Genomic DNA, 454796 nt, shown 5'->3' on the forward strand with positions numbered 1-454796 from the left:
TGCTTGGTTTCGAGCGCAGCATCTACGGCCTTGATCATCTCATCCGTCATGTCCTGAACTTCACTTTCCCAAAGCTTCTGGTCATCTTCCGACATGCCGTCCGCCTTGGCCTTCTTGATCTGATCCATGCCATCGCGACGCACGTTCCGGATCGCAATGCGCGCGTTTTCCGCGTAGTGACCGGCGACCTTGCTCAACTCGCGGCGACGTTCTTCGTTCAACTCGGGTATCGGCAGCATTATGATGGTGCCGTTCAATTGCGGATTGATCCCAAGGCCGCTTTCGCGGATGGCCTTTTCCACCTTACCCACCAGTGACTTGTCCCAGACGTTTACAGTGACCATTCGCGGTTCGGGCACGTTCACGGTGCCCACCTGGTTGATCGGTGTCATCGAACCGTAAGCGTCAACCATGACAGGTTCCAGCATCGAGGCCGAAGCACGCCCTGTTCGCAATGATGCAAATTCGGTTTTCAGATTGGCCATTGCGCCATCCATGCGGCGCTGCAGATCATCGGTGTCCAATTCGAAGTCGTCAGACATTCTGCTCACTCCCCGTCTTCAGGTAATCTTTGGATGGGTCTTACGCCATCGCAATTGGGATGTATAGCAATCATGATCGGGAATTGTATCAATGACCAGAGGTGTTGCGACCAATTTGGACAAACATCGTTTTCCGGAACCTGGCCGAGTTTCTCCGGCCAGGTTGAGGTCATGGGTCAGCCTCAGGCGTTCACGTCCACCACGACGCGGCCCTTGACCTGACCTTTCAGAATGTCGGCGCCCAGTTGCGGCAGATCGGACAGACCGGCCGGTTGAACCATCGCCTCAAGCTTGTCCATCGGCAGATCCGTGGCGATCCGTTTCCACGCGCGCACCCTGTTGTCATAGGGCTGCATCACGCTGTCGATGCCCAAAAGGTTCACGCCGCGCAGCAGGAACGGAATCACCGTCGCAGGCAAAGCAGCGCCCCCTGCCAAACCAACCGCAGCAACTGAACAGCCGTATTTCATCTGGCCCAGAACACGCGCCAGCATGGCGCCGCCCACAGCATCAACGCAGCCCGCCCATGTTTCGCTTTCCAGAGGACGTTTTGTAGTCTCGTTCAGGTCGTCGCGCGGCACGATGGTCGTCGCACCAAGTGATTTCAGATAGTCACCGGTTTCGGGCCGTCCGGTGACCGCGGCGACCTCATAGCCCAAATTGCCAAGAATGGCCGTGGCCACCGATCCGACGCCGCCCGCGGCTCCGGTCACCAATACCGGTCCACGATCCGGGGTCAGCCCATGATCCTCCAGCGCCATGACCGCCAGCATCGCAGTAAACCCGGCAGTGCCCACAGCCATTGCCTGACGCGTTGTCAGCCCATCGGGCAGCGGCACCAGCCAATCGGCCCGCGCGTTGGCTTTTTGCGAATAGCCGCCCCAGTGTGCCTCACCAACGCGCCATCCGGTCAGAACAACCTTGTCACCGGGTTTGTAGCGGTCATCCGATGAGGCCTCGACCGTGCCGGCGTAGTCAATGCCCGGGACATGCGGATAGGCCCGCACCAGCCCGCCCCCTTTCGGAGACAGGCACAGGCCATCCTTGTAGTTCACCGTGGAATATTCGACCGCAACCGTGACATCACCATGCGGCAGGTCATCCACCGACAATTGTTTGATCGAGCCGGTGGCAAGTCCGCTCTCTTCATCCTTGTCCATCACAAGTGCATTGAACATCTGTCATTCCTTTCGTGTTCAGCGACCAGCCCATGTCGTCAGCTGGTTCAAAATATCCCGAGGTCGACGCGGCAGCGTCCTTGATTCTGCTAGATCCAGAAATGAGATTGCACGGTCGCGCGGCGCATCCCGGCCGGTGTTTCCACTTCCAGTTCCGTCCCGGCATCCCAATGGCTCAGGCGCACCATACCGATCGCCACATTGGTTTCAAAATCCGGAGACCAAGCCGCCGATGTCACCTGCCCCACGCGCTTGCCGCTTGTAAACAGGTCCCAGGGACGATCGCAGCCCGGAACCGGATCACCAGCGATGGCGATTGGCCGGATTTGCTGCACCGGCCCTTCCTTGGCAACACGCAACAGGGCATCCCGACCGATACAGCCAATCGCAGTATGCGTGTTGCAGAACTTTCCCAGACCGCATTCATGCGGGGTATTGTCGTCGGTCATGTCGTTCCCATAGGACAACAACCCGCCCTCAATGCGTTCGATCAGGTTCGGGCAGCCCGCGCGCACGTGCAGGTCTTCGCCGGCGGCAAACAGGGCGTTCCACAAAGGCATGCCGATATCGCCACCTTCCACGTATATCTCGAAACCACCCTGTTTCGAATAACCGGATCGCGCGACGGCCAGATCGCGCCCCTCGAACTCGAACATGTCGAATTTGAAGAAACGGATGTCGCGCACTCGGTCCCCGAAGACACGGGCCATCAGCTCGTCTGCCTTCGGGCCCTGAACGGCAAGCGGCGACACGTCCGGTTCATCCACCAGCACATCCAGACGGTACCCAACGGCGATACCCTTGACCCACAGCAACAGATCACTGTCGGCAATCGAGATCCACCATCGGTCTTCGGACAACTTCACCGCCACCGGGTCGTTCAGCATGCCGCCGGTTTCATCAACGATCGGCACATAGAAACATTGCCCCGGCAGCATACCGCGCAGATCGCGCGGGGTCAGCATCTGCATGAGACGCGCAGCATCAGGGCCACGCAATTCAACCTGCCGCTCGCACGACACATCCCAGACCTGAACATGGGTCTTCAGATGCCGGTAATCGGCTTCAACACTTTCAAATACCGTCGGCAACAACATGCGGTTGTAAACCGTATAGCCCTTGACCCCGGCAGCTTCGACTCCTTCAGAGAACGGAGTGCGCCGCAAGCGGCGTGAGGCGGAAATCTGCGGCATTCATACCTCCTGCGGCATAAAGACGATATCACTGACAGGCGCTTCCGAGCCCGTCTCGGTTAGCATTTTGTGCACTTGTCCCCTGTGATGGGTCTGATGATTGAAGAAATGGATCACGCACAGCGCGTAAGGCATTGTGACATCGGCCTCTTTTGCGGCGGAATACCACGTGAACGATCCGGTCAGCGGATCATCCCCCAGCCCTTCTGCCCAGTGCAGGATACGCGTGTCGATCTTTTCGCGTAACGCCAACCAGCTTTGCAGGTCCGGGCACAGGTATACGCTTTCATGGATACCCCCGCCCGCCTTGTGAATATTGCCATCTGGCCCGTCGCGCTTTTCGAAACGCGACATCCACATCCAGTCGCCCCACAGCAGATGGTTCACCGTGCCCATGATCGAGCCAAAGAACGCCCCGCGTTCAAGGGTCAGCTCCTTCGGTGTCAGAGATTGCAAAAACTCTGCCAACTGTTTGTTCTGCCAGTGATTGTAACGCGCCATTTCCTGCGCATACCTACCCGTGATCATCATTTGGGCCCGTGCCAGTCGATCGGGCAGATTTCAGCGGACTTGCCGCCAAAGTCCCAGACCCGGCCATAGTCGCGCACCTTCGATTTGGTGCCACGCGCCACGATGATGTCAGGTCCCATCCAATATTTGGAATTTGAGACCATCACCGGATGCTCCGGGTCCTTGCCCGCAAGCATCTCGATCTCTCCCTGGATTTTGCGACCAATCGCGATCCGACGTTTGTTTCCGTCGCGCTCAATCTGGACCGGCGCCCGTTCCGCACCAATGATCTCGCTGACCAGCATGGTAAACAGACCGGTCGTGCCGCCCGCCTGACCGCTGAAGATTTGTAACAAACCGTTGTAAGCCTTGCCGCTTGCGCGCTCGTCGACATAAGCGGCGACTTTCCACTGGCCTTCCCCCATCCGGCCCGGAATATCGACCAGCAACCCGACATTCAGACCCGACAGATCCTCGCCTTCATAGTGGCCTTCATCAACGATGATGCCCATCCAAGCATGGCAGTGACCTTCCGTCGGGGGATGTGCGCCCAGCGACACCACGCAGGGGCAGAACACGTCACATGAACAGTTCAGGATCAACTCGCCCTTGATGGCCCATTCCGTCGGGCTCATCTCTCGCCGCTTGGGATTGGGCATGCGGCTGTCGATGCGCTGGCTGACGGGCAGCCGGTCGGCGTCTGGTTTTCTGTTTTTAGCCATTGGCTTATCCTCCGTAGCTAATTGGATACACGAGCAGGACAAGACCGCCCGCAATCAACACAAACCCCATTGGACGGGTCACGGCGTGCCCGATCTGAGGAAGTTTCTCCAAAACCATGAACAGGGTCGCGAGCCCCATCCACAACAGGCTCATGACACCGCCGACAAAGCCAAGTGCCATAAAGCCCCAGCAACAGCCGACGCAAAACGCGCCAAGACCCAGGCCCATGCGCACGCCACCTGCAAAACCGGTTCTCCAATGTCCCAGGAAATAGGTCATCGGGGCATGGCAGACACCGTGGCACACCTCTTTGGCGCGGGAAAACTGAAAGGCGCCCACGGCAATCATCAAGCCGCCCGCGATCCATCCGGATTTGGCAATTCCCAGCATATCGACAACACCGCCAAACAGCAGAACCAACTGAATTCCTGCGATCACGGCCGCAAACCCGACCCAGACGACGGAATACCCGGCCAGAACCCCCAGCCAGCCGGCGCGGCTGCCATTTGCGCTGCGGATCAGGTCATCGTAACTGCGCAGGGTCGGGATCTGGGTCGGCAGCATCATGGCCGCCATCATGATCGCCCACATTGAAAACAGCGGCCCGAACTCGGCCATGGGCATGTACATATCCATGCGCGGATCCATCGCGGCCATCGCCTGCCCCATCGGCCCCGGACGGCCGATCAGATCAAGGTCCATGTCCCGGCTCATCGAGAACATGACCCACCACGCCCACAAGATCAGAACATAAAAGCCCAGCCACATTCCGCTGCGCAGCCACGTACGACTCACTTCGGCCTCCCGACTCAACTCCCTTGCTTTTCAAATGTCAGACTTTTAAATGTCAGACAAATAAAAATTTGCCCAAGGTCGTCTGAAGATGAAAACCGCGCCCCGGAAAACCGCAGACCTGTCTGCCCAGATCGCCCAGGCCATTCGGGATGCGATCGTATCGGGTGAACTGATCGTGGACGCGCGCCTGCCGTCCGAAGCCGAGCTGTCGGATCAGCTCCAGGTCTCTCGCCCGACCGTGCGTGAGGCATTGAAACGGCTGGCCGCGCAATCCTTGATCCGCACACAACGCGGCGCTTCCGGCGGGGCGTTCGTGAATCGCCTGAGCTTTGAGGATGCCTATTCTCAGCAAGTCACGACTTCGACATTGCTGCTGTCGATGAATGCGGTCAGCTTCGATACCGCATGCGAGGCGCGATATGCCCTGGAAAGGGCCTGTGCGCCTTTGTCCGCGCAGCGGCGCACGGCAGATCACCTGGCAACCATGCGGGCAGAAATATTCCGCCAGTCCCAACCGGGCCTGACGGACGAAGCATTTTGCGCCTCGGACGTCACTTTTCATCGCGCGCTGGTGGATGGGGCTGGCAACCCGGTCCTGTCCTATCAGCTGGCAGGCGCCGTGGAAGCGATGCAACCGCTGATGAACATGATCACGTTCACGGCGCGATCCCGCGAAGAGATCATCGGACTGCACAGCAGAATAGTGGACGCGCTTGAGGCAAAAGACGCAGACACCGTAGACACCGCACTTATTGATCTGGAACATTACACACGACGGCTGGCGCATGACGTAGCCGAAAGCAAACGTAAACCGACCTGAGGGCCGCATTCGAAACAAGATCAGAACAAGGGGCAAACAAGCGGGCAGATTGTCATCCGGCGCCAAGATCGGAACTTTCAATATGAATTGAAGTTCAATGACTTACGGGAGGACGTTATGAACCAAAGACCGGACCCTAGTTTTTATCCATCCGCCAAACTGGCGATGGAGGGCCCCGCTGAGACGCTTGCATTCACGCTGATGCTCAGCCCTGACTTTTCTCAACCCGACGGGCTGGCGGTTGTGAATGTCGATCCAAGCTCGGACGATTTCGGAAAGATCGCGCATCAGGTGATCATGCCCGAAAAGGGTGACGAATTTCACCATTTCGGCTGGAACGCCTGTTCTTCTTCCCTGTCGCCGCTGAGCGGTCATGCGTTTCTGGAGCGGCGCTATCTGATCATCCCGGGCATCCGGTCCAGCCGGATTTATGTCATTGACGTGAAGAACCCGCTTGAGGCTAAGATTCACAAGATCATCGAACCCGAAGAAGTCTTTGCAAAGACAGGGTATTCCCGCCCGCACACGATCCATTGCGGGCCTGAGGGCATCTATGTCAGCACCCTTGGTGGCGGCGGCCCCGACGGCACAGATGGCCCTCCGGGTATATTCATCATGGATTGCGAGACCTTCGATATCATCGGGCGCTATGAGATCGAGCGCGGCGTGCAGGACAAGCATTATGATTTCTGGTGGAACCTGCCGCGTGACTACATGGTCAGTTCCGAATGGGGGCTGCCACCGCAATTCGAAAACGGGCTGGTGGCCGAGGATCTGTTGTCCAACAAGTACGGCCACCGGATCCATTTCTGGAACCTTCGGAACCGGACGAATATTCAAACCATCGATCTGGGCGAAAACCATCAGATGGCCCTGGAAATCCGCCCCGCGCATGATCCCGTAAAACAATACGGGTTCTGCGGCGTTGTCGTCGACACGACCAACCTGCAAGGTGCGATCTTCACCTGGTGGCGCAATGATGACGGCACGTTCGAAGCCAAGAAGACCATAACAATCGATCCGCAACCCGCTGATCCTGATGATCTTCCTGACCTTCTGAAGGGCTTCTCTGCCGTTCCGCCGCTGGTTACTGATATCGACCTGAGCCTGGACGACAAGTACCTCTATGTCGCGTGCTGGGGAACCGGCGAGATGCATCAATACGATGTATCCGACCCGATGAACCCAACCCTGGCAGGCAAGGTCGAAATCGGCGGAATCGTCAAAAAGACAAAGCATCCAAATGGTCAAACCTTTGGCTATGGTCCACAGATGGTCGAAATCAGCCGCGACGGCAAACGCGTCTATTGGACCAATTCGCTCTATTCCACGTGGGACGACCAGTTCTACCCCGAGGAAGGTGGTGCGGCCATGGTCAAGGCTGATGTCGGTGAAAATGGTGGTCTGACACTGGATCCGAAGTTCTGGGTAGAGTTTCCCAAGGGCTATCGCAGCCACCAGATCCGGTTGGAGGGCGGAGACTGTTCAACCGACAGCTTCTGCTATCCGTCGGTCTGAGTTGGAATTTTTGATGTCATCAACGGCTGGCCTGTGGCTGGCCGTTGTTCTGAGCGGCGCCTATCACGGCCTGAACCCCGGCATGGGCTGGCCACTGGCGGTGTCTTCGGCTTTGATGGAACAACGCCAATCCGCGCTTTGGGGTGCACTCGCGGCTTTGGCTGGCGGGCATTTCGTAGCCATGCTCGGCGTACTTCTTCCTTTTGCCCTGATGGCCGTACTGGTCGATTATCAGAATGAAATCCGCATCGGCGCGGCTCTGGTCGTGATTGGCATGGGCCTGTACATCGCGATAACCCGCCGTCATCCCCGCTTTCTTTCGCGGATCCCGCCAAGCAGGCTCGCGCTGTGGTCTTTTCTTGTGGCGCTTGCCCACGGGGCTGCCCTGATGCTGGTTCCAATCTATCTGGGCCTGTGTGCCGTGGATGAACTGGACGCGGGCCATCAAGCGATTTCTCAGATCATGACCACGAACACCCTTTTGGTTCTGGGCGTCGCCGCACTGCATACGGCCGCCATGGTTCTGGGGGGCGGTTTTTTGGCCTTTGCGGTCTATCGTTGGCTCGGACTGCAATTCCTGTCGCGCAGCTGGTTCAACCTGGAGCTCGTCTGGGCCCTGAGCCTCATTCTGGTCGGTGGTCTGGGTCTTTGGTCCGTACTTGGCTGACCTTGTACTTTGTTTTGAAACGCGCTTTGTCTGCATCGAAACAAAACTGGAGCTTCCGAATGCAGGACCAATCCCGCCCAACCGAAGTGCTGCGTCAAGGCAAAATCGACGACTGGACGGCCGCCACAACCCATGCTTTCCCCCGCGAGTTGTCTGACGGCACCCTGCCCGAGAACAAGATGCGCTGGTATCTGCAACAGGATTATCAGTTCGTCGACGGTTTCGTGCGTCTTTTGGCCAGCGCCATCGCGCATGCGCCGACCCTTGCTGACAGCGTACCGGCCGCGCAGTTTCTCGCGGTGATCACTGGCCCCGAGAACACCTATTTCCTGCGCGCGATGGACGCTTTGGGCACTGAACCCAGCACCGAGCCCGCGCCCGCCACACGCGCCTTTCAGGATCTGATGGCCGAAGCCGCAGCCTCTGGCCGTTATCAGAACATGCTGGCGGTACTCGTCGTGGCGGAATGGGTTTACCTGAGCTGGGCCAGCCCGGAAAACCCGCCCAAAGACGGCTTGCCGTTCTGGTTTGCGGAATGGATCACGCTACATGCGGGAGAAGGGTTCGAAAGCGTCGTGGAATATCTGCGCAGTCAGCTGGACAACGTCTGGCCGACGCTGGATGCGGCCGAACAGGCCGAGGTCACGCGACTGTTCCATCGCGCTGTCGAACTGGAACGGGATTTCTTTGACGCCGCCTACGCGGCCTGAACCATAAGGGGGCCGGAATGGTCGCAACTGTGAACGTCATCGCGGCATTGCTGACCATCGGGTTCGGCGCATTCGGGTTTCTGGCCCCGGCCCACACCGCGTCGGCCCTGGATCTGGCCCCGACCAACAGCACGATGGGGTTGTCCGAGATGCGCGCCTCGGTCGGTGGTTTGTTTGTTGTGACGGGGATCGCCGTTATCTGGCTGAACAACCCAATGGCCTATGTCATGCTGGGCATTGTCTATTCCGGTGCAGCGCTGGGTCGGTTTGTGTCGGTCGCGCTGGACAATCCCCCCTTGGCCAAGGCGTTGATCTTTGGGGGAATCGAACTGGTTCTGGCCGTCTGGTTGATTGCTGCAAACTTCAACAAAACCACCTAACAGATTGGAAATGTTAAACACGGTTGCGTTCATTCTGAGTTTGCATCCCCCCATCACCTCACCTATATAAGAGTCGTCCTTCGGGACTATGGACATAAACGCGCTCGTAATAAGCGGATCGGACCCGGGGGCGGTACCCGGCGGCTCCACCAACCATCCTTCGTTTGGGGATTTTGGGGCCGAAACAGGATCGACGAACGTCTAAAGGGGTTAGCTTTGTCTCGGTTGTCTGCCACCGTTACCGGCGAAAACAGTACAATTGCAAACGACAATCGTGCTCCGGTTGCAGTTGCTGCGTAAGCAGTAGCAAGACCGAAACTTAAGCCCTTGCGCCTAGCCGCGTAAGGCGGGGTTCGCAGGTACCTGGCAACAGAAACCTGCATTAACCCCCACATGTCTGGTTTTAATTACCCACCCCTAGGCGGATTCAGAGTTTATTCATTCCTTTTTGCCATCTTGCCAGTACTTGGACAGGAGAACTGGGATGACGAATTCAGAGATACTCAGAAAGTGGTACTCCGAAGTTTGGGAAAACGGAAACACCGAAGCAATTGATCAGTTCTTCGCACCCGAAACGATGGCCGAGGGGCTGATTCCGGAAATGCAGGTCGGTGCTGACGATTTCCGGGATCTGGTCATGGCGTTCCGCCATATTCTGGGGGACATCAAGGTCGAACTGCCCAAGATCATCGAAAACGGCGACTGGGTGTCCGCCATTCTGCATGTGCGTACTTTTCGTGCTGACAATGGCGCGCCGCTGGAAGTCACCGGCCAGGTCATGGCGCGGTTCAAGGACGAAAAGATGGTTGAAGCCTACAACCATTTTGACTTCATCTCGTTTTTTGAAGAACTGGGCCAGTTTCCATCGGACACCCTGCCCGTATGCATGACCGGGCAACGTCTGGACTGGGCGTGAACCCAAAGCAATCTTGACCCCCATGACCCTTGCGCGCTAGCAAGTGCCATGGGGTAAGATTGCGAACGCCCCGTGAGGCGACAGCCCAAGTTTCGCATGTATCCGCGGTCACAAGGAAACATGCCATGGCATCGCCCAACTCTATTTCTCCCAATCAACTCCTGCGTCTGATCGGTACTCCGAACGCGCCCGTACTGTTCGACGTCTGCCTGAATGACGATTTTGAAGAAGATCCCTATCTGATCCCCGCATCAGTCCGGCACCCGGCCACGGATCTTCGGGGGCTTTCGTGCAAGATCTCCGATCGCCCGGCCGTAATTGTCTGTCAGAAAGGCAAAAAGCTGAGCCAGGGCGTTGTCTCCTGGTTGCGCAGCGAAGGGCATCAAGCCGAATTTCTGGAAGGTGGAATGCATGCCTGGCGCGACATGGCCGATGCACCACGTGTGCCCGCAGCACGCATTCCTGATCGAATTGGTGGCCATACGCTGTGGGTCACGCGTCACCGGCCAAAGGTCGACAGAATCGCATGTCCCTGGCTGATACGCAGGTTTGTTGATCCCGACGCCAAGTTCCTGTTTGTGGCACCCGGTGAAGTCGAAAGCGTTGCGACTGTTTTCGGGGCGTCACCCTTTGATATCGAGAACACGTTCTGGAGCCACCGAGGCGACAATTGCACGATTGACACCATGTTGGATGAATTCGGGCTTCACTCCCCTGCGCTGGACCGGTTGGCGACGGTCATCCGGGCGGCGGACACGAACCGACACGCGCTTGCACCCGAAGCGGCGGGATTGTTGGCGGTGTCCGTCGGGCTTTCAAGGCAGTATCGCGATGACCATGAAAACCTGAAAGCCGGGATGAATCTTTACGACGCGATGTATCGCTGGGCGCGCGATGGATTTGACGAAAGCCATGACTGGCCCACCGGGCGAACGTCATGACACCGACACTGGTCGAGATTACCAAGGTCTTTGGCAGGATCGGTTTGCTGTCTTTCGGCGGCCCTGCGGCTCAGATCTCCTTGATGCATCAGGAATTGGTAGAACGTCGACCCTGGCTGGATGAACAAACTTACCTGCGCGCCCTGTCTCTGTGCATGTTGCTGCCGGGCCCCGAGGCGATGCAGCTGGCAACCTATGCGGGGTGGCGTCTGCGCGGCGTTGCTGGCGGGCTGATTGCCGGCAGCTTGTTCGTTTCACCCGGCGCGTTGGTGATTGCGGTTCTGGTCGCGCTCTATTCAGCATTTGGCGATGTTCCCTTGGTGCAGTCGGCCTTCACGGGCATCAAGGCAACCGTCATTGTCATCGTTTTGCAGGCGCTCCGCAATCTTTCGCGCAAGGCATTGAATGATCGCGAGCATCGAACAATCGCAATCCTGTCCTTCCTGGCCATTTTTCTGCTGAACCTTCCTTTTCCGGCGATCATATTCGTTGCCGCAGCCTGGGGGTACGTGACCTTCAAAGGACCCGTAGAATCTCCCCCGCGAGAAGGAACACCACATCTGGCGCGGTCTCTGCGAACGATTGCTGTCTGGTTGCCCCTTTGGTTGGGCCCGCTCGTCGCTCTGAGCGTCACAGGCCATCAACTGCTGAGCGATCTGGGGTGGTTTTTTGCCCGACTCGCCGTTGTGACCTTTGGCGGCGCATATGCCGTATTGGCCTATATGACCCAAACGGTTGTTGACCAGTACCACTGGATCAGCACGGATCAGATGATCGATGGGCTAGGGCTGGCGGAAACGACTCCGGGGCCGCTCATACTTGTCACGCAGTTTGTCGCCATGCTGACCGGGCAACTGACCGGCGGGTTCACGCTGGCGCTTGCAGCCGGTGCGGTTGCATTGTGGGCAACGTTCGTTCCGTGCTTTCTTTGGATTTTTCTTGCGGCCCCATATCTCGACCGTCTGGCCGCGCGTCCCCGCCTGTCCGCGGCCCTGCATGGAATCACTGCGGCCGTCGTCGGAGTGATTCTCAACCTTTCCGTGTGGTTCGCCCTGAATGTTCTTTTCGAATCGGTGTCTGAAAAATCATGGGGTCCTCTGGCAATCCCCATGCCGCAGATTTCCGCGTTGAATTTTACCGCATTCGGTCTGACTATCCTTGCCGGGGCCTTGATTTTTCGACTGAAATTAGGGATGGGAACCGTGCTTGCCCTGATGTCGATTGCCGGCCTGGCTGCACACAATATCTGATCAATCCGGTCTTACCCGCCCTTTCGTTTCCGAACAAAACCCCTATGCTGAGCATAACCACTTTTGAGGATCACACATGTCGCAAGGCATCGATTATGGAAACCTGATGCACACCGCCATGCGCGGCCTGATCAAAACAGTGCTGAAGGATGTTTCTGAAACCGGTCTACCCGGGGCGCACCACTTTTTCATCACTTTCGACACACGTGAAGATGGTGTGGAAATCGCCGACTGGCTGCGTGAACGCTATCCCGAAGAAATGACCATCGTCATGCAGCACTGGTTCGAGAACCTCGAAGTCGGTGACCTCGGCTTTGGCATCACTTTGAACTTTGGCGATGCCCCGGAACCGCTGTACGTCCCCTATTCCGCAATCAAGACTTTCGTCGATCCTTCCGTGGAATTCGGCCTTCGCTTCGAAAGCCCGGAAGACGAAATCGAAGAAGATCAGATCATCGAAGACGACATCGAAGTCGAAGAAGAAGAAATTCATCACGATGCGGATATCGTGTCGCTGGACAGCTTCCGGAAATGAACCTTCAAACCCCGCCCGGCGCGGGGTTTATCGTTTCATTAGGAAAGTCTCGACCGATCGTGATTTTTGACCATCTATGAATCGTGAAAACGCCAGGTTCAGCCCGCCTTCGGCAAGCGTGCGGTCGAATTGCTGCAACTCATATCCTCCGTCCTCGTCAATGAACAAAGAAAACACGGTCAGTGTTTCGTCGACGATGCGGCCCCATACAAATGGCTCGCCCTTCATCGGGTCCAGCGGGACTTCGTGACCAAAAACATTGCGTTTCATCGCCGCCGAAAACACATCCGGGCGGTCTGACGGAACAAAATCAATCGAGAACTTCTGTTCCTTTACGCGTCCATCCAGCTTGTATGTCGTCGTCCGCCAACTGACGTTGAAACCGTTCTTGGTCTCGACGATGGAAACGCTCATGTCGCGGGGCGTTGTCGTGCCATCCGCGTCTACAACTTCGGCTGAACCGATATAATCTCCTATGAAAGGTGTGATGTCTGCCGCGCGGGCCGCTGCGCTCAGAACCGACAGCCACAAAGCGCAAACTGCAATTATCGCGACTGCTTTTTCAAGCGTAAAGCGATGGAAATTTGGCATTTTGTCCTCCATGGCGTCTATTGCTCCATTGTAGCCCAGAGGTGTCCGCAAACAATGCACATTCCCCGCCAATAACGATTAAAGTGACGCACTCCGCGCCTATACCTTTGAAGCCCTTAAGTTTAAGGTGCGCGCAACTGGCCGATTGCGTCACGGCGTGGCTGCGGCTAAACGGCATACAACTGCATACCAGACGGAGTGACCGATGTCTCAAACCCGCACAGAATCCGACAGCTTTGGCCCGCTCGAGGTTCCTGCCGACAAGTATTGGGGCGCCCAAACGCAGCGCTCGATCATGAATTTTCCCATCGGCTGGGAAAAACAGCCGGTCGCCATCGTGCGCGCGCTGGGCGTAATCAAGAAAGCCTGCGCCATGGAAAACAAGGCAACGGGCAAGCTGGACGCAAAGATAGCCGATGCGATCATTCAGGCCGCAGGCGAGGTGATCGAGGGCAAGTTCGACGACAACTTTCCGTTGGTCGTGTGGCAGACGGGTTCCGGCACCCAGTCGAACATGAATGCGAACGAGGTCATCGCCAACCGAGCCATCGAGATTCTGGGCGGCAAGATCGGATCCAAAGACCCGGTACACCCGAATGACCACTGCAACATGGGGCAATCGTCGAACGATACTTTCCCAACCGCCATGCATATCGCAACAGCGATGAGCGTACGCGACGTGCTGCTTCCCGGTCTTGAAAAACTGGCGTCCGGGCTCGAGCAGAAGGCCGAGGAATTCAAGGACATCATCAAGATCGGCCGAACCCATACACAGGACGCGACACCGCTGACACTGGGTCAGGAGTTCAGTGGCTATGCACACCAGATTCGTCAGGGGATCGCACGCGTACATGCGGCGATGCCGGGGATTTATGAACTAGCCCAGGGCGGAACGGCCGTTGGCACCGGCCTGAACACCCAGCACGGCTGGGACAAAGCCGTCGCAGGCCATATGGCCCAGATCACCGACCTGCCCTTCGTGACGGCGCCGAACAAGTTCGAGGCGCTGGCCGCCCATGATGCCATGGTCTTCCTTTCGGGCGCTTTGGCAACGATTGCCGGCAGCTGCTACAAGATCGCAAACGACATTCGTTTCCTGGGCTCCGGGCCTCGTTCCGGCCTGGGAGAGCTGATCCTGCCGGAAAATGAGCCCGGCTCGTCGATCATGCCCGGCAAGGTAAACCCGACGCAGGCCGAAGCGCTGACGCAGGTCGCCGCGCATGTGATGGGCAACAACGCGGCAATGAATTTCGCCGGGTCGCAAGGGCATTTCGAATTGAACGTCTACAATCCGATGATGTCCTACAACCTGCTGCAATCGATCCAGCTGCTGGGGGATGCCACCGACAGCTTTACCGAGCGGATGCTGCTGGGCATCAAAGCGAACGAGCCGCGCATCGACCAGCTGATGAAGGAATCGCTGATGCTGGTCACGGCGCTTGCCCCTACCATCGGTTATGACAATGCAACCACCGTTGCGAAAACCGCCCACAAGAACGGTACCACGCTCAAGGAAGAAGCCATCGCGCTGGGCTTTGTGGACGAAGCGACCTTTGACGCCGTCGTCCGCCCCGAACAGATGATCGGCCCAAAAGACTGATGGGCAAGCCGGTCAATCTGAACCGGTATCGAAAGGAAAAAGCGCGGGCCGAAAGAAAGGCCCGCGCCGACCGGAACGCCGTCGCGTTTGGGCGTACAAAAGCTGAAAAAGAAGTCGTGAAACTTCAACAGAAAAAACAAAAGCGCGACCTCGACGATCATGAGCTGGACGAATGAGCGGCCGTCCTGTCAAACGCTCTCTGACCCTGAAAGGACACCGAACCTCGGTATCACTCGAGGATGAATTCTGGCGTGCTTTTCGCGAGATCGCTCAGGAACAAGGTAAGCCAATCAATGTCTTGGCGGCTGAAATTGATGTGGCCCGCGACCCGGAAACGGGTCTTGCATCGGCCATACGCGTCTTTGTGCTGAACTGGTTCCGCAACCCTGATTGAGACTTGTCACGCCCTCGCCTCGACGTGTAACGTGAGTGGGAACAAAAAGGGTACAACCATGAGCGACACCATTACCGGGCCGGATGGGCAGCAAAGATGCGCATGGTGTCAGGCCGCGCCCGAATTCTTTGAATATCACGACAATGAATGGGGTTACCCTGTGGGCGACGACCAACGATTGTTTGAAAAACTATGCCTCGAAGGCTTTCAGTCAGGTCTTAGCTGGCGAACGATCCTGAACAAGCGCGAAAACTTCAGGAGGGCTTTTTGCGGGTTTGATTTCAACAGGATGGCCGCGTTTTCTGATGCTGATGTGGAACGCCTGCTACAAGATTCCGGGATTATCCGTCATCGTGGCAAGATTGAAGCGGTGATCAACAATGCGCGTTGCGCACAGGATCTTGTGGCGGCCGAAGGATCTCTGGCGGCCTATGTCTGGCGTTACGAGCCTGAGACGCCTCCGCCTCCGCAAACGGCGTCCACATCGCCCGAGTCGGTGGCCATGTCGAAAGATCTCAAGAAACGGGGATGGAAGTTCGTTGGCCCTACAACCGTGTTTGCGTTCATGCAGGCCATGGGGCTGGTCAATGATCATGCCGAGACCTGCATCGGCAGAAAAAAAGCGGCGCAGTTACGCCGCTCTTTCGTCAAACCTGTCTGACGGATCAGACCGAGGCTTTGTAAATCTTGTCGATGTTGGCACCCAGGGCCGCGTTGAATTCGGCATCTGACTGCTGCTTCGACAGGCCTTCGGTCAAGGCCCGCGAGAAGGATGCAATCATCTTGCCATTCCGGCCCAGCAGATCACAGGCTTCTTCCGTCGAATAACCGCCCGACAGGGCCACAACGCGCATGACCCGCGGGTGGTCGGCCAGCGCGTCATACAGGTTTGCCTGTGTCGGGATCGTCAGCTTCAGCATAACGTCCTGCCCCTCGGCCAGTTGATCGAGGTTCTTGAGGATTTCAGCCTTCAGGATGTCTTCCGCCTCGGCCTTGGTTGCCGAATGGATGTTCACTTCAGGTTCCACGATCGGAACCATACCGGCATCGGTGACTTCGCGGGCGACGTCGAACTGTTGGGCAACCACCGCCGCGATGCCATCGGCATTCGCTTCGTGAATGACCGAGCGTTCCTTGGTGCCGAACACACCATCGGCCTTGGCCAGGGTCTCGGCCAGACCGGGGATCGGTTTCATCATCTGAACGCCATTTGCCTGTTCTTCCAAGCCTTTGTCGATCTTCAGGAAAGGAACGATACCTTTGACCGACCACAGGTAGTCGGCAACCTTGCGGCCTTCGATCTCTTCGCCCAAGGTACGTTCGAACAGAATTGCGCCAATCACTTTGTCCTTTGTGAAATCGTCAGCCAGAATGATGCGGGCACGCATCTTCTGGATTTCACCGAACATCTCTTCCTCCGAGCTGTAGTCGGATGCCTCGACACCATACAACGCAAGCGCTTTCGGGGTTGATCCGCCGCTTTGATCCAGTGCCGCGATAAAGCCCGTGCCGTTGATCATCTGCGCGCGCTGTTCTGCTTTGGACATATTGTTTTCCTGTTCAATGATGATTCCGATGTTCTTCCCCGCATACAACAGGGCGTGAACCGATGGTAGGTTGTTAGCGCTCAACCAGGCGTAACCATATGCCATCTTTGGATCGAACCGTCAGGTGAGCGACCGGAACGGGTGTTTTTCCCGGGATTGTTTCGAACCGAAAGCGGCGCAAGAGCATCGACAGGATCAGCGGCCCTTCGACCATTGCAAACCCGGCCCCGGTGCACACTCGGGGGCCTGCTGAGAACGGGATGTAAGCGTCGCGCTGGCACCGCTTGCCGTTTTCCGTGCCCCAACGGTTTGGATCAAAACCGTCCGGATCGTCCCACAAACGCGCCTGACGGTGCAAATGCCACGGGCTGATCACGATCTGCGCGCCAACCGGCACATCCCGGTTACGGAACCTTTCAGGGCACGTGGTCTCGCGGACCATCATGGGCACCGGAGGATAAAGGCGCAGCGCTTCGCGGAACACATCCCGGCTGATCCGGAGTTTTGAAACAGAGGCAAATGAAGGATCATCCAGAACAGCGGCCTCCTCTGCAACCTTCTGCTGCCATTCCGGATAAAGCGCCATCAGGTACAGCGTCCAGGCCAAGGCTGACGCGCTGGTCTCATGCCCGGCAAGAAAAAAGATCGCCACCTGATCAACCATTTCCTCGGGGTCGAAGAACTGCCCGGTTTCGGGATCAGCCGTCGTCATGATCTTGGTCGCAAGATCGTCAGGTGCCGTTCCGTCCTTGATGGCCTTTGCGCGTGTTCTGGTCAGTTCGGCAATCAGCGCCCTGATATCCCGCGCGTTCTGTTTGGTCGCCCCGGAATGAAGCCGGGGCAGCCACTTTGGCAAGGGAACAAAAGCTGCCAGATTCAGCAAAGGTTGCGCGCGTTGATAGGCCCGGAACTTTTCGAACACTTGGCTGGCGATAGCGTTGTCGATAGGAACGGAAAACAGGGTGCGAAATATCACGTCCGCCGCTGCATGGCTTGTCTGTTCTTCGAATTCGAGTTCCCCTCCGACATGAGGCCGCAGCCGTTCCACACACGCCTCGGCAGCGGCCAGCATGGCCGGGAATGTATCCTTCAGACGCCCCCCTTCGAACGCGGGATCGATAATCCGCCGCTGTCGTTTCCAGGTCTCGCCATTGGTCAGAAATACCGAATTGCCAAGCAACGGGCTCAGGCCTTCGCTGATCCTGCCGGATTTGGGAAAATCGTCAGGCCGTTTCTTGAGGACGGTTTGAACCAGATCCGGTTGATTGATCAGGAACGACCGGAAGAACGGAGTTTTGAATTCTGCCATCCACGCGCGATACAGCCGGGCTGGCTGCGCCGACAGCAGGTCTTGTCTGAACAGTTTCACATAGCGCAGCAACGAAACCTTCTCGGGGCGCGGGTCTGGCTTGGGCGGCGTTTTGGTCATGGGTGTACCGAGGTGAACTTGGAGACAGGCATCTCGATACGGCTGCGAGAAGCCTCACGATCCGCAAACCTTTGCCCCAGCGTCAAAGGGCCAGCCGTTATCCGAAAATAATCATAGCTTTCCGGCTTATCGAAGGCGCAAAGATACTGAAAATGAAGCCGAAAAAATCGCCATCGCAAAGCTTTCCAGCGTTCCGGAGACAAGGTTTGCGAAAAAGCCGCCGACAGGACCAGCGGCCAGCGTTTATCAGCATCGGCCACCCCCGTGACCGCAACCGGATCGCAAAGCGCAAAGGCGCAGCCATCGCCGGGGGCCGAGACATCGATCCAGCTGAGCTCGGACCGCGTGGACAGGAAATGCAGATCGGACCGCAAATCGTGTGCCTGGGGCAGAAACGAGACCATGGGAACCACCTGTCCCAGACTGAGAAACGACAGCTCCGCGCGTTGCTCGTACACTTTCGAATTTCGGATCAGTTCGGCCAGAACAGACACCCCCAGATGCGCGCCCGAGCTGTGGCCAACGACCAGCACTTCATCCACATCGGAATTCAGCGCCTCTTGGATCGCTTCACGAAACGACGACAACCTGTCCCGCAGTTCGACCGGCATATGCCCGCTCAGCTGTGCTGAATAGGCGTAATCATGCATCAGGTAATACGCAAACAGCCGGTTATCGACCTTGCGAAACCACAGCAGTAACGCGACGGCGATGGCTGCTCCGGGGAATATCCCCCACCAACCTGCCATGCCTATGCACGTCCATGCCAACGCAAGCGCGATCAGCAGCTGAGACACCAACATCGCCACTGGATACAACGCAGCGATCACCGGGCCCTTGCGCAATCGCATCAGACGCCACAACGTACCGGTTGATATGAAAATCCACGCCGTGCGGGCCAATTGCCAATACGTCGCCGGGATAGAGGCCGACATGCTGTCGCGTACGATGTCGGACCACACCAGAACCTCGAATTCCGTTTCAACAGTCAGGCCATCTTGTTCCGAGGTTACCCGCCAGCCGAAACGTCCCTCCGTTGTCATTGGGGATATGGCGATCTCGTACCCCGAGATCCGGGCCTGCTTCTGCGATTCACTGCGATACAGCTCGCGATATCGCCGGGGCGGCATCGGATCATAGCCGGGTATATAGAACACCCGACGTCTGCGCACCTGCGGCTGATTTGTGTGACTGCTCATGCCCTTACCTTCTGATGCGCAGGTTAACGCAGGCTTGAAGCCAAGGTAAGAGGGTCAGTTGATCACCCGAAATTTGCCAGCGCCGGAAAAGTTTCCAGCAACCACCAGCTAAAACGGGTGAAAAGCCCGGTTATCAGCATGATGCCCACAAACAGCAACAGTCCACCCATGATCTTTTCGATCGTGCCCATATACGGTTTGATCCGGTTCATCACGGTCATGGAGCGATTCAGGAACATGGCTGCCAACAAGAACGGAATACCCAAGCCCGCAGCGTAGACCCCCAGCAAAAACGTGCCACGCGCGACCGACGCTTCGTTGGCCGCCAGTGACAGGATCGCCCCCAGCTGAGGCCCAATGCACGGGGTCCAGCCGAATGCAAAAGCCAGGCCAAGGATGTAAGCGCCAAAGACCGACCCACTGGAATCACCGGTTTCAATCCGTGCTTCGCGATCCAGAAAAGGAATCCGGAAGACATTCAGAAAGTGAAGGCCAAAGACGATGACAACGGCACCGGACAACTTGGCGAACAGCACCTGATTTTGCAGCACAAACGCGCCAAAGGCCGATGCGGTAAAGCCAAGCAGAAGAAAGACGGTCGACAGGCCCATGACAAAGAACAGCGCCGACATGGTCGCCTTGCGCCGCGCGCGGCCCTCGTCCTGCATCTCATGTATGGTAACGCCGCTCATATACGCCAGATAAGGCGGTACGATTGGCAATACGCAAGGCGACAGAAAGCTGATCAGGCCACCCAGCAGCGCGACGAACATGGCGGGCAGCAGTCCCGCGTCTATGATTTCGATTCCGAACATGTTTCTGCACATATGTGATGAAGAGCGATCCGTCACGGGGCCAAACGGTCACATCCTCGTGCTCGGAATCTGGACAATATTACAACTTCACCCTATCCCGAAAATCATGTCAGAGATTACAGATACCCTGGACGCATTGGGCCTGTTGTGCCCCCTGCCCGTCCTGAAAGCCCGCAAAAGACTGAAATCCATGCCGGAGGGTGCCGTTCTGCGGGTGCTGGCCGATGATCCTGCGGCCATCGTGGATGTTCCGCACTTTTGTGCCGAGGCCGGGCATACACTGCTTTCGCAGGACACTGACGGCGCACATCAGATCTATCTGATCCAAAAATCCAGCTGACCTTCGTTGCAGGTCAAAAAAAGGCGGGCCGATCAGCCCGCCTTTTTCATTAACTTCCCAGCGACCACCAACCGCGGCGTTTGGGCTTGGTGGGTATAGGTTCAGGCTCTTCCGCCACGCTTTCAAGCACCGGCTCGGGCGTTGCTTCTGCTGGCCCGTCTTCGGCAGGATCGTCGGTTTCTGCAACGTCAGAGGCTTCTACAGCTTCCGTAGATTGCTTTTCCGCCTCATCCGCTTCTTCAACCGCTTGTGCCGCATCTACACCGTTTGCAGGTTGCTCTTCCGACGGCGGAGCGTCAGCCTGTGCTTCGGCTGGTTCAGCGGCCACCTCAACTTGTTCCGCCACGACCTCTGCGCTTTCGCCCGCGATGCTCTCGCCGGTTTCCTCGGTTGCCGGCTCTTCCGTTGCAGCGTCGGCCGTCGTGGCGGATGGCTCTTCAGGCTGATCCGCAACTTCTTCGGCAACCGCATCTTTCTTGCGACGGCGCGGGGCGCGTTTGCGCTTGGGCTTTGCCGGTTTTTCTTCCTCCGAAGCCTCAGCTTCAGCCGGCTCAGCACTTTCGACGTCAGGCGTATCGCTCTCTGCGTCTTCTTGTGCTGGCGCGTCACCCTCTTCCGCGGCCTGCTCCGGCGCATCGCCATTGCCCGAACCTTTCTTGCGACGACGACGACGGCGCTTGCGCTTGGGCTTTGCCTCTTCTTCGGTCTGAGCGATTTCCTCTTCGGTCTCTTCCGCGTCCGATGAATCGACAAGATCCATCAGCGACGCATCGACAGAAACAACAGGCGCCGTAGCCTCGGGAACAATCCGGCTGGCCGTCTTGAACTTCTCCATCGAGAAGTCCGGGCTGACTAAATGGATATCCCCTTCGATCCTCACTGAAAGCCCATAACGCGCCTCGATCTGCGCAATATGCTCTCGCTTCTGGTTCATCAGGAAGTTGGCGATGCTGACAGGGCAGCGCACCAGGACTTCGCGTGAACGGCGACGGGTACCTTCTTCTTCGATTTGACGCAGGATCGACAAGGCCATGTTGTCGTCCGAGCGGATCAGACCGGTGCCGTGACAGGCCGGGCACGGCTGTGTCGTTGCCTCGATCATGCCGGGGCGCAGACGCTGACGGCTCATCTCCAGCAGACCAAAACCCGAAATACGACCAACCTGGATGCGGGCGCGGTCCGTTTTCAGTTTGTCTTTCAAACGCTTTTCGACAGCCGAGTTGTTCTTGCGCTCGTCCATGTCGATGAAGTCGATGACGATCAGACCGGCGAGATCGCGCAGGCGCAGCTGACGTGCAACCTCTTCAGCGGCCTCGAGGTTGGTCTTGAGTGCGGTTTCCTCGATCGAACCTTCCTTGGTGGCACGGCCCGAGTTCACGTCGATCGCCACCAGTGCTTCCGTCACGCCGATCACGATATAGCCACCGGATTTCAGCTGTACGGTAGGATTGAACATCCCGGCCAGATAGCTTTCCACCTGATAGCGCGCGAACAGAGGCAGCGCATCTTCGTACCGTTTCACGTTCTTGGCGTGCGACGGCATGATCATCTTCATGAAGTCCTTGGCGATGCGGTACCCGCCCTCGCCTTCGACCAAGACCTCGTCGATATCACGGTTGTAAAGGTCTCGGATCGACCGTTTGATCAGATCACCTTCTTCATAAATCTTTGCCGGCGCGATGGATTCCAGTGTCAGCGCCCGGATCTGCTCCCACAAACGCTGGAGGTATTCATAGTCGCGCTTGATCTCGGATTTGGTTCGCTTGGCTCCGGCGGTTCGAATGATCAAACCCGCCCCGGTCGGCACATCGATATCCGTTGCGATTTCTTTCAGCTTTTTCCGGTCCGCCGCGTTGGTAATCTTGCGGCTGATGCCACCACCACGTGCGGTATTGGGCATCAGAACACAATACCGTCCTGCCAGCGAAAGATAGGTGGTCAGCGCAGCACCCTTGTTTCCGCGCTCTTCCTTGACAACCTGCACCAAAAGGACCTGACGTACTTTGATGACTTCCTGTATCTTGTAGCGACGCGGGCGCGGTTTGCGCGGCGGACGAATGTCTTCGCTGTCATCATCATCAGCAACCGATTCAATCGATGCGTCTTTTGATGCAGCGTCTGTGCTTTTGGTTTCGTCAACGTCCTCATCAGGGTCTTGTTCATCATCCGCAGCTTCAACAGGTTCTTCTGCTTGCTCAGGCTCGGATTGGGCTTCATCCCCCTCCGTTTGAACGTCTTCAACGGCTTCCAGTGGCTCTTCGGCCTGATCCTCCGCGTCGTCGCCCGACGCCTCAATGGCCTGTTCAGTGGCTTCCTCGGCAACGTCGTCTAGTGCTGCCTCATCCGATGCGGTTTCGGTTGCTTCTTCAGTGGCCGGCGCGTCATCGTCAACTGGCTCCTCTACCGGAGTTTCAGCGACGACTTCCATCGGCGACGTTCCTTCCGGAACCTCAACATCTGCTTCTTCACCCTCGTCCAGATCGATGGTTTCCATGCCGGTTGGTTCGGTCGAAACCTCCATCGTTTCAACCGGATCATCCGATTTCACGTCAGCAGCCTTTGCGCGAGACCGCGACCGCCGCTTCTTGGATTTGGCCTCCTCAGCCTCATCCCGCGCCTTCATGGCCTCGGCATAGGCGCGCTCTTCCTCCATCAACGCCTCACGGTCGGCGACGGGGATCTGGTAATAATCCGGGTGAATTTCAGAGAATGCCAGGAAGCCATGCCGGTTCCCGCCATAATCCACGAAGGCCGCCTGAAGAGACGGCTCAACCCGCGTTACTTTTGCAAGATAGATGTTGCCGGCAAGCTGGCGTTTGTTTTCGGATTCAAAATCGAACTCCTCGACCTTGTTTCCGTCAACCACCACGACGCGGGTTTCCTCCGCGTGGGTGGCATCGATAAGCATTTTCTTAGCCATTTGTCCTTGGTGCACCGCGCCAAACGCGTTGTCCTGACCTGTCCAGGCGGACAGGCGCTTTTGGGGAGGTGTCTTGTCAGGGCGATATCAGACGGCGCGCGGCAGGGTCTGGCGCTGTGGCCCCCTGCCCGTTCTCTCAATCGTTGCGCGCGCGTCATCGCGGTTCTTCTCCGACAGGCGCGTCTGAACGCAGCCTGCCCATTTATTCCTTTCGCCCAGTGATCCCGGGCTCAGGTACTCCACTGCCCCTTGAGGGGCATAATCGGTCTGCTGAACCGCGAGGTCTTGACCCTCACCAACGGATCAGCAGCGAAACTCAAAGATTCGGGACTTGCAGGCGTCAAAATCGCCCGGCCCGTTCCGACACAATAAAAGCAACCCTGTGGAAAAGACAATGGGCAAACTGCACTCTGCCACCAACCAGCGCAACGGATCCCCTTCATCTGGCTAAAAATATCCCGGGGGAGGCTCCATAGGCGGCGGGGGCAGAGCCCCCAAGTCGCATCGCTTACAGATAGTCCGAACGCTGAAGGCCGTATTTGGCCATCTTCTCGTTCAGCGTCCGGCGAGGAAGGCAAAGCTCGTCCATGACTGACGCAATAGAGCCTTTGTGCCTGCGCATCGTATTATCAATCAGCATTCGTTCGAAAGCTTCGACATATTCCTTCAGCGGCTTGCCCTCGGTGGTCATCACCGGCTGCATCTCTTCGTGATCGGACATCAACAAAGACGCGATGGTGCCCGAACCACGGCGCGATTGCAGCACCGCCCGTTCGGCAATATTGATCAACTGGCGCACATTGCCGGGCCAAGGGGCCTGCAACAGTTGCGCAGCTTCTTGTGCGCTCACTTGGGGTGCGTCGCAACCGTATTCTTCGGCAAACTGCTCGCTGAGACGGGTGAACAGGGTCAGGATATCTTCGCCCCGCTGCCGCAACGGCGGCATGGTGATGCGCAGCGCGGCCAGGCGATAGAACAGGTCCGGGCGCAGCACGTCTTCCGATGTCTTGCCGGCCTCCTGCAAGTTCGAGATGGCAACGATCCGGGTCTCCGCAGGTGTGCCCTGCTCGTTCATCACGCTCAGCAGCTTGGCCTGCAACGTATCGCTCAACGCTTCCACATCTTCCAGGACCAGCGTGCCGCCACGCGCCTCTTCTATGGCGGGCAGTTGCGCATCTTCGGGAATCATGGGGCCAAACAGACGCTTGGCCAGTGCATCCTCTTCAAGCGCGGCGCAGGACACCAGAACAAACTTCTTGCCGGCACGGCTGCCAACGGCATGAAGCGCGTGCGCCACAAGCGTTTTCCCGGTGCCGGTTTCACCGTCGATCAACACATGGCCGTCGGCCTGGCCGAGATCCAGTATATCCTCACGCAGCCGCTCCATGACCGGGCTGGCGCCGATCAGCTTGTTCATGATCTGGGTGCCGCCGGACAACTCGCGCCGCAAAGCACGGTTGTCCAAGGTCAGACGGCGCGCATTGCTGGCGCGTTTGGCCAGCTCAGACATCCGATCGGGGTTGAACGGCTTTTCAAGGAAGTCGAACGCACCAACGCGCATCGCCTCAACCGCCATCGGCACATCACCGTGGCCGGTGATCATGATCACCGGCAGGGTGCTGTCGGCGCCCATCAGCTTTTTCAGAAGCTGAATGCCGTCCATTCCGGGCATCTTGATGTCCGAAATAACAATCCCAGGGTAATCCGGCCCCAGAACCTTGAGCGCGTCCTCGGCGCTGGCAAAGGTTTCCGTGTCATATCCGGACAATGCAAGCCATTGGCTGATCGATTGGCGCATGTCCTGTTCGTCATCCACAATGGCGATTTTCATGGCCTGTGCCATAGTCATTCCTCGTTATTCCGCGGCCTCAAGGCCGTCGCTTCCCAGTGCTGGCAACTGCATTTCAAACACCGCGCCACCGTATTGGCCGTTGCGCGCAGTCAGCCGTCCCCCATGGTCGTTCACGATCCCCGACGAGATGGCAAGCCCCAGGCCCACCCCGTCTCCGGGCTGTTTGGTGGTATAGAACGGCTCGAACAGGTTCTCGATATCCTCGATCCCATGCCCGTTGTCGCGTACCGTCAGGACAGCCGTGTCACCCGCCGCCAGGATGATTTCCACATCCGGCTCTGCCACTGATTTGGTGGCGTCCAGCGCATTGCGCAAGAGGTTGACCATCACTTGCTCGATCCGCATCCGGTCCCCCATCACCACCACCGGTTCTTCCGGCAGGATCTGGGTGATCTTCACATGGCGCTGACGCAACTGCGGCTCCATCATCGACAAGGCCGAGGCCAGCGCTTCGCCAAGATTTACAGGTGAAAACGCATCAGCCCCCTTGCGCGCGTAAGATTTGAGCTGCCGCGTAATCGCGCCCATCCGCTCGATCAGGCCATCGATCCGGCCAAAGCTGGCCAATGCCTCTTCCGGCCGGTTTCGACGCAACAGCAGACGGGCGCCGGCCAGATAGGTTTTCATTGCAGCCAGAGGTTGATTCAGCTCGTGACTGACCGCCGCTGACATCTCACCCAGAGCTGCAAGTTTCGAGCTTTGGGCAAGGGTCTGTTCCGCCAAATCCAACGTCTTTTCAACCCGTTCGCGTTCAGCGATTTCCCGCTGTAGCCTAGCGTTCAATGCGCGAAGCTCTGCCGACTCGCGCTGAAACAGGGTCATGCGCAGCGTCGCGCGTCGGCTCAACGCGTAGAACGCCAGCGCCAGAAGAATCGCAAAGCCCATGATCTCGAGCGCCAGAACGCTGTTCACTTTCTCGCGGATCGAGGCATAGGTCGTGAATGAAGTCATTTGCCAGCCGCGGAACGGGATGCGCGTCTCCAGACGCATCACGGCCTCGCCTTGCAGGTAGGCGTCAGGTGGCAAAGCGGTCCAATCGGTCGTCGCGCGAATGGCCCGCTGGATCGCCCCTTGCGGCGGTTGACGCAGCAGGGCCGCCCCCTCATCCAGACCCCGCCAGCGCGGTTCGGTGGACAGAATGATGGTTCCGGTGCTGTCAGTGACCATAACCGCATCCGAAATACCGGCCCATGCCTGTTCAAACTTTTGCAGATCAACTTCGACAACGATCACGCCCAGTATTTCCGCACTGTTTTCAAGCCGGCGCGAATAGACAAAGCTATATCCGCCGGATTCCTTAGGAATAACGGAAAAGATCGTCGCATTTGACCGGATCGCGTCCACAAAATACGGAATATTCCTGTGCGCCTCGCCCAGTCTGTTCCGATCCGTCGCCGCAACCGTTCGCCCGTCACCATCCAACAGCATCAACGACGCCGCACCGATTTCCTCCACGAACGAAATCAAACGCTGCGTCGACAACGAATAGTCCCTGGATTGCAGCGCCGAAATCAGTGTCGGGTCCCGCGCCAGCAACTGGGGCACGATCGAGTTGCGGCGCAGTTCGCTCAGCAAATTGCCGGAATACAGCGCAAGGCGCAGCTCGGCCCGGTTGCGGGTGGATTCGGTGAACCTGTCAGTCAACAAGCGGTTGGTGATCCAAACCGTTGCGATTGTTGCCACCATCAATACAATAACAGCCAGCCGCAGCCGCCACCCCAACGGGGCGCCGCGAAACGGTTTCAGCAGCTTTGACCAGCCTGATCGCACGTCCGAGTTCATGATCAGACGTTACGCGCGGGCGCGCGTGACCTCAAGTCACGCCGCTTCAAACACACCTGACAATGCGCGGAACAGCGCCGCCCCGTCAGTGCCGCCATGCCCTTGATCGGCCGCGCGCTCGGGATGCGGCATCATACCCAGAACACGACGGTTTTCGGAAAGGATCCCCGCGATATCACCGACCGAGCCGTTTGGGTTCTCGGTATAGGTGAATGCGATCCTGTCCTGATCTCTCAACGCCGCCAGCGTTGCGTCATCCGCGAAATAGTTGCCGTCGTGATGCGCGATCGGAATACCGATCACGTCGCCTGCGTTATAGCCACCGGTAAAGACGCTGTCGCTGGTTTCAACTTTCAGGCCCACAGTCTTGCAGATGTATTTCAGCCCGGCATTGCGCAGCAGCGCCCCCGGCAGGATACCTGTTTCCGTCAGAACCTGAAATCCGTTGCAGATCCCGACCGCATAACCGCCGCGTTCGGTGTGGTTGACCACGGCCTTGCAGATCGGCGACTGCGCAGCGATTGCACCGCACCGCAGATAGTCACCGTAAGAAAACCCGCCCGGAACGCCTACGATATCAATACCGTCCGGCAGCGCCGCATCTTTGTGCCAGACCATGTCGACCTGAAAACCGGCCTGCTCAAAAGCGACCGCGAGGTCTCGGTCACAGTTCGATCCGGGGAAAACGATTACGGCTGCGCGCATGGCGGGCCCTCCTACGAGACAAAATCGGTGACGACCGCAACGCCCGGAGGGGTTGGATGGTCAAAGGCGGCAAGCTCGGCGCTCACCTGGTTGAGAGATATTTTTCGCGTGACCAACGGGCTCAGGTCAATTCCACCGCCCGCGATCAGCGACAACAAAGACGGATAGCGCCAGCTTGGCATTCCGCGTGTGCCAAAGACAGAAAGCTGGCCAGAGTAAAGCACATCCATCGGCAACGCCATCTGGGTGTGATCTCCAGCAGGCATCCCGATCTGCACCATGCGCCCCATTTTGCGCAGGGAACGCATAGCGGAAACGGTCGTAGCTTCGACGCCAAGCGCCTCGATCGCGACATGGGCACCGCCACCGGTGATATCCTTCACCGCCTGGGGCGCATCGCAGGTTGCCGCATTGACCACCGCATCTGCGCCCAGAGCCTTAGCATAGTTCAGTTTGTCATCCGTGATGTCGACAATTACCACACGTGCACCAAGCGCCTTGCCCAGCAGCAAAGTGGATATTCCGACACCGCCACCGCCGAAGACGGCAATCCATTCACCGCCTTGAACCTGTGCCCGACCGACCAATGCCTGCCACGCTGTCGTCACGCGGCAACCCAACGCGGCCGCGATGTCCGGCGCGATACTGTCCGGCAAGGATGTCAGGTTCGCGTCGGCATGGGCCACCGCGACATATTCCGCAAAAGCGCCGCCACAGGTGAACCCCGGCACAACCTGATCCGCGCAGATCGTCTGATGACCTTGCGCACAATCCGGACACCGGCCACAGGCCAGAATGAAAGGAGCAATCACCCGGTCTCCGACACGCCACCGGGTGACGCGCGCGCCGACGGAAACCACCTCGCCGCAATACTCGTGCCCTAGGGTCATGGGCAGGTTGACGTCCGGGTCCGAACCAGACCACGCGTGCCAGTCAGACCGGCACACACCGCAGGCCAGCACCCGCACGACCACGCCGTCTTCCGCCGGTGCGGGATCCGGGATCGTCGTTACCTCAAGCGGCTGACGGTAGGTGATCAGACGCGCGGCCCGCATTCCATCAGACCAGTTCGATCTCGTAGCGTTCGATAACAGTGTTGGCCAAAAGCTTTTCGCACATCTCGGTCACATCTGCTTCGGTCGCGCCGTCGGCCAGTTCAAGATCGATCACCTTGCCCTGACGCACACCTTCGACCTGATCAAAGCCCATTGCGCCCAATGCGTGCCGAACCGCTTCGCCCTGCGGGTCCAGCACCCCGTTCTTGAGCATCACATGAACCCGTGCTTTCATTTTGGCAACTCCACCTGCGGGCCGCAATCCGAGGCCCATTTCGTTGCGCGGGGGATAGCGCGCCAAATGGCTTTCGACAACCCTGTTTGCAAAGCAGTTTGCCGCAGCAATCCAACTATCCGCCTTCTTTGGCCAATCCCGGGTAATGCGCGTCAATTGCATGGAACGTGCCAGTCAGAACCATCTCGACCGCGACGGCGACCAGCAGGATGGCCATGATCCGGGTCAGGACGTTGATCATTGTCTCACCCAACAGGCGCGAGATCTGATCTGCGAACAACAATCCCAGCCCCACGATCACGCAGGCAATCAGGATCGCCGAACCCAGCGTCACGATTTCGGCGCCGTTCGACAGTTGGTGCGAAAAAACGATCGTGATGGCAATCGTGCCCGGCCCTATGGTCAAAGGTATCGCCAGCGGTACGACCGCAAAATTCAGTTTCCGCTCGTGCCCGTCGTCCATCGCGGCCTGATCGCCCGGCGGCCGGTCCTCGGCCTTCAACATCGACATCCCGATTCCGAAAATGATGATCCCTCCGGCAATCCGGAAAGCCGGCACATCAATGCCAAAAACCCCAAGCACCTCTTCCCCGATCACGACAGCGGTCAGCGCAATGACGGTAACCGAGATCATGACAACAACCGCAACGTGCCGCCGCTCTGCCGCAGTGCAGTTCTTGGTCATGCTCAGAAAAATGGGGATGTTGTAAAGCGGATTGAAGATTGCAAGCACGGCGGCCAGAAACTTCAGAAATACTGTCTGATCAAACAGTTCCGCCATTTGACACCCATCCTGAACCTTTTGTGCCTGCCCGAGGCAAACATGCTGGGGAAACGAGAAACTGTCAATTTCAACCGCGAACGAAAAAGCGCCGCAAACACGGTTGCGGCGCTTTGGCAAACTTGTGGTACGGCCGTTCCTAGTTGATCAGCGTCGGCTTGGTGACATTGTTGCTGGGCAGGACACCCAGTCGGCGTGCAACTTCGGAATAGGCGTCGGTCAAACTGCCCAAATCACGGCGGAACACGTCCTTGTCCAGTTTCTGACCGGTTTCGATATCCCACAGGCGGCAGCTGTCGGGGCTGATTTCGTCAGCAACGATCAGGCGCTGATAATCGCCTTCAAACACGCGGCCGATCTCGATCTTGAAGTCGACCAGACGAATGCCCACCGCCAGCATCACACCGCTCATGAAATCGTTCACGCGCAAGGCAAGGCTGAGGATATCGTCCATGTCCTGCTGGCTGGCCCAGCCAAACGCGGCGATGTGTTCTTCGGTGACTAGCGGATCACCCAGCGAATCGTCCTTGTAGCAGTACTCGACGATCGGGCGCGGCAGTTGCGTGCCCTCTGCAATGCCCAAGCGCTTGGACATCGATCCGGCGGCATAGTTGCGCACGATCACTTCCAGCGGAACGATTTCGCAGTTGCGAACCAGCTGTTCACGCATGTTCAGGCGGCGAATGAAGTGGTTCGGAATGCCGATCTGGGTCAGGCCGGTCATGAAGAATTCCGACAGGCGGTTGTTGAGCACACCCTTGCCGTCGATCACGTCCTTCTTTTCCGCGTTGAAGGCGGTGGCGTCATCCTTGAAATACTGGACGATCGTGCCCGGTTCGGGGCCTTCGTACAGAATCTTGGCCTTGCCTTCATAGATTTTCTTGCGACGCGCCATAAGCGACCTTTCCACTCTGCACAGAGGGATTGAGTCCCCTCACGTTCGCGTCCTCATAGTCCAAGCACCCATTTCCCGCAAGTTCATGTACCCGAGAGGCTTTGACGCAGCGCAAATCCCTTGCGCATGGGACGTCGTATAGTCATATCATCAGGAAAGAAGACATAACCCAAGAGGTCCTTGCCCTATGACGACGTTCGACGAACGCGAAAACGCCTTTGAAGCCAAGTTTGCCCATGATGAAGAGATGCAGTTCAAGGCACAAGCCCGCTGCAACAAGCTTTTGGGTCTGTGGGCTGCTGAAAAACTGGGTAAATCCGGTGCCGACGCCGAAGAATATGCAAAGACGGTCGTGATTTCCGACTTCGAGGAAGCCGGGCACGAAGATGTCGTTCGCAAGGTTTCCGGCGATCTGGGCAACCTGTCCTCGGACGAGGAAATCCGCGCGAAAATGGCCGAGCTTCTGCCCGAAGCCAAGGCGCAGGTCCTGAGCGAGACCAACTGAGCCTAGGGCGTCCGACTCATGATCTTCATGAGTTTTATGAATTTGATTTGACGCCTTGGTCATGAGACACGGGGCGTCTCTTTTTTTAACGGCGTTTTGCGCCTTTTCCTGGAACAACCCTATGACAAACGCGCTGAGCAAGCTTCTGGAATCCAATGACGCCATTCTGGCCGATGGTGCCACGGGAACGAATCTGTTCAACATGGGCCTGCAATCTGGTGACGCTCCTGAACTCTGGAACGTGGAAGCCCCGGACAAGATCCGGGCTCTGTATCAGGGGTCGGTTGATGCAGGCAGCGATCTGTTCCTGACCAACACGTTCGGCGGCACAGCGGCACGGCTGAAACTGCATGACGCGCACAACCGCGTGGGCGAACTGAACCGCATCGGCGCCGAGCTGGGGCGTGAAATCGCCGACAAGGCCGGACGACCAGTCGTCGTTGCAGGATCGGTCGGCCCGACTGGAGAAATCATGGAGCCGGTCGGCAGCCTGTCGCACGCGGAAGCCGTGGAAATGTTCCACGAACAGGCGGAAGCGCTGAAAGAAGGTGGGGTGGATGTTCTGTGGGTGGAAACCATCAGCGCCCCCGAAGAGTTTCGCGCCGCCGCCGAAGCCTTTGCACTGACCGACATGCCCTGGTGCGGCACAATGAGCTTTGACACGGCCGGACGCACGATGATGGGTGTCACCTCGGCCGATCTGGCCCAACTGGTCGAAACTCTGCCGAATCCCCCCATCGCTTTCGGTGCCAATTGCGGCACCGGCGCATCCGACATTCTGCGCACCGTACTGGGATTTGCCGCGCAAGGCACTGAACGCCCGCTGATTTCGAAGGGCAATGCAGGAATTCCGAAATACGTGGATGGCCACATCCATTATGACGGCACGCCCGAACTGATGGGGCAGTATGCCGCCATGGCGCGGGATGCCGGCGCGACCATCATTGGCGGGTGCTGCGGAACCATGCCCGACCACCTGCGCAAGATGCGTGAGGCGCTGGATACCACGCCTCGTGGTGAACGCCCGACACTCGATCAGATCACTGATGCGCTGGGTCCGTTCACATCCGCCTCGGACGGGACGGATGACGATGCGGCACCGGAACGCCGCACACGCCGCCGCCGCCGCGCATGACGTCAGCCTGATCAGCGCCCTTCGAATTTCGGAGGGCGTTTTTCCATGAAGGCCACGACACCTTCGGCGAAATCCCTCGAACGGCCACATTCGCCTTGCAGGTGCGCCTCGGTCGCAAGCTGCTGTTGCAGAGTGTTTTCATACGTTCCGCGAATGGCTTGCTTGATCGCGCCATAGGCGGCTGTGGGGCCCTTTGCCAGATACTCTGCCCTCTTGCGCCAATGATCAGCGAAAGCGTCATCCGGAACGGCTTCCCAGATCATGCCCCATTCATCCGCCTGCTTTGCCGTGATCTTTTCGGCAAATAAGGCCGCGCCCATTGCTTTGGCCAACCCCATCTGACGGGGCATGAACCATGTTCCCCCGGCATCCGGCAGCAGACCGATACGGGCAAATGCCTGTAGGAAATAGGCGCTTTCGGTGGCAATCACCACATCGGCACAAAGGGCAAGGTTCGCGCCTGCCCCGGCCGCCGGTCCGTTCACCGCGGCAATCGTGGGCACCGGGCAATTGTGGATCGTCTCCAGCATCGGTTCATATTCATCGCGCAGCGACCGTTCCAGATCGATCTTGCCGGTTGAAGACGCATCGCCCAGATCCTGCCCGGAACAAAACGCAGGGCCCGAACCGGTGATGACGACACAGCGCGCCTTGCTCGCTGCATCTTTCATGGCGTGCGCAATCTCTGCCCGCATCTGGGTGGTCAGCGCGTTCATCTTGTCCGGCTTGTTCAGCGTCAGAACTGCCAGACCGTCTGCAACCTCCAGAGCAACCGTTTCGTAATTCATGAAAACCCTCCCGTCGCGCCATGTGTTTTTGCACACTTACTGGCCCGGACGGGACGGGAAAAGCAGAACCACGCGTCAGTCTTCAAGAATTTGACGCAGACGTTCTTTTTCGTCCTCACTCAACGCGGCAGAGTCCACCGAAGCACGGGCCTTGGCCCGGGTACGGAGAAAGTTCAACCCAACCACGGCAGCGATCAACAGCATGATTGGCCCGGCCAGCCACAAAAACAGGTTCGAGCCGCTGGCAGTCGGTTTCAGAAGTACGTATTCGCCATACCGATCAACGATAAACGCGATCGCCTGTTCGTCCGTATCCCCAGCCACCAACCGTTCCCGCAACAACACGCGCAAATCGCGCGCGAGATCCGCGTTGCTTTCGTCGATGCTCTCATTGCGGCATACAAGGCAACGCAGTCCGGCGCTGAGATCCCGCGCACGCTGTTCCAGTACCGGATCATCCAGAACCTCGTCAGGCTGCACCGCAAAGACGGGTGTTGCGAGCATCATCAGAATCAGAACAAGGCGTTTCATTCCGCAGGTACTCCGCCGACCGGGGTTTTTCTTGCGCCTGCGGCCACACGGAAGCGCCTGTCACACAGGCTCAGGACACCGCCAAGCGCCATCAGGATACAGCCGCCCCAGATCCAGTTTGCAAGCGGCTTGATATAGGTTCGCATCACCCAGCCACCATTTGCCTGTTGATCGCCGATCACGACGTAAAGGTCCCCGAGGAAACGATAATCGATCGCCGCTTCGGTCGTGGGCATCCGCGCCACGGGGTAGTCCCGTTTTTCCGGGTGCAATGTCCCAATCGGGCGGCCATTCTTTTCAACCAGAACATCCGCCGTGGTCGAAAAATAGTTCGGCCCCTCGACCCGACGGACATCTTGCAGCGTCAGCGTGAACTGTCCCACTTCGAAAGGTTGGTTGGGTTGGGCGACGCGAATATCCTCGTCCTCCCATGCAGTCAGGCCTGCAATGGCAAAGATGGTAACACCCAGCCCGGTATGAGCGACGGCTTTACCCCAATCCGCACCTGGCAGGCGGAACAAGCGTTTCAGGCTGCCGTTGCGCCCCGTACGGCTCCACAAATCAACGATGGCGCCAAATGTAATCCACGCCCCAAGGAACAGACCCACCGGCCCCAAAGCGCTGCGGCCGGTCTGCATCGCCCAAACCAGCAGGGCAATCGCCAAGGCCAGACCAAAGGCATAGCGCAGCGACCAGGCCGTTTTTCCAATCCGCCCGCGTTTCCACGGCAACATGGCCCCGATGGGAAGGATCAATCCCAGCAAAACCATGAATGGAGAGAATGCAGCGTTGAAAAACGGCGCGCCGACCGAGAGTTTGCGATCAAACATCATCTCGGCCACCATCGGCCACATGGTACCGACAAAGACCACGAAACAACTGACCGCCAGCAGGACGTTGTTTACGATCAGCGCGCTTTCGCGGCTGACCATGCCGAAAACACCCTTGGCCTCCATCGCCTGCGCCCGCGCGGCAAACAAAGTCAGCGCCCCGCCGATGAAAACCACCAGAATGAACAGGATGAAAACCCCGCGTTCCGGATCATTGGCAAACGCGTGAACCGAAGTCAGCAGCCCCGAACGAACGATGAATGTCCCGATCAGCGAAAACCCGAAGGCAATGATTGCCAGCAGGATGGTCCAGCTTTTCAGCGCCTCGCGCTTTTCAACAACGATTGCCGAATGCAACAGCGCTGCCGCCAGGAGCCACGGCATGAAAGAAGCGTTCTCAACCGGATCCCAGAACCAGAAACCGCCCCAGCCCAGCTCGTAATAGGCCCACCAGGACCCCAGCGCGATGCCGATTGTCAAAAACACCCAGGCCGCCAGCGTCCATGGGCGAACCCAACGGCCCCATGCCGCATCGATACGCCCTTCGATCAGCGCGGCGATGGCAAAACTGAACGCCATGCTAAGCCCCACATAACCGAGATACAGAAACGGCGGATGGAAGGCCAAACCGGGATCCTGCAACAGCGGGTTCAGATCCCGCCCGTCAAACGGCGCAATTGCCAGCCGGTCAAACGGGTTCGAGGTAAACAGTATGAAAGCAAAAAATGCCACGGCAATGGCAGATTGAACCGCAAGCACACGCGCCTTCAGGCTTGGGGGCAACCCGCCCCCAAAGAACGCCGCCATCGCTCCGAACAGCGTGACAATCAGCACCCAAAGCAGCATCGATCCTTCGTGGTTTCCCCACGTCCCGCTGATCTTGTAGATCATCGGCTTGGCCGAATGACTGTTTTCGACCACGATCCGCAGCGAAAAGTCCGACACGATGAAAGCCCAGATCAGCGCACCGAAGGAAAATGCAGTCAGCAGAAACTGGACGATGGCAGCAGGCTCGGCAAAAGCCATCCAGCCGGTCCAGTTTTTTGACGCACCGATCAGAGGCACCACGCTTTGCACGATGGCGACGAAAAAGGCGAGGATGAGGGCGAAGTGGCCAAGCTCTGTAATCATGCCCCGGAATATACTGCGAGGCCGAACCGGGGGCCATTAACTTTCGCATGATCCGGGGGCACATAGTGTCGCGGGTCAAAGCCCCCGAAGCTTGCGCCAATCGGTCAATGCTGGATTCGCATCAGGACGCGAGGCGTTCTGTATCAGGTTGGCATCAGGGCCTGCGTCGGCGACGCCCGGGCTGTCGCTGCGCATGGCCCGCACCGTTTCTATGTTCCCCATGACCGTCGGCAGGCGCTGCATGGCTGCGCCTATATCCCGCTGAAAATCCTGCATTTTGCTCTGATGGCGCGCGCCAAAATAGAAAGAGACGATCACGCCCAGCAACCACCAAAGAGGTTCCGGCACCAGCGCAATGCCCTGCATGCGTTCAGCGAACCACAGCGGATCCACCATCGCGGCAACAAACAATCCCAGCGTTCCAAGCGCCAAAGCCGGGCGCGGCAACCGGTTCACGCCATCCATGACGCGGTCGAACAGGCCTTTTTGAGGAACCACGAACTCTCCGCCGAACTGCGTCATTGCCTGACTTTGCAACTCGGTCGCGCGCTCGGCACGGGACTCGGCGTTTTCCCGGTATATTTCAACCGTCTCACGCACAGCGTTGCGACCGCCGCCGAACAGCAGCGCCAATACCCCCGAGATCAACCCCATGCCGCAACCCTTTCCTTGAATTCACTTTCGGTCAGACGATAGCGTGGCGACAGAAACTCTTCGGCCCGTTTGATCCAGCCTCCTTTGCCACCGGATCGGGTGCGCGCGTATTTTCTGGATGCCGGTCGTTTGTCGGCCAGCCGAAAGTAATAGTTCCGCCGCGCCACGCCGTAGGCATCGCGCAACGCGTTGGGATCTGGTTGGGCCGCGTCTTCGCACGCCTGCGCCGTTTGCGCGCCGATCACGCCATCTGCCACCACGTCAAACCCCATATCACGTAAAAGCCGTTGCAGGATTATAACTGCTTGCGCACCGGCATTGACATACATGTCGAAGACAGGGGCATGCAGAACATCCGGCAACAGCGCGATGCGTGGCTTTTCAAAGTAGTGCTGAACAAAGATATCGACCGCCTCGCGCTGAGTAAGCGCCCGGACATCCGCCACGTCAACCAGCCCATCCCCCGTCAGATCCAGCCCAAGCCTGCGCATCGTGTGGATCGTGACACCGAACTTGGTTGCCCCGCCCGGATCGTCCGGGTCATTCACGTACCCGCCTTCCCGGCGCACAATTTCATTGGCAATCTGCCGAACCGTTTGCATAGCGCCCTCATTTCGTTGAATGGCACTGACGATCCCGAAAAAGAATTAACAAGCCTGAACGACCAAGGGCGCTGCCCGCATCCCGCGCGCAACGCCCTCAACACGAATGTGGGTCAGGTCAGCTTTCTTCAGCCTCTTTGTACACGCCCTGCTCTTTCAACGCGTCCACGACTTCCTTCGGCATATAGGTTTCGTCATGTTTGGCCAGAATTTCAGTGGCTTCAAAGACGCCGTTCACGTAACGTCCGGTGCCGACCATGCCCTGATTCTCCGAAAACAGATCAGGCAGAACCCCGGTGAAAGAAACCTTGACGCTTTCGCCGCCGTCGGTGACGACAAAATGTACGGTTTCGCCCTGCCCACGGATGATTGAACCTTCTTCGACCAGGCCGCCGATCCGAAAGACCTCGGTCGGCTTGGGTGGTTCGGCAATCACCTGGCTTGGCGAGCGGAAAAAGTTGATCCCGTCGCGCATGGCGTAACCAATCAACGCCGTCGACGCCACCAAGGCAACGACAGCTACCAGAATGACTTGTACTCGGCGACGTTTCTTGAGCGTTTTCATACCGTCCTCACGGGAATAACGGTGCCATCATCAGGCCCCGGGTTTCAATCTCACCTAACATCAGATTGGCGTTCTGCAAGGCTTGGCCACTGCTACCTTTTGTCAGGTTATCCAGCGCCGCGATCACGATCGCGCGCCGTTCGATCCGGTCTGCCACAACCCCGATATGACAGAAGTTGGACCCGCGCACGTGGTGGGTCGATGGTGTCTCGCCCATCGGCAGCATCTGAATGAAAGGCTCATCCGCATAAGCCTTTGCAAGCGTTTCATAGATGCTATTCGGGTCCCCTTTCACGTAGGTGGTGGCCAGAATGCCCCGGTTTGCAGGGATCAGGTGCGGAGTGAACTGCACATGAACCGTACGACCGGCCAGTTTGGAAAACTCCTGATCGAACTCGCCCAGATGCCTGTGGGTCCCGCCGACGGCATAGGCGTTGGTGCCCTCACTCAGTTCGGCGTGCAGCAGGTTTTCCTTCAGCGACCGCCCTGCCCCGGATACAGCACATTTCAGATCCAGCACGATATCGTCCAGATCAATCACCCCGGCAGAAACAAGCGGCCGCAGAACGTATTGACCGGTTGCCGCGTTGCACCCCGTACCCGCCACCAGCCGTGCGCCCCGGATTTCGTCGCGATAGAACTCGGTCAGGCCATAAACGGCCTCTTCCTGCTGCTCGAGCGCGGTATGCGGGTTTCCGTACCACTTTTCATATTCATCCGGGTCAGTCAGCCGGAAGTCAGCAGACAGATCGATGATCTTCAGATCCTTGGGCAGCGCACTGATCACTTCCTGGCTTGTCTTGTGCGGAAGGGCACAAAAGCACAGATCGATCCGGGAAAAATCGATCTCGGAAATCTTGCACAGGTCCGGCAGATCCATGTGGCGCAGATGCGGGAAAACCTGCGCCATGGTCATCCCCGCCTTGCGTTCGGCGGCCAGCGCGGCGATTTCCATGTTGGGGTGTTCGGCGATCAGCCGCACCAGTTCCGCACCGGTATAACCCGAAGCGCCCAGAATTGCGATTTTATGGGTCATGTCAGACCTCTTCTCAACGTGTGTCACATGTTACGACCGCCGATGCGACGGTCTTGAATTAATGAAAGCAGAGCGGCCGCGTCCTTGACCGAAGTCAGGCGGCCTCGAATGTGATTTGTCGTCGGAGGAACTGTGTCGCCCGATCGCTCACCACATTGGGTTTCCCCGTCGTCAGGAACCCTCCCGGGCCGTTACCCAGCATGTTGGGGTGGCGATGGAGATAATCCGCAAGGCTTTCCGCAACCAGTTCCCCCTGGCTATAGACCTGCACGTCAGGTCCCAATGCCGCCTGAAACACGTCTGCCATAAGCGGGTAATGCGTACAGCCCAGAATGGCCGCCTGCGGTTCAGGCATCTTGCGCTTGAGGGCTTCCACATGGCTGCGCACCAGCGCCTCGGCCAGGATCATGTCACCGTCTTCAATGGCATCCACGACGCCACCACATGCCTGCGCCTCGACATCCACGCCAATTGCCCGGAACGCCAGCTCGCGCTGAAAGGCCCGGCTGGATACAGTGGCTGGCGTGGCGAACAAGGCGACATGCTTGACCGCCACTTCGCGTGGGGGGGAATTGTCGCCCCATTGCCGTTCGGTCAGGGCCTCGATCAAGGGAACAAAGACACCAAGCACACGTTTGCCTTCGGGCACGCCCTCTTCCTGCATCCGGCGCAGCGCCGCCGCGCTGGCGGTGTTGCAGGCCAGAATCACCAAGTTGCAGCCGCGATCCCAAAGGTCCTGCACGGCCTTTCGGGTCAGCTGATAGATGTCCTCGGCATCGCGCACACCGTAAGGGGCATGCGCGCTGTCCGCGTAATACAGGAAATCAACGTCAGGCAGACGTGTCTGCGCGGCGCTCAGGACGGTAAGACCGCCCAATCCGGAATCAAAGATACCTACTGCCATTAGCCCCTTCAGGCGCGATGCCGTTCCTCAAATTCATAGCCATAGTCATAAGACTTCAGCGGTGTCGGAGACAGCTCATACGTCGCTTTGCGCAGGAAATCCATCATCTTGCGCGTATCCTTGCCCAGCGGATCCAGAATGTCGCGCCCGATAGGCGTGCCAATCACCACTTTGACCGGAGTATCGACACGTTTTTTGAATTCCTTGATCAGCAACCCCATGCGCAGGGTGTTGTGCATATGGCTAGCAATCTGAAACAGACGTGACGTGTGCCCGTCGAAGAACACCGGAACGACGGTGGCATTGGATTTGGCCACCATTCGGGCCGTGAAACCGCGCCAACCCGGATCCATGGGATGCGCGAACGGATTGACGCCGGTGCTGACCGTACCCCCAGGGAAAATCCCGATCGCGCCGCCATCGCCAAGGTAATTCATTGCGGTCTTCCGCGTATCCAGATTCAGTTTCACCGCTTCTTTGGTTTCATCAAACGAAACAGGCAAAACGATACGGTTCAGGTCTTCGGCCTTGCGGAAAACGCGATTTGCGAGAATCCGGAAATCACCACGGGTCTGGGACAATATATGCCCCATCATCAGCCCATCCAGAATTCCATATGGATGGTTTGCAATCAGGATAAGCGGACCTTCCTTGGGGATATTCGCCAGTACGCCACCAACGACATCCAAGGTCAATCCATAGCGATCGACCATGACCGACCAAAAATCCCGACCCTTTGCGACTTCTTGTTCGTATCCGTCGGCCCGTTTGATCAGACGCAACCGTCCCGTGGTGTTCTCCATCAGCCTGATGACCAACCGCCCCCCCTTGGTTTCGGCGGAATGCGCATACGAGATGTCACGAACGACATGACGACGAGAAGACATGAAGGGCTCCGTTTTGCTGCCCGCAAAATAAGTACAAGCAACAGGTTTGACCAGCTATCGTGACACCCTTGTGACGAATTACTCTGCCGCAGCTTGCAATTCAGGCCCACCGCTGCGGATGACGGCAAGTAGCTCCTCTCGCCGTTTCGCAGCCTTGGCCTCATTTTCCCGCAGTACCGGCCCAAATCCGCGGATATCCAGCGGCAAACGGGCCAGGGCGGCAATCGCATCACGGGTGTCCTGCGACAACAGGGGCAGAACCTCGCGCATGTCCTTTTCATACTGTCGGATCAGGGCGCGCTCCATCTTGCGTTCGGATGAATACCCAAAAATGTCCAGTGGTGTGCCGCGCAATGCCTTGAGTTTGGTCAACAGCTTCAATGCAGTCAGGATGGATTCGCTGAAGGCACGCTTTTTCGGCCTGCCATTGCTGCCTGATCCGCCGAATATCGGCGGGGCAAGGTGAAAGGTCATCTTGAAATCACCATCAAACTCGGCCGCCGCTTTTTCCCGACTGGTCAGCAGAAGGCGCGCAACCTCGTATTCGTCCTTGTACGACAACAGCTTGTGATACCCTTTTGCCACCGCTTCGCGCACATCCGCGACCTCGACACTGTCCACCAGCTTGCGGTACCGCCTGGCCAGCCGGGCGCTTTGATATTCCGTCAGGTGCTGCGCGCGAAACGCGATGATCTGATCCAGTGTCTTAGGCATCTCAGCCACGGTCGGCGCAAGGATGGATTGCACGTCTTCCGGGTGCAGAACCGCCCAACGTCCAATATCAAACGCACGTTTGTTGCGTTCGACCGCCGTGCCGTTCAATTCGATTGCCTCAAAGATCGCCTGATGGCTGACCGGCAACAGCCCGCGCTGCCAGGTCGCGCCGAAGATCATCATGTTGGAATAGATTGAATCCCCCATCACCGCGCGCGCCAGTTCAGTCGCATCAAACAGCGAGACATCTTCTTTCAGCCGCGCTTGCAGGGCCAGTTCCAGCTGATCCGCCGGAATGCGAAACTCGGTATCACGCGTGAAGTCGCCCGTCACCGTTTCATGGCTGTTCACGACGGCCCCCGTACGTCCGGTGCGCGTCAGGCCCAACGTCTTTGCGCCGGCCGAGACCACCAGATCGCCGCCGATCAGCGCGTGGGCCTCGCCAGTGGCGACGCGAATCGCGCTGATATCCTCGGGGCGGTTGGCCAATCTACAGTGGATGTGGACTGCGCCGCCTTTCTGCGCCAGCCCCGCCATTTCCATCATGCCCGCGCCTTTTCCGTCAATCTGCGCCGCCTGCGCAAGGATGGCGCCAATGGTGACGACACCCGTACCGCCGACGCCGGTAATCACGACGTTGTGCGTGCCGGTGATCTTCGGCAGATCTGGTGTTGGCAAATCTGGCAGATCAATTTCGGTCGTCGCCTCTTTGCGAATTTTCGCGCCCTCAAGCGTCACGAAAGACGGGCAGAAACCGTTCAAGCACGAGTAATCCTTGTTGCAGCTCGATTGATCAATGGCCCGCTTGCGGCCCAGTTCGGTCTGTTTGGGAACGATCGACACGCAGTTTGACTGTACACCGCAATCACCGCAACCTTCACAGACATCGGTATTGATGAACACACGCTTGTCGGGATCGGGGAATGTCCCGCGTTTGCGGCGGCGGCGCTTTTCGGCAGCGCAGGTTTGTACATAGACGATGACCGATACGCCCTCGATCTCGCGAAACTTCTCCTGCACCTGCATGAGATCGGCACGCTCGTATGTCTGAACGCTGGCGGGCAGAGCCTTGAAGTTGACGTCCTCTTTTTCATCGTAAACCAGGGCCACCTCTCGGACACCCATTGCCTTGACCTCGGCAACGATCCGTTCGGCGGTCAGGTCGCCTTCATTGTCCTGCCCGCCGGTCATGGCAACCGCGTCGTTGAACAATATCTTGAAGGTGATGTTCGTTCCTGCGGACAACGCAGCCCGGATCGCCTGAACGCCCGAGTGGTTGTACGTGCCATCGCCAAGGTTCTGGAACACGTGCTTGGTCGTCGAAAACGGAGCCTCACCGATCCAGTTGGCGCCTTCCCCACCCATCTGAGTGAAACCGGTCGTCTCGCGATCCATCCATTGAACCATGTAGTGACAGCCGATGCCGGCATAGGCGCGGCTGCCTTCCGGTACCCTGGTCGAGCTGTTATGCGGGCAGCCGGAACAGAAATACGGAAGCCGCGTTGCTATTTCCTGTGCGTTGTCGGCCCGGCGCGCTTCTGACAAAGACGCCAGCCCGGCCCGGATACCATCGGTCTCGCGCCCCTCTTCAATCAGGATCTCGCCCAGCTTTTCAGCAATCATGATCGGGTCAAGCGCACCGCGCGTCGGGAACAGTTCTTCGCGGTGCAATGTCCCGGCACCGCCTTTGTACCAGCCATAGACCCGCCGTCCGCGCCGGTCGTCAAAGATGGCCTCTTTGACCTGAACCTCGATCAGCTTGCGCTTTTCCTCGACGATCACGATCAGGTCCAGCCCCTCTGCCCAGTCGTGGAATCCGGCCATATCCAGCGGGAAAGTCTGCCCCACCTTGTACGTGGTAATCCCCAGACGCTCGGCCTCGGCTTCGTCGATATTCAGAAGCGAAAGCGCATGTGTCAGGTCCAGCCAGTTTTTGCCCGCCGCGACAAAACCGATCTTGGCGCCGGGTTTGCCCCACATCCGCCTGTCCAGTTTGTTGGCGTGTGAAAACGTTTCGGCCGCGAACCTTTTGTAATCGATGACACGCGTTTCCTGCAGATGCGGTGTGTCGCCCAATCGGATGTTCAACCCACCTTCCGGCATGTCGAATTCTGGGATGACCATTTGCATCCGGTCCGGACTTCCATCCACGACCGAAGTGACTTCGATCGTGTCTTTCATCGTCTTCAGACCCACCCAGACCCCCGCGAAACGGCTGAGTGCAAATCCATAAATTCCATAATCAAGGATTTCCTGAACGCCAGCCGGGCTGACGATCGGCATGTACATGTCGACCAGCGACCATTCCGACTGATGCAACACCGTCGAGCTTTCGCCGGTATGGTCATCGCCCATCGCCATGAGCACACCGCCATGTTTGGCTGTCCCTGCCATGTTTGCGTGGCGCATGACGTCACCGGACCGGTCAACGCCCGGCCCCTTGCCATACCAAAGCCCGAAGACCCCATCGAATTTGCCGTCGCCGCGCAGACCCGCCTGCTGGCTGCCCCAGAGCGCGGTGGCTGCCAGGTCTTCGTTCAAACCGAACTGAAACGTGATATCGCTTTCGGCCAGTGGCTTTTGGGCCCGCATCATTTGCTGATCCACTGCCCCCAAAGGCGACCCGCGGTACCCGGTGACCAATCCCGCCGTGTTAAGACCCGCTTGCCGGTCTCTGGCCTTTTGCATCAGCATCAAGCGCACAAGCGCCTGCGTTCCATTCAGAAGAACCGGGTTTTTCTCAAGATCGAACCGGTCGTTCAGCGTTATCTGTGGCTGGCTCATCAGACGTCTCCCCTCGTCAGATCAGTGTGCTTTACTTGGGTTCATTTTAGGTCATAATTTCTGACCTGTATAGAATTTATCCACTGATATGTAACGATTTCGTCCTTTGAATGTAGAACTTGTTACCTATTTCATATAGGGCTTCTGAAAGATAACGAAAGTTGCGGTGATGGATTGGGACAAGCTTAGAATATTTCACGCGGTGGCCGATGCGGGCAGCCTTACGCACGCCGGAGACAAGCTGAACCTGTCTCAATCCGCCGTAAGCCGACAGATCCGCGCATTGGAAGAGTCTCTGGATGCCACCCTGTTCCACCGTCACGCGCGGGGGCTGATTCTCACCGAACAGGGCGAGTTGTTGTTCGACGCCACATCCGCCATGTCGAAACGGCTGGATGCCGCAGCAGCGCGTATTCGGGACAGCGAGGAAGAAGTCTTTGGTGTTTTGCGTGTCACGACGACCTTCGGCTTTGGAACACTCTGGCTGGCACCGCGCTTGCCCAAACTGTACGAGCAATACCCTGATCTGAACATCGACCTGATGCTTGAAGAACGCGTTCTGGATCTTCCGATGCGCGAAGCGGACGTCGCCATCCGCATGAAAGAGCCCAGCCAGGCTGACCTGGTGCGCAAGCGCCTGATGACCGTTCAGATGATGTTGTATGCAACCCAGGATTATATCGAAAACCACGGCGGCATGTTGCAGTCTCTGGAAGAGATCAAGGACCACCGTCTGATTTGTCAGACCCCTGCGGCGCCGCAGGTTGGGGCCAGTGCCGCCATGGTGCGCCACCTGATGACCTATAATCCCGGCTCCTTGCTGACTGTGAACAACTATTTTGGTGTGCTTCAGGGCGTTTTGCACAATCTGGGCATCGGTGTTCTGCCCGATTATGTCACTCAGGATTTTCCGCACCTCGTGCCCATCCTTTCAGACATCGAAACCGCAGATGTTCCGGTATATCTGGCCTACCCGGAAGAATTACGGCATTCAAAACGCGTTGGCGCGTTTCGCGATTTCGTGCAGGACGAAATCATCGAACAGCGTAAACAACTGAAACAGATGGGAAAACTGTAGCTATGCGTAAATAGCATAACGGACATGAAGTGTTCACAGGGTTAATTGCCTTGAACGTTCACAAACTGACCCCTAGATGAGCACTCGAAGGCGGTGATGCTGAAACGCTCATCATCTTCATACCTCCCTGTTGGACTACGGCCGAGCTCATAGCTCGGCCTTTTTTTTGGCTGGACCCTGCATTAAGTCAGCGAAAGCTCTGGGAAAAATACACGCATAGGCATATGATCCCTAAAAAAACGATACAATTTCGTGTTTGAGGGAAAATACATGTTCCACCCACTCCGCCTGGTTTTGGCGCTCGTCTCCGCATTGTTCATGGCAGTGCCACTGTATGCACAGGACGCCGGCTCAACTTCTACAGTGGCCATTCCGGAAGACCTGACACCCGAACAGGTCGACGATCTTGTTGCACGCATGTCCGATGATCAGGTTCGCGCAATTCTATTGGAACGCCTTGATGCCGTGGCGGAAAAACAAGCCGCCGAAAAGGCGGACGTAGAAGACCCGTTGACCGAGATAAGCGAGATTTGGGCAGCCATGGTCGCATCCTGGACACATGTTCTGACAACTGCTCCCAACATTATCACCGCGCAGATTACCGCGTTCAGCAATTTTAGCGATACATTCGGAACGACCGGTGTCTTTACACTTATGGGGCTTGTCCTTTCTGTACTTGTTGTCGGTTTCATTGCGGAAAAGCTGTTCATCTTCCTGACACGTCGCTGGCATGAAGCGACCGAAGCGGCGGACGAGGCCGACCTTTGGGGCGCCGTCAGATACCTGTTTCGTCGGTTCTGCCGCGAAATCGCCGGGCTGATCATTTTCTATGTCGTGATCCGCGCAGTTGGCCGCGGTCTTCTAACCACGGAACAGATCACCTATGCTGCACCGTTTGTATTCTATCTTATCTGGGTGCCGCGATTGGGTGCAGCAGCGTCCCGGTTTGTTCTGGCACCGGAAAAGCCGCAATTTCGGTTGGTCAATATCGACGACCACTGGGCAAAGTACCTGCACCGCAACCTGATCGGCCTGTTGATCCTGATCGGGTTCACGCTGTTCGTCGTACGGTTCAACGCGCTCAATGGCGTCACGGGTGACGATACCCGCATTGGCTTCTGGCTGAACGCTGCAATTCACGTCTATATCGCCGTAATCGCGTGGACCGCGCGCGAAGGACTGTCGCAGATGATGCTTGGGACAGACCCGGATCACACGAAATTCGATGAAGAAGTTGCGCATTATTACCCCTATTTTGCCATCGGCGTTTCGGTGGCAATCTGGCTGCTGGTCGAGTTCCTGGTCGCACAGCGTGATCCGGCAACATTGAGATTGCTGACCAGCGGTGCGCATTTCACGACGATGTTCTGGTTGTTGATTGCACCTGCGCTGGATACGCTGATCCGCGGTCTCGTGCGGCATTTGCAACCGCCAATGTCGGGCGAAGGTCCTCTTGCCGAACGCGCCTACCGTTCCGCGAAACGCAGCTATATCCGGATTGGTCGCGTTATCGCCGGCTTGGTCGTTGTTTTCATGATTGCACGCGCATGGCATCTTGACCTGCGCAATGTCGCTTCGGCCGGTGTCGGTGCCGAAGTCGGCGGGGCTGTGATCGAATTCCTGCTGATCATCGCCGTTGGCTATATCCTGAACGAGGTCGTCTCGCTCTGGATCAACCGCCGACTGGCCAGGGAACAGACTGCGGCCGAGGCCCTGGACGAAGAGGCAGGCGGTGAAGGCGGCGGTGCCGGCGGCTCTCGTCTGGCGACGGTTCTGCCTCTGATGCGGATCACCGCCCAGATTACGATTGCCGTGATTTTTGGCCTGCTGGCGCTGGGCGCATTGGGCATCAATATCACGCCGCTTTTGGCCGGTGCCGGTGTCCTGGGTCTAGCGATCGGTTTTGGTGCGCAAAAGCTGGTTGCTGACATCGTGGGCGGGGTTTTCTTCCTGATCGACGATGCTTTCCGCGTCGGAGAATATGTCGATGTCGGCGGCACGATGGGAACTGTCGAGAAGATCTCGGTTCGCTCGATGCAGTTGCGTCACCATCGCGGCCCCGTACACACGATTCCCTACGGTGAGATTCAGAAGCTGACAAATTTCAGCCGCGACTGGGTGATCATGAAGCTGAAATTCACCGTGCCGTTCGACACCGATCCCAACAAGGTCAAGAAGATCTTCAAGAAGATCGGTGCTGAGATGATGGAGGACGAGACCCACAAGGATGGCTTCCTGCAACCGTTCAAATCGCAAGGTGTGTTCGATTTTGACGATGTCGGCATGATCATCCGTGGCAAGTTCATGGCCAAGCCCGGCAAGCAGTTCACATTGCGCAAGGAGATCTTCAACCGGGTCAAGGCGGCCTTCAAGGAAAACGGCATCGACTTTGCCCGCCGCGAGGTGCGCGTTGCAATTCCGGGTCTGGACGACAATGAAAACCTGACCCCGGAACAGAAGACGGCTGTTGGCGCCGCAGCCGCAGCGCAGCTCAACAAGGATCAGGGATCGGCGTAAGCTTCGCGGTCCACGCCAGCTGCATGCACCCATTTTGGGGCGCATTCATCCGGAACCGGCATTGATGCCGGTTCCGTTTTTCTTTGAAAGACGCAACCTGCGCCGTCTTGACCCTTTCCACACGCGCGCGCTTGCCCTACAAGGCGCGCAATCTCGGCCCACTTGGACACAGGACAGAAGATGCAAGAGCCCGCCATCACACCCGATCTGATTGCCGCACACGGGCTCAAGCCCGAGGAATATGACATGATCCTCGAGATCATCGGGCGTGAACCTACTTTCACGGAGCTCGGCATTTTCTCGGCCATGTGGAACGAGCACTGTTCCTACAAATCTTCGAAGAGATGGCTGCGCGCCCTGCCCACCTCTGGGCCCCAGGTGATCTGCGGACCCGGTGAAAACGCAGGCGTGGTGGACATTGGCGACGGTCAGGCCGTGGTCTTCAAGATGGAAAGCCACAACCACCCGTCTTACATCGAACCCTATCAGGGTGCGGCGACCGGCGTGGGGGGCATCCTGCGCGACGTCTTTACCATGGGCGCGCGTCCCATTGCTTCGATGAACGCATTGTCCTTTGGCGAACCCGGCCATCACAAGACCCGTCAACTGGTCAACGGCGTGGTCGAGGGCATCGGTGGCTATGGCAACTGCTTCGGCGTGCCTTGCGTCGGTGGCGAAGTGCGCTTTCACCCCGCATACAATGGCAACTGCCTTGTGAATGCATTTGCAGCCGGTCTGGCCGACAGCGACAAGATCTTCTACTCGGCCGCGTCGGGCGTGGGTATGCCAGTCGTCTATCTGGGCGCAAAAACCGGGCGAGATGGCGTGGGCGGCGCCACCATGGCATCCGCCGAATTCGACGACACGATCGAAGAAAAGCGCCCCACCGTTCAGGTCGGCGACCCCTTCACCGAAAAACGCCTGATGGAGGCGACGCTGGAACTGATGCAGACCGGTGCGGTGATCTCGATCCAGGACATGGGCGCGGCGGGCCTGACCTGCTCGGCCGTTGAAATGGGTGACAAGGGTGGCCTTGGCGTGCGTCTTGATCTGGAAAACGTTCCTCAGCGCGAAGAAAACATGACAGCCTATGAAATGATGCTGTCCGAGTCTCAGGAGCGTATGCTGATGGTCCTCAAGCCCGAGCTTGAGGCCGAGGCCCGCGCCGTGTTCGAAAAATGGGATCTTGATTTCGCAATCGTTGGCGAAACCATTGCCGAAGACCGCTTTCTGATCATGCATAACGGTGAAGTCAAAGCCGATCTGGTTCTGTCCAAACTGTCTTCCACCGCGCCGGAATACGACCGCCCATGGGAGCCTACGCCACAGGCCGAGGAACTGGCCGAAGTGCCCCAGATCGACCCGATTGATGGGCTGCGCGCCCTGCTCGCATCGCCCAATTACGCCGGCAAGCAGTGGGTCTATGAACAATACGACACCATGGTGATGGCGGATTCCGTCCGCACGCCGGGTCTGGGTGCGGGCCTGGTCCGCGTCCACGGGACCGACAAGGTGCTTGCCTTCACATCCGACGTGACCCCGCGCTATGTGCGCGCAAACCCTTTCGAGGGCGGCAAACAAGCCGTGGCCGAAGCCTATCGCAACCTGACCGCCGTCGGAGCCAAGCCGCTGGCCACCACGGACAACCTGAACTTCGGCAACCCCGAAAAGCCCGAGATCATGGGCCAGTTTGTCGGTGCCATACAGGGCATCGGCGCCGCAGTCGGCGCGTTGGATATGCCGATCGTGTCGGGCAACGTCTCTCTGTACAATGAGACCGACGGACAGGCCATTCTGCCGACCCCCACCATTGGCGCAGTCGGCTTGTTGCAGCACTCGGACGAGGTCATCGGCAACGAGGTGCGCGAAGGCCACGTCGTGCTGGTGATCGGTGAAACCAAGGGGCATCTGGGTCAATCCGCCCTTCTGGCCGAGGTGTTCAACCGCGAAGACGGCGACGCCCCGCATGTCGATCTGGATGCCGAAAAGCGCAACGGTGATTTCATCCGCGCCAACCGCGAGATGATCAAGGCCTGCACCGACCTCAGCGATGGCGGCATCGCTCTGGCTGCCTTCGAACTGGCAGAAGCCGCAGGCGTTGGCGTATGTCTTGACGACGCCCCGACTGAATTCCTGTTCGGTGAAGATCAGGCCCGCTATCTTGTAGCGTGCAATTTCGATCAGGCCGAGGCATTGATGATTGCGGCCGGTCAGGCCGGCGTTCCACTGAATGCGGTTGGTCGTTTCACCGGCGATACGGTGAAGATCGGCAGCTCGGAAGCCTCGCTTGATGAACTTGCCGCGATTTACCGCAACAGTTTTGCCGAAGCCGTCGCCTGACAACGCCACACGAATGCCAATCGAAACCCGCGCTGTGAGCCGGTGCGGGATTGGTTGTTTTCGCATGTGCCAATGCTCTTGCACGCCCGGTTCATGCGCTCTACATCTTGGGAAAGACCTTCTGGAGTTACCTACATGCCGATGAGCGCCCACGAAATCGAACACCTGCTGCGCGAAGCCTTTCCCGACGCCGAGATTCAGGTCGGCGGAAATGACGGTGTTCATATGTCTGCCATGGTGGTGGACGAAAGCTTTCGCGGAAAAAACCGGGTCCAACAGCAACGCGCCGTTTATGCGGCTCTGAAAGGCAAGATGGATGGCCCGGATGGAGAGTTGCACGCGCTGGCGCTGACCACCAAAGTGCCGGAGTAAAATGGAACATGCGATTGTAATCTCAATTGCGGTCACTGTCTTTGTCGTGCTTGTCGCGCTATTGGCTTGGAGCCGATCCAAAAACGAACCGAAACCAAAGCGTGGATCGCTTCCTGGGATAGGTTACCGCACAATCCACGCAAACTATGATTTAGGCGGGTCTGGCGGAGGGCATTCCGCGCAATATCGTGTCCCCTAAGACCCTCAAGACTACGCCAAAGCTATGATGCCGAAGAGCAAAGGAAACGCAAAATGACCGATGTGAAAACCCAGATCGACGAAACCGTCAAAGCCAATGACGTGGTGCTGTACATGAAAGGCACCAAGGAGATGCCACAATGTGGTTTCTCGTCCCGCGTGGCCGGCGTACTGAACTATATGGGCGTCGAATACACCGACGTGAACGTTCTGGCCGACGAAGACGTGCGTCAGGGCATCAAGGATTATTCCGACTGGCCGACCGTGCCGCAGCTGTATGTCAAAGGCGAATTCGTAGGCGGTTGCGACATCATCACCGAGATGACCCTTTCGGGTGAGCTGGACACGCTTTTTGATGAAAACGGTGTCGGCTACAACAAGGAAGCAGCCGACAAAATCCGCGAAGCAAACGCGTGATCCTGCCTATCGGCTGGAACAGTCCCGATAAATCGCCTGCTCATTGGCGGCGCCCGCCGCCAAATAGCTGATCGACGCGTTCCAGCCTTTTGAGCGCAGGATATAGGTTCCTTCGGCTCCGAGAGATTCATAGCGGATGCCCGATCCGCTTTCGACCTGGCGCATCGCGACCAGAGTATTGTCCACCATCGTCGCCGCCGCGCCTGAACCGTCGGGCGCGTTGAAATAGGTCACCGGCAACGGCACGCCGTCCTCGCAGGTAAAGGTGACAGACAGAATGTCGATTTCGGCGAGTGCCGCTGTTGCCGGAAAAACAAGCAAAGCACCGCAGAAGAAATTGCGCAGATAGGTCATTGTGCCTTCTTCTCCTCGACGACCGAAGCCAGCGCTTCCGCACGTGCTGCCAGCTCGGCCAGCGTATCCGTGACGGATGGCGGCACCACCGCGACTTCAATACGTTCAGGTTCCGGCGCGGGCGCGTTTCTCAGCGATTGAAGCTCGGCCTCGGCCTCGGCCAGCCTGGCCTCCAGCGACTTGACCTTGTCTTCCGTCGCCGCCGTCTTGTCAGCCAGCAGCAGACCGGCCATCAGCAACATTCGCGCTTCCGGCATCCGCCCAATCTGATCGGACAGAACCTGCGCTTCGTCATCCAGCATTTTGGCGGCCGCGTGCAGAAAGGGTTCTTCCCCGTCCCGGCAGGACACGTCAAAACCCCGCCCGCCAATATGAATGGTTACCTCGGGCATTACTCTACCTCACCTTCTACAAGTTTTGCCTGCGACAGCAGAGGTTCCAACCGTGCCAACACGGCCTGCGCTTCGGCGGCGTCCGAAGCCTGCGCCGCGCGCGTCGCCTCTAGCTCGGCAACGGTGGCGCGGTTCAGCAATTCAGCGTCCGTCAGCCCTTCTGCGGCGGCGGAACGCAACTCTTCGACCGAATTCCGCAACTGCTCGTTCGCCTTGCGCATACGTTGCAGATCGTCATCCAGCCGGGACATCGCAGCACCATGGCTGGCCCGTTCGGCCCGCAGCATCTCAAGCTCGGCGCTCAGATCATTGACCCGTACCGTATCTTCAAGCTCTGCCTTGAGGCGGCTGTTTTCCGCCTCGACTTCTTTTGCCTGAGCAAGCAATTCACGCAATTGCTCAAGTTCGGCTTTCACCGCCGAAGGATCTTCGATGCCGTCAAGTTCGGTGCGCAGCCTTTCGTTCTCGGCCTTCAACGCGTCCAGTTCGGCACTGTTGTCCAAGGCCGCCTTGGCCTCGGCCAGCTCGGCGCGGGCCGCTTCGACAGACGCGATTTTCGCCCGGGCTTCCTCCAGCTCTGCGCGCAGCGCATCCGCGTCTGGGGCATCCGCTGGTTCCGTGCGCAACTCTTCCAGATCAGCACGCAACGCGTCCACTTGTTTTTCGTGCTGCTCTTTCAGGGTCTTCAGTCGTTCCTGAAGCTGCGCATTGGCAACTCTTTCGTCTTCAAGTTCGGCCTGAAGCCTCTCATTTACTTCAGCATTCCGGGACGCACCGCCCAACCCTTCGACGCCCGCACTGATACGGTCCATCGCAGCAATAATGCGTTGCTGTAGTTCCTCTAACTGGCTCATGCCCCTGTCACCTCTTTATCAAGGTTCATTCTGTCGCGAAGTGATCCGAATCAAAACCGAATCCCGCTTGCCGACAGTCTAACGGAATGCGACAGAAAATACCCACTGTTTGGTTTCAATCACTTGGGCCGCGCTCTTCACCTATCGGGCGTTGCCAAAGCCCGGTTCCGCTTGCACTTTGGGTGCTGAATGGTATTGAGCGCGCAATCTGCTTTTTATCCAAAGGAACAACGCCCGTGGACCTGACTGCGCTGCGCAAAGCCAACCCCGAACACTGGGACAAAGCTGCGGCCATCCGCACCCTGACCCTTGACGCCGTCGCCGCCGCAAATTCCGGCCATTCCGGCATGCCCATGGGCATGGCCGATGTTGCGACCGTTCTGTTCGAAAAGCACCTGAAATTCGACGCCTCGGCCCCGAACTGGCCGGACCGCGATCGGTTCATCCTGTCGGCTGGTCACGGTTCGATGCTGGTCTATTCACTTCTCTATCTCACCGGTCATGCCGACGTGACGCTGGAAGAGATCAAGAATTTCCGCCAGTTGGGCGCCAAGACCGCGGGCCACCCTGAAAACTTTCTGATCGACGGTGTTGAAACCACGACCGGCCCGCTTGGTCAGGGTATCTCGAACGCCGTGGGTTTTGCCATGGCCGAGGAAATCCAGCGCGCGCATTACGGCAAGAAGGTCGTGGATCACTATACTTACGTGATCGCGGGCGACGGCTGTCTGATGGAAGGTGTCAGTCAGGAAGCGATCACATTGGCCGGCCGTCATGAGCTGAGCAAACTGATCGTCTTCTGGGACAACAACAACATCACCATCGACGGCACTGTCGATATCGCCGATCGCACCGATCAGGTCCGCCGGTTTGCGGCCTCTGGCTGGCACGTGATTGAGATCGACGGTCATGACCCCAAAGCCATCGATGCGGCCATTGTTCAGGCGAAAAAATCCAAGAAACCAACCATGATCGCCTGTGAAACCCATATCGCTCTGGGTCATGCTGCGCAGGACACCTCGAAAGGTCATGGCGCATTGACGGATCAGGATCAACTGAAAGCCGCGAAAGAGGCCTATGGCTGGCCGCACGACACATTCGAAGTTCCAGCCAACGTCAAATCCGCTTGGGAAGCCATTGGTGCACGTGGCACAGACGAACGTGCTGCTTGGGAAGAACGTTTTGCCCAGCTTTCCGAGAGGAAGCAGGCCGAATTCAAACGCGCCTATGCATTTGAGGCCCCCAAGCGGTTGGCTGGCGCCATTCGTGCGTTCAAAAAACAGATGTCTGAAGAACAGCCGAAACTGGCCACCCGCGCCTCGTCCGAAAAAGTTCTGAACGTCGTGAACCCGATCATGACCGAGACCGTTGGGGGCTCGGCCGACCTGACCGGATCGAACAACACAAAATCGGCTGATATGGGCGTGTTCCTGCCGGAAAACCGCAAGGGCCGCTATATCCACTACGGCATTCGCGAACACGGCATGGCCGCTGCGATGAACGGCATGGCGCTGCACGGCGGTATCCGCCCCTATGGCGGTACCTTCATGGCCTTCACCGATTATGCCCGCCCATCCATGCGGCTGGCGGCACTGATGAAGATCCCGTCGGTTTTCGTAATGACCCATGACTCGATCGGTCTGGGCGAGGACGGCCCGACCCACCAGCCGGTGGAACATCTGGCCATCTCGCGCGCGACGCCAAACACCTATGTGTTCCGCCCCGCCGATACGGTTGAGACGGCAGAAGCCTGGGAACTTGCGCTGACCTTCAAGGACAGCCCCTCGGTCCTGTCGCTGACGCGCCAGGGCGTGCCGACCGTGCGCAAGGATCACAAGACCAAGAACCTGACCGCACAAGGCGCCTATGTTCTGGCCGAGGCCGAGGGCAAGCGTCAGGCGATCCTGATTGCAACTGGTTCAGAGGTTTCGCTGGCCATGGAAGCCAAAGCGATGCTCGAAGCCGAAGGCATCGGCACCCGCGTCGTCTCGATGCCCTGCATGGAGCTGTTCGCGCAGCAGGACGTAGCCTATCGCAAGCGGGTACTGCCCGCCGGTCCGGTCCGCGTCGGCATCGAGGCCGCCGTGCGCGCTGGTGGCTGGGATCGCTGGCTGCTGGGCGAGCGTGGCCGCGAAGCCAAGGCAGGCTTCATCGGCATGTCCAGCTTTGGCGCCTCGGCCCCTGCCGGTGAGCTGTACAAGCATTTCGGCATCACGGCCGAAGCAACCGTGGCCAAGGTCAAGGAACTGTTGGGACTGTAAAACAGTCCCTTCTGATCGAGCAAAGGGCGGCCTTGGCCGCCCTTTTCATTTTGGTTTCAATGCGTTTCGGATTTGCTGAACAGGGGCATGATTATCTTGGTCGCCACCGGGATCAAAACCAATCCCCAGGCCAAACCAAATACGCCATCCATCGTGGCCTTGGATACCCACTCAACCGCACCAACCCATTGATCAGACACGGAATGCCCAATGGCATATGCCCAATCGTGGATATGATGGCCCAGCCAGCCAAAGCCCAGAACTTCCATCCCGTGGATGACGATCGAGCCCCCCACCCACAGCATCGCTGCAGTTCCGACAATGGACAGTGTTTTCATCACTCCGGGCATTGCCTTGACCAACCCTCGGCCCAAACCGCGACCGATAGGTGTCGGCGCGTTCTGCGCCAGATAAAGCCCCACATCATCCATTTTCACGATCAACGCGACGGACCCATAGACGGCCACCGTCACGCCGATCCCGACAACGGCCAGCGTCGCGGCCTGCATCCACAGGTTCGGGGCTTCGATCGCCGCCAATGCAATGGTCATGATCTCGGCAGACAGAATGAAATCAGTCTTGATGGCGCCCTTGACCTTTTGCTCCTCCAGGTGGCCCGGATCGCGGTTTTTCATGTCGTCCTCAATCACATGGCTGCCATGAGGAAACAGCACATGAAAAATCTTCTCGGCCCCTTCAAAACATAAATATGACCCGCCAAGCATCAACAAGGGCGTGATCAGCCACGGCGCAAAATTGGCCAGCAACAAGGCGACGGGCAGCAAGAGTATGATCTTGTTGAAGATCGACCCGCGCGCAATGCGCCAGATGATCGGCAACTCGCGCGCGGGGGCGAAACCTTGCACGTATTTCGGCGTCACTGCTGCGTCATCTATGATCACACCGGCGGTTTTGGCCCCCGCTTTGCCTGCCGCCGCAACCACATCGTCCACTGATGCCGCCGCAACTTTGGCAATGCCCGCCACATCATCCAACAGGGCCAAAAGACCACTCATCGCGTTTCCCTTCAATCTGCTGTCGCCAACCGGACCCTACCTGATCCAACGGCTAGCGCAAGCGTTAGCGCAACCGGCGCAGGTTTGCGCTAACACCTTAAAAATATGCCGTTTTTGCCCTTTTGAGATTCCCTTTTCGCCGTTATATGGCCCTCAAAGCAAGCGCATCTGGAGACGTCATATGACCATCAAGGTCGGTATCAATGGTTTTGGCCGTATTGGCCGCTGCACCCTGTCGCACATCGCCGCGTCCGGGCGCAACGACATCGAAGTGATCAAAGTCAACGCAACTGGCCCGTTGGAAACCTCGGCTCATCTGCTGAAATATGACAGTGTTCACGGGCGTTTTCCGCGCGACGTCACCATTGACGGCAATACCATGGATCTGGGTCGCGGCCCGATGCAGATGTTCTCGACCTACGACATGACCGAGTTGGACTGGGAAGGCTGTGACGTCGTTCTTGAATGCACCGGCAAGTTCAACGATGGCCTGAAGGCCAAAACGCATCTGGAACGTGGTGCTGGCAAGGTACTGCTGTCGGCTCCGGGCAAAAACGTGGACAAGACCATCGTTTTCGGTGTCAATCACAACACGCTGGCCGCCAATGACAACATGGTTTCGAACGGTTCGTGCACGACCAACTGCCTCGCCCCACTGGCCAAGGTGCTGGACGAGGGCGTGGGCATCGAACACGGCATCATGACGACCATCCACGCCTACACAGGCGACCAGCCGACACTGGACCGCCGCCACAGCGACCTCTACCGCGCCCGCGCTGCTGCAATGTCGATGATCCCGACCTCGACCGGCGCCGCCAAGGCGCTGGGTGAAGTTCTGCCAAACCTGAAGGGCCGTTTGGACGGGTCCGCCATTCGCGTCCCCACCCCAAATGTTTCGGCGGTGGACCTGACGTTCCGTGCCTCACGCGACACAAGCACCGCTGAAATCAACGCGATCGTCGAAGAGGCCGCCAAGGGCCCGATGCAGCGCGTTCTGGGATATGAGCCAGCTCCGCTGGTGTCGACCGACTTCAACCACACCGAGGAAAGCTCGATCTTTGCACCGGATCAGACCCGCGTTGTCGATGACCGCATGGTCCGCGTTCTGGCCTGGTACGACAATGAATGGGGCTTCTCGGTCCGTATGGCCGACGTAGCTGTTGCGATGGGCCGCCTTAACTGACCCTTCGGACTTCGCTTGTACCTTGATGCCCGCTCAGGTTATCTGAGCGGGCATTTTACGTTCGGGACAGCCATGACCAACCAAATCGCTATCTGGCTCGGCCTTCTTCTGCTCTGCGGTATCATGCTGGATGTGACGCTTTTTGGCACCGAACATCTGCTTTTCCTCGGAAAGAAACTTTACGACTTTCTGGACTGGCTCGCTTTCTGGCGCTGACAGAGGTTTTCCTTGACATTTCGCTTGATCTGTCATTGTTAGCGCTAACTCATCTTGCTGAGACATTTGGACGGAGCAGACCATGACCTTGAAACTGGCGATCAACGGATTTGGACGGATCGGGCGCGGGGTTCTGCGCGCGGTGATGGAAAGCGGACGTACGGACGTTGAGATCGTCGCGATCAACGATCTTGGCAAACCCGAAATGAACGCGCACCTGTTTGAATTTGACAGCGTTCACGGCCGCTACCCCAACCCGGTTACGCTAAGCGATGCAGGTCTGGACGTGGGTCGTGGACCAATTCGGCTGAGCAGCGAGCGCAACCCCGAGGATCTGCCCTGGTCGGATATTGACGTCGTTCTGGAATGTACCGGTGTGTTCCGTACGCGCGAAGCGGCGGAACGTCACTTCAAAAACGGATCCCGGAAAGTTCTGATCTCTGCTCCGGCCAGAGGTGACGGCGGTGTGAAAACCATCGTCTTTGGCGTCAACGATGGCGAGCTGACCGCCGATGATCTGGTGGTGTCAAACGCGTCTTGCACCACCAACTGCCTGTCTCCTGTTGCTGCCGCTCTGGATGCCGGCCTTGGTATCAAGCACGGCAATATGACCACTGTTCACGCTTACACTGCCAGCCAGCCGGTGCATGATACAGTGGGAAAAGATCCCTACCTGTCCCGAGCGGCGGCGCTGTCGATGATCCCTACGACAACCGGTGCGGCCGCTGCCGTGGGGCTGGTGCTGCCGCAACTCAAAGGGAAACTGACCGGTCAGGCCATCCGCGTTCCAACCCCGAATGTCTCGGTCGTTGATCTTGTGGCCGAGGTTTCACGCCCGACGACCGAAGAAGAGGTCAACCAACTGTTCGTCGATGCGGCTGCCAAAATCCCCGGCGTTCTTGCCGCGGAAAGCCGTCCTCTGGTTTCCATCGACTTCAATCACGACCCGCACAGCTCGACCGTTTCACTGGCTGAAACCAAAGTCACTGATGGCACGCTGGTTCGTGTGCTGGCGTGGTATGACAATGAATGGGGCTTTTCGAACCGGATGCTGGATACGGCGGCTGCAATGGGTGCCCTAGCCTAACCTTTTTTTCAGCGCATCATTGACACGGGGCGTGACGAATTTCGACACGTCCCCGTTCAGCCGGGCGATTTCCTTCACCAGCTTGGACGCGATTGCCTGATGGCGCGCTTCGGCCATCAGGAACACGGTCTCGATCGAATCGTCCAGAGCCCGGTTCATGCCGACCATCTGAAACTCGTATTCGAAATCGGCAACCGCCCGCAGGCCGCGCACGATGATTTGCGCGCCTACATCCCGCGCACAATCAATCAGCAGGTTTTCGAAGGGATGCGCGATGATTTCGGTTCCGGTCTGCTCGGACAACCGGGCGCATTCCGCTTCGATCATGGCCACGCGCTCTTCCAGCGAGAATAGAGGGCCCTTGTCCCGGTTGATGGCCACACCGATAACCAGTTTGTCCACCAAAGCTGCCGCCCGACGGATGATATCGATGTGCCCCATGGTGATGGGATCAAAGGTTCCAGGATACAATCCAACCCGCATCGCGCCCTCCTGCGCAACAAAATTTCTGCGCAAGCAAACATAACTTTGCTGCAGGTGCAAGTGATTGCTTGGGCAACCCTTGTCGTCAGTGCCCCATTATCATGCCTTCAAGGGCATCTTTTTCCATCGCAAGTTCGGAAAGCTGAGCCTTTACCACATCACCCAAAGTGACAATGCCTACGAGTTTTCCATCTTCAACCACCGGCATGTGGCGAAAGCGGCCCTCTGTCATACGGGACATGATGTCTTCCACGGTGGTCTGGCGCGTCGCCGTGACGAGGTCTTGGGTCATATAAGACTTTACTGGTTGGTTCAGGCAACCACTGCCGCTGGCCGCCAGTTCCCGGACGATATCGCGTTCCGAAAGGATGCCAACCGCGGTATTGCCACCATCGTCGGAAACAACGACCGTACCGATGCGCTTGTCCGCAAGAATCTTCGAGGCCTCTGAGACTGTCGCCGTTGACGCCACGGTCACGACACCATCTGTCGCTTTGGACTTCAGGATGGCCTGAACTAGCATGAAGAATACCTCCGGAATAATAACACTTATTCCAAAGCGTTGCGCGATTGCCGCGACCTGTCAAGCGTCGGGGCCTGCTTCCAAACGAAGCACTTCATCGCGAATACCGCGTGTCAGGGCATCCGCAAAGCGGTTCAACCGCTCGTTGCGCTGGTCACCCTGATGCCTGACCAGATAGAAGCTGCGCGTCAAACTCACTTGATCCGTCAGGATTTTCCGAAGCCCCGGGTGGAACGGCAACGTGAAATCATGCGCCACGCAAACCCCTGTTCCCAGGCAGACCTGCCGCAGTTGAACCGATACCGAATTCGATGCAAGAGCGACACGGTCAACGCCAATGTCATTCAGGTAGTCAAGTTCCCGGTCAAAGATCATATCAGGGATATAGCCGATCAACCTGTGGCCCTTCAGGTCAGCTATGCTCTCGATCGGATCATGTCGCTTCAGATACTCTTCGGTCGCGACCATGTGCAGCTTGTAGTCGCTGATTTTCTTCACCAGCAGCTGACCGGCGGTCGGCGCACTGACCGTAACCGCCATATCCGCCTCGCGACGGGACAGGTTGATCACACGCGGAAGCGCAAGGATCTGTATGTCCAGATCAGGGTTTGCGTCGCTGATTTTGGCACACACCTGCGGCAGCAGATAGTTGGCACTGCCGTCCGGCGCGCCAATCCTGATTTGCCCGCTCAGGGTTTTCGTTGGTCCTGTTACCGCCCCGGCCGCCGCGCGCATCGCCTCTTCTGCGTGCAGCCCGTGTTCCAACAGCCGCTGTCCCGCCGGGGTCAGAACATAGCCTTGCTGCGACTTGGTGAACAATGTGGAATCCAGCGTTGCCTCAAGGCGCGCAATGCGTCGACCGACGGTGGCAGGGTCGATCTTCAGGATACGACCAGCGGAAGACAGGCTTTCCTCGCGCGCGACAGCCAGGAAAATCCGCATATCATCCCAATTTGGGGTCATTTTGATCCCTTTTGCATTTTTGCAAAACTCTTTTGAGACATTGCCTCTGTTCGCGGGATTTCTGCAAGCCTATTCTGCGCGCAAATCTATCGGAGGAGCTATTGATGCAAGACCTGACCCATTTCCTGAACGGCGAAATGGTCGCCGGAACGTCCGGTCGTTTCGACGACGTCTACAACCCGGCAACGGGTGAAGTTCAATACAAGTGCCCGATGGCCAGTGCAGCGGAAACCACCGCCGCAATCGAGGCCGCCGCCGCCGCCCAGCCCGCATGGGGCGCAACCAACCCGCAGAAACGCGCGCGCGTCATGATGGCCATGGTCGGCCTGATGAACCGCGACATGGACAAACTGGCCGAAGCGCTGAGCCGCGAGCACGGCAAAACCATCCCCGACGCCAAGGGTGATTTGCAGCGTGGTCTGGAAGTGATCGAATACTGCATTGGCGCACCGCAGATGCTGAAGGGTGAGTTTACCGACAGCGCGGGCCCCGGCATTGACATGTATTCCATGCGCCAGCCTTTGGGTGTTGTCGGCTCGATCATGCCGTTCAACTTTCCGGCCATGATGCCGCTCTGGCACGTTGGCCCTGCTCTGGCCTGCGGTAACGCCGTTGTTCTGAAACCGTCCGAACGCGACCCGTCCGTACCCCTGATGCTGGCTGAACTGTTCGTCGAAGCCGGCTTGCCCAAAGGCGTTTTCCAGGTCGTGAACGGCGACAAGGAAGCTGTCGACACCATCCTCGACAGCGAGATCATCCAGGGCGTCAGCTTTGTGGGTTCAACCCCGATCGCACAGTATATCTACAGCCGCGCAACCGCGAATGGGAAACGAGCACAGTGCTTCGGCGGTGCCAAGAACCACATGATCGTCATGCCCGACGCCGATCTGGATCAGGCGGCGGACGCGCTGGTTGGCGCCGGTTTCGGTGCGGCCGGCGAACGTTGCATGGCCGTTTCGGTGGCTGTTCCCGTGGGCGAAGAGACCGCGGACGCACTGATCGAAAAACTGGTGCCGCGCATCGAAAAGCTGAAGGTTGGCCCCTATACCGCCGGCGATGATGTCGACATGGGCCCGGTTGTGACCGCCGCCGCGAAACAGCGCATTCTGGGCCTGATCAATTCAGGCGTGGAACAGGGTGCGAAACTGGTTGTCGACAACCGCGACTTCAGCCTGCAAGGCTATGAAGACGGCTTCTTTGTCGGCCCCCACCTGTTCGACCACGTGACGCCCGAGATGGACATCTACAAACAGGAAATCTTTGGTCCGGTTCTGTCCACCGTGCGCGCGGGTTCGTACGAAGAGGCCCTTAAGCTGGCCATGGATCACGAATACGGCAACGGCACCGCGATCTTTACCCGCGATGGCGATACCGCACGCGACTTTGCCAGTCGCGTGAACATCGGAATGGTCGGCATCAATGTTCCGATCCCGGTTCCGCTGGCCTATCACACCTTCGGTGGTTGGAAGAAATCCATGTTCGGCGATCTGAACCAGCACGGCCCAGACAGCTTCAAGTTCTACACCCGCACCAAAACCGTGACCGCACGCTGGCCGTCGGGCATCAAGGAAGGTGGCGAGTTCAACTTCAAGGCCATGGACTGATCCCACGTTTTCCTGACGCTTGAAGCCCGGCCTGTTCAACGGCCGGGCTTTTTGCATCTTTCCGCCGAAAACCTGCTTTCATCCAATCGGTCACAGGAAATTCAAGTGGTTCACTCTGGAAAAATTCTACCAACACCCATATTTTGGCGTGAACGATGTACTGAGCAGTGAACTTATCGGAGGCAACCTTGTCCCAATCCCATATGACCCGTCGCTCTGCCTTGCTGGGCGTGGCCTCTTTGGTGGCAACACCTGCCCTTGTTCGGGCACAAAGCACGGATGCTTTCCCGGAAACGGAAGAGGCGATCAGTACGCAATTGCCAGTCCGACGCAATATATCGTCCTTCTCGCAGCAGAACTGGCAGGACCATTTCGATGAATTGGGCGTTGGTTGCCTGTTGGCCGATATCACCAGCCGCGCCGTCCATTACTGGGGGCCTGACGGCACATACAAACTGTACCCAAGTTCCGTGCCCATGAGCGAAGAGCTTACCAAACGCGGATACACGAAAGTAGTGCGCAAAACCGAATTCCCAAGCTGGACACCTACGGCATCGATGCGCGAACGTGATCCTTCGCTGCCTCTTCGGATGGAAGGTGGCGATCCCGGCAACCCACTGGGAACCCGCGCCATGTATCTGGGTTGGCCTGCCTATCTTGTCCATGGCACGCATGATACCCGCAAGATCGGTCGTCAGAGCTCGTCAGGTTGCATTGGCCTGTACAACCAGCATGTAGAAGAGCTGTATCCGCTGGTAAAAGTCGGCACGCAGGTCAGATTGGTCTGATTCACCCTCTCTGAAAAGCAAAAGCCCCAGTCAATCGCCGGGGCTTTCTTGTCTTTGGAAGACGGCGTTTATTCCGGCAGGATCACGGCATCGACGACGTGGATGACGCCATTACTGGCTTCGATGTCGGCCTGTACGACCTTGGCGTCGTTCACTTTCACGCCGTTTTTGGCGTTGACGCTCAGCCGGTCGCCCTGAACAGTCAGGACCTTGGCGCGTTTGCCGGCGATATCACCGGACATAACCTTGGCCGGTACCACGTGATAGGTCAGGATCGCGACCAGTTGATCTTTGTTTTCTGGTTTCAAAAGCGTCTCGACAGTGCCTTCAGGAAGCGCAGCAAAGGCTTCGTCTGTGGGTGCAAATACGGTGAACGGACCTTCTCCTTTCAGGGTGTCAACCAAGCCTGCAGCCTGAACGGCGGCGACCAGAGTGTTGAACGACCCGGCGGCAACGGCGGTGTCGACGATATCAGCGGCCTGAGCCTTGAGCGGCATAGCAAAAGCAAGTGCGGCGGCTGCGCCCATGAATGTACGACGGAACATAGCTGTCTTCTCCTCTCCAGCGTGTTATGGAAAGGGTTACGGACCTTTTGCCGCAATGGATCACTTTGGTTTCAGTTTTCTTTGAGCTGCACCCAGATGCTTTGCGCCCGCCCCTCGGCCAGGAACGGCAAGGCAACAACGGCATCAGGCCGATCCTGTTGCAGGTAATATCCCGGCCAAAGCATTGAATACGCGCCAGATTGCAGCAAGCTGTGCAATACGTACTGCTCTCCCCAGCCCGGGCAATCATAGAAGAAGCGCTTGGGATACTCGTAGGGCAAAAAAACATCGTGAACGTGGATCACCACCCCGGGATTCAGCGACGGTATAATGCGGCAGAACAGATGGGCGACATCGTTGCTCATCCGTACGACATGGCTGGAGTCGATGAACAGAATGTCTCCGGCCTCCAGCTCTGCGAACAGTGCCGGGTCTGTTTCTTCAAGACGTTTTTGTTCGAACCGGTCGACCACATGGGCGATATCGGCGCGTGGGTACGGATCAACCGCGGTAATGGTGGTATCCAGATTGCCATCGATGATTGCCTGACGGGTCACACGGGTGGAATTGCCGCAACCGACCTCGATCACGCGTTTGGGCTGAAAACGGCGGATCATCAGATACAACGCATCCGCATCCGGGCTGTCATAGTAACCATTGCCCGTACGATAACCGGTCTGGTTGCGTGCGGGATCTTTCAGCGCCTCCAGGGCGGCTTTGTGACGCTCGTATTCCGCCACAAGTTGAGAGATGTCGAACCCTTCCATCCCTGGCGACAACGCATAAGCGGGGCGCGTCAACCCTCCCGCCGCTTCGAAGGCTTCCAGCCGCGCCCGTTCATCCTGTTCCGCAACTCTGTCGACCAGTTTCACCCCCAATTCTTCAAGGGCGGCGTTGATCTTCGGGAATTTTCTGGGTTTCAAGGCGCTGGCTCCGCGATCTGTGATGCAATGTTCCTTACCGTTGCGAACCGTTTCTCTGCAAGGGCAAGCCTGTCAAACCCTTGGCAAAACGTAAATTTCCGTATTCACTGATGGGACTGACAACTGCGAGGGGCCCCATGCAGCAGGAATTTACACTCGGGATCGAAGAAGAATACCTGTTGGTGGATCGTGACAGCCTGCAATTGTCCGAAGCCCCCGAAGCGCTGATGGCGGCCTGCCAAAGCGATTTCGAAGGTCAGGTCAGCCCCGAGTTCCTGCAATGTCAAATCGAGGTTGGAACCAGACCGCACGCCACGGTCGCTTCGGCGCGCGAAGACCTGAAGCGGCTGCGGTCATGCGTGTCGAAACGGGCTGCTGAATACAACCTGTCCCCTATCGCCGTCTCGTGCCACCCTTTTGCCAACTGGAAGGATCAACACCACACGCGGAAAGAACGCTATGACGCGCTGCAACATGCATTGGGCGGCGTTGCCCGGCGGATGCTGATCTGCGGGATGCATGTACATGTCGGGGTCGAGGACCCTGCCTTGCGTGCCGATCTGATGCCGCAACTGTCATACTTTCTTCCTCATCTTCTGGCGTTTTCCACATCTTCGCCCTATTGGAACGGCGAGGATACCGGCCTGTCTTCATACCGGCTGACGGTGTTCGACAACCTGCCCCGCACCGGGCTGCCACCCGTGTTCGCCAGCTGGGGCGAGTACGAACGGAACACGGGCATTCTGGTCGAGCTTGGGGTCATCGAAGACACCACCAAGATTTGGTGGGATCTACGCCCCTCACATCGTTTCCCAACTTTGGAAACGCGGATCATGGATGTTCAACCCCGTCTGGAACACACTTTGTCGTTGGCCGCACTGGTTCAGGCATTGACCCGGATGCTGTGCCGTCTGAAAGACCGCAACCTGCGCTGGAGGCAATATGATCGTTTCCTGATCGGTGAAAACCGCTGGCGCGCACAGCGCTACGGAGTGGGCGAAGGGCTGATCGATTTCGGCGACCGTTCGGTCAAGCCCATGTCTGAACTGATCGGCGACCTCATGGGGTTGTTGGCAGAAGACACCGAAGCACTTGGCACGATGACCGAGCTTGCACGGCTCAGGCAGATTGCTGAAAACGGCACTTCCGCCACGCGCCAACGCCGTATTCATGCCGAGGCATCAGCGCGCGGTGATGATCCGGGGCAAGCCGTCGTGCGCCACCTGATCGAGGAATTTCACGCCGATCTCTGAACGTTTCCGGCTTGTGACCAGTTTCAACCGACTCATTGTTGCGCCTGCAAAATTTCTGTAAGAATTCAGAAATAAACAACCGTTCAATTCAATGCCGACGGGAGGGAGCGTCATGGATTTCGCACTCAGCGAGGAGCAAACAGCCATATTCGACATGGCGCACGCGTTCGGGCAGGAAAACATCGCCCCCTTTGCGCGCCAGTGGGAGGTGGACGGAACCATTCCCAAAACCCTGTGGCCCCAGATAGGCGAGCTTGGTTTCGGCGCGCTGTACGTATCCGAGGAAAGCGGAGGGTCAAATCTGACCCGCTTGGATGCCACGCTGGTTTTCGAGGCGCTGTCGATGGCCTGCCCCTCGGTCGCCGCCTTCCTGTCGATCCACAACATGTGCGCCAAGATGTTGGACAATTTCGCAGATGATGACCTAAAGGCGCGCATTATGCCGGATGTTCTGAGCCTGAATACGGTTCTGAGCTATTGCCTGACGGAACCCGGTTCCGGCTCTGACGCGGCGGCCTTGAAAACCCGCGCCGAACGCACCAACGAAGGATATACGTTGAACGGTACCAAGGCGTTCATTTCGGGCGGTGGCTATTCGGATGCCTATGTTTGCATGGTACGCACCGGTCAGGACGGGCCCAAGGGGATCTCGACCGTCTATGTCGAGGACGGCACGCCGGGGCTCAGCTTTGGGGCGCTGGAACAGAAAATGGGCTGGAAAAGCCAACCCACTGCGCAGGTTCAGTTCGACGACTGCAAAATTCCCGCAGGCAACCTCGTGGGCACCGAAGGCGACGGCTTCAAATACGCGATGATGGGCCTCGATGGCGGGCGACTCAATATCGCGGCCTGTTCTCTTGGGGCTGCTCAGGCCGGGCTGGATATGACCCTGCAATACATGTCCGAGCGCAAGGCGTTCGGCCAATCCATCGATCAGTTCCAGGCCCTTCAGTTCCGTCTGGCGGATATGGAGATCGAATTACAGGCGGCACGCACCTTCCTGCGTCAGGCGGCATGGAAACTGGACAACGGCGCGCCCGATGCCACGAAATTCTGTGCCATGGCGAAGAAATTCGTAACCGAAGCCGGGTCGAAAGTGGTGGATCAGTGCCTGCAACTGCATGGCGGGTACGGATATCTTGCGGATTACGGCATCGAAAAGCTTGTGCGCGATCTTCGCGTTCATCAGATTTTGGAAGGCACGAACGAGATTATGCGCGTGATCGTCGCGCGCCAACTGCTCGCCAGTCGCTGAGGCCCCGATGTCAGACATTGAAATCCGCACCACAGGCCGTGCCGGTCGCATCACCCTGACCCGCCCCCATGCGCTGAACGCGTTGAGCTATGACATGTGCATGGCCATCGACACGGCGATGCGCAACTGGCGGGAAGACGATGCCGTTGACCTGATCGTTCTGGACGCTGAAGGAGAAAAAGCCTTTTGTGCAGGGGGTGACATTGCCGAACTTTATGAAACGGGCACCAAGGGCAATTATGCGTATGGTCAGAAGTTCTGGCGTGATGAATATCGTCTGAATGCCCTTATCTTCGAATATCCCAAACCAGTCATCAGTTTTCTTCAGGGGTTTACCATGGGCGGGGGTGTCGGCATCGGCTGCCATGGCAGCCACCGTGTCGTCGGAGAAAGCTCCAGGATTGCCATGCCCGAATGCTCGATTGGCTTGATTCCGGATGTCGGCGGATCACTGATGCTGGCCCTTGCACCGGGGCGACTGGGTGAATTCCTGGGGACCACGGGCTTCAGGATGGGGCCTGCGGACGCGATCTTTGCGGGGTTTGCCGACCATTTCATCCCCCAGTCGCAATGGTCTGACCTGATCGAAATTCTGGAAGCGTCTGGAAATGCCGAACTGGTGGCCGAACATTCCGAAACGCCACCCAATGGTGAATTGGCAGGGGCGCTGACGGACATCGACAATCATTTTTCCGGTGAAACTCTGGGCGACATCCTGATCAGCCTGCGCAATGACGGTCAGGAATTTGCAGACAAAACTCTGGAAAAAATAACGAAAAACGCACCGCTTTCCATGGCCTGCACGATCGAGATGCTGCACCGTCTGCGTGGCCCCTCTCTGACCATGCGGCGCGCGTTGGAAATGGAATACCGTTTTACCCACCGGGCGATGGAGCATGGTGACTTTCTGGAAGGTATCCGCGCGCAGATCATAGACAAAGACCGCAACCCGAACTGGCAGTTTTCCGATACGGACGTCCCGCTGGTGGCCGTCTCGAAAATGTTGCAGCCATTGGGTGCGGACACCCTGACATTCGAGGAGGACTGAGAGATGCAGATCGGGTTCATAGGACTGGGAAACATGGGGGCGCCCATGGCGGCCAATCTGACAAAGGCCGGCCATCAGGTTCTCGGGTTCGACACGTCCGGCGTCGCCGTTGACGGGGTGACTCAAGCCGGTACCGCGACCGAAGCCGTCGCCTCTGCCGATGCCGTCATAACCATGCTGCCGAATGGCGCCATCCTGCGGGCCGTTGCAGATCAGATCATTCCCGCCATGGCGAAGGGTGCCGTGCTGATCGATTGCTCGACAGTTGACGTGGACAGCGCACGCGCAGTCGCGGAACAGGCCAGCGGCGCGGGTCTCCTGTTCGTTGACGCTCCGGTTTCGGGGGGAGTCGGCGGCGCGGCAGGTGGCACCCTGACATTCATGGCCGGCGGGTCAGACGACGCCTTTGCAAAGGCGGCTCCTCTGTTCGACATCATGGGGCAGAAAGCGGTTCATTGCGGCGAAGCCGGAGCCGGCCAGGCCGCCAAGATCTGCAACAACATGATCCTCGGCGTGACCATGATCGCCACGTGCGAGGCCTTTGCCCTGGCCGACAAACTGGGTCTGGACCGCCAAAAGATGTTCGATGTGGTCAGCACCTCATCCGGGTACAGCTGGACGATGAACGCCTATTGCCCTGCCCCGGGCGTTGGCCCGCAAAGCCCTGCCGACAATGACTATACTCCTGGATTTGCAGCCGAGTTGATGCTGAAGGACCTGCGCCTCAGCCAACAGGCCGCATCCAGTGCGGATGCAGATACACCGATGGGACAGGCCGCGACTGCTCTTTACGAGCAATTCGTCGAAAACGAGGACGGTCTGGGCCGCGATTTCAGCGCCATGCTGCCTCGGTTTGAAAAGCGTGGGCGAAGTTGATCCAAGTCATATTCCACCCGCGGAATGTTTGATACCCAAAGGGTGCAACCTTTTGGAAAGGACTCTTACGTGATGACCAAAAACATGGGTGGGCTCGACAAAACGCTTCGGATCGCATTAGGCGCCGCGCTTATTCTGGGGGCTCTGTTGGGATACGGAACCTGGATGTGGATCGGCATCGTGCCGTTGGTCACCGGTCTGCTGAATTCATGCCCGATATACTCGGTGTTGGGCATCAGCACCTGCCCAACCAAGAAAAATTGACTGGGAAGGCGGTGGAGTGAAGGCAGCCTGAAGCCGCCTACTCCGCCGCCACCCGATCCGGGTTGAGCATGGTTTTCAGATACCTACCGGTATGGCTGCGTTCGACTTGAGCGATCTCTTCGGGTGCTCCGACGGCTACGATCTCACCACCGCCGTCGCCGCCTTCAGGCCCGATGTCGATGATATGGTCGGCGGTTTTCACCACGTCCAGATTGTGTTCGATCACCACGACGGTATTGCCCTGATCGACCAATTCATGCAGCACTTCCAACAGCTTGCGTACATCTTCGAAATGCAGACCCGTGGTCGGTTCGTCCAGAATATAGAGCGTCCGCCCGGTTGATCGTTTCGACAGTTCCTTGGACAGTTTGACACGCTGCGCCTCACCACCCGACAGCGTGGTCGCCTGTTGACCCACCTTGATATAGCCAAGACCAACGCGGGCCAGCGCATCCATCTTGTCGCGGATCGATGGCACCGCCTTGAAGAACTCCTGCGCGTCTTCCACCGTCATATCAAGCACATCCGCAATGGATTTGCCCTTGAACTTGATCTCGAGCGTCTCGCGATTGTACCGCGCGCCCTTGCAGGTTTCGCAGGTGACATAGACGTCGGGAAGGAAGTGCATCTCGATCTTGATGACGCCGTCCCCCTGACAGGCCTCACAGCGGCCGCCCTTCACGTTGAAGCTGAAACGGCCCGGCTTGTATCCCCGCGCTTTCGCCTCGGGCAGCCCGGCGAACCAGTCTCGGATCGGAGTGAAGGCCCCGGTATAGGTTGCCGGATTCGACCGCGGAGTCCGCCCGATCGGGCGTTGATCGATATCGATGACCTTGTCCAGATGCTCCAAACCCTTGATTGTCTCACACGGCGCAGGCGTCTGCCGCGCGCCATTCAGGCGCATCGAGGCGGTCTTGAACAACGTCTCAATCGTCAGGGTCGACTTACCGCCGCCAGATACACCCGTGACACAAACAAACTTGCCCAAAGGAAATTCGGCCGTCACGTTTTTGAGGTTGTTGCCCGAAGCCTTTACCACCGTTACCTTTTTCTTGTTCCCCTTGCGCCGCTCGGCGGGCACCGGAATCTCGCGAACGCCCGACAGGTACTGCCCCGTGATCGAGGCCGCATCCGCTGCGATCTGCTCAGGCGTGCCGTGGCTGACCACCTGCCCGCCATGAACGCCGGCGCCGGGGCCAATGTCGAACACATAATCGGCTTCGCGGATGGCTTCCTCGTCATGTTCGACAACAATCACGGTGTTGCCCTGATCCCGCAGATTCTTTAGCGTACCAAGCAACCGGTCATTGTCACGCTGGTGCAAGCCGATCGAGGGCTCGTCCAACACATAAAGAACCCCGGTCAGGCCCGATCCGATCTGGCTTGCCAAACGGATACGCTGACTTTCGCCGCCTGACAGGGTTCCACTTGAACGAGATAGCGTAAGGTATTCCAAACCAACATTATTCAGGAAACCCAACCGCTCGCGGATTTCCTTCAGAATGGCCCGGGCGATCTCATTCTTCTGAGCGCTCAGATGGTTCGGAGCATCCTCGATCCAGGCAAGCGCTTCGCGGATGGACATTTGTACCACCTGACCGACATGCAGCCCCGCGATCTTCACGGCCAAGGCTTCGGCGCGCAGACGATACCCTTCGCAGGTGCCGCACGGGCGGTTGTTTTGGTACCGTTCGAATTCCTCGCGTATCCACGCGCTATCCGTTTCGCGATAACGCCGTTCCATATTCGGAATCACGCCTTCGAAGCTGCGTGTCACCTGGTACACCCGTCCGCCCTCGTCATAGCGGAACTGGATCTCCTCATCGCCCGAGCCCCGCAGGAACACCTGCTGCACTTTGCTGGGCAGGTCTTTCCAAGGCGTGTTCTTGTCAAACTCATAATGACGCGCGATGGCCTCAATGGTCTGAAGGAAATACGGCGACTTGCCTTTCCTCCATGGTGCCAGGGCCCCGTCATACAGTTTCAGCGTCTGATCCGGCACCACGAGACGCTCGTCAAAGAACAGCTCGACCCCCAAGCCGTCACAATCCGGGCAAGCTCCGAATGGCGCATTGAACGAAAACAGGCGCGGTTCAATCTCCGGGATTGTGAAACCGCTGACCGGGCAGGCAAAATTCTCGCTGAAGGTAATCCGTTCCGGCTCTCCTTCTCGTGGGGCGGTTTCCAGAATCGCGATTCCGTCCGCTAGATCCAGAGCGGTGCGCAGGCTATCGGCCAAACGCGTTTCCATGCCTTCACGAACAACCAGGCGGTCGACCACAACGTCAATATCGTGACGGAACTTCTTGTCCAATGTCGGGGGCTGATCCAGCTCATGGAACTCACCATCCACCTTTACGCGCTGGAACCCCTGCTTGCGCAGTTCCAGAAATTCCTTCCGGTACTCACCTTTGCGGTCGCGCACGATCGGAGCCAGCAGATAACCCCGCGTGCCCTCCTCCATCGCCATGATGCGGTCGACCATGTCCTGCACCTGTTGCGCCTCGATCGGCTGGCCGGTGGCCGGGCTGTACGGCGTGCCTGCGCGCGCGAACAACAGACGCAGATAGTCATAGATCTCGGTGACGGTCCCCACAGTCGAGCGCGGGTTCTTCGAGGTCGTTTTCTGTTCAATGGAGATCGCCGGAGACAGTCCACTGATATGGTCAACATCGGGCTTTTCCATCATGTCGAGAAACTGCCGCGCATAGGCGGACAGGCTTTCGACATAACGGCGCTGACCTTCGGCATAAATCGTGTCGAACGCCAGCGACGACTTGCCCGAACCGGACAGCCCGGTGATCACCACCAACTGATCCCGAGGGATGTCGACATCGATGCCTTTGAGGTTATGCTCGCGCGCGCCGCGCACCTCTATATTCTTCAGCTCAGCCATTTCCGGCCCCCAACAAACAAGTGGTTTAGAGATAGGCGAGCTTGCCCGAGTCTCCAACAGAAAAGTTAGAACATTTAGTGAACGTACAGGTTTTCGCCGACCAAATCAAACGATGTGCATGGAATCGAACAGCTCAATGCATGGCTGTCTGGCGGATTCATAATTTTGAGGAGAAAATGGCGCGGTTGACGGGGCTCGAACCCGCGACCCCCGGCGTGACAGGCCGGTACTCTAACCAACTGAGCTACAACCGCGCATCTATTTCATGGCCTTTATCCTGGACCAAGGTTGGCAGCGATGGCGCGGTTGACGGGGCTCGAACCCGCGACCCCCGGCGTGACAGGCCGGTACTCTAACCAACTGAGCTACAACCGCCCGCTGCATGTTCATTGCTGAACGTTTGGGTGTATTATGGCCACGGTCGGGCAGCGTCAAGCGGCGTTTTGCAGTTTTTTGTCAGAATCCAGTTTTTTGTTTGCCCGCTGTTTTTTGCCCGCGCGAATTGTTCAATTTCCCTTGCAGCGCACCCCCGCGGAAGATATGACCGCATGTCATGGGTGATTAGCTCAGTGGTAGAGCGCTTCGTTCACATCGAAGATGTCAGGAGTTCAAATCTCTTATCACCCACCATCCCTTTTTCGGATTTTCGCTTGAAACCAGCGGGCTTGCCATGTCGCGCGTTCGGCGGCTATCTTGCCCTATTTGGCCCGATCAAAGGCCACACACAAAGGCTGAGGTCACCATGACGGGGTTAAAGCGCGACATCGGCCTGCTGGGACTGACCTTCATTTCAGTCGGAGGAATCATCGGTTCGGGCTGGTTATTCGGCCCCCTTCTGGCCGTTCAGCATGCAGGGCCCGCGGCCACGATCTCGTGGATAATCGGCGCGGTTGCCATGTTCATATTGGCCATCACCTTCGCAGAGATTTCCGCCATGCTGCCCATTCCCGGAGGGATCGCGCGCGTGCCTCAGTTTTCGCATGGCAACATCGTATCGATGGCCATGGGATGGACCGCCTGGATCGGCTACAACACCACAGCGCCAATCGAAGTCGAGGCCATGCTGAAGTACCTGGCGCCGTATGCGCCCTGGCTGCATACGGCCGAGACAGGTGATTTGACCGGGGCGGGTATTTTCGTTGCGCTGGTTTTCATGCTGCTGTTCGTCGCGGTGAATGCGCTTGGGGTCAAGTTCTTCACGCGCGTCAATGCTGCGCTGACCTGGGCCAAGATCGCCATACCAGTTGTCCTGTCCATTCTGCTTGTCGCAAGCCGGTTCAACATCGAGAACTTCACCCAACCGGATGGTTTTGCGCCCTACGGCGCGCAGGGTATCATGGCCGCCGTTTCCACCGGGGGCGTTATTTTTTCATTCATCGGCTTTCGCCATGTGGTTGATATGGCTGGCGAAGTTCGAAATCCAAAATTTGCAATTCCGGCCGCATTGGTGTTGTCGATTGTTCTTTGCGCCGTCATCTACCTTGGCTTGCAAGTGGCCTTCATCGGTGCGCTGGACCCATCCATGCTGTCCAAAGGATGGGCACAGTTGAGCTTTGGTGGCGAAGGACCACTGGACGCTATCATCATGTCTGTCGGGCTAGTCTGGTTTCTGAGCCTTCTGAATGTCGGATCCGTGATAGGCCCCTTTGGAAACGGGCTGGTCGCAACCGGGTCGAACGCCCGTATCGCTCTCGCCCTTTCAAAAAACAGTTTCCTGCCCAAACGGTTGCAGGTTTTGTCGTCATTCGGGGTTCCGCTGTGGGCGCTGGGGCTGAACTTTCTGATCGGAACGGTTTTCCTACTGACAGTACCCTTTACCACCGTCATTGCCCTGAACGGTGCGGCCATCGTCTTGTCATTCGCCGTCGGACCCATAGCCGTGGTATGCCTGAGAAACCTTTTGCCAGATCATCCCAGATCGATCCGAATACCGGCCGTACGCCTTGTCGCACTGTCCGCTTTCGCCATCGCCACGATGATCGTCTATTGGAGCGGATGGGACACGGTCTGGCGGCTTGGCATCGCGCTGATTGTCGGGAAAATTCTGTTGCTGATCCGGTTCCGGGGACGTTTAGACGAAATGGACGTTACCGAGGCCCTGTGGCTTGTGCCTTATTTCTCAGGCCTTGGGCTGATCTCATTCCTTGGGCAATTCGGAGCCGGTTCGTTGAAGCAGATCCCGTTTGGGTGGGACCTTGTGCTTTGCGTCCTGTTTTCGTCGATCATTTTCGTTCTTGCCGTCCGCTCGGCTCTGCCACCCGATAAGTTCAATGAATACATAGCCGAAGAAGAAATACTTGATCCAAAGCAACCCGTCATTGGATTGTAAAAAAAGGCAGGGCATTCGCCCCGCCTTTTTCATTCGCTCAATCTGCTTAGTGTGCCGTGGCCGATGGCCCCGTCGCCTCTGACGAGGCTGCTGCGGCTGCGGCGGCCTCCTCGGCGGCTTCGTCCCATTCAACCGGCTCCGGTGTACGAACCAGAGAATGCTCAAGAACCTCCGAGACGTGCTTGACCGGGATGATCTTCAAGCCTTCCTTCACATTGTCCGGGATATCCGCCAGGTCCTTTTCGTTTTCCTCCGGGATCAGAACCGTCTTGATACCACCGCGCAACGCAGCCAGCAGTTTCTCTTTCAAGCCGCCGATCGGCATTGCGTTCCCGCGCAATGAAACCTCGCCCGTCATGGCGATATCCTTGCGTACGGGAATGCCCGTCAGAACCGATACGATCGATGTCACCATCGCCAGACCCGCTGACGGACCATCCTTGGGCGTTGCGCCATCCGGCACGTGCACATGGATGTCGATCTTGTCGAACTGAGGCGGCTTCACTCCGATCTTCGGAGAAATCGACCGCACATATGACGACGCCGCATCGATGGATTCTTTCATCACATCGCCCAGCTTGCCCGTCGTCTTCATCCGGCCTTTGCCGGGCAGCTTCAGCGCCTCGATATGCAGCAGATCACCCCCGACCGAGGTCCAGGCCAAACCGGTCACGACACCAACCTGATCGTCCTGCTCGGCCAGACCGTAACGGAATTTTGGCACGCCCAGGAACTCATCCAGGTTTTCAGGCGTGACCGTAACGGTTTGCGCCTCTTTCTTGATGATCTTGGTCAGCGCCTTCCGTGCCACCTTGGCGATTTCGCGCTCGAGGTTCCGCACACCGGCCTCGCGGGTATAGGTGCGGATTATCTTTTGCAGCGCCTCATCGGTCAGTTCGAATTCCTTGGCTTTCAGGCCATGGTTTTTGACCTGCTTGGCGATCAGGTGCTGCTTGGCGATCTCGCGCTTTTCATCCTCGGTATAGCCGGCCAGTGGGATGATCTCCATCCGGTCCAGCAAAGGCCCGGGCATGTTGTAGCTGTTGGACGTGGTCAGGAACATCACGTTCGACAGGTCATATTCGACCTCAAGATAGTGATCCATGAACGTGTTGTTCTGTTCCGGGTCCAACACCTCGAGCATCGCCGAGGCCGGGTCACCACGGAAATCCTGCCCCATCTTGTCGATTTCATCGAGCAGGATGAGCGGGTTCGTGGTTTTCGCCTTTTTCAGCGCCTGGATGATCTTGCCGGGCATCGAACCGATATAGGTCCGACGGTGGCCGCGGATCTCGGATTCGTCGCGCACCCCACCCAAGCTAATGCGAATGAACTCGCGCCCCGTGGCCTTGGCGACGGATTTACCCAAGCTGGTCTTGCCCACGCCCGGAGGGCCGACAAGGCACAGGATCGGGCCTTTCAGCTTTTTCGAACGCTGCTGAACGGCGAGATATTCGACAATCCGCTCCTTGACCTTTTCAAGGCCATAGTGATCGGCGTCCAGAATATCCTGCGCACGACCCAGATCCTTTTTGACGCGGGATTTGGTGCCCCACGGCAAAGACAGAATCCAGTCCAGATAATTGCGCACCACGGTTGCTTCGGCTGACATGGGCGACATGTTCTTGAGCTTCTTCAGCTCGCCTTCCGCCTTCTCGCGCGCTTCCTTCGACAGCTTGGTCTCGGCGATCTTGGCTTCCAGTTCGGCGATCTCGTTCGCGCCGTCCTCGCCATCGCCAAGCTCTTTCTGAATGGCCTTCATCTGCTCATTCAGATAATACTCGCGCTGGGTCTTCTCCATCTGGGATTTGACGCGGGTCTTGATCTTTTTCTCGACCTGCAAAACCGACATTTCGCCCTGCATCAGGCCATAGACTTTTTCAAGCCGCTCGCTGACGCTGAGTGTTTCCAGCAGGTCCTGCTTTTGTTCGACCTCGATGCCCAGATGGCCCGACACAAGGTCGGCCAGCTTTGCCGGCTCGGTGGTTTCACCAACGGCCGTCAGCGCTTCTTCGGGGATGTTCTTGCGCACCTTGGCATAGCGCTCGAACTCGTCCGCGACGGTGCGCAACAGGGCTTCGGTCGTGGTGACGTCACCCGGGATTTCGGTCAGATATTCCGCCCGCGCCTCGAAAAACTCTTCGTTTTCAAGAAACTCGGTGATCTGCACGCGCGCCTGCCCTTCGACGAGCACTTTGACGGTGCCGTCGGGCAGTTTCAGCAGCTGCAACACATTGGCCAGAACACCGGACTGGTAAATACCGTTCTCATCCGGGTCGTCGACGCTGGGGTCAATCTGGCTGGACAGCAGAATTTGTTTGTCATCCTGCATCACCTCTTCCAGCGCGCGGACCGATTTGTCTCGGCCCACGAAAAGCGGCACGATCATATGTGGGAACACCACGATATCGCGCAGCGGCAGGACGGGGTATGAGGAATTCAGAGGCTCTTGCATGCTCTATCCTTATCGTTGGCAAGATGGCGCTTGTCCCTCATCGAGGCAACATCCGGCCATCTCCTGTCTTGGACGATAAAGGTGGGGCCTCATCGCCCTTTTTCAACCTTATCGCCATGTATCGTTTCGCAGCATGAACCGAGGTTTTCGGGACTGCAAGATGTCCCGGGAACATATCCACCGAAATTAGTGTAGCATGCATATGCAATGCGCAATTTCGGGGTCAGAACACCTGCTGCACTGCCCGGGACAGAAAAAAACCGTGGCCATCCAGGTTGCGACATTCCAGACCTTTCGTGGAGGAGGTGCAGGTAAATCCTCCGAACCGACCGGTTACACCGTATTCCGCACGGTCAAATCCGTCCCGGCTCCGGTTCAGTGGCTGGCACAGCAATTCCACGGGACCGGTGTCGAACATCTGAAAATCATGCCCCCAGTCAGATTGACAGTTCGCGGGGCGCGGCAACGCCGGAGGGCCGTATCTTTCTATGATCGTACACCGAATGTCCGAGGTCTCGGCGCTTTCCCCCACCGAACACTGAATGTTTTCGGATGGGGTCTCAAAGGTCCAGACGTCAGCAACGGCAGGGGATGCGCAAAAAATGACTGCGCCGAGGAAAAAGCGGAACATCAAAAATTCTCCGGGTCACAAACAAAACAACTTTGAACAAAGTGGTTTCAGAATACCGGAAAACCCCGCAATTGTCACCTGAACGGACAGGTTACAGGGGTTCGATGTCGCCCTGTGCGCGTTGCGCGTGGAACGCGGCCTGCCACGCCTCGAAGGAGCCTTCAGCGACCGCGTCCCGCATGCCCTGCATGATTTCCTGAAAGTAATGCAGGTTGTGCCAGGTCAGCAACATGCCCGAGATCATCTCGTTGGCGCGGAACACATGGTGCAGATAGGCACGTGAATAGTTCGAACAGGCCGGGCAAGTACAGTTTTCATCCAGCGGGCGCGGATCATCCGCATGACGCGCGTTCTTGATGTTCACCACGCCATGGCGCGTGAACACCTGACCGGTACGGCCCGAGCGCGAGGGCAGAACGCAATCCATCATATCGATCCCGCGCGCCACTGCTCCAACTATGTCATCCGGCTTGCCAACGCCCATCAGGTAACGCGGCTTGTCCATGGGCAGGAAATCAGGCGCGTAATCGAGACAGTCGAACATGGCCTCCTGCCCCTCGCCCACTGCCAGACCGCCAACGGCGTAGCCTTCGAAACCAATCTTCTTCAACGCCTCGGCGCTTTCTTCCCGCAGATCCCGCTCCAGACCGCCCTGCATGATTCCGAACAGAGCATGCCCCGGACGATCCCCGAATGCGTCACGGGACCTCTCGGCCCAACGCATCGACAAACGCATAGACTCGGCGATCCGGTCGCGATTTGCAGGCAATGCAGGGCATTCGTCAAAGCACATCACGATGTCGGAACCCAGAAGGCGCTGAATTTCCATTGATCTTTCTGGCGTCAGCTCGTGCTTCGATCCATCAATATGGGATTTGAAGGTCACACCCTTTTCGGTCAGCTTGCGCAAACCGGCCAGCGACATGACCTGAAACCCCCCCGAGTCCGTCAGGATCGGCCGGTCCCAGTTCATGAACTTGTGCAACCCGCCCAGGCGATCAATCCGCTCGGCCGTGGGGCGCAGCATCAGGTGATAGGTGTTGCCCAGCAGAATGTCGGCCCCGGTGGCCCGGACGCTTTCCGGCATCATCGCCTTGACTGTCGCCGCGGTACCAACCGGCATGAAGGCAGGTGTCCGCACCTCGCCACGCGGAGTGCTTATGACACCGGTGCGCGCCTTGCCGTCTGTGGCCTTGAGCTTGAAAGAGAATTGCTGGGTCATGTCATCGCCTCGGATCGCCGAACCGGGCAGGATTTGCCCGATCCGATCGGTCTTTGCAACCCGTCAGGGCAAGGATGCAACGCGGTCAGTAAACAGACGCACGACACCCGCCCCATCCACATCACGACAAACATGAACTGCGGGACGATCCAGGTCAGGTTGCGTCGCACCCATCCGGTCGCCTTCCGTCACAACACGCAGCCCGGTTTCGACCATGTCGAACATGGCCCCGTGCGAACAGGCGATCACGGCAGTTGAATCATGCAGGCCGCACCCTTCCAATCCGCCGATTTCTTTATAGAATTTCAAGTAAAACCGAGAGATATCACGCAGAAAAGATCCCATGCCGTCCGATTTTTGAGCTAGCGCGTCGAAATCCGCGGTCTCGTAAAGTGTTTTCAGGGTAACGTCCAAACCAACCAGCACGGTCTCGGGCGGTGCGGAAAAGACCGCATCTGCGGCAACCGCATCGTGATAGATGTTGGCTTCTGCATGGTCGGTAACGTTGCCCTTGCAGTAGACGGCACCGCCCATGATCACCAAACGGCCGAGATTACCGGCAAATTCCGGGTCCAATCGCATGGCGTTGGCAATGTTGGTCAGCGGTCCGACCGCACATACCACCAACTCGTTTTTGTGCATCCGGGCCATCTCGGCCAGAAACTCTGCGGCGGGAAGATCATGGTTCCGTCCGATCTCGGGAATCTCGGTCAGATCGCCAAACCCTTCGGGACCATGGACATGGTCCGATGGGACGTGCATGTCAGCCCCCAGAGGGAAAGGCGCGCCTTCCGCCACCGGAAGGTCCAGGCCCAGCTTGTCCAACAGGAAACGGGCATTGCGGCTGGACTGATGAACATGCGTATTGCCGAACACCGTGGTCAGGCCGATCAGGTCAAACTCAGGCGCAGCGGCGGCATAGGCGATCGCCATGGCATCGTCGATGCCGGGGTCTGTATCGATTATCAGTTTCATCCCCGCCCGATACCGCAAGCAAGCCGGGATGCAAAGCAGTCACAGCAGTTCGGTTCAATGCTGAATTCCCGCAGTGAGGCGTTTGCATCCGCCGGCTTTCCCTCCATACCAGAGTTGAAATCGAGCGACTCGATCCCCATATGTATACCATAGTACACAATAAAAAGAGGACAGAATGACCGAAGATCAGATCATCGGACTGCTTTCGTCAAACATCATTTACCTGCTGGCCGCCGTGCTGGTGGTCATCGTTATTTTCAAGGGCATCAAGATCGTTCCGCAATCCGAAAAATACGTGGTTGAACGGTTTGGAAGACTGCATTCGGTGCTGGGCCCCGGCATCAATTTCATCGTTCCGTTACTGGACGTTGCCCGCCACAAGATCTCGATCCTTGAACGCCAGTTGCCGAACGCGACACAGGACGCGATCACCAAGGACAACGTGCTGGTGCAAATCGACACCTCTGTCTTCTACCGCATTCTCGAACCGGAAAAGACGGTCTATCGTATCCGCGACGTTGATGGAGCGATTGCCACCACGGTTGCCGGTATCGTTCGTGCCGAGATCGGCAAGATGGATCTGGACGAAGTGCAGTCGAACCGTGCACAGTTGATCACACGCATTCAGGAAAGCGTTGAAACCGCAGTGGATGATTGGGGAATCGAAGTGACCCGGGCCGAGATACTGGATGTGAATCTGGATCAGGCCACCCGCGATGCCATGCTGCAACAGCTGAACGCAGAACGCGCCCGCCGTGCGCAGGTGACCGAAGCCGAAGGCCAAAAACGCGCCGTCGAACTGCACGCCGATGCCGAGCTGTACGCAGCGGAGCAAACCGCCAAGGCGCGACGCATTCAGGCCGAGGCTGAGGCATACGCGACAGGCGTCGTCGCCAAGGCCATTCAGGACAATGGCATCGAGGCTGCGCAGTATCAGGTTGCACTGAAACAGGTTGAAGCCCTTAATGCTTTGGGCAACGGTTCCGGCAAGCAGACCATAGTCGTGCCTGCCAATGCGCTCGAAGCCTTTGGTGACGCGTTCAAAATGCTCAAAGGAGGTAGATAATGGCTGATCCCTTTTGGCTGACCTGGTGGATCTGGCTGGCCGCCGCTCTGGCTCTGGGGATCCTGGAAATCGTTCTGCCCGGATTCATCTTTTTGGGCTTTGCGATCGGGGCCGCGATCACCGGCCTTATCCTCGTCATCCCCGGCCTGACACTGTCATTGCATGTGCTCGCGCTGATCTTCGCAGTGTTGTCGTTGATCGCATGGCTTATCCTGCGCAAGCTTTTTGCCTTGCCGCATGGTCAGGTCAAAACCTTCACGCATGACATCAATGACTAAGACACTGTGACGCTCACCCGAGCGTCACGCCCCTACTGGACGCTGTTGCTGGTATTCCCTATATAATCACTCAGGCAACTGACCCGAGGCAAAGATGACCCACCCGAGCGAACAGTTTGAAGGCACCCCGTTGATTGCGCCGTCAACGATTGAACACCCGCTGTACGAGGCAGTCGTCGAAGCGTGCCGCACGGTTTACGACCCGGAAATTCCGGTCAACATCTATGACCTGGGCCTGATTTATACGATCGACATTTCTCCGGACAACGCCGTGAAGGTAATCATGACCCTGACGGCACCCGGATGTCCGGTCGCGGGCGACATGCCCGGCTGGATTGTCGAGGCGATTGAGCCTGTTGCGGGCGTCAAGGAAGTCGATGTCGAACTGACCTGGGAACCGCCCTGGGGCATGGAGATGATGTCTGATGAGGCGCGCCTGGAATTGGGCTTTATGTAGCCATCAGGCACTTGCCCTGCCAACTGTCACGAAAGCTTGGCATTTTCGTCACCTTATCGTGCAGCCCCTGTCACACTCCTGACGGATAACATCTGAAGGTGGCATTCGCGTATGCGGTGCCGTCGGCTGGGTATGCCATGACCGCCCCCCGCTTCCCAGCTCAAGAATATGGGCCGTTCTTGCCCGAGAGCGGTCCTTTTTTGTTTCGACAACGACGATCAATTCAGATTGCAGGTTTCCTTGATCTCTGCCGCTCTGGCATCCAATTGCTTGACGTAGTCACCTGACAGCATTTGCAGCCTTTTTTGCTCGGTTCCCGTGACCAGCCCCAACAGAGCCCCGGCAGGTGTTATGGCAGCAATGCTTTCCAGTTGTTTGTCTTCCGCATGTTTCTTTTCCGATGCAATCGCGCGCAGATCCCCTTCCGCCGTTGCACAATTCACCGGGTGCCGTTCGGATCCCGTGGCCGCCCAAGCTTCGTTGGACATCACACACACGCTTACAGAAAAAAGTGCGGCCGCAAGAAAAGCTACTTTAACTTTCGACTCTAAATTATTCATTTTTCTACCACTTCATGTCTTTCCATCTATTCGGACGGGGTTCCAAAACTTCATTAGACCGATGCTAACCCCGCCTCCCGTATCAAAGCAAGTTTGCGGAGCGGCTGTGCGGACACGCCAGAGCTTTCCAGCGAATTCAAATTCTTTGCGCCACATTGCCTTGAGCAAAACAGCCTGGGACCCTAAATTGGGTGTAACGCGCGACAACGGAGATTTACATGTTCGGCATCCCCGGCAAACAGGCTGTGACCATGACGCCCAAAGCCGCAGAGCAGATTACCCGCCTGATGAATTCGGGCGGCCACGCTGGTTTGCGCATCGGCGTCAAAAAAGGCGGCTGTGCAGGCATGGAATACACCATGGAATATGTCGATCAGGCAGATCCTCATGACGAAGTCGTCGAACAGGACGGCGCGCGCATCATGATTGCGCCAATGGCCCAGATGTTTCTGTTTGGAACCGAAATCGATTACGAAGTGTCGTTGTTGGAATCCGGCTTTAAGTTCAAGAACCCGAACGTCGTCGACGCCTGCGGATGCGGAGAGTCGATCAAATTTGACGAAAGCATCGGCCAACAAGGCTAAGCCCGCCTCATCCCTTTTCATTTGAATGTCGCATGCGGACCGATCTTCGATGTTTCCGTCCGGGATCAGCATGCGAGCAGAATTGTAAGATGATGCCGACAATGCTATCCGCATGCTAAAATCATCGGATGATCAGGGAGATACCAAAATGCGGCAGAAGCTGGCGGCTGGAAACTGGAAAATGAATGGGACCGGCGCTGAATTGACCGAGTTGAAGGCGCTGTCTCAGATCCACCCGGCAGCATCGGTGGATATCTTGATTTGCCCACCGGCAACATTGCTCAGCCGCGCATCAATTGCCGTTCAGGGCACCGCCATCTCTGTCGGTGGTCAGGACTGTCATGCCGCAAAATCAGGCCCGCATACCGGAGATATCAGTGCGGATATGCTGGTGGATGCCGGTGCAACATCGGTCATCCTGGGCCATTCCGAACGCCGCGTGGACCACGGTGAACATGATGAAGATGTGCGGGCCAAGGCGCGCTCAGCGATGGATGCAGGTCTGAAGGCGATCATTTGCGTCGGCGAAAGCCTTGAGCAGCGCGAAGCGGCCAATACGCTCGACATCATCGGCGGCCAGATGTCCGGGTCGATCCCGGATCAGTCGACCGGCGAGAACCTGATCGTCGCGTATGAACCGATCTGGGCAATTGGCACCGGCAAAGTTCCCACCCTGGAAGAAATCGGGGAAGTTCACGACTTCATGCGCGCCCGGCTGGAGCGCCGCTTTGGCGAAGGCGTGGGCCGTTCTGTCCGCCTGCTTTATGGCGGTTCGGTGAAACCCAGCAACGCGGCGGAAATATTTTCGGTTTCCAACGTCGATGGCGCACTTGTGGGCGGGGCCAGCCTGAAAGCGTCTGATTTCTCGGGAATCATTAAAGCGCTGGAAAGCGCCTAATTCCAGACTTCGTCCCGCAGTTTCTTCGGTCCAAGGGTCGGTTTTTCAGTAGATCGCCGCTTCAACGCGTTGCGGTCAGGGTTGTTCACTACAACAGGCCCCTCCCCTTTGATCGTACAAAAATCCTGCCTTGCGCACGAAACTCCGTGAGTTGACGAAGATACGCGGGATTCCGAACTGAGCGATGGGAGGCGAACAAATTACACTGGGTAATGGCGAGGTATGCGGGAACAGATTTTCTGACGCCCCGCCTTGCGCAGGGCATCCAGCTCTTCCAGCACGGTCGGGTTGCCGCCCTGTACAGGCTGATTGCGACCTTGTGAGACAAATCCGCCATCCCGCGCCAGAACCGATCCGATGCGAAATCCGCCGTTAACAAATCCGGCCTTTGCCTTTTTAGAAGCCACACAAAATGCGTTTGTCAGAGCCGGTCAAAATTCCAAGCTCCGCTTCGTGTGTGTGCTGCAAACTGCCGAAGTACTTTGGCTTGGCCAGTCAAGGGCTTCAGGAAAGCTTCATCACCACAAGGCCTGTCACGATCAGAACCGCAGCTGCGATCCGCGCAGGTGTCAGGGCTTCGCCAAGAAACAGAATACCGACACTGAACGCCCCCACCGCACCGATCCCAGTCCAGATTGTGTATGCGGTGCCCAACGGTAAGTCGCGCATTGCAAGCGCCAGCAGACCAAATGAACCCAACATCGAAACGCCCATCACGGCCGTCGGCCACAATCTGGTGAAACCGGCCGACTGCTTCATGGCAACCGCCCAGACAATTTCCAAAAGGCCAGCAAACAGAAGAAAGATCCAGGGCATAAGACAACCTCATATCCGTACGGGTCGTCCCGAATGATGTCCCAGAAAGCAGAGGTCGTCCTCTTTGCCTCAGATAAGAACCCATCGCGCGGTTTCAAGACACGAAAAAGCCGGGCAGTTGACACCACCCGGCTTTGTTCAGTTTTCAGACAGTCTAGTTGGTTATTATTTCCGGCCCCATGAACGTGTTGGGCAGGAAGGTCGATATCCACGGAATATAAGTCACCATGATCAGGAAGACGAACAGCACCGCAAGGAACGGCAGCGCCGCCTTAACAACGCTCATCATCGGCATACCCGCAACACCCGAAGTCACGAACAGGTTCAGACCGACCGGAGGCGTGATCATCCCGATCTCCATGTTGACCACCATGATGATACCCAGATGGATCGGGTCGATGCCCAGCTCGATAGCGATCGGGAACACCAGGGGCGCCACGATGACCAGCAGACCAGACGGTTCCATGAACTGACCGCCGATCAGAAGGATCACGTTCACCACGATCAGGAATGCGACCGGGCCAAGGCCCGCCGACAGCATCGCTTCGGCGATATGCTGCGGCACCTGTTCGTCAGTCAGAACATGCTTGAGGATCAGCGCGTTGGCGATCACGAAAAGCAGAGTGACAGTCAGCTTGCCTGCCTCGAACAGCGTATGCTTGGTGTCCGGGTGAAAGAAAGCCGTGATCAGCGCATAGGGTTTTTTCAGCAGCGGCACGTTCTGTGTGCCTTCTTCCGTGCTTAGCGGGCCCATGTCCTTGTACACAAAGCTGGCAATGAAGAACGCGTAGACTGCGGCAACTGCGGCGGCTTCGGTCGGCGTGAAGATGCCACCATAGATACCACCCAGAATGATGACGATCAGGAAAAGACCCCAACCGGCCTCACGGGCCGAGGTAAAAATCTCTCCCCAGCCTTTCCATTCACCCTTGGGCAGGTTCTTGACCTTGGCCATGACATAGATGGTGATCATCAGCATCAAACCAGCCATCAGACCGGGAATAACCCCCGCAAGGAACATGCGCCCAACCGAGACTTCAACAGCGGCGGCATATACGACCATGACGATGGACGGAGGGATCAGAATACCCAGTGTCCCCGCGTTGCAGATCACACCGGCGGCAAATTCCTTGGAATAGCCCACCTGACGCATCCCCGCGATGACGATCGAGCCGATGGCGACCACGGTCGCCGGGGACGACCCGGACAGGGCTGCGAACAGCATACAGGCAAAGACGCCCGCAATCGCCAGCCCGCCGGGCAAATGCCCGACACAGGCGATCGAGAACCGGATGATCCGTCGTGCGACACCACCTGTAGTCATGAAGGACGACGCCAAAATGAAGAACGGGATCGCCAGCAGGGTAAAATGCCCTTCAAAAGCCTCGAACAGCGTGCCCGCGACAGAAGCGAGTGAACTGTCTGAGTAGATCAGCAGAAACAGGGTCGAGCTGAGGCCAAGCGCAACCGCAATCGGCACACCGATCAGCAGCAGGCCGACGACCATCGAGAAAAGAAGTACGACGTCCATCAGTTGTGCTCTCCTTGCTGAGCGCGGACTTCTTCGATCTCGTCCTCGACTTCGTGGCTGGCGACAAGGCGATCCGTTTCGCCACGCCAGATCTGAACGGCAACCTGGGCGAACCGGATCACCAGCAGCAGCATCGATACCGGCAGCACCAGATAAGGCACCACTTTGGGAAGCTTCTCGTACCCTTCGCCATAGTTGATCAGGTCTTCCAGAAACCGCAGCGGAGCGACCATCGGGATATCGTCCACCTCATAGAAGCTCTGGCTGCGGGCGTCGAAGTTGAACCCGGTCGGGAACCAGCGTCCGGATGTCGGCGGCAGATCCGCGAAAACCGCCCAATAGTCATAGGCGCCCTTCAGCAGCAGCAACGAAAACACCAGACAGCACCCCACGGCGATGAGCGCCAGAATGCGACGCGGCGCTGGGGCCAGCATGTTCAGGATCGCATCAACACCCAGATGAGAGTGTTTCTTGACCGCGTAAGAGGCACCAAGCAGCACCAGCCAGCCAAAAGTGAACACCGTCAGTTCAAGCGCCCACAGGATATTGGAATTGAAAACAAACCGCGCGATCACGTTAGCAAATGTCACGACCGTCATCAGGCCCAACAGACACGCGATCAGGGTTTCTTCGATATGGTCGACCAGCCCGCCTTGGCCGGAATTCGCACCAGACATCTTTCTGTCCCCGCATTTTTTGTGATGAGAGAGTGTTGGGCGGGCTTGTTCAGCCCGCCCGGCCAGCGCGTCGAATACTCCCCAGTCCCCGGACGCGCGGCCTTTGGCCAGATTCAGAAGCCGGCGTTGATGGCCTGAGCCGCGTCGATCTTGTCCTGACCCACGTCACCTGCGAACTGGTCCCAAACAGGCTTCATCGCATCAACCCAGGCCTGACGCTGTTCCGGGGTCAATTCGCGGATGACACCGCCTGCTTCAACGATCGAAGCTTTGGCTGCTTCGTTCACGGCAAAGGCCTCTTTGTTCCGTGTTTCCGTGACTTCAGCCAGAATGGTCTGGAACTGGTCACGTACGTCCGGATCCAGGCTGTCCAGCCAGTCCACAGAGGTTACGACCAGATAGTCGATGATGCCGTGGTTGGTCTCGGTGATGCCGTCCTGCACTTCGAAGAACTTCTTGCCATAGATGTTCGACCAGGTGTTTTCCTGACCATCCACAACCCCCTGTTGCAGCGCGCCGTAAACTTCCGAGAACGCCATTTTCTGCGGGCTGCCACCAATGGCCTCCATCTGTGCCACCAGAACGTCCGAAGACTGCACGCGGAACTTCAGACCGTTTGCATCCGACGGATCGACCAGCGGCTTGTTGGCCGACATCTGCTTCATGCCGTTGTGCCAGAAGGCCAGCCCCTGAAGGCCACGGCGCTGCATGCTGTCCTTCATCGCCTGACCATCGGCCGAAGCCTGGAATGCATCCACAGCATCGATGTTCTTGAACATGAAAGGCAGGTCAAACAGGCGGAACTGCTTGGTGAACTTCTCGAACTTTGACAGTGACGGCGCGGCCAGCTGTACGTCGCCCTGCAACATCGCCTCCAGCACCTTGTCGTCGTTGTACAGGGTCGAGTTCGGATAGACCTCCATGCACATCACGCCGTTCATCTCATCATTGACGCGCTGTTCCAGCAGCGATGCGGCAATGCCCTTGGGGTGTTTGTCAGTGTTGGTCACATGCGCGAACTTGACGACGATTTCACCATCGTCACAGGCTGCCATCCCTGCGGTGGCTGTGACTGTCAGCGCCAGAGCGGTTGCTGCCGTTGTCAGGAATTTCATCTGTCTTTTCCTCCCAGACTTCCTTGAAACTGTCCTTCGACACCAATTCGGTATCAGATGCAGCGAAGTGAAACGAATCGGCACGATCCACTCAACGATTTGTTTTTTGCTCCTCGAGTTTCTATTTAGTGATTTTATTTCCTAAGGTTATGAACCGTTCTGCAATGGATACTTGACGCACTCGAAACCCCGAGTGCGAAATTCCGCACAGCAATCTTCCAGTTTGTGCGGAAATCCGCACACCCTGCGAATCAAAACACCCGAATCAACTGGCGCGAAACCGCAGCCCGCGACAGCGGGCTGCCCGGCCCAACAGCTTTAGACGCATGTTAAAACGGAAAAAGGTGGCGGGAGCCCGACCGTTACCGCCGGTAATCCTCGGCCCGAATCTGGTACCGTGCCAGCTTGTCGTAAAATGTCTTGCGCGGCAGTTTCAATGCCTTCGCCGCATCTGATGCCTTACCGTTGTGACGACCCAGCGCCGCGATGAGCAGCGACCGCTCCACCCGCGCCATCTGTTCGCTGAGCCCCAGATCAGTTGCCTGCGCGACTTCTTCCGGCATTCCCAGCACGAAGCGCATCGCGGCTGACATCAGGGATCGCGCATTCCCCGGCCAGTCGCTGGCCATTAGCGACGCCAGATGCTCGGACGAGATTTCCGGCGCCACGATCCCCGCCTGTTCTGCGGCCTGTGCAACGTAATGGCGGAAGATCACCGGAATGTCGTCGGGGCGTTCTGCCAGCGATGGAATACGCACCCGCATGACATCCAGCCTGTAAAACAGGTCTGCATTGAACCGGCCTTCAGAACTCAGCGCTGAAAGATCAGCGGTCGTTCCCGCAATGATACGCCCGCCTGGTCCATGCTCGATGATCTCCAACGCCGCAAATTGCGTGGTATGGGGCATGGCCGAGACTTCGTCCAGAAACAATGACCCACCTGCCGCATCTTCACAGCTCTCGGCCAAGTCGTCGGGGCTGAGGCTTGAGGCCGTGCGTTTGACAAATGGTCCCTGCCCTGCTGGCGACATCAGATGCACGACCTCGGCGACCTTCGAGATGCCGCTGCCTGGCGGTCCTGTCACAAGAACTTCGGCACCTGTTGGCGCGACGGTCCGAACCCGTTCGCGCAGGGCCTCGGCCTGCGGCGACAGTCCGAACAGCAAACGCGCGGCGGGGTCTCCTCGTTCCAACTCGGATTTCGCTGCTCTTTGCTCCAACACCTGCGAACGGGTTGCAAAGGCGCGTTCAAGCACCTCCAGAAGATCGGACGCGGCGCACGGCTTTTCCAGAAAATCGAACGCACCCTTTCCCATGGCATCGACGGCCATGGGAATATCGCCCTCACCCGTCAGAAGAACCACGGGAAGATCCGGATCGACCTCTCGGGCATAAGACAAAAGGTGGAACCCGTCCCGCCCCGGCATGCGGATATCCGAGATGATGACACCGGGAAACGCGCGGCTGATGTGATCCTTGGCCGCCACAAAGGATCCAGCGGTCGTTGGCTGATAGTCCGCCAATTCCAGAGTTTGAGACAGGGCCTCGCGTACGGCGGCATCATCATCGACCAACAAAACCCTGCGCATCACGCGGCCTCTTCCTTGTCGCAGGGTTCCAGTTCGACGGTAAACATGGCCCCATCCGCCGTGTTCGCGCCGCGTATGTCCCCACCAAAGCTTTGAACCAGCCCGTAGGAAATGGAAAGCCCCAGCCCCAAACCTTCTGACGATCCGACGCTTTTCGTGGAATAGAAGGGCTCGAACATCCGGTCGGGGTCTTCAATGCCCGGGCCAGTATCCTGCAAGGAAACGCTCAATCGTGCGCCTTTTCGCAGCGTTATCGTAATAATCCGTTTTGGTCGCCCCAGCATTGCATCCGCCGCATTGTTGATCAGGTTCACGAACACCTGCACCAAACGTACTTCACCCCCCCAAACATACACAGCGCCATTCGGGGGGGTCCAGTTCAGGGTTACATCGTCGTCGCGCAGGCGGGCCTCGGTCAGTTCAACAGCGGTGTTGAGAACCTGTATCAGGTCAACCCGCCCCATCGGTTCGCTTTCGTTGCGAGCAAAGGCGCGAAGGTTCTTGATGATCCGCGCCATCCGCGCCGCCATTTCCGAGATCCGGCCCAGATTCTCGGCAGCCATTTCAGGTTTTCCCCGCGTCATGAACGCTGAACCGTTATCCGCAAATTGTCGTATGGCCATAAGCGGCTGGTTCAGTTCGTGGCTGATGCCCGCCGACATTTGCCCCAAAGCGCTGAGCTTTCCCGCCTGCACCAGGTCTGCCTGGGCCCGCCGCAGCGCCGCTTCGGCTTCTTCCCGTTCCGCCACTTCCTTGCGCAAACTGGCATTTGCCACTGTCAGGTCATGGGTTCGTTTGGCCACACGGCTTTCCAGAACGGCATTCGCTTCGGCCAATGCCCGCCGCCGCTCCATGGCTAGAAAGAGCATGGCCCCAAAGGCCAGACAGATCGCTGCGACGGCCGCCGCCTGAAGCCTGGCAAGCTGAAGGGCCGGCGCCACGTCCACCAGAACCTCGGCAGTCATGTCGATCACCGGCAAATCAAGGGTCAGATGCAGCGCATCGCGCGGCAGGTAACGCCCCCAGTTCAAATGCCACAACTCGTGCCTGCCGACCTGTTTCGAAGAAAAATCGACGGCCGCACCATCTGGCGGCGTCAATCCCGCCTCACCGTCCGCCCGGCGCCAGAACAGCAGGTCGGATCTGTTGGAAATGAAAACGACACCATCTGAATCGACAAAGAAAACCGCCTCGGTACTGCCGCGCCACGTTTGTTCAACGTCCTGAACATCAGCAACGACCATCAACGCGCCTTCGATCTGGCCAGACGGGCCAAAAGTGGGGGCGGCATAGGAATAGATCCGGTCTTCGCCCGAAGGTACAACCTCATGCGCACTGCCCAAGGCGCCCTGCATCGCACGGCGGAAAGCCGGATGATGGGCCATGTTGCGCTGGGACACAGGCTGCGCCGATACCAGCACGTGTCCGTTCGTATCCAGATACATCATGTTTACGGCGGCCGTTTTGTCAGCGACGTCCAGCAGCGTTGCCCGGGCTTGGCGAATACCGGCCTGCGTATCCAGTTCATGCAAAACGGGATGAGTTGCCATCAGTACGGCAAGTTCCTGATACACTTGCATCTGCGTGCTCAGCCGGTCAGCCGCCAGCTCAAGATCTGCCTCTGCCTTCTCGCCCAGCTGAGACAGGGCCTGTCGATATCCATAAGACCAGACAAACCCCGACATTAGCCCAACGGCGAGCAAGAAACCGGAAATGAACCAAACCCTGTGCATAGACAGGGTCTTGCATTCAATGCGCCGCATGGCAAGTGTGCGGCGCATGAAGTCTTTTTCGCAATCACCGACAGACCCGGGTTTCGTCCAAAACCCCTACCCGTTCTACGACAAGGCGCGAGGCTCGGGCGATCTGTTCTATTGGCAGGACTATGGTGTGGTCGCCGCGGTTTCAAACCGCGCGGTTCGCACCCTATTTCGGGACCGCAGATTTGGCCGCGAGGTACCGCCCGAACTGGCAGAGCAAGGTCCCGCCCATCTGGCGCCCTGGCTGGCCATCGAGGCCCATTCACTGCTTGAGGCAGAACCGCCAAGGCACACACGCCTTCGATCATTGGTGATGCGCGCCTTCACGTCACGGGCGATTTCTGCGCTGCAACCTTCCATCAAAGATCTGTGCCACGGCCTGATCAAGGACTTCCCTCGGAACACGTTCGACCTGTTGGAAGCCTATTGCACTCAGGTTCCGGTGGTCACGATCTGCCGGCTTCTGGGCGTCCCCGAAGCCATGGCGCCCGATCTGTTGCAGTGGTCTCACGATATGGTTGCCATGTACCAGGCCAATCGCACGCAGGACACCGAAGACAGGGCCGCCAAATCATCTCGGGAATTCACCGAATTCCTGAAGGAATACATAGAGCTGCGGCGCAATGATCCACGGGACGACCTGATAACCCGGTTGATAAGCGCCGAGGAAGAAGGCCAGAAACTGTCACTGGACGAGCTGGTTGCCACCTGCATCCTGCTGCTCAACGCAGGCCATGAGGCTACCGTGCATTCACTGGGGAACGGGGTGAAAACCCTGTTGCAGACCCGTACCGCCCCCGACGCCTTGGCACCGGATGGACTCGACGCAACCATCGAAGAAATCCTGCGCTATGACCCGCCTCTGCACATGTTCACACGTTACGCGTATGAGGACGTGGATCTGTTCGGCCATTCATTCAAACGTGGCGATCAAGTGGCACTGTTGCTTGGCGCGGCCAACCGCGACCCCGCTGTCTGGGCTGAACCGAACACGTTTCAGCCGAGCCGTCCGATTGAAGTCAACACAAGCTTTGGGGGCGGAATTCATTTCTGCGTCGGCGCACCTCTGGCGCGTCTTGAAATGCGGATTGCTTTGCCGATCCTGTTCGAAAGCTGTCCAAACCTGAAACTGGCTGCGCCGCCGCTTTACTCGGACAGCTATCACTTTCACGGGCTGAATCAGCTGCTGGTCAGACGTTAGCCATCACATTTCGCATATCTACACGACGCTTCCGGCGATTTTGCTTCCGGCCGGATGAAAACACCCATCAGTTCATCTGGCTCAAAGCCCCATGAAAGACACAGGCAGAAGGGTATGGCCGTGGGTTCTAAGCCCCCTCTGCCAACGCATTCAGCGGCAGCATCGTCGTGGACTTGATCTCTTCCATGGACAACAACGCCGTGACATTGTGCACACGCACCTCCGAGATGAGCGACTGATAGAACTGATCATAGGCACGTGCGTTCTTGACCCGGACTTTCAGGATATAGTCGATATCACCCGCCAACCGGTGCGCCTCTTGCACTTCGGGGTGATCCTTCAATGCTTTCAGGAATTTACGTTGCCAGTCCGCCTCATGTTCCGAGGTGCGGATCAAAACAAAAAAGGTGGCTTCGAACCCAAGTGCCTCGGCATCCAGCAGCACCGTTTGCTGGCCGATGATTCCCGCCCCCTTGAGCTTGCGAATGCGATTCCAGACAGGCGTCTTTGAACTGCCGACCCGAGCCGCAATTTCGTCCAATGATTGGCCTGCGTCCCGTTGCAGCTCGACCAGAATTTTTCGATCCGTGTCATCTATCCGCACCGACATTCCAATTTTCCTTCTGTTTCGACACCCCTGTTCCGGTTTTCCCGAAAATCGGAACATTCGTCCTTATTTCAGCGGCGATATGGCGCTTTGGTGGGAATATTTCCTATATTGAGGGTCAAGTCAAACAATGTCCGAGACGATCCGATGCAGGATTTTCACACAACCAAGCCCAAAGGTCATGTCGACTTTGTCGGCGCCGGGCCCGGTGACCCCGAATTGCTGACGCTCAAGGCGTTGGCCGCATTCGAGCGCGCGGATGTGGTGCTGCATGATCGCCTGATCAGCAAGCCTGTGCTGGACATTGCCGCCCAGAACGCCGCTTTGGTCGATGTCGGCAAGGCCGGGTTCGGCCCCTCGTGGAAGCAAAGCGATATCGACGCGCTTCTGGTTGAACACGCCCTGAATGGCAACCGTGTGGTGCGTCTCAAATCGGGGGATCCCACAATCTTTGGCCGCCTGGACGAAGAAATCGAGGCCGTCGACGCGGCCGGCATATCCTGGCAGATCATTCCCGGCATCACGGCGGCCTCTGCCGCAGTGGCTGGCATCGGTCAAAGCCTGACCCGCCGTGGACGCAACTCATCGGTGCGTTTTTTGACCGGGCACGACATGCAAGGATTCGCGGATCACGATTGGAACGCTCTGGCTCAGGCCGGTTCCGTGGCGGCAATCTACATGGGCAAGAAATCCGCTCGGTTCATTCAGGGCCGTCTGATCATGCACGGCGCCGATCGCACCACCCCCATTACCCTGGTCGAGAATGCCTCGCGTCCCGACCAACGGATTTTGGCCACCACCTTGGACCAGTTGCCCACCGATCTGGCCGCCGCCGAAATGGATGGACCGGCCCTGACCTTCTATGGCCTTGCCCCGCGCGAAGCGGCGCAGGCCGTAACCGAATTCAACAAGGAGCTTGCCTGATGGCCCGCGCTTTTACTCCCAAAGTCGTAACTGCAAATGACTTGCTCGAAGGTGACGTGATTTACCTGACCGAAGATGACCGCTGGTCCCGTGACCTGAGCGAGGCAGAACTGATCACCGACGAGGCGCATGCGCAGGTTCGCCTGCTGGATGCCGCGCGTCAGGCAAACAAAATCGTGGGCGCTTATCTGGCCGATGCCGTCGCTGGCGAAAACGGCCCCGAGCCCACCCATTTCCGGGAAGACTTCCGCCGCACTGGTCCGTCCAACTATGCCCACGGCAAACAGGAAACTTCCCCGCAGCCCCGGGCCTGACCTCTGGCCCTTCTCTCTCCCCTTCAAGGCCCCAGGTTCGGGGCTGCAACCAAGGACAGCTAGACATGTATCGCTACTCCGAGTTTGACAAAGATTTTCTGGCAGAGCGTAACGCGCAGTTCCGCGCTCAGGTCGAGCGCCGCATCGACGGTTCGCTGACCGAAGATGAATTCAAGCCGCTGCGCCTGATGAACGGCCTGTATCTGCAACTGCACGCATACATGCTGCGGGTCGCCATTCCCTACGGCACGCTGAACAGCGCACAAATGCGCCAATTGGCCCTGCTGGCTGAAAAGTGGGACAAGGGTTATGGCCATTTCACCACCCGTCAGAACATCCAGTACAACTGGCCGAAACTGAAAGATGTGCCAGACATGCTGGACGCGCTGGCCGAGGTCGGCATGCACGCCATCCAGACCTCGGGCAACACCATCCGCAACGTGACCGCCGACCATTTCGCCGGTGCCGCCGCGGATGAGGTCGCCGACCCGCGCCCCTATGCCGAACTGTTGCGCCAGTGGTCGACCGACCACCCGGAGTTCCAGTTCATGCCGCGCAAGTTCAAGATCGCCATCACCGGTTCGGAAAACGACCGCGCCGTGATCAAAGCGCATGACATCGGCCTGCAACTGGTCGAACTTGACGGCGTTCTGGGTGCGCGCGTCATCGTCGGTGGCGGCCTGGGCCGTACGCCCATGATCGGCAAGGAACTGTCCGAGTTCGTCGCATTCGATGATCTGCTGGCCTATCTGGAAGCCACCGTGTCGGTCTGGAACCAGATCGGTCGCCGCGACAACAAGTACAAGGCGCGCATCAAGATCACCGTGCATGAACACGGCATCGACGCCATCCGCGCCAAGGTGAATGAACGTTTCTTGCAGGTTCGCCCACAGTTTAAGGGCGCCGACATGGCGCTGCTGGATGAGATCAAGGGCCATTTTGCGCCTCCGGCCTTCCGCGAAGGTTCGGTTGCGTCGTTTGAATGCGCCTATTCCAACGATCCGGTTTTCCGGTCGTGGGTCGATACCAACATCGCGCCGCACAAGAACGCGGACCACGCGATCGTTACGATCTCGATCAAGAAACACGGCCAGACGCCGGGTGATGCGACCGCCGAGCAGATGCGCGTGATGGCCGATCTGGCCGAAGAATTCGCCTATGATGAGCTGCGTATCAGCCACGAGCAGAACGTGATCCTGCCGCACGTCCACAAATCGGACCTGCCCGCGATCCACGCCAAGCTGAAACAGCACGAACTGGCCACCGCCAATATCGGCCTGATCAGCGATATCATCGCCTGCCCCGGCATGGATTACTGCGCGCTGGCGACGGCCCGCTCGATCCCGGTTGCTCAGGAAATTGCGACCCGCTTTGAAGAGTTGAAGCTGGAGCATGATATCGGGCACCTGAAGATCAAGATCTCGGGCTGCATCAACGCCTGCGGCCACCACCATGTGGGCCATATCGGCATCCTGGGCCTGGATCGTGCAGGCGTCGAAAACTACCAGATCACCCTGGGTGGCGACGCCACCGAGACGGCCGCGATCGGCGACCGCACCGGTCCGGGCTTTGCCTATGACGAGATCGTGCCGGCCGTGGAACGCATCGTCGACACCTACCTGGATCTGCGCGAGAGTGCTGAAGAAACCTTTCTGATGACCTATCGCCGCGTCGGCATGGAGCCGTTCAAGGCCGCTCTCTACCCCGAGGCTCGGGCGAATGCCGCTTGATCTGATCCAAACGGAACTGGGCAAAGACCGCAGCGACCTGACCGAGAAGGTCAACGCATTGAATGCCCGGTTCCGTCACCACAGCGCCCATGACGTGATGCATGGCGCCCTTGAAGAGATCGATGCGCTTGCACTGGTCTCAAGCTTTGGTGCGGAATCGGTGGTGCTGCTGCACATGGCTGCGGTGATCGACAAGATGACGCCGGTGTTGTTCGTGGATACCCAATTGCTGTTCACCGAAACGCTGGAGTACCAGCAGGAAGTCAGCGAGCGCCTGGGGCTCAGGAACATCCGGATCATCCGGGCGGATGACGAAGAACTGCAACGCGAAGACCCCTATGGCGCGCTGCGCCTGCGGGATACGGATGCGTGCTGCAACCTGCGCAAGACCTTTCCTTTGCAGCAAGCCCTGACCGGGTATTGCGGTTGGATTACCGGCCGGAAACGGTTCCAGTCCGGCACGCGCGCCGCGCTCGAGTTTTTCGAGGTCGAAGACGGCACGGGCCGGATCAAGGTCAATCCGCTGGCCCATTGGGCGCCGGACGATGTGCGCGCCTATATGGAAGAAAACAACCTGCCCCGGCACCCGCTGGTGGCCAAAGGATACCCTTCGATCGGCTGTGCGCCCTGCACTTCGCCGGTGAAGGAAGGCGAAGACCCCCGCGCCGGCCGCTGGCGCGATCAGAACAAGGAAGAATGCGGCATTCATTTTGTCGATGGCAAGATGGTGCGCATCGGAGAGAAAACATGAACGTAATCGTAACGGATGAGGGCTTTTCGCCCGATGACTGGACCGACGGCTTTGTCACTCTGGATGATGCCGCAAATGACGTGGTTGCGCTGGACGTCAGCTCGGACACGGACCCGGATGAGCTTTTTGACCGCTTGGGCAGTGCCAAGCTGGTTCGGGTGGATTTTCCATCCTTTGCCGACGGTCGCGGCTTTACCATCGCCCGCACCCTGCGCCTTAAGGGCTATACGGGACGCTTGCGCGCCAAGGGTCATGTTCTGGCAGACCAGTATGCCATGGCACGTCGCTGCGGCTTTGACGAAGTTGAGATTGACGGAGACCTGGCAGATCGCCAGCCCGAAGATCAGTGGCTTTCCCGGGCCAACTGGAAAGAGAACAACTATCAGGCGCGTTTGCGCGGTTAAAAGCCGCCCATCGCCAGCTTGAAACGCAAAGGGGGCAATCTGTCCCCTTTTCCTGACTTGGATCAAAGATTAAACGGAGATGTCGGTTTAGCAGACCGGCAGGTAAACGATGACAGAGATGAAGCCCGTGAGCGAAGCAACTGCCGTGAAGGCCCCGGTCCTGCCGGACGCGCAAACTGTAACCGAGGTCAAGCATTGGACCGACAGCCTGTTCTCTTTCAAGGTGACGCGCCCCGCCACGCTGCGTTTCCGCTCGGGCGAGTTCGTGATGATTGGTCTGCTGGGCGACAATGGCAAGCCATTGCTGCGCGCCTATTCAATCGCTTCGCCGTCGTGGGACGATGAGCTGGAGTTCTATTCGATCAAGGTTCAGAACGGCCCGCTGACGTCGAAGCTTCAGCATATCAAGCCCGGCGACCAGATCATCCTGCGCCCCAAGCCGGTTGGCACGTTGGTGCATGACGCCCTGCTGCCGGGCAAACGCATCTGGTTCTTTGCCACCGGCACTGGCTTTGCCCCGTTTGCTTCGTTGTTGCGTGAACCGCAAACATATGAAGATTATGACGAGGTGATCATCACCCATACCTGCCGCGAAGTGGCCGAACTGGAATATGGCCGCCAATTGATCGACAGCATCCGTCAGGATGAAATGCTGGCCGAACTTATTGGCGAAGGCTTTGCCGACAAGATCCGCTATTACCCGACGACCACGCGCGAAGAGAGCCCCAAGATGGGCCGGATCACCGACCTCCTGAAGGATGGCACCGTGTTCAGCGATCTGGGCATCGAAGGCGGGATCAAGCCCGAAACCGATCGCGCCATGGTCTGCGGTTCGCTGGCTTTCAACCTGGACATCAAGGAAATCCTTGAAGGCTTTGGTCTGCGCGAAGGCGCGAATTCCGAACCCAAAGAGTTCGTGATCGAAAAGGCCTTTGTCGGCTAAAGGCACCCTGCGTTCGGAGCTTTGCAGCCCCGAACGCAAAATTCAGCGGACAAAACACTGTTTTTTCGCAACTGCCGGCGTTTATGCCGCTTGAAGTGTGGCCCGGCCCGGTTTAAATTCCGGGCTCGAAATTCTGCAATTATCAAAGGAATGAACCCATAGCTCGCAGACCTCACAACGCGCCGCCACAACGAGACACCGGCCCGCGCGTCAATGATAAGATCCGTGCCCCCGAAATTCGCCTGATTGGCGCCGAAGGTGAAAATGTCGGGGTGGTTCATCCCGCCAAAGCCATGCAGATGGCCGCTGATGCCGGTCTTGATCTGGTCGAAATTTCGCCCAATGCGAACCCACCGGTCTGCAAGATCATGGACTTCGGCAAATTCAAATATGAAACGCAGAAACGCGAAGCCGAAGCCCGCAAGAAGCAAAAGATCATCGAGGTGAAAGAGGTCAAGTTCCGACCCAACACCGACACGCATGATTATGACGTCAAGATGCGCAACGTCTTCAAGTTTCTGGAAAACGGCGACAAGGTCAAAGTTACCCTGCGTTTTCGCGGTCGCGAAATGGCACACCAGAACCTGGGCCGCGAATTGCTGGAGCGCGTTGCCGAGGACGTCAAGGACTTGGGCAAGATCGAAAACATGCCCAAGATGGAAGGCCGTCAGATGATCATGATGATCGGCCCGCTGCCGCAGAAATAATCCGGTCCAAAGATCGAAACGGTCCAAGCCCCTTCTCTCTTGAAGGGGCTTTTTTTGCTCAGGGCGCGTGCCTGTTGCGCAACCAACGGGCCGCGTCCCGGAAATCGAACACCAGCGAGGTGATATCGACGATCAGAAGCACCCGGAGAAAGCCGGCAAAGGCTGGGCTCAGGGGGTCTTCGGAAAACAGCAAAAGCGTCACGATGATGACCAACGGTACCCAGCACAGAATGTGCGGCAAGGCCATCGCACCGCTCATCCCGCGTGCACCCAACATGATAGGCACGTTCAGCGCCATGCCTGAAATTGCAAGCAATGCAATCAGGTGCCCCTGTGGCTGATCCAGAAATGCCAACGGAAGCAGGTTTACCGGTACCAAAATGAAGGCTACCCAGACCTGCACCCACACAGGGAGCGTTCGGAAACTGAGCCAGATATCCAGCACCATGGACGTCGCCTTTTCCAATTCCATTGCCCACGACACATAGCAAACGCGTCGCAGGCAAACAGGGTGCTCACGGCATTGTCAGAGAACGGCTGAAAAAGAGCGTTCCAGTTTGCTGACAAGTTCGCCTATCTGCTCGTCATTTATGATGAATGGCGGCGCAAGAAGTATATGGTCTCCGTTCCGGCCATCCCGAGTGCCCGCCATGGGATAACAGATCAACCCTTCGGCCAGCGCCGCCTTCTTTATCTTTCCGGCAATACCCAACGACGGATCAAAGGGCGTCTTCGTCTCGCGATCCGCCACCAATTCCACACCCCGGAACAGGCCACGGCCACGCAAATCGCCCACGTTCGGGTGCTGTCCAAACGCGGCTTCCAGTGCGGAATGCAGTTTGCTGCCCATGTGTCCGGCGCGCGCCGGCAAATCACCCACTGTCAGTTCACGGACCACCGCCAGAGCCGCAGCCGTAGCGACAGGATGGCCGACATAGGTATGCCCATGTTGGAAAAACCCTGATCCATCGCGAATTGCGCCATAGATTTCATCGGTGCACAGCATCGCCCCGATCGGTTGATATCCTGCGCCCAACCCTTTGGCGATGCAAAGAATATCCGGTGCAACGCCGTCGTGATCACAGGCGAACAGATGACCGGTGCGCCCCATGCCGCACATTACCTCATCCAGAATCAGCAGCACGCCATATTGGTCGCAGATTTCCCGGATGCGTTTGAAATACCCCTCAACCGCCGGAACCGCGCCAAGCGTAGCACCGACAACCGGCTCGGCCATGAAGGCCATAACCGTTTCGGGACCCAGGCGCAGTAGTTCCGCCTCCAGCTCGTTGGCGACGCGCTGACCATAGTCAAAGCTGCTCTCACCCTCGGGCTTTTCGGCATATTCATAACAGGCCGAGATATGGGTCATTTCGATCAGCATCGGCGCGAATTGAGCCCGTCTCCAGGCGTTTCCCCCGGCAGACAAGGCCCCCAGAGTGTTGCCATGATAGCTTTGCTTGCGCGCGATCACGTGGCGGCGCTCGGGCTGCCCGATTTCCAGAAAATACTGGCGCGCCAATTTGATGGCCGCTTCGGTCGCCTCGGACCCGCCCGATACGAAGTACACCCGGTCCAGATCCCCCGGCGCGTGCTGGACCAGCAGATCGGCCAATGCCTCGGCCGGTTCCGAGGTCATGAACCCGGTATGGGCAAATGCGATCTGTTCCACCTGCTGTTGCACGGCCCGGATCACTGCCGGGTTGGAATGCCCCAGACAGGACACGGCCGCATCGCCGCAATCCAGATATCGCTTGCCCTCGGCATCGATCAGATAAGCGCCGTCGCCACCCGCCGCGACGGGAAGTTCAGATTTGGTGTGGCGTGGGAAAACATGACTCATGTTCCGGTCCTTCCAAGTGTTTCAACCAAAGCTGCGACCGAGGCCGCGTTGTCCGTCCAGAGCGTGCCATCCGGTGCCGTCAGGCTGTTTTCGAATCCAACACGCAGGTTACCGCCGCGCCGCGCGGTTTCGACCAGACAGTCATGTTCCTGCGTCCCAAAAGCGCACACCATCCAATTGGCCGGGCTGGACGGAAACGCATCCAGATCCGCTGGCACGGATTGCTGATTCTGACTGTAGCGTCCCAACACAAGCAATCGGTCTGTCTGGTCCGGCTGGACGATACCTTTTGACTGCCAGTCTTCCAGCAGCTTCACATCTTCCGTGTCGTAGAGAATATGCTGAACCCGCGTGCCCTGAGCCGCACATAGCGCATAGACCCGAGGCGCAAGATCAACGGTCCGCGCGATTTCTCGGACTGAAATCGAGGCCCATTCAGGCCGGACCCGTTGCAGACATTCAAACTGCGACGATACGTCGAACACGCCTGCTGCCTCGGTGGTGATCTGAACATCCATGCCCGGCACCACCCTTTTCAGTTCCGCGATTGTTTCGCGATACAATCCGGCATCCAGCGTGTGATGCCCGTCGGCATCCCGTACATGCAGGTGTATGCCATTCGCCCCAGCTTCGTGGCAGCCCCGCGCCGTTGCGACGATCTGATCCGTCGTGACTGGCAAGGCCGGGTGATCCGCGCGGCCCCGCCGGGCCCCGTTCGGAGCAACCAGTATATATGGTTTTCCGATGGTTTTCGCTGTGCTCTCGGTCACTGCGCCCTCGTGTTCCTCTGTCCTCAGCTAATGAGCCCAAGTTTCGTTTTCAATTTACCAAATGGAAAACATATGTTTTGTTTGCCGCATGACCCGCACTCTTACCGCCATCGTTACGCAATTGCGCCGCGAGATCGATGAAATGCCTGCGCAAATGCAGGTCGCTGTAAAGTATATCATCGATCATCCCGCCGAGTTCGCATTGAATTCGATCCGAACCACCACCGATCGCATCGGCATCAGCTCGAACGTTCTGATCCGGCTGGCGCAACGCATGGGGTATGACAGCTTTGACGCTTTTCGGCGCCCATTTCGAAACGCTCTGACAACCGATGGTGAGGACAGGTTTGGGCAGGATTGGCTGGAACACCTAAAGGAACAAGGACAGTTTGGTGCGGCGCAGGCACGATTTGCGCAGAACGAAATAAATGTCGTGGCCAGATCGCTGCGTCTCATGGCCCCCCATTTGACGGAACAGGCCGTCGCGCACATCAGATCGGCGCGTCGCTGTTATGTGACGGCCACACGATCCAGCCACGCGCTGGCCTATTACTTTCACTACGCTGCACGCATGGCCCATCCCGGGCTTCAGCTGGTGCCCCGCCACATGGGTTCGGCCATCGACGATCTGGTCGAAGCCACCGCCGAGGATTGTCTGTTTGCCATCACGGTTCACCCCTATTCCGCCGACACGATTCAGGCGATGCGGTATGCTCGGGACCGGTCGATGCGCATCGTCCTGTTGTCGGATAGCGAGGTCATCGCCCCGGGGGTTGAACCGGATGTCGTCCTGCCTGTCAGCACGCGAACCTTGCACCCGTTTTCCAGTTTTTCGGGGGCAATGGCCGTTCTTGAATGCCTGCTGGGCCATTTGTTTGACGCCGGCGGAGAGACCGCCAGAGAAAGAGTGGATGCCTATCAGAAAGCGCGGGAAGATACCGGTGCGTATTGGCGACCCGGCGTATTGCCAAAGCTCAGAAAACCATAAGCCGGTTCGGTCAAAGCCTCTGGGGTCAACCTCAGAATTCAGCCCCGTTCAGGATCAGCGGCCGATCATTCTTTTCGTTTGGCGCGCGGCTGCGGTCTGGTCGGGATTTCCTTCAACAATCCTCCGACCCCCATTCCGGCAATATCCGATCCGGTCGTTTCGATCCCGCAGGCAACCCGTGACAGAACCCAATCCGCCCCGTTCAACGCCGGAGATCGTGCGCACCCGGGCAACCCGATCACCGGTCGATCCTGCATCGCACCCAGAAACAGCAGGTTTCCCGGATCAACCGGCATCCCGAACCGATCCACCCGCCCACCGGCAAACCGAACAGCAGACGGGGCAACATCGTCCGGGTCCGAGGTCGCGGATCCGGTCAGGATCATGAGCAGATCACCGGTCGTTCTGGTAACCGCCTTGGCCAGCGCATCCACGCGATGCGGCACGATCTGCACATCACACAAATCCAGACCCAGTGCTTCGGTCCGTCCGCGAATGGCGGCGATCCCCTTATCGTTGGGCGGGCCGCCGGGGATATCCGTGACGATCAAACCTGCCGTCTTGTGAACGGGTCTTGCCAGGCGCACGGCCCCTTGCGCCAAATTGGCGGCCCGCCGAACATCAGCCTCTGGCACGGCATATGAGATGACCTTGATGGTGGCGACCATGCCATTCGGGCCCATCTGCTGGTATTGCGGAACCGTCGCAACCGTGATCATCGGGTTGACCTGATTGAACATTTCCAGCGCATCCACATCCAGAACCGCCACGCCCGGCCCGTCCGCCAACAGGTTGACCCGGCCGGTGAACGCGTCTGTCACGCGCAGATTGGCCGACGCCGCATCTGGTGCAAGAGCCGCGGCCAAACGACGTGCGGCCTCGTCTTCGTGACAATCGCCGGGTTCAAGGCGCGCAACGATCACTTCGCGGATGTCCGCCTGCGTCAACTGCGCCATATGCTCTGCTTGCAGTGACAGCCCCTTGCGCAGCTTTTGACCGTCAGCTGTCACCGAATGGGCCAGAATGGCGCCTTTTGCTTCGGAGACGGGTACCGGACCAAACCTCATGCCTTGCCTCGCAGAACGGCCGTCATCTGCGCCAGAATTGCAACGGCAATCTCGGATGGGCCGGCAGCCCCGATATCCAACCCGATTGGCCCATGAATCCTCGAGATTTGCTGTTGGCTGAAACCGGCTGCTTTCATACGCTCGACGCGTTTGGCGTGGGTACGTGTCGATCCCAATGCACCAATGTAAAACACGCCCGCATCCAGTGCAGCTTGCAACGCCGGATCATCCAGCTTTGGATCATGTGTCAGCAGGACAATTGCGGTGCGCGCATCCAACCCGAGTTTTGCAACGGCCTCATCCGGCCAATCCGTAAGGATCGTTTCCCCCGGAAAACGGGCGCTGGATGCAAACGCGTCGCGCGGGTCAATTATGGCGGGATCATACCCGGCAATTCGCGCCATCGGCACCAATGCCTGTGCGATATGCACCGCACCAACAACGATCAATCGCAGCGGCGGGTTGTGAACAGCCACAAAGGTCTGACCATCTTCTTCAAAACCAGACCGATCCATGCGCAGCCGTTCCGCATAGGCGTTACGACGCAAGGCTCTGTGCCCGGTATCGATATTGACTTCGTAAGCGATGGGTTCACGCGCTGCCCGGGCTGCAACCAGTTCCGCAAGCATCGGTTCGGGCAGTACCTTTCCAACGGGTTCGACAAGAACGCGAATGGTCCCGCCACAGGCCAGCCCGACCGCAAAGGCATCTTCGTCGCTCACCCCGAATTCCAGCAAGCGGGCTTCGCCTTCGTCAATGGCCTCAAGCGCCTCGACGATCACCGCGCCTTCGACACAGCCGCCAGACACAGAGCCTTCGATCCGACCATCGCCGCCGATCACCAGCTGGGAACCCACCCGGCGTGGCGCGCTGCCCCAAGTTTCGACAACCGTGGCAAGCGCGGCGCCGCTGCCATTGCGGTGCCACTTCAATGCCGTTTCCGGGCTGTTGTCGAATCGTTCCATCAGGACCTCCAGACGTCATCTGTCTCCAACATAGGCAGGATTGGCGGGATGAAAAGCGCAACGCCCCTGTCAAAACGTCTATGTTGAACCTTGCAAGCCGATGCTAAAGCCTGAGCAATATTCAATAAATCATAGTATTGATTGTTATGTGCCCGGGTTTTAGCTTGTGCGGGCAGCGGGCCGGTTGCCCAAGCTGCATACCAAACACATTTTTTCGGAGACAAGCAGTTGAAACATTATCTTGCACTGGGCGCAGTGGTTGGCCTTTTGACTTCGACCGCAGCGTGGGCTGACACATTCGAACGTTATGGAGAGGTCGAGGGCTGGAAAGTCTTCATCGACAACGAAAAGAAATCCTGCCTGATCGAGGCGGTGGACGATGCGGAAAACGTCGTTCAGATGGGCCTGACCGAAGATCGCGGCGTGGGGTATGTGGGGGTATTCACCAAAGCCGATACCGACATCAAACGTGGCGAAACACAAGAAGTGGCCATCCTGATCGGCGACAACATCTATCTGGGTGAAGCCACAGGTATGAAAGGCAACATCACTAAGGGTTATTCCGGAGGCTATGTTCTGTCAGACAACCCACAATTCGCGGATGATCTGGCCAAGAAAAAGGTCATGATCGTGTTCCCCGAGACATCCTATGCATTTACCGTCGATCTGACCGGCACCTACAAGGCCATGGAAATGGCCCGGAAGTGCAACGAAGAACAGTTGTCGTAACGGTCTAATCGGAAAGCGCGGCCATCAGCCGTGCTTTCTGTCCCTGGTCGTCAGGTTGTGAAATCACGGCGGCCAGGTCCTCGAGCGAGGCAATCGAGTGCCCTGCCCTGAAACTGTCGACATGGGGCAGCATGGCCGCCACCCCCTGGGCCTTGGGGGCAAACCCGTCCCAGCGCAGCAGAGGGTTCAGCCAGATCAGGCGTTTGGAGGACAGGTGCAGCCGCTCGATCTCTTTCTCAAGGCTCTCCGGGTCACCCCGTTCCAAACCGTCGGTGATCAAAAGAACAACCGCACCTTGCCCCATGACACGTCTTGACCAGTCTCTGTTGAACTGATGCAGACAGTCGCCGATGCGTGTGCCCCCTTCCCAGTCCTGCGCCTCGGCCCCGGCAGCGGCAAGCGCTGCGTCAACATCCCGATGATGCAAATGGCGGGTTATGTTGGTCAGGCGCGTGCCGAAGGTGAAGGCATGAACCTTGGCCCAACCTGCCCCTTTGGCGTTCGAGACGGTGTGCAGGAAATGCAGAATGACTCGGCTGTATTGGCTCATCGAACCCGAAATATCGCAAAGCGCCACAAGATTTGGCCATCGCGGTTTGGGTTGCAGTCGGGCGATATCACGCAATTCGCCCCCTTGCCGCATGGCTGCGCGCAATGTGCGGGCGCGGTCGATACGGTGCCCCAGATGGCTGGCCTGTCCGCGGCGCGATTCAATGGGTTTGACCGGCAGGGTCATCCGCGCCAACACGCGTTTGGCTTGCGCGATTTCTGCGGTGCTCATCTGTTCGAAGTCAAGGTTGCGAAGACGCTCTTCGGACGATGCCGTTTGCGTGGCGTCAATCTCGATTTCGGTTTCGCCCTCGTCTTGCGCAGCCGGCTGGGGCGCGTCACGTTCGACACCATCCAGCAGGGCCTCGGCTGCGCGCTTTTCACCGGCATCCGCTTTGCGTTCCTCTTGCACGCCCCGAATGGCAGGAAGCATCATGGCCATCATGTGTTCCATGTATCGCGGGTCGCGCCAGTACATTCGGAAGACCTGCGCAAACACCGTGCGATGTTCGGGGCGGTTCACGAAACAGGCGTGCAGCGTCCAGTAGAAATCCCGTTTCTGGGTGAAACCTGCCGCCTGCACGGCACGAATTGCATCGATCACCCGCCCCGGACCAATCGGCAGCCCCGCCTTCCGCAGCGCGCGGGCAAAATGGGTGATGTTGTGCGCCAGCTTTGGGTTGTCAGGAATATCCAGCGGGACTTGCTCGGCCATAGCGCGTCAGGCCGGTTCAAGCGTCGCTTTGGCCTCATCCAGAATTCGCTTGGCCTCAGACCCTTGCAGCTTCTGGATGTCGTCCTGGTATTTCAGAATCGCCCCCAGCGTGTCACCGATCACCTCGGGGCTAAGGTTCATCACGTCCAGCGCCAGCAGACACTTGGCCCAGTCAATGGTTTCGGCCACGCCGGGTTTCTTGAACAGGTCCTCGGTGCGCAGACGCTGGACGAAAGCCACGACTTCGCGGCTGAGCGCATCGGCGGCCTCCGGCGCGCGCGCGTGCAGAATTTCGATCTCGCGTTCGAAATCGGGATAATCGACCCAGTGATACAGGCAGCGACGCTTGAGGGCATCGTGCACTTCGCGGGTTCGGTTCGACGTGACAATCACAATGGGTGGTTCGGGTGCTGAAACAGTTCCCAATTCAGGGATCGTGACCTGAAAATCACTCAGAGCTTCCAGCAGAAAGGCTTCGAACGGTTCATCGGTCCGGTCCAGTTCGTCGATCAGAAGAACCGGTGCTCCGTTTTCGTCGGGGCGCATTGCTTGCAGCAAGGGGCGTTCGATCAGGTATTCATCCGAAAACAGTTCCGCCTGCAACGCGCCCCGGTCGGCCCCGCCCGAAGCTTCGGCCGTTCGGATCGCAACCATCTGCGCCGGAAAGTTCCATTCGTAAACGGCCGAGGACGCATCCAGACCTTCGTAGCACTGCAAGCGGATCAAACGGCGGTTCAGACCGGATGCCAGCGCCTTGGCGATTTCCGTCTTTCCAACTCCGGCTTCGCCTTCCAGAAACAACGGGCGTCCAAGCTTCAGCGACAGGAACACAACCGTGGCAAGGGCCCGTCCGCAGACATAGCCCTGACGGCCCAGCATCTGCTGCACGGCATCGATGGAATTTGGCTGCGTCATGGAATTCCTCTCTACTTCGCGGACAAACAGGTCACGCAAGCGCCTTTGCGTCAAGGCCCCAGCCCCTGTCAGAGCTACGACGTTCCGGTTGGTTGACAAGTTTTTTCGGCAACTCGTTCCGGGCTGGTTGGTCTTTCGGGGCAGCTATGCTAGCGGAAGGCCATGACTGATACCCTCACGATCCGCCGCCCCGACGATTGGCATCTGCATCTGCGCGATGGCGCCATGTTGCAGGCCGTTCTGCCCGAAACTGCACGTCATTTCGCCCGTGCGATCATTATGCCGAACCTCGTGCCGCCGGTCGTGCGCGGGGATCAGGCCGCCGCTTACCGCGACAGAATCCTGGCCGCCCTGCCCGACGGCATGGTGTTCGAGCCACTGATGACCCTGTACCTGACCGAGGATACAGACGCGCAGGACGTCGCCGCCGCCCATGCCAGCGGGCTGATAAAAGCGGTCAAGCTGTACCCCGCAGGGGCCACGACCAATTCGGCCTCGGGCGTGCGTGACTTTGACAAAGTGCGCCCGGTTCTGGAGAAAATGGCCGAGATCGGCCTGCCCATGTGTGTCCATGGTGAAGTGACCGACGCCGAGATCGACATCTTTGACCGCGAGGCCGTGTTCATCGACCGCGTTCTGGACCCGATCCGAAAATCGACGCCGGGTCTGCGCGTGGTGATGGAACATATCACCACGTCCAATGGCGTGGACTATGTCAAAGCCAACGAAACGGATCTGGGCGCGACGATCACCGCGCACCACCTGATCATCAACCGCAACCATATTCTGGTGGGCGGGATCAAACCGCATTACTATTGCCTTCCGGTCGCCAAGCGCGAGGAACATCGCCTGGCCCTGCTGGCTGCCGCAACGTCGGGCGACCCGAGGTTCTTCCTGGGCACGGACAGCGCTCCGCACACGGATGCAAACAAGGAAATGGCCTGTGGCTGTGCGGGGTGTTTCACCGCGACGAATACCATGTCTCTGGTGGCCGAGATGTTCGACCGCGAAGGTGCGCTGGACAAGCTCGAGGCGTTCGTCTCGCTCAACGGGCCGGGCTTTTACCGCCTGCCGGTGAACGAAGAGACGATGACCCTGACCAAGGGCGAGCCGGTTGCATACCCGTCAAAGATCGACACGGGCGATGGACCTGTCACGGTGTTCGACCCGGGCTTTCCACTGCACTGGAGCGTGGCTTAACCCGCCATACGTTCGGCCAGATCACGGGCGCGACCGCCGGTGCGCAGCATCGACCAGATCGCGTCCGCCTCATCCGTTCCGATCAGCTTCGACGCTTTGGCGCGCACGCGATCCTCGCGGTCAGACAACGACATTGGGGTCATCAGGTCATGCGTCGCCTCGCGGCGGATACCGTCGCGACGCAACAAGGCCAGATGCGCCTGCGTTTCCGACAGGTTTTCATCCGCTTCGACCGTGATGCGATCTTGCAGAGACGCAATGCGCGGGTCCGCGCAGACCTTGTCGGTGTAGCTGCCCGGTAAAGCCGTATCATACCCCAGCGCCTGCATTGCGATGACCGTCCGGTAAGAGAACTTGGCCCCCAGCCCGGTTGTGGGCGAAAGCTGATTGCACACACTCATCCAACGGGGATGGGTTTTGATTTTGATCTCGGCCACTTCGGGTTCCGCGATGTCCAGCGCGCGCGCCGCCTCCAACGCCGCGTGCAGGCCGTGACAACAGGCGTGGAATTTGTGGCTGACTGTTTCGAACAACCATTCATCACCCAAACCATCCAGCGCGCTTTGATCCGCTGCACCATGATGGGTCGCGCCAAATCCATACGTGCCTTCCAGCGCGTCGGCGTTGGGTTGAAATCCACGCTGAATAAGCACAGCCGCCTCGACCCCTGCCGAAGCGGCAAGCCCAGCATTGTAAGGCTTGCCCATTGTTCCGAACTGGGCCTTCAGCCCGGCCGCGCGCGTTGCCGTCAAACCCAATACGGACCGCATTTGAACCTTGTCGAATCCAAGCAACCGCCCCACGGCGGCAGCGGCCCCGAATGCACCGGATGTCGCTGTCTGGTGAAACCCGGCCTGATAATGCCCCCTGCCCAGCCACAGGCCGACACGGATTGACGTTTCCATACCGACCAGCGCGGCTTCGAGCAGATCGACCAGAATGCGGTCATCCCACTCGGCCACGGCAAGGGTCGCAGGCAGGATGGCGACTGACGGATGCCCGATATGTGCGAAATGCGTGTCATCGTAATCCAGCGCGTGGGATATGGTTCCATTCACCAAAGCTGCGCTGCGCAATGGGGCCGCGCCCCCTCCGAACAGATGAGCCTGAGCGTTCCCGCCCTCGGCCAGAACCATATCGCGAACTATGCAGGACACCGGCTCGGACGCCCCTGCACGACCAACCGCCATCCAATCCAGAACGGACAGCGACGTGACAATCCGCGCCTGAGCCGTCGTTGAAACCGGGCCCGCCGCGAAGGTGGCCAATGCTGCTGTGAAATCCGTCATGAGCGCAGTCTAGCGTGCGCCCTTGCCGCGTAAAGTCCTAGCCGTAGAGTTCTTTCGCACGCGCCTCGAAGGCACGGACGATCCGCTGCATGGCTTCGTTGAACACTACGCCGATGATCCCCTGAAGGATGGCGTTCTTGAATTCGAAATCCACATGGAACGAGATGTTGCAGCCCCCATCGGGCGCGTCCTCGAACTGCCAGTCGGATTTCATGTATTTGAAAGGCCCGTCCAGATACTCGGTATCGATCTTCTTCTGATCTGCAAACAGGGTCACCCGACTGCCGAACCGTTCGCGGAACACCTTGAACGAGATGACCAGATCGGCCTCCATCACCTCGGCCTCACCGACCGCATAGGTCTTGCGGATCCGGGCCGCGGCGCACCAGGGCAGAAACTTTGGGTAGCTGCCCACATCCGCAACAAGATCATACATCTGCTGGGCTGTGTATGGCAGGTGGCGGGTTTCCGAATGGATTGGCATGGTGTCCGGTATTTGCAGGTGACAATGGCGCGTCATGTCGTATGTTGCGCGCCAAAGATCAAGGGGGCTGCGATGACTAACCGCGCATATGTGATAGATGAGATGATCTCGGCCAAGGCCATCGCGGCGCGGATCGAAGAGTTATGCCGCGAAATCACGGATGAGTTCGGCGATACCGACAAGCTTGTCGTCGTGGGATTGCTGCGCGGCAGTTTCGTCTTCATCGCCGATCTGGTGCGGGAACTGGACCTGCCGATCGAAGTGGATTTCCTTGAGGCGTCCTCGTATGGCGATTCGATGGAGAGCAGCCGGGAAGTGCGCATTCTCAAGGACTTGCGCGGCGCCATCGAAGGCCGCGACGTGTTGGTGGTCGAAGATATCGTCGACACCGGGCACACGCTGAACCACGTCACCAACCTGCTGCGCAGCCGCAAGCCGAAACGGCTCAAGTCGATTGCCCTGCTCGACAAACCCAGCCGTCGCGAAGTTGATTTCCGGTCAGACTGGATCGGCTTTGAAATTCCGGATGAATTCGTCGTGGGTTACGGGATCGATTACGCTCAGCGCAACCGCAACCTGCCGTTTATCGGTAAAGTCCGGTTTACCGAGGACTAGCCGCACTTTACCAGGGCAATTTGAGTGGCTACCCAGCGCCTCAAATTCAAAAACCCGAATAATAATAGACAAACTTATTTGCGAGCCCTTACTCTTCCTATCAGCTCGGGAGGATTATGGATGAAGCGTGTAGTTGCGACAGCCGGCGTCGTTATAGCGATCGTGGCACTTGCAAGTTCGGGTGCTGCAAAAGACAATAAGGGCAAAGGGCAAGGTGCCAATAAAAACAAGGTAGAGAAATCCATCAAGTCAAACGGCAAAGCCGTACCGCCCGGTCAAATCAAAAGATACACGCGTGGGCAGAAGCTGCCGAGTGATCTGAGTTTTGACTATATCGACGATCTCGACAACTGGAAGCTCAAGCCTTTGGGGCCCGGCCAGCGCTATATCCGGGTGGATGATGAAATACTCTCGATATCTGATGATACAAAGACAGTTATACAAGCCGTTGGAATCGTTGGCGATCTGGTCAAATAAGTGGATCGTGACTAGCAGGTTTTGCCAAGCACGACATCAATCGCGCTCAGGAAAATCCCGGTTCCAATCGGAATAAGCGCATCCGGGAAATCATAATCCGGGTTGTGCAGTTGCGGATGGTCCTGCCCCGCCCCCAACCAGAACATGGCCGCCTGCGCGCCTTTGCCAAATTGGCCGAAGTCTTCGGAAAAACGCTGTGGCTGATGGACCAGCCGGCACGCGACGCCCCGATCGGCACAGGCTTTGGCCAAAACCGAAACGGTTTCAAGGTCATTGACGCAGGCTTCGAACACCTCGTCATAGCTGATTTCGAACGTCAGACCTTCGGCCTCCGCCGTCTTTCTGACCAGAGTTTCGGCCTCGGTCATCAGGCTTTCCATCCGCGCGTCCGAAACCGTACGCAGGGTCACCCACAGTTCGGCCTGTCCCGGTGCGACACCAACTGTGCGCTCGCCCAGTGTGGCGTGGGTGACCGTGGTCAAAGCGTAGGTGTCATCCAAGTCGCCACCCGCCCCCAATCTGGCCAATGCCGGAATCAACGTGGACAATGCACCTGCCGGTGACACGCCGTCCTGAGGGGCGGCTGCGTGTGAGGTTTTGCCTGTCAGAACGATTTGCATCCCGCGCGAAGCACAATTCGCGGGACCTTCACACAGTTCCACCGCCCCCAGTTCCAGCCCCGGCAAATTATGCAGAGACAGCACGATGTCAGGGGAAACCTCAGCGAACTGAGGATCGGCCCGATAAGCAATCGCACCATGTCCGGTTTCCTCGGCGGGTTGGAAGATCAGAACCACGCGGCCAGATTTTGGGCGCTGTTCCTTCAACGCCTCCGCCACCCCGAGAACCATCACCATGTGGCCATCATGGCCGCACAGATGCCCCTTGCCTGCAATCCGAGATGTATATTCCAGATCTGAGAGTTCCTGAATTGGCAGCCCATCCAGTTCGCATCGAATTCCAACTGTGGGGCCGGGAACACCGCTTTCGTAAACGGCCGCAACACCGTGCCCGCCGATGCCGCACAAAACCCTGTCCGCACCCGCTTGGCGCAAAAGATCCGCAACCCGCGCCGCGGTATTCTCCTCCTGCCCCGAAAGCTCTGGCTGTTGATGAAACTCGTGGCGCAGGCGGATGAGCTGCGCGATCCGCTCTGGCGTCACGCTTGCTGTAGCTTTGCTTGCCGGGCCGCGCGAAGCCGGGCGAAATCGTCGCCCGCATGGTATGAAGACCGGGTCAGAGGCGTTGCGGATACCATCAGGAACCCCTTGCCATAGGCCGCCTTTTCATAAGATGCGAATTCTTCCGGGGTTACGAACCGATCCACTCCGTGATGTTTCGGAGTCGGTTGCAGATACTGGCCGATGGTCAGGAAATCGATATCCGCCGCGCGCATGTCATCCATGACCTGGCGCACTTGCTGTTCGTTTTCGCCCAACCCGACCATGATGCCCGATTTGGTGAAGATCGACGGATCAAGCTCTTTCACCCGCTGTAGCAGGCGCAGGGAATGAAAGTACCGCGCACCCGGGCGCACTTCGGGGTAGAGACCCGGCACCGTTTCCAGATTGTGGTTGAACACATCCGGTTTCGCTTCGACCACAATCTCAAGGACAGTGTTGTCGCATTTCAGGAAATCCGGCGTCAGAATCTCGATCGTGGTTTTCGGAGAACGATGACGTACCGCGCGGATTGTCTGCGCAAAGTGCTCGGCCCCTCCGTCTTGCAGGTCGTCACGGTCCACCGAGGTGATCACTACGTGGTTCAGGCCAAGTTTTTCGACCGCATGGGCCACGCGACCGGGTTCAAATGCGTCAAGATCGTCGGGGCGACCGGTTGCAATGTTGCAGAAGGTGCAGCCGCGCGTACAAATCTCGCCCATGATCATCATGGTGGCATGGCCTTGGCTCCAGCATTCTCCTACGTTGGGGCACCCTGCTTCTTCGCAGACCGTCACCAGATTGTTGTCGCGCATGATCCGCCGCGTATCCGCATAGCCCTTGCCACCGGGTGCCTTGACCCTGATCCAGTTCGGCTTTTTGGGCTGTGCATTGTCCGGACGATGGGCTTTTTCCGGGTGGCGCTCTTCGGGGATCTTCAGATCTCGCACGGTCGTTTTCCTGACTTTGGGTCAACTCTTGTTGCTCATAACATAGTCAGAAGCGCGGTGTTAGACCAGCGGCGCATAGCCGCTATGCGTTGCACCCTCGCAAGCGCAGAAATACATCATGCGCGTATTCGTATTTGCAATTTAATTTCAATATATAGCAAGACGTTGGCCTTATTCGCAATCGCAGCGTTTACGCGATTGAATGCGGTTTAGAACTGTTTTAATTCACACCAAAATCATATGTGAATCACAGGAGTTTGACTATGAAAACCGGCGCAAAACTGCCCGACGTGACCTTTCACACCCGTGTCCGTGACGATTCCATCGAAGGACCAAACCCATTCCGTTGGGAAGACAAGACGACAGCTGACTATTTCGCCGGTAAGCGCGTGATCCTGTTCTCATTGCCGGGTGCGTTCACCCCGACCTGTTCGACTTATCAGCTGCCTGGGTTTGAGAACGGCTATGCCGATTTCAAAGCCATGGGAATCGACGAAATTTACTGCATGTCCGTAAACGACAGTTTCGTGATGAACAAATGGGCCCAGGATCAGGAGCTGAAGAATGTAAAAGTCATCCCCGACGGATCGGGGGAGTTCACCCGGAAAATGGGCATGTTGGTCGACAAGGACAATCTGGGTTTCGGAATGCGCTCGTGGCGCTATGCGGCCATCGTCAATGATGGCGTTGTCGAGGCGTGGTTCGAAGAGCCCGGCCTGATGGACAATTGCCCGGAAGATCCCTATGGCGTGTCCTCGCCGGACAACCTGATGAAACACCTGAAGGCGTCAGCAGAACCTGAAATGGCCTAAGCCGCAAATCCAAAGAAAAGGCCCGTATACACCGGGCCTTTTTTTCTGATCAGCCGATCATCCGATCTCGTTCCGCCTGTTCCTGATAATGCCGTTTCAGCCGTTGCAGGGCGATCCGCAGGACGATTTTGCCGGACCGCGCTGACCAACCCATTCGCTTTTCCGCCAGCTCTAACCCTTCCAGATAGCAACAGCATCGCAACGCAACATCACTCAGACCTGGCCCCAGGTCGGATAAGGCACGTGCAACGCGGTCCTTCGCATCAGAAGCCCCCTTTCCCCCATGGCTTTCACTGTCAAAACTGCTTCGACCACCTGTCGTCAGAAAACGATCCCAGTTCTGCGAAACCTGAGGGCCGATCTGTGCCAGCTCAAAATCTTCGCGCAAGCGCTCGCCGGCGCTGACGAGGGAGTCATCCAGAAACGGTTTTCCGTCACGATCCCGTCTGCGCGACAATGCAATTAACGGACTTTCCGCAGCACTGTACCGAATGCGTTTGACCCGCTCGGCGGACCCGCCCGAAGGCTTGCCCTGAAAGCTACTCTGAGCTTCGGCAAAACCAAAGTCAGTCCCGGCACGCGCCTTGTTTTCTACCTTGGCGATCAAATGACTTAGCGCCGTTCGTCCCGCTGCGGAAATCCGATATCGCGAAATGCGTCCGGGATTGTCGCAGGTGATCCAGTCCTTCAAAGCCAGGGCCTGCGCGATCCTGCACTCTACGACTGCGGTTCTTGTAGCCCCGGCATTGCCGGTGTCGCGTACGACGACCGCCTTGTCCATTTCCTCGGCCACGGCAAGGACCGAACCCGTCTCGCTCAGGCGGCGCAACACACGCAGTGCCTCATTTTCAAATTCTTCTTCAGCCGCGTTTTCTGACCCGCTTGCCGGGCCGTCTGCGCACTCCGAAGCTGAAAAATGTGTCTCTGCGAGCGATTGCAAGGCCGCATCCACCAGTGGATCGTCGCGGCGCATTTCGATGCGTCGAATTTGCCTGAGGATAGTTGACGCATGGCACCCGGCTGATCGCGCGATATCGCGGATCGAGCGACCGGTCTCGGTATGAGCAAGGTATCTTTGCGCCCCTTCTGGAACCCATGCCGGAATGGTGAAAGCCATGTTGTTTTCCATAATTATTTGCCCTCGTCGACAAAACAAACTGCCACTTTTCGCCCTCGGAATGTGGGTTAACCAAATCTAACTAGAGGTCCATTCGTTACTCGTTCGTTAACCACACAAGGCAAGAACCAGATTTGATTCAAAAAGATAAACAGTCGTGAAACCATCGTTCGGGGAGACTCTGACCAAGGCAACACCCGCTTAAGTTGTGCAAAAACAGGATCCATCAATTTCCGAAAAAAGGACACATAACATGCAGGACCTGATGACAATGATCGCAACCCTCCGCCGCCCACGCATGTTGGCGCGTGCTGCCAGATTCGGGGCGCGGGATTACAATCGGGACAGGCATCTGCAACGTATTCTGGGATACGGGTCGCTGCCCGGTTCAGGTCAGGCGCTGCTGCGTTTGCTTGAGATGGAGAAAGAGGTAAATGAACTGCGAAAAGAAGATGATGCCGCCTACTCATTGGTGCGGCATCTGGATCTGCTTATTGCGCTGTTGGGTGAGGCGCAGCTGTATCAGGCCAGCCGCGCCTCGGTTCTTAAATAATCAGGCGAAAGCATCCGGCATGGAGGCCTTTTTCTCGGCGATATAGGCTTCCAGCGCCGCCGCGGTATCCGGGTCCATCTGTGGTTGCTGATAATTGGCCAGCAAATGTTCTACTCGCGCCGTGGCCAAAGCCCGCGTGTCACGCGCACCCTCTTCCTGCCAGGTTTCATATGGCTTGTAGTCCAGCACTTCGGATTTCCAGAAGGATTCCTTGAAGTTGGCCTGCGTATGGGCACAGCCGAGATAGTGACCACCCGGCCCTACTTCGCGGATTGCGTCCATGGCCTGCGCGTTTTCATCATAGGCCACGCCCTTGGCCAGTGAATGCAGCACGCCCAACTGATCCGCATCCATGACGAACTTCTCGAAATCGGCGACCAGACCGCCTTCCAGCCAGCCGCAGGAATGCAGCATGAAATTCACGCCCGAAAGCAGACCCATGTTCAGCGAATTCGCAGTTTCGTAGGCCGCCTGCGCGTCCGGCAGTTTCGAGCCGCAGAACGACCCTGCCGAGCGGTATGGCAGGTTCAGACGACGCGCCAGCTGGCCTGCACCATACGTGATATGCGCGGCTTCTGGTGTGCCGAAGGTGGGTGCGCCCGAGTTCATATCGATCGACGTCACGAACGCGCCGAAAATCGCGGGGGCACCCGGGCGGATGATCTGGCTGTAGGCAACACCGGCCATGACCTCGGCCAGAACCTGGGTCAAAGTACCTGCCACCGAGACCGGCGCCATCGCTCCGCCCACGATGAAGGGCGAGATGATGCAGGCCTGATTGTTGCGCGCATAAACCTCCAACGACCCCATCATCACATCGTCGAATGTCATCGGCGAGTTGATGTTGGTCAGCGAGGTCATCACGGTGTTTTCCTGCACGAACTCCTTGCCGAACAGGATTTCGCACATTTCAACCGAATCCTGTGCCCGGCTGGGATCGGTTACCGAGCCCATGAAAGGCTTGTCCGACAGGGTCATATGCGCCTTCAGCATGTCCAGATGGCGCTTGTTCACCGGAATGTCGGTCGGCTCGCACACCGTACCGCCCGAGTGGTGCAACCACTTGGACATGTAGGCAAGTTTCACGAACTTGTTGAAATCGTCCATGGTTGCATAGCGTCGACCACCCTGAGTATCACGCACGAACGGAGGACCGTATACCGGGGCCAGAACCATGTTGCGGCCACCGATCACAACCGATCTTTCGGGGTTGCGGGCGTGCTGGGTAAAATGGCTGGGGGCTGTCTTGATCAGTTCACGCGCCAGACCGCGCGGGATGCGCACACGCTCGCCGTCGATATCTGCGCCCGCGTCACGCCACCGTTCCAAAGCTGCTGGATTGTCGACAAAGTTGACGCCGATTTCTTCCAGCACGGTTTCAGCGTTGTTTTCGATAATCTCAAGCGCCTCTTCGTTGAGGATCTCGAAATTCGGAATGTTGCGTTCGATGTATTTCGCAGTCTCGATACGAACTGCGGTACGCTCGGCACGGCGGGCAGCGCCACCGCCACCTCTCGCCCTGCGCCGGGTGTTTGCCTCTGCCATGAGAAAATCCCGTCTGATTGGTTAGATTGAGCGTTTTGATACAGGTTTGCCGGAACTCAAGCATAGGGATTGCGGCGCTCTGGGGGGAAAAGCGACATTGCCGCCCCACCAAGAAGCAACCGGTCAGTCAGGATCGACCGCCAACGCTTTCTCCATGGTAAGGCCGCTACCCACCTGATCCGTGACTTTCCAGCCCATGTGCCGATACATCGCAATCGTGTCCTTCATCATTTTATGAGTTCGCAACTTCAACTTGGACAGATTCCGCGCCTGTGCTTCTTCTTCGGCAAACTGCATCAATTGCCGCGCGACCCCCTGCCCTTGGGCTTCGGGCGCAACCGCAAGGTTGAACACCATGATTGCGTCGCCAACCTGGTCAAAAACGATGACCCCGACTGTACCGCCGGATATCGCAAGCATGACGCGGTGGGTCTTGATGTCATCCACGATCCCGGCAGTGACGTCCGGCAGATCCTCGATCCGGCTCATCGTATCTGCATAAGCCCTTTCCAGGCACCGCGTTACCTCATCCGCATCCACCACAGCGGCCGTTCTGAACTCGATCTTCGACATGGCACCTGATCTTTCCGCCGGTTTGACTCAGCTTTTGCTCCAAATGACGCCATACCGCTTGCACATGCAAGGCTTGCAACTTATGAGCCGGTTATGACCCAGACATCCCACGACCGCCTTCTGATCATCGACTTCGGCAGCCAGGTTACGCAGCTTATCGCCCGCCGCCTGCGCGAGCTGAATGTCTATTGTGAAATTCACCCTTACCAGAATGTCACGATGGATTTCGTGCGGGAAATGGCGCCGCGCGCCGTGATTTTCTCGGGCGGTCCGGACAGCGTGACGCGCGAGGGCTCGCCCCGTGCCCCGCAAGAGATTTTTGATTATGGCGTTCCGATTCTTGGCATCTGCTATGGTCAACAGGTGATGATGCATCAGCTTGGCGGCAAGGTCGAAAGTGGCCATGGCACAGCCGAGTTTGGTCGGGCATTTGTTACACCCAAAGACAAACTGGATATTCTGGAAGGCTGGTTCGCGGACGGCGATGAACAAGTCTGGATGAGCCACGGCGACCATGTCAGTGAAATCGCACCGGGGTTCGAGGTATTCGGAACCTCGCCCAACGCACCTTATGCGATCACGGCCGATCCATCGCGGCACTTCTATGCCGTGCAGTTTCACCCCGAGGTACACCATACGCCGAAGGGTGCGAAACTGTATGAAAACTTCGTTAAGCTGGCCGGGTTCAAGGGCGACTGGACCATGGGTGCCTATCGCGAAGAGATGATCCGCAAGATCCGCGAACAAGTCGGAGACAAAAAGGTCATTTGCGGATTGTCCGGTGGCGTTGACAGCTCGGTTGCCGCGATCCTTATTCACGAAGCAATCGGGGATCAGCTGACTTGCGTCTTTGTCGATCATGGGCTGCTGCGCAAGAATGAGGCCGAAGAAGTCGTTGGTATGTTCCGGGACAACTACAACATTCAGTTGATCCACGCCGACGAATCCGAGTTGTTCCTTGGCGAACTGGAAGGTCAGAGCGACCCCGAAACCAAACGCAAAATCATCGGAAAGCTGTTCATCGACGTGTTCCAGAAACACGCCGATACCATCGACGGCGCCGAATTCCTGGCGCAGGGCACTCTCTATCCTGATGTGATCGAATCGGTGTCGTTCTCGGGCGGGCCTTCCGTAACGATCAAGTCCCACCACAACGTGGGCGGCCTGCCGGAAAAGATGGGCTTGAAACTGGTCGAACCGCTGCGCGAATTGTTCAAGGACGAAGTCCGTGCCTTGGGTCGCGAACTTGGTCTGCCGCAGAGCTTCATCGGGCGTCATCCCTTCCCCGGACCGGGTCTGGCCATTCGCTGCCCCGGCGAGATCACCCGCGAAAAGCTGGAGATTCTGCGCGAAGCTGACGCGATCTACATCGATCAGATTCGCAAACACGGGCTTTATGATGACATCTGGCAGGCCTTCGTTGCCATCCTTCCCGTCCGCACCGTCGGCGTGATGGGCGACGGGCGCACCTATGACTATGCCTGTGCGTTGCGGGCCGTCACCTCGGTCGACGGGATGACGGCGGATTATTACCCGTTCAGCCATGAGTTCCTTGGCGAAACGGCAACCCGGATCATCAACGAAGTCAAAGGCATCAACCGATGCACATATGACATCACCTCGAAACCCCCCGGAACCATCGAGTGGGAATGATCCGGCAAAACGCAACCGCGTTCGACGCCAAAACGACCCGATCCCGGGAAATCTTGCCAAGCCGTGCCTGAAAAAGTCGGGCACGGCCTTGAACCTGACGCTTCATAAGCGTTTCAATGATTCAACGAATTCAATCTTATTGATCGCGTAGCGAAAGCCCCGGTACCGAGGCCGTGACCGCGCGGCCAGGCCGGGGTGCGGTACGTGAATCAGACACAAAAAAACACATTCAAGGCCGCCTTGTGGATGACCGGAGCCATCGCGTCCTTCTCCTCGATGGCGGTTGCCGGTCGCGAATTGAGCCTCGTGCACGACACGTTCGAGATCATGATGTATCGAAGCCTCGTCGGGTTTCTTGTTGTCGCCCTCGTCCTCACGGCCACAGGCGGTTGGGATCAGGTTTCCACGCAACGCCTGGGGTTGCACGCCCTGCGAAACACCCTGCATTTCACAGGGCAGAATCTTTGGTTCTATGCGGTCGCTGTTGCGCCTCTGGCGCAGGTGTTCGCGCTGGAATTCACGCAGCCGCTTTGGGTGATCCTGCTGTCGCCGCTGCTGCTGAACGAACGTCTGACGCGCCTCAAGATAACGGCAGCGCTTATCGGTTTTGCGGGCGTTTTGATTGTCACGCGCCCAGGCAGTGCGCCTTTGAGCCCCGGCCTTGCTACCGCGGCCGCGTCTGCGATTTTCTTCGCATTTACAACGATTACCACGAAAAACCTCACTCGTTTTGCCAGCATCGGCTGCATCGTTTTCTGGCTTACGTCCATGCAGGCGGTGCTTGGGGCCATCGCAGCCGGTTTTGACGGGCAGATTGCCTTGCCCACGGCGCAAACCCTTCCGTTTTTGGTTCTGGTCGGGCTGGCGGGGCTGCTGGCACATTTCTGCATTACCAACGCGCTGGCGATCGCCCCGGCGACAGTTGTGATCCCATTTGATTTTGCGAGGCTTCCCACCATCGCTGTGGTCGGAATGATCCTATACCACGAACCCATTGACCATTGGGTTCTGATCGGTGCGGCGATCATCTTTTCAGGAATATTCCTGAATATCTGGTCTGAAAGCCGTAACAGTTTAGCAACAGTTGAAAACAGTAGTCGCAATACGTAACGCACCGTCACCAGTTGACCTTAAAGTAACCAAAAAGAGAGTATCGCTCATCATACACGGGATAGGCGTTCGTAACACTCAGCCAAACGCCATTGAAACCCGCCTGAGATTGTTAGGGAGGACAGAATGAAAAAAACACTACTCGCGACCTGCGCTTTGTGCGTTGGAGCGACGGCAGGATATGCAGGCGGCCTTGATCGAAGCGGTCAGGGCATCAACCTGATCTTCGAAGAAGGGTCAGCAGTCCAGTTTCGGTTGGGATACACCAACCCCAGCGTAACGGGCACCATGCCTGCTTTGGCTGGACCAAACATCGGGCAGCCGGTCGATTCCGGAGAAGTTGCGAACGACTTTTTCACACCGCATCTGGGTTATAAAACGTCACTGACCGAAAAGCTCGATTTCGCGATCATGTATGACCAGCCCTTTGGGGCCGACATTGAATACGCAAACACCTACCCTCTTTCGATCAACCCTATTCCGGGTGGTCGTACCGATGTTTTGAGGGCTACAGCAGACACGGACGCCATTACGGCATTGCTGCGTTACAAATTCGATGGCGGGTTCAGCGCAATCGGCGGTATTCGAGCACAGCGAGTGAAGGCTTCTGTCACCGTCCCGCTTGCAGCAGGGTACCAGGTTGACACCGATGCCGACACTGCATTCGGCTACGTTATCGGGGTTGCATGGGAGAAACCGGAAATCGCAGCACGTGTGTCACTGACATACAACTCCAAGATCAGCCACGATCTATCGCAAACAGAATCTCTGAACCCACCACCGTTCCCTCCGATTCCACCCGGGACCGTGGCCACCTTCAACACAAACAGCGAAATTGAGACGCCTCAGTCGATCAACCTGGACTTTCAGACGGGCGTCGCGCCTAAAACGCTGTTGTTTGGTTCTGTTCGTTGGGTCGACTGGCCACAGCTGGTGTACAACCCGCCAAACTACCCGCCGACCAGCAACCTTGTTGACTACGACGATGCGACCTTCACCTATTCGTTGGGCTTGGGGTATCAATTCTCGGAAGAGTTCAGCGGTGCTGTAACACTAGGCTATGAGTCTTCTCAGGGCACTCCTGTATCCAACCTCGGCCCGACTGATGGGTTCTGGAGCATTGGTCTGGGCGGAACATATTCGTTGGAGAATGCCAAAATTTCCGGTGGCGTACGCTACACTGACATCGGTGATGCAACGGCAGATGGCGCCTTTGGGCAAACAGCCACTTTCAGCGGCAACAGCGCCTGGAGTGTTGGGTTTCAGATCACTTACGCTCTGAACTAAATCCAAGGTGTTTTCATCTTAGGCTCCGCTGTTTCAGCGGGGTCTTTTTTATGCGCAGGTTTCGGGTCGTATATCTATCGAATGAATGAAATTGTGCGGCCATGAACACGCAAAAACACCTTTCTCGGCGCGCCTGGGTCGAACTTCTTCTTCTGGCCGTGATCTGGGGCGCATCCTTTGTAGCCATCCGGATCGCTCTGGACTCCATTCCCGTTATGACATCGGTTCTGCACCGCACGTTCTGGGCGATGCTGGTGCTGTGGCTGGTGGCATGGGCCAAGGGGCTTTCGCTGCCCCGCTCTCTGCGCATCTGGGGCGCATTTCTGATCATGGGATTGCTGAACAATGTCATCCCATTCAGCTTGATGGCATGGGGTCAGCTTTACATCGATTCTGGTCTTACGGCCATTCTGAACGCGACCACGGCCATCTTTGGCGTTCTGGTTGCGGCGCTGTTTTTCAAGGATGAGCGTTTGACACAAGCCCGGGTCATCGGAGTCGTTTTGGGTTTTCTCGGTGTCTCGATCACCATCGGAATACAGACCTTCACGTCTTTCAGCCTGCAAAACACGGCGCAGCTTGCGGTGTTGGCCGGAACGCTGTCGTATGCTTTTGCGGCGGCTTGGGCGCGGTATCATCTGTCTGACCTTCACCCCGTCGTCGCGGCCGCTGGCATGCTGACCGGTTCGACTGTGCTGATCCTGCCGCTGGCGCTCATGACGGACGGGGTGCCAACGCTTGCACTGCCCGCGATCACCTGGGCTGCGATTGGCTATTACGCCATTGTGGCAACAGCGGGGGCATATCTTTTGTACTATCGAGTCCTGGCGATGGCGGGCAGCGGCAACCTGATGCTGGTGACGCTTGTCATCCCTCCGGTCGCCATCGTGCTTGGCGCAATTCTGCGGAACGAAGCGCTGCCGCCGAATGCCTATTTCGGCTTTGTCATCCTTGCCATGGGCCTTCTGGTATTGAACCGAGCTGGCCGCCGTGATTGACGCCGTGCGCTGCCCGATTTAGCAAAGGCAAAAAAGGGACAGCACAAGATGATCTACAACTCAGCCGAAGACTGGCGCACGGCAAGCCGCAAGAAGGTGCTGTTCTTTGGCATGTCCGGTCTGGGCAAGACATATGTCTCGAACATTCTTCGGGACTCAGGCAACTGGTTTCACTACTCGATCGACTATCGCATCGGCACCCGGTACATGGGCGAATACATCACCGACAATGCAAAGGCCGAGGCGATGAAAGTCCCGTTCTTGCGTGACCTGCTTCTGTCGGATTCCATTTACATCGGCTCGAATATCTCGTTCGCGAACCTGACTCCGGTCGCAGCCTATCTGGGCAAACCGGGCAACCCTGCCCTTGGCGGATTGGAGATGCCGGAATACCGCCGCAGGCAGGAACAGTTTCGACTGGCCGAAATACACGCTCTGCTGGATACCGAGTATTTCATCGACCGAGCCGAGCGTTTGTACAAATACCCCCATTTCATCTGCGACACCGGTGGATCGATCTGCGAATGGGTAGACCCCGAAGATCCGAACGATCGGGTACTGTCCGAGCTTTCGCAACACACCCTGATGATCTGGCTGAAGGGGGATGAGGAACACACGGCAGAGCTTGTCCGCCGTTTTGACAAAGCTCCAAAGCCGATGTCTTACCAGGCCGAATTCCTGACCAAGGCGTGGACAGATTATCTGGACCTGCAAGGCTGTTCAGAAGCGGATGTTGATCCCGATGATTTCGTCCGTTGGACCTATGCACAGGCCTTGGCGCACCGCCAGCCGCGTTACGAGGCCATGGCGAACAACTGGGGCGTGGCGATCGCTGCCAACGACATCGGAAAAATCCGCGATGCCGCCGATTTCAATGAGTTGATCGAACGCACACTTGAGACCACGCGCAATAACGCCTAACTACCAGTTTTCACTGATCTCTTAGAAGCCTGACACATGCCCATCAAAATCCCATCGGAACTGCCTGCATTTGACGTCCTGACCAAAGAGGGCGTCATGGTCATGGACGAAGATCAGGCAATGCGTCAGGACATCCGCCCGCTGCGCATCGGTTTGCTGAACCTGATGCCCAAGAAAATCCAGACCGAAAACCAGTTCGCGCGCCTGATCGGGGCAACCCCGTTGCAGATCGATCTGTCTTTGATCCGCATGACCGAACACCGGACCAAGAACACCGCCGCCGAGCATATGTCCGAATTCTATCGCCCGTTTCAGGAGATCAAAGATCAGAAATTCGACGGCCTGATCATCACCGGTGCCCCGATCGAACATCTGGAATTTCATGATGTCACCTATTGGGACGAAATCAGCGAGATCTTCGACTGGACCCAAACCAACGTACATTCCACCTTTGGTGTGTGCTGGGGCGGGATGGCGATGATCAACCATTTTCACGGCGTCAAAAAGCACATGCTGGACGCAAAAGCCTTTGGGTGTTTCCGGCATCGCAACCTGGACCCGGCGTCTCCGTTCCTGCGCGGTTTCTCGGATGACTGCGTCATTCCGGTCAGCCGATGGACGGAAATGAAACAGGATGAAATCGATCGCGCACCCGGGCTGAGGACCCTGTTGGGCAGCGACGATGTCGGCCCCTGTCTGGTCGAAGATCCCGGCCATCGCGCGCTGTATATCTTCAATCACTTCGAATACGACAGTGACACGCTGAAACAGGAATATGATCGGGACGTCAGCAACGGCACGCCTATCAACGTGCCGATAAACTATTACCCCGATGATGATCCATCCAAAAAGCCGCAGAACCGATGGCGCAGTCACGCACATCTGCTGTACGGCAACTGGATCAACGAAATCTATCAGACCACGCCGTTCGACATAACGAAAATTGGCCACTAAAGTCCTGATATCCCTTGGCTTGGTCGCTCTGGGCCTTGTCATGCTGACAACCTGGCGCAGCGCCCGGAACGAAGCGCTGGCCGAGGCGGCTTTCCCCCCCGAGGGTCGGATTCTGGATGTGGGCGGCATCGCCGTGCACGCCGTGGTCATGGGGGACGGCCCTGATGTCGTTCTGATCCACGGTTCCAGCGGGAACACGCGCGACATGACCTTCGCGCTGGCCCCTATTCTGGCCAAGTCATACCGCGTGATCGTTTTTGACCGACCGGGTCTGGGCTATTCCGAAAGCTTCAATCCGGATGGCGAAACCATCATTGAACAGGCGGATATCCTGCAACGGGCGGCGGCTCAGCTTGGTGCGGAAAAACCCATCGTGGCCGGGCAGAGCTATGGCGGATCGGTCTCGCTGGCCTGGGCCGTGACCCGACCCGAGAATATCTCGGCTCTGGTTCTGATCGCCCCGGCCGCCATCCCATGGGAAACGCCTTTGGATGGGTTCAACCGGCTTGCGTCAACCACGGCGGGCAAAGTGCTGGCCTTGCCCTTGATCAGCTCTTTCGTGCCCGAATGGTACGTCACACAGGCGTTGGACAAAGTTTTTGCACCGCAAACGGCGCCCGAAGGTTATGCGGAACATTTCGGGCCCGGGCTGACGATCCGGCGTGGCTCGATGCATGCAAACGCCAAGCAGCGCGCCAACCTGCTGGACGAAATTACCCGACTGCAACCCAGATATGGCGAGATCTCCGTTCCGACGGAAATCATCCACGGAACGGCCGACGACACCGTTGGTCTTGAATGGCATTCTGAACGCCTGATCGAACAGATCCCCGGGGCCGAGTTGATCGAGCTACCGGGTGTCGGTCACATGCCACAGGTGGTCGCGGCACCCGAGGTTGCCGCCGCGATTGATCGCGCGGCGCAGCGCGCGGGTTTGCGTTAACCCACGCTCTAATCCATAGTCAGATATGGATTTTATCGCGAGGTGACATATGGCCCGGTCAGGAAAAGGCTCTATCGAGAAGTATTTTCAGAAAGACGCGCCCAAATCTGTACGGGAAGAGATTCAAAACGCGAAAAAGGGCGATATTCTGAACCCGACCTACCCGTATTCCGAAAAAATGAAGACCAAGGATTATGATGAGCAGATGGACCTGCTTCAGATTGAATTGGTCAAAATGCAATCCTGGGTCAAGGAAACCGACCAGCGGGTTGCCATCATTTTCGAAGGCCGCGATGCCGCCGGCAAAGGTGGCACCATCAAACGGTTTCGCGAAAACCTGAACCCGCGCGGCGCGCGCAACGTTGCGCTGGCCAAACCATCAGACGCCGAACGCAGCCAATGGTATTTTCAGCGCTACATCCCGCATCTGCCCGCCGCAGGAGAGATCGTGTTCTTTGATCGCAGCTGGTACAATCGAGGTGTCGTCGAGAATGTCTTTGGCTTCTGCACCCAGGAACAGCGTGAGAGGTTCTTCCGTCAGGTCCTGCCGCTTGAAACGGGCCTGGTGAATGACGGCATCCATTTGTTCAAGTTCTGGCTCAATGTCGGGCGCGCAGAACAACTGAACCGTTTCCTGGCGCGCGAAAACGACCCTTTGAAGCATTGGAAGCTCAGCGCGATCGACGTCGCAGGGCTGAACAAATGGGATGAATACACGCAGTCGATCTCGGAAACCCTGACCCGGTCGCATTCTGATGCCTGCCCGTGGACGATTGTGCGTTCCGACGACAAGAAACGCGCGCGGCTTGCGGCCATCCGAACGGTTCTGCTTGCCTTGGACTATGATGAGAAGGACAAGAAGAGTATCGGCGAGATTGATGCCCGTATCTGCGGTGGCCCGGATATGTGGGAGGCGTAGATTGTCTCTCTGCCCTGCCCCGTCGATACCTTCACGATCATGCATTGGACGAAAATGCGTCGGTGGTCTATGTCCTTGTCTTCCAACACGCAATCAATGCAACTGAGGCCGGGATGACGAAACGCGGTTATCACCACGGAAACCTGAAGCAAGCCCTGATCGAGGCTGCCTTGTCCCTGATCGAAGACAAGGGCCCGACCGGTTTCACGCTGTCCGAGGCGGCCAAAACGGCCGGTGTCACGCCTGCCGCCGTCTACCGTCATTTTCAAGGGCGCGAGGACCTGATTGCCGAAGCCGCACGGCAGGGGTTTGAGATGTTCGCAGACCTGATGCAATACGCCTATGACGAGGGGCAGCCTTCAGCCCTTGCCGCTTTTGAAGCAACGGGGCGTGCATATCTGGCCTTTGCGCGCAAAAATCCCGGGCATTACATCGCCATGTTCGAAAGCGGGATTTCCCTGAACCGGACACCCGAATTGTCCCTGGCAGCCAACCGGGCGAAGGCCGTTCTTGAAAAAGCGGCAGCGGACCTGTCCCAACATATTCCGCCTGACAAGCGCCCGCCCGCGTCGATGTTCAGCGCCCACATCTGGGCGATGAGCCACGGAGTCGTCGAACTGTATGCCCGAAATACCGGCGCGACTTCGCCTTTTCCTCCCGAAGACTTGCTGGAAAGCGGTATCGGCATCTACCTGCGCGGTTTGGGCCTGATCCCTCAGGACGAGTGACACGGTCAGAACGAACGACTGCCCTGAGGCATACTCAAGCCCGATGTCACGTTGATCAGATCCATCTCACCCATCCCCTTGATATCAACGCACCCAAGCTCCGAGACCTGAAACTCGTCAATCAGGGCATATTTCATCTCTTCCGGGGCCACGATGTTCATGGGGTTGGCAAAGACCTGCAACCGGGATGCGATGTTTACGGCAGGGCCAAACACGTCATAGACATATTTCTGAATGCCCACGACCGATCCGACCGCCGCACCCATCCCCAATCCGATCCGCGCCTGCCACTTATGCGGATGGCTTTCGTTGCGGCGTTCGAGATAGCGCAGGAACCTTACCGCACAATGCGCCACGGCGGTCGCATGATCCGGTGTTGGATCTGGCATACCTGACACGGCCAGATAAGCATCTCCGATCGTTTTGATCCGCTCACACCCGAATTGTTCCACGATCCGGTCAAAGGCCGTGAAGATGTCGTTCAGTTCGCTCAAAGTCACCGTCGGGTCGGTCTTGGCCGCAAAATCCGTGAACCCGACGAAATCCAGCATAACCACCGAAACCTGCTGATACAGCTGCGGCGTGACAACACCGAACGTCTTGAACTCTTCATACACGGCTCGGGGCATCAGGTTCAGCAACAGCCGTTCCACTCTTTCCTTTTCGCGCTCAAGCTCTCGGGTGTTGCGCTCGACCATGGTGGAATAGCTGTCGATCATGCTTTCCAATTCTCGAATGCGGGTGATGTTCTGACATTCCACAATCAGCACCTGCTCGGACAAGCCATTGGCCAATGAGACCGTGACAGCAAAGATCAAGGTCCTGCGTTTCGGCTTTATCTGCAATTCGACCGAGTACCGAAGGCCGGACTGCTTTACATCCTCCAGTTCTTTGGGGTCGAGATCCGACAGAACGTCGCTTAGGGTACTCCCCTTTTCAGGAGTGCCGAACCATTCCGTGAAAGGCCCGTTGTGAAAAACGAATTGCAGGTCGGATGCGCGCACGACGGCGACGCCGACTCCGATTGCACGCAGCAATTGCTCGTTTATCGCCAGAATGCTCATGCCGCATTCCGGGCGACGATGATCGAACGTTTTCCTTCGATCGCGTTCAGCGCAGTTTTGATGTCACCGTCCGACATACCATGCTGACTCAGCGCGTCGCCAAACAGCTCGGCCATGACGTCGAACTCATTGTGCGAAATGTTCAGATGCCGATGAACTGCTTCGATCCTGTCATCACTGAAAGATGCGGGCCCGCCAATCAAGGACGAGACGAACTTGGTTTGATGGTCGATCAAACGCGGCATATCAATGTCTTCGAAATGATGGCCGATCTCATCCGAATCCAGCGCCATTTCATAGAAGGTCATCACGACCCGGCTGATCGTTTTGAAACCGCCATATTTCTCATAAAGTGTCTGTGCCACACGAATACCCGCGCGTTACCAATCAATAACCCCACAACTTTATATCAAATCGATATTTTTGTTAACGCTTATGATTTTCTGGCCCGGAAGGATCAAAAACCGTCTTGCCGCACAGGAAATCCTGCCAGAGCACTGCTGAGGTCGAAGCGGACCCTTCATACGTTCGTTGAGAATGGGACACGAAGGAAAGGCAACACCATCAGCGGGATTGTCTTTTGACTGATCCTGAAGCGCTCTGATGGGCTGGGCCGGGTCAGTTTTGAACGCAAGCCCGCCCTTCTGACAGAAAACTTCGCCTGATCCCCCCAAAACCCACCGTTCAAAGAGAATTTCGTTTCAATACGGCGTGTCCTCATGTTCACATGCAGGAAAATGGCACAACAATTGAAAGGACCAAAAGTGCAGGAACATGGATATGCGTCCGGGCGACTGAATCTTCCTTTTGTCGGAATATCGACCTTCGCAAAATCTCCATATGTCGAGAACTGGGACAGAATCGAGGCCGATGTTTGCGTGCTCGGCGCGCCGTTCGACTTTGGAACCCAATGGCGCCCCGGCGCACGTTTTGGTCCGCGGGCCGTGCGAGAGGCATCGACCCTTTTCAGTTTTGGCCACGCCGGCGCCTATGATCATGAGGATGACGCGACCTATCTGGACAGCTCGGTTCGGATCGTCGACCTGGGCGATGCGGATATCGTCCACACCAAGACCGAGACGAGCCACAAGAACATAGCCTTTGGTGTGCAGAAAATTCTCGCAGCCGGGGCACTTCCGCTGGTGATTGGCGGTGATCACTCGGTCAACATCCCCTGCATTTCCGCATTTGAAAGCGACTGCGCCGAAAACGGCCCGATCCATGTTGTTCAAATCGATGCGCATTTGGACTTTGTAGATGAACGTCACGGCGTCACCAACGGGCACGGAAATCCCATGCGCCGCGCGATCGAGAAAGACTATGTTTCAGGGATGACCCAGCTGGGCATTCGAAACGTATCGTCCACCGCCAAGGAAGGGTATGACGACGCGCGTGCGCGCGGATCGGACATCCTGTCCGTGCGGCAGGTTCGCAGATTGGGAACAGAGGCCGTTCTTGACCGTATTCCCGAAGGCAAACGGTACTATGTAACGATCGATATCGATGCGTTCTGCCCCTCGATCGCGCCCGGAACCGGCACTCCGAGCCACGGAGGGTTCTTGTATTACGACATTCTGGAAATCCTTCAGGGGCTGGCAAAAAGGGGTGACGTGGTGGGCATCGATCTGGTCGAAGTGGCCCCCGCTTACGACCCCACTGAAAGCACTCAGATTCTGGCGGCGCAGCTGCTGTTGAATTTTCTGGGTTTCATTTTTCACGAACGTGCCCGACGCGAGTGAAAAGCGGGTGGAGCGGAAGCTCCACCCAAAACCTCAGGCGTCGATAATGTTGTGTCCTGGCCCGTAGGGGAAGCCTGTGATGTTTTCGGCTCCGTCTTCGCCCACCACCAAAATATCGTGTTCCCTGTAACCGCCTGCACCGGGCTGGCCTTCGGGGATCCACAGCATCGGCTCGATCGACACCACCATGCCGGGTTCCAGCACTGTGTCGATGTCTTCGCGGAGTTCCAGACCGGCTTCGCGACCATAGTAGTGGCTCAGAACACCAAACGAGTGCCCATAGCCGAAGGAACGATATTGAAGCAGACCTTCGTCGGCAAAGAACCGGTTGATCTCGGCGGTGATACCGGAACATGTGGCACCGGGTTTGATCAGGCTCAATCCAAGTTCATGCGCGGCCACATTGGCCTTCCACAGGCGCAGGCTGTCGGCATCCGGCTCACCTAGAAACAAGGTCCGCTCCAGGGCGGTGTAATAGCCCGAGATCATCGGAAAGGTGTTCAGCGACAGGATATCACCTTTTTGCAACGCGCGTTTGGTGACCGGGTTATGCGCGCCGTCGGTGTTCAAACCCGACTGAAACCAAACCCATGTGTCGCGGTATTCGGCATCCGGATAGGCCCGCGCGATTTCTACTTCCATCGCGTCTCGACCAGCCATCGCAATTTCGATTTCGGTTGCGCCTTCGCGGATTGCGGCATGGATCGCAGCACCACCCACATCGGCCGTGCGCGCTCCACCCTTGATCAATTCGATCTCTTCAGCGGATTTGATCATCCGCGCAGCCATGGTGTCGGCCGCGATGTCAACCAACTCTGGCTTGTCCAGCGTGTTCAGCGCCGTGTCGCGCGCCGCAAGCGTCATGTGGTCGCCTTCGATGCCGATCCGCTTTGCATTCCCGATCAGGCTCGCAACTGCCCGCCAGTAGTTGTCGCGTTTCCAGTCAGTATAAATCACATTGTCTTCAACCGACCGGCGCCAGGGTTGTCCGGCATCAATATTGGCGGAAACGGTAGTGCAGTTGTCTTGGGTCACAACACAGCCATAGGGGCGCCCGAACGCACAGTACAGAAAGCCTGAATAATAGGCGATGTTCTGCATCGATGTCAGCAGCACTACCGGTATATCCCGCTGGGCCATGATCGCGCGCAGCTTGCCAAGACGGCGGTCATATTCGGCTTTGCTGAACGGCAACGGGGCCTTGTCGCCATTATGGCAGGTGAAGAACTGAGGGCGGTTAGAAATGTCAGTCATCATTGGTCTCTCATCTATGCCGGGCATGCATTTTCCCGGCCACATGTCCCGGCGTTCAGGACAGGCGGTCTCGGGGTCCGAGAGCCGATCACCTCCGTAGTCGCCGCGACGCCATCGCGGCAGAGATGAACAGGTGAATCGTTAGATCAGACGATTTGCTGCGTCAAGCGGGCGAAAGGCCCCGCAGACGCTCCGACCGACGCCGCAACAGTTCAACCGTCGTCAACAGGGCAATGGATAGGACCACAAGGATTGTGGCGACTGCCAGAATGGTTGGACTGATCTGTTCCCGCAGACCGGTGAACATCTGCCACGGCAATGTCTTTTGCGAGGCGGAGCCCACAAACAAGACCACGACCACTTCGTCGAACGATGTGATGAAGGCAAACAGGCCGCCCGAGATTACGCCCGGCAATATTAATGGCATCTGTATCTTGAAGAAGGTCCTAACGGGCCCTGCGCCCATATTGGCAGCCGCCCGTGTCAGAGATCGATCAAAGCCCACCAGGGTCGCCGTCACGGTAATGATCACAAAGGGAATACCCAGCACGGCGTGGGCCAGGATAACTTTCAGATAGCCTACGAAGTTCTTGTTCATGCCAAGTGTACCTTCGAGGAAACGCCCGATATCACTGTAGAAAAAGAACATACCCGTCGCCGAGATGATCAGCGGAACAATCATCGGCGAAATCAGAATTCCCATGATCGCACGGCGTCCTGGAACGTGAGACTGGCTGAGCCCGATCGCGGCCAGCGTTCCTAACGTTACCGAGATAACCGTCGCAATCGGCGCGATGATCAGCGAATTCTTGAAGCTGCGTTGCCATTCGTTGTTGGTGAAGAAATCTCGGTAATGCTTCAGCGAATAGCCTTCCGGATCAAGCCGCAGCATCTCGGGCGTGAAGGTGAAGAAATCTTGCGCGTTGAAAGACAACGGCAACACCACGAGAATCGGCGTGATCAGAAAGACGAAGATCGCACCACAGATCACGCGAAACAGGTAGTGATAGAAAACCTGTTGTGCCGTTAGGTATGGCAGCAACTTGCGCCGATACCGCCCCTCATACAACCAGAAGATAAACCAGGCGAAAAACCAGCCGCCGAGCAGCCCCAATACACCACCCATCAACCCGGCCACTAAAAAACCCACGACGCCGAATCCGATGATATTGATCAAGCGTGCGAGGTTTTCGTTCTTCACGATATTTATGTAGACCCAGGCCAGCCCCGCGATCAGGACGGCTCCGCCCAGTATGCCCAGAAGGACCGAACCATTTCCGGCCCCGACGAAAATGCCGGCAAAGGCCCCGGCAAGTGCCACACTGGGCAAAACCATGGACATGGGTTTGCGGGATATCGGTGTCAGTGCTGCCATCTTGATTATCCCAACTTCACGTTATCGATGCCTACGATCTTGTCGTAGACCCAGTAGAGCAACAGCACGACCGCCAGAAGGATCGTACCCAAGGCCGCAGCCAGCCCCCAGTTCAGTGAGGACGAGATGTGATAGGCAATCCGGTTCGAGATGAAGACGCCCTTGGTGCCGCCCACGATCTCGGGCGTGATGTAGTACCCAATCGCCAGAATGAACACGAGGATCGAACCGGCACCGATTCCGGGCACGGATTGCGGGAAGTAGATGCGCCAGAACGTCGTCCAGTTCGTTGCACCCATGGATTTGGCCGCACGCGTGTAAGACGGCGGAATGGTCTGCATCACCGAATACATTGGCAGGATCATGAACGGCAAAAGGATGTGTGTCATCGCGATGATGGTGCCGATCTGGTTGTTGATTATGATCAGGCGAGCGTCATCAGCGACCAGCCCCAACCAAACGAGGGTATCGTTAATAACTCCCTGTTGCTGCAACATGACCTTCCAGGCGGACGTTCGAACCAGAAGGGACGTCCAGAAGGGCAAAAGGACAAGTATCATCAACAGGTTCGATACCCGCATCGGAAGTGTCGCCAACAAATAACTGACAGGATAAGCAAGCAGGATACAAGCACCTGTTATTACGAGCGACATGAACAGAGTACGTCCAAAAAGCTTTATCAGGATTTGCTTGTCTTCGGGTTGGGCCTGTGCGCCTTCCGGGGTTCTGCGCATATCGACGGCATTCAGGAAGTAACCATTGGTAATCGCTGGTGAGTGGGTCTTGATCACTCGCCAGGTTTGCGGATCTCCCCATCCGTCATGAATCTCGATCAATTTTTCCTTGAACGGCCCATCCGTTTCAGGGTCCAGTTTTTTGATCTGGCGCCCGGACCTGCGGAACATCGAAGACATGCCAGTCTCTTCGTAGTTCAAACGCGAACCGAGCCTTGTGTGCTCTTTGTTGTCAATCGCAACAATCATGTCGCGGACAAAGGCCTCGTATACATCCTCACCCGGCAACTCACCTGACTGCTCGTCCCAGTTATTCAGGGCTTCTACGGTCAAGGGAAGCGTGTCTGACACGATACTGTTTTCAACGGACCTGAACAGCATCGATGCAATGGGAACGATGAATGAAAACAGGACAAAGAGGAGAAGCGGAGCAACCAACAGCAACGCCCGGAGCTTTTGCCTGCGTAGCGACCGCGCCAGCGACTGCTTGAGCGGTGTTCCATCAGCGGCCAGCATAGGGCCCGCGTTTTGGGTGGCGTCGGTCATTGTTGCCCCTTGGCTTTTTTGGGGTCAGGGGCAGTTTCCCGCCCCTGACAGTGTCACCAATTCAAAACTGGATTATTGCGCCAGCCACGCCTGGAATTTGGCGTCGATGTCGTCACGGTAGTCCGCCCAGAACTCATAGTTGTACAGGAACGTGTTCTTGGCGTTTTCCGGATCGGTTGGCATATGGGGTGCCATATCGATACCCAGTTCGGCATGCTTACCCACCAGCGGAGCCGACGATGCACGGGCCGGGCCGTACGAGATGTACTTGGCCTGATCCGCCAGACGCTGGGTATCGGTCGCGAACATGATGTAGTCCAGCGCGCGCTTCTGACGCTCTTCGCTCAGACCAGCGGGAATGATCCAACCATCCAGATCGAACACCTGAGCGTCCCAAAGCATGGCGACCGGCTGCTTCTGCTCTTCGATTACGCTGAACAAACGGCCGTTATAGGTAGAACCCATGACAACCTCTCCATCGGCCAGCAGCTGCGGCGTGTCGGCACCCGCGGACCACCAGACAACGCTGTCTTTGATGGTGTCTAGCTTGGCCAGCGCCTGATCCTGACCTTCCGGAGTGGCCAGAACGTCATAGACATCTTCCTTCGCGACGCCATCGCACAAAAGGGCCCATTCCATATTGTTGATCGGGCGCTTTTCCAACGAGCGCTTGCCGGGGTAAGCTTCCAGATCGAACACAGCGCAGATATCGGTTGGGGGTGTATCGCCGACCAGGTCAGTACGGTAACCGAAGGTGGTTGAGTACACGATCTGCGGAATAAAGCAGTCGCTGACCAACAGGTCCCCGAAATCTTCGGAGGCAGGTGTGCCATCCGGCGCGGGGGCAAGCTGGGTGTCAAAGTCGATTTCCAGCGCAAGCCCTTCGTCACACAGACGAATTGCGTCTGCGGCCACAACATCGACCACGTCCCAGGTGATATTGCCGGCTTCGTTCATCGCGCGCAGTTTTGCAACCGCTTCGGCTGAGCTGTCATCATTCAGGATGGTGACACCTGTCTTTTCAGAATAGGGCTCGTGATACGCCTTCAGCTGCGATTTGGAATAAGCGCCGCCCCAGGAAACGATCGTCATTTCCTCGGCGAACGCACCGCCGGCAACCGCCCCAACTGCAGCTGCTGTCAACAATGTTTTGGTTTTCTTCATGAATTACTCCCAGTTCTTCCCGTTTATGTGTGTGGTCGACTGATGCACGGGTTTTCACCAGCCGGTCCCTCAGTGAGGTCGCGCTTGTTCCGCGCGACTTGGCCTATGCGTCGAGCGCACGACAATCCTGAGCCAGCCAGCCGATCTCGATCTCCTGACCTGGGGTCAGGCGGATTGCGTCTGGCGCGTTCCGTGTTTTGACGATGAATTCATCATTTCCTGCAACGGACATGCGGAAACGGAATACGTCACCCATGTAGATGAATTCTTTGACAGTCGCTTTCAGCGTATGAGCATCGGCGTGCAAGCGATCCTTGTTGAATTCCACCCGCTCAGGCCGGATTGACACCTTTGTCCTTTCACCCGGATTGCGAACATTGATCGGAACCGCGTCAATTTCAGAGCCATCATCAAGTTGGACAAGGCATGTGTCGCCATCAATCGATTTAATGACACCTTCCAAGGTGTTGTTTTCCCCGATGAATTGGGCAACAAAGCTGTTTTCTGGTTCTTCATAAAGCTGATCAGGCGGTGCAAGCTGCTGAATACGGCCATCATCGAACACAGCGACACGATCCGACATAGTCAACGCTTCGGTCTGGTCATGCGTCACATAGACTGTGGTAATTCCAAGCTCATGCGCAAGACGCGTGATTTCAAACTGCATATGCTCGCGCAGCTGTTTGTCCAGTGCGCCCAGGGGTTCATCCATCAACACCAGTTCGGGTTCAAAAACCAAGGCGCGCGCCAAGGCTATTCGTTGTTGTTGACCGCCAGACAACTGAGCCGGGCGTCGCCCACCAAACGCACCCATCTGAACCATGTCCAGGGCCCGTTGAACCTTTTCATCCCGTTCAGACTTGCCCAATTTGCGAACTTCCAAGGGGAATGAAAGATTTTCGGCCACCGTCATATGCGGAAACAGGGCGTAGTTCTGGAAGACCATGCCAATCCCACGCTTGTGTGGAGGGATATTGTTGATGGGCTTCCCGTCAAGAAGGATTTCGCCATGTGTGGCGGTTTCGAATCCGGCAAGCATCATAAGGCAGGTAGTCTTTCCAGACCCGGACGGCCCGAGCATGGTCAGGAATTCGCCTTTAGGCATTGCAAGGTTGAGATCTTTGACAACGAGATTCTCGCCATCATAAGATTTTTGTACGCGTTGGAATTCAACAAACGCGGCATCAGTATTTGTGTCGGTCACAAGACCCCCTGTTGCGTCAAATGATTATCCGAGAGTTGCGGATTTCATTGATCTGTAGTCAGCAGTTAAGACCATGCAGTAGGCACTTGGCAACAATAGATGACGCATTTGCGAGTTTTCATGTCATTTTTGCGGTTTCAATCAGCAATATTGAGGCGACCCATATGCCATGCAAGACTTTGATTGCTTGAAAGAACAGGCTTACCAATCCGTTTGCGAATCTCAGGGATTGCTTCAATGGTCCGAAGGTTGGTGCAGCTAATGAATACCGCTTCTACCGACGGATCATATCCCAATTCTGTCGCAGCTTCGATCACGGACTGCACCGAAATCCGAGCAACCTTTGCCTCTTCGGCCTGCCCGAATGTCCCGAAAACATCCATGGTTATTCCGTTTTCCGAAAACGCGGCACGCAGCGGTGCGTTGACCTCTTCGACATAAGGCGACAGCAGCGCAAACCTGGACACGCCAAGATCCGCGGCGCAGGCCGTGGCCGCGCGCAAAGGGTTCGTAACCTCTTTTGTATTGCACGACTGTTTGACAAGTTCCTCCACACGTTCTGATCCAATGACGGAACTTGCGGACGTGCAGCCATAACCCACCACCCGGAAAGGACGCGCGCTGGGCAGCAATCCCGCCGCCGCCGGCAGGGCCTCTTCCATCTCGGCCAGGGTTTCCGGTGTCACTTCAATGCCGCTGGGTATCCGTGTTACATACAACGGGTTTTTCCGGTCCGAGAAAATCTTGCTGAATTCCGGCTCGATCGTCTCGTCGACCTGAAGAACAATCAATCCAAGCGGCGGGGCTTGCGGGTCGTCCTCGTCAAGCGTGTATGGCACGTAGGTCATAGCTGGATCATCTCCGGCCCGATACGCGGGCTGATAAAGCGCGGAACATCGTCTGTTACGACGATGTTTTCTTCGTGAACCAAGATCTTGCCACCAACGGCAATGCCCGGCTCCAAGGTCAGCACCATGCCTGGCTCAAGAACTGTCTGGTCCGTCGGGATGAGCGACGGCCATTCGGTCAGCGACATTCCCAACCCGTGCCCCAACCGACCGGCATCTGTGCTTTCGGATGCCTTGGTCAGCACGGTGTTCATGGCATGAAACAGCTCTGCTGCGGTGGCGCCGGGGCGGGCGATTTCGAATGCGGCATCCGACGCCTCGATCAGCCTGGCGTAAGCAGATTTCACGTCGGGATTTGCCGGGCCGACCGACCAGTTGCGGTCGAAGTCACTGAAATAACCATCCCAGACCAAGCCGGTATCAAGCATCAGTACATCGCCATCCTTCAAGGGGGACGAAGACGCCGGCGAAATCACGTCAGAGTAACCGCCCTGCTCTGCCCCACCTGCGAGATACGGCACCCAGTCGGCACCCTCTTCCAGACAGAGTATCTGGAAACCGCGAAATACTTCATCCAAAGGCACGCCTGCCCGAGCAATCTCGGGAACTCGGGCGAAGGCCCGACCGGCTATGGCGCATGCGGTTTCGATCTTGGCGATTTCCGCCTCGGATTTGACCATGCGAAGTTGGCGCAAAATACCGTGATCTCCGGTGATGTGGCGCGAACCGAGTCTGTTTCGCAGGCGTTCAATATCCGACATGGGCATACGCGCGTGCGTCTCGTGACCATCGGGCATTCCAATACGACCTTTGACGGGTGTCAATTCCGTCAGGGCATCCGTTAAAAGCGAGACGCCGTCATCCTGAAGGTCGGGTGAGCTCCATGTTCGGATGTCGTCGATCCAGGTTTGCCCCATCAACGAGGCGCCAATCGAAGGGATAACCGCAACCGGTTTACCGGCCGCAGGCAGGATCAGGAACCACGGGCGGGTCGGGCTTTCCCAGAATCTGGTCAGGTATCCGGTAAAGTAACGCACGTCGGTTTCCGTGGTCAGCAGCAGCGCCGACAGGCCAGCGGCATTCATCATCACCTGTGCGCGTTCGGTGCGCGCTGAGAATTCTGCTGGCTCGAACCCTCTCATCCGGCGGCCTCAGAGGTAGAGCGCCGCACGCAGCCTGAACCGTTGAAACGACACCGCTTGAATGGCCCGGTGCTATGGCCCGTTCGGTGTAGATTGATATCGGTTTTCATGCAGCCCCCTGAATTTTCGTTCGTTGACGTGAGCGGATCGGTAGGGTTCTGTCAACCAAAGTCTTTTGTTGAACGGAGGCACAAATGACCCACTCTGATCCAGCCTTCAGCCGGGCGGAATATGATCGCCGCCTTGCCAAGACCCGAAAGGCGATGGCCGCAAAGGGAATTGACTGCCTTTTTGTCGAAGACCCCTCGAACATCGGATGGCTCACCGGGTACGAGGGCTGGTCTTTTTACGTTCACCAGGGTGCCTTGATCTTTCTTGACGCGGACCCGATCTGGTGGGGGCGCCGGCAGGATGCAAACGGTGCGCTGCGCACGGTGTGGATGGGGGACGATCGGGTTTTCGGATACGCGGATCACTTCGTGCAGTCGACCACACGGCATCCAATGCAGGACCTGGCCAAACTTATTGCGGACCGCGGATACGGCCAAAGCCGAATTGGGGTGGAACTGGACAATTATTACTACTCGGCCAAAGCCCATATTACTCTGACAACGGAACTGCCCGGGGCGACCCTGATCGATGCAACGGCCTTGGTCAACTGGCAACGGGTCGTGAAATCCGACGAAGAAATCGCCCTGATGCGCAAGGCGGCCCGGATTTCAGAGTTTGTAACTGACGGCGTGCTTGAGCGCGTTGAACCCGGCCTGCGCAAGAACGAGCTGGTCGCACAGATTTACCATGACGCAATCACGGGCGTCGGTGATGACTGGGGGGATTACGCAGCCATCGTCCCACTTTTGCCGTCCGGGTCAGATGCTGCCGCGCCGCATTTGACCTGGAATGGAGATGTGTTCAAATCGGGCGAATGCACCTTCTTCGAACTCTCTGGCTGCTATCGCCGATATCATGCTCCGTTCTGCCGGTCGGTATTTCTGGGTCAACCGCCTGATTATCTCAAAAGGGCCGAGGCGGCCTTGGTCGAGGGGTTGGAAGCGGGTCTGGAGGCTGCACGCCCCGGCAATCGCGCGAAGGATATCGCCAAAGCGCTGGCGGCGCCTCTCGAAGGTGCGGGGATCGAACGCGGTGCTCGCTGTGGCTATCCTGTCGGCCTCAGCTATCCTCCGGACTGGGGCGAACGCACGATCTCGCTGCGGGACGAAGACAATACGATCCTCGAAGCAGGCATGACGTTTCACTTCATGCCCGGGCTCTGGATGGATGATTGGGGGCTTGCGATCACCGAAACCATCCTGATCAAAGAAAACGGTCCCGCAGAGTGTCTGTGCAAACGACCACGCAAAGTATGCGTCAAGCCCTGAGTGGTGCACGAACGATCCTAGGCCCGCGCCTGATCAAACACGTATCTGTTCAAGCAACCAGTCCCGAAACAATGCGGCCGCCGGATTGCTGGCGTCGGCGGAAAGATAATACCCTTCGTTGCAGTCGACGGTGCTGTCATGTGCGCTTTCGACAAGACCGGTTATCATCGCATGTTTCGCCAGAAACTCGCTGATCAGGGCAACCCCGCTGCCATGAACCGCCAATTGAAGCGCCATGCCGAACGTATCGACGAAAACGGCAGGCTGCCGCTGCACGCACTGCTTGTCGAACCACGTCTTCCATCCGCTTGACGTGCCGACTGCCTCTATCAATGGAAGGTCAAACGGATCCCCTGCAAGCGTCGGCGCCTTGAGAGCGACAAGCCTGTCCGGCCACAAACGTTCGCCCCCCCCGCCCACTTGTTTTTCGGACCCGAACCTGACCTGAACGTCAGCTTGCGACGCGTGAAAATCGTCAGGCCAGATTGCGCTGAGCAGCCGCACGCTGATCTCTGGATTGCGGGTGGTGAAGTCCGCGAGGTTTGGGGCGATGACCCATTGCGCGACACTGACAGATGTGGCCACTGTTAGGACATCTCCTGGTGCGCTAGCGTCGGCCCTTCCGGCGGCGGCGGCAAGCGCCTCAAGCGCACTGCCGACTTCGGGCAGCAGTTTCCGCCCTGCATCCGTCAGGGCCAGACTGCGCGGATGCCTTATGAAAAGCGCTGTTCCCAGACGCATCTCAAGGGATTTCACCTGCTGACTGACGGCCGATTGGGTCAGGCCGATTTCCTCGGCGGCCGCGGTAAAACTCAGGGTCCGGGCCGCCGCCTCGAAGGATCGGAACCAGGTCAGGGGGGGAAGTGATTTTGCCATTGATCAAGTTAGCCATTAATCTTTTTAATGCGAAAGCACATAATTCAATCATTTGTCAAAAACCACACCCGTTTCTACCTTCTCCCAGCGCGACAGGAGAGGTGTGATGAAGCCGGAAATACGCAAGATTGTTACCTACGACGAGGAAGTTCTTGTCGAGGGATTTCGCCCTGCGGAAATCCCATGGCGTATGTTCGCCGTGGCCGCAGTGATCACCAATCCCTGGGCGGGTCGATATGTCGAAGACCTCAAACCAGAAATCCACGCATATGGCCCCTTACTGGGAAAGATGATGACGGACCGCATGATCGCGTTGGCCGGCAGTGGCGACGCAATCGAAGCCTATGGCAAGGCAGCCGTCGTCGGGCTGAATGGCGAGGTCGAGCACGCCTCGGGCATTATTCACACCCTTCGGTTCGGCAACCACTACCGCCAGGCTGTCAGCGCGAAATCCTATCTGGCTTTCACGAACACGCGCGGCCCCGCAAATGCGCCGATCATGGTGCCATTGATGGACAAAAACGATGCCGGGCGGCGGTCTCACTACCTGACCGTTCAATTCTCGATCCCGGACGCACCGCGCGACGACGAAATTGTGGTGGTACTGGGGGCGGCAACATCGGGCAGACCGCATCACCGTATCGGCGACCGGTATCAGGATCTCAAGGATTTGGGTCATGACGTGGACAACCCGGCCGCGGTCTGAAATCGGCGGGCTGGCCGCCATCCAGGCAGGCACAGGTCCGGACATCCTGTTGCTGCACGGGGTTGGCCTGCGGGCCGAAGCCTGGGGCGCGCAGTTGGACGGGTTGGCCTCTGAGGCTCGCCTGACGGCGCCGGACATGCCCGGTCACGGCGAAAGCCCGCTGAGATTTTTCGGTACGGAACTGTCGGAATACAGTGATGCCGCAGGGAACGTGCTGGGCAATCTGAACGGTCCGGCCCTTGTTGTCGGCCACTCGATGGGCGCGATGATCGCGTTGGACCTTGCCACCAAGGCGCCCGACCGGATTTGCGGCGTCGTGGCAATGAATGCCGTTTTTGAACGCAGCGCAAAGGCCGCGCTGGCGGTTCAGAAACGTGCGGCGGGACTGGATGGGGAAACACCGGTTGACCCAACCAGCACGCTGCGCCGGTGGTTTGGTGACATCGGTTCGCCTGAACGTGATGCCTGCTGCGAATGGCTAACGGCCATGGATCCGGCTGCTTACAAGCTGGCCTATACGGTTTTTGCCCAAGGCCAAAATCCGCGGCGCGAAGCGCTGGAGAAACTCGCCTGCCCCGCGCTGTTCATAACCGGCAGTCAGGAGCCGAACTCCACCCCACACATGTCGCGTAGAATGGCCGAAATCACCCCGAACGGACGCGCCCTGATCATCGATGGGGCGGCCCATATGATGCCGATGACACATGCAATTCAGGTCAACGCCGCCATCTCCAGCTTTCAAAGCGAGGTGCAATCATGACCGAAATTGACCCCCGCGACCTCCGGCGGGCATTTGGCAAATTCATGACCGGCGTGACCGTCGTTACCACGCGCAGCGCCTCTGGCATGGCCCTGGGCTTCACGGCGAATTCCTTCACTTCGGTTTCGCTCGACCCGCCGCTGCTGATCGTCTGCCCTGGCAAGAACTTGTCTTCATACGGCGAATTCTCGGCCTGCACCCATTTCACGGTGAGTGTTCTGGCCGAGGGGCAAGAGGATGTGTCCAACACCTTCGCCAGCTTCAAAGGTGATCGGTTCGCCAAAACCGACCATAGCCTTGACGCGCGCGAGATCCCTTTGATCAACGGCGCGGTCGCGACATTTTCCTGCCGGACCCATCGGGTGGTCGAGGCAGGAGACCATTGCGTTTTGATCGGACAGGTCGAAGCCTATTCCCACAACGACCGCCCGGCGCTGGGCTACGCGAACGGGCGGTACTTCAGCCTTGGTCTGGAACGCGGCGCGCTTGAACCGACGGGGCGCCGGATCGTCTGTGGCGCAATCATCGAACACGAAGGCCGCGTGCTGCTTGAAAAAACGGATGCCGGTTTCAGGCCGCCGCAGGTCACATTGTCCGACCGGCGACAGTTGCGGGACAGCCTTTGGCAGGATCTGCATGATCGTGGCATCGACGCATGTCTCGGCGTCGTCTACTCGGTCTACGACGATGCCACAGCGCATCATGTCTACATATTGGGCAATGCGCCGGACCTTCCCAAACACGGCAAGCTTGAGGCCGTCGCGATTGAAGATTTGGCGGCCCTTTCCTACACGACGACACCAATCACCACCATGATTTCCCGTTTTGCGCTGGAAAGCCGAACCCGCGACTTCTCACTGTATCTGGGCAGCGCGCAGCAGGGCGACGTGCACAGCTTTTCTGAAAGGACCTGATGGATGGAGTTTTCCCTTTTTGCACACATGGAGCGGCTGAGCCCCGATCAACCCCATGAGAAGCTGTATGAAGAATTCATCGCGCTGTGTAAAATGGCCGATGAGGCGGGAATGCGTGCCGTCTGGACCGGTGAGCACCACGGGATGGACTTTACGATTGCGCCCAACCCTCTGATGTCTTTGGTAGATATCGCACATCACACCAAGAATGTGCGGCTTGGCACCGGTACAGTGGTTGCACCGTTCTGGCATCCGATCAAACTGGCCGGCGAAACGGCTGCGGCGGACCTGATGACAGGCGGCCGTATCGAGCTGGGCATCGCCCGCGGCGCCTATTCGTATGAATATGAACGGATGATGCCGGGAATGGATGCATGGGATGCTGGCCAGCGCATGCGAGAAATCGCGCCGCTTTTGCCCCGGCTGTGGGAGGGCGACTGTGCCCATGATGGAGAGTTCTTCAAGTTCCCTGCCACCACCTCGGCCCCCAAGCCGGTGCAACCCGGAGGGCCGCCCATCTGGATCGCGGCGCGGGATCCGAACAGTCATGAATTCGGTGTGCAGAACGGCTTTAACATTCAGGTCACACCGCTCTGGCAGGGCATGCACGAGATTGAAACGCTGATGGGCCGCTTTGAGGATGCCTGCTCAAACTATGACGGGCCGCGCCCCAAGATCATGCTTCTGCACCACACCTATGTTGGCAATGACGATGCTGATCTGGATCGGGCCGCTCGGGAATTGTCGCGCTTCTACAACTACTTCGGGGCCTGGTTTCAAAACAAGCGGCCGGTCCGGCAGGGCTTGATCCAGAAGCTGACCGACGAAGAGATGGCGGCCAATACGATGATGGCCCCGGAAAACCTGGCGCGCGATCTGACTATCGGAACCGCAGATGGTGTCACGGAACGTCTGAAACGTTATGAAGATCTGGGCTATGATGAGTATTCGTTCTGGATAGACAGCGGTATGAGTTTCGAACGCAAACGCGCATCGCTGGCCCGTTTCATCGACGACGTCATGCCAAAGTTTCAGTGAGGATCGATGATGCATCAGAAACCACATTTCCAGCTTTATATCGACGGCGCGTGGACCGAAGGGGCACACGGGCAAGTGATGCATTCGCAAAACCCGGCGACGGGCCAAAAATGGTCCAGTTTCGCCTGTGCCGCACCCGAAGACGTGAACCGCGCCGTGTCCGCGGCGCGTCGGTCACTTGATGATCCCGCGTGGCGCGATATGACGCAAACCGCACGCGGCAAACTGTTGTTCAAACTTGCCGAACTGATCGAGGAAAACGCCGGACACCTGGGCCAGCTTGAGACCACAGACAGCGGAAAGCTGCTTGCCGAAACCGCAAGCCAAACAGCCTATGTCGGTGACTATTATCGATATTATGCAGGGCTTGCGGACAAGATCGAAGGGGCGGTTCTGCCGATCGACAAACCGGACATGCACGTCTTCACCAAACGCGAGCCGATTGGCGTGGTGGTCGCTATCGTCCCCTGGAACGCACAGATGTTCCTGACCGCAACCAAGCTTGGCCCCGCGATAGCAGCAGGCTGTTCGGTCGTGCTGAAAGCCTCTGAAATTGCGCCCGCTCCGATGCTGGAGTTCGCACGGCTGATCGATGAAGCCGGCTTTCCGCCCGGTGTCGTCTCTGTCATTACGGGCGATGCCGAAAACTGCGCCATCCCGCTTACCCGGCACCCGGACGTGGACCGGATCGCATTCACCGGCGGCCCGGAAACAGCGCGCCATGTCGTACGCAATTCGGCTGAGAACTTTGCAGTGACCACTTTGGAACTGGGCGGGAAATCCCCGATCATCGTTTTTGATGATGCCAATCTGGATGGCGCCGCCAATGGTTTGATTGCGGGAAACTTCGGCGCCTCGGGTCAAAGCTGCGTGGCCGGCTCGCGCGGGTTGATACATCGCTCGATACTGGAAGCGCTTGTTGACAAGATCGAAGAGAAGATGAAGGGCGTCGCAATCGGCGATCCACTGGAAACGGCCACCCATATTGGCCCGCTCTGCACCACAGCTCAGGTGGAAAGAATTCAGGCGACTTTGGCGAAAGCCACAGAACAAGGCGCACGCATCCGCTTCGGGGGGAAACCTCTGGACCGGCCGGGCAACTTCATGGCCCCTACGCTGGTGGAATGTTCGAACCCAGAGACCGAGACGCTGAAGGTCGAAATGTTCGGCCCTGTAATGTCTTTGCTGCCATTCGATACGGAAGAAGAAGCGATCGCATTGGCCAACGACTCGCAGTTCGGGCTTGGGTCCGGCGTTTTCACTGAAAATGTCGCCCGCGCCCATCGGGTTTCATCCCGCCTGAAATCGGGAATTTGTTGGATCAACACATACCGCGCAGTGTCCCCGATTGCTCCGTTTGGTGGCTACAATCAATCCGGCTATGGCAGGGAAGCCGGGATCGAGGCCATTCGCGATTACACAAGGACCAAAACCGTCTGGCTGAATACGTCGGAACAGCCAATGTCGAACCCGTTCGTCATGCGGTAACAAGATTTTGCTGCATTGTTTTGTCAAAGGCTCCGGACTTTAGCGTTTAGGGTCACCTACAAAACCTTATTGCAACTGTTCCAGCCAAATAGCTGCGTCTTCCAATCTCATGCACGCAATAAAGTCCGAGTTTTTGAGCCAGCATCTTTTCACCAATCTCGTCCTCAGAGTTTTGCGGGCGAACGAGGGAATTTCTGCAAAGAGATAATAATATCTGGTGCCCATCAGATGTGGTGACGAAGGCGGTGGGTCTGGTGTCGAAAACCTGCTCCGGCAATCCCAACTGCGCGACGCGCAGGTCCCAGACGCCCACCTGCCGCTTTGGCTTGCCGGAGGCATGGCCACTGAGGTCGAAGCACTGTGCCTGGCCCAAGCGGGACCGAACACCTCAAAGCCGGCGCAAGAGCAACGGGCATATCGCAGGTCTAAACTCCGCTGTCGGTCAACGCCGCGATAGCATCCTTGACCCGCGCCGCGTGATCGCGGTCGGCCGCCGCCGAGTGTGGATCAGCAAAATGCCCGCTGTCATTGTCGAAAAACAGCCCCGAGGCATCGGCAAATTCGTCCGACAGCGCGGCCCGTCGCAGGATATCAGCGCCGATCGCCAAGTCATTGCCGGCCATTCCAAAACCCTCTCGGACCATCTTTGAGGCCAGAAGCGAGCCAGGGTTGACCGCGACGAAGACTGGGCCCGTTGGGTACGCGCGCGCCATTTCCCGTGACCAGATCGTGAGCGCCAGCTTGCTTTGCGCATAGGCCTCCATGTCACTTAATTGCTGCTTACCGCGCATCGCTTCTACATCCACCGGCGCCTGCGCGGCCGATGAAAGGTTCACCACGCGCCCTTCAGCGGGGATGATCGGCAACAGCCGTCGGGTCAGCACATGGGGCGTCAGCGCGTTTACCACGAACCGAACATCCATCCCGTCGGCCCGGCGTGGGTGCGGAGTCTTGTAGACACCGGCATTGTTGATCAGAACGTCCAGCCGGTCGTGCCGGGCGCGCACGGTGTCAGCAAGCGCGGCGGCTTCGTCCAGATCGGAAAGATCGGCGCGGAAGGTCTCGGGGTTGCCGCCAACCGTCTGCGCGGCGGCCTTCAGCTTGTCAGAGCTGCGTCCGTGAAGCAGCACGCGGTGGCCTTCGGCCGCCAGTGTCTTGGCGGTCAACAGGCCGATGCCGTCGGTCGCGCCGGTGATCAGGATAGTCTTGGGCATTGAGGCCTCCTTGGGGATGAAATCAGTCGTGAAACTCGGGCAGAACCTCGTCGGCCAGCCGGTGCAGGGTGGGTTCGATCCCGGCCACGTTAAAGCGCAGGTTCAGTGCCACATGGTTGATGCCCAAATCGCGGATCTCGTGCAGGTAGCGACGCAGGTAATCGGTGCCGGCACTGAACCCAAGATGGATCGGGCGCGGCGGAGCGTCGGCTTGGTCCACCAGATCAACATAGAGCGACTGCATCACCGGTTTGTCGGACAAGCCGGCCTGTGCCACACGCGCTCGATAGTCGGCCACAACGCGGGACTGCGCCGCCGCACCACGCGGATAGGTCATCCAGCCGTCACCGTGGCGCGCCACCCACTCTGGCGTCTGCTGGCTGCCACCGGTGATGAGCAGCGGCAAGCGCCCGGCAGCAGGCTTAGGCAACATGTCGATACCGCCCGAGAGGTCGCCCTGCGGGTTATCCAGTCGCGGGTAATCCTGCGCCATGGCGCGGATATAGGCGAGGCTGTCACGGAAGCGCGCCCCGCGATCAGAGAAATCCTTGTTCAGCGCCGGGTATTCCTCGGGACGATCCCCCGAGGCCACACCCAGAAGCAGCCGCCCGCCCGACAGCTGGTCGGCCGAGGCTGCCGCCTTGGCCACATGGGCCGGGTGCCGTAGTGGCAGCACGATCGAAGCCACGCCAAGCGCGATGTCGCGCGTCGCAACACCCAGCGCGCCGAGATAGACGAAAGGATCGAACACCTGCCCCGCATCGCCGAACGAGGGCACGTTGAAGGGCACGTCTCGCAGCCAAAGCGCGGCAAAGCCCAGTTCGTCGGCCCGCGCGGCGCGCTCCAGATGGCGCGTCATAGTAGGTACCGGATCGTTGCGATTTGCCTCGAGCGGGACCACCAGCCCAATGCTCAGCCTGCCTGGGCGGAACACCGCGTTGAACGCGCGGTTCAGCGGCGCGAAGTTTGGCGTGTTGGATTTGTCCAGCATTTTCCGCCTTTCTCAGAACCGCACCAGCGCCCGGCTTTCCAGGCTTTTGCGGATGATGTGCCGATCAGAATCTTCGACAAGATCAATCGCGCTGTGGCCCACCGTTGGACGGCCACGATTGTCGTAGATGTTGAACCAAATGATCTCGTCCGGCGTCATGCGCGACAGATACACCCAATCATGAAGCGGATTGGCCGCCAGGCCGAGGATACGACCGCGCCGGTCGGGATAGATCAGGTCGATGTCGATCCAGTCCGCGTCGTCCACGGTTGCAGGGCGCACGAAACCCAGCGGGGCGGTGTTGATCGGGTTTTCCACCGGCCGCCACAGGTTAACGAAGGCGTAATGCCCCGCCGCCCAATCGCGCGCCCGCTCGGGCCCGAGGATGTCCACCAGCCGCTGGTGCGCACCTTGCGGGCTCAGGTCGCTGTGCACGTTGCGCGCGGGGCGGCGGTTGGCTGCTGGGTCGTCAATGCGCAATGTGTGGTCGAAGAACAGCACCTCGCGCGCGCCGATCCGGTCGCACAGCAGCTCGGCCAGTTCGCGGTCGTAAACCTTTTGCCAGCCGGGGGATTCGAAACTGGTCACCCGCGTCGGTGCCACACCAAATTCGAACCCGTCAGAGACAAAGCTGGCCCCTGCCCGCCCGGCACGCAGATCGGTCAGTGCCACCTCGGTCGCGGCCAATTCGGGCGAGACCAGATTGCCAGCGATGCTGTCCGCGTCCAGCACGAATGCCTGCGGCGCGGGCTTGTGAACATGATAATTGACGGTTCCGGTCCGGGTCATGAAAGCCTCCTTGGGGGTGCCGGCCCGGCATACCGGGCCAGTGCCGCATTCATGCGAGGTCGTCCTGCCCCGCGATCAGGTAGTGATGGCTGACCGAGCCCTTGGCGCGGGCGGCCAGGTGCGGTGCATCGGCCGGGTCCGCCATGAAGGCGCGGGCCGCCTCTTCCGAAGGCCGCTCGATGATGATCCTCAGCCCGGCGGGCTGATCCTCGCCTTCCATCTGCGCGTGGGTCGCGGTACGCGCAAGATACTTGCCGCCATGTGCCGCCACGCGTTCGTTGGCGGTGGGCAGGTAGCCGGGGATCCAGTCCTCGGCGGTGGGGGTGACGTCCAGAACGGAATAATAGGTCATCGTGTATCTCCTTCGGGGTCAGAACCAAGCGACGGTGTCTTGCATCGTGCGGCGGGTCTTGGGGAATTCGGGATCCTTCGCGCGATGACCAAAGGCGAACATCACCGCCGGTTTCCATTTCGCAGTGTCGATGCCGAAATCTTCGGCCAGAACCTGCGTCGTCCGCGCCATGTCGAAACCCTCGATCGGGCAACTGTCGATCCCCATCAGCGCACCGGCGGTCATCATGTTGGCCAGCACGATATAGGCCTGCTTGCCCGACCAGTCGGTGATCTCGCGGTCAGAGGTGATCTTGTGATCCTCGGCCTGGAACTTGCCGTATGCGCCGTTGAAGATCTCGATCACTTCCTCGGGCAGCTGCTTCACTTGCCGGTAGTGGTCTTGCAGATAATCCGATCCGGCGCGCATCAGTTCACCCGTCGCCGCAAGGATGATGCCGAAATGGCTGGCGGTGCCAAGCTGGCCGGTCGACCCGTTCATCATCCCGTTGGCACCCCATGAAAACTCGCGGAACAGCTCGCGCTTGTCGGGCGACTGGATCATCAGGATGCGGAAGGGCTCGTGACCGAACGAAGTGGGCGAAAGGCGTGCAGCCTCGAGGATCGTCTCGAAGTCAGCGTCGCTCACCTTGCGTTCAGGGTCGAAGATCTTGGTGGCATGGCGAGAATTGAAGGCCTCAATGATCTGCGCATTGATATCGGTCGTCACCTCGGTGATCGCATTCATTTTATGTCTCCGTTGGGGTGTGTGTCGGTGTGCACCTGACTTATCACTTGCAAGAGCAAGAAAAAGATGGTGAAAAATAAGTTCAGTTTTCGCATTTTGGATATAATCAATATGGATACCGACAGCCTGCGCCTGTTCGTCATGGCGGCCGAACGGCTCAATATCAGCGCCGCCGGGCGCGAGCTTGGCCTTGCACCGGCAGTCTCGAGTGCCAGGCTGGCCAAGCTTGAGAACGAACTTGGCGTCGAGCTTTTGCACCGCACCACGCGCAAGGTGTCGTTGTCATTGGAAGGGTCGGAGTTTCTGCCTTATGCGCGTGAAATTCTCGCCCAGACGGATGCAGCGCGCGCTGCGCTCGGAGGCACGGATACCGGCCCCACAGGCACCTTGCGTTTCGCAGCCCCCAGCAGTTTTGCCCAGTTGCACATCATGCCGCTGTTGCCCGAGTTTCATCAACGCTATCCCGACCTGACGCTGGACCTGCGACTGTCGGACAAGCCCTTCGACGCCATCGAGGGCAGTTTCGACCTAGCCCTGCGCAACGCGCCGCTGGCCGATAGCAGCCTCAAGGGGCGCAAACTTTCAGATGACATCCGCCTGCTCTGCGCTGCGCCGGAATATCTCAAGCAGCACGGAGTGCCTTCGACACCCGAGGATTTGACGGGGCATCGTTTCATCGCGTGGGCCAATCTCGACCGGCGCGAACTGGTTGATCCAGCTAGTCAGAAGGCGGTCCTGAACCCGCGCGCGATGATCAGCCGAACCATCGTCGATGACGGCACCGCGCAACGCGAGGCAACGCTTGCCGGAGCGGGGCTTTCGATCAACTCACTCTGGAGCGTGGCCCATGAACTGCGCTCTGGGCGGCTCAGGCAGGTATTGCCTGACTGGCGGCTGAATGATCATGCAGGGCTGTGGCTGATCTATCCGCGCTCGAACGTGATGACGCCCAAAACACGAATCTTCATGGATTTTCTCGTCGAAAAACTCGGCGGCAGGTCAGGCACCGGCTGGGTCGAAGCGCAGCAGGACAGCTCGTAATCGTGCATCGCGTTCGCGGACAGGTGCAGTTCAAGTTTCGCAATGGTGATGGTGGCGGAGAGACAGGGATTCGAACCCTGGAGACGGTTTCCCGCCTACACACTTTCCAGGCGTGCGCCTTCGACCACTCGGCCACCTCTCCGTGCCGGCGATATTTGGACGAATGCCGTCGGATTTGCAAGGCCCCAATTCGACGAATTCAGGGGAATAGCGCAAATTAATCAATGCACCTACCGACGGGTGATCACAGGTCAACACGTGCTGCGATCTGGCCCCTCAGATCTCATCACCGGCATCCGGGCCCATATCCGCCTCGGTCAAATCCGCCGGAGCTTCTGCAACTTTGCGTGGCTCGTCCTGCACAGATGCGGAAGGCTCCTGCTTGCTCGGGCCAGATGCCAGCAGGGTTTCGGGATTTCGCAGCCAGACATCACGTTGTGCGAACGGGATCTCGATCCCTGCTTCCGAGAATCTACGGTTGATTTCATGGTTCATGTCAGATTTCACCGACAGAACCCAATTCACATCCCGCAGGATCGCCCGTATTTCAAAATCCAAGGAGTCTGCTCCAAACCCCTGGAACACAACGCTTGGCGCCGGGTTTGCCAACACCATCGGATGGCTGTTGGCAATTTCGCCCAGAATGGTTTCGACCAGGCGCGTGTCAGTTCCGTATGCAACACCCACCGGAACGATCACCCGCCCGATCGTATTGCCGCGGGTATAGTTCGTTACGACACCGCTGATCAGGTCAGAGTTCGGAACGATAACATCCGTCCTGTCGAACGTCTCGACCCGGGTCGAACGAACGGAAATGTCCTTAACATATCCCATCATGCCATTCACATCGATCCAATCCCCCTTGGAAATCGGACGCTCGACCAAAAGGATGATGCCAGAAACGAAGTTCGACACGATTGTCTGCAAACCAAAGCCGATGCCAACAGACAGCGCTCCGGCGACGATCGCCAGCGATGACAGATCAAAACCGGCCACCATGATTGCCACCAACGCGGCAAGGAATATGCCAACGTATCCCGAACCAGCGACAATCGCGTTTTGGCCACCCGGATCTATGTTGGTTTTCGGCAAAAGCGAATTGCGCAGCCCGCTTTGCAACAGACGCGTCAGCGTATAACCGATTGCAAACACGGCAACAAAGGTCAGAAAGTTGCTGGGCGAAATTGTGACGCCACCGATATCAAAACCAAGCAGCAGGCGCGACCATGCTTCCAGCAGGTCTGTTTCCCGCGCACCCCAATAGATCGCCAGAATGGGAAGCGCCAAGATGGCCAATGCAAACCCGACCAGCACGGAAAAAAGCGAATCCCCTGCGGCTTCGCCCTGCCCGGTGACCCAACCGTAAATCTGACTGATGAACCGTTGCAGGATGACCAAGGCCCCGATCAGCACCAATGTCTTGACGGCAGGAAACACGATTGCTTCGGCCGCATTGGTGTATCCGAAAATAGCCAGTAAGGGAGACATGATCCCCAAAAGGAACAAAGCCCGGCGCAAGAACTCGACCAGTTGGCTGAAACCCGCGGAACGGGTCGAGGCAGCTTGATCCGGAGGCCCGTCGGTTGTTCGAATCTGACGTACTCGCAACAACAACAAAGCCGTCGCGACAATGACCGGGAAACTGACTACGGCGCGAGTGGCGTCGGAAATGTTTTCGATCCGTTCGAACAAAAACGCCAATTCGTGCAAAACCAGCATCAGGGCGAGCAGATCGATATACACGCGCAGTTCAGTGATGCGCGCAGCGGACAGACGTTTGAACCCTTGCGACGCGCCGATCACGTATACTTGGCGACCAATCCAGTCATAGAAAAACACGATCGCCGCCCAATACGGAGCATTCTGAAGCAAAAGGCTGCCCCGCAGACCCGGAACGCCTGTGAGACTGATCGCCGTGACCACGGCCACCACACCGATCCATGGCAACAGAATTCTCAGAAGTGAGATTACGAACGACCAAACCCCCGTCCCGGCCCCGCCGAGTAACCTCAGGTAGTCGCCTCCAAGTTCAGACCACCGTTTGCCAAAGATCAGCAGCACGGCTGAAATGACCAGAAGTATGAAGATTGCGAGCCCACGAGCACGAATTTGCTCGCGCACGACATCTGAACGCAAATTCGTGATCGTTTCGTTTACCAGGCCTTGAACGGCCTCTTTGACATCCACCCATGCCGGACCCCAATACGCCGGGTTGATCGGCGAAGGGCCCTGTTCAAAGAACTCTTTTTTCTGGCGCGCGCGAAGGATCTGATCAATTTCGCTGATCAGCCCGTTCGCACGGCTATACGCCTCTTCGGATATGATGCGCGGAACACGCAGGCTGTTGAGCTGTTCCTCAAGATGCACGCGAAGATTTGCTATGTCTTCAGGTTCAGTCGTGTCCCCTTCGGGTTTGGGCCCCAACGCTTTTATCTGGCTTTCCAGCGTCGTTATACGGTCGGTATTCGCACCACGAGCTCGATTGAAGTCGTCCCTGTAACCATTTATTTCAGAACGTAAATTCTCCAGCGCAGCGTCAGACGCCCGGTTCGCCTCGATGACGGCTTCGGCCCGGCTCGCGGTTTTGACCCAGCCTTGGTAATACTCACTTTGACGATCCGTCAGCTGTGCAACAGCGCTATTCGAAAACCCGACAAAGCACAGGAATAGCAGGGTCAGAAACAGGCGGACCTGTCCAAGCATCACACGTCCTCGAAAACGCCGGGAATGCTGCGCGGTGCCTCGGTCATCCAATCCGGAACCGGAAGCTCTTTTTCACGCAGGAACTCGGGGTTGAACAGCTTTGATTGATAGCGTGTGCCATAATCGCACAGGATGGTCACAATGGTATGGCCGGGCCCCATTTCCTTGGCCAGGCGCACCGCCCCTGCCATGTTGATCGCGGTCGAGCCGCCCATGACCAGGCCTTCGTCACGCAGAAGATCAAAGATGTAGGGCAGCGCTTCGTTGTCGGTGATCTGATAAGAAAAATCCGGCGTGAACCCCTCAAGGTTTTTGGTGATACGCACCTGCCCGATACCTTCGGCGATTGACCCACCTTCCATCGCGATCTCGCCTGTTGTGTAATACGAATACAGGCCAGCCCCCATAGGATCTGCAAGACCGATCTTGACGCCCTTGGGTTGCAAAACTTCGGCAACGCCTGCCAATGTCCCCCCCGACCCGACCGCGCTGACGAACCCGTCAACTTTGCCGTCTGTCTGGTCCCAGATCTCGGGGCCCGTGGTTTCCACATGTGCCTGACGATTCGCCACATTGTCGAACTGGTTGGCCCAGATTGCGCCATTGGGTTCTGTCTGCGCCAATTCCTCGGCCAGACGGCGGGAATAGTGCACGAAATTGTTGGGGTTGCGATACGGGGCCGCGGGTACCTGAACCAACTGTGCGCCCGCCAGACGCAGCATATCCTTCTTTTCTTCCGATTGGGTCTCGGGGATAACGATAACCGTTTTGAACCCCATCGACGCACCGACCAAAGCCAGACCAATACCGGTGTTGCCGGCGGTGCCTTCCACGATGGTGCCGCCCGGTTTCAGATCCCCGCGTGCGATGGCATCTTTGATGATAAAAAGAGCAGCACGATCCTTTACCGACTGACCCGGGTTCATGAACTCGGCTTTGCCAAGAATCTCGCATCCGGTCTCTTCGCTGATACGGCGCAGCCGGATCAACGGTGTTTTTCCTACTGCGTCAGCAAGATCTCGTGCAATGCGCATGGTCGCCTCTTGTCATTTGGTATCTTCGAAGATTTACAGGCGCACTGCCGGGACCACAAGCGCGATAGTCATGCGCGCAAACGATCCCGATGGCGGGCCAGCCAGTAAGCCAGAGACACCAGCTGCAAATCCTTGAAAAGATGACGGTCTGTCATATCGATGAACTCGTCGAACGGCAGTATCCGACTGCGAATATCTTCGCCTTCTGTGTCCAGGCCACCGGTGATGGTTGTCTGGGTCAAGTTGCCAAGCCCGACATAGAGATACATGAAACCCGTCGACGACCCGCTGGAGGAATACGCCCCGCCCGCATATTCCAGCCTGTCAAATCGAACTCCGGCTTCCTCCATGGCTTCGCGATGTGCCGTCTGTTCCGGCGTTTCTCCGGGGTCGATCATCCCGGCAACCGCTTCCCAAAGCCAGGGCTCTGGATCATCGATCAAAAACACCGGCGGTCTGAACTGCTCGACCAAAAGCACTGTGTCGCGGATCGGGTCATAGGGCAGAACGGACACGGCACTACCCTGCATCAAGCCGCCCCGGTGCAGCACGGGGCCCATGCTGCCGTCATGTTGCCGGTGCTGAAGGTCTATTTCCTCCATCCCGAAATAGTCGACGTAAACGCGTTCATGACGGTGGACGATTACGTCTTCGGCTATGTTCCGTGGATCGCCGGTTCGTCGTTGCCTGGCCATGATCTTTGCCCAGGCACGGGTTTGAATGGCACGGACACTGCGCGCCATGGTTTTGGGATCGACTCTGCCGAAATAGGCCATTTCTTCTTCGGCGGCGAGCGCCGTAACCTCGCCCAATTTGTCTGCCCAGCCCTGCAACGACCACAATTCACCGGGTTGCCACGCGCTCGGGGTCGGGAAAAAGACCTGCGCCTGTGCTTCGCCCCCGTCCTCCAGAATGACATTCAACGATTTCAGGTCATAGTCGAAGGATCCTTCGTAATAAGCCAGTCTGGCCAGATCATCGGAGGACAGGCCCTGAACCAGCAGACCTTCGGCAGCGGCACCCTTGGCGGGCAGGATCATCGGGAAATCTTGCCCCTGGACCGCGTGAACCGCGTGATCGCACAGCTTGGCAGCGTGAAACGTTTTTTCGCTCAGCGGACGGCCCAGGACACGCTGCAACAACGGCAGATACCGCAACGTTCCATAGAAGAACAAATCAGACAAATTTAATCTCTCTTGTGACGAAACGGTTCAGCGCCATTTGCGGCTGGCCTGTTCGGTGGCCAGACCGGCGACAACGGCGCCAATTGCGAGTGCAACCAGAATTTCGGGATAGATAAGCTGCTTACCATAATCGATACCAATCGAAAAAATGGCCATCACAGCTTCGAACGGGCCGCCATATCGATTGCGCATCGCAAGGTCGAACATGCGGTAGCACCCCTGCACAAACAGCGCCCAGAAAACCAGCGAAGCAACGCCGGTCAGGCCGTTATTAATACCCGCTGTCCAACCACGCCCAGCGCGCTTGCCCATGATTTTCCAACCACAGATCGCACCAAGAGCCATATTCACATAGGTGAAGTAACCATAGTCCTTACCCTCTTCGCCGTTTTCGATAACCATGCTTGAAACAAGAAAGGCCAGCACGACGAGACAAACAGCGGCGACGAGACGCGAGGCAGTGGGCATGTGATGGTCCGTGAGTTAACTTGGTTTTGCTATTGTGATCTGTGTCACATCGCAATTGCCCGTGTCAAAGGCCGCACCGCACGCAGTCAAATAATAATTCCACATGCGGCGGAAACGCTCATCAAACCCCATGTCCGAGATCTGATCCCATTTGTCGTTGAACGTTTCATACCAACGGCGCAGAGTCAGATCATAGCTTTTCCCGAATTCCTTCGAATGCACGACTTTCAACCCGGCCTGATCGATCTGCTGACGCAGGATGGTCGGCGACGGTAGCATCCCGCCGGGAAAGATATATTTCTGAATGAAATCAACGCCGTTCTTGTAAAAATCCCAGCGATGATCACCCACTGTGATGATTTGCAAGGTTGCTTGAGCACCGGGCTTCAACCGCTCACGAACGGTTTCGAAATAGACCGGCCAGTATTTCTGACCCACGGCCTCGAACATTTCGATGGATGCGATGCCGTCATAGACCCCGCGTTCATCCCGATAGTCTTGCAGCTTGAATTCAACCCGATCTGATAAACCTGCTTTTTCAATACGTTCCTTGGCGTACTTGAATTGCTCCTCACTGATGGTCAGGCCGGTGACACGCAAACCTCGTTCCTTTGCGGCATATTCCGCGAAGCCGCCCCAGCCACATCCGATCTCCAGCACATGATCACCCGGTTTGGCACCCATCTCATCCACAAGGCTTGCGTATTTGGCGATCTGGGCCTTCTCGAGGCTTTCCTGCCCAGACTCAAAAATCGCGCTGGAATAGGTCATCGTGTCATCCAGCCAAGAACTGTAAAATTCGTTACCCAGATCGTAGTGATACGAGATGTTCTTTTTGGCTTGGGCCCTGTTGTTTCTGTGCAGCCAGAACCGCAGCCGTTCGTATGCCTGAACCAGAAACTGGCCCGTAAACCCGTCATAAACGGTCTCGGTTCCAAGATGCACAAGATCCATGAAAGATCGCAGATCGGGTGTACTCCAATGTCCGTCCAGATACGCATCGGAGAAACCCAGTTCTCCCTCGCGGATCAGGCGCGCAAAGACATCGTCGTCGTGAATATCGACCTGCGCCACCGGCCCGGCCTTTGCGCCTTCTGCGCGAAACGTGCGACCGTCGGGTAGTCTGATATCAAGACGCCCGGTTTCCATCCGGTTCAACATTTTAAAGACTTGGGCGAAATATCTGGGCAGGTCTTTTTGCCCTTCGGTCGTCGTCAGGATCATCCGCTCTCCCCTCTGCGGTACGCGTACAAAGCTAGGCGGCGAAATTGTTTCTGGCAAGTTTTCAGTTCCTTAGTGGGATTTTCGGCTTTCATATGCGCGCAAGGCGCGGGTCCGCCCTTCGGGCAATTCGACTATGGGTTTGGGGTATTCCGCATCCGGACGCAGCCCCCATGAACGCGGGACGGCATCAAAATACGACAGGGCGGTCTTGCTGGGTTCGGAATAACCTTCGGCAATCCAGCGATGCGTATAGTTCCCGTCGGGATCGAATTTCTCAGCTTGCGTCTGGGGATTGAAAATCCTGAAAAACGGGGATGCATCGGGCCCAGATCCAGCAACCCACTGCCAGCCCATGGCATTGCAGGCCGGGTCCCAGTCGATCAGGCAATCCTCAAACCAATTCATCCCTATTTTCCAGTGGGTCATAAGATGCTTGGTCAGATAGCTTGCGACAATCATCCGAGCCCGGTTATGCATTCGACCCGCCACATACATTTGCCGCAGCCCAGCATCGACGACAGGTATTCCAGTTCTGGCCTGCTGCCATGCAGTGACTTCGGGATGGTCCGGATCGGTATTCCAGGGAAAGCTGTCCCATTCCGGCTTCCAGTTGGAAGCCACCAGTTGGGGCGTGTGATACATCAGGTGATAGGCAAACTCGCGCCAGACGAGTTGACGTAGATAGGCATCGGCACCGGGTGTACCGGTCAACGCAGCCCTTTGGACCATATGCCAGACTGTACGCGGCCCGATTTCACCCAAAGACAGGTATTCCGACAGGTTAGACGTTCCGTCCTGATCCAACCTGTCCCGGTTGCTGGAATAGTGGGAAAGTCGCCCAAGAAACGCCTCGAGGTGATCCAAGGCGGCCTGTTCGCCGGGTTTTACATGAGGACGAACGACAGCCGCGCCCCTGTTCATGGCATCCCCCATCTGCCAATCGCTCAATTTGTCAGAAGCGGGCCACGACATCGGGGCCTGCAAATCGGCAACCCGCGCATCGGGAAATTGTACATCCCGCCCCTGAACCGCACGCCACATGGGCGTGTAGACCCGAAACGGATTTCCTGTTTTTGTAGCGACAGTCCAGGGCTCAAAAAGAAGATGCCCCGCAAATGACTTTGCCGTCACTCCTACTTTTGTAAGCACAGACTTGATCGTCTTGTCGCGTTCGATTGAGGCCGGATCGTAAGCGCGAGACCAGAAGACGGAGGTTGCGCCGGTCTCGGCCATGACCTGCTGCACCTGTTCAAGTGCGTCGCCGCGTCGGAAAATCAGTCGGCTGCCCATATTGGCCAGTGACGCTGTGAAAGCTTCCAGCCCCAAGCCCAAACGCCACTTCGGCGCGGCCCCCATCTGTTCGACGAGGTTGTCATGAATAAACAAAGGTATGACCGGACGGCCACTTTCGGCCGCTGCAGTCAACGCGGGGTGGTCCGACAGACGCAAGTCCCGTCGAAACCACAAAATGATCGGAGCTTGCTGTTGCTTCACAATACGCCCTTGAGGTTTTTTGATTTGTACGCGCCCTCAAGAGTAGTGGATCACAAAACGCGCTCAAGAGCCTCTAAAAGCTGATCAATTTCCTGCTTCGTGGTGTAGTGGGTGAAGCTGACCCTCAAAACACCCTGCGCCGGGTCGACGCCCATCGCCTGCAAGGGACGCACCGCATAGAAGTCTCCGCCACCCGCCATGACACCGTATTGCGCCAGTTCCGCCGCAACCGGTTCAGCCGGGCGGTTCAACGAAAGGGCGACGGTGGGCGCGCGCCGGCTGGCATCGGAAGGACCGATCAGGCGCACGGCGTTTCGATCCTTTACCGCATCCAGAACCGGTTGCAGCAATGACTCTTCGTGTGATCGCATCAGATCGTGGACAAATACGCCCTGCTCCACCGCGCCCGTCTCGGGCCCGCCATGGTGGGCGCATAGCAACTCAACATAATCTGCCATACCGGCACTGGCCCCAATCTGCGCGTGATCGGGTCCCGCCGGGGTGAACCGCTTGTACAGGACGTCGCCGTTGAAATAATGGGTCTGGTTGGGCAACAGCTCACCCAATGTGCGGCGGATGACCATGCACCCCTGGTGCGGGCCATAGGTCTTGTACGCAGAAAACAAATAGATATCCGGCCCCAGATCGCCAACATTCGGAAATCCGTGCGGGGCGTAGGATACGCCATCAACGCAGACAAACGCACCCGCTGCATGCGCAATGGCAGTAATCTCGGTGACCGGATTGATCTCGCCAACGACATTTGAGCAATGCGGGAAACAGACCAGACGCACTTTTTCGTCCAGCATGTTTTCCAGATCCTGAGGGTTCAGCGACCCGGTTTCGGGGTCGATTTGCCATTCCCTCACCTCTATCCCGGCCTCGACCAGACGACGCCACGGGCCAGAGTTGGCTTCGTGATCCTGATTGGTCACGACGATTGCCTCGCCGGGCTTCATCCATTGCCGGAACGCCTGCGCCAGAACATAGGTGTTCTGGGTGGTTGAAGGACCAAAACTCAGTTCATCCGTGTCGACGCCCAGAATGGCAGCCATACGCGCACGCGCCTCGTCCATTTCGGCGCCCGCAAGGCGGCTGGCCTCATATGGGGCGTAAGGCTGAACCTTGCGCTGCGTGTAGAACCGCGTCAGCCGGTCGATCACTGGTTTGCAGGTGTAAGACCCACCTGCATTTTCGAAGAACGCCTGCCCTTGCAGGCTGGGTTCTGAAAAGGCCGGGAACTGCGCCCGAACGAAATCGATATCCAGAGAGCTCATGCCTCATTGCTCCTTAGTTGTGCAGTCAGATCAATGAGATGCCCGCGCATGTTTCCGGACATCTCAGAAATCATGGCAGGTCTTCCAGCCCAGCCTGTGCTTGGGCCTTTGGCCGACGAAACACGGGGCAGCCCTTCGCCTAGGAAGGACACCGATACTTAGACAGGGCCGCCCACAACCGTCAAGCGAAAGCAAAACGCAAAAGCCCCGGCTCGACGCCGGGGCTTTGAAAGCTTGCGGAATCGTCGGGCGCCTCCTCTGGCTTCAACCCTGAACCTTGGTATAGGTCCCCTCGCCCGCGAGGATGCCTCGGAAACCGCCGGGCTCATCAAGCCCGAAGACGATCAGGGGCAGATTGTTGTCGCGTGCCAAGGCAATGGCCGAAGCATCCATGACCCGCAACCGTTTGGCCAGTACGTCATCATAGGTCACGGTATCATAGCGTACGGCGTCAGCATGTTCCGCAGGGTCTTTGTCATACACGCCATCCACTCCGTTCTTGCCCATGAAGATCGCCTCGCACGCCATTTCGTTGGCGCGCAGGGTGGCTGCGGTGTCTGTCGTGAAATACGGGTTGCCAGTACCGGCGGCGAAAATACAGACCCGCTTTTTCTCGAGGTGTCGAACAGCCCGGCGGCGGATATAGGGTTCGCACACCTCGTCCATGCGAATGGCCGAGATCACGCGGGTGAACACTCCGATCTCTTCCAGTGCGGATTGCATCCCCAGCGCGTTCATCACCGTGGCCAACATGCCCATGTAATCCGCCGTTGTCCGCTCCATGCCCTGGGCTGAACCGCTCAGGCCGCGAAAAATGTTTCCGCCGCCGATGACCATGCAAATCTCGACGCCCAGATCGTGAACCGATTTCACTTCTTGCGCGATGCGTTGAACGGTTGGCGGGTGCAAGCCGAATCCCTGATCCCCCATCAACGCTTCGCCCGAGATTTTCAACATGACCCGATTGTACTTTGTTTTCGGGGTCTCGGCTGTTTCAGAAGAAGGGGAAAGGCTCATGTTGCGCTCCGGGCTGGCACGGGGTTAATTTCCGGCGCAAAATGAAGCAAAAGCTCCGCAGGTTCAATGCGGTTGGTGAGGATAGAGGCAACCGCGCATGACCCGGCGATCAACAGACCTGCTTTTTCGGCAACTGCCGCCTGTTCCGGACGACAAGCCGGTTCTGATTGCGGGGCCTACGGCATCCGGCAAATCAGCACTGGCGCTGGAGATCGCCGAACGGCATGGCGGGGTTATCGTCAATGCGGATGCAAGCCAGGTTTATGACTGCTGGCGCGTCATCTCGGCCCGTCCGTCCGCCCAGGAAGAAACCCGCGCGCCGCATCTGTTGTACGGGCACGTCGCCTATGATCAGGATTATTCTACCGGCCATTGGCTGCGCGAGGTCCTGCCCCTGCTAACGGGGCATCAACGCCCGATCATCGTCGGTGGGACGGGATTGTATTTCTCGGCCCTGACCGAAGGCATGGCTCAAATCCCTGCGACGCCACCCGAAGTTCGGGCCGAGGCCGATCAGATGCCCATGGCAGACCTTCTGGAGGGGGTCGATGCAGACACGCTTGCAAAGCTGGACATACACAACCGTGCCCGCGTGCAACGCGCATGGGAGGTGCAGCGCGTCACAGGTCGCAGCCTGTTGTCCTGGCAGGCCGAAACGCCCCCACCGGCACTTCCGCTGAACGAGACCCTGCCGATCGTTTTTGACGTTGACAAAGCATGGCTGCTGAACAGGATAGAACGCCGCTTTGACCAGATGCTGGAACAGGGCGCGATCGAGGAAGTGCGTGCCATGCAGGACCGGTTCGACCCCACCCTTCCGGCCTGCAAGGCCATAGGCGTGCCGGAACTCAGGGCATATTTGGACGGCGCGATGACTTTGGATCAGGCGCGAGAGCGCGCAACCATAGCGACGCGTCAATTCGCCAAGCGTCAGCGTACCTGGTTTCGCGCCCGAATGAAGGCCTGGAATCACGTCGATCCCTCTTGTTAGTACCCGTTAGTAATCGGCTCTTTTGACTTAGCAAAAGCAAGGCGCCGCCAAGTCTCAAAGCTTAAGAGAACTTAATGATTTGCTGCGATTTCCCTTAACAAACTAAGAAAACAATGGGGAAACCGGCATCGCTTTGGGCTGCCAGAAGAAATGCTTTTCCACGACTTCAACTGATCGCGAATGTCGTTTTTGTACTACTTATGACGATTTCGAACATTGACCTTATCTGAAATCTGGTGCCGAATAACGACATGGGGATGAACAGAGTCCAAAAAACAAAATCCTTCACTCTGGCGACCGAAAGAAACCGGGTCGCGTAGAGCCATAATCAATCAACAAAATCAGTGTCACAGGGAGACATCCATGACGAATACCGTATCCACCGAAGACAAGGTGCACTGGGCGGCAGCGATGCACGCTCAGGAATACCGCGACGGCAAGCTAAGCCGAAGGGAATTCATGACACGCGCAACCAGTCTTGGGGTTACTGCCGCAGCGGCCTATGGCATGATCGGATTGCCGACACCTGCTTTGGCCGAAACAGCAAAGCAGGAAGGCGGCACGCTGCGTGTGCAGCAAGAAGTCCGCGCCCTCAAAGATCCCAGAACCTATGACTGGTCGCAGATCGCAAACGTGACGCGCGGCACGCTGGAATATCTGGTCGAGTACAACTCGGACGGATCGTTCCGTGGCATGCTGCTGGAAAGCTGGGAAGTCAACGACGACGCGACCGTTTACACTCTGAATGTCCGTCCGGGCGTCAAGTGGAACAATGGCGACGATTTCACGGCTGACGACGTTGCCCGCAACATCGCGCGCTGGTGTGACAAGAGCTCGGAAACCAACTCGATGGCGGGCCGCTTTGCAACCTTGATCGACGCGGATACCGGTCAGGCCGGTGAGGGTGTCATCGAAGTCGTCGACGCAACCACGGTCAAACTGAACCTGCCAAAGCCGGATATCACTCTTATTCCGGGCATGGCCGACTATCCCGGCGCGATTGTTCACAGCTCGTTCAGCGAGACTGACCTGCTGAACAATGTGGGAACCGGCCCCTATCTGATGGACGAACTTGAGGTTGGCGTTAAAGCCGTTTTGGTTCGCAACCCGGATCACAACTGGTGGGGTGAAGAAGTGTATGGCCGCCCTGCCCTGGATCGTATCGAGTACATCGACTACGGAACCGACCCTTCTGCCTGGTTGGCGGCGCTGGAATCCGACGAAGTCGACATGCTGTATGAATCGGTGGGTGAATTCATCGACGTGATGGACGGGCTTGGCTATGTGAAGTCAGAAGTGGTGACCGCCGCGACCATCGTTATTCGTCCCAACCAACTGGCCGAGATCGACGGGCAAAAGCCTTATGCGGACAAACGTGTCCGGCAGGCCCTTCAGATGGCCGTAGACAATTCAGTTTGTCTGGAACTGGGCTATGGCGGTCGCGGAGCGCCGGCGGAAAACCATCACGTGGCGCCGCTGCATCCGGAATATGCCGAGCTTCCGCCGCAAAAGGTTGATCCCGCAGCGGCCAAGGCGTTGATGGACGAAGCCGGTTTCGGTGATTTCGAGCACGAGATCATCTCGATCGACGATGACTGGCGTCGCAACACCACAGATGCCGTTGCCGCGCAACTGCGCGATGCCGGGATCAAGGTCAAGCGGACCGTTCTGCCGGGCAATACCTTCTGGAACGACTGGGCCAAGTACCCGTTCAGCTCGACCAACTGGAACCCGCGTCCGTTGGGTGTTCAGATTTGGGCGCTTGCTTATCGTACGGGCGAAGCCTGGAACGAGTTCGGCTATGCGAGCCCAGAGTTTGACGCCATTCTGGAAGAGGCGCTGGCCATTGCCGACGCGGACAAGCGTCGCGAAGTCATGGCGCGTGGCGAAGCACTGCTTCAGGAAGATGGGGTTACTATTCAGCCCTATTGGCGCTCGCTCTATCGCCACATGAAAGAGGGTCTTGTTGGAACCGACATGCATGTGACCTTCGAACACCATCACTACAAGTGGGGCTGGGCTGCCTAGTCGCTGCTATCCACACCCGAGGGGCGCCTGACACGGGCGCCCCTTTCCAGCCGCAGACTTGCCGACGCGGGGTCGGACGTCCGAGGCCAGAAAATGGTCCAATGATCTGCGGAATACCTGAACAACAGGGGCCAACATGGGACTATTCATCCTACGACGGTTCGGGGTGATGCTGCTTACGGCATTATGTCTGACATTCGTCGTCTTTTTCCTGACCAACCTATACCCGAACCTTGAAAAGCTGGCGAAAACGCAGGGCAACCAGCGTATGTCGGATGAGCAGGTCGAAGCCTGGTTGGAAAACCGCGGCTACTTGCAGCCGACACTCGTTAAATACGGCCAATGGTTGGGCGTGATGCCCGGGTTCCAGAATACCCTGGAAGATGGCCAGTTCGTGGGAACCTGCACAAGACCCGGTTCGACGGCAGAGGACACGGCAAGATATTGTGGTGTTCTTCAGGGCGATTGGGGATACTCAACCGTTTTCAAGGAAGAAGTCGGAACCATCGTTGGCAAGCGCTTGGGCAATACAGGTTACCTGATGTTCTGGGTTTTGGTCCTGATGGTGCCATCTGCACTGATCGTTGGTGTACTGGCCGGGATGCGAGAGGGATCAGCCCTGGATCGATCATTGTCGACCTTCTCAATCATCACGACAGCGACACCGGAATACGTATCGGGCGTTATCTTCATCGCGATCTTCACCTCGTCCACCGTGGGGCTGAAATGGTTCAAGGGAACCGCGACGCAAGCGATGGAGAACCCGACATTCGAGAACTTCTTCCTGCCGGTTCTCACCATTGCGCTGTACGGTATGGGCTATATCGCCCGGATGACCCGCGCTTCGATGACCGAAGTGATGACGGCGCAATACATCCGGACCGCACGGCTGAAGGGTGTCTCGTTCCCGAACATCGTCATGAAACACGCTTTGCGCAACGCGTTGATCGCGCCGTTCACGGTTATCATGCTGCAGTTCCCATGGCTGCTGAACGGCGTGGTGATTGTTGAAACCCTGTTCAACTACAAGGGTTTCGGCTGGGCGCTGGTTCAGGCCGCTGGCAACAACGACATCCAGCTTCTGCTGGCGATCTCGGTCGTGTCGGTCTTCGTGGTTCTGATAACGCAGCTGATCTCGGATATCGGCTACGTTTACCTCAACCCGCGCATTCGCATTTCATAAGGAGGGTGAGATTATGGAACCACTAACCTGGACCGGCTCTATCGCCTTCCTGAACCCGCTTCTGATGATCGCACTGGCAGCACTTTTGCTGTCGATCCTGGTCTGGATCATCGCCAGTATCTTTTTGCCTGAACAGCAGATTGTCGTGAATCCGGATGGATCCGTCAGTTCTGGCGGCGGTGTCCGTGGATTGATCCAGCTTGCGCTGCATTACAGTTTCCTTGCCAGCGTGGGATTGGCCGTGGCTTATCTGGTGCTGGGCATCCTGATGGGCACTGGCGCAGGGATCATCGGCGCCATTTCCCAGCAATTCCTGCCTGTATGGGTCGCGCTGATCATCATGTTCGCCATGTCCATCGCCTTCAAACGACGGTTGGGGTTGTACGGCAAACTGTATGACAGTCCCATCGGAATGATCGGCTTTGGCCTTGTGATGTTCTGGGTCTTTACCGGCATCTTCGGCGCGCTTGATCTGATCGTGACCCATGACCCGCTGACACAGATCTCTGGCATGAAGAACAAAGTGCCGGGAACGCCTCTGCCAAATCTGGAGGACGGCGAGTATGCTTGGTATCTTCTGGGCGGTGACAATCTGGCGCGTGACGTATTCAGCCGGATGGTCAAGGGGGCCTGGGTTGTGGTGCAAATTGCACCGCTGGCAACGATGTTCGCCTTTATGGTCGGCATTACGCTGGGGCTTCCCGCCGGCTACTATGGGGGCCGTTTTGATACGTTCCTGTCCTTCCTCGCCAACCTGATCCTCGCCTTCCCGGTGATCCTGCTGTTCTACCTGCTGGTGACGCCGGAAATCGTGGCAACCGGGGTGCCGAACTACATGGCGGCCGTGTTGTTCGTGTTCCCGATCCTGTTCATCGGCGTATTGCTGAATTCGCGCTATTACACGCGCCCGAATTTCCGCACGCCATTGCTTATCGGTGTTCTGGGTGTTGCGATCTGGCTGTATCTGTCGCTGATTTCGACCGGTGGCTACATCATCAATACCGAGGCCTACCGGATCTGGGGTCTGCCGACCTATCTGGACCTGTTCGATATCCCCGGCGGTATTCTGGTGGTGTTCGTCTCGGTGGTGTTCGTCAACTCGCCCACGGTCTTCCGTATCGTGCGCGGCTTGGCGCTGGACATCAAAACCCGCGATTACGTGGCTGCAGCCCAGACACGCGGCGAAGGGCCGTGGTACATCATGCTTTGGGAAATCCTGCCCAACGCCCGTGGCCCTCTGATCGTCGATTTCTGTCTGCGCATCGGTTACACCACCATTCTTCTGGGGACTTTGGGCTTCTTCGGACTGGGCCTTCCGCCGGAAAGCCCGGACTGGGGATCCACGATCAACGAGGGGCGCAAGCTGCTGTCGATCTACCTGCACCCTGCCCTTCCTCCTGCCTTTGCCCTGCTGTCGCTGGTTCTTGGTCTGAACCTGCTGGCTGACGGACTTCGCGAGGAAAGCCTGAAGGACTGATGTGATCGAGGCCGGGGGGCCAGCCCCCCGGACCCCCCGGGATATTTTTGGCCAGATGAAGGGGATCCCCGCATTTGGTGAGGAGTAAGCAAAATGAGCAAAATGGCGGATTATGACGGCCCGATCCTGGAGATCGACAAGCTGTCCATCTCATTCTTTACCCGCCTGCGGGAAATCCCCGCCGTGATGGATTTCTCGGTCAGCGTAGAGCCCGGCGAAGCCGTGGGGCTGGTTGGTGAATCCGGTTGTGGCAAATCGACCGTGGCACTGGGCGTGATGCAGGATCTTGGCAAGAACGGTCGCATCGTCGGAGGCACGATAAAGTTCAAGGGCCGCGATCTGGCAGAGATGTCGGCCGAAGAGTTGCGCGACATTCGCGGCAATGAAATCGCGATGATCTATCAGGAACCGATGGCATCGCTGAATCCGGCGATGAAGATCGGCAAACAATTGATGGAAGTGCCGATGATCCACGAGGGGGTAAGTCAGGAAGAGGCTTATTCCCGCGCGCTGGAAGTGGTGACGGATGTTCGCCTGCCAGACCCCGAGCGGATGTTGAATTCGTTTCCGCACCAACTGTCGGGTGGTCAGCAGCAGCGAATCGTGATTGCGATGGCGCTGATGTCGAAACCGGCGCTGTTGATCCTGGACGAGCCGACAACGGCTTTGGACGTGACCGTCGAGGCCGCCGTGGTCGAACTGGTCAAGGATCTAGGCAAGAAATACGGCACCTCGATGTTGTTCATCTCGCACAATCTCGGGCTGGTTCTAGAAACCTGCGACCGTCTGTGCGTGATGTATTCGGGTGAAGCGGTCGAGCGCGGCTCGATCAAGGATGTGTTCGACGAGATGCAGCACCCTTATACACAAGCGCTGTTCCGTTCGATTCCGCTGCCGGGGGCTGACAAGAACACGCGTCCGCTGGTGGCTATTCCGGGGAACTTCCCATTGCCCCACGAGCGGCCTCCGGGTTGCAACTTTGGACCGCGGTGCGACTATTTCGAAGAGGGGCGCTGTGACGCGAAGGAAATCCTGATGGAGGCCGTTCCGGGAAATGACCGGCACCACACCCGCTGCCTTAAATTCCAGGAAATCGACTGGAACGCCCCACTTGCGCTGGCCGATCAGAAAGAAAAGGGTGAGATTGGCCGAACGGTTCTGAAAATGGACAACCTCAAGAAATATTACGAGGTTGCGGCAAATGCCTTGTTTGGCGGCGGTGAGAAGAAGGTGGTGAAAGCTAACGAAACGCTCAGCTTCGAGGCGCACGAATCCGAGACACTGGCCATCGTGGGGGAATCCGGCTGCGGCAAGTCCACCTTCGCCAAGGTCCTTATGGGGTTGGAGACGGCCACAGACGGGCAGATCCTGCTGGACAACCGCAACATCGAACAGGTGCCCATCGAAGAACGCGATGCCAAGACGATCGGCGAAGTTCAGATGGTTTTCCAGAACCCGTTCGACACGCTGAATCCGTCGATGACCGTTGGCCGTCAGATCATCCGGGCGCTTGAAATCTTTGGTGTCGGAAACTCTGAAGCCGAGCGAAAGAAGCGGATGCTGGAACTGCTTGATCTGGTGAAGCTGCCGCGCGCCTTTGCAGACAGGATGCCGCGACAGCTGTCCGGCGGGCAGAAACAGCGCGTGGGTATCGCGCGCGCCTTTGCCGGCGATGCGCGTATCGTTGTGGCGGACGAACCCGTCTCGGCGCTGGATGTGTCGGTTCAGGCTGCCGTGACGGATCTGTTGATGGAGATACAGCGACAGCACAAGACCACGCTGCTGTTCATCAGCCACGATCTGTCCATCGTGCGTTACCTCAGTGACCGGGTTATGGTGATGTATCTGGGCCATGTTGTGGAGTTGGGCACCACGGATCAGGTCTTTGCCCCGCCCTATCACCCCTATACCGAGGCGCTGCTGAGCGCGGTTCCGATTGCGGATACCTCGATCGAAAAGCAGCATATCGTTCTGGAAGGCGATATTCCCTCGGCCATGAACCCGCCACCAGGCTGTCCGTTCCAGACGCGTTGCCGATGGAAATCCGAGGTGCCTGACGGTCGGTGCGAATCCCATGTGCCGCCGGTGCAGACGCTGGCGGATGGGCACCAGATCAAATGCCACCTGGCCGAAGATATTCTGGCCCGGATGGAGCCGGTGATCAAAGTCGCGGCGGAGTAAACCCGTTTCTGAACCTTGAGAAAGGGCCGGTCAGGGACCGGCCCTTTCTTTTGGCGCCGTGGTTTCTTGGGGAGACAGGCGGCGCTTGAGAGTGGCGTGAGTGGCGACCCCGGGAATTCGTCAGCCGGTCATGACGTTGTTGCCAAAATGCATGAATTCCTGGTTCATTCCGGCAATGTCACCGGCTTCAAGCTGAAGGCTGGCACTGTCAAGCATCTTGTAGCTCTGCTGCCCCTTCACCCAGTCGTCGGCGGATTGCAGAGTGGTCAGTGTGTAGGATGTGACATCATTCAGGTAGTGTGTGGGGATGATCACCTTGGGCTTGAGCTTAGATACGATGTCGTTGCCCTGATCGAAGCTGAGGATATGTTCCGAGCCATCAACCGGCAACGTCAGAACATCCACCCGTCCGATCGTGTCCCAGAACTCCTGTGGCGGGTTGTGGCGGTTGTCGCCCCAGATCAGCGTTCGAATGCCGCCGGTCTCGACCAGATAGACGACCATATCCATGTGGCCCACGTTGTTCGGCGGGCAGGCTTCCACACCGAACTCGGCCAGCGCATTGGTCCAGTCATACCATCCCGGCGCGACACAGGCGTGCTTGTCGGCAAAACCGGTGATCTTGATGTCAGCAAACTCGAAATTGCCCACCATGCGGTCCAGCACCATGGTCGAACTTGGGCGTTCAATCGCATCGTGATCAAAATGGGCATGGGTCGACAGGGTGATATCCACCGGGATTTGCGGGAATTCGTTGCGGAACCAAAGCCCCCATGCGCCCGACGGATCATCGCGCCAGGGATCAAACAGCACTGTTGCGCCATTGGGCGAGGTGATCTTGATCGCACAATGACCATAATAGTCGATGCCAACCGTCCCGGTGCTGGCCTGACCCGTTGCGCCTTGCAGATCGATCACGTGGTTGTTGTTGCCCGGCTGTAGCCACGCTTGAGACTGCGCCTGAGCCGGTCTTGCGCCCAGTACGGAAGCTGTCGCGCCGACACCGGCAGCCCCCGCCGCCATAAAGAACGACCGGCGAGACAGCCCCGGCGCCAGATGATCCTTGTCGCCGTTCAGGATAGTTGGTTTCAGATCTTTGCGATCCATTTTTGTGTACCTCTCTGTTGGACATGTACAGGTTTTCCGCACGTCCCAACCAAAGGTAACAAGCCAAGGCATCTTGGCTCAGACCGAAAAAATGGGGGCGGAATATGGGGGAAAACCCGATATTCCGTGTTCACGAAATCGAGAGCAAATGACTGCGCAGGTTCTGGCTGCGCCCTTCAAGTCCCAGCTTGCGGCGAATGTTGTTGCGGTGAAAATCGATTGTCGATGTTTCTCGGGACAGGGCCTTGGCGATGTCCTTGGTTGTTTTTCCAAACATGACCATCTGCGCAATCTCGATCTCGGTCGGGGTCATTGCTGCAAACGCATCCGTCAGTTTGTCCGATAATGAAGACGTGATCTCGTTCAGGTTCTTCTCGGCCAGCTCAAGATAGACATACTGCGCTTCGCCCCCGGAAAGCTGCGTTCGAACCTTTTCCAGATAGGGCAGAACTCGGCCGCGCACCTGTTCGACAATTTCGTAATCGCGGTTTTTGCGTTCGTCATCCAGACTGGACAGCAGGACGCGCAGCGCCGTGTTGGTTTCCTGCAATTCACGGGTGCGATCCGCGACACGGGTTTCAAGCTGCGCCAGTGTTTCGTTGAGCTTCTCTTCCAGCGCGCGGCGCAGGTAAACCTCTTGCAACAAAGCCAAATCCGACTCGACCATGCGTGCGAACTGCGCCAACCCTTCGCGGAACAACAAGGCACGCCGGTTCTGCTTGCGATCCAGAACACAAATCGTTCCGAACACCGATCCATCGGGCCATTTCAGCGGCAGGCCGATGTAAAATGTCATCCCATGTTCCAGATCGTCATTGTCGGCCCAAACCGGATCGCAGGTTGCATCCTCAACCACCAGTTCTCCGTCCCGTTGCAGGACGCCCTGACAATAAAGTTTGGGATTCAACTGGAAACTCAAACCAACCGGATACGGGTTTTCGGGATGATCCGAGGTGATCAGCACTGCGTGATCCGGTGCGTCGGTTTTCATGATCAGGCTTGCGGGCACATCCGCCAATTCCGCGACCAGATCAACCAGTTGCTGCCAGTTGGCCAGCGTTTCTTGCGGAATCTCAGGGTGGTCAACAGGCATGAGGCGGCCTCACCAGTTACTGGACGATACCCTTTCAGATTAGTTGGACTGGTTGAGCCTGATCAAGAACCGGACGTTCTGCGCCGCGGCATCGGGTTTATCCGCCCCAGATGACCTTCACGTAGTTCTGGGTTTCCTTGTATGGCGGTATGCCGCCATGCTTTTCCACCGCTTTGGGGCCGGCATTGTAGGCGGCCAATGCCAGTGGCCAGGATTTGAACTTGCGATACTGCCAGGACAGGTATCTGGCGCCACCCTCGAGATTCTGTTTGGGGTCATGCGGGTTGACCCCCAAAAGCTCGGCAGTCTGAGGCATCAATTGCGCCAATCCCAGAGCACCCTTGTGAGACTTCGCATGCGGGTTCCATCCGCTTTCCTGCTGAACAAGGCGCAGGAACAAGTCTTCGGGAATGTTGTGAAGGCGGGCAGCCTGTTTCGCCAGATCCAGATACTGGCCGCGATACTTGCCAGTATATCGTTTGCCGGTATGCGCACGGGATGTCTTGGGTTTCAACCGCGCGGAATCGCGATACTGCGTCGCCGCACGGGAATCCAGAATCTTGGACTGCTTGAGGAAGATATCCTTGCGGCTTTTGGTAGACAGAGTTTGCGCCTGCACAGGCAAAACGGCCAGCACAAGGCAGACAACAGAAAACCCAGCAACCCAAGAACGCATCAATGCCTATCCTGCTCGATAAGAAACCAGTCAGATTATAGGTATTCCCACAAAAAATGAAAGCTTGGTAAAGACCAAAGTAAGACTCTTGCCCAACACTGTTGTATCTACTGTTTTCATCCATGATGCAGGCCGTATAGGGTCTCACGAACAAGTCGCGCCAGATTCGGCGCACATACGCGAAAACAGAACGAGGAATTACATGGCGGGTTCAGTCAACAAGGTCATTCTGGTAGGTAATCTTGGCCGCGACCCCGAGGTCCGGTCGTTCCAGAACGGCGGAAAGGTTTGCAATCTGCGCATTGCCACGTCAGAGAACTGGAAAGACCGCAACACGGGCGAACGCCGCGAACGCACGGAATGGCACTCGGTCGCCATCTTCTCGGAACCGCTGGCCCGTATTGCTGAGCAATATCTGCGCAAAGGCAGCAAGGTTTATATCGAAGGCCAGCTGGAAACCCGAAAATGGCAGGATCAGTCCGGGCAAGACCGTTATACAACCGAGGTTGTTCTGCGCCCCTACCGCGGTGAATTGACGTTGCTCGACAGCCGCGGTGAAGGCGGCGGCAGCGGCGGTGGTTACGGCGGCGGCCAAGCCGGTGGCAGCGGGTACGGAGACCCTTACGGCGGTCCGTCCAGTTCCCCGGCACCAGCATCGGGTGGAATCGACGACGACGAGATTCCGTTCTAGAGAATTCGGAGACACGACATGACATGGTCCTTCTCTCTCGGCCGATTGCTCGGGTCCGAACTGAGAGTCCATGTCACGTTTTTCCTGCTTCTGGCCTGGGTAGGCTTTGCCGCCTATTCCGCCGGTGGCCTGCCGGCCGCCATAGACAACCTGTTGTTTGTTCTGGCCTTGTTTGCCTGTGTGGTCGCGCACGAATTCGGTCATGCCCTCATGGCGCGGCGCTTTGGAATCAAGACCCCAGACATAACACTGTTGCCGATCGGTGGGTTGGCCCGGCTTGAAAGGATGCCGGAAAAACCGATGCAAGAAGTGCTTGTGGCACTTGCAGGTCCAGCGGTGAACATCGTGATTTGGATCATACTGGTCGCCTTCGGAGCAGGAGTGCCGATCGAGACGCTTTCCCAGATCGATTCACCGGGTATCGGGTTTCTGAACAGGCTGGCCTACATCAACCTGCTGCTGGCCGTATTCAACATGATCCCGGCCTTCCCCATGGACGGAGGGCGCGTATTCCGCGCCCTTCTGTGCCTGCGCATGGACCGCGTCAAAGCAACACGGGTGGCTGCGGTCGGAGGTCAGATCGTTGCGGTGGGTCTGGGATTTTTGGGGCTGAGTTCAGGCAACCCGTTTCTGGTTCTCATCGCCGTGTTCGTGTTCATCGCCGCCAACGCCGAAAGCCAGGACGTCGCCCTGCGATCCGCGGCACGCCGGGTTCTGGCCCGGGATGCGATGATCACCGAGTTTCACGCGCTCTCCCCCAACGATACGTTGAGCACGGCGGCGCAAGCCGTGATCCACACTACGCAGCACGAGTTCCCTGTGTTGGATACGGATCAATCTCTGCTTGGTTTTGTGACCCGAGATCGACTGTTTGCCGCGCTCGCAGGCGATCAGCCCAGATCGGCACCTGCCACCACGATCATGAATGCCGATGTCCCCGCGGTTTCGCTTACCACCGGGCTCGAGACCGTTCTGGAGCACTTGCACAACGGCGCTCCGGCCATCGCTGTGGTCACTCGGGGTGGTCGCATGATGGGTTACATCACGCGCGAGAACATCGGTGAACTGATGGTCATTCAGGGGCGCTAGGCCTTCAGGTCAAGCCGTGGCAAGCGCATCTGACAGAACCGAAAGAACCGCATCTTTCGGCACATCCGAGGTCACGAACGCCTCTCCGATCCCACGCGCCAGAATAAACCGAAGCTGGCCATCCACGACTTTCTTGTCCTGTCCCATAAGATCCACCAGCGCCTCGGCGCCTGGCAATTCGCCCGGAATATCGGCCAGATCCGTCTTCATCCCCATGGCACGCAAATGCGCGCGCACCCGGCTTGGGTCCTCTTGCGAACACAAACCCAGGCGCGACGACAATTCAAACGCCAGCGCGCAGCCAATTGCCACACCTTCGCCATGCAGAAGGCGGTCGGAATAGCCCGTCGCGGCCTCCAGGGCGTGGCAGAACGTGTGCCCCAGATTGAGAAGAGCCCTGTCACCTTGTTCGGTTTCATCCCGCGCGACGATGTCGGCCTTCATTTGCACCGAGCGCGTCACCGCGTGTACCCGGGCCGCCATGTCACCCGAGGAAACGCTTGGCCCATGCGCCTCTAGCCAATCAAAGAATTTCGCATCGCCAAGCAATCCGTATTTCACGACCTCGCCATAGCCCGACAAGAAGTCTCTTTGGGTCATGGTCCCCAGAACAGAGGTATCCGCAAGAACCAGCGAGGGTTGATGAAACGCGCCGATCAGGTTTTTGCCCTGTGGTGCGTTGATCCCGGTCTTTCCACCGACCGAGCTGTCCACTTGCGCCAGCAATGACGTTGGAATCTGCACAAAGCGAACACCGCGCCGCAAAACCGCCGCTGCAAAGCCTGCCAGATCTCCGATGACGCCGCCCCCCAAGGCCACGACGACATCCCGGCGTTCGACTTTTTCCGCGAGCAGCCACTCGACGGCGCGCTCGAAATGCGGCCAGCTTTTGGTTGCCTCTCCGGCGGGCAGCGCCAGCGCGGTCATCTCGATCCCCGCGGCATTCAGCCCGGCGCGCAGTGCCTCAAGATGCAGACCGGCCACGTTTTCATCCGTCAGAACCGCGACTTTTGGCCGGGCCAGAAGTGGTGATATCCAGCCCCCCGCCCGCGTCAGAAGATCCGGACCGATTTCAACATCATAGGATCGGTCACCCAGGTCCACATGTACTGTTTGGTGCATTTATTTGAGTTCCAAAACATCAGGGCGCGCCAACAGAGCGTCGACAACGCGGCCTACCATATTTTCGATCGAGGTCTCACCATCCGAATCCACTGTCAGATCCGCCTGAGCATAAACCGGCACGCGGGCCTCGTAGAGGGATTTCAGCGTCGTATAGGGATCGTCGGTGCGCAGCAGAGGACGGGTGTCTTTGTGGCGCACACGGTTCCACAGAACATTCAGATCCGCACGCAGCCAGACGGCAGCGCCCTTTTCGGCGATGATGCGACGGTTTTCCGGCTGGAGAAACGCCCCCCCACCCGTTGAAAGAATGCCTTTTTGTTCATCCAGCAAGCGCCCGATGACCTGCGATTCCTTGGTGCGAAAGAAAGGTTCGCCGTCACGCTCAAAGATTTCAGGAATGGTCATGTTGGCGGCTGATTCGATCTCGGCATCGCTGTCCAGAAACGGAACACCCAGACGTGCGGCCAACGCGCGACCCACCGCAGTCTTGCCAGCCCCCATCATCCCCACCAGAACCACGGTTTTGTGCAGATCAAAACCACCCTGTGTGTCTGTTGAATGTGTGTTATGCTTAATTTCGCTCATTTAAACGTGAATGACGTGATCTTGGGAAAAATGCCAGTTATAACTTGGCCAAAATCAAAAATTGAGGCAGCGTGGGGCCATGGGCCGACTGATCAAATTCCTGATATATGTTCTTTGCCTGGTATTCATTGGGCTGGTCGCCTACGCCTATGTTGGCCCATTCTTTGGCGCGGATTTTTCTGCGCCTCAAAGTGAAATCCGCGAACCGGTCGTATTGGATGTCAACTAAACAGGCGCTGTTGGCGGTCTTTCTGGCGGGATCGGCACATGCGCAGACCCCGTTATCCGCGATCGAGTGGCTTGCGGATCCGCCGGAAAACCTGCCCGGAACCGTATTGCTGGAACCGCCGGTGGCACAGAACGGCGGATTGCCCGAAATTGAGGTCACGCCGCTTGAAGCGTTGTCGCAACCTTTGGGCCTGGTCGCATCATCCGTCACTGGGTTGCCCGTGGATTTGTGGCAAGGCAGCGATGCGAACCGGCTGGCGGAGCTGATCGCGAAGACGCCCGTGCGCGACAACCCGGCCATGCAACGCCTGTTGTTTACATTGCTTCTGTCGGAAACCCGGGCACCGGCGGGCCCTGATGCGCAAGAGATTATGCTGCTGGCGCGGCTGGACCGTCTGATGCAACTGGGCGCGGCTGATCCCGTGCAATCACTGGTTCAACTGGCCGGGCCGACCGATACACAGGATCGATTTCAGCGCTGGTTTGACGCAACACTGCTGACCGGTGATGAGGATCGCAGCTGCACCGCCCTTATCGCCGAACCGCATCTGTCAAAGGATTACGCCGCGCAAGTGTTCTGCAAAGCCCGACGCGGAGATTGGGCATCGGCAGCGTTGACGCTTGAGGCAGCGCATGCCCTGGACATCCTGCCGCCGGAAGAGCTGGCGGTTCTGGATCGTTTTCTAAGCCCTGAACTCTATGAAGGCGCGGCTTATCTGCCCCAACCTGAAAATCCGGATCCATTGAGTTTCCGACTGTTCGAAGCGATCGGAGAACGGCTTCCTTCCGCCTCGTTGCCACGCGCTTTCGCCAACGCGGATCTTCGGGATGTGGCCGGATGGAAAGCGCAGATCGAAGCCGCCGAACGGCTTACACGCATTGGCGCTTTGACGCCCAATCAATTGCTTGGACTTTATACCGAAAGGTCCCCGGCAGCGTCCGGCGCAGTTTGGGACCGGGTCGCGGCCATCCAACGATTTGAAAGCGCGTTGGATACGCGAAACGCTGAAGCCATCGGAAAAACGCTGCCACCGGTCTGGCAGCAGATGCGCAGCGTCGGGCTTGAAGTGCCCTTCGCCGAATTGTTCGCCGAGCGTCTGTCGAAGGTTTCGCTGTCGGTGCCGGCGACTGAAAACCTGCGCTGGCGCATTCTGATGCTGTCTGGCCTGTACGAACAGGCTGCGCAATCAGCACCGGACAACTCGATCGATACCCTGTTTCTTGCGGCGCTGGCGCAGGGTGATCCGGGGCGGGCGGTTTCTCCTTCTCCGTTGGCCGACGCGGTTTCTCAGGGGTTTGCATGGGCGGCACCCGTACCCAACGACATTGACGCCTTACTGGACAACGGTCAGCTTGGTGAAGCCATACTGGAAGCCATGCAGCTGTTTGCGCATGGTGCACGGGGCAATCTTGTGGATCTGACCGCAGCAATCGCAACCTTCCGACGCGTGGGCCTGGAAGACACCGCGCGGCGCGCAGCGCTGAGCCTGTTGATCCTGCAAGAGCGTTGAAGATGGCTATTCCGGCGACAAATGAGCTATGGATTTCGACCTTTCTACAGGCCCAGGCAGCGGAACTTGGCGCGGCGACAAATACCTTGCTGGCCTATGGGCGCGATCTGAAAGACTTTGCATCCTGGTTGCAGCACAGGGGATCCGGATTCGATCAGGCAGATCGTGATCAGATCGAGGCCTATCTGATCGACTGCCAGGCACAGGGCCTGTCGCGTTCCACCCGCGCGCGGCGATTGTCGGCGATAAAACAGCTGTACCGCTTTGCGTTCGAGGAAGGCTGGAGCGAGACGAACCCCGCCATCCAGATCAAAGGTCCGGGGCGGCAGAAACGACTGCCCAAAACGCTGGACGTACCCGAAGTCGACCGTCTTCTGGCAGCCGCCCGACGAACCGGGCGCAGCAAGGCTGATCGCATACGCAATACCTGTTTGATGGAAGTTCTCTACGCCACCGGGATGCGTGTGACCGAGCTTGTTTCCCTGCCCGTTTCCTCGGCCCGTGGCGATCCGCGTATATTGCTGGTGATGGGCAAAGGCGGCAAGGAACGCATGGTGCCCCTGTCCCCACCGGCGCGGGATGCTTTGGCCGCCTGGTTGACCGTACGGGACGAAGCCGAAGACCGGACCGTCGAGAAAGGCGGTCAAAGATCCCGCTTTCTGTTCCCGTCGCGCGGCAAGTCCGGGCACCTGACGCGGCACAGGTTCTTTCTGCTGGTCAAGGAACTGGCCGTTCAGGGTGGCGTTTCGCCCGAGAAAGTCACCCCGCACACCCTGCGCCACGCCTTTGCCACGCATCTGCTGGCCAACGGCGCTGATCTGCGTTCGATCCAGACCTTGTTGGGTCACGCCGACGTTGCAACGACCGAGATTTATACTCATGTTCTGGATGAACGGCTGTCGGAACTGGTGTTGCAACACCACCCGCTGAGCAAAGACCCTGACGAAGACCGGGGCTAAGCCCTTGATCCAGCAGCGCGGCATCCCCATAACGGATGCGTCACCCTAACCCAACAAGGACCAATGGAACCCTCATCTTCTCTGATCGACAGCGCATTCTGGTTTACGTCAGGCGCGATCCTCTTGTTGCTCGTTTTGTCCGGCTTTTTCTCGGGTTCGGAAACGGCGCTTACAGCCTCTTCTCGCGGAAAACTGCGGGCGCAGGCCGACAAAGGATCACGGGGCGCAAAAAAGGCGCTGGAAATCACCGATGACAATGAACGCCTGATCGGCTCGGTTCTTCTGGGCAACAACCTTGTCAACATCCTGGCGGCCTCGCTGGCGACGGCCTTGTTCACCCGTTTGTTCGGCGAAAGCGGCGTGGCGTTGGCGACCCTGGTCATGACTTTGCTGGTGCTGATCTTTGCCGAAGTGCTGCCCAAGACCTACGCCATCACCAATTCCGAAAAGGCCGCGGCGGCTGTCGCGCCGATCATCAGCGTCGTCGTGACGGTGTTTTCACCCATTGTGGCCGCGGTGCGGCTGCTGGTGCGCGGTGTGTTGCGTCTGTTCGGCGTGCAGATCGATCCCGACAGCAACATTCTGGCTGTGCGCGAAGAGATTGCCGGCGCCTTGCAACTTGGTCATTCCGAAGGCGTGGTCGAAAAGGAAGACCGCGACCGCATCTTGGGTGCGCTGGATCTGGGCGACCGGACGGTGGAAGAGATCATGCTGCACCGATCGAATATCGAGATGATCGACGCCAATGCCGCCCCCGAGGAAATCCTGAAACAATGTCTGCAAAGCCCCCACACCCGTCTGCCTGTGTTCCGGGACGAGCCGGAAAACATCGTGGGTGTTGTCCACGCCAAGGACCTCTTTCGCGCCATGTATGCGCAGGCAGGCAGCAGCGACGGCGGGACCGACCGTTTGGCAAGCTTTGACATCGGAAAGGTGGCAAACGACCCTTACTTTGTGCCCGAAACCACGACGCTGGACGACCAGATGCGGGAATTCCTGCGGATGCACAGCCATTTTGCATTGGTTGTGGATGAATATGGGTCACTGCGAGGCCTGATCACGCTTGAAGATATTCTTGAAGAAATCGTGGGCGAGATCGCCGATGAGTTCGACATAGACGAAGAGGTCCCGGTAACACGCACCGAAGATGGCCAGTATCTGGTTGAAGGTTCCATGACGATCCGGGATGCCAACAGGGCGCTGGACTGGTCTCTGCCGGATGACGAGGCGAACACGCTGGCCGGTCTGGTGATTCACGAGGCCCAGATGATCCCTGACGTCGGTCAGGTGTTTTCGTTCCACGGTTTCCGGTTCGAGGTCACGGCGCGTGAAGGCAACCGTATCACCGGACTGAAAGTGCGCCCCCTCTAGCGCCTGCGTTATACTTAGATGTTCCGCGCGCTGCCCGAGTGCCTGTCGTCAACTGAACGACCCAATTACGCTGAACCGGGCGCGGATATTCCGATCATCGCAACGTCCGGCCCAAGCACGGAGCTGGGCACGACGGCCAGTTTGATCACTCCGGCTTGGGTTCAGCCGTGCAGTACAGTGAAAAAGCGGCCTTCCTGGCCGAAAAACCACTGGGCGATGTCGTGCTGAACAAGGCGCAGGCAGCCTGTTTGTTTGCCCTCGGTTACAGGTTTTGACGTACTTTGGCTGCGCAAGAAGACTGTGCAAATCCAAAGCCGGAGCAATAGGTGACATGCGACACTTGTTGTCGCTAACAGACGAGTAAAATCCCCACCGGCTCGACAGTTTTTTCCATAACCATAGGGAGGAACACTGTGAAAACCACCTGTCAGGTTGCCGTCATCGGAGGCGGCGTCGTCGGATGCTCGGTGCTCTATCACCTGACCAAGCTGGGCTGGTCCGACGTGATGCTGCTGGAGCGGTCGGAGCTGACCAGCGGGTCGACCTGGCACGCGGCGGGCGGGTTTCATACGCTCAACGGCGATACCAATATGGCCGCACTGCAAGGCTATACCATCCGGCTGTACAAAGAGCTGGAAGAGATCACCGGCATGTCCTGCGGGCTGCACCATGTGGGCGGCATCACCTTGGCCGACAATCAGGACCGGTTCGACATGCTGCTGGCCGAACGTGCCAAGCACCGCTTCATGGGGCTGGAAACCGAAATCGTCGGCCCCGACGAGATCAAGAAGATCGCCCCCATCACCAACACCGACGGCATCATCGGCGCGCTCTATGATCCGCTGGACGGGCACCTCGACCCTTCGGGCACGACCCACGCCTATGCCAAGGCCGCACGGATGGGTGGGGCCACGATCGAAACCCACTGCATGGTGCGCGAGACCAACCAGCGCCCCGACGGCACTTGGGACGTGGTCACCGACAAGGGCACCATCCACGCCGAGCATATCGTCAACGCCGGCGGCCTGTGGGCGCGCGAGGTGGGCGCGATGGCGGGCATCTACTTCCCGCTGCACCCGATGGAGCATCAATACCTTGTCACCGACAACATCCCTCAGATCGAGGCGATCATCGACGCGGGCGGCGAGCATCCGCACGTCATGGACCCGGCCGGCGAGAGCTATCTGCGGCAGGAAGGGCGCGGCCTGTGCATCGGATTCTACGAACAGCCCTGCAAGCCCTGGGCCGTGGACGGCACGCCATGGGAGTTCGGGCACGAACTGCTGCCCGATGATTTCGACAAGATCACCGACAGTATCGAGTTCGCCTATCGCCGCTTCCCGGTTCTGGCCGAGGCCGGTGTAAAATCGGTGATCCACGGCCCCTTCACCTTTGCCCCCGACGGCAACCCGCTGGTCGGGCCGGTGCCGGGCGTGCGCAACTACTGGTCGGCCTGCGGCGTGATGGCCGGGTTCAGCCAAGGCGGCGGCGTCGGCCTGACGCTGGCGCAATGGATGATCGAGGGCGAACCCGAGCGCGACGTCTTTGCCATGGACGTCGCCCGATTCGGCGACTGGATCACCCCCGGCTACACCCGCCCCAAGGTGATCGAGAACTATCAGAAACGCTTCTCTGTCGCCTACCCCAACGAGGAACTGCCCGCTGCGCGGCCCAACCGCACCACGCCGATGTATGACATCTTCAGCGATCTGGGCGCCGTCTGGGGCCAGCAATACGGGCTCGAGGTCGCCAACTATTTCGCGCAAGCGGGCGAACCGACCTTCGAGACCCCGTCCTTCCGCCGCTCGGACGCGTTTGCGGCAACGGGCCGCGAGGTACGTGCCGTGCGCGGGGGCGTGGGTATCAACGAGGTGCATAATTTCGGCAAATACCTTGTGACAGGTCCGCGCGCCCGCGACTGGCTGGATCGGATCATGGCCGGGCGCATCCCCAAGCCGGGCCGCCTGTCGCTGACCCCGATGCTGTCGCCCAAGGGCAAGCTGATCGGGGATTTCACCGTGTCCTGTCTGGGCGAGGAGGAATTCCAGCTCACCGCCTCTTACGGCGCACAAAGTTTCCACATTCGCTGGTTCCAGCACCATCAGCAAGACGGCGTAACCGTCGAGAATATCAGCGACAAACGCAACGGCTTCCAGATCGCAGGCCCCAAGGCACGCGAGGTTCTGGCCGCCTGCACGCGCGCCGATATCAGCGACATGCGCTTCATGGACGTGCGCCGGATGGTCGTCGGCATGACCGACTGCATCGTGCAGCGGGTCAGCTATACCGGCGATCTGGGGTTCGAGATCTACTGCGATCCGATGGCGCAGCGCCAACTATGGTGGACCCTATGGCAGGCCGGGCAACCGCACGGCATCACCCCCTTCGGCATGCGCGCGATGATGAGCCTGCGGCTCGACAAGTTCTTCGGCTCGTGGATGCGCGAATTCTCACCCGACTACACCCCCGCTGAAACCGGGCTCGACCGCTTCATCGCCTTCAACAAGCCCGCTGATTTCATCGGCCGAGCCGCCGCCGAGACGGAACGTGCCGACGGCCCCGCGCGCAGGCTGGTGGCCTTCGAGGTCGACGCAGACGACGCCGACGTGAACGCCTATGAACCGATCTGGCTGGATGGCACTGTCGTGGGCTTCTGCACCTCGGGCGGTTATTCGCATTATGCCCGCAAGTCCGTCGCCATCGGTTTTCTGCCAACCGAACGCGCAGCAGACGGGTTTGAAGTCAAGATCGAAATACTGGGCCAGATGCGCAAGGCAAAGGTCATCTCGACACCCTTGTTTGACGCAGATGGCGCCCGAATGAGGGGATGACTCGCGCTCGGGCCCACGGCATTGTACCGAAATGACCGAAATACCCATTATCCTTTTGGCAGCGGGTCAATCCAGCCGCATGGGCGGCATCGACAAATTGATGCAGCCGATCAACGGCATTCCGTTACTAGCCCGCTCGGCACGCACAGCCTCCGCCGTGGGTCCTGTGATTGTCGCCCTGCCCCCTGAACCAAATCCCAGATATGGCGCACTTGATGGCATGGATGTCCAGATCGTTCCGGTCCGGGATGCGGCAGAAGGCATGAACGCCAGTTTGCGCGCCGCAATCCAAAAACTGCCGCCGGATGCATCCGCCGCGATGGTTTTGCTGGCCGATCTGCCCGATCTGACCCAGGCTGACCTGACAACAATCCTGAAAGCGCGACTAACCCATCCCGACTACCTGATCTGGCGTGGTACAACCGAGGATGGAAAGCCCGGTCATCCGGTGGTGTTTGACAGATCCCTTTTTGGTCAACTGTCACAGTTGCAGGGGGACGACGGTGCACAAGAGATCGTGCGGGAGCATAAAGACTTTGTTCATCTGCATCCGCTGCCTGGCCGAAACGCACTTTTGGATCTGGATACCCCGGGTGACTGGAGGGCCTGGCGCAAAAAACGTGCCCCCTGAACAAACACGGCCCGGTCTTATCGACCGGGCCGGTGCCCAAAACAGGACTACCACTTTGCTCAATCTCCAAAGTGTGGCCAGTGTGCTTTCAGAAACACTCCGACTCCCAAACAGCCAAACCTAAACAAGACCCCCTCGTTAACACGCCGCTATCACTTTTGGTGATCGAGTTAGCCGCCAGCGCCCCCTAGCGCTTTTGGCTCCCCTCACTTGGGCACCTTCATCCTCACTTATCCGATCGCTCGAAACAACGTAAAATTGGAAGGAATGGTTAATTTGGGTCTTCTGCGAATGGCTTTTACGCAACATCGCGCGAGACTAGGATCAACTTAAAGGAGACTCTTCAAATTCGGAAGGGGTAGCGATTCGTGATTAAGCGCAAACTTATTCACCGATATCCGCACTCAAAAAGATTTTTAGTGTGTCAAGCCATGCCTCACACAGACCCACCCACAACCATTGGAAGAGCAGCTTTTTTCTCCATCATTCGGAAGGATGATTGTCAACAAAACAAAACAAATTCAATATTTTTGAAAGTTTGACGCCATTTTTAGCAACAATCCTCCGATTCGCTCTGGTGCGGATCGGTGAAATTCCGCGAATCCCGATCGACGTCGACCGCAACCCAACACCGGCTTTGTGGCAAAATTAAGATTTATTAATTGATCAGTCAGGAAACGCCAATTCTGAGCATGCAACTGTTGTCTCAACGCGCAGCCGCAACTGCGCGACGATAATCAGGAGACACAAATGAGCATCCGCAAATCCTCGCTTCTACTTCCTCGCACTTCCAACTGGGTGGGTGTCAGCGCGCTCGGCGCGGCCCTACTGGCAACGACGGCTATACCGTCCATGGCGGACGAGGCATTGGCCGATCTGGTTGAGACCGTTTCACCCTCGGTCGTAACCATCATCGCTGAACAAGATACAGCGCCGACCCCAACCCAGGGGCAAAACTTTGACTTCGAAGGACACCCTTTTGGTGAATTCTTCAAACGCTTCGGCGGCCCCGAAGGGTTCAACATGCCGCAACGCGGCCCGTCTCAGGGCCTGGGTTCGGGATTTGTTCTGGACGAAGCCGGATACATTGTCACCAATCACCATGTCGTCGACAATGCCTCGACCGTGACCGTAAGGCTCAGCGATGACCGTACCTTCGAAGCCGAAGTGGTCGGAACGGACCCGTTGACGGATATCGCGGTTCTGAAAATCGACGCAGGAACTGACCTGCAAGCCGTAGAGCTTGGCGACAGCGACGAGATCCGCGTAGGTGAAGATGTGGTAGCCATCGGCAACCCCTTCGGCCTGAGCTCGACCGTGACCACAGGCATCGTTTCGGCAAAAGGCCGCAACATCTCGGAAGGCCCTTATGCCGAGTTCATCCAGACAGATGCAGCGATCAACAAAGGCAACTCGGGCGGTCCCCTGTTCAACATGGATGGCGAAGTGGTCGGTGTGAACTCGGCCATCTATTCACCCAGCGGTGGTTCTGTAGGGCTTGGATTTGCCGTCACGTCGAACATCGTTGAACACATCGCAGCCGATCTGCGGGATGACGGACAGGTGAGCCGCGGTTGGCTGGGCGTGTCGATCCAGAACGTAAGCCCACAACTTGCAGCAGCGTTGGGAATCGAGGCTTCCTCGGGTGCGCTGGTGTCTGACGTGGTTGCCGGCAGCCCAGCAGACGGCGCCCTGAAGCAGGGAGACGTTATCCTGAGCTTCAACGACGATGCCGTGGAGTCCAGCGGTGACCTTCCCATCCTTGTGGGCACGACCAAGGTCGGCACCGACAGCACTCTGACCGTTTTGCGTGACGGCAAGATGGAAACTGTGACCTTGACGGTTGGCCAGCATCAGGCCGCATCGGCCGAGGCCGACAAACCGGTCGAGGCGGAAGTTGCGGGAACAACACTGGGTGTGACCGTGGCCCCCCTGACCGAAGCGGTTCGGGCAGAAAATGGTGTTGCTGAAACCGTCGAGGGCGTTGTCGTCACCGACCTGAAGCCCGACAGCCCTGCGGCAAAGGCCGGCCTGCAACGCGGCGATGTGATCGTCAAGCTCGGCAATCAGGACACTGTCACTTCGGATGCTTTGAAGGCTGCGCTGGACAGTGAAAAAACCGATCCTGCCCTGGTGCTGATCAACCGTGGCGGCAGCCAGATTTTTGTCGCGGTCGAACTGGCCTGACCTTGAACATGCGTGCGCCGCTTGATGGGGATTTTCGGCGCACGCCTCACCCGGCGGATCAGAGTTGTCCACTATCCGCCGGGCTTGCCGGGTGCCGGCCCAGCACCCGGCAAGAACTTCTTCTAACCATATGCTTTAGTTAAAATTTGTGTTTAAATATCAAAAGAAAGGATCCCGACCATGAGCCGCCGTCTGTTGATCGTCGAAGATGATGCTGACACCAGGGACTTCATCGCCAAAGGTTTTGGCGAAGAGGGGTATGTGGTCGAAACCGCTGCTGACGGTCGTGAGGGGTTGTACCATGCCACGGACGGTGGGTTTGACGCCATTGTTCTTGACAGGATGCTGCCCGGTCTGGACGGGCTGTCGCTGATCAAGTCGATGCGGGCCGCCGGTTTGAAAACCCCGGTTTTGATGCTGACGGCGATGAGCGCCGTGGACGAAAGGGTAAAAGGGCTGCGCTCGGGCGCTGACGATTACCTGGTCAAGCCTTTTTCGTTTCAGGAGTTGCACGCCAGGATCGAAGCCCTGTTGCGTCGCCCTCAGGAATCCGAAGAGACGCCGACATTGACTTGCAAAGACCTTCAGATGGATTTGCTGACCCGCAAGGTCACACGCGACGGGCACGAGATCACCCTGACACCGCGTGAGTTTCAGATTCTCGAATTTTTCCTGCGCCGCAAAAACCGCGTGGTGTCGCGCACCATGTTGCTTGAAGGCGTTTGGGATTATCATTTTGACCCAAACACCAACGTCGTGGACGTGCATATTTCGAAGTTGCGGCGCCAATTGGACGAAGGCGGTGACGCGCCATTGATTGAAACCGTCCGCGGAGCGGGTTACATGATGTCCGATGGATAACCTTCGGCTTTCCCTGAACAATTCCCGCACAAGGCTGGTTGCAACCAGCATGTTTCTGAGCACGATTCTGACGGCGTCTGTACTCGCCATCGTCTATGTGACCGCCAATCGAAGCATCGAGGCCGAAACCCGCTCGGTCGTATCAGCCGAGTTGACAGGGCTTGCGGATGAATACGAAAGGCGTGGGCTGATAGGTTTGATCACTGCAATTGAGCGCCGTTTGCCAAGTGCCGCCGAGCGGGACGCGCTGTATCTTTTGACAGACAGGTTGGGGGTCAAACTTGTCGGCAATCTCAAGTCTTGGCCGGTGAACATTGCCGCTGGAAGCGGTTGGGTGGACTTGGAATTGCGCCGGGCCGACAATGATCAGCTTGTGCCGGTTTCAGCTGCATCCATCCGCCTTCCGGGCGGCGAGCGCCTGCTGGTTGGACGGGATGCAGCGTCGCGCCAGCAATTCGACAGGGTTTTGTTTCGCTCGGTTGCGTTGGCGCTTGGGATTGCTTTGGTTCTGAGCGTCATCACCGGCTGGTTGTTCACGCGTTTGGTGTTTTCGCGCCTTTCGGATATCGCCAGTACGGCCGAGAATATCGTTTCAGGCGATCTGTCAAAACGGATGCCGCTGCGCGGAACCGGGGACGAATTCGATCAGGTTTCAGGCACATTGAACAACATGCTTGACCGGATCGAGGAGTTGATAAGCAACCTTCGGACCACATCTAATTCGATTGCACATGATCTCCGCTCACCTTTGTCTCGTCTGCGGCAAAGGGTCGAGGCCCTCTCTGAACCCGACAAAAGCGACTTGGATCGCGAGATCGACATTGCGCGGGCGACGGGTGAAATCGATCACGTCCTGCGGGTTCTGGGGCAGCTCACCGAAATCTCTCGGGCCGAGGCCGGCCTGGGGCGCGAGCAATTCGAAACCATCGATTTGCAGCAACTTGTTGGTGATGTTGTCGAGCTTTATGACCCGGTCGCCGCCGATCAAGGCGTGCAGCTTGAAGTCAAGGGTTCCGCCCCGGCCATTCAGGGGCACCGGCCGCTTCTGTCGCAAGCTCTTTCCAATCTGTTGGAAAACGCAATGCGTTACGCGCCGGAACATACTGCAATCACGATCTCGATCGGTATTCGCGACGGTTTCACCCAACTGAGCGTCAGGGATCGTGGCCCCGGCGTGCCGCCTGAAGAACTGGATCGCCTTCAGCTTCCTTTCTTGACACTTGACCCCGCGCGGACGGAACGGAATGCGGGATTGGGCCTGGCACTGGTGGCCGCAATCTCACATATGCACGGCGGAAAATTCGCCGCCCGGAACTGCGACCCCGGGCTGGAAACCACGATCAATCTGGCACAACTGCGTTAATCCGGAACACCGTATATCGCCATGGTTTTGTTCTTGTAACGCGTGTCAGCGGTGACATCCGCACCGAACCAATCCGGTGGCACGTATCCTTTGGCCTGCTCCTCCGAAGTGAACTCTACCTCGACCAGGCGCAACGGCGCCAGATCGCCTGAAAAGACGTCCAGCTCGAACAGCAAGCCATCCGGCAAATGTCCGGTGTAGCGCTCTTTTTCAACCCTGCGCCCTTCGGTTTCCGGCCAGAAGGTTTCGAACTGATCCGCAGTGATCTCTGCCTCTCGTTCTACCCGGACCAGGCCACCGACCCCTTTCAAGGTCAGGAAATACGCATCGTTCTTTTGCCTCAGCCGAAGCTCGGTGGAATCGTCGGGGGCTGTCAGATAACCCTGTCTTACAACGGCCTTTTTCGCTTCGCTCAGGTCCGGCAGGCTTGAAACCAGAAACTTGCGCTCGATTTCCTTGCTCATTGGTTCGAAATCACTCCGTTTTCCAGCTCTTCAAACAGCGCCCTGTAAGACGCACAGGCCGCACTGCGCCCGGCATAGGTACAGACCGGGGCACGATACTGACCCATCTTTTCAATATCCGCAGCGAAAGGAACCACCGTCTGCAAAAAGCGTTTCGGATACAGCTTGCGCATCTCCTTCATGGTTTCCTGATGCAAAACCTTCCGGTGTTGCACCATCGAAAAAAAGGCGCGCAGCTTTTTCTTGCGCAGCTTGTGTTGTTCAAAAAAGCTTACCAACTGATCGAAACTCCGCTCGGACAGGGTTGTCGGCATGACCGGCACGACGATTTCATCGGCAGCTTTGAAGACATTCTCGGACAAAGTTGAAAAGTTGGGCGGGCAATCCAGAATGATCACGTCATAGTCGCTGCCCGCGGCCATCAAAGCTTTTTTCAGCCGCGAGCGTTTGTTCCGCATCCGCGACAGGAACACGTCGAAGTCGCGAAAGGTCAGGTTCGCCGGCAGCACGTCCAGCCCTTCGAAATCACTGGCCCGGATCGCCTTGATAAACCGCGCCACATCCTCGAAAAACCGCGCATCCTTCAGTTTTTTTGATGGCTTCACCCGAAAGTAGAACCCTGAAGCGCCCTGGGGGTCGAGATCACACAACAGCACCTGTTGCCCCGCCTGCGCATAGGAATAAGCCAGGTTCACCGAAGTAGCGGTTTTGCCAACACCGCCCTTGTTGCTGTAACAGGCAATGATCTTCATTCCTCACTCCTTTTGTCGGTGAAACAAGTTCTGAAACAGGTGCCGGGTATCTGGACCGTCAAACTTCTGAAAGCTGGCAATCACGCGGCTCCGCTCGGCCTTTTGGCGCTGATCCAGAACCGCAATCAATCCCCCAACGGCCAAGCCCATCCGCGCATCCACATGGCCCCGCGTGTCGCTGTGCTGCGCGACAAAGGCCAGCAAGGAGTTTTGCTGAACAGCGCAGTCGTTGAACACGCCCAGATTGTCCTGGAGCTTTTTCAATGGCTTGATGATGTTCTTGAAGCTCTTTTCATCGAACAGAGGCCCAAAAATCTCCATCAGATAGCGCAGTTTCTTGCAATCGATACGAAGGTCATGCACGGTTTCGTCCGGAGTTTCGTCGGTGATACCGCGTGCGATTTTGCAGACCTTGCGATACCGTTTCCAGATCAATGTGCACGCGTATTCATGTGCTGCCCGTTTCGCGTTTGATCCGGGCGTCAGGTGATCCGTTCCGTTGAACATCGCCGTCAGATCGGACATACGGGCGTCGTATTCGTCACTGCGCAACCGGCGGGACAAGCGTGACAGTTCCTTGGCGCGCTCCTTCTCGAAAAGGTCGAACATCTCTTGCAGGCCCGCGTGAAGACTGGGCGGTACCAGACTGAAGTATTTATCTTTTTCCAGAAGGTAGACATCCAGATCACGCATACGCCCGGTGGCGGCCATGAGATCGGAAAAGACACGCTTCAATTGCACTGTCTGCGCGTCGGAAAATACGCCTTTGAACAGGCTGATCACGGATCGGACCTTTCGCAATGACACCCGGTAATCATGCAGAAACTCTGTGTCGATATCGGCTATCACCCCATATTCGTTTTGCCGGCCAACTTGCAGATATGTTTGAATGATATCTGCCGCGACCTGAATAGATGGCTCAGCTTTTCCCAACTTGATCTCTGGCTTGGCGCGATAGGCGGCCATGCCCGGGAAAAGTCCGGCACAAAGCGCTTCGACACCCGGCCCGCCCCCGGACAAGGCGGAAATCGCGGTGTTCACTTTTTGAAATTCTTTCTCATACCCCCGCAGCCGCTGAAGCTGAACGATTGCTGCCTGACCCGTCTGCGAAGACAGGCACCAAACCGTTCCCCTGACCAGTGTTTTCTCCAGCTCATCCAGTACGACGAGGGGTTTCGTCTGAATCTCTCCGGTTCCGATCTGCATCAGCGCACGCAGTTTGGGGAAACCCTTCAAAGCCCTTGTCACCGGACCCCGCGGCAGGTCTTGAACAAACCGCCCCTGCCCCATGCAGCGTTGAGACAGCGGCGCACGGCCATTCTGGAAAAGCCACAGTGTTTCTGCGACCTCAACCAGAACACGACCTGAATTCCGCAACGATTGATCGTGGCAATCCAAAAGCACGAAAGATCTCGATTCCGTTGGTGGGTCGATCCTGATCGTGAACCCGGGAATGAGCTTTTCAACATGCGCTTTGTCAATGGATCGGGACAGAATGCACTGAACACCTGAAGGTTCGGTCATGATCCACCAATCCGGGGCGTTTTCAGGTGTTCAATGACATTTGTCTCAACGATCTTCTGCACGCTGGTTCCTTCTTCGACGGTTCTGATCCTTCATCACGTTCAGCGTATTCGGCTTTTACCTTGGTCAGCAGTTTGTCTGGCCCTGGACCGACCCGCGTTTGGTATCTGTTGGCTTTTGAAACCCGGACCGCCGAGGCAGCATGACTTCATGAGAGCGGAAACACCAGAAGACAGCAAGACATTATGTTTCGCCAACGCGCAAACATGGGTGACAGACCCCAGAGGTGCAATTAAGACAGGCTCATGAGCGATCCAGTTTCTTCGATCCGCAACCTTGGCCCGGCTTTCGAGCAGGCCTGCGCGCGCGCCGGCATCCACTCGGCTGATGAACTGCGACAGCTGGGACCGGATGAAGCCTATGCCCGGCTTTTGCGGGCTGGTACCAAAGCACATTTCATCGGCTACTATGTTTTGGTGATGGGGCTTCAGGGACGCCCCTGGAATGATTGCAAGGGTGAAGAGAAAAAGAAGCTGCGACAACGTTTCGACGCGATCAAGGCCGGCAACAGCGCCGCGCCGGAAAACCGGATGGTTGCCGATCTGGATGCCGTCGGGGTTCGGGTTGAACCCAAAGATCTAAAGCAGGTCTGAACAAAAAAAGGCCGCTCCTGGCAGAGCGGCCCGATCTTTCGGCAAAAAACCGGCTTAGCCGACCAGTTCGATGCCCGAGAAGAAATATGCGATCTCAACAGCCGCGGTTTCCGGCGCGTCCGAACCATGGACCGAGTTTTCGCCAACCGATTCAGCAAACTCCGCGCGGATGGTGCCCGGTGCTGCGTCCGCCGGGTTGGTTGCCCCCATGACTTCACGGTTCTTGGCAATGGCGCCTTCGCCTTCCAGAACCTGAACAACGACCGGAGCCGACGACATGAATTCGCACAGTTCGTCATAGAACGGACGCTCGGCATGCACTTCGTAGAACTTGCCGGCTTGTTCCTTGGTCATGTGGATGCGCTTCTGCGCAACGATACGCAGCCCGGCTTCTTCGAACTTGGCGTTGATCTTGCCAGTCAGGTTGCGACGCGTTGCGTCGGGTTTGATGATCGAGAATGTACGTTCCAGTGCCATGTCGGCCTCTCCTTACAATGTGGCGCGGGTCCGCGCCGAAATCCATCGCGCGCCGCGTACCACGGTCTTTCGCTCATGAAAAGTGTTATGATGGTTTGCCCGCCGCTTTGGCGCTCAGAATGTATCCGGCAAAGGGTCTACCCGGTCCAGACGCCGAACGTAAAGCACTGCAAGCAAACCTGCAAAGCTGCTGGCCCACATCATGCCCAGAACCAGAAACGGCCCGTTTTCAGGGCTGACAAACGCACCCGTCATCGAGGTCAGGATCGCGCCAAGCCCGACCACCATCGCCCCGGACAACCCTGCCGCGCTGCCTGCCAGTTTGGGTCGCACGGACATGACCCCTGCCGAAGCGTTTGCATTGGTCAGTCCATTGCCGAATCCAACGCAGATGGCCGAACCGAAGAATACCCAGACTGACCCCAGCCCGGCGATGAACAGAAGCAATCCGCAGAATGGCCCGGTCGAAGCCACAACGCGGCCGATCAGGATCATTGTGGTCAGACGTGTCCGTACCGCGATCCGACCAGTAACGAAGTTACCGACCATGAACCCGCCTGTTATGATACCAATCCCAAGTCCCAACATGGCAGGGCTCAGATCAAACCATGCGGCGGCCACCATTGGGGCGCCGGTGATGAAGCTGTAGAACCCACCAATCGAAAACGATGCGCATAAGGCATAGCCCCAGAATCGGCGGGCGCGAAACAGATCCGGATACTCGCGCAATTGGGCTGTAAAAGTTGAAGAGCGGTTTGTATTGGTCTCGCCCATGTCGAACCAAAGCAAAACCAGCAGCCCTGCCCCCAGCACAGTGTAAAGAACAAACCCCGAGCGCCAGCCAAAGAGCATGTCGAGCGTCCCACCCAGCATAGGGCCAAGCATTGGGGCCAAAGCCATGGCCATCGCCACATACCCCAGTTTGCTTGCAGCCTCGTTCGGCGGATACCGATCTCTGATCGATGCGCTGGAAAGAACTGACCCAGCCACCACCGCGGCCTGCAAAAGACGAAAGCCCAGGAACGTCCAAATGGCCTCGGCCAGAGAGCATCCGATTGAGGCGATGACGAAGATGGTGATGCACATCAAAAGTATCGGTCTGCGCCCGTAACGATCGGAAAGCGGACCCATGATCAGCTGCAACACGGCTGAGACCGCCAGATACCCGGCAACCGACAGGTTAACCAAGCCATAATCCACACCGAAATCCGTACTCATGTGGGCCAAAGACGGCAGGAACATGTTCAGTGACAAAACCGACAGTGCCGTGGCAAAAATCAGAGTGACCAAGTGCGGAGGTGTCCGGGCCGCGCGCATGTGAAAACCGTTCCGAATAGAAAACGACACAGCGCTATCACATTGCTTAAAGATTGAACATGCCGAGCCGCTGGCGGTGGCAACACAGCTCTGCTAAGAGCGCCCCATGTTACGGATCGAAGACATCACTTATGCCGTTGAAGGTCGCCCGTTGTTTGACGGCGCAACCGCGACGATTCCCGATGGTCACAAGGTTGGCCTTGTCGGTCGGAACGGAACCGGAAAGACCACGCTGTTCCGCCTGATCCGGGGCGAGTTGGCTTTGGAATCGGGAAATATCTCGGTCCCGAAACGCGCTCGGATCGGTGGCGTGGCGCAAGAGGTGCCCTCCTCTGACGTCTCGCTGATCAATACGGTTCTGGCCGCTGATACCGAACGCAGTGCATTGATGGCCGAGGCCGAAAGCGCCGAAGACCCGACACGTATCGCTGAAATTCAGACACGTCTGGCCGATATCGACGCCTGGTCCGCCGAGGCCCGCGCGGCTTCGATCCTCAAGGGGTTGGGCTTTGACGACGAAGACCAGCAGCGCCCCTGTTCGGATTTCTCGGGCGGCTGGCGGATGCGCGTTGCGCTGGCGGCGGTGCTGTTTTCTCAGCCCGATCTGCTGCTGCTGGACGAACCGACCAACTATCTGGACCTCGAAGGCGCGCTATGGCTGGAAAGTTATCTGGCCAAATATCCGCACACTGTGATCATCATCAGCCACGACCGCGGCCTTCTGAACCGCGCCGTGGGGTCGATCCTGCATCTGGAAGACCGCAAGCTGACCTATTACGCGGTGCCCTACGATAAGTTCGCGGAACGCCGTGCGGAACGGCTGGCACAGGCGGAATCGGAAAACGCCAAGGCCAAGGCCCGCATCGCACATCTGCAAAGCTTTGTGGATCGGTTCCGCTACAAGGCCTCGAAGGCCGTTCAGGCCCAGTCGCGCCTGAAGATGATCGAACGCATCCAACTGGTCTCGACCCCGCAAGAGGCCGCCCTGCGCGCCTTCAGCTTTCCGGAACCCGAGGAACTGTCTCCACCGATCATCCAGATCGAAGGCGGCGTCACCGGCTATGGCGAAACCGAAGTGCTGCGCCGCCTGAACCTGCGTATCGATCAGGATGACCGTATCGCGCTGTTGGGCAAGAACGGACAGGGCAAGTCGACCTTGTCCAAGCTGCTGTCGGACCGGCTGCCCCTCATGGCGGGCAAGATGACCCGCAGCAACAAGCTGCGCATCGGGTATTTCGCGCAGCATCAGGTGGATGAGCTTTACGTGGACGAAACGCCGCTGGACCACCTGCGCCGTCTGCGCCCTGACGAAGCGCCGGGCAAGTGGCGATCGCGACTGGCCGGGTTCGGGTTGAATGCGGATCAGGCGGAAACCGAGGTCGGGCGCCTGTCGGGCGGACAGAAAGCGCGGCTTTCACTGCTGCTCGCCACGATCGACGCGCCCCATATGCTGATCCTTGACGAGCCGACCAACCACCTTGACATCGAAAGCCGCGAGGCGCTGGTCGAGGCGCTGACGGCTTATTCCGGCGCGGTGGTTCTGGTCAGTCACGACATGCACCTGCTGAGCCTTGTCGCGGATCGACTCTGGCTGGTTTCGGACGGTACGGTCAAACCTTTCAACGGCGACCTTGAAGCCTATCGGTCCCTGCTGCTGGCGCGCGACAGACCCGTCAGGGAAAAGCCCCGGGCGGTCAAATCGAAACGCCCCCCGCGCGAGACGATACTGGCCTTGCGTGCGGATCTGCGCAAATGCGAGGACCGGATCGAAAAGCTGACGGAAATGCATGACAAGCTTTCGACCAAACTGGCCGATCCGGCGCTGTACGAGGACGAAAGGATCAACGACCTGGAAACCTGGAACCGCAAGTTCACCGAAGTCACCGAGGCCATGCAAAAAGCCGAGGCATTGTGGGTCGCGGCCGCCGAACGGCTTGAACAGGCAGAAACCGCATGAGCACGCCCATCACGGACACCAACGCCATGATCGCGGGTATGCATCCCGACTTGCAGCCCGGTGAATTTGCCTTTGTCGTATGGCCAGAAGACAAACCCTGGCCACAGGGCACGCGGGCCAGCTGCGCCGAGGGCGAAGGGCAGTCTCTTGTCGTCCCGATCGCTGCGGCTCCGCAAGATGCCGTCGCGATGCGGTGCATCACGTTGCAGGTTCATTCCTCGCTGGAAGGTGTTGGTTTGACCGCCGCCGTTTCCAGCGCGCTGGCACGGGCCGGCATTCCCGCGAACATGGTCGCGGGGTATCACCACGATCACGTCTATGTCCCATCGGGTTGTTCGCAGGATGCCCTGCGTATCCTGCAAGACCTGCAACGGAGCAGCAGATAACAATGGACAGTGCATTTCTGATTACCGCGTTCACAACGCTTTTCGTGGTCCTTGATCCGCCCGCGCAAACGCCGATCTTCGTGGCGCTGACGCAGGGTATGGACTGGCACACGCGCCGGTCCATTGCCATTCGGGCCTGCCTGACGGCGGGCTTCATCCTGGCCCTGTTTGCCGCCTTTGGCGAAGCGCTTCTGGGGTTTGTCGGCATCTCGATGGAAGCGTTCCGCGTTGCAGGAGGTGTCCTGCTGTTCCTGACCGCGCTGGATATGCTGTTTGAACGCCGCACCAAGCGACGCGAAAGCAGCGCCGAGGAAGAGGAACACCCGGACCCGTCCGTCTTTCCCTTGGGCATCCCGCTGATTGCAGGCCCCGGATCGATTGCAACGATGATTCTGCTTGCGGGCCAGCAGCCGGGCATTCAGGGCCTTGCCATTGTCATCGGCGTGATGCTGGTTGTGCTGGCAATGGTCTTCGTGATGTATCTGACCTCTGGCGCGGTCGCGCGGGTTTTGGGCAAGACCGGGCTGAACGTGTTGACCCGGCTGCTGGGGATGTTGCTTGCGGCCTTGTCGGTGCAGTTCATTCTCGATGGCCTCAAGGCCTTTGGTTTTGCGTCTTAGACTCCCATATATGTGACGTGCAACTTGAGTGGGGTGAACCCTGTGGACAGCGTCGATATCGGACAACTGGTCTATCTGGTCGTGCTTGGGCTGGCCGTCGCGTTCTGGTTCGTTTCGCAAAACCGCCAGTCCCTGAACAAGACGTTGCAGCAGGTGATGGCCTGGGTGTTCATTTTTGTTGGCGTCATCGCCGTCATCGGCCTGTGGGAAGACATCCGGTCTTCGGTTGGCCCTGCCCCGCAGATGACCGTCACCGGCAACGCGATCGAGGTGCCTCGTGCCTATGATGGTCATTATTACCTTCCGGTTTTGGTGAATGGTGAGCCGATCAACTTTCTTGTCGACACCGGTGCTAGCCAGATCGTTCTCAGTGCCCGGGACGCAGAACGTGTGGGCATCGATCCCGACCAACTGAACTATTTCGGCCGCGCCCTGACCGCCAACGGCGAAGTGCGCACGGCGCCGGTGCGGCTTGACACCCTGACCGCAGGCCCCATTACCGACCAGAACGTATCGGCCTGGGTCAATGAGGGCGAGCTGGATAAATCGCTTTTGGGGATGGAATATCTGCATCGTTTCTCGAGCGTCCAATTTGCAAATGGCAAGTTGATCCTGTCTCGTTGACGGCCCCGACCACTTGAGAACAAAAGTGGAACATGCTAACATTCCGGCATGTCCACTCAGCTTCTTGGCCACAAAACTGCGCGTCAGGCGCCGGGGGTAAAGCTCCATCCGCAGATCACCCTGGAACTGGGCCGCGTGCACGAGGCATGCGGCCCCGCCCGGCGCAGCTTTGCCATGTGGCTAGCCGGTCAGACGCAGGGGCCGGTCTTGTGGATTTCCCCCGCCTGGGAACCCGGCCAGTTGAACCCCGATGGGATGATGGCCTTTGCCGATCCGGCCCGGTTCATTTTTGTTCATCCCACCCGTGCCGAAGATCTGCTGTGGTGCCTGGAGGAGGCGCTGCGCAGCGGGGCCATTCCGCTGATCATCGGCGACCTGCCCGGCGCACCGGGGCTCACGCCGATACGCCGGATGCATCTGGCCGCCGAACAGGGGGGTGCGATGGGGCGGGCTCCGCTTGGTTTGCTGCTGACACCCGGAGATGGCGGCGCGCAAGGGGTTGAAACGCGCTGGCACATGGCGGCCACCCATCGGGATGAGGCTCGGATCTGGGCTCTGACACGCCGCCGCGCCCGTGCCCTGCCCCCGGTCACATGGCAGGCCACCATGACCGCCGCCCGTGCCGGGTTACATCTGGAACGGATCGAAACCGAAGACACACCGGCATAAAGCCACACGGATCACGCAAGATGTGACTGGTCAAAACGCGGGCCGCGCCCTAGCGTCACCACATGAGCCATCCGATCCATGACAGCCGCTATTCCTGGCTTCGCCTTCTGATCACGCTCGCCATTGCAACAGTGGCGAATGTGGGCATGTGGGCCGTGATCGTGGTCATGCCCGCAGTCGAAGCCGAATTCGGGGCCGGTCGTGCCGAAGCCTCGATGCCGTACACTTTGGCGATGATCGGTTTTGCCCTGGGCAACATGTGGCTGGGGCAGGTGGTGGACCGGCTGGGCGTCACCAGCGCCCTGATCGGAGCAGCCGTCTTGAGTGCGCTGAGCTATGTGCTGGCAACGCTGGCACCGAGCATAATGTTGCTATCCGCGGCGCATCTCCTGCTGGGGCTGGGCACATCGATTGGGTTTGGCCCGCTGATCGCAGATATCTCACATTGGTTCATGAAACGGCGCGGCATTGCCGTCGCGTTGGTCGCCAGTGGGAATTACCTGTCCGGCGCCATCTGGCCCACCATGCTGTCCGGAATTCTGGCGCGGGATGGATGGCAACAGGTCTATCTGACGCTCGCCGTGCTGACGCTTGTCGTCGTCATTCCCCTGTCGCTGCTGCTACGCCGCAGGGTTCCGGTCGAGGCACACAGCACTGCCGCAGCATCCGCCCAAATCAATGCACGAAGTGTCGGTGTGTCACCGCGCGCGCTGCAATATATTCTGGGCTTGGCCGGGATCGGTTGTTGTGTCGCCATGTCGATGCCACAGGTTCATATCGTCTCCTATTGCGTCGGGCTGGGATATGGGCCCGCGGTCGGGGCCGAGATGCTGTCACTGATGTTATTGGGTGGTGTTGTCAGCCGGATCATCTCGGGTTTGTTGGCAGATCGGCTTGGCGGGGTCCTGACGCTTTTGATCGGTTCGCTCCTGCAATGTATCGCCCTGTTCCTGTTCCTGCCCTACGATGGAATGGTGTCGCTTTATGCCATCAGCCTGCTCTTTGGTCTGGCACAGGGCGGCATCGTGCCCAGCTATGCGTTGATTGTCCGCGAATACATGCCGCCGCAAGAAGCTGGTGCGCGGGTCGGGTTCGTCATGATGATGACCATTCTTGGCATGGCGCTCGGTGGCTGGATGTCAGGATGGATCTACGACCTCACCGGAAGCTACCAACTGGCGTTCGTGAATGGCATCTTTTGGAATGGTCTGAACATTGCGATCGTTCTGATGCTGCTCAGAAGATCCCGCCCCACACGGGAAAGCGTCATGGCATGATCCTTCTGACCCGTCGCAACCTGCTAGCCGGGCTGGCAACCCTGCCCCTGACCCAGGCGGCACAAGCCGCATTGCGGCCATACATCCTGTCGGATGAAGGCACCCGGGTCGGGTTCACGTTTGATCTTGCGGGGGTGACACAGTCAGGGACGATGCCGATCCGGACCGCCAATGTTCAGATTGACACAGGTCGGCTACAGAACAGCCAGGTCACGGTGACACTGGACGTCAGCAAAGCCAGAACGCGGCTTCCCTTTGCCCGTATGCCCATGCTCAGCCCCAGCGTTTTGGACGCGAAGCAGCACCCAACGATCCGGTTTGTGTCAACGGACATACAACTGGGCGCGGAAGGGCGGATATCAGATGGCGCTCGGATCACGGGTGATCTGACGGTCCGCGGCGTGACCCGCCCGATCACGTTGGAGGCCAATCTGTACCGGCAGGCAGGAAGTGCAGTGAACGATCTGAGCCGCCTGACCATTGGCCTGAAGGGCGCTTTGAACCGGCACGACTTCGGAGCTTCGGGCTATCCTGACCTGGTTGACGACACCGTCGGCCTGGACATCCGCGCCGAGATCATCCGCGCGACCTGATCGCCGAACGGCAAAAAACGACTCGCTAAAGTCGAATTGATGCGCGCATTGTGCGGCGACCCTGCCAATCTGAGACCACCATGCGCACGATCATTTCATTTGCCGCCCTGTTTCTTTCGGTCATTCTGCTTCAGCTTTCGACAGGAGGCGTCGGACCTCTCGATGCCATTTCCGGCATCACGCTGGATTTCACGACCGAACAGATCGGTCTTTTGGGGTCTTCGCACTTTCTGGGGTTTTTCATCGGCTGCTGGTGGGCACCACGTCTGATGGGCAATGTTGGTCATTCGCGCGCATTTGCAGTTTGCACCGCGTTGGGCGCGATGGGCCTCATCGGACATACGCTGACCGAAAACCCATATATCTGGGCCGCCCTTCGTGTGGCCTCGGGCACCTGCGTCGCAGGCGCATACACGGTGATCGAGGCCTGGCTGAACGCGAAGGTCACCAATGAAACCCGAGGGCGTGCAATGGGAACGTACCGGATCGCGGATATGGGTGCGTCCCTGTGCGCCCAGTTGATTATCGCCGTTCTGCCCCCGGCCTCTTACGTTTCGTACAACCTGCTGGCGATCTTGTGCTGTGCGTCACTGCTGCCGCTGACGCTGACCAAAGCAAGCCAACCCAAAACACCTGACGCGCCCCGCCTGAAACCCAAGCTGGCTTGGCGCAGCTCACCCTTGGCCGTGGCAGGCGTGATCGTGGCCGCGCTCAGTTCGGCCTCGTTCCGAATGGTGGGTCCGGTTTACGGGCAAGAGGTCGGACTTGGCGTCGATCAGATCGCATTCTTCCTAGCCTCTTTCGTACTGGGTGGTGCGCTTGCTCAATACCCCGTCGGCTGGCTGGCTGATAAATATGACCGGCGCTGGGTCCTTATCTGGCTGTCGGCTGCCGCGGTACTCAGCTGCGGCGTCACCATGGCAGCCAGCGGCACCGGAACGATCGGGGTTATGTCGGCGGCCGTGTTCTTCGGCCTGACAACCTTTCCGATCTTCTCGGTCTCATCCGCCCACGCAAACGACTTTGCCACGGCCGAGGAACGGGTGGAACTCTCGGCTGCCCTGATGTTCTGGTTTGCCTTGGGGGCAATTGCATCGCCCTACATAACCTCGACCCTGATCCAGCAATTTGGCCCGGGTGCCCTTTTTGCCTTCGTGGCGTTCGGGCATGTCTTCTTGATCGTGTTTGGTCTGGCGCGGATGCGGTCACGCCCCACCCCCGAGGAGCGCACGAATTATGTTTACGCCCCGCGCACCTCATTCACGATTGGTCGCCTTCTGAAACGGTCGCGGGAAGAGTGAAAAACTGGGCACCCCCGCTGTTCTTTGAATGTCTTTTGTGATCACCCTGGCCTTTTCGGTCGGTTCGGTATGGAACAAGGACGGGGCACTGCGACTCGGATTCAAGGCGTTGGAGTCCCTCTGCTTGCCCCAAAGCTTTGGACATGTCCCCGGAACGCGATCCAGATCGTTGCGGCAGCACGATTTTCGTTGCCTTGGGGGTCTAAATCGACAAGCAGGTCAATGCCGGGCTTTTGCTAGGCGATCACATCATGTAGACGGGCGCGCAGACAGTTACGCGGAAACGGATCATGGCTCGGATTCTCATCACCTCGGCGATCCCCTATATCAACGGGATCAAACACCTCGGCAATCTGATCGGCTCGCAATTGCCGGCTGATTTGTACGCGCGTTACCAGCGTGGCCGGGGGAACGAGGTCATGTTCCTGTGCGCCACGGATGAACACGGAACACCCGCCGAGCTGGCCGCCGCCAAGGCCGGCAAGCCGGTGGCGGAGTATTGCGCCGACATGTATGCGATTCAGGCCGATATCGCCAACCGGTTTGGCCTCAGCTTCGATCACTTCGGCCGTTCGTCCAGCGACCAGAACAAGCGCCTGACCCAGCATTTTGCGGGCAAGCTGGATGACGCGGGCCTCATCCGCGAAGTCAGCGAGAAGCAGGTGTATTCCAACGCCGATGGTCGCTTTCTGCCTGACCGCTATATCGAAGGCACCTGCCCCAATTGCGGCTATGATCGCGCGCGCGGCGACCAGTGCGAAAACTGCACCAAACAGTTGGATCCGACGGACCTGATCGAGCCGCGCTCGGCCATTTCCGGATCGACCGATCTGGAAGTGCGCGAGACCAAGCACCTGTATCTGCGTCAATCCGCGATGAAAGACAAGCTGGATGCGTGGATCGACAGCAAGACGGACTGGCCGGTCCTGACCACTTCGATTGCCAAGAAGTGGCTGCATGACGGCGACGGCTTGCAGGACCGTGGCATTACCCGCGATCTTGACTGGGGTGTACCGGTCAAAAAAGGCGATCAGGATTGGCCGGGGATGGAAGGCAAGGTCTTTTACGTCTGGTTCGATGCCCCCATCGAATACATCGCCTGCGCCAAGGAATGGGCCGATGCCAACGGCAGGACCGATGCGGATTGGGAACGCTGGTGGCGCACCGACAAGGGCGCGGACGACGTGCGCTATGTCCAGTTCATGGGCAAGGACAATGTGCCGTTCCATACACTGTCCTTCCCGGCCACCATCCTGGGCACCAACGCGCATAATGAAGAGACCGGATCACCCGAACGCTGGAAGCTGGTGGATTACATCAAGTCGTTCAACTACCTGAATTATGACGGCGGCCAGTTTTCGACCAGCCAGGGCCGTGGCGTGTTCATGGATCAGGCGCTGGACATTCTGCCTGCCGATTATTGGCGCTGGTGGCTGCTGAGCCACGCGCCCGAAAGCAGCGACAGCGAATTCACCTGGGAGAACTTCCAGCAATCGGTGAACAAGGACCTTGCAGACGTTCTGGGCAATTTTGTCAGCCGGATCACCAAATTCTGCCGCTCGAAATTTGGTGAGACCGTGCCCGAAGGTGGACAGTTCGGACCCCGCGAGCAGGCCTTGATCGAAGAGCTCACCAAACGCGTCCGCGCCTATGAAGGCCATATGGAAGCGATGGAGGTTCGCAAATCCGCGCAGGAGCTGCGGGCAATCTGGGTTGCCGGAAATGAATATCTACAGGCCGCGGCTCCGTGGTCCACGTTCAAGGAAGACCCCGAGCAGGCCGCCGCGCAGGTACGTCTTGGTCTGAACCTGATCCGGCTTTACGCCGTTCTCAGCGCGCCGTTCATCCCCGACACCTCGGCCCGCATGCTTAGCGCGATGAATACGCTGGATACCAGCTGGCCCGATGATATTGCCACCGCGCTGAACGCCTTGCCGTCCGGTCACGATTTTACCGTGCCAGACGTTCTGTTCGCCAAGATAACGGATGAACAGCGCGAAGAATGGCAGGACAGGTTCGCGGGAACCCGCGACTGATCGGTCCGGCACAATGGACTCCGGGGGGCCCGTTTCGGGCCCCTTTTGCTTGGGCCCTGCGGCCGCGTCAGGGCCTAAGCCAGCATAAGTGCTTGAACTTTTGACCTCTGCCCTGACCGGCGCGGGACTCATCACGCTTGAGATATCGGCGCAAAAAAGTCATCCTGAGATCAGGTTCCTCCGACTCGCGTCGCCGTGGCGACTGGGTCGGTATCTTTTGTTTCTGCATCGAACGAGGCTTTCGCCATGTCCCCAGCATTCCTTTCACCCAATAAGATCAGCAGGCATTTGGCCGCCGCATTCATGCTGATGTCCTTGGGTTTGGCGCATCCGGCGACCGCGCAGGAAGAAGGGGCACCGCCAAAGGTTTCCATAGCGGCGGCCTATACCGAGGAAATCACCGACGAAGCCACGTTCATCGGACGCGCCGAGGCAATCAACAAGGTCGATATCGTGGCGCGGGTGAACGGGTTTCTCAACAGCCGCGAGGTCGAGGATGGGGCGACCGTCAAAGAAGGCGACCTGTTGTTCACCATCGAACCCGACCTGTACGAGGCGACGCTTGAGGCCCGAAAGGCCGATCTGAACCGGGCCGAAGCAAATCTTGAACTGGCAAAGGTCGATCTGGCGCGCAAAGAAGAACTTTACAAACGCGACGCGACACCAGAGTCAGAACGCGACATTGCCCGCGCCAACGAACTGGTCGCCGAGGCAGAGGTGAAGGCGGCCAATGCTGCGATCCAGCAGGCCGAGCTTGACCTGAGCTACACGCAGATACATGCGCCGTTCGACGGCCGTATCGGCAGGATCACGACCAGCGTCGGAGATGTGGTCGGCCCAAACAACCCTCCTCTGGTCAATATCGTCAGCGAGACGCCCATATATGTGAATTTCTCGTTGAACGAAAAGCTCTTCACCTCAGTCTTGCAGACTTATGGTGAAAACTCGGCATCGCTGGCGGAAAGCCCGCAAAGCCCGAACGTGCACGTCATCCTGCCCAACGGCACCAAGATGGATGAAGTCGGCAGAATTGTATTCGTTGACAACCGTATCGACCCATTGACCGGCGCAATTACCATTCGCGCGCAGTTCGACAATGCGGACCGGCTGATTCTGGATGGCGCCTTTGTGAATGTGCAGATCGAAGCGCTGGAACCGACCTTGCAGGTATTGGTGCCTCAAGCCGCCTTGCAGCGCGATCAGCGGGGTGAGTTTGTCCTGGTCGTCAACGACAAGCAGATGGTTGAACAGCGCTACATAACCACCGGTGACACGGTCGGAACCGCGATTATCGTGCTGGACGGGCTGCGCGAAGGAGAAAGCGTCATTGTCGAGGGCCTGCAACGGGTTCGCCCCGGCGTCGCTGTTGACGCAGTCGTCGCCTCTGAGCAACCGGGAGAGTAACAGATGTTCTCAGCCCTGTTCATCAGCCGGCCCAAGCTGGCGCTCGTCATTTCGCTGGTGCTGACCATCATGGGCGGTATCGGATACCTTGTGCTGCCGGTCGCGCAGTTTCCCGATATCACCCCGCCCGTGGTCAATGTCTCGACCACCTATACCGGCGCAAACGCCGAGACCGTTGAAAACACCGTTGCCGCGCCGATCGAGGCGCAGGTCAACGGTGTGGACGACATGATCTACATGACGTCCAGATCATCGGACAACGGGTCCTATTCGCTGGATGTGACCTTTGAGGTCGGCACCGATCCCGACATCGCATCGGTCAACGTTCAAAACCGGGTGGCGCAGGCCATGTCATCGCTGCCAGCCGAAGTGACTTCGTCTGGCGTGGTGACACAGAAATCTTCGACCAACATGCTGATGCTGGTCACTCTGACTTCACCCAACGGGACCTATGACAGTGTGTTCCTGTCGAACTATGCCTCGATCAATCTGCGCGATGCGCTGGCGCGGGTGCAGGGCGTCGGCAAGGCCGATGTTCTGACCAACCTTGAATACGCCATGCGGATCTGGATGGACCCGGACAAGATGGCGGCGCTGTCCATCACACCGGGGGATGTCATCAATGCAATCCGGGAACAGAATATCGAAGTGTCCGCCGGTTCGATCGGTGCGCCACCCGTTCCCGAAGGGCAGACGTTTCAATACACGATTAAATCCAAAGGCCGCCTGACATCCGCAGAGGAATTCGGTGACATCGTGATCCGAACAGGTGACGCCGGTGCCATCGTCCGCGTCAAAGACATTGCCCGGGTAGAGCTTGGCGCAGAATATTATGCGGCTTCGGGCTATTTTCAGGCGGTTCCAGCAACGGTCATCGGCATCTATCAGGCCCCCGGTGCAAACGCTTTGGCGGTTTCGGAACGTGTGCAGGCGGAATTGGCGCGGCTGTCCCGCGCCTTTCCGACGGATGTCGAATATGATGTGCCCTTCAATACGACCGACTTTGTCGAGGCGTCTTTGAACGACGTGGTCTCGACCCTGATCCTGACCTTCATTCTGGTTATTTCGGTCGTGTTCGTGTTCCTGGGAAGTTGGCGCGCAACGATCATTCCGGCGGTGGCAATCCCGGTATCCCTGATCGGTACTTTTGCCTTCCTGCTGGCGTTCGGGATGTCGCTGAACACCATCTCGCTGTTCGCCTTGGTGCTGGCCATCGGTATCGTCGTCGATGACGCCATCGTCGTCGTCGAGAACGTGGAGCGCATCATTGCGGATGAAGGGTTGCCCCCTGCTGAAGCGACCCGTAAAGCAATGGGCCAGATCACGGGGCCAGTCATCGCGACAACACTGGTTCTTCTGGCGGTGTTCGTGCCGGTCACGTTCATGCCCGGCATCTCGGGGCGGCTGTATTCCCAATTTGCCATTACGATTTCGACCGCTGTCGTGATCTCCTCCATCAACGCACTGACCCTTTCGCCTGCCCTGTGCGGCTTGGTTCTTCGTCCCCGGTCCGGCCCTCCCAAAGGGGTGCTTGCGATGTTCGAAAACTTCATCGGCACCGTACGCAACGGCTATGTCGCCATTGTACGAAAGCTGTTGGTTTTTCCGGCCATTGCGCTGGCCATCGTGGTTGGGCTTGGCATGGGAACCGGAACAATCATGTCCAACACCTCAGCCGGATTCATTCCGCTTGAAGACAACGGGTATCTGTTCGTTGATGTACAGTTGCCTGATGCCGCAACATTGGAACGGACCGAGGCGGTGACCGCACGTCTGGATGAACAGATAAGTGAAATCCCGGGCGTCGCGAGCACGGTTCTGGTCAACGGTTTTTCGATGCTGAACGGCACGATCACCAACGGCGCTGCGATTTTCGTCAACCTCGAAAACTGGAGCGAACGGCAGGAAGACGATCTGAGCGCGGACGCCATTCTGGCCAAAGTGCTAGCGATCGCGAACGGTGAATCAGCGGCTTCGGTCCTTGCTTTCAACCCACCGCCCATCCAGGGCCTTGGTATGTCCGCCGGTGTCGAGATGGAAGTTCAGCAAACCGGCGGTGGCACTCCGCAGGATCTGGCATCGGCCGTGGGTTCGTTCGTGTATTCGGCCAATCAGAGGCCCGAGATCGGGCAGGCCTATACGACCTTCCGCGCCAACGTCCCGCAGCTGTTCGTTGATCTGGACCGCGAAAAAGCCAAAACGCTGAATGTCTCGGTCGCCGAGATTTTTCAGACCATGCAGGCACAGCTGGGATCTTACTATGTCAATGACTTCAACCTGTTCGGCCGTGTCTATCGCGTGATGATTCAGGCCGATGGGACCTATCGGGACAATGTCGAAGATATCGCGAACCTCTATGTCCGTTCTCAAAACGGAGACATGGTGCCGCTGGGGACACTGATCGACGTTGAAAACGTGCTGGGTCCGGTTCTGCTGAAGCGCCACAACCTGTTCCGGTCGGCCACGGTGACGGCGGTCCCTGCACCCGGCTTGTCCAGCGGCGATGCAATCAGCGTGATGACCGAAGAATCCGCAACCGCCCTGCCCCCGGGCTATGCGTTCGAATGGACAGGGACAGCGCAGCAGCAGCTGGCCTCGGGCAGTCTGGTGATCATCATCCTCGGGCTTGCCATCCTGTTCGGTTACTTGTTCCTGGTGGGTCAGTACGAAAGTTGGACCTTGCCTGTTTCAATTCTGCTTTCCGTTGTCGTAGCCCTGTTTGGGGCCGTGGCGGCGGTGGCCATCGTGGGCAGTGACATCAACCTCTATACGCAGATCGGTATGATCATGCTTGTCGGGCTGGCCTCGAAGAACGGTATTCTGATCGTCGAGTTCGCCATGGAGCAACGCGCCAAGGGGCTTTCCATCAAAGAGGCCGCCGCAGAGGCTGCGTATCAGCGTTTTCGCGCTGTGATGATGACTGCACTGTCCTTCCTGCTTGGCGTTGTCCCCCTGCTGGCCGCGAACGGAGCCGGTGCCGCCAGCCAGAAGGCGATTGGTGTCGCGGTATTTGGCGGGATGCTGGCCGCAACGCTGGTTGGTGTGATCGTGGTGCCCGTGCTCTATGCCCTGATGCAAGGCATGCGGGAATGGTTGAAGGGCAGCAAGAGCGACCCCGACCCAACGGAAAAAGCCGCCTGAACACCGAAAGCCCCATCTGAACTGATGGGGCTTTTTTGCAAATACCCTGACAGCCTCGAGGCGTTTTCAGGCTATCCCTTATGCTCGGACCGAGCGGACATCCATTGATCGATCCGCGCGATCTGCTCGGCACTCAGCCGCAAGCCCAGCTTGTTGCGGCGCCAAACCACATCTTCGGCTGAGCGGGCATACTCCTTGTCCATCAGCCACGCGACCTCTTGCGCTGTCAGGGTTGCGCCAAAATCCTCTCCCAGATCGGATACCTGTTTTGCATCACCCAAAACATCCCTTGCTTCGGTCCCGTAAGCTCTGATCAGGCGGGCAGCCCAGCTTTCGGTCAAAAAGGGATAGACCGCCAAAAGATCGCCTTTCAGGGATTCGACGGCATCCACCGGAAAATCCCCCCCCGGCAGTGCGACACCAGCGGTCCAGGGGCCGGGCAGGTTCGGAAAAAACTCACCGACCTTCTCAAGCGCGCTTTCTGCAAGCCTGCGATAGGTCGTGATCTTGCCGCCGAACACATTCAAAACAGGCGCCCCGCCCTGCGCATCGACTTTCAACGTGTAATCCCGCGTTGCAGCAGTGGCACTGCTTGCGCCGTCATCATAAAGAGGCCGCACGCCGGAATAGGTCCATACGACATCGTCACGCGTAATGCTTTTTTTGAAGTACTTTGATGCGAAGGCGCACAGGTAATCCTGCTCGGCCTCGGTGCAGACCGGTTTGGTCGACGGGTCCGGATGATCCTGATCCGTTGTCCCAATCAAGGTAAAATCCTGCTCGTATGGTATAGCGAAAATGATGCGGCCATCTTCGCCCTGGAAAAAATAACACTTGTCGTGATCGTAAAGCCTGGGCGTCACGATATGACTGCCCCGAACAAGCCGCACGCCCTCGCGAGAGTTCACGCGGATCTTGGATTGAATGATGTCGCCCACCCAGGGCCCACCCGCATTGATCAGCATTTTGGCCCGGACCACACGAGTCTCACCACTGTTCCGATCCCGAACGGACACTTCCCAAAGATCACTGACCCGCTCGGCCGAGGTCACTTCGGTTCGGACCATGATCTGCGCGCCGCGCGACTCGGCGTCACGCGCATTCAGGACCACCAATCGCGAGTCTTCGATCCAGCAGTCGGAATATTCATAAGCGGTTTCGAACTTGTCCTGCAACGGGGCCCCCTCGGGCGCTGACCGCAGGTTCAATGACGTCGTGCCCGGCAGGATTTTGCGCCCGCCCAGATTGTCATACATGAACAGGCCCAACCGGATCAGCCAGGCCGGACGCCGCCCGCGCATCCACGGCATGACCGTGCTGAGCAACCGCGAAGTCGGCGTTTCGGAATCAAACCTCATATCCTCGTGGTAGGGCAGCACAAAACGCATGGGCCAGCTGATATGCGGCATCGCGCGCAGCAGGGTTTCACGCTCGATCAGAGCCTCACGCACCAGGCGAATTTCAAAATACTCAAGATACCGCAATCCGCCGTGAAACAACTTGGTCGAGGCAGAGGACGTGGCAGAAGCGAGATCGTTCATCTCGGCCAGCGTCACCGAAAGACCTCGCCCGGCGGCGTCCCGCGCTATTCCACAGCCATTGATCCCGCCGCCGATGATGAAAAGGTCTGTGATCTGGTTGTCCGTTGACTGCATATCCATTGATTCCCTGCCTGACACGGTTGCGGGCATTAGCCAGAATGACTTTCGCTTCGTCAATGTTTATGTTCGTTTTTTTTCTTTTTGCAACACTGGTATGATTTTCAAGCAAGTTGGCTTGCCAAAGTCGACAAAAAGAACAAAAACGAAAATCAATCCTCTACACCGGAACTGCCCATGTCCTTGTCCTTTCGCCAATCCGACATTCTGGAAATCGCCAGCATCGAAGGGCGCGTTACCGTCGAGGGGCTGGCTGAACGCTTTGGCGTCACCGTTCAGACGATCCGGCGCGACCTGACCGAGCTTGCAGACGCGGGCAAGCTGGACCGGGTTCACGGGGGCGCTGTCCTCCGCTCGGGTGTTTCGAATATCGGATACGAGGACCGCCGCGCGCTGAACGCGGACGCCAAGACCCGCATCGCTCAGACCTGCGCGGCTGATATCCCGGATGGCGCATCAATTTTCATGAACATCGGAACCTCGACCGAGGCCGTGGCAAGGCAGTTGCTGAACCACAAGAACCTGCTGGTGGTGACCAACAACATGAACGTTGCAAACATTCTTGTCGAAAACCCGGACTGCGAAATCATCATGGCCGGCGGCGTTTTGCGTCGAACAGACGGGGGGCTGATCGGCAACCTGACCGTATCGGCCATCCGGCAGTTCAAATTTGACATCGCTGTCATAGGATGTTCGGCCCTCGACACGGATGGCGATCTTTTGGACTTCGACTTTCAGGAGGTTCAGGTCAGCCAAGCCATCATCGAGAAGGCGCGCCGCACTTTTCTGGTTGCCGATCATTCGAAGTTTCAACGCTCGGCCCCGGCGCGGATAGGATCAATTGCCGAGCTTGACACGGTCTATAGCGACCTGCACCTGCCCGGCAAGCTGCCAGAGCACTGTCGCGAGTGGCAGACAGATGTCATCATCTGCGACTAGAGGCGGGCAAATAACAACGTCCGCGCGAGTTGCGCGGCTTGCCAGATCGAACTTGGCCTGACACTATCCTTCATACAAGAATTTGTGCACGGGAGGGGAGGACCGGGCCATGATTGCGCTTTTATTTTCGTTGTTTATCGCCACGATGGGGCTGAACTATTTCAAGTTGACCAAAGCTGGCAACGCCTTGTTTTTCGTCACGTTGGCCATGTGTATCTACTGGCTGAAATTCCACGCCACCACACCGCTTACAATTCAACTCTGAGGGGCTTGCCATGACACCTGAACTGTCCCGCACCCTCAACGCGATCGGTATGCTTGCCGTCTGCCTTGTACTGGCCCTGGCGTTTTTCTATCAGCTTGTCCTCTATGAGCTGCCCTGCCCGCTTTGCCTGCTGCAACGTGTTGGGTTTGTTGCCGTCGGCGTAGGGCTTGGTTTGAACCTGCTCTACGGTCCACGGCCGCAACACTATGCCATCGTGCTGATTGCGGCCTTGTATGGCGGCACTGTATCGATCCGCCAAATACTTCTGCATATCGTACCCGGCACCGGGCACTACGGCTCTCCTGTTTTGGGCCTGCACTACTATACCTGGGCCGGGATCGCCTTTTCCCTTGTGTTGCTGGGCACGTCGATCATGCTGTTGTTTGATCGCCAATACGCGGACCCTTCTGGTCAGGAACCAAGGTTCGGCGGAAATGCTCTGGCCAAGATCGCGTTTTTCGTCATGCTGGCTTTGGCGGTGCTGAACGCGGGTTCGACCTTGTTGGAATGCGGGCCGGGTCTCTGCGCCGACCCGCCGACAAGCTACAAGTTGATTGACGAATTGGACGCCGGCAACTGAAGATACCGTAACCTTCCCCAAAAAGGAGGCACGAGCATGGGATTACTGGGACAGCCGCTTGGCTATTATGACTATCTGACTTTCGTGGCATTGATCCTGCTTCTGGCGGCGGTGATGGCACTGTTTCTCTTTCTCATGGGCCTTCCGGGTCGGATCGCCATCAAGCGCAACCATCCCCATGCCGAGGCCGTAAAGATCATGGGCTGGATGGGATTTCTGGCCGTGGTGCCCTGGGTCCATGCCTTCATGTGGGCGTTCCATGATGGCGTTACGGTCGACATTCGCCGTGGCCCTGACGAGGAAAAAGACGCCATTCGTGATGAAATCAAACGTCTGGGTGGTGATGTCCGGCCTGAATATCAAGGTCGTCTGGACACAGACGATCCGCAGCAGAGCTAAGGCCAGAGGAAGTCACAAAACATGTTTGTCGCCCTTGGCATCACGCTATTTTACATCATTTTCGTCTGGCTTATTTTCTTCAAGCTGGAACTGCTGAAATTCAACATCGCCTGGGGCATCGTATCCTTTTGGGTTGGCGCGCACCTGTTGCTGATTTTTCTGGTCGCATTGCGGTTCTTCCAGCCCTTCTCGGCCGACAGCCACGTGGTGCGTTCGACCATACAGATCATTCCCAAACTGACACAGCCGACGATCCTGACCGAAGTTCTTGTGGAACCCAACACACCGGTCACCAAGGGCGATCCGCTCTACCGCTTTGATGACACGGTATTTTCACTGGCGGTAGACAATGCGCAGGCGCAATTGGTCGCCGCTGAACAGAATTCCAAAATTCTGGAACAGGATGTGATCGCGTCGACCGAAGCTGTTGAACGCGCAAACGCGCAGCTGGCCTATGCGCAGACTCAGCAAGCCCGGTACGAAACTCTTGTGCCCGCCGGTGGAGCGCGGCAAGACGAACTGGACCGTTGGAACGAGCAGGTGACCGAAGACCTTGCTGCCGTCAAACAGGCCGAAGCAAATCTGGAAAAGGCGCAACTGGCCGTGGAGTCCCAGATAGACGGCGTGAACACCGGTATTCTTCAGGCAAGGGCGCAGTTGGCCGAAGCTGAGTATTTTCTTGAAAACACAACGATCTACGCGCCTGAAAACGGCATGATCGTATCGCAACAAGCCCGCCCTGGTCTGGTCGTCGGCGATGTTCGACTGGGCGCGATTGCTAGTTTCGTGACCGAGGACAGCCCCTATATCCTTGCGACCTTTCGACAGCAGAACCTGAAATTCGTGGAACCGGGGCAAGAGGTCGAAGTGGCGCTGGATCTTTACCCGGGCGAAATCCTGACGGGCAAGGTCGAGGCGATCTGGTGGGCCACGCGCCAAGGGCAACTGATCCCTTCAGGCCGCCTGCCCGGCTTTGAACTGCCGAAACTGCCCGGTCGAATTGCCGTGCAGATCACCGTCGATATCCCGGAAGGGCACACTTTCCCGGCTGGCGGCCACGCCGCCGTGGCGATCTACACCGGCATGGGCAAAAGCTTTGAGTTCCTGAGACGCATCAACATCCGTCTCTATTCCTTCGCCAACTTCATTCGACCGCTGGATATCTGAGGATGCGCGCCATGACACTCCGCCGGTTGATGGGAACTGCACTTTGCGCCGCCACCTTCGCGGCCTGCACGCCCGTGGGGCCCGATTTCGTGCGCCCGAACTCTCCGGTCGTCAAGCAATGGATCGAGGTAAACAGCCCCAGCGTCGGCCAAAGCGGCCTGACATCGCGCAGCGCACCCGTGGTCAAATGGTGGGAAACATTCAATGACCCAACCCTCAACCGTCTGATTGCCGAAGCTTATGCCCAGAACCTGACGCTTCAGGTCGCGGGAGCGCGGGTGCTTCAAGCGCGGGCACAGTTGGGGATCGCTTTCGGCGAATTGTACCCGCAATCCCAGGCCATAGGCGCGTCTTTGCAGCGGCGGCAAATCAGCGACAATCTTGGGCCTGTTGCCGATATCAACCGGATCATCCCCCTGGATACCGAATTCTCGACGTCTCAGGTTGGGTTCGACGCCCAATGGGAGCTGGATGTCTGGGGCGCACAACGGCGCGGCGTGCAGGCGGCGCGGTCGAATCTGGCTTTGCAGGTCGCAAACTATGATGACGCATTGGTGACACTGACCGGCGACGTGGCCGCGCTCTATGTCAATATCCGCGCGTTGCAGGAATCGTTGGCGGTCGCCCGGGAAAACATCAAATTGCAGCAGGAATCGGCGGACCTGACCCAGCTGCGGTTCAACAACGGGGTCACGACCGAACTGGACGTTCAAGAATCCACTGCCTTGCTCAACAATACCAAGGCCTTGGTGCCCGAGTTGGAAAGCGACCTGCAACAGACCAAGAATGCGCTGGCCGTGCTGCTGGGGGCTACGCCGTCCCGGATGACCAACCTGCTGGGGAATTCCGGCCGTATCCCGTCAGCGCGAACAAATGTGGCCGTTGGGGTGCCGGCAGAATTGCTGCGCCGCCGCCCGGATGTCCGCGCGGCGGAACTGGCCGCTGCGACTCAATCGGCGCAGGTGGGTATCGCGATGGCTGACCTGTATCCTCAGTTCGTGCTGTCGGGCGCGATCGGTTTGCAGGCATCGGGCGGGCGCGATCTGTTCAGCGGCAACAGCACCACCGGTCTGGCCAGTGCCGGCGTGGTCTGGAACGTGCTCAACTATGGCCGCATCAAAAACAATGTCCGCGCGCAAGATGCGGCATACCAAGCGCTGATTGCCAATTATCAGAATACCGTTCTGACCGCGTATTCCGAGGTGGAAAGCGCGATGGTCGCCTATGCGCAAGCGCGAAAACAGGTTGGGTTCTATCAGAAAAGCGTCGAAGCTTCGCGCAAGGCCGCAGATATCGCCGTAAGCCAGTACAGGGATGGAATCGCCAGCTATTCTCGCATTTTGAACACGCAGACCGCGCTTTTGCGGTCGCAGGCAAATCTGATCGAAGCGCGGCAGCAGGTGTCCAGCAATCTGGTTGCCGTTTACAAGGGTCTGGGCGGCGGATGGCAGATCCGGCAAAACCAGGAATTCCTGCCTGAAACCGTGCTGGCGGAAATGGCCTATCGCACCGATTGGGGCGATCTGCTTGAAAAAACCCCGACCCGGGCCAGCCTGAACTAGGCGCTACTTGGTCAACCCGCGCAGCCCACCCGAGATCAAAATATTGACCTCGTAAAGGATGCGGGGCGCAGCCAGCCCGCCGGGGCTAGCCAGATAGTTGGGGCTCCATTCCGGATCGAATTTCTGTTTGAAGGCGCGCAAACCTTCAAAATGATAGAACTGCTCACCATGTTCATAGACAAAGCCGCCGATGCGGTTCCAAAGTGATGCAAGCTGACGGTTTTCGATGCCTGAGAACGGCGCCGCACCCAATGAGAACCAGCGGAACCCCTGCTGCGATCCCCAGTTCATCATCTCGGCAAAAAGCGCATCCATGACAAAGCTCGGGCTGTCAGGCTCATAGCGCATCAGATCCAGCGACAACTCGGATTTGTTGCCGCCCTGAAACAGGTTGGCAAAGGCCATGATCTTGCCTGTCTTACCGTCACGCAGAACCGCATGATCGAAATATGACAGGTACTGATCGTCAAAGCCCCCCAACGCAAAGCCCTTTTCGGCACCCGCCTTTTGCGCCAGCCAATGGTCTGAAATCGCGCGCAGTTCCGGCAAAACCGGGGCCAGGTCTTCTTTCGGGATGATCTCGAATACATAGCCCTCCCTCTCGGCCCGGTTTCTGGCCTGTCTGAACCGCTTGCGCGACTTTCCGTCCAGCGAGAAATCCTTGAGCGGAACCCGCGCGACCTCACCAATCTTCAGGATCGACAGGCCCAGATCCAAAAATGTCGGCAGGTATTTGGTTGAAACACTGTAGAAGGCACACAGTTTTCCTTCTCGGTCCGCCATTTCCCTGAGTTGCCAGATCAATTGCCGCCCCGCCGTTTCATCGCCAACCGGCTCTCCCTTCGAGATCAGAGCGTTGCCCGTGTCTGCATACGCAATGAATGCGGTCTGATCCGGTGAGATGAGGAACTGCTTGTCACCGGTAAGCGAGATTTGGGATTCGGTATCTTCGCACTCCATCACAAGCCGTTCAACGACCTCGGGGATTTCCGTGCGCACAGGCGTCGGAATCTCTCGCCCGAACAGAGAGTTCACGGCCACGACGCCCACGATCACCGCCACGATGAGGCTGGAGCGCAAAAAGCGCGAAGCGTCACCGTTCCAGGCAAACTCCCACCACAGGGCGTTCTGGTACTCGACATGGGAATAGGCGAACAGTCCGATCCAGAATATCACCGCCAGCAGCGCCACGACACTGACCAACCAAGGAATATTCAGCCTGAAGATCGACGCGCCACTGACCCGATAAAACGCCCCGCGGAACATCGCCAGAAGGCCAATCGTGCCCAGCATCGACAGCGCTTCGTGAGTGTCCAGCCCCTTTGCCAGCGAGGCAAAGAACCCAGCCACCATCAACAGCATGGCCACCACCCATGCGCGGTAGAGCTTTCGAAACAAACCGCGGGACACCAACAAAAGCAGCACGCCGACAGCACTGCCGGCAAGGTGTGATGCCTCGACAAACGACAGCGGCAAGACCTCTCTCAGAACGCCAAGGTTCTGCGTGCCCGCTGGCAATGCGCCGGACACCAGCAAAACCACCCCTGCCACGGCCGCAACCCCGGCTGCCACCATCGGAACAATGGGACGGATGACCCGATAGACCCATGTTGCGGCGCCGCCGATCCTGTGCCTTTGCGTCAGTGCGGACGCGATCGCAATGGACACGCTGGCGATGCCGAACGGCAAGAAGGTGTAAACGACACGATACAGCAACAAGGCTGCGATCACATCCGAACGTCCCGATGCCCCAAGCCCCGCGATCAGCGTGGCTTCGAATACCCCAAGCCCGCCCGGTGCGTGGCTGAGAATTCCGACGGCGATGGCGGCGATGTAGATCGTGAAGAAATAGGGATAGCCAACGCCCAGATCGTCCGGCATCAGGACATAGAGCGCCATGGACGCGCCAACCAGATCTCCGATGGCGGCCAGTGTCAGAAGACTGGCCAGTTTGCCACCCGGTAAGTCAAACCCGATACCGGCGACGGCCAACCGCCTGCCGCCGCTGGACAACCATATGAACATCGCGACCAATGCCCCCAAAAGGCACAGCCCGATGACGGTTTCCACCGTTTTGCTGACAGGCATCACTTTCGAGATCCCATCCGGATGCACGGTCAGCAACACACCCAGAACCAGAACAAGCCCCATCCAGAACGCGACCCAGGACGTTGCTATGACCCCGGCCACCCGCCCCAGATCCAATCCCAGCGACGCATATATCCGATACCGGATCGCCGTTCCGGTAATGTAGGAAAAACCCAGACAGTTCGACACGGCATAGCCGCTGGCCCCTGCCATTCCGGCAACAGGCAATGGCACTTTGCCGCCCGCCACGCTTTGCACGGCAAACACATCATAGAACGACAGCGACAGGAAACTGAACGCGGTCCAGCACAATGCGAAAAACATCAGTTTCCACGACGTCGTTGCGATATCGGTCTGGACATCTGACCATTTCACATGCGCCGACAAATCATGCAGAACCGTCAGCGCGATCCCGGTTACGAGAACCGGTATCGCAATCCGCAGCCAGGGTTTTTCCAACATGGCCGTAAGCTTTTCGGCCCAGTGCACGGCCAGAGGTTCACCGTCACTATCCGCATTGGTCATGCTGCACGTCCCCGCCAGTTTCTGATCGCAGATACCACGCGCGGCTCACCCGCCCGTCGACGATTCAGACTTCATTTGCCAACGGACTCTGGCACATTTTGGTTTTATCTCAAAGCGCTAGAGCCGCCCTTTGCGAGTTGACAGCAAAAGGTTCGTTTCCGAACGCGTCACGCCGTCGATCCTTCGAATCTGAAACAGAACCTCATCCAGTTCGGCCAGGGTTTCCGTACTGATCTCGGCGATCAGATCCCAACTGCCATTTGTCGAATGAACTGCCGTCACCTGACGCATGGCTCCGATCCGGGCCATGACGCGTTCCGTCCCGCGCCCCTCGATCTCGAGCATCATCAACCCGCGCACCGGGCTTTGCGCCAGATCGCGACGCGTCAGGACGGTAAAGCCGACGATTTCACCGGACTGTTTCAGCCGCTGCAACCTGCTGCGGACCGTGGTGCGAGTCACGCCCAGTGTTTCCGACAGCTCTGACAGGCTTGCCCGTGCATCCCGTTGCAACGCATTGAGCAGCCGATTGTCCAATTCGTCCATGGCATCTTCTCATAAAGGATTTTCCGAGACCATTTTGAGCATTTTGCCGACTTCACGCAAGACAGTCCGACGGCCTAAATGAACACATGGAAATCAAGGATATCATACTGGTCGGCGTCCCAATGGACGCCGGGAAACGTCGTCAGGGATGCCGGATGGGACCTGATGCGTATCGCGTGGCAGGGTTGGATCAAGCACTGTCTGATCTTGGTCACACCGTTCACGATTGGGGCGACGTGCAGGCCGAAAACGTCGACATTCCCCAACACCCGCACCTGTTCGCCCTGCCCGAATGCGTGGGGTGGACGCGCGCTCTCAGCAAAGCTGCGCAAGACGCGGCGGGTCAGGGCATTCCGATTTTCATGGGGGGTGATCACGCCCTGTCCATGGGTACGGTGGCCGGGATGGCCGCCCATGCCGCTCGGATCGACCGCCCTCTTTTTGTACTGTGGCTTGACGCCCACAGCGACTTTCACACTCCGGACAGTACCGGCAGCGGCAACCTGCATGGAACGCCGGTGGCATATTTCACCGGCAGACCCGGATTCGAGGATTTCCCACCTTTGCCCGCCGTCATACCGACGGATCGCGTCGGCATGATCGGATTGCGTTCTGTTGACCCGGCGGAACGGGCGGCGCTGGAGCAAGACCGCGCCATGCTGGCGGATATGCGCAGCATTGATGAAAACGGTATCAAAGCCCCCCTTTTGGCCTTTCTTGATCGCGTGAAAGCGGAAAACGCTCTGCTACATGTTTCTTTGGATGTCGATTTCCTCGACCCGGCAGTGGCCCCCGCGGTCGGCACGACCGTGCCCGGCGGTGCAACCGAGCGCGAAGCCCACCTGGTGATGGAACTGCTGCATGAAAGCGGGCTTGTCTGCTCGCTGGACCTGGTCGAGTTGAACCCGTTTCTGGATGACCGGGGCCGAACCGCAAAACTGATGGTCGATCTGGCCGCCTCGTTGATGGGTCGCCGTATCTTCGACCGTCCCACCCGGAGTTTCTGATGCTGTCTCTTCAAGCGCCATCTGCCGCCGTCATGATCCGGCCGCACGCTTTTGCGTCGAACCCGGAAACGCGCGATGACAATGCCTTTCAAACGCTGAGCACCGCATCCGCCCAGGCCACGTCGGAAGCGGCCAGGGATGAACATGATCGGGCGGTGCAGCAATTGCGCGACGCCGGTGTCACTGTTCATGTGTTTGACGATTTTGGCGACCTCAACACACCTGACAGCGTTTTTCCAAACAACTGGTTCTCGACGCATCCCGGCGGCCATGTGGCGATCTACCCAATGTTCGTACCATCGCGCAGACGCGAACGCCGGACCGATGTAATCGAACTGCTCAAACAGGAATACCGTGTGCAGGATGTCATCGACTATTCCGGGCTGGAACAAGACAACCTGGCCCTGGAAGGGACCGGCGCGATGGTGTTGGATCACGTGGCCCGTATCGCTTACACGGTGACGTCCAATCGCGCCGATCCGGTCCTGTTGGAACGGTTCTGCACACATTTCAACTATGAACCAATCGCCTTCGAAGCCCGCGATGCCAAGGGCCGGGATGTTTATCACACCAACGTTTTGATGGGTATCGGCACGCATTACGCCCTGATTTGCCTCGACATGATTTCGGACCCGGCCCGCCGCATGACCGTTCGCAATCGGCTGGAAGAATCCGGTCGAACGGTCATTGACCTGACGCATGACCAAATTGCCGAGTTCGCAGGCAACGCCATTGAACTGACCGGACGGGATGGGTTGGTTCTGGCCCTGTCCAGCAGGGCACTTGCCGCCCTCACACCAGACCAAATCGCAACAATCCAGTACAGTGCAACACCGTTGCCGCTGTCCGTTCCAACAATTGAAACCGCCGGTGGGTCCGTGCGCTGCATGATTGCAGGCGTTCACCTTGCCCGCCGATAGGAGAGCACCATGCAACCTTCAGACAAGGCCTTGGTACCATTCGTTTCCGTCGACAACATGATGCGACTGGTACACCACATTGGCGTCGAACAGATGATCACGCAGATTGCCGCTCAGATCGAGGCCGATTTCAAACGATGGGAAAGCTTCGACAAGACACCTCGCATTCCGGCGCATTCTCCTCATGGCGTAATTGAGTTGATGCCGACTTCGGATGGTGAGGCGTACGGGTTCAAATACGTGAACGGCCATCCCAAGAACACCTCCGAGGGGCTGCAAACAGTAACTGCATTCGGTCTGTTGGCAGACGTCTATACAGGATATCCGACGCTGTTGACGGAAATGACAATGCTGACCGCGCTGCGCACGGCTGCGACTTCGGCATTGGTCGGGCGCTATCTGGCCCCGAAAAATGCAAGGACAATGGCCATGATCGGCAATGGCGCACAGTCCGAATTCCAGTGCCTGGCCTTCAAGGCAATGTGCGGGATCGACACCGTTCGGCTTTATGATATCGATCCGAATGCCACGTCGAAATGCGCTGCGAACTTGCAGGGCAAGGGCCTGACCGTCATCCCTTGCAAGACGCCGGAAGACGCCATTGAAGGTGCCCAGATCATCACCACCTGCACGGCAGACAAGAAATACGCAACGATCCTGACCGACAACATGGTCGGGCCCGGCGTGCACATCAACGCCATCGGAGGCGATTGCCCCGGCAAGACCGAGTTGCATCGCGACATCCTGTTGCGTTCGGACATCTTCGTCGAGTACCCTGAACAAACCCGGATCGAAGGCGAAATTCAGGCGCTGGACGCGGATCACCCTGTGACCGAGATGTGGCAGGTCATCACCGGCGCCGCCAAGGGGCGCACCGATGAGCGGCAGATCACTTTGTTCGACAGTGTAGGCTTTGCCATCGAGGATTTCTCGGCCCTGCGCTATGTGAAACAGGCGATTGAAGGCACAACCTTCTTTGAACCTCTGGACATGTTGGCCGACCCGGACGATCCGCGCGATCTGTTCGGAATGTTGATGCGAGCTGGATAGCACGCGATCTTGGGGGCTCTGCCCCCGCCGCGCTGCGCGCGCCTCCCCCGGGATATTTTCAGCCAGATGAAGCAGGGGATCCGAACTTCATCTGGCCAAAAATATCCCTGAGCGCGAGGCAGAGCCTCGCTTCCGAGCTATCCCGCAAGCGATGGCAGGTAGAGGACAATACCCGGGAATGCCACAAGCATTGCGATGGTCAGGGCGTCAGCGATGAAAAAGGGCGTGACGCCTTTGAACACATCTTGAACGCTCAGGTCCGGGCGCACACCGGCAACGACAAAGCAGTTCAGCCCGATGGGTGGTGTAATCAGGCAAAACTCGGCCATCTTGACCACCAGAATGCCAAACCAGATCGCACACATCGGGCCGGACATTCCAAACGCGCTGTCGGCGGCACTGACGGTCTCACCACCATTCAAGGCCATTACCGCCGGATAGACGACGGGCAAAGTCAAAAGCAGCATCCCGATCGCGTCCATGAACATGCCCAACACCGCATATGCCAGCAGAATGCAGATCAGGATCATCATGGGCGACATTTCGAGCCCCGTAATCCAATCCGAGAAGGCACCCGGAAGGTCGGCGAACCCAAGAAAGCGGACATAGATCAGAACGCCCCAGATGATCGAAAAGATCATCGCCGTCAGTTTGGCGGTTTCCAAAAGCGCAGATTTGAACTCGGCCCAGCGCATTCCGTGGAACAAGGCGAAACAGAATACGATGAAGGCGCCAATGGCACCGCCTTCCGTCGGAGTGCCCCATGCTTTTTCACCAAACGGGTTATAGACAAAGCAAATGATAATCAGAATGACGGCGACAATCGGAATGGCACCGGGAAGTGCTGCAAAGCGCTGTTTCCAGGAAAACCCCGTGACCGGCGGGCCAACGGATTTGAAGATCACTGCAATCCCAACGATCAGAAGGCCGTACACGATTGCGGAAAACGCACCCGGAATGAACCCCGCCAACAGCAGTTTCCCGACATCCTGCTCGACGATGATCGCGTAGATCACCAGGATGGCCGAAGGCGGGATCAGGGAGGCCAGCGTCCCGCCCGCGGCAACCACGCCTGCTGCAAAGCGTTTGTTATAGCCCACCTTCAACATTTCCGGAATCGCGATACGGGCGAAGACGGCGGACGTCGCAACCGAAGCTCCGGACACCGCAGCGAAGCCGGCCGTGGCGAAAACGGTCGAAACCGCCAACCCGCCGGGCACCCATGCGACCCAGCGTTTTGCGGCCTCGAACAAAGCGCGGGTAAGCCCCGCGTAATATGCCAGATACCCGATCAGGATGAAGGTCGGAATCAGGCTGAGAGTGTGGGACGCGACCTTGGAATGTGGCACCTGCCCCGCGGTCTTGACCGCCACTGTCAGCGCCTTGCCAAACCGTTCCGGATCGTAACCGAACTTGGCCCAGAAAATCCAAACCAGTCCGACAAGCCCTGCCAAACCGGCTGCAAAGGCAACCCGCATGCCCGCCACGACGAGGACCAGAAGGCCGCCAGTGACCCAGAGGCCAATATCAATCGTGTCCATCTATCAGTCCTGCCCTTCGAACTGTTCGGCCTCGGCCGCCGCCTGCGCCGCTGCATCCTGTATCAACGGAACGGCCGCCGGAGCGTCCAGCCCCAGCCAGAACGCCCGACCATACCCCCAGACTTGCAGCGCAAGGCGGAGGCAGAGAACGGAAAAAGCAACGGGTGCCAGCAGCTTGGCCGGCCACAAGGGTATACCGATGTCGATCGAACTGTCCCGGCTCCACATTGGGGCGCCAAAATCAAAGGACCGGTCGAAATGAGACCAACTGCCCCAAACCAGAGCCAGCATCAGGATCAGGATCAGAACCACCGAGAGCAATTCGAACAGCCACAAAGCCCGACCATGCAAGCGGGAAATAACGATATCCATCCGGATATGCCCCCCATCACGCTGAACATATGAAATGCCCAGAAAAGCGATGAGAGGCATCGCCTGTTCGATCCAGTCCACATAGCCCGGCAAAGGAGCATTCAGCGCATTTCGGCCACTGACCGACACAACGGCCAATACCATCAGTGAAAAAACCGCCAATCCGCTGATCAGTGCCAGAAACCGTTCGAGCACGAGCAAACGCTGATCCAACTGGCTCAGACGGCTGCCGTCTACCAGAACCGTGGCTTGTCCTGCCATTCCGGTGTTTCCTTGTTGTTTGTTGCCGGGCGCCTTGAAAGCACCCGGCCTTATGGATCAGTTGCCGCCGCGCTGTTGCTTCAGCGTCGTCTGGACAAGATCGTAAAGGTCCTGTGCCGGCAGGCCCTGTGCGGTCATGTCCGCAATCCATTTTTCACGGATCGGATCAGCGGCCTTTGTGCGGAACTCTTCAATTACCGCTTCGTCGATCATGACCTTCTGGACACCCTTTTCTTCCAAGACGCTGTCCCATTGTTCGAGCAAGCCGCCGTAATTCGCCAGGTAGTGATCGATCGCCTCGTCAATCGAGCTGTCCAGAGCTTCACGATGTTCGGCTGGCAGGGCCTCGTAGGCATCGATGTTGACGACAACCGGGCAGTTCACCGTTCCTGGATTCAGGTTCGCGGTCCACCAGTCCGCTTCGTTGATCGTTCCGAATGACAGGTGCGCGTGCTGGGCAAAGGCCACGGTATCGACGACACCCGATTCCATCGCATTGAAGGCTTCGGTCGCCGGAACCGATGTCGGCACCCCTCCGACCGCCTCGAAAGCCTGACCAAGGCCACCAGTCGCCCGGACCCGCATTCCTTCAAATTCAGCCAGTTCATCCCGCGGCTCGCCCGTGCCGACAAGGTTATACTGCGGCATTGGCGAGGTCATGATGATGCGGGCGTTCCATTGCGCCATCTCTTCCTTGACCGCTGGATGGTCGTATACCGCATGGCTTACCGCAACTTCTTCCTGCAGGTTGTTCACACCCAGAAACGGCAGTTCCAAAACGGTGATCGCCCGGTTCTTGTCGCGGTGATAGCCGGCACAGAACTGAGCCATCTCAAAGGCGCCGATTTCGATCCCGTCCAGGTTTTCCTTGGGTTTGGACAACCCGCCATAGCTGACATTGATGGTGAATTCGCCACCGGTTTTTTCGCTGACCAGTTCGGCCAGCTTTTCAACATGTTCCGTAAAGGCGCGGCGCTTGCCCCAGACGGATGCGTTCCATTCTGTCGCCGCGGCTTCGGTCACAAAAGCAACGCCAAGGGCGGCGACTGCGGCACCGCTCAACATCTTTTTCATAGTATCGTCTCCCATAGGTGCGCCCCCTACCGAGGCGCTTGCCGATCAAGCTAGCGCCAACAATCAAATGTGCCAACCCTAACCAGGATTTGCGTAATTTTTTGGAAGAAGCCCCAGAAATGACCCGGGACGACAGAAGCGCCGAGCTCACCCGTCATTGCAAACACAATTGACACGCAGCACGGGCAATAGTCGTTACATTCACCTTGTTGTTTTTATTGCTTTTCCTTAAATCTTTGGCATAACTTTTTACAAATGTCGCCGCGCGATTGAAATTTCTTTACAAAGAAATCCAAGGATTACACCAATTTATTTATTTATTTTCAGAACGCGGTAATATTCAAACTTGGGGAGGAACAGGATCGACATTGCCTGAATGACAGGCAAAAAATCCACATGCAATCCAGTCCAGAGGGAGGAGCCTCAAAGATGACCACCGCTGCCCAGGCAGATGCCAAGACATATCCGCCATCCGCAGAAACCGTCGCTCGTGCGCATGTCGATGCCGCAAAATATGCCGACATGTACGCAGCCTCAATCAGCGACCCCGACGCATTCTGGGGCGAGCAAGGCAAGCGCATCGACTGGATCAAGCCCTTCACCCAGGTCAAGGACGTCAGTTACGAGTTTGGCTCGGTCAAGATCAACTGGTATGCCGATGGCACGTTGAATGTGTCGGCCAACTGCCTGGATCGTCATCTGAAAACCCGCGGCGACCAGACCGCGATCATCTGGGAGCCGGATGATCCGAATGACCCGGCCCAGCATATCTCTTACGCAGAATTGCACCGCCGCACCTGCCGGATGGCCAACATTCTGGAATCCCTTGGCGTGCGCAAGGGCGATCGCGTGGTCATCTATCTGCCGATGATCCCCGAAGCCGCTTATGCCATGCTGGCCTGTGCGCGGATCGGCGCAATTCATTCGATCGTTTTCGCGGGCTTCTCGCCCGACGCTCTGGCCGCGCGCATCAACGGGTGCGACGCCAAGGTTGTGATCACTGCGGATGAAGCGCCGCGTGGCGGCCGCAAAACGCCGCTGAAATCCAACGCAGACGCCGCCCTGCTGCACTGCAAGGACACAGTGAAATGCCTTGTGGTCAAGCGCACCGGTGGTCAGACCACCTGGATCGACGGTCGCGACTTTGACTACAACGAAATGGCGCTCGAGGCTGACGACTATTGCGCCCCAGCCGAAATGAACGCCGAAGATCCTTTGTTCATTCTTTACACGTCCGGTTCGACCGGTCAGCCCAAGGGCGTTGTGCACACCACGGGGGGGTATCTTGTTTACGCCTCGATGACGCAAGAGATCACATTCGACTATCACGAAGGTGACGTGTACTGGTGCACCGCTGACGTGGGCTGGGTCACCGGGCACAGCTATATCGTCTATGGCCCGCTGGCCAACGGCGCAACCACGCTGATGTTCGAAGGCGTGCCCACTTATCCCGACGCCTCGCGCTTCTGGCAGGTCTGCGAAAAGCACAAGGTCAACCAATTCTACACCGCCCCCACTGCGATCCGCGCTCTGATGGGTCAGGGCAATGAGTTTGTCGAAAAATGCGACCTCAGCGATCTTCGCATTCTGGGCACCGTGGGTGAACCGATCAACCCCGAAGCCTGGACCTGGTACAACGAGGTTGTCGGCAAAGGTAAATGCCCCATCGTCGATACGTGGTGGCAGACCGAAACCGGCGGCCACCTGATGACGCCGCTGCCCGGTGCACATGCGATGAAACCCGGATCGGCCATGAAACCATTTTTTGGCATCGAACCGGTGGTTCTGGACCCGCAATCCGGTGTTGAAATCGAAGGCAACGGTGTTGAGGGCGTTCTGTGTATCAAAGACAGCTGGCCCGGCCAGATGCGCACCGTCTGGGGCGATCATGAGCGGTTCGAGAAAACCTATTTCTCGGATTACAAAGGCTACTACTTCACGGGTGACGGCTGCCGCCGCGACGAAGATGGTGACTATTGGATCACCGGTCGTGTAGATGACGTGATCAACGTGTCCGGTCACCGCATGGGCACAGCCGAGGTGGAAAGCGCGCTGGTTGCACATGCTGCTGTGGCCGAGGCTGCGGTGGTTGGATACCCTCATGAAATCAAAGGGCAAGGCATCTATTGCTATGTCACGTTGATGAATGATCGCGAGCCTTCGGACGAGTTGATGAAAGAGCTGCGCACATGGGTCCGCACCGAGATCGGTCCAATTGCATCCCCGGATGTGATCCAGTGGGCACCCGGCCTGCCGAAAACGCGCTCGGGCAAGATCATGCGCCGTATCCTGCGCAAGATCGCCGAGAACGATTTCGGATCCTTGGGCGACACTTCGACACTGGCCGATCCGTCGGTGGTCGAAGACCTGATCGAAAACCGTGCGAACAAGTGAGGGTATGATGGACGCTGCCACGATCACCACGCCCGCCGTTCTCATCCTTCTCGGCCCTCCGGGTGCCGGGAAGGGCACTCAGGCCCGGATGCTGGAAGAGAAATTCGGACTTGTACAACTCAGCACCGGTGACCTGCTGCGCGAAGCGGTCGCGGCCGGAACCGAAGCCGGCAAAGCGGCAAAAGCCATTATGGAAGCCGGCGATCTGGTCAGCGATGAAATCGTCATCGCCATCCTGCGCGACCGCATGGCACAGCCGGATTGCGCCAAGGGCGTCATTCTGGACGGTTTCCCGCGCACGACGGTTCAGGCGGAAGCGCTGGACAGCCTGCTGGCATCGAACAACCAGAAGATCAACGCCGCAATCAGCCTCGAGGTGGAAGACGCGGAAATGGTGACCCGTATTTCGGGCCGCTACACCTGCGCCGGCTGTGGTGAAGGCTACCATGACCAGTTCAAGAAGCCTGCCGAAGAAGGCAAATGCGACAAGTGTGGCCATACCGAGTTCAAGCGCCGCGCCGACGACAATGCCGAAACGGTGGCCTCGCGCCTTGCAGCGTACCACGCGCAGACGGCACCACTGATCGCCTACTATGACGGTCAGGGCGTGCTGCAGCGTACAAACGCCATGGGCAGGATCGAAGACATTGCCAATGACCTTGAAGGGATCGTTGACGAAGTCATGAAATAGGGGGTGGATTTAGGGCCGCAAGGCTCTGATCCCAAACAGAATACTTCAAAAGACCGCTTTGGCGGACTGGAGGAGTTTTGCCTGACGTCACATGGCGTCTGGCGCAAGTGAGAAGCGGTCCGACGCACTGGAGGATGTGGGCATCGGGCCGTCCAACGAGGAAGCGAAGGAGGAACCCGCGATGGCGGATCAATCAACAAACTCCGCGCAGACTGCCGAGTCCGATAAGGGCTATTGGCAGGCCAACCTGCGCCTCATCTACATCAGCCTCGCGATCTGGGCGCTGGTGTCGTTTGGATTCGGCATTCTGCTGCGTCCGTTGCTGTCGGGGATTGCCGTAGGCGGAACCGATCTGGGCTTTTGGTTCGCACAACAGGGATCGATCCTGGTGTTTCTGGTGCTGATCTTCAACTACGCCTGGCGCATGAACAAGCTGGACGCCGAATTCGGCGTGGACGAAGAATAAGGGAGAGCAGGGATTATGGATCAGTTTACCATCAACCTGCTGTTTGTTGGCGCATCATTCGCGCTATACATCGGCATCGCGATCTGGGCCCGCGCGGGTTCCACATCGGAGTTCTACGCCGCCGGTCGCGGCGTTCACCCGGTCACCAACGGTATGGCGACAGCGGCAGACTGGATGTCTGCGGCCTCGTTCATCTCGATGGCGGGCCTAATTGCCTTCACCGGCTATGACAACTCGACCTTCCTGATGGGGTGGACCGGTGGCTATGTGCTGCTGGCACTGCTGCTTGCGCCCTACCTGCGTAAGTTCGGCAAATACACCGTCTCGGAATTCATCGGCGACCGTTTCTACAGCCAGACCGCGCGTGTCGTTGCCGTGATCTGCCTGATCGTTGCGTCGGTGACTTACGTGATCGGTCAGATGACCGGTGTGGGTGTGGCCTTTGGCCGATTCCTCGAGGTGTCTAACACGTCCGGTCTGCTGATCGGTGCATGTGTGGTCTTTGCCTACGCGGTGTTTGGCGGGATGAAAGGTGTGACATACACCCAGGTTGCTCAGTACTGCGTGCTGATCACAGCCTACACCATCCCGGCGATCTTCATCTCGTTGCAGCTGACCGGCACGCCGATCCCTGCTCTGGGTCTGTTTGGTGACACCGCTGGTGGTGAGCCTCTTCTGACCAAGCTGGACGCCATCGTGACCGAGCTGGGTTTCAATGAATACACGGCCCACCACTCGAACACGCTGAACATGGTGCTGTTCACACTGTCGCTGATGATCGGTACTGCGGGTCTGCCGCACGTCATCATGCGCTTCTTCACCGTGCCGAAAGTCTCTGACGCACGTTGGTCGGCTGGCTGGACTCTGGTCTTCATCGCTCTGCTGTACCTGACCGCCCCTGCGGTTGGCGCAATGGCACGTCTCAACATCACCGACATGATGTGGCCCAATGGCGGCATCGAAGGTGGCGCTGTCTCAGTCGAGGAAATCGACACCGATCCGCGCTATGACTGGATGAAAACCTGGCAGAAAACCGGTCTTCTGGATTGGGAAGACAAGAACGGCGACGGCAAGATCCAGTACTACAACGACAAGTCCGAAGCGATGGCCACCATTGCGGAAGAAAAAGGCTGGGTCGGTAACGAGCTGACCAAGTTCAACCGTGACATCCTGGTTCTGGCCAACCCCGAAATCGCCAACCTGCCGGGTTGGGTGATCGGTCTGGTCGCTGCCGGTGGTCTTGCGGCTGCTCTGTCAACCGCTGCGGGCTTGTTGCTGGCTATCTCGTCAGCGGTGTCCCACGACCTTGTAAAAGGTGCGATCAACCCGCAAATCTCTGAAAAGGGTGAACTGCTGGCTGCGCGTATCGCAATGGCCGTAGCCATCGTTGTTGCAACCTACCTTGGTCTGAACCCGCCCGGATTTGCGGCGCAAACCGTGGCCCTGGCCTTCGGTCTGGCGGCAGCCTCGATCTTCCCGGCGCTGATGATGGGGATCTTCTCGACCCGCATCAACAACACCGGCGCGGTTGCGGGTATGCTGGCTGGTCTGGTTGTGACCTTGGTCTACATCTTCCTGCACAAGGGCTGGCTGTTCATTCCGGGCACCAACTCGTTCACTGATGCAGACCCGCTGCTGGGTCCGATCAAGTCGACCTCGTTCGGCGCAATCGGTGCAATGATCAACTTTGCGGTTGCCTACGTTGTTGCAGGCATGACCAAAGAGACCCCGCAGGAGATCAAAGATCTGGTCGAAAGTGTGCGCATTCCCCGTGGTGCGGGCGCAGCTCAGAATAAGTGAGCTTGATGCGGTCGTTGGTTCTTGCCTTCGACCGCGTCTTTCGATCCACTGTTCCCGCCCGGCACACCACTGGGCGGGATTTTTTAACCAGAACACCGGAGACAACACATGCCCCTGTCCCATGATGAAATTGCCCGGTTTCTGAAATCCGTTCACCCCTATGACGCGTTGCCTTCCGACGCCTTGGATCAGATCGTCAAACAGATCGAGGTCTGGGAAGTTGAGGAGGACGCTTCTGTCTATGAGCTGGGTCACAAGTTGCCTGGGGTGTTCTTGATCTACGAAGGACAGGTTGAGATTACCGATGAGAACGGGGCCATCGTCTCTCATCTGGGGCTGCGCAACTCCTTCGGCGAGAGAGGCCTGCTGAAAGACGGCAAAGCCGCCACCAAAGCCCGTGCTCATACGCCGTCGGTCCTGATGGTTCTGCCACCGGATTTGGTGCGCAGTTTGATCGACAACCACGACGTCGTTGCGAAATTCTTCAATCGAACCCGTGGAGATCGCAGTGGCCCGCAAAGCCTTGCGACCAGTTCGATTGACGTTCTGATGGCGCGCGATCCCGCCACCTGCCCTGCGGACACGACAATTCAGGAAGCGGCACGGATCATGCGCGACAAACACATCTCGTCGCTTTGCGTGACAGATGGAGAGAAGTTGCAAGGTATCGCCACCCTGCGGGACATTTCGGGCAAATATGTTGCGGACGGGTTGCCCGCAAACACACGGATTTCCGAAATCATGACTGCAAATCCCGTAACCCTGTCGCCCAGCGATATCGGCTCGGACGTTCTGCATATCATGATGGAGCGCGGCATTGGCCACATCCCGGTTTCCGAAGGCGGTCGTCTGGTCGGGATCGTGACGCAGACCGATCTGACCCACTATCAGGCCGTCAACTCGGCCGAGTTGGTTGGTCGGATCGCAAAGGCTGACAGTGCCGAAGAGATGGCGAGGGTGACGGCGGAAATTCCGCAGTTGCTGGTTCAGTTGGTTGCCGGCGGGAACCGGCACGAGATTGTCACGCGGCTGATCACCGATATTGCAGACACGGTTACCCGCCGCCTGCTGAAATTGGCCGAATCTGAACTGGGTCCGCCACCTGTACCCTATTTGTGGCTGGCCTGCGGCTCGCAGGGACGGCAAGAACAAACCGGCGTATCGGATCAGGACAATTGCCTGATGCTGGACGATAGCGTCACCGACGCCGATATGTCCTATTTCACCAAACTGGCCAAATTCGTCTCTGACGGGCTGGACGTCTGCGGGTACTTCTACTGCCCCGGCGACATGATGGCGACCAATCCGCGCTGGTGCCAGCCGGTTCGTGTCTGGCGCGACTATTTCAAAGGCTGGATTGCCAAGCCAAACCCCGAGGCGCAGATGCTGGCCTCAGTCATGTTCGACCTGCGCCCCATCGGCGGCGCATTTGAGTTGTTTGGCGATCTGCAAACCGACACTCTGGCAGTGGCCAGGGCAAACTCGATCTTCGTCGCACACATGATTTCGAACTCGCTGAAGCACACGCCCCCCCTGGGCCTGCTGCGCGGTTTCGCGACGATCCGCTCGGGCGAGCATCGCAATACGCTGGATCTCAAACACAACGGAGTTGTGCCCGTCGTCGATCTGGCGCGCATCTACGCACTGCAAGGCGAGCTGACCGAAGCCAACACCCGCGCCCGCCTGAAAGCAGCCGAGGCCAGTGGCGTGCTCAGCCCTTCTGGTGCGCGTGATTTGCTGGACGCCTATGATCTGATCGCTGAAACCCGGCTGGAGCATCAGGTTCGGCTGGTTAAATCCGGAGCGATGCCCGAAAACTACCTGCCACCGTCTGAATTGTCGGACTTTGAGCGAAGTCATCTGCGTGATGCTTTCGTGGTGGTAAAAACGATGCAATCGGCAGTTGGCCACGGCAAGGGAATGCTGGGCTGACATGCGACTGACCAACGGAGAGACCACATGTTTCTGGAACTGATCGGCACGATTTTCGCAGGGGTCGCATGTGCCGGCATCGTTCTTCTGCTGAACAAGCTGACCGGAGGGCGTTTGCCAAAATGGACAACGCCGGTTGCGGCCGGTCTTGGAATGATCGCGATGACCATCAACAGCGAATATTCCTGGTACGATCGCACCCGCGACCAACTGCCCGCAGAGATGACCATCGTGCAAGAGGTCGAAAGCCGCGCGTTTTATCGTCCTTGGACCTACGCGGTGCCGTTCGTTGACCGGTTTGCCGCAATCGACACCGTATCGGTGCGCACAAACGAAAACGTTCCGGAACAACGGCTTGTCGATCTTTACTTCTTTGGCCGCTGGGCTCCGGTTTCGAAACTGCCGGTGGCCGTGAATTGTGCAGAAGGCCGCCGCGCCAACCTGGCGGATGGTGCCGAATTTGCCGAGGACGGGCGTCTGGTGAACGCTGACTGGATTGCAGCCGGAACCAATGACCCCGTCATCGCAGCCACTTGCGGGGTGTGATCATGCTGACCGGATTGAGTTTGAGGCTCAGGATTTTTCTGTTCTTCTGCCTCCTCGCCCTGGGCGGGGTTGCCATCAGCGCCACCGCTCTCTGGATCACCTATTCCCGCGCGGGAAACCCCGGGCTGCTGAATGATTTCGTCTTTGCCGAAATCCTGATCGGATTTGGATTTCTGGCACTGGTCGCGGGTGTTTGGCTGCTGTTCGACGACAACGTCGCCAAACCGATCGAACGGCTTTCCGCCCAGCTGCGGGCCCGTGCACATGCCGGTGTAAGCACCGACCTGGACATGCAGGCCGCGCGGTATCTGGGTGATCTTGCCCCGGCAGCGGCGGGATTGGCGGAACAACTGGCCTCGAACGCCATGCGCACGGCCGAGGCCGTGGCCGCCGAAACCGCGCATCTGGCCGCCGAAAAACAGCGCCTGACCGCGCTGCTGACGGAAATCCCGGTGGCCATGCTGCTGGCTAGTCCGAAGCATCAGATCGTTCTGTACGATGGGCAGGCCGCCGAGGTTCTTGCCCAGATCGCGCATCCTCGTTTGAACGCCTCTCTTTTCGAATATCTCGAAGCCACCGGCCTGACAGACGCTTATGCCAAGATGTGCAAAACCGGAAAGGACGTCTATTGCACCCTGTCCAGCGTGGATGGGCGGCAGACATACTCCGCCCGGATGAAACCTTTGGGGGATGCACCTGGGTATATGCTTGTCTTCGAAGACAGCGCGGCACATATGTCACCGGACGATGCCCGCCCGCTGGTCTATGATTTCGAACTTCTCAATACACCGGGGGATGATGCGTTTGAGAACCGCCCCCTGTCAGATCTGTGCTTCGTGGTCTTCGACACGGAAACAACAGGATTGCTGCCTCACAAGGATGAGATTGTGCAGATCGGCGCAGTACGCGTTCTGAATGGCAAAATCGTTCAGGGTGAGCATCTGGACATGCTGGTTGATCCCGGCATTCCAATTCCCCCGGCCTCGACCAAAGTACACAAGATCAGCGACCGCATGGTTCAAGGCGCGCCGGATATTGCCGAAGCCGGGCGCGTATTCCATCAGTTCTCGCGTGACGCGGTGATCGTGGCACATAACGCCCCGTTCGACATGGCGTTCCTGCGTCGTCATGCCAAACGGATGAGTGTTGAATGGGACCATCCGATACTCGACACGGTCCTGCTATCTGCGGTGCTGTTCGGGGCCAGCGATACACACACGCTGGACGCCTTGTGTGAACGGTTGGAAATTACGATCCCCGACGCATTGCGCCATACAGCACTGGGCGATGCGGTTGCCACGGCCGAGGCATTGGTCAAGATGCTGCCGATCCTGCAAGCCCGCGGTCTGACAACCTTTGGCGAAGTGATTATGGAAACCCGCAAACACGGTCGTTTGCTGGAAGACCTGAACTGACGGCTTATATTGCACTCGGAAGTCAGCTTTTCATGGACAATCGGGGCCACGCATGGCACCTGATGCGCGGCCAAGGATTAAGCGCGCAATGACCGAAAAGACCTTTAGACCGACCCCGGATCAAAGCCCCGCCTTTCGGGAAGCGCTGGGATGCTTTGGCACCGGTGTCACGGTGATTACCGCGCAATCCGACAATGGCCCGCGTGCCATTACGGTGAATTCATTTGCCTCAGTCTCATTGGACCCGCCACTGGTCCTGTGGTGTCTGGCCAAGGAATCATTCAGATTTGATACGTTCAGTACCTGTGATCTCTATTCGATCCACGTCATGGCGCAGGATCAGCAGGATCAGGCGTTGCGGTTTGCACGCGATGGGGCGGATTTCTCACATGCAGACTGGACCGAGGATGAGGCCGGGCGTCCACATCTGGCCCAGTGTCTGGCCCGGTTCGATTGCCGCCTTCATGCCCGCCATGACGCCGGGGATCATCTGATCATCGTGGGTCAGGTAGAGCAGGTCATGTATCGCACCGGCAAAGGGCTGATTTTCAAACGCGGGCAGTTCGGCGGGTTTGTCGACCTGATCTAATCGTCCAGCGACCCGTGAACCGCCAACGCCTCCAGTTCCGCGTCCTGCGGAGTGATCACGCGAAAGGCTTCGTGCACACCTGTCTCTGTCAGTTCCCTTGCGACGGTCAACAGCGTGTTGGCCGGATGGTCTTCGCACAACTCTGACATGTGGTCGATTTCAGCTTGCGCAACGCCCAATGCGGCCTCGACCGAGGGTGCGCCATAGAACTGCACAAAATGTTCGGCCAGGTTATGCGTAATCTGATCTTTCTCTGAGGCTTCGATCTGCGTCACGGCGACAAAAGTCACCCGACCAAAGGTTTCCAACCCCAGCCAGCCATTCGCAAATGCCTGTCGAGCCTTGCCTTCAAGATCGCCCTGCCCCCAGTTGGAAAACTCAAACCCGCCCGAAACGCACCACTCTCCGGTGCGCGCCGGGGAATGAAACACGTTCATGTCGCTTTCGTCGAAATGGATCGCTCGGGCCAGTTTCATTCTCGGTTCTCCAACAAGTCAGTTAGTGGGCGCAGATGCGTGTCGGCCCCGTCGCGGATCAGCATCCCGAAACGTTCATCCGTTCCAAGGAATACGCCACCGTCGATCAGCGGTTCGCCCACGCCGCGCAGCAGGCCCATCCATTCGGCGTGCAAGGACGCGTTGCCATCCTCCTGCCAACGGTTGAGCCAGGTCAACATGTGTCGTGACCAGCTTTCCACCAGCTGCGTTGCAGAAACCTCGGCACAGCCTTCATCGTACAGCGCGGTGATATCAGGGGTTTCACCCGGCGCATCACTTGTTTGCAACAGCGTCAGCTCCCAACCGACGACCAGCCAGTCCGGCTCTTCCTCGGGCATTGATGTTGACGCAGCCGCGCGGAACCGGCCGCACCGCGCCCCGTTCACGCAAATCAGACCATCCCAACCCAGATGCACCGCAACCTCTGGCGGGGCCAAAGCGCCCAGCGCGTTCTGAAATCCCACAGCACAAAGCGGCAGCATCGCCACCGCATCCTGCAATGGCACCTCAGGGGCAAAAACAATTGCCACGCGCAGGAAATCCGCCTGAATATTGTAGACAACCATCCCCGCATCACAGCCCAGCGCAGCCATGGCCTGCGCGCGCTCGAACGGGTCTTCCCCACCCTGAACCGAGTGGCCCGTCAGCAAGGGTGGGAAAACCGGCTGGCTCATGCGTTGCCTTTGGCGATCATGTCGCGGGCGATCTTGCGGAATGCCTCGGCCTGCGGGCTGTCAGGTTTGCTGACCACGATGGGCGCGCCTCCGTCGGCGGCGACGCGGATGTCCAGATGCAAGGGGATTTCACCCAGCAGCGGCACGCCCAACGCCTCTGCCTCGGACTTGACACCACCATGACCGAAAACATGTTCTTCGTGCCCACAGTTCGAACAGATATGCGTGGACATGTTTTCGATCATCCCGACAATGGGTGTCTTGAGCTGGTTGAACATGTCGATCCCCTTGCGGGCATCAATCAGGGCCACGTCCTGCGGCGTTGAGACGACAATGGCACCATCCACCTGGAACTTCTGGCTCAGCGTCAGTTGCACGTCACCGGTGCCGGGCGGCAGATCGACGATCAGAACATCCAGCGCGCCCCATTGCACCTGGCTCATCATTTGTTGCAGCGCACCCATCAGCATCGGCCCGCGCCAGACAACCGCCTGACCTTCGTTGGTCATCAAACCCATCGACATCATGGTGACCCCGTGGTTGCGCAGCGGCAGGATTGTCTTGCCGTCAGGGCTGGCCGGACGACCCGAGACACCCAACATCCGGGGTTGCGACGGCCCGTAAACATCCGCATCCAGCAGACCTACACGCCGGCCTTCCGCAGCCAATGCGCAGGCAAGGTTGGCCGAAACGGTGGATTTGCCAACCCCACCCTTGCCGGAGGCAACGGCGATGATCCGATCCACACCCGGCACTGCCTGCGGCCCGGTTTGCGATGGCTTGGGTTTCGGTTTCAGATCCGGCGGTGCCTTGTCGGAATGCGCGGTCATCAAGGCCGAAACATTTGCCACGCCTTCCACCATCTGAGCGGCCTTTTCAGCCGTGGCGCGGACGGGTTCCATCTTTTCCGCATATTTCGGGTCGACCTCAAGCACGAAGCGTACCGTGTCGCCTTCCACATTCAAGGCGCGCACGATGCCTGCGCTTACGATGTCCTGCCCGGATACCGGGTCGGTGATCTTTTTCAGGTTCGCCAGAACCGCGTCACGAACACTCATGCTTGTTCCCCTTGATCCGCCCTGCTGACAGGGGCGTGCGTATCGACTCGCCGCTCATTGCACGTGTCTCCGTCTTTGTCTGTACATTTGACGCATCCCGCCCCGCGAAGTTACGTTGAGCCATGCGCTTTGTCCTCTTGTGCCTGAGCCTGACGCTCTCTGCCACCCCCTCTTGGTCACAAGAGGCGATTGGCCTTGCGGCCCCGGCAGAGGTTAAAGACTCCGGCCTGTTGCAACATATCCTTCCTCGCTTCTCTCTCAAGACCGGGATCCGTGTTATTGCAGACGACGCCGGGGTCATGGTGCTGGAAACCGCGCCGCCCGGTGATCCAGTCTTTGCCCGCAACGACGTGATCTATCACCTGCGTATCGAAGACAACGACCGCCAGACCCGTTTTCTTGAATGGCTGAAATCGGATATCGGCAAGCGCACGGTGGAAAGCTTTGCCCCGGCAGACGGAGGGCCCTACTCTGCCAGTTTTGATATTGCCGTGGTTGAGTCCGGTGACATCGTTGAAGGCGACACCCAACTTGGCGAAGAACTTTCGATGACCCATTGCGGGCGCTGTCATGTCATCGGGCCAAGGAACCGCATGAATGGCCTGGGGTCGACGCCCTCTTTCGCCGTTCTGCGCGCAATGCCCGACTGGTCGCAGCGATTCGAAGCGTTTTTCGTCCTGAACCCCCACCCCGCATTCACACAGATCGACGGTCTGACACCGCCTTTCGATCCCGAACGCCCGTCTCCTATTCACCCGGTTGAGATGACATTGGACGATCTTGACGCGATCCTAGCGTTCGTATCGCGCATCGACGCTGCGGATCTGGGCGCACCCCTGAAACTTCAGTGATCCTTTCTGTCTGAATAGTAATCCTCGGTCGTGACGACCCGTGGCTTGGGCTTTGACTGGAAAGGATTGTCTTGCTGTTGGAACTGCACGTTCACCCGGCAATTGTCACACATCTGGATCATCCGCGCCTGATCCGACGTCGCGAACATCGGATGCGTGCCCGACAGCTTCTCCATGATCCGCTCAACCGTGGACTTCACGCCGAACAATGCCCCGCATTCCACGCAGGCAAAAGGTTCTTCTTCGTTCAGAACCTGCTGTGACAGGGCCGCATCGCTGAGATCAAGTTGTGGAACAAGCGTGATCGCATCCTCGGGGCATATGGTCTTGCACATCCCGCATTGCAGACAGGCATCTTGCTGGAAGTTCAATTGCGGCTTGTCCGGGTTGTCGATCAAAGCACCGGACGGGCAAAGGGACACACAGCTGAGGCACAGGGTGCAGCTGTCGGTATTCACTGCAACCGCCCCGTAAGGCGCATTTTCAGGCAGCGGCAAAGGCGATTCAGCCTGCGGGTTCAGCGCCTGTGCTGCCAGCCGCGCGATTTGCCGGCGATTGCCCATAGGCAAGACCGGATCGGACAAAGGCCGGGGCACCGCTTGCCCGTACAGCAGATCGGACATCGCATCGGGGTCTGCTTCGTCAATCAGGCCTATACCCTCGGGGCCTGCAATGGCATGTGCCAATTCAAGCTCCCGGTTCAACGCCTCGCGTTCAGTCGTCGGCGCCAACAGCACATCCACCCGCGCGAACCCATGCGCCAGGGCAGCCAGCATCTCGGCATGGCCAAAGCCAGATATCACATTCAATTCCAATGGGATCACGTCCGAAGGTAATCCACGTCCGAAACGCGCCGCCAACCGGATCATTTCGGCCCCGTGGGCGTCATGGACAAGCAACCGAGGCGCGGTGCCGCCGGCCCGTCGATAGGTACGGGCCAGAATATGCATCCGCGACAACAGCGCCGAAACAGGTGGGTCTTCGTAGGTTATGGCCGTTGAAGGGCACAGCGCGGCGCAAGCACCACAGCCTGCACATACCATCGGGTCAATCGCCACATGCTCGCCCGCCGGGGAAATCGCACCGGTTGGGCAGATATCCAGACAGTTGGTACAGCCCACCTGCTCGGCTCGGGAATGGGCACACAGGGTTTCTTCCACGCGCACATAAAGCGGCTTTTCGAATGTCCCCACCAATTGCGCGGCTTCAAAAGCCAAACGTTCCACGGAAACCGCATCCCTGGGATCAGCCCGCAGATAGCCTTCGCGCTTGTCCGGGGCCTGAACAAAGGGCGTTTCTCCTGCCAGATCGATGACAATGTCACACGATGAAAGCGCACCGTCCTTTGGATCGGTCCAAGCAAACGCGCCGCGCCCACCGGGCACAACCTGCTGAAGCGCGTCCAGACGCAACGAAAACCCACCAAGCGCACCAGAAACCGAACGAAGCTGCCCCCGTACCACGTCATAGGCGCGAGAGAGGGGCTCTGACAAATCAGTCGTCATTACGGTCACTGCCAACGAATCCGCCAGACGCTCTGCCAGATCAAAGGCCACCGCACCGGGCCCGATGATGAAACAGGTGCCTTCACTGAAGACATCCACGCTGGGTGTTACCGGTTGCGCCAGAACGGCCTCGGCCGCCAATGCCGCCATCTTGGGGGTCGCATCCGCACCTTGGTCTGACCACCCGGCCCGATCGCGCAGATCGACAAATCCGGGCACGTCGATATTCAGGTCTTCGGCCAGTGACCTGAAAACGTCATGCTCTTGCGCACAAGCGATGACGGTATCACCTTCTTTCATCAAGTCCGCGGCGGACTGCAACTCATCGGTACAAAGCGCGGTATGCAACCTGGAACAGGCAACGCCGCAGGCGCTTTCGATCTTGTCCGGATCGAATGCCTGTGTTCCGGCGCAATCACATAGCAGTAGTTTCGTGGCCATATCCTCTCCTCGGGCAACCGCCCCGGTTCCATGCACACTAGGCTGTACCCCCGGGAAAGCAACTTCAACCCCTTGCCGCGTTTCCTGCACAGGGTTGAATTTCGGCAATAAATGCCACGAAACACAAGCATTCACAGGACCTGCTCACGCAGTTGCTACCCTGGACTACGACCAAAGTCGTAGAGCTTAGGCTTGGCACACAGCCAGTTTGTGTACCATAGTGGACTTGGAAAGGCAGGGGAGAGCCTTTCGGGGAGGAGCCAGTGGCCAAGGCCGCAAGCCAGACTGAAATGCCGGTTGGCGTCATCGTGCGCAAGACACCCGGGGTCACACGGTGGGCCCGGTGGAACTGGCGCGCTGTGGCCCTTTTACCCGGCGCGGGGCCGGCCGACTGGCAGGAACTGCGCCGCGAAGGCGATGCCGTCGAGTATCACGCGGCCACCTTGCCCCTGACGCTCTGGGCAGATGAAACCGAAGCCTACATGGTTAACTTGTCGGATGGGCAGCCTTCGCTGTACCTTGTGCTGCGGGACGAACTGAAAGGCGAAACTCCCCTGAATGCAGTTCTGATCACCGCCTCTCCGTTCGAGGGGCAGGATTACGCGGATACCGGTGAAGAAATTGTCGAGAAGATCCCGATGACTGAAGGGCTGATTGCCTGGGTCCGCGATTTTACTTTGAAACATCATCAGCACGAAGTTTTCGTCAAGCGCCGCCGCGACAAGAAGCGGACAGATCTGGTTGAAGACGGTAAGGGTGATGCTCGTATCCGGCAGACGTCGGACGTGTATCGCGCCCCGAGAAAGGCGCTGCAATGAACCGGCCCGATGATTTCTGGTCTCGCCGAAAGGCCGCCGTTCACGCCGAAGCCGAGGCCGAGGCACTGGCCCTTGAAGAACAGGCGATCGCAGAACGGCAAGCGGAGCTGGAAGAAAAGGATGACGCCGAGATCCTCGCCGAGTTCAACCTTCCCGACCCAGAGACCCTGCAACCCGGCGACGATGTTTCGGGCTTCATGGCCAAGGCCGTGCCTGATCGCCTGCGCCGTCGGGCTTTGCGTCGGCTGTGGCGGCTGAACCCGGTTCTGGCCAATGTCGACGGGCTGGTTGATTACGGCGAGGACTACACCGATGCGGCCTGCGTGATCGAAAACATGCAAACCGCCTATCAGGTTGGAAAAGGTATGCTGGCACATATCGAAGCACTGGCGGCCGACGCGGAAGAGGCCAAAGACGATGCTGCTGAAAGCGAAGCCGATATACGCGCTGAACCCGAGGCCGCGCCGGTCGGGCCCGAACCGGTTTCCGTCGCTCGCGCGGACGAGCCGGAAGAAATCGACCTTCCCCCGGCGCCACGTCGTATGACATTTGAATTTGAAGGATGACCGAATGACCGCAAGTGACGCGCACACTCTGGACGTTTCAGCCGAGGATCGCCTGCGCGCGGATTTCTACAACTTTCTGGGCTTGCTGCTGGCCGGTCCACCCGACCAGATGCTGCTGGATCAAATGGCGGGCCTCAGCGGGGATGACACAGATCTTGGTCAGGCCATCCAAGCCATGGCGCGGGTTGCAAAGGTCACCAAGCCCGCCGCCGCGGAGCGGGAATTCAATGCATTGTTCATCGGTTTGGGTCGGGGCGAATTGCTGCCATATGCCAGCTTCTACCTCACGGGTTTTCTGAACGAGAAACCTCTTGCGCAGCTCCGCAATGACATGGCGGTTCGTGGGATCACACGCGCCCAGAACGTGTTTGAGCCCGAGGACAACATCGCCTCATTGATGGAGATGATGGCAGGCATGATCGTTGGGCGTTTTGGAAGCCCGGCATCGCTTGAAGACCAGAAAGCGTTCTGGAGCAAACATATCGGCCCATGGGCCGCACATTTCTATTCGGATTTGGAAGCTGCTGAAAACTCGGTTCTCTATGCATCCGTCGGCACCGCCGGTCGGGTATTCATGGAGATCGAGCGCGAAGCGTTCCGGATGACAGCGGGGTAGCCCGCACATCGCCGGTGCCCCGTGGGCACCAAACCGCAATTGGGACAGGAGGAGCCCATGAGCAAGACCAAGGAAGAAGGCACCACACGCCGCGACTTCCTCAAACTGGCCGGAACCGCAGCGCCTGCTGCTGTTGCCGCCGCCAGCCTGACTGGGAAAGCCGAAGCGGCCGAAGCGCCGACAGACGATACCCGCATCCAGGATACCGCGCATACACGCGCCTACATCGAAAGCACCCGGTTCTAGGATCGGACGTTTTCACACCCGACTGACGGTTGCGATTGGCCCCGACGTCGGCTTCAGCAGTACCAAGCCAGCCGTGGCATACACGGCGCGCAAGGGAGGAAACAAATGCTTAGGAAAAAGACCAACGGGGTTGCGAGACGCCCCCAGCGGACAAGTATCCTGTCCCAGGTCGGCGAGAAAACCGTCGATCGCCGCGCATTCCTGCGTGGCTCGGGCCTGACGATCGGCGGCCTTGCCGCGATCAGCGCCACGGGTGGAACCGTGACGCCAGCCAGCGCCCAGACCGCAGCCAACACGGCTGTCGAGAACATCAAATCCGTCTGCACGCATTGTTCGGTCGGTTGCACGGTGGTTGCCGAAGTTCAGAACGGCGTCTGGATCGGGCAGGAGCCCGGCTGGGACAGTCCGTTCAACCTGGGCGCCCATTGCGCCAAGGGTGCCGCCGTTCGCGAGCACGCCCATGGCGAGCGCCGCCTGAAATATCCGATGAAAAAGGAAGGCGGAGAGTGGAAGCGCATCAGCTGGGAAGAGGCGATCAACGAGATCGGCGACGGCATGATGAGCATCCGCGAAGAATCCGGGCCTGACAGCGTGTACTGGCTGGGTTCCGCCAAGCACAACAACGAACAGGCCTATCTGTTCCGCAAGTTCGCCGCCTACTGGGGCACGAACAACGTGGACCATCAGGCCCGGATCTGCCACTCAACCACGGTTGCTGGCGTTGCGAATACATGGGGCTACGGCGCCATGACCAACAGCTACAACGACATGCACAACAGCAAGGCGATCTTCATCATCGGCGGCAACCCGGCCGAGGCGCATCCCGTCTCGCTGCTACATATTCTGCGCGCAAAAGAGCAGAACAACGCCCCGCTGATCGTCTGCGATCCGCGCTTTACGCGTACCGCGGCGCATGCGGATGAATATGTCCGCTTCCGCCCCGGCACGGACGTTGCGCTGATCTGGGGTATCCTGTGGCACATCTTCGACAACGGTTGGGAAGACAAGGAATTCATCCGCACCCGTGTCTGGGGCATGGATCAGATCCGCGAGGAAGTTGCCAAGTGGAACCCGGATGAGGTGGAACGTGTCACCGGCACTCCGGGGTCGCAGTTGAAGCGGGTTGCCCGCACGATGGCCAACAACCGTCCCGGAACGGTTGTCTGGTGCATGGGCGGGACGCAGCATACCAACGGCAACAACAACACCCGCGCGTACTGCGTACTTCAGCTTGCACTGGGCAACATGGGAACCTCGGGTGGTGGCACCAACATCTTCCGCGGTCATGACAATGTTCAGGGCGCAACGGACCTTGGTGTTCTTTCCCATACCCTGCCCGGCTATTATGGCCTGTCCGCAGGCGCATGGGGTCACTGGGCCCGCGTCTGGGGCGAAGAACCTGAATGGCTGGCCGGTCAATTCGCCACGATCAAGGACAAGGACGGCAAGGACAAACCGCTGCAGAACGAGCGCGGCATTCCTGTTTCTCGCTGGATTGACGGTGTTCTGGAAGACCCGGCCAACATGGATCAGGACAACAATGTCCGCGCCATGGTTCTGTGGGGCCACGCGCCCAACTCGCAGACCCGGATGACGGAAATGAAGACGGCGATGGAAAAGCTGGACATGCTGGTCGTGATCGACCCGTATCCCACCGTTTCCGCCGTTTTGCATGACCGTACCGATGGCGTCTACCTGTTGCCCGCCTGTACGCAGTTCGAAACCCGTGGCTCGGTCACGGCTTCGAACCGGTCGTTGCAGTGGCGCGACAAGGTGGTCGATCCGCTGTTCGAAAGCCTGCCGGACGAGGTCATCATGGCCAAATTCGCCAACAAATTCGGCTGGGCGGACCGGTTCTTCCGCAATATCGAGATGGAAGACCCCGAAACCCCGAATGTTGAAAGCATCACGCGTGAGTTCAACTCGGGCCTCTGGACCATCGGCTATACCGGTCAGTCGCCGGAACGTCTGAAAAGCCATATGGCCAACCAGCACACGTTCGACAGAACCACGCTGCAAGCCATTGGTGGACCAAACGACGGCGAATATTACGGTCTACCGTGGCCCTGTTGGGGCACACCGGAAATGGGCCATACGGGGACACCAAACCTCTATGACATGTCCAAACCGGTGGCTGAAGGCGGCCTGACCTTCCGCGCCCGTTTCGGCGTGGAACGCGACGGCGACAACCTGCTGGCCGAAGGGGTCTATAGCGTTGGATCGGAAATTCAGGATGGATACCCTGAGTTTACGATGCAGATGCTGATGGATCTTGGCTGGGACGGTGATCTGACGGCCGAGGAACGCGCGGCCATCGACGCCGTGGCCGGACCAAAGACCAACTGGAAAACCGACCTGTCCGGCGGCATCCAGCGGGTCGCGATCGCACATGGCTGTGCGCCCTTCGGGAACGCCAAGGCCCGCGCGGTTGTCTGGACCTTCCCGGATCCGATCCCACTGCATCGCGAGCCGCTCTATACCAATCGGCGCGATCTGGTGGCGGATTATCCCACCTACGAGGACCGTCAGGCCTATCGCCTGCCCACCCTTTATGCTTCGATCCAGAAGAACGACTTTTCAAAGGATTACCCGATAATCCTTACGTCTGGTCGTCTGGTCGAATATGAAGGCGGCGGTGACGAAACCAGGTCGAATCCGTGGTTGGCCGAGCTTCAGCAGGACATGTTCGTCGAGATCAACCCGCGTGATGCCAACAACCTTGGCATTCGGGACGGATCACAGGTCTGGGTCGAAGGCCCCGAGGGCGGCAAGGTCAAGGTGATGGCGATGCTGACCAACAGGGTCGGTGCCGGCGTGGCCTTCATGCCGTTCCACTTCGGCGGCCATTTCCAGGGCGAGGACCTGAGGGAGAAATACCCCAAAGGTGCAGACCCCTATGTGCTGGGTGAAAGTACCAACACCGCCCAGACCTATGGCTATGATTCAGTGACCCAGATGCAGGAGACCAAGGCGACTCTCTGCAAGATCTGGGCAGCGTAAGGAGGACGATAAATGGCTAGAGCAAAGTTTCTCTGCGACGCTGAACGCTGCATCGAGTGCAACGCCTGCGTAACCGCGTGTAAGAACGAACACGAGGTGCCGTGGGGCATCAACCGCCGCAGGGTGGTGACGATCAATGACGGCAACCCGGGCGAACGCTCGATCTCGGTCGCCTGTATGCATTGTTCGGATGCGCCTTGCATGGCGGTGTGCCCGGTCGACTGCTTCTATCAGAACGAAGAAGGGGTCGTGCTGCACTCCAAGGACCTGTGCATTGGCTGCGGCTATTGCTTCTATGCGTGCCCCTTCGGCGCGCCGCAATATCCGCAGGCGGGCAACTTCGGATCGCGTGGCAAGATGGACAAATGTACCTTCTGCGCCGGCGGCCCCGAGGAAACGCACTCGACCGCAGAGTTCGCCAAATACGGTCGCAACCGGATCGCCGAGGGCAAGCTGCCCATCTGCGCCGAAATGTGTTCCACCAAGGCCCTGCTGGCCGGTGACGGCGATGTGGTTTCCGCAGTTTACCGTGAGCGCGTCGTGGCGCGCGGTTTCGGCTCGGGCGCCTGGGGCTGGGGCACGGCCTACGACCAGAAAGACGGTTGAAATCCGGCTTTTGACAAAACAGCCTCCCGCCATTTGCGGGGGGCTTTTCAGGTGATGTGATCGGGGATCCGTTTTCTGCAACGTCACAGCAAACATATTTGAGAGGCATGTATGACCAATGATGTTTACTGGCTGCTGAAGCTTGACCTCGATCTGGATAAAAAAGATGAGTTCGAAGCGCTTATGGCGGAAATGGTCGCGGCCACGCTGCAAGAAACCGGCGCCAGAAGCTATGAATGGCACATGACCGGTTCGGCTGTTCATATCTATGAACGCTATGCCAGTTCCGAAGATGCCATGATACATATGCAAAATTTTGGTACTAACTTCGCTGAACGGTTTCTGGCCCTTCTGACGCCAGTGGGGTTGGACGTGTATGGTCCGGCCAAAGATGATCTTCGCGAAGCGCTCACGCCAGTCGGCGCCGTTTTTCACCAGCAAATCGGTGGATTTGACCGCTGATATGAAAATGCACAGGAGGATATCCCTATGCGTCTGATTCAGTTTCTGCTCGTTTCGATTTTTCTGACCGGAGCCGTATGGGCGCAAGAGACCTCTGAACCCACGACGGATGAGCGCACCTCGACCGGCGGAGCAACAACGCTGGAAGACATTCTCGCCCGGCAGCGTGGTGAAACCGTCGACAACAGCTATCGTTCCGAGAACACGGGTCAGGGCAATGCCGAGGGGTTGCTGGGTCAGCTTGGCACGCGTGGTGTGGCCTCGGACAGTGACGTGTATCGCGCTTTGCGCTATGGCTCGGCTGATGTGACGGTGTCTTCTCATGGTCCGGCAGACAGCGTGCTGATTCAGGATGGCGGCATGTGGTGGCTGACTTTCCGCACCGGACCGCTGCGCGAATACGGCACCTATATCATCGCCGGGATGCTGGGTATCATCCTGTTATTTTTCCTGATCCGAGGCAAAATTCGCATCGATGGTGAGAAAACCGGCCGCACGGTCACGCGTTTCAACGGGTTCGAGCGGTTCGGCCACTGGCTGTTTGCCGGGTCGTTCCTGATCCTTGGCGTCACGGGCCTGCTGACGCTTTATGGCCGCGACTACCTGATCCCGGTTTTCGGGAAAGAGGGCTTTGCGGCCCTCGCACAGGGCTGCAAGTGGTTGCACAACAATCTGGCCTGGGCCTTCATGCTGGGCCTGATCATCGTCACGGTAAACTGGATTGCCCATAACATCCCCAACCGCGTCGATCTGAAATGGCTGGCCGCAGGTGGCGGGTTGTTCACCAAGAACAGCCACCCACCGGCAAAGAAGTTCAACGCCGGTCAAAAGATCATATTCTGGGCCTGCATCCTGCTGGGCGCCTCCATCAGCCTGTCGGGTCTGTCGTTGTTGTTCCCATTCGAGATGCCCTTGTTTGCCAAAACCTTCCAGATCGCCAATGCGACCGGTATTCCACAAATGATGGGCTTGAACCTGCCGGAGCAGATGTCGCCGCAGGAAGAAATGCAATATGCCCAAGTCTGGCACGTGATGGTTGCTTATGTGTTCATTGCGATCATCGTGGCGCATATCTATCTCGGCTCTATCGGAATGGAGGGCGCCTTTGACGCCATGGGCACCGGCGAGGTCGAAGAACAATGGGCCCGTGAACACCACTCTTTGTGGCTTGAAGAAGTTCAGGAAAAAGAGGCAGGCAAAACCGCCGCCTCGCCTGCTGAATAGATGCGAGGGCTGGTTCTGGCCCTGGCGCTGATCCCTCTGCCCGCCTTGGCCGAATTCTTCACACTCAAGGGACACGGCGGCCCAATCATGGGGATCGCCACAGCCCCGGACGGGCGTATCGCAACAGCCAGTTTCGACAATTCCGTCGGACTGTGGGCTGATCGGACCCCCGAATGGCTGGAAGGTCATGAAGCCGCCGTGAACGCCGTTGCCTTCAATGGCACGGCCATCTACTCGGCCGGAGATGACTTCACCCTGCGCAAGTGGCCCGGTGGCGACGTGGTTGGGCGACATCAGGGCAAGATCGTGGGTCTGGCAGCATCCAAGACCCACGTCGCAACCGCCAGTTGGGACGGAACGATTGGGATTTGGCCCGTGAACGGAGCCGCGCCCACAACTCTTGGACCGACCGGAAGCGGTGTGAATGCCGTGGTGTTTTCTTCTGACGGCACACAGCTTTATTCAGCAAGCATGGATGGGTCGCTGCGCATTTGGGATATCTCGACTGGACAAGAGATCATCCGGCTCATCGAACACGGGTTCGGCATCAACGAATTGGTCCTGAATGAACAGGACAACTGGATCGCTTACGGTGCCGTTGACGGAGTGACCCGAATTCTGGACCTTTCCACCGGTGAAGAACGCGATTTCTCTCTGGATCGTCGTCCGATCCTTGCCATGGCGCTCAGCCCGGATCGTCGGTTTCTGGCCGTTGGTGACGGCGAAGGCTATATCATGGTCATCGATACCTCGGACTGGCGCATCGCGCAGGACTTTCGTGCAACGTTGCGGGGGCCAGTCTGGGCCCTGGCCTTTTCGGTCGATGGTGAAAACATCCATGCTGGCGGGATCGACGAGGCCATGTACAGCTGGCCGGTCAACGCCTTGTCCAACCGGCAACAGATGGCTTCTGCCGAGCCGAGTTTTTTGCAAAACCCCGACGAGATGGACAATGGTGAGCGTCAGTTCGCGCGGAAATGCTCGATCTGTCACAGTCTCACCCCCAACAGCCGGCGCCGCGCAGGTCCCTCCTTGCACGGGGTTTTCGGCAGACGCGCGGGCACGTTACCGGGATATTTGTTCTCGGATACGCTGCAAGGCTCTGATATCATTTGGAATGACGAAACGATAAATGCTCTTTTCGACGAAGGGCCTGACCATTACATTCCGGGGTCCAAGATGCCGATGCAGCGAATTACACAAGCTCAGGATCGTCAGGATCTTATTGCTTTTCTGCGCCACGCAACGGGTGCCCGGAACTGAACTGGAGGAGACCATGAAAGCCTTTCTTGCCGCGGTCGCCGCAATGGTCGTCATTGCAGTGGCAGCCCCTGTCGTGCTGGATCGGATCGGATTCACCGCCGCCGACGCCACGTCCGGCTCTGCCGTTCGCCTCGACTGAATGTCGCAATACCTGACCACCCGCGAACTGGCCGATTTGCTGCGCATCGGCGAGCGCAAAGCCTATGATCTTGCCTCCTCGGGCGAGGTGCCCTGTGTTCGCGCCATGGGCAAGCTGCTGTTCCCGCGGGCCGAGATCATTGCTTGGCTCAACGCGTCGCGATCCGGTCCGCAGGTCGCCGAACCGCCCCTGCCTCCGATTGTAGCAGGCAGCCATGATCCTCTGTTGGACTGGGCGCTGCGTGAAAGCGGATCGGGGCTTGCCACCTATTACGACGGCTCCTTTGACGGGCTGACACGGCTGAGCGAACGCAGCGCACAGGCGGCCGTGTTGCATATCCACGAAGACGGAGGGTTCAACGAAAAATCCCTGCGGGACGCCTTAGGCGAAGGGCCGGTGGTGTTGTACGAAATCGCCCGACGCAAGCGCGGGCTGCTTCTTGCCCCGGGCATATCGGATATCAAATCGTTCAAGGATCTCAAATCGCGCCGCGTGATCATGCGTCAGGACAGTGCGGCCAGCCAACACCTGTTCGATAGCCAACTGGAAGCCCATGGCATGAGCCGAGACGATCTGGACGCAACCCCCGGCTGCGCGCGCACCGAAGAGGAACTGGCCATCGCCCTTCACGGCGAAAAGGCCGAGGCCGGCTTTGGGCTGGGGGCTTTGGCAGGGCTTTACAACCTGGGTTTCGTCCCCACCCATTCCGAGAGGCTGGATCTGGCGATTTGGCGCAGGTCATATTTTGATCCGCCAATGCAGAAACTGATAACGCTGCTGCGCTCGGATCAATTTGCGCAAAGGGCCCGTGAATTCGGTGGCTACGACCTGTCGGGCCTGGGCACGATCCACCACAACGGTGCCAGCGGTTGAGCCCTCATCCGCCTTTTACCTTGTCAGGATGCGCCCGCCGCAGGCCGGCTTAGTCGGCGTTCGGAAAGAACACCTGCTGCCCGTCCAGCCTGAACGACGCAATCGCCTCCTGCCCGTCCGGCCCCGTCAGCCAGTCGATGAAACGCTGGCCGGCCGTCGCCCGCACATGCGCGTGCTTGTCAGGGTTTACAAGAATCACGCCGTATTGATTGAACAGGCGCGGATCCCCTTCGACCAATACCTCAAGATTTCCGCGGTTCCCAAAAGACAGCCACGTGGCCCGATCCGTCAGCGTATAGGCATCCATTCCACTGGCCACGTTCAGCGTCGCCCCCATACCAGATCCGGTCTCGCGATACCACGTACCCGAAGCTTCGGTAGGGTCCAGCCCGGCCGCGGACCAATAGCCCAGTTCAGCCTTGTGTGTTCCGCTGTCGTCACCGCGTGATGCAAACGGCGCTTCGGCCTCGGCGATTTTCGACAGCGCGGCCAACACATCGGCGCCGCCGCGAATTCCGGCAGGGTCAGACTTGGGGCCGACCAGAACGAAATCATTGTACATCAGATCCTTCCGCTCTACGCCCCAACCGTCAGCAACGAATTTCTCCTCGGCTGGTTTGGAGTGAACCAAAAGAACATCCCCGTCCCCGTTGATGGCGTTGCGAATGGCCTGACCGGTTCCAACCGCCACGACACGGACATCGATACCTGAATCGGCTTCGAACCACGGCAGAATGTATTCCAACAGTCCCGAGTTCTGTGTGGACGTGGTCGACTGCACCACAATAAACGGCTCTTCCGCCGAAACCGCGCTGGTCAACAGGCCCAAAGCCACCGCCGCTGCCCGAATTGCTTTTCGGAACATCACTCTCTCCGCTTTCTCAGTTTCAAGTAACCAATCCGCCCGCTAAATAGCGGCGCGACGCATCGCTTTCGGGTGAATCCAAAACCTGTTTTGCGACACCATGTTCCACGATATGCCCGCCCTGCATCATGACCACGTCCGAGGCCAAACGACGTGCTTGACCGATATCATGCGTCACCATCACGATCCGCACAGCCCGAGCCGATGCCCGCAATATCATTCGTTCGATCATCTGGGTCGCGCTGGGATCCAGAGCGCTGGTGGGCTCGTCCAGAAACAAGGTCTCGGGGTCCAGCGCCAGCGCACGGAGAATCGCCAATCGCTGCGCTTCTCCCCCGGACAATGACCGCGCGGGTTGTCTGGCCTTGCCGTCCAGCCCGCCTTCGGCCAGCAATTCGGCGATACGGGCCTTACGGGCCCTTCGCCCCATGCCTTGACGCTTGAGAACGAAGTCAAGGTTTGCCGCAACCGATCGACGCAGCAGAACCGGTTTCTGAAACACCATGGCCTGGCGGGCTTTCTGTGCCGCGCCCAGCGGTTTTCCATCCTGGACGACCTGCCCCCGATCCGGCGTGATCAGCCCGTGAAGACAGCGCAGCAGCAGGCTTTTGCCTGCACCGTTGGGGCCAAGAATCAAGGTTGGCCCCGGCCCATCCAGAACCAATGACGAGACATCCAACAACGCCTTGCCGTTACTGCGGATTTGCAGGTTCTCGACCTTCAGGCAATTCACCGCGTCGCAGAACAGGTCACGCATGACGCACCCCTTCCCGTTCGGCCCGCAGGCTGACCGCGCTGACCATCGCGTTCACGGCCACCGCGATCCCGATCAGAATTGCCCCCAGCGCCAGAGCCAGCGCCAGATTTCCCTTCGACGTCTCCAACGCGATCGTCGTCGTCATCACGCGCGTCACATGATTGATGTTGCCGCCCACGATGATCACCGCGCCGACCTCGGCAATGGCGCGCCCAAACCCCGCAAGCAAGGCGGTAACCAGTGCCAGCCGCGCATCCCAGAGAAGCACGGGAACCGATGCAAGCCGCGACACGCCCAGTGATCGCAGCTGTTCGGAATATTCCTCGGCCAGCATTTCGACCACCTGCCGGGTCAATGCCGCGATAATGGGAGTGACCAACACGACCTGCGCAATGATCATGGCCGTCGGGGTATACAAAAGCTCTAGCACACCCAACGGGCCCGAGCGGGACAGCATCAGATAGACCAGCAGCCCCACGACCACGGGCGGGAACCCCATCAGGGCATTCATCAGAACGATCAGCATCCGCCGCCCCGGAAACCTGGCCACAGCCAGAGCGGCACCGACGGGCATGCCGATCAGGGCAGAAATCAGAACCGCAAACACGGATACTTTCAGGGACAACAGCACAATCGCCCACAGCTCTGAGTCTCCCTCAAAGATCAGCGCGATGGCAGAGTTGAATTCTGATGCAAATCCCTGCATTTTATCCCGTGAAATTCACATTTCGTATGAAATGCGTTCGTTTACAGGCAAATACTACTCTGATTTCAGGTCGAGTACAGACACATATCCGGCATTTAGAATGAAAAACGCGGCCCCGCTTGGGACCGCGCTTCAATTCCCAAAGGAAAGGCTGAGATCAATTCAGTGCAGCATCGGTGATCTGATGTGTCCAGGCCCCTTCGGGCTTTTTGGTAATAACCGGATCAGACCCGCCTGCCAGCAATGTGTTGACGGTGCGGTCGAAATCAGCCGGGTCCAGCGCGCCGTTCGACCCTGCGGTCAACTTGGCGATCTCACCCATCATACGCTTTTGGTGCTCTTCCGTCTGGGCACCGGTTGCATCGTTTTCCAGAACGATTTCCGCCGCTTCGTCCGGGTTCTCCTCGGCATATTTCCATCCCTTCATCGACGCGCGAACAAACCGCTCCATCTTGTCGGCGAAAGCCGCGTCGCTCAGGTTCTCTTCCAGCACATAGAGACCGTCTTCCAGCGTTGCCACGCCCTGGTCTTCGTATTTGAAGGTCACCAGCTCATCCGGGCTGACACCGGCATCGATGACCTGCCAGTATTCATTGTAGGTCATGGTGCTGATGCAATCCGCCTGACGCTGAAGCAACGGGTCGACGTTGAAGCCCTGCTTCAGAACTTCCACTCCGTTTTCGCTTTTGCCATCGGTGCTGATGCCCAACTGGCTCATCCAGCTCATGAAGGGAAACTCGTTGCCAAAGAACCAGACACCCAGCGTGCGGTTTTTGAGGTCTTCGGGCGACGAGATCCCGGCGTCTTTCCAGCAGGTCAGCATCATGCCCGAGCTTTTGAACGGTTGCGCGATGTTCACCAGCGGCAGCCCTTTTTCACGGGCAGCCAGCGCGGCAGGCATCCATTCGACGGTCACATCGGCGCCACCGCCTGCAATCACTTGCGTCGGAGCGATGTCAGGCCCGCCGGGCAGAATGGTGACGTCCAGCCCCTCTTCTTCGTAAAAGCCCTTGTCCTTGGCAACATAATAGCCCGCGAACTGTGCTTGCGTGACCCATTTCAGTTGCAATGTCACCTCATCCGCCGCCAGCGCCGCACTGGCTGCCAGGCTAAAGGCGGCAACCGCCCCGCTTAGTAGCTTGTTCATCTTCACTTCTCCTAGTTGCTTGTTGTGCCCCAATTTCGGGGTCTGTTGATTTCTTTGTTTTATCCGCGCTGTGACGGGTGCCAGAAGGTCACCACTTTTTCGATCCCCGCCACCAGCCCATAAAAGGCCGTGCCGGCCAGTGCCGCAACAACGATTTCGGCCCAAACCATGTCCAAAGACAATTGCCCGACGCTGGTAGAGATCCGGAACCCCATACCAAGTGTCGGTGAACCGAAGAACTCGGCCACGATAGCGCCGATCAGAGCCAAAGTGGTGGAAATCTTCAATCCATTGAAAATGAAAGGCATCGCTGCGGGCAAACGCAGTTTCATGAAGCTCTGCCAATAGGTTGCGGCATAGGTCTCCATCAGATCGCGCTGCATCGAGGTGGCTTCCCGCAGGCCTGCCACGGTGTTGACGAGCATCGGAAAGAACACCATCACAACCACCACCGCCGCCTTGGAGTGCCAGTCGAACCCAAACCACATCACCAGAATGGGGGCGGTTCCGACAATCGGCAGGGCGGCCACGAAATTCCCGACCGGCAACAGGCCCAGGCGCAGGAAATCCCAGCGATCCACCGCAATCGCCATCAGAAAGGCCGCGATGCACCCGATGACATAGCCGCTGAGCGCGCCCTTGATGATGGTCTGCAAAAAGTCAGCCCACAGGATCGGAAGGCTGTCCGCAAACCGCACCGCAATGACCGATGGCGCTGGCAGGATGACCAGAGGAACCTCAAGCCCGCGCACCAGAAGCTCCCAGATCCCGATGACCGTCAGGCCAAAGATCAGCGGGGCCAGAAACCGCACCATTCGGGTGTCAGCATAAGGCCCGCTGGCCAACCGGCTGTTCAACCACCAGCCCAAAAGCCAAAGCAGGACAGCACACAAAACCAGTATCATTGCGCCATCCCCATCCGTTTCAATACGGCCCGTTCAATCAGCCCCAGCAGCCCGACCAGGCACGCCGCCAGAATGGCAGCCGCGAATAAAGCCGACCAGATCTGTACCGTCTGACCGTAATAGCTGCCGGCAAGCAACCGCGCGCCCAGACCGGCAACAGCCCCTGTCGGAAGCTCACCAACAATGGCGCCGACCAGCGACGCGGCGATCCCGATTTTCAGCGAAGTGAACAGATACGGCATGGATGCCGGCAGGCGCAATTTCCAAAAGCCCTGAGACCGGCTGGCGTTATACGTCCGCAACAAGTCCAGCTGCATCGCATCGGGGCTGCGCAGGCCCTTGACCATGCCGACGACAACCGGAAAGAAACTCAGATAGGCCGATATTATCGCCTTGGGAATGATGCCCTGGATACCAACGGAATACAGCACCACAATGATCATCGGCGCCAGCGCGATGATCGGAATGGTTTGACTGACAATGGCCCATGGCATGACCGACAGGTCCATCACGCGGCTATGCACGATACCCACGGCCAGAAGGATCCCCAGGCCGGTGCCAATCGCAAATCCCAGCATCGTCGCGCTGAGCGTGACCCAGCCATGATAGATCAGCGACCGTTTCGAAGTGATCTTTTTCTGGACCGTCGTTTCCCACATTTCCACGGCGACCTGATGCGGGGCCGGCAAACGAGGCCTGTCCTGTTCCCACGTGGCCGGGATGGCGAATGTGTTGTTCAAAACAAGACCAACCTCAGACATGTCCCGCCGGTCCTTGGCGGATGGCGGCTGCACGATGGCCCCCGCGCGTTCCTGTTCGGTCAACACGCCCTTTATGTTCATCGGAATACAGGCCACGTACCAGAACAGAACAATTGCGGCGATGACGGTGAATACGGCGGTGACCTGCTTCATGCACGCCACTCCATCCGATAGACGGGCACGGTATCCGGCGGCACAGGGGGTTCCTCGGCCGTCACTTCAAACCCTTCACGGCGATAAAAACGTTGCGCCGCCGTATTGGGCCGGTGCGTCGTCAGCCAGAGAAAATTTCGGCCCTCTTTTGCTTTGTCTACAAGGCGCTTGCCGATACCCTGCCCCGTCCGGCTGCAATACAGCGCGCCGATTTTATTCTGTACCGGGTCCACTGACATGTAGCAATCGACCGGATCACCTGCGACCCACATTTCGCGGCTGTCGAATGCGTCACTGATCAGCTTTGCCAGCTCGTCGACAGGAAGTTCGTCGGGCATCCAGTCCGTTTGCGTGGCCCAGTCATGAACAACCCTGGCGCAGGCAGGCACATCGTCTGGCGCCGCGCGCCGGATCTTATCCGCATTCAGCTCAACCGTCATTGGAATGCCCACCCCGCAAACCTTCGCGCACCCGATGCGCGACCTCGATGAATTCCGGGGTGTCGCGAATGTCCAGCGGCCGTTCCTTGGGCAGCGGGCTGTCAATCACATCGGCGATCCGCCCGGGCCGTGGGCTCATCACCACGATCTTTGTACTCAGATAAACCGCCTCGGGAATCGAATGCGTCACAAATCCGATCGTCTTTTCCGTACGCGCCCAAAGCTCAAGAAGCTGCTCGTTCAGATGGTCCCGCACGATCTCATCCAGCGCCCCGAACGGCTCGTCCATCAGCAGGATATCCGCGTCGAACGCAAGGGCCCGAGCAATACTGGCCCTCTGCTGCATCCCACCGGACAGCTGCCAGGGAAACTTGCCGCCAAACCCTTCCAAATCAACTAGTTCCAGAACCTTTCTCACCCGCTCATTCTGTTCGGCAGCAGGGTATCCCATGATCTCAAGAGGCAGTTTTATGTTCTTTGCAATGGTGCGCCAAGGATATAGGCCCGCCGCCTGAAAGACATACCCGTACGCCCGGTTTCGACGCGCCTCATCAGGCGTCATGCCATTGACGGTCAGCGTCCCGCCCGTAGGAGTCTCAAGGGCTGCGATACAGCGCAGAAAGGTTGTTTTGCCACAGCCGGACGGCCCGATGAAACTGACGAAATCGCCCTTGTCGATTGTCAGGTTCACGTCTTTAAGCGCGTGTATTGGCCCATCATTGGTCTGGAATGTCAGTTCCAGCTGCCTTGCCTCGATGACGGGCTGGGTCGTGCTTTCAGTGTTCATTTTATTGCCTTGAAAAGAGTGGTGTCAGGGCCGCCAGCAAAGCGGCCCCAACTGATCAAACACCGGTCGCCGGAATTCCTGTCCGCTCGACGGGTCTTGGGGCGGTCAGCTCTTTCCAGGTACTCAGCGCCTTGTTGACGGTGGTGTTCGCCTCACGCGCGACAAAGTCCCCATGACCTTCCTGCGTCCGGATTTCACCGTCATGCACCGCCACCTGACCCCGCGTCAGAGTAAAGCGCGGCAGACCTTTGACCTCCTTGCCCTCGAACACATTGTAGTCGATCGAAGATTGCTGCGACGCGGCGCTGATCGTTTTGCTTTTCTCAGGATCCCAGACAACAAGATCAGCATCCGCCCCGACCAGAACGGCACCCTTTTTAGGATAGCAATTCAATATCTTGGCAATATTTGTTGAAGTAACAGCCACGAATTCATTAGGTGTCAGACGCCCAGTATTGACCCCATGTGTCCACAACATCGGCATCCGGTCTTCCAGCCCGCCGGTGCCGTTCGGGATCTTGGTGAAATCCCCGACGCCAAAGCGTTTCTGTTCGGTTGTAAAGGCGCAATGATCAGTTGCAACCACGCTCAGCGTTCCCGATTGCAGGCCATTCCACAGGCTGTCCTGATGCTGTTTGTTGCGGAACGGAGGGCTCATGACCCGTCGCGCCGCGTGGTCCCAATCCTGATTGAAATATTCGCTTTCGTCCAATGTCAGGTGCTGGATCAGGGGTTCTCCCCACACCCGCTTGCCCTGCATTTTTGCCCGGCGGATGGCTTCATGCGCCTCTTCACACGAGGTGTGTACAACATACAGCGGCACACCCGCCATATCCGCGATCATGATCGCCCGGTTGGTGGCTTCGCCTTCCACCTGCGGCGGGCGCGAATACGCATGTGCTTCGGGGCCGGTATTGCCTTCGGCAAGCAGCTTGGCGCTCAGCTCTGCCACCACATCCCCGTTCTCGGCATGTACCAGCGCGGTACCGCCAAGCTCGGCAAGACGCTTGAACGAGGCAAACAGCTCATCATCATTCACCATCAGCGCGCCCTTGTAGGCCATGAAATGCTTGAAGGTGTTGATACCGCGCGTCTCGATCACGGTTTTGATGTCGTCGAACACCTGTTCCCCCCACCAGGTCACCGCCATATGGAACGAATAGTCACAATTGGCCCGTGTCGACTTGTTGTCCCAACGTTTCAGCGCATCCAGCAGGCTTTCACCCGGATTGGGCAGTGCAAAATCGACAACCATGGTGGTGCCGCCCGCCAGGGCCGCCCGCGTCCCGCTTTCAAAGTCATCACTGGAATAGGTGCCCATGAACGGCATTTCGAGATGGGTATGAGGATCAATCCCGCCCGGCATCACAAAACAGCCGGTTGCGTCCAGTTCCTTGTCCCCCGTCAGGTTCATACCGATTTCGGTGATCACGCCGCCCTCGACCAATACATCCGCCTTGTAAGTCAAATCCGCGGTGACGACGGTTCCGTTTTTGATGACAGTACTCATTTTGAACTCCCTGATGCGGTCTGCGCCGCTTGCTTCATCTGGCCAAAAATATCCCGGGGGAGTCGCCCTTGGGGCGACGGGGGCAGCGCCCCCTATTCCACGATTTCGGCAGTCTCGACCACGGCATGCAGCAGAACATCCGCCCCGGCTGCGGCCCATTCCTTGCTGATTTCTTCGGCTTCATTGTGGCTCAGCCCGTCTACACAGGGGCACATGATCATCGCGGTCGGCGCAACCCGGTTGATCCAGCAGGCATCATGCCCCGCGCCCGAGATGATATCAGTGTGCGAATAGCCCAGCCGTTCGGCCGCGTTTCGCACGGCCGATACGCAAGCATCGTCAAATTTCACCGGATCGAACCCGCCGACTTTCTCGAATTCGATCTGAAGGCCCATCTCGTCAACGATGTCCTCGGCAGCCACCCGCAGGCGGTTTTCCATGTCGGTGATCACCTCCAGCTCGGGCGAGCGGAAATCGACCGTAAACACCACCTTGCCCGGGATCACATTGCGTGAGTTCGGGTAGACATCGATATGCCCCGCCGCGCCCACCGCATGCGGAGCATGTGACCATGCGATCTCGTCCACCTTCTCCAGGATCCGCGCCATGGCCAGCCCGGCATTCTTGCGCATCGGCATCGGTGTCGATCCGGTATGCGCGTCCTTGCCCGTTACCGTGATCTGCGTCCAGCTCAGCCCCTGACCATGGGTGACGACGCCAATATCCTTGCCTTCGGCTTCAAGGATCGGGCCCTGTTCGATATGCAGTTCAAAGAACGCATGCATCTTGCGGGCGCCCACCTCTTCATCACCACGCCAGCCGATCCGGTTCAGCTCATCCCCGAACTTTTTGCCCTCAGCATCTTCGCGGTTGTATGCCCAGTCTTGCGTGTGCATCCCGGCAAATACGCCCGAGGACAGCATCGCCGGCGCGTAACGCGTGCCTTCTTCGTTTGTCCAGTTGGTGGCGACGATCGGATGTTTCGTTTTGATCCCCAGGTCGTTCAGCGTCCGGATCAGTTCCAGCCCTCCCAGGACACCCAGCACGCCATCATATTTGCCGCCGGTCGGCTGCGTATCCAGATGCGAACCCACGTAAACCGGCAGCGCGTCCGGGTCAGTGCCTTCGCGGCGGGCAAACATGTTGCCCATCTGGTCAAGCCCCATGGTGCACCCTGCTTCCTCGCACCATTTCTGGAACAAGGCGCGGCCTTCCGCGTCCTCATCCGTCAAGGTCTGGCGATTGTTGCCACCAGCGACACCCGGGCCGATCTTGGCCATCTCCATCAGGCTGTCCCACAACCTGTCGCCATTGATCCTGAGATTCTGCGCCGGAGCTGCCATGTTCATCTTCCCTGTTTGCTGGCGAGTTGGCTCGCTTTTGATGTCTTGATTTGACCATATGGTCAAACTCACGCTATCACGGGTTCGGTATCAGTCAAGAATTTGCGCGGTTCAGCTGAAATTTTCAGTACGTCCCGCACCTGTTCGACGAAAAAAGAGACACGCTGAAAACATGCCAAAAGACCGCGCACCGACCCGCATTCAGAAAAAGAACCGCGCCGCGATTCTAGATGCCGCCCTGAACGTGTTTTCAGCCCACGGGTTTCGCGGCGCAACCGTAGACCAGATCGCGGCAGAAGCAGGTCTGAGCAAGCCGAACCTGCTGTACTATTTCCCATCAAAAGAAGCGATCCATACTGAATTGCTGTCCGGCCTGCTGGATACCTGGCTGGCTCCGCTGCATGATCTGGATGCCAACGGCGATCCGATGGAGGAAATCCTGGCATACATTCGACGCAAGTTGCAGATGAGTCAGGAGCTACCACGGGAAAGCCGCCTTTTTGCCAACGAGCTTGTGCAGGGCGCTCCGCGTATTCACGATGCATTGTCCAATGACCTCAAGACACTGGTCGACGAAAAGGTCACGATCCTTACCGGTTGGATGGATCAGGGAAAAATCGCGCGGGTGCACCCCTACCACCTGGTGTTCTCGATCTGGGCCTTGACGCAGCACTATGCAGATTTCGATGTTCAGGTTCGTGCAATTCTGGGCAACGAAGATCCGTTCGAGGGTGCAGAAACTTTTGTTGACACGTTGTACCGCAAACTTCTCAGCCCCTGAAAAAAGGGGCCGAAAAAACGGCCCCTTTACGATCTGTCGCAATCCCCTCATTCGGCCGCCTTGGCCATCGGGTTGTTCGGATGCGTCGTCCAGTTCGCATAGGTTGGCTGAACTTCTTTTCCGGTCCGGGGATCAACCTCGCCCGCTGCCATCGGCACCATATCGATGCAGCCTTCGATCGGACAAACATCGACGCAGAGGTTACAGGCGACGCATTCGTCATCCATCACCTCAAAGACGCGGTCCTCGGACATGGAAATCGCCTGGTGGCTGGTGTCTTCGCAGGCCGCATAACACCGGCCACACTTGATGCACTGATCCTGATCGATCTTCGCCTTGGCGACGTAGTTGAGGTTCAGATACTGCCAGTCGGTGACATTGGGCACCGCACGTCCGATCACTTCATCAATGCTGGAATAGCCTTTCTCATCCATCCATTCCGACAGCCCTGCCGTCAGTTCGTCAATGATCTTGAAGCCATAGGTCATCGCAGCGGTGCACACCTGAACGTTGCCGCAACCCAACGAGATGAACTCGGCCGCGTCACGCCAAGTGGTGACGCCGCCGATGCCGGAAATCGGCAGGCCCCGCGTCGCGTCGGCCCGCGCGATCTCGGACACCATCGACAATGCAATGGGCTTGACGGCGGGGCCGCAATACCCACCGTGGCTGCCTTTGCCGTCAATGGACGGTTCAGGGCTGAACGTGTCCAGATTGACGCTGGTGATCGAATTGATGGTGTTGATCAGCGACACCGCATCCGCACCACCGTTTCTGGCTGCCGCAGCCGGTTTGCGGATGTCAGTGATGTTCGGCGTAAGCTTAACGATGACCGGACGGTCGTAATACAGTTTGCACCAGCGCGTGACCATCTCGATATATTCCGGAACCTGCCCCACGGCCGAGCCCATACCACGTTCACTCATCCCATGAGGGCAGCCGAAGTTCAGCTCGATCCCGTCCGCACCGGTTTCTGCCACGCGTGGCAGAATGGCCTTCCATGCTTCTTCCTCACACGGAACCATGATCGACGCGATCAAGGCGCGATCCGGGTAATCGGATTTGACCCGCGCCATTTCCTCGAGGTTCACCTCAAGCGGGCGATCCGTGATCAGTTCGATATTGTTCAGGCCCAGCAAACGGCGGTCGGCCCCGTAGATTGCGCCATAGCGCGGGCCATTCACGTTCACGACCGGAGGTCCTTCTGCGCCAAGCGTTTTCCAGACAACGCCGCCCCACCCGGCTTCGAAGGCGCGGCGCACATTGTATTCCTTGTCCGTCGGCGGCGCAGAGGCCAGCCAGAACGGGTTGGGGCTGGAAATGCCCAGAAAGTTTGTCGTCAGATCGGCCATGGCTTCTCCCTTCCCGGCTCAGCCGGATTTTTTGAATATCATTTCGGTCGGGCGAATACGCCCGGCCTTGAGGTTTTTGACGTAGTTTTGGAACTTTTCGGGCGCCGTTTCCCCCATCATCAGGTGGATTCCCAGCGGCGCTGGTCCGGTCTCGGCTATCTTGGCAAACACGTCTTCGAAGAACTGGATCGCAAACGCAGTGCGGTCTGTTTCGGCAACCAGCTCAAGACCGGCCGCGGACGCGGCGTCTTTGTATACCTCTGGCGCGTGAACAAAGGAGGTTTCCGGCAAAGTGGACCAGGGAAGCGGAAAAGCCAGCGGCTCATCCACCTCTCCGCCCATGACGTCGAACAGGGCAAATGTGCCACCGGTGGCCAGTACGCGTGAAACTTCAGCGAACAGCCCCGCTTTGTCTTCGATATTCATGCCCACATGCATCATGACGGCAAGGTCGAACCCGGCATCCGGCACAGGCATGTCCAGAGCACTGCCAACGTGAAAGCTTGTCTTTTCGGAATGCCCGACCAGATCGCTGAGCGCAGTTGCGGTTTCCACGAACTCGGGCGTCAGGTCGACCCCTGTTACCGTTGAGTCATATTTGTCCACTATGTACCGGGATGTGCCTCCGATGCCGCATCCGATATCCAGAACGCGTGTCGCATGGGTCGGGGAAAGCTGCGCAAACAGGTTGTCGGTCGCAAGAACGCCGCCCGTATGGAATTCATCCCCCGCCTTCAGATCAGCGACCGTGGCCGCATCCGGGTCGATGCCGCTGGCCTCCAGCGCCGCGCGGACGCGTTCGGTCAGTGCACCGGTGGTATAGTGTTGAGCAACGGCTTGTTCGATCTGGGACATGGGAACACCTCAGCAGCGAAAGGAATGGGGTGAATACCCCACCCTATCACGAAACGAGCATCGCGTGGATGTCCATCGCCGCGTCCCGACCTTCGGCAACGGCCGTTACGGTCAGATCTTCGCCGCCCGCAGCGCAGTCACCACCAGCCCAGACACCAGCCAAGGAGGTTCGGCCAGCGCCGCTGATGGCGATCTTGTTGCCATCCAGCGTCAGGCCTTCGGGTGCGCCCTCCAAGGTCTGTCCGATGGCCTTGAGAACCTGATCGGCCGGCAAGCGGATCGTTTCTCCGGTTCCGATCAGCTGACCGTTCTGGCTGGATGTATATTCCAGCTCGATCTCGGTCGCGGTACCATTGCCGTGGATGGCCACCGGCTGAACATTGGTCATGATCCGAACGCCATGCGACGCTGCCAGGTCCTGCTCGTACCGGCTGGCCCCCATGGCATCCCGGCCGCGGCGATAGGCAATAGTGACGTTTTCGGCGCCCAGAAGCTTGGATTTCACGGCGGCATCCACAGCTGTCATGCCCCCGCCGATGACGACCACATTCCGTCCAACGGGCAGATCGGCAAGGTCGCTGGCCTGCCGCACGTCTGATATGAAATCGACCGCGGCCCGCACACCGTCCTTGTGGACACCGCCTGCACGCAAGGCGTTGACACCGGCAAGACCAATGGACAGAAACACCGCGTCGTAGTTTTCGACCAGCCCATCCAATGAGATGCTTTCGCCCAAAACCGAACCGGTCTCGATTGCAATCCCTCCGATTTTCAGCAGCCAGTCCACCTCGGCCTGTGCAAAATCGTTGGTCGATTTGTAGGCTGCGATACCATATTCATTCAGGCCGCCGGGTTTGGGCTTGCTTTCGTGGATCACCACGTCATGGCCCAGCATCGCCAGCCGGTGGGCACAGGCCAGACCCGCAGGCCCGGCCCCCACAACGGCAACTGTCTTGCCGGTCGAAGGCGCACGTTCAAACGGATGCACACCCGAGGCCATGATTTCATCGGTAGCGAAACGTTGCAGGCGCCCGATCTCAACCGGCTTGCCCTCGGCGGCTTCGCGAACGCAGGCCTCTTCGCACAGCGTTTCGGTTGGACAGACCCGAGCGCACATTCCGCCCAGAATATTCTGTTCCAGAATCGTGCGCCCTGCTGATTGCGGTTGACCGGCTTGAATCTGGCGAATGAACAACGGGATATCGATATCCGTTGGACAGGCCGTCACGCATGGCGCGTCATAGCAGAAATAACAGCGATCTGCGGCTACTGCGGCCTCATGCTGCGCAAGCGGCGGATGCAGATCGGTGAAATTCGAGGTCAGCTCATCGCTTGAAAGCCGCCCGGCTACGATACCGGGTGCCATCTGGCCCTGTGCCATCACTCTACTCCCTGTAGATATGTTTGTTATGCTCTCAGCTTGCCACAAATAATTTTTTTATCAATTGGTAAAATTTGCCAAATGGTCAAAAAAATAAAAAGCCATGCAAAAACAACCTTGTTTTTGGGCACTTCGCTTAGGAATTAAGCACGAAAAGCGTTGAATCATTGGGTCCGAAGGCAGGATTTGCCCACGAAAGGGCTGTGCGGGTATTGGCAAACAAGGTTCGGTCAGCATCGCACGCCACCGATTTCACCTTTCGACATGAACCGGGCCAACCTCGGAAAATCCGCAAAAGGACCTTGCTCAACCCTTTCTCGGCGCGATGAGAGGAATGCCATAGATAACAAGAAATCAAACTTTCGGCTTTTGACGCCCCACCCCGCTTGCTGTAACCCGGATCAAAGGGTGCCGGTTCCGGCAGCTTTCAGGAATGGGCATAGATGCAGGCAAGTTCTCGAAAATTCAACATCGCGGTTGTCGGGCAAAACAACCGCCTGCAATATGAGGCCCTGTTGTTCGCGGCCTCGCTTCGCCATTGCTCGCCCGGGTTCAAAGGCCGGCTGTTTGTCGCCACACCCAACCCAGGCCCGCGCTGGACCCACAACCCCGGCATCCAGGACGAAGACGTTCTGAAAGCCCTGAAACAGCTAGATGCCGAAATCCTGCCCTTCGACTCGCATATTTTTGGCGAAAGCTACCAATATGGCAACAAGATCGAGGCTTTGTTGGCCCTGCCACAAGGTGAACCCTTTGTGTTCTTTGATACGGACACGCTGATCACCGGCGACATCACAAGCGTACCGTTCAATTTCGACCGCCCTGGAGCCTCACTGAAGGTCGAGGGCACATGGCCAAAGCCGACGCTGTACGGCCCCGGCTTTGACGGTATCTGGCGGGCGCTTTATGCACGCTTCGGGTTGGATTTCGAAAGCTCGGTGGATCCGGACCAACCCGATGGTTACTGGCGGCGATACCTTTACTTCAACGCAGGTTACTTCTTTTACAAATGCCCCAGGATGTTCGGTGAACGTTACCTGGACTACGCAAGAACGATCCGGGATGAAAACATTCCCGAACTGACGGGCCAGAACCTTGACCCATGGCTGGATCAGGCAGCCCTGCCGCTGGTCATACATTCTTTCGGCGGTGGGCGAGATGCTTTGCCGGACGGGCTTCTGGATGGGTCCGTCAGCTGCCACTATCGCCTGCTCCCTTTGCTTTATGCCCGCGAAAGCGATCACGTGATCGATGTGCTGGAAACCGTCGTGGCCCCCAACAAGGTCAAAAAAGTGCTCAAACAGTATGATCCGTTGAAAAAGCTGGTTCTTCAGGGCAAAGGCGAAAAAATCCGTGCGCTCTTTGATCAGGACAATCTGCCTCGGCGGGAACAGGCACTGCGCAACGCGATCAAAAGCAAAGGACTCTGGCTGCGCTGACAGGATCGTTGTGCGCAGGCGGGCAATGGCCTACAGATTCCGCAAGACAGATACCAACAGGAGATATTCACGATGTCTGACGGCCCGACCTACGGTTTCGACACATTGCAAATTCATGCGGGTGCCCGCCCCGACCCGGCGACCGGAGCACGCCAGACACCGATTTATCAGACGACCGCCTATGTGTTCCGGGATGCGGACCACGCAGCGGCCCTGTTCAACCTGCAAGAGGTGGGCTTTATCTATTCCCGCCTGACCAACCCGACCGTCGCCGTTCTGCAGGAACGCGTGGCGACGCTTGAAGGCGGCGTCGGGGCGGTGTGCTGCTCGTCCGGGCATGCGGCGCAGATCATGGCGCTGTTCCCGCTGATGGGGCCCGGCTGCAACGTGGTCGCCTCGACCCGTTTGTATGGCGGCACGGTCACGCAGTTCAGCCAGACGATCAAACGCTTTGGCTGGTCCGCCAAATTCGTGGATACCGATGATCTGGACGCCGTAAAGGATGCCATCGACGAAAACACCCGCGCCGTGTTCTGCGAATCCATCGCCAATCCGGGCGGTTATGTGTCTGATATCCGTGCGTTGGCGGACGTTGCTGATGCAGCGGGCATCCCGCTGATTGTCGACAACACCTCGGCCACGCCCTACCTGTGCCGTCCGATCGAGCACGGCGCGACGCTGGTTGTGCATTCTACCACCAAGTACCTGACCGGCAACGGCACCGTCACAGGCGGGTGCATCGTGGATTCTGGCAAGTTCGACTGGTCCGCGAATGACAAATTCCCGTCACTGAGCGAACCCGAGCCTGCCTATCACGGCCTGAAGTTCCACGAGACCTTTGGCCCGCTGGCCTTCACCTTCCACGGCATTGCCATCGGTCTGCGTGATCTGGGCATGACCATGAACCCGCAGGCAGCCCATTACACGCTGATGGGGATCGAAACACTGTCGCTGCGGATGGAGCGTCACGTCGAAAACGCCCAGAAAATCGCAGCGTGGCTGGAAGCGGATGACCGCGTGGAATACGTCACCTATGCGGGATTGCCGTCATCACCGTACAAGGACCGAGTCAAATCGCAGTATCCACGTGGCGCGGGTGCATTGTTCACCTTTGCGGTGAAGGGCGGCTATGACGCCTGTATCAAACTGGTCAACGCGCTGGAAATCTTCAGCCACGTGGCCAATTTGGGCGATGCCCGCTCGTTGATCATCCACTCGGCCTCGACCACCCACCGACAACTGGCGCCGGAACAACAGGAAGCCGCGGGTGCGGGCCCCGGTGTCGTGCGGGTGTCTATCGGCATCGAAGACGTGAACGACCTGATCGCGGACCTTGATCAGGCCCTCGCCAAGGCCAGCGCCTGACAATGGCCGGGCACGACACAAACGACCTTGGCCAGCCCATCGGTTTGCCGGTGTCGGGTGACTTTCCGCGCCCGACGCCGCCTTATACACCGATGGAAGGCCGGTACTGTTCTGTCGTGCCACTGGATGTGAATCGCCATGCGCCCGGACTTTTTCGGGCGTTTGCAAATGACAGGGATGGCCGTAACTGGACTTACCTGCCCTATGGCCCGTTTGACAGCGAACCGGAATTTGAAGACTGGGCCCGCGCCAACTGCATGGATGCGGACCCGATGTTTCATACCGTATTGGATGCGGACGAAGTGCCGGTGGGCATGGCCTCTTATCTTCGGATCGAACCCGCAGCGGGTGCCATCGAAGTCGGCCACATCCATTTCTCGCCGCTGCTGCAACGCAAGCCGCAATCGACCGAGGTCATGTACCTCATGATGAAGCGGGTTTTCGACGAGCTTGGCTATCGCCGGTACGAGTGGAAATGCGACGCACTGAATGCACCGTCACGCAATGCCGCTGAACGGCTGGGATTTACTTTCGAAGGGGTGTTTCGGCAGGCGACTCACTACAAAGGCCGCAACAGGGACACGGCATGGTACGCGATCATCGACACTGAATGGCCGCGCATTCGCGATGCATTCGAAGCCTGGCTGTCGCCCGACAATTTTGACAGCGCGGGCCAGCAGCGCAAGCCGCTGATGGCCCGTGCAAAGGATTGACCCTATTCTGAAATCTCGAATTCCATCGAGACGCTGACAGAAACCGAAACCTCGCCGCCCGCGACGGGAACACCACCCGCATCCGCCATGCTCAGCGCGCGCATTTCTGCCATCGGACGGATACCTGCCGATTGTTCCGAGATCGACTGAACCGGGCCGAGCGTCACGCCCGCGGCCTGTGCCAACTGCTGTGCCTTGGCAGTGGCTTCGCCGACGGCCTTGGCGCGCGCCTGCGCCTCGATCGGTTTGGGATCCTGCACGCCAAAGCTCAGGCCCCCGAAATCATTGGCGCCGTCCTGAATGACCGCGTCCATGACCTTCCCCAGTTGGGTCAGGTCGCGCACACGCACAAACACGCGGTTGGACGCTGTAAAGCCGGTGATTTCAGGCTTCTCGCCATTCTGTCCATGACGACCCGACCAGACGGGCGACAATGACAGGTCCCGTGTCTGGACGTCACGATCTTCGATACCCATCTCGGTCAGGCGCGCAAGAACTTTGGAAACGGCATCCGACGTCGCCTGCATCGCAGCCGAGGCTTCGGCGTTTTCGTGGGTCACGCCCAAGGTTATCGTCGCCATATCAGGCGCAATCTGCACTGTTCCGCTTGCATCAACGTTGATGCGACGTTCTTCCGCATGAGCGGCCCCGGCAGCCGTAGCCGCCATCATCGCGGCCAGAAAAGCGAATGTCTTCAAGGTTATCACTCCAATTTGTTTTGTACTAAGATGGGTTGGCAGGGCTTGGCCATACAAGAGGAGATACCGCCTTTTTCTTTCCCTCGGCGGGTTCCTGCTTTAATGTCGGCCTGCAAACGCAAAGTCGTTTGCATTGACGTTGATAATTATGGTTCCTCCGGAATATGAAACCCGCCTTTGCGCTGTCTTTTTCTGCGACCGGAATAACACTGCACCACCGTTCCGATGACGACTGGTTTGTCATCGGTACGATTCCGCTGGATGTTCCGGACTTGTCCGGGCAGATGCAGGCGTTGCGGGAAAAAGCATTTGCGCTGGAAAATGATCTGAGCTGCAAGCTCGTGCTGCCAGAAGATCAGGTTCGGTTTCTACAGGTTTCGACTGATGGGTTGCCGCCGGAAGGCCGGACGGAACGTATCGAAAGTGCTCTGACCGAGGCCACGCCTTATACCTTGTCGGAACTGAGTTATGACAGCCAGACCGAAGGCGACACGACCTGTGTTGCTGCCGTGGCGGTTGAAACGCTGGCCGAAGCGCGGACCTTTGCCTCGGAACATGGTTTTGTGGTGGTGGCGTTCACTGCCGAAGACCGCGAGGGCGCGTTCCCGCGCGAGGCGTTGTTCCGCGAAACCTCGGACGCTTCCGATCTGTCACACCCGGAAAACCAGCCATCTCCGGTGGAAACGGACGCAGGTGAACAGGCTGATGATTCCGGCCTGCCCACCCATCCGATTGCCGGCACCGCCGCACCCGAGGCTTTCCGAGCACCCCGGGAAACAGCGAACAGCCTTGATGCATCTTCAGGGGTAAACCGATCTGCCATTGCTGTCTTTGCCGCTGTGTTTCTCGTTGGTGGACTAGTTGGTATTTGGCTGGCATCGGGGTCCGGCCCTGAACAGGATCAGGCGGAACAGAGCCCGGCGCAGGTTGCGGTTCCCGCCACTGAACCGGCCGCAGAGCCCCTGCCTGAACCAGAGCTGGACACGGCTGCGCTGGAAGCCCCGCAACAAACCGTTCCGGACCTTGCGACCGATGACGCCGAAGAGCCTGCGAACGCAGCCTCAGAAACCGAGACCGGAGCGCAGCCGGATCTGACCGCCACAGATGCAGCAATTCTGGAGGCCCTCAAAGTTGCCCCTACCGCGGTGGAATCCGTCGCTCAGGACCCCGAGACACAAAAAGGTGTCGAGGCCGTTACGGGCATAAGCACGACATCGCCAGCGGCACCGGAAATACCCGAAACTGTTGAACCGCAGGAATTGTATCTGGCATCACTCGACAACGCCGATCTGTTCGAGGATGCGGTTGCCCTACCGCCCGACCCCAGTTTTGACACCGACGCTCCTTTTGAACCCGACGTATCCCCCAACATTGCGGGCACTCGGTTTGATCTGGATGAGAACGGCCTGGTCGTGCCAACACCGGAAGGCACCGTGAATCCGGAAGGGATCGTTGTTTATCTGGGGCGCCCATCCAAGGTTCCGCCTGAAACTCCGGTTCGTTTCGAAGAAGAACCGGTGGTCGACGAGGTCGACGACAGATTGGCGGGCATTCGACCCAAGCCACGCCCTGCTGATCTGGTCGAGAATTTCGAGCGCGGTCAACTGGGTGGCCGGTCATTGGAGGAATTGGCATCCAAGCGGCCGAAAGCGCGCCCGGAAAGCCTTCAGACCAAGCCACAGGTCGATGATGCACCAACGGCCTTGGCTGTCGTAAGAGTACCGCGCCCCAAATCCCGCCCTGCCGGATTGGCCCCTGCCAAATCACCTGTTTCAAACAGTTCGAACCTTGGGTCCACAGCAGCATTAGATCAGAAATCCGATGAAGCAGGATCGTTCCAACCAAAAACCGTCGCGCCCAAAATTCCTTCGACCGCGTCGGTTGCGCGACAAGCCACGATCGACAACGCAATCAACCTACGCAGATTGAACCTGATCGGGGTCTACGGAACGCCAGCCAACAGACGCGCATTGGTGCGGCTTCCCAGCGGGCGTTACAAAAAGCTGAAAATCGGAGACCGCCTTGATGGCGGGAAAGTCATCGCGATCAGCGACAGTGAGCTTCGATATCAGAAAAAGGGCCGCAACGTGACCCTGGCGATGCCGCGCAGCTGAAAACCGGCAATCGATCTTCTGACGCACCAACCGTCACATAAAAGCGCCGAAGGCAGATGAACTGCCCCCGGCGTGTCAGTGCGTTGCAATCAGGCTGCGGAAATCTCGCCGCTTTCGATCTGTTCGCGTTCGATGGATTCGAATAGCGCCTGGAAATTTCCCTCGCCGAAACCGTCGTCGCCCTTGCGCTGAATGAACTCGAAGAAGATCGGTCCGATGACGGTTTTCGAGAAAATCTGTAGCAGAATCCGGGTCTCACCACCGTCGACAACGCCTTCACCATCGATCAGGATGCCGTGTTTCATCATCCGGTCCAACGGCTCCTCGTGGCCGGCCACACGGGTCTTGGACATCTCGTAATATGCCTTGTTCGGGCCCGGCATGAATTTCAGGCCGTTTTCCGCAATTGCATCGGTCGAGGCGTAAATGTCGTCACTGCCGACGGCGATATGCTGAATGCCTTCACCTTTGTATTTCTTCAGGTAAGACACGATCTGACCCGTTTCACCACGATCTTCGTTGATCGGAATACGGATGCGGCCACAAGGAGATGTCAGCGCCCGGCTGAAAAGCCCGGTGAACTTGCCCTGAATGTCAAAGAAGCGGATTTCGCGAAAGTTGAACAGGTCGCCGTAGAACTTGAACCACTTGTCCATGTTGCCCTTGTAGACGTTGTGCGTCAGGTGATCGAGATAGAAGAAACCCACACCCCGTGGTTTGGATTCTTTGATCCACTCGAATTCCTGATTGTAGGGCGATGTGTCGTAATATTGATCGATAAAATAGATCAATGATCCGCCGATGCCCTTGATCGCAGGCACATTCATGGTTTTGTCAGCGCCGTCGTAAGGTTCTGCACCTTTCGACACCGCATGGTCATAGGCCTTTTGCGCGTCAACAACGCGCCACCCCATGGATGGCGCGCAAGGGCCGTGTTCATCCACGAACCTCGCGGCAAAGCCGTCGGGATCCGCGTTCAGGATATAGGTGACATCCCCTTGCTGCCACAGCTCGACGGCGGGTTTTTCCTTGTGGCGGGCCACCAGGTCAAACCCCATCTTCGCGAACAGATCACGCAGCTCCTGCGGTTCAGGATGGGCAAACTCGACGAATTCAAACCCATCGGTACCGGCAGGGTTTTCTTCGCTGATAACAGATTTCGGGGCGTTGTGTGGGAAAGGACCCATGGCGCGTCTCCTTCGAAAACAGGAATTTCTTTGCTGATTCAAAAATATGACTTTTATGACGCTGTTTCTGCGCATTGTTTTCGTGTAAACTGCCGATAGGCGCGCAAAACGCGCATAAAAGTTAATAAAGGCAGGATTTTTCCGCACATGCTGGACGCGACCGACAAGCGATTGCTTTCCGCCCTGCAAAAGGACGCACACCTGACCGCGCACCAACTGGGCGAAATGCTGAACCTGTCGCCCAGTCAGGCAGGACGCCGCCGCCAGCGGCTTGAGGCCGAAGGGTACATCACCGGGTATGCCGCCCGGCTGGACCCGCTGAAACTGGGTCTGCAAGTGCAAGGCTTTGTTCAGGTCCATCTGGGGACTCATGGCCCTGAACAATCTGCAAGCTTCGCCCGCATGGTCGACACCCGCCCCGAAATTACCAGCGCATGGACGATGACCGGAGAGGCAGATTACCTGCTGCACATCTATTGTGACGATCTTTCCGCGCTCAACAGCTTGCTACATTCGGTCATCCTGCCGCATCCTGCCGTTGCAAGGGTCCATAGCCAGATCGTAATGGACCAACTGAAACGCGACGCCCCCCTGCCCACCTGAACGGGCCCGAGAGGACACCTATGGACGTATTCCTATATCAGGCTTCGATCTATCTGGCAGCGGCAGTCATCGCCGTTCCCCTGTCTGCACGGCTGGGGCTGGGGTCGGTTCTGGGGTATCTGGCCGCCGGGATCATCATTGGTCCTGTTCTTGGGCTTGTCGGCGCGGAAACGGAAAACCTTCAGCACGTTGCCGAATTCGGTGTGGTGATGATGCTGTTCCTGATCGGTCTGGAACTGGAACCGCGCGCCCTGTGGGATATGCGTGACAAGTTGCTGGGATTGGGCGGGTTGCAGGTTGCGTTGTCGACGGCTGCGATCGCTGCCGTGGCAATGTACGCCAACCACCCCTGGTCGGTCGCCCTGGCCGTAGGGCTGACCTTGTCGCTGTCATCCACGGCAATCGTTCTTCAGACTCTTTCGGAAAAGGGCCTGATGCGAACAAATGGCGGTCGAGCTACGTTTTCGGTGCTGCTGACGCAGGACATAGCGGTCATTCCGATCTTGGCCTTGCTTCCACTTCTGGCCTTGCCGGCCATGCCACATATCGAATCGGATGGTTCGATTGACCGCGGGGCCGGAGAACTTCACGGCGCGGACCATCACAGCCTTTCTCTGGTCGAAGGTCTGCCGGGTTGGGCCGTCACGCTGGTTACGATCGGGGCAGTGGTGTTTGTCATTCTGGCCGGTGTCTACCTGACCCGCCCGCTGTTTCGCTTCATCCACGCGACCCGCCTGCGCGAGATGTATACCGCCCTGGCGCTTATGATCGTGGTCGGGATTTCCTTCCTGATGACCCTCGTCGGACTGTCCCCTGCCCTGGGCGCCTTCCTGGCGGGCGTGGTTCTGGCCAGTTCCGAGTTCAGACATGAAATGGAAAGCGACCTTGAGCCATTCAAAGGGCTTTTGCTTGGGCTTTTCTTCATCACGGTCGGTGCCGGTATTGATGTTGCCTATTTCTTTGATGATCCCCTTGACCTGATCGGTCTGGCGCTTCTTTTGATCCTTGCAAAAGGGATCATCCTGTATCTTGTAGGCAAGGCCTTCAAGTTGCGTGGGCGCGATCACTGGCTGTTCACCTTGGGGCTGGCGCAAGCGGGTGAGTTTGGTTTTGTTCTGCTGGCATTTTCCACGCAACAGAATGTCATCCCCCCCGACCTGTCCCAAAAAATGCTGATGATCATCGCTTTGACGATGCTGATCACACCGCTTCTGTTTATCATCTACGATCTTCTGTCGCGAAAGATCGGCGACACTTCCAAAGAACCTGTGCCGGACGAAATTGACGAAAAAGGCCCCGTCATCATCGCCGGGATTGGTCGGTTCGGGCAGATTGTAAACCGGCTGGTGCGGGCCAGCGGGTTCAAGACGGTTGTGCTGGACCATGATATCGAAACTATTCAGTTGATGCGCCGTTTCGGCGTCAAAGGGTTTCTGGGCGATCCTACACGCCCTGAATTGCTGCGTGCTGCGGGGTTGGAAAAAGCGTCGGTCCTTGTCGCCGCCATGGATGACCACAAGCAAGTCACGCGGCTTGTCGGGTATGCCAGACGGCAGCGCCCTGACCTGCACATCATCGCCCGCGCCCGCGACCGGACCCATGTGTACGAGCTCTATCAGGCTGGCGCCAATGACATCGTGCGGGAACTTTTCGACAGCTCATTGCGCGCGGGCCGCTATGTTCTGGAGAATGTCGGGCTGAGTGAGTACGAGGCCGCACAGGCGGAACAGACCTTTTATCACCATGACCGGATGTCTGTTCGCGATCTCGCCGAACTATGGGTCCCGGGTCTGCCAACTGCCGAAAACAAGAAATACATCGAGCGTGCACAGCAGCTGGAAAAGGATCTGGAAACCGCGCTGCTGGAACTGGCCGAAAAACACGCCAAGAAATCCGCCTGACCCAAGCCTGTGCCCGGGTCAGGCAATGAATCAACCGTCAGACACTCCTGCCTCGGCAAAGGTTGCCATACCGGAATGGCAGGCCACGGCGCTTTTGAGAATATTGATCGCCAGTGCCCCGCCCGAGCCTTCGCCCAGCCGAAGACCAAGGCTTAGCAGCGGTTCCTTGCCCAGCTTCGCCAATACGGCACCGTGTGCGGCCTCGGCGCTTTGGTGGCCGGCCACGGCGTGATCCAGCGCGGTATCCGACAGCCTCCACAAGCAGGCAGCGGCAGCGGTACAGATGAAACCATCCAGGATCACAGGAATGCGCAATATCCGCGCGGCGGCAATCGCCCCTGCCATCGCCGCAATCTCACGACCTCCGAGGCAGCGCAGGATTTCAAGGCCATCCTCTGACCTGTGCAACGCTACACCTTCGGCCACAACGCGGGTCTTGTTGGTCAGCCCCGCATCATCGACGCCCGTCCCGCGACCTGTCCAATCGGCCGCGTCACCGCCGAACAGCGCGCAGGCAATGGCGGCTGCCGGGGTGGTGTTGCCAATGCCCATTTCGCCCACGACCAGCAGATCAGCCTGCGGGTCCACGGCCTGCCAGCCGGTGCGCAGCGCGTCCAGCAATTCGGCCTCCGTCATGGCCGGTGCCTGGGTGAAATCCGCGGTCGGGTTGTCCAGATCCAGCGCGTGAACATCCATCGTTGCACCCGCCGACCGGGCCAGCTGGTTGATCGCCGCACCTCCATGTTCGAAGTTCATCACCATCTGCACGGTCACTTCCGACGGAAAAGCCGAGACCCCCTGTGCGGTGACGCCGTGGTTTCCGGCAAAGACGATGACCTGTGGCGCCGCGATCTGCGGCCGGGCATCTCCTCGCCATCCTGCGTACCAGATTGCCAAATCTTCAAGTCGCCCCAGCGCGCCCGGGGGTTTCGTCAGTTGTCCGTTTCGCTCTGCGGCGCCCTGCGCCGCGGCGGCATCCGGCCCCGGAGCCGCTGCAAGCGCAGCACGGAACGCGTTCAAATCATTCAGTTCAGGCAACATGAAAGCCTCATTGCATCAGAGTGGTCCTGTGTGTTTAACCGAAGCATCGAATCCAACAAGACCCCGAAAGGCACGGGCGTGCATAAAAACGACACCAATCCCTTTTCCCTGTGGGATATTCCGCTGGCTCTGGTGCTGTTGACCCGCCTGCCCCTGCCCCGATTGCCGGAACCTGTATTCAAACGGCAGGCACAGGCGGCATGGGCCTTCCCCATCGCCGGGCTGGCCGTCGGAGCGATTGCCTGTCTGGTCGGATGGGTGGCAATGGTCTTTCATCTGCCCCCTTTTGTTGCCGCGACCCTGTTGGTTGCAATGTTGATCATGACGACGGGCGCGATGCACGAGGACGGTCTTGCCGATACGTTCGACGGGCTCTGGGGCGGATTCACCCCTGAACGTCGACTTGAAATCATGAAAGACAGCCAGATCGGAACTTATGGTGTTCTCGCTTTGGTTTTTTCTCAGCTTGCTCGGGTTTCGGCAGTTGCCACGATTTTGGCAACCGGGTCGATTTGGGCGATTCTGGCAGCCTGCATGTTCTCACGCGCCGTGATGCCGGTTTTGATGGCATCCCTGCCAAACGCAAGAAAATCGGGGCTGAGCCATTCGGTGGGAACCCCCGGCGCGATTTCGGTCAGCATGTCCTTGGGCCTGGCCGTTCCAATCGCCGTTTTCCTGTGCGGAGGTGCGGCGATCACCGCCATCTTCTCTGCCGCCTTGGTTGCTGCCATCTTGGCGCTGACAGCGCGCAAGAAGATCGGCGGCCAGACCGGGGACATACTTGGGGCATCGCAACAACTGGCCGAGATCGCGTTTCTGCTTGCCATCAGCGCGCAGATCTAGGACACGCCGCCTGTTTCGATCCGCAGTGTTCCACCGCAATGCTTGCAATGCACGGCATCGGGATCATGCCGATACAACCCGCAGCTTGGGCATTTGTGACGTACCTTCTGCGGCATGAATATCGCCTGCGCCAAACGGACAAACAACGCGACACCCACGACCATGATGAACACCGAGAACAGCTTGCCCCAAGGGGTGCTCAGCGTGATGTCGCCGAAGCCGGTTGTGGTCAGGGTGGCCATGGTGAAATACAGCGCGTCTATGTAAGGCGTCTGGGCGTCTTCCGGAATGAAGAACACCAAAACCGCCGTAGAGGTGGCAAAGACAAATACCATCAGATTGATTGCCGCAATCACCGCGTCTTCATGGGTGCGAAAAAAGCTGCTGTCGCGTCGCAAGTCCCTGAGCAGATGGTATGAGTGGATCAGGCGCAAGGCCCGCAGAATCCTCAGGAAAGCCAGGTTGCCCGTCAGGAACGGATCCAGAACCAGCGAGACGATGACGACAATATCCGCCAGCGTATAAATCTGGCGCAGCAGCTTCCAACGATCCTTTGAAATCCAAAGCCGCGCAGAGAAGTCCAAGAAAATCAAAAAACCGATCAACTGGCTTGCAAGGACCAAGCCGGGACCATGAGGGACGTGAGCCGTTGCGACAAAGAAAATGATTGTCGCAACATCGAACAGGATCAGAGCGTACCGAAACCAGACCGAAATCGGGTCATGTCCGATATACAGATATCTAACTGTCTGCTTCATGTCCGCCCTGTAGCTTGCTGCATATACAGTGAAATTAGCGGTACTTGCGGAATTCACCAAGCCACGAAAAAGGCCGCCCCGATGGTGGAGCGGCCTGTTGTCATATCGAACTCGCTGTCAGGCAGCGCGAGAGGTCAGAACTTCGTCCACCTGTTTGGCAGCGGATACTTCGCCGGCGCCGGAAACCGCCGCGACCTCGCGGGTCAGGCGTTCCAGGGCAGCTTCGTACAACTGACGCTCGGAATAGCTCTGCTCGCGCTGATCGTCCGTGCGATGCAGATCGCGGACCACTTCCGCAATCGAGATCAGATCGCCCGAGTTGATTTTCTGCTCGTATTCCTGAGCACGGCGCGACCACATGGCGCGTTTGACCTTTGCCTTTCCTTTGAGCGTCTTCATCGCCTGACTGATCACGTCGGGCGAGCTGAGCGACCGCAGACCGGATTCGGTGACCTTGTTGGTCGGCACGCGCAGAGTCATCTTGTCTTTCTCAAATGAGATGACGAACAGCTCCAGAGAGAATCCCGCGACTTCCTGTTCTTCGATCGAGATGATCTGGCCTACGCCGTGGGCGGGGTAGACAACATAGTCGTTCGGGCGGAACTCGAGCTTTTTCGACTTTGTCATTCAGTTTTTTCCTTGCTTGCGGACGGGACGCAGACAACAAAAGCACCACATGCGGGGACTTTTTCAGCCCCGACAGGCGGCGATATTGTCACAAATTCAAATCTCCAAAGCGAGCATACTTGTGGAGCGCATCCCAATCTCGGTCATCATACAAGAACCAAGTATATCACAAAAATACGACACCCGAAAGTTTACCCCACGGTAAATTTTCATATTCAACCTGTTTTCAACAGGTTGTGCCGCGCTCTTTGCGCTTCAAACAGGGGTTTGAGCGCGAATCGTTCAACCACCCTCGCCCGGTGCTTCCGAGAAATACTTCTCCATCTTGCCTTCTTCACCGTCGCGTTCTTCCGCATCGGGAAGCGGATCTTTCTTGGTGACGATCACGGGCCACATTTCCGAGTACTTGCGATTGAATTCGACCCATTGATCCATGCCCGGTTCAGTATCGGGGCGGATCGCGTCGGCTGGGCATTCCGGTTCGCAAACACCGCAGTCGATGCATTCGTCGGGATGGATGACCAACGTGTTCTCACCTTCATAGAAACAGTCCACCGGACATACTTCGACACAGTCGGTATATTTGCAGGCGATACAGTTTTCGGTGACAACATAGGTCATGATCGGATTCCCGTTTGCGGTTTGAGCGTTTAGCTAATTCAGTCTGGCCTACTCTTCAAGATATGATCAGCGATCTTCGGTGCGAGAAAGATCAAGTGAACGGCGAACTTTCTTTGTCGGGCGACCTTTTCCCTCAAACCCCGGATTTTTGGGTGGAACGTCCTGTTTTTCGGTCATATCCAAATACAGCGTTTGCGCTTCGGGGGCCGGACCACGGCGATCCCCGATTTTTTCGATACGCACGACGCGGACGATACGGCCCTGAGGAAAGGTCAGAACGTCGCCCGGGGCCACGGCCTGCGCCGGTTTTTGCACCCGGTTTCCGTTCAACCTGACATGACCGCCGCTGACCTGTTTGGCGGCCAGGCTGCGGGTCTTGAAGAACCGCGCCTGCCACAACCATTTGTCAATCCGCAGCTTGGCCTCGGCCATTTCGGATCAGTTGCCGTCCTTCAAACCCATCAGCGCGGCTGCAAACGGGTTGTCGGGATCAATCGCCTTTTCCTTTTTCGGCGGCCGCGACGAGAAGGTCTTGGCGCCCTGAGGCTTGCCGCCCTTCTTGCCATGCGGTTTGCCACGGCCATCCTGCGGTTTGCCGCGCGGTTTGCCCTTGCCCTGCCCCTGCTCGCGGCGCGGGCCTCGGTTGGGCTGTCGCTGACGGGCCCAGGTGAAGGTGTAGAACACTTCAATCTCGGGTTCGTCTGACACTGGTTCTGCGGCAAGGCTGCCCGCGCCAGCCTCGGCTGCCGCCTCGGTGCCGTCGGTGGCCTCGGCTGCCGCCTCGGCGGGTGCGGCGACCTCTTCTGCCGCGACTTCACTTGCCGAGGCTTCTTCGGCGGTCGGTTTGTCCGCCTCAGCTGCCGCCGGCTGTTCGACCGGTGCAGGTTTGACTTTCGGCCGCTCGCCGCGTTCCGCCTTGTATCCCAGCCCCTGCATAAGGTCTGCGAACTGATCCAGCGTCATACCGGTGATCGACAGCATATCGGGTTTGGCTTCGAATCCGCCGCGGCTGTCTTCTGCGCGCAGCATGTCCGCCAAACGTTCCAACATGTCGATACGGATCGAACGCTCGCCTGCATCGCGGTAGCCACACATGGTGTCATAGCCCTGCGGTGCATCCTTGGCGACCGGCACGGTCACCAGGCCCGGAGGCGGCGCTTCGGGGAATTCCTGCAACCCGCTGGACAGCGCCCAGAGCACGAGACGCAGACGTGTGGGGGCCGGTTTCAGCAGCAGCGGCATGAAAATGGTGAACTGGCCGAACCGGATACCATGCTTGCGCAAGGCGCCGCGGGCGTCCTGATCAAGATCCTTGACCTCTTGTGCGACCTGGGCGCGGGGCAGGATACCCAACGCTTCGACCATGCGGAAAGCAAATCCTTTGGCAAGGCCGCTGAGTTCCTCATCGCGGGACAGGTTCAGCAGCGGCTCGAACAGAGCGGCCACCTTGCGGTCAATGAAGTGCTGCAAACGGCGCTGCACTTTCTGCTCGACATCCGGCCCCGCAGCTTCGTCAACGAACACTTCGACCATGGGTTTGAGAGGTTCCGCCCCGGCAACCAGCTTGCCAACGGCGTATTCACCCCACATCAGGCCACCCTGATCAGTGAAATCAATTTCAGTATCGGGCGCGTTGTAGAAGCGATCGGCGCGCAGATGGAATTGCGGCGCGAGTGCTTGCAGAGACGCCGATTTCAGAGCTTTCGCCTCGGTTCCCTGCGCGCTTTTGTCCGGGATGAACCGGAACCCTTCCAGACGACCGACGAATTCGCCTTCGACGGTCACTTCACCCTTGTCATTTACTTCGGCCAAAAGGGCCTCCTTCTGTTTGAGCCGGCGCAACAAAACGGATGTGCGCCGATCCACAAATCTTTGCGTGAGACGCTCGTGCAGAGCGTCGGACAGTCTGTCTTCTACAGTGCGGGTTTCGTCACGCCAATGTGATTCGTCACGAACCCACCCTTTCCGCTGCGCAACATATGTCCACGTGCGAATATATGCCAATCTTTTAGATAAAGCGTCGATATCGCCGTGGGTCTGATCGATCCGTCTGATCTGCCGTGCCATGAACTCGTCGGGAATGGATCCCCGTTCATGCAGATGGCCATAGATCACCTCCAGCAAGCTGGCGTGTTCCGCGTGGCTGATACCGCGAAAATCAGGGATTCTGCACACATCCCACAACAACCGGATGGACGGGCCGTCGCTTGCACGGGCGACAACCTCGGTCACTTGCGACAGCGATTTCAACGCGTTCAGGTCATCAGCAGGGCGGGCCTTGATCAGGTGTTCATCATCCGGGCTGACCTCAAGCGAGTCGATCAGCGCATCAATCGAGCCGAACCGAAGGGCGGCATTCCGCCAGTTCAGCTTTTTCATCGGCGTAAACCGGCTTTCCATGATCGCCTGCGCCACGCCCTCGTCCAGCGGCGGGGCCTCTCCGGTTACGCCGAAGGTGCCATCCGACATCCCGCGACCTGCCCGGCCTGCGATCTGCGCCAGCTCATTCGGCGCAAGCGGACGCATCCTGCGCCCATCGAATTTGGACAGGGATGAAAACGCAACGTGGTTCACATCCAGGTTCAACCCCATCCCGATAGCGTCCGTGGCAACCAGGTAATCAACCTCGCCGTTTTGATACAGGTCCACCTGTGCATTCCGGGTCCGCGGGCTGAGCGCCCCCATGACCACCGCGGCACCACCTTTCTGGCGGCGCAGCAATTCGGCGATGGCATAGACGTTTTCAACCGAGAACCCCACGATGGCGCTGCGCGCAGGCATCCGGCTGATCTTTCTGGAGCCCGAGTAAACCAGCTGTGACATCCGCTCTCGCCGCACGAACTGCGCCTCGGGGACCAGCGCCGAAATCGGGCCACGCATTGTGTCCGAGCCCAGGAACAATGTCTCGTTCGTGCCGCGAGACCTGAGCAGACGGTCGGTGAAGACGTGACCCCGTTCCGGATCGGCACAGAGCTGGATCTCATCGATGGCAACAAAATCAGCGCCCATGCCTTCCGGCATCGCCTCAACCGTGCACACCCAATACTGGGCGCGGGGCGGTACGATCCGTTCTTCACCCGTGACCAGCGCCACCACCGACGGCCCACGGATCGCAACGATCTTGTCATAGACCTCGCGCGCCAGCAGGCGCAGCGGCAGACCGATCACGCCGGTCCGATGACCCAGCATGCGTTCAATAGCGTAATGGGTTTTACCAGTGTTGGTCGGGCCAAGTACGGCCACGATTCGGGATGACCCGCTCACATTCGCCCCCTGCCCCGAGCCTTACAGCGCCTTGCCTTCAACCTGAGGCTTCAGCCGATTCACGGCATTGGTTACTTCTTCGTGATGAGGATGTATAGACAACGCCCGAGAATAAGCCTCGTAGGCTTTCCGAGGTTCCCCGATAACTTCAAAGATCAGACCCAGACCGTAAATAGCCTCATAGTGATTTGGATTCAGCGTCAGCACATGTTCCAGATCGGCGGCCGCCATACCAAATCGCTCGACCCCGAAAAAGGCAGATGCGCGCAGATGCCAGCCTTCGGCGAAATCAGGCGCGTGATCCGTCAGCGCGGTCAGGTGATCCAGAGCAGCGTCGACGTCGCCCTCATCCAAGGCCTCGCGTCCCCGCTCCAGCAGCAGATCAGCCGACGCAGACCCCGATTGCGACCACAGCGCCTGCAACTGCCGATCCAGTGCAATTGCCTGTTCCGGGGTCGACTGCGCCAGTTTTTGCAGCAACTCATCCTCGTCCCGTGAATCCGCCTGCTGCGCGAAACAACTGGTGGAAAACGTGACTAGGACAAAAAGTGCCGCAACGGTACCTTTGAGATTGTGAATTGCAATGCTCATAACAATAGGCAGTGTAGCGTTGCGACCGGGGATGTCCATTCACGGCGCACTAACAATATGAGGAAAAGCATGAGCGAGACTCTTGAAAAGGCGGCTGCCGCACTGAATGAAAAACTGGATGGCGGCGCGTTTGATGACACGGCCAAGTTCGCCATCACCGATCTGGGTTCGATCGTTCTGGACGAAAACGGTGCGCGGGTCAGCGATGAAGAGGCCAGTGTCACCATGAGCGCTGATGCAGAGACATTCGAACAGATCCTCAGCGGTGAGCTGAATCCGACCGGCGCGTTCATGTCCGGAAAGCTGAGCATTGACGGCGACATGGGTGTTGCCATGAAGCTTGCCTCGGTGCTGGCCTGATGGAGTTGTCGCCGGCCCCCTTTTTTGAAGACGTGGCCGGCGGACCTGCCGGTGGAAAGGCCCATTGGTTGACGACGTCTGACCAAAAACGCATTCGCGTGGGTCACTGGCTTCCGGATGATGGCGCACATGGCACCGTCATGATGTTCCCCGGACGCACCGAATATATCGAAAAATATGGCAGTACCGCCGGTGAATTCGCGAAGCGCGGCTTTGCGATGCTGGCCGTGGACTGGCGCGGTCAGGGTCTTGCGGATCGGTTGCTGGACAACCCACGCATCGGCCATGTCGATCATTTCACCGATTACCAATATGATGTTCAGTCAACCCTGGACCTTGCGAACGCTCTGGATTTGCCCAAGCCGTGGTATGTCGTCGGGCATTCGATGGGCGGTGCCATCGGGTTGCGTGCCGTCATCGAAAAAGGGTGCTTTGCCGCGTGCGCGTTCACCGGCCCGATGTGGGGAATTTTCTTCACTCCGGTCATGAAACCTCTGAGCCGCGTTACAGCGTATTGGGGCACCGCGCTTGGCCTTGGCGAACGCACCCCCCCGACCACGACGCTTGAAAGCTATGTCCTGTCGCAACCTTTCGACGGGAATATGCTGACCCGCGACCCGGACATGTACCGGATGATGCAAAATCAGCTGAATGCGCATCCCGAACTGGCTCTTGGTGCCCCTTCCAACCGCTGGCTGCGCGAGTCGCTGGACGAATGCGAATGGTTGATGGAACAGCCCGCCCCAAAAACACCCTGTCTGACTTTTCTGGGCAGCCACGAACAAATCGTCGATCGCAAGGCCATACGGGCGCGCATGGCCAATTGGCCGAATGGTACATTGATCGAAATCCCGAACGGTGAACATGAAGTGCTGATGGAAGCACCGGACGTTCGGGGCCCGGTTCTGGACCAGCTTGCCAGGCATTTCCGGGCCAACCAATCAAACGGGGCGTCCAAGCTGGTTTCCACGTAAACCTTTTCACCTTGGGATTGGCCGCTTGTGATCCGCGCGCGCCAACCCTAGATGTTTGCAAAAGCAGTCTACAAAAGGTGATCCATGCGCGACCTTCCCTTTCCCGTCCGTGACGCAAACGCAATGGGCGGTGCCGACAATCTGGGCAATCTTCCCGAATGGGATCTGACGGATCTCTACACATCCGAAGAGGCGCCCGAACTGGCGCGCGACCTGGACTGGCTGGAAGGCGAATGTGCCGCCTTTGCTGCCGACTATGAAGGCAAGCTGGCAGAGCTGGACGCCGCGGCCCTTTTGGCCTGCGTTCAGCGCAATGAAAAGATCAACGCCGTCGCAGGCCGTATCATGTCCTTTGCCGGTCTGCGCTATTACCAACTGACCACCGACGCAGAGCGGGCCAAGTTCCTGTCGGACATGCAGGAAAAGATCACCGTGTTCACGACGCCTCTGGTGTTTTTCACGCTCGAGATCAACCGGATCGAAGATGATGTGCTTGGGGCGCATTTTGCTGCCAACCCAGATCTTGCCCGATACGAGCCCGTGTTCCGGCGCATCCGCGCGATGAAGCCCTATCAGCTGTCTGACGAGCTGGAAAAATTCCTGCACGATCTGGGCGTTGTCGGCGACGCGTGGGAGCGCCTTTTCGACGAAACCATCGCCGGGCTGACCTTTACGGTGGACGGCGACGAACTGAACATCGAAGGCACCCTGAACCTCCTAACCGAACAGGACCGGTCCAAGCGCGAAGCCGCGGCGCGCGAACTGGCCCGCGTGTTTCAGGAGAACATCAAAACATTTGCCCGTGTCCACAACACGCAGGCCAAAGAAAAAGAAATCGTCGATCGCTGGCGCAAGATGCCGACCGCGCAAACAGGGCGTCACTTGTCGAACGATGTCGAACCCGAAGTGGTCGAAGCCCTGCGCGAGGCGGTCGTGGCCGCCTATCCCAAACTCAGCCATCGGTACTATGAGCTCAAGCGCAAGTGGCTGGGGCTGGATGTGATGCAGGTCTGGGACCGCAATGCGCCGCTGCCGATGGAAGACACCCGCACCGTGTCGTGGGAGGACGCCGAGAAAACCGTGATGGAGGCCTATGCCGCCTTCGATCCTCGCATGGCCGACATCGCGGCGCCGTTCTTCTCGAAAGGTTGGATCGACGCGGCGGTTAAACCCGGCAAGGCCCCGGGCGCCTTCGCGCATCCCACTGTGACCGAGGTGCATCCTTACGTGATGCTCAACTATCTGGGCAAGCCGCGCGACGTGATGACCCTGGCGCACGAGCTGGGCCACGGGGTACATCAGGTGCTGGCCGCCGATCAGGGCGAGATGCTATCCTCGACGCCCCTGACACTGGCCGAAACCGCCAGCGTCTTCGGCGAGATGCTGACCTTCCGCAAGATGCTGGACCAGGCCGAAACGCCCGAACAGCGCAAGGTTCTGCTGGCCGGCAAGGTCGAGGACATGATCAACACGGTGGTCCGCCAGATCGCCTTCTACGACTTTGAATGCAAACTGCACGCCGCCCGCCGCGAGGGGGAGCTGACCCCAGATGACATCAATGCCCTGTGGATGAGCGTTCAAGCCGAAAGCCTTGGCCCGGCATTCGAATTCATGGACGGGTACGAGACCTTCTGGGCTTATATCCCGCACTTTGTTCATTCGCCCTTCTACGTTTACGCCTATGCCTTCGGCGACGGGTTGGTGAACGCGCTATACTCGGTCTATGAAAGCGGCGCCGAAGGTTTCGAGGACAAGTATTTCGAAATGCTGCGCGCAGGTGGATCAAAGCACCACAAAGAACTGCTGGCCCCGTTCGGGCTGGATGCCAGCGACCCGAAATTCTGGGACAAGGGCCTGTCGATGATCTCGGGCTTCATTGACGAGTTGGAGGCGATGGAGGGCTGAGACGCCCTTAACAGAGGGTAGCGACATCTTCCTTGTGGCAAAAAACTTGCCATACCCGGCAATGTCGCGCCCAAGGAGACCTTGAATGCCCGCTGCGCGCAACCAAGCGGGCATTACCTGAAATTCGGCATTTCGGAAATAACCGAGAATGGTGGATCACATGAAGGCCAAGAAAAGGCGCGAAGAGTCGTCCTTTCAGCTAGCGATTACAACCAATTCGACCCTTCGGAGGTTCGCCGCTTGACCTTTTTATAAGAAGCATTGCTCGTCCGTTGAGGCGCCTGTCCGACATAGCGGACAAGCTTTGTAACCTTTGGGTGCGCAACACTCTTTGTCGCACGTATACTTGACCAGAATTGTGATGAAGCTGCATCTAGAGCAGGACACCGTCTGTTGCGGCGAGTGCTCACTCGCTGGTTCTGCTTCCGTATTATTCTTTGGCGAAATATTGGCGACCGCCGTTAGTTGAAGGCTCCCAATGTCGCCGCAGTTTGGGCATGATAATTCGCGGAAAAGCTGCTTGTTGCTCATTCGAACCTCCTAAATTAACGAGAAATACTCAATGCTCGCCCAGACCAGCTGTGTGACCATTAGTACGATCACAATTGGCCCATCCAACAGCGTGCGCCTAAGCGAGAACGGAAGAACTTGCGCTTGAGTTCCGAGAGCCACGACGAGCAATAGCCAATATGCAATAGTGAACGCTATGAAAGAGTACGAAGCGATACCATAGCTTGCGGCAACCAAAAACAACAGACTCATGGCTACGAGAGAACGGGCAACCCAAACCGAAAAGGCCACCGGATAAATCAAAAAAATCAATCCGGCGACGAAAGCAAGCCAGCCCGATAGCATCAAGTATTCATCATATTGCGGAAAGGCCTCGCGCAGCATGGGAAACCTTTTGGTCAGCATTTCCTGTATCGAGTTGATTGAGAACGAACCTCCAGTCGCAGTGCCAATGCCAGACAGAACCATTAGTGATGTATGGTCCCGCCGACGCTGAAGCTCAAAAGCGGTGGTTATGCGTTTAGTACCGTGGCCCACAACGTCAAATACTTCCTTTTTTCACTAAGGCATTTATTACTCAAACACTTTAACTGGGAACATTGCTATGAATTCGCCAGCGTTGCAACATACGACCGAGCTGGTCAGACTCTTGGCAGCTGAGTTTCCACTCTGATGGTTTATCATCGGAAAGTACCATCCTAAGACTTTCTAAGATACTGCTCTATAATGATAAGCCGACATTGGTTGCACCACAACGAAACGCCACTCGGGGCTCACAACGGTCATACCAAGATCACTTCAACTGACTGTCTTTCGACCCCCGCCGATTGACACCGCCGCGCGCCTTGAACGCGCCGTCCCGCTCTTGCTGGCAATCCAGGCAGAGCTTTACCCCCGGCAACGCGATGCGACGCTTTTCCGGTATGGGTTCTTCGCATTCGGCACAATGAGTCAGGCTTTCGCCCTGGGGCCGCTTTTGCGCCTGCATCCGCGCCAGTTCATCTGAGATCGACGCTTCGATCTGTTCGCTCACGGCGCCGTCGCGTGCCCAACCTCCGGCCATCGGTCATCTCCTGAAATTGTGAAACTCAGGATAGCTGAGCCGTTGGCCGCAACGCAAGTTACAGTGAAACCGCGCCCTCGAATACACGATCAATCACCTCTTGCGTCCCGCGTGAGAATTCCAAAGGGCAAGGATATTCCGCCCCATCCCTGATTGATCGGCAAAAGGCCTCGACCTGCAACTTGTAATGGTCTGCTCCGGGGAAGCGAATGACCTGAACTTCAAGCCCCGGCCGGTGCAGCTCAACCCGAGCCTCGCCAAACACACGCGCATTGAACGGGGTCGTCAGACGGATCAAACCGCTTTCGCCGTGAAATACCATCTCTTGATGGGGATGCATCCGTATGGACACATAGCTGGAATAGGTAAATCCAGGGAACTGCGCGCGAATTTCAGTGAAGATGTCGATATCATCCTGCCAACGGATCGCGGATTGCACCGATACAGGCTCTTGCCCGGTTGCAAAGCGTGCTCCACCGATCACGTAGACCCCGATGTCACGCAATCCTCCGCCGCCCGTTTCCGCACGGTTTCGAATGTTCCGAGTGTCAGAGCGATTGTCGAAACTGAATGCACCGGTCACATGTACCAAATTGCCGATGGCACCATCAGCGATCAGTTTCCTTGCAAGCTGCCATTGAGGGTGATGGACGGTCATGTATGCCTCGGCGGCCAGCAGGCCGCTTTCGTCCCGCTTTTGGATCAATGCGTCGAATTCATCCGCCTTCATGGTCATGGGCTTTTCGCACAGAACATGCTTACCAGCGCTCAAAGCCTTAAGGCTCCATTCCGCATGCATATGATTGGGCAACGGGATGTAGACTGCGTCGATTCCGGCGTCTGCCAACAACGCATCATAGCTGTCAAATACTTGCAAATCTGGGCAAAAGGACTGAAACGGCTCTGCTTTTGCGGCATCCGAGGTTGCCAGCGCGGCCAAGCGCGCGCCATTTGCGGCATGTATCGCCGGGGCCATGTATTCGCGGGCAAATTTCGCGGCACCCAATACACCAAATTGAACCGGTCTTTGCATTGCGCCCTCCGTACTCGGCTTGTTTCAAATTACGCGCTTCCCGAGGGGTCACCAGCGCTCGTTCTGCTGCGAAATCAAAGACAAAACACGTCTTTTTCTAACACAGCTTTCGACCTTCAGCCATTGATTCAGGGCTTTGGTTCAGTTTCCGCCAACATTCGCAAAAAACGCCCCCTGATCATCAGAGGGCGTTTTCCGTTATTGCTTGAACGCAAAGAATCTTCCTGCGAGGCAAGCAGGGGCGCAACTGTTAGCTGACGCCCAGCATGCCTTTTTCCCGCGCCAGATCCCGCATTTTCTTTTGCAGCTTCTCGAACGCGCGCACTTCGATCTGGCGAATGCGCTCTCGGCTTACGTTGTACTGAGTGCTCAACTCCTCGAGCGTGACAGGCTGATCCATCAGACGGCGCTGGGTCAAGATATCCTTTTCCCGATCATTTAGCACATCCAAAGCCGCCGCCAGCAATTGCCGACGTGCTTCCAGTTCATCGCGTGCTTCGTAATCACCGGCCTGATCGGCATCCTCATCCTCAAGCCAGTCCTGCCATTGCATGGTGCCTTCGCCTTCGGACCCGACCGTGGCGTTCAGGGACGCATCGCCACCGGACATCCGGCGGTTCATGCTGATCACTTCTTCTTCGGTCACACCCAGATCAGTGGCGATCTTCTTGACGTTTTCAGGGCGCAGGTCGCCCTCTTCCAGTGCACCGATGCGGGCCTTGGCCTTGCGCAGATTGAAGAACAGCTTTTTCTGCGCCGAGGTCGTGCCCAGTTTCACCAGGGACCAGGACCGCAGGATGTATTCCTGGATCGAGGCACGTATCCACCACATGGCATAGGTCGCCAGACGGAAGCCTTTTTCAGGGTCAAACCGTTTGACCGCCTGCATCAGGCCCACATTGGCCTCGGAAATCACTTCGGCCTGCGGCAGACCATAGCCGCGATAGCCCATGGCGATCTTGGCCGCCAGACGCAGGTGAGACGTTACCATCTTGTGCGCGGCTTCGGTGTCCTGCTCTTCGACCCAGCGTTTGGCCAGCATGTATTCTTCTTCCGGCTCCAGCAGAGGAAACTTGCGGATTTCCTGCATATAGCGATTCAGGCCGCCCTCGGGCGTCGGTGCGGGAAGATTTGCGTAGTTTGCCATTATTGTGTCCCTCCGACAAATGTTTAGATGTTTAACATAGGATATGGGTAAGGAACCCTTCCCATTCAAGAGGTGCTGCTAACAGTCTGGAATTAATCTTACGTTAAGAAAAGGTAAAAAGCCCTTTTTCACAGGAGTTTGCTTATTATGACAGCGGTGTGCGCAGACGTTCGACAAGGCATTGCATATCTTGCGGCAAATCGGCCTCGAACCGCAGGGATTCACCGGTGACAGGGTGCTCGAATCCCAAAACAGCAGCATGAAGCGCCTGACGGGGAAAAGCGCCTACAAAAGCGGCGTCGGCGGAGAACGCTTTGGCGGACAGCTTGCGCTTGCCGCCATAAACCGGGTCGCCCACCAGCCCGTGCCCTGCGTGGGCCATATGAACGCGGATCTGATGCGTTCGGCCGGTTTCAAGCCAGCACTCGATCAGGGCAAGACCCGCCGGCACACCAAATGTCTCGACAACGCGTGCGCGTGTCACGGCATGCCGCCCGCCATGAAACAGAACCGCCTGTTTTTGACGGTCGGTCTTGTGTCGCGCAAGTTGCGTTGTGACGCGCATGATGTTGCCGGGTTCAAAGCTGATCCCTTTGACACCGCGCAACCGAGGATCGTTGGCATCCGGCACCCCGTAACACACCGCACGGTAATACCGTTCGACGCTATGCGCCGCGAATTGCTCGGCCAGACCGTGATGCGCCGCGTCTGACTTTGCGACCACCAGAAGACCACTGGTTTCCTTATCGATGCGATGCACGATACCGGGGCGCTTCACCCCGCCGACGCCCGACAGATCGTCTCCGCAATGGTGGAGCAAAGCATTCACCAATGTCCCGCTGGGTGATCCCGGCGCAGGGTGCACGACCATGCCTGCGGGTTTGTTGACGACGATTACGTCCGCATCCTCGAAGACGACCTCCAGCGGGATGTCCTCGGGGCCGATATGGCTGTCTTCGGCCTCGGCCACGGCAATCGTGACCCGTGCCCCTTCGGCAACCTTGGCCTTGGGGTCGCGCGCCTCGGCACCGTCGATCTGCACCGCGCCCCCTTCGATCAGACGCGCAAGTCTGGTGCGCGACAGGTTTTCCCCGTCTGGCACATCGCGGGAAAGCGCCTTATCAAGGCGAGGCGGCGGATCGGCCGCGATCTGAAACTCAATCTGGCGGGTGCCCATGACTGTCCCTTCCGAACCTCAAGAACCGCAGGAAACTCCGCAACTGCGATTGCTGCGGCGGATGGTCATGCTGTTGACCGCGGTGATGATTGGCGGGGTTCTAGTGACATTCGCCCTGATTGTCATCCGCCTATCGGACCGCACACCCACCTTGCCGGATCAGATCGAGTTGCCCGACGGCGCCCGGGCGCAGGCCCTGACCATCGGGTCAAACTGGTATGCCGTCGCAACCGATGACAATCGCATTCTGATCTTTGACAAAACAACTGGAAAACTGCGCCAGGAAATCGCGGTCGAATAGGCCCTGCCACCTGTTCCGGCGGCACGAAAGATCCGGGGATCGTCCAGCCTCAGCCGGGAAACAGCCGAGTTCCGGTCCACGCAGCACCCAGACGCTGATCCAGCGCATCCGACCGCATCTTGTGCTTGCCCGACACCGGCGCCAACATGATGTCACCCAAGCAAATCCTGTCACCAACCGTGAAAAGCTCTACGCTTGCGCATTCAACGTCTTGCCCCAGGGTTTCAGCGATCCGGATCATGTCTTCAAAGCGCTCGGGTCGGGGTTCGACGGTGTTGCTGGTTGGTGAATACAACTCGTCTGCAAGGTAATCGTAGTCGCGATCATGGAGCATCTGGATGCGCCCACGCCCCCGGTCACGGTCAACCTGCACCAGCTGCACGCGTCCGGCGATCACCCAGAATTTCCAGGTGCCGGCCTGTCGATCCCCGGCGGACAAGTCTTCTTCGATGTAATAGAGGGGCTTTTGCGTGGCGCGCCACCATTCGCCTGTCCAGAACCCTTCGGGCGTTTTTGTCTTGTGCCACGCGGCCAGTTTCTGGTTGGCATCGTCGCGCTGCGTGCCATCCAGCGGGAACGACAGGGCCAGCTTGTGACCATGGCTCATCGTTCCTTTCAACCAATACTGGCCGGGCCCGAGGTCGAGTGTTTCGGGCAACGCCGGAATGTGCGCCTCCCACATGCGCTGTGGGCAGGCAAGCAGTTCCGAGGCGCGGCCCACGAATTTGGACCGGTCAGAGATCAACCCATCAGGGACTTCGCCAAACAGCTTCATGACCACCAGTTTTTCGGCGAATGTCTTTGGCGCGCGCAGATCGGGTAGAGACCGATGGCTATCCGCATAGTTGTACAAAGACATACCAAGCGCATTCAGCCGCGCAGGATCACTGCCATAGTGTTCCCAACCGCGCGAAAAACCGACGCGTGGCGGGGTGTTGGCGCCATGAAGATTGTCGGCTGCAATTGCGTCGAGATCAGCCTGTGCCGCCTTGAGATAGTCTTCCCTGTCAGAAAGCAGAGCAACGGACACGACGCCGCCGGTGGCGTCGTGGATTTCTTCGGTCGTAGCGCGCAAGGTGGGCAGGTTTGCCGGAAACTCCACCGGTTTGAGGCCCCCACGGCCGTGGCGCGGCAAAGGCGCGTCGCCCGGTCTCACCCCCAGGTTCCTCAGACGTCGGTCCAGAAACGAATGCCGCTTGATCCCGTTTGCAATCCACCATCGCATCCGACGCCCCCACAGATGTACGGCAAGCGTTTCCTCTTTGATATACGCGTCCCTGAACTCTCGGACGTGAATATCATTGGCTTGTCCTGCCCGTCTGAAAGGCAAAGGATAAAAGACCGGTATGGGGCTGGCATGTTTAAGTTCGTCGTGGTGGCGCAGAAACCACGTCATGACACCGGGGCCGTAGACGCTGTGTTCCTGATCTGACGCATGCGGCAACTCCCCAGCCTGTTTCAGGCGTTCCAATTCTTTCCGTTCTTCCCCTTCAACCCAGGGGCGGATCGGATAGGGATCCTGGCAGTATTCGGAATACGCATTCAACGTGGGGCTGTCGGATGGCAGCCGCATGACGGCATTGCAGATGGTATCACGGTTGAAAAACCCAAAGACATGATCTGCCCTTGGTATCGGGGCAAGCGCCAACACATCCGTGTCGCACCACAGAAAGTCCGTTTTCTTCATCAGATGCAATCTGAAGATATCGGATTGGGGCACGGGCGTCTTGAACTGGTTGTTTACGATGAACTGCTTGGGCTCGTGGATTTCGTTTGCCGACACCAGTTCGATACCATCCGGAACGTTGTCGACTTGCCCATAGTGGAACAAAACAACCCTGTGCCCGCATTCGACGAATGACAGCATGCACATCTGCTCCAGAAAGCTCAGGCTGCCTTCCATCCACAGCATCCCAATCGTCGGAAGAGAGTGATCCGCAACCATTCGTCTATTTCTCCAGGGGCTGTTTTGTCAGGAGTCTGTCCGGTTTTCGTCAGTCGAAGACGGCGCGCTGGACGACAGGCGTTCCCTTACGCCACGGTCCTTTGCGACAAAATCCACAGCCGGTTTTTCAAGAAGTTTCTGGTACAGCTCATCATACTCGGGCAGTTTCAGCAGATCGTTGATCAGCGCCTTGTGCCAGCGGAACGCTCTTCTATGCAGCCGTCGAAGCCTATCGTCGGCGCGAAACTCTTCCAGCACCGCATCCACTTCGTCCTTGTACCGCAGGATTGTTTCATCCTTGGCACCGCCACGGTTCCAGCGGTCCCAATATTCGGTTCCAAGTGTCTGCGAGGAATGATTTGCCCGACCTCGGCTGCGCTTGGCCAGATAGGCCTGCGTGGATCTGACGGCATAGTGGTTGATCTGTGCGACTTCAAAACCAAACGGAGGCGAGACATGGTTGCCGAAGGGCGCAGGTTCCGTGGCGTGCCCTCCGGGCACGGACCGGAACACACCGGCCTGAAGTTCGGGACGGGGGTGCGGGTTGTGCAACCCGAAGCGAAGATAGAAATCACCCTGCCTGAACAGGGATTTGACAAACCGGCGCCCTGCCCCGCCTTGTTCGAAATCCAGTTCACAATCGAAGAATTGCCGCGTCACCAGCGTATCGCGCATAACATGCCGACCACTGTTCGAAAAAATCTTCCAGGGGATGGAAATGACGTCTACGCCGGGCGTTGCCTCGATCAGATCATCAACCCTGTGATTTCCAACGTGAATATTCAGGAATTCATCCGCGTCGCCGACATATATCCATTTTGCGTCTTTCACCACCGGCAAGCGCCGTGCCTGTCTCAGCGCAGACCGATGAATCCCTCCGGTTCCAACCCGGTTCCTGTGAAACTCCACATGGCCCAAGTCCTGCAACCGTCTCAGAACCTGGTTGGTACCGTCTGTACAATCATTGGTGTAGACAATGATCCGGTCAAACCCCAACACCTTGTGATGGGCCACCCATTCCAGAATATAGGGACCCTCGTTCTTCATCGCGGTGATGAGGACTTTTTCAGGCTTTTCCATCGCTGCCACTTATCCCCGCCGCCTAGTTGTTCTGACCTTTGCTGTCATCTTGCGGGACAATTTTTTCGATGGCGATCTGCGCGCCGGCAATCGCGCGGATGCGCAACTCTCGGGGGTGCTGACCCAGAAACTCGTTGACCGCACGGATCACGCCGTCGCCCCACCAGCCGCGGCGGTGGTAGTCGTCGAATGCCATGATCCCACCGGGTTTGATCTTGGGAAACAAAGCGGCCAGATCAGCGGTCACGCCTTCATACGAATGGTCTCCGTCGACATAGGCGAACGAGATGCTTTCATCATCAAAAAGCTCCAACGCAGGCACCGAAAAATCGCGGATAATACCGACCTTGCCCTCTTCGATCTCGGCCTCGAAAGTCTTTACGACCTTCTGGAAGATGGCCTCCATCTTTTCGTCTTCGGTCCGACCCACAAACGCGGTTGTGTGCGACTCCTCACCAATATGCTTCCACGGGTCGATCAGAAAAAGCTGACTGGGCTCGATCAGTTTCAAGATGGTCGGAGAGAACTCACCCTGCCAGACACCGATTTCAACAGCCAAGCCCCCCTTTGGCAAACGCGAAAGGAATGTTCGGCGGATTGCTTCTTTGCTGTTTTTGCGTTTGGTCGCCTTGTCAGCCTTCGGTTTCTTCTGGCCGCCGGGCGCAACACCGATAACCTTGGGTTCGTTCGACATCTCGACCTCACTTGCAGACGGGTATCCCATTCACTCAAAACCCGTTTTGTTCATTGCGCCATGGCTACCACGCCACAGCCTCAAGAACCAGAAGCTATGTGTCCTTTTTGCCAAGCGGTGGCAACTTGTCGATGCCAAGCCACGGTGGCTGCAAGCTGGTTATCCGGTATCGTGCAGCATTGCGCCCGAGGAAACTGTTTATCGCCGTATTCATACCCGTATACGACCCGCCTCCGTGACGGCGATAGGATGTGAACGCGATACTGCCCCCGGGGGCAAGAACCCGGTCGATACGGCGCAACAGCTGGGTCATCACCTGCTCTGCCCGCACCCCGCGGATGATGACGACGCCGACGCTTTCGTCTTCAAACAGCTTCAGCATCAAGGGGGGCAGCGCCCGGTAGATATGCAATCGCCCGGCAAGAATGGGGTCGCGGAAATATTCCAGCAATGCATAAAACGTGCGATCCAACGCCTGTAGCTCGGGATCCTGAGTTGCATCCGGACATGTAAAACCGTCCCAAGACAGCCCCCACGGTCCTATGACCGTCAATTTCTCGACAGCGTCCAGATCAAGTATTTCTTCGATGATTTCAGTCTCAACATGTCCGATCAGCACCCAATTCTTCTTGCCACTGATTGATCGAAGAAAACTCTGCCGCTGGTCTTTTGTTCTTTCAACTTCCGGAGGGGCAGAAGGCAGGTAGACAGGATCCTTGGGATCGAACGGCACCGAAACCTGTTTGGCATCCGTAATTTGCGCATGCTGCGCAGCGGCCTCTTCGTAATCAAACGAGGTTTCGAGGGCATCGAGCCGAACGAACCAAGGAAAATTGTATGGCTTGGAGTTCTCGGGCTTGGACATCTTGCCGAGCCGCGTCCATTTCGCGACCTGGGCAAATGTGATGTCCGGGTCCTTGTACATTTCAGCGTTGAAAGACAGATCGCCATCTTCCATCACGCCGAGGTCCAGCGCCTTGACATAGCGCCCGCTGCGAAAACGGCTGAACTTAGCGATAAAATCCTGCGCCACCTCGGTTTTTCTGAGGCTTGCGATACGTTCCTTGTGAAATTCAACTGCCTGATGATGCAATTGCCCCAGAACAGTATCGGATCGCAGCTTTTCATAAACCTCCCGAAGTCGCGCAACTTTGGACAGGATCGAGGTTTCTTCGATGTCGTTATAGCAATGCAGCTTCCAGTAGGCCTGACCTGTTGCCTCCATCTTCGGATGAAAACTCGAGGTGTTCACATCCCCACGCAACCGCTTCATCAGATAGCTTTCCACGGACCTCACCGCATAGTGGTTCATCCGAAAAAGCCTGCGCCCAAACCCGGCGCCCGTTGATGAATACGCCCACCCTCGTTTTCGCATGGCCGGCGGCAACGGATCACCGTCCCCGTCGACCCAGGCAAATCGATCCGCCTTGTTGGGTATCGGGCCGCGCGGTCGATGCGTGCTGATTGTGCGATACGATCCGTTGTTGCGAAACAGCGATTTGAACGCCCGCAAGTTGTGAGGACTGACGGCGCCAAGCTCGCCCGCACGGGTGAATTGCTCGACAACGAACCTGTCTTCGAACTCGACGATTCCGTTGTGCCCGAACAGCTGCCAGATTGCGGCAAATCCGTCCGCATGCGGCAATGCACGAAACAAATCGTCCAGTGTTCCGTCGCCGACGCGAATATCAAGAAATTCATCCACATCGCAGACCAATATCCATTCGGCTTCTTTGCACCAGGGGTGTTCCATGGCGTTTGCATAAGCTGAAGCCTGGGGTCCAAATTCCCACGGGCCGGGATTGTCTATATGCGCCAGAAACCCCAGTTCCTGGCATCGCTGGAGGATCGCGTCGGTGCCATCGGAACAATCGTTCGAATTGACGATAAAACGGGTGAAGCCGATCGAAAGATAGTATGCAATCCATTCCAGGATGAACGGCCCTTCGTCTTTCATCGTGGATATGACAAGTCTCATCGCATCTACCTGCACCCGTGGCCCGCAAATTCAGGATAGCGGGAAAAAACGCATCTTTGCAGATGTATAGCGCGCATCCCTGCCTGCGGCTTTGTTACGGGCCCCGGAAATGCAATGCAAGTGGACGAGCCCTCCAGTTCACTGACTGCCAACTCCAAATTCCGCGGACGATCGCAGCCCCGTGGGCAGCGTTCAATGCGTAGGGCTTTACGCTTGAAAACGACAATTTGATTGCCTTCGGGCGCCAACCATTTATAGCTGACGTTCAATGTCGCCAAAGGTTTTTGGCAGCAAGGATGCGGTATCTCGAGTGGATCATGACAGGTAATCTTAAAGATCAAAGGGCGCATGGCCTTGATGCACTGCGCGGTATCGCTGCGTCCGCGGTCGTGTTTGTCCACGCGGTGCAAATTCATCCACTTGGTGTCAGCTACAATAAGTGGATTGTCGACTATTTTTTGATGGGAGTGCCACTGTTCTTCATAATAAGCGCGATGTCCATGTCGCTGGCTTATCCAAAGGGAGTTTCCTTTGATCGAAGCTGGGCCTATGCCTTGCGTAGATTTTTTCGGATTGCACCGCTCTTTTATCTGATGCTTTTTGCTTGGCTATACATAGGTCTCCAAGCTGAAACGGGCACTATCTTCAGAAATATGGCATTTCTGTTTGGTTTTTTTCCCGGTGAGCAAACCAGTCTTGTTCCGGCGGGTTGGTCAATCGGAGTCGAAGCTATCTTCTATCTTCTATTCCCCTTCCTTTGGGTTTGGCGGAACATATGGGCGGCAGTGTTTCTCCTATTAATCGCCTGCTTGGGATGGGCGGCAGTAAACGCAAATGGCCAGGGCGAAGTGCCAGACTACTACTATTGGACCAGCTTTTTCACGAACGCCCCGTATTTTGCGTTGGGCCTGATCATTTGGTGCATCTACCGTTCAACACCTACGTCGTTGAAGCGGCCAGTTGGCTATTTAGCCCTCGCTGCGGGGCTGGCCGGATTGATTTGCGTATACCTGTTTGGGCCGGTCATTGATCAGACGCAATCGCAATTCAAACCGGTGCCACTCGCACTGGTTTTGGGCTGGGGTTTTGCCTTTGCAAGCCTAGCGCTATCGCAGGCACTTCGACCCGTTTTTTTTCTCTATAACCCTTTTACCCGCTTTCTTGGAAAGATCAGTTACAGCCTATATCTGATGCATCCGTTTCTTATCTATAACACAAACCTGACCCGATGGGCCGCAACACTTACGGACAATCCGAATCTTGTGGTGCCTATTGTCTGTGTTATTACCCTCGCCGTAGCGATACCCATTGCGACTGTTATCTATTATGCTGTCGAAGTTCCATTCATTCGCCTTGCCCGCCGGATAACCAAGCCTGATTTGAGAAACCCGGCTTCACAACAATTGGCGTCGTAACGGCAGAGCACGCCTACCAAAACAATGCGGATCTATAGCATCAGGGGAACAACCTCGCCTCGATTGCGGGCGATCTCGGCAATGTCAAAAGCGCCGCCTTGCAGTTCAGCCTCAGCCCGAACAACCATAACAGAGTGATTTTTGACGATGACTTCACGAACAATGTCCGGGCGACAGGCGCAGGACATGACGCTTGAAGCACTAGGTTCGCCAGCCCCTCTTTCCCTTTGAAGTGGTCGGAATTGTAATGTGGTTCCATCGTAGACCATTGCCAATCTTCAATGACGAAGATGCCCCCTTCCGACATGCGCGGAAAAACGAGGTTGAACGACAACATCGTTTCCAAATACTGGCGCGAAGCGTCATCTATAACGAGATCAATCTTCTCGTTGCCGAACTCTGCGTCCAGCAATTCGCCGAACCGACTGATGTCCGCTTGACTTATCCCCTTGTGCAGCCGCACGTTATCCTGCCGCGAATACCTTTCGATATAGGCGTCAAGGTGAGGCAGCTCGCGCGTCGAATATTCAACTGCAACCAGTTTGTCAGGCCGAAATACACAATCTAGGAGGGCGACGCTCCCTCCCTGCCATACTCCTATATCGACGATATTATGAACATCGATCTTCGAGGTACAATCAAGTTCGGCCTCGATCATTTCGCGGGTTTTCACCAGCAGAAACTCATTTTCGCTCGATGTGATTTCGTGGTATTCAGACTCATCGACTGTAGCGAAAAAATTGACGCCACCAACGGTACATCTGTTCCGTTCTGACTAAGCAATCGGTTGGGCTTTCTTCTTTCTCAAACCGCCTGAAATTGAGTGCAAGGCAGTTGAAATAGCTTCCCTAATTTTGCTCACAATTATGTCCTTACCTGATGGATTTCCGCTTCATCACCTGAAAGTCCCGGGTTTACAAGCTTACTGAACATCAAATGCAGAAAGAAACGCAGGGCAGTTGTTTCACGACCTAACAAATGGGTTGGGTCCGACCTTATTTGCCAAGACTTATGCTGAAGTTGGCGCAAACATTCGCGTAATTCTTAGCGTCAAAAAAGATATGTTTCACTCTGGACGTCAAAATTGAAGGTTAAGGCACGTCTGAGTTGAAAAAAAACACAGTTAACAGGAAATGTGACTCCATTTATCCAACGCCGCAGGCGATTTCCAGCGAATCTTGTTGAAACTTCACAGCAGAGAGGTCAGAACCAGCCAGACATCTATGCAAGGTTATAATCTATGCTCGCGGAACTTCGGGAACAATATCTGACCACGGTTGCCCGTGCCCTAGATGGCACGATCTACGAAGACCCACCAATTCTGTTTGGAGACACCAAACCGGATTATGACTCCAAGAACCGTGAATACGGCTGGGATTGGCCGTCTGTTGCTTTCACTATGGTGGGCAGCAAGAGATTGGCCAATGTTCGCGCCATGGTGGAATCCGTCATCGGCAACCAGGTTCCCGGCGATTTTGTCGAAACCGGAGTATGGCGTGGTGGTGCCAGCATCTTCGCGAAAGCGGTTCTCTTTACATATGGCCAGAATGACAGACGTGTCGTTCTGTGTGACTCTTTCATGGGACTGCCCAAGCCGAATGAAGAACTGTATCCTCACGACAAGGGGTCTGATTTCCATAAGTACGACGCTCTGGCCGTGTCAGCCGATTCTGTAAGGGCGAATTTTGAAAAGTTCGGGCTCCTGGACGATAATGTCGTGTTCATTGAAGGCTTCTTCAAAGACACCATGCCACTGGTACCCAGTGAGCAGATTGCAGTGCTGCGTCTTGACGGCGACATGTATGAATCAACCATAGATCCTTTGCGGCACCTTTTCGGTAAGGTCTCGGAAGGCGGTTGGATCATCGTTGACGACTATCACGTGGTTCCCGCAGCCAAAGCGGCCGTGCATGATTATCTTGACGAGGTGGGCTATAAGCCACCCGCGATCAACGAAATCGATGGCGTGGGCGTCTATTTCCAAAAGGTCTAGAGAGGACCAGGCCTTGGGTTCAGGTCATGGGTCAGGTTGCGCCCGTCACCTGAACACCTGAAACGTCACGCTCAGCAAGGCTGCGGCCTGTAGGTGTTTCAGAATGGCCGACCAGGCTGACACCCTTGAGGTGCTACCGGGCAGAATCCTGAACATTCCGATGAACGCCCGAAACATGGAACTGATTCAGGTTCTGAAAGCAGTTCTTTCACGTGGTACAGCCGTCTTCGGCACCCCTTTTGGACGTCGCACAGTGGGCGCCACACCGGATGCAATCTTTGCGCCCGCCCTCAAATTCTTGTTCTTTCACTGAGAGTTGGTGCGGTCGAGAAGACTCGAACTTCCACGGGAGTTACCCCACAGCGACCTCAACGCTGCGCGTCTACCAATTCCGCCACGACCGCACTGCCAATGACTTGGTAAAGCGGCGTATAGACGTTGGTGCGCGCGATGTGAAGAGGCAAAACGCAGTGGTTTAAATTCCTTCGCCACGGGCTTATCTCTGCCACTGGACAACACGCCATTGACCTGACAGGAGCCACACGATGCCATCGCCCGATAACCGCCCGATCGTTCAGATCGATATCGTCTCGGATGTCGTATGCCCCTGGTGCGTTGTCGGGTTTCGACAGCTTGACATGGCGTTGCAGCAACAGGGTGTCCTTGCCCAGCTTCGCTGGCATCCGTTCGAGTTGAACCCGGACATGCCACCCGAAGGCCAGAACCTGCGTGAACATATCATGGCGAAATACGGCTCGACCGCAGAGCAAAGTCAGCAGGCACGGGACAAGCTTACCTCGATCGGGGCCGAGCTCGGCTTTGTCTTCAACTTCGACGATGACAGCAGAATGGTGAACACATTCGCAGCGCATCAGTTGCTGGATTGGGCGGAATCAGTCGGCCGACAGCATCCTTTGAAACTGGCTCTGTTCGAAGCCTATTTCACAGCGCAGCGGGATGTCTCCGATATGGATGTTCTGCTGGAAGTTGTTCGATCCATCGGACTGGACGCGGATACGGCGCGACAAGCGCTTGAAACCGGAGAACACATAGCCCCGGTGCGTGAAAAGCAGCTGTTCTGGACCAGGCGGGGAATTTCAGGCGTGCCATCCATGGTTTTTGGCGGGAAATACCTGCTGACCGGCGCACAGGGTTCTGAAACCTATGCCCAGGTGCTGCAACGTTGCCTGTCCGAGGCCGCCTGACCCCTTTTCTTGACCGATTCAGACGGATATGAGACCGCCATGGAATGGAAAATCACCGATGGTCTGACCAGCTATGACGACGCCGTTGCCTTTATGGAGGCGCGCGTCGCCGCAATCGCAAATGGCGAAGCCCAAGAGTGTGTCTGGCTGCTGGAACACCCGCCACTTTATACGGCCGGCACGTCGGCCAAGATCGAGGATCTGACCGACCCCGATCGGTTTCCGGTTTACGCAAGCAAACGCGGCGGCGAATACACCTATCACGGGCCCGGTCAACGTGTGGCCTATGTCATGCTGGATTTGAACAAACGTGGTCGCGACGTGCGTCAGTTTGTGAAACAGCTGGAGACCTGGGTGATCTCGGCGCTGGCGGAATTCAACGTGCAAGGCGAGATCCGTGATGGGCGCGTGGGGGTTTGGGTTCGGCGTGATGACAAGCCGTTGACAGCGACCGGCAAACCGGCGGAAGACAAGATCGCCGCCATTGGCCTGCGCCTGCGCAAATGGGTCAGTTTTCACGGGATCTCAGTGAATGTCGAACCGGATCTGGAACATTTTTCCGGCATCGTCCCTTGCGGGATAAGCGAATACGGCGTGACCTCATTGGTCGACCTGGGCTTGCCGGTAACGATGGCAGACCTTGATGCCGCACTGAAAAAGACTTTCGCAGACGTTTTTGGCCCAGTGGCACCCTGAATCCCTCTGTCGATCACTGCGCAGCGAATCGCTGCGCCCCACTGTTGCAAACAACAATCCTTATGACAGGCTGGCTCTGTTTCCCATGCGTAAGGCAATTAACCCTGAATTAGGTGGATTTGTAGAAGTCTTTAAGCATTTTTTAACTCAGGTGGATACAAAGGCTCCGTTAACGAGTAATATGGAGCTGCCAATCAAGAGTGAGTGGTATGTTAACCGGTGATCCTGGGCTCGCCCTCGAAATCCGAGAAGTGTTTGGTTACGAGTCTGCCGTTCCGACCCCAAATCGGAACGGCAATTCTCTTTCAGGCGCCGCTATTCTTGCTGGTGGCCAAATCGGGAAGAACCGATGCAGGCGCGGTCGGCCTGTTCAAGCTCGAGCGTCGCATGGCCCACCCCAAAACGATCTTGCAGGGTTTGCCTGACACTGCCCCGCACCCCTTCGGCATTTGGCCAGGCGTTCGTATCGATGACCAGATGAGCCGTCAGCGCGGGCTGCCGTTCCTGCATGCTCCACAAATGCACGTGATGCACCTCCGCCACCCCTTCTGTTTCTTCGATAGCCGCCGCAACCTGCTCTGGTTCCAGGTCGGGCGGAGCGCCCAGCATCAGAACGCGGATCGTCTCGCCCATCTCACCTTTGACATGCCACATGATATAGACCGAGATCAGGATCGTTACCGCCGGGTCTACCCATGTCCAGCCGAACAGGATCACTGCGGAGCCCGCTACAATCACGGCGACTGATCCCAATGCGTCAGCAACATTGTGAATGAACGCGGCCCGGATATTCATGCTTTCTTTGGCCATAGTATATGTCAGCGCAGCGGTTACGAGATCGACCACCAATGCCAGCGCGGCAATCCAAACCACAATCCAGCCATTGATCGGCTCGGGTTCAAAAAACCGCATCACGCCTTCGTAGAACAGATAGACCGACAACACGATCAACGTGGTGTAATTGACCAACGCGGCGACGACTTCGGCCCGGCCATAGCCAAAGCTCATACGGGGATCGGCTGGACGCCGGGCGATTTTGCGCGCGAAAAACGCGATGATCAGCGCCACGGCGTCCGAAAAATTGTGCAGCGCATCGGCAATCAACGCCAGAGAACCCGAAATGATGCCCCCGATGACCTGAGCCAATGTCAGGAACATGTTCACCGCAATCGCCCAGGCGACGCGCGCATCGCCAGCGTCTGGATCAATGTGGTTGTGCTGGTGACCATGCCCGGTGTGGGAATGCTGGTGTGCCATATCGTTTCATGTCCCTTGTTACGGCTTCCCAGAGCATGTAATTCCTCTAGCCACTAGAGGTTCAAGAGGTCAAAACCGGAAAAATGTATTCGATCGGGGACTTATCGCGCCGAACCGGAGTGAAAATTCCGACAATCCGGTTCTATGAAGACAAAGGCCTGTTACCCAAACCAGAGCGAACCGCGGGCAATCAACGCCGGTATGACGAAGTCGCGTTGAAACGGCTGATCTTCATTCGCCATTGCCGTGATCTGGGATTGCCACTGGCCGACGTCGTGGGCCGGCTGTCCCTTGAAGGCGCGTCTGGCAGCGACCTTAACCGGGCGCACGAAATTGCCCAAAAACAACTGGCCGATCTGCGGGACCGAATTGCCCGCCTGCAAAACCTCGAAGCGGAACTGACCCGAATTTCAGCGGCCTGCGACGGGCAGCACGATCATGTCTGTGCCGTGCTGCACGCGTTTCAGGATCATGGCGAATGCATGGGGCCGCGTGGCGCCGAATGATCAGGCGAGAGCGGCGCTGATCTTTTTCGCGTGTTCACCGATAAGCTCGAAATCCCCCATCTTGCCCGGCGGGCGCATGGAAACCCCTTCGTGGCGCGGCAGGACGTGAAAATGCAGGTGGAAGACTTCCTGCCCGCCTGCCGCCTCGTTGAATTGCTGGATCGTCACCCCGTCCGCGTCGAATGCGGACTTGACCGCCCGGGCCATCTTCTGCACCGTTTTTATAACCGCCGTCAGTTGCTCGGGCGTGGCATCCAGTACGTTGCGGCATGGTGTTTTGGGGATCACCAAAAGATGCCCGTCCGCGCGCGGCATGATATCCATGAAAGCCAGCGTTTCATCATCCTCGTACACACGCATGCACGGGATTTCTTCGCGCAGGATTTTGGCAAAGATATTGTCGGGGTCGTAATCAGCCATCTCAAACCTCTGGATTGCGGGTGTTGACACAGTTCTGAGACGCGCGCGGGCAACGGTCAAGGCGGAACTCTGCCAACGCCCATGCCGCATCGACAGTCCGGGCTTGAATTCTCATCCGCCATGCCCAGATACCCCACATTCAAGGCCGGAAAATCGTGCGGCGCCCGCGTGCCCGCGACAATTAATCTTGATCCAGATCAAACTCGGCCATTGAAGGTGCCCTCTTCACATTCTAAAACCAGCAGGAATCCCGCGCGTTGGAGAGGTCCGACTGCGCGGTGCAGTTGCAACAGGAGGCACCTATAATGGCAGACGCAGCCATTCACGGTCACGACCATGAAGATCAGCGCAGCTTTTTCCAGCGCTGGTTCATGTCGACCAACCACAAGGACATCGGGATTCTGTACCTGGTCGTTTCGGCCCTTGCCGGTCTGATCTCGGTGGCGATGACCGTTTACATGCGGCTCGAGCTGATGCACCCGGGCGTTCAGTACATGTGCCTGGAAGGCTTCATGGCCGACCCGTGTACCCCCAACGGACACTTGTGGAACGTGATGATCACCTATCACGGTGTTCTGATGATGTTCTTCGTTGTCATCCCTGCCCTGTTCGGTGGATTTGGCAACTATTTCATGCCGTTGCAGATCGGTGCGCCGGACATGGCGTTCCCGCGGATGAACAACCTGTCCTTCTGGCTGTATGTCGCCGGCACCTCGCTGGGCGTTGCCTCGCTGCTCAGCCCGGGTGGGAACGATCAGCTCGGCTCGGGTGTGGGCTGGGTTCTGTATCCGCCGCTGTCGACGACCGAAGGCGGCATGTCCATGGACCTGGCGATTTTTGCCGTGCACGTATCGGGCGCCTCCTCGATCCTCGGCGCGATCAACATGATCACCACCTTCTTGAACATGCGTGCCCCTGGCATGACCCTGTTCAAGGTACCGCTGTTCAGCTGGTCGATCTTCGTCACCTCATGGCTGATTCTGCTGTCGCTGCCGGTTCTGGCAGGCGCGATCACCATGCTGCTGATGGACCGCAACTTTGGCTTCACCTTCTTTGATCCGGCCGGCGGCGGTGACCCTATCCTGTATCAGCACATCCTGTGGTTCTTCGGCCACCCCGAAGTGTACATCGTGATCCTGCCCGGTTTCGGCATCATCAGCCACGTGATCGCCACCTTCTCGCGCAAGCCGATCTTCGGCTATCTGCCGATGGTATGGGCGATCATCGCAATCGGCGTGCTGGGCTTTGTCGTGTGGGCGCACCACATGTACACCGTCGGCATGTCGCTGCGTCAGCAGGCCTATTTCATGCTGGCAACGATGGTCATCGCGGTTCCGACGGGGGTCAAGGTATTCTCGTGGATTGCCACCATGTGGGGCGGCTCGATCGAGTTCAAGACGCCGATGCTGTTCGCCTTCGGCTTCCTGTTCCTGTTCACCGTCGGCGGTGTGACCGGTGTGGTTCTGTCGCAGGCCGGTGTCGACCGTGCCTATCATGACACCTACTATGTTGTGGCACATTTCCACTACGTGATGTCGCTGGGTGCTGTCTTCGCGATCTTCGCCGGGGTGTACTTCTACTTCAGCAAGATGACGGGCCGTCAGTACTCTGAGTTCTGGGGCAAGGTTCATTTCTGGCTGTTCTTCATCGGCGCCAACCTGACCTTCTTCCCGCAGCACTTCCTGGGCCGTCAGGGCATGCCGCGCCGCTACATCGACTACCCCGAGGCATTCGCCCAGTGGAACTTCGTTTCGTCGATCGGCGCGTTCATCTCGTTCGCCTCGTTCCTGCTGTTCTTCGGGATCGTGTTCTACGCCCTGTTCCGTGGTGCGAAAGAGACACGTCCGAACCCGTGGAATGAATACGCGGATACGCTGGAATGGACCCTGCCGACGCCGCCGCCCGAACACACGTTCGAGCAGCTGCCCAAGCAGGAAGACTGGGACAAAGGCCACGCGCACTGATCCCGATCTGATCCAAAGAAACCCCGCCCAAGTGGCGGGGTTTTCGTTTTCCACCTCTGTCAGTTCGCCAAGTGTACCAAAATCCGCTATGATACCCCCACAGAACAGTCGGAGGATCGGCAATGCCGGAAATCGACTTTTGGTATTCAATCGGCAGCACTTACAGTTTCCTTACCGTGATGCGTCTGGACGACTGGTGCGCAGAACATGACGCCACCGTGAACTGGCGGCCCTTTAATGTGCGCACGGTCATGTCAGCCCAGCAGAATATCCCGTTCGCCGGAAAACCCGAAAAATCCGCATATATGTGGCGTGATATCGAACGTCGCTGTGCCAAGTATCACATCCACGCCAGCCTGCCCGCACCCTATCCGATTTCCGATCTTGCCCTGGCCAATCAGGTCGCTTTGTTTGGTATGAGGGATGGATGGGGCAAGTCATTTACCCAGAACCTATACCGCATCTGGTTCGAGGATGGCGTCGAGGCAGGCAGCGAAAGCGCCCTGTCCGAAGCATTGCTGCGGTGCCAGCAGGATCCTCGCCTGACGCTGGCTCGCGCGCGCAGCCCGGATATCGTCACCGCGCTGGAAGCTGAAACAGACATCGCCGTGAAACTGGGTGTTTTCGGCGCCCCCAGCTTCGTGGTGAGGCAAGAGGTGTTCTGGGGCGACGACCGTTTGGATGACGCCTTGTCGTGGGCGCGTGTGGGCCACGTGGTCTGATCAAAACCCGTCGACATGAGGCGGCACTGCGATATGTTTCCGGTATGCCGTACAAATGGAATCAGACATCCGAAACCGAACAGGAACTGCGCCTCTGGCCGCATAACTCACTGCCGCGACGTGGGGCGATGATTGCCATCCTGTCCGTATTTCTGTTCGGTTTGATCCCATTGTTGGCCGTGCTTGGGTCGGTCGTGTTGTGGGGCCTGTTACCGTTTCTGCTGTTGACGGTGCTTGGGCTTTGGCTGGCGATTCAGGCGAACTATCGCGCGCGCAGTGCGTTTGAGATTTTCACCTTGTCCGGTTCACAAGCCCGCCTGGTGCATCACACCCCGGGCAAAGATCGACAGGAATGGTCGTGCAATCGCTATTGGGCACGACCTGAAATGTACGAAAAAGGCGGCCCGGTTCCGCACTATGTCACGCTCGTCGGAGACGGGCGTGAAGTAGAAATCGGGGCGTTTCTGTCGGAGGACGAGCGTATCACGCTCTATGACGATTTGGCCAGGAAACTGCGCGACCCTGTCGCGCAGTAGGTGTTTCAGCCTGATGTCTCAGCAGTCGCCGTTTGACGCGGCGCAGAGGTGGTCCTTGACCATAGGCCCGACCTTGCCGAAATCCATCTGTCCGGTATAACGGGTTTTCAACTCGCCCATGACCTTGCCCATGTCGCGAATGGAACCGGCACCGGTTGAAGTGATCGCGGCCTGAATCGCTTTTGACACTTCATCATCATCCAGCTGCTTGGGCAGAAACTCTTCGATGACGGCGACTTCCTGCATCTCGCGCTCGGCTAGGTCCAGGCGACCACCCTCTTCATAGGCACGCGCACTTTCCTTGCGTTGCTTGGTCATTTTTCCAAGAATTTCAAGCACCTCTGCATCACCACAGCCTTTGACTTCTTCATTGTCCGAGGCGCGCGCGGCGATGTCGCGGTCCTTGATGGCCGCGTTGATCAACCGCAGTGTCGACAGACGCTCGGCTGCTTTGTCTTTCATTGCTTGCTTCAGGGCGGCATTCACCCGTGATCGCATGTCCATTTGGCTTGTCCATCCCCATGACAACGGAACCCCGAACATATCTAAACAAAAAGCGTGTTACAACCGGGGGCGAACAAGCTTAACCCATTGAAAAATAACGATAGCCCAAAAATTGAACAGACTTGACCCAAGCGCTTAACCCCCTTAGGTATGCGCCGGTTTACCTTGCAGGAGAGTCGCGCCATGGCCCAGAACGCCCCGTCCAAGCCCACCGCATGTCTGGCTTTGGCCGACGGAACGCTGTTTTACGGCATCGGTTTCGGTGCAACCGGACAGACCGTGGCTGAACTCTGCTTCAACACAGCGATGACCGGATATCAGGAAATCATGACCGATCCATCCTATGCCGGGCAGATCGTCACCTTTACCTTCCCCCATATCGGCAATGTCGGAGTGAACCCCGAAGATGACGAAACCGCTGATCCAGTCGCCGCTGGCATGGTCGTCAAATGGGACCCGACCGAGCCGTCCAACTGGCGCTCGGCCGAAGAACTCAAGGGCTGGCTTGCCCGCCGTGGACGCATCGCCATCGGCGGCGTCGATACCCGCCGTCTGACCCGCGCCATTCGCCAGCAGGGCGCGCCGCATGTGGCGCTGGCTCATGATCCCGAGGGCAATTTCGACATCGAAGCACTGGTTGCTGCGGCCCGCGGCTTTGCCGGGCTGGAAGGTATGGACTTGGCCAAGGATGTCACCTGTGCCCAAAGCTACCGCTGGGATGAAATGCGCTGGGCGTGGCCGGAAGGATACAAGCGGCAAGACGCCCCCGCCCACAAAGTCGTGGCTGTCGACTATGGTGCAAAGCGCAATATTCTGCGCTGTCTCGCCTCGGCTGGATGTGATGTAACCGTGCTGCCAGCAACGGCAACCGCTGCCGAAGTGCTGGCCCATCAGCCGGATGGCGTTTTCCTGTCGAACGGTCCCGGCGACCCGGCCGCAACGGGTGCCTATGCTGTGCCGATGATCAAGGAAATTCTGGACACAACCGATCTGCCCGTCTTTGGTATCTGCCTTGGCCACCAGATGCTGGCGCTGGCGTTAGGCGGTCAGACAGTCAAGATGAACCACGGCCACCACGGCGCGAACCACCCGGTCAAGGATCTGGAAACCGGCAAGGTCGAAATCACGTCGATGAATCACGGTTTTGCTGTGGACGCGCAGTCTTTGCCAGAAGGCGTGGTTGAGACCCACAGATCGCTGTTTGACGGCTCGAACTGCGGGATCCGCATGACCGACAGACCTGTATACTCGGTACAATACCACCCCGAAGCGTCGCCCGGACCCCAGGACAGTTTTTACCTGTTCGAACGTTTCGCCGATGCGATGGAAAAGAAAAAAGAGCAGGCATAAACCCTTAAGTTACCGGAGTTAACGGCACATTAACCTTGTTTGATCAACCCTGAGCGCAGGTAACTGTGCCAGGGTTTTTTAATGGTTGAACTTAACCTTCAGGATTTTACAAACGCGTCCCCGATCCCGGCGCCTGGTTTTCGCAAACCGCTGGGCACTTGCCTGCTGGAAGCCAAGGTCATTACGCGCTCGCAACTGGACCATGCGTTGAGCTTGCAGACCAGGCAGAAAGCGCCGCTTGGCGAGATTCTGGTTGGCGAGGGGTATGCCACCAGGCAGGACGTTCTGAAAGCTCTGTCCACGCAGTTCGGGTGGCAGATCGCGGACCTCGAACAAATTCCACCGATACCCGGATTGTGTGACCTGAAGCCGGTAGATTTCTGGCTTGAGCACAATGTCATTCCCTGGATGCGCATCGGCCCGTTGCTTTTGGTCGCCACTGCCCGGCCCGACCGTTTTGCAACCGTGGCAGCCGAGATGCAGGATTGCGACTATTCCATCCTGCCGGTTCTTGCGGATTCTCATCAGATCGACCGGGTCATTGCACAGCACTTCTCGCGGACACTCGCAAAAGCGGCCGAAACCCGTGTGAACGCGGAACAAAGCTGTCGCAACTGGACCGCCGGGTCCCGGCTCGTATCATCTGCGGCAACGCTGGGTGTGCTGTGTCTTTCTGCCCTGTTCCCCTCGATTGGATTGATGGTTTTGTTGGGCGCGGCCGTAGGCAGTTTGGTTCTTTTTGCAACCTTTCGGATAATGGGCGCCCTGGCCTGCCTCAGCGACCGCATGAAAAAGCCGACCGAGCCAACAGAGGCGGCGATCGCGCTGCGTCACCCCTGCGTGTCCATCATGGTGCCGTTGTACAAGGAGCGAGAAATCGCGAGTGCTCTGGTGCAACGGCTTCAAAGGCTGACCTATCCCAAAGCGCTGCTGGACGTCATTCTCGTGCTTGAGGCGACGGATGACGTGACGCGCGACGCCCTTGCTCGAGTGGCTCTGCCCAGTTGGATGCGTGTTGTTGAAGTCCCCGAACTGAACGGGTTGACCACCAAACCGCGCGCCATGAATTACGCGCTGGACTTTTGCCGCGGTGACATCGTTGGCGTTTGGGATGCCGAAGACGCACCACAGCCGGATCAGATCGAACGTGTGGTTGCGCATTTCACCCAAGCTTCGCCCGAGGTGGTTTGCCTGCAAGGTGTTTTGGATTACTACAACCCCCGCACGAACTGGCGGTCACGCTGTTTTACCATCGAATACAACAGCTGGTTTCGCGTGATCCTGCCGGGCATCGCGCGGATGGGGCTGGTCGTACCGCTTGGGGGAACGACGTTCTTTTTCCGCCGCGAAAAGCTCTTGGAACTGGGCGGCTGGGACGCCCACAATGTCACCGAAGATGCCGATTTGGGCGTGCGGCTTTGCCGAGCGGGTTACCGGACCGAGATGGTGGACACCACCACCTTTGAAGAGGCGAATTTCCGAGCCTGGCCGTGGGTGAAGCAACGCTCACGCTGGCTCAAGGGGTTCATGGTCACCTATCTTGTGCACATGCGGGACCCGCAGAAACTGTATGCTGATTTGGGTGCGGCCAAGTTTATCGGCCTACAGGCGTTCTTTCTGGGCACTCTGGGTCAGTTCCTGCTGGCCCCTGTTCTTTGGATTTTCTGGTTGTACGCCCTGGGCATACCCAATCCGATGGAGCAGATCCTGCCGCAGCAGATAACGACGGCGCTGATTTGGCTGTTTCTGGCAACCGAGGCCCTGAACATGTGCGTCGGGATCATCGCTGTATCCGCGCGCGAACGTCGGCTTTTGCTGCCGTGGGTTCCGACGATGTGTCTGTATTTCCCTCTGGGCGTGGTTGCCGGTTACAAAGCCCTGTGGGAACTGGCGACAAATCCGTTTTTTTGGGACAAAACCCAACACGGGCAGGCCAGCGAAGACGTTCCGCTGACCTGACGTTCACTTGTCGCGACGACTGGCATCCTGTTTCAGACGTGTCATGAAGGCGACCGAAATATGTTCCTTCAACGCCTGCCCCGCGGCCTCCTCGTCTCGGGCTGCGATGGCATCGACGATTCCCTTATGCTCACTTTGCGCAATCTCACCACGCCCCTGAACTGCCAGCGAAGTGGTCGCCATCAGGGCCATCGTCCGGTGAACCAGATCAAGCTGCTGAACCAGATAGCGGTTGTGTGACGCCAGATGAATCTGTTCGTGAAACCGTCGGTTGGCGCGCGACAAGGCCGTTGGGTCATCGATCAGCTTGTCATCTTCGACGACCATGTCCTGAAGAACCTTGATTTCTTCTTCGGTGGCGTGTTTTGCGGCCAGGCGCGCAGCCAGCCCTTCAAGTTCCCGGCGCACGATGTAAAGCTCGGCCATCTGGTTGTGATCCAGGGATGCGACGATCAACGACCGCCCGTCCCGTTCCAGCAAAGACTGGGTTTCCAACCGCTGCAACGCTTCGCGGATCGGGGTGCGTGACACTCCGAAACGCTCTGCCAGTTCGCTTTCAACCAACCGATCACCGGGCTTATAGACGCCCACATCGATGGCTTCCAGGATAAGGCTGTAGGCGTCCTTGGTCGGGGATCGGGTTTGGCTCATGGGATCGTTTGTCTCCTCGTTCGGACATGTCTAGCCGTGACAGGGGGCGGCGATCAAGTACAGCATTGAAAACCGACCGACTGCGCCCTAAACCCAAGCCATGGTCAAACCTTCGTTTAGTCCTATCACACAATGGGTGTTCGATCTGGACAACACCCTATACCCACCGCATATGCGGCTGTTCGATCAGATAGAAGTTCTGATGACGGATTATGTGGTGCAAGCCATCGGTGTTGACCGGGCCGAGGCCGACCGGCTGCGCGCGCATTACTGGCGGGAATACGGGACCACGCTGGCCGGGTTGATGGCGGAACATGATCTGGACCCCGACCCTTACCTGCACGCGGTACATCAGGTTGACATGAGCCACATGGACCCGGATGCGGAACTGGCCGATCACATCCGCGCCCTTCCCGGCCGGCGGATCGTCTACACCAACGGCAGCGCGCCCTATGCGGAACGGGTCCTTGAGGCACGCGGCCTGACAGGGCTGTTCGACGCGATTTACGGTGTTGAACATGCAGGGTACCGACCAAAACCCGAAAAAGCTGCGTTCGAAGCGATTTTTGAAAAGGACGGTCTTCAGACCGAAATAGCGGCCATGTTCGAAGATGAACCACGCAATCTCGCGGCCCCACACGAGATGGGAATGCGCACGGTTCATGTTTCTCCCGACCCGCATGAAGCCGATCACATCCACCATCACACGGACGATCTGACCGCGTTCCTGGCGCGCCTGCGATAGGCTGTCACAGTGCGACGATCTGCACGTTCTGCACACGCATCTGCGTCCTTATATGCGCTGCAGCGACGAACAGATGGAGACCCCGATGAGCGCGATTGACATGCCGCTGCGCCTGCCGATCTGGCAGCGCCTTTTCTTTGCAATTCCCGTCTTTGGATGGCTGGCGCGCGAGGCGGTCAACGCCAAGGCAGAAGACTTGTATTACACCGCCGCTGCGATTTTCAGCATGTGGGGCTGTTCCATCATGTTGTTCGGCCTTCCCGGCCTCTACATCCCTGCCCTTATGATGGTGCCGCTGATGTTTCTGATCCTCATCCTGATTTCACGGGGCTGAAATACGGGACAGGATGTCACTTGGCACTCGGGGCAGATCCGAACTAGGTTCTGCCCAGAATGATGAGAGGCGCCATGTCCGACAGCTGTGACATCCTGATTTCCGGTGGCGGGATCGCCGGTCTGACCGCTGCGGCGGTATTCGGAACGGCAGGTTTTGAAGTGATCTGCGTTGATCCGAGCCCTCCAATCACCGAGCGGGACGTGGACGGGTCAGATCTGCGCACCACGGCTTTTTTGCAGCCTGCGCGCGGCCTGCTGGAACAATGCGGTCTGTGGGCAAGGCTGGATGCACAGGCGGCCCCGTTGCAAGTCATGCGGATCGTTGATGCCGGGGGTGATTTGCCCGAGCCACGCGTCGTTCGCGACTTCAACGCGGCCGACATCTCCGAACAACCTTTCGGCTGGAACCTGCCCAACTGGCTGTTGCGCCGTGAAATGGTGGCGCGACTGGCCGAGTTGCCGAATGTCGATTTCCGCCCCGGCACCGCGACCACCAGCCTGTTCACCCGAACCGCCGAAGCCCGCGTGAGCCTGAGTGATGGCAGCCGCGTCCGGTGCAAGCTTGTGCTTGCTGCCGATGGTCGCAACTCGCCGATGCGCGAAGCAGCCGGCATCAAGGTGCACACAACACGATATGGGCAGAAGGCGCTGGCATTTGCGGTGACGCACCCCATTCCACACGAGAATGTCTCGACCGAGATTCACAGATCCGGGGGGCCGTTCACGCTGGTGCCTCTGCCGGACTGGAACGGGCAGCCCTCGTCCGCCATCGTCTGGATGGAACGCGGACCGAAGGCCGTTGAACTCCTGAACCTGGAACCCGAGGCTTTCGAGGCCGCCATGACCTCTCGGTCCTGCGGGTTGTTCGGCCCGCTGAAATTGGCATCCCGCAGAACGATCTGGCCCATCATCAGCCAATCGGCGGAACGTCTGGCGGGTGAACGCATTGCGCTGATGGCCGAGGCGGCGCATGTAGTGCCTCCCATCGGGGCACAAGGATTGAACATGTCTCTGGGTGACCTGCGTTGCCTGCTGGATTTGGCGCAAGCCCGGCCCGAAGGTCTGGGAGACGAACAGATGCTGGGCGCCTATCACAAGGCCCGTCACACCGAGGTCGAGATGCGCCTCAAGGGCATTGATCTGCTGAACCGCGCCTCGATGATTGAGACGCGGCCGCTGCGAGATGCACGGGCGATGGGGCTGAGCGCGCTCTATTCCCTGCCACCAGTGCGCAAGACTTTGATGCAGATGGGCCTTGGCGTTCGCTAAGGCCCGGTCCGCTTACAGAACCTGATCCAGCACCCGTTTCAAACGCGCGATGGTGCCGTCCACGTCGTACAGCTTGTCGAGCCCGAACAGACCCAACCGGAACGTGCTGAACCCTTCGGGCTCATCACATTGCAACGGAACACCTGCGGCAATCTGCATGCCAAGTGCCGCAAATTTCTTGCCGTTCTGGATTTCGGGATCCGAGGTGTAGCTGACCACAACTCCGGGCGCGCCGAAACCGTCGGCCGCAACCGAAACGACACCCTTGTCCTTGAGCATCGATCGCACACCGTCACCCAGCGCCCACTGCGCCGCACGCAACTTTTCGAACCCGTATTCACGAGTCTCTGCCATGGTGTCGCGGAAGGCCAGCAACGCATCGGTCGGCATCGTGGCGTGGTAGGCGTGGCCCCCGTTTTCATAGGCTTGCATGATCTGCCGCCATTTCTTCAGATCAAGGGCGAAACTGTCGGAACTGGTCTGCTCCAGACGTGCCTCTCCGCGTTCAGACAACATGACCAGACCGGCACATGGCGAGGCGCTCCACCCTTTCTGCGGCGCCGAGATCAGAACATCGACACCGGTGGCTTTCATGTCCACCCAGGCGCAACCCGACGCAATGCAATCCAACACCATCAACGCACCCACCTCATGCGCCGCGCTTGCCAGCGCGGTCACATAGTCATCCGGCAGAAAGACCCCCGCAGACGTTTCGACATGCGGAGCAAAAACAACGCCAGGCTTTTGTTCGCGAATCGCGGCGACGACCTCTTCGATCGGCGCAGGCGCAAAAGGCGATGGGCTGGAATTGCCAGTCTCGCGCGCCTTCATGACCGTGGTCGAGTTTGTCAGAGACCCGCTTTCAATGATCTGGCTCCACCGGTACGAAAACCATCCATTGCGAACCACAAGCACATCTGCGCCGCGCGCGAACTGTCGGGCGACCGCTTCCATGGCATAGGTTCCACCGCCGGGAATAACGGCGACGCCATCTGCATTGTACACGCCCTTCAACATATCCGAAATGTCGCGCATCACCTGCTGAAACTTTTGCGACATATGGTTCAGCGAGCGGTCGGTAAATACGACCGAGAATTCTTCGAGCCCGTTCGGGTCAACGGTTTCCAGCAAGCCTGGCATGGCGCATCCTCTCCAAAGCGTTTTCGAAGTCTTGTCCGCTTTGTCAGTGCGGGTAAAGCCCTTTCGCTGCAAAATTTGACCCCACGTAAAGCTTAACAAACACTTAATTTTTTTCGCTTAAATTCGTGAAAGCACGAAAATGACGCCAACCAGTGTCACTTCCCCTTTACACTTCTACTTGCTTCTGAACAGATGCGCACACTTTATACTTGAAGGGATAGATTCACCCGTGACGATACAAAAGCGGATCAGCTTCCAGTTCGTTCGAGACGAAGTAAAACGACGCATTGAAAGCCGTGTCTGGCCACAAGGATCGCTTTTGCCGACGGAGACCCAGCTGGCAGAGGAGTTCAATTGCGCCCGGGCCACTGTGAACAGAGCCTTGAGAGAACTGGCCGACCAGGGCTTTGTCGAGCGCAAACGCAAGAGCGGCACACGTGTCAAGAAAGAGCCCAGCAAACACGCCAAACTCGAATTGTCACTGGCGCGGCAAGTGGTCGAAAGCCAGAATGCAAACTATCGTTATGCGCTTGTTGAAAGGAATGTCGTCACCAGCCCAGGATGGCTTTCCTCGCAGATCAACGTGGCACCGGATGCGCGTGTTCTACATGTAATCTGTATGCACTATGCAGACAATCGGCCCTTTCAGATGGAAGAACGATGGATCAACATCGAGGCCGTACCCGATGTGGAGGACGCGGACCTGTTCGAACAGGGGCCACATGAATGGCTGTTGACGGCCGCACCTTTCACCGATGCCGAGGTCGCTTTCTGTGCCATTTCCGCAGATGCGCGACTGGCAGAATTCATGGGCACCACGGCAGGAACATCCATGATTCAAATGGAGCGCACCACCTGGAAAGAAGACAGGCCGCTTACCTTTGCGCGCATGACGCATCATCCGGGCTATTGCATCCGCACCAAGTACTGACTCTGGTCAGCCGATGGGACCGGGCAGACGTTCTTCGCTCAGCAGAACGTTGGCCTCGACGTCGCCTGCACCCGGCAGAGTCATGATCCGGCGCCGCAAAACACGTTCGAAATCGGCCAGGTCCCGGGCCACGACACGCAGTCGATAATCATACAGCCCCAGCACGTGCTCGACGGTCTGCACTTCGGGAACGGCACTGACAGCGCGCTCAAAATCTTCAAGACTGACTTGGCCCTTGCGCCCCAGTTTGATGCCCAGAAAGACTGTGACACCGAACCCCAGCGCCTCGGCATTCAGACGCAGCCGACGGCCCTTGATTATTCCTGCCTCTTCCAGCCGGCGAATGCGACGCCAGGTGGCGGGTTGGGATAACCCGAACCTGCGACCCAATGCTCCGGCACTTTGCGTGGCATCCTGTTGCAGCGCGCGAAGAAGACAGCGGTCAATCTCATCCAACTCGGTCATACCGGCAGCACTTCGTCCCGCTTGACCCGCGCGATGTGCATAAGGGCCTCGATATCGGCAATATGCGGCAGGGTCAGAATCCGGTCGCGATAAAGCTGCTGATAGTGCTTCATATCTCTTGCAATGACGGAAAGACGAACATCGACACGACCCAAAAAGGTCTGGATTTCGATCACCTCTGCCACGTCACGCGCCGCCTGCGTGAAATCGTCGAAAGCTCGGGCCTGCGTCTTGTCGAGCGTGATCCGAAGCGAAACCTCGACAGCATATCCCATCGCGGCCCAGTCTATCACGGCCTCCTGCCCTTCGATGATCCCTGCGGTCTGCATCTTTTCGATTCGCCGCCAGCAGACACCCGCGCTGATCCGGCAAAGATCGGCCAGTTCCGCTGTTGTCAGGCTCGGGTCTGCTTGAAAGTGGCGCAGAATGCGCCGATCAATGTCATCAAGCATGATTTTTTCACATTCTCCGATTAGCGCGAATTATTCTTCATCTTTTTCGCAAATACTCAAGCCCAACCCTATCGCCATTGCGCGAACAGGCAGATACAACCGTCGCAATCAAACCAGAAAGGACCGGCGAAATGCGCGTCTATTACGATCGCGATTGCGATATCAACCTGATCAAAGACAAGAAAGTGGCTATCCTGGGCTATGGCTCGCAAGGTCACGCGCACGCGCTGAACCTGCGCGATTCAGGCGCAAAGAACCTGGTGATCGCGCTGCGCGAAGGTTCGCCTTCGGCCAAGAAAGCCGAAGCCGAGGGCCTGGAAGTCATGGGCATCGCCGAGGCGGCCGCCTGGTGTGACGTGATCATGTTCACCATGCCCGACGAGCTTCAGGCCGAGACCTACAAAAAATACGTCCACGACAACATCAAGCCGGGTGCCGCGATTGCCTTCGCCCACGGCCTGAACGTCCATTTCGGCCTGATCGAGCCGAAAGACGGCGTCGACGTCATCATGATGGCCCCCAAGGGCCCCGGCCACACCGTGCGCGGCGAATACACCAAAGGCGGCGGCGTGCCCTGCCTGGTCGCTGTCCACAACGATGCAACCGGCAAAGCGCTGGAAATTGGCCTGTCCTACTGCTCGGCCATCGGTGGCGGGCGCTCGGGCATCATCGAAACCAACTTCCGGGAAGAGTGTGAAACCGACCTGTTCGGCGAACAGGCCGTTCTGTGCGGCGGTCTGGTCGAACTGATCCGCTGCGGCTTTGAAACTCTGGTTGAAGCCGGTTACGCCCCTGAAATGGCCTATTTCGAGTGCCTGCACGAAGTGAAACTGATCGTTGATCTGATCTATGAAGGCGGCATCGCCAACATGGATTATTCGATCTCGAACACCGCCGAATACGGCCAGTATGTCACCGGGCCGCGTATCCTGAAATACGACGAGACCAAAGCGCGCATGAAAGAGGTTCTGAACGACATCCAGCAGGGTAAATTCGTTCGTGACTTCATGCTGGAAAACGCCGTCGGCCAGCCGACCATCAAAGCGGCGCGCCGCGCCAATGACGAGCACATGATCGAAGAAACCGGCGCCAAGCTGCGCGGCATGATGCCGTGGATTTCGGCCGGAAAGATGGTCGACAAAGAAAAGAACTAAGTAGGGCGGAAGCCTGTCACAGGGCGGCCCATGTGGCCGCCCTTTTCGTTTGAACAATGGTCCGGCAAGGCACATAAACAGCCGGTCAGGTTTGATTTTTGGCGCACCCGCGCATTCCAACAGGACAATCAATGGTTCAACAGCCGACAAAACAGGACTGGAGCGGCGTCTTCACGCTGGGCCTGATCTGGGGCGCGACCTTCATGGTCGTTGCCATGGCGCTTGAAGGGTATGGCCCAATCACCGTTGCCACCTCACGAACCACGCTGGGCGCTGTTACCCTGCTGCTGATGATGAGGGCGACCGGCCGCAAGCTGCCGGTTCTGACGCCGGCGCTGAGTGTTTCGATTGTCCTTATTGGCGTGCTGTCCACTGCCGTGCCATTCATGTTGCTGAGCTGGGGGCAGCAATTTGTGCCATCTGCCTTTGCGGGGCTGTCCATGGCTGCCATCCCGCTGATGGTGCTGCCGCTGGCGCATTTCTTCTCGGATGAACCACTGAACCTGCGCCGGTTTCTGGGGGTGTGCCTTGGCTTTTCCGGGGCCCTGGTTTTGATCGGACCCGGCCTTGCACAATTGGGCCAAGGGGCCGAACCCGTCGCGCAACTGGCCTGCATCACGGCGGCGCTGTGTTACGCAAGTTCATCCGTGCTGACTCGACGCTGCCCGCCGGTTGACCCTTTGGTACTGGCTGCCCTTACGCTGGTTGTCGGCGCCGCGCTTCTTCTGCCCATAATGCTGCTCACCGAGGGGCTGCCGACCTGGCAAGGCCCACGCCCGACAATCGCCCTGATCGTTCTGGGTTTGCTGCCAACCGCGTTTGCCACCCTTTTGCGCGTTTCGATCACCCGCAGCGCCGGGTCGGTTTTCCTGACATTGGTGAATTACCAGGTGCCGATCTGGTCGATGGTGTTCGGCGCATGGATCCTGTCCGAGGCCCTGCCCCTGCGCTTTTTCATCGCTCTGGCCCTGATCCTGACCGGCATGGCCATCAGCCAGTGGTTCAGCCTGCGAAAGGTTTTGTTCGGGAATTAGCTTGTGGCGGCTTCGACCTCTGCCACGATGCTGTCGACAACTTGGGTCAGCAACCCATCGTCTTCGCATTCAGCCATCACGCGGATCAGAGGCTCGGTCCCGGATTTGCGGATCAACAACCGGCCCTGCCCGTTCAGCCGCGCCTCGGCATCGGCGATGGCCGCCTGAACACTTTGAACCTCCAACGGTGTTTGATCGCTGGAGTAGCGCACATTCTTCAGCAACTGCGGAACGGTTTCGAACTGCTTGGACAGATCAGATGCCTTGCGCCCCGACAGAACCATTTCCGCCAGAAAATGCAGCCCTGCCATCAACCCATCACCGGTGGTGGCATAATCGCTCATCACGATGTGGCCGGACTGTTCCCCACCAAGGTTGAACCCACCTTCACGCATCCGTTCGACCACGTAGCGATCACCGACGGCCGTTCGCTCCAGACGCAAACCGTGCGCTGTCAGATGGCGTTCCAGGCCCAGGTTGGACATGACGGTCGCGACCAGAGCGTCGCCCTTCAACTGGCCCGATTTCTTCCATGCCGTCGCCAGCAAAGCCATAAGCTGATCGCCGTCAGCCACCTGACCGGTTTCGTCGACCACAACCACCCTGTCCGCGTCGCCGTCCAGACAAATGCCTACGTCGGCGCCATGCGCGACAACGGTTTCTGCGGCCAGTTGAGGCTTGGTCGATCCGCAGTTGAGATTGATGTTCTTGCCGTTGGGCGCGATTCCCACGGGGATCACTTCTGCGCCCAGCTCCCACAGAACCTCCGGCGCGGTGCGGTGGGCTGCGCCGTTCGCACAATCGATCACCACCTTCAAACCATCCAGACTGACGTTCCGCGGCAACGACGACTTCACACGTTCGCCATAGCGAAACCGTGCGTCATCAACCCGGCGCGCCCGGCCGATATTCTGCGCCTGGGCGGGTCTGACGCCTTCGTCGATCAGCCTTTCGATCTCGACCTCGGCCTGATCGGACAGTTTATAGCCGTCCGGCCCAAAGAACTTGATTCCGTTGTCTTCGGCAGGGTTGTGGCTGGCCGAGATCATGACGCCCAGATCAGCCCTCATGGAGCGCGTCATGAGGCCAACGGCGGGCGTCGGAACGGGCCCCAGCAGCAGCACGTTCATTCCAGTGGACGTCAAACCGGCCGTCAGCGCGTTTTCCAGCATATAGCCGGACAAACGCGTATCCTTGCCGATGACAACCCGGTGCACCCCTGTCGCGTCCCGTCGGAAATACCGCCCGACAGCGGCCCCGATGCGCAACGCCATCTCTGCCGTCATCGGATGCGTGTTGGCGGTGCCCCGCACCCCGTCGGTTCCGAACAGCTTGCGCATAGGTGTCACTCCGTGATTTGCCGTGCGACCGGATTACCGGACAGCAGCCCATAGGCGCAAGGCCTGAGAGGTCTCGGCCACGTCATGAACGCGGATGATCTGCACGCCCTGAGACAATCCCGCCAGAGCCACCGCGATTGATCCCGGCGCGCGGGCAGTCTTGCAAGGCTCTTTTCCGATGGTACCAATAAAGCCCTTGCGCGACACGCCCAACAGGATCGGGCAGCCCAAGCCGTGGAACAGGCTGATATTGCGCAAAAGGGTCAGGTTGTGATCCTCGGTCTTCCCAAACCCGATCCCGGGATCCACAACGATCTGATCGCGGCTCAGGCCAAGACGTTCCAGCAACGCGATCTGGCCTTCGAGAAAATCGTAAACATCCAGCAATACATTGTCGTATCGCGGATTGATCTGCATCGTCGCCGGATCACCCTGCATGTGCATGACACAGACAGGCACGCCCTGCGCGGCACAGAACGGTGCCAACGCCGGATCGAAGGTGAAGCCCGAGACGTCGTTGACCAACCCTGCCCCGGCCGCGCAGGCAGCCTTGGCGACATCGACCTTTCGTGTATCGATGGAGATCAAAGCGCCTGTTTCCGACCGGATCGCTTCGATCAACGGGCGGGTTCGCGCGATCTCTTCCCCGGCCGGGACAAAATCCGCCCCAGGACGGGTGGACTCTCCGCCGATATCCAGAATCGTGGCACCATGCGCCACCATATTCACCGCAGCCACGCGAGCAGCATCTACCGAGCTGTGAACACCGCCATCCGAGAAACTGTCCGGCGTGGCATTCAGAATCCCCATGATATGAGGCACCTGCATATCAAGGCCCGCCACGTCAGCCCGCGGTTGGATCAAACGGCTCAGGCAATCTGACGGAACGTCCGAGGCCGCGACGATTTCGGGTTCGGACCCGCGCCGCAGGGCCTCGACATGAGTGAACCAAAGGGGTTGGCCCGCCAGCGGCACAGCGCCTGCGGGACGGGTCGCTCCATGCTGGACCAGTGGTCTGAAATAGGTTCTCACAGCTGGGCCTGATCCACCGCAACAGCGCGCAAGGGCGTTTTGGGTTCCGTCGGCAATGCGCCGCCGATCACCATCATTTCGCTCGCTTCAAAGGTCGCCGCGAACCATGCAGCCAGCGCCACGGCATCCGACGGGGCGGCGGACGGGCCGTCAACGGCATCCAGTACGATCTTGGATGGGGCCCAGACACAAATCTGGCCATTCTTCATCGCCCAATCCAATTCGGTCCGCGTTGAGACCACCACACAGCGATGGTCCCGTGCCGCCAGAACCCAGGCATTCTGTTCGATTGCCAACAGGTCAATTCGGCGTTGCGTCATCGCATGACCCGTTTGCGGAGCGGCCAGGTCGGATGCCCCAACGCACAGGATCAGCGGGCGCTGGCGGTTCTCCAACTGATCGATCCAACCCTTCAGGTTCTCCGACGCGATGGCGTCATTCGACAGGAAGACAAGGCGGGGATGCGGGCGTTCTTCTTCGGCCACCTCATGATGGACCGAGTCTTTTCCGCGCACGATCTCAACCCCCAACGCACCCGGGCCACGATCCAGTTTTTCGATGCGAACAAAGACCCTTACAGCCTGAGGTTCAAGCAGGATGCGTTCCGCAACGCGTTCGGCCAATGTCTCGAGCAGGTTCAGGCGCTCGGCTGCCAGCTCATAGGCGATGGATTCCGTTACCCGGTCATATGACAGGATGCGATCCACATCATCATCAATCGGGTCCGTCAGAGGCCGGACTTCGACCACGATGTTGAAGCAGATCCGCTGGGTTGTTCCCCGCTCGGCCTGGAAGGCGCCAATTTCGACTTCGACGATATGGTCGCGCAACGAGATACGATCCAACGGCCCCCGAGGAGACGTCGCCTCGGACCGTTCGGACGGGTGTGCGAATGCCAGACGGATTTCAGAACTCATGGGTCAGGCCTTTTCGGGCTCGTTGCATCGTTTGCCTACTATAGGCGTCGCGAGGGCCTATAGCATTCTAACAAGCGCCATTCCAACCGCCGAATGCGGCGTCACGAGACCCGAAACCAGTTCATCATCCCCGAAGCAGCATGCCCAAGCATATGACAATGCAGCAACCAGTTCCCGGGATTGTCCGCGATCAATGCGATTTGGCGCGCCTGTCCCCGCCCGACCAGAACGGTATCACGCCAGGGGCCCAGAGAGCCATCGTCCATGATCAGCCGGAAGTGATGCCCGTGAAGATGCATAGCGTGCGGAAATGCGGTTTCATTCACGAACTCGATCCTGTGCAATCTACCGACGGCCGCATCCAGAAACGGATCTTCGGGGCGCTCGGCGTAACCGTTCAGCGCCCAGAATTTGCCCAACTGCGCTAGCTCGCGGCCTGACAGTTCCGTTTCACCCAGCCGGGCGCTTTCCAGCCAGCGCATTGCACCACCTTGCAAAACCATCCGGTGCGTTCTGGCATGTTGAAGATTCCCGATCTCAGGCAAAGGGTTAGGCGGCAATGCTGACACCCCCTGCCTGTGCGCCCCGGCAGCGTTTCCACCGACCTCGAACCGTGCCAGCCCAAAGGAACCATCTCTTTCGACGCTGACCAGGCTTGCCGTTTCGCCTTCGGTGACGACATCCACAATCAGATCCGCACGCTGCGCAGGTGCCAGCGGAAAAGAGCCCGACAGCCGCAGCGGTGTGTCCAAGGGCATTCCATCCAAGGCGACGATCCACCCTGAAAGACCATCAAGATCCAGGTCAAATATCCGGGCATTGGAGGCGTTGACCAATCGCAGTCGCAGTCGCTCGTTTCTGCGTACCGCAAACGCGGGATCGAATGATCCGTTGACGGTCAGGATGTTCCCAAGCCGGCCTGCATGGCTCAGATCATGGCCATTGTCGAAATCATCCGTTATCTGCGCGGTCTCAGGGTTCAACCGCCAATCATCCAACATCAGCACCAGATCCTGATCGACATCCGGTGCCGTTGCCTCTGCAACGATCAGCGGCCCGTAAAGCCCGCGGGCAACCTGCTCCATCGACTGGTTGTGCGCGTGGTACCAATAGGTGCCCGCATCCGGGGCAACGAAGTCATAGTCGAAAGAACTGCCCGGTGCGACGGCATCCTGCGTCAGACCGGGTACACCGTCCATGGCGTTGTCAATGCGGATCCCGTGCCAGTGGACCGATGTTGGTTGCGGAAGGTCATTCACCAGTTTGCGCTGAACGCGTGCGCCCTGTTCGACCCTTAGGACCGTTCCGGGGACAGTGTCACCGTAACTCCAGACCGTTGTGTCAGGAAACCCTTCGGGTGCAACGCGCTTCCGGCTCAGATGCGCCTTGAGCGGCGGATAACCGGCGCGGGCCGCGACCGGCAGAATTGTGGCGGCGGCGGCTGTTTTCAGAATGTGTCGTCGGGTGAAAAGCATTACGCGCCTCCTGGGCCCGCAATATAGACTGCAACCTGCCGCGCGCCACCAAGCTTCCAGCGCGGGTGCGTCAATCAGTTGCTCGCTGTCCGATAGTTGTGGCGGTAGAAAATGTGCACACCGATCCGTGCGGTCTGTTTATAGACCCGCGACCAAGATGGCCGAACCGCCGTCGTGTGGTAGTGGGTCGCCCCTTCGGTCAGCTCTTGGCCAATACCATCAATGGCCGCCCGAGCGACCTTGGATACGCGCTCATAAGCCTTCTTCTCGTGGATGACCTCTTTGCGACCGTCACATGTATAGGTGAACTGGCACTGGTATTTCTTGCCGGTCCCCTGACGGATCACACCACACAGAGAGCTTGGAAAGCGGCTGCTTTTGACCCGGTTCAAGATGACCTCGGCCACCGCAAACTGGCCACGCACGCTTTCGCCACGGGCTTCGAAGTACAATGCCTCGGACAGGCACTTCCAGTTTTCGTCACCGGTTGCCTTGGGTTGCTGGTCAAGCCAGTCCTTGGAGTATGTTACTTCAACTGGTTTGGCCGCCTTACGCGGTTGGAACAGTTTGAAATAGTCGCGAAAGCTTTGCGCCGGCAATTCGCTGCGGGCGACAAGCTCTTTCTTTGCAGTATCAATTGCTTCCCTCTCGGCGAAGGACGCACTCGGCAGCACGGTTGCCGCCATTGTGGCAACAGCCATTATGTAACGTAGCATCAGATAACCTCGCACAGGCACTTCACGCGCCATACCCTCCCCCGGCGGGCGCGACGAGGCATTTAACGCAATCGAGCGCAAAGGTCCAGTCTTTCGGAAAATGCAAGTGGAATCTTGCCCGTAGCGAAGATAAATTTCGCCTACGAGTGTCCAGATAACCCACTAATCCTTGGGTTTTCAGGCCCTGTCAACCCCCAAGTCTGGAGGAAATCGCCAGTTGAGCGGCAGCCAGCCGAGCGACGGGAACCCGGAACGGCGAACACGAAACATAGTCGAACCCCAGATCCCGGCAAATGGCGATTGATTCGGGGTTTCCGCCGTGTTCTCCGCACACGGACAGGGTTACATCCGGTTTCGCGGCTCGTCCCCGCTCGGCTCCCAGCTTCAGCAATTCCCCGACCCCATCCGGATCAAGAACGTGGAACGGATCTTCGCCGAAGACACCCTGGCGTACATAGGCGGACATGAAACGGCCGGCATCGTCGCGGGACAGACCATATGTCATCTGCGTCAGGTCATTGGTACCGAAACTCATGAACGCGGTCTGCGGGGCGATCTCTTCTGCGCGCAGACAGGCGCGCGGGGTTTCAACCATCACACCCAGCCGATATTCAAATTCCTGCCCTCGTTCTGACGCGACCGCGGCCGCCACCGAATCGATGCGGGACTTGACCAGTTCGACCTCTCGTTTCGCCGAGACCAGCGGGATCATCACTTCGGGCACGACGGGGGCGCCGTTCTTTCTGGCATCCAGCGTGGCTTCGAAGATCGCGCGCGCCTGCATGTCATAGATTTCCGGCACCGTTACGCCCAGGCGAACGCCGCGCAAACCCAGCATCGGGTTGTATTCAGTCATCGCATTGACCCTGCGTTCGACATCGGAAACCGGCAAATCCAGCGCCTCGGCCAATTCCCGTTGACCGCTGCGCGTGGTTGGCAGGAATTCGTGCAAGGGCGGGTCGAACAGGCGAATGCAGACGGGCTGCCCTTCCATGATTCTGAACAGCTGAACAAAATCCTCACGCTGCATCGGAAGCAAACGTTCCAGCACAGCCGCCCTGCCCGAAGACGTTTGCGCAAAAATCATCTCGCGCATCACGATCAGGCGACCGGGTTCAAAGAACATATGTTCCGTCCGGCACAGGCCGATCCCCTGCGCCTGAAAGTTGCGCGCGGTCTGCGCATCGGCCGGTGTGTCGGCATTGGCGCGGATGTCAATATCACGCTCGGCATCGGCCCACGCCATCAAGGTCTGAAAACAATCATCCAACGCGGCCTCAAGCATGGCGGGCTGCCCTGCCAGCACCTGACCGGAACTGCCATCGATGGTCAGAATATCGCCGGTCTTGAAAACTCGACCATCGGGTGCGGTCAGCATCTTCTTTTTGGTCTGGAACCGCATGTCTGAGGCACCAACGATACAGGGCAAGCCAAGTCCACGGCCAATCACGGCGGCGTGGCTGGTCATCCCGCCTTTTTCCGTCAGAACCGCAACGGCCGCATGCATCCCGCGCACATCCTCGGGCGAGGTTTCGCGGCGGACCAGAACGCAGGCCTCGCCGCGCGCGGCACTGGCCTGCGCTTCTGCGGATGTAAACACGATCTTTCCCGTTGAAGCGCCCGGGCTGGCACCGATGGCCGTCGTCAGCACGTCACGCCGCGCTTCCGGATGGACCTGCCGGTGCAAAAGCTCATTCAGCGCGTGGGGGTCCACACGCATCACCGCCTCTTGCGGCGGTATGATCCCGTCTTCGGCCAGACGAACGGCGATCCGCATCGCCGCGCGCGACGTTCTCTGAACCCGGACGCCGTCCAGAATATGCACGTTGCCGTTTTGAATGACGAACTCGACCTGCATTTCTTCGCGCAGTTTTTCACGCATCAGCGCAGCTTGTTGCTTCAACTCGGCAAAGGCTTTGGGTGCGACTTCTTCAAGCGACGGTCCACGCGGGTCTTTTTCAAGAAACAGCGCGGCCACATCTTCGCCCAGCGCATCACGGCCCTGGCTCTGGCTCAGGTAGCGCCCCGTGATCTGCGGCATTCCTGTGGTCGAGTCGACCAGTTGAAGCACACCTGATCCGCATTCACCCTGCCCGACCCCCGGGATCATCTCTTGAATGACAAGCCCAAGACCGGCATCTGCCGGGGCGCCCTTGGCCTGCCGCAACAGCCGAGCGGATGTCCCGTCCCATGCGCGGGCCATCGAGCGCAAAACACCGATCAGCTGTTCACCGCGGTCCTGCGGGAAGGCTTCGTCCGTTTCATCTTCGTACGCGCGCAGGGAATGGCGCAAGCCCTCGCTGCCATCCATGTCGATGCCATCAAACACATCCGCGTCCAGCCGCGCCACGTGGATCGCATAGCTTTGAACGAACCTGAGATACAGCGCAGCAGCGGCCTCTGCCCCCATGGTATCGGACAGGTCCACATAGCGTGCATCATTCATGCCAATATTCAGAACCGCACCGGGTCCGCCCCAATCGGGATCTTCAGAACTTGGTCGGACGCACAGCAAAGTCGTGGGATCGAATTGCTCAAGGATCGCGTCAAGGTTCGGAACGTCGCCTTCCGCAATCTGATGGACCGCATCAAACGACAAGGCGACGGTCCGGGGCACCGGCAGGTCCAGTCGGACCAGCCGTTGCAGACACTTGGCCCGCCCGCCATGGGTATGGGCCGAGACCGGAGCATCGGATGTAATGAGCGTGGTATGCGGATTATTCTGCACTGCAGCACCTTTTGATTTGCGTGCAGCATAAGCGCTTGCGCCCTTCGTGCAAGGGCGTTGTGGGCACGCATCGCTGCGTGCCCGAGGTTTTAACCTTCGATCCGCGACAGATCGGCCACGCTGGAACAAACCTGCCTGATCTGACTGAGCAGGTTCAACCGGTTACGACGGATCACGTCATTGTCGGTGTTGACCTGTACGTCCTCAAAGAACGCATCCACCGGCCCGCGCAGCGCGGCCATGGCCGCCATTGCAGTTGGGAAGTCTTCGGATTTCAGGGCAACGTCAATCTGCGTCTGCGCCCCATCCAAAGCCGCGAAAAGCGCCTTCTCGCTGTCGGTCTCGGCGAATTTCACATCCGCACCGTAAGAGTATTCCACGCCGTCCTTTTCCTCGGCCTGGGTCAGGATGTTGTTGGCTCGCTTGAACCCCTGCACGAGGTTTTCCCCATCCTCGGTCGCGATCACGGCATTCAGCGCGCGGGCACGTTTGACCAGCAGGTTGAGGTCGTCATTGCCTTCCATCGCGATGCACGCGTCGATGATGTCGTGGCGGATGCCCTCGTCGCGGAGGAAGACCTTGAGGCGGTCGTGGAAGAAGGACAAAAGGTCATCGGACGTATCGGGCACCTTCCGTTCAAGACGCAGAAAGTCCGTCATTTGTTTCGTCCCGGCCTTGTCGCCCGCAAGCTTCTCCTTCACCGTACGGAACGCCGCTCCGAAAACACCGTGGTCGGCAATCTCATCCAACAGCTCTGCGACATGCCCGTCGTGCAAGGCTTCGTTCGAAGCCGCTTCGGCCCGAACGAGTTGTGCGTCGAAGAAACGGTCGAGCTTCAGCCGCAGATCATTGTTCAGGATCAACCGGATCACCCCCAAGGCCGCGCGACGCAGCGCAAACGGGTCTTTCGAGCCAGTCGGCTTCTCATCAATCGCCCAGAACCCGGTCAGCGTGTCCAGCTTGTCCGCAAGCGCCACGGCGACCGACAGAGGTGCCGCAGGCACATCATCCGACGGCCCCAGCGGCGAGTAATGTTCCTGCGCAACAGCAGCCACCGCGGAATCCTCGCCGGCGGCTTCGATGTAATACCGCCCCATGAGCCCCTGAAGTTCCGGAAATTCATAGACCATCTCTGAACTCAGATCGGCCTTGGCCAGGCGCGCGGCCTTCTCGGCCTGATCCGGGTCGGCGCCGGTTACGGGGGCCAGTTCGCGGGCCAGCGCGGCGATGCGCTCGATCCGCTGGGCCTGGGTGCCCAGCTTGTTGTGGAAGGTCACGTTCTCCAGCGCGCGGGTCCATTGGGTGATGTCCGCTTTGGCAATACGCAGGTCGTTTTCCCAAAAGAACTTGGCATCGGCCAGACGCGCCGACAGCACTTTTTGGTTGCCGGCCAGAATGGTTGCGCCGTTATCGGTGGTTTCGCGATTGGCGACGGTGATGAAACGCTCGATCCGGCCGGTCTTGGGGTTCTTCACCGAAAAGAACTTCTGATGCTCTTTCATCGAGGTTTGCAACACCTCGGGCGGCAATTCGAGGAATTCCTCGTCGATTTTCCCCATCAACACCACAGGCCATTCCACCAGCCCCGCAACCTCGGCCAACAGTCCCTTGTCTTCGACGATTTCCAGACCGGCGGCAAAAGCCATGTTCTGCGCATCATTCCAGATGTGTTCGGCACGTTCATCCTGTGACAGCAAAACGAATGCGCGTTTTAGCTTGGCGGCATAGTCCTCGAAAGACGTAACCGAGAACCGGTTGGGGGCCATGAAACGATGACCGGCCGTGGTGTCACCGGAGCGGATGCCATCGACCTGCATCGGAACAACCTGCGCCCCGGATTCATCCGACAGGATGCACAGAATGGAATGCAACGGGCGCACCCACCGCAGACTGCCACTGCCCCAACGCATGGATTTGGGCCATGGGAAATTACGAATGGTGGCTTCCAGCACTTCGGCAATGATCTCGGCGGCCGGGCGGCCCGGTTTCTTGATGGTGGCGAAGTAAACAGCGCCCTTGGGTGTCTCACGTTCTTCCAGTTGGTCGCGGGTCAGGCCCGCGCCGCGCAGGAACCCTTCGATCGCCTTGTCCGGCGCGCCGACCTTGGGCCCTTTGCGCTCTTCCCGGATTGTCGGGCTTTGCGCCAGCAGGCCTTCCACCGCCAGTGTCAGGCGGCGGGGGGTGGTCAGTGCGGCCGCGTTTGAATAGGTCAAACCGGCCTCGACCAGGCCATCGGTAATCCGCTTTTTCAGATCCTCACCGGCACGGGTTTGCATCCGCGCAGGAATTTCTTCGGAAAACAGTTCGATCAGCAGGTCGGGCATAGTCGGTCCTTAAAAGTTCACAATCGTCTGAATGACGATGGCATTGGCGATATCCACAAAGAAGGCGGATACAAGGGGCAGCACAATAAAGGCAATAGGCGACGGCCCATATCGCTTGGTTACTGCCGTCATATTTGCAATCGCCGTGGGTGTGGCGCCCAGGGCAAAGCCTCCGAAGCCCGCTGCCAGCACCGCTCCGCGATAATTCGAGCCCATCAGGGGAAACAGTACCCAAATCACGAAGACGACCGTAAACACCGTTTGCGCCGTCATGATCACGGCAATTGCCACACCCAGTTCCGCGATGGTCCACAACTGCAAGCTCATCAGTGACATTGCCAGAAAGGCCCCAAGCGCAAATTCAGACAGCAATGCCAGCGACGGTGTCCGTGCAACCGGCGGCGCGGTCGGAGCGATGGCCGCTCGGACATTCGAAATCACGATGCCCATGATCAGACAGGGCACAAACAGCGGCAGTTTCAGCCCAGCGGCCGAAATCGCCTCGCCCAGCGCATAGCCCAGAATAATCGCAAGGTTCAGATGCAGCAGCACGCGCATGATTGTCACATGGTCAATTTCGGTGGCCGCGGTCGTTTCTTCCGGCAGTCCGACCGTATGTTCTTCGTCAGGTCGGTCCGGCGACAGGCCTCGTGTTTCCACCAGAAGACGGGCGATGGGGCCGCCCACCAGCGCAGCAAGCACCAGTCCGAGCGTCGCCACGGCAACGCCAAGTTCGGTTGCACCGTCCAGACCCGTTGCGCTGGCAACTTCGGGTGCCCATGCGATTGCGGTTCCGTGTCCACCAATCAAAGCGGCCGAACCGAACAGAACGCCTGCTTGCGCCGGATAGCCAAACAAGGAAGCCCCTGCCGCGCCGATAACGTTCTGCGCAACAATCGTGACAAGCGTCAAAATCAGAAGGATCAACAAAGGCTTACCACCGGCAATCAAGTCAGAAAGCCGCGCGTTCAGTCCGATCCCGGCAAAGAACAGAACCAGCAGAGCGTCCCGGGTCTGCAACTCGAATGACAGCTCAACATTGGCAAAGAGATACAGAAGCAAAACCACGAGCGAAGCCAAAAGGCCGCCCGTGACCGGTTCAGGAATATTGAACTGCCTCAGAACTGCGACTTTGCCGTTGATCCGGGCACCCAACAAATACACCGCAAACCCCAGAGTTGCAGTAATGAAGTCCGGGATCAAAACGGCGTCAGCCATGGTTTTCCTCAGTTTTCAGGGCGTTTCGGGCACTCCTCACCCACCACCGTACCGTCATAGGCTTTTTCACCGCAGTTGTTCAACGCGTGCCAGACATATCCCTTGCCATCCCTGGTAATCGCCACGATCCGGTCGACGCCGAAATGGATGTTCTTCTCACTCAAAAACGCCTGCGCCTGCCCCGATTTCAGTGCATCGCCCAGCGAAACGGCGTCGTAACAGTCAAACCAACCCGGCGCGGTCAAGGGTTCTGGGTTTTCAACAGCAATAAATCCGGCCATTTGATCCGGCTTCAGATCCGTTTCAAAACAGCCTCGGTAGCGGATCGGAGAACTGTCTGCATCGATCGCCTGAAAGTCCGAATAGGTGATTGGGACAGGCGCATCGCTTTGGTCCGTCATCAGGACCACGTCCTGGCCGGGCTGCGGTTCGACCTCATAGTAGAAACCGTAAATCTGCAAATAATACATTCCGGCCCCGGCCACCAAGGCCGACAACAACAGAACAATTGCCAGCAGTTTTCCCGTCATGTTTCAGGCTGCCTCTTTCAAGTTCTTGTAAAATAGGACAGGTTTCGTCCGGGTACAGGCATCAATGAGGTCAACACCATGGAATCCACGCTTGCTGTCGGTTTTTTCGGCGCATTGTTTGCCATCATGAACCCGGTTTCCAACCTGCCGGTGTTTCTGAGCGTCACTCAGGATCTGCCTGCTGCCGACCAGCGCAAGATTGCGGTGAAGACGGTGATCTATTGCCTGATCCTTGGCGGTGCCTTTGCGCTGGTCGGAAGTCAGGCGCTTGGCCTTTTTGGCATCAGCGTCAATCACCTGCGCGTCGCCGGCGGCCTGGTCGTCATGATGATCGGCCTCAACATGCTGAACGGAAACGAAAGCACCTCTCATCATGGAACAAAAGGAGAGAAGGAAGCTTACCCCGAAACCGATACGGTGGCCTTTTACCCGCTGGCCTTTCCCATTCTTGTGGGCCCCGGCACAATAACCACCCTGATCCTGTACGCACATCAGGTTAAAACCACGGTCGAGGCTTTTGTTTTTATGGGAGTATTTCTTGTCGTGGTCGGTCTGCTTCTGATCACGTTCTGGAACGCCGCATGGCTGGCTGAACGCCTGTCCAGCAACGCGCGCGTGATCATGAGCCGCTTCATGGGCATGATCCTTGCGGCCATTGCCGTCAGCATGATCGCAGACGGACTCAAAGCACTTTTGCCCGGACTGGCCTGATTGCCTCATCAGGCCTGAAACCCGGCGGCCTCGGTCTGCACGAACGCATCCGCACATTGTTTGGCCAGCGCCCGAACACGCCCGATATAGGCCTGCCGTTCCGTCACCGAGATCACGCCGCGCGCGTCCAGCAGGTTGAAGATGTGACTGGCCTTGATACACTGGTCATAGGCCGGGTGCGCCATGATGATGCGCTTGCCCGTCTTCGGATCCACATGCTCCTGGCTCAGAATTGCGGCGCACTCGGCCTCGGCCTCTTCGAAGTGGCGCAACAGAACCTCGGTGTTGGCCACGTCGAAGTTCCAGCGGGCATATTCCTCTTCGGTCTGCTTGAAGATATCGCCGTATGTCAAAGGACTGGGCGACTGGGGATCGTTGAACGGCATGTCCATCACGTGATCGATGCCCAGAACATACATGGCCAGACGCTCAAGCCCATATGTCAGCTCGCCTGATACCGGCGCACAGTCATGCCCGCCGACCTGTTGGAAATAGGTGAACTGGCTGACTTCCATTCCGTCACACCAGACTTCCCAACCCAGACCCCACGCGCCGAGTGTCGGGCTTTCCCAGTCATCCTCGACGAACCGGATGTCGTGCAGGTCCATGTCGATGCCGATGGCTTCAAGGCTTCCCAGATACAGTTCCTGCAAATCCGGTGGGCTGGGTTTGATTAGTACCTGATACTGATAGTAGTGCTGCAACCGGTTCGGGTTTTCGCCATAACGCCCATCCGTCGGGCGGCGCGACGGCTGAACGTAAGCCGCGGCCCATGCCTTGGACCCCAGCGCGCGCAGGGTCGTTGCGGGATGGAACGTTCCGGCCCCGACTTCCATGTCGTAGGGCTGTAGAATCGCACAGCCTTTCGACGCCCAATAAGTCTGAAGCCGCAGGATGATCTCCTGAAATGAACGCGGTGCGCTGGTCGGTTCGGTCATGGCATTCCCTCTGGGCGCCTCTGCGCCCGGTTCCGGTCGGTTTTGCCCTTCCTATGCAAGGGGCCAAGGGGCGTCAACGGGGCTTGGGTCCAAGCCTGTATCTGCAGGGCCACACCGTAAATTCCCCGCATTCGCGGCATGGCGTTTCGCAAATGAATTCGCGTATTCTGCACCAAAGCACAAACACTGCATAAGACGGGCAGACTATGACACGCGTATTTTCAGCAATCCTATTGTTTCTTCTGGTCGGCCTGCGCGCCGCAACCGCACAACAAGATCCCGGCGTCTGGGTCCAGGTCGAGGCCCAGCCATCACTGCGCGAAGCGCAGGAACGGGCACAGGCCTATGCCGGCGCTTTGCCGGACGTGAACGGGTTTCGCCTGAACAGCGGCTGGTACGCGATCGTGATCGGCCCCTATGCTCGTACCGACGCCGAACAGGTGCTGCGCGTCTATCGGGCCGAAGGCCAGATACCGCGCGACAGTTACATCGCGTTTTCCAGCGCGATGGGGCAACAGTTCTGGCCCATCGGGGCAAACGTGCTGAACCGTGGCACCGTCGCGGCACCAATTGAACAAGCGGTACAACCGGAAGAGGCTCCGGCAGCCGCCACACCACAGGATTCGGATGAAACCCGTGCGCAGGCGCTTCAGTCCGAACGTCTGTTGACCGCGCAGGAACGCAAGGATCTGCAAACGGCTCTGCGCGCGGCGGGGTTTTACAACTCGACCATTGATGGTGCGTTCGGGCAAGGCACCCGCCGATCGATGAGCGATTGGCAGCGCTATAACGGGTTTGACGCCACGGGCGTTCTGACGACGTTGCAGCGCAAGGCCCTGATGGATGAATACAACGCGCCGCTGATCTCTGTCGGAATGGAGCGGTATTCCGACGACAAGGCCGGGATCGTGCTCGACATGCCTCTGGGCGCTGTCAGCCTTGATCGCTATGAGGCCCCCTTCGCACATTTCAAAAGCATTTCTGACCTGAACGCCAAGGCGCTCCTGATCAGCCAGGAGGGGGACAAGAACACGCTCCGCGCGCTCTACGAAGTGATGCAATCGCTTGAGATCGTTCCACTGAATGGCCCTCGTGAACTGGGCCGCGACCGGTTTACCCTTGAAGGGCGCGGCAACGGCATAGTGTCCTTTACGCAAGCGCAATTGGCGGATGGAAAAATCAAGGGCTTCACCCTTGTCTGGCCCGAAGGAGACGAGGCACGTCGCCTGCGGGTTCTGTCAGCGATGACCTCCAGCTTCAGCACAACGAATGCGGTTCTGGATGCCGCCGCCGGTGCTTCCGCAGAACAGCGCATCGATCTGGTGTCGGGCCTTCAGGTCCGCAAGCCTCGGCTGACGCGCTCTGGTTTCTTCGCGGATGAGAACGGGACAGTACTGACGGTTTCCGAGGCCGCGGAGAGCTGCACGCGAATCACTCTGGATGGTGATCACGAGGTTCAACTGGCCCTGACGGACCCTGAACTTGGCGTGTCAGTCCTGCGCCCTGCAAAAACGCTCGCCCCCATGAGTGTCGCCGCGTTCAGTGCCACCAAGCCGCGCATCAAGTCGGAAGTGGCCGTATCCGGCTTTTCCTATCAGGGCGCATTGGGTGGCCCCACCCTGACCTACGGGCGGGTCGCGGACATACGTGGGCTGAGCGGTGAGACCGGCGTCAAGCGTCTGGCGCTGAACGCCCAACCCGGTGATGCAGGCGGCCCGGTCTTCGACGACAGCGGCAACGTCGTCGGAATGTTGTTGCCCACACCGTCCGAAGGGCGCACCCTGCCCGCTTCGGTCAGCCTTGCGGCCACCGTTGATCGGTTGACCGAAATTCTTGCAGAGGCCGGAGTGTCCGGTCAGTCGAGCGAAGAAACCATACAGATATCACCCAATGAGTTGAACCGGCGCGCAACCGGAATGACGGTTCTGGTTCACTGCTGGGATTGATCCGACAGCACCTCAGCAAAAAAGCGCCGCATGAAAGTGCGGCGCTTTTTCGTTACAGAATATCAGGTGTCACGTGGATCAAGGTCGGCACAGGCGCATCGAATGCGGCCCTTACTGCGCTTTGCATCTCTGCCACATTCGAAGGCGCCGAGGAGCGCGCACCAAAGGCTTCGGCAAGTTTGCAGAAATCGGGATTATGCGCCATGACCGCGTTGGGCGCGATCTGGCTGCGCACCATACTGTCCTCGATTTCCTTTAGTTTGCCATTGTCCCATAGAATGATGGGCAGCGACAATCCCAACTCAACCGCCACGCCCAGTTCCTGCATTGTGTAATGGAACCCGTAATCCCCGGCTATAACCGCCGTGGGTTTGCCGCGCCGGGCAACCGCCCCGCCAATACCGGCGGGCAACCCATAGCCAAGAGTGCCAAACCCCGTCGGATGATGCCAGTGATGAGGATAGGCCATGTCCCATACCTCTTTGGCGACATAGGCAAACTGCGTCATGTCCGAATAGATCATAGTGTCGGCCGGCATGGCAGCGCGCAAAGCATCCGAGATCGGCACGATTCCGGGCCGCTCTGCATCCACCTCGGCACGCCAGCGGGCGCGCATCTCGGCGACTTCCTCGGGTGACCAGCCTATTGCTGGTTTCATGTCCTGGGTTGCGTACCACAAGGCGCGGGCAAAGCTCTGGCTGTCGACTTGCAGCTTGATGGCGGCGCGATGGCGATCCGAAAGAACCTCGGGGTCGAGGTCGACGCGTATCAAGGTCGCTTTGTGCCCCAAATCCTGCCGCCACAAATCGACCTCGCCCAGCTCGGCCCCCACCGCAACGACCAGATCCGCCGACGCGATTACCTCGGCGCTGCCGGGACGTGGCAACATGGACCCGAAGTCCAGCGGATAATTTGCGCCCGGCAGCCCGCGCCCGGCATAAGTGGTAAAACAGGCCGCCCCCAGCTGTGTCAAAATCTGACGCCAATCATTCGACCTGCATCCGCCACCTAGGATGAACAGCGGCCTGCGGGCAAGGTTCAACATGGACACGACCGATGACACGTCAGGCGGCAAGGCTTTGGTGCGCAGCGCAGGCTGGTTGGGGAACGGCGCGGGGTCGGCCTCTGCCTGCAACTGCGCGATGGGCACCTGAATGTGCTTGGGGCGCGGGCGAGAAAGCTCGAATTCTTCAAACGCCCGTTCTATCAGCCCATAGGCAGCTTCGGCGGAGTTGGCCTGGACAGACCAATCCGCAACCGTGCCGGCGGCAGCACGCTGATCTTTCATCTGGTGCAACTGACCCCGGACAGCCTGCGTTTCATCCAGACAAGAGGACAGAATCAGCATCGGAACCGAGTCGCTGTAGGCCTGTCCGATCGGGGTCATGATGTTGCACAAACCAGGGCCGGTGATCACATAGGCGACGCCGGGGCGGCCGGTTGCGCGCGCGTAACCATCAGCCATGAATCCGGCACCCTGCTCGTGCCGGGCCAGAACATGCGTGATGCCGGCCTCTTCGATACCACGATACATTTCCTGGTTGTGGACGCCCGGTATACCGAAAATCACATCCACGCCACGATCCTTGAGCATATGCGAGATTTGCGCGCCAAGGGGTCTTTTCATCAGCCTCTCCAGAATTGAACGGTGAAGATCGCGTATACCGCTAAAAGCTCGAGCCGCCCGACCAGCATTCCAGTTGTCAGCAGCCATTTGGCCGTATCGTTGAGACCTGCAAAATTACCCGCCGGTCCGATCTGATCGCCGAGACCCGGTCCAACGTTCGCCAGCGCCGTCGCGGCCCCGGACACCGAAGTAATGAAGTCCAGACCTGTCAGTGCCAACGCCCAGGACAACACTCCCATCGACAGAACGAAGAACATGAAAAAGCTCATCACCGATGTCAGAACGTCCCGTCCGACCGGCCTTCCATCATAGAGCGGCATGAACACGCCATGCGGGGACCTGATCCGTTTGATCTGGCTTTTGATTGAGGCGAACAGCAACTGATAGCGAAAAACCTTGATCGAACACGCAGTCGACCCCGCGCATCCACCGATCAATCCGATCAGGAAAAACAGCATGATCGGAAAGCTGCCCCACCCCATGTAATCGACACTGGCATATCCTGTCCCCGAAATGATCGAGGTGATGTTGAACAGTGACTCGCGGAACGCCTGTTCCCAATGATGCGGAAAGACCGAGGTCAGAAAGACTGACATGATGACAACCAGAACCAGAATGGTCGCCAGAAATGCCCGGATTTGACTGTCTTTCCATAACGACGCCGTATGACCATTGGCCAACTGGACATAGCGCACAAAGGGAAGAGCAGCCAGTATCATGAAGACGGATGCAGCATATTCGGCCGGGCCTGAAAATGTTCCAAACGAGGCATCATAGTTCGAAAAACCGCCCGTGGACACCGTCGTGAAAGCATGCACTAACGCGTCAAAAAAGCTCATCCCAAACGCGGCATAGACCAGCACGCACACAAGAGTCAGGAAGACGTAGATCAGGGAAATCTGCCCCGCAATCTCCTGCGCGCGAGGCAGGATTTTCCCCATGGTTTCAAATCCTTCCGAGCGGAAGATTTGCATGCCACCAACCCGCAATTCGGGCAGGAATACCATCGCGACGACGATGATACCGATGCCTCCCAGCCATTGCAGGATACCGCGCCACAACAAAAGGCCCTTTGGCAGCGTGTCCAACCCTGATATTACGGTCGAACCGGTCGTCGTAAGGCCTGACATCGCCTCAAAATAGGCATCGACAAAGCGCAGCTCGGTTTCACCGAACAGAAACGGGATTGCACCAAACACCGGCAGCGCGACCCAAACACCGGTTGTCAGCAAAAAGGTCTGCCGGATGGTCAGCCCCTCGCCCACACCGTTCGAGCAACTCATCGCCAGGACGGATCCGGTCAGCATTGTGATTATCGCGCTTTCCAGGAACACATTCCATTCGCCGCGACCTTCGATAATGTCCGCGAGCATAGGAAACAGCATGGTCGCCCCAAGAATGGCGACCAGCAAGCCAATCACATATCCGACCGGGCGAAGATCCATCATAACGCGCAGCGTTGGCGCGCCAGCCCGACCGTGTCAAGCAGATGATCCCGGTTTACGTGTCTGTTTTGGTATCCGCTCCCGGCATTGCGGGCGGTTTCGACGGCGGTCGCGTTTTGCGCGCCTGCGGTTTTGATTGTTCTGCCGATGCCGCAGGTTTTGACCGCGCAGCAGCGGGCGCCGACTGCTGAGTTTCTGCTTTGGGAGCAAGGGGCGCGGTTTTTGCTGGGGTCGAAACGGTTTGTTCGATAGGCTTAGCGGCTTTGGCACGCGCAGCAGGTGCCTTGGTCGCAGAAGCCGCCGGTCTGGTACGAGGTTTTTTTGCCGGGGCCGACGCGCCAGAGGAAGACGTGGTTGCAGTCGCGTTCCGCGCAGCCGGTTTGGCGTTTTTTGCAACAGCTGCGGCCGGTTTCGGTTCTGTTTTTGGCTGCGGCGCCGATTTGGGTGCTGGTCTTGGTGCGGGCTTTGCTATCGCCGCAGGTTCAGCCTTTGGCGTGACGGCGGCGCGCGGCTTCGCGGAAAACTCCGCAGGTTTGAGCTCAGGTTTGCCGGCGGTGACCTTCGTTACGGTTTTTTTCACTGCTGCAGTCTTTTTGACGGCAGGTTTTTGCACACGCGGCGCAGTGGCTTTTGCCTTGATTGTCGTCTTTTCCACCGGCTTTTCCGGGGACGCAGCAGCCACGTGCAACGCTTGCACAGGAGCCATCGGCAATTCGAACGCTGAACGGGCTACGATCTGCATGATCTTCATCTGGTTGACCATTGCGTAACCAGCCATGCGAATTGCCGCAGCTTGAAACTCCAGCGGTTGGGTAATCGGATTCATTACATGCTTCTCCTGTAATAACGATGCAGCCCAAATGTGATGGATAAAACGCCTTGCCATCTTCGATTTCTCGAACGGTGGTCGCGGTCTTGCAGTCCAAGGCGTCTCACGTCTCGGCATCCTTTTCGGGGCGGCCAGCCAATCAAATGGCAAGCATCCAGCTGCTGCATTCACGATAGATATATAACAAACGACTGCGCAAATGCAGCATTTTTGCTGCATTGCGGCAAAAGAACGCCTACCGCCGCAATCTCTGATTAAATCCTAATCGCTTACACAGCGGTATTCACCCAACGTGAAACAAAGTGTTGAACAGTCTTGGATCCAAGCTGGATGCCGCAAAGGTTGGGCCTTCGGTCAGAATCGACACAGCGTCGTGGCTATGCAGGCTTTCCTGATGGCTGGCTATTATCCGGAAATCACCAACATGATGATCTGCCAGCAATTCGGCGCAGAACAAGCGCGCCGCATCTTCGACAAAAATCGGATTGGCTGCGTTCAACTCGGCAAAAGCCTGTTCGTCTTCACGTTTGACCATGACCTGAGTTTCGGTCGGCACCGCGCGTCGGCACAACTCGATCAGGTCTTCGAACCAAAGACAATCGGCATCGCAATCCACGACCACGGAAATCCGCGCGACAGATCGTTGCGAATGCGGTGTTGCCAATTGTCCCCGCATGACACGGGCATGTTCGCTCAACTCCAGAGAGCACGGGCAGGTCGAGGAATAGACATAGTCCAGATGCATGATCTTCTGGCGCACACCGCCCGTCTCAACCAGTTCCAGAGCGATGTCGTAATATTGATATCCTTCCAGACCTGATCTCAGGCTCTTGACCTTGTCGGGGTAAGAAAACCGCATTTGGATACGAGCGTCGAAGCTGTCCAGATCGGTCATGTAGTCGTCAAGCGCCGCCTGCATGACTTCGAAGCTGAATGTACGCTCGGCATGTTTGTAAAAAGACCGCATGATCCGGGACATATTGATGCCCTTTTTCTCGGCCTCAAGGCTGACGGTGCCCGTAACAGATGTCTCAAGCGTCAGGTCTTCCCCATCTTTCCGATGGAAACGGATCGGCAGGCGAAAGTTCGAGATGCCAACATGCTGGATCTGCTGCTTGGCACCGCGTATCAAGCTGGACGGGCCGTTTTGCAAGTCGGGCAACGACGCTCGGTAATCCGCGTCAACCGAGAAACCCTCCGGGTACTCGCGCGAAAGCGAAGGATAGTTCACCCGGGTCAGGCCGGGCACCAGCCGCGCAATAGCCGGATCCAGTTGGCTGATCTCGGATGCCGTCGCAGATTCCGCCCATTGCCGCAGAACTTTCAGGGCCTCGGCGGCTTTTTCCTGATCCGGGGTCTCATCAATGTCGCGCGGGTGGATGTTCATCGGCTGCGGTTCCTCGATTGGTCGTAGAAATATATACGACTGCAGGTGATTTACCAGTTTAACCCAATACGCAGGCAATAGCAGTCCGGATTGAAAAAACCGGCGCAAAACCGTCATTCTGCAACGAAATACGCCTTTCGCAGACACAAAGGCCAGGCTTCAACCGCGAACACCACCCGAAAAGACGCCGCGTTCACAGACAACGCGACGACCCCTAGTGGTAAGAGGCTTTTCACTGTGCTGCTGTTTGCTTCTGCGAAGCCTCCAATGCCTGCTGGATGTCTGCCAGCAGGTCTCTGGCGTCTTCCAGGCCAACGGAAAAACGGATCAGGCCCGGCGTAATGCCCAGTTCGTCTTTCTGCGCATCGCTCAGACGCTGGTGCGTTGTGGTCGCCGGGTGCGTTGCGATCGACTTGGCATCGCCCAGATTGTTCGAGATCACAGGAATGGTCAGCGCATTGAGGAAAGCAAAAGCCGCGTCCTTGCCGCCTTTGATATCCAGGGACAACACGGTCCCGCCTTTTCCACCAAGTTGCGATTGAACCAGAGCGTTTTGCGCGTGGGTCTTCAAACCGGGGTAAAGGGTGCGCGCCAGCGCCGGGTGCCCTTCCAGCGCCTCTGCGATCCGTTGTGCACTGTCGGCCTGCGCATTGACGCGCAGCGCCATGGTTTCCAGACCTTTGAGCATGACCCATGCATTGAACGGGCTGAGCGCACCGCCGGTATGCTTCAGATACGGCTCGACGGTTCCGCGGATGAAATCCCTGGTGCCGATGATGACGCCGCCCAGCGCACGGCCCTGTCCGTCAATATGCTTGGTCGCCGAATAAACGACCACATCCGCGCCCTGTTCTATCGCGCGCGAAAAGACGGGCGTCGAAAACACGTTGTCCACCACCACAATCGCCCCGACGGCATGGGCCAACTTGGACACAGATGCGATGTCGATCACTTCAAGAGTCGGGTTCGACATCGACTCGAAGAAGACCGCCGTGGTGTCCGGGCGGATCGCTGCCTGCCATTGCTCCAGATCGGTGCCATCCACAAAGGTCACCTCGACGCCAAAACGGGTCAGGATGTTTTCCAGAATGTACAGGCAGGATCCGAACAGTGCCTTTGCTGAAACAACATGGTCCCCGGCCTTCAGCATCGAGGTCAGCGCACCGTTCACCGCCGCCATGCCCGAAGCCGTCGCAAACGCATCCTCGCCACCTTCAAGGGCCGCGATGCGCTGTTCGAACATCGAAACCGTCGGGTTGCCATAGCGGGCATAAATGAACTCATCAGGGCCGCATTCCAGAAACCGGGCTTCGGCCTGTTCGGCGGTTTCGTACACAAAGCCCTGCGTCAGGAAAATCGCCTCGCTCACCTCGTTGTACTGACTGCGGCGGACACCGCCATGGACGGCTTGGGTGCGTTTGTTCCAGTTCTCGCTCATCTCATTCCCTTTCAGCCTCCGGCGGAGGCAAACAAAAAACCCCAGACGCGGCCAAGCGAAAGGGGTCTTTCATCCTGACCTTTTAGCGGTGTTGTTTAGCGTGGCCCGCAATCCGGTAACAAATCGCCACGAAGCTTCAGGATCGCAATACGCCCCGGGCGGTTTGCGGTCAAGCCCGGCCTGCGTTTCGGTCACGCTTTCGTAAGCGGTCCTTGCCGAACCGGCAAAAACCCGCATGATCCCTTCAACATCAGGAGAACACATGGCCGACCCGATTGATCTGTATTTCTGGCCCACACCGAACGGCTGGAAAGTGTCCATCGCCCTTGAAGAGATGGAGCTGCCCTATACCACGCATCTGGTCGATATCGGAAAGGGCGATCAGTTCGACCCGCAGTTCCTGAAGATCGCCCCGAACAACCGAATGCCCGCAATCGTGGACCCTGACGGGCCGGATGGTGCACCGATCTCGGTTTTTGAAAGCGGGGCAATTCTGATGTATCTGGCCCGCAAGACCGGGCAGTTCTATGGCAGGACCGAGCGTGATCGGATCGCCGTCGAAGAATGGCTTATGTGGCAGATGGGCGGTGTTGGCCCGATGGCCGGTCAGGCGCATCACTTCCTGAAATACGCACCGCAACTGAACCCGCCACAGGACCTGCCCTATGCCAAAGATCGATACCGGGCCGAGGTCGGTCGTCTGTACGGGGTGCTCGACAGACGGCTCGCCGAGAACGAATACGTTGCCGGAGATTTCTATTCGATTGCAGACATGTCGATCTGGGGCTGGGCCAGCCTGTGGGAAGGGCAGCAGCAAGTGCTGGAGGACAAACCCCACTTTGCGCGCTGGCTGAAGACCGTCGGCGCCCGCCCCGGTGTTCAGGCCGGGCGCGCTCTGCACGCAGAGCTACGAGGAGACAATCGTGACAAGCAGGCGCAGGAGGTCTTGTTCAAACGATGACTGCGTTGAAAACCCGTTTGGATTGACGCGGATCATCAGCCCTGTCCGCCCTGGCCACGGCTGGTTCGGCTAGCGAAACTTGAATTCGGGTTCCGCCGGGAAAGGCATTGGGGTGTTCCTCCAAGCACCACTGCGCAGCGCGGCAGGATTTCTTTGGTCAACGCGCATCCGGGGCGTCAGGACAAAAGCCGCTTGCTTCTTCCCATCCGTTTCCCGCACCAAGCGTGTCATCTCTTTGCGCTTTAGACGCTGCAATTCCGAGAGGTATTTTTGGGTGTTCCCAAGGTGTCTGCGCTCGAAAGAGTGGGCACTCAATGCTTCCTCGATCATTCTGGCGGTATGCACGTATCCTTTTGAACGCGTATGCTCCAACAACTCGCCAAGGCGACCGGCAATCTGGCTCTCATCCAGCTGGACGGTTTTTTCGAACGATCCATTTCGTGTTACTTCGGGCATCTGAACTGACTCTGAGAAGATGTTGAGTAGCGTGCCGTCGCGCCTGCGTTCAGACACAGGCCGACGCATAGAGATGCCCGCAGTACTAACACGGCATCAAAGAGTCGACCGACCAATGCCGAATTGGCGGAAAAGCGCCTTTGACCCGGCGTGATATGCGGAAACTTACCGACATTCATCGGCGCACAGGTCTTGCTGGGCGCAAGGCGGCAAGGCAGCCGCTCGCTATTGTTCATCACGGCAGGCCGCCCCTGCGCCCTGCACCAGCATATCCAGCATCCCCGAAATATCCTCGATTTCTTCCGCAATCACATGGGTCACTGAATGCGCCCGCTGCATCCGGCCCGTCACCTTCAGCAAACGCCCCGAAATCACCGCACGGCGGAACCGTTCGTAGATTTTGCGCCAGACCACCACATTCACGATCCCGGTCTCATCTTCAAGCGTCAGAAAGATCACGCCCTTGGCCGTCCCCGGCCTCTGCCGCAGGATCACAAGCCCGGCCACAGCCACGCGCGCGCCCTCGGGCGGGGAATCCAGTTGGCTGGAAGGTAGGCAGGACGGCGGGCGCGGCCAATCCCGGTTTGAAACCACAGGGCGAATGGGTGTAACAAGCATGAGAACAAAAATAGAACAAACATCAAGAAAGTCCAGACACGGCGCGCTGAGGCGCAAATGAGGCTGGAAAGACCTAAATGCCTTCACTAAGGAAGAAATCGAACATCGCAAAAGGAAGACGCACGCAATGGCAAAGATCACCTATGTCGAGCACGGCGGTACCGAACACACAGTCGAGGTCGCCAACGGACTGACCGTCATGGAAGGGGCCCGTGACAACAACATTCCCGGCATTGAGGCCGATTGTGGCGGCGCCTGCGCCTGCTCGACCTGCCATGTCTACGTCCACCCCGACTGGGTCGAGAAAATCCCGGCCAAGGATGACATGGAAGAAGACATGCTGGACTTTGCCTATGAGCCCGACCCGGCCCGCTCGCGCCTGACCTGCCAGATCAAGGTCACCGATGCGCTGGACGGTCTGGTCGTTCAGATGCCTGAAAAGCAGATCTGATGCACAACAATGCGCCGCGCCTGCCCCGCCGCTTTTGGCAATCTCGGGCACGCGGCGCTTTGCTATCTTTCGGACTTTGGCTCACGCTGCAACCGGCTGACGCGGCGGAAACCATCAACGACGCCCGCTTCACAGAACCAACCACCCGCTACGCCCATGGCGTCCTGGGTGACACGATCGAATATGGCGCGGTGGAATTCACGACCGACACTATGGTCGTAACTGTTCGACTGCCGCAGGATCGCGTGTTCGAAGACCTCGCTCCGCGTTTGGCAGACGTCAACCTGGACGGCGCGCGCGAAGCAATTGTCGTTGAATCCCACGACAAATCAGGGGCTCAACTTGCGATCTACAACGCCGCCGGAGACAAGATCGCGGCCACGCCTCATATCGGCACCCGCTTCCGCTGGCTCGCCCCAATCGGGGCAGCCGACCTGGACGGCGACGGACATGTCGAGATCGCCTATATCGACCGTCCGCACCTTGCCAAAACCCTGCGCATCTGGCGCTACAAAGACAACGCCCTGAGCGAAGTCGCGGCTCTGCCCGGATTGACCAACCACAGGATCGGTGAAGATTTCATTTCCGGTGGCCTGCGCACCTGCGGCGACCGCCCGGAACTGATCGTGGCCAGCGCCGACTGGACGCGGATCGTCAGCGTCTTCTACGACAACGGCTGGATCACATCCGACCGGGGCCCGTTCAACGGCCGCAAAAGCCTTGCCCAAGCCCTGAACTGCTGATCCGCCTCTTCATCTGGCCAAAAAATATCCCGGGGCGTGAGCGGTTGAAAGGAAATCGTCCAGTGGACGATTTCGACCGCGAACGCGCGCAGCGCCGGGAAGCCGCAAGGCCGAGGGGGCACCCCCCCTGCCCCGTCAACCTTCCAAAGCACGCCATCCGATATCGCGCCGGTAAAACCCGTCAGGCCAATCCACAGCTTCAACCATTTCATAGGCCCGGTCGCGCGCCTCTTTCAGCGTGTTCCCACGGGCGGTCACGTTCAGCACGCGCCCGCCCGATGCAACCACGTGTCCATCGACACTCTTTGTACCAGCGTGGAACACCATGTTCCGGCTGCCTTCCGGCAGGCCTTCAAGCCCTTTGATCGCAGTGCCTTTCTTGTAAGCACCCGGATAGCCATTGGCCGCCATTACAACCGTGATGGCATGGTCATCCGCCCAATTCACCCGCATCTCACCCAACCTGCCCTCGGCCGCGGCGTGCATCAGGTCCATCGCCTGCGCGCCCAACCGCATCATCAATACCTGACATTCCGGATCACCGAAGCGGACGTTGTATTCAACCAGCCTTGGCTGCCCGTCCTTGATCATCAAACCTGCATAAAGAACGCCCTGAAACGGCGTTCCCCGGCGCTTCATCTCGGCGATGGTGGGGCGCACGATCTCTTCCATCGCGCGCGCCTCCACCTCTTCGCTCAACACCGGCGCCGGAGAATACGCGCCCATCCCGCCCGTGTTCAGCCCGGTATCGCCCTCGCCAACCCGTTTGTGATCCTGGGCCGTCCCGACTGAAAGAATGTCCTCACCATCGCACAGAACGAACAGCGAGGCTTCTTCACCATCCATGAATTCTTCAATGACGACTTCCGCACCAGCACCGCCAAACGCACCGCCGAACATGTCGTCAATGGCGTCCAGTGCGGTCTTTTCGTCCATCGCAACGATAACGCCCTTGCCTGCGGCCAGACCATCGGCCTTGACCACAATCGGTGCGCCCTGTTCGCGGGTATAGGCTTTGGCAGCCTCGGCCTCGGTAAACCGGGCATAAGCTGCGGTGGGGGCGTTGGCCGCGTCGCAGATTTCCTTGGTGAAACTTTTCGACGCTTCCAGCTTTGCCGCCTCGGCCGAGGGTCCAAAAACCAATACTCCGGCTTCGCGCAACCGATCAGCCACTCCGGCCGCCAAAGGCGCCTCGGGCCCGACGATCACGAAATCAATCGCATTTTCTTCGGCAAAGCCGACAACAGCCCCGCCGTTTTCAATATCCAGAGCGGCACAATCCGCGATCTGCGCGATCCCCGCATTCCCCGGAGCAACGATCAGGCGATCACATTTGGGGTTTTGCAGCACTGCCCATGCCAGGCTGTGTTCGCGCCCTCCGCTGCCGAGAATGAGGATATTCATGAAAGCTCTCCGATCTGCTTGGCCTTGCCTGCGCGGCGTTCTAAGCTGGGCGCGCATTTGAAACAAGGCGCTGAAATGTCCGACCTGCTTGATGACCCGATTCCGGGCCAAAACACCCCTGAATACACAGTGTCCGAAATTTCGGGTGAGGTGAAACGGACGCTCGAAGGCTCATTCGGCCGAATCCGCGTGCGCGGTGAGGTTGGGCGCGTGTTCAAAGCCCGATCCGGGCATCTGTATTACGACATCAAGGATGACCGGAACGTTTTGGCCTGCACCACGTGGAAAGGTCAGATTTCCGGCCTGTCCGTTGTGCCCGAAGAAGGGTTGGAGGTCGTCGTCACCGGCCGCCTTACCGCTTTCGGGGCGCAATCCAAATACAACCTGAACGTTGATGAGGTTTCCGTCGCGGGTCAGGGCGCGCTCATGGCGCTGCTGGAGAAGCGCAAGAAACAACTGGAATCCGAAGGTCTGTTCGCACCTGAACGCAAGAAACCCCTGCCGTACCTGCCGCAGATCATTGGCGTTGTGACATCCCCTTCCGGTGCAGTGATCCGCGACATTCTGCATCGGCTCAGGGACAGGTTTCCGCGCAAGGTGCTGATCTGGCCTGTGGCGGTTCAAGGGGCCAACTGCGCCCCCGAGGTCGCCCGCGCCATCGAAGGCTTCAACCAACTTACACCCGGCGGCGCGTTGCCGCGGCCCGACCTGATCATCGTCGCCCGTGGCGGCGGATCGATCGAAGACCTCTGGGGCTTCAATGAAGAGATCGTCGCCCGCGCCGCAGCCGCGTCGGACATACCGTTGATCTCGGCCGTTGGGCATGAAACCGACACCACCCTGATTGATTTCGTGTCGGACCAGCGCGCGCCGACGCCCACCGCGGCCGCCGAACTGGCCGTTCCGGTGCGCATGGAACTGCTTGCCTGGACCGAAGAGCAAGCTGCGCGCCTATCCCGCGCGGCAACGGATGCCGTCCAACGCCGAACGCAAAGGCTGCGCGATCTGTCCCGCGCCCTGCCGCGCCCGGACAGCCTGTTGAACACACCAAGGCAACGCCTTGATTTGATTGCAGATCGCCTCACACCCGCCTTGATCCGCGGGGTTCAGAACCGTCGCCTGCAAGTGGTGGAATTGTCTGCTCATCTGCGCCCCTCGACCCTGCGAAGCTTGATATCGACGCGACAGGAATCGCTGCGCAACCTGTCATCGCGCCTGTCCTTGCGACCGATCCAAAGGGAAATCGATCAACAGCGCCAAAACCTCGATCGTTTGCGCGATCGAATGCACACGGCCCAAACCACGCGACTGGACCGCCTCAAACAGCAACTCGAAGCGACGGACCGCCTGCGCGAGACGCTGAGCTACAAAGCCACTTTGGACCGCGGATACGCAGTCGTCCGGGCCGAAGGGAATGTGATCACCACCAAGACTCAGGCCGCCAAACAAACGGCGCTCGAGATCGAATTCGCCGATGGTGTTCTCAGCACCGGCCCGGGCGCGAAATCACCCTCGAAGAAACCCAGGCCGGACACCCCGGATCAGGGATCACTGTTCTAAGCCATGTTGACCATCTGGGGCTGAAGGACATCATCCAATGTACAGGCCCTGATGTGGTGCGTCGGTGAGCTGGCGCTGGAGTTTCAGCGCCACGATGCCGGGCACAGGTTCGGCCTGCTGGACACCGATGAGTTTCGCAAGCTGAACCCGAACGGCACCATCCCCGTGATACAGGACGGCCCAAATCCCCCGCTGTGGGAGACGGGGCCGATCCTGCGCTACCTTGCCTCCATGTACGGAGCGGATGATTTCTGGCCACGCGATCCGACCCGGCAAGCCGAAGTGGACAAATGGGCGGAATGGGCCAAGATCAATATCGCGATGGCCTTCACGGTACCTGTGTTCTGGCGGGTCGTGCGAACCTCGCAGGCAGAGCGCGATCACCAAGCGATCGAAACGGCCGTCACAGCGCTAGAGAACACGCTGACAATCGCCGATGCGCAACTTTCCGAAAACACTTTCCTGTGCGGTTCCTGCCTGACTTTGGCCGATATCCAGTTGGGACACATACTCTATCGCTACTATGACATCGATGTTTCGCGCGCATCACTGCCCAGCTTGCGCCGCTATTATGAAGGGTTGACGGACAGAACAGCTTACCAAACCCATGTCATGATCAATTATGATGAGCTGCGCGCCAACTGATCAAACGCCAACGTCCGGCCCGTAACAAACCATTTCTTCCCCAAGATCCTCTGCCTCATACAGCTCGGTCGCTTGCGGATTGCCTTCGAACTGCGCAATCAAACCGCCACCGGATTGAGTGAAAACCCAGCATTGCGGATCCAACCTGTCTTCGTAGACAAAGCAGATCTGCTCACCCTGCTGATACCAGATACCTTCCTTGCAATTCCCGTCGAGAAAAGACCAGATCACACGACGGTTCGGAAGATACCGCTCCACCCCGTAAATCTGACCTTCGAACCCGTAAAACAGAGTTTTGCCCTGCGTATACTTGTCGAACTCCGAGCCAGACAGGGGCGTTTGTGCCGCCACGGAATGTGCGGCAAAAGTCACGAGAATCATCAGGAACCTGAACATGTTTCCATTTTGTCAGAAGCGCTTCGGTCATGCCATTCGCCTGTTGAACTGGTGTCATCACATAGCACTTAACTCAACGTAAGCGGTTGATTTCACGCCACGCCCCAGATCAGATTATTCTGAACCGGCGAGGAGATGACATGCCAACCCTACTGTTCTGGATCGCCTTTGGCTGTGCCCTTGGGTACCTGCCGCTGACCTCCCGGCCCGCCGGTTCTTTGCGCACTGTACTGAAAACCGCATCGGTCGCCCTATTGGCGGTCACGGCCATCATGAACGGTGGGCCTTGGCTGTTGGTTCTTGCCCTCGCTCTTTGTGCGACAGGCGACGCGCTGCTGTCGCGCGAAACAGATGCCACCTTCATGACGGGCATCGCCGCATTTGCCGCCGGGCATCTGGCCTATATCGCTCTGTTCCTGACACTGCCGATCAGTTCTGCCGGGCTGATCCTCGGCGCGCCTGTGATTGTATGGTCTTTGATCATTCTGGGCATCATCATGGCCACATTGCTCGCGCCCCGCGCCGGAGACCTGAAGGGGCCCGTTCTGGCCTATATCCCCATCATTCTTGGCATGGGGGTCACGGTGCTGGCACTGCCAGATGCCGGTCCCCTTCGGTGGGCGTTTCCCGCCGCCATGGCCTTCATCGCGTCAGATCTGATCCTCGCAACCGAGAAGTTCCTGCTGCCGCCGCACCATCCGGCCCTTAAGGTGACGCCCTATCTTGTATGGCCCCTTTACTGGGGTGCTCAGCTTGGCTTTGTCCTTGCGTTTGCGTGACCCTTTGCAACTGCCGCAAATCCGCATTAGGTGAAGGGAACACCTGTGGAGACCAAGTATGGCGTTTTTCTCAAAGCTAAAGGACAAGCTGTTCAAATCTTCATCTCGTCTTGAAGAAGGGCTGGAAGCCATCGTCGAGGATGGCGGCGAGGAAACGGCGGCTCCGGACCCGGTGATCCCCCAGCCGCAGCCCGATCCGCAACCCGTTCCAGAAGTGCCAGAGCCTGCCCCGGCACCGCAACCGGTTGAACCGCCGGCACCGATCCCGGCTGACCCCACGCCTGTCGCTCCACCGCCGGAAATACCGGAATCCAAGGGTATCCTGAACCGCCTGTTCAATCGAGGCGCCGTCACGGAAATGCGCCGCACCCTGGACGATGACATGTTGGAGCAGCTCGAAGAGTTGCTGATCGCCTCGGACATGGGCGTCGACACGGCCTTGCGTGTCACGTCGAACATGGCCGAGGGCCGCTTTGGCCGCAAACTGTCGACCACAGAGATCAAGCAACTTCTGGCACAAGAAATCGCCCGCGTGATGGAGCCTGTGGCCAAGCCTCTGCCGATCTATCCCAAACGGCCACAAGTGGTGCTGGTCGTCGGCGTCAACGGCTCGGGCAAAACCACGACAATTGGAAAACTGGCCAGCCAGTTCAAAGAGGCCGGCAAAAAGGTCGTCATCGCCGCCGGCGATACTTTCCGTGCTGCGGCCGTGGAACAGTTGCAGGTCTGGGGGGATCGCGCCGGAGTTCCGGTTCTGACCGCCCCCGAAGGCTCGGACCCCGCCAGCCTCGCCTTTGACGCGCTGACCCGTGCACAGGCAGAGGGCGCCGATCTGCTGATGATAGATACGGCGGGCCGCCTGCAAAACCGCACCGACCTGATGGAGGAACTGGCCAAAATCGTCCGCGTCATCCGCAAGGTTGATGACACCGCTCCACACAATACCTTGCTCGTACTCGACGCCACCACCGGACAGAACGCGCTGAGCCAGGTGGAAACGTTCCGCAATCTGGCGGACGTTTCCGGTGTGGTCATGACCAAGCTGGACGGCACGGCCAAGGGCGGTGTTCTTGTTGCCCTGGCAGACAAATTCGGGTTGCCCATTCACGCGATCGGAGTTGGCGAACAGATCGACGACCTTGCCCCTTTCGACCCCGAAGAATTCGCCGCCGCCCTCACCGGTCTCGACAAAGGCTGATCCCAGGCTTCATCTGGCCCCAAATATCCTCGGGGGGTGTGGGGGGCAGACAGCCCCCCACCTTCTCCGCTCCGCAAAAGGTCCGCGTATTTGAGCGACTGGCTGATCTCTCTCGAAGGCACCGAAGCCGGACACCAGCTGGCATTGGCGCTGGCTTTGATGGCGGCGTTCCTGCACGCCGTCTTTGGGGCATTGCAAAAAGGCAGGCATGACCCGTGGCTGTCCCGCGGCGCGATCGACGCCTGCTATTGCCTCATGGCCGCCCCCTTCGCCTTTTTCGTGGTGCCCTGGCCCGAACCTCATATGTGGCCGATCTTCGCGCTCGTCTGGCTGATCCACATCGCCTACAAGACACTGCAAGCCATGGCATATACCAAAGGCTCTTACACCGTCGTCTATCCGGTGGTGCGCGGGACGGGCCCGCTGTTCACGGTCATCGGTGCCTATCTTCTGTTCGGCGAAACATTCTCGGCCGTTCAATGGCTGGGCGTGGCCACCTTGCTGGCGGGGATATTCGGGTTGGCTGCCTACAACTTCAGGTTCCTGGAAACCAACAGGGATACGCTGGGCATCGCGCTGACACTGGCGATCATCACTGGCCTGTTTGTGGCCCTGTACACCACCTATGACGCCTATGGCATTCGCGCCACCGCCGATCCGTTCACCTTTCTGGCCTGGTTCTTCATGATCGACGGCGCGGCCATGCCGATATACGCATTTCTCAGGTGGCGCGCGATGGCGCACAGACCTGCGCTTGGTCCGCTGATGCTGCGCGGCCTCGCTGGCGGTATCATCGCCCCTTTGTCCTTCGGGGCGATCATGCTGGCCACCCGGCTGGACAAAGTCGGTGAAGCAGCCGTTCTGCGCGAAACCTCAACAGTCTTCGCTGCGCTGATCGGCTGGCTTGTGCTAAAGGAAACGGTTGGCCCAAGACGCATTGCCCTGATGGCATTGATTGCACTTGGCGCCGTAATAGTTGAAATGGGCGGATAAGCAGCAGGAAGTACAGATGACAGGCAAAAAAGACATCAACCCGTTTCTGAAACAGGTTCTGGAACTTGGCCCCCCGCTGGCCTTCTTCTTCATCTACCTGCGCCTGCGCGACGACAGCTTTCTGATCGGCGGCATCGAGTATTCCGGCTTCATTATCGCCACGATTATCTTTGTCCCCCTGATGCTGGGGGCAATGGGTATCCTATGGTATTTGACCGGCAAACTCAGCCGGATGCAGATCTTCACGGCCATCATGGTGATTTTCTTCGGCGGTCTCACAGCCTGGTTCAACGACGAGCGGTTCTTCAAGATGAAAACCACACTTGTCTATGGTCTGTTTGCCCTGATCCTCGGCATCGGTCTGGTGCAAAAGAAATCCTACCTGGCCTATGTTCTGGACGAAATGCTGCCGATGAAACACGAAGGCTGGATGATACTCACGCGCCGTCTGTGTGCTTGTTTCGCCGTTCTGGCCGCCGCAAACGAATTCGTCTGGCGCACCATGTCGACGGATCTGTGGGTCAAGATCGAGACTTTCGGCTTTCCCATCGCGCTGATGGCCTTCCTGATGCTTCAGTTCAGCATTCTGCAACGCTATATGGACGATCCCGAGCAGAAATAGCGGCCTTTACACCCGCCAGACCTGCCAAAACAAACAAAATTCTTGGCTTGAGCGCCCAGCTATGGGAAGTTGTGCCACCACCCACTCTCATACCCTGCCCAAGATCGGTGCATACATGACGGCCTTTCCCACCAGCGGCTTCCTTGCCGAAGCTTCCGACGGGCTCAGAGAAATGCTTTCGGCGCAGGCGACCGAAATATCTCTGTCCCAAGGTGAAATACTTTTTGAACAAGGTGACGAGGGCGACTCTCTCTATGCCATTTTGGAAGGCACGTTAGAGGTTTCCTTTCTGGCAATGAGCGGCCGCAAACTGACACTTACCTTGATGCGCCCCGGCGAAGTCTTCGGTGAAATCGCGTTGTTCGACAATGGTCCGCGTACGGCCACCATTGCGGCGGCCGAAAAGTCGCGTGTACTGCGTGTGCGCCGCAACGACGTTATGAACCAGATCAGACAACAGCCAGACCTTGCCGTGGATATGATCCGTCTGGCCGGATTGCGGATGCGATGGATGGGATTGCAATTGAACGAGCAGGTCTTTCTGCCCATGCCTATTCGGCTGGCCCGCAAGCTGCTGCACCTGTCCAGTTTGCAGGACGACCCGGCCGCGCGCATCACCCTGTCGCAGAGCGAACTGGCCGAATTTGTCGGTGCCACACGCGAGGCAGTATCCAAAACCATCTCGATCTGGAAACGCGACAACATGGTCGAAGCCTCTCGAGGTGGTTTGCTGATCCAGGACTTTGAAGCCCTGCGAGAATTGGCTGATTCAGATCTTATTTGATCCGGTGTGATCTGGTTCACAGACCATCGAATACGCTTTGACCTAACGTGAGATTGTTACCGTAGGAGGTCAGAGAATCATCCCCGATATCTGTCCACTGACCTCTCCCTGTATCTGAGCCATACGCAATCACTGCGTATGGCTCATTTTTTTGCGTGGCGGTGATACCCGGTCTGGCCCGCAAAAAAAGGCCGGGTAGTTCTCCCGGCCTGTTCAATCAGTTCTCAAGGCTCAGCGCCACAAAACGCGGATCGCCGCCCCTGCGCACCAACAGCAGCAGAGATTTGCGACCAGCTTCGCGCGATTCTTCCATACGGGCTTCGAGATCTCCGATGGTTTCCACCTTTTGCTGGCCTGCTTCGGTGATCACGTCACCTGCCCGCATTCCCTTGGCATACGCCTCAGATGCTTCATCGACATCCGTAATCACAAGGCCGTCTGCATCATCATCCAGACCCAAATCTGCACGCAGCGTATCGGTCAGGGGGGAAATCGTCAGGCCCAGAATATCCGCGTTCTCTTCAATCGGAGCTTCCTGCGGTTCCTCCTCGCCAGTGTCAGCGCGTTCCGCATCTTCCCGACGCCCTAGTGTCACAAGTACGGTCTGGGTTCCGCCGTCGCGGTGCACGACCACTCTGACCGACTTGCCAACTTCTGCTTCACCGACCTGACGCACCAGACCTCGCGTGTCTTCCACCTCGACGCCATCAAAGCTGAGGATCACGTCACCCGCCTTCAACCCAGCTTCCTTGGCGGGGCCGTCCGGTACATCGCTGATCAGCGCCCCGCCCGGCTTTTCCAGGCCCATGGCCTCGGCCATGTCCTCGGTTACGTCCTGAATACGGACGCCCAACCACCCGCGGCGGGTCTCGCCATATTTGCGCAATTGATCCACGACCTTCACGACAACATTCGACGCCATCGAGAAACCGATGCCGATCGAACCGCCGTTGGGCGACAGGATTGCGGTGTTCACACCGATCACTTCGCCGTCCATGTTGAACAGCGGCCCGCCCGAGTTGCCCCGGTTGATCGCCGCGTCCGTTTGAATGTAATCGTCATAGGTTCCGCTCAGCGCTCGGTTGCGGGCTGAAACGATGCCCGCCGATACCGAAAAGCCTTGCCCAAGCGGGTTGCCCATGGCGATAACCCAGTCACCCACACGCGCTACGTCGCTGTCGCCGAATTTCACGTATTTCAGTGGGCCCGAAGCCTCGACCTTGAGCAGCGCGATATCGGTTTTCTCATCCGTTCCGATAACCTTGGCCACCAGCTCTTTCTTGGGTTGCCCATCGCCGGGGAAGAATTCCACAAGTATCTCATCGGCTTCGGCGATCACATGGTTATTTGTGACGATAAAGCCATCTTCCGAGATCACGAAACCAGATCCCAGCGCGTTGCTTCTGCGCGGCGCGTTGTCACCGTTGTCACCGTTGCGATCCTGAAACTCGCGAAAGAAATCCTCGAACGGAGAGCCTTCAGGAACAATACCTTGCGGTCCAGTTTGGCCTTCGATCAAAGTGCTGGTGGTAATGTTCACTACTGCCGGGCTGATTTCCTCGGCCAGCGGTGCCAGACTTTCACTTTTGGCCTGCGCTGCAACCGATTGCGCCAGCAACAGCAGTGAACCTGCAAAAGCCAGCCACATCAGCCGCATCCAAACACTCACTTCGTCCCACCGGACGGATACACTGCGCGCTTTCGCCTGCACTTGAGCTCTCCTTGTCGACATTCACGCCAAGACCGCTTGTTCTCGGCCTTTCTTACAAACCAATGTAGTCAGTTTGCCCCCACGAGCAACTCGGGATCGCAGCGAAATCACCAGCAAGTGAAACCACAGCGTCAAAATCCCAATTGTTGCGCGCCCCAAAGCAGGACCAAACCGCTGATCACGCATAGCAATCCGACCATGCGCCGGGCTTGCTCTGGCATGTCCCGCAAGGCTTCAAGCATCCGCTCGATAAGCGAAGGGGCCAGCGCATAGGCCAGCCCCTCGACAATCAGTACCAGCCCGAAAGCCAGAAGGATCATACCCATTATTCAGACGCCGCAGCCGCCGGTGCTCGCCGTCCGGTTGGCGAAGCGAGGTAGTTGAAAAACTCGGAATCCGGGCTCAGGATCAATGAGCTATTACCACCTTGCAGCGCATTTTCATACGCGGTCAGCGAACGGTAGAACTCGAAGAACTCCGGGTCTGCACCATACGCTTCGGCAAAGATCGCGTTGCGTTCGGCGTCAGCTTCACCGCGGATGATTTCCGCTTCCCGACGGGCATCCGAGACCAGTTCGACCACGGTACGGTCTGCCTGAGCGCGAACACGTTGTGCAGCTTCGTTACCGCGTGCGCGCTCGTCGGTCGCCTCACGTTCACGTTCAGCCTTCATCCGGTCGAATGTTGCCTCGAGGTTCGCCTGCGGCAGGTCGGTTGCCTTCAGGCGCACGTCGATCACGTTGACGCCCAGCGCCCGCGCTTCGGCAATCGCGCTGTTGCGGATGCGCAGCATCAGCGCGGCACGGTCTGAACTGAGGATGTCACGCGAGGAGACCGAACCCAGTACTTCGCGGGTTTCAGCGCGCAGGATACGATCCAGACGGTCTTCGGCGACCGGAATACCACCCACACCAACGGCCTGACGGAACTGTTCCAGATCAGAAATCCGATAGCGGGCGAAGGCATCAACCACCAGTCGGCGATCATCCAGAGGCGTAACCTCCAACGGCTGAACGTCGATGGACAGGATCCGGTCGTCATAGCGGACAACTTCCTGAATCAGCGGGATCTTGAACGCCAGACCCGGCTCTTCCTTGACCGCAACAACGCGGCCGAATTGCAGAACCAACGCGCGCTCACGTTCATCCACGATAAAGATCGAGGACAGTACACCAACAATCGCGATGAAAACGATCGGCAGAATAAAGGTCGCTTTACGCATCAGTTGCTCTCCTGTCCGGAATTGCGGCGCAGTTCGTTCAGCGGCAGGTAAGGCACGACGCCCTGCCCCGAACCTGTCGAGTTTTCATCCAAAATGATTTTGTCGACATCACCCAGAACCTGCTCCATCCGCTCCAGGTACAGACGTTTGCGGGTCACATCAGGCGCTTTGGAATATTCTTCCAGAACCGCACTGAAACGGCTCGCCTCACCCATGGCGCTGTTGATCTGTTGTGCGCGGTAGGCTTCGGCTTCTTCGAGTACCTGGGCAGCTTCACCGCGCGCCTCAGCCAAAACCCGGTTGGCGTAGGCGTCCGCCACGTTCTGCAAGCGGTCACGCTCCTGCGCGGCGGCCTGAACATCGCGGAAGGCGGCGATCACGTCCTGCGGCGGGTCGGCCTTGTCAAAGTTCACGCGGATGATGTTCACACCCGAATCGTAGCTGTCCATCGTCGTCTGGATCAGTTCCTGCAGGCGCTCGGCAATGATGCCGCGATCCCGGTTCAGGATTGGTGCCAGCTCGCTCTGCGCGATAATCTCACGCATCGCCGATTCCGACACGGCGCGGATCGTCTGACGCGGATCACGCAGATTGAACAGGAACTTGGCCGGGTCGTTGATATTCCAGACGACCTGGTAATCGATATCGACCACGTTTTCGTCGCCGGTCAGCATGAGGCCATCGTCGCTGCCCCGGGCTCCGCCCATATCTTCGGTCTGTTCGCGGGTGACCGGAATCACCTCGGCAGTGACAAACGGCCATGGCGCGAAGTTCAGACCCGGATTGCCAACCGCAGAAAACTCACCCAGAAACAGCTCAACTGACTGTTCTTCCGGTTTTACAGTATAAAAGCTGGCCAGCCCCCACAAAACGGCAGCCGCCACCAGACCAATCGCAACTGTACCTTTAGTAAAGGCCGGGCCTCCACCGCCCTGACCACCGCTGCCACCACGGCCACCGCCGCCGCGACCGCCCATCAGGACGCGCAGCTGCTCCTGGCCTTTTTTCATCAGCTCGTCGATCTCGGGAATCTGCGGGCCTTCGCCTTCGGGTGGGCGTCGCCCGTCCCCGTTGTTACCCCGATTTCCTCCACCTCCTGAAGAGCCTCCGCCCCCCCAGGGGCCACCGCTGTTGCCCGCCATATGTATCATTTCCTTCGTTTAGGCCCGTGTGATCACGGGCACACTTGTAACTTGTGTGCGCGCGCTTGCAAATCAAGCGGAGCGTACAGGTTGCCGCATTGTCACCAGTTCTTCCGCCATAACGGGATGTACTGCAACCGTGCGATCGAAATCTTCCTTTGTCGCGCCCATCTTTACGGCAATTCCGGCCAGCTGGATCATCTCTCCTGCTCCGGGGGCGACAATATGGCAACCCAGTACCTTGCGCGTGGCCTGAGACACGATCAGTTTCATCAGAACCCGTTGCGTGCCACCGGCAAACGCCTTCTGCATCGGTTTGAATGAAGTGGCATACACATCGATCGGTTCCTGGGCTGAGGCTTCTTCCTCGCTCAGGCCGACTGTGCCGAATTCCGGTTGCGTGAAAATAGCGGTTGGGATCAGCGCGTGATCTACTGGTGTCGGGTTGCCTTTGAAGACGGTTTCCACAAAAGCCATACCCTCACGAATGGCCACGGGTGTCAGGTTGACCCGGTCGGTCACATCGCCAATGGCATAGATCGACGGAACCGCGGTCTGGCTGTATTCATCCACGACGATCTCGCCCTTGCGCCCACGTTCAACGCCCAGGTCTTCCAGCCCGAGGTTATCGGCATTCGGTGCCCGGCCGGTGGCGTACATGACAACATCGAAACGATCCTCGGTGCCGTCCGTCGCCTTGACGCGGATCTGGTCGCCATCTTTGGTCATTTCCAACACATTGGTGCCCAGACGGACATCGATGCTGTTCTGGCGCATCTCTTCGCAGATCAGCCCACGCGCTTCTTCATCAAAGCCACGCAGGATCTGCGCACCGCGATAGAATTGCGTGGTCTTGACACCCAGACCGTTCATGATCCCGGCAAATTCGCTAGCGATATAGCCACCGCCGACGATCAGAATGCTTTCGGGCAGCTTGTCCAGATGGAAAATCTCATTCGACGTGATCGCAAGATCCGATCCCGGGAAATCCGGCACCACCGGTCGACCGCCTGTTGCAATCAAGATGTGTTTGGCGGTTTTGCGGGTGCCATTGGCCAGCTCGACCGTGTGCGCATCCACCAGGCGCGCCCGCTGATCAAAGCTTTCAACGCCGTTGTTTTTCAGGATGCTGCGATAAATCCCTTCCAACCGGTCCAGTTCTGCAACCAGTTTGCCGTGAAACATGTCCCAGTCAAACGCGCCGGGCTGAACATCCCAACCATAAGCTTGCGCATCTTCGATCATGCCCGAGTATTCACTGGCAAAGACCATCAGTTTCTTTGGCACGCAGCCCCGGATCACGCAGGTGCCGCCATAGCGGTCTTCTTCAGCCAGCGCGACCTTTGCACCGGCTTCACCCGCCGCCACGCGTGCCGCCCGGACCCCGCCCGAGCCTCCGCCGATCACAAAAAGATCATAGTCAAAGCTCATGCCGGGTTCCTTCGTTCAACTTGCAAAAATCCTCTGGATATCTGGGCGCGAAAACCCCGGTGCCAACCCCCGGGCGTGGAATTTTTGATCTTTTGCCGACGCTTGTCCGATTGGCTTGCATAAAACTCAGTCCGTTTGGTCGGAAAACAGGTTTTCCCGGGATCCGCTCAGCAGCTGATCCAGTTCCAGGGTGCCCGCGTTGATATCCCGCAGTTCGACCCGCCCGTCGCCGTGGCCGATGATAACCTTGTCACAGATATCGATGAACAGGCCGTTTTCCACCACGCCGGGAACCTGGTTGAGGATCAGGGCCATCTGACGGGGATTGCCGATGCGTTGCAGGTGCAGGTCCAGAATGTGGTTGCCCTCATCCGTCACGAACGGGGCCGCGCCATTCATACGCAGCGCCGACGAGGTCCCAAGTACATCCATCGCGTCCAGCGCTTCTTCGATCAGTGTTCGCGTGGTTTGCCAGCCAAATGGAACAACCTCGACCGGCAAGGGGAAAGCACCCAGCGTTTCCACCTCTTTCCCGGCATCTGCGATGACGATCATCTGATCGCTGGCCGTGGCAACGATCTTTTCCTGCAAATGCGCGCCGCCGCCGCCTTTGATCAGGTTCAGGTCAGGGTCGAATTCATCCGCGCCGTCGATGGTCATGTCCAGCCACCCGGCCTGATCCAGAGAAATGACTTCGATCCCGACTTCGCGTGCCAGCTGCGCGGTGCGGGTGGAGGTGGGAACGCCCTTGATCCGCAGACCTTCGTCTTGCACCCGTTCGCCCAAACGACGGACCAGCCAGGCCGCAGTGGATCCCGTTCCAAGACCCACGCGCATGCCGTCCTCGACCATCTCGGCGGCACGACATGCGGCCACGTATTTTGCGGTGTCGATGGGCGACAGTTCTCCGGTCATGGCAGCTTTCCCAGTTTGGCCTGCCGGAGTTATAGGGAATGCGCCGCGCGACTGCGACCACAATTTGCGGTTCGGCAAGCGTAAAGATGCCTGAAGACTGCGCGTTTCCTATCGGAAACGTCGCAATCATGTCTTACGCTCTCATCTTTGTCATATAGATTGCCCGCATGTTGACCCGATACCGCCTGCACTACGCCCCTGACAACGCCTCGCTGGTGATCCGGCTGGTGCTGGAAGAAATGGAGGCACCTTATGAAACTGTGCTGGTCGATCGCCGTCGCAACGAACAGGACAGCGCGGCGTACAGGGCATTGAACCCCAACGGGCTGATCCCGGTGCTTGAAACTCCGCAAGGGCCGATATTTGAAACGGCGGCAATCCTGCTGTGGCTGTCCGAGCGCCACGGGCAACTGGCCCCGGCAACAGAGGCCCCCGAACGCGCCGAGTTTTTGAAATGGCTGTTCTTTGCGTCCAACACGCTGCACGCCGATCTGCGCATTATGTTCTATGCCGAGAAATACATCACCCCACCACAGGCTGATACCCTGCGCGCAGGCATCCGCCCCCGTTTGAAGCAGCACCTGCAACTACTGGATGCGCTGGCAAAACGCGCGCCAGCCTGGTTCTGCGCGGAATGCCCATCGGTTTTGACCTATTATGTCGCCTGCATGATGCGTTGGATGGCCTTGTATCCGGCCGATGCAGATCGCAGCTGGTATGCGCTGGCTGACACCCCGGCCCTGCAAACCATCCTGGCACAGCTCGAGACACGCCCCGCCACCCACACGGCCATCGCGGCCGAGGGTCTGGGCCCCGCACCCTACACCTCTCCTATTTACGCCAACCCCTTAGAAGGCTCAGCTACCTGACATGTTCCTCTCTGTCTTCGATATGTTCAAAGTGGGCATCGGCCCGTCCTCCTCGCACACCATGGGCCCCATGGTGGCGGCGGCGCGCTTTCTGGATATGATGCGTGCTTCACCCTTTGAATTTGCGGGTCTGAAGGGCTCGCTGCATGGCTCGCTCGCCTTTACCGGCGTCGGCCATGCGACCGACCGGGCGACCATACTGGGCCTGGCCGGCTTCGTTCCGGACACCTATGACAACGACAAGGCCGAGGCCGCATTGGCGGATATCGCCAAGAGGCACACGGTTACCCCCAACGGCCTGCCGACGCTTCAGTTCGATCCCAAAACAGACCTGATTTTCGACTATGACACCAACCTGCCGGGACACGCCAACGGGATGATCCTGATGGCTACGGACGCGCAGGGGGACGTGATCCTGCGCCAGGTTTTCTATTCCATCGGTGGCGGTTTTGTCCTGACCGAAGAAGAACTGGCCGAAGGCAAGGCAACGGATGAAGGCGCACCGGTGCCGTTCCCGTTCAAGTCCGCGGCTGAAATGCTGGAGATGGCCAAATCCAGCGGCAAAACCATCGCCGAGATGAAGCGCGCCAATGAGATTGCGCGCGGCTGCGCCGACAGTTTCGCCAAAGGATGCGCCCGTCTGTGGGACGTCATGAATGCCTGTATCGAACGCGGTTTGACGACCGACGGCATTCTGCCCGGCGGGCTGAAAGTGCGACGCAGGGCAAAGGGTATCTATGACGCGCTGATGGCCGAACGCGGCATGAACCTGACCGCGCCGCATACGATCAACGACTGGATGAGTGTCTACGCCATGGCGGTCAACGAAGAAAACGCCGCCGGTGGGCAAGTCGTAACGGCACCGACCAATGGGGCGGCGGGCGTTCTTCCTGCGGTGCTGCGCTATTACCTGGACCACGTTCCTGGTGCCTCGGAGAGCCATATCGAAGATTTCCTTCTGACCGCGGCCGCGATTGGCGGGCTGGTCAAATACAATGCGTCCATCTCGGGGGCCGAAGCGGGGTGTCAGGCCGAGGTCGGCAGCGCATCAGCCATGGCCGCGGCGGGGCTCTGCGCCGTGATGGGCGGTACGCCCGAACAGGTTGAAAACGCCGCCGAGATCGCGTTGGAGCATCATCTGGGCATGACCTGCGATCCCGTCGCCGGGCTGGTTCAGGTGCCCTGTATCGAACGCAACGGGCTGGGGGCCATCAAGGCTGTGTCCGCCGCGTCTTTGTCCCTTCGCGGGGATGGCGAGCATTTCGTGCCGCTGGATGCGGTGATCGAGACGATGCGTCAGACCGGTCATGACATGCACGAAAAATACAAGGAAACCTCGCTTGGTGGATTGGCCGTGAACGTGCCAAACTGCTGAGATCGCAACAAATGGGGGTCGATATGCGTGGACATTGCCTGTGCGGCAGCATCAAGTACGAAATCGACCCTCCTGCCCTGTCGTGCGTCACCTGTCATTGCGACAGCTGCCGACGCCAATGCGCCGCGCCGATGACAACCTATTTCGCGGTTCGTGACGGTCAGTGGCGCTGGATCGGGGAAGAGCCGAAACGCTTCAACTCTTCGCCCGGAGTCGAGCGCAGCTTTTGCCCGGATTGCGGCACGCCAATCTCGTTCCGCTCGGCCAAAATGTCGGATGTGCTGCATCTATACGTCGCCACTTTGGAGAACCCCGAAGCAATGCAGCCCACATTGCACGTGACTCATGAGGAAAGGCTGAGCTGGCTGCATCTGGATGACAACCTGCCCACCTGCACCGGGCCGGATTACACAAAGGTTCAACCCCTGCCCGACGTCTGACATTCGACCTTTCCACTGCGCCGCGAAGCAGATAGCGTCGCGCACATGACTCAGGATCGTCCCGTCTTGGGCATCTTCTTGATGCTCGGTTTTTGCGTGCTTGCACCCTTGGGGGATGCGATGGCAAAGCTGTTGGGCGAAACGACACCGTTGGGTTTGCTGGTTGCAGCCCGGTTCGCGGTGCAAGCGCTAATTCTCATCCCGCTGGTGGTGATGACAGGCCGGCCCTGGCGGATGCACGGGCGTATCCTGCGCCTGACAGTCATCCGAACGCTGCTGCACATCATCGGCATAACCGCGATGTTCAGTGCGTTGCAGTTCCTGCCCCTGGCTGACGCCGTCGCCATTGCCTTTGTCATGCCGTTCATCATGTTGCTGCTGGGCAGATACGTTCTGGGCGAAGAGGTCGGCGCGCGGCGTCTGGTGGCCTGCATCGTCGGTTTCATCGGCACACTTCTGGTCATCCAGCCCAGCTTTGCCGAGGTGGGCTTACCTGCCCTGCTGCCGTTGATCGTTGCCGTGGTCTTTGCCCTTTTCATGCTGGTCACGCGGCAAATCGCAAAAGAAACTGATCCAATTTCCTTGCAGGCGGTGTCTGGTGTCATGGCCACTCTGGGGCTGGTTCCTGTCCTTGTGATCGGAACATCGCTTGGTATCTGGAACCTGTCAGCCGCCTTGCCCGCCCCCGACATGTTTTGGCTGCTGATCGCGATAGGAGTTTTGGGAACTGTCGCACATCTGCTGATGACATGGTCGCTGCGCTATGCACCTTCGGCCACGCTGGCCCCGATGCAATACCTGGAAATCCCTGTGGCGACCCTGATTGGCTGGGCCATCTTCAGCGACCTGCCGGACGGGCTGGCGGCGGTTGGGATCATGATCACGGTCGCCGCCGGTTTGTACGTTATTCTTCGCGAACGGGCCACCGCTCGCTCTGCCCCGACAGAAACACCTGCATAAGCGGATCGAGTGCGGCGCGGGGAACCATCACCAACAGGCCGGGCCCATCCATCTGCAATTCAACATCCGACAGTGCGCGATTGGAGGTACCCACCCGGTTGTCCGGCTGCAACCGCAGGCCGTCGATGGGCCATTCCAGCCCGGTGCTGCGCCCCGTCACAGGGCGCATTGGAAACAGCGACACCACATCCCCCGGCAAAACCGGCAGCCGGATTTGGCGAGGCGCGTGAAACACCACCTCATGCGCGCCCAGCAGAATGCAGGCCTGTTCCTGACGTTTGACCAACACGTTCAGAACGGCAAGCTGATGATCAAGCCGTCCGCCCAGAAAACCGGCCCCCAAAACCAGTGGAGCCTGCACATTACGCAAGGCCTTGTCGAAATCGGTGCTGTCCTGTTCACGAATGGCAAAAAGCCGGTCAGACGGGATATTGGCTTTCGTTGCTTTGTCCAGCGAATCGAAGTCCCCGATGACCGCATCCGGAATCCGGCCTGATTCTGTCAGGACTGCCGCTCCACTATCCGCTGCAACGACAGAAGTGACGCGGTTCAGCACCAAATTCAGGTCCTCGGAACCAACAAAACCACCCCCAAACAACCCGATTGGATCGGCAGAGCGTACAATTGGTTCATTTTTCCAAAGATTGGCCATTTTTCCCGGATTTGGACACATTAAGACCACAAAATGATAGGTTCATGCATAAAGTTCAGAGCCTTCGTGTGCTCCCGATTCCGGGTAAGTGGGCTCTCGTAGTTTGTAAAGGACGTGCGTCTGATGGTACAGAATAACAAGGTATTGACCGTTTCATATGGAACCTTCTCCTGCACTTTGGAAGGATTCGACGATTCCTTTGAAACGATGAAAGCCATTGCCGAATATTTCCGCGATCTTGCTGCAGATGATCGTTACTTCGGCTCAGAGCCTCCACAACCAGACGCCGAAATGCTGACCCGTATCGCACGCCGCGACGCATCGCAACGCGTCGAAGCCAGCCAAAACGAATCCGGGCTTCTGCTGCGTGCCGCTCCAAATACTGAAGCCCCGGCACCGGTCGCTTCTGACGCAACGGGCCCGCATGCGCAAAATGCAGATGCCATGACCACCCCCCCTCCCGAATATACCCAAGCAAGCCCGGGGCAGACCGCGTTCACAGACGCGGAGGCCGTCGACGCCACCACATCTCCGCCGGCCGACAGCATTGCCGCAAAACTGCAACGCATCCGGGCCGTTGTTTCTCATTCGGACGTCCCCCCCACTGCCTATTCCGAAGACGAGGAATCTTCGCTGCTGGCCAACACCGCCCCCCCGGTGGACGCCGTGGCCGCCGCGTTCGAAGCAGGTGCTCTCAATGCGGATGACTTTGCTGAACCTGCTGAGCCCGAGGCCGCAGAAATCGAGGATCTGCAAGCGCTTGACGCCGAAGACGTACAAGACGACGCGCCGGCAGTATCGGAAAACCAGGCCTTCGAATCCGCCGCGCCGAATATCGAGAACGATTCCGAACAGCAGGTGCAGCTGACCCCCGACCACCTGCGGGATGAAGAAATCGAGGTCGCAACGGACGACGCGCAGCTTCCTGCTGAGCCCCTGTTCTCGGATCTGGAAGAGGATACCGACGAGGAAATCGACGAAGAAGATGTTCCAAACATCCTCAACGTCGAAGACGTGGCGATCGAATCCGAAGATGAAGCAGATGACGAGCCGCAAGACGATCAGGCGCAAGGAGTATTGTCGGAAGAGGACGAAATTCAGCTGCTGTCCGAGATTTCCGAAATCGAAAAAGACATGGCAGGCCGTTCAAGCCAAAAACTGACGGATGACGCCGATCCTGATCAGGATATCTCGCGACTGATGGCCAAAACCGGTGAACATATGGAGGATCCCTCCAGCAGCGACGCGCGAGAAACCTATTCGCACCTTCGCACCGCCGTTGCCGCGACCGAGGCCGACCGTGATGACCAACCGGCCCCGAAAACCTCGCCTGTTGATGAGTATCGCGTTGATCTTGCGTCAGCGGTCAGCCCGCGCCGCCCCGAAGTTAACGTGACCAGCATACGCCCGGAAGCAGATGCTCCGGCTCCGTTGAAGCTGGTTGCTGAGCAGCGCGTGGACGATCAAAGCGAATCCAATGGCCCCGTGATGCCGCGTCGCGTGACCACTCAGGTGGAAGAAACCGGGTCGGAAGAAGGCGGTTTTGCGCAATTCGCACAGGATCAGGGTGCACAGTCGCTCCAGGACCTGCTTGAAGCGGCGGCGGCCTACCTGTCTTTCATCGAAGGACAGCAACAATTCTCGCGCCCCCAACTGATGAACAAAGTCCGTTCTTTGAAGCAAGATGAGTTCAATCGCGAAGAAAGCCTGCGTTCCTTCGGACAGCTGCTGCGCGATGGAAAAATCGAAAAAGCCGGTGGCGGCCGTTTTGCGGCCTCTGACCTGATCGGCTTCCGTCCTGATGATGAGCGCGCAGTAGGCTGACTGCCGCGCCAATTGACGAAAAGGGCCGGGTGAACCCCGGCCCTTTTGCTATGGCACGTCCAGAGACAAACGCCCGTTGTTAAACAAGACTCAGCGTTGCCCATTGTACTGGGCCCGACCAGCCGCCTTGGTCCGAGCAATGGCCCGGCTCAGGATTGATCCGGGTCCTCTTTGCCAACGCCGCGAAAAACGAACTTGAACGGCAGGGCCCAAAGAATGCCCAGAACGATATAGACCAGAAGTTCCACCCATATCGGGGGGCGCTCCAGCCAGTTCAGAACCGTCACCACCGCCACAATGTAAAGTGGCAGGCCGATCACAAGAATAACCAACGACCAGCGCCGGCGCGCCTTATAGCTCAGACCTGTTTTCTGCTCTTTGTTCATCAATCTGCAAACGGGTCGGTCACCAGAATGGTGTCGTCCCGCTCCGGGCTGGTGGACAAAAGGGCCACAGGGCATTCGATCAGCTCTTCCACCCGGCGCACATACTTGATTGCGTTGGCGGGCAGATCGGCCCAGCTGCGCGCGCCTTCAGTGGATTCGCTCCAGCCCGGCATTTCTTCGTAGATCGGGGTGCAGCGCGCCTGTTGTTCTGCGGCAGTCGGCAGATAGTCGAGGCGCTCGCCGTCCAGTTCATAGCCTGTGCAGATCTTCAGGGTTTCGAACCCATCCAGAACGTCCAGTTTTGTCAGAGAGATCCCGTTCACGCCACTGGTCGCGCAGGTCTGACGGACCAGGCACGCATCAAACCAGCCACAGCGGCGCTTGCGACCTGTCGTTGTTCCGAACTCATGCCCGCGTTCCCCAAGGCGCTGACCATCCGCATCCTCAAGTTCTGTCGGGAATGGGCCTTCGCCGACACGGGTGGTGTAGGCTTTGACAATCCCCAGCACAAAGTCGATCGATCCCGGTCCAATCCCCACCCCGGTCGCGGCCTGACCTGCGATCACGTTGGACGAGGTCACGAATGGATAGGTGCCGAAATCGATGTCAAGCAGAGCGCCTTGCGCCCCTTCGAACAGGATGCGTTTACCCGCTTTGCGCTTTTCGTTCAGCACTTTCCACACAGGCGCAGCAAATGGCAGAATCTCTTGCGCGATCTCTTTCAATTGGGCGATCAGCGCGTCGCGGTCGACCGGCTCGATTCCCAGACCCTTGCGCAGCGGGTCATGGTGCTGCAAAGCACGGTCCACCCGAGCCTCGAGCGTGGCCTCATCCGCCAGATCCGCGACGCGAACGGAACGGCGCCCGACCTTGTCTTCATACGCGGGTCCAATCCCACGACCTGTAGTGCCGATCTTGGTTCCCTTGCTGGCCGCCTGTTCGCGCGCACGATCCAACTCGCCGTGGATCGGCAGGATCAACGGGGTGTTCTCGGCAATCATCAGCGTATCGGGGGTGATTTCCACACCTTGTGCCTGGATGGTCGCGATTTCCTTGACCAGATGCCAGGGGTCCAACACCACGCCGTTGCCGATGACGCTCAGCTTACCGCCGCGCACGACACCGGACGGCAGAGCGTGCAGCTTGTAAACTTCGCCATCAATCACCAGCGTATGTCCGGCATTATGCCCGCCCTGAAAACGCGCGATCACGTCCGCCCGTTCGCTGAGCCAGTCGACGATCTTGCCTTTTCCTTCGTCACCCCACTGGGCGCCGACAACAACCACGTTGGCCATATCCGGTCCTTTTGCGCTGAGTTATCAAACCCGGCTCGTATAGCGGGGCGCAAACGGCAGGGAAACCGATATTTCGCCGCAGATGAAAATCGCGCAAACGCGCGATGCCTCCGGCGGGGATATTTATGGCCAGATGAAAAGCGGATCCCCTGCTTCATCTGGCTGAAAATATCCCGGGGGAGCCGCACGGAACGGGCGGCGGGGGCAGAGCCCCCTGCCCGACATCAACACAGATGCACCGGTTGCCCATGAGGTGTCGTCAGATAAGCCTCTTCCCAGGACTGATGTAGCCCTTTTACCTCCTGCGGCGGCGCGACGCCCTGCTCGGCCAGCAACCCCTCGAGCGTTTCCAGCCATGCACGGAAATAGTCGTCGCCGCCGTCCAGCTCTCGCGCAAGCCCGTGGCGCTTCAACGTGTCCGAGAACCGAGCCGCCCAATCGGACCAATCGAACCGCCCCGCCTCGTTCAGGGCAACGGTGACGGCAAAGACCTGAGCGTGCCAGGGTTCGGCAAACACCGGCTCTGGGGCTGAATGTTCGTTGCAGCCGCTCATGCCGGCTCCAGATAACTTTGCCAGAGATCCAGTACCACTTCGTCATCCGGATGCTCCGGGCTGGTCCAAAGTTCCGAAGCGGGGAAGACCACGGCATAAATCGGTTCAGGCGCTTCGCCCAGCCCATGAGCATTGGAATCGGGCAGGACATGGGTTCCGTGCAGGCGCAGTATTCGACCCCTGGCACCGGACGCATAATTCGGCAGGCGTGTGTGCCCGCCATCCACAATGCTATTTCCCGCCGGACGGGTCGTGACCACCTGTTGACCGACAGAAAACTGCACCGCCACGTTCGAAGGTCTGTCCGCTGGTCCACCTTTGGCCAGGGCGGCTGACACGGAGTCCGCCTTGAGCATCCGTTCTGCCAACGGATGCGGCCCATCCTCTCCGCCGCTGCGCAGGTCATCCAGAGAAAGAACGCCGCGTTCGACCAACAGGTCAGCCAGGCCCGAAATCCATTTCTCGTAGTATGAAAACCGGGCATAGTCCTTTGGCGACAACCGTTCCCTTGCGTGGCGGGATACGTCGATATTCCACTGCCCCAAAAAGCCGGATGCAAGTGTCACCGCCAGCGCCCGTGCGTGCCAGTCTTCGGCAAAAACCGGCGCGTCCTCGGCCTCGGGATTTATCGGACCATCTCCAAAGCGGCCGCCCATATCGTGAACGCGGGTCATGAAGGGGCCTTCGGCAGGCCCGTGCCGATCATGCTGTCACGTGTCACAAGTGCGGCAAGCGTCTCCTCACCCATCCCATCAGTTCCATCGGGACGCATCGGCAGAACGAGATAGCGAACCTCGGCCGTCGAATCCCACACCCGCACCGAAGTGTCTTCAGGCAGGGTGAGGCCGAATTCGGCCAGTACCTTGCGGGGTTCACGCACCGCTCGGGCACGGTAGGCATCAGATTTGTACCAACCCGGCGGGATACCCAGCAACGGCCAAGGATAGCAGCTGCACAAGGTGCAGACGACCATGTTGTGCCGGGTTGGCGTGTTCTCGACAACAACCATGTGTTCACCCTGGCGACCATAATAACCAAGATCCGCGACCATCGAGGTGGCATCTTCCAGCAGAGCGGCCTTGAAAGCTGGGTCGCGCCAGGCTTTGGCAACCACCCGCGCACCGTTCTGCGGGCCAATCTTGTTCTGATAGGTGTCGATGATTTCGTCCAGAGCCGCCGGGTCGATCAGGCCCTTGCGGGTCAGAATCGTTTCCAGCGCTTTGACGCGCAGCGCGGGTTCGGGCGGCAAAAGGGCGTGCGGGTGGTCGTGGTCGTCATGAGGCATGGGCCGCAGCCTGCGTCACGCATCGGCGTTCTGTCCAGTCCCTTTGACGTGATATGACATATCACGTGCGGTGATGCGAACTCGTGACTTGCCCCCGCTGGCAAACTTGCATAGATACCACGCGATACACGCCACGCTGTACAGGAACACCATGGAAAACGTCGTTCTCATCATCCACCTTCTTTTGGCCCTAGGCTTGATTGCCGTTGTTCTGATGCAGCGGTCCGAAGGCGGTGGCCTTGGCATGGGTGGCGGTGGTGGCGGAGCCATGACAGGCCGTGCAGCAGCGACGGCTTTGGGCAAGCTGACCTGGATCCTTGCCGCTTGCTTCATCGTGACCTCGATCACGCTGACCATTCTGGCGGCGCAGAAATATTCGGGCAGCTCGGTGATCGACCGTTTGGGCGTGCCGGCTCCGGCTTCAAGCGAAGAAAATACTCCGGCAATTCCGTCGGCGGATGACCTTCTGCCGCCTGCACAGGGCGACAACGCGCCGCTGATCCCGCAGGCCGACTGACCTACAAAACCTAGAAACCTGGAAGAGGACTGCAACAGCATCTTGCGGTTCTCTTGCGCTTTTGGCGCGAATCCTTTATACGTGAAGTCCCGTGATGCAGCGGTTTTTCGAAACCGTCGGGCAGCTGATAATGACGTCTCACGGGAGCAGCCGAAAAACTATGGCGCGTTTTATTTTCATCACTGGTGGTGTGGTTTCGTCCTTGGGCAAAGGACTGGCTTCGGCGGCGTTGGGCGCCTTGTTGCAGGCCCGGGGATACTCGGTACGGCTGCGCAAGCTGGACCCCTATCTGAACGTCGATCCGGGGACGATGTCGCCGTTTGAGCATGGCGAAGTATTCGTCACCGATGACGGGGCCGAAACCGACCTGGACCTGGGCCATTACGAACGGTTCACCGGCGTGGCCGCGCGCAAGACCGACTCGGTCAGTTCGGGGCGGATCTATTCCAACGTGCTCGAAAAGGAACGCCGCGGAGATTATCTGGGCAAGACCATTCAGGTGATCCCGCACGTCACCAACGAGATCAAGGATTTCATCGCCATCGGCGAGGATGAGGTTGATTTCATGCTGTGCGAAATCGGTGGCACCGTGGGCGATATCGAGGGTCTGCCGTTTTTCGAGGCGATCCGCCAGTTCAGTCAGGACAAGCCGCGCGGGCAGTGCATTTTCATGCACCTGACGCTGCTGCCTTATATCAAGGCCTCGGGCGAGCTGAAAACCAAACCGACTCAGCACTCGGTGAAGGAACTGCGCTCGATCGGTCTGGCACCCGATATTCTGGTTTGCCGCTCGGAAGGGCCGATCCCGACCAAAGAGCGCGAGAAACTGGCCCTGTTCTGCAACGTGCGCCCCGACAGTGTGATCGCAGCGCAGGACCTGAGCACCATCTATGACGCGCCGCTGGCCTATCACCGCGAAGGTCTGGATCAGGCCGTTCTGGACGCGTTCCAGATCAGCCCTGCGCCCAAACCTGATCTGGCAAAATGGGAAGACGTAAGCGACCGTATCCACAACGCCGAGGGTGAAGTGAAGGTCGCCATCGTAGGCAAGTATACGCAGCTTGAAGACGCCTATAAATCGATTGCCGAGGCGCTGACCCATGGCGGCATGGCCAACCGGGTCAAGGTCAAGGTCGAATGGGTTGACGCCGAGGTGTTCGACAACGAAGACGTCGCACCCTATCTTGAAGGTTTCCACGCGATCCTCGTCCCCGGAGGCTTTGGCGAACGCGGCACAGAGGGCAAAATCAAGGCCGCGCAATATGCGCGCGAGCACAAAGTCCCCTATTTGGGCATCTGCCTTGGGATGCAGATGGCCGTGATCGAGGCCGCCCGAAATGCGGCTGGCATCAAGGAAGCTGGTTCGGAAGAATTCGACCACGAAGCCGGGAAGAAACGTTTTGAACCTGTCGTGTACCATCTGAAGGAATGGGTGCAGGGCAATCACAAGGTCGAACGCAAGGTCGGTGACGACAAGGGCGGCACCATGCGTCTGGGCGCTTACAATGCGGTGCTGGCAGAGGGATCGAAAGTCGCTGAAGTTTATGGCGGCACACAGATCGAAGAGCGCCACCGTCACCGCTATGAAGTGGATATCAAGTACCGTGAGCAGCTTGAAAAGGCTGGGCTCAATTTCTCGGGCATGTCGCCGGACGGACGCCTGCCGGAGATCGTGGAATGGTCGGATCACCCGTGGTTCATCGGCGTGCAGTACCACCCGGAACTGAAGTCCAAGCCGTTCGACCCGCATCCCCTGTTCCGCGATTTCGTGCGCGCTGCGAAAGACACCTCGCGCCTGGTCTGACCCTGGGCTGTGTCGGACTGTCACCCCGCGTTGTTTTGTGCGGGCTGATCTCTTAACTGTATGTACAGGCAGAATTTCTGCTTCGTAGGCTCAATGCCGTTCAGAGTTTCAGGAGATTTCCGATGAGCAACGCAACAACGATTACCAACCTCCAGCAAGCGCTTCATATGGAGCTGACGGCGGCGCACCAGTATCAGCTGCATGCCCATGTGCTGGAGGACTGGGGGCTGGACATCCTTGCCGAAAAAATGCGCGCTGAAATGCAGGAAGAATTGGGTCACTCCGACGCGTTCATCGAGCGTATCCTGTTCCTTGGCGGCGTGCCCGAGCTTGCGTTTCAGAAAAGTCCAGTCGCCGCGGGGTCTCTGGAAGACATGTTTGCCACGGACCTGAAGGATGAAACCGAGGCGGTCGACTTCTATACCAAGGCCGCGTTGCAGGCCGCCGAGGTCGGCGATGTCGGGTCAAGAACCCTGTTCGAACGCATCTTGCTGGAAGAAGAAGGCCACAAGGACTGGCTGGACACTCAGCTGAACCTGTTGAAGCGTTTGGGTGAGGCCAACTTCAGCGCAAAATTCGTATCCGGCGCGGCAGAAGAAGCCTGAGGCACGCACCGCCGCTGGCCCATGCACCAGAACGGCCCGGTCCATCTTGCCAAGGACCAAGCCGTGCGGTTTCCGTCACTTCAATGTGACACTGCCAAGCAAAAAACCTCTACTCGGTCTGCCTTCATGGGGTTAACTGTTGATCACACCACGACAGGAGAGCCCCGATGAGCGATCAATCCCAACGCGCGAAGACCTTTGCCAGCCTTCACAAAAAGGGCGACCCCGTCATTCTGTTCAACATCTGGGATGCTGGCAGTGCCGGCGCGGTGCGGGATGCAGGCGCGCAAGCCATTGCCACAGGCAGCGCACCTGTCGCCATGGCACAGGGTTTTGGCGACGGTCAGAACATACCGCTAGAGGCAGCATTGGACAATGCGCGCCGCATCGTTGCAGCGGTTGAACTTCCGGTGACACTGGATTTCGAAGGGGCATATGCCGAAGATCCACAGGGCATTGCGCAAAACGTCAAGCGTGCGCTGGATTGCGGCGTGGTTGGTTTCAACTTCGAAGATCAGATCATCGGCGGTGACGGGCTGTACGATACAGCAGTTCAGGCCAAACGCGTCGAAGCCATGCGCGCGGCCTGCGAAGACGCGGGCATACCTGCCTATGTCAACGCAAGAACCGACATTTTCCTGAAAGCCCCGGCAGAAACACATGATGAGGCCATGCTGAACGACGCCATTGCGCGTGCTTCGGCCTATGAGGCTGCGGGCGCCAGCGGTTTTTTTGCTCCGGGGCTGAAAGACGAGGCGATGATCGGCCATCTGTGCGAGCGTACGAACCTTCCGGTCAACATCATCGCCCTGCCCGGCACCCCGGGCACACCGCGTCTGGCTGAACTGGGGGTTGCGCGCGTCAGCTATGGTCCGGTTCCTTATCGTCAGATGATCAAGTGGTTAACAGATCAGGCGCACGCCGCTATTCACTACCGCAACTGATCACCCAGAAGTTGTGGGATTGCAATTGCCGCCGCTTCTCATCACCCTGCTTTTGAAACCGAACAGGAGGCAAGCCTGATGAAAGGCTATTGGGTTGCACATGTCGATGTAGACGACATGGACACGTACAAGACCTACATTGCTGCAAATGCGGAACCCTTTGCAGCTTATGGTGCGCGCTTTCTGACGCGCGGTGGAAAGCGCGAAGTCAAGGAAGGCGCAGCGCGCGCCCGGACCGTTGTGATCGAATTTCCCAGCTATGAGGATGCGCTTGCCTGTTACGAAAGCGAAGCATACCAGAAAGCCAAAGCACTGCGCGCCCCGGTATCGATGGGCGATCTTGTGATCATTCAGGGCTATGACGGGTAGACTGCGCTTGGCGCACCACAAAATATGGAATAATCTTTTGCCATGTTGAAAAAGTTCCTTCAGGCGCTCAGACCGCCCCAGCATGAACATCTTCCGGACCCGGATGCCGAACTTGCTCTGGGTGCGCTCATGGTGCGCGTAGCGCAGGCTGATCGGGACTACAAGCTGGAAGAAATCCGCCTGATCGACAAAATCCTGGCCCGTCTTTACCAGCATAACGCGATCGAAGCAGCCAAGGTGCGTGCCACATGCGAAAAGCTTCACGCGGCAGCGCCGGATACCGATACCTTCGGCAAGCTGATCCGCGAGACCACGGATCTGAAGGAACGCCTGGCCGCTCTGGATGCGCTGTGGGAAGTTGTCCTGGCAGATGGAAACACCGACGAAGGCGAGGTGAAAATCGTCGAGGAAGCCCGCGTTGCCATGGGGTTGAGCTTTAACGACAGCAAGGCTGCGCGTGAACGCGTTCAAAGCCGCTTGGATGTGAGTTAGTCGCTCGCTATATCTAACGCATGTTCAGTGAATTTCTTTCCAGGCTTACGCAGCCGCAGCCCGATCCTCTTGTCGACGATGACGCCCGCCTGGCCCTGACGGCCCTTCTGGTTCGTCTGGCACGGTCCGACAATGACTATTCCGATACCGAAATGGCCCGTATCGACCGAATTTCGGCGCAACGCTATGGCCTGTCGCCGTTCGAAAGCGCCGCCCTGCGCGCCCGCGCCGAAGATCTTGAGGCCGAGGCCCCGGACACCGTCCGCTTTACCCGAGCCATCAAAGAGGCGGTTGCCTATGAAGATCGTCTTGCGGTCGTTCAGGCGCTGTGGTCCGTGGCGTTGGCCGATGGGCACCGCACAAGCGAGGAAGATTCGCTGCTGCGTCTGGTGGTCAATCTTCTGGGCGTAAGTGACGTGGATTCCGCTTTGGCACGGCAAAAGGCAGCAAAATCGTGATTGCCATGCTGGGCATGTATGACATGCCTGCCCTGCAAGCCGCCAATGACAGGTTCTGGAGCCTGATTCGCGCCCAACTTGGATCAGGCCCGGAACACCTAACCCGCGACAAAGACGTGTGGACGGTCTGGCGGGACCCAAACCTGATTCTGGCACAAACCTGTGGCATGCCGTTTCGAACCCGATTGCATGGTCACGTGCAACTGGTTGGCACCCCGGACTATGACCTGCCCGGATGTCCCCCCGGATATTATTGCTCGGTCTTTGTGGCTCGGCATGACGACGACCGGGATCTGGCGGGGCTGAGCACAGGCGTTTTCGCATATAATGAGGGCTTGTCCCAATCCGGCTGGGCAGCCCCGATCACACATATGACCCAGGCGAACCTGCACCCCGCCGGACTGTTGGAAACCGGCGGGCATGCGCTGTCTGCCCAAGCCGTCGCAGGTGGCAAAGCGGACTTTGCCGCGCTGGACATGCTGACGTGGCTGATGCTGCAACAACATACGAATTTGGGGTCCAAACTGCGCGAACTGGCAAGAACGACTCCGACTCCGACCCTTCCCTACATCACATCGACGGGTCAGAATCCGCAGGTCATTGCAGGCGCAGTTCGGGCCGCGATTGACCAGCTTTGCGACGACGATCAACGATTGCTGCATATACGCGGGTTGATCGATATTCCCGCGGCGCACTACTTGGCTGTCCCCACTCCGGCGCCTCCCAAAGATGGCGGATCAACGACTGCCCAATTTGTCGACTGATTTTGGCCAATTTGGGTGTTTCTCCGCTTGATTCTGTCATTTGCACATTGCATTGACCTTTTTTTTCGGTCCTAGTACCGGACCAACACCACCAACCACTGGACTGCCCGTGACAGAAACTGCACCCGTCATCGAAATCAAAGACCTTCACAAAAGCTTCGGAAATCTTGAAGTGTTGAAGGGGGTCGATATCACGGCACATCGCGGTGACGTGGTATCACTGATTGGGTCGTCCGGGTCCGGCAAATCGACGCTTCTGCGATGCTGCAACCTTTTGGAGGACAGCCAACAAGGAGAAATCCTTTTCAAGGGTGAGCCTGTCAAATGGTCCGGGGAAAGCCACGGGCGCCGCCCCGCTGACTCCAAACAGGTTCTGCGCATACGAACCAACCTGTCGATGGTGTTTCAACAGTTCAATCTTTGGGCGCATATGACCATCCTGCAAAATGTGATGGAAGCCCCCGTGACCGTTCTGGGGCGCGACAGGGCCGAGGTGGAAGAAAGCGCGCGCAAGTATCTGGACAAGGTTGGCATCGGCGACAAATGCGACGCCTATCCGGCGCAATTGTCCGGCGGGCAGCAACAGCGCGCCGCCATTGCCCGCGGCCTGTGCATGGAACCCGAAGCCCTGCTGTTTGATGAACCGACTTCGGCTTTGGACCCTGAACTGGAACAGGAAGTGATCAAGGTGATCAAAGACTTGGCCGCCGAAGGGCGTACCATGATCATCGTGACGCATGACATGAAAATGGCCGCCGACATTTCAAGCCACGTGGTGTTCTTGCACCAGGGTCTGATCGAGGAAGAAGGCACGCCCGAAGATATCTTCACATCTCCTGAATCCGAACGGCTTCGGGGTTTTCTCTCCGCCACTCAGGCGGCTTAACTTCAAAAACAGAACCAAACTGGGGAGCAACCAATGAAAAATCTGATTCTGTCCACTGCCGCACTGGCGCTGACCGCCGGTATCGCCATGGCCGACACGGTCCGCATGGGGACCGAGGGCGCCTACCCTCCGTACAACTTCATCAATGATGCGGGCGAAATCGACGGCTTCGAGCGTGAAGTCGGCGATGAACTGTGCAAGCGCGCGAACCTGGAATGTGAATGGGTCAAGAACGACTGGGATTCGATCATTCCGAACCTGGTCTCGGGCAACTACGACACCATCATCGCGGGCATGTCGATCACCGACGAACGTGACGAAGTCATCGACTTCACCCAGAACTATTTCCCGCCTGCGGCTTCGGCCTATGTCGGTGCGTCTGAGGATGTTGATGTCACCACCGGCGTCGTTGCCGCACAGACCGCCACCATTCAGGCAGGCCACGTAGCCGAGTCGGGCGCGACTCTGGTCGAGTTTGCAACTCCGGAAGAAACCATCGCAGCCGTGCGCAACGGTGAAGCCGATGCCGTGTTTGCCGACAAGGACTTCTTGGTGCCGATCGTCGAGGAATCCGCCGGAGAACTGGTCTTCGTGGGTGATGACGTTCCGCTGGGCGGTGGCATCGGGCTGGGCATCCGTGAATCGGATGGCGAACTGCGCGCAAAGTTTGACGAGGCGATCACCTCGATGAAAGCGGACGGTTCGTTGAACGAACTGATCATCAAGTGGTTCGGCGAAGGCGTTCCGACCTACAACGCTGACGGTTCGGTCGTTACAAACTAATCTGTATCAAGCGGTTCGGCGCGTCCATCGCGCCGAACCCTGCCCGGTGGAACAACCGGGTACGACGTTCGAAAGACGCTACATGTTTTCCTATTGCGCTGACCCTGACACGCTCGGAACATTCCGATGGTTCTCCTGCTATCTGACCAACGGCGTGCACTGGTCCTTCTACCTGTCGTTCCTCAAGGTGTTGGGATTGCTGGCGGTGACCGCGCCGGTCGCATTGGCGTTTGGTTTTGTTGGCGCAATGGCCGCCCGATCACATTTCCCGCCGCTAAGCTGGCTGGGCAAAGGGTATATTGCCATCGTGCGTGGTGTTCCGGACATCGCTTTCTTCCTGTTTTTCGTTATAGCCCTGGATCAGGCATTCGAATGGACGCGGCATAAGATATTGTGCCCCGAATGGACCGACCCGATCCGGCAGGGAAATGACTTTATCGTCTGTCAGGCGGCCAAGCTGCCATTGGGGACCGCACCGGAATGGGTGCATGAAACCTACGGCTTTTTCCTGGCCGTCGTTACCTTCTCGATTGTTTTCGGGGCGTTTGCGGCAAACGTTTTGTTTGGTGGAATGCGCGCCGTGCCCCACGCGCAACTAGAAACCGCCGAAGCATATGGCATGTCCCGTCGTCAGACCTTCTGGCGCATCCTTGTGCCGCAGATGTGGGTCTATGCCCTGCCCGGCCTGTCGAATCTTTGGATGGTTCTCATCAAGGCCACTCCGCTGCTGTTCCTGCTGGGGATCGAAGACATCGTTTATTGGGCCCGCGAACTTGGCGGCACCAAGACGTCAAAGTTCACTCAGTATCCGCATGGCGACTGGCGCATGTGGTACTTCCTGTTCCTGCTTGTCTTCTACCTCGGCATGACGCGCGTATCTGAACTTGGGCTTGAAAAGCTGATGCGGAAACTGTCCCACGGGCAGGCCACGTCCGGCGGCGAGCTTCTGCGCAAGGAGACCACGGCATGAGCTGCTTGCAGACGATTCAAGATTACGGCCTGCGGTCCCTGGGTATCGGCGAGCGGCTACTGCCCAAAAGTGACTTCACCCTGTGCGAACAGTTCACGCTGATCGGGTCGGGGATGATCTGGAATGTCTATTTCGGGATCATGGCGCTGGCGACCGGCTTCTTTCTGGCCACGGCCCTGGCCGTCGGCAAGGCGTCAGCAAACAAATGGCTTCGCAAGCCTTCGGAATGGTTCATTTTCCTGTTTCGCGGCTCGCCCTTGTTTATCCAGTTTTTCTTCGCCTATTTCCTGTTCTTGTCGCTGAAGAAATCCAACCCGATGTTCGACGCCTTCACCTCAGCCTGGCTGGGGGCGCTGATCGTGCTGTTCCTCAATACCGCAGCCTATTCGGGCGAGATCTTTTACGGAGCGCTAAGGTCCATTCCCAAGGGCGATATCGAAGCCGCAGATGCCTATGGCATGTCAGGCTGGGCCCGTTTTCGCCGGATCGTCTGGCCCACCATGTTGCGGCTTGCCTGGCCTGCCTACACAAACGAAGCGATCTTTCTTTTCCACGCAACAACGCTGGTCTTCTTTTCAGCCTTCCCGGCATGGCAGCAACGCGGAGACGCCCTGTATTACGCCAGTTACTTTGCAGACAAGACGTTCAACCCGTTCATCCCATACCCGATACTGGCGTTCTATTTCATCCTGCTGACGCTGGTGATTGTCGGGGGCTTTGGCCTGATCAATAAACGCCTGAACCGGCACCTGCCGGTCGCAAAACGGGCCAAGATGCGGTTCAAACTGAACCTAGCGCGCTGAGTTTCGGCGCGCCAGTCACGTCTGGACACCAAACCAAATCAACGCCAATCACCGCGCGCCCGCGCGCTTTACAGCACATTCAAAAGGGGAGAAGTGGTACCGCCTCCCTGGCTTGAACAGGGGACCTCTGGATCCACAATCCAGCGCTCTAACCAACTGAGCTAAGGCGGCACTCGTGAGGGGCGATGTACCGAACACGCCCGCGGAATGCAAGAGCATTAAAGCCGAAATTTCCAGCTTTGTTCGACAAGATCGACACCGAAGGAATGCACCGCTTTGCTGTCTGTCAATTCCCAGCCGGACGCCTTGTAAAGTGCGCAGGCGGCGGTATGGCTTTCGTGCGTCCACAGAACCATTTCTTTGTATCCTGCCCCGCGTGCGAAGGCAGTGCATGCTTGCAACAGGCGCTTTCCCAGCCCCAGCCCTCGTGCTTGCGGGACAAGCAGAAACAGCCGCAACTTGGCGGTATTCCGGTCAACAGCAACGCAGAAAATACTGCCCAGACGCTGCCCGTCCTGCTCGGCGATCCAGCCTCTTTCAAGCTCGGGGTCACTGTTGGCCATGAAGTCGTCAAGGATGCTGGCCACTAGGGGCGCAAAGCTGTCATCAAACACTTCGTCGCGCGCATAAAGCAGACCGTGCTGTTCAACCAGCCACGCGGCGTCATCGGGGTGAAAGGGTCTGAGAACGGCGTCTTCCATATCTCATCTGACCGCAAAGGTGACTTGATTCTCAACCCCGTGCGCGCTAGCAGGAACGCTCAGTCTCGGAGGCACAGATGGGCATCAATACCGAACGCGACATTCAAGCAAACCTGCAAATCGGTCCGACCGATCAGGGTATGGTCCGCCTGTTCATCGAAGCTGACGGCATCGAAATACCGATGGATTTTGACCCGGAAGAAGCAGAAGAAATCGCCGACGAAATTCGTGCTGCGGTACAAGCCGCCCTTGCCGTCAAAGGTTGACCTTACAGCCTGGGATCCCGAAGCGCGTGCAAACGGCGCGCGGCATCCGTTGCAAATTTCTGGATCATCTTCTTGCGCCGCGCCGGTGCGATTTTGTCCTCGGGCGCCATGCGCACGATTTCCGCATCATAGGCATCGGCGATGATCAGGCCTGTTTCATCAGGCAACAGATCGGTCGGGAATTCCGTGTCGACGGCCCAAAAAAAGCGGTCACACCATTCCAAATAGCCCTGCCATTTCGAATCCGACTGATAATCGGCACGGCTGGATTTGCATTCAATCACCCACAACTCACCCTTTGGCCCCAGCCCCATCACGTCAACGCGCAACCCGCGCGCAGGCACGAATTCCTCTACGGAAACAAAGCCATGGGCCGCAAGATGCCGCGCGACGCCACGTGCCAGTCTCTGTCCAGGTTGCAGATCCAAAGTCATGGCTGAAAATGTGAACAATTAGCGAACAAAAGTAAAGCACCTTTGCGCCTTGACACGGTATCTTTTGGTATCGCATTAATATGACACCAAAAGGTACTATTTCTGAGGTTGCTTATGGAGAACCAAACTCAAAACGCGTTTCGCGCGCTGGCCGATCCCACACGCCGGAACATCGTACGACTGCTCTCGTCACAGGACATGACGATCGGGCAGTTGACGGACCGGTTCGACATGACCCGCGCTGCGGTCAAAAAACACCTGACGATTCTGTCCGACGGTGGGTTGATCACAGTCGAAGCGCGCGGCCGGGAACGCATCAATCGACTTGAACCACAGGGTATGGCCCCGGTGCTCGACTGGCTCAGCTATTTTGACCAGTTCTGGGACGATCGCCTCAACTCTCTCAAGGAAGCCATTGAAAGGAAAAAAAATGACTGATGCCGTATTGAAGAAATCGATTTTCCTCAGGGCGGAACCGGAAACCGTATGGACCTATCTGACGGAACCTGAGCATTTGGCGGAATGGTTCCACAAACCTGAAAGAACACTGGCAGAAGGTCAGAAACTTGAGATGTTCGGCACGACAAGCGGCGACTTGCTGATCTGGGGAGAGGTCCGTGTCGCCCGCCCCCCAAAATATCTTGAACACACCTTCACCGTCAAACCGATGGGAGACGCTGTAAGCGTGGTCAAATGGACATTGGAGCCGGTCTCGGGCGGCACACGTCTTGAGCTTGTGCACGAAGGATTGCCGCAAGGCGTCGCAGCATTTGATCTGATCCTGGCCCTGGACAAAGGATGGGATGAACATTTCGGCAAGTTGCGTGTGGCATTGCACGAAACTGTTGACGCCTGACCTCTTGCGCGAACCCGTCAGACACCCTACTTAAGCGCGTGGCGGGTTCTGCCCTTCTTGTGACAGGTAGCATTCTGGTGGCCTTAAGCAATTCCGAGGGGGCTGGCTCTGTTCAGGTCCTGGCCTGATTACCCGGCGCCCACCTGTACATACAGGTCCTCGGGAATCAAACCGCACGGTTGACTGGTGGTCCCGCCGCACTTTCCCTGAAATATCAGCGCCCTGCGTGGGCTTCCTGTTTCACGGTTGCCGGCTCGAAGCTGTGTGCGACCGGTGTTCCCCGACGCGGCCCCTGCGGCTTTTCCGCCATGCTCATGATCTTGTACGCGAACTGAACGCCGGCAAAGACGATGCCGTTCATGAACCAGATCATCGCCAACGCGATCAGGCCGATTTCCGACCCGGTGATCAGATGGCGAAGGTTAGCGACGTTCAGCGCCAAGAGCACCCCGACAAACACGGCCGAAATGACAAAACCCCAGGCGACTTGCGTAATATACAGGCGGATCAGTTTGGGCATGATGAACCTCATTGCGCTATGACATTCAGATTAGCGCATGTCTGGTTCAGGTAAACGTGTCAGAACGCCTCGGGCTGGGCCTCGCGCGCCATGTGATCCAGCACGGCATTGACGAATTTTGGTTCTTTACCTTCTGAAAAAAAGGCACGCGCCACATCGACAAACTCGGTGATCACCACCTTGGGCGGTGTGCCGCTTTGGGTCAGTTCCGCACCCGCCGCTCGAAACAGCGCGCGCAGGGTCGGGTCAATGCGCGCGATCGGCCATTTCGCCACCAGCGCGCGGTCGGTCATCTGGTCGATCGGCGCCTGATAGTTCACGGCGTCATCCACCAGCTTGCGGAACAGCGTGCTGTCGCCCTCGAGCATCTCGTCGCCCTCGTAGACCGCGCCGAACCGGTGGTCCAGAAACTCGTTGACCACCTGCTCGGTCGTCTGGCCCGACTGTTCCATCTGGAACAGCGCCTGCACGGCATAAAGCCGCGCTGCGGATTTCATCAGGCGTTTCCGGTTTGCCGGTTTCGGCGTGTCTGTCTGGGTCATGCTGTCGTTGATCCGTTGCTGTCGCCCGCCACCAGGATGGACTCGGACGGCGGCTTGAATCCGACGCCCTTTTTCGAAGCGCCCCACTTACGGCTGAGCGCGATCAGATGCAAGGCCGCAGCGGCCGCGCCGCCCCCTTTATTCATCTTTTTGGGGTTGGCGCGGACTTCGGCCTGCTCGTCATTCTCGACCGTCAGGATGCCGTTGCCGATGCACAGCCCCTGTAGGCCCAGCAGCTGGATCGCGCGGCTGGAGTCGTTGCAGACGGTTTCGTAATGCGTGGTCTCACCGCGGATGACACAGCCAAGCGCGACATAGCCGTCAAAGTTGCACTGTCGGTCGGCCATGGCGATGGCCGTGGGAATTTCCAGCGCGCCGGGCACTTCGACCACTTCGCAGGTGCCGCCAGCCGCTTCGATCTCGGCCGTGGCACCCGCAATCAGGTTGTCGGCGATCGAGCGGTAGAACGGAGCCGCCACGATCAGCAGTTTCACCGGCTTGTCGAAGCTGGGTGTCGGCAGAATTCCGTGTTTGTCTTGTTCAGCCATGTTCAGTCTTCCTTCAGAATCGAGCGGGTGCCGACGATGGACAGGCCAAACGCGTCCAGCCCAAGATACACCGTTTCAGGAGAGTCGGTCAGAAGCACCAGTTCCTGAATCCCCATCTTGGACAGGATCTGCGCCCCCAGACCGGTTTGCTTGATGGTGCGCGGGCCTTCATCTTCGACCGCATACAACGAGTTGCGCGGCTGGCGGAACAGGCAGACCACTCCGCGGCCCTCTTCGGCGATCTTTTCCATCGCGCGCGGCAACTCGCGCGATGATTTCGGGCCAAGCCCCAGGATATCCGGCGCTTCGTGCAGGGCGTGCGTGCGCGTCAGAACGGGCTCGGGCGTGGTGATGTCACCTTTGATCATGACAACATGTTCAATGCCGTGGGTCTGATCGGTGAAAATCCGCATTTCCCACTCACCGCCGTATTCCGAGGTGACTGTTTGACGAGAAGTCTCGACAACCAGATTGTCATTGCGCGCCCGATAGCTGATCAGGTCGCTGATCGTGCCGATTTTCATGTTGTGCTTTTTGGCGAACTCGACCAGATCCGGCAGGCGCGCCATGGTTCCGTCTTCATTCATGATCTCGCAGATCACGCCTGACGGGTTCAGCCCGGCAAGACGCGAGATATCCACGGCGGCCTCGGTATGGCCTGCGCGCACCAGCACCCCGCCCCGCTTTGCCCGCAACGGGAAGACATGGCCCGGGGTGGCGATATGCGCCATCGTGTTCTGTTCGTTGATTGCGGTCGCCACGGTCAGCGCCCGGTCGGCGGCTGAAATCCCGGTGCTGACACCTTCGCGCGCCTCAATCGAAACCGTAAAGGCCGTCTCGTGCCGGGACGAGTTGTTCACGGCCATCATCGGCAAGCCCAGCGCATCTATCCGTTCCGCCGTCATCGGCAAACAGATCAGGCCGCGCCCGTGGGTGGCCATGAAGTTGATCGCCTCGGCATCCGCAAACTCGGCCGGAATCACCAGATCGCCTTCGTTTTCACGATCTTCGTGATCGACCAGAATGTACATCCGGCCTGCGCGCGCTTCTTCGATGATTTCTTCGATCGGGCTGATCGCGTCACGCAACTGGGCCTCGACCGGTCCGGGGGTTTCAAAGCTCATGGGGCAGCCTTTCACATGGCAGGTTTGCTCGGCGGAATAGACCACTGAGGGCGCAAAGACCAGTCCACAAACGGCGCAGGTACTTTCCGACGCGACGTATCAGGACATCTCGGCCAGGCGCGCGACGTACCGGGCCAACGTATCGATCTCAAGATTGACGCGATCGCCCACACCCACATCGCCCCAGGTCGTGACTTCCTTGGTGTGAGGTATGAAATTGATGCCAAACTCGCAATCATTCACGTCATTGACCGTCAGCGATGTCCCGTTCAGCGCAACCGACCCTTTGGGCGCTATGAACCGGGCCAGTTCCTTCGGTGCGCGCAAGGTGACACGTGTGCTGTCGCCTTCATCTTCGACCGCGACCACGTCGGCCACGTCATCCACATGACCCGAAACGATGTGACCGCCCAGTTCATCACCGACTTTCAGCGCTCGCTCCAGATTGACACGTTTGCCGACGGCCCAGGTATCAAGATTGGTCTTCGAAACCGTCTCGGCGCTGATCTGAACATCATACCAATCGTCGCCCAGCGCGATCACCGTCAGGCACACACCATCACTGGCAATCGAGGCTCCGACATCGATACCGGCCGTGTCATAGGCCGTCTTGATCCGGGCGCGCAGATCCCCCTGCTGTTCCAGCTCGGTGACGGTGCCGATGTCGGTGACGATCCCTGTGAACATTCCGTTAACCCTCTGTTCCTAACCTGTGCCTGCTATTCACCGTCGAGGTAAGCCCAATGGGCCGCGCGGGCAAGCCCCGCCTTGCCGTACAAGGCCCAAACAGGCATAGTTTCGACAACAAATACCAAAAGAGCAGTTCAGATGCCGCAAATGCCCTCAGGCTCAGACAAACGGGTCTTCCTGTTTCTTCAGGGACCTCACGGGCCGTTTTTCTCGACACTCGGGCGGATGTTGCGCGCCACGGGGGCACAGGTCTGGCGGGTTGGCTTCAATGCGGGGGATCAGGCGTTCTGGTTCGACAAGGCAAGTTTCATCGCATTCAGGAACAAGCCCGGCGATTGGCCCGAGACATTGAACAGACTGATTGCCGACAAGGGCGTCACGGATATCGTTCTTTATGGCGACACGAGACCGGTCCACGCCCGCGCAGTTGAGATTGCGAAGTCTCAAGGGCTGACAATTCACGTTTTCGAAGAAGGCTACCTGCGGCCCTGGTGGGTCACTTACGAGCGGGACGGGTCAAACGGGCATTCGCGCCTGATGTCACTGAATGTCGACCAGATGCGGCAGGCTCTGGCCCGGTCGGACGGCAAAACGCCCCCGCCACCGTCGCATTGGGGGGATATGCGGCAACACATATTCTACGGTGCCCTCTATCATTGGTTCGTCATGTTCCTGAACAAGAGATACCGCAATTTCCGGCCTCATCGTGATCTGTCGGTTTCACAGGAATTCCGGTTGTATTTCAAACGCCTGATGCTGATGCCTGTTCATCGCCTGCAACGCAGCATTGCCACGGCGCGTGTCAGATGGGGGGGCTTCCCCTATCACCTCGTGTTGCTGCAACTGGGGCATGACAGTTCGGTTCAGGCCCATTCCGAATTCTCTTGCATGTCCGATTTTCTGGAACTGGTCATCGCAGGATTCGCGCAAGGCGCACCGGCGCATCACAAGCTGGTCGTGAAAGAGCACCCTTTAGAAAACCACCGTGAACCATTGCACCTGCGCGCCATGGAGATTGCCAGGAAACACGGGGTGCAGAACCGTGTTTACTATGTCCCCGGCGGAAAGCTGGCAGGTTTGCTGGATGAGGCAAATTCGGCCGTCACCGTGAATTCCACTGCGGGGCAGCAGGTCTTGTGGCGGGGTATTCCGCTGCGTATTTTTGGACGTTCGGTTTATGACAAGACCGACTTCGTATCACAGCAGTCGATCGCCGCATTTTTTGCGGCACCAGACGCGCCGGATGTCGACGCCTATCGCTGTTACCGGCAATTCCTGCTGGAAACCAGCCAGATTCCGGGCGGGTTTTATTCCAGGCGCGGCAGGCGGCAGTTGCTGCGCCGCGCCGTGGACATGATGCTCAGCAGCAGTGACCCTTATCAGGCCCTTCTAAACAAGAACGAGGCACCGACGCCACAGTTGAAAATCGTCGAGTAATTCGGGCGCTCTGTGACTGGAAGTTGTGCTGCTTACCGGCTAATCTTCCCGCAACAACAAAAGACTGAGGATATCCGGCAGTGCAATTCTCTCCTAAGCGATGGATGCGAGGGGTTTCCCTTGTAGCCGCAATCGGCTTGATGGCGGCCTGCCAACTTCCGAAATCCGGGCCGAACAAGACCGAAATTCTGGCGGGCGCAGTCCAGAATGGCGGCAACGCGTTTGTCGTCGAAGTCGATGACCGCGTGACACGCCTTACATCCGCCGTGCCTCAGTTTGGCTTTTCGTCCTCGTTCAGCAGCGCCCAGGCCTTGACCGCCGACACTGTCCGCCCCGGTGACGTGCTGGGCCTGACCATATGGGAAAACGTGGACGACGGGTTGCTGTCCGGCGAAACCGGTGCGGCGACCATTCTGGACGAAGTTCAGGTCGACAGCGATGGTTTCATTTTCGTCCCCTATGCGGGTCGGATTCGGGCCGCGGGCAACACGCCCGAACAGCTTCGCGTTTTGATCACGAACAAGCTGCGGGAGCAGACACCCGACCCACAGATCGAAGTGCGGCGTGTTGCGGGTGACGGTTCCACCGTCTCGCTGACGGGTACAGTCGCAACCCCCGGCATCTATCCGATCGAACGCCCAACCCGTTCCCTGCTTGGCATGCTGTCCAAGGCGGGCGGGGTCTCAGTAGCGTCGGATATCGCGCTGGTGACATTGATCCGAGGGGATCAAAAGGGCACCGTCTGGTACGAAGATCTGTTCCGCAACCCGAAACTGGACGTCGCTTTGCGTGGCGGCGACCGCATTTTGGTGGAAGAAGACAGCAGATCATACATAGCTCTCGGCGCGACCGGGGGTCAGTCTCGTGTGGCCTTTGACAGTCAGGACCTTACCGCCTTGGAAGCACTGGCTCAGGTCGGTGGTCTGCTAACACTGTCCTCTGATCCAACCGGCATTTTCATCCTGCGAAAAGAGCGTCAGGACATCGCGCGCAGCATCACCGGACGCGCCGACCTGAAGGGGGATCAACGCATGATCTACTTGCTGAACCTGACGGCCCCCAACGGCCTGTTCATCGCGCGGGATTTCGTGATCCGCGACGATGATACGATTTATGTGACCGAAGCACCCTATGCACAGTGGAGCAAATCGATCTCGTTGATCGCTGGTGGTCTGACCCCCATCGCAAACGTCGCCACGCTGACCGGCAACTGATGCATGGTACCCGATCCGGACAGCGCAGCCGGGGCCAAGCGCACCCGGCTGTTCGTCTACAACGGCGGGTTTCTTACGCAAAAACGCCTGAGACGGATTCTGACGCTTGCCAAATATGACATTCGTCTGGGTCTTCCCAAGGATGGCGATTGCGTGGGCATATGGGGCAACAGCCCGACCGCGTATCGGGGCCTGCGCATCGCCGAAAAACACCGTGCACCCGTTCTGCGGGTCGAGGATGCCTTTCTCAGGTCTCTGCACCCGGGGCGCGCCGGTGAACCGCCCTTGGGTCTTTTGCTGGACCGTTCAGGCCCGCATTTCGATGCGGCAGAACCTTCGGACCTTGAGAAGCTGCTGAACACTGATCCCTTGGACGACACCGCGCTGCTGAACCGCGCACGCGCGACGATGGAGCGGGTCAGGGAATTGCACCTCAGCAAGTATTCCGCGTTTGACCCCGATCTTGCCGCACCTGACCCCGGTTATGTACTGGTCATCGATCAGACGCTTGGCGATGCCGCCGTCTCGGCAAGCGGTGCCGATCGTGCCCGTTTTCTTGAAATGCTTGTGGTCGCGCAGGAGGAAAACCCAGGCGCGCGCATTCTGATCAAGACACATCCCGAAACGATGGCAGGTCATCGTCAGGGGCATTTCACCGATCAGGACCTGTCAGGCCGGATCACGTGGTTTGACAAGCCCATCAGCCCCTGGCCCCTGCTTGAGGGCGCCGTTGCGGTTTATACCGTTTCCTCGCAACTGGGCTTTGAAGCAATCCTGGCCGGTCACAAACCGCGCGTTTTCGGTCAACCGTTCTATGCCGGCTGGGGCCTGACGCAGGATGAATTCCCAGTCCAGCGCCGTCAGCGCAACCTGACCCGCGCGCAACTGTTCGCGGCCGCGATGCTGCTTTACCCGACCTGGTACGACCCCTTTCGCGATCAGCTCTGCGAACTGGAAACGGTTCTGGACATTTTGGAGGCGCAGACCCGCGCATGGCGGCAGGATAGGCTCGGTTGGACGGCTGCCGGTATGCGTCTGTGGAAACGCAGGCACATGCAACAGATTTTCGGGCGGCATGGCACGTTGCGCTTTACGGCCACACAGCCTGATGCCTCAGATCGCCCCCACATGGTCTGGGCCAGTCGGGCGCGCGACAGCGAAGGGGCCGTTCGAGTGGAAGACGGTTTTTTGCGTTCCCGCGGACTTGGGGCGGCGCTTGTTCCGCCCCTATCCCTGGTAACCGACGAAATCGGTATCTACTATGACCCCACAAAGCCCAGCCAGTTGGAAAACCTGATCAGCGAGCGCGCAACATTGCGCCCGGATCAGGAATTGCGCGCTGAACGGCTTGTCGAGAGATTGCTGGCCGATGGTTTGAGCAAATACAACACGGGCCAATCCGCGCCGGTTCTGCCCCATGGGCACCGAATTCTGGTGCCCGGACAGGTTGAAGATGACGCCTCGATCCTGCTGGGCACCAACACGGTGCGCAGCAATCTGGACTTGCTGAAAACGGCGCGCGAAGCCAACCCCGATGCAATCCTGATCTACAAACCGCACCCCGATGTCGAAGCCGGTTTGCGGGATGGCCAGATAGACGCAGAGTCACTTGCGGACCTTGTCGTGACCCGAACTGACCCTGCCTCGCTGCTGACGCAGGTGGACGAGGTGTGGACGATGACATCGCTATTGGGGTTCGAGGCATTGTTGCGCGGGGTGAAGGTGACGACTCTGGGCGCGCCCTTCTATGCGGGATGGGGCCTGACCACCGATCTGGATGCCGTCCCCGTCAGGCGAGGTGCACGGCCGTCGCTGATGGGTTTGGTGCACGCCACCTTGATTGACTATCCACGCTATTTCGATCCGATCACCAGACAACCCTGCCCTGTCGAAGTGGCCGTTGAACGCTTGGCGCTGGGGTATTCGGCACCGTCCGGTCCGTTCAACCGGTTTCTGTCAAAGCTTCAGGGCGCGTTCGCAACGCACGCTCATCTTTGGCGTTGACGTTATTCCGACGCTCTGCGCCAACGGTGCAATACATCCCCGCCGACCGCCTGCGTCTCGATCAATTCGAACCTGGGGGCGGCCTCCAGCGTTTCCAGACCTAGTGTCCCGACCGCAGCCAGGCCTTCGGCCCCGATGGTTAAGCCGGCAGTGAACCCGATCAGCTCGTCCACCAGATCTTCGGCCAGCAGCGAGGCCGCAAGCGCGGCCCCGCCTTCGCAGAAGACACTGGTCAAACCGGTCTGACCCAGTTGCTGAAGCAGATCCACCGCATCGATATGATGATCTTTCAACGCACAGGGGATCAGCTTTGCCCCCAATCCCTCCCACGCCTGTGCACGTTCGGCATCCGGGTGATGCGCATGGCAGAGCCAGACAGGTACCTTTGAGGCTGTGCGCGCCAGCTGCCCCATCAGAGAAATATCCATATGGCGGGACACCACGACGCGGACGGGTTGATGCTCAACCCCAAGATCCCGAACGGTCAGCGAGGGGTCGTCGGCGCGCGCCGTCCCTGCCCCGACCATCACCGCATCATGACGTGCACGCATGGCATGGACCACACGACGTGCCTGCGGTCCGGTGATCCATTGACTGTGCCCTGTCGAGGTTGCGATGCGCCCGTCGAAACTGCTGGCCATCTTCAGCGTCACAAAAGGCCGGCCTTGTTCAGTCTTGAGGAAAAAGCCCGCCAGATCCCGTTCTGCCTGTTGCGCAAGAACGCCAGTTACAACGTCAATCCCCGCCTCGCGCAACATGGCAAAACCCTGCCCGGCCACGCGCGGATCGCTGTCTTCGACAGCGGCTACAACACGGGATACACCTGCCGCAATCAAGGCCTCGGCGCAGGGCGGCGTTTTGCCGTGATGGGCACAGGGTTCCAGCGTTACATAGGCGGTCGCACCACGCGCACCCTGCCCGGCCTGAGCCAAGGCTTCGGTCTCGGCATGAGGGCGGCCACCCGGCTGTGTCCAGCCCCGCCCAATGATCCGGTCATCACGAACGATGACACACCCTACAGCGGGGTTCGGCCAGCACGTCCCCTGACCGCGCCGCCCCAAAGACAGGGCAAGCGCCATGAATCGCTTATCTGTTTCGTTCACTCGTCAGTCGAAGGCTGCGGCGGGCGCAGTTCGTGGACGAACTCCTCGAAATCATCGGCCGCCTGGAAATTCTTGTACACACTCGCAAAGCGAACATAGGCGACAGTGTCGATCCGTGCCAGAGCTTCCATAACGATCTCACCGATCTTGTTGGACGGGATATCCGTGTCGCCCATGCTTTCCAGACGGCGCACGATGCCCGAAATCATCTGATCGATCCGTTCGGGATCAACGGGGCGTTTCTGCATCGAGATACGGATCGAACGCTCCAGCTTGTCGCGATCGAAATCTTCGCGTTTACCATTGGTTTTTATGACAACCAGATCACGCAGTTGCACACGTTCGTAGGTCGTGAACCGTCCGCCACAGGCCGGACAGAACCGGCGTCGGCGGATTGCCACGTGGTCCTCTGCCGGGCGTGAATCTTTCACCTGAGTGTCGATATTTCCGCAAAACGGGCAGCGCATCCGCCGTCTCCTCGTCCCATGTTCGGCCTCTTTTTGTAAGCGCTGCGGCTTACTTATCCACAACTATAGGGCAGCCGCTAGGGTTTGGGTAGTCGGAAATTCAAACCGCTAAATAGTGGGTCAGGCCAGATACGCCGCGACCTTCCTTTGATGCGGCGCGGTGCGGTGTTCAAACAGGTAAATCCCTTGCCATGTTCCCAGAACAGGCCGCCCCTGCGACACCGGGATCGTCAGCGAAACCGGCAAGAGCGCGGCCTTGATATGCGCAGGCATATCGTCCGGGCCTTCATAGGTGTGCCGAAGATAGGACATGGCAGGGTTGTCTGACGGTGGAACCAGCCGTTCGAAGAACGCCTGAAGATCTGTTTGAACTTCGGGGTCCGCGTTTTCCTGAATCAGCAATGAGCAGGAAGTGTGGCGAACGAACAGGGTCAAGACCCCATCTTTCGCCACCCGTTCAAGCCATTGCAGAACGTCGGACGTGAATTCGTACAGCCCCGGTCCACGGGTGTGCAAAACGAACTCGGTCTGCATCGTGTCTATCCTGCGCGTTTGTCAGTCGTTGAAGAACGGTCGATAATTACAACGTGCATTCGCACCTTGTACAGATTCACTGTTGCCAGGCTGAAACCCGAACGAGACAAAGCTGCTGGGTTGCACATCAACCGTTTGAGGTTGCTTGATCGAAAACTGAACCGCTGTTCTGCGACCGGTTGTGACACTGGGCCCGTACCCCCGCAGCACGTAAATCCGGTCCGTCCAACCCAATCCCAAGGTTCGGCGCGCATAATCTGCGGCCGCGCACCAATAGCCTTCGGTACGCATGTCGCCGCGGGGGATGACCTCAAAATCAGTGGCGTTTATGGGTTCCGTTCGAAATCCGTTCCGTGCAGCATCTGCTGTCAATGGAACACTGAAGGCCAAGGCTGCCAACGCGGCGAAAGTGTATGACTGTTTCATGGTAACTTCTTCCCTGATTGCTTGTTTCAAATAGCGATCCCCAAATAGGTTAGTCGAACTTCACCGCGTTCACAGGGTACCTCACGATCAATTCAGCCCGCCAGGTACATAGCGTGATCCGGTGTGAGTCAGCCTTGACAGCGGATCAGCAGGCCCAAGCCCGGTGTCGCAGACCAACGCGTCACCTGCGGGAAAAAGAGCGTGCCGGGGAGCCCTGAGCAGAGATTGGTGATTTCTCCGAGGCTCTGACCTCATCCCCATAAAGGTCCCGACCCGGCAACAAAGCTGATTTGGACAGCCGCGCGCTACACTTCATGCGTGTTCCGGTCAAAACCTTTCGAGAACTTGCCAACAAGTAGTACTCAAGTGCAAAATCCTTTCTGCCAAAAGCCAAAGTCAACAAAGGGATTTCCCTGATAAACTGTTAGTGTATTTGAGAACGTAAGGTGTTGTACCACGATGGATGTAGATATCGACCGACTACATTTTTTGATCCAGGCACTGGATCGCCACGCCGGCAACAGCAAAGTATCCCAGCGAGTATTGAAACAGGCTGGGCTGCGTCAGCAGGATATCGCGCCCCCTGCCGCAGTCTACAGCGCACACAAAGAGGCCCTGTTGATCCGGCACGCCTGTGACGCCGTTGGTGACATCACATTTGCGGCGCGCACCGGGCTCGAGGTCACATCGGCTTCGACCGTAACAGGGTATATCAGTAAATACTCACGCGATTTGAGGCAGGTGATGGAAAACCTGTCCCGTTTTCACGGCATCATCGATCCGGCCATCGGGCTCAGCTTCCGTGTTGCCGGTAACTTCGCGGCCCTTGAGGCCGATTGGAAAGACGCCAGCTTTGCCCGCTATCATCGGCGCACGGAATTCCTGTTGTTCGCTGCGCTGGCCAGGATGAGAAACCTCACGCAGGTGAAGTTGCACCCGATCGAGATGCGCTTTCAGCACAAAGTTGGAAGCCACGCCAAAACCTACGAAAAGCTGGCGGGCTGCCCGGTGGTTTTCAGCGCTGAAAAGATTGAGATCATTCTGCCGCTATCTGCGCTGGAATTGAAAGTGCCGACCTATGATCCCAAGCTGCGGGAGCATTTGCTGGAATACGGTGAACGTCTGCTGGCCGAAAAAACACCTCCCAAGCACCAGACCCGCGCCCGTGTCGAAGGTCTGATCACCCGTTCCCTGCCCGGCGCAATCCTGCAAGCCGAAGATGCGGCGGCTGATCTGGGGATGAGCCTCAGAACCTTCAGTCGACGTCTCAAGGAAGAAGGCACAAGCTATCGCGATATTGTGGACGATCTAAGATGTGATCTGGCCCAGACTTTCATCACAAATGGCATGACTCTGTCTGAAATCTCATACGCGCTGGGCTATGCCGATCAGGCTGCTTTTTCGACCGCCTTCAAACGGTGGACAGGTCAACCGCCCAGCGCCTTCAAGACCCGAGTGGAACATCCCATTCGGACAGCTGGCCGGGGGTCATCAGCCTGAAAAGCCTCGCCCCGGCCTGTCCCATGAGTGGACAAGACCGATATAGAAAGGCACACCGCCCCGGCCTTGTGCATTCGCGCCAACGTGATACGAGAACCAGCCAATGTGAACGAACAAAGGCGCCTCTGACGGGGCGCCTTTGTTCTGATAGATCTTTGTTCTTATTGATCCAGGAAAGACCGGAGTTTTCGTGAACGGCTGGGATGCTTCAGCTTCCGCAGCGCCTTGGCCTCGATCTGACGGATCCGTTCGCGGGTCACGCTGAACTGCTGGCCGACTTCTTCCAAAGTGTGATCGGTGTTCATGCCGATGCCAAAACGCATCCGCAGAACCCGTTCTTCGCGCGGGGTGAGCGACGCCAGAACTCTTGTGGTGGTTTCCTTGAGGTTTTCCTGAATGGCGCTGTCCAAGGGCAGCACGGCATTCTTGTCCTCGATGAAATCGCCCAGCTGGCTGTCTTCCTCGTCGCCAATGGGTGTTTCCAGAGAAATCGGCTCTTTGGCGATCTTCATCACCTTGCGCACTTTCTCGAGCGGCATCTGCAACTTCTCGGCCAGTTCTTCCGGCGTCGGCTCGCGGCCGATTTCATGCAGCATCTGACGGCCCGTGCGCACCAGCTTGTTGATCGTTTCGATCATATGAACCGGAATACGGATCGTGCGGGCCTGATCCGCGATCGAGCGGGTGATCGCCTGGCGGATCCACCAGGTCGCATAGGTCGAGAACTTGTAGCCACGACGGTATTCGAACTTGTCCACCGCCTTCATCAGGCCGATGTTGCCTTCTTGAATAAGATCAAGGAATTGCAGGCCACGGTTCGTGTACTTTTTGGCGATCGAGATCACCAGGCGCAGGTTGGCTTCGACCATTTCCTTCTTGGCCTGCCGCGCCTCTTTCTCGCCCTTCTGAACCTGCTGCACGATACGGCGGAATTCCGAGATATCCAGACCGACATACTGGCCGACCTGAGCCATGTCGTTGCGCAGTTCCTCGACCTTCGCGGTCGAGCGTTCGATGAACATCTGCCAACCCCGGCCCGGCTTCTCGGCCATCTCGGCCAGCCAGTTCGGATCCAGTTCACGGCCCCTATACGCTTCGATGAACTCACGGCGGTTGATGCGTGCCTGATCGGCCAGCTTGACCATCGCGCTGTCCAGAGACATGACGCGGCGGTTGATACCGTAAAGCTGGTCGATCAGCGCTTCGATCCGGTTGTTGTGCAGGTGAAGGCCATTCACCAGTTCGACGATCTCAGCCCGCAGTTTCTGATAGGTTTCTTCGTCCTTTTCACTGAACGTACCGTCTTCGTTCAGCGTGGCCGAAATCCGGCTGTCCTGCATTTCTGACAGCATCGAGAAGTCGGTCGAGATACGCTCCAACGTGGTCAGGACCTGATCCTTCAGCGCCGCTTCCATCGCGGCCAGCGACATGTTGGCCTGATCGTCTTCGTCGTCATCGTCATCGTTGTTCAGCGGGTTGCCATCCGCATCCAGCTCGGGGCCGGTATCCTTGGCTGGCTTGTTCGCCTGCACGGCCGAGGTATCGACGACCGGCTCTTCAACGTCACCGTCTTCGTCCAACTGGTTGCCGAACGTGGTTTCCAGATCAATGACATCCCGCAAAAGAATGTCTTCGGACAACAATTCGTCATGCCAGATGGTGATCGCCTGAAAGGTCAGCGGGCTTTCACACAGGCCCGCAATCATCGTGTTGCGACCGGCTTCGATCCGCTTGGCAATCGCGATCTCACCCTCGCGGCTCAGCAGTTCGACCGACCCCATCTCACGCAGATACATGCGCACAGGGTCGTCGGTGCGATCCAGCTTTTCAGTGCCGGAACCGGCCAGTGCAACCTCACGGTTGCTTTCCGCGGCAACCAGTTCGGTCGAGCCTTTGTTCTCTTCTTCTTCGGCCTCTTCATCTTCGATGATGTTGATGCCCATCTCGGACAGCATCGACATTACGTCTTCGATCTGTTCCGAACTGACCTGATCAGGCGGCAACACCTGATTGAGCTGGTCGTAGGTAATGTAACCTTTCTCGCGAGCCTCGGCGATCATCTTCTTGACGTTCGCCTGGCTCATGTCCAGCGAGATTTCCTGTTCCTGCTCGTCGGATTTGCGGTCTTCGTTCGTATCCTTGGCGGCCATTCAATGCTCCTGCAGGGATGGGTGATTCGTCTCAGCCGAATCATTAGCGCGTATAAGTGATTCGGCCACCCGTTTACCCGTTTTTCTTTTCCAGTGCCTTACGAAAACACCACTTATCGGCGTTTCCGCTCGAATTTGATACCAGACATGATCGCCGCAAACGCGTCTTTCTCGTCACGATTGATTCGCGCCCCATTGTCAGCAATGTCGAAAACGGCCCTATCCTCGTTCTGGCTTCGACTCGCGCGGTTGCGCTCTTCGGCGGCTTGCGCCAGCCGGTATGTCAGCGCCTCATCGGGCAGATCGGACAGTTCCTCTGCCGCTTCGGCAATCTCGGCATCCAACCCCCGGAGCGCTTTGATCTTTGCGAGTTCCTCGGCCAGTGTCATCTCGGCCTTTTCAACGTCGCCTGGCTTGGACACACAGGGGATGACTGCCACATGGCGAAGGGTCAGCAGGTTTTCAAGGGCGTCAGGCCCCATTGATGCGATAATGTGGTCTTTCAGGTTGTCCGGATCATCAATTGCGTGACGCAGAACAGCATCGCGCAACGCCGCGTAGTCAGGATTGTGGCATTCCATTTCTTCCAACTGTTGCTCAAATTGGACAACAACCTTGGGATTCAGAATCGAGATCGCCAGAATAGCGGCTTCACGCAGCTGGATATCCGCGTTTTCCGATGAGGCAAGAAACGAACTGCGCGCGCCCGGCGTCGCGGTTGGCTGCGGCTGCCATTTTCCCCGCGGTTGCCAAGGACGGTTTTGAGGTTGTCGTCGCGGGCGGAACAATTGCCAGCGCAGGTCTTTGATTTCCTGACCGTAATGCAAGCGGATCGAGGGATCTCGGATCAGCTTGATCTTGTCCCGAAGTGCCTTGTCCAGTGCTGCCTTGCGTTCCGGGCTGTCGAATACCTTTCCTTCGGTCTCGCGCTGCCACAACAGTTTGACCATCGGTATGGCCCCTTCCAGAACGGCCTGAACGGCGCCCGGGCCTTCTGTGCGCAACAGATCGTCCGGGTCCTTGCCTTCGGGCATCAAGGCAAAACGCAGGGATTTTCCGGCCTCCAGCAGCGGCAGTGCCAGATCAACCGCCCGCATGGCAGCCCGCAGACCCGCGGCATCCCCGTCCAGTGCAATGATCGGTTCATCCGCGATCCGCCAGAGCAGCTGCAACTGATGTTCAGTAATGGCCGTTCCCAAAGGCGCAACCGACGCGCCAAAACCTGCCTCGGCCAGCGCGATCACGTCCATATACCCTTCGGCCACGATCAGCGGCTGCCCTTTGCCCGCCGCCTGCCGCGCCGGACCTTGATTGTAAAGGCTGCGCCCCTTGTCGAACAACTCGGTCTCGGGCGAGTTCAGGTATTTCGCGTTGTCATTCGGATCCATCGCGCGGCCACCGAATGCAATGCAGCGCCCACGCGGATCCCGGATCGGGAACATGATCCGGTTGCGGAAGGTGTCATAGGGTTTTTTGCCTTTGTTTGAAGGCTTGGCCAGCCCGGCGCCAAGGATCAGCTCCTCTTGGATGCTCTTGCCGCGCAGGTGATCCCAAAGCGCCTGCCAACTGTCCGGCGCAAACCCGATCTCCCACCGATCCAGCGCGCTTTGATCCAAGCCCCGGCGCGACAGGTAATCCCGTGCCTCTGCCCCCGCCCCTGTTTTCAGCTGCAAGCGGAAAAACTGCACCGCCTGTTCCATCACATCGGCAAGCTGACTGCGGCGATCCTGCTTTTCCTGTGCTTTCGGATCCCGCGCAGGCATCGGCATGCCAGCCTCGCGGGCGAGGATCTCCACCGCTTCGATGAACGAAACATTTTCCGTTTCTTTTACAAAGCTGATCGCGTCGCCCTTGGCGTGACAGCCGAAGCAGTAATAAAACCCCTTCTGATCATCGACATGGAATGAGGCCGTCTTTTCGTGATGAAACGGGCAAGGCGCCCACATGTCACCTTTGCCTTGATTGGATTTGCGCTGATCCCACATCACCTTGCGCCCGACGACCTGAGACAGGCTCAGGCGGGTGCGCAGTTCATCCAGAAATCCGGGGGGCAGTGACATGGGTCAAACCTGACAGAAACAGGAACGCGCGCCAAGGGGATGGCGCGCGTTTGTCCACAGGGAAATGTCCGGGCTGTGGATTATTGCTGCAAACACAGCTCAAGCCAAGCGGCGCCCAGATCCTTTTTGCGCACGTCGCGCATCTTTTGTTCATAGACCCACGGTGTGATCAGCGGAATCGCGGCGTTGTAGTTCTCGGGCCATGTCGGGCCACTATCAGCCACGGCTTGCGCCACATCGCGTTCTTTCACGCGGTCCAGCCGCGCCTTCTGGATCGCTGCCACCACATCCGCCTGATACTTGCAGCTTTGTTCCTTAGTTTCCTGAGCGGCCAAAGGGGTGGCCAGCAGAGCCGCGACAATGGCTATACGCAACATGGAGGTCTCCGGGATTCGTTTCTCTGAGTGTCTACTATCCGTCAAACTAACGGGCCGCCATCGACATTCAAGCCGCGGCGTGTACCGGCGGGGCGAAATGATCACCCCGCCCTCCTGCTTCAGAGCCCCTTGGCGCGATAGCTTTTGGCCACGCGGTCGATCGCCACGATATAGGCCGCAGTACGCAGGTCTTCGACATCGTCGCGGCTGTGCCACACTTCACGCATCGACTGATAGGCGATACGCATCGTGTCATCGAGGCCCGAGCGCACCAGTTCAAGCTCATCGGCACCCTTGAGGTATTTTGCCTTGAAGTCCGGAGACATCGACCACGCGTCACCCAGATAACGGTCCAGCCGCTCCAGTTCGCTGACGATCAATTCATGTCGCGCCTCTTCCTGCCGACGCTGCATCCGGCCGAAACGAATGTGGCTAAGGTTCTTGACCCATTCAAAATAAGACACCGTCACACCACCCGCGTTGGCATACATATCCGGGATGATAACGGTGCCTTTCTTGCGAAGAATCTCATCCGCGCCAGCGGTGACCGGGCCGTTCGCTGCTTCGATGATCAAAGGTGCCTTGATCCGCTCGGCGTTGGAAAGGTTTATGACACCCTCCAAGGCCGCCGGAATCAGAATATCACACTCAGCCTCCAGAACGCTTGTGCCTTCCGCTGAATGAGTCGCGTCCGGATAATCCTTGACGCCGCCATGCTTGACGATCCACTGGCGGACGGCTTCGACGTCGATACCATCCGGGTTATAGAGCGCTCCGTCCCATTCGATGATACCTACAACGCGTGAACCGTCCTCCTCGCTCAGAAACTTCGCAGCGTGATAGCCCACATTGCCGAGCCCCTGCACCACAACACGCTTGCCGTCCAGCTTGCCCGACAGGCCTGCCGCCCTGACGTCTTCGGGGTGACGGAAAAATTCGCGCAGAGCGTACTGAATGCCACGTCCGGTGGCTTCAACCCGCCCAGCGATACCACCTGCGTTCAATGGCTTGCCGGTCACACAGGCCCGTGCATTGATGTCGGTGGTGTTCATCCGGGCGTATTGGTCGGCCATCCAGGCCATCTCGCGTTCGCCCGTTCCCATGTCGGGCGCGGGAACGTTTTGCGACGGGTTTATAAGATCCCGCTTTGCAAGTTCATAGGCAAAGCGTCGCGTGATTTGCTCCAGCTCGTGTTCTTCGTATTTCCGCGGATCAATGCAAAGCCCGCCTTTCGATCCGCCAAAAGGCGTTTCGACAAGAGCGCATTTGTACGTCATCAACGCAGCTAGCGCTTCGACCTCATCCTGGTTCACAGCAGTGGCATAGCGAATGCCGCCTTTGACCGGCTCCATATGTTCGGAATGGACGGACCTGTATCCGGTGAACGTATGGATCTCACCACGCAGACGCACACCGAACCGAACTGTATAGGTCGCGTTGCAAACCCGGATTTTCTGCTCCAGCCCCGGCGGCAGTTCCATCAGGGCGGCCGCCCTGTTGAACATCAGGTCAACACTCTCGCGAAAGCTTGGTTCTTGGATGCCGGTCATAAAATCCTCCGTACCGCTGGATGACGAAACGTCATGACGTTTTGTCGCACCACTCAAGTCTGGCTGCAATCAAACAATGCACTTTTTTTCATCACCTTCTTAACAGAGACTTGAGGACCTGATGGTGAGTCGCCCAATCCAGTCAATCGCTTAACTGATTGTCTTCATTTCATCGACAGACCAGGGGAAAACGTGAAAATTATACCCCTTGAGTGCGCAAAAAGGCCAAAACCAAGCCTTTTTCGCCCAATTCACGCCACGTTTGAAAATTAAATTTAACTGGAATTTCCTTTCTTTGGCGCACGACTTCTATGTGCGAGGCGGAGTCATCAAATGATAATTTTCTCGCTTCAGAACGACGGCTCGAAGCCGAAACACAAGATTTCCCGGTTGCGGCTGTTTGCCCGAAAAGAAGACGGCACTTTTACGATATTCACCCTGCTCATTTTAATCCTGATGCTGGCCATTACCGGCATGGCGATGGATCTGATGACGTACGAGCGCGACCGCGCCAGCCTGCAATCCACGCTGGACCGCGCGGTACTTGCTGCAGCAGATCTTGACCAAAAGCTGCCGCCGAAGGATGTTGTCGACGCCTATATGGAAAAGGCCGGGCTGGGCCATCTTGAGAAAACCGTGACCGTCACCGAAGGGTTTGGCTCCAGAAAGGTGGCCGCGACCGCCAATGCAGTCGTTCCGACGCGTTTCATGAGGTTCGGAAAAGTTACCGAACTGAATATGAAAGCGGCAAGCACTGCCATAGAGTCCATCGGTTCTGTCGAAATCTCGCTGGTTCTGGACATGTCCGGATCCATGACAAGGTCTTCCGCGACCGCCGGAAAGTCGAAGATCGAAGTCTTGAGAACCGCGGCGAAGGGCTTTGTCACCAAAATGCTTGAGGAATCTGGTGAAACGAAGATTTCGATGTCGATTGTCCCCTATGCCACTCAGGTCAATGCCGGGCAGGACATTCTGGGTAAATTCACCAACGTGACCTCAGAGCACAACTATTCCCATTGCGTGAACTTTACTTCCGGACAATTCGGATCTGCGACGCTTAGCCCGAATACCTTCTATCAGCGTACTGGGCATTTCGATCCTTGGCGATACAATTCGGCAAACGTCAACGGCGTTTCAACCGATGGAGAACAGCCCCCGGCCTATTTCGTATGCCCTGTTCGCAGCGGCAGTGAAATTACAGCTGTCACCGACAATGTCCAATATCTGCACAACCGCATCGATGCCCTGACCGCAAGTGGCAACACATCCATCGACGTAGGCATGAAATGGGGTGTCGGCATGCTGGATCCGTCATTCCAGCCTGTGATCAATGCCTTGGCCACCGAAAACAAGGTTCCTGCAAAATTCGCTCTGCGCCCGGAATCTTATGACTCGGACGTGCTTAAGGTCGTAATCGTAATGACCGACGGGCAAAACACTTCGCAGTACATGTTGGACTCGTCCGCGCGTAGTGGCCTGACTGAAGTTTGGTTCAACCCTGACTATCAAAGACCCGACGGGAAAAAGGGTGAATATAGTATCCGCTATTCGACCAACCCGGATCGTTGGGTCTGGATGCAACATACAGAAGAAAACGGCAGCTATGTCACGGCAGGCCATCCTTTTGGGAACCCACCCAATGAAAACTCCTCTAACGAAGAGATTGGCACCGCCACTCGCCTGACCTATCCCGAGCTTTTTGCCCGAGCTTCGCTGTGGTGGAACGCCAAGAACAACTTCTATTGGCAAAGCAACCACGAGAATAACTGGTACTACGGCCTCAGAAAATCAGTGGGATCTTCCACAAAGAACGCGCGCACGACCAGCATCTGCGGCGCGGCCAAAGACAAGGGTGTCATCATCTATGGCATCGCTTTCGAGGCCCCCACCAGCGGCTTGAATACCATCAAGTCCTGCGCAAGCTCGGACAGCCATGTTCACAATGTAGCTGGATTGGATCTGGACAAGGCGTTTACTGCGATTGCTTCGTCCATCCGCAAATTGAGGCTGACGCAATGATCCGCAAATCACTGTCAAAACTCCGTACTTTCAAGCGATCCGAGTCCGGGAACGCGACGATCGAATTTGTCATGATCATTCCGTTTTTCCTGGCATTCATTGGTATTGGTGGAGAGATGTCGATAATCACCACCAAGCACGCCGCGCTGGAACGGGGTGTTGATCTGGTCGTTCGGGATATCCGTCTGGGCACAGGCACAAACTGGAGCCACGATGTAATCAAGGACCGGATTTGCGACATTTCCGGTATCAAGAATTGTAAAACCAACCTGCGGCTGCAAATGCTTCGCCAGAATGCATTCAATGGCATCGTACTTTCGGACGAAATACCCTGCACCGACAGTTCGGAAGACCCCAAACCAGTGCTCGACTTCAAAAGCGGGGCCTCAAACGAGTTGATGATTTTGCGGGCCTGCCTGCGTATCGATCCTGTTCTGGAAAGCTCGATCATCGCAAACACAGTGGTCGACGAAAGCGGCCACTATGCAGTGACCGCAACGACCGCATTCGTGCAGGAGCCACGGTAAAGCTATGTTTGTATTCAGAAACGTGAAAAACCGCATCAAGGCCTTCAAGCAGGACGAAAGTGGTATTCTGACCGTCGAGGCCATCATGATCTTCCCGCTGTTGTTGTGGACGATTACGTTTACGTTCACCGCATTCGAGGGATTTCGTCAAAGCGCGTCGAACCTGAAAGCTGCCTATACGGTCAGCGATCTGATCTCACGTGAATCGGCCGCCGTGACTGATGTTTACATCGACTCGCTTCACGAACTTATGGGCGAAATGGTCAACAACCGGTCTGAAGTGCGCATGCGTGTCTCGCTGATCCGTTTTGACGAGAACGACAACCGCCACTACGTGGATTGGTCGACCGTGCGCGGCTATGACACGGAATGGAACGACAACAACATCCAGGAAATCGAAAACCGTCTGCCGCCGATGCCGGATCAGGACACGGTCATTCTGGTGGAAACATCCAACGAGTATATTCCTCAGTTCAAACCTGGCTGGGATCTGGCGACCGGCATTAACTTTCAAAACTTCATCTTCACGCGTCCCCGCTTTTCCACCAAGGTCGCTTGCAACCTAGTGCGCCCTCCGGTCGTCTGCGTGGATAATAGCGCTTAAGACTTCTGACATGAACTTGGCCTCGGCGGCAGACGTCATGCCGCCAACGCCGACCCGGCGACCAATCCGCCACCACAATCCGGGCGCCCATTGGTACGTATCTTTGTGCTTGGTGCGAACCAGAAAGCCGTTTGACGGCTTGAACGCGAATACGCCGCGATCCACCGACTCAATATCAGCCACCTTTGCGATCATTTGACCTGACCCGGTACGCAATTCCGACTGTGTCAGTTCAATATAGTCCTGGGTCGCGTGCCATACACGATAGGCCAGCCAAAGCGACGCGCCCCCTACAGCAAAAAGAAATACTTGCCACGCCGGTTCGGGCGGAGATGCCAAAGCGACGTATGTGACCAGCACCCCAACCGTCGACAGCATCCCTACTCCGATCCACCGTCTGGGGGATGACGCCTGAATCGTTGCCAGCACTTCGTCCTGCATGGATGTCTCCTGTCCGTTCCGCTTCGACTTAGCGACTTTCCAGGGGAAACAACAGGGCTTTGGTTGATCAGCAAATTTGCACAGCTCCGGTTAATTGGCGCTGATTGACCGCAATCACGCAGGGGTTACATGCTGGTCAAACAAACCGGAGGCGAATATGTCCCTTAGACCCACACTGGAAACACGCAGGGCCACCCCAACGATGGAAGGGGCTGGCGTGAAACTTCACCGGGCGTTTGGGTTTCAGGACCCGTCCGAACTTGATCCTTTCCTGCTGTTCGACGACTTCAGGAACGAACGCCCGCAGGACTATCAGGCCGGTTTTCCCTGGCATCCGCATCGCGGTATCGAGACGATCACCTATGTTCTGGCTGGATCGGTCGAGCATTCGGATTCGCTGGGCAACACCGGCACGTTGGGCGCGGGCGACGTGCAGTGGATGACGGCGGGGTCCGGCATCCTGCATCAGGAAATGCCGCAGGGAAACACCTCGGGGCAGATGCACGGGTTTCAGCTGTGGGGCAACCTGCCTTCGGATCAGAAGATGACTGCCCCGCGCTATCAGGATGTTCAAAGCAAGGATATCCCCGAAGTCACTGATGACGACGGCACCACCGTTCGGGTGATTGTCGGAGAGTTCTGGGGCAAAACCGGCCCCGTGGACGGCATCGCGGCAGACCCGCAGTATCTTGATATCTCGGTCCCCGCAGGTGTGAAGAAGACCTTCCGCATCGACACTTACCGAAAAGCCTTTGCCTATGTCTTTCAAGGTCAGGCAGCCTTTGCAGATGCGTCACGCCCGTCCGGTGTGCTGTTGGAAAAAGAGGTTGCCGGGCAAGAGGTGAATATCCGGGATATGTCGGGCGACCGCACGCTTGTCCGTTTCGGGACGGGGGACGAAATCACCGTTCAGGCTGGCCCCGACGGCGTGCGGTTTCTGTTGATCTCGGGGGCTCCGATCAATGAGCCCGTCGCATGGCACGGGCCTATTGTGATGAACACGCGGGCCGAATTGGAACAAGCGTTTCGCGAACTGCGCAACGGGACTTTCATTCGCCCTGCGCACTGACACAGTGACGGTCTGGCCCTGTCAGGCCGTCACCGCCTTATGCACCATGTTCCAATAAATCTGTTCGACCTCGTCCAGTGACAGCCGCCCTCCGGACCTGTACCAGGTCATCACACCGTTCAACATGGCAATCACCGCCAGCGTGGCGATCTTGGTGTCCGGTATCGCAAACTGACCAGCCTGCTGGCCAGAGTGAAGGATGTCCTCCAACGCGTTTTCGTATTGGCGTCGAAGGTCTTCGATTTCGGCGAAGTTTTCGGGCGAGAGGTTGCGCAATTCCATATAGGCGATGAACACCTCGTCAGGGCGTTGCAGGTGGAAACGAATGTGAAAACCGACAAATCGGCGTAACGCTTGCCGGCAGTCATCGCAGCGCTCCAGCGCGTTGAGCGCCGAAAGCAGATCCTGCATATGTTCCCGCATCAACCGATACAGCAAACTCTGCTTGTCCGGCGTGTAATTGTATAGCGCCCCCGCCTGAACGCCGACCTCTTTCGCGATCTGCCGCATCGAAACCGCGGCATAGCCGTGGCGGGCAAACAGGTTCAGGGCCGCCTTTCGAATGCGCGGGCCTGTGATATCAGAGTGGGAGCCTTGAGTACGTGCCATGCGCCCACAGTATCTGAACAAATGTTCATATAGAACCCCGCTTGATCGGCGCCGGCAAAAGGTGCATCACGAAAGGACGAACAAAACCGAAAAGCGTGCCACATGAAACTGCTGCCTGTTCTGCCTCTTATTCTTGTGTTTGCCGGGTGTTCAGACTTTCCCGAACTTGAAGGCAGTGAACCGGCCTCGGTCAAATCGGCCCCCTACCCGCGTCTTATTCCGGTGCAGGAAACGTTGGGGCCTTCGATTGATCCCGTAAGCCAGGCCGCAGAGGTGGAGGAAGACCTGACGCAGCGCAGCGAGGCGTTGGCGAAAAAGGCCCAGGCGTTGCAAAACGCGCAAACCAACTAAAGCGTGACATTTGACCTCGACAATCCCCCGGTGACGGATTGCACCCTTGGCCTGAACCCGATAAGGCAGCGCTGATCGGGCAGGCGTCCGAATTCAGACAAGTTTCGAGCGGAAAGGAACCCACGACATGACACAGGCACTGCGGCTGGGAATTGCGGGCTTGGGAACTGTCGGCGTGGGTGTCGTCAAGATTGTTCGCCGCCATGCAGATTTGCTGAAGGCGCGCACGGGCCGGTCGATTGAAATCGTGGCCGTATCTGCGCGGGATCCGAACAAGGACCGCGGCGTGAACCTGTCGGATTATGCCTGGGAAACCGACCCGGTTGCGCTGGCGAAACGTGACGATATCGATGTCTATGTCGAACTGATGGGCGGCGAAAACGGTCCGGCCAAGGCCTCGGTCGAAGCCGCGCTGGCCAGCGGCAAAGACGTCGTGACCGCCAACAAGGCATTGCTGGCCATTCACGGGCAGGAACTGGCCGAACAGGCCGAGGCCGCGGGGCGTGTTATCCGCTTTGAGGCTGCTGTTGCTGGCGGCATTCCGGTGATCAAATCCCTGACCGAAGGGCTGGCTGGTAACGAAATCACCCGCGTCATGGGGGTGATGAACGGCACCTGCAACTACATCCTGACCCGGATGCAATCGCAGCGTCAGGGCTATAACGCCCTGTTCGACGAATGCGCCGAGCTTGGCTATCTCGAGGCCGATCCAAACCTGGATGTGGGTGGCATCGACGCCGCTCACAAACTGGCTTTGCTGGCCTCGATCGCCTTTGGCACAAAGCCAAATTTTGACGGGATCGAGATCGAAGGCATTCAACACATCAGTCTGGACGATATCGATCAGGCCGAGGATATGGGCTTTCGCATCAAACTGCTGGGCGTGGCACAGCGCACCGCGCGCGGGCTGGAACAACGCATGCAGCCTTGCCTTGTGCCCAGCGACTCGCCCTTGGGGCAATTGGAAGGCGGCACCAACATGGTGGTGATCGAAGGCGACGCGGTTGAACAGGTTGTTCTGCGTGGCCCCGGTGCGGGTGAAGGCCCGACGGCCAGCGCCGTGATGGGCGACGTGTGCGATCTGGCACGTGGGCTGCAAATCCCGACCTTTGGCCGACCGGCCAATTCGCTTGAGGCTGCGGCCCCCGCCGTCACGGGCCTGCCGGCGCCTTATTATCTTCGTCTGGGTCTGCTGGATAAACCGGGCGCACTGGCCAAGGTTGCAGCCATTCTGGGCGATGCCGGTGTTTCCATAGACAGGATGCGCCAGTATGCCCATGCAGAAAGCACGGCGCCTGTGCTGATCGTTACCCACAAAACCACCCGCGCCGCGCTGGACGTCGCGCTGGACGGGTTCCGGGAAACGGATGTGGTTGCCGGTGCCCCCGTCGCGTTGCGGATTGAAGAGGTTTGAACTTGCGGCCTGTATGAAACGCAAGCTATGCCGATAGAAACGGCTTAAATGACCAGAGGATACATGACAATGAGTGCTGCCAAAACCGATTTCAACGACCGCCTGCTGTCTCTGGGGCTGGCAAGGGTGGCGGAACAGGCTGCGCTGGCCTCGGCTTCGCTGGTGGGGCGCGGTGACGAGAAAGCCGCCGACCAGGCCGCTGTGAATGCGATGCGCGAACAGCTGAACATGCTGGACATTGCTGGCGTCGTGGTGATCGGTGAAGGTGAACGCGACGAAGCTCCGATGCTTTATATTGGCGAAGAGGTCGGCACCGGAAACGGCCCCGGCGTGGACATCGCGCTGGATCCGCTGGAAGGCACAACGCTGACCGCAAAGGACATGCCCAACGCGCTGACCGTGATTGCCATGGGCCCGCGCGGCTCGATGCTGCATGCGCCCGACGTTTACATGGACAAGCTGGCTGTTGGTCCGGGCCTGCCCGAGGGCGTCGTCAATCTGGACATGTCTCCACGTGAACGGGTGGAAGCCTTGGCAAAGGCCAAGAACTGCAAGCCTGCGGACATCACCGTCTGCATTCTGGAACGCCCCCGTCACGAGGCGATGATTGCCGAAGTGCGCGAAACTGGAGCATCGATCCGCCTGATCACCGATGGTGACGTGGCAGGTGTCATGCATTGCGCAGAAAGCGAAGTGACCGGCATCGACATGTATATGGGCCAGGGTGGCGCCCCCGAGGGGGTTTTGGCTGCCGCTGCGCTGAAATGCATGGGCGGTCAGATCTTTGGTCGCCTGTTGTTCCGCAACGATGACGAGCGGGGCCGTGCTGCCAAGGCGGGTATCACCGATCTGGACCGGGTCTATTCGCGCGATGAGATGGTGACCGCAGATGTGATCTTTGCCGCAACGGGTGTAACCGGCGGTTCTCTGTTGCCGCGCATCAAGCGCGAGCCGGGTTGGGTGGAAACCACGACGCTGCTGATGCGTTCAAAGACCGGGTCCGTACGCCGTATGTCGTATCGCACCCCCACCTGGCCGCACGATAACGCCTAACGGCTTGCGCCGTTGCCTCCGGCGGGAGTATTTGGGAAAAGATGAAAAGGCCGGGTCCGAAAGGATCCGGCCTTGGTTCACAAGGGGCAGGCAATGGGTTTTCTTGGCGTGGAACAATCACTGACCGGGCGGCGCTGGGTTGGCCCGAAAGCCGAGCTGGAGCGGGCTGCCGAGATGATGACTCAACAGACCGACCTGCCGCGTGCGGTATGTCAGGTTCTGGCCCGTCGTGGCGTGCCGGTCATGGAGGCGCGCGGCTTTCTGGACCCCAAACTCAAAGAATTGCTGCCAGATCCCCGCGACATGAAGGACATGGAAACGGCGGCGGCGCGTTTTCTGGACGCCGTACGCCATCGCCAGAAAATCGCGGTGTTCGCGGATTACGATGTTGACGGCGGCTGCTCTGCCTCGCTGCTGCTGGTTTGGCTTCGACAGATGGGGTTGCAGGCGACGCTTTATGTGCCGGATCGGATTGATGAGGGATATGGTCCGAATGTTCCGGCAATGCGGGAACTGGCAACCAGCCACGACCTGATCATTTGCGTCGATTGCGGCACGCTCAGCCATGAGCCGATTGCCGCGGCCAAGGGGGCGGACGTGATTGTTCTGGATCACCACCTCGGCGGCGAAACCCTGCCGGACTGCGTTGCAGTCGTGAATCCCAACCGGCAGGATGAAAGCGGTGATCTGGGCTATTTCTGCGCAGCGGGTGTCGTGTTTCTGATGCTGGTCGAAGCAGGGCGCCAGCTGCGCGCGGCAGGCGCAAAGTGGCCTGACCTGATATCGATGCTGGACCTGGTGGCCCTGGCAACCGTGGCTGACGTTGCGCCTTTGATCGGCGCCAATCGCGCCCTGGTTCGACAAGGCCTGAAAGTGATGGCCCAAAGGCAGCGCCCCGGACTTGTCGCATTGTCCGATGTCTCGCGCATGGATACGGCGCCCAACAGCTATCACCTGGGTTTTCTGCTTGGCCCCCGCGTGAACGCAGGCGGTCGCATCGGGCAGGCCGATCTGGGTGCCCGCCTGCTGAGCACGGATTCCCTGCACGAGGCACAGGCCCTGTCCGAACGTCTGGACGCGCTGAACACAGAACGCCGGGACATTGAAAACGCCGTGCGCGCCGCCGCGATGGAGCAGGCCGAGGGTCGCGGACTCGACGCGCCGCTGGTCTGGGCCGCCGGTGAGGGCTGGCATCCGGGTGTGGTGGGCATCGTGGCGTCTCGTTTGAAGGAAACCGCCAACCGTCCGGCCATCGTGATCGGCTTTGACGGTGATGAGGGCAAAGGCTCGGGGCGTTCGGTCTCGGGCGTGGATCTGGGGGCGTCGATCCAGCGGCTCGCGGCGGAAGGGTTGCTGGTCAAGGGTGGCGGTCACAAGATGGCCGCTGGACTTACCGTCAAGCGCGACAAACTGGAACCTGCGATGGAACGCCTCAGCGAGTTGCTGGCAAAACAAGGTGCAGGTCAGGGCGGCCCTGCGGATATGAAGCTGGAAGGCGCCCTTATGCCGGCTGCCGCGACAGTGGATCTTGTCGAACAGATCGAACAGGCCGGACCGTTTGGCGCCGGAGCCCCTGCCCCGCGATACGCGCTTCCGGATCTTCAGGTGCGTTTTGCCAAACGTGTCGGGGAAACGCACCTGAAGTTGTCATTGTCCGATGGCATGGGTGGTGGGCTGGATGCGATTGCCTTTGGTGCCTTTGACGGTCCGATGGGCGAGAGACTGTCAAATCATGGTGGCGCGCGCTTTCATTTTGCAGGCCGGCTTGAGGTGAACACCTGGGGCGGGCGACAATCCGTGCAGCTCAGGCTCGAGGACGCGGCAGAGGCAAATTGACGTCTCGCTCGAACGGCGTAAAAAACTTTCTCATCCCTGCGTTTTTCGGCTTGCGGGGGTCACAGTGAAACCGTAAAAGGCCCTCCACAAGCCAGCGTGGCCCGTTCGTCTATCGGTTAGGACGCCAGGTTTTCAACCTGGAAAGAGGGGTTCGATTCCCCTACGGGCTACCACTCGTGCTTGCGTCACTACCAAGTGGCCCGTTCGTCTATCGGTTAGGACGCCAGGTTTTCAACCTGGAAAGAGGGGTTCGATTCCCCTACGGGCTACCATTTCTCCTGATCAAACCCCGAACTTTTCTCGGCACAGGTTTTCGATCTTTTGCCAGGTGGATTTGTATTCGGGTGTGTTTTCTGCCGCGTAGTGAAAGTTTTTCATCAGCCCGGTCAGCTGCGTGAACACCTGCCTTACCTCAGCCTTGTCGACAAAGACCGCCTTGGATTGCGTCACATCGTACACAAGCTTGAACGTCTTTATCTGCCGTTCAAGCGGCACCGTCGCATCGACTGTGTCAAATGCGTCCTGCTGCAAGTAGACCATATCGACGAACAATGCTGTCTGTTGGGTTACAAAGTCGTCAATTGTGACGCCCTCTTCCCCAGTGACTTGCATCATCTGATCGACCTGTTCACCTTTTTCGATCAGGGCCAACAGGGTGCGCACTTTGGCTGTCCAACCCGGCTCGGCGTTCCTGTCATACCAGTCGGACAATTGGTCGGTATACCGAGACCAGCTGAGCATCGGATCCACCGCTGGATAAAACCGCTTGTAGGCGCGTTCGGATGACAACCCGAGGAAACACTTGACCGTCGACAAGGTTGACTGGGTTACCGGCTCGTCAAAATTGCCACCAGCAGGCGAAACCGTTCCGATCAGCGTCAGGCTGCCAAGATCGCCGTCATTCGTTCTCAGCGCCCCGGCGCGTTCGTACAAACCCTTGATCGAGCTTTCCAGATAGGCCGGGAACCCCTCTTCGCCCGGGATCTCTTCGAGCTTGCCAGAGGTCTCGCGCATGGCTTGCGCCCACCGGCTGGTGCTGTCGGCGATCAACAAGACATCATTGCCCATCTGGCGGTAGTATTCCCCCAACGTGATCCCGGTGAAAATCGACGCCTCGCGCGCGGCAACCGGCATGGATGACGTGTTGCAGATGATGATCGTCCGATCCATCAGGCTGCCACCGGTGGTTGGATCGGTCATCTTCGGAAATTCCTCGATGGTCTCGACCACCTCACCTGCACGTTCGCCGCAGGCCACGACGATCACGATATCAACCTTCGCATTCCGTGCGATCAGGTTTTGCAGCACGGTCTTGCCCGCCCCGAACGGCCCGGGAATACAGGCGGTGCCGCCGCGTGCAATCGGAAAGAACGTGTCGATCAGCCGTTGCGACGTCAGAACCGGTTCCGTGGGATACAACCGCTCGGACAGTGCGCGCTTCAGGATGTTTTCCGGCAATGGTCTCCGAACAGGCCATTTCTGCGAAAGCGTCAGCGTATGCTCGCCACCGTCTTCGTCTTCCAGGCGGGCCACGACGTCATGGATCGTGGCCGCGCCTTTTTGCACCCAGACCACCTTGTACGCACCGGTCCAGTTGAACGGCAGCATGATCTTGTGGCTGAAATGGCCTTCGGGCACCGTTCCGATACTGTCCCCGGCAGTGACCGTGTCGCCCACCTTCACGGACGGCGTAAAGGACCATTTCGCGTTTTCATCCAAGGGCGCGACATCTGCGCCGCGCGGCAGGAAGGTACCAAATGCTGCCGCCACCTTGGGCAAAGGCGACTGCAACCCGTCAAACACCTGCCCCAGCAGCCCCGGACCCAGCTCGACCGACAAGAGCTGACCTGATTGCTCCACCGGGTCGTCGACCGCCACCCCATCAGTGCTTTCATAGACCTGAACGTCCGCCATATCCCCACGTACGCGCAGCACTTCGCCCTTGAGCCTTTCCTGCCGCCCACCGGGGCCGGAACGCGAAGGCAATATGTAAACCACTTCGTTTTTGACCAGTTGACCGGGGCGACCGGTCGCGTCCGGATTGGCCTGTATCCGCACAAGCCCTTCCTGAACCAGGACGACGCGAGCGGTCGATGAATGTTTGGCTGAGATTGGGGCTGTCATGCGCTTGCTCCCTCAAAATCGACATCAGCGAAGTCGGCCATGGCCTGTTGTGCCAGTTTCTCAAATCTCTTGGCGGCTTCCGCAGCGCTGCTTTGCGCCCAGCGGTCGAAGATGTTCCAGATCAGAACGTAGATGGCGACCGCCTCGAAATCGAACATGTGACGAGCCGCGTGCCGCTTGAGCTGCTTGTGGCTTATCGACAAAAGCAGACGTTCCAGACCCAGCGGATCTTCGTTTTCCAGCAATTGGGTTGCCTCTTTGATCCAGGGCATGAGCCGTTTCAGCCGAAAGCTGGGATCACCCCAATTGGCGGGGATGTGGCGGCTCCATCGTCCGACTCCGAACGGGCCTGAAGGCGCTGGTTCTCCGCGTTTTCTCAGGCGCAGCGCCGCAACCACCGAGCGCAGTTCCATGCGTTCCATGAAGAGTTTGCGTAAGGTGTGCTGAGGGATGTCCACCATCGCTTGTTTGCAGCGCTGGATCGCCTGAGCGTCGGTGACATCCATGTCGTAGGCGCTCCAGCTCAACGCGTGCTCGAGGATCTTCAGAGCTTTGCTGTCCTCCGGTGTCAAAGCCGTCAATCGACGGTCCAGCCTGATACGTGACAGGGGCGGCTGCCTGGCAACGAACAACCGTTCCGAACCCGGAAGGCTGCACATCAACGCGATATAGGCGTCCTGTTTTGACATCTCAGCGGATGACCCCTTCCAGAACGGCACGGAACCGGGGCTGCAAATGCTCCATCAACAGCGACGCCACCGCCTTATCCGTCAGGTCCAGAACAACACCCTGATCTTCTGCGCGAACGCGGATGCCTTCCTGCACGTCATCGGCTGCGTGCAACTCGACATTCTCGCGCAGCATCTTCGCAGTCAGCCCAAGAACATATTTTGTCAGCTTGCCGGATTGAATGTCATCGGCGTTTTGCTTGATGTCTTCTTGCGTGGCGACCCGGGCAGGAAGAACGACGGAAGCCCTGCCATTCAGATTTGCGCCTTCCCCGGCCCGGCCTACCACCTCGAGGATCATCTGCCTGAGAAGCTCGGGATCAGACATCTCTTTGGTCACAAGGCGTTCGACATCTGCCTTGAAGCGATCCGTCAGACCTGCCTTCATGGTCAGCACGGCATCCCGCATCGCCGTGTTCAATGCTTCTTCGCCAGCAGCCCTGTAATTGTCGGTCTCCGTGCGGGCTTTCATTTTCAACTCATCGGCTTCGCGCTTTGCCTCTGCCACGATGCGCGCGGCTTCGGCTTTTGCTTCCTCGCGCAATTTTTCGGCTTCGGCCTGACCAGCGGCAACCCCATCGTTGCGCAATTTGTCGATCAGCGCGTCAACCCCATGCGCAATCGTTCTGTCTTGTGCCATCAGCTGATCCCCGCACTGATGACCAACGCAAACACGAAGGCAAAAACACCAAACCCTTCGATGATTGCGGCAGGGGCCAGAGCAAGGCCAAAAATCTCGGGCTTTTCCTTGGTCGCATTGATCGCAGCCGCACAGGCCCGACCCTGCCAGATGCCGCAATACATCAGTGCGATACCCGACAGGATGCCGATCCCGAACAGACCGCCCGCGTTTTCAGGTGTCACGTCGCGGTTCAGGGTAAACATGATGACGATCCCGTAGATGACCATCGTTGAGGGAAACGCGGATACACCCACGAAACGGCCATAGCCGCCCTCGGTTTCCGTCATGGCCCCGATACTGGCCATACCGGCGATCGAACACCCAATAGCGCTGGCTGCAGCCCCCAACGCCATTGGCGCATAAATACCCAGCCAACCCAGTGTAAGAACAAGCTCATTCATTCCTGAACCTCCTTGCGGGCAAATGGACGAAAGATGATGCCTTCATCCGGCAGACCCCATTTAAAGAATTCGATGTAATTGAGACGCAAACCGTGCACGACGCCGCTCATCATCGCGAGTGCGAAGTTCAATACATGACCTATGATCAATATCAGCAGCCCAAACAGAATGCCCGGCCCCCTAAGGGCCTGCATGACCGACACCGCCAGATCATTGAACGTGATCGCCAGCGAGGCCGAAGCAAGGCCCAACGCGAAAAGACGCATATAGCTGAGAACATCCCCAAACGCGCCCATCGCCCCGGCAAGGCTTTGAAACCCTTCGAGCAAACGCCGGATCCAGTCCATCGGCCGCTGGATGACCCGCTCGCTGGAAAACAGGACAATCGCCACGATGCCGGCGGTCAGGATAGCAGCGCCCGGCACCGGCGACTTGCCGTTCATGTAGCCGAGCCAAAGGACAAACCCGCCGATCAGGGCCGCAATCCAGCCCAGATTGGCAACCGCCTTGCGTTGCCCCCACGCCGCGCGCGCCGCAAGTGCGTTGGCCAGGACAAGGTGTATGACGCCAACGACGATCGAGACCATCATCATCGCGCCGAAATCGTTCAAATCCAGCACCTTGAGCCTTGTCCAAATTGAACCCGCAGCCGGTGATACCCCAAAATAGCTGCCCACCATGACCCCGTAAAATATCGTAACAGCCGAGATGATCAGGCCGAACAGACGCCAGGACCTTTGACCAGCGGTGCGGTCCATCCGTCTCCAAAAGGCCAGCACCGCCAGCAGGATGACAGCACCGTAACCGGCATCCGCCACGATCATGGCAAAGAAGATCGCAAAGGACGCCGAGACGATGACGCTGGGGTCCCAGTTCTGATATCCGGGCACCTGATAGAACAGCGCCAGATCGACAGCGGCCCTGCGGTTTTCAGGCTGCTTTAGCAAGGTCGGAGGCGCGTCGCCCGAACCCGGATCTTCAATCAGGACGGCTGAACCCTTGGCGTTTGCCATGGCAAGAACAGCATCCACCTGATCCACGGGAACCCACCCCTGCAAAGCAAACACTGCCTCTTCGTCGCGCACTTTCTGCGTTGCATGGGCAAGCTCGGCGGCACTTTCGGCGACGGACAGGTTCCGGCGCATCAATGTCAGATAGCGCGTCAGCGCCACGCGTTCGGCTTCCAACGCCTCGAGGGCGATTTCGGCCTCTTCCAACTGGGCCTCAAGCTCGTGTACCGGTAGCGAACCGACATGGGTTCGCGGAACAGGAAGAACACCATCATCGGGTTCGTCAGGTGAAATCAGAACGGCGTAAAGGTACCGGTGGTCTTCCTCCAATATTGCCCAGGGAAGCTTGACCTCGGACAGGGCATCCCGGTGCTTCAGCGGCAGCTGATAGAACCACAGCCTGTTGCCAGCCAGCGCATCGGTCGGCGGAAAATCCAAATCCCCCCAAGGTCGCACCTGGGCGATGCGATGCGCCAGAAAGTCACGCCGGTCCATTGTATCCCGAACGCGCTGCATGAGGTCGGTCACCTCGCGCACGAAACGATCCATGTCGAAATCAGACGCACGCTGGACCTGGCGGCGCGGGTCAGGCACTTCTGCAAGGAAACGCAATGCCTTATACGCCTCTCTTGCACCGCGCTCACTGATCTTTTCCGGCTCTTTCGGTGTGGGAACAAGCGGCAAAACATGCATGCAGCCAAGGGCCTGAAGCGCCTCAAGCGTTTCCGCCTTTCGGGCAGCAGGCCCGATCAGAGACATCTTTTTCAGATGCGCAACGCTCATGTCAAAGCCTCCTGCGCGTGTTTGCGTTTCGAGATCTTCGACCGCACGACGGCCTGCATCTGTTCGTCGCTCAGGTAGATGCGGATTTTCTTGATGTTGGCCTTGGCGCGCGGGATCAGAACCTTTTCGAACAAGTTGACCCGCTGGGTAATGGTGGCCACCGCCTTGTCGAAGATGCGAACGCGTTCTTCGGCAATCTTCACCCGCACCCGCGCTTCGATGACGTCGTGCAGCAAAAGCGCAGCGGCATCGACCCAATGGGGCTTGGCCAAAACGGAATACGGGCGCACCGCCACTTCGATCCGATCAAGGTCAGGCAGCTTGACCCCTACCACATTGACCTCTTTGACCTTGTAGTCCTTGAGCTTGACCAGCCCATCCAGAGCGACACCCTGCTGCGCCAGCATCGGCAGCTTTTCACCAACCTGCTGCACCAGCGCCTGCACCATTTGCTCGAGGCGGTCGACCTCTTCCCGGGCCCGAACCCGTTCAGCCATCAACTGTTGTCGCTTCAGGTCCAGCGATGGCAGGAACCGTTCAAAGCTTTTCAGCTGTGTCTGCTCGCGCGCAAGCGACGATTTATTCAGCTGCAACCGCGCCATTGGCATCCTTCGGGAAATACTTGTCGATCAATGCCTGCTTCATCAGCAACTGTTCCGGCGCAAAGCACTCTGCCAGTGTCTTCCAACCCAGATCCAGCGCCTCTTCCAGCGGGATCGAAACATTGATGTCCATGAACCGAGACCGGAACAGGCCGCCGAATTTCAGCAATTGGTGATCATAGTCTGACAGGTCGAAGGCCATCGCCTGTTTTTGCGCGGCATCGCGGCTTTCAGAATAGAAACGGATCATCGTGTTCATGATCTGCCCATGATCTTCGCGGGTGGTCTTGCCGATCACGTTCTGCTTGAGGCGCGACAGGCTGCCGAACGGATCGATCACGCCGGAATGCAGATAGAACTGCCCTTCGGTGATATAGCCGGTGTTGTCAGGCACCGGGTGGGTTACGTCGTTTCCGGGCATGGTCGTGACGGTCAGAACCGTGACCGACCCGCCTTTGGCATAGTCACAGGCTTTTTCGTACCGGCGCGCAAGCTGCGAATACAGGTCCCCCATATAGCCGCGCTGAGATGGCACCCTCTCCTGACTGATGCCAACCTCTTTCATCGCGTCAGCATAGGCGGTCATGTCCGTCAGCAGGACCAGCACGCGTTTGCCCTCTTCCACAGCGAACTTCTCGGCCACTGCCAATGCCATGTCCGGCACCAGAAGACGTTCCACCAAAGGATCCATCGCCTGATTGACGAACATGACGGTACGCGAAAACACACCCGCATCTTCGAACGAGGTGCGAAACGTGTGGTAGTCGTCAAAAATCAACCCCAGCCCGCCAAAGATCACGATATCCGCGTCGGCCTGAATACCGATTCGGCTGAGGAACGCGTTGAACGGCTCGCCTGAAACCGAGAAGATCGGAATTTTCTGGCTCTCGACCAATGTGTTGAACACGTCGATCATCGGCACATCCGTGCGGATCATTCTGTTTGGAACCGCGCGTTCCGCCGGATTGACGGTCGGTCCGCCAATATCGATATGCGGTTCCGCAGACAGGTCGGGGCCTCCATCAATGGCCACACCGGCGCCATCAAACACGCGGCCCAGAATGTTGGCCGAATAAGGTGTCTGCATCGGGTGACCGAGAAAGGTTGCCGTTGCTTCGGTCGATATGCCCTTGGTGCCGGAAAACACCTGCAACGTGACGACATCCCGGTCGATGAAGATCGTCTGGGCCAGTGTTTTTCGGCCATCCACCGTCTCGATCACAGCGAGGTCGTTGAACCGGACAGCCGACTCTCCTTTGTTCTGGATCGGAACCCGAACCTTGATTGTGTCCCCGACGATTTCCAGAACACGCGTGTACTTCAACAGACTTCGGGACATTGCCTATCCTCACTGTTCCAAGTCGTTTTTCGTAATTCGCGCCGCACGTCTCAGCGGTAATTTTTGCAATGACAATCCTAGCTTACAACGAATTCACAAATTGGCAAACGAGTTCAGCGCCACCTCTTTTGGGATGCCTGAACGTCAATTACTAAATTTTTAGTTTGACACATACGCAAGAAATCGCTGATGCTGTCCGTCATCCGGTTTCCGCCGGAGAACCATAATTTTGGGAGGAGACAGATGCGGAGACATCTACTTTCCGCAGTGGCGGCGGCTGCCGTCATTGCGGGGCACGGTCCTGCTTGGGCCGACGAAGCCGCAGCACAACGTTGGATCGACGACGAATTCCAGCCATCGACCTTGTCGAAAGACGAACAGATGGCCGAGATGCAGTGGTTCATCGAAGCTGCACAGCCTTACGCAGGTATGGAAATCAACGTCCTGTCCGAAGGTATCCCGACACATTCCTACGAATCCGAGGTGCTGACCAAGGCGTTCGAAGAAATCACCGGTATCAAGGTCAACCACCAGATTCTGGGTGAAGGTGAAGTGGTTCAGGCCGTTCAAACCCAAATGCAAACGGGTCGGAACCTGTATGACGGCTATGTCAACGACAGTGACCTGATCGGCACCCATTCGCGTTTGCAGCTGGCCTATCCGCTGACGGACATGATGGGCGGTGACTGGGCCGCGACGACTTCGCCGACGCTGGATCTGGATGACTTCATGGGCATTCAGTTCACCACCGGACCGGACGGCAAGCTGTATCAGCTGCCCGATCAGCAGTTTGCGAACCTTTACTGGTTCCGCAAGGACTGGTTCGATGATGAGGCGAACAAAGCCGCGTTCAAAGAAAAGTACGGCTATGATCTGGGCGTTCCGGTCAACTGGTCCGCGTATGAAGATATCGCTGAGTTCTTCACCAATGATGTGAAAGAAGTCGATGGTACCACGATCTACGGCCACATGGATTACGGCAAACGTGCACCTGACCTCGGATGGCGCATGACCGATGCCTGGCTGTCGATGGCCGGTGCCGGCGATAAGGGCGAACCGAACGGTGTGCCTGTCGACGAATGGGGCATCCGCATGGAAGCGGGCACCTGTAACCCTGTTGGCGCTTCGGTGTCGCGCGGTGGTGCTGCAAACGGTCCGGCCGCGGTCTATGCGATCCGGAAATGGGACGAATGGCTGCGGGCCTATGCGCCTCCGGGTGCCGCGTCTTATGACTTCTACCAGTCGCTGCCGGCACTTAGCCAGGGCAACGTGGCCCAGCAGATCTTCTGGTACACGGCCTTCACCGCCGACATGGTCAAGCCGAAGTCCGAAGGCAACAACACCGTGGATGACGAAGGCACGCCGCTGTGGCGGATGGCGCCCAGCCCGCACGGCCCCTATTGGGAAGAAGGCCAGAAGGTTGGCTACCAAGACGTGGGGTCCTGGACGTTCCTCAAATCGACCCCCTCGGATCGTGCCCAGGCAGCCTGGCTTTATGCCCAGTTCGTGACCTCCAAAACTGTCGACGTGAAAAAGTCCCACGTGGGTCTGACCTTCATCCGCGACAGCTCGGTCAACCACGAGTCGTTCACCGAACGCGCACCCAAGCTGGGTGGTCTGGTCGAGTTCTACCGCTCGCCTGACCGCGTGGCATGGTCGCCGACTGGCATCAACGTGCCGGATTATCCGAAGCTGGCCCAGATCTGGTGGCAGCAGATCGGTGACGTGAACTCGGGCGCCTTCACCCCGCAAGAGGCGATGGATCGTCTGGCAGAAGAGATGGACATCACTATGGCCCGGATGCAGGCCGCGGATGAAAGCGCCGGTGTCTACGGCGGCTGTGGTCCGCGCCTGAACGAGCCGCAAGACCCATCTTTCTGGCTGGAAAAGCCGGGCTCACCCAAGGCCAAGCTTGAGAACGAAAAGCCGCAGGGCCAGACCGTCAACTATGACGAACTGGTTCAGCGCTGGCAGTCAAAGTAAGCCGTTGAAACCCGGGGGTGCCGCGTCAGGCACCCCCACCTCAAGACCAGTGCATTGCACTGAAGGACCGGAACCCACGGACATGATCGAACTTCAAGACGCGACCAAAAGGGTCGGCAACGTCATCCATATCAAGCCCACAAACCTGACCCTTCAAACAGGCCACTTCAACGTGCTGCTGGGCGCGACGGGCTCGGGCAAGACCTCTCTGATCAAGATGATGGCCGGTCTGGACCCGATCGCCTCGGGCAAGGTCCTGATGGATGGGCAGGACGTCACACGGCTGAATACGCAGAAGCGAAAAATCAGCCTCGTGCACCAGTTCTTCGTGAACTACCCACATATGACCGTATTCGACAACATCGCCTCGCCCCTGCGTGTGGCAGGCATGGCGCAATCCGAGATCGAAGGCCGCGTGGAAGAGGCCGCCGAGCTGCTGCAACTGCGCCCGATGCTGCACCGCCGCCCGCACGAGCTGTCGGGTGGGCAACAACAACGTACCGCGCTGGCGCGTGCTATTGCTAAAGAAAGCCGCGCCGTGTTCCTTGACGAACCGCTGGCCAACCTCGACTACAAACTGCGTGAAGAACTGCGCGAGCAGCTACCCGATCTGTTCGCAGGTCGCGGGGCCGTGGTGGTCTATGCCACGTCCGAGCCCGAAGAGGCGCTGCTGCTGGGCGGCTACACCGCCCTGATGGAAGATGGCCGCGTGACCCAGTTCGGGCCAACCGCTGACATTTATCGCAACCCAGAAAACATCGCCGCCGCGCGGGTCTTTTCGGATCCGCCGATCAATGTCGCACGCATCACCGTTTCCGCTGCGCAGGCGCAACTGGCCGGTGGAGGTGGCTGGGCCGTTACCGACATGGCCGACGGAGATTACATGGTCGCGGTGCGGCCGCATCGTGTGACGCCGTTCCGTACGTCTGACGCGGACGTGGAACTGACCGGCCGCGTGATCGTGACAGAGCTTTCGGGTTCGGATTCCAGCGCGCATTTCCAGCATGGCGAGGACGCCTGGGTGTCGCTGGCCGCCGGTGTCCATCCCTATCAGGTGGGCGAGGACCACACATTCTTCATGAACCCGGCCCATTGCCGGTATTTCGGCCAAGACGGCAAAAGGGTGGCCTGACATGGCACAGATCAAACTTTCGAACCTCCGCCACAGCTACATGCCGTCGCCAAAAGGCCCCGAGGATTACGCGCTGAAGGAAATCGACGTGACCTGGCGTGATGGCGGGGCCTATGCCTTGCTGGGGCCGTCAGGCTGCGGCAAGTCCACGCTGCTGAACATCATCTCGGGCCTGCTGACCCCGTCCGAAGGGCAGATCCTGTTCGACGACCGTGACGTGACCGCTCTGCCCCCTGATCAGCGCAACATCGCACAGGTGTTCCAGTTTCCGGTGATTTACGACACGATGACCGTGGGTGAAAACCTGGCCTTTCCGTTGAAGAACCGCGGCGTCGATCCGGCGACGATCAAGCGCCGCGTCGATGCGATCGCCGAGATGCTGGATGTCACCGACATGCTGAACACCCGTGCCAGCGGCCTCAGCCCGGACAACAAGCAGAAAATCTCGATGGGTCGCGGCCTGGTCCGCGACGACGTAAACGCGGTGATGTTCGATGAACCTCTGACCGTGATTGACCCGCATCTGAAATGGAAGCTGCGGTCCAAGCTGAAAGAACTGCACCAGCGCGTCAAGGCGACGATGATCTACGTCACCCACGACCAGACCGAGGCCCTGACCTTCGCGGACGAGGTCGTGGTGATGCAAGAGGGCGAAGTGGTGCAGATCGGCACCCCGGTGGAGCTGTTCGAGCGCCCGCAGCACACGTTCGTGGGCCATTTCATCGGCTCGCCCGGAATGAACGTGCTGCCCTGCGAGGCGCGCGGCGACCGCGCCCTGTTCGAAGGGCACGAAATCATGCTGGAAGGTCCCATTCATGGTGATGTCGGCCGCACCGATCTGGGTATTCGCCCGGAATATGTCGGCTTCGGCGAGACCGGCATCCCGGCGCATGTGACGAAAGTATCAGACATCGGTCGCCACTTTGTGGTCAGCGCGATGGTCGGCAATACCGCCCTCAAGGCCGTGACCGAACACAGCGTGCCCGAACCCGGATCACAGGTTTTCCTGCAATTCAAACCCGAACAATCCCGCGTCTACCGCGACGGCTGGATCGCAACCGAGGAGCGGGCCCAATGAGAACAGAAAATCAAAAAGCGTGGTTCTTTGTCCTGCCCGTGCTGGCACTGGTCGCGTTCAACGCGCTGGTGCCGATGATGACTGTGGTCAACTATTCGGTGCAGGAAACCTTTGGCAACAACCAGTTTTTCTGGGAAGGCCTGGGTTGGTTCGAACAGATCCTGCGGTCGGACCGGTTTCAGGCCGCACTTGGACGACAGTTCCTGTTTACTTTCTTGATCCTGATCATCGAAGTACCTCTTGGCATCATCGTGGCCCTGTCGATGCCGCGCAAAGGATTCTGGGTGCCCGTCTGTCTGGTGCTGATGGCCCTGCCGATGCTGATCCCCTGGAACGTGGTCGGGTCGATGTGGAACATCTTCACCCTGCCCCAGATCGGTCTGTTGGGATATTTCCTGAATGACGTTCTGGGCATCAACTATGACATGACGCAACAGCCGCTTTCGGCCTGGATCACCGTCATCGTCATGGATGTCTGGCACTGGACGTCGCTGGTCGTGTTGCTGTGCTATGCAGGCCTCGTGTCGATCCCGGATGCCTATTATCAGGCGGCCAAGATCGACGGGGCAAGCCCTTGGTCGGTGTTCCGCTACATCCAGCTGCCCAAGATGAAGACGGTTCTGACGATCGCGGTCCTGCTGCGGTTCATGGACAGTTTCAACATCTATACCGAGCCCTTCGTGCTGACCGGCGGTGGCCCCGGCAACTCGACCACCCTGCTGTCGATCGACCTTGTGAAAATCGCGCTGGGGCAGTTCGACCTTGGCCCTGCGGCTGCGATGAGCCTGATCTATTTCGCCATCACGCTGCTGGTTTCGTGGCTCTTCTACACTCTGATGACAAAGGATGACGCGCAATGAAGAAGCGGTCTCTCATCCCGATCCTCTATATCGCGTTCCTGATGCTGCCGATCTATTGGCTGGTGGCAATGTCCTTCAAGACCACGAACGAAATCCTGTCGGGCTTTTCCCTGTTCCCCCAGACCTTTACGCTGGAGAATTACATCACCATCTTCACGGACCCGACGTGGTATTGGGGCTATATCAACTCGATCACCTATGTGACGTTGAATACGGTGCTTTCGGTCAGCGTCGCCTTGCCCGCTGCCTATGCGTTTTCTCGCTATCGGTTTCTGGGTGACAAGCAGCTGTTCTTCTGGTTGCTGACCAACCGGATGGCCCCGGCAGCGGTCTTCGCCTTACCGTTCTTCCAGCTCTATTCTTCGATCGGCCTGTTCGACACGCATCTGGCTGTGGCACTGGCGCATACATTGTTCAACGTGCCGCTGGCAGTTTGGATTTTGGAAGGCTTCATGCGGGGAATTCCAAAAGAGCTGGATGAAACCGCCTATGTCGACGGCTATTCCTTCCCGCGTTTCTTCATGACGATCTTCCTGCCCAATATCAAAGCGGGCGTGGGCGTGGCGGCCTTCTTCTGCTTCATGTTCTCGTGGGTGGAAATGCTGCTGGCCAAGACCCTGACCGCGGTCGAGGCCAAACCCATCGCCGCCGTGATGACCCGCACCGCGTCCAGCGCGGGCTATGAATTGGGGCTGCTGGCCGCCGCCGGCACCCTGACCATCATCCCCGGCGCCATCGTCATCTGGTTTGTCCGCAACTACATCGCGCGTGGTTTCGCGATGGGACGTGTGTGAGGTTCGATATGCGTAAACTTCTTCTCATCCTTCTTTTCCTTCCTTCTACGACCTTTGCCCAGCAGGCCGGATGGGGCAGTGTCGGCCAGCAAGAGGAAAAAGGTTTTTCCTGGACTGCACCACTGTGGCCCGATTTCTGGATGGCCTGGACCCCGGCGACACTTGCCGTATTTGTCGGCATCTTTTCGGCCATCGCGCTGATTGGCGTTCTTGAGGGCTTCAAATATCGCGATGGCATAGAACGGCGCGGTGTACTGGGGCTGACAACCACATTGGGCGATCGGCTTTTCATCACCCTTCTGGGGTCCGCCTATATCTTCCTCGCCTGGCTGGGCATTGTCGGGCAGCCGGTATGGACACCTCTTTTCCTGTCTATCGGCTGGGGCGTTTTTGTGTTCTGGAAAGTTTAGACTTTGAGAAATCGCGAAAGGATGCTTGTCTGGCAGGCATACTAAACATGACAACACCGAGATCGATGCGAAAGAAAAAGACAACAAATCTGCTGACCGAGGTTGAACTGGAGTTCATGAACGAGCTCTGGGCCCTCGGGCAAGGCTCGGTGCGAGATGTCCTGGACCGCCTGCCTTCGGAACGCAATCTGGCCTATACATCCGGTGCCACGATCCTGCGTATTCTGGACGAGAAAGGTTTTGTGGAAAGCCGCAAGACAGGAAAGACCCTGATCTATACGCCGCTTCTGGAAAAGGACAGATATCAGGCCCGTTCTCTGCAAAACCTGTCCCGAACTCTGTTTGACGACACACCCGCCACACTGGTGGCCCGGCTTGTCGATGATGCGGGGCTGAGCGAAGCCGACCTGGAGGAAATTCGAGCACTGGTAGAAAGGAGACTGCAAAATGACAGCGGTTAGACCGGTTCTCGACACATTTATCGAACTCAACATCGTGCTGGCCTTGTCAGCCGTCATCTGGCTGGCGGCCCGCGCAGCCCTGACCCGAACAGCCCTGCGCCACAGCTATGTCGCGCAGTTGCGTGCGCTCAAGGCGCTGTGCGTGTGCGTTCTGATCAGCCCGTTTCTTGCGTTTGGCGTGTCATCACTCGCCTCTTATGCATGGCCGGGCAGCGCCATGGCGCTTGGCGACATCGCCGTTGCCGCCTATCTGCGCGGCGATATCGCCATGCCCGCCACCCAGTTCGAGGCCTTGCTGAACACCCGTGAACGGTGGGTGGACCTTGCATTGTCAGGGCAACAGCCGGTGATCACTGCCCTTGTAACGCTGCTTGTTTTGGTCGCCGCCGTGTTTGCGGCCCGCGCTCTGCGGGACGCGGCGATGATCCGTCAGACAGTCAAATCCAGCTTTCTTTGGCGGCAGTCGGCCAAGGTTGACATCCGTCTTTCGGATCGCATCACCGTTCCGTTCGCCGTGCGCGGATTGCGCCGTCGCCATGTCGTTCTGCCAAGCCACCTGCTGGATACGCCGCACGAACTGCGCTTTGCGTTGGCGCACGAGCTTCAGCATGTTCGCGCGGGTGACGTGGAATGGGAACTGGGCTTTGAAATGCTGCGCCCGCTGTTGTTCTGGAACCCAGCCTATTTGATGCTCAAGTATCAGTTCGGCCGCTTGCGTGAACTGGCATGTGACCAGTCCGTAGTGGCCCGCAAAAGGATCGATGCGCGCGAATACACTTCCTGCCTGCTGGATTATTGCGCGCGTACGATCTCGGCAAACAATCCTCGCGTCCTGAATGTTGCGTTTGTGACGGGCGGCAAGGCCAAGCGCGTGCTGCGTCAGCGCGTGCTTGCATTGACCGATGCACAGCCGGCGGTGCCCACCCTGCCCGCTCTGTTCCTGGGGATGGCATTGACCTTCGCCACCCTTCTTGCATTGGGGTCTGCGTCGATCCAGCAAACGCAGGATTGGAGCCATGACCGCCTGATGCTGTCAACCGTGGTCAATCTGGAACGGCTGGAAGCACGCAATCAGGGGAACTGATCCGACCTGATCACCAGCCGCGACGCCCGAACAGCGAATGAAGCCGACCTTGATCTGAAAAAGGCTCGAGCGCTTGCGAGCGCTCCAACCGCGCCACGACCCGCGCGACCATAACCCAGCCTATGACTGCAAAGATGACGCCTCCAAACGCCTGCCCCAGCAGAACGCCGGATGCGCCGGCGATCTGTGAACCAATCGTCGCGAAAACCCAAGTGCCGATAGTGTGACGACCCCAGTTTATCCATGTGGAATAGACCGGATGCCCTAGATTGTTGAAGCTGGCATTTGTCACGAAGATCACGCCATTGAAGAACGAAGCCAAAGCCAACGGGCCGCAGAACAGATAGATCAGACTTCGGGTTTCGCCCTCGGCTGCGAACAGATCCGCAATCGGTGCGCGCAGCAAAAACAAAATGGCCGACATGCAAACGACATAAATGGCCGTGAACTTGATCCCTGCCAGAAAGGCAGCACGCACGCGATCGAACTTTTCGGCACCAAAATTCTGTCCGATGATTGGCCCTATCGCGCCGGACAGAGCGAAGATAACCGAAAACGCCACCGGCAAAAGGCGCCCGATCACCGCCATGCCCGCAACCGCGTCCGTTCCATATTGCGCGATTTCCCGCACAACGATTGCATTGCCGATCGGCGTGGCGACATTTGTCAGAACCGCTGGAATTGCAATCGCCCGCACGGGGCGCAAATCCTTTGCAACCTGCTTCAGTGAAGGGCGCGCAAATCCCCGATGCACCCGATGCGCTGGCCACAACGCCGCCCCCAGCATGCACAGCCGCGCCAGGACCGAGGCGATAGCGGCGCCATCCAGCCCCAGCCCGACCGCAAAGATCAGTATCGGGTCCAGAACTGCATTCACCACTCCGCCGTAGATCGTGGCCATCATTGACCTCCGCGCATCGCCATGAGCGCGCAGCACGGCCATCGCCGTCATCGCAATGGACATCACGAACATGGTCGGAAGGATGATCGACACATAACGCGTCGCCAGCCTCAGAACCTCTCCTTCCGCACCAAGCAAGGACAGCAGAGAGCTGAGATTCAACAAGACCAGTCCCGAGGTCGTCAGCCCGGCAATCAGCCCAATAACGGCCACGCTGGACGCGTAGTGTCTTGCCTGTTCAGCCCGCCCGGCCCCGAGTTCGCGAGCAACCAGCGCCCCGGCGGAAATCGACAATCCGATATTAATCGCGTTGGTGAAAAACAGCAGCGTACCGGCATAGCCCACCGCCGCCGCAAGCGCATCGTTGCCCAACATCGAGATGAAGATCATATCGACAAAGTCGACGGCAAAAATGGCCATCAGGCCAATGCTGGTGGTCAATGACATGCGTGTCACATGCAGCATCAGACTGCCGCTCAGAAACACCGCTTTGCCTGCCGATTGATCCGCCAAAACCCTGTTCGCCCCACCTGTTCGACCCCGACGGGCCTTTGATGCCGTTGCGCCCGGCAAGGGAAAGCCCCGGCCAACGCTGAAGCAAACTCACGCGTTTCCGGGGCATTGTACACAAGTTATTTTCAGGACCGGCTAGAACCCACGGGGATCAGACAAAACGGTTCACGTAGTTCTCGAGGATTTCCTGACGCCCCGAGCACGGATCTGGATTGAGACCCTCGGCCAGCACCCGCGCTGCAATCTCGTCAAGACCAGAGGTCAGCATTGCCTGCGCCTCGGGCGTATTCCAGCCCGCATACCGATCAGCCAGCGCCTGTTCCAATCCGCCATCTTCGATCATCGCTGCCGCTGCTTTCAGGCCCCGGGCACAGATGTCCATCCCGCCGACATGCGCGGCGATCAGATCTTTGGCATCGATCGACTGCCTGCGCAGCTTGGCGTCGAAATTGGTGCCGCCGGTGGTAAACCCACCCGCCTTCAGGATGTGGTAATAGGCCAGCGCAACCTCGGGAGTGTTATTGGGAAACTGATCCGTATCCCATCCTGATTGATAATCGTTCCGGTTCATGTCGATGGAGCCCAGCATCCCCTCGGCCGCGGCTACTGCAATCTCATGTTCAAAACTGTGCCCCGCCAGGATCGCGTGCCCCTGTTCGAGGTTCAGTTTGACCTCATTCTCAAGCCCATATTTGCGCAGGAAACCAATGCAGGTCGCGGCATCGAAATCATATTGGTGCTTTGATGGCTCCTGCGGTTTGGGTTCGACGAGGATCGCACCTTTGAACCCGATCTTGTGCTTGTACTCGACCACCATGTTCAGGAACCGGCCCATATGATCCAGCTCGGTTTTCATGTCGGTGTTGAGCAGCGTCTCGTAACCTTCGCGCCCACCCCAAAGCACATAGTTTTCGCCGCCCAGCTTGTGGGTGGCATCCATGCAGGATTTCACCGTGGCGGCAGCAAAGGCAAAGACGTCGGGATCGGGATTGGTGCTGGCACCGCCCATCCAGCGGCGATGGCTGAACATGTTGGCCGTACCCCACAACAGCTTGGTGCCGGATGCCTGCATCTTTTCACCGATATAGTCGGTGATCTCGTTCAACGTGCGCAGATTGTCGGCGAAGTTCCCCTGCTCTGGACGGATATCGGCATCATGCCAGCAGAAATAGGGCTGTCCCAGAATCTGGAACATCTCGAACGCGATATCGGCCTTCATCTTGGCGCGGCCCATGTCATCCTGTGGGTGCCAAGGGCGCTCGAAAGTGGGGCCGCCAAACGGATCCCCGCCCTCCCACGCGAAGGAATGCCACCACGCCACGGCAAAACGCAGGCGATCCTCCATGCGCTTGCCCAAGATGATCTCGTCCGGGTTGTAGTGACGGAATGCGAGCGGGTTCTTGCTGTCCTCGCCTTCAAATTGGACTTCTTCAATTCCCTGAAAAAAACCGCTCGTCATTTCGCTTACCTCATTCCGTCTTTTCGCCGGGCTTTTTGCCCAGAATGATCATCGACAACAGATCGTCATCTGTGACATCTGCGATATCGACCGTTCCAACCAATTGTCCGTTCTTCATGACTGAAGCCCGGTCGCACAGCTCCATTACCGCGTGCACATCATGGTCGATCAGGAAAATCCCTATCCCCTGCGCCTTTAGCTGTTGGATCAGGTCCGCCACCATCTGCGTTTCGTGCGGGCCAAGTGCGGCCGTGGGCTCGTCCATGATCAGGATGCGCGCGTTGAAATAGACCGCACGCGCAATGGCGACCGATTGCCTTTGTCCACCTGACAGAGCCGAGACCGGGTCGTTGAACTTCTGAAAGTTCGGGTTCAACTGTGCCATGATCTTACGGCATTCAGCCTCCATCGCCGCGTCGTTGACCAGACCGAACGGCGTGACCATTTCCCGCCCCAGAAACAGGTTCGAGCTTGCATCCAGATTGTCTGCCAGCGCCAGTGTCTGATAGATCGTCTCGATGTTGTTGGCACGCGCGTCGCGGGGGTTGTTGATTTCGACCTTATTGCCATCGATCAGGATTTCACCGTGGTCCATCTGATAGGCCCCTGAAAGCACCTTGATCAGGGTGGATTTTCCGGCCCCGTTGTGGCCCAGAAGACCCACAACTTCACCCGGGTACAGATCAACCGACACATGGTCTACCGCTTTGATACCACCGAAGGAAATCGAGATATCGCGCATTTCAACTAACGGAGGCTGGCCCGATCCACGGCCCGACACTTGGTTCTGTGTTTCTTGAGCTTGCATCATTTCGCCCCCAGACGTTTGCGATAGACGATGTCGATATAGACGGCCAAAACCAGAACGGAGCCGACGACGATATTCTGGAACGGTGCATCCACGCCAACCATGGCCATGCCCGACTGCAGCGCCTGCATGATCAGCGCGCCGAGGATTGCGCCGTAAATCGTGCCGATACCACCTGACAGTGCCGTGCCGCCAATCACGGCCGCAGCAATCACACGCAGTTCATCCAGAGTACCGATATCGTTCGAATGGTTGGCCAGTCGGGCCGAGGCCACAACGGCTGACAACGCACAGAGGAACCCCATCAGGGCAAAGATCTTGACGGTCATCATGCGGGTGTTGATGCCCGACAGTTCTGCCGCATCCGGGTTGCCGCCAGTGGCGAAGATATAGCGACCAAAGCGGGTCTTGCGGGCCACAACAGTCAGCGTCACCGCAACAAGGATCAGGATCAGGACCGAGATCGGGATGCCATAGCCGACAACCAGACCTTCTGGCATGGTCTCACCGCGCGCTTCGAACATGCGTTCAAGCCGGCGTGTCGGGATCGCGTAGCTGTTGACGATGAAAACATAGCCCATGATGGCGATGCCAACGATCCCGGCCAGTGTTGTTTCAGCCCAAACCGGCTTAACAGGGAACCCGTGGGCTGCTTTGGACCGGCGACCGCTCCACAATGCCCAGATCGCGACGGCCGTGGCCGCAAGGCCGAACAGAAGACTGACCGTTGTTCCCAACGTTCCGTTGGTACCGCCGAACATCAGGAAGGTGCTGTCCAGCGGGCCGATCGTCTGGCCATCGGTCATGTACCAAGCAACATTGCGCCAGACCAGAAAACCACCAAGCGTCACGATAAAGGCTGGGATGGTCAGGTACCCCACCATCCAACCGTGGAACGCGCCGATCGATGTGCCCACCACAAGGCCAACCACCAACGTGATCGCCCAGGTCGCCGGGTGGTTCAATCCCATGCCCAGAACATTCGGCAACAGCTCGGTTTGCGTCATCGCCATAACGGCAGATGTGGTCGCCAGCAGCGCCCCAACCGACAGGTCAATGTGGCGCATGACGATGATGAACACCATGCCGCAGGCCATGATCGCAACCGAGACGGTCTGGATCGACAGGTTGAACAGGTTTCTGGGCGTCAGAAAGCGGCCATCCGTCACGATGTTGAAGCCAATGCACAGGATGATGAAGGCGCCGATCATGCCCAATAGCCGCATATCCAGTTCCAGTTGCTGAAACAGGTTGGCCTTTGCTTTTTGGGGTACCGGCTGAGACGAAGTTTCGGTCATATCCGATCTTTCATGTTCAGCTGTGATCTCTGGCCCACCCTTGCGGGCCAGAGATATTATAGTTTGGAACTTGGTTTAGTTACAGGGTGCAGGGCCGTTTTCGACGCCCTGGCACAGGTCTTCCAACGGAATCCAGCCAGCATCGACCACGACGGACAGGTTGTCTTTGGTGATCGGTACAGGCGCAAGGAAGACCGAGTTCATCTCGGTTCCGCCAGGCGAAGTCCATTTGATGGCACCTTCAATGTCCTCGGGGCTTGTTCCATTGCTCAACGCAACTGCAATTTCACCGGCAGCTTTGCCCAGCTCACGCGCATCTTTCCAGACAGAAACGGTCTGCGTACCCTTGGCAACCCGGTTCAGCGCCGCGTGATCGCCATCCTGACCCGAGACCGGAATGCCTTCCATGCCCTGCGCGGTCAGTGCTGCAACAACGCCGCCGGCAGTACCGTCATTCGAGGCCACGACGGCATCGACGTTGTTTTCGTTCGCGGTAAGGATCTGTTCCATGTTGCGCTGTGCGTTCGCAGGCAACCAACCGTCGGTATAAGCTTCACCCACGATGACGATATCGCCGCTGTCAACGGCGGCCTGGATGATCTCTTGCTGACCGCCGCGCAGGAAATCCGCGTTCGGATCCGTGGGCGAGCCCTTGATCATCACATAGTTGCCTTTCGGCATCGCTTCGAACACCGCGCGGGCCTGCATGCGGCCGACTTCAACGTTATCGAATGTCAGATAGAAGGCACGGTCATCTTCGATCAGACGGTCATACGCGATGACCGGAATGCCTTCGTCTGCCGCCGCCTGCACTGCCGGGCCGATGGCCTGGGAATCCTGCGCCAGAATGATCAGCGCATCGACGCCCTGGGCAATCAGACTTTCAATATCCGACAATTGCTTGGCAGAAGAAGATTGGGCATCAGACGAGATGTATTCCGCACCGCCCGCTTCCAGTGCAGCCTTGATCGCCGCTTCGTCGGTCTTCCAACGCTCTTCCTGGAAATTCGACCAGCTTACGCCGACCGTGGGCTCTGCGAATGCAGCTGTCCCCATCAGGACCGCCACTACAGAGGCGCTGAGAATTCGTTTCATGATTTCCTCCCGGTTTCATTGAGCCATCGTTTCATGATTCGTGGCCCCGATAATTCTGAGTAGCATATTTATTTCAGTCGGTAAAATATTTATGCTATCGGTAACTGAAAAAACCACCTAGGTTGAAACAGGGATCAGATTCGCGAGGGCAAGATGCTGAAAAGCAAAGCTTCTTCAAATGCCACGGACCAAAGGAACGTCACTCGCCTGCGCGTTCTGGAAAAAATCCGGGCCACAGGCACCATTTCGCGAATCGACATCGCCACCGCGTTGGAGACGAGCCCAGCGACCATCACGTCCGCCACTGCCGATCTGCTGTCTGCCGGTCTGATTGCGGAAATAGAAAGCGAAACACCTTCCAAATCAGCGCGCCGCGGCAGACCGCGGGTACAGCTGAAACTAAATGGCGCGTCACATCTGATTGCGGGCGTGAAAGTCGCCCGCCAGCAGGTTTCAGTCATTCTCGTGGATTTTGAAGGAACCGAAATCACTTCGTACACGCATCCGCTGGACCAAGCCCGCATGGCCCCGGATGCGTTTGCCAAGAAGATCCGCGGCGTGCTTGATCAGGCCTGCGCCTCGGCAAACCTATCCCTTGCCGATTTGTCAGGTGTCTGCATCGGCATCGCTGGCCTTATCGATGCAAATCAGAACTTTGTGCATTGGTCATCTTCGCTGACGGAACGAAATGTGGATTTGAGCCCGCTGTTGTCCAAGGTGCTCCCCTGCCCCGCCTTCATCGAAAACGACGCCAATCTGGTCGCAAAGGCGGAACAGCTTTTTGGGTTGGGAAAGGGGCTGAAGAACTTTTTGGTTGTTACGATCGAACATGGCATCGGCCTGGGCATCGTCCTTGATGGCAAGCTTTATCGCGGTGAACGCGGATGCGGCGCAGAATTCGGGCACCTCAAAGTTCAGTTGGACGGTGCCTTGTGTCAGTGCGGCCAGCGCGGATGCCTGGAGGCCTATGTGGGGGAATACGCCCTGATCCGCGAAGCCACGATCGCCAGTGAAGCAACGGATCCCCGCACTCTTGTCGATATACTTGCAGCAGCAAAAGCCGGCGACGCCCGATCCATTTCCGTTCTGGCCCGCGCGGGCCAAATGTTCGGGATGGGAGTTTCGAACCTGATCAATCTGTTCGACCCCGAGTGCATTATCCTGTCCGGCGCCAGAGGCCGATTTGATTACCTGCATTCAGACGAGGTGATGGCACGTGTCCAAAACGGCGTCGTCAGCGTCGACGCGCCATTGCCGGAAATCAAGGTCAACCACTGGGGAGATTCAATGTGGGCAAAAGGGGCTGCGGCTTATGGAATTGAACAAGTCTCTATCCTGAAGGTCAGGGAACTGGCGACTCATGCGAACTAAGATGGCAATCTTGCTTGCGGCAGGTTCCGCTGCCGCTGCGGACACCGTTCCACCCCGCTTTCAAAAGGTGGAAACCCCCGGCCATGTTTACGATGGCGGCTGGGAACATTTCGTCGGCGGGGGTGTCGCGGTCTTCGACTGCAGTGATGACGACCGCCCTGAAATGTTTGTGGCAGGCGGATCAAACCCAGCGCAATTGTTCATCAACACATCCGACGCAGAGGTCAGTTTTCTTCCGGATACGACCGGCCATCTATCCTTGACCCGTGTGACCGGCGCATACCCGGTAGACATTGATGGCGATGGGTTCTTGGACCTTGCGGTTTTGCGCGTAGGCAAAGACCTGTTGCTGCGTGGCAAACCGAACTGCGCGTTCGAGCCCTTCACGGCACTGGGTTTTCAATCTCAGGACCATTGGACAACCGGCTTTTCCGCCACTTGGGAACGCGGGCAAACCCTGCCAACGCTGGCCTTTGGAACCTATGTCGACCGAAGCAATCCGGATGGACCTTTTGAGGCTTGCGGGCCGACGCTTTTGTACCGACCCCAAGGCGAAAAGTACGGCGATCCTGTCCGTTTGGAACCCGGTCACTGTTCCCTGTCGATCCTGTTTTCCGACTGGGCGCGCACGGGTCGCGCGGATCTGCGTGTCAGCAATGACCGCCACTACTATGTGCGTGGAGGGCAAGAGCAATTGTGGGCCATGGAATACACCCCGCGCCTGTACAGCGAGGCCGATGGATGGCTACCCTATTCGATCTGGGGCATGGGGATCGCCTCGCGGGATCTGACCGGTGACGGGTTTTCCGATGTTTATCTGACGTCCATGGGGGACCAGAAATTCCAGGTTTTTGATCCTGCATCAGATGGGCCGACATGGCGGGATGCGACTTACGACCGTGGAACAACGGCACACAGGCCACATGCAGGAGAAGACGGCCGCCCCTCGACCGGCTGGCATGCACAGTTCGGGGACGTCAACAATGATGGGCTGGACGACATTTTCGTTGCCAAAGGCAATGTTGAGCAGATGCCCGACGCGGCGCAGAACGACCCCAACAACCTGTTGATGCAGACCGCCGCCGGTCAGTTTGTTGAAACAGCATCAGAGGCTGGTGTCGCGTCCATGGCAAAGTCCCGCGGCGGGGCCCTGGCGGATTTCAACGGGGATGGATGGCTGGATTTGGTGGTGGTCAATCGCGGCTCGGACCTTGAGGTTTTCCAGAATGAGCCGACCACCGGCAACTGGCTCATGATTGATCTCGGCCAGAGCCACCCCAACAGACAGGCAGTCGGCAGTTTTATCGAGGTCAGGACGACCGAGGGTATTCAAACCCGTGAAGTGACCATTGGCGGGGGGCACGCCAGCGGAATTGCCGGGTTCCACCACTTTGGTCTGGGAGACCTCGCAACCGCAGAAGTACGGGTGATCTGGCCCGATGGTGAACATGGAGATTGGCAGAAGGTAGATGCCAATCAGGTGATCCGCCTCGGCCGTTGATCACTGATCGACGGGCAATCCGCTGGGAACCGTTTGGGGAACACCCAGCCGCACAGCCGGATCTTCCAGCGTGCCCAGAAAACTCAGGATGGCATCGACCTCGTCATCACTCAGGTCGATGGGCGCCAGATCGTTTGACGCAGCTATGGCTTCGACATGCCGGGGATCAAGCAAAGCCTTTTGATCCTCTGCCCCGAAAAACTCTGGCAAGTCAGCCATTTCGATGGCGTAGTTCCGCAAAGCGGAAACCGGATCCAGATGATGACGCACGACATCCTCAAGCCGTGCGTAGGCACCGCTGTGGCCATAGGGCGCCGTCAAGGTCACGTTGCGCAGCGAAGGCGTGCGGAATGCGAATGCATCATCCTTGTCGCCCGTGACGCGCAGTCGCCCGTCATCCCGCACATGATTTTCGAAACGGGCTGATTTTCCGGGGCCGATCTGAGGCATGGCGATGGAATGGAACCCGTGATCGGTCTGGAACCAGCCGGAATGGCAGGCACTGCATCCAGCCTTTCCGTAGAACAGCTCCATCCCCAGCTGCGCTTGTTCGGGCAGCCTGTCTTCGCCTTGCATCGCACGATCAAACAGGCTGTTGTCAGCCCGCCACTCAAACGCGATGAAATCGGCAATGACATTGGCGATTGCGGTAAAGGAGATGCCTTCTCCGGGCGCGATGTCATCAAATCGCCTTTGATACTCTGGTATCGCCGCCACACGCGCGGCGATCAGATCCCAGGCGCCACCCACTTGCGTCAGCAAGCCGAGACGTACGGCCTTGCTCACCTCGTTTTCGGAATAGTGCCCCGCCATTTCGTCAGGTGACAGCACCGGAAACATCGCCTGCGCCGCCAAAGCCGATTTGAACCCCGGCCTCATATGTGTCCCCAACGGGGTTCTGATGCCATTGGGCTGTGACGGATCCGTCTTGAGGCGACCGTCATGGAAAAACGTCGTGAATTCCAGCGCCCCGAGGTTCCACATCGCGGGCGAGTTCCTGGGAATGCGCTGTTCGGGTCTGTTGTCTTGTGTGACCTTGCGCTGACCACCCAGCCCAGCCCCACCTTCGCCGATACCCAGTGAAAGCCCGTCGGACGTTCCCAGCTTCGGATGATGACAGGTTGCGCAGCTGATGTTCTTGTTGCCCGACAGGATCGGATCGTAGAACAGCAGTTGCCCCAACTCTGCTTTTGAAAAGTCAGGTTCGATGAATTCAGGTTTCGGACCAAGGTCTTGCGCCTGAGCAACTGAAAGCGACATCCAGATGCCTACGGCATGTGCTGCAATCTGAAGTCTCATGATCGTTCCTCGGAAATCTCAAGTGTCAGTGTTTGTTGATACGGGTTGTCCGGCGCATGGATGACGGTCGGGAACGCGGGGACATTCACGGCGTTCGGATATCCTGACGGTTCAATGCACAGCCCCGCACACGGGCTAAATCGGCCTGACAGGTGTGCTCCGGCATAGACCTGTGCACCGGGTTGATCTGAATACAGGTTCATCTTCAATCCCGAAGGTGCCGTGACCTCTGCGACCGGATGATCATGGGTTCCACCGTCATCAAACACAAAATAATGGTCCAGCTCGCGCCCCTTTGCCCCGACGGTGCGTGACAACGCGAAATCTGGCACACTGTCGCCGACGGCTGAGATATCTCCGGAAGGAACGGAACGCGCGTCCAGCTCCAGCACCCGGTTCGACCTCAGCCTGAGCCGGCAGTCCAGGATATCCTCAGGACAGCCCAGAGTGTAATAATTGTGCTGCGCGATGCTGATCGGCGTCGGGCGATCCGGGCGCGCCCTGATTGTGTAGATCAGACGCGGACAGGTCAGTTCGACACGCACCTCGAATTTGACTTCACCGGGAAAACCGCCTTCACCTTCAGGTGAAGTCAAGGACAGAACCGCCTGATTTGGAGAGGTTTTCACGATATCCCAGTATTTGAGCGACAGCCCGCTCGGACCACCATGCAGCGTGGTCGGCCCTTCGTTTGCTGTCAGGTGATGAACGCGCCCCTGCAATGCAAACTGTGCCCCGCCGATGCGGTTGGCCACTCGCCCGACCATCGCGCCAAGGTAGAACGGGTCCGACAGGTAATCCTGCGGGTTTTCGTAGCCCAATATCAAAGGTGTTTCGCCAAGCCACCAGCCTTGCGTGATTGCGCCATAGTTCAACAGGGAAACGGACATGTTTCCGTCTTCCAGAAGGACCTGCTCGACAGGCATGGGTTTCGGATCAGCCATCAGCGCGCGGCCAAAGGGGACAAAGCAGCATAGTATTCGCGATACCGCTGATATTCCGCCTCATATGCGCCGGACAGTTCGACACGTGGTTCAACACGCTCTGCGACTTTCGGGGCCAGCATGACATCCTTGGGGTCGGTGCCGTCCACCGCACATGCAGCAAGACGCGCCGCGCCTATGGCTGCGCCGAACCCACTTCCATCGGGCACAGCAAGCGGCGTGTTCAGAACCGTGGCCAGTGTTTCCAGCCAAAACCGAGACCGCGCCCCGCCACCGACGACCAGCAGACTTTCGGGATTGGTGCCCGTGCTTTTTAGCGCCTCCAAACAATCGCGCATGGCAAAGGAAACCCCCTCTGTCACGGATTGCGTCAGATCAGCGGGTTCCGATGCGATATCCAGCCCCAGGAATGCCCCACGTATTTCGCTGTCGTTGTGAGGCGTCCGTTCACCGGACAGGTACGGAAGGAAGGTGATCTTTGACGGCCCCTTCACCGAATCCGGCAGGGTCGACGCCAGCGCACCGACGGGTTGACCGAGATGGCGCGACAGCCAGTTGAGACTGTTGGTGGCCGACAGGATCACACCCATTTGAATCCAGCGATCCGGAACCGCATGACAAAAACAATGAACCGCTGTTTCCGGCGCGGGCGCATAGCTTTCCTTTGCGACCAGCAACACACCCGACGTGCCCAAGGAAAGAAATCCGCTGCCCTCGCCAATACTTCCGATACCGCAGGCCGCCGCCGCATTGTCACCGGCCCCGCCGGCAACCACGACGGGCCCGGTCAGACCCCATTGCCTAAGGATATCTGACCGCAGCTCTCCGCCTGCCGCACTGCCTTCTACCAGCTCTGGCATTTGGTCCCAGCGCATGTGGCTTAGATCCAGCGCAGTGTCTGACCATTCACGTTTTCCAACGTCCAGCCATGCCGTACCGGCGCTGTCGGACATGTCGCTGACATAGGAACCGGTGAGCCAGAAACGCAGATAATCTTTCGGAAGCAACACCTTGGATGTCTTCGCAAACATGTCAGGCTCATGCCCGCGCACCCATTCCAGCTTGGGTGCGGTGAAACCCGGAAAAACGATATTCCCGGTGATCGCGCGCATCGATGGCAGACCATCCAGCTCCGCAGCTTCCTGCGCTGATCTCGTGTCGTTCCAAAGGATACAGGGCCGCAGCACATTGCCATCCCGATCCAGCAACGTTGCACCGTGCATGTGGCCGCTCAGACCGACGCCGCGCACCGCAGAAAATGCAACACCGTTCAACGCGCGTAATTGGGCAACGACGTTTTGGCAGGCCTCTACCCAATCGGACGGATCTTGTTCCGACCAGCCGGGATGCAAAATCGATGTCTCGACACCTGCTTCGGCTTCGGCGACGACTTTGCCCTCTTCGCTGACCACAATTCCCCGAAGACCTGACGTCCCCAAATCCAGACCGAGATACACGCGATTTCCCCCTTCGTATGCCGTACGGATCGCGGGCGCAACAAAGCACACCCCAAGCCGATGTCAGACCTTACCAGCACAGTTTGCGCTAACACAACAATTCCAAACAAGAGATGGCCGGTATTTTTGCGGGCCGCCTCACAGAATGCGCGAGATCATCGACAAACCCGATCATGGTTTAACTGAACTCAGCTGGACCGGAAAATTTTTCGAATTGCCTGACGCGGATTTCACGTAAACAGTTCAATCAGTTCTCGGCCCGCTGATTTCGTTTTGACTGACCCTCTGGAAACGAAATCAGCCTCAGGAAGGAATGCGTGGAATGCAGTCAAATGCCAAGGTTGTCGTCGTTGGAGGCGGATGCGTTGGGGCTTCGGTTCTTTATGGTCTGACGCAGCATGGATGCACAGATGCAGTCATGCTGGAGAGAACGACGCTGACCTCCGGCTCTACCTGGCATGCGGCGGGTCTGCTGGTTACCTTCGTGCGATCCCACAATGTTTCGAAGATGACGATGGAGACCATCCGCATCTATTCCGAAGTCGAAAAGAAGGTCGGCGCTTCGGTCGGGCTGCGCCAGGTGGGCCAGTTGCGCGTTGCCAATACGCTGGAACGCTGGGACGAGTTCCTGTCCTATGTCTCGATTGCCGAAGCTGCCGGTGTGCCCTGCAAGCTGCTGACGCCAGAGGAAATCGCCGAACTGCACCCTCTGCTCAACCAATCGGAACATATTCGCGGCGGCATCCTGCATACCGAGGACGGCTATGTGAACCCGGCCGACATCACCATGGCAATGGCCAGGCTGGCGCGCGAGAAAGGCGCCAAAGTGTTTCAGAACACCGAAGCGCTGGCTTATGAAAAACTGGAAAACGGTTTTTGGAAGGTGACAACCAATCAGGGTGAGATCACTTGCGAACATCTTGTCTTCGCGACCGGAAACTATGCCCGCGAAAACGCGCGCCGTGTTGGTCTAGATCTGCCTTGCATTCCAATCGTTCACCAATATTGGACAACGGAAACCGTTCCGCTGCTGAAAGAACGCCGCGCGCAGGGGTTGCCCGAGTTCCCGATCCTGCGGGATGAAGATTACGGTGCCTATCTGCGCGAAGATGTGGGCGGCATTCAGTTCGGTCCTTATGAGTTCACCAAAGACCTCAAGCTATTTGCCGAAGATCGCGTGCCGCCTGACTTTGGTGCCGACCTCTTACCCGAAGATTTCGACGCGGTCCAAACGCAGTGGGAACGCGCCATCGAGCGGGTTCCAACACTTGCAGAGGTGGGTATCAAGGCCAACACCCGAGGTCCGTTCCAGATGACGCCGGACGAGTTGCCGCTTGCGGGGCCTGCGCCGGGGCATGAAAACCTGTGGCTGGCCGAAGGCATGCCCGGCGGCATATTGTGGGGGGGCACTGTCGGTGAACGCCTGGCCCGCTGGATTGTCGATGGAGATCCGGGCATGGACATGTCTGAACTCGACCCGCGCCGGTTTTCGGATTACGCGTCCAAGCGGTGGACCATGGACAAGGTGCGCGAAACGTGGGGGACCCACATGAACGCGCACATTCCCGGAGAAGACTTTCCCGACGCGCGCCCGATGAAAACGATGGGGTCCTACGACCTGCTGAGCGCGCATGGCGCCGTCTGGACCAGCTTCAACGGATATGAGTTTCCGCGCTGGTTCGCCAAATCGCGCGAGGACGCTGTTCCGGAACATTCCTTCCGCCGCACCAACCACATGGAACGCGTTCAGGAAGAGGTGCGCACCACCCGTGACGTGGCCGGTTTCATCGAGATGTCGCCGATGACCAAGTTCACCCTGCGCGGACCCGGGGCCGCCGAATGGCTGGATGGCCTCATGGCGAACAGGCTGCCCAAAGTCGGGCGAATGACCCTGTCGCTTTTGTTGAACCCAAAGGGCGGCATGGATGCGGAATATACGGTCGTCCGCTATGCCGAGAATGATTTTTACCTGGTCTCCACCCCGAACTGGCGCGCCTACAACTGGGATCAACTGCGACGTTTGCTGCCCAATGACAGCTCTGTCCTTCTTGAGGATGTTTCAGAACAATTGGGCGTGATTGCTCTGGCTGGCCCCAAGGCACGAGAGATCCTGCAACCGTTGACCGACAATGATCTGTCGAACAAAACCTTCCCCTGGCTTTCTGCGCAAATGGGTGAAGTGGGGTACGCCAAGGGCGTTCATCTGCTTCGCGTGTCCTATACAGGCGAGCTGGGGTGGGAACTGCATCACCCGGTCGGTTACAACCGCCATCTTGTCGACCTGCTGCTGAAGGCCGGTGTGAAACCTTTCGGGCTTGAGGCACTGGAATCCATGCGTCTTGAAAAATCCTATCGCGCCATCAATCGCGAGATTTGCAAGGACATGACGCCATACGAGGCCGGCCTTGATCGGTTCGTGGTAACAGATGGTCGCGACTTCATAGGCAAGGCTGCTCTTTTGAAACAGAAAAAGGAAGGCGCGTACCGGCGGTTGGTCACGCTGAAACTGCCCTTTGGCGAAACATCGGTGATGTTTGACGAGGGTGTCTATGCTCGGGGCAAGCTGATCGGCCGTGTCACCTCGGGCGGGTTCTCTTATTATTGCAACCACGACATTGCGATGGCACTAGTGCCACAGAACATGACGGCGCCCGGAACGAAAATGCAGGTGCTGGTCCACAATGAGATGCGCAACGCCGTGGTCATCGACACATGTGCTGTTGATCCCGCAAACACACGCCCGCGCGCTTGAGTGCGAAAACAGAAAGACGGGACTCGAACGGATGACCGAACAACCGACAAAAACGCTTTCACTTGCCGAAGTTCGGGACTTGGCCAAATCGGTTCTTGTTTCTGCCGGAGCGGACTCGCGCAGCAGTGATGTACTTGCCGATATCGTCACCCGGTCTGAACGGGACGGCCCGCGCAGTCACGGGTTGCGCATGTTGCCGGTCTATGTCCAAAGCTTCACGTCCGGCTATGCCAACGGGCACGCGAAGCCCAAGACCGAAAAGGTTGCCCCGGGCGTTTTGCGCTGTGATGCCGACAACGGGTATTATCAGGTTGCAGCGGCAGCAGCCCGCAAGGACCTGATCGCGATGGCCCGGGAAAACGGGATTGCCGCGTTCACCTGTGCTAACTGCCACCATCTGGGTGCGTTACGGTTTGACACCGAACCTTTGGCCGAAGCCGGATTGGTGGCCTTTGCCGTGATCAACTCGTTGTCCATGGTGGTTCCGCAAGGTGGGGTTCGCCCGGTTTTTGGCACCAACCCCATGTCTTTTGCCTGCCCGCGTGACGGCGACGCGCCCGTGGTCTGGGATCAGGCCTCGTCCATGGTGGCCCTCATGGATATCCGCATGGCCGCTGCCGAGGGGCACGACCTGCCCCGCCCTGCCGGTCTTGATCCCCAAGGCGAGCCCTCAACAGACCCGAATGCCATCCTTGAAACCCGCAGCCTATTGCCGTTCGGAGAGCATAAGGGAGCCGCGATCGCTTTCATGGTTGAGGTGTTGGGCGCCGCGCTGGCCGGTGGGACCCTGTCCGTGGACAACGAAGAACGCGAATCCTTCGGCGCCCTGAACATCAAAGGTGGTGCTACCCTGATTGCCATCGATCCCACCCGGTTCGGCAACGCGGCCTTCAACGAATATGTCGCCCGCATCTGCGCCGAGATTTCCGGCAACGGATCCGCCCGGGTTCCGGGGGACGGTCGCCTTGCAAAACGGGCAGCCGCCGAAGCCCATGGCATCGACGTGAGCACCGAGGTTCTGGCCGCACTTGGCTGAAACTGAAATCACCCGCCATCGAATGGCCGGACAGCACCTGCCATCGAATGGCCGGACAGCACCTGCCCGGCTTGCCAACCAAGCCACTCAATGGCCGCCGAAATAGGCCTCGAGCAAGCGTTTGTCATTTCTCAGTTCGTCAGCTGTACCCGACGTCTGCATCCGCCCGGACTCCAGCACATAGATGCGGCTGGCAAGCGACAGGGCAAAATTGGCATTCTGTTCCGTGATGACGACGGTCAGCCCGTATTCCTTGTTCAGCTGACGGACGACTTCGGCAATCTCGTGACAGATCTTCGGGGCAAGACCGATCGTCGGCTCATCGACAAGCAGCAGTTCCGGGCTGGTCATCAAAGCCCTGCCAAAGGACACCATCTGCCTTTCCCCGCCGGATTGGGTCGACGTCTCCTGCCCTTCCCGTTCTTGCAGACGCGGGAAAAGAGTGTGCACCATCTCAAGGTTGTTTTCGATATCGTCTCGTGCGGTGAAGGCCCCCACCATCAGGTTGTCGCGCACGGACATATAGGGAAACAGGTTGAACCGCTCGGGCGCATAGCCCACCCCGTGACGCACGATTTCCGAAGGGCTTCGACCGGCAAGGCTGTGCCCGCGCAAGCGGATGTCGCCTTCGATTTTCACAAGGCCCATGATGCTGTCCAACAAGGTGGATTTACCTGCACCGTTCGGGCCGACCACGGCGACGATCTCGCCGGGCTGCACCGTGATCGAAATATCGGTCAACGCCTGGGCCTTGCCGTAAAACGCGGACAGGTTCTCGATTTCCAGATAGGACATCAGACGCTCCCCAGATACGAGGCCTGAACGGCCGCGTCGTTCATCACGTCGCTGAACGCGCCTTGGGCAATCATGGTGCCCCGCTCGATGGCGATGGCGCGGTCGATCAGCGGTTCCAGCGCCGGCAAATCATGGCTGACGATCAAAAAGGTCATCCCGTCCTTGCGCATGGATTGAATGAGATCGGAAATCTGCGCGATTTCACCGACTGTCAAACCTGCAAACACCTCGTCCAGCAACATGACTCGCGGTGCCGTGGCCATGGTTCGGGCCATTTCGAGCTTGCGCAGATCACCCATTGCCAGTTCGGCGGGTGAGCGGCTCAGATCCGTTTCCGTGAACCCGACACTCAGCGCGAGCTCTTTTTCCCTGTCCGCATCCGGCGGCGAAACGATCATGCGCCAGATGTCGTCCGGCATCAGGCCCACCCTGATGTTTTCTGCAACACTCATGTCGCCGAACGGCCGAGGTATCTGATAGGTTCTACTGACCCCGGCCCGGATACGCTGAGGCGTCGACAGTGCCGAAATCTCATTGCCGAACAGCTCGATCGTACCGCTGTTCTGCCGCAATTCGCCCATGATCTGGCTGAATACTGTCGTCTTTCCCGCGCCATTCGGACCGATCAGGCCCAGCGACTCTCCTTCTTGCAGCGAAAAGGACAGATCATTCGTGGCCACCAGCCCGCCGAACCGTTTGACGAGACCGGAAACTTTCAGCGCAACGGTCATGCCACCCCCCCTTTCCGCAGTCTTTGAAAGCCGCGTTGTACAAGTTCAACCAATCCCTTTGGCTGATACATGTAGAGAAGCAGTGCGATGGCACCGTAGACGAAATACCGTTCAGCCCCGGGAAGCACGGGGCGCAGGTATTCCAGAAGGAACGTCATGAAGAACGCACCGATCATGGGGCCGATGATGGTCGATGTTCCGCCCAGCAATGCCGCCACGATGATGGTGAAAAGAAAGTTGATGTCAAACAGCGCGCGGGGCGCAAGTGAGCCCAGGTAATGGACATAGAACGCCCCGCCCAGACCGGCGATGAACGCGCTGGTTAGAAACGCAAAGGCCTTCAACCGCGTGGTGCTGAGCCCCGAACCGCGCACGCTTTCTTCATTCATTCCGATGGCGGCCAGTGCAGTGCCCAGCCGGGTTTTCATCAGCAGCCACATGCTGACCGCCACGCTGAGCATCAGGGCCGTGGACAGGTAGTAGCCGTTTGCAGCGCCGCGTGTCAGAGTTTGAATTCCCGACATCCCGCGTGTGCCGCCGGTCAGATCCGGGCGGATCACCTGAACCAGCTGATAGAGCAGTTCCATGAAAGCCAGCGTGACCAGCGCGAAGTAGCTGCCGCGAATGCGCAGTGCTGGCAACAAAACAATCAGGCCCGCGATCATCGTAACCAACACGGCCACAGGGATTGAGATTTCGACCGGCACGTCAAACCGTTTGGTCAGGATGGCAGTCGTATAGGCCCCGATACCGATCAGGAAGGGATGCCCGAAACTCACATACCCGGTCCTGCCCGACAGCACATCCCAGCTGATGGCGAAGATGGCCAGATAGTTGGCAAAGATCATCGTGCGCAGCGTCCCGTTCGAGACGACCTGGGGCAACAGCAGCATCCCCGCAATCAGGCCGCCCCAAAGGACAAAGTGAAACCAGCGCAGACCCATGTTACAACTCCTCGCGACCGAACAGGCCCTGCGGTCGCGTCACCAGCACGCCGATGATCAGCAGCATGGTGAAGACACCGCGCAGTTCCGGCGCCAGGGTGGCGACAACGATGACTTCGAGAAAGCCGACGATATGAGCAACGACCAGCGTGCCGATGATCGACCCGATGCCGCCCACAATGACGACGGCCACCGAGATGATCAAAGGCGCAACCCACATTGACGGCGAAAGCTGTGTATAGCTGGCGAAAAACACGCCGCCCAGCGCACCCAGTGCCCCTGAGATACCCCATGTGATCAGGTTGATCCGATCCGGGTCGATCCCTGAAATCGCGGCCCCCTTAGCGTCCATCGACACCGCCTGCATCGCCCGCCCTGTATGTGTCAGGCGGACAAAGGCATACAGGCCCAGCAAAACAGCCCAACTGATCAGCGTTGCAATCAGGATATTATAAGTAACGGACGCTCCGGCGACGTTGATCACGCCCGGCACGATCGGCAGCAGGATCTTGCTGCTGTCGCCAAAGACAAGAACGATCCCGGCCTGAATCACGACCGCCAGGATCAGAGTCGATATCTCGACGGCTACGTGATCCCCTTTCAGGGTCTTGACGATCAGGCGGTATTTCAGAACCCCCATCAGAACGCCCAGAACCACGGCCACCGCAACGCCCATCAGTTTTGGCATTCCCAGCGTCTGGGACACCCAGAAATACATGTACCCGCCGACCATCAGATAGGCACCGTAGGCCAGGTTCAGGACCCGACCGATGCTGAAGATCAGCGTGAAACCCATTGCGATAAGCGCATAGAGACCGCTGAGCAAAAGCCCCTGGATCAGTATTTGCAACATGTAAGGATCCCTGGCTGCGGGTGCGCGCACCCGCGCACCCATTTCAAGCTAAGCGAACGGACAGGTTACTGTTTGACCCAGCTTGGCAAGGTGAATTCACCCGTCGCGTATTTCTCGGGATAGACGACGGCGGCGGTGCCGTCCTCGTACCATTGGACCACGACCATTGACGGCGCGGCATCGTCGAACGGCTCGGACAGGTCAAAACGGATATTGTGCGGATAAGTCCGGCCTGTCACGGGCTCTACTTCGTCATCGCCCCAGAAGGCGTAACGCAGCCACAGCTGGCCATCCAGTTCCAGAACCAGATCCTGTTTCTTCATCGCATCGGCCCAGCCTTCGACATTTTCGAAACCGCCGGCCTCTTCGGCTGCGGCCATCGCCTGTTTCAGCCCATGATAGGCATTGAACCCGTTGAAATGCGGCAGCAGCGGGCGGCTGTCATACTTCGCCTGATAGGTATCGACAAACTCCTGGCTGGCCGGATCGAGCCGAAACCCGACCGAAGGGATCGGAGACAGGGTCGAGATACCGCCACCGGCACCGCCCGTATCTTCCCAATACTCCATACCCAGCGCAGCGACGTTCACGCCAGTCATCGCCATCGGCACCTGGAGTTTCACGTATTGCGATGACACAACCTGCGAATTAACCGACGAGACCTGATAGATGAAGTCCGCCCCGGTGTCCTGCGCGCGGCTGAAGATCGGAGCAAAATCGACGGTGGCAACGTCATAAGTGATGATGTCCTTGACCTCGATACCCGCAACCGGTGCAAGCGCTTCGGTGACAAGGCCGGTGATCGCCTCGCCAAAGGCCGTATCTTCCGCCAGAATGACGACGGAATCCCACCCCATCTTTTCCTTCAGAACATCCGCGCCAAAGTTGATGTACAACGTGGCCAGAGCCTCATCCGAGGCGATGTTCATGAAATAGGGCGCCATGCTTTCAGGGTCTTCGACCACCATGTCGATGATGCCGATGTAGGATGTCCAGGTGTCAAGTGTCGGAATCCGGTACTCCTGCATGCGGGGCAGCCATCCCAGCGACACATCGTCAATCGAGCCCGAGACGATGAAATCAACCTCTTCCGTTTCCGCAAGATATTCATAGGCCCGGATGCCCTCGGTCGGGTCCTGTCCGGTATCCGCCGAGACCAGGGTGATCTGTTCGCCCATCACGCCGCCATTTGCGTTGAGCTCTTCAATCGCAATCTCGGCCCCGCGCAGCGTCGACAATCCGGTGTCCGAGGAAAGCGACCCAATGAATCCTACCTTGATTTCCGCTCCGGCCGCCGAGGCCATGAGCGCGATGCATGTTCCGCTGAGCAGCGCTGTCTTGATCATCACATTAGCTCCCTGTGTCTCATTATGCCTTCTTGTATTCTGTATACAGTACACAAGAAGATGGTTCGATCAATTCCTTTCTTGAAGACTCATGTTCAGAATCCGCTGATTTCGCCGTTTTCATCGTGGATCACGGCATCCACGTCGATTTCCACCATCAGCCCCGGCTGCGTCAGCCCAGCCTGAACAGCCGTCAGAACCGGATCGATCCCCTTGAAAACTTCGCCATGCGCCTGCGCAAACGCGCCTGCTTGGGACAGATCGGGCAGATAGGCGCGCACCCGCCCCACATGTCGCAGTTCGGCGCCAACCTCTTTCAGTGCGTCCTCGATGCGTGACAGGATGTAAAAGGTCTGCGCACCAACGTTCCCGGGCGCGTGGATGCGGCCCGTCGGCTCGATGGCCGTTGTTCCGGCAACCCAGACAAAGGGGCCGATGCGCTTGGCCCGAGAGTACGAGGCCACCTCTTCAAACCGTCCGCCGGATTTCCAAAAACGCAGGGTCACAGGCCCAGCCTCACCCGGATCGCTTCGGCCGCGTTTTGCAATGCCGCGTTTTCTTCGGCGGTTAGCCGCAACTCCTCGACCTCAACCAATCCGCCTGCACCAAGATGAGCTGGCACGCCCAGCACGACACCGTCGATGCCGTATTCCCCGTGCAGCATGACCGAAACCGGAACCGGGCCTGTACGCGCGCCCCGAATGTGATCAATCAATTCGATCGAGGCATGAGCCGGAGCTATCGTTGCAGAGCCTGACTTCCGAAGCGCAACCACCTGACCGCCCCCGGTGATCGCATCCTGAACACAGGCTTCGATCTGTTCGCGGGACAGAAATACATCCAGCGGACGGCCTTTGATCCTGGCTCGGCTGGGGATCGGGGCCATTTCGTCCCCATGGCTGCCAAGCGTGAAGGCTTCGACGTCCGCAGGCGTGACACCCGCGGCCATCGCCAGCGCGTTGCGAAACCGGCTGCTGTCCAAAGTTCCTGCCATACCCAAAACCTGTTCGCGGGGGAAACCTGTTGCACGCAGCATCTCGACCGTCATTTCGTCCAGCGGGTTGGTCACCACGATCACGATGGCATTTGGCGCGGCTGACCGGATCGCTTCGGCTGACTGACGGATCACGCGGGCATTCACATCGATCAGATCTGCACGTGTCATGCCCGGACGGCGGGCTCGTCCGGCAGTAACGACAACCACATCCGCCCCGGCCACCAGATCCATCGCTTCGCCACCGACACATCGGGCCCGCGCACCGGTGATCCCGGACGTATGATTGAGATCCAGCGCGGTAGAAGCCGCCAATCCCGGAGTGATGTCGATCAGCGCGATTTCATCCGCCATGTCCGCCATCGCCGCCAGATGCGCGACATTGCCGCCAACACCCCCTGCCCCGATCAAGGCAAGTTTGCCCAGCCTGCGGGCTTTGCGCGGCGCACGCGAAGGGGCAACCCATTTGGGTGAACGGCGGTACAGCACCCGGCGCATGGAAACAGCACCATCCGTACGCGGCGGTTTCGGTCGCTCCAGCGGGCCGTCCACCAAGGCGATACCAACGCGCTCTGCGGTTTCACGCGCAAGGGCCGTCACGATGTCACCCGGCAAAACCTCGAACACTATCCTGCCCCGGCGGCGCGCATCCTCGACCGCATCCGAGCCTATGACGCGAGGGGTTGCCATCAGACGTCCTGCCCGTCCACCGCCTCGATTGCACGCGTCGCGGCCTCGACGGCGGTTTTGACCGAATTTTCAGACCCCGAGATGAACAAGCGGCCAAACCGCCCCACCGCGCGCACCTCGACGATGTCTATCTCGGCGGCCTTTTCGGCCTCATTCGCGGCAATTGAGATATAGGCGGCCGGCGCACATTCCACGATCCCCAACGTCTGCCCCGGCACGATCAACGCGCCTTTGCGCCATTTGTTCAAAAGCTGCGCCTGATAGGGTTCGACACTTGTGATGATCTGCGTGGAACTGATCGCAGGCTTCAACCGGTCTGTCATGGAAGCCCCAAGTTCGGCCAGCATCGCGTCCCGTGCAGCGGACACTTCGGCGTTTGAAGGCGAGCGGAGGATGAAGAAGCCGAATTCGCGCTCGACCATCTGCGTCGTCGCTTCGACCGAAGACGCCTTGAGCGCCCGGTCGATCAGCGAGAACACGCCATTGCCCGGCGCGAACTCTCCGATCAGCACGGTGTCACCGGACAAAGGCACTGACCCTTGCACCGTCGCGCCGTTGTAGGCGGCGAATTTCGGTTGCAGGTTGTCGATCTGCATCAGCGCCCGGATCGTGATCTCGCTCATGCGCCATACTCCTCATAAATGTCGCGCCAGGGTCGGCTTTCATATGCGACCCGCTTGATGTTGATGAGATGCAGGGCGGTGACATTGTCCGAGGTGATCGACCCCGACCACGTACCGGTACCCAGCATGAAGGATGGTTCAAGGTCGGTGGAATACCCCATGCCGCCCATGATCCCCGGCGTATTCACCAGGACCCGCCCCGTGGGTACGGTAGAAAACCGAGCGACCACCTCGGGATCATCGGAATGGATGACCGAGGAATGTCCCCAACCTTCGAATTTGGCAATGGATTGCGCCAGTTCGATGCCGTGATCGGTGGACTTCGCCTCGTAAAAGGCCAGCACCGGGTTCAGCTTTTCGGCCGAAAGCGGGCGTTGCCACCCCACTTCGGTTTCTTCCGACACCAGACAGCGCGTGCGCGGCGGAATCGAGAACCCCGCAGCATCGGCCAGCGCCTGTGGGCTTTGGCCGACGCGTTCGGGATCCATTGCCTGAACGCCCTTGAAGATGACCCGCGCCAGCCGATCAGCCTCGGCCGGGGTGCAGAAATAGGCGCCTTTGAGTTTCAGTTCATGGCGCAGATCGCGTGCAATTTCAGGATCGGCGACCACGGCCTGCTCACTGACACAGGCCGTGCCATAATCGAAGCTTTTTGACGTCACGATCATCTCGGCCACTTCGGACAGATCGCGCGCCTTGGACTTGTGCACGTAACACGGCACGTTCCCCGCCCCGACTGCAAGCGTCGGTTTACCGCTGGAATAGGCGGCCTTGACCATGGCAGGGCCACCTGTCGCCATGACAACCGACGTGCGGCGATGCTTCATCAACTCGGCGGTGCCCTGAATGGTCACGGCGTCCAGGCATTGTATCAACCCTTTGGGCGCGCCCATCTGTTCGGCAACGCGCGCCATGATGCGGACGGTTTCCTTCCCGCATTCCACGCCGCGCGGATGCGGGGCACAGACGACGGCATTTCCCGCCTTCACCGCAGACAGAACCTTGTAGATGATCGTGGAGGTCGGATTTGTCACCGGGATAAGCGCCGCAACCACACCCATCGGCTCTCCGAAGGCCGCGATCTTTGTCGCATCGTCCCGCCACAACAGGCCCAGCGTCGTGACGTCCCGCAGGTAATCGGCGACCGACAAGGCGTTGAACAGATTCTTGACCCGCTTGTCTGCTGCGTTGCCGTACCCGGTTTCCTCGACCGCCAATTGCCCCAACCGTTCGGCTTCGGGTTCGATCGCCCGAGCCATGGCATCGACGATGGCATCCACCTGTGCCGGGGCGGTGCCGAGAAAGGCGCGATAGGCTTCGAAAGCCGTTTCAGCAGCGCGCCGTGCGGCGGCGATGGATTTCAGATCAGCGTCCATCACGAGGCTCCGGTGGCAATGGTGTCAAAGATACGGCGGGCCTGATCGACATCGCCTGCGGAAATTCCGATGGTTTCCAGCCTGCGCCCGGACGCGGCCACGTCAGCGCCCAGGATACGGTCTGTCATGCAGATCAGGCTTTCCGTCAGAGGCGCAGTCAAACCTGCGAGCTTTGCGGCGGAAACAAGGGGCACCAATGATCCCAAGACGCCATCGCGCATCAATTGGCGCGCGGCCTGCCGATCCGGGACCGGACGCGCGCCCGCCCCCCGCTTGGCGCCGGCATAGGTCGCGATCCAGTCATCGGTCTCGGGCAGGTTTCGAACGCCAAAGGCCTTTGCGACCTGCCGCCTTTCGCCAGCCAACCCGTGGATCACCTCATGCTGTTCGGGCCCTATGAGCGCAGAGAATGTCCGGTTGCCTTCCAGCGGCACCCCGCCCATCGGCACATCCGGTCCACCGGCCCCCAGCCCCGCGCCACCAAGAATCAACGCCGGAATCTCGACCGCTGCGGAAAGATCGGCAAAGCCTGAGGCCAGAACCGAATCCAGCGGCTGGATGTTCGAAAGAAAGGGTTGCAGCGCTTCAAGAACGTCCGCGCGGCCTCGTGGCAAGGTCGCAGCAGCCATCGGTGCCGCCTGCGTCAGGGTCAGGCCCGCCCCTTCGGCCTGATACCAGTATGGCAGGCCCTGCGCCTCGACCAGAGTAACGTCGGCAGTGCAGCCGCCTATTCGCAGCATCCAGACCGCTTCGACCGCGCCCAAAGAGCGACCGGGCGCCAGAACAAGCACCTGCCCATCGTGCAGATGATCGGCCAGCACCATCGCATAGGTGCGCTGTTTGTGGATCGGCCCGGTCAGAAAGATCGCCTGTGCGTCCCGCACTGCTGCATCCAACTCTGCCGTGGTTCGGATCGAAGGCCCGTCGCGATCCACCTGATACGTGCCCACAGGCCCTTCGCCGCGAATGCCGATGCCCGAGGATTGGGCAAGCAATGACAGTTCCGCCCCATAGGCCGAAAACAGCGTAACCTCAGCCCCTTCGGCCAGACACAGCGCTGCCAGAAGACGGGCATCCGGGCCGCCACCCAATACAGCAATGCGCTCAAACCTTTGGGCAACGGGTGCATCCCGTGTCGCGCCACGTGTCACCGCGCGCGTGAAATCCTCGAAACCGGCTGACATGGTACCTCCTCAAAGGGGTTGATCAGGCCGACGACCCGGCACCCAGCCCGTCGATGATTGCCTCAAGCTCGTCATGCGGCCGTGCGATCACGTGAACCGAGACCACCTCGCCCACCTTGTTGGCCGCTGTCGCGCCTGCATCGGTGGCGGCTTTGACCGCGCCGACCTCGCCGCGCACAAGGGTCGTCACCAGCCCGCCGCCAGCTTTGGTCTGACCCACGATGGCAACGCTGGCTGCCTTGACCATCGCATCTGCGGCTTCAATCGCGCCGACCAGGCCGCGTGTTTCGATCATGCCCAGGGCCATCTGCCCCGCCACTGGTTTCGCCATTTCCTGTTCCTCCAAAAATAGATGTTTCGCGTAGTGTGATTCAGGTCGTCGAGACGCGGTCGATCACCGCGATGATGGCCATGTCCACGGGGGCCGTGGACAGCCCGGCCGCCATGCGGGCGGCAGACCCGCTGACAACCAGCACCGTATCCCCGACCCCAGCGCCGCAGGTATCGACCGCAACCCGCGCGGGATCGATCAGGCTGCCCTTGCTGTCGACCAGATCCGTCACCAGCAGCTTTGCTCCGACCAGCCTGGCATCCTTGGCAGTTGCCGTGACAGTTCCAGCGACCTTGCCCAAGTGCATCAGAACGCCCTCAGGTAGCGGTCCAGCTCGACCTGTGTGACCTGTTGATTGAAGAATTCCAGCTCTCGCTCGGCCTGTTGCAGGACCAGTTCCCACTGCATTTCGCCCATGACATCGCGCAGCCATTCCGATCCGCGCGCCAGATCGATGGCGGTTGGCAAATCGGTGGGAATTGGGTCTCCGATCCCTTCTTCATACCCGTTGCCTGTCGTCGGTTCCGAAGGGGACAGCCCCTGTTCGATCCCGTCAAGCCCGGCGGCAATCTCGGCCGCAAGCAACAGATACGGGTTGGCGTCTGCACCGGCATCGCGCTTTTCCACCCGCACGGCACTGTCCGAGCCTTCGATGACCCGGATCCCAACCGTCCGGTTGTCATAGCCCCAGCTCGTGTTGATCGGGCAGAAGGTATAGGGCTGGCGACGGCGATATCCGTTGACCGTACCACTGCCGCAAATCGCCGTTTCGCACATGCGCTTTTGCAGGCCTGCGATGAAGGATTTTCCGGTGTCGTTGATCTTGCCGTTGTCGGCAAAGGCGTTTTTGCCGTCTTTCCACAACGAGTAATGCGTATGAAACCCGTTGCCCGATTGATCAAAAAACGGCTTGGGCATGAAAGTCGCCAGATAGTCGTGCGCGATCCCCAATTGTCGGATCAGGGATTTGAACAGAACGACACGATCCGCAGCAGCCAGAGCTTCGCCATAACGAATGTTGACCTCGATCTGGCCGGCCGCATATTCCGGGTTCGACTGTTCGATCGGAATGCCACATTCGTTGATCTGCTGACGGATCGGGCCTACGATGTGTTCCATCCGGGCGGCGCGGCCCAGACCATAGACCTGGATGCCCGTGTCGCGCGGCTGGCCGGTTTCCGGATCCAGCAGATAGAATTCCAATTCCGTGCCGACATTCACCTCGAACCCCATGTCGCGGGCCCGGTCCACCTGCCGCACCAAAGCCTGACGCGGATCGATCGGCACCGGTTTGTGATCCATGCCCTCAGCGCGGCCAAAACAGACGGCCACGCCCGGTTCCCACGGGACGGCGACAGGCTTTGTCATCGGAAAGACATGCATGTCGGGGTAACCGTTGTCGAAATTGACGTATGGCGTATCCCAGACGTCGCAGGTCATATCGATCGCCAGCAGCGCAATCGACAGAGCATTGCCGCTTTTGCAGACATGATCCCAATGGCTGGCCGGAATGCGCTTGCCACGCATGATGCCGTTGAGATCCCCGACACCAAGAATGACGGTATGTGTGCCCTCGGGCAGATCAAACCCCGAACTCATTTGCGCGTGCTCCCTGTTTTTAGCTTTATAATTGCTGTATTCTGTATACAGTATTCACAAAGCCAGTCAGGAAACAAGGAAAATCTGCGCCATGTCCAAAAGCTCGGTCATCGTTGTAGGAGGCGGCATAGTCGGCGTCATGACAGCGCTTACACTGCAACGGCGCGGCGAGGCCGTGACATTGATCGACAGGTGGGAGCCGGGACATTCCCGTGCATCTTCAACAGATTACAACCGAGTGATTCGCGCCATATCCGGGCGGGACGAGTTCTATACACGCTGGGCGCGTGAAAGCCGCCTGCGCTGGCTGGAGCTGCAAGCCGAAAGCGGCCAGAACCTGATGTATGAATGCGGCGCCTTGATTCTGGCGACGGCGGGGCATTGCGACTGGGAAGACGCAACCGCACAGACTTTCGACCGGGTCGGGGTGCCCTATTACAAATTCGGCCGGCAGGATATCGAATCGCGGTTCCCTCAGTTCAAGGTCACCGACATCGAATATGCGCTGTTCGAACCCGAAGCCGGAATGCTGATGGCACATCGATGCGTTCTGACCGGTTTGGATCTGTTCCGAAAGGCAGGAGGCAAAATACAACGTGGTCGCGTCACCACGGATGGATCGGAACGTCCGATGCTTGACGGCAAACCGCTCGAGGCCGATCTGATCATCATGGCGACCGGCCCATGGATGGCCGACATGTTTCCCAGAACGATCAAGCCGATCTCGACCGTGGTCGGCGTCAATGTCCTCTACACTTCGACACCCGACGGGTCGGAAGATTTCGACATGAGCCGGATGCCCTGCTGGATCGATCACGGGCAAGGGTCATTTGGTCTGCCGTCGTCTGAAGGATCCGGTGTGAAGGCGGCGGTCGTCATCCCGGACAAGATCGATCTGGACAATGATGAACGGCTGATCCGCCAGGAAACGCTTGGCCGCACACGCAGCTATATCCGCCACCGGCTTCCGGGTCTGGAGGGGCAACGGGTCGTGGATTCCAAGTTCAACCAGATCATTCTGACCCCGGATACACATTTCATTGTCGACTGGCACCCCGAGCATGAAAACGTGCTGTTCGCCGGCGGATGCTCTGGCCACTTGTTCAAGCACGCCCCGGTGTTTGCAGAATTTGCCGCAGGCGTTGGGCTGAAGGATTTTGGAACCGCGGACCGGTTCAAGATCAGCGGCCGCAGAAAGCTGAGCCCGAAGGAAAGCCCCAGCGGACGTTAACCATCCAGGAGGGCGCGATAAATTCCAGCATTCGGGCATTTGCCCTGGGGCAGACGCGCGCCCGCCCGGATCGCGTCACGGCAGGTTTCGGCCTGAAGGCAGTGCCCGCATTTTTCCGCCAGTTCCAACCCCAGTTCGGGGTGCGCGTTCAGGTCCGCCTCGGTCAGTCCGAATTGTCCGGCCATGGCGAGTATACGCTCTCGGGCCTGCGGTGCGCCCGATCGCAACATGGCCAGATCCGCGCGGGACAAGCCAAGGTCCGAAAGCTCTCTATCACTCAGGTTTTCATCCCGAGGTGTACTGACAATGCGCGCTATTTTCTGAAAGAAATCTGTGTATCCCGACATCTCGCGGCCTCCTCCACCACGTTGTGGATACAGTATACACAGCATTTCAAAACCGGAATTGATCAGGATCAAGCGGGTTTTCAGGACTTACAACCGTCCGCAGGCCTTGCGAAACAAGTCAACCGCCTGCGCGGCGGCCAGATCCTTCGGCACATGTGCCATTTCAATCGAGGCCAGCCCCTCATCCGCCTCTTGCGGTGCAAGAAACACGTCGCGCCCGCGCACGAACAATTCACGCAGATGGCTTGCCCGGTATTCGGGATGGAATTGCACGGAACGGGCCGGGAAATCATAATCCAAGGCCCCTACCGGGCAGTGATCCGCCGCCCCTGTCACCCGCGCCGAAGGAGGAACCTGCGTGACCTGATCCTGATGCCAGACAAAGGCATCAACGCTGGTTCCACCATAATCAAAGCCTCGCGCGCCGACGACATTGCCGATCTCGGCCTTATCGGCTTTGCCGCCATAGACATCCGCCATGATCTGATGACCAAAGCAGATGCCGAAGACCGGCTTGGCATGATCCCGGCACAACTCCAGGAAATCGCGAAGGGGCCGCATCCACTCCGTGTCATCATAGACACCGAATTCGGACCCTCCGACGACAACCCCATCAAAATCCCCGAGCTGAGGCAATGCCTCGCCGTCGACCACATCCACCGTGGAAAATCGGGCTTCGGGCAGATGTGGTTCAAGCCATGCGCGGATCTGCTGGGCCGTCCGCGGCAGCCCCTCAAGCAGCGGCAATGGATGAAGGGTCAACTCAAGAAGTGCGATCCTCACCAGTCGAAGGCCCTGTCGATGCCCGCCATCTTGACGCCGGTAAAGGCCGAGGCCTGAAAACTGAGCGCGCGCAGATCTTCGGTTTCCAGATTGTGCACCGAAGATTTGCCGCAGGCCTTGGCAAGCGCCGTGATCTCCATTGTCATCGCGGTCAGATACCGCGCGACGCGCTCTGCACCTGCATGCGGGTTCATTCGCGCCTCAAGGTCAGGATCCTGCGTTGCGATCCCAACCGGGCAACGGCCCGTATGGCAGTGATGACACGCCCCCGGCGATGTTCCCAGCGCCTCATAATCGTCCAGATATCTGGGAGTGTTGCATCCCAGCGCGACCATCGCGGCATTCCCGATCATGACCGCATCCGCCCCAAGCGCCAGACATTTGGCCGCGTCGACACCTGATCGAATCCCCCCCGCGGCGACAAGCGAGACCTTGCCACTCATCCCGCACTCATCCAACGCTTCGCGTGCCGCGCGTATGGCACTCATGGTCGGTATGCCCGTGTGATTCAGCAGCAACTCGGGTGACGCACCGGTGCCGCCTTCGGCCCCGTCCACCACGACCACATCCGCGCCCGCCTTTGCAGCCACGGCCACGTCGAACCGCGGCCGCGTGGCCCCCATCTTGATGAAGATCGGCACCTGATAGTTCGTGGCGATCCGCAATTCCTCGATTTTGACGGCCAGATCGTCGGCCCCAAGGAAATCGGGATGCCGGATAGTGGATCGCTGATCGACCCCTTCGGGTAAAGTGCGCATTTCGCTGACCCGCGGGCTGACCTTCATTCCCAGCAGCAGACCGCCGGTGCCCGGTTTGGCCCCCTGCCCGACCACCAGTTCGAGCGCATCGGCGCGGCGCAGGTGATCCAGATCGACCCCATAGCGGGCAGGCGACATCTGGTAGAGCAGGCGTTGGGAGGCTTCGCGCTCCTCTTCCAGCATGCCGCCTTCGCCGGTGCAGGTCATGGTGCCCACCTTCGAGGCACCATAACCAAGCGACGCCTTGGCCGAAGCCGAGAGCGCGCCGAAAGACATCGATGCGATATAGATCGGGATTTTCAGTTCCAGTGGCCGTTCCACCAATCCGCGCCCGCCGCCCAGAACCGTCGTCGTATCGCAGCTCTCGCGGTATCCTTCCAACGGCAGGCGGGTCATCGTCGCCGGGACAAATGTCAGATCGTCGAATGTCGGCAACTGCTTGTTGAACGTGTTGTAGCCACGCACCTGATACCGCCCAAGCTGCGCCAATGCGTGAACTTCCGATATCGCTTCGGGCGTCCAGCGGGTTGATCCCCCTTCATCATAAGACGAAGGCACACCAGCCGGTCGTTCATCGACCGCGCCTGCGTCGCGGAACCGTATTTCTTCCTCTGACGCGACTTCGAACGGGTAGTCATAAGGTTTACTCAGATCATGAGCCATGCGCTTGCGTCCCTGCTTTCAAAATACCAAAGGCGCTGGCCAGAGACCATTTTGCGCCAGTTACGAGAGCTGTCGACAAGCCCCAGAGGATCAAGGATCGCATCGACCTCGGCCACCTCTTCGGCAGTGGGTTCGACCACCGAGACGTCCACACCCAGACTTTCGACTTCGCCTGCGACCCAAACCTCGCCTTGCCACAACGCGTCCGCACAGGATTCACCCGCACCGCCCAGCGCAATGATGCGGCCCGCATGCGCCATGAAACCGGATTGGTATCCGATCTTGCCCTCGACCACGATGTTGCCGCCCTTCATGGCAACACCGACACGCGGCCCGGCATCACCTTTGACATGAATGGTGCCGCCAATCATCGCCGCCCCGCAGGACATGCCCGCATAGCCACCGACAGTGATGTGACCCTTGGCCATCCCTTCGCCCACGGCCCACCCGCAATTGCGTTCGATGGAGATGTTGGCGCCAGTGTTCAGTCCACCGCAATAGTATCCCACCGAACCTTCGAAAGTGATGTCCACATTATCCGGCAGGCCCACGCCCAGATTGTGTCGCGACAGCGTATCGACAACCCGGATCGGCCGTCCAGATGCGCAGGCCGCCATGATATCCCGGTTCACCTCACGAATGTGCCGCTTGCCGACTTCGATGACGATTTCATCCATCTGTCTTGCTACCTCGCTCATGCTGCCAGGCTCCGGTTGCCGACACCCCAGATGCCGGTCAGCGATGGGCCATCATAGTTGATCACGTCGCATTCCTCGGCCATCACGCGACGCACCGCCTGTTCTTCGGTCGCGGCGGCCAGATCCCCATTGCGATTGACCACAACCAGCGGCTTCATCGCGAACCGATCCTTGGCAAATCCGATCCCGTCCGGCGTTGCGATCATGTAGGTGAATACCCCGTCGATAGAGGTAATCGACTTTTTCAGCGCCTGTTCCATCGTCAGGCCCGCTTTCATCTGGTCACTGACCCAGACCGCAATCAACTCGCTGTCATTCTCGGTCAGAAAGCGATAGCCCTTTCGGATCAACTTGTCGCGCCAAGTGAAATAGTCGGTGATCTGGCCGTTATGCACGATCGCCACATCCGAAAACGGCCGCGCCCAAAACGGGTGTGAGGCGTTAGGCAGAACCGAGCTTTCCGTCGCAAGCCGCGCGTGGCCAAGACCATGGGTGCCGATCATGTCGCGCACGCCATGCTTTTCGGCAACCGCTTCGGCCCCGCCGATATCCTTGATGATCTCAAGACTACGGCCGCAGGACTGCACTTCGAACCGGTCCGTCAGCTCATCTGCATCCCGCACCCAGGCCTGCAAATCAGTCGGGTCCGAGATTTCCGCACGAAAGCAATAATGCCGGTTCTCATCGGTTACGATCTTCGGATCGGACAGAAAGCCAGAGCTGTGATCCTTCAACACCGCCTCAAACGCATTCAGGTCAGCATCCTGCCGGGATTTGTCAAATCCCATCCCTCGTAAAACATATCCGGTGTCTCGTGGCGGCCCATAAACTGCAAACCCGGTGCTGTCTGCGCCACGGTGTTCCTGCGCATCCATCAGGTCTACCAGGTCCGCCCCGACCTGCCCGGGTGCGGTAAGAATCCTTCCAGCGATTCCACACATGAAGAGCTCCCTGTTCAACTACGTTTGTATACTGTATACAGTACACGGACAATAGCAAGCCCATTCGCCTTGGCACCAGATGCTTTTTTGAATACAGAATTCACAAAACACGGAAAGAGAGGCTCCGAGTGGCTCTGAAACAGATAAAAACGCAGCGCAGACGGCTGGCGGACGAGGTTTATGATCAGTTGGTCGAAGCCATAATGAGCCGCGAAATCTCTGCCGAAGACCGATTGGTTCAGGAAAAGCTGGCAGCGGAACTGAACATCAGCCGAACCCCGGTTCGCGAAGCCCTTATGCGGCTGGAAACCGAAGGGGTTCTGGAAGTCGCCGCAAGCGGTGGTTTCCGGCTGGCACGCATGGATCAAGCCGAAGTCCGGCAACTGTATCAGGCCCGCGCCGCAATCGAAGGTCAGGCCGCCCGGATTCTTGCGGCCCACGCAGACCCCGCAGTTCTGGAGGGTTTGCGCGAGCTGATTCGTCGTGAGGAAAATCTGACCAACCCCACGACGCGCGACTATTTCATTGCCAATCGGCGCATTCACCGCGCCTTCATGGTTGAAGCGGGAAACAAGTTCCTGCTGGACATGTTCGACATGATCTGGGGCAAGGCCATGGCCTTTCACCTGTTTTCTGCAATCGAAAATGTCGACATTTCGCAGTCTCTGGGTGATCATCAGGCGCTTGTCGACGCGATTGAAACCGGAGACGTGACAGAAGCACTGGAAACCTTTACCGCCCATATTCAGGCCGGGTTCGATTTGCAGATCGAGGGGCTGAAAGAAGCGGACAACGGCTGACGCACAGAACCATAAGCAAGGCGGACCGCGCCGGTTCGCCTGCCTGAAACCGGCT

General features: G+C 58.2%; 444 protein-coding genes, 8 tRNA genes, 1 other RNA gene, 1 pseudogene and 1 riboswitch (1 of these 455 only partly in view). Of the genes and pseudogenes, 219 read left to right on the forward strand and 235 right to left on the reverse strand.

Annotated features, from left to right (window positions below; translation table 11 throughout):
• From frr to ACR0A2_RS03645, 6 genes are all read right to left on the reverse strand, one after another.
• Positions 1–542: the 5' portion of a ribosome recycling factor gene (frr, locus tag ACR0A2_RS03620; RefSeq protein WP_171116013.1), read on the reverse strand. It extends 22 nt beyond the left edge of the window; only the first 542 of its 564 coding nucleotides appear in the window; the start codon lies at positions 540–542; the stop codon falls past the left edge of the window.
• 182 nt (positions 543–724) lie between these two features.
• Positions 725–1720 (reverse strand): acryloyl-CoA reductase, encoded by a 996-nt coding sequence (gene acuI / locus ACR0A2_RS03625; RefSeq protein WP_152457920.1) that lies wholly within the window; start codon positions 1718–1720, stop codon positions 725–727.
• Between the two features lie 89 nt (positions 1721–1809).
• Positions 1810–2913, reverse strand: a complete 1104-nt coding sequence (locus ACR0A2_RS03630) for a dimethylsulfoniopropionate demethylase (RefSeq protein ID WP_480834077.1) — start codon at positions 2911–2913, stop codon at positions 1810–1812.
• Positions 2914–3441: a DinB family protein gene (locus ACR0A2_RS03635; RefSeq protein WP_171613941.1), complete on the reverse strand. Its 528-nt coding sequence runs from the start codon at positions 3439–3441 to the stop codon at positions 2914–2916.
• Positions 3441–4145 (reverse strand): DUF1326 domain-containing protein, encoded by a 705-nt coding sequence (locus ACR0A2_RS03640; RefSeq protein WP_152457918.1) that lies wholly within the window; start codon positions 4143–4145, stop codon positions 3441–3443. The genes ACR0A2_RS03635 and ACR0A2_RS03640 overlap by 1 nt, the downstream gene beginning before the upstream one ends.
• A gap of 4 nt (positions 4146–4149) precedes the next feature.
• A complete protein-coding gene (locus ACR0A2_RS03645; RefSeq protein WP_480834467.1) occupies positions 4150–4914 on the reverse strand; it encodes a DUF2182 domain-containing protein in 765 nt (254 codons plus the stop codon).
• 115 nt (positions 4915–5029) lie between these two features.
• Here ACR0A2_RS03645 and ACR0A2_RS03650 point away from each other — a divergent pair, with 115 nt between their 5' ends.
• The 10 genes from ACR0A2_RS03650 to ACR0A2_RS03695 all read left to right on the forward strand — a co-directional run bounded on the left by ACR0A2_RS03650 (position 5030) and on the right by ACR0A2_RS03695 (position 12678).
• Positions 5030–5761, forward strand: a complete 732-nt coding sequence (locus ACR0A2_RS03650; RefSeq protein WP_480834078.1) for a FadR/GntR family transcriptional regulator — start codon at positions 5030–5032, stop codon at positions 5759–5761.
• A gap of 117 nt (positions 5762–5878) precedes the next feature.
• Complete coding sequence (locus tag ACR0A2_RS03655; protein WP_480834080.1) at positions 5879–7279, forward strand: selenium-binding protein SBP56-related protein; 1401 nt, start codon at positions 5879–5881, stop codon at positions 7277–7279.
• Between the two features lie 13 nt (positions 7280–7292).
• Positions 7293–7946 (forward strand): hypothetical protein, encoded by a 654-nt coding sequence (locus ACR0A2_RS03660; RefSeq protein ID WP_480834081.1) that lies wholly within the window; start codon positions 7293–7295, stop codon positions 7944–7946.
• 59 nt (positions 7947–8005) lie between these two features.
• Positions 8006–8656, forward strand: coding sequence for a TenA family protein (locus ACR0A2_RS03665; RefSeq protein ID WP_480618519.1), 651 nt, complete (start codon positions 8006–8008; stop codon positions 8654–8656).
• A gap of 17 nt (positions 8657–8673) precedes the next feature.
• The gene (locus ACR0A2_RS03670; RefSeq protein ID WP_480618520.1) at positions 8674–9036 is read left to right on the forward strand and encodes a DUF4345 family protein; all 363 of its coding nucleotides are present in this window, start codon (positions 8674–8676) and stop codon (positions 9034–9036) included.
• Positions 9037–9072: 36 nt separating this feature from the next.
• Positions 9073–9420: a transfer-messenger RNA gene (gene ssrA, locus ACR0A2_RS03675) on the forward strand.
• Between the two features lie 100 nt (positions 9421–9520).
• Entirely contained in the window at positions 9521–9952 is a 432-nt protein-coding gene (locus tag ACR0A2_RS03680; RefSeq protein WP_170344384.1) for an ester cyclase, read from the forward strand.
• Positions 9953–10077: 125 nt separating this feature from the next.
• Entirely contained in the window at positions 10078–10893 is an 816-nt protein-coding gene (locus tag ACR0A2_RS03685) for a chromate resistance protein ChrB domain-containing protein (protein WP_480834082.1), read from the forward strand.
• Positions 10890–12143: a chromate efflux transporter gene (gene chrA, locus ACR0A2_RS03690; protein ID WP_480834083.1), complete on the forward strand. Its 1254-nt coding sequence runs from the start codon at positions 10890–10892 to the stop codon at positions 12141–12143. Before ACR0A2_RS03685 ends, chrA begins: the two co-directional genes overlap by 4 nt.
• Before the next feature lie 76 nt (positions 12144–12219).
• Complete coding sequence (locus tag ACR0A2_RS03695; RefSeq protein ID WP_171168262.1) at positions 12220–12678, forward strand: SspB family protein; 459 nt, start codon at positions 12220–12222, stop codon at positions 12676–12678.
• 27 nt (positions 12679–12705) lie between these two features.
• Here ACR0A2_RS03695 and ACR0A2_RS03700 read toward each other — a convergent pair whose 3' ends face one another.
• Positions 12706–13269 (reverse strand): hypothetical protein, encoded by a 564-nt coding sequence (locus tag ACR0A2_RS03700; protein ID WP_480834084.1) that lies wholly within the window; start codon positions 13267–13269, stop codon positions 12706–12708.
• Between the two features lie 205 nt (positions 13270–13474).
• Here ACR0A2_RS03700 and fumC point away from each other — a divergent pair, with 205 nt between their 5' ends.
• Genes fumC through ACR0A2_RS03720 form a run of 4 tightly spaced genes read left to right on the forward strand, consistent with a single transcriptional unit; the run spans position 13475 to position 15924 of the window.
• On the forward strand, positions 13475–14869 hold the full coding sequence (gene fumC / locus ACR0A2_RS03705) for a class II fumarate hydratase (protein WP_480834085.1): 1395 nt from the start codon (positions 13475–13477) through the stop codon (positions 14867–14869).
• Entirely contained in the window at positions 14869–15045 is a 177-nt protein-coding gene (locus ACR0A2_RS03710) for a DUF4169 family protein (protein WP_480445058.1), read from the forward strand. The genes fumC and ACR0A2_RS03710 overlap by 1 nt, the downstream gene beginning before the upstream one ends.
• The gene (locus tag ACR0A2_RS03715; RefSeq protein WP_152457905.1) at positions 15042–15263 is read left to right on the forward strand and encodes a ribbon-helix-helix domain-containing protein; all 222 of its coding nucleotides are present in this window, start codon (positions 15042–15044) and stop codon (positions 15261–15263) included. Before ACR0A2_RS03710 ends, ACR0A2_RS03715 begins: the two co-directional genes overlap by 4 nt.
• Before the next feature lie 58 nt (positions 15264–15321).
• A complete protein-coding gene (locus ACR0A2_RS03720; RefSeq protein ID WP_480834086.1) occupies positions 15322–15924 on the forward strand; it encodes a DNA-3-methyladenine glycosylase I in 603 nt (200 codons plus the stop codon).
• Between the two features lie 4 nt (positions 15925–15928).
• On the opposite strand, the gene ACR0A2_RS03725 is transcribed toward ACR0A2_RS03720, so the two are convergent.
• From ACR0A2_RS03725 to ACR0A2_RS03740, 4 genes are all read right to left on the reverse strand, one after another.
• A complete protein-coding gene (locus ACR0A2_RS03725; RefSeq protein ID WP_480834088.1) occupies positions 15929–16810 on the reverse strand; it encodes a fructose bisphosphate aldolase in 882 nt (293 codons plus the stop codon).
• A gap of 73 nt (positions 16811–16883) precedes the next feature.
• Positions 16884–18239: a cytochrome P450 gene (locus ACR0A2_RS03730; RefSeq protein ID WP_480834089.1), complete on the reverse strand. Its 1356-nt coding sequence runs from the start codon at positions 18237–18239 to the stop codon at positions 16884–16886.
• Positions 18236–19438: a hypothetical protein gene (locus tag ACR0A2_RS03735; RefSeq protein WP_480834090.1), complete on the reverse strand. Its 1203-nt coding sequence runs from the start codon at positions 19436–19438 to the stop codon at positions 18236–18238. The genes ACR0A2_RS03730 and ACR0A2_RS03735 overlap by 4 nt, the downstream gene beginning before the upstream one ends.
• Positions 19439–19500: 62 nt before the next feature.
• A complete protein-coding gene (locus ACR0A2_RS03740; RefSeq protein WP_480834091.1) occupies positions 19501–20253 on the reverse strand; it encodes a cytochrome c biogenesis CcdA family protein in 753 nt (250 codons plus the stop codon).
• 106 nt (positions 20254–20359) lie between these two features.
• On the opposite strand from ACR0A2_RS03740, the gene ACR0A2_RS03745 reads away from it, so the two are divergent.
• A complete protein-coding gene (locus ACR0A2_RS03745) occupies positions 20360–20593 on the forward strand; it encodes a sulfurtransferase TusA family protein (RefSeq protein ID WP_152457900.1) in 234 nt (77 codons plus the stop codon).
• A 49-nt stretch (positions 20594–20642) separates the two neighbouring features.
• Here ACR0A2_RS03745 and ACR0A2_RS03750 read toward each other — a convergent pair whose 3' ends face one another.
• The 8 genes from ACR0A2_RS03750 to purC form a co-directional block, all read right to left on the reverse strand.
• Positions 20643–23513: an Rne/Rng family ribonuclease gene (locus ACR0A2_RS03750; protein WP_480834092.1), complete on the reverse strand. Its 2871-nt coding sequence runs from the start codon at positions 23511–23513 to the stop codon at positions 20643–20645.
• A 508-nt stretch (positions 23514–24021) separates the two neighbouring features.
• Positions 24022–25356, reverse strand: a complete 1335-nt coding sequence (locus tag ACR0A2_RS03755; RefSeq protein ID WP_480834093.1) for a sigma-54-dependent transcriptional regulator — start codon at positions 25354–25356, stop codon at positions 24022–24024.
• Positions 25357–25368: 12 nt separating this feature from the next.
• The gene (locus ACR0A2_RS03760; RefSeq protein ID WP_371807735.1) at positions 25369–27051 is read right to left on the reverse strand and encodes a sensor histidine kinase; all 1683 of its coding nucleotides are present in this window, start codon (positions 27049–27051) and stop codon (positions 25369–25371) included.
• A 132-nt stretch (positions 27052–27183) separates the two neighbouring features.
• Positions 27184–27852, reverse strand: a complete 669-nt coding sequence (gene purQ, locus ACR0A2_RS03765; RefSeq protein ID WP_152457897.1) for a phosphoribosylformylglycinamidine synthase subunit PurQ — start codon at positions 27850–27852, stop codon at positions 27184–27186.
• Between the two features lie 11 nt (positions 27853–27863).
• A complete protein-coding gene (locus ACR0A2_RS03770) occupies positions 27864–28907 on the reverse strand; it encodes a zinc-dependent alcohol dehydrogenase family protein (protein ID WP_480834094.1) in 1044 nt (347 codons plus the stop codon).
• Between the two features lie 4 nt (positions 28908–28911).
• Positions 28912–29142, reverse strand: coding sequence for a phosphoribosylformylglycinamidine synthase subunit PurS (purS, locus tag ACR0A2_RS03775; RefSeq protein ID WP_117872765.1), 231 nt, complete (start codon positions 29140–29142; stop codon positions 28912–28914).
• Between the two features lie 115 nt (positions 29143–29257).
• Positions 29258–29923 (reverse strand): MarC family protein, encoded by a 666-nt coding sequence (locus tag ACR0A2_RS03780; RefSeq protein ID WP_171228698.1) that lies wholly within the window; start codon positions 29921–29923, stop codon positions 29258–29260.
• A gap of 139 nt (positions 29924–30062) precedes the next feature.
• Positions 30063–30818 carry a phosphoribosylaminoimidazolesuccinocarboxamide synthase gene (gene purC, locus ACR0A2_RS03785; protein WP_117869044.1) on the reverse strand — a complete coding sequence of 252 codons (756 nt, stop codon included), beginning with the start codon at positions 30816–30818 and terminating at the stop codon, positions 30063–30065.
• 187 nt (positions 30819–31005) lie between these two features.
• Between purC and ACR0A2_RS03790 the strand changes: the two genes are divergently transcribed.
• Together ACR0A2_RS03790 and bmt are read left to right on the forward strand one after the other, a co-directional pair.
• A complete protein-coding gene (locus ACR0A2_RS03790) occupies positions 31006–31323 on the forward strand; it encodes a DUF1476 domain-containing protein (protein WP_152457893.1) in 318 nt (105 codons plus the stop codon).
• A gap of 121 nt (positions 31324–31444) precedes the next feature.
• Complete coding sequence (gene bmt / locus ACR0A2_RS03795) at positions 31445–32458, forward strand: betaine--homocysteine S-methyltransferase (protein ID WP_480834096.1); 1014 nt, start codon at positions 31445–31447, stop codon at positions 32456–32458.
• Positions 32459–32469: 11 nt separating this feature from the next.
• On the opposite strand, the gene ACR0A2_RS03800 is transcribed toward bmt, so the two are convergent.
• From ACR0A2_RS03800 to ACR0A2_RS03845, 10 genes are all read right to left on the reverse strand, one after another.
• Positions 32470–33246 carry an enoyl-CoA hydratase-related protein gene (locus tag ACR0A2_RS03800; protein ID WP_480834097.1) on the reverse strand — a complete coding sequence of 259 codons (777 nt, stop codon included), beginning with the start codon at positions 33244–33246 and terminating at the stop codon, positions 32470–32472.
• 75 nt (positions 33247–33321) lie between these two features.
• The gene (locus ACR0A2_RS03805; RefSeq protein WP_480834098.1) at positions 33322–33777 is read right to left on the reverse strand and encodes a cytochrome c-type biogenesis protein; all 456 of its coding nucleotides are present in this window, start codon (positions 33775–33777) and stop codon (positions 33322–33324) included.
• Positions 33774–35738, reverse strand: a complete 1965-nt coding sequence (locus tag ACR0A2_RS03810; protein ID WP_480834099.1) for a heme lyase CcmF/NrfE family subunit — start codon at positions 35736–35738, stop codon at positions 33774–33776. The genes ACR0A2_RS03805 and ACR0A2_RS03810 overlap by 4 nt, the downstream gene beginning before the upstream one ends.
• 75 nt (positions 35739–35813) lie before the next feature.
• Positions 35814–36392, reverse strand: coding sequence for a holin family protein (locus tag ACR0A2_RS03815; protein ID WP_480834100.1), 579 nt, complete (start codon positions 36390–36392; stop codon positions 35814–35816).
• A complete protein-coding gene (locus tag ACR0A2_RS03820; protein WP_224855645.1) occupies positions 36383–36994 on the reverse strand; it encodes a holin-associated N-acetylmuramidase in 612 nt (203 codons plus the stop codon). Before ACR0A2_RS03820 ends, ACR0A2_RS03815 begins: the two co-directional genes overlap by 10 nt.
• 118 nt (positions 36995–37112) lie before the next feature.
• The gene (gene ccmE / locus ACR0A2_RS03825) at positions 37113–37559 is read right to left on the reverse strand and encodes a cytochrome c maturation protein CcmE (protein WP_171116077.1); all 447 of its coding nucleotides are present in this window, start codon (positions 37557–37559) and stop codon (positions 37113–37115) included.
• Between the two features lie 7 nt (positions 37560–37566).
• Positions 37567–38595 (reverse strand): N-acetyl-gamma-glutamyl-phosphate reductase, encoded by a 1029-nt coding sequence (gene argC, locus ACR0A2_RS03830; protein WP_171168292.1) that lies wholly within the window; start codon positions 38593–38595, stop codon positions 37567–37569.
• A 94-nt stretch (positions 38596–38689) separates the two neighbouring features.
• Positions 38690–39499, reverse strand: coding sequence for a glutamate racemase (locus tag ACR0A2_RS03835; RefSeq protein WP_171168294.1), 810 nt, complete (start codon positions 39497–39499; stop codon positions 38690–38692).
• 8 nt (positions 39500–39507) lie between these two features.
• Complete coding sequence (locus tag ACR0A2_RS03840) at positions 39508–40386, reverse strand: lysophospholipid acyltransferase family protein (RefSeq protein ID WP_480834101.1); 879 nt, start codon at positions 40384–40386, stop codon at positions 39508–39510.
• Positions 40387–40464: 78 nt separating this feature from the next.
• Positions 40465–43884: an indolepyruvate ferredoxin oxidoreductase family protein gene (locus ACR0A2_RS03845; RefSeq protein ID WP_480834102.1), complete on the reverse strand. Its 3420-nt coding sequence runs from the start codon at positions 43882–43884 to the stop codon at positions 40465–40467.
• Positions 43885–44053: 169 nt separating this feature from the next.
• Here ACR0A2_RS03845 and ACR0A2_RS03850 point away from each other — a divergent pair, with 169 nt between their 5' ends.
• The 5 genes from ACR0A2_RS03850 (at position 44054) to grxD (ending at position 50806) form a co-directional block, all read left to right on the forward strand.
• The gene (locus ACR0A2_RS03850) at positions 44054–44962 is read left to right on the forward strand and encodes a LysR family transcriptional regulator (protein WP_171228688.1); all 909 of its coding nucleotides are present in this window, start codon (positions 44054–44056) and stop codon (positions 44960–44962) included.
• A gap of 270 nt (positions 44963–45232) precedes the next feature.
• On the forward strand, positions 45233–47479 hold the full coding sequence (locus ACR0A2_RS03855) for a mechanosensitive ion channel domain-containing protein (RefSeq protein WP_171362914.1): 2247 nt from the start codon (positions 45233–45235) through the stop codon (positions 47477–47479).
• Positions 47480–47659: 180 nt separating this feature from the next.
• Positions 47660–49819, forward strand: a complete 2160-nt coding sequence (purL, locus tag ACR0A2_RS03860) for a phosphoribosylformylglycinamidine synthase subunit PurL (RefSeq protein ID WP_480834103.1) — start codon at positions 47660–47662, stop codon at positions 49817–49819.
• A gap of 135 nt (positions 49820–49954) precedes the next feature.
• Complete coding sequence (locus tag ACR0A2_RS03865; RefSeq protein ID WP_152457878.1) at positions 49955–50191, forward strand: BolA/IbaG family iron-sulfur metabolism protein; 237 nt, start codon at positions 49955–49957, stop codon at positions 50189–50191.
• Positions 50192–50443: 252 nt separating this feature from the next.
• Positions 50444–50806: a Grx4 family monothiol glutaredoxin gene (gene grxD, locus ACR0A2_RS03870; RefSeq protein ID WP_171116094.1), complete on the forward strand. Its 363-nt coding sequence runs from the start codon at positions 50444–50446 to the stop codon at positions 50804–50806.
• Between the two features lie 6 nt (positions 50807–50812).
• On the opposite strand, the gene ACR0A2_RS03875 is transcribed toward grxD, so the two are convergent.
• From ACR0A2_RS03875 to ACR0A2_RS03885, 3 genes are read right to left on the reverse strand one after another with little or no spacing between them, the layout of a single operon-like run.
• On the reverse strand, positions 50813–51160 hold the full coding sequence (locus ACR0A2_RS03875; RefSeq protein ID WP_480834105.1) for an MliC family protein: 348 nt from the start codon (positions 51158–51160) through the stop codon (positions 50813–50815).
• Positions 51157–51552, reverse strand: coding sequence for a cell division protein ZapA (locus ACR0A2_RS03880; RefSeq protein ID WP_171116096.1), 396 nt, complete (start codon positions 51550–51552; stop codon positions 51157–51159). Before ACR0A2_RS03880 ends, ACR0A2_RS03875 begins: the two co-directional genes overlap by 4 nt.
• Positions 51552–52406, reverse strand: a complete 855-nt coding sequence (locus tag ACR0A2_RS03885) for a hypothetical protein (RefSeq protein WP_480834106.1) — start codon at positions 52404–52406, stop codon at positions 51552–51554. Before ACR0A2_RS03885 ends, ACR0A2_RS03880 begins: the two co-directional genes overlap by 1 nt.
• Positions 52407–52642: 236 nt before the next feature.
• Between ACR0A2_RS03885 and tkt the strand changes: the two genes are divergently transcribed.
• On the forward strand, positions 52643–54667 hold the full coding sequence (gene tkt, locus ACR0A2_RS03890) for a transketolase (protein ID WP_480834107.1): 2025 nt from the start codon (positions 52643–52645) through the stop codon (positions 54665–54667).
• Between the two features lie 56 nt (positions 54668–54723).
• Here tkt and ACR0A2_RS03895 read toward each other — a convergent pair whose 3' ends face one another.
• On the reverse strand, positions 54724–55683 hold the full coding sequence (locus ACR0A2_RS03895) for a DUF808 domain-containing protein (protein ID WP_171231698.1): 960 nt from the start codon (positions 55681–55683) through the stop codon (positions 54724–54726).
• A gap of 181 nt (positions 55684–55864) precedes the next feature.
• On the opposite strand from ACR0A2_RS03895, the gene gap (ACR0A2_RS03900) reads away from it, so the two are divergent.
• The 3 genes from gap (ACR0A2_RS03900) (at position 55865) to gap (ACR0A2_RS03910) (ending at position 58169) form a co-directional block, all read left to right on the forward strand.
• Positions 55865–56866: a type I glyceraldehyde-3-phosphate dehydrogenase gene (gene gap, locus ACR0A2_RS03900; RefSeq protein ID WP_152457871.1), complete on the forward strand. Its 1002-nt coding sequence runs from the start codon at positions 55865–55867 to the stop codon at positions 56864–56866.
• Positions 56867–56938: 72 nt separating this feature from the next.
• Positions 56939–57082: a hypothetical protein gene (locus ACR0A2_RS03905; protein ID WP_480834108.1), complete on the forward strand. Its 144-nt coding sequence runs from the start codon at positions 56939–56941 to the stop codon at positions 57080–57082.
• 82 nt (positions 57083–57164) lie between these two features.
• Positions 57165–58169: a type I glyceraldehyde-3-phosphate dehydrogenase gene (gene gap, locus ACR0A2_RS03910; RefSeq protein ID WP_152457870.1), complete on the forward strand. Its 1005-nt coding sequence runs from the start codon at positions 57165–57167 to the stop codon at positions 58167–58169.
• On the opposite strand, the gene coaD is transcribed toward gap (ACR0A2_RS03910), so the two are convergent.
• The 3 genes from coaD to ACR0A2_RS03925 all read right to left on the reverse strand — a co-directional run bounded on the left by coaD (position 58161) and on the right by ACR0A2_RS03925 (position 60138).
• On the reverse strand, positions 58161–58652 hold the full coding sequence (gene coaD, locus ACR0A2_RS03915; protein WP_152457869.1) for a pantetheine-phosphate adenylyltransferase: 492 nt from the start codon (positions 58650–58652) through the stop codon (positions 58161–58163). The two genes, gap (ACR0A2_RS03910) and coaD, sit on opposite strands and share 9 nt — an antisense overlap.
• 85 nt (positions 58653–58737) lie before the next feature.
• Positions 58738–59175 carry a CBS domain-containing protein gene (locus tag ACR0A2_RS03920; protein ID WP_171116112.1) on the reverse strand — a complete coding sequence of 146 codons (438 nt, stop codon included), beginning with the start codon at positions 59173–59175 and terminating at the stop codon, positions 58738–58740.
• Positions 59176–59235: 60 nt separating this feature from the next.
• On the reverse strand, positions 59236–60138 hold the full coding sequence (locus tag ACR0A2_RS03925) for a LysR family transcriptional regulator (protein WP_480834110.1): 903 nt from the start codon (positions 60136–60138) through the stop codon (positions 59236–59238).
• Between the two features lie 104 nt (positions 60139–60242).
• On the opposite strand from ACR0A2_RS03925, the gene ACR0A2_RS03930 reads away from it, so the two are divergent.
• Both ACR0A2_RS03930 and ACR0A2_RS03935 read left to right on the forward strand, forming a co-directional pair.
• Positions 60243–61742, forward strand: coding sequence for a CoA-acylating methylmalonate-semialdehyde dehydrogenase (locus ACR0A2_RS03930; RefSeq protein WP_152457866.1), 1500 nt, complete (start codon positions 60243–60245; stop codon positions 61740–61742).
• A 203-nt stretch (positions 61743–61945) separates the two neighbouring features.
• Entirely contained in the window at positions 61946–62530 is a 585-nt protein-coding gene (locus ACR0A2_RS03935; RefSeq protein WP_480618819.1) for a L,D-transpeptidase, read from the forward strand.
• A 68-nt stretch (positions 62531–62598) separates the two neighbouring features.
• Here ACR0A2_RS03935 and ACR0A2_RS03940 read toward each other — a convergent pair whose 3' ends face one another.
• Positions 62599–63075, reverse strand: coding sequence for a fasciclin domain-containing protein (locus ACR0A2_RS03940; protein WP_170344465.1), 477 nt, complete (start codon positions 63073–63075; stop codon positions 62599–62601).
• Positions 63076–63146: 71 nt separating this feature from the next.
• The gene (locus ACR0A2_RS03945; RefSeq protein ID WP_171228679.1) at positions 63147–63998 is read right to left on the reverse strand and encodes a class I SAM-dependent methyltransferase; all 852 of its coding nucleotides are present in this window, start codon (positions 63996–63998) and stop codon (positions 63147–63149) included.
• A 137-nt stretch (positions 63999–64135) separates the two neighbouring features.
• On the opposite strand from ACR0A2_RS03945, the gene ACR0A2_RS03950 reads away from it, so the two are divergent.
• The 5 genes from ACR0A2_RS03950 (at position 64136) to ACR0A2_RS03970 (ending at position 68694) form a co-directional block, all read left to right on the forward strand.
• Positions 64136–65251 carry a carboxylate-amine ligase gene (locus ACR0A2_RS03950; protein ID WP_480834111.1) on the forward strand — a complete coding sequence of 372 codons (1116 nt, stop codon included), beginning with the start codon at positions 64136–64138 and terminating at the stop codon, positions 65249–65251.
• A 112-nt stretch (positions 65252–65363) separates the two neighbouring features.
• Complete coding sequence (locus ACR0A2_RS03955) at positions 65364–66506, forward strand: acyl-CoA dehydrogenase family protein (RefSeq protein ID WP_480834112.1); 1143 nt, start codon at positions 65364–65366, stop codon at positions 66504–66506.
• A gap of 7 nt (positions 66507–66513) precedes the next feature.
• Positions 66514–67554 carry an enoyl-CoA hydratase/isomerase family protein gene (locus ACR0A2_RS03960; protein ID WP_480834113.1) on the forward strand — a complete coding sequence of 347 codons (1041 nt, stop codon included), beginning with the start codon at positions 66514–66516 and terminating at the stop codon, positions 67552–67554.
• A gap of 3 nt (positions 67555–67557) precedes the next feature.
• A complete protein-coding gene (gene mmsB / locus ACR0A2_RS03965; RefSeq protein ID WP_480834114.1) occupies positions 67558–68430 on the forward strand; it encodes a 3-hydroxyisobutyrate dehydrogenase in 873 nt (290 codons plus the stop codon).
• A gap of 72 nt (positions 68431–68502) precedes the next feature.
• Positions 68503–68694 (forward strand): YgaP family membrane protein, encoded by a 192-nt coding sequence (locus ACR0A2_RS03970; RefSeq protein ID WP_152457858.1) that lies wholly within the window; start codon positions 68503–68505, stop codon positions 68692–68694.
• 37 nt (positions 68695–68731) lie between these two features.
• On the opposite strand, the gene uvrA is transcribed toward ACR0A2_RS03970, so the two are convergent.
• The 3 genes from uvrA to ACR0A2_RS03985 form a co-directional block, all read right to left on the reverse strand.
• Positions 68732–71590, reverse strand: a complete 2859-nt coding sequence (gene uvrA / locus ACR0A2_RS03975; RefSeq protein WP_152457857.1) for an excinuclease ABC subunit UvrA — start codon at positions 71588–71590, stop codon at positions 68732–68734.
• 177 nt (positions 71591–71767) lie between these two features.
• A tRNA-Asp gene (locus ACR0A2_RS03980) sits at positions 71768–71844 on the reverse strand.
• A 44-nt stretch (positions 71845–71888) separates the two neighbouring features.
• A tRNA-Asp gene (locus ACR0A2_RS03985) sits at positions 71889–71965 on the reverse strand.
• A 180-nt stretch (positions 71966–72145) separates the two neighbouring features.
• Here ACR0A2_RS03985 and ACR0A2_RS03990 point away from each other — a divergent pair.
• Both ACR0A2_RS03990 and ACR0A2_RS03995 read left to right on the forward strand, forming a co-directional pair.
• Positions 72146–72220: transfer RNA gene (locus ACR0A2_RS03990), tRNA-Val, on the forward strand.
• A 112-nt stretch (positions 72221–72332) separates the two neighbouring features.
• On the forward strand, positions 72333–73919 hold the full coding sequence (locus ACR0A2_RS03995; RefSeq protein WP_480834116.1) for an APC family permease: 1587 nt from the start codon (positions 72333–72335) through the stop codon (positions 73917–73919).
• 46 nt (positions 73920–73965) lie between these two features.
• Here the strand turns inward: ACR0A2_RS03995 and lon are convergent, their stop codons facing one another.
• The 4 genes from lon to ACR0A2_RS04015 form a co-directional block, all read right to left on the reverse strand.
• On the reverse strand, positions 73966–76374 hold the full coding sequence (gene lon, locus ACR0A2_RS04000; RefSeq protein WP_480834117.1) for an endopeptidase La: 2409 nt from the start codon (positions 76372–76374) through the stop codon (positions 73966–73968).
• A gap of 223 nt (positions 76375–76597) precedes the next feature.
• Positions 76598–77005: a DUF6636 domain-containing protein gene (locus ACR0A2_RS04005; protein ID WP_152457854.1), complete on the reverse strand. Its 408-nt coding sequence runs from the start codon at positions 77003–77005 to the stop codon at positions 76598–76600.
• 91 nt (positions 77006–77096) lie between these two features.
• Positions 77097–78227, reverse strand: a complete 1131-nt coding sequence (tgt, locus tag ACR0A2_RS04010; protein ID WP_480834119.1) for a tRNA guanosine(34) transglycosylase Tgt — start codon at positions 78225–78227, stop codon at positions 77097–77099.
• A gap of 63 nt (positions 78228–78290) precedes the next feature.
• Complete coding sequence (locus tag ACR0A2_RS04015) at positions 78291–79202, reverse strand: nucleoside hydrolase (protein ID WP_480834120.1); 912 nt, start codon at positions 79200–79202, stop codon at positions 78291–78293.
• Between the two features lie 175 nt (positions 79203–79377).
• Here ACR0A2_RS04015 and ACR0A2_RS04020 point away from each other — a divergent pair, with 175 nt between their 5' ends.
• From ACR0A2_RS04020 to ACR0A2_RS04030, 3 genes are all read left to right on the forward strand, one after another.
• The gene (locus ACR0A2_RS04020) at positions 79378–80268 is read left to right on the forward strand and encodes an SPFH domain-containing protein (RefSeq protein ID WP_171168338.1); all 891 of its coding nucleotides are present in this window, start codon (positions 79378–79380) and stop codon (positions 80266–80268) included.
• A complete protein-coding gene (locus ACR0A2_RS04025; protein WP_171639573.1) occupies positions 80268–80546 on the forward strand; it encodes an NfeD family protein in 279 nt (92 codons plus the stop codon). Before ACR0A2_RS04020 ends, ACR0A2_RS04025 begins: the two co-directional genes overlap by 1 nt.
• Positions 80547–80640: 94 nt before the next feature.
• On the forward strand, positions 80641–81003 hold the full coding sequence (locus ACR0A2_RS04030) for an SUF system Fe-S cluster assembly protein (protein WP_152457849.1): 363 nt from the start codon (positions 80641–80643) through the stop codon (positions 81001–81003).
• A gap of 218 nt (positions 81004–81221) precedes the next feature.
• Here ACR0A2_RS04030 and ACR0A2_RS04035 read toward each other — a convergent pair whose 3' ends face one another.
• A complete protein-coding gene (locus ACR0A2_RS04035; RefSeq protein ID WP_480445000.1) occupies positions 81222–81491 on the reverse strand; it encodes a hypothetical protein in 270 nt (89 codons plus the stop codon).
• A gap of 290 nt (positions 81492–81781) precedes the next feature.
• Between ACR0A2_RS04035 and ACR0A2_RS04040 the strand changes: the two genes are divergently transcribed.
• Entirely contained in the window at positions 81782–82147 is a 366-nt protein-coding gene (locus ACR0A2_RS04040) for a HesB/IscA family protein (protein WP_171362933.1), read from the forward strand.
• Between the two features lie 148 nt (positions 82148–82295).
• The gene (gene tpiA / locus ACR0A2_RS04045; protein WP_480834121.1) at positions 82296–83045 is read left to right on the forward strand and encodes a triose-phosphate isomerase; all 750 of its coding nucleotides are present in this window, start codon (positions 82296–82298) and stop codon (positions 83043–83045) included.
• Between the two features lie 200 nt (positions 83046–83245).
• Here the strand turns inward: tpiA and ACR0A2_RS04050 are convergent, their stop codons facing one another.
• From ACR0A2_RS04050 to ACR0A2_RS04080, 7 genes are all read right to left on the reverse strand, one after another.
• Positions 83246–83452, reverse strand: a complete 207-nt coding sequence (locus ACR0A2_RS04050) for a hypothetical protein (protein ID WP_480834122.1) — start codon at positions 83450–83452, stop codon at positions 83246–83248.
• A 97-nt stretch (positions 83453–83549) separates the two neighbouring features.
• Positions 83550–83861 (reverse strand): DMT family transporter, encoded by a 312-nt coding sequence (locus ACR0A2_RS04055; RefSeq protein WP_171328559.1) that lies wholly within the window; start codon positions 83859–83861, stop codon positions 83550–83552.
• Positions 83862–84015: 154 nt separating this feature from the next.
• Positions 84016–85392, reverse strand: a complete 1377-nt coding sequence (locus ACR0A2_RS04060; RefSeq protein WP_480834124.1) for a TRAP transporter large permease — start codon at positions 85390–85392, stop codon at positions 84016–84018.
• Complete coding sequence (locus ACR0A2_RS04065) at positions 85392–86069, reverse strand: TRAP transporter small permease (protein WP_152457843.1); 678 nt, start codon at positions 86067–86069, stop codon at positions 85392–85394. The genes ACR0A2_RS04060 and ACR0A2_RS04065 overlap by 1 nt, the downstream gene beginning before the upstream one ends.
• A gap of 113 nt (positions 86070–86182) precedes the next feature.
• Positions 86183–87184: a DctP family TRAP transporter solute-binding subunit gene (locus ACR0A2_RS04070; protein ID WP_171116152.1), complete on the reverse strand. Its 1002-nt coding sequence runs from the start codon at positions 87182–87184 to the stop codon at positions 86183–86185.
• Between the two features lie 362 nt (positions 87185–87546).
• Positions 87547–88776 carry a sigma-54-dependent transcriptional regulator gene (locus tag ACR0A2_RS04075; protein ID WP_480834125.1) on the reverse strand — a complete coding sequence of 410 codons (1230 nt, stop codon included), beginning with the start codon at positions 88774–88776 and terminating at the stop codon, positions 87547–87549.
• Positions 88773–90554 carry a sensor histidine kinase gene (locus tag ACR0A2_RS04080; RefSeq protein ID WP_480834126.1) on the reverse strand — a complete coding sequence of 594 codons (1782 nt, stop codon included), beginning with the start codon at positions 90552–90554 and terminating at the stop codon, positions 88773–88775. The genes ACR0A2_RS04075 and ACR0A2_RS04080 overlap by 4 nt, the downstream gene beginning before the upstream one ends.
• Here ACR0A2_RS04080 and ACR0A2_RS04085 point away from each other — a divergent pair.
• A complete protein-coding gene (locus ACR0A2_RS04085) occupies positions 90553–91734 on the forward strand; it encodes a cytochrome P450 (RefSeq protein WP_480834127.1) in 1182 nt (393 codons plus the stop codon). The two genes, ACR0A2_RS04080 and ACR0A2_RS04085, sit on opposite strands and share 2 nt — an antisense overlap.
• 127 nt (positions 91735–91861) lie before the next feature.
• Here ACR0A2_RS04085 and ACR0A2_RS04090 read toward each other — a convergent pair whose 3' ends face one another.
• Positions 91862–92344 (reverse strand): Lrp/AsnC family transcriptional regulator, encoded by a 483-nt coding sequence (locus ACR0A2_RS04090; RefSeq protein ID WP_480834128.1) that lies wholly within the window; start codon positions 92342–92344, stop codon positions 91862–91864.
• 144 nt (positions 92345–92488) lie between these two features.
• Between ACR0A2_RS04090 and cobA the strand changes: the two genes are divergently transcribed.
• The 7 genes from cobA to infC all read left to right on the forward strand — a co-directional run bounded on the left by cobA (position 92489) and on the right by infC (position 98114).
• The gene (gene cobA / locus ACR0A2_RS04095) at positions 92489–93265 is read left to right on the forward strand and encodes a uroporphyrinogen-III C-methyltransferase (protein WP_152457838.1); all 777 of its coding nucleotides are present in this window, start codon (positions 92489–92491) and stop codon (positions 93263–93265) included.
• Positions 93265–93579 carry a DUF2849 domain-containing protein gene (locus ACR0A2_RS04100; RefSeq protein WP_152457837.1) on the forward strand — a complete coding sequence of 105 codons (315 nt, stop codon included), beginning with the start codon at positions 93265–93267 and terminating at the stop codon, positions 93577–93579. The genes cobA and ACR0A2_RS04100 overlap by 1 nt, the downstream gene beginning before the upstream one ends.
• A 65-nt stretch (positions 93580–93644) precedes the next feature.
• Positions 93645–95309, forward strand: coding sequence for a nitrite/sulfite reductase (locus ACR0A2_RS04105; protein WP_480834130.1), 1665 nt, complete (start codon positions 93645–93647; stop codon positions 95307–95309).
• Positions 95299–96060, forward strand: coding sequence for a phosphoadenylyl-sulfate reductase (locus tag ACR0A2_RS04110; protein WP_171116163.1), 762 nt, complete (start codon positions 95299–95301; stop codon positions 96058–96060). Before ACR0A2_RS04105 ends, ACR0A2_RS04110 begins: the two co-directional genes overlap by 11 nt.
• The gene (locus ACR0A2_RS04115) at positions 96057–96464 is read left to right on the forward strand and encodes a DUF934 domain-containing protein (protein ID WP_171116164.1); all 408 of its coding nucleotides are present in this window, start codon (positions 96057–96059) and stop codon (positions 96462–96464) included. The genes ACR0A2_RS04110 and ACR0A2_RS04115 overlap by 4 nt, the downstream gene beginning before the upstream one ends.
• Before the next feature lie 109 nt (positions 96465–96573).
• Positions 96574–97407 carry a ferredoxin--NADP reductase gene (locus ACR0A2_RS04120; protein WP_480834131.1) on the forward strand — a complete coding sequence of 278 codons (834 nt, stop codon included), beginning with the start codon at positions 96574–96576 and terminating at the stop codon, positions 97405–97407.
• Positions 97408–97652: 245 nt separating this feature from the next.
• Positions 97653–98114, forward strand: a complete 462-nt coding sequence (infC, locus tag ACR0A2_RS04125; protein WP_437181686.1) for a translation initiation factor IF-3 — start codon at positions 97653–97655, stop codon at positions 98112–98114.
• A 58-nt stretch (positions 98115–98172) separates the two neighbouring features.
• Here infC and ACR0A2_RS04130 read toward each other — a convergent pair whose 3' ends face one another.
• Genes ACR0A2_RS04130 through ACR0A2_RS04140 form a run of 3 tightly spaced genes read right to left on the reverse strand, consistent with a single transcriptional unit; the run spans position 98173 to position 100727 of the window.
• Positions 98173–98586, reverse strand: coding sequence for a hypothetical protein (locus ACR0A2_RS04130; protein WP_480834132.1), 414 nt, complete (start codon positions 98584–98586; stop codon positions 98173–98175).
• A 54-nt stretch (positions 98587–98640) separates the two neighbouring features.
• A complete protein-coding gene (locus ACR0A2_RS04135) occupies positions 98641–99957 on the reverse strand; it encodes an aspartate aminotransferase family protein (RefSeq protein WP_480834133.1) in 1317 nt (438 codons plus the stop codon).
• A complete protein-coding gene (locus tag ACR0A2_RS04140; protein WP_480834134.1) occupies positions 99954–100727 on the reverse strand; it encodes a beta-keto acid cleavage family enzyme in 774 nt (257 codons plus the stop codon). Before ACR0A2_RS04140 ends, ACR0A2_RS04135 begins: the two co-directional genes overlap by 4 nt.
• 88 nt (positions 100728–100815) lie before the next feature.
• Here ACR0A2_RS04140 and ACR0A2_RS04145 point away from each other — a divergent pair, with 88 nt between their 5' ends.
• Entirely contained in the window at positions 100816–101715 is a 900-nt protein-coding gene (locus ACR0A2_RS04145; RefSeq protein WP_480834135.1) for a MurR/RpiR family transcriptional regulator, read from the forward strand.
• Positions 101716–101780: 65 nt separating this feature from the next.
• Here the strand turns inward: ACR0A2_RS04145 and ACR0A2_RS04150 are convergent, their stop codons facing one another.
• Together ACR0A2_RS04150 and ACR0A2_RS04155 are read right to left on the reverse strand one after the other, a co-directional pair.
• On the reverse strand, positions 101781–102782 hold the full coding sequence (locus ACR0A2_RS04150) for a molybdopterin-binding protein (protein ID WP_171231722.1): 1002 nt from the start codon (positions 102780–102782) through the stop codon (positions 101781–101783).
• Complete coding sequence (locus ACR0A2_RS04155) at positions 102779–103747, reverse strand: XdhC family protein (protein WP_152457826.1); 969 nt, start codon at positions 103745–103747, stop codon at positions 102779–102781. Before ACR0A2_RS04155 ends, ACR0A2_RS04150 begins: the two co-directional genes overlap by 4 nt.
• Before the next feature lie 228 nt (positions 103748–103975).
• Here ACR0A2_RS04155 and ACR0A2_RS04160 point away from each other — a divergent pair, with 228 nt between their 5' ends.
• Positions 103976–104476, forward strand: a complete 501-nt coding sequence (locus tag ACR0A2_RS04160; protein WP_152457825.1) for a hypothetical protein — start codon at positions 103976–103978, stop codon at positions 104474–104476.
• Between the two features lie 4 nt (positions 104477–104480).
• Here ACR0A2_RS04160 and ACR0A2_RS04165 read toward each other — a convergent pair whose 3' ends face one another.
• Entirely contained in the window at positions 104481–105740 is a 1260-nt protein-coding gene (locus ACR0A2_RS04165) for a vWA domain-containing protein (protein ID WP_480834137.1), read from the reverse strand.
• Positions 105741–105746: 6 nt separating this feature from the next.
• Positions 105747–106655: an AAA family ATPase gene (locus ACR0A2_RS04170; RefSeq protein WP_480618600.1), complete on the reverse strand. Its 909-nt coding sequence runs from the start codon at positions 106653–106655 to the stop codon at positions 105747–105749.
• Between the two features lie 162 nt (positions 106656–106817).
• Here ACR0A2_RS04170 and pyrC point away from each other — a divergent pair, with 162 nt between their 5' ends.
• A complete protein-coding gene (gene pyrC, locus ACR0A2_RS04175; protein WP_480834138.1) occupies positions 106818–107855 on the forward strand; it encodes a dihydroorotase in 1038 nt (345 codons plus the stop codon).
• Here the strand turns inward: pyrC and ACR0A2_RS04180 are convergent.
• Together ACR0A2_RS04180 and ACR0A2_RS04185 are read right to left on the reverse strand one after the other, a co-directional pair.
• Positions 107852–109144 (reverse strand): MmgE/PrpD family protein, encoded by a 1293-nt coding sequence (locus ACR0A2_RS04180; RefSeq protein WP_480834139.1) that lies wholly within the window; start codon positions 109142–109144, stop codon positions 107852–107854. The genes pyrC and ACR0A2_RS04180 overlap by 4 nt on opposite strands.
• Positions 109145–109181: 37 nt before the next feature.
• The gene (locus tag ACR0A2_RS04185; RefSeq protein WP_171232045.1) at positions 109182–109628 is read right to left on the reverse strand and encodes a type II toxin-antitoxin system RatA family toxin; all 447 of its coding nucleotides are present in this window, start codon (positions 109626–109628) and stop codon (positions 109182–109184) included.
• A gap of 72 nt (positions 109629–109700) precedes the next feature.
• Between ACR0A2_RS04185 and hpt the strand changes: the two genes are divergently transcribed.
• Positions 109701–110243 carry a hypoxanthine phosphoribosyltransferase gene (gene hpt / locus ACR0A2_RS04190; RefSeq protein WP_152457820.1) on the forward strand — a complete coding sequence of 181 codons (543 nt, stop codon included), beginning with the start codon at positions 109701–109703 and terminating at the stop codon, positions 110241–110243.
• A 120-nt stretch (positions 110244–110363) separates the two neighbouring features.
• Positions 110364–110720 (forward strand): hypothetical protein, encoded by a 357-nt coding sequence (locus ACR0A2_RS04195; protein WP_480834140.1) that lies wholly within the window; start codon positions 110364–110366, stop codon positions 110718–110720.
• An 11-nt stretch (positions 110721–110731) separates the two neighbouring features.
• Here ACR0A2_RS04195 and ACR0A2_RS04200 read toward each other — a convergent pair whose 3' ends face one another.
• Complete coding sequence (locus ACR0A2_RS04200; RefSeq protein ID WP_480834141.1) at positions 110732–111883, reverse strand: amidohydrolase; 1152 nt, start codon at positions 111881–111883, stop codon at positions 110732–110734.
• Positions 111880–112830: a lipoyl synthase gene (gene lipA, locus ACR0A2_RS04205; RefSeq protein WP_171228645.1), complete on the reverse strand. Its 951-nt coding sequence runs from the start codon at positions 112828–112830 to the stop codon at positions 111880–111882. The genes ACR0A2_RS04200 and lipA overlap by 4 nt, the downstream gene beginning before the upstream one ends.
• 263 nt (positions 112831–113093) lie before the next feature.
• Between lipA and ACR0A2_RS04210 the strand changes: the two genes are divergently transcribed.
• On the forward strand, positions 113094–113642 hold the full coding sequence (locus ACR0A2_RS04210) for a peroxiredoxin (protein ID WP_171639593.1): 549 nt from the start codon (positions 113094–113096) through the stop codon (positions 113640–113642).
• Positions 113643–113691: 49 nt separating this feature from the next.
• Here the strand turns inward: ACR0A2_RS04210 and ACR0A2_RS04215 are convergent, their stop codons facing one another.
• Positions 113692–114771: a DUF6456 domain-containing protein gene (locus ACR0A2_RS04215; protein WP_171639594.1), complete on the reverse strand. Its 1080-nt coding sequence runs from the start codon at positions 114769–114771 to the stop codon at positions 113692–113694.
• Positions 114772–115012: 241 nt separating this feature from the next.
• Between ACR0A2_RS04215 and ACR0A2_RS04220 the strand changes: the two genes are divergently transcribed.
• Positions 115013–115312: a DUF6477 family protein gene (locus ACR0A2_RS04220; RefSeq protein WP_171639595.1), complete on the forward strand. Its 300-nt coding sequence runs from the start codon at positions 115013–115015 to the stop codon at positions 115310–115312.
• Here ACR0A2_RS04220 and ACR0A2_RS04225 read toward each other — a convergent pair whose 3' ends face one another.
• Positions 115313–116857 carry a trimethylamine methyltransferase family protein gene (locus ACR0A2_RS04225; protein WP_480834142.1) on the reverse strand — a complete coding sequence of 515 codons (1545 nt, stop codon included), beginning with the start codon at positions 116855–116857 and terminating at the stop codon, positions 115313–115315. It lies immediately after the preceding gene.
• A gap of 123 nt (positions 116858–116980) precedes the next feature.
• Positions 116981–117430 (reverse strand): GNAT family N-acetyltransferase, encoded by a 450-nt coding sequence (locus ACR0A2_RS04230; protein ID WP_480834143.1) that lies wholly within the window; start codon positions 117428–117430, stop codon positions 116981–116983.
• A 93-nt stretch (positions 117431–117523) separates the two neighbouring features.
• Here ACR0A2_RS04230 and guaA point away from each other — a divergent pair, with 93 nt between their 5' ends.
• The 9 genes from guaA (at position 117524) to ACR0A2_RS04275 (ending at position 126943) form a co-directional block, all read left to right on the forward strand.
• Positions 117524–119083, forward strand: coding sequence for a glutamine-hydrolyzing GMP synthase (guaA, locus tag ACR0A2_RS04235; protein WP_171639596.1), 1560 nt, complete (start codon positions 117524–117526; stop codon positions 119081–119083).
• 204 nt (positions 119084–119287) lie between these two features.
• Positions 119288–120193 carry a DMT family transporter gene (locus ACR0A2_RS04240; protein ID WP_480618617.1) on the forward strand — a complete coding sequence of 302 codons (906 nt, stop codon included), beginning with the start codon at positions 119288–119290 and terminating at the stop codon, positions 120191–120193.
• Between the two features lie 126 nt (positions 120194–120319).
• A complete protein-coding gene (locus ACR0A2_RS04245; RefSeq protein WP_152457810.1) occupies positions 120320–121480 on the forward strand; it encodes an OmpP1/FadL family transporter in 1161 nt (386 codons plus the stop codon).
• A 101-nt stretch (positions 121481–121581) separates the two neighbouring features.
• Entirely contained in the window at positions 121582–122478 is an 897-nt protein-coding gene (locus tag ACR0A2_RS04250) for a DMT family transporter (RefSeq protein ID WP_480444960.1), read from the forward strand.
• A gap of 48 nt (positions 122479–122526) precedes the next feature.
• Complete coding sequence (locus ACR0A2_RS04255; RefSeq protein WP_171228638.1) at positions 122527–123399, forward strand: ATPase; 873 nt, start codon at positions 122527–122529, stop codon at positions 123397–123399.
• Between the two features lie 36 nt (positions 123400–123435).
• Entirely contained in the window at positions 123436–124353 is a 918-nt protein-coding gene (metA, locus tag ACR0A2_RS04260) for a homoserine O-acetyltransferase MetA (RefSeq protein ID WP_171228637.1), read from the forward strand.
• On the forward strand, positions 124343–125296 hold the full coding sequence (locus tag ACR0A2_RS04265) for an alpha/beta fold hydrolase (protein ID WP_480444959.1): 954 nt from the start codon (positions 124343–124345) through the stop codon (positions 125294–125296). Before metA ends, ACR0A2_RS04265 begins: the two co-directional genes overlap by 11 nt.
• Positions 125297–125345: 49 nt before the next feature.
• The gene (gene ppk2, locus ACR0A2_RS04270; protein WP_480618623.1) at positions 125346–126215 is read left to right on the forward strand and encodes a polyphosphate kinase 2; all 870 of its coding nucleotides are present in this window, start codon (positions 125346–125348) and stop codon (positions 126213–126215) included.
• Positions 126216–126328: 113 nt separating this feature from the next.
• Positions 126329–126943: a TetR/AcrR family transcriptional regulator gene (locus ACR0A2_RS04275; RefSeq protein WP_152457804.1), complete on the forward strand. Its 615-nt coding sequence runs from the start codon at positions 126329–126331 to the stop codon at positions 126941–126943.
• 5 nt (positions 126944–126948) lie between these two features.
• Here the strand turns inward: ACR0A2_RS04275 and ACR0A2_RS04280 are convergent, their stop codons facing one another.
• Together ACR0A2_RS04280 and ACR0A2_RS04285 are read right to left on the reverse strand one after the other, a co-directional pair.
• The gene (locus ACR0A2_RS04280; protein ID WP_171116220.1) at positions 126949–128007 is read right to left on the reverse strand and encodes an adenylate/guanylate cyclase domain-containing protein; all 1059 of its coding nucleotides are present in this window, start codon (positions 128005–128007) and stop codon (positions 126949–126951) included.
• The gene (locus tag ACR0A2_RS04285) at positions 128004–128372 is read right to left on the reverse strand and encodes a group I truncated hemoglobin (protein ID WP_170344571.1); all 369 of its coding nucleotides are present in this window, start codon (positions 128370–128372) and stop codon (positions 128004–128006) included. Before ACR0A2_RS04285 ends, ACR0A2_RS04280 begins: the two co-directional genes overlap by 4 nt.
• 399 nt (positions 128373–128771) lie before the next feature.
• Here ACR0A2_RS04285 and speB point away from each other — a divergent pair, with 399 nt between their 5' ends.
• Positions 128772–129746, forward strand: a complete 975-nt coding sequence (gene speB / locus ACR0A2_RS04290) for an agmatinase (RefSeq protein ID WP_480834470.1) — start codon at positions 128772–128774, stop codon at positions 129744–129746.
• Positions 129747–129779: 33 nt separating this feature from the next.
• On the opposite strand, the gene ACR0A2_RS04295 is transcribed toward speB, so the two are convergent.
• The 7 genes from ACR0A2_RS04295 to ACR0A2_RS04325 form a co-directional block, all read right to left on the reverse strand.
• Positions 129780–131000, reverse strand: coding sequence for an aminopeptidase P family protein (locus tag ACR0A2_RS04295; RefSeq protein WP_480834144.1), 1221 nt, complete (start codon positions 130998–131000; stop codon positions 129780–129782).
• 163 nt (positions 131001–131163) lie between these two features.
• Positions 131164–132375 carry an ABC transporter permease gene (locus ACR0A2_RS04300; RefSeq protein WP_480834145.1) on the reverse strand — a complete coding sequence of 404 codons (1212 nt, stop codon included), beginning with the start codon at positions 132373–132375 and terminating at the stop codon, positions 131164–131166.
• 5 nt (positions 132376–132380) lie between these two features.
• On the reverse strand, positions 132381–133655 hold the full coding sequence (locus ACR0A2_RS04305; RefSeq protein WP_152457798.1) for an ABC transporter permease: 1275 nt from the start codon (positions 133653–133655) through the stop codon (positions 132381–132383).
• Positions 133656–133727: 72 nt separating this feature from the next.
• Entirely contained in the window at positions 133728–134819 is a 1092-nt protein-coding gene (locus ACR0A2_RS04310) for an extracellular solute-binding protein (RefSeq protein WP_152457797.1), read from the reverse strand.
• 103 nt (positions 134820–134922) lie between these two features.
• Positions 134923–136023, reverse strand: coding sequence for an ABC transporter ATP-binding protein (locus ACR0A2_RS04315; protein ID WP_152457796.1), 1101 nt, complete (start codon positions 136021–136023; stop codon positions 134923–134925).
• Between the two features lie 137 nt (positions 136024–136160).
• Positions 136161–136871 (reverse strand): maleate cis-trans isomerase family protein, encoded by a 711-nt coding sequence (locus ACR0A2_RS04320; RefSeq protein WP_480834146.1) that lies wholly within the window; start codon positions 136869–136871, stop codon positions 136161–136163.
• Entirely contained in the window at positions 136868–138013 is a 1146-nt protein-coding gene (locus ACR0A2_RS04325; protein WP_480834147.1) for a M24 family metallopeptidase, read from the reverse strand. The genes ACR0A2_RS04320 and ACR0A2_RS04325 overlap by 4 nt, the downstream gene beginning before the upstream one ends.
• Before the next feature lie 194 nt (positions 138014–138207).
• Here ACR0A2_RS04325 and ACR0A2_RS04330 point away from each other — a divergent pair, with 194 nt between their 5' ends.
• Positions 138208–139392, forward strand: a complete 1185-nt coding sequence (locus tag ACR0A2_RS04330) for a M24 family metallopeptidase (RefSeq protein ID WP_480834148.1) — start codon at positions 138208–138210, stop codon at positions 139390–139392.
• A gap of 33 nt (positions 139393–139425) precedes the next feature.
• Here the strand turns inward: ACR0A2_RS04330 and ACR0A2_RS04335 are convergent, their stop codons facing one another.
• On the reverse strand, positions 139426–140268 hold the full coding sequence (locus ACR0A2_RS04335; protein WP_480834150.1) for a LysR family transcriptional regulator: 843 nt from the start codon (positions 140266–140268) through the stop codon (positions 139426–139428).
• A 106-nt stretch (positions 140269–140374) separates the two neighbouring features.
• On the opposite strand from ACR0A2_RS04335, the gene ACR0A2_RS04340 reads away from it, so the two are divergent.
• The 5 genes from ACR0A2_RS04340 to ACR0A2_RS04360 are packed head-to-tail and all read left to right on the forward strand — an operon-like array spanning position 140375 to position 145174.
• Positions 140375–140974 (forward strand): amino acid synthesis family protein, encoded by a 600-nt coding sequence (locus ACR0A2_RS04340; RefSeq protein ID WP_171204647.1) that lies wholly within the window; start codon positions 140375–140377, stop codon positions 140972–140974.
• Positions 140946–141734, forward strand: a complete 789-nt coding sequence (locus tag ACR0A2_RS04345) for an alpha/beta fold hydrolase (RefSeq protein ID WP_480834151.1) — start codon at positions 140946–140948, stop codon at positions 141732–141734. Before ACR0A2_RS04340 ends, ACR0A2_RS04345 begins: the two co-directional genes overlap by 29 nt.
• Entirely contained in the window at positions 141731–142648 is a 918-nt protein-coding gene (locus tag ACR0A2_RS04350; RefSeq protein ID WP_480834152.1) for a flavin reductase family protein, read from the forward strand. Before ACR0A2_RS04345 ends, ACR0A2_RS04350 begins: the two co-directional genes overlap by 4 nt.
• Before the next feature lie 3 nt (positions 142649–142651).
• Positions 142652–143686: an LLM class flavin-dependent oxidoreductase gene (locus ACR0A2_RS04355; protein WP_480834153.1), complete on the forward strand. Its 1035-nt coding sequence runs from the start codon at positions 142652–142654 to the stop codon at positions 143684–143686.
• Positions 143687–143695: 9 nt separating this feature from the next.
• Complete coding sequence (locus ACR0A2_RS04360; RefSeq protein WP_480834154.1) at positions 143696–145174, forward strand: aldehyde dehydrogenase; 1479 nt, start codon at positions 143696–143698, stop codon at positions 145172–145174.
• Positions 145175–145226: 52 nt separating this feature from the next.
• Here the strand turns inward: ACR0A2_RS04360 and ACR0A2_RS04365 are convergent, their stop codons facing one another.
• Genes ACR0A2_RS04365 through ACR0A2_RS04390 form a run of 6 tightly spaced genes read right to left on the reverse strand, consistent with a single transcriptional unit; the run spans position 145227 to position 149246 of the window.
• The gene (locus ACR0A2_RS04365; protein ID WP_480834155.1) at positions 145227–145547 is read right to left on the reverse strand and encodes a hypothetical protein; all 321 of its coding nucleotides are present in this window, start codon (positions 145545–145547) and stop codon (positions 145227–145229) included.
• A 52-nt stretch (positions 145548–145599) separates the two neighbouring features.
• The gene (locus ACR0A2_RS04370) at positions 145600–146388 is read right to left on the reverse strand and encodes an SDR family NAD(P)-dependent oxidoreductase (protein WP_480834156.1); all 789 of its coding nucleotides are present in this window, start codon (positions 146386–146388) and stop codon (positions 145600–145602) included.
• Positions 146389–146410: 22 nt separating this feature from the next.
• Positions 146411–147379, reverse strand: a complete 969-nt coding sequence (locus ACR0A2_RS04375; RefSeq protein WP_480834157.1) for an LLM class oxidoreductase — start codon at positions 147377–147379, stop codon at positions 146411–146413.
• Between the two features lie 12 nt (positions 147380–147391).
• Positions 147392–148168, reverse strand: coding sequence for a CmcJ/NvfI family oxidoreductase (locus ACR0A2_RS04380; RefSeq protein WP_480834158.1), 777 nt, complete (start codon positions 148166–148168; stop codon positions 147392–147394).
• 49 nt (positions 148169–148217) lie between these two features.
• Positions 148218–148520: a DUF1330 domain-containing protein gene (locus ACR0A2_RS04385; RefSeq protein WP_480834159.1), complete on the reverse strand. Its 303-nt coding sequence runs from the start codon at positions 148518–148520 to the stop codon at positions 148218–148220.
• 18 nt (positions 148521–148538) lie between these two features.
• On the reverse strand, positions 148539–149246 hold the full coding sequence (locus ACR0A2_RS04390; RefSeq protein WP_480834160.1) for an NAD(P)H-dependent oxidoreductase: 708 nt from the start codon (positions 149244–149246) through the stop codon (positions 148539–148541).
• A 111-nt stretch (positions 149247–149357) separates the two neighbouring features.
• Here ACR0A2_RS04390 and ACR0A2_RS04395 point away from each other — a divergent pair, with 111 nt between their 5' ends.
• Positions 149358–150287: a LysR family transcriptional regulator gene (locus tag ACR0A2_RS04395; RefSeq protein WP_480834162.1), complete on the forward strand. Its 930-nt coding sequence runs from the start codon at positions 149358–149360 to the stop codon at positions 150285–150287.
• A 52-nt stretch (positions 150288–150339) separates the two neighbouring features.
• On the opposite strand, the gene ACR0A2_RS04400 is transcribed toward ACR0A2_RS04395, so the two are convergent.
• The 9 genes from ACR0A2_RS04400 to pyrH form a co-directional block, all read right to left on the reverse strand.
• Positions 150340–150429, reverse strand: a tRNA-Ser gene (locus ACR0A2_RS04400).
• Positions 150430–150563: 134 nt separating this feature from the next.
• Positions 150564–152990: a DUF3772 domain-containing protein gene (locus ACR0A2_RS04405; protein WP_480834163.1), complete on the reverse strand. Its 2427-nt coding sequence runs from the start codon at positions 152988–152990 to the stop codon at positions 150564–150566.
• Positions 152990–154024: a cysteine synthase A gene (locus ACR0A2_RS04410; RefSeq protein WP_171639622.1), complete on the reverse strand. Its 1035-nt coding sequence runs from the start codon at positions 154022–154024 to the stop codon at positions 152990–152992. Before ACR0A2_RS04410 ends, ACR0A2_RS04405 begins: the two co-directional genes overlap by 1 nt.
• A 68-nt stretch (positions 154025–154092) precedes the next feature.
• Entirely contained in the window at positions 154093–155208 is a 1116-nt protein-coding gene (locus tag ACR0A2_RS04415) for an NUDIX domain-containing protein (RefSeq protein ID WP_480834164.1), read from the reverse strand.
• A 27-nt stretch (positions 155209–155235) separates the two neighbouring features.
• A complete protein-coding gene (locus tag ACR0A2_RS04420) occupies positions 155236–155676 on the reverse strand; it encodes a TrgA family protein (RefSeq protein ID WP_171228617.1) in 441 nt (146 codons plus the stop codon).
• A gap of 15 nt (positions 155677–155691) precedes the next feature.
• A complete protein-coding gene (locus ACR0A2_RS04425) occupies positions 155692–156900 on the reverse strand; it encodes a class I SAM-dependent methyltransferase (protein WP_480834165.1) in 1209 nt (402 codons plus the stop codon).
• Between the two features lie 69 nt (positions 156901–156969).
• A complete protein-coding gene (locus tag ACR0A2_RS04430) occupies positions 156970–158394 on the reverse strand; it encodes a cryptochrome/photolyase family protein (RefSeq protein WP_480834166.1) in 1425 nt (474 codons plus the stop codon).
• Positions 158395–158444: 50 nt separating this feature from the next.
• The gene (locus ACR0A2_RS04435) at positions 158445–159671 is read right to left on the reverse strand and encodes an aminotransferase class V-fold PLP-dependent enzyme (RefSeq protein WP_480834167.1); all 1227 of its coding nucleotides are present in this window, start codon (positions 159669–159671) and stop codon (positions 158445–158447) included.
• Between the two features lie 264 nt (positions 159672–159935).
• Positions 159936–160688 (reverse strand): UMP kinase, encoded by a 753-nt coding sequence (gene pyrH / locus ACR0A2_RS04440; RefSeq protein WP_152457773.1) that lies wholly within the window; start codon positions 160686–160688, stop codon positions 159936–159938.
• A 97-nt stretch (positions 160689–160785) separates the two neighbouring features.
• Here pyrH and miaA point away from each other — a divergent pair, with 97 nt between their 5' ends.
• From miaA to ACR0A2_RS04465, 5 genes are all read left to right on the forward strand, one after another.
• Complete coding sequence (miaA, locus tag ACR0A2_RS04445; RefSeq protein WP_480834168.1) at positions 160786–161679, forward strand: tRNA (adenosine(37)-N6)-dimethylallyltransferase MiaA; 894 nt, start codon at positions 160786–160788, stop codon at positions 161677–161679.
• Between the two features lie 363 nt (positions 161680–162042).
• Positions 162043–163707, forward strand: coding sequence for an ABC transporter substrate-binding protein (locus tag ACR0A2_RS04450; RefSeq protein WP_171639628.1), 1665 nt, complete (start codon positions 162043–162045; stop codon positions 163705–163707).
• A 136-nt stretch (positions 163708–163843) separates the two neighbouring features.
• Entirely contained in the window at positions 163844–164890 is a 1047-nt protein-coding gene (locus ACR0A2_RS04455) for an ABC transporter permease (protein WP_152457770.1), read from the forward strand.
• Between the two features lie 13 nt (positions 164891–164903).
• On the forward strand, positions 164904–166367 hold the full coding sequence (locus ACR0A2_RS04460; protein ID WP_152457769.1) for an ABC transporter permease: 1464 nt from the start codon (positions 164904–164906) through the stop codon (positions 166365–166367).
• A 93-nt stretch (positions 166368–166460) separates the two neighbouring features.
• Positions 166461–168548: a dipeptide ABC transporter ATP-binding protein gene (locus ACR0A2_RS04465; RefSeq protein WP_152457768.1), complete on the forward strand. Its 2088-nt coding sequence runs from the start codon at positions 166461–166463 to the stop codon at positions 168546–168548.
• Between the two features lie 120 nt (positions 168549–168668).
• On the opposite strand, the gene ACR0A2_RS04470 is transcribed toward ACR0A2_RS04465, so the two are convergent.
• The 3 genes from ACR0A2_RS04470 to ACR0A2_RS04480 form a co-directional block, all read right to left on the reverse strand.
• Positions 168669–169655 (reverse strand): MBL fold metallo-hydrolase, encoded by a 987-nt coding sequence (locus ACR0A2_RS04470; protein ID WP_480834170.1) that lies wholly within the window; start codon positions 169653–169655, stop codon positions 168669–168671.
• 130 nt (positions 169656–169785) lie between these two features.
• Complete coding sequence (locus tag ACR0A2_RS04475; RefSeq protein WP_480834171.1) at positions 169786–170748, reverse strand: LuxR C-terminal-related transcriptional regulator; 963 nt, start codon at positions 170746–170748, stop codon at positions 169786–169788.
• 97 nt (positions 170749–170845) lie between these two features.
• Positions 170846–171424, reverse strand: a complete 579-nt coding sequence (locus ACR0A2_RS04480) for a lytic transglycosylase domain-containing protein (RefSeq protein WP_152457765.1) — start codon at positions 171422–171424, stop codon at positions 170846–170848.
• A 202-nt stretch (positions 171425–171626) separates the two neighbouring features.
• On the opposite strand from ACR0A2_RS04480, the gene ssb reads away from it, so the two are divergent.
• Together ssb and ACR0A2_RS04490 are read left to right on the forward strand one after the other, a co-directional pair.
• Positions 171627–172115 carry a single-stranded DNA-binding protein gene (gene ssb / locus ACR0A2_RS04485; protein WP_152457764.1) on the forward strand — a complete coding sequence of 163 codons (489 nt, stop codon included), beginning with the start codon at positions 171627–171629 and terminating at the stop codon, positions 172113–172115.
• An 18-nt stretch (positions 172116–172133) separates the two neighbouring features.
• Positions 172134–173204 (forward strand): site-2 protease family protein, encoded by a 1071-nt coding sequence (locus tag ACR0A2_RS04490; RefSeq protein ID WP_480834172.1) that lies wholly within the window; start codon positions 172134–172136, stop codon positions 173202–173204.
• A 9-nt stretch (positions 173205–173213) separates the two neighbouring features.
• Here the strand turns inward: ACR0A2_RS04490 and aroB are convergent, their stop codons facing one another.
• Positions 173214–174326 (reverse strand): 3-dehydroquinate synthase, encoded by a 1113-nt coding sequence (gene aroB, locus ACR0A2_RS04495; protein WP_480834173.1) that lies wholly within the window; start codon positions 174324–174326, stop codon positions 173214–173216.
• The gene (locus ACR0A2_RS04500; protein WP_480834175.1) at positions 174327–174914 is read right to left on the reverse strand and encodes a shikimate kinase; all 588 of its coding nucleotides are present in this window, start codon (positions 174912–174914) and stop codon (positions 174327–174329) included. It lies immediately after the preceding gene.
• 79 nt (positions 174915–174993) lie between these two features.
• On the opposite strand from ACR0A2_RS04500, the gene ACR0A2_RS04505 reads away from it, so the two are divergent.
• The 9 genes from ACR0A2_RS04505 (at position 174994) to ACR0A2_RS04545 (ending at position 186856) form a co-directional block, all read left to right on the forward strand.
• Complete coding sequence (locus ACR0A2_RS04505) at positions 174994–175143, forward strand: hypothetical protein (protein ID WP_171168466.1); 150 nt, start codon at positions 174994–174996, stop codon at positions 175141–175143.
• Complete coding sequence (locus ACR0A2_RS04510) at positions 175133–176653, forward strand: hypothetical protein (protein ID WP_224855463.1); 1521 nt, start codon at positions 175133–175135, stop codon at positions 176651–176653. The genes ACR0A2_RS04505 and ACR0A2_RS04510 overlap by 11 nt, the downstream gene beginning before the upstream one ends.
• Positions 176654–176655: 2 nt before the next feature.
• Positions 176656–177612, forward strand: coding sequence for a site-specific tyrosine recombinase XerD (locus ACR0A2_RS04515; RefSeq protein WP_480834176.1), 957 nt, complete (start codon positions 176656–176658; stop codon positions 177610–177612).
• Positions 177613–177675: 63 nt separating this feature from the next.
• A complete protein-coding gene (locus ACR0A2_RS04520) occupies positions 177676–178983 on the forward strand; it encodes an HlyC/CorC family transporter (protein WP_171639634.1) in 1308 nt (435 codons plus the stop codon).
• 413 nt (positions 178984–179396) lie between these two features.
• Positions 179397–181814: a GcvT family protein gene (locus ACR0A2_RS04525; protein WP_480834177.1), complete on the forward strand. Its 2418-nt coding sequence runs from the start codon at positions 179397–179399 to the stop codon at positions 181812–181814.
• A gap of 31 nt (positions 181815–181845) precedes the next feature.
• On the forward strand, positions 181846–182445 hold the full coding sequence (locus tag ACR0A2_RS04530; RefSeq protein ID WP_480834178.1) for a nucleotidyltransferase family protein: 600 nt from the start codon (positions 181846–181848) through the stop codon (positions 182443–182445).
• Between the two features lie 750 nt (positions 182446–183195).
• Positions 183196–184632 (forward strand): DegQ family serine endoprotease, encoded by a 1437-nt coding sequence (locus ACR0A2_RS04535; RefSeq protein ID WP_480834179.1) that lies wholly within the window; start codon positions 183196–183198, stop codon positions 184630–184632.
• 180 nt (positions 184633–184812) lie between these two features.
• Positions 184813–185493 carry a response regulator transcription factor gene (locus ACR0A2_RS04540; protein ID WP_152457754.1) on the forward strand — a complete coding sequence of 227 codons (681 nt, stop codon included), beginning with the start codon at positions 184813–184815 and terminating at the stop codon, positions 185491–185493.
• Positions 185486–186856 carry an ATP-binding protein gene (locus ACR0A2_RS04545; RefSeq protein ID WP_480834181.1) on the forward strand — a complete coding sequence of 457 codons (1371 nt, stop codon included), beginning with the start codon at positions 185486–185488 and terminating at the stop codon, positions 186854–186856. The genes ACR0A2_RS04540 and ACR0A2_RS04545 overlap by 8 nt, the downstream gene beginning before the upstream one ends.
• On the opposite strand, the gene ACR0A2_RS04550 is transcribed toward ACR0A2_RS04545, so the two are convergent.
• Genes ACR0A2_RS04550 through ACR0A2_RS04560 form a run of 3 tightly spaced genes read right to left on the reverse strand, consistent with a single transcriptional unit; the run spans position 186853 to position 189596 of the window.
• Positions 186853–187320: a CYTH domain-containing protein gene (locus ACR0A2_RS04550; RefSeq protein WP_171116304.1), complete on the reverse strand. Its 468-nt coding sequence runs from the start codon at positions 187318–187320 to the stop codon at positions 186853–186855. The two genes, ACR0A2_RS04545 and ACR0A2_RS04550, sit on opposite strands and share 4 nt — an antisense overlap.
• Positions 187317–188072, reverse strand: a complete 756-nt coding sequence (locus ACR0A2_RS04555; protein ID WP_171362987.1) for a ParA family protein — start codon at positions 188070–188072, stop codon at positions 187317–187319. Before ACR0A2_RS04555 ends, ACR0A2_RS04550 begins: the two co-directional genes overlap by 4 nt.
• 3 nt (positions 188073–188075) lie before the next feature.
• Positions 188076–189596: a CHAD domain-containing protein gene (locus tag ACR0A2_RS04560; RefSeq protein WP_480834182.1), complete on the reverse strand. Its 1521-nt coding sequence runs from the start codon at positions 189594–189596 to the stop codon at positions 188076–188078.
• Between the two features lie 305 nt (positions 189597–189901).
• Between ACR0A2_RS04560 and ACR0A2_RS04565 the strand changes: the two genes are divergently transcribed.
• Positions 189902–190249, forward strand: coding sequence for a TfoX/Sxy family protein (locus ACR0A2_RS04565; protein ID WP_171168488.1), 348 nt, complete (start codon positions 189902–189904; stop codon positions 190247–190249).
• 54 nt (positions 190250–190303) lie between these two features.
• Here the strand turns inward: ACR0A2_RS04565 and ndk are convergent, their stop codons facing one another.
• Both ndk and ACR0A2_RS04575 read right to left on the reverse strand, forming a co-directional pair.
• On the reverse strand, positions 190304–190726 hold the full coding sequence (gene ndk / locus ACR0A2_RS04570; protein WP_068334875.1) for a nucleoside-diphosphate kinase: 423 nt from the start codon (positions 190724–190726) through the stop codon (positions 190304–190306).
• A 114-nt stretch (positions 190727–190840) separates the two neighbouring features.
• Positions 190841–192043 (reverse strand): multidrug effflux MFS transporter, encoded by a 1203-nt coding sequence (locus tag ACR0A2_RS04575; RefSeq protein WP_480834183.1) that lies wholly within the window; start codon positions 192041–192043, stop codon positions 190841–190843.
• Positions 192044–192149: 106 nt separating this feature from the next.
• On the opposite strand from ACR0A2_RS04575, the gene ACR0A2_RS04580 reads away from it, so the two are divergent.
• The 11 genes from ACR0A2_RS04580 to ACR0A2_RS04630 all read left to right on the forward strand — a co-directional run bounded on the left by ACR0A2_RS04580 (position 192150) and on the right by ACR0A2_RS04630 (position 206051).
• Complete coding sequence (locus tag ACR0A2_RS04580; RefSeq protein ID WP_480834184.1) at positions 192150–194000, forward strand: ABC-F family ATP-binding cassette domain-containing protein; 1851 nt, start codon at positions 192150–192152, stop codon at positions 193998–194000.
• Positions 193997–194386, forward strand: coding sequence for an ACT domain-containing protein (locus tag ACR0A2_RS04585; protein ID WP_480618662.1), 390 nt, complete (start codon positions 193997–193999; stop codon positions 194384–194386). The genes ACR0A2_RS04580 and ACR0A2_RS04585 overlap by 4 nt, the downstream gene beginning before the upstream one ends.
• Before the next feature lie 2 nt (positions 194387–194388).
• Positions 194389–195006 (forward strand): MarC family protein, encoded by a 618-nt coding sequence (locus ACR0A2_RS04590; RefSeq protein ID WP_152457746.1) that lies wholly within the window; start codon positions 194389–194391, stop codon positions 195004–195006.
• A gap of 42 nt (positions 195007–195048) precedes the next feature.
• Complete coding sequence (locus ACR0A2_RS04595) at positions 195049–195630, forward strand: retropepsin-like aspartic protease family protein (RefSeq protein ID WP_152457745.1); 582 nt, start codon at positions 195049–195051, stop codon at positions 195628–195630.
• Positions 195631–195678: 48 nt separating this feature from the next.
• On the forward strand, positions 195679–196299 hold the full coding sequence (locus tag ACR0A2_RS04600; RefSeq protein WP_171228593.1) for an ImuA family protein: 621 nt from the start codon (positions 195679–195681) through the stop codon (positions 196297–196299).
• Between the two features lie 62 nt (positions 196300–196361).
• Positions 196362–197576, forward strand: coding sequence for an MFS transporter (locus tag ACR0A2_RS04605; RefSeq protein WP_171231782.1), 1215 nt, complete (start codon positions 196362–196364; stop codon positions 197574–197576).
• The gene (locus tag ACR0A2_RS04610; protein ID WP_480834185.1) at positions 197573–198169 is read left to right on the forward strand and encodes a YceI family protein; all 597 of its coding nucleotides are present in this window, start codon (positions 197573–197575) and stop codon (positions 198167–198169) included. Before ACR0A2_RS04605 ends, ACR0A2_RS04610 begins: the two co-directional genes overlap by 4 nt.
• Before the next feature lie 80 nt (positions 198170–198249).
• The gene (locus tag ACR0A2_RS04615; protein ID WP_152457741.1) at positions 198250–199470 is read left to right on the forward strand and encodes an MFS transporter; all 1221 of its coding nucleotides are present in this window, start codon (positions 198250–198252) and stop codon (positions 199468–199470) included.
• Between the two features lie 290 nt (positions 199471–199760).
• The gene (metG, locus tag ACR0A2_RS04620) at positions 199761–201506 is read left to right on the forward strand and encodes a methionine--tRNA ligase (RefSeq protein WP_480834187.1); all 1746 of its coding nucleotides are present in this window, start codon (positions 199761–199763) and stop codon (positions 201504–201506) included.
• Positions 201507–201809: 303 nt separating this feature from the next.
• The gene (locus ACR0A2_RS04625) at positions 201810–202910 is read left to right on the forward strand and encodes an efflux RND transporter periplasmic adaptor subunit (protein WP_171639648.1); all 1101 of its coding nucleotides are present in this window, start codon (positions 201810–201812) and stop codon (positions 202908–202910) included.
• A 3-nt stretch (positions 202911–202913) separates the two neighbouring features.
• Entirely contained in the window at positions 202914–206051 is a 3138-nt protein-coding gene (locus tag ACR0A2_RS04630) for an efflux RND transporter permease subunit (RefSeq protein WP_152457738.1), read from the forward strand.
• Positions 206052–206122: 71 nt separating this feature from the next.
• Here ACR0A2_RS04630 and glpD read toward each other — a convergent pair whose 3' ends face one another.
• Complete coding sequence (gene glpD, locus ACR0A2_RS04635; protein ID WP_480834471.1) at positions 206123–207706, reverse strand: glycerol-3-phosphate dehydrogenase; 1584 nt, start codon at positions 207704–207706, stop codon at positions 206123–206125.
• Between the two features lie 180 nt (positions 207707–207886).
• On the opposite strand from glpD, the gene ACR0A2_RS04640 reads away from it, so the two are divergent.
• The 6 genes from ACR0A2_RS04640 to ACR0A2_RS04665 all read left to right on the forward strand — a co-directional run bounded on the left by ACR0A2_RS04640 (position 207887) and on the right by ACR0A2_RS04665 (position 212621).
• Positions 207887–208648: a DeoR/GlpR family DNA-binding transcription regulator gene (locus tag ACR0A2_RS04640; protein ID WP_480834189.1), complete on the forward strand. Its 762-nt coding sequence runs from the start codon at positions 207887–207889 to the stop codon at positions 208646–208648.
• Between the two features lie 109 nt (positions 208649–208757).
• Positions 208758–208913: a DUF5993 family protein gene (locus ACR0A2_RS04645; protein ID WP_171116330.1), complete on the forward strand. Its 156-nt coding sequence runs from the start codon at positions 208758–208760 to the stop codon at positions 208911–208913.
• A 10-nt stretch (positions 208914–208923) separates the two neighbouring features.
• Positions 208924–209493, forward strand: coding sequence for a disulfide bond formation protein B (locus ACR0A2_RS04650; RefSeq protein ID WP_480834190.1), 570 nt, complete (start codon positions 208924–208926; stop codon positions 209491–209493).
• 36 nt (positions 209494–209529) lie between these two features.
• The gene (locus ACR0A2_RS04655; RefSeq protein ID WP_152457735.1) at positions 209530–209892 is read left to right on the forward strand and encodes a DUF3302 domain-containing protein; all 363 of its coding nucleotides are present in this window, start codon (positions 209530–209532) and stop codon (positions 209890–209892) included.
• A 21-nt stretch (positions 209893–209913) separates the two neighbouring features.
• Positions 209914–211059 carry an HlyD family secretion protein gene (locus ACR0A2_RS04660; RefSeq protein WP_152457734.1) on the forward strand — a complete coding sequence of 382 codons (1146 nt, stop codon included), beginning with the start codon at positions 209914–209916 and terminating at the stop codon, positions 211057–211059.
• Between the two features lie 11 nt (positions 211060–211070).
• The gene (locus ACR0A2_RS04665; RefSeq protein WP_253283777.1) at positions 211071–212621 is read left to right on the forward strand and encodes an efflux transporter outer membrane subunit; all 1551 of its coding nucleotides are present in this window, start codon (positions 211071–211073) and stop codon (positions 212619–212621) included.
• A gap of 3 nt (positions 212622–212624) precedes the next feature.
• Here the strand turns inward: ACR0A2_RS04665 and mprF are convergent, their stop codons facing one another.
• Both mprF and ACR0A2_RS04675 read right to left on the reverse strand, forming a co-directional pair.
• Positions 212625–215234: a bifunctional lysylphosphatidylglycerol flippase/synthetase MprF gene (gene mprF, locus ACR0A2_RS04670; protein ID WP_480834191.1), complete on the reverse strand. Its 2610-nt coding sequence runs from the start codon at positions 215232–215234 to the stop codon at positions 212625–212627.
• 117 nt (positions 215235–215351) lie between these two features.
• Positions 215352–215780: an Lrp/AsnC family transcriptional regulator gene (locus tag ACR0A2_RS04675; protein ID WP_152457732.1), complete on the reverse strand. Its 429-nt coding sequence runs from the start codon at positions 215778–215780 to the stop codon at positions 215352–215354.
• An 86-nt stretch (positions 215781–215866) separates the two neighbouring features.
• On the opposite strand from ACR0A2_RS04675, the gene rocF reads away from it, so the two are divergent.
• Genes rocF through ACR0A2_RS04690 form a run of 3 tightly spaced genes read left to right on the forward strand, consistent with a single transcriptional unit; the run spans position 215867 to position 218757 of the window.
• A complete protein-coding gene (gene rocF, locus ACR0A2_RS04680; protein ID WP_480834192.1) occupies positions 215867–216787 on the forward strand; it encodes an arginase in 921 nt (306 codons plus the stop codon).
• On the forward strand, positions 216787–217707 hold the full coding sequence (gene ctlX / locus ACR0A2_RS04685; protein ID WP_480834194.1) for a citrulline utilization hydrolase CtlX: 921 nt from the start codon (positions 216787–216789) through the stop codon (positions 217705–217707). The genes rocF and ctlX overlap by 1 nt, the downstream gene beginning before the upstream one ends.
• 9 nt (positions 217708–217716) lie before the next feature.
• On the forward strand, positions 217717–218757 hold the full coding sequence (locus ACR0A2_RS04690; protein ID WP_171639652.1) for an ornithine cyclodeaminase: 1041 nt from the start codon (positions 217717–217719) through the stop codon (positions 218755–218757).
• A 137-nt stretch (positions 218758–218894) separates the two neighbouring features.
• On the opposite strand, the gene ACR0A2_RS04695 is transcribed toward ACR0A2_RS04690, so the two are convergent.
• The 3 genes from ACR0A2_RS04695 to ACR0A2_RS04705 are packed head-to-tail and all read right to left on the reverse strand — an operon-like array spanning position 218895 to position 222005.
• The gene (locus ACR0A2_RS04695; protein ID WP_171633021.1) at positions 218895–220298 is read right to left on the reverse strand and encodes a TRAP transporter large permease; all 1404 of its coding nucleotides are present in this window, start codon (positions 220296–220298) and stop codon (positions 218895–218897) included.
• Between the two features lie 3 nt (positions 220299–220301).
• On the reverse strand, positions 220302–220931 hold the full coding sequence (locus ACR0A2_RS04700; RefSeq protein ID WP_152457727.1) for a TRAP transporter small permease: 630 nt from the start codon (positions 220929–220931) through the stop codon (positions 220302–220304).
• Positions 220932–220988: 57 nt separating this feature from the next.
• The gene (locus ACR0A2_RS04705) at positions 220989–222005 is read right to left on the reverse strand and encodes a C4-dicarboxylate TRAP transporter substrate-binding protein (RefSeq protein WP_480834195.1); all 1017 of its coding nucleotides are present in this window, start codon (positions 222003–222005) and stop codon (positions 220989–220991) included.
• A 429-nt stretch (positions 222006–222434) separates the two neighbouring features.
• Here ACR0A2_RS04705 and acs point away from each other — a divergent pair, with 429 nt between their 5' ends.
• The 8 genes from acs to ACR0A2_RS04745 all read left to right on the forward strand — a co-directional run bounded on the left by acs (position 222435) and on the right by ACR0A2_RS04745 (position 231838).
• Positions 222435–224399 carry an acetate--CoA ligase gene (acs, locus tag ACR0A2_RS04710; protein ID WP_152457725.1) on the forward strand — a complete coding sequence of 655 codons (1965 nt, stop codon included), beginning with the start codon at positions 222435–222437 and terminating at the stop codon, positions 224397–224399.
• A gap of 7 nt (positions 224400–224406) precedes the next feature.
• Positions 224407–225090, forward strand: a complete 684-nt coding sequence (locus ACR0A2_RS04715) for an adenylate kinase (RefSeq protein WP_480834196.1) — start codon at positions 224407–224409, stop codon at positions 225088–225090.
• A 181-nt stretch (positions 225091–225271) separates the two neighbouring features.
• Complete coding sequence (locus tag ACR0A2_RS04720) at positions 225272–225556, forward strand: DUF4212 domain-containing protein (protein ID WP_480834473.1); 285 nt, start codon at positions 225272–225274, stop codon at positions 225554–225556.
• A 15-nt stretch (positions 225557–225571) separates the two neighbouring features.
• Positions 225572–227356, forward strand: a complete 1785-nt coding sequence (locus ACR0A2_RS04725; RefSeq protein WP_171228579.1) for a sodium:solute symporter family protein — start codon at positions 225572–225574, stop codon at positions 227354–227356.
• A 108-nt stretch (positions 227357–227464) separates the two neighbouring features.
• The gene (locus ACR0A2_RS04730; protein ID WP_480834197.1) at positions 227465–229288 is read left to right on the forward strand and encodes a DUF294 nucleotidyltransferase-like domain-containing protein; all 1824 of its coding nucleotides are present in this window, start codon (positions 227465–227467) and stop codon (positions 229286–229288) included.
• Between the two features lie 27 nt (positions 229289–229315).
• Entirely contained in the window at positions 229316–229834 is a 519-nt protein-coding gene (locus ACR0A2_RS04735) for a hypothetical protein (protein WP_480834198.1), read from the forward strand.
• A gap of 2 nt (positions 229835–229836) precedes the next feature.
• Positions 229837–231249, forward strand: a complete 1413-nt coding sequence (locus ACR0A2_RS04740) for a 3'-5' exonuclease (protein ID WP_480834199.1) — start codon at positions 229837–229839, stop codon at positions 231247–231249.
• 88 nt (positions 231250–231337) lie between these two features.
• Positions 231338–231838 (forward strand): flavin reductase family protein, encoded by a 501-nt coding sequence (locus ACR0A2_RS04745; protein ID WP_171204599.1) that lies wholly within the window; start codon positions 231338–231340, stop codon positions 231836–231838.
• On the opposite strand, the gene ACR0A2_RS04750 is transcribed toward ACR0A2_RS04745, so the two are convergent.
• The 3 genes from ACR0A2_RS04750 to ACR0A2_RS04760 are packed head-to-tail and all read right to left on the reverse strand — an operon-like array spanning position 231835 to position 234067.
• Positions 231835–232314 carry a DUF6505 family protein gene (locus ACR0A2_RS04750; protein ID WP_152457719.1) on the reverse strand — a complete coding sequence of 160 codons (480 nt, stop codon included), beginning with the start codon at positions 232312–232314 and terminating at the stop codon, positions 231835–231837. The two genes, ACR0A2_RS04745 and ACR0A2_RS04750, sit on opposite strands and share 4 nt — an antisense overlap.
• A complete protein-coding gene (locus ACR0A2_RS04755; RefSeq protein ID WP_480834201.1) occupies positions 232311–233009 on the reverse strand; it encodes a biotin/lipoate--protein ligase family protein in 699 nt (232 codons plus the stop codon). The genes ACR0A2_RS04750 and ACR0A2_RS04755 overlap by 4 nt, the downstream gene beginning before the upstream one ends.
• Complete coding sequence (locus ACR0A2_RS04760) at positions 233006–234067, reverse strand: Mrp/NBP35 family ATP-binding protein (RefSeq protein ID WP_152457717.1); 1062 nt, start codon at positions 234065–234067, stop codon at positions 233006–233008. Before ACR0A2_RS04760 ends, ACR0A2_RS04755 begins: the two co-directional genes overlap by 4 nt.
• Before the next feature lie 122 nt (positions 234068–234189).
• On the opposite strand from ACR0A2_RS04760, the gene ACR0A2_RS04765 reads away from it, so the two are divergent.
• Positions 234190–234918, forward strand: a complete 729-nt coding sequence (locus ACR0A2_RS04765) for a c-type cytochrome (protein ID WP_480834203.1) — start codon at positions 234190–234192, stop codon at positions 234916–234918.
• On the opposite strand, the gene ACR0A2_RS04770 is transcribed toward ACR0A2_RS04765, so the two are convergent.
• On the reverse strand, positions 234912–236864 hold the full coding sequence (locus ACR0A2_RS04770) for a 4Fe-4S binding protein (RefSeq protein WP_480834204.1): 1953 nt from the start codon (positions 236862–236864) through the stop codon (positions 234912–234914). The two genes, ACR0A2_RS04765 and ACR0A2_RS04770, sit on opposite strands and share 7 nt — an antisense overlap.
• A 263-nt stretch (positions 236865–237127) precedes the next feature.
• On the opposite strand from ACR0A2_RS04770, the gene ACR0A2_RS04775 reads away from it, so the two are divergent.
• The 11 genes from ACR0A2_RS04775 to ACR0A2_RS04825 all read left to right on the forward strand — a co-directional run bounded on the left by ACR0A2_RS04775 (position 237128) and on the right by ACR0A2_RS04825 (position 246677).
• Complete coding sequence (locus tag ACR0A2_RS04775) at positions 237128–237682, forward strand: DUF3305 domain-containing protein (RefSeq protein ID WP_152457714.1); 555 nt, start codon at positions 237128–237130, stop codon at positions 237680–237682.
• Positions 237679–238248 (forward strand): DUF3306 domain-containing protein, encoded by a 570-nt coding sequence (locus tag ACR0A2_RS04780; RefSeq protein WP_480834205.1) that lies wholly within the window; start codon positions 237679–237681, stop codon positions 238246–238248. The genes ACR0A2_RS04775 and ACR0A2_RS04780 overlap by 4 nt, the downstream gene beginning before the upstream one ends.
• A 4-nt stretch (positions 238249–238252) precedes the next feature.
• Entirely contained in the window at positions 238253–238864 is a 612-nt protein-coding gene (locus tag ACR0A2_RS04785) for a TorD/DmsD family molecular chaperone (protein WP_171231802.1), read from the forward strand.
• A 57-nt stretch (positions 238865–238921) separates the two neighbouring features.
• Positions 238922–239110 (forward strand): ubiquinol-cytochrome c reductase iron-sulfur subunit N-terminal domain-containing protein, encoded by a 189-nt coding sequence (locus ACR0A2_RS04790; protein ID WP_152457711.1) that lies wholly within the window; start codon positions 238922–238924, stop codon positions 239108–239110.
• Positions 239111–239215: 105 nt separating this feature from the next.
• A complete protein-coding gene (locus ACR0A2_RS04795; protein WP_152457710.1) occupies positions 239216–242110 on the forward strand; it encodes a formate dehydrogenase subunit alpha in 2895 nt (964 codons plus the stop codon).
• A gap of 12 nt (positions 242111–242122) precedes the next feature.
• Positions 242123–242716 carry a formate dehydrogenase FDH3 subunit beta gene (gene fdh3B / locus ACR0A2_RS04800; RefSeq protein ID WP_010439472.1) on the forward strand — a complete coding sequence of 198 codons (594 nt, stop codon included), beginning with the start codon at positions 242123–242125 and terminating at the stop codon, positions 242714–242716.
• 111 nt (positions 242717–242827) lie between these two features.
• Positions 242828–243178, forward strand: coding sequence for a putative quinol monooxygenase (locus ACR0A2_RS04805; protein WP_480834206.1), 351 nt, complete (start codon positions 242828–242830; stop codon positions 243176–243178).
• A 27-nt stretch (positions 243179–243205) separates the two neighbouring features.
• On the forward strand, positions 243206–244402 hold the full coding sequence (locus ACR0A2_RS04810; protein WP_480834207.1) for a formate dehydrogenase subunit gamma: 1197 nt from the start codon (positions 243206–243208) through the stop codon (positions 244400–244402).
• Complete coding sequence (locus tag ACR0A2_RS04815) at positions 244403–245665, forward strand: c-type cytochrome (RefSeq protein WP_480834208.1); 1263 nt, start codon at positions 244403–244405, stop codon at positions 245663–245665. It abuts the gene before it with no gap.
• A 13-nt stretch (positions 245666–245678) separates the two neighbouring features.
• Complete coding sequence (locus ACR0A2_RS04820) at positions 245679–245804, forward strand: hypothetical protein (RefSeq protein WP_256367747.1); 126 nt, start codon at positions 245679–245681, stop codon at positions 245802–245804.
• Positions 245805–246677, forward strand: a complete 873-nt coding sequence (locus ACR0A2_RS04825; protein ID WP_480834210.1) for a substrate-binding domain-containing protein — start codon at positions 245805–245807, stop codon at positions 246675–246677.
• Between the two features lie 49 nt (positions 246678–246726).
• Here the strand turns inward: ACR0A2_RS04825 and ACR0A2_RS04830 are convergent, their stop codons facing one another.
• From ACR0A2_RS04830 to ACR0A2_RS04875, 10 genes are all read right to left on the reverse strand, one after another.
• On the reverse strand, positions 246727–247542 hold the full coding sequence (locus tag ACR0A2_RS04830; protein ID WP_171228562.1) for an ABC transporter substrate-binding protein: 816 nt from the start codon (positions 247540–247542) through the stop codon (positions 246727–246729).
• Between the two features lie 22 nt (positions 247543–247564).
• Complete coding sequence (locus tag ACR0A2_RS04835) at positions 247565–248299, reverse strand: ATP-binding cassette domain-containing protein (RefSeq protein WP_480618674.1); 735 nt, start codon at positions 248297–248299, stop codon at positions 247565–247567.
• Positions 248292–249005, reverse strand: a complete 714-nt coding sequence (locus ACR0A2_RS04840; protein ID WP_171228560.1) for an ABC transporter permease — start codon at positions 249003–249005, stop codon at positions 248292–248294. The genes ACR0A2_RS04835 and ACR0A2_RS04840 overlap by 8 nt, the downstream gene beginning before the upstream one ends.
• 157 nt (positions 249006–249162) lie before the next feature.
• The gene (locus ACR0A2_RS04845) at positions 249163–250152 is read right to left on the reverse strand and encodes an ABC transporter substrate-binding protein (RefSeq protein ID WP_152457702.1); all 990 of its coding nucleotides are present in this window, start codon (positions 250150–250152) and stop codon (positions 249163–249165) included.
• Between the two features lie 59 nt (positions 250153–250211).
• Positions 250212–251057 carry an ABC transporter permease gene (locus ACR0A2_RS04850; protein ID WP_480834211.1) on the reverse strand — a complete coding sequence of 282 codons (846 nt, stop codon included), beginning with the start codon at positions 251055–251057 and terminating at the stop codon, positions 250212–250214.
• Positions 251054–251971: an ABC transporter permease gene (locus tag ACR0A2_RS04855; RefSeq protein ID WP_152457700.1), complete on the reverse strand. Its 918-nt coding sequence runs from the start codon at positions 251969–251971 to the stop codon at positions 251054–251056. The genes ACR0A2_RS04850 and ACR0A2_RS04855 overlap by 4 nt, the downstream gene beginning before the upstream one ends.
• Complete coding sequence (locus ACR0A2_RS04860; protein ID WP_480834213.1) at positions 251968–252411, reverse strand: N-acetyltransferase family protein; 444 nt, start codon at positions 252409–252411, stop codon at positions 251968–251970. Before ACR0A2_RS04860 ends, ACR0A2_RS04855 begins: the two co-directional genes overlap by 4 nt.
• Positions 252401–253198, reverse strand: coding sequence for an ABC transporter ATP-binding protein (locus ACR0A2_RS04865; protein ID WP_480834215.1), 798 nt, complete (start codon positions 253196–253198; stop codon positions 252401–252403). Before ACR0A2_RS04865 ends, ACR0A2_RS04860 begins: the two co-directional genes overlap by 11 nt.
• A 55-nt stretch (positions 253199–253253) precedes the next feature.
• Entirely contained in the window at positions 253254–254708 is a 1455-nt protein-coding gene (gene hydA, locus ACR0A2_RS04870) for a dihydropyrimidinase (protein ID WP_152457698.1), read from the reverse strand.
• A gap of 92 nt (positions 254709–254800) precedes the next feature.
• Complete coding sequence (locus ACR0A2_RS04875) at positions 254801–256051, reverse strand: Zn-dependent hydrolase (RefSeq protein ID WP_480489964.1); 1251 nt, start codon at positions 256049–256051, stop codon at positions 254801–254803.
• A gap of 172 nt (positions 256052–256223) precedes the next feature.
• Between ACR0A2_RS04875 and ACR0A2_RS04880 the strand changes: the two genes are divergently transcribed.
• Positions 256224–256832, forward strand: a complete 609-nt coding sequence (locus tag ACR0A2_RS04880; protein WP_480834216.1) for a TetR family transcriptional regulator C-terminal domain-containing protein — start codon at positions 256224–256226, stop codon at positions 256830–256832.
• Between the two features lie 47 nt (positions 256833–256879).
• Here the strand turns inward: ACR0A2_RS04880 and preA are convergent, their stop codons facing one another.
• From preA to ACR0A2_RS04895, 3 genes are read right to left on the reverse strand one after another with little or no spacing between them, the layout of a single operon-like run.
• The gene (gene preA / locus ACR0A2_RS04885) at positions 256880–258184 is read right to left on the reverse strand and encodes an NAD-dependent dihydropyrimidine dehydrogenase subunit PreA (RefSeq protein WP_480834217.1); all 1305 of its coding nucleotides are present in this window, start codon (positions 258182–258184) and stop codon (positions 256880–256882) included.
• 18 nt (positions 258185–258202) lie between these two features.
• A complete protein-coding gene (locus ACR0A2_RS04890) occupies positions 258203–259039 on the reverse strand; it encodes a methyltransferase domain-containing protein (protein WP_480834218.1) in 837 nt (278 codons plus the stop codon).
• 46 nt (positions 259040–259085) lie between these two features.
• Positions 259086–260420: an NAD(P)-dependent oxidoreductase gene (locus tag ACR0A2_RS04895; RefSeq protein ID WP_480834219.1), complete on the reverse strand. Its 1335-nt coding sequence runs from the start codon at positions 260418–260420 to the stop codon at positions 259086–259088.
• Positions 260421–260863: 443 nt separating this feature from the next.
• Between ACR0A2_RS04895 and ACR0A2_RS04900 the strand changes: the two genes are divergently transcribed.
• From ACR0A2_RS04900 to ACR0A2_RS04910, 3 genes are all read left to right on the forward strand, one after another.
• Positions 260864–261859, forward strand: a complete 996-nt coding sequence (locus ACR0A2_RS04900; RefSeq protein WP_480834220.1) for a hypothetical protein — start codon at positions 260864–260866, stop codon at positions 261857–261859.
• Between the two features lie 72 nt (positions 261860–261931).
• Positions 261932–263224 carry an O-acetylhomoserine aminocarboxypropyltransferase/cysteine synthase family protein gene (locus ACR0A2_RS04905; protein ID WP_480834222.1) on the forward strand — a complete coding sequence of 431 codons (1293 nt, stop codon included), beginning with the start codon at positions 261932–261934 and terminating at the stop codon, positions 263222–263224.
• 2 nt (positions 263225–263226) lie between these two features.
• Entirely contained in the window at positions 263227–263937 is a 711-nt protein-coding gene (locus tag ACR0A2_RS04910; protein ID WP_480618680.1) for a GNAT family N-acetyltransferase, read from the forward strand.
• A gap of 2 nt (positions 263938–263939) precedes the next feature.
• Here ACR0A2_RS04910 and ACR0A2_RS04915 read toward each other — a convergent pair whose 3' ends face one another.
• Positions 263940–264635, reverse strand: coding sequence for an SIMPL domain-containing protein (locus tag ACR0A2_RS04915; protein ID WP_480618681.1), 696 nt, complete (start codon positions 264633–264635; stop codon positions 263940–263942).
• 164 nt (positions 264636–264799) lie between these two features.
• Here ACR0A2_RS04915 and ACR0A2_RS04920 point away from each other — a divergent pair, with 164 nt between their 5' ends.
• On the forward strand, positions 264800–266749 hold the full coding sequence (locus tag ACR0A2_RS04920; RefSeq protein ID WP_480834223.1) for a hypothetical protein: 1950 nt from the start codon (positions 264800–264802) through the stop codon (positions 266747–266749).
• A gap of 89 nt (positions 266750–266838) precedes the next feature.
• Here ACR0A2_RS04920 and hppD read toward each other — a convergent pair whose 3' ends face one another.
• Entirely contained in the window at positions 266839–267936 is a 1098-nt protein-coding gene (gene hppD / locus ACR0A2_RS04925) for a 4-hydroxyphenylpyruvate dioxygenase (RefSeq protein WP_480834224.1), read from the reverse strand.
• 147 nt (positions 267937–268083) lie between these two features.
• Here hppD and ACR0A2_RS04930 point away from each other — a divergent pair, with 147 nt between their 5' ends.
• Both ACR0A2_RS04930 and ACR0A2_RS04935 read left to right on the forward strand, forming a co-directional pair.
• The gene (locus ACR0A2_RS04930; protein ID WP_152457686.1) at positions 268084–268539 is read left to right on the forward strand and encodes an Lrp/AsnC family transcriptional regulator; all 456 of its coding nucleotides are present in this window, start codon (positions 268084–268086) and stop codon (positions 268537–268539) included.
• A gap of 20 nt (positions 268540–268559) precedes the next feature.
• Positions 268560–270440 (forward strand): monovalent cation:proton antiporter-2 (CPA2) family protein, encoded by a 1881-nt coding sequence (locus ACR0A2_RS04935; protein ID WP_480834225.1) that lies wholly within the window; start codon positions 268560–268562, stop codon positions 270438–270440.
• Between the two features lie 30 nt (positions 270441–270470).
• Here ACR0A2_RS04935 and cobT read toward each other — a convergent pair whose 3' ends face one another.
• Positions 270471–271481 carry a nicotinate-nucleotide--dimethylbenzimidazole phosphoribosyltransferase gene (gene cobT, locus ACR0A2_RS04940; RefSeq protein WP_480834227.1) on the reverse strand — a complete coding sequence of 337 codons (1011 nt, stop codon included), beginning with the start codon at positions 271479–271481 and terminating at the stop codon, positions 270471–270473.
• A gap of 30 nt (positions 271482–271511) precedes the next feature.
• On the opposite strand from cobT, the gene cobS reads away from it, so the two are divergent.
• Positions 271512–272324, forward strand: coding sequence for an adenosylcobinamide-GDP ribazoletransferase (cobS, locus tag ACR0A2_RS04945; RefSeq protein WP_480834228.1), 813 nt, complete (start codon positions 271512–271514; stop codon positions 272322–272324).
• On the opposite strand, the gene ACR0A2_RS04950 is transcribed toward cobS, so the two are convergent.
• The 6 genes from ACR0A2_RS04950 to ACR0A2_RS04975 form a co-directional block, all read right to left on the reverse strand.
• On the reverse strand, positions 272321–273082 hold the full coding sequence (locus ACR0A2_RS04950; protein ID WP_152457682.1) for an ion channel: 762 nt from the start codon (positions 273080–273082) through the stop codon (positions 272321–272323). The two genes, cobS and ACR0A2_RS04950, sit on opposite strands and share 4 nt — an antisense overlap.
• Before the next feature lie 117 nt (positions 273083–273199).
• Positions 273200–273709: a CarD family transcriptional regulator gene (locus ACR0A2_RS04955; protein ID WP_152457681.1), complete on the reverse strand. Its 510-nt coding sequence runs from the start codon at positions 273707–273709 to the stop codon at positions 273200–273202.
• A 282-nt stretch (positions 273710–273991) separates the two neighbouring features.
• Positions 273992–274330 carry a ferredoxin FdxA gene (gene fdxA / locus ACR0A2_RS04960; RefSeq protein WP_152457680.1) on the reverse strand — a complete coding sequence of 113 codons (339 nt, stop codon included), beginning with the start codon at positions 274328–274330 and terminating at the stop codon, positions 273992–273994.
• A 66-nt stretch (positions 274331–274396) separates the two neighbouring features.
• On the reverse strand, positions 274397–274762 hold the full coding sequence (locus ACR0A2_RS04965; RefSeq protein WP_480834229.1) for an RNA-binding S4 domain-containing protein: 366 nt from the start codon (positions 274760–274762) through the stop codon (positions 274397–274399).
• A 6-nt stretch (positions 274763–274768) separates the two neighbouring features.
• Positions 274769–277594: a helicase-related protein gene (locus tag ACR0A2_RS04970; protein WP_480834230.1), complete on the reverse strand. Its 2826-nt coding sequence runs from the start codon at positions 277592–277594 to the stop codon at positions 274769–274771.
• A gap of 21 nt (positions 277595–277615) precedes the next feature.
• Positions 277616–278224, reverse strand: a complete 609-nt coding sequence (locus ACR0A2_RS04975) for a tetratricopeptide repeat protein (RefSeq protein WP_171116434.1) — start codon at positions 278222–278224, stop codon at positions 277616–277618.
• A gap of 30 nt (positions 278225–278254) precedes the next feature.
• Here ACR0A2_RS04975 and ACR0A2_RS04980 point away from each other — a divergent pair, with 30 nt between their 5' ends.
• The 3 genes from ACR0A2_RS04980 to ACR0A2_RS04990 all read left to right on the forward strand — a co-directional run bounded on the left by ACR0A2_RS04980 (position 278255) and on the right by ACR0A2_RS04990 (position 281424).
• On the forward strand, positions 278255–278545 hold the full coding sequence (locus ACR0A2_RS04980; protein WP_152457676.1) for an SCP2 sterol-binding domain-containing protein: 291 nt from the start codon (positions 278255–278257) through the stop codon (positions 278543–278545).
• Positions 278545–279519, forward strand: a complete 975-nt coding sequence (locus ACR0A2_RS04985; RefSeq protein ID WP_171639676.1) for an alpha/beta fold hydrolase — start codon at positions 278545–278547, stop codon at positions 279517–279519. The genes ACR0A2_RS04980 and ACR0A2_RS04985 overlap by 1 nt, the downstream gene beginning before the upstream one ends.
• An 84-nt stretch (positions 279520–279603) precedes the next feature.
• Entirely contained in the window at positions 279604–281424 is a 1821-nt protein-coding gene (locus ACR0A2_RS04990) for a M3 family oligoendopeptidase (protein WP_480834231.1), read from the forward strand.
• Positions 281425–281964: 540 nt separating this feature from the next.
• Here the strand turns inward: ACR0A2_RS04990 and ACR0A2_RS04995 are convergent.
• The 5 genes from ACR0A2_RS04995 to ACR0A2_RS05015 all read right to left on the reverse strand — a co-directional run bounded on the left by ACR0A2_RS04995 (position 281965) and on the right by ACR0A2_RS05015 (position 286354).
• A complete protein-coding gene (locus ACR0A2_RS04995) occupies positions 281965–282318 on the reverse strand; it encodes a hypothetical protein (protein WP_480834232.1) in 354 nt (117 codons plus the stop codon).
• A gap of 409 nt (positions 282319–282727) precedes the next feature.
• A complete protein-coding gene (locus tag ACR0A2_RS05000) occupies positions 282728–282997 on the reverse strand; it encodes a DksA/TraR family C4-type zinc finger protein (RefSeq protein WP_480834233.1) in 270 nt (89 codons plus the stop codon).
• A 58-nt stretch (positions 282998–283055) separates the two neighbouring features.
• Complete coding sequence (locus ACR0A2_RS05005; RefSeq protein WP_480834234.1) at positions 283056–284030, reverse strand: Gfo/Idh/MocA family protein; 975 nt, start codon at positions 284028–284030, stop codon at positions 283056–283058.
• 250 nt (positions 284031–284280) lie between these two features.
• Positions 284281–285177: an RNA polymerase sigma factor RpoH gene (gene rpoH, locus ACR0A2_RS05010; protein WP_152457653.1), complete on the reverse strand. Its 897-nt coding sequence runs from the start codon at positions 285175–285177 to the stop codon at positions 284281–284283.
• 145 nt (positions 285178–285322) lie between these two features.
• The gene (locus ACR0A2_RS05015; protein WP_480834235.1) at positions 285323–286354 is read right to left on the reverse strand and encodes an RluA family pseudouridine synthase; all 1032 of its coding nucleotides are present in this window, start codon (positions 286352–286354) and stop codon (positions 285323–285325) included.
• Between ACR0A2_RS05015 and ACR0A2_RS05020 the strand changes: the two genes are divergently transcribed.
• On the forward strand, positions 286353–286655 hold the full coding sequence (locus tag ACR0A2_RS05020) for a DUF6476 family protein (protein ID WP_224855318.1): 303 nt from the start codon (positions 286353–286355) through the stop codon (positions 286653–286655). The genes ACR0A2_RS05015 and ACR0A2_RS05020 overlap by 2 nt on opposite strands.
• 49 nt (positions 286656–286704) lie before the next feature.
• On the opposite strand, the gene ACR0A2_RS05025 is transcribed toward ACR0A2_RS05020, so the two are convergent.
• The 4 genes from ACR0A2_RS05025 to ACR0A2_RS05040 form a co-directional block, all read right to left on the reverse strand.
• Positions 286705–288600 (reverse strand): ATP-grasp fold amidoligase family protein, encoded by a 1896-nt coding sequence (locus tag ACR0A2_RS05025; RefSeq protein WP_480834236.1) that lies wholly within the window; start codon positions 288598–288600, stop codon positions 286705–286707.
• A 27-nt stretch (positions 288601–288627) separates the two neighbouring features.
• Positions 288628–289680, reverse strand: a complete 1053-nt coding sequence (locus tag ACR0A2_RS05030) for a glycosyltransferase family 2 protein (protein ID WP_480834237.1) — start codon at positions 289678–289680, stop codon at positions 288628–288630.
• A 22-nt stretch (positions 289681–289702) separates the two neighbouring features.
• Positions 289703–290404 carry a class I SAM-dependent methyltransferase gene (locus ACR0A2_RS05035; protein ID WP_480834238.1) on the reverse strand — a complete coding sequence of 234 codons (702 nt, stop codon included), beginning with the start codon at positions 290402–290404 and terminating at the stop codon, positions 289703–289705.
• A 64-nt stretch (positions 290405–290468) separates the two neighbouring features.
• Complete coding sequence (locus ACR0A2_RS05040) at positions 290469–292352, reverse strand: glycosyltransferase family 2 protein (protein ID WP_480834239.1); 1884 nt, start codon at positions 292350–292352, stop codon at positions 290469–290471.
• Between the two features lie 317 nt (positions 292353–292669).
• Between ACR0A2_RS05040 and ACR0A2_RS05045 the strand changes: the two genes are divergently transcribed.
• Positions 292670–293767, forward strand: coding sequence for an acyltransferase family protein (locus ACR0A2_RS05045; RefSeq protein WP_480834240.1), 1098 nt, complete (start codon positions 292670–292672; stop codon positions 293765–293767).
• A 40-nt stretch (positions 293768–293807) separates the two neighbouring features.
• Here ACR0A2_RS05045 and ACR0A2_RS05050 read toward each other — a convergent pair whose 3' ends face one another.
• Complete coding sequence (locus tag ACR0A2_RS05050; protein WP_480834241.1) at positions 293808–294440, reverse strand: class I SAM-dependent methyltransferase; 633 nt, start codon at positions 294438–294440, stop codon at positions 293808–293810.
• Between the two features lie 567 nt (positions 294441–295007).
• Between ACR0A2_RS05050 and ACR0A2_RS05055 the strand changes: the two genes are divergently transcribed.
• The gene (locus ACR0A2_RS05055; RefSeq protein ID WP_171639684.1) at positions 295008–295760 is read left to right on the forward strand and encodes a TylF/MycF/NovP-related O-methyltransferase; all 753 of its coding nucleotides are present in this window, start codon (positions 295008–295010) and stop codon (positions 295758–295760) included.
• Positions 295761–295863: 103 nt separating this feature from the next.
• Positions 295864–296073, forward strand: coding sequence for a hypothetical protein (locus ACR0A2_RS05060; protein WP_480834243.1), 210 nt, complete (start codon positions 295864–295866; stop codon positions 296071–296073).
• 4 nt (positions 296074–296077) lie between these two features.
• Here the strand turns inward: ACR0A2_RS05060 and ACR0A2_RS05065 are convergent.
• Positions 296078–296164: transfer RNA gene (locus ACR0A2_RS05065), tRNA-Leu, on the reverse strand.
• A gap of 141 nt (positions 296165–296305) precedes the next feature.
• Here ACR0A2_RS05065 and ACR0A2_RS05070 point away from each other — a divergent pair.
• Positions 296306–296965: a DsbA family oxidoreductase gene (locus tag ACR0A2_RS05070; protein WP_480444817.1), complete on the forward strand. Its 660-nt coding sequence runs from the start codon at positions 296306–296308 to the stop codon at positions 296963–296965.
• Between the two features lie 39 nt (positions 296966–297004).
• Positions 297005–297661 (forward strand): lipoyl(octanoyl) transferase LipB, encoded by a 657-nt coding sequence (gene lipB, locus ACR0A2_RS05075; RefSeq protein ID WP_171228530.1) that lies wholly within the window; start codon positions 297005–297007, stop codon positions 297659–297661.
• A 315-nt stretch (positions 297662–297976) separates the two neighbouring features.
• Here lipB and ACR0A2_RS05080 read toward each other — a convergent pair whose 3' ends face one another.
• A complete protein-coding gene (locus ACR0A2_RS05080) occupies positions 297977–298918 on the reverse strand; it encodes a cation diffusion facilitator family transporter (RefSeq protein WP_480834244.1) in 942 nt (313 codons plus the stop codon).
• A gap of 83 nt (positions 298919–299001) precedes the next feature.
• Between ACR0A2_RS05080 and ACR0A2_RS05085 the strand changes: the two genes are divergently transcribed.
• Entirely contained in the window at positions 299002–299424 is a 423-nt protein-coding gene (locus tag ACR0A2_RS05085; protein ID WP_480834245.1) for a MerR family transcriptional regulator, read from the forward strand.
• On the opposite strand, the gene ACR0A2_RS05090 is transcribed toward ACR0A2_RS05085, so the two are convergent.
• Positions 299425–299844, reverse strand: coding sequence for an HIT family protein (locus ACR0A2_RS05090; protein ID WP_171639686.1), 420 nt, complete (start codon positions 299842–299844; stop codon positions 299425–299427).
• Between the two features lie 305 nt (positions 299845–300149).
• Here ACR0A2_RS05090 and ctaD point away from each other — a divergent pair, with 305 nt between their 5' ends.
• The 3 genes from ctaD (at position 300150) to ACR0A2_RS05105 (ending at position 303066) form a co-directional block, all read left to right on the forward strand.
• Positions 300150–301808 carry a cytochrome c oxidase subunit I gene (ctaD, locus tag ACR0A2_RS05095; protein WP_170346621.1) on the forward strand — a complete coding sequence of 553 codons (1659 nt, stop codon included), beginning with the start codon at positions 300150–300152 and terminating at the stop codon, positions 301806–301808.
• A gap of 122 nt (positions 301809–301930) precedes the next feature.
• Positions 301931–302530, forward strand: coding sequence for a 2-hydroxychromene-2-carboxylate isomerase (locus tag ACR0A2_RS05100; protein WP_171206854.1), 600 nt, complete (start codon positions 301931–301933; stop codon positions 302528–302530).
• Between the two features lie 44 nt (positions 302531–302574).
• Positions 302575–303066, forward strand: coding sequence for a DUF2244 domain-containing protein (locus ACR0A2_RS05105; RefSeq protein WP_480834246.1), 492 nt, complete (start codon positions 302575–302577; stop codon positions 303064–303066).
• Positions 303067–303084: 18 nt separating this feature from the next.
• On the opposite strand, the gene ACR0A2_RS05110 is transcribed toward ACR0A2_RS05105, so the two are convergent.
• Positions 303085–303570: a GatB/YqeY domain-containing protein gene (locus ACR0A2_RS05110; RefSeq protein WP_152457635.1), complete on the reverse strand. Its 486-nt coding sequence runs from the start codon at positions 303568–303570 to the stop codon at positions 303085–303087.
• 183 nt (positions 303571–303753) lie between these two features.
• On the opposite strand from ACR0A2_RS05110, the gene carA reads away from it, so the two are divergent.
• Both carA and ACR0A2_RS05120 read left to right on the forward strand, forming a co-directional pair.
• Entirely contained in the window at positions 303754–304920 is a 1167-nt protein-coding gene (carA, locus tag ACR0A2_RS05115; protein WP_480834247.1) for a glutamine-hydrolyzing carbamoyl-phosphate synthase small subunit, read from the forward strand.
• Between the two features lie 81 nt (positions 304921–305001).
• Positions 305002–306879, forward strand: coding sequence for a glycosyltransferase (locus ACR0A2_RS05120; RefSeq protein ID WP_480834248.1), 1878 nt, complete (start codon positions 305002–305004; stop codon positions 306877–306879).
• A gap of 3 nt (positions 306880–306882) precedes the next feature.
• Here the strand turns inward: ACR0A2_RS05120 and ACR0A2_RS05125 are convergent, their stop codons facing one another.
• Positions 306883–307530 (reverse strand): GntR family transcriptional regulator, encoded by a 648-nt coding sequence (locus tag ACR0A2_RS05125; protein WP_152457632.1) that lies wholly within the window; start codon positions 307528–307530, stop codon positions 306883–306885.
• A 100-nt stretch (positions 307531–307630) separates the two neighbouring features.
• Between ACR0A2_RS05125 and ACR0A2_RS05130 the strand changes: the two genes are divergently transcribed.
• The 3 genes from ACR0A2_RS05130 (at position 307631) to ACR0A2_RS05140 (ending at position 309880) form a co-directional block, all read left to right on the forward strand.
• On the forward strand, positions 307631–308275 hold the full coding sequence (locus ACR0A2_RS05130; protein WP_480834250.1) for a pyrimidine 5'-nucleotidase: 645 nt from the start codon (positions 307631–307633) through the stop codon (positions 308273–308275).
• A gap of 85 nt (positions 308276–308360) precedes the next feature.
• Entirely contained in the window at positions 308361–308609 is a 249-nt protein-coding gene (locus tag ACR0A2_RS05135; protein ID WP_171231849.1) for a hypothetical protein, read from the forward strand.
• 74 nt (positions 308610–308683) lie between these two features.
• A complete protein-coding gene (locus tag ACR0A2_RS05140) occupies positions 308684–309880 on the forward strand; it encodes a UbiH/UbiF family hydroxylase (protein ID WP_480444804.1) in 1197 nt (398 codons plus the stop codon).
• A 12-nt stretch (positions 309881–309892) separates the two neighbouring features.
• Here ACR0A2_RS05140 and ACR0A2_RS05145 read toward each other — a convergent pair whose 3' ends face one another.
• Positions 309893–311020, reverse strand: a complete 1128-nt coding sequence (locus tag ACR0A2_RS05145) for an aminotransferase class V-fold PLP-dependent enzyme (RefSeq protein ID WP_480834251.1) — start codon at positions 311018–311020, stop codon at positions 309893–309895.
• 229 nt (positions 311021–311249) lie between these two features.
• Between ACR0A2_RS05145 and ACR0A2_RS05150 the strand changes: the two genes are divergently transcribed.
• Positions 311250–311951, forward strand: coding sequence for a GntR family transcriptional regulator (locus ACR0A2_RS05150; protein ID WP_254705361.1), 702 nt, complete (start codon positions 311250–311252; stop codon positions 311949–311951).
• Positions 311952–311957: 6 nt separating this feature from the next.
• On the opposite strand, the gene ACR0A2_RS05155 is transcribed toward ACR0A2_RS05150, so the two are convergent.
• Together ACR0A2_RS05155 and ACR0A2_RS05160 are read right to left on the reverse strand one after the other, a co-directional pair.
• Entirely contained in the window at positions 311958–312416 is a 459-nt protein-coding gene (locus ACR0A2_RS05155) for an Lrp/AsnC family transcriptional regulator (protein ID WP_480834252.1), read from the reverse strand.
• Positions 312413–312868, reverse strand: a complete 456-nt coding sequence (locus ACR0A2_RS05160; RefSeq protein WP_209833413.1) for an Lrp/AsnC family transcriptional regulator — start codon at positions 312866–312868, stop codon at positions 312413–312415. Before ACR0A2_RS05160 ends, ACR0A2_RS05155 begins: the two co-directional genes overlap by 4 nt.
• Positions 312869–312999: 131 nt before the next feature.
• Here ACR0A2_RS05160 and ilvC point away from each other — a divergent pair, with 131 nt between their 5' ends.
• On the forward strand, positions 313000–314022 hold the full coding sequence (ilvC, locus tag ACR0A2_RS05165; RefSeq protein ID WP_171119588.1) for a ketol-acid reductoisomerase: 1023 nt from the start codon (positions 313000–313002) through the stop codon (positions 314020–314022).
• A gap of 131 nt (positions 314023–314153) precedes the next feature.
• The gene (locus ACR0A2_RS05170; protein ID WP_171231853.1) at positions 314154–315056 is read left to right on the forward strand and encodes a DMT family transporter; all 903 of its coding nucleotides are present in this window, start codon (positions 314154–314156) and stop codon (positions 315054–315056) included.
• On the opposite strand, the gene glmM is transcribed toward ACR0A2_RS05170, so the two are convergent.
• The 9 genes from glmM to ACR0A2_RS05215 form a co-directional block, all read right to left on the reverse strand.
• Positions 315053–316396 (reverse strand): phosphoglucosamine mutase, encoded by a 1344-nt coding sequence (gene glmM / locus ACR0A2_RS05175; RefSeq protein ID WP_480834255.1) that lies wholly within the window; start codon positions 316394–316396, stop codon positions 315053–315055. The two genes, ACR0A2_RS05170 and glmM, sit on opposite strands and share 4 nt — an antisense overlap.
• 33 nt (positions 316397–316429) lie before the next feature.
• Positions 316430–317428 carry a dihydropteroate synthase gene (gene folP, locus ACR0A2_RS05180; RefSeq protein WP_480834257.1) on the reverse strand — a complete coding sequence of 333 codons (999 nt, stop codon included), beginning with the start codon at positions 317426–317428 and terminating at the stop codon, positions 316430–316432.
• Entirely contained in the window at positions 317425–318345 is a 921-nt protein-coding gene (locus ACR0A2_RS05185) for a dihydroneopterin aldolase (RefSeq protein WP_152457620.1), read from the reverse strand. Before ACR0A2_RS05185 ends, folP begins: the two co-directional genes overlap by 4 nt.
• A gap of 101 nt (positions 318346–318446) precedes the next feature.
• Positions 318447–319820 carry a multicopper oxidase family protein gene (locus ACR0A2_RS05190; RefSeq protein ID WP_480834258.1) on the reverse strand — a complete coding sequence of 458 codons (1374 nt, stop codon included), beginning with the start codon at positions 319818–319820 and terminating at the stop codon, positions 318447–318449.
• Positions 319821–319894: 74 nt separating this feature from the next.
• Positions 319895–320536, reverse strand: coding sequence for a cell wall hydrolase (locus ACR0A2_RS05195; protein WP_170346602.1), 642 nt, complete (start codon positions 320534–320536; stop codon positions 319895–319897).
• A gap of 187 nt (positions 320537–320723) precedes the next feature.
• Entirely contained in the window at positions 320724–323264 is a 2541-nt protein-coding gene (locus tag ACR0A2_RS05200) for a putative PEP-binding protein (protein ID WP_480834259.1), read from the reverse strand.
• Between the two features lie 89 nt (positions 323265–323353).
• Positions 323354–325588 carry a glycine--tRNA ligase subunit beta gene (glyS, locus tag ACR0A2_RS05205; RefSeq protein WP_480834260.1) on the reverse strand — a complete coding sequence of 745 codons (2235 nt, stop codon included), beginning with the start codon at positions 325586–325588 and terminating at the stop codon, positions 323354–323356.
• Positions 325589–325597: 9 nt separating this feature from the next.
• The gene (gltS, locus tag ACR0A2_RS05210) at positions 325598–326806 is read right to left on the reverse strand and encodes a sodium/glutamate symporter (RefSeq protein WP_171639697.1); all 1209 of its coding nucleotides are present in this window, start codon (positions 326804–326806) and stop codon (positions 325598–325600) included.
• An 8-nt stretch (positions 326807–326814) separates the two neighbouring features.
• Positions 326815–327336, reverse strand: a complete 522-nt coding sequence (locus tag ACR0A2_RS05215; RefSeq protein ID WP_171170622.1) for a DUF6446 family protein — start codon at positions 327334–327336, stop codon at positions 326815–326817.
• Positions 327337–327414: 78 nt separating this feature from the next.
• Between ACR0A2_RS05215 and ACR0A2_RS05220 the strand changes: the two genes are divergently transcribed.
• Positions 327415–328047 carry a MarC family protein gene (locus ACR0A2_RS05220; RefSeq protein ID WP_171206867.1) on the forward strand — a complete coding sequence of 211 codons (633 nt, stop codon included), beginning with the start codon at positions 327415–327417 and terminating at the stop codon, positions 328045–328047.
• Between the two features lie 8 nt (positions 328048–328055).
• Here ACR0A2_RS05220 and ACR0A2_RS05225 read toward each other — a convergent pair whose 3' ends face one another.
• Positions 328056–328985 carry a glycine--tRNA ligase subunit alpha gene (locus ACR0A2_RS05225; RefSeq protein WP_152457612.1) on the reverse strand — a complete coding sequence of 310 codons (930 nt, stop codon included), beginning with the start codon at positions 328983–328985 and terminating at the stop codon, positions 328056–328058.
• A gap of 206 nt (positions 328986–329191) precedes the next feature.
• Here ACR0A2_RS05225 and ACR0A2_RS05230 point away from each other — a divergent pair, with 206 nt between their 5' ends.
• The gene (locus ACR0A2_RS05230; protein WP_480834262.1) at positions 329192–330931 is read left to right on the forward strand and encodes a serine protease; all 1740 of its coding nucleotides are present in this window, start codon (positions 329192–329194) and stop codon (positions 330929–330931) included.
• 52 nt (positions 330932–330983) lie between these two features.
• Here ACR0A2_RS05230 and ACR0A2_RS05235 read toward each other — a convergent pair whose 3' ends face one another.
• The 5 genes from ACR0A2_RS05235 to metZ form a co-directional block, all read right to left on the reverse strand.
• The gene (locus tag ACR0A2_RS05235) at positions 330984–332558 is read right to left on the reverse strand and encodes a thiamine pyrophosphate-binding protein (protein WP_480834264.1); all 1575 of its coding nucleotides are present in this window, start codon (positions 332556–332558) and stop codon (positions 330984–330986) included.
• A complete protein-coding gene (locus ACR0A2_RS05240) occupies positions 332558–334006 on the reverse strand; it encodes a TrkH family potassium uptake protein (protein WP_152457609.1) in 1449 nt (482 codons plus the stop codon). The genes ACR0A2_RS05235 and ACR0A2_RS05240 overlap by 1 nt, the downstream gene beginning before the upstream one ends.
• A 52-nt stretch (positions 334007–334058) precedes the next feature.
• Positions 334059–334889, reverse strand: coding sequence for a hypothetical protein (locus ACR0A2_RS05245; protein ID WP_480834265.1), 831 nt, complete (start codon positions 334887–334889; stop codon positions 334059–334061).
• Between the two features lie 226 nt (positions 334890–335115).
• Complete coding sequence (gene folE2 / locus ACR0A2_RS05250) at positions 335116–336219, reverse strand: GTP cyclohydrolase FolE2 (protein WP_152457607.1); 1104 nt, start codon at positions 336217–336219, stop codon at positions 335116–335118.
• 232 nt (positions 336220–336451) lie between these two features.
• Positions 336452–337657 carry an O-succinylhomoserine sulfhydrylase gene (gene metZ, locus ACR0A2_RS05255; RefSeq protein ID WP_480834268.1) on the reverse strand — a complete coding sequence of 402 codons (1206 nt, stop codon included), beginning with the start codon at positions 337655–337657 and terminating at the stop codon, positions 336452–336454.
• 62 nt (positions 337658–337719) lie between these two features.
• Positions 337720–337797, reverse strand: a riboswitch (SAM riboswitch).
• A gap of 122 nt (positions 337798–337919) precedes the next feature.
• On the opposite strand from metZ, the gene ACR0A2_RS05260 reads away from it, so the two are divergent.
• Positions 337920–338618, forward strand: coding sequence for a glutathione S-transferase N-terminal domain-containing protein (locus ACR0A2_RS05260; RefSeq protein WP_480834269.1), 699 nt, complete (start codon positions 337920–337922; stop codon positions 338616–338618).
• Positions 338619–338687: 69 nt separating this feature from the next.
• Here ACR0A2_RS05260 and ACR0A2_RS05265 read toward each other — a convergent pair whose 3' ends face one another.
• The gene (locus ACR0A2_RS05265; RefSeq protein ID WP_480834271.1) at positions 338688–339074 is read right to left on the reverse strand and encodes a hypothetical protein; all 387 of its coding nucleotides are present in this window, start codon (positions 339072–339074) and stop codon (positions 338688–338690) included.
• Between the two features lie 225 nt (positions 339075–339299).
• A complete protein-coding gene (locus tag ACR0A2_RS05270; RefSeq protein ID WP_480834273.1) occupies positions 339300–339692 on the reverse strand; it encodes an OB-fold nucleic acid binding domain-containing protein in 393 nt (130 codons plus the stop codon).
• Between the two features lie 127 nt (positions 339693–339819).
• On the opposite strand from ACR0A2_RS05270, the gene ACR0A2_RS05275 reads away from it, so the two are divergent.
• Complete coding sequence (locus ACR0A2_RS05275; RefSeq protein ID WP_152457603.1) at positions 339820–340143, forward strand: 2Fe-2S iron-sulfur cluster-binding protein; 324 nt, start codon at positions 339820–339822, stop codon at positions 340141–340143.
• Positions 340143–340886, forward strand: coding sequence for an FG-GAP repeat domain-containing protein (locus tag ACR0A2_RS05280; RefSeq protein ID WP_480834274.1), 744 nt, complete (start codon positions 340143–340145; stop codon positions 340884–340886). The genes ACR0A2_RS05275 and ACR0A2_RS05280 overlap by 1 nt, the downstream gene beginning before the upstream one ends.
• A 135-nt stretch (positions 340887–341021) precedes the next feature.
• On the opposite strand, the gene purD is transcribed toward ACR0A2_RS05280, so the two are convergent.
• Positions 341022–342290, reverse strand: a complete 1269-nt coding sequence (gene purD, locus ACR0A2_RS05285) for a phosphoribosylamine--glycine ligase (RefSeq protein ID WP_480834275.1) — start codon at positions 342288–342290, stop codon at positions 341022–341024.
• Between the two features lie 75 nt (positions 342291–342365).
• Between purD and xseA the strand changes: the two genes are divergently transcribed.
• The 3 genes and pseudogenes from xseA (at position 342366) to ACR0A2_RS05300 (ending at position 344495) form a co-directional block, all read left to right on the forward strand.
• On the forward strand, positions 342366–343850 hold the full coding sequence (gene xseA, locus ACR0A2_RS05290; RefSeq protein WP_480618708.1) for an exodeoxyribonuclease VII large subunit: 1485 nt from the start codon (positions 342366–342368) through the stop codon (positions 343848–343850).
• Between the two features lie 39 nt (positions 343851–343889).
• A pseudogene (locus tag ACR0A2_RS05295) lies at positions 343890–344078 on the forward strand (glutathione S-transferase N-terminal domain-containing protein); the annotation flags it as partial.
• The gene (locus tag ACR0A2_RS05300; RefSeq protein WP_480834475.1) at positions 344064–344495 is read left to right on the forward strand and encodes a glutathione binding-like protein; all 432 of its coding nucleotides are present in this window, start codon (positions 344064–344066) and stop codon (positions 344493–344495) included. The pseudogene ACR0A2_RS05295 and the gene ACR0A2_RS05300, both read left to right, overlap by 15 nt.
• Here ACR0A2_RS05300 and ACR0A2_RS05305 read toward each other — a convergent pair whose 3' ends face one another.
• Complete coding sequence (locus ACR0A2_RS05305) at positions 344496–344876, reverse strand: hypothetical protein (RefSeq protein ID WP_171170685.1); 381 nt, start codon at positions 344874–344876, stop codon at positions 344496–344498. It lies immediately after the preceding gene.
• Positions 344877–345031: 155 nt separating this feature from the next.
• On the opposite strand from ACR0A2_RS05305, the gene ACR0A2_RS05310 reads away from it, so the two are divergent.
• The 5 genes from ACR0A2_RS05310 (at position 345032) to ACR0A2_RS05330 (ending at position 349267) form a co-directional block, all read left to right on the forward strand.
• Positions 345032–345670 carry a lysoplasmalogenase family protein gene (locus tag ACR0A2_RS05310; RefSeq protein WP_480618709.1) on the forward strand — a complete coding sequence of 213 codons (639 nt, stop codon included), beginning with the start codon at positions 345032–345034 and terminating at the stop codon, positions 345668–345670.
• Between the two features lie 58 nt (positions 345671–345728).
• Positions 345729–346868, forward strand: a complete 1140-nt coding sequence (ftsY, locus tag ACR0A2_RS05315) for a signal recognition particle-docking protein FtsY (RefSeq protein WP_480834277.1) — start codon at positions 345729–345731, stop codon at positions 346866–346868.
• A 90-nt stretch (positions 346869–346958) separates the two neighbouring features.
• Entirely contained in the window at positions 346959–347861 is a 903-nt protein-coding gene (locus tag ACR0A2_RS05320) for an EamA family transporter (protein WP_480834279.1), read from the forward strand.
• A gap of 16 nt (positions 347862–347877) precedes the next feature.
• Positions 347878–348483 carry an inner membrane-spanning protein YciB gene (locus ACR0A2_RS05325; RefSeq protein WP_480834280.1) on the forward strand — a complete coding sequence of 202 codons (606 nt, stop codon included), beginning with the start codon at positions 347878–347880 and terminating at the stop codon, positions 348481–348483.
• A 115-nt stretch (positions 348484–348598) separates the two neighbouring features.
• Positions 348599–349267, forward strand: a complete 669-nt coding sequence (locus ACR0A2_RS05330; protein ID WP_171170683.1) for a Crp/Fnr family transcriptional regulator — start codon at positions 348599–348601, stop codon at positions 349265–349267.
• Between the two features lie 217 nt (positions 349268–349484).
• Here the strand turns inward: ACR0A2_RS05330 and ACR0A2_RS05335 are convergent, their stop codons facing one another.
• From ACR0A2_RS05335 to rpiA, 6 genes are all read right to left on the reverse strand, one after another.
• Positions 349485–350999: a Do family serine endopeptidase gene (locus ACR0A2_RS05335; protein WP_480834282.1), complete on the reverse strand. Its 1515-nt coding sequence runs from the start codon at positions 350997–350999 to the stop codon at positions 349485–349487.
• Between the two features lie 110 nt (positions 351000–351109).
• Positions 351110–351304, reverse strand: a complete 195-nt coding sequence (locus tag ACR0A2_RS05340) for a DUF2065 domain-containing protein (protein ID WP_480834283.1) — start codon at positions 351302–351304, stop codon at positions 351110–351112.
• A complete protein-coding gene (hflC, locus tag ACR0A2_RS05345; RefSeq protein ID WP_152457590.1) occupies positions 351304–352200 on the reverse strand; it encodes a protease modulator HflC in 897 nt (298 codons plus the stop codon). Before hflC ends, ACR0A2_RS05340 begins: the two co-directional genes overlap by 1 nt.
• Positions 352200–353342 carry an FtsH protease activity modulator HflK gene (gene hflK, locus ACR0A2_RS05350; protein ID WP_152457589.1) on the reverse strand — a complete coding sequence of 381 codons (1143 nt, stop codon included), beginning with the start codon at positions 353340–353342 and terminating at the stop codon, positions 352200–352202. The genes hflC and hflK overlap by 1 nt, the downstream gene beginning before the upstream one ends.
• Positions 353343–353414: 72 nt before the next feature.
• Entirely contained in the window at positions 353415–354773 is a 1359-nt protein-coding gene (gene gor, locus ACR0A2_RS05355; RefSeq protein WP_480834285.1) for a glutathione-disulfide reductase, read from the reverse strand.
• A 126-nt stretch (positions 354774–354899) separates the two neighbouring features.
• The gene (gene rpiA / locus ACR0A2_RS05360) at positions 354900–355688 is read right to left on the reverse strand and encodes a ribose-5-phosphate isomerase RpiA (protein WP_152457587.1); all 789 of its coding nucleotides are present in this window, start codon (positions 355686–355688) and stop codon (positions 354900–354902) included.
• Between the two features lie 167 nt (positions 355689–355855).
• On the opposite strand from rpiA, the gene ACR0A2_RS05365 reads away from it, so the two are divergent.
• Genes ACR0A2_RS05365 through ACR0A2_RS05380 form a run of 4 tightly spaced genes read left to right on the forward strand, consistent with a single transcriptional unit; the run spans position 355856 to position 359332 of the window.
• Positions 355856–356557: a glutathione S-transferase family protein gene (locus ACR0A2_RS05365; RefSeq protein ID WP_480834286.1), complete on the forward strand. Its 702-nt coding sequence runs from the start codon at positions 355856–355858 to the stop codon at positions 356555–356557.
• A gap of 1 nt (position 356558) precedes the next feature.
• Positions 356559–357932, forward strand: coding sequence for an L-serine ammonia-lyase (locus tag ACR0A2_RS05370; protein ID WP_480834288.1), 1374 nt, complete (start codon positions 356559–356561; stop codon positions 357930–357932).
• Between the two features lie 23 nt (positions 357933–357955).
• Positions 357956–358372 (forward strand): GFA family protein, encoded by a 417-nt coding sequence (locus ACR0A2_RS05375; RefSeq protein ID WP_480834289.1) that lies wholly within the window; start codon positions 357956–357958, stop codon positions 358370–358372.
• Positions 358373–358417: 45 nt separating this feature from the next.
• A complete protein-coding gene (locus ACR0A2_RS05380; RefSeq protein WP_480834290.1) occupies positions 358418–359332 on the forward strand; it encodes a DMT family transporter in 915 nt (304 codons plus the stop codon).
• Here the strand turns inward: ACR0A2_RS05380 and ACR0A2_RS05385 are convergent.
• Complete coding sequence (locus tag ACR0A2_RS05385) at positions 359277–359984, reverse strand: thiamine diphosphokinase (RefSeq protein WP_480834291.1); 708 nt, start codon at positions 359982–359984, stop codon at positions 359277–359279. The two genes, ACR0A2_RS05380 and ACR0A2_RS05385, sit on opposite strands and share 56 nt — an antisense overlap.
• A 123-nt stretch (positions 359985–360107) precedes the next feature.
• Between ACR0A2_RS05385 and ACR0A2_RS05390 the strand changes: the two genes are divergently transcribed.
• Entirely contained in the window at positions 360108–361808 is a 1701-nt protein-coding gene (locus tag ACR0A2_RS05390; protein WP_480834292.1) for a hypothetical protein, read from the forward strand.
• Positions 361809–361957: 149 nt separating this feature from the next.
• Here the strand turns inward: ACR0A2_RS05390 and ACR0A2_RS05395 are convergent, their stop codons facing one another.
• The 5 genes from ACR0A2_RS05395 to nthA form a co-directional block, all read right to left on the reverse strand.
• Positions 361958–362194 carry a DUF2842 domain-containing protein gene (locus ACR0A2_RS05395; RefSeq protein ID WP_171228487.1) on the reverse strand — a complete coding sequence of 79 codons (237 nt, stop codon included), beginning with the start codon at positions 362192–362194 and terminating at the stop codon, positions 361958–361960.
• Positions 362194–363489 carry an adenylosuccinate synthase gene (locus ACR0A2_RS05400; RefSeq protein ID WP_152457579.1) on the reverse strand — a complete coding sequence of 432 codons (1296 nt, stop codon included), beginning with the start codon at positions 363487–363489 and terminating at the stop codon, positions 362194–362196. Before ACR0A2_RS05400 ends, ACR0A2_RS05395 begins: the two co-directional genes overlap by 1 nt.
• A gap of 224 nt (positions 363490–363713) precedes the next feature.
• Positions 363714–364043, reverse strand: coding sequence for a nitrile hydratase accessory protein (locus ACR0A2_RS05405; protein ID WP_480834293.1), 330 nt, complete (start codon positions 364041–364043; stop codon positions 363714–363716).
• Positions 364040–364717, reverse strand: a complete 678-nt coding sequence (nthB, locus tag ACR0A2_RS05410) for a nitrile hydratase subunit beta (RefSeq protein ID WP_480834295.1) — start codon at positions 364715–364717, stop codon at positions 364040–364042. The genes ACR0A2_RS05405 and nthB overlap by 4 nt, the downstream gene beginning before the upstream one ends.
• Positions 364714–365328, reverse strand: coding sequence for a nitrile hydratase subunit alpha (gene nthA, locus ACR0A2_RS05415; RefSeq protein WP_480834297.1), 615 nt, complete (start codon positions 365326–365328; stop codon positions 364714–364716). The genes nthB and nthA overlap by 4 nt, the downstream gene beginning before the upstream one ends.
• Before the next feature lie 151 nt (positions 365329–365479).
• Between nthA and secG the strand changes: the two genes are divergently transcribed.
• From secG to ACR0A2_RS05475, 12 genes are all read left to right on the forward strand, one after another.
• Positions 365480–365845: a preprotein translocase subunit SecG gene (gene secG / locus ACR0A2_RS05420; RefSeq protein WP_480834477.1), complete on the forward strand. Its 366-nt coding sequence runs from the start codon at positions 365480–365482 to the stop codon at positions 365843–365845.
• 160 nt (positions 365846–366005) lie between these two features.
• Positions 366006–367649, forward strand: a complete 1644-nt coding sequence (locus ACR0A2_RS05425) for a CTP synthase (RefSeq protein ID WP_152457574.1) — start codon at positions 366006–366008, stop codon at positions 367647–367649.
• Positions 367650–367771: 122 nt separating this feature from the next.
• Positions 367772–368254, forward strand: coding sequence for a bacterioferritin (locus ACR0A2_RS05430; RefSeq protein WP_480834298.1), 483 nt, complete (start codon positions 367772–367774; stop codon positions 368252–368254).
• Between the two features lie 167 nt (positions 368255–368421).
• Positions 368422–369198 (forward strand): isocitrate lyase/PEP mutase family protein, encoded by a 777-nt coding sequence (locus ACR0A2_RS05435; protein WP_480834299.1) that lies wholly within the window; start codon positions 368422–368424, stop codon positions 369196–369198.
• Positions 369199–369273: 75 nt separating this feature from the next.
• On the forward strand, positions 369274–369567 hold the full coding sequence (locus ACR0A2_RS05440; RefSeq protein ID WP_152457571.1) for a DUF1330 domain-containing protein: 294 nt from the start codon (positions 369274–369276) through the stop codon (positions 369565–369567).
• 42 nt (positions 369568–369609) lie between these two features.
• Positions 369610–370059, forward strand: coding sequence for a tellurite resistance TerB family protein (locus ACR0A2_RS05445; protein WP_152457570.1), 450 nt, complete (start codon positions 369610–369612; stop codon positions 370057–370059).
• A gap of 20 nt (positions 370060–370079) precedes the next feature.
• Positions 370080–370517: a tellurite resistance TerB family protein gene (locus ACR0A2_RS05450; RefSeq protein ID WP_480834300.1), complete on the forward strand. Its 438-nt coding sequence runs from the start codon at positions 370080–370082 to the stop codon at positions 370515–370517.
• Positions 370518–370522: 5 nt separating this feature from the next.
• Positions 370523–371281 (forward strand): phosphate/phosphite/phosphonate ABC transporter substrate-binding protein, encoded by a 759-nt coding sequence (locus tag ACR0A2_RS05455; protein WP_480834301.1) that lies wholly within the window; start codon positions 370523–370525, stop codon positions 371279–371281.
• Between the two features lie 109 nt (positions 371282–371390).
• Positions 371391–372167 (forward strand): ABC transporter ATP-binding protein, encoded by a 777-nt coding sequence (locus ACR0A2_RS05460; protein ID WP_152457567.1) that lies wholly within the window; start codon positions 371391–371393, stop codon positions 372165–372167.
• Positions 372168–372200: 33 nt separating this feature from the next.
• Positions 372201–372950: a transporter substrate-binding domain-containing protein gene (locus tag ACR0A2_RS05465; RefSeq protein WP_480834302.1), complete on the forward strand. Its 750-nt coding sequence runs from the start codon at positions 372201–372203 to the stop codon at positions 372948–372950.
• Positions 372951–373032: 82 nt separating this feature from the next.
• The gene (locus ACR0A2_RS05470; protein ID WP_171170555.1) at positions 373033–373920 is read left to right on the forward strand and encodes an ABC transporter permease; all 888 of its coding nucleotides are present in this window, start codon (positions 373033–373035) and stop codon (positions 373918–373920) included.
• Complete coding sequence (locus tag ACR0A2_RS05475; RefSeq protein ID WP_152457564.1) at positions 373917–374723, forward strand: ABC transporter permease; 807 nt, start codon at positions 373917–373919, stop codon at positions 374721–374723. The genes ACR0A2_RS05470 and ACR0A2_RS05475 overlap by 4 nt, the downstream gene beginning before the upstream one ends.
• A gap of 94 nt (positions 374724–374817) precedes the next feature.
• Here ACR0A2_RS05475 and ACR0A2_RS05480 read toward each other — a convergent pair.
• A tRNA-His gene (locus ACR0A2_RS05480) sits at positions 374818–374894 on the reverse strand.
• Between the two features lie 47 nt (positions 374895–374941).
• Entirely contained in the window at positions 374942–375424 is a 483-nt protein-coding gene (locus tag ACR0A2_RS05485) for an N-acetyltransferase family protein (protein WP_480834304.1), read from the reverse strand.
• 77 nt (positions 375425–375501) lie between these two features.
• On the opposite strand from ACR0A2_RS05485, the gene ACR0A2_RS05490 reads away from it, so the two are divergent.
• Positions 375502–375690: a DUF6324 family protein gene (locus tag ACR0A2_RS05490; protein ID WP_152457562.1), complete on the forward strand. Its 189-nt coding sequence runs from the start codon at positions 375502–375504 to the stop codon at positions 375688–375690.
• A gap of 2 nt (positions 375691–375692) precedes the next feature.
• Here ACR0A2_RS05490 and ACR0A2_RS05495 read toward each other — a convergent pair whose 3' ends face one another.
• Entirely contained in the window at positions 375693–376124 is a 432-nt protein-coding gene (locus ACR0A2_RS05495) for an MmcB family DNA repair protein (RefSeq protein ID WP_152457561.1), read from the reverse strand.
• Between the two features lie 114 nt (positions 376125–376238).
• Between ACR0A2_RS05495 and ACR0A2_RS05500 the strand changes: the two genes are divergently transcribed.
• Both ACR0A2_RS05500 and ACR0A2_RS05505 read left to right on the forward strand, forming a co-directional pair.
• Positions 376239–376562: an ArsR/SmtB family transcription factor gene (locus ACR0A2_RS05500; protein ID WP_480834306.1), complete on the forward strand. Its 324-nt coding sequence runs from the start codon at positions 376239–376241 to the stop codon at positions 376560–376562.
• Positions 376555–376980: an SRPBCC family protein gene (locus tag ACR0A2_RS05505; protein ID WP_480834308.1), complete on the forward strand. Its 426-nt coding sequence runs from the start codon at positions 376555–376557 to the stop codon at positions 376978–376980. Before ACR0A2_RS05500 ends, ACR0A2_RS05505 begins: the two co-directional genes overlap by 8 nt.
• A 214-nt stretch (positions 376981–377194) precedes the next feature.
• Here ACR0A2_RS05505 and ACR0A2_RS05510 read toward each other — a convergent pair whose 3' ends face one another.
• The 5 genes from ACR0A2_RS05510 to ACR0A2_RS05530 all read right to left on the reverse strand — a co-directional run bounded on the left by ACR0A2_RS05510 (position 377195) and on the right by ACR0A2_RS05530 (position 380401).
• Positions 377195–377500: a hypothetical protein gene (locus tag ACR0A2_RS05510; RefSeq protein WP_480834309.1), complete on the reverse strand. Its 306-nt coding sequence runs from the start codon at positions 377498–377500 to the stop codon at positions 377195–377197.
• Positions 377501–377559: 59 nt separating this feature from the next.
• On the reverse strand, positions 377560–378042 hold the full coding sequence (gene nusB, locus ACR0A2_RS05515; RefSeq protein ID WP_152457557.1) for a transcription antitermination factor NusB: 483 nt from the start codon (positions 378040–378042) through the stop codon (positions 377560–377562).
• Complete coding sequence (locus ACR0A2_RS05520) at positions 378039–378590, reverse strand: 6,7-dimethyl-8-ribityllumazine synthase (protein WP_480834310.1); 552 nt, start codon at positions 378588–378590, stop codon at positions 378039–378041. The genes nusB and ACR0A2_RS05520 overlap by 4 nt, the downstream gene beginning before the upstream one ends.
• A gap of 2 nt (positions 378591–378592) precedes the next feature.
• Positions 378593–379714 (reverse strand): 3,4-dihydroxy-2-butanone-4-phosphate synthase, encoded by a 1122-nt coding sequence (ribB, locus tag ACR0A2_RS05525; RefSeq protein ID WP_171119533.1) that lies wholly within the window; start codon positions 379712–379714, stop codon positions 378593–378595.
• Positions 379715–379813: 99 nt separating this feature from the next.
• Complete coding sequence (locus ACR0A2_RS05530; RefSeq protein WP_480834311.1) at positions 379814–380401, reverse strand: riboflavin synthase; 588 nt, start codon at positions 380399–380401, stop codon at positions 379814–379816.
• 141 nt (positions 380402–380542) lie between these two features.
• Between ACR0A2_RS05530 and ACR0A2_RS05535 the strand changes: the two genes are divergently transcribed.
• From ACR0A2_RS05535 to ACR0A2_RS05545, 3 genes are all read left to right on the forward strand, one after another.
• Entirely contained in the window at positions 380543–381841 is a 1299-nt protein-coding gene (locus tag ACR0A2_RS05535) for a capsule biosynthesis protein (RefSeq protein WP_480834313.1), read from the forward strand.
• Positions 381842–381981: 140 nt separating this feature from the next.
• On the forward strand, positions 381982–383055 hold the full coding sequence (locus ACR0A2_RS05540; RefSeq protein ID WP_480834315.1) for a polysaccharide biosynthesis/export family protein: 1074 nt from the start codon (positions 381982–381984) through the stop codon (positions 383053–383055).
• 3 nt (positions 383056–383058) lie between these two features.
• The gene (locus ACR0A2_RS05545; protein ID WP_480834316.1) at positions 383059–385059 is read left to right on the forward strand and encodes a capsular polysaccharide biosynthesis protein; all 2001 of its coding nucleotides are present in this window, start codon (positions 383059–383061) and stop codon (positions 385057–385059) included.
• Positions 385060–385061: 2 nt separating this feature from the next.
• On the opposite strand, the gene ribD is transcribed toward ACR0A2_RS05545, so the two are convergent.
• The 4 genes from ribD to ACR0A2_RS05565 all read right to left on the reverse strand — a co-directional run bounded on the left by ribD (position 385062) and on the right by ACR0A2_RS05565 (position 387589).
• Entirely contained in the window at positions 385062–386162 is a 1101-nt protein-coding gene (ribD, locus tag ACR0A2_RS05550) for a bifunctional diaminohydroxyphosphoribosylaminopyrimidine deaminase/5-amino-6-(5-phosphoribosylamino)uracil reductase RibD (protein WP_152457550.1), read from the reverse strand.
• Positions 386159–386629, reverse strand: coding sequence for a transcriptional regulator NrdR (gene nrdR / locus ACR0A2_RS05555; RefSeq protein ID WP_117869416.1), 471 nt, complete (start codon positions 386627–386629; stop codon positions 386159–386161). Before nrdR ends, ribD begins: the two co-directional genes overlap by 4 nt.
• 120 nt (positions 386630–386749) lie before the next feature.
• Positions 386750–387163, reverse strand: a complete 414-nt coding sequence (locus ACR0A2_RS05560) for a secondary thiamine-phosphate synthase enzyme YjbQ (RefSeq protein ID WP_171228470.1) — start codon at positions 387161–387163, stop codon at positions 386750–386752.
• 21 nt (positions 387164–387184) lie between these two features.
• Positions 387185–387589, reverse strand: a complete 405-nt coding sequence (locus ACR0A2_RS05565) for a hypothetical protein (protein ID WP_152457548.1) — start codon at positions 387587–387589, stop codon at positions 387185–387187.
• Between the two features lie 459 nt (positions 387590–388048).
• On the opposite strand from ACR0A2_RS05565, the gene ACR0A2_RS05570 reads away from it, so the two are divergent.
• Entirely contained in the window at positions 388049–389089 is a 1041-nt protein-coding gene (locus ACR0A2_RS05570; RefSeq protein WP_480834317.1) for a helix-turn-helix domain-containing protein, read from the forward strand.
• Positions 389090–389250: 161 nt separating this feature from the next.
• On the opposite strand, the gene rpoD is transcribed toward ACR0A2_RS05570, so the two are convergent.
• The 4 genes from rpoD to ACR0A2_RS05590 all read right to left on the reverse strand — a co-directional run bounded on the left by rpoD (position 389251) and on the right by ACR0A2_RS05590 (position 395226).
• Positions 389251–391239, reverse strand: a complete 1989-nt coding sequence (gene rpoD, locus ACR0A2_RS05575) for an RNA polymerase sigma factor RpoD (protein ID WP_171119526.1) — start codon at positions 391237–391239, stop codon at positions 389251–389253.
• 113 nt (positions 391240–391352) lie between these two features.
• Positions 391353–393299, reverse strand: a complete 1947-nt coding sequence (gene dnaG, locus ACR0A2_RS05580) for a DNA primase (protein WP_480834318.1) — start codon at positions 393297–393299, stop codon at positions 391353–391355.
• Positions 393300–393379: 80 nt separating this feature from the next.
• Positions 393380–393676 carry a hypothetical protein gene (locus tag ACR0A2_RS05585; protein ID WP_152457544.1) on the reverse strand — a complete coding sequence of 99 codons (297 nt, stop codon included), beginning with the start codon at positions 393674–393676 and terminating at the stop codon, positions 393380–393382.
• 119 nt (positions 393677–393795) lie between these two features.
• Complete coding sequence (locus ACR0A2_RS05590) at positions 393796–395226, reverse strand: Glu/Leu/Phe/Val family dehydrogenase (protein WP_152457543.1); 1431 nt, start codon at positions 395224–395226, stop codon at positions 393796–393798.
• A gap of 333 nt (positions 395227–395559) precedes the next feature.
• On the opposite strand from ACR0A2_RS05590, the gene ACR0A2_RS05595 reads away from it, so the two are divergent.
• The 3 genes from ACR0A2_RS05595 to ACR0A2_RS05605 are packed head-to-tail and all read left to right on the forward strand — an operon-like array spanning position 395560 to position 398376.
• The gene (locus tag ACR0A2_RS05595; protein WP_171231900.1) at positions 395560–397245 is read left to right on the forward strand and encodes a Tad domain-containing protein; all 1686 of its coding nucleotides are present in this window, start codon (positions 395560–395562) and stop codon (positions 397243–397245) included.
• On the forward strand, positions 397242–397772 hold the full coding sequence (locus ACR0A2_RS05600) for a TadE/TadG family type IV pilus assembly protein (RefSeq protein WP_171119523.1): 531 nt from the start codon (positions 397242–397244) through the stop codon (positions 397770–397772). The genes ACR0A2_RS05595 and ACR0A2_RS05600 overlap by 4 nt, the downstream gene beginning before the upstream one ends.
• A 4-nt stretch (positions 397773–397776) precedes the next feature.
• Complete coding sequence (locus tag ACR0A2_RS05605; RefSeq protein ID WP_152457540.1) at positions 397777–398376, forward strand: TadE/TadG family type IV pilus assembly protein; 600 nt, start codon at positions 397777–397779, stop codon at positions 398374–398376.
• Here ACR0A2_RS05605 and ACR0A2_RS05610 read toward each other — a convergent pair.
• Positions 398335–398817, reverse strand: a complete 483-nt coding sequence (locus tag ACR0A2_RS05610; RefSeq protein WP_480444739.1) for a hypothetical protein — start codon at positions 398815–398817, stop codon at positions 398335–398337. The two genes, ACR0A2_RS05605 and ACR0A2_RS05610, sit on opposite strands and share 42 nt — an antisense overlap.
• A gap of 157 nt (positions 398818–398974) precedes the next feature.
• On the opposite strand from ACR0A2_RS05610, the gene ACR0A2_RS05615 reads away from it, so the two are divergent.
• Positions 398975–399886, forward strand: a complete 912-nt coding sequence (locus tag ACR0A2_RS05615; RefSeq protein ID WP_480444737.1) for a pirin family protein — start codon at positions 398975–398977, stop codon at positions 399884–399886.
• Positions 399887–399907: 21 nt separating this feature from the next.
• Here ACR0A2_RS05615 and ACR0A2_RS05620 read toward each other — a convergent pair whose 3' ends face one another.
• Positions 399908–400495, reverse strand: a complete 588-nt coding sequence (locus ACR0A2_RS05620) for a TetR/AcrR family transcriptional regulator (RefSeq protein ID WP_171170526.1) — start codon at positions 400493–400495, stop codon at positions 399908–399910.
• Between the two features lie 102 nt (positions 400496–400597).
• On the opposite strand from ACR0A2_RS05620, the gene ACR0A2_RS05625 reads away from it, so the two are divergent.
• The 6 genes from ACR0A2_RS05625 (at position 400598) to ACR0A2_RS05650 (ending at position 405421) form a co-directional block, all read left to right on the forward strand.
• Positions 400598–400846, forward strand: a complete 249-nt coding sequence (locus ACR0A2_RS05625; protein WP_480834320.1) for a hypothetical protein — start codon at positions 400598–400600, stop codon at positions 400844–400846.
• 127 nt (positions 400847–400973) lie between these two features.
• The gene (locus tag ACR0A2_RS05630; RefSeq protein WP_152457535.1) at positions 400974–402260 is read left to right on the forward strand and encodes a homoserine dehydrogenase; all 1287 of its coding nucleotides are present in this window, start codon (positions 400974–400976) and stop codon (positions 402258–402260) included.
• Between the two features lie 69 nt (positions 402261–402329).
• Positions 402330–403313 carry a class II fructose-bisphosphatase gene (gene glpX, locus ACR0A2_RS05635; RefSeq protein WP_171228463.1) on the forward strand — a complete coding sequence of 328 codons (984 nt, stop codon included), beginning with the start codon at positions 402330–402332 and terminating at the stop codon, positions 403311–403313.
• 93 nt (positions 403314–403406) lie between these two features.
• Complete coding sequence (gene recJ / locus ACR0A2_RS05640) at positions 403407–405149, forward strand: single-stranded-DNA-specific exonuclease RecJ (RefSeq protein ID WP_480834322.1); 1743 nt, start codon at positions 403407–403409, stop codon at positions 405147–405149.
• Positions 405150–405247: 98 nt separating this feature from the next.
• A tRNA-Glu gene (locus ACR0A2_RS05645) sits at positions 405248–405322 on the forward strand.
• A gap of 24 nt (positions 405323–405346) precedes the next feature.
• Positions 405347–405421: transfer RNA gene (locus tag ACR0A2_RS05650), tRNA-Glu, on the forward strand.
• Positions 405422–405431: 10 nt separating this feature from the next.
• Here the strand turns inward: ACR0A2_RS05650 and ACR0A2_RS05655 are convergent.
• Genes ACR0A2_RS05655 through ACR0A2_RS05685 form a run of 7 tightly spaced genes read right to left on the reverse strand, consistent with a single transcriptional unit; the run spans position 405432 to position 412818 of the window.
• Positions 405432–407273, reverse strand: coding sequence for a V-type ATP synthase subunit A (locus ACR0A2_RS05655; RefSeq protein WP_480834323.1), 1842 nt, complete (start codon positions 407271–407273; stop codon positions 405432–405434).
• On the reverse strand, positions 407270–407962 hold the full coding sequence (locus ACR0A2_RS05660; RefSeq protein ID WP_480834324.1) for a hypothetical protein: 693 nt from the start codon (positions 407960–407962) through the stop codon (positions 407270–407272). The genes ACR0A2_RS05655 and ACR0A2_RS05660 overlap by 4 nt, the downstream gene beginning before the upstream one ends.
• Before the next feature lies 1 nt (position 407963).
• Positions 407964–408641 carry a hypothetical protein gene (locus tag ACR0A2_RS05665; RefSeq protein WP_480834325.1) on the reverse strand — a complete coding sequence of 226 codons (678 nt, stop codon included), beginning with the start codon at positions 408639–408641 and terminating at the stop codon, positions 407964–407966.
• A complete protein-coding gene (locus ACR0A2_RS05670) occupies positions 408641–409084 on the reverse strand; it encodes an ATP synthase subunit C (protein ID WP_152457528.1) in 444 nt (147 codons plus the stop codon). Before ACR0A2_RS05670 ends, ACR0A2_RS05665 begins: the two co-directional genes overlap by 1 nt.
• On the reverse strand, positions 409081–410877 hold the full coding sequence (locus tag ACR0A2_RS05675; protein WP_480834326.1) for a V-type ATP synthase subunit I: 1797 nt from the start codon (positions 410875–410877) through the stop codon (positions 409081–409083). Before ACR0A2_RS05675 ends, ACR0A2_RS05670 begins: the two co-directional genes overlap by 4 nt.
• Positions 410874–411479 carry a V-type ATP synthase subunit D gene (locus ACR0A2_RS05680; RefSeq protein ID WP_480834328.1) on the reverse strand — a complete coding sequence of 202 codons (606 nt, stop codon included), beginning with the start codon at positions 411477–411479 and terminating at the stop codon, positions 410874–410876. The genes ACR0A2_RS05675 and ACR0A2_RS05680 overlap by 4 nt, the downstream gene beginning before the upstream one ends.
• Complete coding sequence (locus ACR0A2_RS05685) at positions 411457–412818, reverse strand: V-type ATP synthase subunit B (RefSeq protein WP_480834329.1); 1362 nt, start codon at positions 412816–412818, stop codon at positions 411457–411459. The genes ACR0A2_RS05680 and ACR0A2_RS05685 overlap by 23 nt, the downstream gene beginning before the upstream one ends.
• 243 nt (positions 412819–413061) lie before the next feature.
• On the opposite strand from ACR0A2_RS05685, the gene ACR0A2_RS05690 reads away from it, so the two are divergent.
• The 8 genes from ACR0A2_RS05690 (at position 413062) to ACR0A2_RS05725 (ending at position 420620) form a co-directional block, all read left to right on the forward strand.
• Positions 413062–414801, forward strand: coding sequence for an ABC transporter substrate-binding protein (locus ACR0A2_RS05690; RefSeq protein WP_152457524.1), 1740 nt, complete (start codon positions 413062–413064; stop codon positions 414799–414801).
• 82 nt (positions 414802–414883) lie between these two features.
• Positions 414884–415933, forward strand: a complete 1050-nt coding sequence (locus tag ACR0A2_RS05695; RefSeq protein ID WP_171231908.1) for an ABC transporter ATP-binding protein — start codon at positions 414884–414886, stop codon at positions 415931–415933.
• A 1-nt stretch (position 415934) separates the two neighbouring features.
• The gene (locus ACR0A2_RS05700; protein WP_480834330.1) at positions 415935–417011 is read left to right on the forward strand and encodes an ABC transporter ATP-binding protein; all 1077 of its coding nucleotides are present in this window, start codon (positions 415935–415937) and stop codon (positions 417009–417011) included.
• Positions 417008–417871 carry a carbohydrate ABC transporter permease gene (locus tag ACR0A2_RS05705; RefSeq protein WP_257600416.1) on the forward strand — a complete coding sequence of 288 codons (864 nt, stop codon included), beginning with the start codon at positions 417008–417010 and terminating at the stop codon, positions 417869–417871. Before ACR0A2_RS05700 ends, ACR0A2_RS05705 begins: the two co-directional genes overlap by 4 nt.
• A complete protein-coding gene (locus tag ACR0A2_RS05710) occupies positions 417868–418665 on the forward strand; it encodes a carbohydrate ABC transporter permease (RefSeq protein WP_480834332.1) in 798 nt (265 codons plus the stop codon). The genes ACR0A2_RS05705 and ACR0A2_RS05710 overlap by 4 nt, the downstream gene beginning before the upstream one ends.
• Before the next feature lie 8 nt (positions 418666–418673).
• Entirely contained in the window at positions 418674–419075 is a 402-nt protein-coding gene (locus ACR0A2_RS05715) for a DUF2160 domain-containing protein (RefSeq protein ID WP_152457519.1), read from the forward strand.
• 65 nt (positions 419076–419140) lie between these two features.
• Positions 419141–419536, forward strand: a complete 396-nt coding sequence (locus tag ACR0A2_RS05720) for a BlaI/MecI/CopY family transcriptional regulator (RefSeq protein ID WP_170346648.1) — start codon at positions 419141–419143, stop codon at positions 419534–419536.
• A complete protein-coding gene (locus ACR0A2_RS05725) occupies positions 419523–420620 on the forward strand; it encodes a M56 family metallopeptidase (RefSeq protein WP_171613590.1) in 1098 nt (365 codons plus the stop codon). The genes ACR0A2_RS05720 and ACR0A2_RS05725 overlap by 14 nt, the downstream gene beginning before the upstream one ends.
• A 10-nt stretch (positions 420621–420630) precedes the next feature.
• Here ACR0A2_RS05725 and ACR0A2_RS05730 read toward each other — a convergent pair whose 3' ends face one another.
• The 5 genes from ACR0A2_RS05730 to xylF form a co-directional block, all read right to left on the reverse strand.
• Positions 420631–421986: an MATE family efflux transporter gene (locus ACR0A2_RS05730; RefSeq protein ID WP_480834334.1), complete on the reverse strand. Its 1356-nt coding sequence runs from the start codon at positions 421984–421986 to the stop codon at positions 420631–420633.
• A gap of 199 nt (positions 421987–422185) precedes the next feature.
• Positions 422186–423493: a xylose isomerase gene (gene xylA / locus ACR0A2_RS05735; protein ID WP_480834335.1), complete on the reverse strand. Its 1308-nt coding sequence runs from the start codon at positions 423491–423493 to the stop codon at positions 422186–422188.
• Between the two features lie 10 nt (positions 423494–423503).
• The gene (locus ACR0A2_RS05740) at positions 423504–424301 is read right to left on the reverse strand and encodes an ATP-binding cassette domain-containing protein (protein ID WP_480834336.1); all 798 of its coding nucleotides are present in this window, start codon (positions 424299–424301) and stop codon (positions 423504–423506) included.
• The gene (locus ACR0A2_RS05745) at positions 424301–425599 is read right to left on the reverse strand and encodes a sugar ABC transporter permease (RefSeq protein WP_480834338.1); all 1299 of its coding nucleotides are present in this window, start codon (positions 425597–425599) and stop codon (positions 424301–424303) included. Before ACR0A2_RS05745 ends, ACR0A2_RS05740 begins: the two co-directional genes overlap by 1 nt.
• Before the next feature lie 75 nt (positions 425600–425674).
• Entirely contained in the window at positions 425675–426694 is a 1020-nt protein-coding gene (gene xylF, locus ACR0A2_RS05750) for a D-xylose ABC transporter substrate-binding protein (RefSeq protein WP_152457515.1), read from the reverse strand.
• A 153-nt stretch (positions 426695–426847) separates the two neighbouring features.
• Here xylF and ACR0A2_RS05755 point away from each other — a divergent pair, with 153 nt between their 5' ends.
• Together ACR0A2_RS05755 and ACR0A2_RS05760 are read left to right on the forward strand one after the other, a co-directional pair.
• A complete protein-coding gene (locus ACR0A2_RS05755; protein ID WP_480834339.1) occupies positions 426848–428065 on the forward strand; it encodes an ROK family transcriptional regulator in 1218 nt (405 codons plus the stop codon).
• A gap of 1 nt (position 428066) precedes the next feature.
• A complete protein-coding gene (locus tag ACR0A2_RS05760) occupies positions 428067–429566 on the forward strand; it encodes a CRTAC1 family protein (RefSeq protein ID WP_480834340.1) in 1500 nt (499 codons plus the stop codon).
• Here ACR0A2_RS05760 and ACR0A2_RS05765 read toward each other — a convergent pair whose 3' ends face one another.
• From ACR0A2_RS05765 to xylB, 3 genes are read right to left on the reverse strand one after another with little or no spacing between them, the layout of a single operon-like run.
• Positions 429567–430865, reverse strand: a complete 1299-nt coding sequence (locus ACR0A2_RS05765; RefSeq protein ID WP_480834342.1) for a cytochrome-c peroxidase — start codon at positions 430863–430865, stop codon at positions 429567–429569.
• Positions 430862–431809 (reverse strand): aldose epimerase family protein, encoded by a 948-nt coding sequence (locus tag ACR0A2_RS05770; RefSeq protein ID WP_480834343.1) that lies wholly within the window; start codon positions 431807–431809, stop codon positions 430862–430864. The genes ACR0A2_RS05765 and ACR0A2_RS05770 overlap by 4 nt, the downstream gene beginning before the upstream one ends.
• The gene (gene xylB / locus ACR0A2_RS05775; protein WP_480618739.1) at positions 431809–433266 is read right to left on the reverse strand and encodes a xylulokinase; all 1458 of its coding nucleotides are present in this window, start codon (positions 433264–433266) and stop codon (positions 431809–431811) included. The genes ACR0A2_RS05770 and xylB overlap by 1 nt, the downstream gene beginning before the upstream one ends.
• Positions 433267–433588: 322 nt before the next feature.
• Between xylB and ACR0A2_RS05780 the strand changes: the two genes are divergently transcribed.
• Complete coding sequence (locus ACR0A2_RS05780) at positions 433589–436018, forward strand: GcvT family protein (RefSeq protein ID WP_480834345.1); 2430 nt, start codon at positions 433589–433591, stop codon at positions 436016–436018.
• A gap of 31 nt (positions 436019–436049) precedes the next feature.
• Positions 436050–437054, forward strand: a complete 1005-nt coding sequence (locus ACR0A2_RS05785) for an Ldh family oxidoreductase (RefSeq protein WP_480618741.1) — start codon at positions 436050–436052, stop codon at positions 437052–437054.
• 87 nt (positions 437055–437141) lie between these two features.
• Here ACR0A2_RS05785 and ACR0A2_RS05790 read toward each other — a convergent pair whose 3' ends face one another.
• The 13 genes from ACR0A2_RS05790 to ACR0A2_RS05850 form a co-directional block, all read right to left on the reverse strand.
• Complete coding sequence (locus ACR0A2_RS05790; protein WP_480834346.1) at positions 437142–437849, reverse strand: ABC transporter ATP-binding protein; 708 nt, start codon at positions 437847–437849, stop codon at positions 437142–437144.
• The gene (locus ACR0A2_RS05795; protein WP_480834347.1) at positions 437849–438580 is read right to left on the reverse strand and encodes an ABC transporter ATP-binding protein; all 732 of its coding nucleotides are present in this window, start codon (positions 438578–438580) and stop codon (positions 437849–437851) included. Before ACR0A2_RS05795 ends, ACR0A2_RS05790 begins: the two co-directional genes overlap by 1 nt.
• Positions 438577–439524: a branched-chain amino acid ABC transporter permease gene (locus ACR0A2_RS05800; RefSeq protein ID WP_171328914.1), complete on the reverse strand. Its 948-nt coding sequence runs from the start codon at positions 439522–439524 to the stop codon at positions 438577–438579. Before ACR0A2_RS05800 ends, ACR0A2_RS05795 begins: the two co-directional genes overlap by 4 nt.
• Position 439525: 1 nt before the next feature.
• Positions 439526–440377 (reverse strand): branched-chain amino acid ABC transporter permease, encoded by an 852-nt coding sequence (locus tag ACR0A2_RS05805; RefSeq protein WP_171613569.1) that lies wholly within the window; start codon positions 440375–440377, stop codon positions 439526–439528.
• Positions 440378–440442: 65 nt separating this feature from the next.
• On the reverse strand, positions 440443–441723 hold the full coding sequence (locus ACR0A2_RS05810) for an ABC transporter substrate-binding protein (protein ID WP_480834349.1): 1281 nt from the start codon (positions 441721–441723) through the stop codon (positions 440443–440445).
• A 95-nt stretch (positions 441724–441818) separates the two neighbouring features.
• Complete coding sequence (locus ACR0A2_RS05815; protein ID WP_480834351.1) at positions 441819–442229, reverse strand: Rid family hydrolase; 411 nt, start codon at positions 442227–442229, stop codon at positions 441819–441821.
• Positions 442226–443407 carry a malate dehydrogenase gene (locus ACR0A2_RS05820; protein WP_171206565.1) on the reverse strand — a complete coding sequence of 394 codons (1182 nt, stop codon included), beginning with the start codon at positions 443405–443407 and terminating at the stop codon, positions 442226–442228. Before ACR0A2_RS05820 ends, ACR0A2_RS05815 begins: the two co-directional genes overlap by 4 nt.
• Entirely contained in the window at positions 443407–444030 is a 624-nt protein-coding gene (locus tag ACR0A2_RS05825) for a BMC domain-containing protein (protein ID WP_480834352.1), read from the reverse strand. The genes ACR0A2_RS05820 and ACR0A2_RS05825 overlap by 1 nt, the downstream gene beginning before the upstream one ends.
• Entirely contained in the window at positions 444027–445406 is a 1380-nt protein-coding gene (locus ACR0A2_RS05830) for an aldehyde dehydrogenase family protein (RefSeq protein ID WP_480834353.1), read from the reverse strand. The genes ACR0A2_RS05825 and ACR0A2_RS05830 overlap by 4 nt, the downstream gene beginning before the upstream one ends.
• Positions 445406–446590: a hypothetical protein gene (locus ACR0A2_RS05835; RefSeq protein WP_480834355.1), complete on the reverse strand. Its 1185-nt coding sequence runs from the start codon at positions 446588–446590 to the stop codon at positions 445406–445408. The genes ACR0A2_RS05830 and ACR0A2_RS05835 overlap by 1 nt, the downstream gene beginning before the upstream one ends.
• A 22-nt stretch (positions 446591–446612) precedes the next feature.
• Positions 446613–446921, reverse strand: coding sequence for a BMC domain-containing protein (locus ACR0A2_RS05840; RefSeq protein WP_117869464.1), 309 nt, complete (start codon positions 446919–446921; stop codon positions 446613–446615).
• A gap of 40 nt (positions 446922–446961) precedes the next feature.
• The gene (locus ACR0A2_RS05845) at positions 446962–447228 is read right to left on the reverse strand and encodes a EutN/CcmL family microcompartment protein (protein ID WP_152457497.1); all 267 of its coding nucleotides are present in this window, start codon (positions 447226–447228) and stop codon (positions 446962–446964) included.
• Positions 447228–448520 carry a glutamine synthetase family protein gene (locus tag ACR0A2_RS05850; protein WP_171639763.1) on the reverse strand — a complete coding sequence of 431 codons (1293 nt, stop codon included), beginning with the start codon at positions 448518–448520 and terminating at the stop codon, positions 447228–447230. The genes ACR0A2_RS05845 and ACR0A2_RS05850 overlap by 1 nt, the downstream gene beginning before the upstream one ends.
• A 91-nt stretch (positions 448521–448611) precedes the next feature.
• On the opposite strand from ACR0A2_RS05850, the gene ACR0A2_RS05855 reads away from it, so the two are divergent.
• Positions 448612–449751 (forward strand): FAD-dependent oxidoreductase, encoded by a 1140-nt coding sequence (locus tag ACR0A2_RS05855; RefSeq protein ID WP_224855095.1) that lies wholly within the window; start codon positions 448612–448614, stop codon positions 449749–449751.
• Here the strand turns inward: ACR0A2_RS05855 and ACR0A2_RS05860 are convergent.
• From ACR0A2_RS05860 to ACR0A2_RS05880, 5 genes are all read right to left on the reverse strand, one after another.
• Positions 449748–450098: a YjiS-like domain-containing protein gene (locus ACR0A2_RS05860; protein ID WP_152457494.1), complete on the reverse strand. Its 351-nt coding sequence runs from the start codon at positions 450096–450098 to the stop codon at positions 449748–449750. The genes ACR0A2_RS05855 and ACR0A2_RS05860 overlap by 4 nt on opposite strands.
• An 87-nt stretch (positions 450099–450185) precedes the next feature.
• On the reverse strand, positions 450186–450881 hold the full coding sequence (locus ACR0A2_RS05865) for a type 1 glutamine amidotransferase (RefSeq protein WP_480834357.1): 696 nt from the start codon (positions 450879–450881) through the stop codon (positions 450186–450188).
• Complete coding sequence (locus ACR0A2_RS05870) at positions 450878–452302, reverse strand: FMN-binding glutamate synthase family protein (protein ID WP_480834359.1); 1425 nt, start codon at positions 452300–452302, stop codon at positions 450878–450880. The genes ACR0A2_RS05865 and ACR0A2_RS05870 overlap by 4 nt, the downstream gene beginning before the upstream one ends.
• Entirely contained in the window at positions 452287–453000 is a 714-nt protein-coding gene (locus tag ACR0A2_RS05875) for a GltB/FmdC/FwdC-like GXGXG domain-containing protein (RefSeq protein WP_480834361.1), read from the reverse strand. Before ACR0A2_RS05875 ends, ACR0A2_RS05870 begins: the two co-directional genes overlap by 16 nt.
• Positions 452997–453941: a class II glutamine amidotransferase domain-containing protein gene (locus ACR0A2_RS05880; protein WP_480834362.1), complete on the reverse strand. Its 945-nt coding sequence runs from the start codon at positions 453939–453941 to the stop codon at positions 452997–452999. Before ACR0A2_RS05880 ends, ACR0A2_RS05875 begins: the two co-directional genes overlap by 4 nt.
• 128 nt (positions 453942–454069) lie before the next feature.
• Here ACR0A2_RS05880 and ACR0A2_RS05885 point away from each other — a divergent pair, with 128 nt between their 5' ends.
• On the forward strand, positions 454070–454741 hold the full coding sequence (locus ACR0A2_RS05885) for a GntR family transcriptional regulator (RefSeq protein WP_152457489.1): 672 nt from the start codon (positions 454070–454072) through the stop codon (positions 454739–454741).
• The last annotated feature ends 55 nt before the right edge of the window (positions 454742–454796 follow it).

This window comes from Ruegeria sp. H8 (assembly GCF_056532905.1).

Coding starts and splice junctions, on each gene's coding strand:
- acuI (WP_152457920.1), bottom strand. CDS start 1,720: ATGTTCAATGCACTTGTGATGGACAAGGATGAAGAGAGCGGACTTGCC.
- ACR0A2_RS03630 (WP_480834077.1), bottom strand. CDS start 2,913: ATGCCGCAGATTTCCGCCTCACGCCGCTTGCGGCGCACTCCGTTCTCT.
- ACR0A2_RS03635 (WP_171613941.1), bottom strand. CDS start 3,441: ATGATCACGGGTAGGTATGCGCAGGAAATGGCGCGTTACAATCACTGG.
- ACR0A2_RS03640 (WP_152457918.1), bottom strand. CDS start 4,145: ATGGCTAAAAACAGAAAACCAGACGCCGACCGGCTGCCCGTCAGCCAG.
- ACR0A2_RS03645 (WP_480834467.1), bottom strand. CDS start 4,914: ATGTGGCTGGGCTTTTATGTTCTGATCTTGTGGGCGTGGTGGGTCATG.
- ACR0A2_RS03650 (WP_480834078.1), top strand. CDS start 5,030: ATGAAAACCGCGCCCCGGAAAACCGCAGACCTGTCTGCCCAGATCGCC.
- ACR0A2_RS03655 (WP_480834080.1), top strand. CDS start 5,879: ATGAACCAAAGACCGGACCCTAGTTTTTATCCATCCGCCAAACTGGCG.
- ACR0A2_RS03660 (WP_480834081.1), top strand. CDS start 7,293: ATGTCATCAACGGCTGGCCTGTGGCTGGCCGTTGTTCTGAGCGGCGCC.
- ACR0A2_RS03665 (WP_480618519.1), top strand. CDS start 8,006: ATGCAGGACCAATCCCGCCCAACCGAAGTGCTGCGTCAAGGCAAAATC.
- ACR0A2_RS03670 (WP_480618520.1), top strand. CDS start 8,674: ATGGTCGCAACTGTGAACGTCATCGCGGCATTGCTGACCATCGGGTTC.
- ACR0A2_RS03680 (WP_170344384.1), top strand. CDS start 9,521: ATGACGAATTCAGAGATACTCAGAAAGTGGTACTCCGAAGTTTGGGAA.
- ACR0A2_RS03685 (WP_480834082.1), top strand. CDS start 10,078: ATGGCATCGCCCAACTCTATTTCTCCCAATCAACTCCTGCGTCTGATC.
- chrA (WP_480834083.1), top strand. CDS start 10,890: ATGACACCGACACTGGTCGAGATTACCAAGGTCTTTGGCAGGATCGGT.
- ACR0A2_RS03695 (WP_171168262.1), top strand. CDS start 12,220: ATGTCGCAAGGCATCGATTATGGAAACCTGATGCACACCGCCATGCGC.
- ACR0A2_RS03700 (WP_480834084.1), bottom strand. CDS start 13,269: ATGCCAAATTTCCATCGCTTTACGCTTGAAAAAGCAGTCGCGATAATT.
- fumC (WP_480834085.1), top strand. CDS start 13,475: ATGTCTCAAACCCGCACAGAATCCGACAGCTTTGGCCCGCTCGAGGTT.
- ACR0A2_RS03710 (WP_480445058.1), top strand. CDS start 14,869: ATGGGCAAGCCGGTCAATCTGAACCGGTATCGAAAGGAAAAAGCGCGG.
- ACR0A2_RS03715 (WP_152457905.1), top strand. CDS start 15,042: ATGAGCGGCCGTCCTGTCAAACGCTCTCTGACCCTGAAAGGACACCGA.
- ACR0A2_RS03720 (WP_480834086.1), top strand. CDS start 15,322: ATGAGCGACACCATTACCGGGCCGGATGGGCAGCAAAGATGCGCATGG.
- ACR0A2_RS03725 (WP_480834088.1), bottom strand. CDS start 16,810: ATGTCCAAAGCAGAACAGCGCGCGCAGATGATCAACGGCACGGGCTTT.
- ACR0A2_RS03730 (WP_480834089.1), bottom strand. CDS start 18,239: ATGACCAAAACGCCGCCCAAGCCAGACCCGCGCCCCGAGAAGGTTTCG.
- ACR0A2_RS03735 (WP_480834090.1), bottom strand. CDS start 19,438: ATGAGCAGTCACACAAATCAGCCGCAGGTGCGCAGACGTCGGGTGTTC.
- ACR0A2_RS03740 (WP_480834091.1), bottom strand. CDS start 20,253: ATGTTCGGAATCGAAATCATAGACGCGGGACTGCTGCCCGCCATGTTC.
- ACR0A2_RS03745 (WP_152457900.1), top strand. CDS start 20,360: ATGTCAGAGATTACAGATACCCTGGACGCATTGGGCCTGTTGTGCCCC.
- ACR0A2_RS03750 (WP_480834092.1), bottom strand. CDS start 23,513: ATGGCTAAGAAAATGCTTATCGATGCCACCCACGCGGAGGAAACCCGC.
- ACR0A2_RS03755 (WP_480834093.1), bottom strand. CDS start 25,356: ATGGCACAGGCCATGAAAATCGCCATTGTGGATGACGAACAGGACATG.
- ACR0A2_RS03760 (WP_371807735.1), bottom strand. CDS start 27,051: ATGGTGGCAACAATCGCAACGGTTTGGATCACCAACCGCTTGTTGACT.
- purQ (WP_152457897.1), bottom strand. CDS start 27,852: ATGCGCGCAGCCGTAATCGTTTTCCCCGGATCGAACTGTGACCGAGAC.
- ACR0A2_RS03770 (WP_480834094.1), bottom strand. CDS start 28,907: ATGCGGGCCGCGCGTCTGATCACCTACCGTCAGCCGCTTGAGGTAACG.
- purS (WP_117872765.1), bottom strand. CDS start 29,142: ATGAAAGCACGGGTTCATGTGATGCTCAAGAACGGGGTGCTGGACCCG.
- ACR0A2_RS03780 (WP_171228698.1), bottom strand. CDS start 29,923: ATGGCGGAACTGTTTGATCAGACAGTATTTCTGAAGTTTCTGGCCGCC.
- purC (WP_117869044.1), bottom strand. CDS start 30,818: ATGGCGCGTCGCAAGAAAATCTATGAAGGCAAGGCCAAGATTCTGTAC.
- ACR0A2_RS03790 (WP_152457893.1), top strand. CDS start 31,006: ATGACGACGTTCGACGAACGCGAAAACGCCTTTGAAGCCAAGTTTGCC.
- bmt (WP_480834096.1), top strand. CDS start 31,445: ATGACAAACGCGCTGAGCAAGCTTCTGGAATCCAATGACGCCATTCTG.
- ACR0A2_RS03800 (WP_480834097.1), bottom strand. CDS start 33,246: ATGAATTACGAAACGGTTGCTCTGGAGGTTGCAGACGGTCTGGCAGTT.
- ACR0A2_RS03805 (WP_480834098.1), bottom strand. CDS start 33,777: ATGAAACGCCTTGTTCTGATTCTGATGATGCTCGCAACACCCGTCTTT.
- ACR0A2_RS03810 (WP_480834099.1), bottom strand. CDS start 35,738: ATGATTACAGAGCTTGGCCACTTCGCCCTCATCCTCGCCTTTTTCGTC.
- ACR0A2_RS03815 (WP_480834100.1), bottom strand. CDS start 36,392: ATGGGGTTGATCTCGGGGGTATTGGCGCTGCTGTTCGGCGGCGGTCGC.
- ACR0A2_RS03820 (WP_224855645.1), bottom strand. CDS start 36,994: ATGCAAACGGTTCGGCAGATTGCCAATGAAATTGTGCGCCGGGAAGGC.
- ccmE (WP_171116077.1), bottom strand. CDS start 37,559: ATGAAAACGCTCAAGAAACGTCGCCGAGTACAAGTCATTCTGGTAGCT.
- argC (WP_171168292.1), bottom strand. CDS start 38,595: ATGACCCATAAAATCGCAATTCTGGGCGCTTCGGGTTATACCGGTGCG.
- ACR0A2_RS03835 (WP_171168294.1), bottom strand. CDS start 39,499: ATGGCAGTAGGTATCTTTGATTCCGGATTGGGCGGTCTTACCGTCCTG.
- ACR0A2_RS03840 (WP_480834101.1), bottom strand. CDS start 40,386: ATGTCTTCTCGTCGTCATGTCGTTCGTGACATCTCGTATGCGCATTCC.
- ACR0A2_RS03845 (WP_480834102.1), bottom strand. CDS start 43,884: ATGAGCCAGCCACAGATAACGCTGAACGACCGGTTCGATCTTGAGAAA.
- ACR0A2_RS03850 (WP_171228688.1), top strand. CDS start 44,054: ATGGATTGGGACAAGCTTAGAATATTTCACGCGGTGGCCGATGCGGGC.
- ACR0A2_RS03855 (WP_171362914.1), top strand. CDS start 45,233: ATGTTCCACCCACTCCGCCTGGTTTTGGCGCTCGTCTCCGCATTGTTC.
- purL (WP_480834103.1), top strand. CDS start 47,660: ATGCAAGAGCCCGCCATCACACCCGATCTGATTGCCGCACACGGGCTC.
- ACR0A2_RS03865 (WP_152457878.1), top strand. CDS start 49,955: ATGCCGATGAGCGCCCACGAAATCGAACACCTGCTGCGCGAAGCCTTT.
- grxD (WP_171116094.1), top strand. CDS start 50,444: ATGACCGATGTGAAAACCCAGATCGACGAAACCGTCAAAGCCAATGAC.
- ACR0A2_RS03875 (WP_480834105.1), bottom strand. CDS start 51,160: ATGACCTATCTGCGCAATTTCTTCTGCGGTGCTTTGCTTGTTTTTCCG.
- ACR0A2_RS03880 (WP_171116096.1), bottom strand. CDS start 51,552: ATGCCCGAGGTAACCATTCATATTGGCGGGCGGGGTTTTGACGTGTCC.
- ACR0A2_RS03885 (WP_480834106.1), bottom strand. CDS start 52,406: ATGAGCCAGTTAGAGGAACTACAGCAACGCATTATTGCTGCGATGGAC.
- ACR0A2_RS03895 (WP_171231698.1), bottom strand. CDS start 55,683: ATGAGTGGTCTTTTGGCCCTGTTGGATGATGTGGCGGGCATTGCCAAA.
- gap (WP_152457871.1), top strand. CDS start 55,865: ATGACCATCAAGGTCGGTATCAATGGTTTTGGCCGTATTGGCCGCTGC.
- ACR0A2_RS03905 (WP_480834108.1), top strand. CDS start 56,939: ATGACCAACCAAATCGCTATCTGGCTCGGCCTTCTTCTGCTCTGCGGT.
- gap (WP_152457870.1), top strand. CDS start 57,165: ATGACCTTGAAACTGGCGATCAACGGATTTGGACGGATCGGGCGCGGG.
- coaD (WP_152457869.1), bottom strand. CDS start 58,652: ATGCGGGTTGGATTGTATCCTGGAACCTTTGATCCCATCACCATGGGG.
- ACR0A2_RS03920 (WP_171116112.1), bottom strand. CDS start 59,175: ATGCTAGTTCAGGCCATCCTGAAGTCCAAAGCGACAGATGGTGTCGTG.
- ACR0A2_RS03925 (WP_480834110.1), bottom strand. CDS start 60,138: ATGACCCCAAATTGGGATGATATGCGGATTTTCCTGGCTGTCGCGCGC.
- ACR0A2_RS03930 (WP_152457866.1), top strand. CDS start 60,243: ATGCAAGACCTGACCCATTTCCTGAACGGCGAAATGGTCGCCGGAACG.
- ACR0A2_RS03935 (WP_480618819.1), top strand. CDS start 61,946: ATGACCCGTCGCTCTGCCTTGCTGGGCGTGGCCTCTTTGGTGGCAACA.
- ACR0A2_RS03940 (WP_170344465.1), bottom strand. CDS start 63,075: ATGTTCCGTCGTACATTCATGGGCGCAGCCGCCGCACTTGCTTTTGCT.
- ACR0A2_RS03950 (WP_480834111.1), top strand. CDS start 64,136: ATGCAGCAGGAATTTACACTCGGGATCGAAGAAGAATACCTGTTGGTG.
- ACR0A2_RS03955 (WP_480834112.1), top strand. CDS start 65,364: ATGGATTTCGCACTCAGCGAGGAGCAAACAGCCATATTCGACATGGCG.
- ACR0A2_RS03960 (WP_480834113.1), top strand. CDS start 66,514: ATGTCAGACATTGAAATCCGCACCACAGGCCGTGCCGGTCGCATCACC.
- mmsB (WP_480834114.1), top strand. CDS start 67,558: ATGCAGATCGGGTTCATAGGACTGGGAAACATGGGGGCGCCCATGGCG.
- ACR0A2_RS03970 (WP_152457858.1), top strand. CDS start 68,503: ATGACCAAAAACATGGGTGGGCTCGACAAAACGCTTCGGATCGCATTA.
- uvrA (WP_152457857.1), bottom strand. CDS start 71,590: ATGGCTGAGCTGAAGAATATAGAGGTGCGCGGCGCGCGCGAGCATAAC.
- ACR0A2_RS03995 (WP_480834116.1), top strand. CDS start 72,333: ATGACGGGGTTAAAGCGCGACATCGGCCTGCTGGGACTGACCTTCATT.
- lon (WP_480834117.1), bottom strand. CDS start 76,374: ATGCAAGAGCCTCTGAATTCCTCATACCCCGTCCTGCCGCTGCGCGAT.
- ACR0A2_RS04005 (WP_152457854.1), bottom strand. CDS start 77,005: ATGTTCCGCTTTTTCCTCGGCGCAGTCATTTTTTGCGCATCCCCTGCC.
- tgt (WP_480834119.1), bottom strand. CDS start 78,227: ATGACCCAGCAATTCTCTTTCAAGCTCAAGGCCACAGACGGCAAGGCG.
- ACR0A2_RS04015 (WP_480834120.1), bottom strand. CDS start 79,202: ATGAAACTGATAATCGATACAGACCCCGGCATCGACGATGCCATGGCG.
- ACR0A2_RS04020 (WP_171168338.1), top strand. CDS start 79,378: ATGACCGAAGATCAGATCATCGGACTGCTTTCGTCAAACATCATTTAC.
- ACR0A2_RS04025 (WP_171639573.1), top strand. CDS start 80,268: ATGGCTGATCCCTTTTGGCTGACCTGGTGGATCTGGCTGGCCGCCGCT.
- ACR0A2_RS04030 (WP_152457849.1), top strand. CDS start 80,641: ATGACCCACCCGAGCGAACAGTTTGAAGGCACCCCGTTGATTGCGCCG.
- ACR0A2_RS04035 (WP_480445000.1), bottom strand. CDS start 81,491: ATGTCCAACGAAGCTTGGGCGGCCACGGGATCCGAACGGCACCCGGTG.
- ACR0A2_RS04040 (WP_171362933.1), top strand. CDS start 81,782: ATGTTCGGCATCCCCGGCAAACAGGCTGTGACCATGACGCCCAAAGCC.
- tpiA (WP_480834121.1), top strand. CDS start 82,296: ATGCGGCAGAAGCTGGCGGCTGGAAACTGGAAAATGAATGGGACCGGC.
- ACR0A2_RS04055 (WP_171328559.1), bottom strand. CDS start 83,861: ATGCCCTGGATCTTTCTTCTGTTTGCTGGCCTTTTGGAAATTGTCTGG.
- ACR0A2_RS04060 (WP_480834124.1), bottom strand. CDS start 85,392: ATGGACGTCGTACTTCTTTTCTCGATGGTCGTCGGCCTGCTGCTGATC.
- ACR0A2_RS04065 (WP_152457843.1), bottom strand. CDS start 86,069: ATGTCTGGTGCGAATTCCGGCCAAGGCGGGCTGGTCGACCATATCGAA.
- ACR0A2_RS04070 (WP_171116152.1), bottom strand. CDS start 87,184: ATGAAATTCCTGACAACGGCAGCAACCGCTCTGGCGCTGACAGTCACA.
- ACR0A2_RS04085 (WP_480834127.1), top strand. CDS start 90,553: ATGAAGTCTTTTTCGCAATCACCGACAGACCCGGGTTTCGTCCAAAAC.
- ACR0A2_RS04080 (WP_480834126.1), bottom strand. CDS start 90,554: ATGCGCCGCACACTTGCCATGCGGCGCATTGAATGCAAGACCCTGTCT.
- ACR0A2_RS04090 (WP_480834128.1), bottom strand. CDS start 92,344: ATGTCGGTGCGGATAGATGACACGGATCGAAAAATTCTGGTCGAGCTG.
- cobA (WP_152457838.1), top strand. CDS start 92,489: ATGCAGGATTTTCACACAACCAAGCCCAAAGGTCATGTCGACTTTGTC.
- ACR0A2_RS04100 (WP_152457837.1), top strand. CDS start 93,265: ATGGCCCGCGCTTTTACTCCCAAAGTCGTAACTGCAAATGACTTGCTC.
- ACR0A2_RS04105 (WP_480834130.1), top strand. CDS start 93,645: ATGTATCGCTACTCCGAGTTTGACAAAGATTTTCTGGCAGAGCGTAAC.
- ACR0A2_RS04110 (WP_171116163.1), top strand. CDS start 95,299: ATGCCGCTTGATCTGATCCAAACGGAACTGGGCAAAGACCGCAGCGAC.
- ACR0A2_RS04115 (WP_171116164.1), top strand. CDS start 96,057: ATGAACGTAATCGTAACGGATGAGGGCTTTTCGCCCGATGACTGGACC.
- ACR0A2_RS04120 (WP_480834131.1), top strand. CDS start 96,574: ATGACAGAGATGAAGCCCGTGAGCGAAGCAACTGCCGTGAAGGCCCCG.
- ACR0A2_RS04130 (WP_480834132.1), bottom strand. CDS start 98,586: ATGGAATTGGAAAAGGCGACGTCCATGGTGCTGGATATCTGGCTCAGT.
- ACR0A2_RS04135 (WP_480834133.1), bottom strand. CDS start 99,957: ATGAGTCATGTTTTCCCACGCCACACCAAATCTGAACTTCCCGTCGCG.
- ACR0A2_RS04145 (WP_480834135.1), top strand. CDS start 100,816: ATGACCCGCACTCTTACCGCCATCGTTACGCAATTGCGCCGCGAGATC.
- ACR0A2_RS04150 (WP_171231722.1), bottom strand. CDS start 102,782: ATGAGGTTTGGTCCGGTACCCGTCTCCGAAGCAAAAGGCGCCATTCTG.
- ACR0A2_RS04155 (WP_152457826.1), bottom strand. CDS start 103,747: ATGGAACGATTCGACAACAGCCCGGAAACGGCATTGAAGTGGCACCGC.
- ACR0A2_RS04165 (WP_480834137.1), bottom strand. CDS start 105,740: ATGGCCGAGCAAGTCCCGCTGGATATTCCTGACAACCCAAAGCTGGCG.
- ACR0A2_RS04170 (WP_480618600.1), bottom strand. CDS start 106,655: ATGACGCAGCCAAATTCCATCGATGCCGTGCAGCAGATGCTGGGCCGT.
- pyrC (WP_480834138.1), top strand. CDS start 106,818: ATGACTGATACCCTCACGATCCGCCGCCCCGACGATTGGCATCTGCAT.
- ACR0A2_RS04180 (WP_480834139.1), bottom strand. CDS start 109,144: ATGACGGATTTCACAGCAGCATTGGCCACCTTCGCGGCGGGCCCGGTT.
- ACR0A2_RS04185 (WP_171232045.1), bottom strand. CDS start 109,628: ATGCCAATCCATTCGGAAACCCGCCACCTGCCATACACAGCCCAGCAG.
- hpt (WP_152457820.1), top strand. CDS start 109,701: ATGACTAACCGCGCATATGTGATAGATGAGATGATCTCGGCCAAGGCC.
- ACR0A2_RS04195 (WP_480834140.1), top strand. CDS start 110,364: ATGAAGCGTGTAGTTGCGACAGCCGGCGTCGTTATAGCGATCGTGGCA.
- ACR0A2_RS04210 (WP_171639593.1), top strand. CDS start 113,094: ATGAAAACCGGCGCAAAACTGCCCGACGTGACCTTTCACACCCGTGTC.
- ACR0A2_RS04215 (WP_171639594.1), bottom strand. CDS start 114,771: ATGGAAAACAACATGGCTTTCACCATTCCGGCATGGGTTCCAGAAGGG.
- ACR0A2_RS04220 (WP_171639595.1), top strand. CDS start 115,013: ATGCAGGACCTGATGACAATGATCGCAACCCTCCGCCGCCCACGCATG.
- ACR0A2_RS04225 (WP_480834142.1), bottom strand. CDS start 116,857: ATGGCAGAGGCAAACACCCGGCGCAGGGCGAGAGGTGGCGGTGGCGCT.
- ACR0A2_RS04230 (WP_480834143.1), bottom strand. CDS start 117,430: ATGTCGAAGATCGAGTTCAGAACGGCCGCTGTGGTGGATGCGGATGAG.
- guaA (WP_171639596.1), top strand. CDS start 117,524: ATGACCCAGACATCCCACGACCGCCTTCTGATCATCGACTTCGGCAGC.
- ACR0A2_RS04245 (WP_152457810.1), top strand. CDS start 120,320: ATGAAAAAAACACTACTCGCGACCTGCGCTTTGTGCGTTGGAGCGACG.
- ACR0A2_RS04250 (WP_480444960.1), top strand. CDS start 121,582: ATGAACACGCAAAAACACCTTTCTCGGCGCGCCTGGGTCGAACTTCTT.
- ACR0A2_RS04255 (WP_171228638.1), top strand. CDS start 122,527: ATGATCTACAACTCAGCCGAAGACTGGCGCACGGCAAGCCGCAAGAAG.
- metA (WP_171228637.1), top strand. CDS start 123,436: ATGCCCATCAAAATCCCATCGGAACTGCCTGCATTTGACGTCCTGACC.
- ppk2 (WP_480618623.1), top strand. CDS start 125,346: ATGGCCCGGTCAGGAAAAGGCTCTATCGAGAAGTATTTTCAGAAAGAC.
- ACR0A2_RS04275 (WP_152457804.1), top strand. CDS start 126,329: ATGACGAAACGCGGTTATCACCACGGAAACCTGAAGCAAGCCCTGATC.
- ACR0A2_RS04280 (WP_171116220.1), bottom strand. CDS start 128,007: ATGAGCATTCTGGCGATAAACGAGCAATTGCTGCGTGCAATCGGAGTC.
- ACR0A2_RS04295 (WP_480834144.1), bottom strand. CDS start 131,000: ATGACTGACATTTCTAACCGCCCTCAGTTCTTCACCTGCCATAATGGC.
- ACR0A2_RS04300 (WP_480834145.1), bottom strand. CDS start 132,375: ATGGCAGCACTGACACCGATATCCCGCAAACCCATGTCCATGGTTTTG.
- ACR0A2_RS04305 (WP_152457798.1), bottom strand. CDS start 133,655: ATGACCGACGCCACCCAAAACGCGGGCCCTATGCTGGCCGCTGATGGA.
- ACR0A2_RS04310 (WP_152457797.1), bottom strand. CDS start 134,819: ATGAAGAAAACCAAAACATTGTTGACAGCAGCTGCAGTTGGGGCGGTT.
- ACR0A2_RS04320 (WP_480834146.1), bottom strand. CDS start 136,871: ATGACCTACGTGCCATACACGCTTGACGAGGACGACCCGCAAGCCCCG.
- ACR0A2_RS04325 (WP_480834147.1), bottom strand. CDS start 138,013: ATGAGAGGGTTCGAGCCAGCAGAATTCTCAGCGCGCACCGAACGCGCA.
- ACR0A2_RS04330 (WP_480834148.1), top strand. CDS start 138,208: ATGACCCACTCTGATCCAGCCTTCAGCCGGGCGGAATATGATCGCCGC.
- ACR0A2_RS04335 (WP_480834150.1), bottom strand. CDS start 140,268: ATGGCAAAATCACTTCCCCCCCTGACCTGGTTCCGATCCTTCGAGGCG.
- ACR0A2_RS04340 (WP_171204647.1), top strand. CDS start 140,375: ATGAAGCCGGAAATACGCAAGATTGTTACCTACGACGAGGAAGTTCTT.
- ACR0A2_RS04345 (WP_480834151.1), top strand. CDS start 140,946: ATGACGTGGACAACCCGGCCGCGGTCTGAAATCGGCGGGCTGGCCGCC.
- ACR0A2_RS04350 (WP_480834152.1), top strand. CDS start 141,731: ATGACCGAAATTGACCCCCGCGACCTCCGGCGGGCATTTGGCAAATTC.
- ACR0A2_RS04355 (WP_480834153.1), top strand. CDS start 142,652: ATGGAGTTTTCCCTTTTTGCACACATGGAGCGGCTGAGCCCCGATCAA.
- ACR0A2_RS04360 (WP_480834154.1), top strand. CDS start 143,696: ATGCATCAGAAACCACATTTCCAGCTTTATATCGACGGCGCGTGGACC.
- ACR0A2_RS04370 (WP_480834156.1), bottom strand. CDS start 146,388: ATGCCCAAGACTATCCTGATCACCGGCGCGACCGACGGCATCGGCCTG.
- ACR0A2_RS04375 (WP_480834157.1), bottom strand. CDS start 147,379: ATGCTGGACAAATCCAACACGCCAAACTTCGCGCCGCTGAACCGCGCG.
- ACR0A2_RS04380 (WP_480834158.1), bottom strand. CDS start 148,168: ATGACCCGGACCGGAACCGTCAATTATCATGTTCACAAGCCCGCGCCG.
- ACR0A2_RS04385 (WP_480834159.1), bottom strand. CDS start 148,520: ATGACCTATTATTCCGTTCTGGACGTCACCCCCACCGCCGAGGACTGG.
- ACR0A2_RS04390 (WP_480834160.1), bottom strand. CDS start 149,246: ATGAATGCGATCACCGAGGTGACGACCGATATCAATGCGCAGATCATT.
- ACR0A2_RS04395 (WP_480834162.1), top strand. CDS start 149,358: ATGGATACCGACAGCCTGCGCCTGTTCGTCATGGCGGCCGAACGGCTC.
- ACR0A2_RS04405 (WP_480834163.1), bottom strand. CDS start 152,990: ATGCTTGGACAGGTCCGCCTGTTTCTGACCCTGCTATTCCTGTGCTTT.
- ACR0A2_RS04410 (WP_171639622.1), bottom strand. CDS start 154,024: ATGCGCATTGCACGAGATCTTGCTGACGCAGTAGGAAAAACACCGTTG.
- ACR0A2_RS04420 (WP_171228617.1), bottom strand. CDS start 155,676: ATGCCCACTGCCTCGCGTCTCGTCGCCGCTGTTTGTCTCGTCGTGCTG.
- ACR0A2_RS04425 (WP_480834165.1), bottom strand. CDS start 156,900: ATGATCCTGACGACGACCGAAGGGCAAAAAGACCTGCCCAGATATTTC.
- ACR0A2_RS04435 (WP_480834167.1), bottom strand. CDS start 159,671: ATGAGCTCTCTGGATATCGATTTCGTTCGGGCGCAGTTCCCGGCCTTT.
- pyrH (WP_152457773.1), bottom strand. CDS start 160,688: ATGAGCCTTTCCCCTTCTTCTGAAACAGCCGAGACCCCGAAAACAAAG.
- miaA (WP_480834168.1), top strand. CDS start 160,786: ATGACCCGGCGATCAACAGACCTGCTTTTTCGGCAACTGCCGCCTGTT.
- ACR0A2_RS04450 (WP_171639628.1), top strand. CDS start 162,043: ATGACGAATACCGTATCCACCGAAGACAAGGTGCACTGGGCGGCAGCG.
- ACR0A2_RS04455 (WP_152457770.1), top strand. CDS start 163,844: ATGGGACTATTCATCCTACGACGGTTCGGGGTGATGCTGCTTACGGCA.
- ACR0A2_RS04460 (WP_152457769.1), top strand. CDS start 164,904: ATGGAACCACTAACCTGGACCGGCTCTATCGCCTTCCTGAACCCGCTT.
- ACR0A2_RS04465 (WP_152457768.1), top strand. CDS start 166,461: ATGAGCAAAATGGCGGATTATGACGGCCCGATCCTGGAGATCGACAAG.
- ACR0A2_RS04470 (WP_480834170.1), bottom strand. CDS start 169,655: ATGGATCGCAAAGATCTGAAACCAACTATCCTGAACGGCGACAAGGAT.
- ACR0A2_RS04475 (WP_480834171.1), bottom strand. CDS start 170,748: ATGCCTGTTGACCACCCTGAGATTCCGCAAGAAACGCTGGCCAACTGG.
- ACR0A2_RS04480 (WP_152457765.1), bottom strand. CDS start 171,424: ATGCGTTCTTGGGTTGCTGGGTTTTCTGTTGTCTGCCTTGTGCTGGCC.
- ssb (WP_152457764.1), top strand. CDS start 171,627: ATGGCGGGTTCAGTCAACAAGGTCATTCTGGTAGGTAATCTTGGCCGC.
- ACR0A2_RS04490 (WP_480834172.1), top strand. CDS start 172,134: ATGACATGGTCCTTCTCTCTCGGCCGATTGCTCGGGTCCGAACTGAGA.
- aroB (WP_480834173.1), bottom strand. CDS start 174,326: ATGCACCAAACAGTACATGTGGACCTGGGTGACCGATCCTATGATGTT.
- ACR0A2_RS04500 (WP_480834175.1), bottom strand. CDS start 174,914: ATGAGCGAAATTAAGCATAACACACATTCAACAGACACACAGGGTGGT.
- ACR0A2_RS04505 (WP_171168466.1), top strand. CDS start 174,994: ATGGGCCGACTGATCAAATTCCTGATATATGTTCTTTGCCTGGTATTC.
- ACR0A2_RS04510 (WP_224855463.1), top strand. CDS start 175,133: ATGTCAACTAAACAGGCGCTGTTGGCGGTCTTTCTGGCGGGATCGGCA.
- ACR0A2_RS04515 (WP_480834176.1), top strand. CDS start 176,656: ATGGCTATTCCGGCGACAAATGAGCTATGGATTTCGACCTTTCTACAG.
- ACR0A2_RS04520 (WP_171639634.1), top strand. CDS start 177,676: ATGGAACCCTCATCTTCTCTGATCGACAGCGCATTCTGGTTTACGTCA.
- ACR0A2_RS04530 (WP_480834178.1), top strand. CDS start 181,846: ATGACCGAAATACCCATTATCCTTTTGGCAGCGGGTCAATCCAGCCGC.
- ACR0A2_RS04535 (WP_480834179.1), top strand. CDS start 183,196: ATGAGCATCCGCAAATCCTCGCTTCTACTTCCTCGCACTTCCAACTGG.
- ACR0A2_RS04540 (WP_152457754.1), top strand. CDS start 184,813: ATGAGCCGCCGTCTGTTGATCGTCGAAGATGATGCTGACACCAGGGAC.
- ACR0A2_RS04545 (WP_480834181.1), top strand. CDS start 185,486: ATGGATAACCTTCGGCTTTCCCTGAACAATTCCCGCACAAGGCTGGTT.
- ACR0A2_RS04550 (WP_171116304.1), bottom strand. CDS start 187,320: ATGAGCAAGGAAATCGAGCGCAAGTTTCTGGTTTCAAGCCTGCCGGAC.
- ACR0A2_RS04555 (WP_171362987.1), bottom strand. CDS start 188,072: ATGAAGATCATTGCCTGTTACAGCAACAAGGGCGGTGTTGGCAAAACC.
- ACR0A2_RS04560 (WP_480834182.1), bottom strand. CDS start 189,596: ATGACCGAACCTTCAGGTGTTCAGTGCATTCTGTCCCGATCCATTGAC.
- ACR0A2_RS04565 (WP_171168488.1), top strand. CDS start 189,902: ATGAGCGATCCAGTTTCTTCGATCCGCAACCTTGGCCCGGCTTTCGAG.
- ndk (WP_068334875.1), bottom strand. CDS start 190,726: ATGGCACTGGAACGTACATTCTCGATCATCAAACCCGACGCAACGCGT.
- ACR0A2_RS04575 (WP_480834183.1), bottom strand. CDS start 192,043: ATGCGCGCGGCCCGGACACCTCCGCACTTGGTCACTCTGATTTTTGCC.
- ACR0A2_RS04580 (WP_480834184.1), top strand. CDS start 192,150: ATGTTACGGATCGAAGACATCACTTATGCCGTTGAAGGTCGCCCGTTG.
- ACR0A2_RS04585 (WP_480618662.1), top strand. CDS start 193,997: ATGAGCACGCCCATCACGGACACCAACGCCATGATCGCGGGTATGCAT.
- ACR0A2_RS04590 (WP_152457746.1), top strand. CDS start 194,389: ATGGACAGTGCATTTCTGATTACCGCGTTCACAACGCTTTTCGTGGTC.
- ACR0A2_RS04600 (WP_171228593.1), top strand. CDS start 195,679: ATGTCCACTCAGCTTCTTGGCCACAAAACTGCGCGTCAGGCGCCGGGG.
- ACR0A2_RS04605 (WP_171231782.1), top strand. CDS start 196,362: ATGAGCCATCCGATCCATGACAGCCGCTATTCCTGGCTTCGCCTTCTG.
- ACR0A2_RS04610 (WP_480834185.1), top strand. CDS start 197,573: ATGATCCTTCTGACCCGTCGCAACCTGCTAGCCGGGCTGGCAACCCTG.
- ACR0A2_RS04615 (WP_152457741.1), top strand. CDS start 198,250: ATGCGCACGATCATTTCATTTGCCGCCCTGTTTCTTTCGGTCATTCTG.
- metG (WP_480834187.1), top strand. CDS start 199,761: ATGGCTCGGATTCTCATCACCTCGGCGATCCCCTATATCAACGGGATC.
- ACR0A2_RS04625 (WP_171639648.1), top strand. CDS start 201,810: ATGCTGATGTCCTTGGGTTTGGCGCATCCGGCGACCGCGCAGGAAGAA.
- ACR0A2_RS04630 (WP_152457738.1), top strand. CDS start 202,914: ATGTTCTCAGCCCTGTTCATCAGCCGGCCCAAGCTGGCGCTCGTCATT.
- glpD (WP_480834471.1), bottom strand. CDS start 207,706: ATGCAGTCAACGGACAACCAGATCACAGACCTTTTCATCATCGGCGGC.
- ACR0A2_RS04640 (WP_480834189.1), top strand. CDS start 207,887: ATGTCCTTGTCCTTTCGCCAATCCGACATTCTGGAAATCGCCAGCATC.
- ACR0A2_RS04645 (WP_171116330.1), top strand. CDS start 208,758: ATGATTGCGCTTTTATTTTCGTTGTTTATCGCCACGATGGGGCTGAAC.
- ACR0A2_RS04650 (WP_480834190.1), top strand. CDS start 208,924: ATGACACCTGAACTGTCCCGCACCCTCAACGCGATCGGTATGCTTGCC.
- ACR0A2_RS04655 (WP_152457735.1), top strand. CDS start 209,530: ATGGGATTACTGGGACAGCCGCTTGGCTATTATGACTATCTGACTTTC.
- ACR0A2_RS04660 (WP_152457734.1), top strand. CDS start 209,914: ATGTTTGTCGCCCTTGGCATCACGCTATTTTACATCATTTTCGTCTGG.
- ACR0A2_RS04665 (WP_253283777.1), top strand. CDS start 211,071: ATGACACTCCGCCGGTTGATGGGAACTGCACTTTGCGCCGCCACCTTC.
- mprF (WP_480834191.1), bottom strand. CDS start 215,234: ATGACCAATGCGGATAGTGACGGTGAACCTCTGGCCGTGCACTGGGCC.
- ACR0A2_RS04675 (WP_152457732.1), bottom strand. CDS start 215,780: ATGGACGAATTGGACAATCGGCTGCTCAATGCGTTGCAACGGGATGCA.
- rocF (WP_480834192.1), top strand. CDS start 215,867: ATGGAAATCAAGGATATCATACTGGTCGGCGTCCCAATGGACGCCGGG.
- ctlX (WP_480834194.1), top strand. CDS start 216,787: ATGCTGTCTCTTCAAGCGCCATCTGCCGCCGTCATGATCCGGCCGCAC.
- ACR0A2_RS04690 (WP_171639652.1), top strand. CDS start 217,717: ATGCAACCTTCAGACAAGGCCTTGGTACCATTCGTTTCCGTCGACAAC.
- ACR0A2_RS04695 (WP_171633021.1), bottom strand. CDS start 220,298: ATGGACACGATTGATATTGGCCTCTGGGTCACTGGCGGCCTTCTGGTC.
- ACR0A2_RS04700 (WP_152457727.1), bottom strand. CDS start 220,931: ATGGCAGGACAAGCCACGGTTCTGGTAGACGGCAGCCGTCTGAGCCAG.
- ACR0A2_RS04705 (WP_480834195.1), bottom strand. CDS start 222,005: ATGAAAAAGATGTTGAGCGGTGCCGCAGTCGCCGCCCTTGGCGTTGCT.
- acs (WP_152457725.1), top strand. CDS start 222,435: ATGACCACCGCTGCCCAGGCAGATGCCAAGACATATCCGCCATCCGCA.
- ACR0A2_RS04715 (WP_480834196.1), top strand. CDS start 224,407: ATGGACGCTGCCACGATCACCACGCCCGCCGTTCTCATCCTTCTCGGC.
- ACR0A2_RS04720 (WP_480834473.1), top strand. CDS start 225,272: ATGGCGGATCAATCAACAAACTCCGCGCAGACTGCCGAGTCCGATAAG.
- ACR0A2_RS04725 (WP_171228579.1), top strand. CDS start 225,572: ATGGATCAGTTTACCATCAACCTGCTGTTTGTTGGCGCATCATTCGCG.
- ACR0A2_RS04730 (WP_480834197.1), top strand. CDS start 227,465: ATGCCCCTGTCCCATGATGAAATTGCCCGGTTTCTGAAATCCGTTCAC.
- ACR0A2_RS04735 (WP_480834198.1), top strand. CDS start 229,316: ATGTTTCTGGAACTGATCGGCACGATTTTCGCAGGGGTCGCATGTGCC.
- ACR0A2_RS04740 (WP_480834199.1), top strand. CDS start 229,837: ATGCTGACCGGATTGAGTTTGAGGCTCAGGATTTTTCTGTTCTTCTGC.
- ACR0A2_RS04745 (WP_171204599.1), top strand. CDS start 231,338: ATGACCGAAAAGACCTTTAGACCGACCCCGGATCAAAGCCCCGCCTTT.
- ACR0A2_RS04750 (WP_152457719.1), bottom strand. CDS start 232,314: ATGAAACTGGCCCGAGCGATCCATTTCGACGAAAGCGACATGAACGTG.
- ACR0A2_RS04755 (WP_480834201.1), bottom strand. CDS start 233,009: ATGAGCCAGCCGGTTTTCCCACCCTTGCTGACGGGCCACTCGGTTCAG.
- ACR0A2_RS04760 (WP_152457717.1), bottom strand. CDS start 234,067: ATGAGTGTTCGTGACGCGGTTCTGGCGAACCTGAAAAAGATCACCGAC.
- ACR0A2_RS04765 (WP_480834203.1), top strand. CDS start 234,190: ATGCGCTTTGTCCTCTTGTGCCTGAGCCTGACGCTCTCTGCCACCCCC.
- ACR0A2_RS04770 (WP_480834204.1), bottom strand. CDS start 236,864: ATGGCCACGAAACTACTGCTATGTGATTGCGCCGGAACACAGGCATTC.
- ACR0A2_RS04780 (WP_480834205.1), top strand. CDS start 237,679: ATGAACCGGCCCGATGATTTCTGGTCTCGCCGAAAGGCCGCCGTTCAC.
- ACR0A2_RS04785 (WP_171231802.1), top strand. CDS start 238,253: ATGACCGCAAGTGACGCGCACACTCTGGACGTTTCAGCCGAGGATCGC.
- ACR0A2_RS04790 (WP_152457711.1), top strand. CDS start 238,922: ATGAGCAAGACCAAGGAAGAAGGCACCACACGCCGCGACTTCCTCAAA.
- ACR0A2_RS04795 (WP_152457710.1), top strand. CDS start 239,216: ATGCTTAGGAAAAAGACCAACGGGGTTGCGAGACGCCCCCAGCGGACA.
- fdh3B (WP_010439472.1), top strand. CDS start 242,123: ATGGCTAGAGCAAAGTTTCTCTGCGACGCTGAACGCTGCATCGAGTGC.
- ACR0A2_RS04805 (WP_480834206.1), top strand. CDS start 242,828: ATGACCAATGATGTTTACTGGCTGCTGAAGCTTGACCTCGATCTGGAT.
- ACR0A2_RS04810 (WP_480834207.1), top strand. CDS start 243,206: ATGCGTCTGATTCAGTTTCTGCTCGTTTCGATTTTTCTGACCGGAGCC.
- ACR0A2_RS04815 (WP_480834208.1), top strand. CDS start 244,403: ATGCGAGGGCTGGTTCTGGCCCTGGCGCTGATCCCTCTGCCCGCCTTG.
- ACR0A2_RS04820 (WP_256367747.1), top strand. CDS start 245,679: ATGAAAGCCTTTCTTGCCGCGGTCGCCGCAATGGTCGTCATTGCAGTG.
- ACR0A2_RS04825 (WP_480834210.1), top strand. CDS start 245,805: ATGTCGCAATACCTGACCACCCGCGAACTGGCCGATTTGCTGCGCATC.
- ACR0A2_RS04830 (WP_171228562.1), bottom strand. CDS start 247,542: ATGTTCCGAAAAGCAATTCGGGCAGCGGCGGTGGCTTTGGGCCTGTTG.
- ACR0A2_RS04835 (WP_480618674.1), bottom strand. CDS start 248,299: ATGCGTGACCTGTTCTGCGACGCGGTGAATTGCCTGAAGGTCGAGAAC.
- ACR0A2_RS04840 (WP_171228560.1), bottom strand. CDS start 249,005: ATGCAGGGATTTGCATCAGAATTCAACTCTGCCATCGCGCTGATCTTT.
- ACR0A2_RS04845 (WP_152457702.1), bottom strand. CDS start 250,152: ATGAACAAGCTACTAAGCGGGGCGGTTGCCGCCTTTAGCCTGGCAGCC.
- ACR0A2_RS04850 (WP_480834211.1), bottom strand. CDS start 251,057: ATGATACTGGTTTTGTGTGCTGTCCTGCTTTGGCTTTTGGGCTGGTGG.
- ACR0A2_RS04855 (WP_152457700.1), bottom strand. CDS start 251,971: ATGAAGCAGGTCACCGCCGTATTCACCGTCATCGCCGCAATTGTTCTG.
- ACR0A2_RS04860 (WP_480834213.1), bottom strand. CDS start 252,411: ATGACGGTTGAGCTGAATGCGGATAAGATCCGGCGCGCGGCGCCAGAC.
- ACR0A2_RS04865 (WP_480834215.1), bottom strand. CDS start 253,198: ATGAACACTGAAAGCACGACCCAGCCCGTCATCGAGGCAAGGCAGCTG.
- hydA (WP_152457698.1), bottom strand. CDS start 254,708: ATGAGTACTGTCATCAAAAACGGAACCGTCGTCACCGCGGATTTGACT.
- ACR0A2_RS04875 (WP_480489964.1), bottom strand. CDS start 256,051: ATGGCAGCTCCGGCGCAGAATCTCAGGATCAATGGCGACAGGTTGTGG.
- ACR0A2_RS04880 (WP_480834216.1), top strand. CDS start 256,224: ATGCCAAAAGACCGCGCACCGACCCGCATTCAGAAAAAGAACCGCGCC.
- preA (WP_480834217.1), bottom strand. CDS start 258,184: ATGGCCGATCTGACGACAAACTTTCTGGGCATTTCCAGCCCCAACCCG.
- ACR0A2_RS04890 (WP_480834218.1), bottom strand. CDS start 259,039: ATGTCCCAGATCGAACAAGCCGTTGCTCAACACTATACCACCGGTGCA.
- ACR0A2_RS04895 (WP_480834219.1), bottom strand. CDS start 260,420: ATGGCACAGGGCCAGATGGCACCCGGTATCGTAGCCGGGCGGCTTTCA.
- ACR0A2_RS04900 (WP_480834220.1), top strand. CDS start 260,864: ATGCAGGCAAGTTCTCGAAAATTCAACATCGCGGTTGTCGGGCAAAAC.
- ACR0A2_RS04905 (WP_480834222.1), top strand. CDS start 261,932: ATGTCTGACGGCCCGACCTACGGTTTCGACACATTGCAAATTCATGCG.
- ACR0A2_RS04910 (WP_480618680.1), top strand. CDS start 263,227: ATGGCCGGGCACGACACAAACGACCTTGGCCAGCCCATCGGTTTGCCG.
- ACR0A2_RS04920 (WP_480834223.1), top strand. CDS start 264,800: ATGAAACCCGCCTTTGCGCTGTCTTTTTCTGCGACCGGAATAACACTG.
- hppD (WP_480834224.1), bottom strand. CDS start 267,936: ATGGGTCCTTTCCCACACAACGCCCCGAAATCTGTTATCAGCGAAGAA.
- ACR0A2_RS04930 (WP_152457686.1), top strand. CDS start 268,084: ATGCTGGACGCGACCGACAAGCGATTGCTTTCCGCCCTGCAAAAGGAC.
- ACR0A2_RS04935 (WP_480834225.1), top strand. CDS start 268,560: ATGGACGTATTCCTATATCAGGCTTCGATCTATCTGGCAGCGGCAGTC.
- cobT (WP_480834227.1), bottom strand. CDS start 271,481: ATGTTGCCTGAACTGAATGATTTGAACGCGTTCCGTGCTGCGCTTGCA.
- ACR0A2_RS04950 (WP_152457682.1), bottom strand. CDS start 273,082: ATGAAGCAGACAGTTAGATATCTGTATATCGGACATGACCCGATTTCG.
- ACR0A2_RS04955 (WP_152457681.1), bottom strand. CDS start 273,709: ATGACAAAGTCGAAAAAGCTCGAGTTCCGCCCGAACGACTATGTTGTC.
- fdxA (WP_152457680.1), bottom strand. CDS start 274,330: ATGACCTATGTTGTCACCGAAAACTGTATCGCCTGCAAATATACCGAC.
- ACR0A2_RS04965 (WP_480834229.1), bottom strand. CDS start 274,762: ATGGCCGAGGCCAAGCTGCGGATTGACAAATGGTTGTGGCAGGCGCGG.
- ACR0A2_RS04975 (WP_171116434.1), bottom strand. CDS start 278,224: ATGGACATCCCCGGTCGCAACGCTACACTGCCTATTGTTATGAGCATT.
- ACR0A2_RS04980 (WP_152457676.1), top strand. CDS start 278,255: ATGAGCGAGACTCTTGAAAAGGCGGCTGCCGCACTGAATGAAAAACTG.
- ACR0A2_RS04985 (WP_171639676.1), top strand. CDS start 278,545: ATGGAGTTGTCGCCGGCCCCCTTTTTTGAAGACGTGGCCGGCGGACCT.
- ACR0A2_RS04990 (WP_480834231.1), top strand. CDS start 279,604: ATGCGCGACCTTCCCTTTCCCGTCCGTGACGCAAACGCAATGGGCGGT.
- ACR0A2_RS04995 (WP_480834232.1), bottom strand. CDS start 282,318: ATGCTGCGCGAGGCCTTTCCGCAATATGATGAATACTTGATGCTATCG.
- ACR0A2_RS05000 (WP_480834233.1), bottom strand. CDS start 282,997: ATGGCCGGAGGTTGGGCACGCGACGGCGCCGTGAGCGAACAGATCGAA.
- ACR0A2_RS05005 (WP_480834234.1), bottom strand. CDS start 284,030: ATGCAAAGACCGGTTCAATTTGGTGTATTGGGTGCCGCGAAATTTGCC.
- rpoH (WP_152457653.1), bottom strand. CDS start 285,177: ATGGCAAACTACGCAAATCTTCCCGCACCGACGCCCGAGGGCGGCCTG.
- ACR0A2_RS05020 (WP_224855318.1), top strand. CDS start 286,353: ATGACTGTCCCTTCCGAACCTCAAGAACCGCAGGAAACTCCGCAACTG.
- ACR0A2_RS05015 (WP_480834235.1), bottom strand. CDS start 286,354: ATGGGCACCCGCCAGATTGAGTTTCAGATCGCGGCCGATCCGCCGCCT.
- ACR0A2_RS05025 (WP_480834236.1), bottom strand. CDS start 288,600: ATGGTTGCGGATCACTCTCTTCCGACGATTGGGATGCTGTGGATGGAA.
- ACR0A2_RS05030 (WP_480834237.1), bottom strand. CDS start 289,680: ATGGAAAAGCCTGAAAAAGTCCTCATCACCGCGATGAAGAACGAGGGT.
- ACR0A2_RS05035 (WP_480834238.1), bottom strand. CDS start 290,404: ATGGGATACCCGTCTGCAAGTGAGGTCGAGATGTCGAACGAACCCAAG.
- ACR0A2_RS05040 (WP_480834239.1), bottom strand. CDS start 292,352: ATGAGACTTGTCATATCCACGATGAAAGACGAAGGGCCGTTCATCCTG.
- ACR0A2_RS05045 (WP_480834240.1), top strand. CDS start 292,670: ATGACAGGTAATCTTAAAGATCAAAGGGCGCATGGCCTTGATGCACTG.
- ACR0A2_RS05055 (WP_171639684.1), top strand. CDS start 295,008: ATGCTCGCGGAACTTCGGGAACAATATCTGACCACGGTTGCCCGTGCC.
- ACR0A2_RS05060 (WP_480834243.1), top strand. CDS start 295,864: ATGGCCGACCAGGCTGACACCCTTGAGGTGCTACCGGGCAGAATCCTG.
- ACR0A2_RS05070 (WP_480444817.1), top strand. CDS start 296,306: ATGCCATCGCCCGATAACCGCCCGATCGTTCAGATCGATATCGTCTCG.
- lipB (WP_171228530.1), top strand. CDS start 297,005: ATGGAATGGAAAATCACCGATGGTCTGACCAGCTATGACGACGCCGTT.
- ACR0A2_RS05080 (WP_480834244.1), bottom strand. CDS start 298,918: ATGGCACACCAGCATTCCCACACCGGGCATGGTCACCAGCACAACCAC.
- ACR0A2_RS05085 (WP_480834245.1), top strand. CDS start 299,002: ATGTATTCGATCGGGGACTTATCGCGCCGAACCGGAGTGAAAATTCCG.
- ACR0A2_RS05090 (WP_171639686.1), bottom strand. CDS start 299,844: ATGGCTGATTACGACCCCGACAATATCTTTGCCAAAATCCTGCGCGAA.
- ctaD (WP_170346621.1), top strand. CDS start 300,150: ATGGCAGACGCAGCCATTCACGGTCACGACCATGAAGATCAGCGCAGC.
- ACR0A2_RS05100 (WP_171206854.1), top strand. CDS start 301,931: ATGCCGGAAATCGACTTTTGGTATTCAATCGGCAGCACTTACAGTTTC.
- ACR0A2_RS05105 (WP_480834246.1), top strand. CDS start 302,575: ATGCCGTACAAATGGAATCAGACATCCGAAACCGAACAGGAACTGCGC.
- ACR0A2_RS05110 (WP_152457635.1), bottom strand. CDS start 303,570: ATGGACATGCGATCACGGGTGAATGCCGCCCTGAAGCAAGCAATGAAA.
- carA (WP_480834247.1), top strand. CDS start 303,754: ATGGCCCAGAACGCCCCGTCCAAGCCCACCGCATGTCTGGCTTTGGCC.
- ACR0A2_RS05120 (WP_480834248.1), top strand. CDS start 305,002: ATGGTTGAACTTAACCTTCAGGATTTTACAAACGCGTCCCCGATCCCG.
- ACR0A2_RS05125 (WP_152457632.1), bottom strand. CDS start 307,530: ATGAGCCAAACCCGATCCCCGACCAAGGACGCCTACAGCCTTATCCTG.
- ACR0A2_RS05130 (WP_480834250.1), top strand. CDS start 307,631: ATGGTCAAACCTTCGTTTAGTCCTATCACACAATGGGTGTTCGATCTG.
- ACR0A2_RS05135 (WP_171231849.1), top strand. CDS start 308,361: ATGAGCGCGATTGACATGCCGCTGCGCCTGCCGATCTGGCAGCGCCTT.
- ACR0A2_RS05140 (WP_480444804.1), top strand. CDS start 308,684: ATGTCCGACAGCTGTGACATCCTGATTTCCGGTGGCGGGATCGCCGGT.
- ACR0A2_RS05145 (WP_480834251.1), bottom strand. CDS start 311,020: ATGCCAGGCTTGCTGGAAACCGTTGACCCGAACGGGCTCGAAGAATTC.
- ACR0A2_RS05155 (WP_480834252.1), bottom strand. CDS start 312,416: ATGACCGAGTTGGATGAGATTGACCGCTGTCTTCTTCGCGCGCTGCAA.
- ACR0A2_RS05160 (WP_209833413.1), bottom strand. CDS start 312,868: ATGCTTGATGACATTGATCGGCGCATTCTGCGCCACTTTCAAGCAGAC.
- ilvC (WP_171119588.1), top strand. CDS start 313,000: ATGCGCGTCTATTACGATCGCGATTGCGATATCAACCTGATCAAAGAC.
- ACR0A2_RS05170 (WP_171231853.1), top strand. CDS start 314,154: ATGGTTCAACAGCCGACAAAACAGGACTGGAGCGGCGTCTTCACGCTG.
- glmM (WP_480834255.1), bottom strand. CDS start 316,396: ATGCGCAAGCTGTTCGGAACCGACGGGGTGCGGGGCACCGCCAACACG.
- ACR0A2_RS05185 (WP_152457620.1), bottom strand. CDS start 318,345: ATGAGTTCTGAAATCCGTCTGGCATTCGCACACCCGTCCGAACGGTCC.
- ACR0A2_RS05190 (WP_480834258.1), bottom strand. CDS start 319,820: ATGCTTTTCACCCGACGACACATTCTGAAAACAGCCGCCGCCGCCACA.
- ACR0A2_RS05195 (WP_170346602.1), bottom strand. CDS start 320,536: ATGCTACGTTACATAATGGCTGTTGCCACAATGGCGGCAACCGTGCTG.
- glyS (WP_480834260.1), bottom strand. CDS start 325,588: ATGCCCGACCTGCTGATCGAACTGTTTTCCGAAGAAATTCCTGCGCGG.
- gltS (WP_171639697.1), bottom strand. CDS start 326,806: ATGGCTGACGCCGTTTTGATCCCGGACTTCATTACTGCAACTCTGGGG.
- ACR0A2_RS05215 (WP_171170622.1), bottom strand. CDS start 327,336: ATGACGGGAAAACTGCTGGCAATTGTTCTGTTGTTGTCGGCCTTGGTG.
- ACR0A2_RS05220 (WP_171206867.1), top strand. CDS start 327,415: ATGGAATCCACGCTTGCTGTCGGTTTTTTCGGCGCATTGTTTGCCATC.
- ACR0A2_RS05225 (WP_152457612.1), bottom strand. CDS start 328,985: ATGACCGAACCGACCAGCGCACCGCGTTCATTTCAGGAGATCATCCTG.
- ACR0A2_RS05230 (WP_480834262.1), top strand. CDS start 329,192: ATGACACGCGTATTTTCAGCAATCCTATTGTTTCTTCTGGTCGGCCTG.
- ACR0A2_RS05235 (WP_480834264.1), bottom strand. CDS start 332,558: ATGAAAAGACCCCTTGGCGCGCAAATCTCGCATATGCTCAAGGATCGT.
- ACR0A2_RS05240 (WP_152457609.1), bottom strand. CDS start 334,006: ATGATGGATCTTCGCCCGGTCGGATATGTGATTGGCTTGCTGGTCGCC.
- ACR0A2_RS05245 (WP_480834265.1), bottom strand. CDS start 334,889: ATGGCAAGGCGTTTTATCCATCACATTTGGGCTGCATCGTTATTACAG.
- folE2 (WP_152457607.1), bottom strand. CDS start 336,219: ATGAACATCCACCCGCGCGACATTGATGAGACCCCGGATCAGGAAAAA.
- metZ (WP_480834268.1), bottom strand. CDS start 337,657: ATGAGCGAGAACTGGAACAAACGCACCCAAGCCGTCCATGGCGGTGTC.
- ACR0A2_RS05260 (WP_480834269.1), top strand. CDS start 337,920: ATGGCCGACCCGATTGATCTGTATTTCTGGCCCACACCGAACGGCTGG.
- ACR0A2_RS05265 (WP_480834271.1), bottom strand. CDS start 339,074: ATGCCCGAAGTAACACGAAATGGATCGTTCGAAAAAACCGTCCAGCTG.
- ACR0A2_RS05270 (WP_480834273.1), bottom strand. CDS start 339,692: ATGCTTGTTACACCCATTCGCCCTGTGGTTTCAAACCGGGATTGGCCG.
- ACR0A2_RS05275 (WP_152457603.1), top strand. CDS start 339,820: ATGGCAAAGATCACCTATGTCGAGCACGGCGGTACCGAACACACAGTC.
- ACR0A2_RS05280 (WP_480834274.1), top strand. CDS start 340,143: ATGCACAACAATGCGCCGCGCCTGCCCCGCCGCTTTTGGCAATCTCGG.
- purD (WP_480834275.1), bottom strand. CDS start 342,290: ATGAATATCCTCATTCTCGGCAGCGGAGGGCGCGAACACAGCCTGGCA.
- xseA (WP_480618708.1), top strand. CDS start 342,366: ATGTCCGACCTGCTTGATGACCCGATTCCGGGCCAAAACACCCCTGAA.
- ACR0A2_RS05305 (WP_171170685.1), bottom strand. CDS start 344,876: ATGATTCTCGTGACTTTTGCCGCACATTCCGTGGCGGCACAAACGCCC.
- ACR0A2_RS05310 (WP_480618709.1), top strand. CDS start 345,032: ATGCCAACCCTACTGTTCTGGATCGCCTTTGGCTGTGCCCTTGGGTAC.
- ftsY (WP_480834277.1), top strand. CDS start 345,729: ATGGCGTTTTTCTCAAAGCTAAAGGACAAGCTGTTCAAATCTTCATCT.
- ACR0A2_RS05325 (WP_480834280.1), top strand. CDS start 347,878: ATGACAGGCAAAAAAGACATCAACCCGTTTCTGAAACAGGTTCTGGAA.
- ACR0A2_RS05330 (WP_171170683.1), top strand. CDS start 348,599: ATGACGGCCTTTCCCACCAGCGGCTTCCTTGCCGAAGCTTCCGACGGG.
- ACR0A2_RS05335 (WP_480834282.1), bottom strand. CDS start 350,999: ATGTCGACAAGGAGAGCTCAAGTGCAGGCGAAAGCGCGCAGTGTATCC.
- ACR0A2_RS05340 (WP_480834283.1), bottom strand. CDS start 351,304: ATGGGTATGATCCTTCTGGCTTTCGGGCTGGTACTGATTGTCGAGGGG.
- hflC (WP_152457590.1), bottom strand. CDS start 352,200: ATGCGTAAAGCGACCTTTATTCTGCCGATCGTTTTCATCGCGATTGTT.
- hflK (WP_152457589.1), bottom strand. CDS start 353,342: ATGGCGGGCAACAGCGGTGGCCCCTGGGGGGGCGGAGGCTCTTCAGGA.
- gor (WP_480834285.1), bottom strand. CDS start 354,773: ATGAGCTTTGACTATGATCTTTTTGTGATCGGCGGAGGCTCGGGCGGG.
- rpiA (WP_152457587.1), bottom strand. CDS start 355,688: ATGACCGGAGAACTGTCGCCCATCGACACCGCAAAATACGTGGCCGCA.
- ACR0A2_RS05365 (WP_480834286.1), top strand. CDS start 355,856: ATGTTGACCCGATACCGCCTGCACTACGCCCCTGACAACGCCTCGCTG.
- ACR0A2_RS05370 (WP_480834288.1), top strand. CDS start 356,559: ATGTTCCTCTCTGTCTTCGATATGTTCAAAGTGGGCATCGGCCCGTCC.
- ACR0A2_RS05375 (WP_480834289.1), top strand. CDS start 357,956: ATGCGTGGACATTGCCTGTGCGGCAGCATCAAGTACGAAATCGACCCT.
- ACR0A2_RS05380 (WP_480834290.1), top strand. CDS start 358,418: ATGACTCAGGATCGTCCCGTCTTGGGCATCTTCTTGATGCTCGGTTTT.
- ACR0A2_RS05385 (WP_480834291.1), bottom strand. CDS start 359,984: ATGGCCAATCTTTGGAAAAATGAACCAATTGTACGCTCTGCCGATCCA.
- ACR0A2_RS05390 (WP_480834292.1), top strand. CDS start 360,108: ATGGTACAGAATAACAAGGTATTGACCGTTTCATATGGAACCTTCTCC.
- ACR0A2_RS05395 (WP_171228487.1), bottom strand. CDS start 362,194: ATGAACAAAGAGCAGAAAACAGGTCTGAGCTATAAGGCGCGCCGGCGC.
- ACR0A2_RS05400 (WP_152457579.1), bottom strand. CDS start 363,489: ATGGCCAACGTGGTTGTTGTCGGCGCCCAGTGGGGTGACGAAGGAAAA.
- ACR0A2_RS05405 (WP_480834293.1), bottom strand. CDS start 364,043: ATGAGCGGCTGCAACGAACATTCAGCCCCAGAGCCGGTGTTTGCCGAA.
- nthB (WP_480834295.1), bottom strand. CDS start 364,717: ATGACCCGCGTTCACGATATGGGCGGCCGCTTTGGAGATGGTCCGATA.
- nthA (WP_480834297.1), bottom strand. CDS start 365,328: ATGCCTCATGACGACCACGACCACCCGCACGCCCTTTTGCCGCCCGAA.
- secG (WP_480834477.1), top strand. CDS start 365,480: ATGGAAAACGTCGTTCTCATCATCCACCTTCTTTTGGCCCTAGGCTTG.
- ACR0A2_RS05425 (WP_152457574.1), top strand. CDS start 366,006: ATGGCGCGTTTTATTTTCATCACTGGTGGTGTGGTTTCGTCCTTGGGC.
- ACR0A2_RS05430 (WP_480834298.1), top strand. CDS start 367,772: ATGAGCAACGCAACAACGATTACCAACCTCCAGCAAGCGCTTCATATG.
- ACR0A2_RS05435 (WP_480834299.1), top strand. CDS start 368,422: ATGAGCGATCAATCCCAACGCGCGAAGACCTTTGCCAGCCTTCACAAA.
- ACR0A2_RS05445 (WP_152457570.1), top strand. CDS start 369,610: ATGTTGAAAAAGTTCCTTCAGGCGCTCAGACCGCCCCAGCATGAACAT.
- ACR0A2_RS05450 (WP_480834300.1), top strand. CDS start 370,080: ATGTTCAGTGAATTTCTTTCCAGGCTTACGCAGCCGCAGCCCGATCCT.
- ACR0A2_RS05455 (WP_480834301.1), top strand. CDS start 370,523: ATGCTGGGCATGTATGACATGCCTGCCCTGCAAGCCGCCAATGACAGG.
- ACR0A2_RS05465 (WP_480834302.1), top strand. CDS start 372,201: ATGAAAAATCTGATTCTGTCCACTGCCGCACTGGCGCTGACCGCCGGT.
- ACR0A2_RS05470 (WP_171170555.1), top strand. CDS start 373,033: ATGTTTTCCTATTGCGCTGACCCTGACACGCTCGGAACATTCCGATGG.
- ACR0A2_RS05475 (WP_152457564.1), top strand. CDS start 373,917: ATGAGCTGCTTGCAGACGATTCAAGATTACGGCCTGCGGTCCCTGGGT.
- ACR0A2_RS05485 (WP_480834304.1), bottom strand. CDS start 375,424: ATGGAAGACGCCGTTCTCAGACCCTTTCACCCCGATGACGCCGCGTGG.
- ACR0A2_RS05490 (WP_152457562.1), top strand. CDS start 375,502: ATGGGCATCAATACCGAACGCGACATTCAAGCAAACCTGCAAATCGGT.
- ACR0A2_RS05495 (WP_152457561.1), bottom strand. CDS start 376,124: ATGACTTTGGATCTGCAACCTGGACAGAGACTGGCACGTGGCGTCGCG.
- ACR0A2_RS05500 (WP_480834306.1), top strand. CDS start 376,239: ATGGAGAACCAAACTCAAAACGCGTTTCGCGCGCTGGCCGATCCCACA.
- ACR0A2_RS05505 (WP_480834308.1), top strand. CDS start 376,555: ATGACTGATGCCGTATTGAAGAAATCGATTTTCCTCAGGGCGGAACCG.
- ACR0A2_RS05510 (WP_480834309.1), bottom strand. CDS start 377,500: ATGCCCAAACTGATCCGCCTGTATATTACGCAAGTCGCCTGGGGTTTT.
- nusB (WP_152457557.1), bottom strand. CDS start 378,042: ATGACCCAGACAGACACGCCGAAACCGGCAAACCGGAAACGCCTGATG.
- ACR0A2_RS05520 (WP_480834310.1), bottom strand. CDS start 378,590: ATGGCTGAACAAGACAAACACGGAATTCTGCCGACACCCAGCTTCGAC.
- ribB (WP_171119533.1), bottom strand. CDS start 379,714: ATGAGCTTTGAAACCCCCGGACCGGTCGAGGCCCAGTTGCGTGACGCG.
- ACR0A2_RS05530 (WP_480834311.1), bottom strand. CDS start 380,401: ATGTTCACAGGGATCGTCACCGACATCGGCACCGTCACCGAGCTGGAA.
- ACR0A2_RS05535 (WP_480834313.1), top strand. CDS start 380,543: ATGCCGCAAATGCCCTCAGGCTCAGACAAACGGGTCTTCCTGTTTCTT.
- ACR0A2_RS05540 (WP_480834315.1), top strand. CDS start 381,982: ATGGCGGCCTGCCAACTTCCGAAATCCGGGCCGAACAAGACCGAAATT.
- ACR0A2_RS05545 (WP_480834316.1), top strand. CDS start 383,059: ATGGTACCCGATCCGGACAGCGCAGCCGGGGCCAAGCGCACCCGGCTG.
- nrdR (WP_117869416.1), bottom strand. CDS start 386,629: ATGCGCTGCCCGTTTTGCGGAAATATCGACACTCAGGTGAAAGATTCA.
- ACR0A2_RS05560 (WP_171228470.1), bottom strand. CDS start 387,163: ATGCAGACCGAGTTCGTTTTGCACACCCGTGGACCGGGGCTGTACGAA.
- ACR0A2_RS05565 (WP_152457548.1), bottom strand. CDS start 387,589: ATGAAACAGTCATACACTTTCGCCGCGTTGGCAGCCTTGGCCTTCAGT.
- ACR0A2_RS05570 (WP_480834317.1), top strand. CDS start 388,049: ATGGATGTAGATATCGACCGACTACATTTTTTGATCCAGGCACTGGAT.
- rpoD (WP_171119526.1), bottom strand. CDS start 391,239: ATGGCCGCCAAGGATACGAACGAAGACCGCAAATCCGACGAGCAGGAA.
- dnaG (WP_480834318.1), bottom strand. CDS start 393,299: ATGTCACTGCCCCCCGGATTTCTGGATGAACTGCGCACCCGCCTGAGC.
- ACR0A2_RS05585 (WP_152457544.1), bottom strand. CDS start 393,676: ATGTTGCGTATAGCCATTGTCGCGGCTCTGCTGGCCACCCCTTTGGCC.
- ACR0A2_RS05590 (WP_152457543.1), bottom strand. CDS start 395,226: ATGACCGGCATCCAAGAACCAAGCTTTCGCGAGAGTGTTGACCTGATG.
- ACR0A2_RS05595 (WP_171231900.1), top strand. CDS start 395,560: ATGATAATTTTCTCGCTTCAGAACGACGGCTCGAAGCCGAAACACAAG.
- ACR0A2_RS05600 (WP_171119523.1), top strand. CDS start 397,242: ATGATCCGCAAATCACTGTCAAAACTCCGTACTTTCAAGCGATCCGAG.
- ACR0A2_RS05605 (WP_152457540.1), top strand. CDS start 397,777: ATGTTTGTATTCAGAAACGTGAAAAACCGCATCAAGGCCTTCAAGCAG.
- ACR0A2_RS05610 (WP_480444739.1), bottom strand. CDS start 398,817: ATGCAGGACGAAGTGCTGGCAACGATTCAGGCGTCATCCCCCAGACGG.
- ACR0A2_RS05615 (WP_480444737.1), top strand. CDS start 398,975: ATGTCCCTTAGACCCACACTGGAAACACGCAGGGCCACCCCAACGATG.
- ACR0A2_RS05620 (WP_171170526.1), bottom strand. CDS start 400,495: ATGGCACGTACTCAAGGCTCCCACTCTGATATCACAGGCCCGCGCATT.
- ACR0A2_RS05625 (WP_480834320.1), top strand. CDS start 400,598: ATGAAACTGCTGCCTGTTCTGCCTCTTATTCTTGTGTTTGCCGGGTGT.
- ACR0A2_RS05630 (WP_152457535.1), top strand. CDS start 400,974: ATGACACAGGCACTGCGGCTGGGAATTGCGGGCTTGGGAACTGTCGGC.
- glpX (WP_171228463.1), top strand. CDS start 402,330: ATGAGTGCTGCCAAAACCGATTTCAACGACCGCCTGCTGTCTCTGGGG.
- recJ (WP_480834322.1), top strand. CDS start 403,407: ATGGGTTTTCTTGGCGTGGAACAATCACTGACCGGGCGGCGCTGGGTT.
- ACR0A2_RS05655 (WP_480834323.1), bottom strand. CDS start 407,273: ATGACAGCCCCAATCTCAGCCAAACATTCATCGACCGCTCGCGTCGTC.
- ACR0A2_RS05660 (WP_480834324.1), bottom strand. CDS start 407,962: ATGTCAAAACAGGACGCCTATATCGCGTTGATGTGCAGCCTTCCGGGT.
- ACR0A2_RS05665 (WP_480834325.1), bottom strand. CDS start 408,641: ATGGCACAAGACAGAACGATTGCGCATGGGGTTGACGCGCTGATCGAC.
- ACR0A2_RS05670 (WP_152457528.1), bottom strand. CDS start 409,084: ATGAATGAGCTTGTTCTTACACTGGGTTGGCTGGGTATTTATGCGCCA.
- ACR0A2_RS05675 (WP_480834326.1), bottom strand. CDS start 410,877: ATGAGCGTTGCGCATCTGAAAAAGATGTCTCTGATCGGGCCTGCTGCC.
- ACR0A2_RS05680 (WP_480834328.1), bottom strand. CDS start 411,479: ATGGCGCGGTTGCAGCTGAATAAATCGTCGCTTGCGCGCGAGCAGACA.
- ACR0A2_RS05685 (WP_480834329.1), bottom strand. CDS start 412,818: ATGTCCCGAAGTCTGTTGAAGTACACGCGTGTTCTGGAAATCGTCGGG.
- ACR0A2_RS05690 (WP_152457524.1), top strand. CDS start 413,062: ATGCGGAGACATCTACTTTCCGCAGTGGCGGCGGCTGCCGTCATTGCG.
- ACR0A2_RS05695 (WP_171231908.1), top strand. CDS start 414,884: ATGATCGAACTTCAAGACGCGACCAAAAGGGTCGGCAACGTCATCCAT.
- ACR0A2_RS05700 (WP_480834330.1), top strand. CDS start 415,935: ATGGCACAGATCAAACTTTCGAACCTCCGCCACAGCTACATGCCGTCG.
- ACR0A2_RS05705 (WP_257600416.1), top strand. CDS start 417,008: ATGAGAACAGAAAATCAAAAAGCGTGGTTCTTTGTCCTGCCCGTGCTG.
- ACR0A2_RS05710 (WP_480834332.1), top strand. CDS start 417,868: ATGAAGAAGCGGTCTCTCATCCCGATCCTCTATATCGCGTTCCTGATG.
- ACR0A2_RS05715 (WP_152457519.1), top strand. CDS start 418,674: ATGCGTAAACTTCTTCTCATCCTTCTTTTCCTTCCTTCTACGACCTTT.
- ACR0A2_RS05720 (WP_170346648.1), top strand. CDS start 419,141: ATGCGAAAGAAAAAGACAACAAATCTGCTGACCGAGGTTGAACTGGAG.
- ACR0A2_RS05725 (WP_171613590.1), top strand. CDS start 419,523: ATGACAGCGGTTAGACCGGTTCTCGACACATTTATCGAACTCAACATC.
- ACR0A2_RS05730 (WP_480834334.1), bottom strand. CDS start 421,986: ATGCTGCATGTGACACGCATGTCATTGACCACCAGCATTGGCCTGATG.
- xylA (WP_480834335.1), bottom strand. CDS start 423,493: ATGACGAGCGGTTTTTTTCAGGGAATTGAAGAAGTCCAATTTGAAGGC.
- ACR0A2_RS05740 (WP_480834336.1), bottom strand. CDS start 424,301: ATGCAAGCTCAAGAAACACAGAACCAAGTGTCGGGCCGTGGATCGGGC.
- ACR0A2_RS05745 (WP_480834338.1), bottom strand. CDS start 425,599: ATGACCGAAACTTCGTCTCAGCCGGTACCCCAAAAAGCAAAGGCCAAC.
- xylF (WP_152457515.1), bottom strand. CDS start 426,694: ATGAAACGAATTCTCAGCGCCTCTGTAGTGGCGGTCCTGATGGGGACA.
- ACR0A2_RS05755 (WP_480834339.1), top strand. CDS start 426,848: ATGCTGAAAAGCAAAGCTTCTTCAAATGCCACGGACCAAAGGAACGTC.
- ACR0A2_RS05760 (WP_480834340.1), top strand. CDS start 428,067: ATGGCAATCTTGCTTGCGGCAGGTTCCGCTGCCGCTGCGGACACCGTT.
- ACR0A2_RS05765 (WP_480834342.1), bottom strand. CDS start 430,865: ATGAGACTTCAGATTGCAGCACATGCCGTAGGCATCTGGATGTCGCTT.
- ACR0A2_RS05770 (WP_480834343.1), bottom strand. CDS start 431,809: ATGGCTGATCCGAAACCCATGCCTGTCGAGCAGGTCCTTCTGGAAGAC.
- ACR0A2_RS05780 (WP_480834345.1), top strand. CDS start 433,589: ATGCAGTCAAATGCCAAGGTTGTCGTCGTTGGAGGCGGATGCGTTGGG.
- ACR0A2_RS05785 (WP_480618741.1), top strand. CDS start 436,050: ATGACCGAACAACCGACAAAAACGCTTTCACTTGCCGAAGTTCGGGAC.
- ACR0A2_RS05790 (WP_480834346.1), bottom strand. CDS start 437,849: ATGTCCTATCTGGAAATCGAGAACCTGTCCGCGTTTTACGGCAAGGCC.
- ACR0A2_RS05795 (WP_480834347.1), bottom strand. CDS start 438,580: ATGACCGTTGCGCTGAAAGTTTCCGGTCTCGTCAAACGGTTCGGCGGG.
- ACR0A2_RS05800 (WP_171328914.1), bottom strand. CDS start 439,524: ATGGGTCTGCGCTGGTTTCACTTTGTCCTTTGGGGCGGCCTGATTGCG.
- ACR0A2_RS05805 (WP_171613569.1), bottom strand. CDS start 440,377: ATGTTGCAAATACTGATCCAGGGGCTTTTGCTCAGCGGTCTCTATGCG.
- ACR0A2_RS05810 (WP_480834349.1), bottom strand. CDS start 441,723: ATGATCAAGACAGCGCTGCTCAGCGGAACATGCATCGCGCTCATGGCC.
- ACR0A2_RS05820 (WP_171206565.1), bottom strand. CDS start 443,407: ATGGCAACCCCTCGCGTCATAGGCTCGGATGCGGTCGAGGATGCGCGC.
- ACR0A2_RS05825 (WP_480834352.1), bottom strand. CDS start 444,030: ATGAGCGAGATCACGATCCGGGCGCTGATGCAGATCGACAACCTGCAA.
- ACR0A2_RS05830 (WP_480834353.1), bottom strand. CDS start 445,406: ATGGACGCTGATCTGAAATCCATCGCCGCCGCACGGCGCGCTGCTGAA.
- ACR0A2_RS05835 (WP_480834355.1), bottom strand. CDS start 446,590: ATGTCAGCCGGTTTCGAGGATTTCACGCGCGCGGTGACACGTGGCGCG.
- ACR0A2_RS05840 (WP_117869464.1), bottom strand. CDS start 446,921: ATGGCGAAACCAGTGGCGGGGCAGATGGCCCTGGGCATGATCGAAACA.
- ACR0A2_RS05845 (WP_152457497.1), bottom strand. CDS start 447,228: ATGCACTTGGGCAAGGTCGCTGGAACTGTCACGGCAACTGCCAAGGAT.
- ACR0A2_RS05850 (WP_171639763.1), bottom strand. CDS start 448,520: ATGAGTTCGGGGTTTGATCTGCCCGAGGGCACACATACCGTCATTCTT.
- ACR0A2_RS05855 (WP_224855095.1), top strand. CDS start 448,612: ATGTCCAAAAGCTCGGTCATCGTTGTAGGAGGCGGCATAGTCGGCGTC.
- ACR0A2_RS05860 (WP_152457494.1), bottom strand. CDS start 450,098: ATGTCGGGATACACAGATTTCTTTCAGAAAATAGCGCGCATTGTCAGT.
- ACR0A2_RS05870 (WP_480834359.1), bottom strand. CDS start 452,302: ATGGCTCATGATCTGAGTAAACCTTATGACTACCCGTTCGAAGTCGCG.
- ACR0A2_RS05875 (WP_480834361.1), bottom strand. CDS start 453,000: ATGAGCGAGGTAGCAAGACAGATGGATGAAATCGTCATCGAAGTCGGC.
- ACR0A2_RS05880 (WP_480834362.1), bottom strand. CDS start 453,941: ATGTGTGGAATCGCTGGAAGGATTCTTACCGCACCCGGGCAGGTCGGG.